The following is a 343,858-nucleotide window of genomic DNA, read 5'->3' on the forward strand; positions in this document are numbered from 1 at the left end:
GGTGTAACCGTTTCTGTATCGGGGTTTTCTGGTTGCTCCAGTTGAGGAGCTGCCACGTCAGTCGGTTCTGAAACTTCATCACCACTTGCTGAAGGTGCACTTCGCTCTACGGATGAAATCAGTTGGTAGCCTCTTTTTGGCACTGTTTTTACAAATTGAGGTGATTTAGTGGAGTCCTTCAGCATCTTTCTTAACGTGGAGATTGCTTGAGTGAGACTCGAGTCATCGACCTGAAATCCTTGGTCTTGCCATACATATTCGTGTAACTGTTGACGGGTAATAACCTCGTTTGGTCTTTCCGATAGCATCAGTAAAATACGGCTTTCATTACTTCCCAGACGAATAACTTCATTGTCGCTATGTTGGTCTACCAGCGAATTGCTGTTTGGATCAAATACAAACCGTTGAGCGAGAATGAATTTAGTACCGATATTAGTCATTATTGAAGCGCTTAATCTTAGTTAAGGTTCTGTGAACCAGAAGGAATGCGAGTGTGATTTTTATCACACTTTATCTTCTTTGAGAATTTTTACGCACCATAGAGTAATCAAAAATGATCAAAAAAACACTGTTTTTATCTGTTTTGACCTTGAATTTACATTTACCAACCACATCTATCTAGCATTCTTGGAATTAGTTTGAAAACCAAGCATAAAGAAAGTTCCTGGTTTTCAATTCTACTTATCTAAATGTCTAGTTTTGGAGTGAAGATGAGCGAGACAACGACACACAATAAAGAAACTCGAGGCTTTCAATCTGAAGTAAAACAATTACTTCATTTGATGATTCATTCTCTATATTCGAATAAAGAAATCTTCTTACGAGAGCTGATTTCTAATGCTTCGGATGCTGCTGATAAACTGCGCTTTCAAGCGCTATCAAACGCTGAACTATACCAGGGTGATACTGAATTAGGTGTTAAGCTGTCTTTCGATGCGGACGCAAATACCTTAACTATCTCTGACAACGGTATCGGTATGACCCGAGATGACGTCATTGAGCACCTAGGTACTATTGCTAAATCAGGTACCGCTGATTTCTTTTCAAAGCTGTCTGATGACCAAAGTAAAGATTCTCAACTGATTGGTCAGTTCGGTGTCGGTTTCTATTCCGCGTTCATTGTTGCTGATGCTGTTACCGTTCGTACTCGTGCAGCGGGTCATTCAAATGATGATGCCGTACAATGGCATTCTGCTGGCGAAGGTGAATACACCATCGAAAGCATTACTAAAGAATCACGTGGTACAGACATCGTGCTTCACATGCGTGACGAAGGTAAAGAATTCCTTTCTGAATACCGTCTCCGCGATGTGATCAGCAAATACTCTGATCACATTGGTATTCCTGTTTCTATTCTAACTCACGTTAAAGACGAAGAAGGAAAAGAAACAGAAGAAACCAAATGGGAACAAATCAACAAAGCACAAGCTTTGTGGACCCGCAGCAAATCTGATATTACAGACGAAGAATACAACGAATTCTATAAGCATGTTGCCAACGACTTTGCTGATCCACTAACGTGGAGCCACAACAAGGTTGAAGGTAAAAACGACTACACAAGCCTGCTGTACATTCCAGCTAAAGCTCCGTGGGATATGATGAATCGCGACCATAAGAGCGGCCTTAAGTTGTACGTTCAACGCGTTTTCATTATGGATGATGCCGAGCAGTTCATGCCAAGTTATCTGCGTTTCGTTCGTGGTTTGATTGATTCCAACGATCTTCCATTGAACGTATCGCGTGAAATCCTGCAAGACAATAAAGTGACTCAATCTTTGCGTAGCGCATGTACTAAACGTGTCTTGGGTCTACTAGAAAAAATGGCGAAGAAAGACGAAGAACAATATTTGTCTTTCTGGAAAGAATTTGGTTTGGTACTGAAAGAAGGTCCTGCTGAAGATTTTTCTAACAAAGAGAAAATCGCTGGCTTGATGCGTTTTGCCTCATCTGAAGTCGATAATTCTGATCAAACAGTATCGCTGTCTTCTTACGTTGAACGCATGAAAGAAGGTCAGGATAAGATTTTCTACCTAACAGCAGACAGCTATGCTGCGGCGAAAAATAGCCCACACCTAGAGCAGTTTAAAGCGAAAGGTATTGAAGTCATCCTGATGTTTGATCGCATCGACGAGTGGCTAATGAACTACCTAACGGAGTTTGACGGTAAGCAATTCCAGTCAATTACTAAAGCAGGCTTAGATCTAAGCAAGTTTGAAGACGAAGAAGAGAAAGAGAAGCAGAAAGAGACGGAAGAAGAGTTTAAGTCTGTTGTAGAGCGTACTCAAACATACCTTGGTGATCGTGTGAAAGAAGTTCGTACTACTTTCAAATTAGCGTCTACGCCAGCGGTTGTGGTAACGGATGATTTCGAGATGGGCACGCAAATGGCGAAGTTGCTAGAAGCGGCGGGTCAGGCTGTCCCTGAAGTGAAGTACATATTTGAACTGAACCCTGAGCACGATATGGTTAAGCGTATGGCGGATGAAGCCGACGAAGAGCTATTTGGACGCTGGGTGGAAGTATTACTAGGGCAGGCTATGCTTGCTGAGCGTGGCGCTTTAGAAGACCCGACGCAATATGTAGGTGCTGTGAACCAGCTTTTGACTAAGGTGTAATAGTCGAAACGCCATCACTGAGTAACACTGTATTTAAGCCCCGCTTCTGAGCGGGGTTTATTACCTAAGTCGAATATGACGCTTTAAATTCAACTTTGGTAATTAGATTTTGGTCACTTTTTGAGTAGCCAGATAGGCAAGGGTCGAAAATATCTGTTTATGTATGGTATATTCACGCCCGATTTCATTGAGGTCTAACGCCTCGTAAAGCAGTTATACCGAAACTTACCGTTCAAGCTGTGAGCTTCGGTATAAATTAAAAATATTAAGAGGATCCAACATGCGCATCATTCTTCTAGGTGCTCCAGGTGCAGGTAAAGGCACGCAAGCTCAATTCATCATGGAAAAATATGGTATTCCACAAATTTCTACTGGTGACATGCTACGTGCGGCTATCAAAGCGGGCACTGAGCTTGGTAAACAAGCGAAAGCAGTGATCGATGCAGGTCAGCTTGTTTCTGACGATATTATTCTTGGTCTAATCAAGGAACGTATTGCAGAAAGTGACTGTGAAAAAGGCTTCCTTCTGGACGGCTTCCCTCGCACAATTCCTCAAGCTGATGGCTTGAAAGAAATGAGCGTGGATGTAGATTATGTTATCGAATTTGATGTCGCAGACAGCGTTATTGTTGAGCGTATGTCTGGTCGTCGTGCTCACCTAGCATCTGGTCGTACTTACCACGTGGTGTACAACCCGCCTAAAGTTGAAGGCAAAGATGACATCACAGGTGAAGACTTGGTTGTTCGTGATGACGACAAAGAAGAAACGGTACGAGCGCGCCTAGGTGTTTACCATGAGCAAACTGCTCCGCTTATTCAATACTATGGAAAAGCCGCTGAAGCGGGTGATACTAAGTACCTGAAATTTGACGGAACTAAACAAGTATCTGAAGTAAGCTCAGACATCGAAAAAGCGCTCTCTTAATCGACGCAATTTTCAGTGTTTTGATAGAGTTAAAGCGGTCATGATGACCGCTTTTTTTTGTTTTGATTTCCAAAAATCAGTGATAAGCCAAGTTTTTAAGTGAAAAGGATTAATCCAACTCGCCTTGAGGTTCGTATATCTCTAAACTTAACATCATGGATTGGCTTAACTATATCCAAGAGACTTGAGTGTCAGGTTTCTCGAATATAATTTTCAACCAGCAATTGGAAAAATATGGAAAACATGCCCAAACAAGGCATTTTGTTGGCAAACTTAGGTACACCTGATGAGCCGACAGCGCCTGCTGTAAAACGATTTCTAGCCCAATTTTTGATGGATAAGCGTGTAGTCGACTTAACTCGTTGGTTATGGTGTCCAATATTACACGGAGTTATCTTACCAATCCGTTCTCCAAAGGTTGCGAAGCTCTATCAGTCGGTGTGGATGGATGTAGGTTCACCATTAATGGTGTACTCAAAGCTCCAGGTTGAGTCGCTAAGATCCTCCATTAATATGCCTGTAGAACTTGGAATGACCTATGGCAACCCAAGTTTGCAAGATGGGGTTGAGCGCTTAATGGCTCAAGGTTGTAGGGAAATTATTGTGTTGCCACTGTTCCCACAGTACTCATCAACGACTACGGCCGCCGTGTCTGATGGTTTGTCGAAAGCCTTTAAGAATTTGCCTGAAATTCCAGGCTATACAATCATTCGTGATTATCATAACCACCCGATGTACATAAAAGCGCTAGCCAATAGTGTACGTGCCCATTGGCAAGAGCACGGGCAGTCTGATTATTTGCTTTGTTCTTACCACGGTATACCGAAACGCTATGCTGATAATGGCGACATATACCCTCAGCACTGTGAAGAAACCACTCGGCTTTTGGCTCAAGAACTAGGGCTTACAGATACGCAGATGGGGATGACTTATCAGTCTCGATTTGGGCGCGAGGAATGGTTGCAACCTTATACTGATGAAACCATGGAGGCACTGCCTTCACGGGGAATTAAAAATCTCCAAATTATTACGCCTGCATTTTCAGTTGATTGCCTTGAAACACTTGAAGAAATTGCTGAGGAAAACAGAGAGATTTTTATGGAAGCAGGAGGGGAGGGCTACCAATATATCCCTTGTCTAAATGCCAGTTCTAGCCATATAGACATGATGAACGCCGTTCTTAAGCCTTATATTCGTTAACTTGTAAAAAATGTACATAAGGCTGTCTTCAAGGCAGCCTTTAAACAATCAACGCTAAGAATTGCGTGTCTACTTGCAGTTCAACTCCTCTCAATCTCTTGTTTACAGATAAAACAAACCTTCAATCATTCTGAATAGAACTACCAAATACTGTAATTTTTGTTTTCAATATTGCATTTAGACTGATAAATGAAAGTGGTATTATTTACCTCTAGCTTCGAAAAACAGAAGCCTTTCAGCTCTAATGGTTTATGGTCTTACAGGCTTTAATTTGTAACACACCTGTAGAAGTTAGTCTGATCATTATGAAAAAGGTTGATCAAAATAAATGGTTAACCTACTGATAATTAATAATCTGTTTCTCTACTTAAGCATGTTTGCTGAGAAATAGTTTAGACAGTTTGGTTATTTTAATGAAACGTTGGTATCTCTTATATTGCAAACGAGGTGAACAAGCGCGAGCTAAGCTTCACCTCGAAAATCAGGGAATCGAGTGTTACTTTCCCGAAATCGAAGTTGAAAAAGTACTTCGAAACAAGAAACAGACAGTAAAAGAGCCTTTGTTTCCTTGTTATGTATTCATTCGGTTTGACTATCAAGCCGGACCGAGTTTTACGACCGTTCGATCAACTCGCGGAGTAGTCGACTTTATACGCCGCGGTGCATTGCCATATGATTTGGAAGGTGACTTGATCTACGAGTTGCGCCTTTTAGAAAAGCATGATGACCATTGCATTAAGTTACCAGAGCGCGAGAAAGGTCAGAAAGTTAAAATTGAAGAAGGACAATTTGCGGGCATTACAGCCATTTATGAAGAACCTGATGGCGACAAGCGCTCGTTTCTATTGGTAGAGATGATCAATAGACCCGTTAAAGTGAGCGTCGAAAATGAATCACTAAATTGGGAAGAAAATAAAGGCGCTGAATAGCGCCTTTATTTCACTCATACAATGAGCTTAGTATGCGTCGTTGTGAACGGCTTGTACCGCACGACCTGAAGGGTCGATACAGTTTTGGAATGATTCATCCCACTCAATGGCTTTGGCTGATGAACACGCTACCGAAGGGCCACCAGGTACACATTGTGCTGCTGATTCTAATGGGAACAGCTCTTCGAAAATTTCTCGGTACACATACCCTTCTTTTGTTGCTGGGGTGTTGTAAGGAAAGCGGTAAGCTGCCGTTTCCATTTGCTGATCAGTGACCTTTGCTTCCGCTACTTCTTTCAATGAATCTATCCAGCCGTAGCCCACACCGTCAGAGAATTGTTCTTTTTGACGCCAAGCGATGGAGTCTGGTAGGTAATGTTCGAAGCACTCACGTAGAATGTGTTTCTCCATTTTTCCGTTGCCACACATTTTGTCTTCTGGGTTTAATCGCATGGCGACATCGATAAATTCTTTGTCTAGGAATGGTACACGACCTTCCACACCCCATGCCGCAAGTGATTTGTTAGCACGAGCACAGTCAAACATGTTAAGTGCCAATAGCTTTCGTACCGTTTCTTCATGGAATTCTTTGGCGTTAGGTGCTTTGTGGAAATACAAGTAACCACCGAAGATTTCATCCGCACCTTCACCAGAAAGTACCATCTTGATGCCCATGGCTTTGATCTTACGACCCATCAGGAACATAGGAGTCGACGCGCGAATGGTTGTGACATCGTAGGTTTCAATGTGATAAATCACATCACGGATAGCGTCCAGACCTTCCTGAACGGTGTAAGTCATTTCGTGGTGAACAGTCCCGATCTTGTCCGCCACCTCACGTGCCGCTTTTAAGTCTGGTGCACCCTCTAGACCCACTGCAAATGAGTGAAGTTGAGGCCACCAAGCTTCAGATTTTTCATCGTCTTCAATTCGCATTGCTGCAAATCGCTTAGCAACCGCAGAAGTAATTGAAGAGTCCAGACCACCAGACAGAAGCACACCATAAGGAACATCGGTCATTAACTGGCGTTTAACCGCATCTTCCAGTGCTTGAGTTAGTTCTTCTTTGCTGGTGGAGTTACCTTGTACTGCCGCGTATTCGTTCCAGTCACGAGTGTAGTAACGCTGAGGTTCAGCATCGCCGCTGCCGTAGTAACAACCCGGAGGGAATTCACTAATGGTCTTACAAACTGGAACCAAAGCCTTCATTTCTGATGCGACGTAGTAGTTTCCATGTTCATCATAGCCCTGATAAAGCGGGATGATACCGATATGATCACGACCAATTAAGTAAGTGTCTTTTTCTTCATCATAAAGAACGAATGCAAAAATACCGTTTAGTTCTTCCAGCAGATCAGCACCTAGTTCTTGGTATAGAGCTAAGATAACTTCACAATCGGAATCTGTTTGAAAATCGAACTTGTCTTCGTATCTCGCTCGAAGCTCTTTGTGATTATAAATTTCGCCGTTGACGGCAAGGATGTGTTTTTTGTCTTGGCTATATAAAGGTTGCGCACCACTATTTAACCCAACAATAGCGAGCCTTTCATGAGCTAAGATTGCACGCTCTGAAGAATATATACCGGACCAATCTGGACCGCGGTGACGAAGCTTTTTAGACATTTCCAAAGCGACAGGTCTTAACGCTGCCGCATCACTTTTTATGTCTAAGATACCAAATACTGAACACATACCATTACCTCAAGTAAATCCGTTTTAATCTTTTCCACTTAATTTGCCACTATCATTACAAATTGCAACTCCTAGGAATAAAATAATTTACTCTTGAGTGGTCTTGTTAAATATTTTCTATTTTAATGCCTATAAAAGTGAATGAAGTTTTATATTCGATGGTTTTTTGGACAGATTTTGAAAAGTAGGGAGATAACTCTTTGTAAGTTTAAGAACCGAGTGGTTGGTATTATTGGATCTTGAAAAAGCGTGATAGGGTAATTTTAAGGAAGTTAGCGCAAACAAGAGAGTTACTGCCGTCAATGAGTAATGTAAACAAACAGGACAAATCTGCTTCCGTTGGCAGCCGTGGTCGGGGAAGACCAAAGAATGACGCTAACAACAGTCAGGCAATTACAGTGTTAAATCAGATTGCTGCGGGATTACTCCCAAACCGCAAATCTTCCGTACCCTTGTGGCTTGCTGTTAAAAATGCTCTTGCAGACAGCATTCACCGTCAGGAACTTCCCGTAAATACCCGTCTTCCATCAGAACAGACAATGTGTGAAATACTTGGAGTATCCCGCTCCGTCATACGCTCTGCTTTGGGCAGCCTGTCTTCAGAAGGGTTATTGAATAAAGTTGCCCGGACGGGGATTTTTGTCGCTCCACCTAAAATGGAAACAGATTTCCTTACTTCCAACATGTCAGTGCATTCCGATTTGGAAGCCAGAGGCTATAAGGTCACGTCACAAACTTTTGAGTTCAGAAAAGTGAATGCTGATGAAGCTGAATTGAAAGTGTTTAATCTTCCCAAAGATGGCAAGGTCGTGAGAATCGAGCGCATATACAGTTTCGAAGATACCCCGATTACCCATACCATCATTTCTCTGCCGTCTCACAAAGTGCCAGGCTTTGAAAGTATCGATATTGAAGACCAGTCCATTTTCCAATTGCTTAAAGAAAGATATGGGTTGGTATCACGTCGGGCAGAGCGCTGGCTTAACGCTGTCATACCAAGCGAAGACATCTGCAAAAAACTAAGGGTTGAGCATGGACAACCTGTAATTGCCATCGAATCGATAGCTTATGATTCCAGTGACATGCCTTTGGAGTTTTACCGTGCCTACTACAATTCTGCTATCGCCAGAATTCACGTTGCGACCAGCAATGTACACCTTTGATCTACCTCTGCTTAGCGATAGGTAGATCTGAGCCAATTCAATAGACCTGCTCTTTCGCTTTCAACACCTTGTATAGCTTTTAAATCCGATTTTTTACCTATCTTATTGATTTTATTTTATAACTTAACCTCTTTCATAAATGGCATGCTCTAACGCAACTCCCTTCATGTGATATCCATTTCACCATTTCTGTATTTATCCAAACGATCAAGATCACAAAAATATCTTATTTCTGATCATACTCAGATTTTTTCTATTTCTGGTACTTACCAGATTGACAAGTTTTAAATTTGTCACTTATAGTGGTTAAAAATTAACCAGAAAAGATCTTTTGGTTAACTCAATATTTACATTTGAGGTCACGGATGGACTACCAAAGAGCGTTTGATTTTTCAGGAAAGGTCGTTGCCATTGTCGGAGCAGGGAGTGGAATTGGTCTTGAAGCCGCAAAAGCTTTTGCTTCATGCGGCGCAGATATAGCACTGCTCGACTTAAATGCCGAGGCTCTGAAACGTGCGCGATCTGCTTTGACCTCAATGGGCTACATCTCATCAGAACGGAGCATTTTTATTCAGGCACTAGATGTTACTGATGAACAAGCGGTGGTTTTTGCTGCTGAGGCAGTGGCAGATGAATTTGGTCAGGTTGACGTTTTGGTGAATTCCGCTGGTATTGCTGAGCTTCATGAAGCTGATGAGATTGCTGAGTGCAATTGGAAGCGGGTAATGGACGTCAACATGAATGGGACATTCTGGGCTTGCCGCGCTTTTGCCACACACATGTTAAAGCGCCAAAGCGGTGCGATTGTCAATATGGGCTCTATGTCCGGCAATATCATCAATACCCCTCAGTTTGCATCCAGCTATATGGCTTCTAAAGGAGGGGTTCACCAGCTAACCAAAGCACTTGCTGTGGAATGGGCTCAGAAGGGGATCCGCGTAAACGCGCTGGCACCCGGATACATCGCAACGGAAATGACGCTTGAGATGCGTTCACGCCCAGAGCTTTTCAATAAATGGATAGAAATGACACCCATGAGGAGGTGCGGGACACCGTCTGAGGTGGCGGCTCTGATTTTGTTTCTCGCGTCCGATGTATCGAGTTATATGACAGGAGCCATCGTTGCTATCGATGGTGGGTACACATGTTTATAAGTAGAAAATGACCAATATGATTGCGAAAAATGAGCAGGCTTTGCGCCAGTCGATTATCGATGCGTGTATTTCCATGAATTCAAATGGGCTGAATCAAGGGACATCAGGCAATATCTCAGTCCGGTTTCAGGATGGGATTCTGATCACTCCATCGTCGTTACCCTACGACGAAATGAGTGCAGAGGACATCGTATGGATGGGGTTTGATGGCGTGATAGAAGGGGACCGTGTCCCTTCCACAGAGTGGCGGTTTCACATCGATATTATGAGACAAAAGAAGGATGTGAACGCGATAGTCCACGCTCATCCGACAGCTTGTACAACACTGTCGATTATGAATCGCGATATTCCACCCATTCATTACATGGTAGCGGTAGCGGGTGGACACGATATTCGCTGCGCAGAATATGCAACGTTCGGAGTAAAAGCGCTTTCAAACAATGCACTTAAAGCTCTGGAAAGGCGTAAAGCCTGCCTGTTGGCTCATCACGGAATGATTGCTACTGCGCAATCTCTGGATAAAGCGATGTGGCTGGCGATTGAAGTGGAAGCACTGGCTAAACAGTACTTAGGTTGCTTACCTATGGGTGAGCCGCCGCTACTTTCAAAGGAAGAAATTCAAAACGTCATCAATCGAATGACCAATTACGGGCATGGCGATTGAGGATGGTTTAACGGGCTGAAACCAAAATGGTTTTCAGCATACATGAGCATTGATTAGGATGATTAAAATGCTAACAGATAAAATCAGCACTATGATAAGCGCCACTATCCTAGTTGCAGCAATGTCTGCCAGTACACTGGGTGTGGCCAAGGAAGCGTTTCCCCTTAAGGGGAAAACGGTAGGTGTCACGGTAATTGGGACTGACCACGATTGGGATCTGAAAGCCTATCAGGGGCAGGTCGATGAATTAGAAGCTCTTGGAGCCGAAGTCATTGCTCTGGATGCCGGTCGAAATGATCAGACTCAGGTCAGTCAGATTCAAACCTTAATTGCACAGCGACCAGACGCGATTATAGAACAGCTAGGGAATATTGATGTTCTTGATCCCTGGATGAAACGAGTACGCAAAGCAGGTATTCCTCTGTTCACGGTGGATACTGTTAGCGCGCATTCAATCAACAACACTTCATCTAACAACTACAATATCGGTGCAAATCTGGCTTTGCAGATGGTTACCGACATGAAAGCCAAAGGCAAAGTGATCATCTTTAACGGGTTTGCCTCGGTTCCGGTTTGTAAAATCCGCATCGATCAGATCAAATATGTTTTCCAATCCTTCCCCGATATCGAGATCATTTCTCCCGAGCTCCGCGATGTTATCCCTAACACGGTTCAGCAAGCCTATTCTGATATGACAGACATGTTGACCAAATATGGTCCTGACTCCGGGCTTAAGTCTGTCGTGGCATGTTGGGATGTGCCAATGATAGGGGCCACTCAGGCGATTGAAGCGGCAAAACGAAAAGGCATTCGCACCTACGGTGTTGATGGCAGCCCTGAGTTTATTGAGATGGTCGCAAACCCTGATTCTGCAGCTGGAGCAGTGGTCGCTCAGCAACCTTATGAAATTGGTCGTCAGGCTGCTCGTACGGTGGCTGCCTATCTGAATGGTAAGGAAGTACCATCCTTCACTATGGTGCCAGCAGTATTAATCAACAAGCTTAATGCTGACGTCACGGCAGAAAAATTCTTGAAGGCGAAAAAGGAACAGGAATCTGCGCAGTAAGCCAGACTGATCAGAAACATACTAGCTGCTCCTAAGGCAGTGGTATGTTTCTGATTGGTGATTCGGGAGAACAATATGAGCTCTATCGCAATAGAAATGAATGGGGTTTCTAAGACATTCGGTCCAGTCAAGGCGCTCAGTGATGTGTCTATGAAAATAGCCAAGGGCACAATTCATGGCTTAGTGGGGCAAAATGGAGCAGGGAAGTCCACCGTAATAAAGATTCTGGCCGGTATGTACAAACGAGATGAAGGAGACATCATCGTTGAAGGTCAAAGGTTAGCAGCCATAAATCCAAAGCTGATTGAAGAAGTGGGTGTTCACTTTATTCATCAGGATCGTTTGCTGGTTAACACCTCGACAGTCGCAGAAGCCATCTTTCTTCGAAACGAGCCCAGGTTTGGTCCTTTTATCAATCATAGAAAGATGAATGCTGATGCTGGCTTGTTGCTGAAACAATATTTCGATCTGAACCTTGAACCATCCACTTTAATTTCAGACCTCTCTACAGCTCAGCAAAAAATTGTTCAAATCACCCGTTCTCTGGCGCAAAGAGCCAAGATTCTGGTATTGGATGAGCCTACTGCTGCTTTGGTCACCAAAGAAGTCGACAGCCTGTTCAAGGTGCTTCGTCGCCTGAAAAATGACGGGATTACCATTATTTTCATTTCTCACTATATGTCTGAAATCATGGAGATTTGCGACTCAGTTACCATATTGCGTAATGGTGAGAATGTTGGGGAAGTAACACCTAAAGAGGTGGGGATTGAAAAAATAGTCGAAATGATGACCAATCGCGATACCTCCGAAATGTATCCTCCCCGTGATGTAACACTGGGGCAGTCAGTATTGGAAGTCGAAAACCTGTCCCTCAAAGATCACTATCATGACATCTCTTTTAACGTACACGCTGGGGAGGTAGTTGCAATTGCTGGTCTTCTTGGTTCTGGTGATAAAGAACTGCTTCAGACACTCTTTGGTTTGCAGTCTCCCGACAATGGGGAAATTCGTTTAGACGGTCAAAAGCAGCATTTTTCCAGCCCGGTTAACGCCGTGGAGAAAGGCATAGCGATGCTTCCAGAAGATCGGCGTGCCCACGGGGTTGCCGTCAGTTTGCCTCTTAGTGAAAACATCTCTCTGGCATCGGTCAGTAATTTCAGTACAAACGGATTGGTCAATCGAGCCGCTGAGCTAAATGCTGTTAACCAGTTGATTTCTGAACTGGATATCAAAACTCCCAGCAGCCAGACCCCGGTGAGGGATTTATCAGGAGGCAACCAACAGAAAGTTGTGGTGGCCAAGTGGCTTTCGAGAGACAGCCGGGTTTATCTGCTCGATGAGCCTACTGTAGCGGTTGATGTTGGCTCAAAAGTCGAAATATACAATTTGATTAACCGATTGGCAGGAGAGGGGAAATCAATTTTGTTTGTTTCCTCTGACTTTGAAGAAGTCACCCAGATGTGCGACCGAATTTTGGTTATCTACAAAGGAGAGATGATCGCTGAATATCGCAAGGGAGAAATCAACGCCGAGGAATTGCTTGCCGCGGCATCAGGGCAGCTAACCAACAGTGAAAGGAGTCATGCATGAGCAGCAGTACCACCGTTTCTCAAATAAAGGCTCAGACCGCACCACAAAAAGTATTCTCAGTTCAAAAGCTCGCGATACGCCTGGGTGCCTTTGTCGCGTTGCTAGGGATTATGATCTACTTCGCTCTTTCAGCTCGGGGGTTCACGTCTGCTTATAACCTTCAAAACATTGTTGAGCAGTCTGCCATTCTCGGCTTTCTTGCGTTTGCCATGACGGTTGTATTTGTCTCGACGGGTACCGATGTACAAAAAGGAGGAATCGATCTTTCTGTTGCTGCTAATGCAGGTCTTTGCTCAGCCGTATACGCCGTTATGCTAAAAAATGGCTATACCGATATTCAGGCGATACCTCTGACAATAGCAATTGGGTTACTTGTCGGGCTGCTTAATGGTTTTGCAGTGGTTACTCTAAAAATTTTGCCTTTGCTCAGTACGTTGGCTGTCATGAATATAGCCGCTGGTCTAGAGCTGGTGGTTACTCAAAACAGCGTCGTCGGTGCAGAGTCGCCACTGCTGGATCTTCTCACCTTTGGCAGCTTTCTCGGTATCAGCAGTTTGTCATGGTGCCTTATTGTCGGGGCTGTGTTGATTTCTGCTGTCATGCACTTTAGTCCTTTAGGGCTTCGAATGTATGCCGTTGGAGGCAACATTGAAGCTGCAAAAGCCGCGGGTATTAACACTGGGCGGTACATCTATGGCAGCTATCTTTTCTCTGGTTTTGCAGCGAGTGTAACTTCTATTTTGATTGTGGCTCGCCTCAGTGCTTCAACGCCGGGCACCAACCTATTACTCCTTCCTGTATTGGCAGCTGCACTGTTAGGCGCGGTATTCTCCAGGCGGTTTGTACCAACAATCGGAGGAACATTAATTGCCGCTCTGTTTATTGGGTCACTTTCAAATGGGTTTCAGTTGTTGGGTATTTCCTCCTACTGGGTAAGCGGTGTTCAGGGCGCACTGATTTTGATTGTGGTTGCCTTTACTTCATTCGCCAAAAAATCTTGAGGAGAAGAAAATGACAGCTCAATCTAACCACGCGGACCGACCATTTACTCTAGAAAGGCTTTCCAATTACTTTGTCATTGTGGCATTTGGTCTGGTAATAATCGGCTTTTCGGTGTTTGCTGAGGGGTTTTTAAATTTCGAAAACTTGACCAATCTGGTGGTCAATAAAGTTGTTCTACTGGCTATCGTTTCCCTTGGCATGACGATAGTGATCGCGTCCGGAGGGATTGATTTATCCGTGGGGGTTTCAATCGACCTTTCTTCCATGGCATTCATTATGATGATTGCCGCGGGTTTTTCTGGAATAAATGGCGTTTTAGTGGCGATTTGCGCGGCGATAGCGGTAGGTCTGTTAAACGCTGTTCTCATTAACAGATTGAAAATTGATCCATTTCTGGCCACCTTGGGCGTGCTTTTTATTGGTAAATCCATTCAACAACTGGCTACACAGGGTGGTGTGCCCATCTATCTGACCAGAGAAGAGTATTCTGCCCCTTTTGAAGCCATCTCCCGTACTTCACTTTTGGGAGTACCAACACCTGTTATCGTTCTGATTGTCTGTGTTGTAGCAGTTTACATCGCCCTTCACCGTTCGAAGTTTGGACGTTATTTAAGTGCACTAGGCGCTCAGCCTGGCGTGGCGAAATATTCTGGGATTCGAGTGCCTTTTCAACTCACCATGGTTTTTGTTTCCAGTGCCGTTCTGTGCGGAATTGCCGGAATCTTACTGTCGTCGACAGTGCGTTCTTACGTTCCGTTAGCCGGTGATGCGTTTCTTCTGGATGCCATAGGCGCCACCTTTATCGGCACGGCTATCAGTACCGAGCGAAAGCCGACTGTTCTCGGCACGATTCTGGGCGTGTTGCTTCTGGCAGTACTTCGCAATGGATTGCTTCTGATGGGATGGAATTTTTTCTGGCAACAGGTCGGAATAGGTGTGCTGGTATTTGTGGTTTTAGGCATGTCGTTTGGGCTTCGAAAGCAAGCTGAATAAGGAAAAAAGCATGACGAAGTTTGATGTAAGTGCGGTAGGGTTTGCGGTCCTCGATATTTTGGGGCGCCCGGTCACCCATATCCCTGAAGGGGGAAGGGCTGTCTTTATTGAGGAGATCCGCATGACGGTTGCAGGCACGGCGGCAGCGACAGCGGTTGATTGCGCCATATTGGGATTAAAAACTCGTATGGTGACCACTGTAGGGAACGACGATCTGGGTGATTTTCTGATAAACAAAATGAAAAGGTTTGGGTTGGATACGGAACTGGTGAGAGTCGATAGCAGTACCCAGACCTCTGCCACTATTCTGCCAGTTCGACCAAATGGAGAACGCCCAGCATTGCATGTGCCCGGCAGCGCAACAAGGTTTGATGTGCATGAGCAAGATCTAGACGCTGCTCTCGACGCGCAGATTATTCATATTGGCGGAACTGGTCTACTAAAAACCTTTGATGGCGAGAAGACTCTGAATTTCATCAAAAAAGCCAAGGCACTTGGGCGAATCACCACTTTTGATTTGATTCAGGCAACTCCCGAAACAACAGTTTTGGTGGAGCCACTTTTGCCCTACATTGATTACTTCGTGCCATCAATAGAAGAAGCGTCAGAAATGGCGAACATGGAGGATCACGTTTTGGTTGCGAAGTGGTTTAAAGAAAAAGGGGTGAAAAACGTCATCTTAACCATGGGGGGCGATGGGGTCTATGTATTACCTGAGCAGGGAGCCCCTTTTTCACTGCCTGCTCACGATATTAAGGTAGTGGATACCACAGGGTGTGGCGACAGTTTTACTGCGGGCATCATAGTTGGTTTGTCCAAGGGGTGGGGCATTAAAGAATGTGCGCGTTTTGCCAATGCTGTGGCTGCCAAAGTGGCAATGGGGTTGGGGTCAGACGGCAAGCTAGTTTCGTTTGACGATACGTTGAATGCCATGAACCAGTGGGCACTGAAAAATCACTAGAGCGTTCAGCTCGACAGGCAAGGATGAACAGAATGTCAGAGTTAACAAACAAGGTCGCATTGATAACAGGTGCCAGCAGAGGGATCGGGCGTGCACTGGCCGTTGGGATGGCAAAGAGCGGAGCGGATATCGTCATTGCAGATCTTCCATCTCAACAGGTTGAGTTAGAGCAGACTCAGAAACAGATTCTAGAAACGGGGTGTAAGTGCGTTGCCTACAGCCTGGATGTGACGAATAAAAAGCAGGTGGAAGAAGTTACCGGTGAGGCTCTACAAGAATTTGGAAAAATCGACATTCTTGTTAACAACGCAGGGATCCTAAAACCTTCAAAGCTAGAAGACCTCGATGAGGCTGATTGGGACGCTCACTTTGATGTGAATGGTAAAGGGGTACTGTTGATGACCAATGCCATTCTTCCTCATATGAAGCAACGTAACTTCGGGCGAATAATCAATATTGCGTCCATTGCGGGTCGTCAGGGGGTAGCGACTCAGGGGCATTACGCCGCCACCAAATCAACGGTCATTACCCTAACCCGGGTCTATGCGCAGGAAGTGGGGGAATATGGCATTACAGTCAATGCAATTTGCCCTGGAATCATCCTGACAGAGATGGGGAAAAACAATCTAGGCTCGGATGAAGCCATAAAACACTGGCAGGAGGTAGCAGCACTTAAACGGCTCGGTGCGCCTGAAGATGTGGTCGGCCCCGCTGTGTTTTTCGCTTCAGAACTCAGCAATTTTGTCACCGGACAAGCGTTAAATGTTTGTGGTGGTATTTACTTCCACTAGGGCAACAGAGCCTGCGTTTTAGGAGATAGACAGATGGAAGCTGTTGCAATCATTGGAGGCGGTCCAAGTGGGATTGTCGCCGCCCGTTACTTACAGTCTCAGGGCTTTAAGCCAGAAATTTATGAAAGTCACAGCTGTATCGGTGGTCAGTGGGCGGCAGATAACCCCAAATCTGGGGTCTGGTCGACAATGCGCACGAATACAGCTCGCATGGTCACCCGCTTTTCCGACTTGGATCATGACGCGGATGTGCCTATTTTCCCCAGAAACGATCAAATCAAACAATACCTGACCCGCTATCTCGAATACTTTGGGCTTTCTCGCTCCATTTCATTGAAAACCAGTTTGCGGTCTGTCGATCGTTTGGATAACAGGTGGAAGCTCACTTTCGAAGGAGAGCAGGGAGTATTTTCCAAACGATATGATAAAGTCGTGATCGCTACCGGAGCGTTTAACCGACCCAATGTTCCAGCCATTAAGGGGCTGGAATCGTTCAATGGAGAGTGTGGTTCAGTTCATGCCTTTCATTATAAAGATCCCGAATTCTATCGGGGGAAGCGTGTGTTAATTGCTGGTGGCAATATCTCCTCTCTTGAGATTGCTTCTGATCTTGCCATGCTGGGTGCCAGAAAAGTCATCACTACGATGAGAAGACAGCGCTACATTATACCAAAGCTTGTTGCAGGTGTTCCTGTGGAAAGTTATGCATTTACGAGAGGTGGTGCACTTTTTCAAGAGCAGGCGAGCTCAGAAGAATGGGCACAGGCAACCAGAGAATTCATCTTAACGTACTCAGGAAACCCTGCATGGTATGGCGCTCCCGAGCCAGACCAAGACGTCAGAATTGCAGGTACAACGGGGAGCCAGAATTACCTGAACTTAGTCGCTGAAGGGAGAATTACCTGTAAGCCCTGGATTGAGAAATTCAGTGGTAACCAAGTGCATTTTCTGGATGGTAGCCACGAAGAAATAGACGGCGTTATTTTTGGTACTGGGTATCGCCTGAATCTGGAATTTTTCTCAGACGAGTTGAAAAGACACCTAGAAGTTGACGGTATGCACATCACTCTGGCTGATCATACCTTCTCACCCAAGCTCCCCGGGATGGCATTTATGGGGCTGTGGGGGCAAATAGGACCTTACTTCCCCGTATTAGAACAGCAAGCCAGATACATAGCCTACTCATGGGGAAAAACGGTTCCAGCACCAGAAGAGCAAGCATTGAGAAAAGCTTGTCAGGCATGCAAAGAAAACCGAGGTGAAACTTTGTATCAGCACCTGATGGCAATTAAATTTGCCCGTCTGAACAAAAGCGATCCCTCCGGGAGCGTAACGCCTTTGGTTGACGAATTGCTTAACAAGCATGCGGTAACTGGACTGGCATTCAGACTTGCTGGTACTGATGCTCTTGATAATGCGTATGAACAATTATTAGAAGAGTCTCGCCTGTATGGTATTAAGCCCACATCTCTAAGAAATGAGTAAACAGAGTGCCCAAGTTCATCTCTTGAGCACTCTGTTTTTTTACAGCTTAAACTCTGGTTTGAGCTGTTCACAAACGTGTCTTGCAAATCCGCTACCTGCCTCGTTGTATATATTGAAAGCGGCATCAACACCTAACTCAGTTAATTCTTCTAGCTGATCGGAATATTCTGCAATGGCAGCAATTTGACCTTTAAACTCTTTCCGTTGCAGCTGATCTAGGGCTAATTGGTTCCCCAAGTGATGAGGCATTGCAAGTAATACGAGTTTCACGTTAGCGGTATCTAAAATGCGTTCCCAAAAATCGGGGTCAGTGGCATCGCCTTCAATAACATTACGCCCATGAGAGCGGTGTGTGGCTGCTGCGTCCGATCTTACTTCTACTCCTAGGCTTATTTTCCCATAGCGAGTTCTTAGCTCGTCATAGGCACCTGTCCCAATCCTACCCATACCTAGAATCAAAACTTGAGCATGACCAGGGTTAATCAACTGATCTTTGGCGTGGAGCTTTTCTGCGGCTGCCTCTTTCAGCCATTTAGCGCTTCGTTGATAAATTTCATGACCAGCACGGGTTAGTGGCGCAGCCAGAACGAATGAAATGGACACGGCGATGGCAATTGAGACAAGAATATCGCCAGGTAACCATCCCATTTTGTATGCAAGACCACCAACAATGAGTCCAAATTCACTGTAATTGAATAGTGTAAGCGAGGCGAGCAAAGATGTACGAACTCTAAACTTGAAGAAATTAATGGTGAAGAAATACAGAATGCCTTTGACTGGTAATAGCAGCATGAACAAGATCGCCAATGAAAGTCCTGTCAATGTTGGTTCTTCTGCCAATCCAATGTTTAAGAAGAAACAGACTAAGAATAGCTCTTTTAGGTTGAGTAGAGATTTGGACAATTCAGAAGCTTTCTTGTGACCAGCTAAGATCATTCCCATAATCAGTGCGCCGAGGTCGGGCTTCATACCGACGATATGAAAGAGCCCCGCACCAACAACCAGCGCAAAGAAAATACCAAACAGAACCAGCATTTCTCCGTGCCCAACCCAATCCAGTACTTTAAAGAACATAGGTCTTAAGAACGGTAGGATAAACAATGCGATTGCATACCATTCTGGAATTTTACCTGTTGATGCTGTCAGGAACACCACGGCGAAGATATCTTGCATAACCAAGATACCGATAGCGAGTGTGCCGTATGTTGCGTTCATTTCACCTTTCTCTTGAAGGCTCTTAACAGCAAATACTGTGCTAGAAAAGGAAAGAGCAAAGCCAAGTAAGATAAGTTGCTCTAGCCCGATTGATGAAAGAGTACTGACCCCGAGAGTTTTAAGTAAAAGGAGCGCAGTGGTAAAAAATGCGGTTGAAACGATGTTGTGTACCGTAGCCCCTAACCAAATCTCTTTCGCTAATAAGGTTTTAACATCCAGCTTTAACCCTATGGTAAACAAAAGAAGAGTGACACCGAGGTCGGCTAGTGTCGTAAGCGTGTCGTTACTCTCGTAACCGAATGCATTGAGAGCAAAACCCGCAAGCAGAAATCCAACCAGAGGGGGAAGGTTGCATTTGAGTGCTGCAAAACCCGCGAGAAAAGCAATCGAAATAAAAATGAGTTCCATAGAAAGCCAGCTTTTAGTTAGTAGTTCTAGATTAACTAGTCATTATTCTTGAGCGCCAGAAAGACAAATGGGTCGCTTAAACGACCCATTTCTTCAGCGGCAGAACGCTATTTTTCCACCAAACTTTTATTCTTCAAGTAATTTTTGTAACAAAACGCCATTTAGCATAGCTCGTTTAATCATAGCAAACGCTCCCATGGCTGGTTGGTGGTCTAGTTCTGAGGCCACAATAGGTAATCCGGCATGGAAAGTTGTTAGTGATTGTGTTTCCACATTTTTTCTTATCGCAGGAAAAACAATGTCCTGCGCTTTTGTAATATCACCAGCAATAATGATTTTTTGTGGATTAAATAAGTTGATGGTAATCGCGATAGCTTTTCCTAGCTGATTACCAACTTTAATTAAGCTTTGACTCGCCAACTCATCGCCTTTTAACGCGTGCTGGCAAACATCTTCCATAGTGGGGTTGGATATGTTGCTAAGGCTAGATTGGTAACCTTTACTCAAGAGTTTACGAATGCGTTCTAAGATAGCAGGGTTTGCTGCTACCGTTTCTAGGCAGCCAAAGTTGCCACATTGGCACTGTTCACCAAGAGGATCAATTTGAATATGACCTATTTCACCAACATTTCGATTAAACCCTAGAAAGACCTGACCATTAACTATAATGCCAGAACCAGTACCACGGTGCACGCTGACTAGAATTGAGTCTTGGCAATCTCGGCTTGCACCAAAGTAATGTTCAGCCAGTGCCATGCCTCTAACGTCGTTACCAACAAAGCATTCTACGTTGAAGGTATCACGCACTACGTCGCCAAGCGCAAGGTTATCGATGTCCGTATTTGGCATGTATTCAACTACGCCAGTTTCAGGGTTCACGAGTCCTGGTAGTGAAATACCAATGGCAATCAGCTGCTCAATACGATCTTTATGTTGTTCAATAAAAGCGCGAATTTGCTCTACTAAACCTTCCATTAGGTCGGTTTGGTTTTGGTAGATAAAAGGGGCGTAGTGATTAACCAGTTCTTTACCACCGAGGTTGTAAAGGCTGAAATGAATATAATCACGACCGATACGAATCGCGATTGAATGAAAGGGTTCGACTTCTGTCGTAAGAGAGATGGCTCTACGTCCACCTGTAGAGGCTTGTTGCGCGACCTCTTTAATTAGGCCGCGCTCCAGAAGCTGGCGGGTAATTTTAGTAACACTTGCCGGAGCAAGCTGACTTACATCGGCAACTTGAATCCTAGAAATAGGACCTTGCTGATCAATCAAGCGGTAAACCGCTGCACTGTTGAGTTGTTTAACTAAGTCTACGTTACCTATTTGTCCGCCATTCATGCTTAATTTTGCTCGTATTGTCCGTTAACTACTGTCGCTTTGACATTGAAGTCACGGTCAAATACAGCAAGGTTAGCAACCATACCTTTTTTAACTCGGCCAAGTTTGTCCTCTGCACCAATTGCGCGCGCAGCATACAAGGTAGCCATTCGTAGAGCTTCATCCAAAGCGATACCAACGTGCTCAACTGTGTTTTGAACTGCTTCGATCATAGTTAGTGCTGAGCCGCCTAGTGTGCCATTTTCATCAACACACTTGCCATCTCGGTAATATACTTTCTTACCTACAAAAATAAAGTGATCCATATCAGCGCCTGCTGGAGCTGTGGCATCGGTCACTAATACGAGCTTTTCACCCTTAATTTTGTGAGCAATTCGGATGTTCGCGTAGTCTACGTGGAAACCATCAGCGATGATGCCAGCGTATACTTCCGGAGTATCATATATTGCACCTACAACTCCAGGTTCACGTCCCGCCATTGGCGTCATTGCATTGAACAAGTGAGTCGCAAATGTAATGCCTGCTTCAAAGCCCTGACGAGCTTCAGCGTATGTACCGTTTGTATGACCAATCGCAACAACAATACCCGCATCTCGAAGTTTTTCGATATGCGCTGGGTCATTTTGCTCAGGTGCAAGTGTCACCTTAGTAACGAGATCTGCGTTTTCACAGATGAAGTCGATCATGTCGTCATCAGAACGACGAATGTAATCGACACTGTGAATGCCTTTCTTCATTACATTAAGGTAAGGTCCTTCGAGGTGCAGACCTAAAGATTGGTTTTCATACTTGGCATGGTAATCACGAGCCGCGGCGATAGCTTGGCGCATATTCTCATCAGAAGAAGTGATAAGAGTTGGCAAAAAGCTAGTACAACCTGATTTTAGGTTCGCTTCGTGCATGATTTGCATGGTTTCCGCTGTGATCTCATCATTTAACATCACACCACCACAGCCATTCAGCTGTAGGTCAATAAAGCCTGGGCTGACATTTGCACCATCTAAATCAACGGTTTTAAGGTCAGTAGGAAGCTCAGCAACAGGACAAACAGAGTGAATGTTTACACCGTCAATAATGACGGCGTGATTGTCCAAGACATCGCTACCTGTATAAATTTTACAGTTAGTTAGCGCATACATAGTGTAATAACCCTTACTTAAGATCTTTAGTGTTTTCTGCTTCTAGCTCTCGGAAGTATTTCACTGTCTTCACTTTTAATTCTTGAGTCGAAGGCTCGTCACAAACGATAACCGACTTAGGGTGAAGTTGTAGTGCAGATACTGTCCATAGGTGGTTCACAGAACCCTCTACTGCCGCTTCCAGGGCAAGTGCTTTGTTGTGACCAGTAATTAAGATCATGATTTCTTCAGCGTCCAACAAAGTACCCACACCAATAGTCAGTGAATATTTTGGTACTTGGCTGATGTCGCCATCAAAGAAACGAGAATTCGCAATACGCGTGTCTTCAGTTAGCGTTTTGATGCGTGTGCGAGAAGAAAGAGACGATGCTGGTTCGTTAAATGCGATGTGACCATCGTTACCAACGCCACCCATAAATAGGTTAATGCGACCATAAGATTTAATCTTGTCTTCGTAGCGTTTGCACTCAGCTTCTTGATCTTCAGCATTACCATTAAGAAGATTGATGTTTTCTTCTTGAATATCAATGTGGTTAAAGAAGTTACTGTACATAAATGAACGGTATGACTCTGGGTGATCTGTAGGAAGACCAACATACTCATCCATATTGAAAGTAACCACGTGTTTGAAGCTTACTTCGCCAGCTTTATGAAGTTCAATAAGGCGCTTGTAAGTGTTTAATGGTGTACCACCAGTCGGTAATCCTAAGACAAATGGTCGATCTGAAGTCGGCTGGAACTTGTTGATTCTGTTGACAATATGACGTGCGGACCATAAGCCAACATCAGTAGCTGTATTAAGTGGAATTAATCTCACGGTGATACCTCAAATTTATACAGGAAATGATTAAATCTTGGCGCCCTAGGGCATTTGTTTTGAATGATAAAATAAGTTTTATGATCTCGCTAGCAAAATCCTTTGCCCTTACCCGAAACGGGTGATTAGGATCACAAATGAAAAGGTTTTAATTTGCGGAGCAAAATTAATGTCATAAACTGACTACGACTAAATTGAGCCACTAAAAAAAGTGTCTCAGATCTAATACAAAAAAAATCCTATAGGGGGAACTTAAGGTGAATATACTTGGATATGCGCAGAGATTAGGTAAAGCATTGATGCTTCCTATTGCAGTGCTTCCAATAGCAGGTTTATTACTGCGTTTGGGACAAGGTGACGTGCTTGATATCGCTTTCATGGCGCAAGCAGGTGGTGCGGTTTTCGGTAACCTACCAGTTATCTTTGCAATTGGTATCGCAATCGGTCTTTCTAAAGACGGTCACGGTGCAGCTGGTCTAGCTGGTGCAGTGGCTTACTTCGTTTCTAACGCAACAGCGACAACAATTAATGCTGACATCAACACTCAGGCATTTGGTGGTATCCTTGCTGGTATCGTAGCGGGTCACGCATACAATGCGTTTAACGCGACTCGTCTTCCTGAATGGCTGGCTTTCTTCTCTGGCAAACGTCTAGTACCAATCATGGCTGGTCTTTTCGCTCTAGTACTGGGTGCAGTACTGGGTGTTGTATGGCCTGCAATCCAATCTGGTCTTGATGCTCTAGCACAAGGCGTATCTTCTTCTGGTGGTTTTGGTCAATTTGCTTACGGTTTCCTTAACCGTCTACTGATTCCAATCGGTCTACACCACATCGTGAACAACATTTTCTGGTTCAACTTAGGTTCATGTCAGGAAATCCTAATCACAGGTGCTCAGGCTGCTGGTCAAGCTCTAGATCTAACTAAGGTTTGTGTTACTCCAGAAATCGCTAAAACTCTAGTAGTTGGTCAAGAGACTACGTTTACTTTTGCGAACTCTGTAACTCCAGAAATCGTAGCAACTGTTAAAGAAGTGACTGAGACAGTCGCGTCTGGTGACTTATTCCGCTTCTTCGCAGGCGATAAAGGCGCTGGCGTATTCATGAACGGCTTCTTCATGGTTATGATGTTTGGTCTGCCAGGTGCTGCTCTTGCAATGTACCTAGCTGCTCCAGCTGAGAAACGTGCTCAAGTTTCTGGTGCTCTGTTCTCTGTAGGTTTCTGTGCATTCCTAACAGGTGTTACTGAGCCAATGGAATTCATGTTCGTATTCCTAGCTCCAGCGCTATACGCAGTTCACGCAGCATTCACAGGTCTGGCTCTTGTAGTGGCGAACATGTTCGGTACGTTACACGGCTTTACGTTCTCTGGTGGTGCAATCGACTTCGTACTTAACTTTGGTATTGCAACTAAGCCTCTAGTTCTACTTGCTCTAGGTCTAGCTTGGTTCGCTCTATACTTCGTAACGTTCTCGTTCGCTATCCGCGCGTTCAACCTGAAGACTCCAGGTCGTGAAGACGAAGAAGAAGCAGTTGCTGCAACTGGCGATGCTCCAAAAGGTGACCTTGCTCGCCAATACCTAAAAGCTCTAGGTGGTCATGAGAACCTAACGACTATCGACGCGTGTATCACTCGTCTACGTCTAACTCTTAAAGATCGCTCTCTAGCTGACGAAGCTGTCCTTAAGAAGCTTGGTGCTAAAGGTGTAGTGAAACTAGGTGAAAACAACCTTCAGGTTATCCTAGGTCCACTGGCTGAAATCGTAGCAGGCGAAATGAAGAGCATTGGTGCAAGTGAAGACTTGTCTGATGTAAAACTTCCTTAGTCTTTGATTAAGAAATCTTGAACACGAATGCCTCCCTTAACGGGAGGCATTTTTTTTAGCCAATCAAAATTAAATTTGGCAATAAAGTGTTTGAGGCAGTTGTGTATCTTGTAAGAATGGTGGATCATTAGCGATTAACTATTCTGACAATACTTTAATACGTAGAGGTGTTTAGATGAGTGAAGCTGAGGCTCGTCCATCGAACTTTATCCGCCAAATCATTGATAACGATTTAGCGGAAAGCAAACATAGCAGCGTGCATACTCGATTCCCGCCAGAGCCTAATGGCTACTTGCACATCGGTCATGCCAAATCTATTTGCCTTAATTTTGGTATTGCTCAGGACTATCAAGGACAGTGTAATCTACGTTTTGATGACACGAACCCTGAAAAAGAAGATATCGAATACGTCGAGTCGATTAAGAATGATGTGAACTGGTTAGGCTTTGAATGGAGTGGGGATATCTGTTATTCCTCAAACTACTTTGACGAGCTATACGGTTATGCAGTTGAATTAATTAACAAAGGCTTAGCGTATGTTGATGAGCTAAGTCCCGAGCAGATCCGTGAATACCGTGGAACACTGAAAGAGCCAGGAAAACCAAGCCCGTATCGTGACCGAAGTGCTGAAGAAAACTTAGCGCTTTTTGAAAAAATGCGTGATGGTGGTTTTGAAGAAGGCAAAGCGTGCTTGCGCGCTAAGATTGATATGTCTTCATCGTTCATTGTTTTGCGCGACCCTGTTATCTACCGTGTGCGTTTTGCAACACACCACCAAACGGGTGATAAATGGTGCGTTTACCCGATGTATGATTTTACGCATTGTATCTCGGATGCGTTAGAAGGTATCACGCACTCGCTTTGCACGCTGGAATTCCAAGATAACCGACGTTTATACGACTGGGTATTAGATAACATTTCTATCGAATGTCAGCCGCGTCAGTACGAGTTCAGCCGCCTGAACCTTGAATATACTGTTATGTCCAAGCGTAAGCTGAGTCAGTTGGTCTCTGAAAACTTAGTGAAAGGCTGGGATGACCCGCGTATGCCGACGGTTTCTGGATTACGTCGCCGAGGTTTTACTCCTGCTTCTATCCGAGAGTTTTGTAAACGCATTGGTGTAACGAAGCAAGAGAACATGATCGAGTTTAGCTCTTTGGAATCTTGTATTCGTGATGATCTAAATGAAAATGCTCCACGTGCTATGGCAGTTTTGGATCCCGTAAAAGTTGTCATTGAGAACTTTGCTGAAGGTGAAGTAGAAAGCCTATCGGTTGCGAATCATCCCAACAAGCCAGAGATGGGTGAGCGTGAAGTACCATTTACTCGTGAACTGTTCATCGAAAAAGATGACTTTCGTGAGGAAGCGAACAAGAAATACAAGCGTTTGGTCTTAGGTAAAGAGGTTCGTTTACGCGGTGCTTACGTAATCAAAGCTGAGCGTATTGAAAAAGACGCTGAAGGTAACATAACCACGATTTTCTGTTCGTATGATGATGAAACTCTTGGTAAAAATCCTTCCGATGGTCGAAAGGTTAAAGGTGTAATACATTGGGTTTCAGCTGATAAAGGTCTCCCAGCAGAAATTCGTCTATATGACCGGTTATTTTCTGTTCCTAACCCTGGCGCTGTTGATGACTTTGCTTCAACAATTAACCCTGAATCACTAACCGTGCTTAATGGAGTTGTTGAACCAAGTATGGCAAAGGCAAATACAGAGCAAGGGTATCAGTTTGAGCGAACTGGTTATTTCTGTTTAGATTCTAAAGATTCATCTAATGATCACTTAGTATTTAACAGAACGGTTGGTCTAAGAGATACTTGGGCAAAAATTGAATCGAATTAGGTACGAACTTAATTTTCGATAATAAAAAAGAGCGCGTAAGCGCTCTTTTTTGTTTACCACTCAGAATAAGCTGTGTTGTTTAGGGGATGAGTACAGCTTGAATACTATATTTAATGATAACAAAAAAGCCGAAGGCTAATACCTTCGGCTTAGTTCGATTAATCAGAACTTATTTCTTTGGCTTATGAGCGTTTGGGTCATCTTTACAAGAGCCGTCGCTGCATTTGCCATATAGGTAAAGACTGTGATTCGTTAATTCGACATTGTATCTTGCCGCAATTTGCTTTTGACGTTCCTCAATCACATCATCAGAAAATTCAATCACTTCACCACAATCTAAACACACTAAATGATCATGATGGTGTTGTGTAGAAAGTTCGAACACAGACTTACCACCTTCGAAATGGTGACGAGTCACAATGCCAGCATCATCAAATTGGTTGAGGACACGGTATACCGTCGCTAGTCCAATTTCTTCACCTAAATCGATCAGTTTCTTATAGAGGTCTTCGGCGCTAATGTGTTGACAATCAGGCTGTTGAAGCACTTCTAAGATCTTTAAACGCGGAAGCGTTACTTTTAGTCCAGCTTCTTTGAGGGCTTGGTTATTGTCTGGCATATTTTTTCCTGTAGAGGTTCTGCAGCAAAACACAGAAGTCGTAGTTAATACTATTATAGGCTAGTAAAACGTAACAATAAACCACGAAGTTCAAAGGGTTAATAATGAAAGCTTGTAAATATGCCTCAAATCACGGATATTAAGGTCAGACCAGTTACAAATTTATAACAATAGCTATGCATAAGAACTTGAGTAAAATTTATAAACCAAATCTCGTCAAATTTGCTCTCAATATTTGGCCACCCTTTTGGGGGGCAGGCATTCGTATTGTGTCTATTAGTGATGACTTTCGTCAGGTAAAAATGCAACTTAAGCTTCGATGGTGGAATAAAAACGCGAATCGCACTCAATATGGCGGCTCTATTTTTTCGCTGACCGATCCTGTTTATTCGCTAATGCTGATGGGAATTTTAGGGGAAAAGTATTTTGTATGGGATAAAGAAGCCAGTATCAATTTCATCGCCCCAGGGAAAAGTCATCTGTTTGCTGATTTTCACGTATCCCAGCCGATGCTAGATAACATTTATCAAGAAACCAGTACAGGGGATAAAAGTTTCCCTGAATTTTTGATTTATGTAAAAGATAAAGATGGGAATGTTGTGTCCGAAGTTCAGAGAACGCTGTACGTGAGGAAAAAACCGCAGTTTCGAGAGAAACAACAGAAAAATGCCTCCATGTAAGGAGGCATTCAAAATAAACGAATTAGTCGGCCAATTCAGCTAGACACATTTCTTCAAAGATTTGTTCAACCCAGTTTTTCACTCTTTCTTCGGTCAATTCTGGTTGGCGGTCTTCATCGATGCACAGACCAACGAATTGAGACTCGTCACCCTCGACAAGTGCTTTAGACGCTTCAAACTCATACCCGTCTGTAGACGTGTAGCCTAAAACAGTTCCGCCTTTTGCTTCTGCGATATCACGAATTGTGCCCATCGCATCACAGAAATACTCTGCGTAGTCTTCCTGATCGCCACAACCAAATATAGCCACTAGCTTAGTAGAGAAATCAACTTGTTCCAGCTCTGGGAAAAAGTCATCCCAATCACATTGGGCTTCGCCGTAATACCAAGTCGGAATACCTAGAAGCAAAAGGTCAAAATTATCAATATCTTCTTTGCTACTTTTAGCGATATCTTGAACATGAACCAGTTTTTTACTTAGTTGTTTTTGAATCATCTTAGCAACGGCTTCAGTATTACCTGTATCGCTACCAAAGAAGAGTCCTACACTTGCCATAGAATCAGTACCCATATAGTGACAGTTTGTTTGGTGAATTCTTTAAGTTGCAGTTGTTGGTTAACCTAACCCTGTCCCTTCCCAGCTTAACTGGATAAGACCTTTTGCGATAAACCCTGCACAACCTAAAAATAGGACAAGCCAAACTATACGACGCCCAAACGGCGGGACATTCCCCTGTTTCAATACGTCCTTTATTGCCATTCCTATAAAAAAGAAAATTGCTGCAAATAAAAGGTCCAACCCAATGGACTCTAGCATATTGATATAGTCGTAGAGCATGACGTTCCTTGTAGTCAATTTTGCTGGGCGCACTATATCACTCTTGCGCCTTAAAGTTAATGAGAAGGATTCTTCAATAGCAGTAAATTATAAGTATTTATCATCGCAACGGGGGCTGAATCAAACATTGAGAGTGAGCAATAGTGATTTCTATGTTGAGATAAAGCGGCGTAATACTCGCAGTACATCATTTGGTTTTTCTGCGTGTAACCAATGACCTGTATTGGCAATAACGTGGGCTTTCGCGAGCGGAAATTGCTGGCGTACTAGCCCTTGATGTTCTTCCGTTAAATAGTCGGAATTTCCTCCTTTAACAAAGAGAGTCGGTATTTCAACTGGAGGTAACTCATGCCACGTGAGTATGTTGTTATAGTTTGAATATAGTGACGTCACATTGAATCGCCAGCTTAAATGCGTGTCATCTTTGTAGAGTGATTTTCCAAGAAACTGCCTAACACCTTCCATTTCAATATGGTGAGAAAGAATCGTCATGGCATCAGAGCGAGAGGTGGGCTTTTGTTGTTCGACAGCGTGTAATCCCGCGAACACATTATCGTGCCTATTTTGCGTATAAGCGACAGGTGCCATGTCCAAAACGACAAGATGATTCACCTGTTTACCAAGAATGGAAGCAAGTTTCATTGCTACTTTTCCGCCCATCGAATGACCGACCAGCGTGACGTTATCTAATCCCAAATGATGGATTAGTATTTCAACATCTCTTGCCATATCTTCGTACGTATGAATATCACTATGAAAGGATAACCCGTGGTTTCGAAGATCGACTGTAAGCACCTGATGATCTTGGATCAAATCACGAGTGAGTAGGCCAAGGTTATCAAGGTTACCGAACAATCCATGAAGAAGAACAATCGTTGAGCCTTCGCCCTGCAACTTATAATTCAAAAGTGATGACATTTTCTCTTTATCTTGTTGGGTTTGCCGTAGAGTATCACGGAAGAACTGGTTATAATCTTCCAGAGTTTAAACATAGAGATTGTGAAAAGCGAATGAAAACAATAGAGGTTGATGAGGATCTATACCGTTACATAGCAAGTCAGACCCAACATATTGGCGAGAGTGCATCTGACATTCTTCGACGTTTGTTGATGGCTGATAAAGCAAAAGCAGTAGAGACTCCGGCTCCGGCAGTGAATGGAATCGTTGTAAGTAAAGATGCAGGTAAGGACTCGGCAGTAGACGGTGTCAAAGTGCTTCGCTCTTTATTAATTTCTGATGAATTTGCAGGTAAAGACAAAGCGATTGATCGGTTTATGCTGGTGTTATCGACCCTTCACGGCATTCACAACCATAATTTTGCGGAAGCGACTCAAGTTAAAGGTCGTACTAGAGTCTATTTCGCAAATAATGAAGACACGTTGCTTGCCAGCGGAAAAACAACAAAACCACGTCAGATTCCTAATACACCTTTCTGGGTAATTACCAATAATAATACAAACCGGAAACGTCAAATGGTAGACCAATTGATGACTCGAATGGGCTTCCAAGGCGACTTAATTGAGAAGGTGTGTAACGCAATTTAAAAGCGCATAGCCAAAACCTCATGATGACTCCACTAATTGTAATTGTGAGGTTTTGCTTATGTGGGTAAGAAAAAATAAGGAAATTAAAAATGGCTATCCATCCTCGAGCAGGGCAAAAAGCACTGCAAGAAGATTTACACAATATCCCTTCGTTAGTTGCTAATTACTTTCTACTTCAACCTGAACCTTCTAATTCTGAACACCGTGTTCAATTCGGCACTTCAGGTCACCGTGGCACCTCCGATAAATCCACTTTTAATGAACACCATATCCTTGCCATCGCGCAGGCAGTGGCGGAAGTTCGTAAAGAGCATGGTACGACAGGTCCGCTATTTTTAGGGAAAGATACGCATGCGTTATCGGAACCAGCGTTTACCAGCGTTATTGAAGTTCTAGTCGCCAATGGTGTCGATGTCGTGGTTCAGGAAAACAACGGTTTTACTCCTACACCAGGTATTTCACACGCAATTTTGACGCATAACCTTAAGCATGCTGCAAAAGCAGATGGTATCGTCATTACGCCTTCGCATAACCCACCTCAAGACGGTGGCATCAAATACAATCCTACTCACGGTGGTCCTGCTGAAGCAGAATTGACACAAGCAATCGAAGACCGAGCAAATGTATTGATTGCGGAAGGTTTACAAGGTGTTAAACGTAATCACTCCGTTCAAGCTAAAGCATCTGAATTGTTTAAAGAAGTCGATTTAGTCAAACCTTACATCGATGACTTAGTAAATGTTATCGATATGAAAGCCATTCAAAGTGCAAACATTAAAATAGGTGTGGATCCACTGGGTGGCTCTGGGATTGATTATTGGCGTCAAATTGCTAAAGAGTACGCATTAGATCTTACCCTAGTTAGTGAATCCATTGATCCATCTTTCCAGTTTATGTCACTTGATAAAGATGGTGTGATTCGCATGGATTGTTCATCACCGTATGCGATGTCTAGCCTGCTAGCTCTAAAGGATGATTATGACCTAGCGTTTGGTAACGACCCCGATTACGACAGGCACGGTATTGTGACGCCCAAAGGGCTTATGAACCCGAACCACTTCCTTGCTGTATGTATTGACTACTTGTACCGTCACCGTGAAGGGTGGGGCAAGGATGTTGCAGTAGGCAAAACATTGGTTTCCAGTGCATTGATTGACCGTGTTGTGGCAGATCTAGGTCGCACATTATGCGAAGTACCTGTTGGGTTCAAATGGTTTGTTGATGGTCTGTATTCCGGTGAGTTCGGATTTGGTGGTGAAGAAAGCGCGGGAGCTTCTTTTCTACGTAAAGATGGTGCGCCTTGGTCGACAGACAAAGATGGCATTATTTTGTGTCTTCTTGCCGCTGAGATTACAGCGGTAACGGGTAAAAACCCACAAGATTATTATGAAGAGCTAGCCGCGAAACATGGTGAGTCTCAATATAATCGGATTCAAGCCGTTGCCAATACTGAGCAAAAGAATATCCTTAAGAAACTGTCACCTGAATTGGTATCTGCAAAAACATTGGCTGGTGATGAAATCACAGCGCGTTTGACTCATGCACCTGGTAATGGGGCGGCAATTGGCGGATTAAAAGTGACCACAGAAAATGGTTGGTTTGCAGCTCGTCCATCTGGCACAGAAGATATTTATAAGATTTACTGCGAAAGCTTTAAAGGTGAAGAACACTTGAAAGCTATTGAAGAAGAAGCTCAAGAAATCGTAAACCAGGTTTTTAAAAACGCTGGCTTATAATTTTAATTGGCACAAAAGAAGGTGGCGAAAGCCACCTTTTTTATATCTAAAGGAGTAAGTATAAATCAATTAGGCCATTGGTTATTAACGATAAACCAGTATTGTCCACTCTCTGCTTGGCAGTGTACAAACTTGTTAACTTCCCCTGCAAATAATACCGATTTTTCGCTCCTGCCTGTCACCCAATCTTTTTTATCCAATACGTAAAGTTTGTCGGTAATGAGGTGCTTTTGGCTGTCGTAGCACCAATAGCCCTTGATTCGAGATTGTTCGATCTGATACTCAAGGCAACTTTTGGGGATCGCTTTATCGTCAAATGGGTTTGTGTAGAGTCTACCTTGCATGAGTAGGTGCTCACTTATACTTTTCCATTCTGGAAACTGGGTCTGAAATGCCCCGGACGACGACATCTTCAGTTGGTGACTCAACATTCTGTCGAGTTTTAGATCCAGCCTATCCTTAGCATTGGGACCATACCAAAGTGTGTTATGAAGTAAGTAAAACTTAATGGCGACTTCCCAATGCTCAATGGTTTGGTTGTCATTGTTTTCTAGAATAAAGTCGATAGCGCCCAGTGTGCGTCCATCTTGTTGCAATTGAATTTCTTCTGCTAGCAATTTGTATTGACTGTTTGCTTGAAACAAACAGCGACAAGCATATTGGTAGACAAAACCTAGGCGTTGATTCCCAGAGTAACCGTTCATGCTAACAGGTATGTTTTGCGAAAATGGAGAATTTCCGCAGACAGGTGCGTTAAGGTTGAACAGAGATGGGGTAGATGCGACCCAATGAAGGAGTTTGTCGATTTCGGGTTTTGATAGCATTGATTTTTCTCCATTTCGTTTCGACATTCTACCCTTAAATTGTTATAAACGCGCTAAAAGCAGATAAATCAATGGATGAATAAGATGAACAATTTTCAGCTCGAATCGATTCTCAACGAGAAGCTGTCTCCTCAATTGATTAAAGACTACAGCCCGAATGGCATGCAGGTAGAAGGCACACCTGAAATCAAACGTATCGTGACAGGTGTAACTGCATCTCAAGCACTGATCGAAAGGGCAATCGAACTAAAGGCTGATGCGTTACTCGTGCACCATGGATACTTTTGGAAAGGCGAGCCAGAGCCGATAAAAGGCATGAAAGGAAAGCGTATTCGAAGCCTGATTAAGTCTGACATTAATTTGTATGGGTATCATTTGCCATTGGATATTCACCCTGAACTGGGTAACAACGCTTGTCTGGCTGAACTTTTGGATATAGAAGTTCAAGGTGGTTTAGAAGGTCACCCTCAGTCCGTTGCTATGTTTGGAAATCTGCGTACTCCCATGTCTGGTAAAGCGTTTTCCAAAAAGATAGAGCAAGTCTTAAATCGTACTCCTCTGCATATCGCACCCGATGATGAAGCTAAAACAATCGAAACGATTGGATGGTGTACCGGGGGAGGGCAAGACTTTATCGAATTAGCTGTGGCACATAATTTAGACGCATTTGTTTCTGGCGAAATATCGGAAAGAACCACCTATACGGCTCGTGAACAAAACATTCATTACTTCGCTGCTGGGCATCATGCAACAGAAAGATATGGTGTCAAAGCATTAGGAGAGTGGTTAGCTTCTGAACACGGATTGGATGTCACCTTTATCGATATCGATAATCCAGTTTAAAGTAAGCGAGCAAAATTAGGTCTATACAATCAAAAAGGTCGAAGCGAGTGCTTCGACCTTTTGTTTTTTACTCAATCATCTATGAGAAATCAAAGAATTGAATATCACTCTCTCTCGTGAAGAGGTTGGAAGTCACGAGATTTCTTACCGGTATACAGCTGACGAGGACGACCAATACGGTTGTTAGGATCGCTGTGCATTTCGTTCCAATGTGCAATCCAGCCAATTGTACGCGACATCGCAAAGATAACCGTGAACATAGAGATTGGAATGCCGATGGCTTTCAGGATGATACCTGAGTAGAAATCAACGTTAGGGTAAAGTTTCTTCTCAACGAAGTACTCGTCAGACAAAGCAATACGCTCTAGCTCCATTGCCACGTCTAGTAGAGGATCTTGAATGTTCAACTCCTCAAGTACTTCGTGACATGCTTCGCGCATTACAGTTGCACGTGGGTCGTAGTTTTTGTAAACGCGGTGACCAAAGCCCATTAGGCGGAATGGGTCATCTTTGTCTTTCGCACGTTCAATGTATTCTGGGATGTTATCGACACTGCCGATTTCTTCCAGCATACGCAAACATGCTTCATTAGCACCACCGTGAGCAGGACCCCAAAGAGAAGCGATACCTGCTGCGATACATGCAAATGGGTTTGCACCTGACGAACCAGATAAACGAACTGTAGAGGTTGATGCGTTTTGCTCGTGATCCGCGTGTAGTGTGAAGATCTTATCCATTGCGCGAGCAACAACAGGGTTAACATTGTACTCTTCACATGGGTTAGCAAACATCATATGCAGGAAGTTTTCTGCATAGCTTAGTTCGTTACGTGGGTAGATAAACGGTTGACCGATTGAGTATTTGTAACACATTGCTGCCAAAGTTGGCATTTTTGAAAGTAATCGGTACGCCGCGATTTCGCGGTGTTTATCATTGTTGATGTCTAGAGAGTCGTGGTAGAAAGCAGCGAGTGCTCCAACTACACCACACATTACAGCCATTGGGTGAGCATCACGGCGGAATCCGTGGAAGAAACTAGCGATTTGCTCATGGACCATTGTGTGACGCGTTACGGTCTCTTTAAATTGTTCATATTGCTTACGATCTGGGGCTTCGCCATACAGAAGGATGTAACACACTTCCAGGTAATCTGCGTTATTGGCAAGTTGGTCGATAGGGAAACCTCTGTGAAGAAGGATACCTTTCGCACCGTCAATATAAGTGATTTGGGATTCACAAGATGCAGTGGCAAGAAAACCGGGGTCAAAAGTAAAGTAACCATTGGCTCCTAGTTTACGAACATCGATTACTTCAGGTCCAACTGTACCTTCCATAATCGGCAGCTCGATTGGCGCTTTACCTTCAATATGAAGGGTCGCTTTCTTATCTGCCATAACATTCTCCTTTGTTTATTATTAATCCATCCAGGATATTTTGTGTGCCGTTTTTTTACTGAGTATCTAAAGTAAAGTCAATTTTTCTCCTCTTTTGTGTGCACTCGTTTTGATTTTTCATATGAAAAAAGTTAAAAATCTGTTCTGTGTAGCATTATTTGTTACGTCAATTGTATTAATATGTTACCGCCCGTATAGTGGCGCAGAAAATTTTTGTGGAATCCTTATAAATTCAAGGCTAGACGGAAAATCTGGCCTATAATAATAGAAGCAAATATAACAATTCATTTACATTTATCTCGCCCAATATGAGCTAAATGAGTTAATTAAATGTTAATTTTTGTCGGTTTCCTACTAAAATTTGGTTTATAACTATAAATGCTCTAAGGAGCTGAGTGAGCAAGCCCGTGAAAGAAAGAAAGTCTAGACCTGTTAATTTAGATTTACAGACAGTCCACTTTCCAATTTCTGCAATCGCATCCATCCTGCATCGAATTTCAGGTGTTATTACGTTTGTAGCAATTGGAATTTTACTCTGGTTACTATCCATTTCCCTCTCTTCTCCCCTAGGATTCGCTAAAGCAGCAGACATTGTTGATGGCTTTTTCGTCTCGTTCATCTTGTGGGGAATTCTTACTGCACTCGCATATCATATAGTAGGCGGTATTCGTCACTTATTCATGGATATGGGATATTTTGAAGAGTTAGATACAGGTGCGTTGAGCGCTAAGGTATCTTTTGCCGTAACAGTAGTATTGTCGCTACTGGCGGGGGTGATGGTATGGTAAAGCATGTTTCAACGCTTGGGCGCAATGGCGTTCATGATTATGTATTGATCCGCGCAAGTGCGATCATTTTAACCCTATACACAATCTATCTTGTTGGCTTTTGTGCCTTCAACGAAATTACTTACATGTCCTGGACCGCGTTTTTTGGCGGTACGTTTACCAAAGTCTTTACTATGCTTGCATTAGTTTGTGTGCTTGTTCATGCATGGATTGGCTTGTGGCAGGTTTTAACTGATTACATCAAGCCCGTCTTTTTGCGTGGTGTAATTCAAGTCGCAATTATTGCCGTTTTAATCGCCTATTTCTTCTCTGGTCTGTTTGTATTGTGGGGTGCGTAAGTGACTATTCCAGTTCGTGAATTTGATGCCGTTGTAATCGGTGCTGGCGGTGCAGGCATGCGTGCCGCTCTGCAAATTTCAGAGCAAGGCCTAACATGTGCTTTGCTTTCCAAAGTATTTCCTACTCGTTCGCATACCGTTTCAGCTCAGGGCGGTATTACAGTAGCTCTTGGTAACTCTCATAAAGATAATTGGCAATGGCACATGTACGATACCGTAAAGGGCTCCGATTATATTGGTGACCAAGATGCTATTGAGTACATGTGTAAAACCGGACCAGAGTCGGTTATTGAGCTAGAGAAAATGGGGCTACCTTTCTCTCGTTTTGAAAACGGCAGTATTTATCAGCGTCCATTCGGCGGTCAATCGAAAGAATTTGGCGGCGAGCAAGCGGCTCGTACCGCAGCGGCGGCTGACCGAACAGGTCACGCACTGCTTCATACGCTGTATCAACAAAACATCAAACACAAAACCACCATCTTCTCTGAATGGTATGCGCTTGATCTGGTGAAAAACCAAGATGGTGCAATCCTTGGCTGTACAGCGATCTGTATGGAAACCGGTGAGATGTGTTACTTCAAGTCGAAAGCCACAATATTGGCGACGGGTGGTGCTGGTCGAATCTATTCATCTACTACAAATGCACACATCAACACAGGTGATGGCGTTGGTATGGCACTTCGTGCTGGTGTACCAATGCAAGACATGGAGATGTGGCAGTTCCACCCAACCGGTATTGCTGGTGCAGGTGTATTGGTTACTGAAGGCTGTCGTGGTGAAGGTGGTTACCTGCTTAACAAAGATGGCGAGCGCTTTATGGAGCGTTACGCACCTAACGCGAAAGACCTTGCTGGTCGTGACGTTGTTGCACGTTCAATGATGATTGAAATCCGTGAAGGCCGTGGTTGTGATGGCCCTTGGGGACCACACATCAAACTTAAAATGGATCACCTTGGTAAGGAAGTACTAGAATCTCGTCTTCCAGGTATCTGTGAGCTTTCTCGTACGTTTGCACACGTTGATCCAGTTCATGAGCCAATCCCGGTTATACCGACTTGTCACTACATGATGGGTGGGGTTCCAACACAGGTATCAGGTCAAGCACTTAAGCAAAACGCTGACGGCAGTGAGCAAGAAATACAAGGTCTGTTTGCTTGTGGTGAAATTGCGTCTGTATCCGTACACGGTGCGAACCGCTTAGGTGGTAATTCACTGCTAGACTTAGTTGTGTTCGGTCGTGCGACTGGGCTACATCTGGGTGAAACGTTAGCGGCACAAGCCGAAGCTCGTCCAGCGACGGAATCCGATATTGAAGAATCTTTGGCTCGTACCATGCGCTGGGAAGGTAGCAAAGGCGGTGAAGATCCAGCTCAAATCCGTAAAGATCTTCAAAGCTGCATGCAGAACAGCTTCTCGGTATTCCGAGAAGGTGATGCGATGGCAACAGGTTTAGAAGAATTAAAAGTTATTCGTGAGCGTTTGAAAGAGGCGCACTTGGCTGATAAATCAACTGAGTTTAATACGGAACGAATCGAGTGTTTGGAACTGGATAACTTAATGGAAACTGCGTTTTCCACGGCTGTAGCAGCGAACTATCGTACTGAAAGCCGTGGTGCACACGCCCGCTTCGATTTCCCTGACCGTGATGATGAAAACTGGCTATGCCACTCCATCTACAACCCAGAAACAGAAGCAATGACTAAGCGCGATGTGAACATGAGTCCAGTTCATCGTGAAGCATTTCCGCCAAAAGCACGTACATACTAAAGGGAGGTACATACAATGAAACTTAATTTCTCTCTTTATCGTTACAATCCGGATGCAGATAAAAAGCCTTACATGAAGGACTATGTCCTTGAAGTGGAAGAAGGTTCAGACATGATGGTGCTTGATGCACTTATCTTACTGAAGGAGCAAGACCCGACTATTTCATTCAGACGATCATGCCGAGAAGGCGTTTGTGGTTCTGATGGTTTAAATATGAACGGAAAAAATGGTCTGGCTTGTATTACGCCTCTATCTGCATTGACCGGCAAAAATACCATCATCATACGTCCGTTACCGGGTCTACCGGTTGTTCGAGACTTGATTGTTGATATGACTCAGTTCTACGACAACTACGCGAAAGTGAAACCGTTCCTGATTTCAGATGGTAACTTGCCACCTTCACGTGAAAACTTACAAGTGCCGGAAGATCGTGCTCATTTAGACGGTCTGTATGAATGTATCATGTGCGCATGTTGTACGACGTCATGTCCATCATTTTGGTGGAACCCAGATAAATTCATCGGTCCAGCAGGTCTACTTGCTGCTTACCGTTGGTTAATTGATAGCCGTGATACGGCTACAGACGAACGTTTATCTAATCTTGACGATGCTTTTAGCGTTTTTCGTTGCCATGGCATTATGAATTGTGTAAGTGTTTGTCCTAAGGGATTAAATCCTACGAAAGCGATTGGTCATATTAAGACCATGTTATTGAATCGTTCGGTTTAATGGATTCAAAATTGCCGACCCTTATGTAAAGCCTTTGGGTCGGCTTTATTAATAGCTCGGCAATAAGACCGATGCAAACGTGAAACCTACTGGTTAAGGGAAAATATGCACAACGGCGTGATGAAGGCATGGCTCGAGTCTTCACACTTGGCTGGCGCCAATGCAACTTATGTAGAAGAACTCTACGAACTGTATCTTAGTGATCCCGATCTGGTGAGTGAGGAATGGAAACGAGTATTTGAAGGGTTGCCTACGCAATCCGACGCGGTCGATCAACCGCATTCTCGCGTCCGTGATTACTTCCGTCGATTAGCGAAAGAAACAAAGCATTACAATGTCCAAGTTAGTGATCCCGATGTCGATGCTAAACAAGTAAAAGTACTACAGCTTATCAATGCCTACCGATTCCGCGGGCATGAAGCTGCCAACCTCGACCCTCTCGGTCTTTGGGAAAGAGATACAGTCGCTGAACTGAACCCTGCTTTCCATACCCTCACTGAAGAAGATTTAGACGAAACTTTTAACGTAGGTTCTTTTGCCAATGGGCAAGAAACTATGGTTTTGAGAGATCTTCAAAAAGCCCTCAAGCAAACTTACTGTGGCTCCGTCGGTGCTGAATATATGCACATGACAAATACAGAGCAAAAACGTTGGATTCAGCAACGTTTGGAATCTGTGTCTGGCCAAGCATCGTTTACTGATGAAGAGAAAAAAACTTTCCTTCATGAGCTGACTGCAGCAGAAGGTTTAGAGCGTTATCTCGGTGCTAAATTCCCAGGTGCGAAACGTTTCTCCTTAGAAGGCGGCGATGCAATGATTCCTATGACTAAGGAAATCATTCGTAGCGCAGGTGCTCAGGGTGTTCGTGAAGTCGTTGTCGGCATGGCCCACCGCGGTCGTTTGAATATGCTGGTAAACGTGCTTGGTAAAAAGCCACAAGATTTGTTCGATGAATTTGCGGGCAAACATGACGACACCTGGGGTACCGGTGACGTTAAATATCACCAAGGCTTCTCTGCTGACTTTGCAACACCAGGTGGCGATGTACACCTAGCGTTAGCATTTAACCCATCTCACCTAGAAATCGTTAACCCTGTAGTTATCGGTTCGGTCCGAGCTCGTCAGGATCGTCTAGGGGATAAAGATGGAAGCAGTGTTCTGCCTATTACCATTCACGGTGACTCTGCGATAGCCGGACAGGGCGTTGTTCAAGAAACGTTCAATATGTCTCAAGCTCGCGGTTTCTGTGTTGGTGGTACTGTCCGAATTGTTGTGAATAACCAAGTTGGTTTCACGACGTCGAACCCTCGTGATACTCGATCAACTATGTACTGTACTGATATTGCCAAGATGGTACAGGCACCGATCTTCCATGTGAACGCTGATGATCCAGAAGCAGTAGCTTTTGTTGCTCGTTTAGCTGTTGATTACCGTAATACGTTCAAATGTGATGTCGTTATTGATTTGGTTTGTTACCGTCGCCACGGTCACAACGAAGCGGATGAGCCGAATGCAACTCAACCGTTGATGTATCAAAAAATTAAAAAGCACCCAACCCCTCGTAAGCTGTACGCAGACGTTCTAATTGAACGTGGCGAGTTTGATATTGAAACAGCTACGCTGCTAGTGAACGAGTATCGAGATGCTCTTGACCACGGTGAAGTCGTGGTGAAGGAATGGCGTCCAATGGCACTGCATTCCGTAGATTGGTCTCCGTATATTGGTCACGATTGGGATACGGATTGGGATTCGAATTTTGATATCAAGCGCCTGAAAGAATTAGGTCAACGCTTGTGTCAGTACCCTGAAAGCCACAAGCTACATAGCCGTGTAAACAAGCTTTACAACGATCGAACGTCGATGATTAATGGCGAGAAACAACTCGATTGGGGTATGGCTGAAACATTGGCGTATGCAACTCTGGTTGACGACGGCAAACGTATCCGTATTTCTGGTCAAGATTCAGGGCGTGGTACTTTTTTCCACCGTCATTCTGTATTGCATAACCAAACGGATGCGAGCACTTATGTTCCTTTAGCTAACATCCATGATAAGCAGGGGCCTTTCCAAGTATTTGACTCCGTTTTATCTGAAGAAGCTGTGCTGGCATTTGAATACGGTTACGCGACGGCAGAACCGGGTGGTCTAACGTTGTGGGAAGCTCAATTTGGTGACTTCGCGAACGGTGCACAGGTTGTAATCGACCAGTTTATCTCTTCCGGAGAGCAAAAGTGGGCTCGTCTGTGTGGTTTGACTATGCTTCTGCCTCACGGTTACGAAGGTCAAGGTCCAGAGCACTCATCTGCACGTCTAGAGCGCTATTTGCAATTGTGTGCTGAACAAAATATGCAAGTCGTCGTGCCTTCTACGCCTGCGCAGGTTTATCACATGATCCGTCGTCAAGTGGTGCGCCCAATGCGTCGTCCACTGATTGTTATGTCGCCTAAGTCTCTACTACGTCATCCGCTTTGTACGTCTTCATTAGAAGATTTATCGGAAGGTACGTTCCAAGCGGCGATTGGTGAGATAGATACGCTGGAAGCATCTAAAGTGAAGCGTGTTGTATTTTGTTCAGGCAAGGTTTACTACGACCTACTAGAGCAACGTCGCAACAACGAACAAGACGATGTCGCGATAGTTCGTATTGAACAGTTGTACCCATTCCCGTTGGAAGAAGTACAAACTGCGATCGCACAATACACAAATGCAGTGGATTATGTTTGGTGTCAGGAAGAACCTCAAAACCAAGGTGCTTGGTACTCTAGCCAACATAACTTCCGTGCCGCGATTCCAGCTGGTGCTGATTTGAAATACGCAGGTCGTCCGGCTTCGGCATCACCTGCAGTTGGATACATGTCAGTACACATGAAACAACAGAAAGCGTTAATTAGTGACGCACTTACCCTAGATTAAGAACTAGAAGAAAAAGGACGAAACAGACATGACAATTGAAATTCTGGTTCCAGACTTACCTGAATCTGTAGCTGATGCGACGGTTGCAACGTGGCACAAGAAACCAGGCGATGCAATCGAGCGTGACGAAGTCATTGTTGATATTGAAACAGATAAAGTTGTACTGGAAGTACCTGCTCCTGAAGCTGGTGTACTTGAAGCTATCCTTGAAGAAGAAGGCGCAACAGTACTGGGTCGCCAAGTTCTTGCTAAGTTGAAACCTGGTGCCGTAGCCGGTGAGCCGACAGCAGACAGCACAGACGACAAAGAAGCATCTCCAGACAAGCGCCACAAGGCTTCTTTGACTGAAGAATCTAACGATGCATTGAGCCCAGCGGTTCGCCGTTTACTTGCAGAGCACAACCTAGATGCAAACCAAGTGAAAGGAACGGGTGTTGGTGGCCGTATTACACGTGAAGACATCGACGCGCATCTCGCTGCCGCGAAATCTGCACCAGCCGCAGCGGCTCAACCAGAAATTGAAGCACCTGCAGCAGCTCGCACTCAGAAGCGCGTACCAATGACGCGTCTTCGTAAGACAGTAGCGAAGCGTCTTCTTGAAGCGAAAAACAGCACAGCAATGCTGACAACCTTTAATGAAGTGAACATGAAGCCAATCATGGATCTTCGCAAGCAGTACAAAGACCAATTTGAAGAGCGCCACGGTACGCGTCTTGGATTTATGTCTTTCTACGTAAAGGCTGTAACTGAAGCGTTGAAGCGTTACCCAGAAGTGAATGCGTCGATTGATGGCGAAGACATTGTTTACCACAACTACTTCGATATCAGCATGGCAGTTTCAACACCTCGCGGTCTTGTTACTCCTGTACTGAAAGATTGTGATACGTTGGGTTTTGCTGAAATCGAAAAAGGCATCAAAGAGCTGGCGATCAAAGGTCGTGACGGCAAACTGACCGTTGATGAGTTGGTTGGCGGTAACTTTACCATCACTAATGGTGGCGTGTTTGGATCTCTAATGTCTACACCAATCATTAACCCACCACAGTCTGCTATTCTTGGTATGCACAAAATCCAAGAGCGTCCTATGGCGGTTGATGGAAAAGTTGAGATTCTTCCAATGATGTACTTGGCTCTATCTTACGATCACCGTTTGATTGATGGTCGTGAGTCGGTTGGCTTCCTAGTAACGATTAAAGAGTTGCTTGAAGATCCAGCTCGTCTATTGTTAGACGTATAGTCCGCTAAGCAAAAGCATAAAAATTGAGCCAGGCTCTCAACGTCTGGCTCTTTATTGCGGGTAAATCTCGCATGCTCAAGACTAAAACCCTACATACGTGCGCCGTTTATCAGAATTGATAACGCGTCTATGGAAATAATAAATCCCCTAAGGGATAAACAAACGGAATAACACAATGAATTTGCATGAATACCAAGCCAAACAGCTGTTTGCAGAATTCGGTTTGCCTGTACCAGAAGGTTTCGCGTGTGATACAGCTCAAGAAGCTTTTGAAGCTGCCGGCCGCATCAGTACAGCGAAGAAAGTCGTTAAGTGCCAGGTACACGCTGGTGGTCGCGGTAAAGCGGGCGGCGTTGAACTGCATGACACAAAAGAAGGCGTAAAAGAGTTTGCACAAAAGTGGCTGGGTAAAAACCTTGTTACTTACCAAACAGACGCTAACGGTCAGCCAGTAACAAAAATCCTAGTTGAAGAAGCATCGAACATTGCTAACGAGCTGTACCTAGGTGCCGTTGTTGACCGTGCTAGTCGTAAAATTGTATTCATGGCGTCTACTGAAGGCGGCGTGGACATCGAGAAAATTGCTGAAGAAACACCAGAGTTGATTCATAAAGCAGCAATCGACCCATTGGTTGGTCCTCAAGCATACCAAGGTCGTGAGCTTGCGTTCAAACTTGGTCTAGCGGGTGATCAAATCAAGCAATTTGTTAAGATCTTCATGGGTCTTGGCACTATGTTCTCTCAGTACGATTTGGCTCTTCTAGAAATTAACCCTCTAGTTGTAACAGGTGAAGGTAACCTTCTATGCCTTGACGGTAAAATCAACATCGATTCAAACGCGATGTACCGTCAGCCTAAGCTTCGCGAAATGCACGATCCATCTCAAGAAGATGAGCGTGAAGCACACGCTGCACAGTGGGAACTGAACTACGTAGCACTAGATGGAAACGTTGGCTGTATGGTTAACGGTGCAGGTCTTGCTATGGGTACGATGGATATCGTAAACCTACACGGCGGTAAGCCAGCTAACTTCCTAGATGTAGGTGGCGGCGCAACAAAAGAGCGCGTAGCAGAAGCATTCAAGATCATCCTTTCTGATGACAATGTTAAAGCAGTACTTGTAAACATCTTCGGTGGTATCGTTCGTTGTGACATGATTGCTGAAGGTATTATCGGTGCGGTTAAAGAAGTTGGCGTAACAGTGCCTGTTGTTGTTCGTTTAGAAGGTACTAACGCAGACTTAGGTCGCGAAGTTCTTGCTAATTCTGATGTTGATATCATTGCTGCTGAGTCGCTAACAGATGCTGCTCAGAAAGTTGTTGCTGCTGCGGAGGCGAAATAATGTCTGTACTAATTAACAAAGACACTAAAGTAATCTGTCAGGGCTTCACTGGTGGTCAAGGTACTTTCCACTCCGAGCAAGCGATCGCTTACGGTACGCAAATGGTTGGTGGTGTTTCTCCTGGTAAAGGTGGTCAAACTCACTTAGGTCAACCAGTATTCAATACTGTTCGTGAAGCAGTAGAAGCGACTGGCGCAACAGCGACAGTAATCTACGTTCCAGCACCATTCTGTAAAGATGCGATTCTGGAAGCGATTGACGCAGGTATTGAGCTTATCGTGACTATCACAGAAGGCATTCCAACTACGGATATGATTGATGTGAAAGTGAAGCTAGAAGAAACTGGCGCTCGCATGATCGGTCCTAACTGCCCAGGCGTTATTACTCCTGACGAGTGTAAGATTGGTATCATGCCTGGTCACATCCACAAGAAAGGTAAAGTGGGTATCGTATCGCGTTCAGGTACATTGACTTACGAAGCCGTTAAGCAAACAACTGACGAAGGCTTTGGTCAATCTACTTGTGTTGGTATTGGTGGTGACCCAATCCCTGGTTCAAACTTCATCGATATTCTGAAGTTGTTCCAAGAAGACCCAGAAACAGAAGCTATCGTTATGATCGGTGAGATCGGCGGAACAGCGGAAGAAGAAGCAGCAGCGTACATCAAAGAGAACGTAACTAAGCCTGTAGTTTCTTACATCGCAGGTGTTACGGCTCCTCCTGGTAAGCGTATGGGTCACGCTGGTGCAATCATCTCTGGCGGTAAAGGTACTGCGGAAGACAAATTTGCAGCACTAGAAGCGGCTGGCGTTAAGACGACTAAGTCTCTGGCTGAAATCGGTAAAGCACTTCGTGAAGTGACTGGCTGGTAAGAAAGTTCAGTGAATACAAAAAACCGGAGCTTAGAAGCTCCGGTTTTTTTATGTCTTTTTAATTGTGATTTCTAAGCACCATCAAAATGGGATTTTAAGCGACTTTAGAATTTGCGCCGCGTCTAGGTTATCTAACCCATCAACATTGACTGTGTTGCTTCCTAGCAACCCGTATCGCTCTATCGACGTATGAGTATAAAGCCCAATACAATTTGCTCCAGCGGCATCCGCCAAATGCAAAGGACCAGTATCGCAACAAATAAACCCATCCATTTGTTTGAGCACGGCAGCAAGAACTCGCATGTCTTTTGATTGATAAGTTTGTGTTTCAGCGTTGAGTGGGGCTGGGATGTCAGGGCTCAATATTTCGATCCAATTGATTTGCTTGCCCGTCACTTCATCAAATTGAGTGAGCACAGTTTGCCAGGTGGCTTCATCAAGTTGCTTTTCTCCTCGTGCTCCACGGAAGTAAGCCAATGTGATGTGTTCTTTTCCCTTTCGCAACTGCTGAGAAATTTGTTGTGCATTCTCTGTTTCTTGTTGAGAAAACGCCATTGTATGGTCGTATTCAGGATCTAGCTTGATTCCCATACTCTTTAAAACATCCAAACTTTCTAAAGCTGCGTGGGGATGTCTGATCGGTAGTGGTGATGAGTGAGGGGCAGCAGGCAGCCTGTCTTTCGCGTACTCAGATACCTTATTACGAGCGTCCAGCATTGATGACATCATGCTATCAGTGACAGAAGAGTAAGGGACAAGAACCAAATCATAGGTATTTTTCCTTAAACGGAAAATACATTGCAGCCAGCTTATTATCTGCTTAAAAGAGAAGCTGGAGTAATCGAATTTCCCTAGCCCCATATTTTGAAAAAACTGCCCTTGCCACGGTTCGCGCAGCAGCAAATCTATTTTGGCATCGGGGTATTGCTTTCTAAGCTCTCTAATGAAAGGCAACATAAAAAACATATTTCCGATACGCTTATTGTTACGAATCAGTAAGATATGCTTCACATATTCGTTATCTAAAAGCTTAGGTTCCAGCGATTTGTTATTACTGAGTAACTTGTACAGTAATATTTCAGAAGATCCCATTTTGTCACGACGGTAGCTGTCAAACCGACGCAGTGCATTTCGTATTGTCATAAATTATTTTTGATTCTCGTTTAGCTACTGTCGCGTACAGAAGTGAGGGACTTTAACAAGCATTTTTCAGCAGATCCAGCAGCAGTTTTGATGACAAAAGTACAATACACTGACTGAATTAATGGTAATCTAGCGCAAAAATTTTCACGAAACTCTTATGACTGTCATTAAAGATAAGAAAAGTATCGAACAATTTAAGCGATTACTTCCCTACATCAGCGTTTATAAGCTGGCGATAGGCGGAGCGATAGTGGCATTGGCGATTAACGCCTTAAGTGACATCTATATGCTCTCTTTGCTTAAGCCTATCTTGGACGAAGGCTTTGGTGACCTAGAATCCAATTATCTACAGATACTCCCGTTTATCATTTTGGGGACTGCACTTTTACGTGGTTGCAGCGGGTTTGTTTATGGTTACTTACTTAGTTGGGTTTCAAGCAACATTGTTATGAAGTTGCGCAGAGAGCTTTTCAATCATCTAATGAAAATGCCTGTTTCGTATTTCAGTAAAGAATCCACTGGTACTCTCCTTTCCAAGATTACTTACGATACAGAGCAAGTTGCAGGGGCGACCAGTAGCACCTTGATTACCCTTGTTCGCGAAATTGTGACCATTTTCGGTCTACTTGCTTTGATGTTCTGGACCAGTTGGCAACTTTCTTCTGTTCTTCTTATTGTTTGCCCGGTTATCGGGGTATTAATCAGCGTTATTTCTAAGCGCCTAAAAAAAGTCAGCCATAACATTCAAAATGAAATGGGAAACTTAGCAACGAGCTCTGAGCAAATGTTGAAAGGGCACAAAGAAGTGTTAAGTTTTGGCGGGCAGAAAAAAGAAGTTAGCCGTTTTGAAGGTGTCACGAACCAAGTTCGCCAACAGAATATGAAATTGATCGTGGCGCAGCAAGTGTCTAGCCCCGTTATTCAAACTATTGCCTCATTCGCTCTGGTAGCCGTGTTGTACATTGCGAGTATGGACAACATTCATGACCAGCTTTCAGCGGGTACATTTACCGTTGTGTTTGCTTCGATGTATAGCCTTCTTCGCCCTTTGCGAGGTTTAACCAATGTGCTTTCAGAATTTCAACGAGGTATGGCAGCGTGCGAATCTCTGTTTGAAATATTGGATAAACCTACAGAAAGCAACACAGGAAAACACACGCAAGACTCTACGGAAGGAAACATCCGTTTTGATGGTGTGAGTTTTGGTTACGAAGGTGCTGCGGGTAAAGCCTTGGATAATATCTCCATTGAGATTCCGACTAACAAAATGACGGCGATAGTCGGCCGATCTGGATCGGGGAAAAGTACTTTGGTTCAGCTTCTTCCAAGGTTGTACTCGGTTGATTCCGGCTCGGTATTGCTTGATGGTGTTAACGTTGAAGATTACGAACTTTCTAACTTACGGACGCACATCAGTTCTGTGTCTCAAGATATTCATTTGTTCAGCGATAGCATAGCCAACAACATAGCGTATCCAGCGCTAGAGAACGCGAAGCGCTCCGAAATAGAGAATGCAGCTAAATTGGCTAACGCCCATGAATTTATTGTTCAGTTGCCTGAGGGCTACGATACTGAAATTGGTCAAAATGGTGTGACCCTTTCTGGGGGGCAGCGCCAGCGCCTTGCCATAGCTAGAGCGTTACTGAAGAAGTCAAAGGTTCTAATACTGGATGAAGCCACCTCCGCTCTGGATACTGAATCCGAAAGAGCAATTCAGGAAGCGCTGGCTAATATTCAAAAAGAAAAGACTTTGGTTGTGATTGCGCATCGCCTATCCACGATTGAGCATGCCGATAACATTATTGTCGTTGAACAAGGGAGAGTTTCTGGTCAAGGCACTCACCAAGAGCTTTTAAACTCCGATCCTGTCTACTCAAAGCTTTATCAAAGCCTCAAATCAAAAGAACAGGAAGCGCAGGCGTAGTCTGCCTTCCTGCTGAATAAGCTAAGCGTATTGTTTAATTGAAAATACTGATTTAACAGTCAGTAGTTCGTAGTATTCCGTCGAACTACTGACTTTTCAGAATTTTAAACATTAGGTTGCTTAGCCATGCTGGAATTCTCTTCGAATACGCCTGAACTCGCCCTTGAAGTATCAAGTGAGCAAACAAAAGAAATCCGTATCGAAGACTTCTTCAACGGCCAAACCGATGTGTCTTGTCTCACCATAATCGAACATGACTTGCAACAAGATTACGAATACTTCCTTCGCAAAACACCTACGGCTGATGTGTCAGAAAAACGGATTTCATTTGAAGTATCTGACTCCCCCCAAACAGCCGAAGATTTTTGTGATTTTATCCAGGGCCTGCTTGCTTGCAGTGCCCCTGTTTTTTCCCCTGATTTTATTGGTCATATGACCTCAGCACTGCCCAAACATATTTTACCCATGGCAAAAATATTAGCGGCTACGAATCAAAATGTCGTTAAGGTTGAAACATCCAATGTGTTCACTCAGCTAGAAAAAGACGTCATTGCGTTTTTTCATTCTCAGTGCTTTTCTCTGACCAAGAATATCAATTCGCTCAGCTCAGATGCTTTGGGTTCCGATGTAAGCCTTGGGCATTTTTGTTCAGGAGGAACGGTCGCTAACCTATCTTCCTTATGGGTCGCCAGAAATCGAGCACTCAACGCTGATGTGGGTGAAATAGGGCTTATGAAAGCGCTTAAACAGAGCCCTTATGATGATTTAGCGATTCTAGTTTCAAGCGCTGGGCATTATTCCTTAAAAAAAACCGCTGACTTACTGGGGTTAGGGAAGCGTAACTTAGTCGTCGTAGATACGGATTCTGCTCAACGAATGTGTATATCGGATCTGCGATCAAAAATTTCAGATCTAAAGCGTAACAACGTAAAAATCATGGCGATTGTTGGGATCGCTGGTACGACTGAAACAGGGGCAATTGATCCGCTTGAAGAGTTGGGTGATATCGCCAATCAGGAAAACTGTCATTTCCACGTTGATGCCGCGTGGGGGGGAGCCAGTTTGTTGTCAAACAAACAAAAGCATTTGTTTGCAGGAATTGAATTGGCTGATTCAGTCACGATTGATGCACATAAGCAGCTCTATGTTCCCATGGGAGCTGGCATGGTCCTATTCAAGAACCCATTAGCCACGCAAGCTATATCTCACCACGCTAACTATATTATTCGAAAAGGCTCTGATGATTTAGGGGCGCATACGGTTGAAGGCTCTCGAGGTGCGGTTGCTGCGTTAGTGGCTTCAAATCTAGCGCTATTGGGCAAGCAGGGCATAGCAAAGCTGGTGGATGGAAGCATCCATATAGCCCATCAGTTTTCACGTAAAGTGAAAAAAAATACCAATTTTGAACTCACGAGCACTCCAACACTTTGCATTTTTACTTACCGATATGCTCCTAAAAGTATCTTAGCCCTTGTTGGTCGCCTTGAAGTGAGTGAAAGGGGCGTGGCGTACCAATTGCTCGATCGTTTGAATCAGCACATTCAAGAAACCCAAAGGGATACGGGTAAAGGCTTCGTCTCTCGTACCAAACTCCTCGTCAATGAAGGAAAGACGTTAGAAGGAACGGTATTTCGGGTGGTGTTGGCCAACCCGCTAACCCGCATTGAACACTTAGACGCTATTTTGTGTGAGCAAGAACGGATTGCGTCAGAAAGTGCAGAACTCGCTGACCTTAATCATTTCGTCCATTCAACCTTTGATGGTCAGAAGCCCCTAAATACTCGGTATAAATAGAAGAATATCATCATGAGAAAGCACATTTTCCAAGCGATGCTAGAGTCGGCCGATGAGCCAGCTCTTTGGGTTGCTAATCAATATTACAGTTACCGAGAGCTGGTAGAAAAAGCACATTTGATAAGTGAAAGCTGCTGCCATTACACCTCTGAAAAAGTGGCGGTTCTTGCGCATCGTAGCTTGTTTGCGTATGCAAGCGTTATAGGTTGCTATTTTTCGGGTCTTACTTGGATTCCGATGAACAATAAAAAATCTCCAGCGCAATTGACTGAGATAATGTTGGACACCGAAACGCAAGTGATAGCGTGTGATGTTGGGCATCAGAAAATACTGAGAGAAATGCTCGATTGCACCTCTACCCGTTGGACGATCATTTTCGAGAAAGATGTTGATGTCGAGAAGTGGCAAAACGACTTCCCCGATCACCAATTTATTTTGGTTGATGATACTAAAGAGAGCGAGACCTCATTAAGTGAGATTAGCGAGAACAAGCTTGCTTATATCATGCATACGTCAGGGTCAACGGGGAAGCCAAAACGCATCCCAATCTCTTATCAAAACCTTTCCAGTTATTTGGAAAACATTCAAAACGCGTTTCCTTTGTCAAAGTCCGACAGAGTAGCTCAGTTTTCGGATCTCAGTTTTGACCTTTCAGTACACGATATGTTTTCTGCCTGGATGCACGGCGCGTGTTTGTATTGTATCCCCGAAATTCTTAAAACCAATCCGATTCAATTTATTCGTCACTACCAACTCACAGCCTGGTTGTCAGTTCCTTCTGTGATTGATTTGTCACTTCAACGTGATGAATTAGCGCCTGATTCTTTGCCTTCTTTGAAACTGAGCATTTTTTGTGGTCAAGCATTAGCGACAGATCTTGCCGATAAATGGCAGAAAGCGACTGGGCAGAAAGTTGTGAATATTTATGGTCCTACAGAGTGCAGTGTGACGGTTACAGCACACACTTACCAACCTGAAGTCGATAGACATAGAACTTCCGTACCCGTAGGGCTCCCTTTTAGAAAGAATACATTAGCTATCATCGATTCAGATAACCAGCCGCAGCTAATAGACCAATTTAGCGGAGAGTTAAAAGGGGAGCTTTATATCAAAGGGGTACAGCTGGCTGGAAAGTATTGGAACGATGAAGAAAATACTCAGCGAGCTTACTTCCACGATAACGAAAGTACGCTTTGGTATAAAACAGGCGATTTAGCGGAATGGCGGGAAGGGGTATTACACCACCTTGGTCGTAACGATCATCAAGTAAAAATTGCTGGGCATCGGGTCGAACTTGGAGAAATTGAAACCGTCGCTCGAAAGATAAGCCGTCTATCAACTGTTGCAGCGGTGCCTTGGCCGTTAAGCCGTGCCGGATACGCCAATGGTGTCGTCGTGTTTTTCCAATCGGATGGTGAATTGGATGAGCCTGAGATCATAAAACAGTTTTCCAACTACCTGCCAAGGGCAATTTCGCCAAAGCAAATCTTTGCGTTAAAAAACATGCCAAGAAACATTAATGGCAAGACTGATATAAACGCACTTTATGAACAACTAGAGGGACTAAGCGCATGCAAATAGAGAACTTTATCAATGCCTATATTTCTAAGTTAGTGGCACCGGGCACTCTTGTTGCTGAACATGATTCATTCTTCGATTACGTTGACTCTTTCTCCTTTATTGATCTGATAACCAACGTTGAAAGTGAGTTTGGGCTGTCGATGGATCTTATGTCTGTGGACTTTGATCTGAGCGCAACGATTCGTCAGGTATTGGATTGGTTTAATCTGCATGACAGTTAAGGCTTTTGATAATACAAAAAAGAATAAGGGAATAAATGCCGCAAGCGACAATGTTGCAAGAGATAAAGCAAAACAAGAGAAAGTTGTTCGCCGAACTCGTGCTTTTATCCGTACCCCTTTCTTTTTCAAAAAGACAATGGCAAGTGTACTCGCTCCGATTTTACATGTAGGTCGATTTAAAACCGCAGATAAAGGGCTGCGTCGAGTGTTTCCGCAAAGTGATGTCAATTGGCGAAAGCAGATATCAAAAGCCTCCGCGAAGCAAACACTGATGAACTTGATGGGCGTTTGTCATCTCAATGCTCACATTTTCGAATCTGATGATGGACTTAAAAGCATTGTCGAGGAAGCTAAGCAAGGTAAGGGCGGTGTCATCCTATGCCCACATACCGGAATTTATGATGCGGTAACTTGGTATCTGAATAAGAAAGGTGTACCAACCGAAACGATTTTTGGTGCCGGTAAAGATGGAAAAAGAGAAACTGAAAATACGATCATCGAGACGGTAGCAGAAGAATTAGACATTCCCTTTGTCGAGCGCGGCAGTAATAGCATCCTAGGGTTAGTCAAAGCCATTTCAGAAGGACGTTGGGTTGTGTTTCACATGGATCTTCGAGCCGATGGTGTCAGCACTCAGTTCTTCGGTTTTGATACACAGGTACCAACCACTCCATTCTTTATTGCGCAAAAGTTGGGTTGTTCGGCGTATCTTCACCACACTTTGTCAGGTAAGCAAAAACAGTCGTTGTATTTTGACAAATTACCTCAAAGAGAGGATTTATTTGGGAAAGCGAGAATGGAGGCGGAAGCCAAAACGACAATGGAATACCTAGAGCAAGTCATTCGAAAGAACCCAACGCAATGGATATGGCATTACAATCGTTGGAAGTAATGGTTTTATAGCTAGATTAGGAAACTAAAACAGGGAAGCGAGGCTTCCCTGTTTTGATCATGAATCGTGATTGCAGTTCCTTCGAGATAATCGCTTAGTGCGTTACTTTTTTGAATTGAGCCAATATAAAAATAATGGCTGCACTAATCACTACGGAAGGTCCGGCAGGCGTATCCAAATTCCATGAAAATGATAGACCAGACAGTACAGCAGTAACACCAAACACCGAAGATAGAATCGCCATTTGCTCTGGTGTACGTGAAAATCTGCGCGCAGCGGCGGCCGGGATAATCATAAGTGAAGTGATCAAAAGTGCTCCAACGAACTTCATTCCTACCGCAATGACAACACCCACCAGCAACATCAAGACAAGGCGCATGAAGTCAGTGTTAATCCCTTCAATGCTTGCGAGTTCTTCATTGACACTGCTTGATAGCAGAGGGTGCCAAAAATACATTAGCGCTGCGACAATGAAAGCCCCACCAGCAAATATGAAGGTTAAATCTTGTGGAGAAACCGCAAGTAGATCACCAAACAAATACCCCATTAGATCGACACGTACATTATCGAAAAAGCTGATTGCCACTAACCCTAGTGATAGTGAGCTATGCGCTAAAATACCAAGTAACGTATCAGTCGCAACAACTTCTTGTTTTTGAAGCGTGACCAAAATGGTTGCCAGTGCAATACAGCAAATAACCAATGCCAGATAAATGTTGATATCCAACAAAAACCCTAAAGACAAACCCAGTAACGAAGCGTGCGCAAGGGTATCGCCAAAGTACGCCATCTTACGCCAGACGACAAAAGACCCTAATGGACCAGCAATAAGCGCGATTGCAATACCAGCGAGAATAGAAGGGAGAAGGAACTCAATCATGTTTGTGACCGTGTTGATTATGTTGACATGCATCTGCGTCTCCAGCGACAGGATCGCCAGATAGATCATGATGGTGGTGATGATCGTGCTGATAAAAAGCTAATGACTCTCGGCTACGATGACCAAACAGCGCAATATAAGATGGGTGTTCGCTAACGGCAGCGGGTGTGCCTGAGCAGCAAACATGGTGATGCAAGCACACCACATGATCTGTTTTGGCCATGACAAGATGCAGATCGTGCGACACCATTAACACGGCACAGTTAAATCGATGTCTCAAATGGTCAATTAAGTTATAAAGGTCTATTTGACCTTGTACATCAACACCTTGTGCAGGCTCATCCAAAACAAGCAGCTCAGGTCTTTGAAGTAATGCTCTTGCTAATAAAACACGTTGATTTTCACCACCAGACAGCCGGTGCATATTGTTATTCAACAAATGGGAAGCACCAACCAGTTTTAAGGCTTCTAGCCGTTCTTGTTTGCTGTATTTCCCAGCAAGCTTTAGAAATCGTTCAACGCTAAGAGGAAGGGTATCATTTAACCTGAGTTTTTGCGGAACGTACCCTATTTTGGGTTTACCTGTAAATGATAATGTGCCATCAAAGCGCTTGTTGAGTCCAAGCAGTACTTTTACTAATGTTGATTTCCCCGCTCCATTAGGACCAATTAATGTCGTAATTTGACCTTTGTGTAGATCTAGATTGATGTTGTCGAGAACGGGTTTATCACCAAATTGTACCCGTATAGATTTGAGTGAAGCGAGGAGAGTCATTATAAACCGCTATTGCAATGCTAATGTGTTATAAAGTAACATTTACCCCCATTTACGCCAAGTACTGAATACTCAGAGGATAAAATGCCACGTTTTGGTCATGTATTTTTGTTGTTAGGGTTGATGCCTTCTATCGCCAGCGCAGCTAACGTTTTAAGCTCTATAAAACCGGTTCAACTAATTACCAATGAAATTACGCAGGGAGTATCCACATCAGACGTTCTGCTGTCTACAAATACTTCTCCTCATGACTATGCTTTGAAGCCATCTGACATAAAAAAGATCAGAAAAGCAGATTTAGTAGTTTGGATCGGTGAAGATATGGAAACTTTCCTGACTGGTGTAATGGAGAGCCATTCTGGTGCTTTTGCACTTCAAGAGCAGCCTGAAGTTAAGTTGCGAAGATATGGTGATTGTGGATGTGATAAAGATGAAGCACATCACAATGACGAAAAACATCATGATCACGACGACCATGAAGGTCACGATCATCATGACGGACATGACGGACATGACGGACATGACGGACATGACGGACATGACGGACATGACGGACATGACGGACATGACGGACATGACGGACATGACGGACATGACGGACATGACGGACATGAAGGGCATAATCATGGCTTATACGATACGCATTTTTGGTTGGGTCCGGATCAAGCTCTTCAAGCAGCTACCGCCATTGCAAACAAGTTATCTGAGATTGATCCAAGCAATGCAAAGCGCTATCAAGATAACTTGGTTGCGTTTGAAGTTAACTTAAATAAAACAAACGCAGAGTTAGAAGCCAAGTTATCCCCTGTACGCCATAACGGCTATTTTGTTTTTCATGATGCGTATGGTTACTTTGAAAATCACTTTAAATTGAACAATTTAGGCTATTTCACTGTTAGCCCTGAGCGAAAGCCAGGAGCAAAAACCTTAAACAAAATACGTAAAAAGCTTGAATCTAAAGATGCATATTGCGTATTCTCTGAGCCTCAATTTACCCCAGCTGTAGTGACCTCCGTGACGCGTGGGACAGGTGTGAATAAAGGCGAACTTGATCCACTAGCGGTGAATATCAAAGTGCAGTCTGGGGCGTATTTCGACTTTTTAAAGTCATTAGGCTCCCAATTCGCTAGCTGTTTATCTGAATGAAAAATATAAATATCGCTGCCAAAAACTGGCAGCGATTACCTAAAAAGCACAAACTTACTATTCTAAGCCTAACGATATTGACCATCGGTGTATCGTTTTGGCGCCCAAGCTCCGTTTCTATTTCATCACAACCTGCCGCTATACCCTCAGAACGAGTTGAAATTGATCTTGAAAGTGAACAAACCATGGCACTTTCAGATCAAAACAGTGAACCCCTAGGTGCTCAAATAGATTCCAATGCTCCTGAGTTTTCCGCCCCTAAAGACGAACTTGAAGAAGAGTTGGCGAATGCAATAGAGCCGAGTCACTCACATGTCGTTGCGAAAGGGGAGCTGCTTAGTACGGTCTTTGAGCAGTACGGTCTGAAACTCAATGATATGTACGCGCTTATTAATACAAATAAGGCTGCTGAACGGCTTCGCCCCGGAATGACGTTAACGTGGACGTTAGATGCTGATGGTCGCTTAGATGAATTGCGCATTGATCGCAATGCTAAAGAGTATGATCTCTATACGCTTGGTGATTCAGGGTACCAATATCAAAGATTGGAAAATTCCGGAGAATTGAAACCTGTTTTGGTTACAGGGCGAATATCTGGAAGCTTTTATCAGTCGGCATTGAATGCTGGGTTATCACCAGGGCAGATCACGACTATTGTTAAATCAATGCAATGGAAGTTTGATTTTGGGCGCTTGGCGCGTAAAGGTGACAAATTCGCTGTTCAGGTCGAGCAAGAATTTATCGATGGTAAGGCCGTAGGCAGAGGTGATGTAAAAGCTTTGCTGTACGTGAATAGTGGAAAAGAATACACCGCTGTTAAATTTGACGACAACCGTTTTTACGACGCATCTGGTCAAAGCTTAGAGCAGGCATTTGATCGCTTGCCAACCAATAAGCGATATCGAGTCAGTTCTCGTTTTAATCCCCATCGAAAGCATCCGGTCACGGGACGTGTGTCTCCCCATAATGGAACCGATTTTGCCACACCAACGGGTACTCCTATTTACTCTACCGGCGATGGCAAAGTGGTAAAAGCTCGCCGTCATCCTTTAGCGGGTAACTATGTGGTCATTAAGCATGGTCGAGAGTACGTCACAAGGTATCTGCATTTACACCGAATTTTGGTAAAGGTGGGGGATACCGTCACTCGTGGTCAAAAAATCGCTTTAAGTGGAAATACAGGGCGCTCTACAGGTCCTCACCTCCACTATGAGTTGATCAAAAATTCACGCCCAGTTGATGCAATGAAGGTACAACTGCCGAAAGCATCGGATGTGCCTAAGTCTAAGTTACCGGAATTTAAAGAAAATGCTGGTAGTGTCATACAAATTTTACGTGATCAGATCTAGATAAATGAAAGGTGCACCTCGCTGCACCTTTTTTATTCATCATAATTCGTATAACTTATCAAGTTACTCAAAATTACCAGTATCTTAAATTGGTGATGGAGTTTTTCCGGTTTAGAAAAAGGGAAGGATTTGATTACGCGATCCGTACTCATATTAATATTGCTTGTCGTCAGTCAAAGCTTGCGAGCTCATGAGAGCAATTCCATTTTCTATCCCTTGCCATTTCAGATGCAAGGGCAGTCTCTTACCGCAAAAAATCTAATATCGGGTCCAGATGGCGGGCTTTGGATTCACGATATTCATGGGCAGCTGAGGTTTTTCGACGGTCAGCATATTCTTCCCCGATCTGGCAGTGTCTTTGAACGTAAACTCTCTCAAGTAGCCTACAGTCGGCAGTATTTCTGGTTCTCAGAAAACAATAAAATATTCCGGTTTAAGCCTAACTTTCCGCAAGAACTCATTACCGCTCTTCCTGCCAATCGCCGAATACTGAAACTGGGTGTTAGCAATAAGTTTGTATGGGCTGCAACCGCTGAAAACTTCTACACACTAGATTTGGATGACAACTCGGTTATTGAGTATCCCCTTTCATTTGTTTACCAAAGCAATAGTCAGAAGCGTGTGATAGTCAATGACGCAAAATATGTTTCTGACCGGTGGATTTTGGGAACGTCCTCTGGCGTTTATTTCAACCAAGGCAAGAAGTTTTACCATATCCGCTCGTCTGGTAAGCACCATATAGAATCTCTCCACTTTTCTCAAAAACGCAGAGAACTCATAGTTGGTTCACTTCAAGGTGCTCGGATCATTACCATTGATAATGAATCGAGAAGTTTTAAAGTGATTGGAAGCTCTCATGTTCTGGCGATTGAAGAAACGGATACGTCCTACTGGTTAGGCACGGAAAATGGGATATACATCTATCATTTCCTAACCGGTGAAACCGACCATATATCATCTAATTATCAAGATGATTACGCCTTACCCGGTGATCACGTATACGACTTATACAATGACGGTCAAGGTGGTGTTTGGGTTGCGACAAACAAGGGGATCAATTATTACTCTCTTTACAGCCGATTGTTTGAACGTGTGCGTTTTGGTACTTCTTCCCAACACTTAGGATTGGGTAACATCAAGCAAGTATTCACCTCTTCAGATGGCGCTCACTGGATTGGAACAGATCAAGGGTTTTATCTTCTAAACCCCAAGAACATGCATTACCCCAAGCGATTGCTTGAAGGGTGTGTAAATGATTTGGTGCAGCAGGGGAAATTTTTGTGGTTGGCAATGTCTGATGGGCTAAGAAAGTTTAACCTAGAGACGTTAGCGCTTGAAAGCGAGATGTTACCTAGCCAATTAAATCAAAGAGTAATCAATCGAGTTACTATTGATAAAAACGGTATGCTTTGGGTGGCGACTGCAGAAGGTCTGATTCGCTATCAACCCGACAGTAAAGTAACGGAGAATTTTGGATTTGATTGGGTGGCGAAACAATACTTCCCAACACAAATCACTCACCTTTATACGTCTTCGACTGGAACCGTTTGGATAGGGACAGATCATGGTCTCTATTATTACGCCAATGGGCGCTTACAGTTTGAACGCAGTGGTGAAACACTGCTGGCGAGAACACTCGATATGTCTGAAACTGTTGGCGGTAAAACATGGCGAATTAGCAGCAGAGGATTAAGCCTTTATAACCCGGAGACTCTTGTTCAGCGAATTGTGCCGCTTTTTGAAGCGGATATTAAACCGCTTTGCAGTGTTTCTACGGCTAATGGTATGTGGTTGTCTACATCCAAAGGGCTCAGTTTTTATTCCAATGAAGGTCAACTGCTTCATCACTATGGTGCCCCTTTTGGACTGATAAATAATGAGTTTTTGCCAGATGTATGCTCGGTTGGTCCAAATGGTGACCATTTAATATTTGGTTCCAAGCTCGGGATTATAATGACATCAGAGAAGGCGTTGAAAGCCACACAGTTACCTCTGAGCCGAGTTAAGTTTGGTCAGGTCCTTTTAGACAGAAAGCCTTTTGAATTTGCTCCCGATAGCAGTAAGCAATATCAAGTACCGCATGGCAAAAACCTTTCATTCGTAGTGGGCGTATTACCTGATTTTGACGTTTGGAGTTTGGAGTATCGACTTTTAGGAAATCGAAACGAAAATTGGATATCCCTTCAAGGTTCACAATTAACCTTTGATTACCTACTGCCAGGCGAATACGAGCTAGAAGTTCGTACATCCTCACAATCCGAGCTTGAAGTAGAGGGGTCCAGTTTTTCTTTTGTTGTTTCAACCCCTTGGTATATGTCCGGTTGGTTTATCGCTTATGTGATTTTATGTTTGATTGTCTTTGCAGGGTTAATTGTATTGTGGCGTTCACGTCAAATACGTCGAATTAACAAAGCATTGAGAGATAAGGTAGAACTGAGAACAAGCCAGCTAAAACACCAGAGTGACATGTTGGTAAATAGTAATAAGTTATTGAAAAGACAAATTAATATTCGCCAAACCTACATTGATAACCTCGCTGTTAAGACGAAAGGTGTTTTTGAAGACATATGCCAATCTGGAGCTGAGTCAGGTCAATTCAAGAAAGCCTTTTATCTATTACAACAAATCGTTGATCTCAGTGCCAAATCTCAAGGTGAGTCTAAAGCAAGCCATGAACTCAATTCTGTGTGTGATGCGGTGGTTGCGCATTGGGAGAAAGAATTGGCTAAGCAAGGTGTTCAGTTAAACGTATATCGCTCTCCAGCTGCAATTTCGGTTTATGTGGAGCAATTTAATTTGGACTATGTACTCCACGGTATGTTGGCGAACGTTTCCAGAAGAAGTAAGCGAGGCGATCAAATTGAATTGGTTGTGGTAAATCAAGATGAGCAATGTGGGTTCAGGATTCAAGATACGGGTAATCCAATTTCTCAACAGGAAGTGCTGGGTTACAACTCCTTTAATCACAAATACAGTGGCGAAGAGTGGAGTGCGTTAACCGATACCAGCTTACAAGGGTTACGACGATATGTTGAATATGGTGGCGGTGAGTGTTTCTTTAGGAAAAAAGACAACAACGCCAACATCATTGATGCCTTGTGGTCGAATGCACCGGTGGAAGATCTCGACATACCCATTGGAAGAACATTTGCTGCATCAACTAAAGAAGAAATAGTAGTTCCGGAAGAACAGGTTCCGCTTACTGAAGAGGAGCAGTGGTTATCAAGAGTTTTTGAGATAGTGGATACTCACTATCACGACCCTGACTTCGGTACAGCGCCGATGTCGAAAATGATTTATACATCGGAGCGAAGCCTACAGCGTAAGTTTAAATCTCAAACAGGGAAGACATTTAAAGAGTATCTAAACGAAATTCGATTAGAGAAAGCCTGTCAGCGGTTAATCAGTGGTGAAAAAGTGTCTGATGTTGCCTACGAAACAGGCTTTAATGATCCTTCCTATTTTAGCCAACGATTTAAACACCACTACGGTATCTCACCCTCCAAATTTATTGAAGCCAATCAAAGTGCTTGATGGGGCGCTTCTTTGTCTCTTGCAATTAGACCTTCTATTCCTTCAACACAAACCACTAAGCCTTTTAGGGCGTTACCTACCTTCAAATAGCATCCATTTCTTTTCTCGCGCTTAGCAACCATTCTCGATGTGAATTTTTTAAAGAATCGTACTAACTCGTGCGAGCGCCGTGGTAGGTGCTCGGAAGTAATGAGTTTACCCAATACGATCGTTGAGTCATGCTATTCGGTGTATCTACGCTCACCTAACGTTACTAAGGGCTTTTTCCGTCAAATGGGGCTTCTGGTGCACTCAATATGCTCTACAAGCCATACATTGGCTTGTTAGCAGGGAAAATTTGATGGCAAGAATAATGATAATTGACTGAAATATAAATGAGATAAACAATCGTTACTATGGATAGAGTAAAGGTAAAGTGGCTAGAATGCAGAAATTTTGTTGCAGAGATTTCTTTAGGGAGATTACAAAGAAAAAAATATCGTGGTATAGCCGGGGGGACTATACCACGGGTGTCAATGACACCTTCGCTTGCTGCCGGAGTGATATAGCTAAGCTATATCACCTCTGGAATTCTTATCTAAGGCAGTGCCTTTCGATGGAGTAACTATAGCCTTGCTCCACTTAATTTCTTTATTGAATTAACGACACGTTTACATAAGAAATCCGACAATCTGTTCTGGTTGATTTTAACTTGTTGTAATTTAAGGTTATTTATTTTTATTCTCAGTAGTGAAATATTCATATTGGTTGGTGGGTTGTTTAACTATTAATCAAAGTCTTGGTTTTTTTAACGATATTAACGGAGTTTAAAGTGACGTTTTTGACGTTGTTTTATGGGTGGGAACAGTAAAAACGGTAACATTGATTGAGCGCAACACTTCGTTACATCGTTCAATTATAGTTACTTATAAAAATAATAATGTTTCTCATTCAGAATGATGTCGAGGTTACACTGATGAAGCTTTCCGATATGCGTATTGGCGGCACTGTTACGATTGCAGGGCTGGGCGATTTGAGCCAAGAACTCAATAAAAAATTGATGGTTATGGGTATGTTGCCTGAAACCCATATAAAACTTGTTAGAAAAGCTCCGATGGGAGACCCACTCCAGATAGAAGTAAGAGGAGTCGTTATTGCTATTAGGGATAATCTCGCTCGTCAAATTGAAGTGGAGTCTATCTAATGCAATATGACATTCTAACGGTTGGCAATCCCAATTGCGGAAAAACCACTCTATTCAATGCTCTTACTGGAGCGAAACAGCAGGTAGGTAACTGGGCGGGCGTCACGGTTGAGAAAAAGACCGGACATTTTGCGCATTCTGGTGACGATTTTTCACTGACCGATCTGCCAGGAATCTATGCACTAGACAGCGCTCATGATGCAAACAGTATTGACGAGTCGATAGCTTCTAGAGCTGCTCTGACTCATTCAACGGATCTCATCATTAATGTTGTCGACGCAACTTGCCTCGAAAGAAGCTTATACATGACATTGCAACTGCGAGAACTGGGCAGACCCATGATCGTGGTGGTTAATAAAATGGATGCTCTTGCTCGCAAGCGACAAATTCTAGATATACAAGGGCTGGAAGAGGAGCTTGGATGCCCTGTTTATGCGCTTTCATCTAACAACTGGCAGCAAGTTCAAAGCTTCAAAGAAGAATTACACAAAACGTTAGTGAAAGGAATTCCTGAAGAAAGCTTTTCTTTAGAATACAGTCAGGATATTGAGCAAGAAATTGCCACTTTACGTCCTTTATGGCAATCGGAGTCTGGAGCACGAGCCAAAGCCATTCGCGCGTTAGGTAATGACCCTCTGATCGTAAATAGCCTCAGTGAAGAGCAACGTAAGAAACTAGCTCAATCAATGGATATCATTAAGTGCGACATCGATTTGCAAGTGGCTAATGTTAAATACTCGTTTTTACATGACATTTGCAAACGTGTAAGAAAGGAGTCTGGAAAGGTAAGTTACAGCACTACCGAAACCATAGACAACCTAGTCCTCAATCGATGGATTGGTATTCCTTTCTTTTTCCTCATTATGTACTTAATGTTTATGTTCTCCATCAATATTGGCAGTGCGTTTATCGATTTCTTTGATATCGGCGTTGGCACTGTTTTGGTAGACGGCGGTCATTATCTATTAGATGAATACCTTCCTGTTTGGTTGGTGACGTTACTAGCGGATGGCGTCGGTGGAGGCATTCAAACGGTCGCGACTTTTATTCCAGTGATCGCTTGCCTTTATCTTTTCCTATCTTTACTTGAAAGCTCTGGTTATATGGCGAGAGCAGCATTTGTTCTTGATAAAGTCATGCAGAAAATTGGCTTACCGGGGAAAGCATTTGTTCCTTTAGTCCTAGGTTTTGGGTGCAATGTCCCCTCTGTTATGGCAACGAGAACACTCGACCAAGAAAGGGAAAGAAAACTTGCTGCAGCCATGGCACCATTTATGTCTTGTGGTGCAAGGTTACCTGTTTACGCCTTATTCGCAGCAGCATTTTTCCCTGAATCTGGTCAGAATATTGTATTTGCGTTGTATTTATTGGGGATTCTTGCCGCTGTAGGAACTGGTCTTATCTTAAAGCGCACACTATATTCCGGCTCAAGTGAGCATTTTGTTATGGAAATGCCGAGTTATGAACTGCCAACCTTGCAGAATGTGGTTTTAAAAACATGGCAAAAGCTGAAACGCTTTGTATTGGGGGCGGGTAAGACGATTGTCATCGTCGTCACCATTTTGAGTTTCTTCAATTCACTAGGAACAGACGGCACATTTGGAAATGAAGACAGTGAACAATCGGTATTGTCGAGCGCTGCACAAATCGTTACACCTATTTTTATGCCTATTGGTGTAAGCGAAGAAAATTGGCCAGCTACTGTAGGAATTATCACAGGAATATTCGCTAAAGAGGCGGTAGTCGGGACATTAAACAACCTGTATTCGTCGCCATCGGAAGAAGAACCAAGCGAGTTTGACCTATGGGGGAGTTTGAACGAGGCGGTAATGACGATCCCAGAAAACTTGTTAGGTCTTAGTTTTAGCGATCCGCTGGGTATTGAGGTCGGTGATCTTACCGATGCACAAGCCGTTGCCGAAGAGCAAGAAGTGGACAGTTCCATATTCGGCAATCTAAAAGAGTACTTCGTTACAGGAAATGCTGCCTTCGCCTATTTGATCTTCATTTTGCTGTATACCCCTTGTGTAGCGGCAATGGGAGCTTATGTTCGAGAGTTTGGTCATAAGTTTGCGCGTTTTATTGCAGCGTGGACCATGCTGCTTGCGTACGGAGGAGCAACGCTCTTTTATCAGATCACGCATTTTTCTCATCACCCGATGATCAGTACGCTTTGGATTGCATTGGTCATTTCAATATTCGTATTCACTTACTTACTTTTAAAGCGCGCAGGAGATGATCAGCACACCAATACAGAGATGGTGAGTGTATGATTTTGACGGAGATAAGTGAATATTTGTCCCAAAACGGCACTGTAAGCCAGTCGAAACTCGCTCGTCATTTTCACATGAGTGAAGACGGTGTCGATGCCATGCTGACGTTTTGGATGAATAAAGGCAAAGTATCGAAGATATCTGCGAAAGGCGAGCACACCGTTAGCTATTGTTGGATTTCTCGACCGGAACAAATTGCCATGAACGTAATTACCGGATAACAGGCATTAACAATAGCAATTAGATGATTGCTAAAAGAAAGGGGCAATACCTTAACCAACGGGTTAAAAGGAATGCTCCTTTTCTTTTACTGTGCGGCTTTTTGTTCAGACACAGCGTTTAATTAGACGCGGATTTTATTTTAAAGTGACAGAGAAAATATCTGACTTTGAAAGATAGTTTTGTATCAGGCTGACCATTTCTAGCTGCGATTTCTCCCCCCTAAATTCACCTGAAGTATTACCCCATACTGGCTTTGGCCAAACGGCATCATTTTTATATCGAGCGATGTGGTGGAGGTGCAACTGTGGCACCATATTTCCAAGTGCCCCGGTATTTAGCTTATCTGGAGTGAACAGCGCTTCTAAAGCCTCGCAAATCAATTGAGATTCAACTAGGTATTGCTGCTGCTTGGGCATAGACAGATGATGCAACTCGGTTAAATCATCGAATCTTGGAACAAGAATGACCCAAGGCACGGTGGCGTCTCTATGTAAAAGAACGCGACATAATGGAAAATCGCCAAGGCAACTGGTGTCTTTGTCTAGTTGAGGGTGCAGTGAAAAAGCCATAGTTATCTGTCGTTTGTTTTGAATTGCCTTTGTTATATCATATCGCGCCTAATCCAAAGATAGATTTAATGGTCGAATGAGCAATAACATCGAAAAACAGTTATACGATCCTAAGTTTCAATGGTCGTTTTTGCATCCGAAATACTGGCCAACGTGGATAGGTATTGGATTTGCCTTATTGCTTGCGTTTGTACCACATCGTCCACGCGACAAATTTGCGGCTTGGTTATCTCGTTTCTTTTCAAAACGCAATTCAGGCGCGCTGCGCCGAGCTAAGAAAAATATAGAGCTCTGCTATCCTGAAAAATCAGCCGATGAAAGACAGCAATTGCTTGAGAAAATGTATAAAGTCGCGGCGCAGTTTTTTCTTGGGTATGCAGAGTTGACGGTGCGAAGCAAAAAATACAATCAGAATCGCGGAGAAGTGTTTGGTGGAGAGCATCTTTTTCCAAGGTTGGAGAATGGCGAGAAGGTCATTGCACTCGTCCCTCATTGCTGGGCAATTGACTACACTGGCATGTACTTTTCTTCTTATGGTCATGATGTGGTCATTATGATTCGACCTCAAAAAAACCCTATTGGCGATTGGCTCATGAACGTACAACGAATGCGTTACGGTGGTCGTATCGTGCCTCGTGATTCAGGCATCAAACCGTATTTACGTTCCATCAAAGAAGGCTATATGGCCTACTACTTACCTGATGAAGATCACGGCGCAGAGAATTCAGTTTTTGTCCCTTTCTTTGGTACAGAAAAGGCAACTCTTAAAGGGTTTGGTAAATTGGCTAAACTGAGCCGAGCTAAGGTAGTGCCGATGATTCCAGCGTACAACGCTGAAAAAGGAAAGTTCGAGCTTTTCATTCTACCCGCGTTGGAAAACTTCCCAACAGGCGACGAAGAGCAAGATGCCAGAATGATGAATCATGCTTTAGAAGAACTTTTACGTGACCGCCCAGAGCAATATATGTGGATTTTAAACTTACTCCGCACCCGTCCTGATGGAACAGAGCTCTATTAGCGCAGCTTAACCCACCACTGAATGTCTCAACGCCCGTCGATTTTAATGAAGTTGACGGGCTTTTTCTTGTGCGTTGATTAAACAAAACTAGCTTGCTGGTATTTTAGTCAATCCTGCTTTAGTTTAATAAGTAACCATTTGCTCAATAGCGTGTCGGGCGGTGACTTAATTTTTGGTTAGAAAGTAGGGAACATGTACGAAAGGAAATCGTTGTTATATAGGCTTAGGGATATAGACTTTCCCATTGTTTTGATAAGTGGCTTTCCTGGAAGCGGAAAAACTCGCACTCTTGAAATGTTCTCTCAGCTTCTGGATGTAGAAATACAAGATCACTTCCAAGGAGCAGACGAGTTAAGAGAAGGAGAGCGAGTCGTTATAGACTCGGGGCACGAAGAAGATACGTTCCAATTGGATCTAATATTGAAGCAACTTCCCAAGATCAAACGCAAAAAAGCAAAAATTTATCTTGGTGTTGGCTTACTGGCACACCCTCCCTCCCTAAGTATTCATTTGCTTTATAAAAATGTCGCGATTCTCAGTAGCCAAGATTTGTTCTTCTCTATCGAAGAAATTCGTAGCCTCGGTATAAAGGATTCTGAAACCCTTTATGAACAGACCGCAGGCTGGCCAATTTTGGTTGACTACGCTGAGCGATTGAACGAACCCTTGTTTCTCTCTCAATGGCAACACTTTGTAGCGGTCAATCTGCTTTCTGTATTTCCGTTTAAAGTGGTTCGCTCGCTGGTTGCGTTAGCGTTTTCTGAAGGTATCCCTCAGGAAAGAAGTGGTTTGTCTGAGTCCGAAATTGAATCACTATCCCCAATCCTACAAGTAGAGTTAGGTGGAAAGTTACGGCTCGGAATTCCTATGCTCAAAGAGCCTTTGCGCAAATTTGCCCGAAAAAATGGTCGTTATCACCAACAAGCGATGCGAATAGTGGCTAAAAGCCATCACGACGCTGGAAGAACAACGCTTGCCATTACGGAAGCTGCACAGTCGAGCAATTACGATCTCGCCATTCGGTGGTTTGAAGAAAGTGGGGATAGTATGTTTGGTTGTTTATACGGATACGCAGCATTGAATACCGTACTGGCGGTGATGCCTGCACCAATCATAGAAGGTAATATCTACCTGTGTTGGGCTGTCATGTTGTCGAAGCTGAAGTCAGGAGATAACGCCGATGCTATTGCAATGTTTGAGGCGATAAAATCAAAACACATCAATCAACAACCCATCCTCGGGTTAATGAAATCCATGCTGGACCCTTTCAGGAGTACAAAGCCCACCGAAATTTCGTGTAAACAGTTGGAAAAACTCCATCCGATATTTCTCAATAACTCAATGTATTTAGGGGTGCTGCATAATGAATTGTGTGCCAATTATATTGATTTGGAACAGTACGAAAAAGCCAGTATCTCAGGAGAAATCGCCTATCGTGCCTATCGCGATGCGAGGGCACCGTATCTACAATTTTTTATCTGTCTGCACATGTCCAATATTTGTATTGAATTAGGAAAGCTGGACGACGCACAACAGCAAGTAAATTTAGGTCGTGACTGCTTGAAAGCCGTGAGTTTTGCCGACGAGCTCTATAACGAAAAGGATATGCTTTATCTTGAAGAAGCGAGAATTGCCTTGCTCAAAGGAAACCTATCTCTGGCTTACGATCTTTGGAAGAGCGCTGGTTTAAACGAAGGTGGTCGTGAAATGTGGACCAGTATGATGAAAGACTATTGCTGGAGTGGTGTTCTAATTGACAGCCTATCTACTGGGAGTGTGCATGCTGGTCAAAAATTAGATGCACTAAAAGCGGATTATTGGCAGGTGATGGGGGATTCATACGCGCGAGAGTTTGAATTAATTCAAGCCTATTTGTTGCAACAGCAAGGGCACTGGCATCAAGCTGAACAATCACTCGATAACTATCAAACACAGCGGCGAGATAACGCCAGCGGCAGGGACAAATTGTTCCAGTTGATCCACTTACGAAATCAGGTCTCCAGTGTTGCAAGGAAAAATAGGCCTTCAGGTAAGGAGCTCCATCAGCTGATTGCTCAGATTGAGCGCGAATCAGATCAACCAAATGATGGTTTGAGTTCAGTGTTTATGCGGCTTCACCTTTGTCGCTTACATATCGCATCTAATCATGAGGGTTTGGCACAAACCGCGTTAAAAGAAGCGGTGACTCTGGCGATTCAAACGGGGATACGACTGCCATTTATAATGGAATCAGAATGGGTATTACCGCCTCTTAAAAACTTGCTGTCGATTCGTTTAGATGGCTCTCAAATTTCTATTGAAGTGCAAAGTATCATCCCACTCATAGTAAAAGCATATGAATCGGAGCATATAGTGCGCCGCTCGGGCCCTTTTAGTACAAAGGAGACATTGATTTTGTCCAGATTGAATGAAGGGATGACCAACAAACAAATTGCCCGCCATCAAGGGATCAGTGAAAACACGGTGAAGTACCATCTAAAGCAAATGTATTTGCGTGCAGGGTGTCATAGCCGGCAGCAATTACTATATATTGCACGTGAGCAACGTTGGGTATGATACTGACTACCCTAAAAATATAGATAACTACCCAGCTTCTAGTATCACTCATATCTGAACGTAAGTTTTAGGGTTGGGTTGCCCATTTATCACACAATATTTCAAGAAATCTCGATGATTATCCTACCCTAATAATATGAAAAACTACCCATTAGTGCGCTTGTGGAAGATTCTTTACGACTGTTAAGTTGTAAGAACTGTACAAAAAACATTCGGCAGGATGTCGAGTGTTGCATGGAGTCCGCACATGGAAGTGTTCAGGATGCTGGCAAAACGGGTCGCAGGCTTTGCACTTGTTTTGTTTGGTCTCTCAGTCATTATTTTTACTGTTGCCCGTCTCATTCCGGGCGATCCCGCTCGGATAGCATTGGGTCCCCTTGCTACAGAAGAGCAGGTGACCTCTTTACGTCAGGAAATGGGGCTGGATCAACCTGCGGCAGTTCAATACTTCAATTATATTTCCGGTGTGTTGCAGGGAGATATGGGGGATTCTTTACTGACGGGACAGCCTGTTGCCCGAGATATTTCCAACGCTTTGCCAGCCACACTTGAACTCGTGATTTGCACCGTTTTCCTGATGACGGTGATTGCCATTCCGCTGGGTGTGCTTGCCGCATACCGGCAGAACTCTTGGATAGATCAATGCTCGCGATTGCTCTCCCTGATGGGGGTGGTTACCCCTGCTTTCCTTTTGGCCATTATCTTCCAGCTTCTTGCCAGTATTGGGGTGATTGACCTGCCTGTATTGGAACGGTTAGGTGCGAACCTTTCTTTTGAAGCGAATACTACAGGGTTCGTTCTGGTGGACAGCCTCTTGGCAGGGAGAAGCGATGTATTTCTCGATGGGCTTTCTCATTTGCTGTTGCCAAGCATTGCCCTCTCAGCGGCTGGTATTGCCCAAGTCATGCGGATCACCCGATCCAGCGTAATCGAATATGCGCATCGTGAACATGTAGATACATTACGAGCCGCTGGTGTTCCAAAGCCCCTAATTACCTTTAAATATCTTTGGCGGCTGAGCGCATCCGCCCCTTTAACGATTTTAGGGTTGGAGTTTGCTTCGTTGATTGGGAACGCATTTGTAGTAGAGATGGTGTTCGCTTGGCCGGGCATTGCGAGTTATGGCGTTAGAACCATATTGCACAACGACTTCAATGCGGTGATGGGTGTTGTCTTAGTTTCGGGCGTGATCTTCATCATCGCGAATTTGACCATCGACATTCTGGTTTCCATCGTGGACCCAAGGTTAAGACTGAAGGGAGCCCGTTAGCATGGAACATAAATCCAACTCGCTCACCACACTGCCAAACGGCTCAGACGAAGTGTCTGTCAACGAGTTCAGCCAAACGACAACCTCATTTCAAAAATACTGGCGTCGATTTGCCGCCAACCCAATGGCCATTATTGGGGCTTTAATGGTACTCAGTGTGGTCTTGTCTGCGTTACTCGCCCCTTGGATATCCCCTTATGCCGAACAGGTTGGAAGTTACGTGAATTTTCGTGCTCGCCACCTCGCACCCTCTTCGGAATATTGGTTTGGTACAGATAATGTAGGCAGAGACATTTTTACCCGCGTCATCTTTGGGTATCAAGTCAGTTTAAAGCTGGTATTTGGCGTACTTGGCATCGCCATTCCCATCGGAGTGACGCTGGGGTTATTGGCAGCGTATGCGGGGGGCTGGGTGGAATTCACCATCATGCGATTGAACGACATGTTATTGGCGGTTCCACCTCTGGCGTTGGCGTTAGCGATTACCGCGGTGTTAGAGCCAAACCTAACGAACGCGATGATTGCGATTTCGTTTCTGTGGTGGAATTGGCATTGCCGGCTGGTTTATCGCCTAGCGAAAAGTTTGATGACCGAGGAGTTTATCGAAGCCGCAAAAATGGCGGGTGCCAGCCCCTATCACATCTTAGTGAAAGAGTTGCTTCCCAACTGCATGGGGGCGATCACGGTTAAAGCGACCCTTGATGCCGGTTTTGTGATTTTGTTTGGCGCAACACTTAGTTTCTTGGGGTTGGGGGTGCAGCCACCCACACCTGATCTCGGCACCATGGTGGCATCCGGTGCAGAATATTTGCCGGAATATTGGTGGGAAGCATTGCTCCCTGGAGCCGCGGTGTTGTATGCCATCTTTGGGTTTAACCTGCTCGGTGATGGGCTTCGTGACATGTTGGATGTGGAGGTGTGATGATGAAAAACAGCGCATTGGTCGATATCCGCAACTTGAATGTTAGTTTTGAAAATTATGGCGTTGCAAAGCAGGTATTGCACAACGTCTCCATCCAAATTCAGCCTGGTCAACGCGTTGCGCTGGTGGGAGAAACTGGATCGGGTAAAAGCGTTACAAGCAAAGCTTTGATAGGAAACTTACCAGAGCAAACGGCCAGAATTACCAGTGGTGACATCGACGTGGAAGGGCGCTCCGTGTTTACGTTAGGTAAAGAAGAAAGGGAAGGGCTGAAAGGGACAGTCATGTCCATGATTCAGCAAGATCCCCTGTCTTCATTTAACCCTGTTTTTCGCATCGGAAGCCATCTCGATGATGTACTCAAATATGTAGATAAACGTGAAGGTGTGTCACGCAGCAAAGCGCAACGTCGGCTTGCCATCTATGAGGCGCTGAAAAAAGTTCAGCTCGATGATGTTAAAAGAGTATATAAGAGTTTCCCCTTCCAACTTTCAGGGGGGATGCGTCAGCGAGTGTTAATTGCGTTGGCCCTACTTCATCCAACTAAACTCCTTATTGCAGACGAACCTGGCACTGCGCTGGATGTGACCACTCAAGCGGAAATTATCCGCTTGATCAACACACTGGTAAAGGAAGAGAACCTAGCCCTTCTCCTAATCAGCCACAACCTAGGTGTGGTTCGTCAGGCCTCGGATTACGTCTACGTTATGCAGCACGGCAGAATTGTTGAACATGGTAAAGTTGCGAACTTATTTGCTTCCCCCTGCCACCCATATACCAAACGATTGTTTGCTGCTGTTCCCCCTCTATATGGTCCGAGTGTGTATTCCACTCTCAGGCCAGATACATCCCCACTTCTAAATATTCATGCCCTGAATAAGGTGTTTGTGACCGAGCGAAACTTGTTATACCGACCAATTCACACCAATCACGCAGTTCAAGATGTCTCTTTAATCGTAAGGGATGGGGATATTTTCGGTTTAGCGGGGGAATCGGGCTCAGGGAAAACCACGGTAGCTAGAATGGTACTCGGATTAGAATATCCAACCTCGGGCACATTGAATTTTGGTGAGCAAACCTTAAGCGATTACCAAGCAGAGCATGGTTCTCATGCTGTACAGATGGTGTACCAAAACCCCGGCGGTTCCCTCAACCCCAAACGCAGTGTGCGACAGATCTTAGAAGTGCCATTGAAGTTTATTGCAGGGTTAAAAGAGGACGCTCTGAACGAGAGAGTCCGAGAGATTTTGAACATGGTTGAGCTTTCAGAGCACCACGCCGATCTCTACCCGGGCAATCTTTCAGGTGGTCAGAAACAAAGGGTAGCCATAGCGAGGGCGTTGGCAGCAAACCCGAGGATATTGGTATTGGATGAACCAACCTCCGCATTGGACGTGTCGGTACAAAAAAGCGTGATTGAGCTACTCAGGCGTCTGCATAAAGAGCTAGGTCTTACCTACATTTTTATCTCACATGACTTAAGCCTAATGCGAAATTTTTGCACCCAGATCGCCGTAATGCTTCGTGGGAAAGTGGTGGAAGAAGGTGCGCCCGCTGAAGTATTTGAAGCACCTAACCATCCTTATACCCGGAAATTGATTCGTGCCATTCCGGTGTTGAGCGAAGAAGAACAGAACAGCAAGCCCTCTTTATTGTGAGGCAAAGGAAGATAAAACGGAGTTTTTCATGTCTTTAAATTTACGAGTCGGTATCGATGTTGGCGGAACCAATACGGACGCCGTCATCATGAAAGGAAGTGAGCTGCTTGCGTCGGTGAAAATGAACACCACCAAGGACGTAACTAGCGGAGTAAAAGAAGCGCTTAATCAAGTACTGAAAATTGGAAAGGTCGACAAGAAAGATCTTAGTGCCGTCATGATTGGGACAACGCATTTCACCAATGCTGTTGTGGAGCAAACTCGGTTGACTCAAACCGCAGTAATCCGATTAGCACTACCGAGCTCTTCCGCCATTCCCCCTATGGCTCAATGGCCAGAAGGGTTAGTGAATGCGATTGGACGGCATCATTATGAGATTGAAGGTGGATACAATTTTGATGGTAGAGCGATTAATCCATTGAATGAGTCCGCATTAACCGATATCGCCAATGAACTTAAAAACAAAGGTATTCGCCAAGTCGTGGTGAACTGCGTATTTGGTCCGGTGAATGACGATATGGAGCGTAAGGCTGCGGCCATTCTTAGTTCCGTCTGGGATGAATTCGATATTGTCTGCTCTGTTGATGTGGGGCGAATAGGTTTCTTAGAAAGGGAGAATGCGGCTCTTTTAAATGCCAGCCTTCGAGAATTAAGTGAAAAAACGATCAAAGCATTCGAGCATGCATTGAATGAATGCGGCGTGTACTGCCCGTTCTATATTACCCAAAACGACGGCACGCTAATGAGTGCTTCTTACGTTAAAAAATTCCCCGTCCTGACCTTTGCGAGTGGTCCCACTAACTCAATGCGAGGTGCGGCATTTCTGTCTGGGTTAAAAGACGCCATTGTTGTCGATGTTGGCGGCACCACCAGTGATGTCGGTTTGCTGCAAAATGGCTTTCCGAGACAAGCAAACTCTCATGTAGGTATCTGTGGCGTTCGAACCAATTTCCGAATGCCAGACATGGTCAGTATTGGTCTCGGTGGCGGGACTCGGATTCATCAAAGTAACGGTGCGATTAATGTCGGTCCGGACAGTGTGGGCTATCAGTTGAGCAAAGAAGCTCTCGTATTTGGAGGGAGCACACTCACGGCATCCGATATTGCGGTCGCGCTGGGGCAGCTTGAACTGGGTGATCATTCTGCTGTTGCAAATTTGCCAGATGAATTGCTTGAAGAATGCAGTAAGCAGATCGATGAACTCATAATTGACGCAGTAGAAAGTAACCGATTATCCAAAACACCCATTCCGGTACTGGCGGTCGGCGGCGGGAGCGTATTGGTGAAAGAGCATATTGGTGACCTTAAAGTCATTCGTCCGCCTCACTTTCATGTCGCGAACGCTGTTGGTGCTGCCATTGCTCAGGTGAGTGGGGAAGTGGATAGAGTCTATAGCCTTGCAGAGATAAGCCGAGAAGAAGCGTTTTCTCAAGCAGAACGAGAGGCGACGGAACGAGCCATCAGTGCGGGTGCAACACCTGAGTCTATCGAAGTTGTAGAAAAAGAAGACGTACCGCTGGCGTATTTGCCCGGAAACGCCACTCGAGTGCGCTTAAAAGTCGTAGGGGATTTAAAGGTGGGATCATGAAAGAACTGACAGTACAAGATATTGAAGCGATAGAAATTGGCGCAGCAATCCTCGGTACCGGAGGCGGCGGAAACCCCTATTACGGCAAGCTCGAAGTACTTGAGCAATTGCGATTAGGGCGGCGGATACGGCTAATGTCGATGGAAGAACTACCCGATGACGCCTTGGTGGTGTCAATTGGTGAGATCGGTGCGCCAGCGGTGTCGGTCGAAAAAATTAACGAAGGTGAGGAGCTGAAACGGGTTGTTGAAATCCTTGAGCGAGAAACGGGCAAAAAAGTGGACGCCATCATATCGGTAGAAATTGGAGGCGCGAACGGTATCAAACCCATGACAGCCGCCGCTCAGTTAGATCTACCAGTCGTAGATGGCGATGGGATGGGGCGCGCGTTTCCTGAAATGCAGATGACCACATTTAGTATGTACGGACATTGCAGTATGCCCGCTGCAATGTCCGATTGCCATGGTAATAATGTGGTATTTCAGCGGCTTAAGGATGAGTATTGGCTAGAAAACCTTGCCCGAACCACCGTCGTCGAAATGGGAGGCAGTGCAGCGATGGCCGAAGCGCCGATGAAAGGATCGTTTGTTAAGAAATACGCGATCCCGGGGACGGTTAGCCAAGCATTGCGGCTTGGTCGTGCGGTGATGGACGCCAACGAGGCAAAACGAAATCCCATCGATGTCATCATGAATTCCGAAAATGGTTTTTTGTTATTCAAAGGAAAGATCGTGGACTTGGAGCGACGTATGCGTTCGGGGTTCACTGTAGGGCAATTGTCGCTACAAGGGCTACATGAATATCAGGGCGAAGAAGCCAGCATTGATATTCAAAATGAAAATTTGGTGTTTCGAATGAACGGTAAAACAATGGTCAGCGTACCGGATTTAATCGTCGTTCTGAACATCGATACGGGTCATGCCATTACCACCGATGTATTGCGGTATGGGCAAAAGGTCGTGGTGGTTGGAATCCCTTGCCACCCTCTGCTCTGCACACCACGTGCATTGGAAGTTGTAGGACCGGCAGCATTTGGCTACCCAGAAATAGAATACCGTCCCCTGATCGATCAGGGGCAATAGGGAAGGATGTAAAATAACATGGAGTAAAGGTTATGAATAAAGCAACACAAATGCTGGCTCTTGCTGGCATCTTGTCTGCGCCTTTTGCCGCCGCAGACAATAAACCGGTTGAAATAACCGTTAGTATGGTGCAAATCATTGGGACAATAGACCCCGCGAAAATTACCGATTACACCGAGTATATGGGGGCAGTCAATTTATATGATGGGCTGACAACCGTGAATACTTCTGGTGATATTGCCCCATTACTTGCAGAAAGCTGGGACGTGTCTGAAGACGGAAAAACGTACTTGTTTCGCCTAAAACAAGGTGCAACATTTCACGACGGCAGCACCATTGAAGCAAAAGATGTGGTGTATTCCATTCAGCGTTTGCTGACCTTAAATGAAGGACCGGCTGGCTTTTTCTCGAAAAGTATCGACTCGTCAAAATTGAAAGCCATCGATGCTCAAACTGTTCAGATTGGACTAACCGAGCCTTCTTCTGCTTTCTTAGCCACGACACCGCTGTTGTTTGTTGTCAACAGTGATAAGGCCATGGAGATGGGCAAAGGCGATAAGTGGGCTGAAGATTATATTGCAGAGAATGTATTAGGCGCGGGACCGTATAAGAAAGTGAGTTGGCAGCGAGGTAGTCGCATGATGCTGGAACGCTACACTGGCTATCATGGGACTTTTGGAGACAAGCCCATCGACAAAGTACGTTTGCTGGTCACTAACGATGAAGCGACGGTAAAAGCATTGGCGAATAAGGGAGAATTACACCTCACCAGCGTCTACCAAGCTGAAGAAACGTATAACGCACTGGCGAAGGTGAAAAACTACGAGATAAGCAAACAGAAAACGGCCACAGGCTTTTACATCAAGCTCAACAATAAGGTTGCCCCGACAGACGATGTGAATATCCGCAAAGCCATCGCTTACGCGGTGGATTACGTCACTATCAACGAAGTGATTTATGAAGGTGAGCCATTAGCTGGACCTTTACCGCCCGCTTTTAAATCCGCACATCTTGATTCCTTGACGTTGCCTGAGTTCAATTTGGACAAAGCCAAGCAATACGTTGATCAGTCGAAATACGCTGGAAAAGGCAAGATTCCACTGGTGCTGGGGTACGTGGCAGGCGCGGCGTTTGAAGAAGAGATCGCGTTGTTATTGCAGTCGACACTTGAAACGATTGGTTTTAAAACCACGCTTCAGAAAGACCCGTGGAATAGGGTGACGGAGATTGCCTCAAAACCGGAAACCACGCCGCACGTAAACCAGATTTTTTACGAGCCAGTCTACCCGTCTCCAGATGCGGTATTCTTCAATCAATATCATTCAGATGCATCAGGCAGTTGGGCTTCGATGTCTTGGCTGCAAGATGAAAAAGTGGATGGGTGGATCGAGCAAGCGAGGCTAGAAAACGATCCGGCGGTCCGCAACGACATTTACAAGCAGGTTCAACAATACTTGGTTGATAATCAAGTGGACATTTTCCTTCAAAACTCAGTCGATAAGCTTGGTGTTCACCAATGCTTGAAAGGCTTGAACTACATACCCATGCAAAGTTTCTATTTCGACTTTTCTCGCATGAATTGGGTATGTGATTAAGCATTAGACATTCAATAAAAAAATCCCTCGAACTTGTCGAGGGATTTTTGTTTTATGATGGCACGTCAACTTTTGGTTTACATGCGCTCTAACGTTTCGATACCCAGCAGTGACAAACCTTGCTTGATGGTTTTTGCGGTCAATGCTGCCAGCTTCAAGCGGCTTTGCTTCACGGCTTCGTCTTCAGCCACAAGGATAGGGCACGCCTCGTAGAAGCTAGAGAACTGACCTGCTAATTCGAACAAGTAGCTACACATGATGTGAGGCTGACCTTCGCGAGCAACAGACTGAACGGCTTCTTCAAACTGAAGTAACTTAGCGATCAATGCTTTCTCTTTTTCTTCAGTCACTTTGATTTCGCCTTGAAGCGAATCCATCGACACACCTGCTTTTGCGAATACAGACGCGACACGAGTGTAGGCGTATTGCATGTAAGGGGCAGTGTTGCCTTCGAATGCCAGCATGTTGTCCCAATCAAACACGTAGTCTGTTGTGCGGTGTTTTGATAAGTCTGCGTACTTAACGGCGGCCATCGCAACTGTATTAGCAATCTTGGCTTTTTCTTCGGAATCTAACCCTGGGTTTTTGGATTCGATGAGTTTTTCAGCGCGTTGTTCTGCTTCGTCCAGTAGGTCGGTGAGTTTCACAGAACCGCCAGCACGTGTTTTGAACGGGCGTCCGTCTTTACCCAACATCATGCCGAACGCATGGTGTTCCAGTGAAACGTTTTCAGGGATATAACCCGCTTTACGAACAATCGTCCAAGCTTGCATAAGGTGCTGATGCTGACGCGAATCAATAAAGTACAGCACGCGGTCTGCGCCAAGTTTTTCGAAACGGTATTTAGCACATGCAATATCGGTTGTTGTGTAAAGGAAGCCGCCATCGCGCTTTTGAACGATAACACCCATAGGCTCGCCATCTTTGTTTTTGTACTCATCAAGGAAAACAACTTGAGCGCCGTCATCCTCTTGCGCCAAACCTTTTTCTTTAAGGTCGGTGACAATTTCTGGCAACATGTTGTTGTACATGCTTTCGCCCATCACATCGTTCAATGTTAGCGATACATTTAAACGGTCGTAGTTGCGTTGGTTTTGAACCATAGTGATGTCGACAAGCTTTTTCCACATTTCTGCGCAGTATTCATCGCCACTTTGCAATTTGACAACGTAGTTACGCGCTTTTTCAGCGAAGGCTTCATCTTCATCGTACAGCTTTTTAGATTCGCGGTAGAAGGCTTCTAGATCGGAAAGTTCCATCGACACTTCGCCCGATTCCTTTTGAACGCGTTCTAGGTTAGCGATAAGCATACCGAACTGAGTGCCCCAGTCACCGATGTGGTTTGCACGAACCACTTTATGACCAAGGAATTCAAGCGTGCGAGTTACTGCGTCGCCAATTACCGTTGAACGAATGTGGTGAACCGCCATTTCTTTTGCAACGTTTGGTGCAGAATAATCGGTAACGATGGTTTTTTGTTCGTCTTTTGCTACACCCAAGCGCTCATCAGCTAACGCTGCATCCGCTTGTTTTGCCAAAAACGTTTCGCTTAGGAAGATGTTGATGAAACCAGGACCTGCAATCTCAGTTTTGCTTGCGATACCGTCTAGGTCTAAAACATCCAACACTTTTTGCGCAAATTCTCTAGGGTTAGTGCCTAGCTTTTTGGCTACACCCATAACACCGTTTGCTTGGTAGTCGCCAAACTGTGCCTTTGCAGATTGACGAACGGCAGCAGGGCTTCCTGCGGGTGCGCCAGCGGCTTCAAGAGCCTGAGATACTTTGTCGTTAATAAGTGCTTGGATATTCACACGAGCTTCCTTCAATTCTAAGAATTGTTTTGATGCATTCCCGCTGTATTTGAAGTTGGGGAATGGATACTTGTTCTAGTTCACAAAATGGCGTTAATCATATCAACTTTCTTCATTCTCTAGTAGTCAGAAAAAAGCGATTTTTACTACTTTTCAGCTCGATCTTGCTAGTATGGCGAGAAAATCAGACTTTTAGTGAGAACACCATGTCGATAGTGACGTCACGCTCCGATCTTCTACCTGAAAATATGTTGCTCCAGCTACCCGAATTTATGGCAAAAATCCAAGCTCTTTCTGAGCTCATAGGAATAGATTTATCGGGTTATCAAGCGGATCATATTGCCTTAAGGGTCAACGATCTAGAGACGGCAACATTTGCGCATAATGAATGGTTGAAATTGGGAAGTGAAATCTCCAGCGCTCAAATTAATGGTCGACCCATCATTGTGTTGGAATTTACTGAACCTGTTATTGCAAGCGGTTGGTCTTTAGAGTGTTTAGAGTTGCCCTATCCAGCTGAAGGTAAGAATTACCCCGTTGAATCGTGGGAGCATGTGGAGTTTGTGATTCCATCTGAGGCAAAAACGGCAAACGATTATTTGGCTTTTTTGAACTCGACTTTTCCGAATTTCCAAGAGAAGTCTGCTAAATTCGACCAACTGGGTATCAAAGTGAAAGTTTCTAGCCCTAAGGGAGAAGGTGAAAGGTTGCCAAACCCAACGGTCGCTTTTAAATACAATGGGGTTTGCATCAAGCTTCATCCTCACTCTCTGAAAGATGTTGTTGCATCTGAGCAAGGTTAGTGCCTGTCGAAAATAAACGTATTCTGTTAGTAATAAAAAACGGTGAGAGAGTGCTCACCGTTTGATGTTGTGCAGAAGTATTCTTGGTCGTTTTACAAGATCACAGTCTTATTTCCATAAACGAAGACGTGGTCATTCACCACTTTGTTGATGGCTTTGCTGAGCACATTTTTTTCAACATCGCGACCTGCCTGTGCCATATCAGCAGCACTGAAGTTATGATCGACAGGTATCACGTCTTGCTTAATGATTGGACCTTCATCCAAATCATTCGTCACGAAGTGAGCTGTAGCACCAATGATCTTAACACCACGATCAAACGCCTGTTGATACGGCTTTGCGCCGATAAATGCGGGTAAAAAACTATGGTGGATATTGATGATTTTATGGTGGTATTTTTCAACAAATTCTGGTGTAAGAACGCGCATATATTTAGCAAGGACAAGATAATCAGCTTCGTAGCTATCAATCACTTCAAGCATCTTTTTCTCATGTTCTTCACGCGTTAAATCTACATGGGAAACATGGTGATAAGGAATGTCGAATTTTTCCGTCAAATTCTGCAGGGTGTCATAGTTACCCACAACCGCAGCAATATCGATATTTAAGCTGCCATCGTAGTTTTTCATCAGAATGTCACCGATACAGTGCGCTTCTTTAGTAACCAGAATCACCACTTTTTTTCGATCCGACCCGATTAGTCTTCTTTTTGCGCCTTCAGGGAGCGCCTGATCCAAATCCAGCAAAAGCGTTTCGTCATTAAAGTAACCTTCAAGCTCAGTTCGCATGAAAAAATGACCGCTAGAGTTATCAACATACTCATTGTTATGAATAATATTGAGCTGATGCTTATAGCAAATATTCGTGATTTTGGAGATCAATCCGGGAGCGTCATTGCAATGCGTAAGTAGTGTTTTTCGTTCCATTTTTTTGATTACTTCCTGTAAGAATTCTTTTGAATTTCGAATATATACCCAAGTGACCTCAAGATGCTTGGTTCAGCGAGAATTAATTGGCTTTCAGGCAAGGCACCGGCTTGAAGATCTAGAAGTCTAAATCAAGAGTCGGTAACGCAGCATGAAAGCCAATTAAACTCGCCCTTGGGAGCACATATTCTGTACCACTTCATCGTCAAAGAACTTGGAAAGGACCAGTCATTACGCTGCGTTCTTTTCCTTGAATTGGACCAGAATATGCTGCTCTGAATCCTGAATCTTGAGGCCACTTGGGTATACCATTTTGAGACGAGAGTGGGCTTTATAAAAAAGAAATCGCGGTGTGAGCCTCAATATGTTGTCTATAATTAATCTATTATGGCGACGGTTTCAACAAAATAAGCACGTTCAGGAGTCTGCTGTGAAACTGGTTGAGTTTTACTCCTGCATATCAGAGAGGTGTTTGCTATGGATAAAGAACTGTTAGCCCGTAGGTTATATGTAGAGCGAGTCACAACCCTTGTTGGAGATCATGATATTGATGAAGATCTTCTAAACCAACTCTGGGAAGAAAAGGCAACACCATCTGAAGCGGCGCACGCTCTGCTTTCTGATGACGCTTTCCAAGGTCCTGCTTGGTTGGAGCGATACTTACATCGAAAGTGATAAGAGCTGACTAACCCAGTAACGGGGGGCTTCTTGAAGGCGCAAATTTCATTTCGAGTTTGCGTCTTTGTTTTTCTAGCTACAAAATTTAACCGCGAAAGATCAACAGCCCCTGCTCCCTCGACGAAAACTTCTCTTTCGGGAGTCGCATCTTGAGGTTGTTTGAGTATAATTCTTTCTTTGTTTTCATTCCTAGGTCAGCAGACCTTAAGAGCTTATGATCGATAAAACCTTTTCCGCTAGTGGTGCGTTAGGCAAAGCCATTAAAGGGTTTCAGCCCCGACAAGCACAGCTGGATATGGCTCGCGCAGTCGAAAAATCGATCAAAGATCAATCTCAGCTGGTGGTAGAAGCGGGAACGGGTACGGGGAAAACCTTTGCCTATTTGGTACCTGCACTTCTGAGTGGAAAAAAAACCATCATCAGCACTGGTTCAAAGAACCTTCAAGAACAGCTTTTTCATCGTGACTTACCATTAATGGTCGATGCCCTTGGTTATTTTGGCAGTGTTGCACTGCTCAAAGGGCGATCCAATTACTTATGTTTGGATAGATTGAGCCGGCAAATGGTTGAAAGCCACAGCGTAGAGGCGGATTCAACGCTTCTGACCCAGCTGGTGAAAGTGCGCAGTTGGTCGTCCGAGACCAAAAGTGGTGATTTGGGTGAATGCGATGATATTGCAGAAGATAGCCCAATTATCCCCGACATTACATCGACTAACGATAATTGCTTAGGCAAAGAGTGCCCAAGTTATCAAGACTGTTTTGTGCTTAAAGCGCGAAAGAAAGCCATGGATTCCGATGTCGTTGTTGTGAACCACCATTTATTTCTCGCCGACCTCGCGATAAAAGAAACAGGCTTCGGTGAGTTAATTCCCGAAGCTGATGTGTTTGTATTTGATGAAGCGCACCAAATCCCAGACATTGCGAGCCAATACTTCGGTTCGTCCATTTCGAGCCGTCAAATTCAGGAATTGTCTAAAGACATTGAAATTGGATATCGAACTGAAGCCAAAGACATGCGTCAGTTGCAGAAAGTTGCTGACCGTCTGGTTCAGTCCGCAATGGAAATGAGGCTTGTTTTAGGGGATCCAGGTTTTCGCGGAAATTGGCGAGAAGCGATGAAATCACCGTCGATAGAGCGTGAAATAACACGTTTACTTGATGTATTAGAACTCGCAATTGAAGTACTAAAAGTCGCGTTAGGTCGCAGTGAACTATTGGATGCGGCTTTTGAGCGAGCTAACGCAATCAAAGCGAGAATCGATCGGGTATGCGAAGTCGATATTACGGGTTACTCGTATTGGTTTGAATGTACTCCTCGTCACTTTTCATTGCATATTACTCCTTTGTCCGTCGCCGAGAAATTCCGTGAACAGGTGGAAATGAAACAGGGGGCGTGGATATTCACTTCAGCGACATTAGCGGTACAAGATGACTTTAGCCACTTTACCCATCGCTTAGGTTTAGAGCCGCCACAGCAGTTTTCTCTCCCCAGCCCATTCGATTATCAACAACAAGCGAGGCTGTGTGTTCCCCGATACCTTCCGGAACCAAACAGCCCCGGAATGTCTGAAAGTTTAGCGAGAATGCTCGGGCCCGTTATAGAGAAGAACGGTGGACGATGCTTTTTTCTTTGCACCTCTCACAGTATGATGCGCGACTTGGCAGAACGATTCCGAGAGCAGCTTTCGATACCAGTGCTTATGCAAGGTGAAACAACCAAGCAAAAATTACTAGCAGAATATTTAGAGCTGGGTAATGCCTTATTGGTGGCAACGGGTGCTTTTTGGGAAGGGATCGACGTTAGAGGTGACGCATTGAGCTGTGTTATTATTGATAAACTTCCTTTTACTGCACCCGATGATCCTTTGCTCAAAGCACGTATTGAAGATTGTCGCTTGAGTGGGGGCGAACCATTCAATCAAGTTCAAATACCCGATGCAGTGATTACCCTTAAACAAGGGGTCGGGCGTTTGATTCGAGATAAAAAAGACCAAGGCGCATTGATCATCTGTGATAACCGACTGGTCACCCGTGATTACGGGGCAGTTTTTATACAAAGTTTGCCGCCAATACCAAGAACACGGGATTTGGATGTCGTTAACCAATTTTTGAGTCAAGAGACACGTTCTGAATGAAAAGGTGTGTTTTGACTGAGGTTGGATAGGTTCCAACTAAAACCCAAAATAGATAAATGAATTACTGAGGCGTAAATGAGCGCGAAAATCCTAGCTTTAGACACCGCGACAGAAAACTGTTCTGTTGCATTGATTGTGGATGGAACATTGTACACGCGAAGTGAAGTCGCCCCGCGAGACCACACTAAGAAAGTGCTACCCATGGTCGATGAAGTACTCAAAGAAGCCAATATTACTCTGCAAGATTTGGATGCGTTGGCATTTGGCCGTGGTCCGGGAAGCTTCACAGGTGTTCGAATTGGCATCGGTATTGCACAAGGTTTAGCATTCGGTGCCGATTTGCCTATGATTGGTATATCCACCATGGAAGCCATGGCGCAAGCATGTTACCGCCTGCATGGTAAAAACCATGTTGCCAGTGCGATTGATGCCCGAATGAGCGAAGTTTATTGGGGGCGTTATGAGCGTCAAGAAAACGGCGAATGGTTGAAACAAGAACCTGAATGTGTTGTACCTCCAGCGGTATTGGCGGAAAATTTACAGCGTGATGAAAACGTTTGGACTCAAGCCGGAACAGGTTGGGATGCGTATTCTGAAGGGCTAGAGTCTTTGCCTTTAACTACGGAAGGCAGCGACGTGTTGTACCCAGACGCACAAGACATGGTGGTATTAGCACAGTTCGAATTTGCAAAAGGCAATACAGTGGCGGTGGAAGAATCCAGCCCAGTATATCTGCGAGACAATGTTACTTGGAAGAAACTTCCAGGTAAGGAATAAATGAGAGCGCCTGATAGCCAAAAGGTTATCGGGCTCTAGGTCAACAGACCCTAAAAAGGACATCTATGGCTTCCATTAATGGATTACCTCCAGTTGTTGTCCCTCATACCAATAAGGCGCAAAAGCAGTCTAAGGTAAAGAAAGAACAGGGAAAACAACCCGTCAGCCAACCGACTAAGGTGGCAAATGCCGTTGCTCAAACCATCAGGCATGTTGATGAGTCGGAGATACACCGTGCCCAGATAGAATATGACTTACCAGAAGGACGTTCTCGCAAGGCGATGGAAGAGTACATGGGTGTCATGAATCAAGCGAAAAAAGAGGAACTTGCACAGCTTCTTGGAGTCGATATTTATATCTAATTTTACCCCAATAATGCACACTTTGGCTTAGTCGTAGGATCTTATCTTCGAATGGTTATATGAGGTTACTTGGGTGTAACAGTTTGATATAGTTGATACCAGTTCTCATTAACGGAGCATGTTATGTTGGTTCGCCGTTGTCTATTTATTCTTTCCGTATTTCTACTTTCTGCCTGCTCAAGCTTGCCCGAGCAACTTACCGCTCAATCTGAAGAAGTTATTACGGATTACCCAATTTTCGCAGCTCATGAAGGCACCACCGATGTTCGTCTAGGTGGTATGATCGCCACAGTCACCAATCTAGCCGATAAATCTCGTATTGAAATAGTCAACCTCCCTATCAGCAAAACAGGAAAACCCGATATAAGCACCGACGCAAATGGTCGCTTTGTTGCTTACATTGATGGCTTTATCGATCCTGTGACTTATGCTGAAGGTCGGCTTGTTACCGTTGTTGGAAAATCTCAGCCTACAGAGCAAGGTAAAGTAGGGGAGTTTGACTATACATTCCCTGTAATGAATGCGTATGGCATGCATTTGTGGCGCGTTGAAGAATCTGTGATTGTCCATGACTTTGATTCTTATCTTTACCCTTGCTATGGCATCAATTGTCGGTCAAGCCGAATGGGTTCTAACCGAGCTAAAGTGATTCAAGAAGTGAAATAATGAAATCTCATCAATATGTGATAGGCAGTCATTCTACGATTGCCTCACTAGAATTAGGTGAAGCAAAAACGGCCGCTAAGACGGTCGTTTTTGTTCATGGCTGGATGGATAACTCGGAAAGCTTTACCGGAGTGATGAAAGCACTACACCGGATTGATCCAACGCTGCATTTAGTGGCGATTGATTTGCCTGGTCATGGATTGTCTACAGATAAAGGGGCGGACAATTTTTATCCGTTTCACGATTATATAGACGATCTTCATGGCATTTTGCAGAAATTCTCAGCAAAAGAAACCATTTTGGTTGGGCATTCTCTTGGTGCATTGATTACAAGTTGCTATAGTGCCGCGTTTCCTGAAAAGGTGACAGCTTTGGTTGAAATCGAAGGATACGGTCCGCTTTCTGAATCTTCTGAAAATTCAACAAAACGGCTGCGTACCGGTGTATTAAGCCGGCATAGATATCGCGAAAAGAAACCGAAAGGCTTATCCGATCCAGAAGACGCTGTTCGCATTCGTTCTATTAATACTCAAGTAGCGCAAGCGCTTATTAGACCGATGACCTACCGTGCTTTAGAGCAAAAAAACGGGCAATGGTATTGGCGACATGATGAAAAGCTTAAGTGCGATTCTTTGTACAGAATGAGCGAGCAGCAACGAAACGACATTATCAATAATATTGAATGCCCGCATTTGATCATTTTAGGTGAAAGTGGTTTTGCGTCTTTGAAAGAACCCTACTCGCTAAAGAAGTCTGAAAAAGACGAAAAAGGGGAAAAAGACGAGAAAAGCTCGCAACCCCATGAAAAATGGGTGTCTATTCCCGGAGGTCATCACTGTCACCTAGAGCATCCAGAAAAGGTCAGCGAGCTGATTATGGATTTGGTTAACAAAATTTAAACAAGTGTTTGATTATTTCGTGTCACAACACGAATGACTGTGCTGTAATGACTCGGCTTCAACCATCAGCCAGTCGAATTTGAGGAGTTTATTTGTGGATAAAGTTTGGCTAACACGTTACCCAAGTGATGTACCTGAAACCATTGACCCAGACAGCTACCCTTCGTTGGTGGAAATGTTTGAGCAATCGGTACATAAGTTTGCCGACCAGCCTGCCTTCATGAACATGGGGTCAGTCATGACGTTCCGAAAGTTAGAAGAACGCAGTCGCGCATTCGCCGCTTATTTACAAAATGAACTGAAATTGAAAAAAGGCGATCGGGTAGCGATCATGATGCCTAACTTGTTGCAATACCCGATAGCCCTATTTGGTATTCTACGAGCGGGCTTAATCGCAGTAAATGTTAACCCGCTATATACCCCACGTGAACTTGAACATCAGCTAAATGATTCTGGCGCGAAAGCCATTGTGATTGTCTCTAACTTTGCGAATACGTTAGAACAAGTCGTTGATAACACGCCAATCAAACACGTTATTTTAACCAGCCTTGGGCAGATGCTTCCGCGTGCGAAAGGGACATTGGTCGACTTCGTGGTGAAATACGTGAAAGGCATGGTACCAAAGTACGATTTACCCAATGCCATTTCATTCCGTAAAGCGATTCGAAAAGGTCGCCGAGAGCAATATGTGAAGCCATTTATGTCTGGTGATGATATTGCCTTTTTGCAATACACGGGTGGCACAACAGGCGTAGCAAAAGGCGCAGTATTGACTCACCGCAATATGCTCGCAAATGTCATGCAAGCGAAAGGGGCTTATGGTCCGGTATTAACTGAAGGTCGTGAGTTAGTTGTGACCGCACTGCCGCTTTACCACATCTTTGCGCTTACCGTGAACTGTCTGCTATTCATTGAGCTGGGTGGAAGAAACCTCATGATCACCAACCCGCGTGATATTCCAGGCTTCGTAAAAGAACTTCAAAAATACCCGTTTACCGCTATTACGGGCGTGAATACGTTATTCAATGCTTTAGTCAACAACGAAGATTTTAAAGAGTTAGATTTCAGCCGGATGAGCATTGCAGTCGGCGGTGGAATGGCTGTTCAACGAGCAGTAGCTGATAAATGGAAAGACATTACTGGCGGATTCCTGCTTGAAGGGTATGGTTTAACAGAATGTGCACCATTGGTAGCCGCTAATCCACATGATTCGACGGAATATAACGGCGCGATCGGTTTGCCTGTCCCTTCCACCGATGTTCGAATTATTGATGATGAAGGTAACGTATTACCAAATGATCAGGTTGGCGAACTTCAAGTTCGAGGTCCGCAAGTTATGCAGGGGTACTGGCAGCGACCTGAAGCCACTAAAGAAGTGATCGATCATGACGGTTGGCTGTCGACAGGCGATATCGTGAAGTTTGATGAGGAAGGTTTCCTTCATATTGTTGACCGCAAGAAAGACATGATTCTGGTTTCTGGCTTCAACGTGTACCCAAATGAAATTGAAGATGTGGTTTCGTTGCACGGAAAAGTGCTTGAAGTCGCCGCCATTGGCGAACCGCATGAAGTCTCTGGGGAAGTGGTCAAGATCTGCGTTGTTAAACGAGATCCGAGCTTAACGAAAAACGAATTGATCAGCCACTGCCGTGAACATCTTACAGGTTATAAAATCCCTAAAATTGTCGAATTCAGAGATGATTTACCCAAAACTAACGTTGGTAAAATTTTAAGACGTGCACTTCGTGAAGAAAACACAAAGGCTGAGACTGCATAAATGCGCGGTTTTATGCTGTAAAACTGGTTGAAAGACCAGCATAACTTATCTCGGAATGTTAAAGTGTCGGCAACTGCTGGCATTTTTTATGCTTATTAATTTTTAAGTTTATTAAGGTCAATAGACCCTAGACTTAAATCATCCTTACTGAAGTTAGCGTACGCAATGATGTTAGGCTTACAAGGTAACTTGGGTGTCATCCTGAATATAAAACGAATAACAATTAAGAGATTTACGTGAACTATCAGATAGTAGATACAAAAGAAGCATTGGAAGCTGTTTGCCTGTCCGCCCGCGAAGTCGATACCGTTATGCTAGATACGGAATTTGTCAGAACTCGCACCTTCTACCCTCAGTTAGGTCTAATTCAACTCTTCGATGGTACGACACTGTCTTTGATTGATCCTACTGTTATTGACGAAATGGATGCATTCGAAGCGTTATTAAAAGACACCTCGGTATTGAAAGTTCTGCATGCGTGTGGAGAAGATTTAGAAGTGTTTGCCCATGTTTTTGGAGCAATACCAGTCCCAATGATGGACACTCAAATCATGGCTGCGTTTCTTGGACATGGCTTATCCACTGGCTTTGCAGCGTTGGTAAACGAATACCTGGGTGTAGAGCTAGACAAAAGCGAAGCACGCACAGACTGGTTAGCGAGGCCGCTGACTAGCAAGCAGTTGGAATACGCAGCAGCAGATGTCCACTACCTTCTTCCTATGTTTGAAAAACTGGAAGCGGCAGTTCGAGACGCTGGCTGGTGGGAAGCTGCGCAACAGGAATCGGACCTCATTGCTTCTAAGCGCGTGGTTACACACGTTCCAGAAAAGGCTTACCAAGACATCAAAGGTGCTTGGCAGCTTCGTCCTAATCAACTCGCTATTCTTAAAATCCTTGCTCAATGGCGTTTAGAGGAAGCACTTAAGCGTGATATCGCATTGAATTTTGTATTCCGCGAGCAAAACTTGTGGGCAGCAGCGCGATTTGGCATCAAAAGCTTGAAACGTATGGAGCAAGAAGGTTTTGATCACCGCGAAATCCGTCGACATGGCAACACGGTTATTGCGATGGTGAAACAAGGCGAGCAGGTGCCTGAAGATGAGTATCCTGATGTTGTTGAAAGGCTGATGGACAAACCAGAATACAAACAATTGTTCAAACAGCTTAAAGATGAAGTAAAGAAAGCGTCTCAGAAGAGTGGATTAGCGACGGAATTCCTCGCTTCCAAAAAACAGCTTAATCAGTTGATCAGTTGGGTATGGAAAAAGGATCGTAATCCTTCCAATATGCCAGATGTTATGACAAGTTGGCGCAAAGAGTTATTTGGTGAACAGCTGAATAAATTGCTCTAAAAGTATTCTATTTTTAATACCTAAGTACCTTAGTACCTTAGTTTATTTGGGTGTAAAAGCACTGAGGCTCAGTATTCACTGAGCCTTTTTTCATTTATCTTCTCTTGCCTAGGGTCTTCCTTTCTATTTTTACGTTTCGTTGTTTTGACTGTTTATCAAGGCTTCAATTTTGGGCAGTAACGCTTTGAGCTGAGCTAGCGTATTGAGTAACGCAGGTTTCGATCCGAGCTTGGAATGATTTTCAATTTCTTGTGTCAATTGGTACAACTCGTCGAGCCCTATTGTGGATGCAGAAGATTTCAGTTTGTGGGCAATGTTCGCCACTACGCTCATTTCAAATTCCTCGCTTTCGACATCTGCTAGAGCCTGATATTGCGGTAAGCTCAATTGCATAAAGTCATTAACGCTCTGTTTGTAGGCATTCATATCACCGCCAAATATGGTATCAACAACTTCTAGGTTCATCGCGACTCCTGAGCTGGCAGTTGTGTATGAACTTGGCATCCAGTCGTGAAGCATCCGCTTGAGTTTTTCCAATTCAATAGGTTTTGGAAGGTAATCATCCATCCCTGCAGTTAAGCATTTCTTAGCCTCACCAATCATTGCGTTTGCAGTAACAGCGATGATGGGAATTCTTCGCCCCTTTTCGATTTGTTTTTGGCGAAGAGCGGAAGTGAGCTCGTACCCGTCACATTCTGGCATATGGCAATCGGTTAACACCAAATCAAAGTCATATTGTTCATAAATGGCTTGCGCCTGTAAGCCTTCGTCTGCAAGTTTGCATTCGTAGCCCAATGCCTTGAGCTGTTTTTTGATGACTTCTTGGTTTACCGGGTTATCTTCTGCTACCAAAATGAGCCCTTTTGATTCTCCAGCACTGAGTTCCTTGATCTCCAATTGTTCTTCGGTATGCGGCGCTATATCGAATGGGCTTTCCATACCTGTCACAACTCGTAACCCGTATCTTAGGTTTGAAAGCTTGAGAGGCTGTGCAGAGATAGAGAAAGTTCGCTCGCTAATTTGTGAAGAAATATTAGCCTGAGGCAATAATTCCAAATACTTAATGGAATCGTGTAATGCTGCTGGCTCCATCGCCACGAGATCTGCAAGGCTGTCCGTGATAATGATGCAATGAGGATCAGTGAGCTTGAGGTTTGGGAACAGGTGACGATCCAGTTTTTTCCAAGGGATACAAAGTGTTTTCAGGTAGCTTGGAAGATGGCTATTTAACCAATCAGTCGATAAGTCGACGTACACCTGAGTTTCAGCGATATGTACTGGATTTACGCGATTACTTGGGTCTTGAGAGAATGGGAAAGTTAGGTGAATACTGAACGTCGTTCCAATACCAACGGTACTGTTTACCGAGATTTCTCCCCCCATGAGCTCTGTTAAATGTTTCGATATCGATAAGCCCAATCCAGTGCCACCAAAGCGACGTGTTGTATCTGATTCAGCTTGTGTAAACGGAGTGAAAAGTGTGCTTATTTGGTCTTGATGGATTCCGATTCCATTATCTTTAATATCGAATTGAATGGTGATTTGGTTTACGTCAATAAAGTAGGCATGAACTTCGAGCGATACCTCTCCACGCCTTGAAAGCTTTGACGAGAACTTAATAGCGTTGCCAATAATGTTAAACAATATCTGGCGCAATCGAACCGGATCACCTTGGACCTCCTCTGGTAGCTCTGGATCAATATAAAGTTGGAAAACAATGCCCGCATTTTCTGCGCTTGGCGATAGAGTTGATACAACATTTTCCAGTGTTTCTCGAAGAGGGAGTGCTGTTTGCTCTACATCGAGCTTACCTGCCTCAATCTTAGAAAAATCGAGAATATCGTTGATGATATTCAGCAGCGAAAACGAAGACTCTCGAACGGTTTTAAGCATTCTTTGCTGTTCGCGATTGACTCTGGTGGTGTTGAGCAAGTCAATCATGCCTATAATCCCATTCATTGGGGTTCGAATCTCGTGGCTCATGGTGGCCAAGAAATTGGCTTTCGCCTTCGTTGCAGACTCGGCATTATCGCGTGCGATGATCACTTCCTGTTGATATTGATTCCTTTCTATCTGATTTTGGCGAAACGCTTCTAGCATTCGCGCCATTTCTCCAACTTCATCACTGCGATACCGATACGGTACTTTGATGCTGGTATCGCCTTTTATAAGGCTTTTCATCTGTTGATTGATGGTGAGAAGGGGAGCACTAATAGAGCGATAAATGTAGATGGTCACCACGGTACAAAACACTAGAACGGCGAAGATAGAGCCAAATAAGAAATAGTTATAATTGTTGGTTAGGTTATCGAGAACGGTGAGCCTTTCCGTCATTTGGCTATCTAGACGAGCACTTAATAGGCCAATGGTGTCGGAAAGTTGCTTATATTCTTGCCCCGTTACTTCTTCTGCAATTTTAAGGACGCCTTGCTTATCGTTATTATTGTAGCGTTCAAATACTTCAAATCCGCCATTGCGCATTACTCGTAGCTCTGCACGCAGTGTTTCAATAAGTTCATGAGATGAAGGTTCGTTAAGGAGATATTTGAGCCAAGTGAGTAAGAACTCAGCCCTTTGAATGGAAGATGAAAATTCCTCCTTTACACCTTGAGCACCTAATACATACACTTTCATTTGCAGATTAAGATCGTTAATCAACTCAAACAGCTCATCGCTTTGAAGAGAAAGCTTGGAAGAATGAGCATTAGATTCCAGTACTTGGACTTTTTCTGAAAGGTTGAGCAGTGATTGCCCTGTAGTATCAACCATGGACGTTACTTGAGCTTTTGCCCAAACTTCATCGCTGGGATTGTAGAAAGAGAAAATATCGAGCTTAACACGATTTTCAAATTGGAAAAATAAGCTACTTAGTTCTTGCACAGTATGTATATCGACCGATTCCGACTTCTCAATCACATCAAGGTAATGAAAGAACTGCTCTCGGTTATTGTCAAACGATTCAGCACGTGCGGCATCACCAAGAATGTAATGCAGCATATCGGCATTCATATCCCCAATCACATCCAGCAAATTAATTGAAGCGAGCTCTCCAGGAATGTTCTGTCTGCTAATCGTTGCATTATTTTCCTGAACTTGAGAATAAAGCTGAAAACTAAGGATCGCTTTAGTGACAACAATCGCCGCAATTGCCACCATAGCGATTGTTATTTTGCCGGAGATCATCTGCCATTTGGTAATGAAATAGCTCATAATCGTTCACCAAAATTATAAAATGTAACTTTTTGTAACATATTTTGTATGTTAAAGTAAGTCAAATATCAATACAAAATCAATGGAATTTGCCGGAGGCCGGAACCCGAAAATGACAGAGCAATCGTTTGAGCAACTGCATGTTCTGGTAATTGATGACGACCCTTTCATATTGAATATGCTCGAAAGAGCACTTAGCTCTATGGGGATTGTTCAAATTACCTTAACCACTAATTCTGTCGAAGGAGCAGAGGCTATTTCCTGCCAGCTCAATCCAGTTAATGTGGTTATTTCTGATTTGAACATGCCGTCTTTAGATGGTGTCGAGTTAATTCGTCATATGGAGGCATTGCACCATAGCGCTTCGCTGATTTTGATCAGTGGTGAAGACGATCGTATTTTGCAAACCGCCGTTAAGATAGCTCAGGAAAGAGGAATCCCTGTACTCGGAGCATTGTCTAAGCCTATCAATACTGAAGAGTTAAAACGCATGTTCAGTTCTTCTGGCTTGATGGGGGGCAACCAAGGATACCGAGTGAATCTCACGGCGATTGGTGCTGAATTAAGGCAAGCCATAGTGAAGGGTGACATTGTTCCTCACTATCAGCCTCAGCTTTGTATTCAAAGCAGACAAGTCGTCGGTGTGGAAGCGCTTGCTCGTTGGAATCACCCCGAAAGAGGCACCATCCCACCAAACGTATTTATCCCAATTGCCGAGAAGCTAGGTTTAATAAATCACTTAACTGAGATGATTTTCAAGCAGGGCATCGCCGATTTAGCCCGTTGGAAAGCGAACGGTTGGGATTTGATGTTGTCTGTGAATTTTTCTCACTACTGTCTATCGAATTTGGAGATTCCTAGGCAAGTGAAAGAGTTGGTAATGGAGCACAACATTCCCGCTCGTCACATTGTGATCGAAATTACGGAATCATTGCTCAGCAAAGATGCGACAACCAGTTTGGATATTCTAACTCGCTTTCGATTGAAGGGCTTTGGCTTATCTATTGATGACTTCGGTACAGGGTTTTCTACTATGGAACAATTACAGCGAGTTCCGTTTACTGAACTTAAATTGGATCGCTCTTTTGTTCATGAAGCCGAAAATAGCAAGGTAAGTAAAGCCATTATTGAAACCAGCTTATCGCTGGCAAAAAAATTAGAAATCTCGACAGTGGCGGAAGGCGTTGAAACGTTCCGAGAACTGGAATTTGTTATGAATAATGGCTGCGATTTGGTGCAAGGGTACTACGTATCCCCACCGATGAAAGTGGAAGATTTTGAGCAATGGTTGAGCGATAACCTAAGCTTTGACCACTTGTTCAAACCACCCGTTTCAAACTAGCTGGTTAAGCTAAGAATTCCACATAAAAACAGCGGCTGAGTTAGCCGCTGTTTTTTATTTATCTTAATTATTTATCTTCGTCGGGCAACTTCACATTGAGTTCTAGCACTGATAAATCATCATCATTTTGTTCAAGTGATACATTGACCATTTCGGGGTCGATGTCGACGTATTTACTGATGACTTTCAGAATATCTTCTTTTAGTTGTGGTAAGTAAGTAGGGGCATCCGACCCTTCCTTACGGCGCTCTGCAACAATTATCTGCAGGCGCTCTTTAGCAACATTGGCGGATGTTTTCTTTTGTGGTCGGAAAAACTCCAATAAAGACATAATTAGCCTCCAAATAGTCGTTTAAAGATGCCTTTTTTTTGCTCCGTTAAGAAGCGGAACGCTCTTTCATTACCCAGCAAGCGCTCAACTGCATCATCGTAGGCGAGACCTGCATCAGACTCGTCATCAAAAATCACTGGTACACCTTTATTCGATGCGTTCAGAACCGCTTGGCTTTCTGGAATCACACCCAATAGAGAAATATGCAGAATTTCTTCCACGTCCTCGACACTCAACATTTCGCCCAGTGTTACGCGTTCCGGATTGTAGCGAGTTAACAACAGGTGCTGTTTTACTGGCTCTAGCCCTTCTTCTGCACGTCGGCTCTTTGAGTCTAGAATTCCTAGAATTCGGTCAGAATCACGTACCGATGAAACTTCTGGGTTAGTCGTAACAATGGCTTCATCTGCAAAGTATAGTGCCATGAGCGCCCCTTGTTCGATGCCAGCGGGTGAATCGCAAATGATAAAATCGAAGCCCATTTCATCTAATTCATTCAAAATTCGCTGTACGCCTTCTTTTGTGAGCGCATCTTTATCACGAGTTTGTGAAGCAGGAAGAATGAATAAATTTTCAGTGCGCTTGTCCTTAATCATGGCTTGATTAAGTGTGGCTTCACCATTGATAACATTAACGAAATCGTAAACCACGCGGCGTTCACAACCCATAATCAGGTCGAGGTTACGTAAACCAATATCGAAATCGATGACGGCCGTTTTTTTACCTTTTAGAGCGAGCCCAGAGGCGATCGCCGCGCTAGAGGTGGTTTTACCAACGCCACCTTTACCTGATGTAACAACAATGATGCGTGCCATCAAATTTTCCTTTTTAAATCGTGAGGGTGTCGATTGTCAGTTGGTCTTCATGCATGCTGAGCATGATTTTTTGCTGCCAATACGTACTGTCAATTTGGTCACTGAGCCAGTAATTCCCTGCAATGGAAATCAGCTCAGCCTGTAAATCGTGGCAAATAATCTTTGCTTCTTTTTGCCCGCTTGCTCCGGCGATGGCTCTGCCTCTAAGAGTGCCATGAATGTGAATACTGCCATCGGCAATCACTTCTGCACCTGCGCTAACATGGTTTAATATGACCAAGTCGCCATCTTTCGCATAGATTTGCTGACCAGAGCGAATAGGAGTACGCACGATTTTAGTCGGCGCCATTTGGGCTGGAGCAGTGGTGGTCTTACTTGAAGACATAACGGCAAAGCCTGCTTCTTTAGCTGAAGATTGTGCTCGTTTGTCTTTGCAGCCAGTCACGCCAACAGGGATCATTCCCGTCGAAAGAACGCCTGTTTTTAACTGCTGAAAATCGACATCACCGGACATTTGTTCGATGTTAAGCACTACTGGCGCATGTTGGAAAAATGCAGGGGCTTGTTCGACTTTGTCGTGCAGAAAACGTACACTCTCGCTCACGTCAGTGCCTGACAGGTGAAGGACAGATAACGTAAAACTGCTGCCTTTTAAATCCGTGGATGTTGTCATGATTAAATTTCAAACAATTTGGCTTGGGCTCAAACCCTAAAATGGTAGCATGTTATATTTCTACACAATCCTCATCAAGCAACTTATTGTCAAATAGACGCTTTACGTTCAAAATCTCTTAAACTTTACGAAAACTTCACTTTTTAGCGAAGAAAAATACGCAAGAATAGGTCTCATATGTTGTGTTCTATCTACAAAAGCCCTAAAAAAGAAGGGGCATACCTGTACATTCCTAAGAAAGATGATTTTTCTGAGGTTCCGCAGCCTTTAAAAGACATGTTTGGTAAACCTGTCTTTGTTATGGTCATCAAAATTGATGGTCGTAAACTGGCTCAAGTAGACGTAGAAAAAGTAAAAGAATCAATGGAAAGTGAAGGTTTCTTCCTTCAGCTTCCACCACCACCAGAAAATTTACTAGAAAAATATAAAGAGCAGAAGGCGAAGCAAAAATAATAACGCTAGCCGCTCAGGGAGAAAGGCTTGAAAAAACTACTCGTTGCTTTGTTAGGTTTGGGCTTGAGCCATGTGGCAATCGCCCAACCTGATTTTGATGAATATGTCACAGGGCTGAAAGCAGAGGCCTTAGAGAAAGGGATTTCTCAGTCGATTATTGATAAGGCATTTGAAAACGTCACCTATAAACCAAGAGCTGTAAAAGCAGACCGAAATCAACCAGAAAAAAAACTGACTTTGGATGAATACATACCCAGAGCAGTACCTAATTGGAAGGTGAAGCAAGCTAAAGCGCTTTACAACAAACATTACACTGAACTGAAGCGAATAGGGGATGAGTATGGTGTACAACCAAGATTCATCGTCGCGCTCTGGGGAGTGGAAAGTAATTTTGGAAAGCTGACAGGCGGTTATAGCGTGATAGATGCGCTCACTACCTTGTCTTTTGATGGTCGCCGCGAAGCCTTTTTCCGCAAAGAGACCATGGCAGCGCTCACTATTCTCGATCAAGGGCACATCCTCCCTCATAAAATGAAAGGCTCTTGGGCTGGGGCAATGGGGCAGTGCCAATTTATGCCTAGCTCCTTCCTAGCGTATGCCGCCGACGGCAACAATGATGGGAAGAAAGATATCTGGAATACTAAATCAGATGTGTTTGCTTCTACCGCCAACTATTTAAGCCAATCTGGGTGGGACGACAAGTACACTTGGGGTCGTCAGGTAACGGTACCCACAGGCTTTGATATGAACCTTGAGGGGCGTCAGAAAGCCAAAGCAAAAACATTGGCAGAGTGGAATAAGTTAGGGGTTACCCGTATCAACGGCAAAGCGCTTCCTCAGCCTAAAGAAGATATCGATGCATGGTTAATTATGCCCGATGACGAAAATGGTCGAGCCTATCTGATTTACAATAACTATCAGGTGTTAATGAAGTGGAATCGCTCATACTACTTTGGCATCGCGGTGAGCCATCTCGCGGATAAAATTGTACAGTAATAGTCTTTGAACCAACAAAAAAGCGAAGCATCAGTGCTTCGCTTTTTAGTAGGAATAAATCATTACTGATTCAATTCAATGACGACAGCTGAACGTTAGCTGTTGTACTGTTCGCACGCCAGCATCGTGTTTTCGATAAGGCTCGCAACGGTCATTGGACCAACACCGCCAGGTACTGGTGTAATAAAGCTCGCGTTTTCCTTAGCCACATCGTATTCAACATCGCCAACCAGTTTACCTGAATCTAAACGGTTGATACCGACATCAACAACAATCGCACCTTTCTTAATCCAAGCACCAGGAACAAAGTTTGGCTTGCCAACCGCAACCACAACCACATCTGCTTGGCGGACGTGGCTTTCTAAATCTTTCGTGAAGCGGTGACACGTCGTCGTTGTACAGCCTGCAAGCAACAACTCGAGCGTCATAGGGCGACCAACAATGTTCGATGCGCCCACAACAACGGCGTGCTTTCCACGCAACTCGATATTGTAGCGGTCTAATAAAGTAATGATGCCTTTCGGCGTACATGAACGAAGTTTAGGGATACGCTGAGACAAGCGACCCACATTGTAAGGGTGGAAGCCATCTACGTCTTTATTCGGTGTAATGCGCTCTAAAACCTTGGTGCTATCGATGCCTGCTGGAAGAGGAAGCTGAACGAGAATACCGTCGATTTCACCGTCTTGGTTTAATTCATCGACCAAAGCCAGTAATTCTTCTTCTGAAGTAGTAGCAGGAAGGTCAAAAGACTTAGAAACAAAGCCGACTTCTTCACACGCTTTACGCTTGCTGCCTACGTAAACTTGAGACGCTGGATCTTCACCAACTAAAACCACGGCAAGGCCTGGTGCGCGGAGCCCTGCATCAGTACGTGCTTTTACACGTGCTGCAACTTCTGAACGAACAGTTTGAGAAATGAGTTTGCCATCAATATTTTGAGCAGACATGTTATTCCTTGAGGTTATGGGGCTTAATTTTGGGCGTATTGTCGCAAAAAAATATGACAATATCTATTGCGCAAACGATTGCTAGTTAGGCTTTCGGTGCGTTTTTCTCCATTCCGGCTTTTTTTTGGTCATTCGAATCAGAATGTTAGATAAATTCGTTGACCTTGTTCAATCATCTCGTATAATCCTTTTCCTGTAGCGCGCCCTTAGCTCAGCTGGATAGAGCACGTCCCTTCTAAGGATGTGGTCGAAGGTTCGAATCCTTCAGGGCGTGCCATTATTCGACAAAAGCCCGCTAACTTTATGAGTTAGCGGGCTTTTAGTTTTTTATAGTGTCGTAGTGGTGCCGAAGAGTCAGTGAAAAACCACACCTCATCTAGCTATTTTTCCTTACATTTTACGAGTAATACCTAATTAAGTTAAGTAGCAGGATATTCACTGAAACGGTAAAGGGTTGAAATGGCATTTTCTTGTTCCTTATCTGGCAATCTACTTAAGAATATATTCTGTTAAAAAGAGCTTGCTTGCATATTTGAGCACAAGCAAATTCCCTTTCTTGCATCATTATTAATATCAATGCATAAGCCGTGCATTTAAAAACAACCGACTAAACACGGAATTAAGGCTATATCCAACTTTAACCCGAGGGTTAGTGAGTATGGTGGAAGGTCATTGTTTACGCGAAAATTGCTGAGGAATTAAAAGTGTCTAAGAGCACTGTCAAAGGCTATTTAAATAACTATAAGTTAAAATGATTTTTCCCCTTACTTGAAATGAAAAAGCCCCAATAATCAAAGTGGTAGTAAGCTGTTCTACTGCTTCGTAACCGTTCAATAATCTCCGTATAAGTTCAGCAAACACAATTATGGAGAAAGCATGGAAATTAATTGCCTCAAACCTCGGTTCGATTGAATCGAAAACGAGCTGCGAGTACCTTGGTCTATTTGAGAACACTCTGCCGTTTGGGCTTCTACTGCTCGTTATCACCTTCCTTTCGTAAAAATTGGACGTAAAGTTTTTACCGACTAATCAGATCTAGATACTTTTATTGAGTCTAACGCAGTTACGTATATGAAGTAGCTATGGCGTATTTAAACAAGAAAGATGGGTTCGAAAAGTAAACTGAGCTCCTTTTAGTTGGCAATCAACTTACCAGGGAGTGAATATTTGAGCTTACGTTTTTAGAAATTAATAGCGCAAGCAAGCACCTCTTTTATTAATGGTAATTAATCTGCTAGAAAGCACGGAGCTTATGTAAGCTTGTTAAATGAAGAAAATGTCGCAGTCGCTGAACGAGTCAAAAGTCATAAAGATGAGTTACTTGGGTATAGAGCAAGATTAGTATCAGTAATGAAGGCGCGTACTGAAATAGAGGTTCAATGGGAGCAATGCACTACAAGTGAAGATAAGACTTAATATGCATATATTCTACATAAGTTGGTGGATGCTGAAGAATCGACGATGGGTCGGGCTGAATCACTGTGTTCAACTTTTCCTAAGTTAAATCGAGATGAAAGCGCAGTAGAGAAAGACAAATTACAACGGCAATTGATCGAACAAACCATCGAGCTAAGACGTAAAAAGAGCGAGGAAGAGGACAAGGCTACGTATAATATTGATTGGTAGACTTTTATCCTAATAAAAAATCTAACCCTGATTTATCTTTCAACATGGTCTCTTTTAAACTTTTTATTTCACTTATGGTATTGCGTTCTATTTATAAAATAAATAGAATGCCCAGCATTGAATCGCATGATGTACTGTAAGGTGAAAATGACAATCGAACAAAGTGTAGAGAAAAACTTTGCAAATAAAAATATTCTAGCTGGAATCGTTGTTATACCTGCATTAGTTGGTTGCTCTGCGATGTCGGGTTTAAGTATCAATAAAGAAGCAAGTCAAGCACAAGCTGCAGAGTTAAAATCAAAGCAGAATTTAGTAGCCCAAACTCCATCTCCTTTGGTTAATCATCAAAGTTTATCTGAACAAGGTAAATCATCCGATAAAAATGCTGCCATACCACCATCTAAGCAAGAAGAAGGCAGAACGAAACAGCCTAAAACTCCTTCAGGAGCCTCTACAGAAAAGCAAAGTTCAGCAGAGAGCAAAACACAGGAAGATTCTTCTGAGCTTTCAGATATTAAAGCCGAGCCGAAAAAGAGCTCTAGTAGTCCGAGTGAAGAAAAAAACACAGGCAATGATCAAGCTACCCCGAAGAGCGATACAGATACTCAGATCAGTGAACCTCAAGGTCTAGCGCCAGAGAATACCAAGAGTTCTGAAAAACAGAAGCAAAACCCTGCACAAGCTATATTGGAAGCCTTAGAGTTCGCTCCAGACCCGTCGTTACCTTTAATACCGCAGGAAGACGTTGAGTTCCGTGCTCCAGAGAAATTCAAACACCCACTTCAGTATTCAAACAAGCTAACATTCATGTTAGGTGAAGATGAAAAAGGTAATTACCTATACGGAGAAGGAGCGATCACAGAGGGGGCATTCTCTAAGTTTCAGGCATATGTGAATCATTATAAAAAGCAGAATATAGAACTAAACAGACTGATGCTGCATAGCCCTGGTGGATTGATAAACGAAGGTATAAAAATTGGCAATTATATCCATGAGAACTCTTGGACGACCGACCTAGATAAATACATGAGGTGCTACTCGTCATGCGGTTTTATTTATGCATCGGGCGTTGAAAAAAGAATTCAGAAAGGCGCAGAGGTCGGTTTCCACCGTCCTTATATTCCTAATAAACCAGATACGATTGAATTTATACAAAGTGTCTATCAAGACTACCAGCCATATTGGAGCAAGGTAAAAGGCAACCCTGACCTTTACGACAAGTTCATGAAGAAATTTGGTAGAAATGATATGTATATCTTGACGGAACAAGATATTGAAAAATATATGAGTGTTGAGAGATATTAAGAATGACCATATCAACTTCTATAAAGCTTGGGATCCCAAGCTTTAACATTAATTGGCGAGATCAGATAGCTCTGCCATTGATCTTACTAGCACTAACGGTTCTGATCATTACGTTTAATGTTAAGGGTTACACAATCCTCTTTGACGACGATCCTCTATTCAATTCAAAAGGGATATCTCCTTTTGGTCTTCTGCTCGGCGTAACTGAACTAGCAGTGTTGCTATGGACATACATAGTGATCAGCAAATGGGATGATTCAGTTTTCTGGTTGAAATGGCTTGTTTTGCCGCTCGTTGTGATTTCTTTTGCCTTTCTTAGCTATACCGGTATCAACAGCTATTTAAGTGCGCTAGCAAACTCGGACTCCAAGAACATAAATAAGGCAGAGCTGTTGTACGCAAACTCTCAGGATCTCGTTCGTTCGAAGGAAAAAAGGTTAGATGCCATAGCTATTGAGTTAACGTCACTTCGAGCTGAGCAGGGGGAGCTAAGAGGAAATATCGAACGGAACAATGTATCGATCTCAGAACTAAGCAAACAAGCAAGTGAAAGAAGACAGACTGCGTTCAATTGTGCGGAAGTCGAAGATTGTGCCAATTCAGTTCAAAATTTCCAGATACAAATCGATATGCTGAAAGTTGAGAATGATGACTTTGTTCAAAAACGTAGGCAGAAAAATGTACGTATATCTGCGCTGGAGTCTCAGCAAGATAAGTTGGCTGAAGATATAGAAGTCGAAAAAGAGAAGCAAATCAATTGGAAGAACTCAACTGTTGACGATGCATCGACGGTAGATCTCAAGCGTAAGAGCTATGAAGCAACAATCTTAACAGTGACTAAGTTTTTTGGCTTTGAACCGTCAGACCCATTTGGATTCTTCGTTGGCTTCTTATCTGCGTTAATTTATCCAGTCTATTTTATGTTGAACCTCTTGTTGTCCCTTAATTCTGACGAAAACAAGGAAGAGAGAGCGAAACGACGAGAAGCTAAAAATACTAAGAAGAAAGTTAAGCAAAAGCGAGCATCTGTGCGTGAAGCGCTACTGAAAGAAATTCTCAAATACTTAAAGCTACGTTTATTAAGAAAGAAAAAATCATCGATAGCTTCTTTAAAGGAAAGGATTAAGCAGCATCATAATCGCAAGTCTGTCCGAGAAGAAACGTATAAGCGAATGATTAAATATATGCGTGTGTGGGCTCGAAGACGTAAGAAAACTAAAGAAATACAGGTTGAAACGATTAAAGAGATTAAAGTCGAGGAGCTCGTTGAAGTCGAAAAAATCGTAGAGGTTGAAGTAGAGAGAGAGGTTGAAGTACCTGTAGAGACAATCGTAGAAATCGAAAAAGAAGTTGAAATCGAAAAGATTGTTGAGGTTGAAAAAATCGTCGAGAAAGAAGTCCCGGTCGAGGTGGAAAAAATTGTTCAAGTTCCAACGGAAGTCGAAATTGAAGTTGAAAAGATAAAGATTAAAGAAGTTAAAGTTCCCTATTTTATAAATGACCCTCAGGTGATTGTTCACGAGCGTTTAGTCCCTGTACCTGAAGACGTTACGGCAGAAGAATTAGAGAGAATACTGAATGCGCAGCCTAGACTTAACACAGATGCACGTGATTCGGAGGAATCAAGTGCTTTCACAAGTGAAGAAGAAGGAAGAGAATAAGAACCTTCAGAAGCAGGAACAAGAACAAGCGTCTAAAAGGGAGCAAGAGCTTGCACAACAGCTGCAAGATAAACAGGCGAAAGAGCTTCAGTTGCAGGAAGAGTACGAACAAAAGTACGAACAGCAGAAAAGGGGTCTGGAAGTTGAGCGCCAGAAAATAGCCAATGAAATTGTTATTCATAAAGAGAAACTAGAGAAACAAACGCTAGAGAAAGAACTCAACAAGAATGAGAGCGATGAGCTTCTCAAAAAAGAGGAAGCTATTAGCCAAGCAAACCTAGTGAAACTTAACGAACAAAAAGCTCATGCAGAAGCAAAAGCAGCTAACTCCAAATTGAAGAGAGAGCGAGTTTGGGGGTGGTTGAAACTGGCTTTAGCGATCATATCGATTCTGTCTCTGATAGTTTCTTTACTTTTTGGCTTATACCGGTTGTACCGTTGGGTAACGGAGGAACCTTTGATTAAAACGGTTGAAAAGCAAGTCGAAGTTGAAAAAGAGGTAATCCCTGACGAATGTACACAGATTAGGCGTAACGGAAAAGTCTATATCAGTTGTGATGGAGTGAAAGTGGAAGGTGCTCCTACGATTGGCGACAGCGGTATCAATCAAGTTCCAGAGCTTATTACAGAATAGTGTGACTTTTACAAAGCGGGTGAGGCATTCCAATGCTGAGCCTGCTTTTTGTTTTTTGAGGTTTCAATTTCTAGTCATACACTTGTTCGCTAAGTATTAGGTTTATGAAACTACATCAGGATAAACCGATAACCCTCTGATATAATGCCGCCAATTCTTATGGGTACTTATCTTAGCAGACATCGACTTTGAGCTAGAGTTACTACAGCGTGATGAAGTTAACGTCAGCTATATTCGTCACTTACTAATGACACTATTCGAAGAGTCTTGTGATGAAGCGAAAGAGAAAAAGCGTCAAGTTATCGCTAACTTGCTGGCGACAGAGCCAACCTTATACAGTAAGCGTTCTTTCATTGAGGGTTTTCATTAACGGCTACCAAGCCGAAAACCCTCAAGCTTGAATGGCAATAAGAGGATTTGAGTTGGTCTCATTACAGCAAGCTTATTGTGATAGAAAATGAACAAGCGCGCCTTTGGTATTTAAAAGAAGCGTCCGAGAAAAGCTGGAGTGTTCGGGCACTAGAAAGGCAAATAGGGGTACTCTATTACGAACGCTTACTGGTCGTTCAAATAAAAAACAATGAAAAAAGATGCCACGAAACCTTAGTAATCTATTAATACCTCCAATGTTACTCTTTGCTCAATTTTGTATTTAGGGAAGAGTCCATGACATTTCAAACAAACGCTCAAATCCACCAGTTTATATCTGGCGCTTATTTCCACGATACGTTTACAACATACATTCAAAACCACAACCAATCCGCAATGGATGTGTACATAGAGTTGATGAGTAAATCCCCTCAATGGGTGAACGCGCTGATGGATCTGCGAAATCGAATTGTGGGGGTTTTTGGGTTAAAAAATTTGGGAAAGATGCGAGATCTCCAAAGTGATAAAAAGGCGGCTGACTATCGTGTGGGTGATCGAGTAGGTATCTTCACATTGCACTCCATTAATCAGCAAGAAGTCATTCTTGAAGACAACGACAAACACCTTAACGTCAAAGTCTCTTTCTATCTGGAAGAGCAGGGGGATAAAATCCAAGTCCACGCGACAACGGTTGTTCACGTTCACAATAATCTTGGCCGTGTATACATGTTGTTTGTTACGCCAGCCCATAAGTTCATTGTGCCGTCATCACTGAAAACGCTTACTTCTTAATTGCTGTTTGAATTTTGCACAAACTCCTGCGATTGAATCGTAGTGAAAGCGAAACCGCCTAGTCACTAACGCTCTCTTTCACGCCTTCAACGTATTTTTCCATCTTAGCGACGAAGACTGCTTTGGTGAATGGCTTGGGTAAGTAATCATCCATGCCAACATCAAAGCACCTTTGAATATCGTCTTCTAACACGCTCGCTGTTAACGCAATGATAGGGATCGGGTTTAAGCTATTTTGACTTTCGTGCATACGAATTTCTTTTGTTGCATCAAAACCGTCTTTCACTGGCATCATGCAATCCATCAAAACCGCTGCAAATTGGGTTGGATCAGCTTGGTAAGCATCGACGGCTTCTTGCCCGTTGTTCGCTATAAAAACTCTCAAACCCATTCTTTCCAAATTGATCTGAGCAACTTTTTGGTTTACTGCATTATCTTCAACCAACAGTATTTGAGGGGATTCGTTGGAATTGGTTTCCATTGAAAAATCATAAGAAGAAGTGGCATCGGGTATATGTTGATTCACGCTTTCTTTCAATACAGTAAGAAGTCGTAGGCCGAACAATGGGGCGGTTAAATAGCCATCGACTAAATGTTCAAAATTATAATGTTTTTGGTGATTATTTCTGATTAAAACAACGGGTAATTCTGGGTGTGTTAAGCGAATTTGCGACAGTAAAGCATGGGTAGGTTCTTCTTCCATCTGACGACAGAGCACAACACTACTTTCGGGCATATCTGGTTCGCCATTTTCCATATCATACGTTGAATATGACACACCAAAATGCTTCAGCTCGTCGCAAATAGCGGTGTCTTCCTCGATATTAATTAGATAGGCAGCAGGTAGGTTACTAATTGGTACTTGATGCCCCGGCTCGATAGGGCAGGTGATCTCAAACTTAAACTCGCAGCCTTTTCCTTTTTCGGATTCGAGCGTCAGTTTGCCTCCCATTAGTTCGACAATCTTGTCACTGATGGCTAACCCAAGACCAGTGCCACCAAACTCTTTCGATGTGTCTGAATTTTCTTGCTCGAAAGCCTGAAAGATCTTTTTCTGTTGGGAAACATCAATCCCAATACCAGTATCGATCACTTGGAACAGTAAAGTGGTGCTTCCAGAATCCATTGAGCGACTAGACAAGATAAGAGAAACAGAACCTTGTTTGGTGAATTTTATCGCGTTTGAAGCGAGATTCATCATGACCTGACGAAGTTTATGTTCGTCTAATTTGACATGCTCAGGAATGGATGTGGAAACATCGACGTTTAATTGAATACCCGACTGATGCGATTTAGGGGCAATGAGCGCTGCCGTATCGTAAATGACTTCTCTTACATTCGAGGTGTGAGGCGAAATCTGAAGTTTTCCAGATTCGATTTTAGACAAGTCCAAAACGTCATTGATGAGCATTAATAAAGTCTGCGATGAAGAGTCGATTGTTTTGAGGTAGTCTTTTTGAATGGCGGAAAGGCTTGTGCCTTTTAGGATTTCAGCCATGCCGATAATACCATTCAATGGTGTGCGAATTTCATGAGACATATTGGCTAGAAAGGAGCTCTTGGCTCGATTAGCTTTTTTTGCCTCTTTCACTGAATATTTTAGCTTCTTCTCTATTTTTGCTGCGTTTAAAACAAGTATAAGCAATGAAACAACCGAGACAGATAGCATTACGATAAATAACATTAAACGGTAGGAAGCAATACTTGCCTCAGACGAGCTGATGACGGTATCTACATGCTTACTCAATTCGAGAAAATTGGCTTCAATGGAGTGCGCGTTCTTACGAAGATCGCCATGTTGACCGAGCGTTTCATCTAGCCCTAAAACACGAAGGCTAAAGAGTAAGTCATGAATTTGCTCAGATACCTGTTCAAGTAAAGTAATGGAATAGACGTTCTGTTCGTTAGGTGACAAGTCATTCTTTAATGCTCTTAAGCTGTCGATTATGGCTTTTTTCTCAGAAACGTCCTTTTTATAAAGGCCTTTCAGGAGTTTGTTTTCGACTTGCAATAGGAAGGTTTGGTTAGCACCCATTTCAAGCACAAGATGTTCCGTTTCGGCAATAAGCTGTTTTACATTTTGAGGTGATTTGCCCAGCTCTAATCTGAGTTGCGCAAGATTGAGCAGTAACCTATCGACCAACCCAGAAGTCGGTTTATAGATATGCATATAAGTAATAGAAAGTGCATTGAACCCGTCTTTATATTGCCCTACGGAAGTGAGCGTTCTTTTTAGATCATCTCGAACATTAATGTCGACTTCGGCGCTTAAGAGATAAATTTCATTGAGCGCTTGAGATAATTCCGCGATCTCGGATTTAAACCGCTCGGTGTATTGTTCAGATTTCCTTGCGAGAAAATCTTTCTCATGTCGGCGCAGTTGAAGTAATGAAGTATGTGCTTTGGTAATGTCGTGGCGGATTGTGCCCAAGATGTCTTGCTGCGTATTGAAGTATCCATTAGCAAATACCCATATAAGAAATAAGGCAAAAATGGTCACAATTGAAAATGCGATCTGACCTTTAATTGAATTCGAGAGCACTTTTATGATCATGAGTATGCATCAGAAGTGAAATTATCTTCTTAACGTAGAAAGAGTTGAGCTTTTTTTAAAGGAAAACAACGAAGTAATTGATTGAAATGTGACCTTTACGTGACAAAAAAAAGATGCCTCTAAAAAAGGCATCTTTCTGATACAAATATTAGAAGTGCTGTGCTTACATATTTGCCAGTTCTTTCGCACGCTGATCGAGGTTAGAAGCGGAATGTTCGACTTGCTCTATGGAATGCGCCACCTTGTTAGTGAGATCGTTAATTTGCGTCAGGCTCTCATTAATCATATTGGACACTTTTGATTGCTCATCTGTCGACTGTGCGATCTCTGAGTTCAAACTAAATATTGTACCCGTAGTGTCTTTAATTTTAACGAAGACTTCACCGATTTTATCAATGCTCTCGTGAGCTGTACCCATTAAGGACGCGGCTTGGTTGATGGTGCCACCCATCGAGTTTGTTTTCTCTTGAAGGCTGGCAATGATTTCTTCGATTTCATTGGTCGAATCTTGAGTTCTTTGGGCCAACGAGCGAACTTCGTCTGCTACCACCGCAAATCCTCGTCCCTGTTCACCTGCACGTGCAGCTTCAATTGCGGCATTGAGTGCCAGTAAGTTGGTTTGTTCCGCGATGGATTTAATCACATCTAGCACGCCAGATACTTGAGCACTTTCTGAAATCAAGCCTTCCATCGCTTGCTGAGTATGACCAAACTCACTTTGAAGTGTCGTCATTGAATCCACAGCAAGTTGCATCGACGATTGACCTTCGCTTACGTTCTTATCGTTTTGAGATGCTTCATTTTCGGCTGTTACTGTTACTTCTGTTACTCGAGTCAAAGCGGTCGCCATTTCTTCTACCGCAACAAGGACTGAGTTCGTTTCTTGAGTTAGGGTATCGGAGTTTGTTCTGCTTTCAGACACCACGCCATGCGTTTCAGCGGCGAGATCTTGCACATGAGAAGAAATACGTGAAGAGGTTTCTTTCGTGTTATGCAAAGATTCCAACATGCTATTAATTTGTTTCGCAATCTCACCGATTTCACCTGTACCTACATTTTTAATTCTATGGTTTAAATTGCCACTAGACTCTATGGCACTGAGTTGTTCACTCAATGCTGTAACCGGTTTAGTCACAACGCGATTGACCAGAATGAAACCAATAATGGATACCACGAGCATCGCAGCCATTAAAGCGAGCGTAATGGTAACGGCACCCTGAAGCGAACCAAAGTCGTTTTGTAGATATCCAAATGTTCGAGCTTCTAATTCAGAGAAGAAACCATCGATTGGCTTCATGATTTTCGCTTTCTCTACATGGTATGTCTTACTATGAAGTAACTCGGCCGCTATCGATTGGTCGGGCTCACCCCTGACGGTGTACTGACCAGAATTAGGATCAAGGAAGATGCCCTTAACCGCATTCATTGCTTTTACTTCCAAGTTAACTAGGGCATCAGAGTTGTTCTGAGCTTCTTTTAACAGCGAAAATTCTTTGTCGGAGAATCCAAGATCTTTCATCCGCTGCTGAATAGAAATAGTTCTGCCGTCTGGTTTGGGTTTTTCACCATAATTAATGACCAAATCCCAGTAGATCTGATGATACTTTTCGGGCAGAGGCTTTTCACCATTACGAATAGCAAGTATGTCCATGTACATGCTTTCATAATCGGCATTGGCCGTTAGTGCATAGGTTCGAGCAAGTCTTGTTAGGTCATCCGAACTTTGTCTGAGCTCGTCAGCAACTTGATAAGAAGCATATCTCGTCTCGGATGTCTGTTTTAGCTTTCCTGCAGAGCTTAAAATATTAAACCCCAACAAAAAAGTGACGACAGATATGACCGATATAGCTCCGAAAACGTAAGCCATGATTGCTCTAGTTCTCATATAACTTCCCTCAACCTAATACAATTCCATTAAGTGTAGTTCAAGAATTTTGATTATTAGAAAAATCTAGAGGAAGTTTGTTTTCTAGCTCGAAACGAGATGTGCTAGGCAAAGGATTAGGTATGAACCAACGACACTTTTGGCATTATTTGGCGATTTCTGATGGTGAAGCGGTGGCGTTTTTATCGTTGTCTATAGGTGCGGTAACCACTTGGTTTCGACCCAGTAGTTTTGCGCGATATAAGGCTTCGTCTGCTCGCTTCAGTGTGTCTGCTACCGAGTCTTCTAACTGGAATTGAGAGACACCAAGGCTGATTGTGATTTCTAAAGACTGGCTGCTGCTGTAAAGAACTGCCATACGGATTTTTTCCGCAATGACTTTGGCATCATCCAATGCCACGGGAAGAACGATCAAAAATTCTTCTCCACCGTAGCGTCCAACACATGACCCTTTTGGTAAAAAGTCGGCTTCAAGCGTCCTCGCTAATTCGGAAAGGACGGCATCTCCCATAAGGTGTCCGTATGAGTCATTCAGCTTTTTGAAATGATCGACATCGCATAAGACTAAGCTAGCGTGCTCTGAGACTTCATTTACTTGTCTGGACTTTTCTAAAATCACTCGGTGGTTAAAGAGGTTTGTTAGGCTGTCACGCTCGGCCAAGTGTCTCAATTTTTCTGCGTAGCTATGGGCACGCATTGCTTCCATACGGTAACGGTATACATGACCCGACATCATTACCATCAGCAAAATCATAACCGCAAAGTAGGAGAATTGCTGGTCAAGAAAACGAGCATGATCAGAGGTATAGTGGATAACCAAATTAGGAAAATACGTTTCGATACTGAACAATATTGAAGGGAGGCACACCGCAAACATAATGAATGGCCACCGCAATAAAGACATCTCACGCAACACACTCTGGGTATATAACGCTGTGACTAAACAATATAACGCGGTAGGACCATATGAACCTGAGTTAGAAAACCAAGTTATTGGTATGATAAAAACCATTAAGCAGGCAGCAAATAAAATTGCTACTACTCGATAATGATTTTTGAATCGAGAGTAATACCACATGATTCCCATTAATCCAGCAGCAAAGTAAAGGATGAATGAAAAATGAATGGGTGTGATGTTGGCAACGGTATTAAATACACCAACAATGACTAAAAATATTGATGTTAGTAAAAGAAATACGTGGTGAACTCGATTGAATACATCTTCACTTTCGCCAGATATCCAACGCGCTACTTGGTTTAATTTTTTCAGCATATTATTCAACAGATTGACTTTCCTGAAATTAACCAATTCGTGTAATACCGACTTAAACCAGTCACCATTGATTGATGATCTTAGCTTGCGGGCTGTGACACGCCGAAACGCGAATACGTTCAGATTCTAACAAATAATTTATAAAGACCTCAATATATTGAGCACTTTATCGCATAATCTATTAAACCTTAGCCATATAAATGAGATCTGTGTCATACAAATATCTTATCGAAATTTTGAATTATAAATTTCTACATTTGCTTGAAATATTTGTAATTTCAACTGCCTGTATAGCATGATTAAAATCTAATCAACAGAGGAATATTATTAAATAAAAGCCATAATTTATTCAATGTGGTTGTATTTTGAGCCCTAGAATAAATGGCTGGTTTGGGTATTTTGAATGAACTAATTGAATGTTTGGTGTGGCTTATAAATAAGAAATCGAAGCTAGATGCTTGAATTCTATTCACTTAGTGTCTTTCTTCTTTTCAATTTTTTTGAGCGTACGAGTTCATATTAAGTTTATATAGGCTGATAACGAGCTCAAACTTTGTTGATAAAAATACCAAAGCCTAATTTATCCAAGCTAAAATCATTTTATCTTTGAAAGTGTTGGATTATATCCAAGGATCTTGAGATCACTTGGGTATCCTCCTTAGTAAGGCACTAACGTGTTAAAGGCAAAAGATATGCAGACAAAAACTCATATTCTGGTTGTGGATGACGACAGTGAAATCCGGGAGTTGCTGGAAGAGTATTTGTCTAAGGCTGGATTTCAGGTATCAAGTGTAGAAGATGGAGTAGCCTTAGCTGAGTTTTTACAGCAGCAAGGGTATCCGGATTTAATCTTGTTGGACGTAATGCTTCCTGGTGACGATGGATTTACTCTGTGTCAGAAAGTTCGAAAGCAATCAAATGTACCTATTATCATGCTGACAGCAGTATCCGATGAAACGGATCAGATCATTGGTTTGGAAATCGGCGCGGATGACTATATTGCGAAGCCGTTTAGCCCTCGTCAGTTAATGGCGCGAATCAAAGCGTTGTTAAGGCGAATGCATGTTCAAGAAGACGAAGCCAGTGCGTTACCGTCATTATCTCGGAGTATCGTATTTGGCGATTGGCGGTTAGATACACTCTCGCATCGTGCTACGCATTCTGAAACGGATGAGGTCATTGAATTTTCGGGCAGTGACTTTGCTTTACTGATGCTGTTTTTGTCTCATCCGAACGAAATTTTGGATCGCGATACTATTTCTATTGCGACACGGGGTAGGGAAGCACTGCCCATGGAACGTGGTATTGATGTGCAGTTAAGTCGATTGCGCCATCGCCTTGGTGATAAAGGAAATAAATACATCAAAACTATGCGTGGAAATGGCTATATGTTTACTGCTCCTGTTATTTACGAGCGATAGCTGTGTTAGATACTAATGCTGTTATAAACAAAAACGCGGTGACCGATAGAAACAGGAATCACGTTTTATGAAGCTGAAATGGCCGAATTCCCTCGTTGCTCGAACTTTGCTGTTAACGTTGTTGGCGGTTGTGGTTGCCCAAGGCATTGCAACGTCTATTTGGTACTCGCAGTCAAAGCAACGTGAATATGAAGGTATACGCTCGGCATCTGAAAGTATGGCGAATATGTTTGCCTCAACGGTCACGTTTTTTCAGTCACTTCCCAGAGAGTACCGCCATATCGTTTTAGATCAGATTCGGAATATGGGGGGGACACGATTTTTCGTTTCATTTAATGAAGAGCAGCTCTCTATTGATCCGGTGGCAGAATCTCGTTTAAAACGAATTTCAGTTGATGCCGTTGAACAAGTGCTTGATAACAAGCTTCGAAAAGTACATCAAATTGATGTGGAGTTTTCACGCCCAGATACGTTGCGAATTTTAAAAAATGATATTCGCCTTAGCGACTTACCTCGCTCTTGGGCACACCACACCTTAACGCTTGAACCACTGAACCCGCCTATTTTGGTGGTGCAAATAGAGCTGGATACCAATCAATGGCTTTATATTGCCGCGTTACTTCCTGCCCCATACATCAGCTTAGATGACACCATTATTGGCAGCGATCAGGTGCTGTTTCTGGTTTTCTCAACCACATTGCTATTACTGCTAACCTATTTATTGGTTCGTCGTCAGGTTCGCCCATTAAAAAGGCTGGCAAAAGCAGCGAACGATATGAGTATCGATGTAGAGCAGTCTCCACTGGTGGAAGAGGGCGCCAGTGAGTTGGTAACAGCAACTCGTGCGTTCAATCGTATGCAGTCTCGGATAAACCGTTATATCACCGATAGAGAGCATTTATTTTCCGCCATTTCACATGATTTAAAAACACCCATCACGCGGCTAAGAATCCGCGCAGAGTTGCTGGAAAATGATCAAAAGCGATTTAAGTTTAACCGTGATCTCGATGAACTGGAGATGATGGTCAAAGGGGCACTTCAGTGTGTAAGAGAGACCGATTTGCATGAGAACAATGCCCAAGTGGATCTTGAAGACATGTTGGCATCGATTGCAGAGAGTCATAATCAGGAAAGCACCAAAGTTTTCTTACCAGACACGCCTATTTTGCCTATTTGGGGTAAACCACTTGCGATGAAACGGGTGCTCACCAATCTCATCGATAACGGGGTTAAATACGGGCATCGCGTACATGTTTATGTTTATGACCACGAGGATCGATTAGAGCTTATTATTCTAGATGAAGGGCAAGGCATTCCTGAAAGCAAGCTGGATATGGTATTTGAGCCATATTATCGCCTAGCCAATGACAAAGATGGACACGGCTTAGGGCTAGGGATTAGCCGAAATATCCTCCATGCACATGGTGGAGATCTCATTATTTACAATTCTCTCAAAGGCGGTCTGGAGGCAAAAGTCCTTATCCCACATGACCCTGAGCTCTAATGTAACATCTTCGTTACATTGGGCTTACCCTTTGTTTCAATCTTCTGTTTTTTCCATGTTTAGACTTAGGGCAAATGAGGAAATGCTCGGTAGTATCCTTTTCCCCGTTTTTGCTTAATCCAAGGCTTCAAGGCCAAAATAACATGGACGATAACAATGAAAATGAATAAAACTCTGATTACCCTATCATTGCTAGCTGCTACACCGTACACACAAGCTGGCGAAGTAGAAGTGCTTCATTGGTGGACCTCTGGTGGTGAAGCAAAATCCGCTGCTGTACTGAAAAGTAAGGTCGAGGAGCAAGGTCACTCTTGGAAAGACTTTGCTGTTGCTGGTGGCGGCGGTGAAAGTGCCATGACAGTCTTAAAGACTCGTGCGGTATCAGGTAATCCTCCTTCAGCCGCTCAAATCAAAGGACACGACATTCAAGAGTGGGGTGACCTTGGGTTTCTAACCAGCTTAGATGACGTGGCAAAAGCGGAAAAATGGGAAAGTAATCTTCCAGAAGTTGTAACAAAAGTCATGAAGCATGAAGGTCGCTTTGTTGCCGTCCCTGTTAACGTTCACCGAGTAAACTGGTTGTGGGCAAACCCAGAAGTATTAAAAGCGGCAGGTGTTTCTGTTCCTAAAACCTTGGATGAGTTTTTTGCTTCCGCAGAAAAAATCAAAGCTGCAGGCTACATTCCACTTGCTCACGGTGGTCAACCTTGGCAAGACGCGACAGTATTTGAAGCCGTAGCCCTTGATGTACTTGGCAGCGCAGACTACAACAAAGCGTTTGTTGATCTAGACATGGATGTGCTTCAAGGCTCAAAAATGGTTGAGGTGTTCGAGAAGTTCCACAAGATTCGCGATTACATCGACAGCAACTCCCCAGGCCGAGATTGGAACGTAGCGACATCAATGGTCATTAATGGTGACGCGGCTATGCAAATCATGGGTGACTGGGCAAAAGGTGAATTTGCTGCGGCAGGTAAAATGCCGGGTAAAGATTACATTTGTGCGCCAGCACCGGGTACAGATGGTCAGTTTACGTTCAATATCGACAGTTTCGCCTTCTTTAAGCTGAAAAATTCAGACAATGAAAAAGCGCAAAAAGCACTGGCGAAAACCATTCTTACTAAAGACTTCCAAGAAGTATTTAACCTCAACAAAGGCTCAATCCCTGTTCGCTTGGATATGGACATGACCAAATTCGACTCTTGTGCTCTGGATTCAATGGCAACATTTAAAACCAGTGCAGACAGCGGCGATTTAGTGCCAAGTATGGCGCATGGCTTGTCTACCACCAGTTACGTTCAAGGTGCCATCTACGACGTCGTCACTAACTTCTTTAACGACCCATCAGCAAAAGCAGATGATGCAGTCAAGAAGTTGGCAAAAGCCGTAAAAGCGGCCATCTAAGATCGACTCAACACCAGTAGCCTTTCGACCCACAACTTCGGATATCTGCTGGTTTTGACATCGGGTTCTCCCCGAAAAGAACACCCCCTGAGAGTCGTGCTCAAGATGAGTTCGCACTTTCCTCATGTACCGCCGCTTGCGGCGGTTCTGAGGGGCCTTCTAACAAGGATAAGTTATGGAGCATGTTTTGACAGTGCCTAAAACTAAATCGGCGCCGAAGCGCAGCTTTGCCGATAAATTACAAAACTGGCTGCCAAAAATTGTTCTGGCTCCGACTATGCTCGTCACCGTGGTGTGCATATACGGCTACATTTTTTGGACTGCAGCCTTATCTCTAACCAATTCCCGCTTTTTGCCTAGCTTCAACTTTGCTGGTTTTGCTCAATATGAAAAATTAATGGAGAACGACCGTTGGGTTACCTCGATAACGAATCTAGGTATCTTTGGTTTGCTTTTTATGTTTATCGCCATTGTCTTGGGTGTAGGGCTCGCTATTTTGCTTGACCAAAACATCCGTCAAGAAGGCGCAATACGTACCATCTACCTTTACCCGATGGCGCTTTCGTTCATCGTTACAGGTACCGCATGGAAATGGATTTTGAACCCAGGATTAGGCATCGAAAAAATGGTGCGAGACTGGGGCTTCACCGACTTCGAGTTCAATTGGTTAGTAAATTCTGAAATGTCGATTTATACCTTGGTGATTGCTGCTGTATGGCAATCGTCTGGATTTGTTATGGCGATGTTTTTAGCCGGTCTTCGTGGTATCGATTCATCGATAATAAAAGCCGCACAAATAGATGGTGCGAGCTTACCAAGCATTTATTTAAAGATCATTTTGCCATGCTTGAGACCAGTGTTTTTCAGTGCCGTTATCATTACATCCCACATTGCGATCAAGAGTTTTGATTTGGTCACTGCATTAACTGCAGGCGGACCGGGTTACTCGTCTGATTTACCAGCACTGTTTATGTATGCGCATTCATTTACCCGTGGCCAAATTGGTTTGGGGGCAGCCAGTGCAATGATGATGCTAGCAGGTATTTTGGCCATTCTAGTGCCTTATCTTTACTCTGAGTTAAGGGAGAAAAAGTCATGAGTAAGCCATTCAACTTAAGCCGAGCATTCTTATACGCTGCTTTGCTGTTTTTCTGCTTGGTGTACCTCATGCCACTGTTTGTCATGGTGATCACCTCGTTTAAAACCCTGCCAGATATCAAAGCAGGTAACCTAATGTCTCTGCCACAAGAGTGGGTGTTTGATGCGTGGGGTAAAGCTTGGTCTTCAGCGTGTACAGGCGTGGCATGTGAAGGGGTAAGAGGTTATTTCTGGAACTCATTCCAAATGGTGATTCCAGCAGTTGCGATTTCTACGTTACTCGGTGCTTTCAATGGGTATGTAGTGAGTAAATGGAAATTCAGAGGCTCTAACCTATTTTTCAGCTTAATGCTATTTGGGTGTTTTATTCCATTTCAGGTCATCTTACTTCCAATGGCCGCTACGTTAGGCAAGCTTGGGCTCGCCAATACAACCACGGGTCTTGTGATCGTTCACGTTATCTACGGATTGGCGTTCACCACTCTATTCTTCCGAAACTTTTATATCGGTGTACCGGATGAGTTGGTGAAAGCGGCGAAACTTGATGGCGCTGGGTTTTTCACCATCTTCTTCAAAATTCTGCTGCCTTTATCACTTCCCATCATCATGGTCACCGTGATTTGGCAGTTCACTGCAATTTGGAATGATTTCTTATTTGGTGTTGTTTACTCCGGTTCGGATACTCAGCCCATAACCGTTGCCCTAAACAACTTGGTTAATACCAGTACAGGGGTGAAAGAATACAACGTAGATATGGCAGCCGCCATTATCGCCGCACTGCCGACACTGATTGTGTATGTATTGGCAGGTAAATACTTCGTACGTGGTCTCACCGCCGGATCAGTAAAAGGATAAACGCATGGCAACATTACAGTTAAACAAGATCCGCAAGACCTATCAAAATGCGGAGCAAGAAACACTAAAAGGCATAAACATCAGCATCGACTCTGGCGAGTTTCTGATTTTAGTCGGACCTTCTGGCTGTGGTAAATCCACCCTAATGAATACCATCGCGGGGCTTGAAGATATTACGTCGGGTGAAATTGTTATCGATGGTACGGATGTCGCGCAAGTAGAGCCGAAAGATCGTGATATCGCGATGGTGTTCCAATCCTATGCGTTATACCCAAACATGACAGTGAGAGGGAATATCGCTTTTGGATTAAAAATCCGCAAAATGCCAACGGACGAAATCGAAGCTGAGGTAAATCGAGTTGCCGAAATGCTGCAAATTGATCACCTGCTTGATCGCAAACCATCGCAGTTGTCTGGTGGCCAGCGCCAGCGTGTAGCCATGGGACGCGCCTTGGCTCGTAAGCCCAAACTGTATTTGTTTGATGAGCCACTATCGAACCTAGATGCTAAGTTACGTGTTGAAATGCGTACTCAGATTAAACGCTTACATCAGCAGCTAAACACCACCATTGTGTATGTGACTCACGATCAGATTGAGGCCATGACATTGGCGGATAGAATCGCCGTGATGAAGGATGGAGAGCTCCAGCAACTAGGCACACCCAAAGAGATCTACAACAAACCCAACAATATGTTTGTGGCAGGTTTCATGGGGTCGCCTTCGATGAACTTTATCCGCGGTAAGGTGGATTTGAATGAAGTTGATCACCCAGTGCTAAAAGTCACCGATGGTGAAGGCAAAATTCATGATATTCGCTTACCGGAATCGCTACGAACTCGTGATGGGCAAGAAGTCGTGATTGGCTTGCGACCAGAAAACATCACTGAACAGGTTGAGCTAGGAAGCGTTGCTAGTGAACTGCCTCTGAAGATAGAAGTACTTGAACCAACAGGTCCAGACACCATAGCTATGGTGAAAGTGAACAATCAAGAAGTGGCTTGCCGATTATCTCCCGAGTTTGATGTGAAGGTGGGGGAAGTAACGAACTTGTACTTTGACCTTTCTAAAGCCGTGTTCTTTGATGCGAAAACAGAGATTCGTATTGAACAATAGGTACAAGTCTTACCTTACAAGGGTTTGAAGCCTTAGCGTTTAGGCTTCATTTTATCTGTGACAACCAAAAGGCCGAGGGACCTTTTGTTGTTTTTGCGCCTTAACTCTGGTTAAGGCGCTTTTTTTTTACTGCCAAGTACCCAATGCCATTTCAGTGGTGAAGCCGGGTCCAAATGCCGCCATCACGCCTTGCTCTCCTGCTTTTCGATGTTCAAAACTTCTTCTGAGAACATCGATAACAGCGGCGCTAGAGGTATTGCCAGTTTCGCGCAAGCATGCTCTAGAATGATCGAGTGCATCGGATGTTAGATCCAACGTACGCTCTACTTCATCTTGAATTCTTCGACCTCCGGTATGGAATAGATAGAAATCCAGATCTTTGGATCGCTTATCCTGTCGAGACTGAACAAACTGATCAATGACCGGAGCGACGCGTTCAATGGAATACATCACTTCTTTATCTAATGAGAATTTGAAACCTCTCGGTGTCATATCGTAGCGAATAAACGCTTCACTTTCCTGGAGAAAATGGCTGGCAGAATGCGTGAGTTTCATTCCGTTGGTTTGATCGTCTCCACGCATAACTACCGCTGCACATGCATCGCCAAACAGTGAATTGGTCACAAAGTCTTGAATACGGTTCGCGTATTTATCAAAACATAGCGATGAAGTTTCCAGTGTCACAATCAGTGCGTTGTTGTTCGGTGACTGTTGGCAGTGGTCAAATGCTCGATTCACGGCCGCTGCACCTGCTACACATCCCATCTGAGCCATTGGCAACTGAATGGTCGAATTGTTGAGATTAAGTGCATTGATCAAATGAGCTGTGAGCGAAGGCATCATAAAACCAGTGCATGAGGTCACAATGACCATGGTGATATCTTTGATTTGAAGATCCGCATTCTTGATCGCTTGAAGCGCAGCTTGTTCAGACATAAACCGAGCCTGTTCATCGTAAATAGCGCTTCGTTCATCAAAGTTTTCTAGCGAGACGACTTTATCGAGTGGGACAATAAGATGACGTTTATCAATACTTGAATTTCTGACCATATCAAACGCTTTTTCTGCGTGAGGTTGGTCGCTGTGCAGCGTGCGAAGGCATTCAATAATTTCGTCTTGAGTCACCACGTACTCGGGGAAATAGACGGAAGGCTTACTTAAAACACTCATGACGTTTCTCCTGTTATTGTTTTCTGAATGATCATTTAGATACCCATGATTTATAAAAACAACAACAGTTGCACCATTATATGAATCTGGTTCCGCATCAAAATGAGAGTTGTGGAACAAAACGTCAAGCAGTGCACCAATGTTTCACTTTCCACCCATCTGCTTATTTTCAATGGGTGGATTTCCGCCTAAACAGATTTCGATTTCTCAGGTGCCTATAGAGGCAGTTCACTCACAACCTTTATGGTTAAAGGGTTGTTAATAAAATGTATCAAGTTGGTCTGGGTTTTGCTCTTTGTCGAGTACATGGTCTTCAGTGATGACGACTAAGTGTTAAACAAGGAGAATAAAAATGTTAAAGCCTCTTACCCTACTTTCTGCCTCTATCTTGGCGCTTACCAGTTTCCAAGCGGCTGCTAACTGTGACCCTGGTGAGATTGTTATTAAATTCAGCCACGTGACTAATACCGATAAGCACCCCAAAGGCATTGCAGCATCTTTGCTTGAGAAGCGTGTGAATGAAGAGATGAACGGAAAAGCCTGTATGCAGGTTTTCCCTAACTCAACGCTTTACGATGACAACAAGGTCCTTGAAGCGTTACTCAACGGAGACGTGCAATTAGCGGCACCATCGCTCTCGAAGTTTGAAAAATTTACCAAGAAGTACCGTATTTTCGATTTGCCATTTCTGTTTGAAGACGTGGATGCCGTCGACCGTTTCCAAAACTCTGAAGCGGGTGACAAGTTAAAAAACGCGATGAAGCGCCGTGGTTTGAAAGGGTTGTCGTTCTGGCACAACGGAATGAAGCAAATGTCTGCGAGCAAGCCGTTGATGTCTCCTAGCGATGCTGAGGGGTTAAAATTCCGCGTTCAAGCGTCGGATGTATTGGTCGCGCAATTTGAACAGTTAAGGGCAAACCCACAGAAAATGTCGTTCAAAGAAGTGTACGGTGGCCTTCAAACGAAAGTTATCGATGGGCAGGAAAACACGTGGTCGAACATTTACGGCAAGAAGTTTTTCGAGGTGCAAGATGGCATCACCGAAACCAATCATGGCATTTTGGACTACCTAGTGGTGACGTCGAATACATGGTGGAAGGAACTGCCTAAGGACGTTCGTGAAGAGTTTAACGCGATTCTTGTTGATGTAACGGCTGCACGTAATTCCGCTTCCAGTGAAGTAAACGAAATCAACAAGCAAAACATCATCGCCGCTGGTGGAGTGGTGAGATCGTTGACACCAGAGCAGCGCCAAGAGTGGGTGACAGCACTTCAACCTGTTTGGAAGAAATTCGAAAAAGACATCGGTGCAGATTTGATCGAAGCCGCTTTAGCTTCAAATAAATAATAAAAATAATGGCGCAGCACACACTGCGCCTTTTCCTCTAAATTATTCCTAATACAGCGGAGTATCTGTATGGAACAGTCCTTATTTACTCGAGTCGGTAAGGTAACGGATCAAATCGAAGAAACACTGATTGCGTTGTTTCTTGGAAGTATGACCCTACTTACCTTTGCTAATGTGGTGTTTCGTTATGTGTTTAACGACAACATCCTTTGGGCACTGGAACTGACCGTTTTTCTCTTTGCCTGGATGGTACTTGTCGGCGCTTCTTATGGCGTGAAAAAACATTTCCACATTGGTGTGGATGTCATTATTAACCTCGCACCGGAGCGGGGAAGAAAGATGTACGCATTAGTCGCCGTCGCGCTGTGCCTTCTCTTTTCCATTTTGTTGTTTATTGGTTCTTGGAATTATTGGTTTCCGTTTGTGACTGAGCGCGCATGGTACGAGACCGACGATATTCCTATGCCGGAAATTCTGCAATTCCTATCCGATTGGATGAATGAAGGCGAGCGCTACGAAAAAATGCCACGCTTTATCCCTTACGCTGCACTTCCAATTGGTATGGCGTTACTAACCTTTCGCTTTGCTCAATGCGCGTGGCAAATCGCGACAGGAAAAATAGACCGTCTGATTTCCAGCCATGAAGCGGAAGAAGATTTAGAAGCATTGAAATCTGAAAGCAAGGAGAGCTAAGCCATGGACATTTTATTGCTGTTTATTATGGTCATAGGCTTCATGTTAATTGGTGTACCCATTGCGGTATCCCTTGGCCTTGCCAGTGTCCTATTTCTGTTGCTGCATTCCGATGCGTCATTGGCGTCTGTTGCCCAAACTTTATTTAATGCGTTTGCTGGGCATTATACTTTACTGGCAATTCCGTTTTTTATACTCGCCTCTAGCTTCATGTCTACGGGTGGGGTTGCCCGCAGAATCATTCGTTTCGCGATTGCGATGGTCGGTTGGTTCCGTGGTGGTTTAGCAATGGCATCGGTCGTGGCGTGTATGATGTTTGCTGCGCTGTCTGGCTCCTCTCCTGCGACGGTGGTGGCTATCGGTAGTATTGTTATTGCGGGCATGGTGAAGAACGGATATTCCAAAGAGTTCGCCGCCGGTGTTATTTGTAATGCGGGGACATTGGGGATTCTTATTCCACCATCCATCGTGATGGTTGTATACGCTGCAGCGACGGATGTTTCTGTTGGGCGTATGTTCTTAGGTGGTGTAATTCCTGGCTTGCTTGCTGGGGTGATGTTGATGATTGCCATCTATATTGCGGCAAGAGTCAAAAACCTGCCAGCACAACCTTTCGTGGGTTGGGGCGAAGCCTTTGCGGCAGCGAAAGATGCAAGCTGGGGCTTATTGCTGATCGTGATCATTCTTGGTGGGATTTATGGTGGAGTATTTACTCCTACAGAAGCAGCAGCGGTAGCGGCTGTGTATTCTTTCCTTATTGCAAACTTCATCTACAAAGACATGGGACCGTTTGCAGATAAAGAAAACACCAAGCCGTTGTTGGTGAAAGTGTTCCAAACCTTTGTTCACAAAGACACAAAGAACACGCTATTTGATGCGGGTAAGCTAACGATTATGTTGCTGTTCATCATCGCTAATGCGTTGATCTTAAAACACGTGCTTACAGAAGAACGCATTCCTCAGATGATTACCGAGTCAATGCTATCGGCGGGCTTAGGACCCATAACCTTCCTTATTGTTGTGAACGTCTTGCTGCTTATTGGTGGGCAATTTATGGAGCCTTCGGGCTTGTTGATCATCGTTGCTCCATTGGTTTTCCCTATTGCTATTGCATTAGGCATCGACCCTATCCATCTTGGCATTATGATGGTTGTGAATATGGAAATAGGAATGATAACCCCACCTGTTGGGCTCAATTTGTTTGTGACGGCGGGGGTAGCGAAAATGTCGATGATGAATGTGGTTAAAGCCGCTCTACCTTGGGTAGCGGTGATGTTCCTCTTCCTCGTGATTGTCACTTATGTTCCATGGGTATCGACGTGGTTACCGACCACACTTATGGGACCCGAAATAATTACTAAATAGAAGCGAAGCGTAGAGACACCCTACACTCAACCGTTATCGCTCAATAAACCGCACTTGCCCTGCTTTCCCCAGCAGGGCTTTTTTTGTTCTCACCTAACACTTGTTTAGTCCATAGTCCCCGGTAACCAAAGTGATATCTGCGGTACAAAAGTGAGTAGCAGTAACACTGCAATCAACATGGCAAGAAACGGCAGGACTTCTTTAACAAATTCTTTTACGGAAACCTTACTGATACTGCAAGCTGTGAACATCAAAGTGCCCAGAGGAGGGGTAACGCCAGCAATGGTGAGGTTCAGTACCATCACAATGCCAAAGTGAACTGGGTCAATGCCGACTTTGGTGATAATGGGGACCAAAATGGGCGTTAGAATAATCAGAGCCGCGCCTCCCTCTATGAACATGCCAACCGCTACCAACAAAAGATTGATGATAAGGAGTAGCAAGTAGGGATTATCGGTTATCGCCAGCATGGCATTGGCAACCTGAACAGGTAACCTTTCCCAAGAAAGATAAAAACTGAACGTCGAAGCCGCGCAGATTATGAACATAACAGTGGACGTTGCGATAACGGTCTCTTTCATAATTTCAGGAAGTGCTTTCACCGAAAACTGTCGGTGAATGTAGCCCACGATTATGGCGTAGATCACCGCAATTGCGCCCGCTTCGGTTGGGGTAAAGAAGCCAAATCTTATCCCCCCAATGATTCCGATAGGAACCATTAACGACCACGAGGCATTTCTCAGGGCGATTAAGCGATCAGTCAGCGATGACTTTTGTGGTTGAGAAGGGGCGTATTGACGAATTCTCGATATACGATGCGCAACGATCATCAAAGCAATGCAAAGCACAATACCGGGAATAACGCCCGCTAAGAATAGCTTGCCAATCGAAACATCGCCCATGTACCCATACAGGATTAGCCCAATCCCCGGGGGAATAATGACACTAATAATGGAGGAGCAAGCTGTGACTGCCGCCGAGAATGCAGTGTGATAGCCCCGCTGATTCATTTGCGGAACCATAATTTTGCTTTGCATGGCGGTATCGGCATTGGCACTACCAGACATGCCACCCATAAGCGTACTGAGTAAAATGTTGACTTGCGCTAACCCGCCAACTCGGTGCCCTGTCAGGCTATCCGCTAACTTCATGAGCCGATCTGTAATGCCAGAATGGTTCATGATGACGCCTGTCATGATGAAAAAAGGGATAGCCAAAAGAGGGAACGAGTGAGTAACGGCGACAAAGCGCTGGATGAAGATTTGGTGCTGAATGCCATTTGTCATCATGAAAAACGATAGCCCAGCAATCGCCAAAGCGAAGGCGACAGGTACATTGGCAGCAAACAGCAGAAACAGAATGAAAACAGGGAGTAGATCCATTACTTCGCCTCCACTTTATTATCAGAATCGGTCACGTCTGATTTGATGAGAATATGACATACAGCGTGGATAAACATGAAAAGAAAAGACAAGCATGTCGCGAGATAAACAAATGAAAACGGGAGTCGTAATACCGGAGACGGGCGATTCCATGACTGGAAAGCCAGTACTGAAGCGAGATAAAAACTGTACGCCAGAAAAACCATGATCAAAGTGGTCGTGACAAAGGCTAATTTCCTACGAACGTTTTGCGGTAATGCATCGACAAAAACAGGGACACCAATGTGCAAACTTTTTCGATAGCAAACGGATGCCCCCATAAAGACCAGCCAGGTAAAGGCGATGCCTGACAATTCGGTCGTCCAGGTAGCGGGTTGCTCTGTAATGTAGCGAGTGACTACACCCCATACGACCGAACCTAACACTAAGCTCATGGCAATCAAAGCGAGTGTGGTTTCAATGTTACCAAGTACCTTTGATACTCTTTTTGCTGCCATGAATCGTCTCCTTACAATCCCAAACCTAGGTCTTCTTATCGTGAAAGCGAACCAATGTCCGCTAAACTTAGCGTCATGGGGTCGCTTTGGGGTATCGCTTTTAGGTAGGCAAGTTAGTTATCTAATATTTCACGGACTTTGGCATGAAGCCCATCCGACCATTTAGGGAACTTACCGTATACTGGTGCTGTCGCTTTTTGGAATGCCTTGGCATCCACATTTTTATGGACGGTAACACCTTCGGCGCGCAGTTTGTCGAGTAAGGTTTCTGTCGTACTGACGGAAAGCTCTGTCATGTATTCACCTGCTGTGATCGCTTCTTCGGCGAGAATGGTTTGAATGTCTTGAGGTAAATTAGCGAAGTAGTCTGCGTTAATTACAAGCCCAATGAATGCTTTAAAGTGACTCGTTAGCGAAACGTGCTTCTTACTTTCATACAGTTTAGCGGCATACAGTGAGCCCAAGGGTGCTTCGGCTGCATCGACTACGCCAGAGGAAAGCCCGGTATACACTTCAGACCAAGCCAATTGTGTCGCACGAGCGCCCATAGCTTTTACGGTTTCTATCCACATTACATTAGGTGGAACTCGCATGGAGACCCCTTTCAAATCGGACGGGGAAAGAATCGCTTTGTTTGAAATGATGTGTCTTTCGCCAAACAACCAATTCATGGCAAGAACTTCAAAATTACCATTCTTCTTAACCGTGCTCTTCATAGATTGGTACAGAGATGAATCTAATAGCTTTTTAAAATCTTTCGGATCTTCCAGTAAATACGGACCATTCAGTACACCAAAATCTGGCGCGTAGTCGGATAGATAACCAGGGTCGGCGGTTTGGATGACAGGAAGACCTAGCTTGACTTGCTCATATACTTCGAGGTTCGTGCCTAGTTCACCATTAGGGTGAATGGTGATTTTGATTTTACCGCCAGAACGTTTTTCGACGTTAGCAGCATAGTATTCCAATGCTTGATGCAGTGGCTCTTGGTTAGAGGTGACGTGAGCGAGCTTAAGTTCATATTCGGCAGAGAATACTGATGTCGAGATCAGTATCATCAAAGCCATTATTGATCTGAGAAAACGTTCCATGTGTTACTCCTGATTTTTTCAAGAAAACTGAAATTGCATAGCGGAAGAATCCGCTTGGTGTCGCGTAGACACTACATAAGGTACAGCTTGAGCAGCTGGCGGCACTGACTTGCTCTGGTACTTCACTGTTTCCGAGTGGACGGCTTCTCTGGTCGCAGAAGGAACAAGATAGAATCTCAGTTACGTGCTTGGAATTAAATCCATATATAAAAGTAAATTTCATATATGGATTTACGTTATCGTTTGTGTGGTCAAAAAACAACCAGTCATGCGGGGGCAATAGTAAAAGTGTGATGATTGGCAGTGAAACTGCGAATTGAATGAGGGCTTTGTTTCATATTTTGAGCCCACCTATAGAGGTCGTGGGCTCAACAGGACTCGAAAGGTCAACACACGTTAACTCTTAAAGCTGTCTTTATTAATGCCAAATTTCTGCATCTTGTCGTACAGGGTTTTTCTCGGGAGGTTTAGGGCAGACATGGTGTCTTTAATACTGCCGTCATGGGAAGACAAGGCTTGTTCAATCAGAGCTTTTTCAAAATCAGCCACTTGCTCTGCCAGCCCTAGCTGCGATTTTGGCCTTGTAGCTTCTCCGAGTTGGTTTAATTTTCCGAGTAAAACGAACCGTTCCGCAGCATTTCTTAGCTCTCGAACATTGCCTGGCCAGTCATGAGCGAGTAATGCTTGCAAATCGGTAGATGGCAGTGAGGTAGCCGCTTTGCCGTAGCGTGCAGCAGCAACGAGCAAAAAATGGTGGAATAGGGCAGGGATGTCCTCTTTTCTCTCCCTCAGAGGCGGCAAATCCAGAGTCACTACGTTTAAACGGTAGTAGAGATCTTGTCGAAACGTACCTTGTGATGCAGCGTCTTTTAAGTCGGTTTTGGTAGCCGCAATAACACGTATGTCTAACCCAATACTCTTATTGGAGCCGATCCTTTCGATCTGTCTCTCTTGCAGTACTCGCAAAAGTCGAATTTGGGCTTGCATTGGCATGGATTCAATTTCATCCAAAAATAGGGTGCCACCTTGGGCGTATTCGAACTTACCGACTCGAAGGCTATCTGCGCCGGTATACGCGCCTTTTTCATGACCATAGAGCTCACTTTCAATCAGGTTTTCTGGTACTGCTCCACAGTTAACCGCAACAAAGTTTTGTTCTCTGCGGCTGCTTTGTTCATGGAGTGAACGTGCAACCAATTCTTTCCCTGTTCCCGTTTCTCCAAACAGTAGAATATCGGCGTTTGTGTCAGCGATATGGGTAATGGTGTCACGAAGATCTTGGATACTGTCAGTATTACCGATAATTCTAGGACCGAGCGCTTGGTTGGCTTTTAAAGCGCGTTTGAGTTTCTGGTTTTCCAGTGTGAGTTTTCTGCGTTCAATGGCGCGTTTTACTGTATCGATGAGCCTGTCGTTCGAAAACGGTTTTTCGATGAAGTCGTAAGCACCATCATGCATTGATTGCACTGCCATTGATATATCACCGTGACCCGTAATTAAAATGACTGGCAGGTCTTCATCTTTCGCCTTGATGGAGTTCAATAACTGTTGTCCATTAATGCCAGGTAATCGAATGTCGGTGACAACGACATAAGGTGGATCATCTTCGTCGAACGCGAGCAAAGCAGACTCCGCATCTGGAAACCCAGTGGCTTGAATATCAGCAAGTTCGAAAGCTTGTTCCATTGCGATTCTGAGATCTTCTTCATCATCGACAAAGTGTATATGAGACATACTCGTTCCTAAATTTTGGGCAGCAGAAGCCGGAACTTGGCACCCGAGTGTTCTGTATTACTCGCTTGCAGTTCGCCATCCATGCTTTGCATGATTTGCTGAGATATGGACAAGCCTAATCCCAAGCCATTTTGCTTCGTGGTATAAAAAGGCTCAAACAGTTGATTGAGCGTATCTTGCGCAATGCCAGGACCGGTATCTTCAATATCAATGATGACGTGGTTTGGCGTTGCATGCAGCGTAAGTTGAATTTGTTTTTGTGGCTGCATGTCCATCGCTTGAATGGCATTGGTGAATAAATTCACGAGTACTTGTTCAAGCTGAATGGGGTTAATTTTCGCATTGAGAGCTTGCTCCAGCCCATGGCACTCCAATTGGGTATGGGTATCTTTTAACTGTGGTTTGAGCAATTCTCGTGTAGCAATGATGACAGGGGATATCTGAGTAATAACTCGGTCACTGGCATCACTTTTTTTAGCAAATGCTTTGAGTTGTTGGCTGATCTTCGCCATGCGTTCGGTTAACACAGAAATTCTATGAAGATTCTGGTCGACCTTATCGTGTCGGGATTTCTCCAAAAATAGCAGGGCGTTATCGGCATAGCTGCGAATCGCTGCTAATGGATTATTGAGTTCATGGCTGATGCTGGTGGACATTTGCCCTAGCACTGCCAATTTCGCCGCTTGAATCAATTCTTCTTGAGTTTGCCTAAGTGCAGATTCGGTTTCCGCTCGGACTTTAATTTCTTCTTGAAGCTCTGCTGTACGCACCATAACTTGAAATTCAAGTTTTTGTTTAGATTCCACCTGAATCCGCTCGATTTGTCGCTGTTTAGATTTTTGTTGGCGAATGATGATACTCGCCAAATACAACAAAACGAAAACCAAGGTATTTAGGGCAATCAACGCTGCAACTTTCCAAACTAGGTTTAGTTTTGGGCTTAATACGCGAACCGTTAATGAGCTTCCTTTAAGTGGACGCACCACACTTAGGTATTGGTTAAAACTGAAGTATTGATTGAAGAGTGCATTGGTTCCCTGTAATTGGAGTTCGGCTTCCGGTGCCTCGAAATCCCCTACAAATGAAAGCGCAAAAATATCTCGTTCTAAATAGCGGCGGCTTTTTCTGATTTCCTCTATTTTGTTTTGTTCCAAAGGATAAAGGCTGTGATACCACCAGTTGACGCGATTGGACATAAAGACAATGTCGTCAGCATCGGTCACAACGAAAAAACTGTTCTGGCTTGTCCAGTCTTCTTCTATTGTCGATAAATCTTTCTTCACCACTAAAACACCCACGTTATTGCCTGCATGTTTGACTGGGTAAGAATAGAAGTAACCGCGTCTACCAGAGGTGCTGCCTAGAGCAAAGTATTCCCCTCTTTCTCCTTTGATGGCTTGCTGGAAATAAGGGCGAAATGCGAAGTTTCTTCCAACAAATGTTTTTTTATTTTGCCAATTGCTCGCAGCAATCGTTGTGCCGATACGATTGATCAAATACGTGTCTGCAGCCCCGACCACACTGTTAACTTCTTCTAAGTAGCGGTTTGTAATGTCGAGTTGCGCACTGTTGGTAGGTGAAAGAAGCGCATCAACTAATTCATTGTCTTTCGACATTAGCTGGGGAATATAGGCGTATTTTTCGAGTTGAGTCGCTAAATGATTGCTAAGTTGATCTGCGTGCAAATTTGCTTGATCAAATTGGTTTTGATAACCCAGCCGCCAGCCCCACAAACCCAAGATTAAGCTAGAGACTGCGTAGGAGAACATCAAAATAATTGGAATACGCCGCAGAATCATAGAGATAAACTTCTTCAACAACTGATAACGTAAAAGTAACAAAAAAGAGAAATCTTTGGTGTGCTAAAACAAGACTCGGATCTCTTTTTTATCTTTTCATGAAAAAAACAGATTATTTCCCTTGAAAAGCCATGTATCGTCCCCATTTCTCAGAAAACTTTTGCCAAATATTCGAGAAATCAGGACTTGGCTCGACAGTCGTCACGCATATCGCTAGAATGTCGCGTCTAAAATTTCTGTCCTGAGGCTAATTGGAGACGTTCTTTCTGCGAAGTCAGTATGGAAGAGGTCACTGAATAGTTCATGAGCTACGAATTGAATGGTTTGTGGGTCTCCGAATTTCATTTTATGCATTCAGACAGAATGCAACTTAAGGATGAAGTCACCGCTAAGGCGCTGGCTCCTAAGCTCAGGTAACACTGAGCCAGTTTTGAGGTTTATTTATAATGCAAGCTACTGTTGAAACTCTAGAAGGCCTAGAGCGCCGTCTTACTATTACCGTTCCTGCTGCAAACATCGAAGACGCAGTAACAGCTGAACTACGCAACATCGCTAAAAACCGTCGCTTCGATGGTTTCCGTAAAGGTAAAGTACCTTTGAAGATGGTTGCGCAAATGTACGGCAAAGCAGTACGTCAAGATGTGATGGGTGAGGTTATGCAACGTCACTTCATCGAAGCGATCGTGAAAGAAAAAATCAACCCAGCAGGCGCGCCGACTTTCGCTCCAGTGGAAACTGAAGAAGGTAAAGACCTAGTATTCAACGCAACTTTTGAAGTTTACCCAGAAGTTGAACTGAAAGGTCTAGACAACATCACTGTTGAAAAGCCAGCAGTTGAAGTGAAAGAAGACGACGTTGCAGAAATGATCGAAACGCTTCGCAAGCAGCAAGCAACTTGGAAAGAAGTTGAAGGCGCAGCGTCAGAAAACTCTCGTGCAACAATCGACTTCGTTGGTTCTATCGACGGTGAAGAGTTTGAAGGCGGTAAAGCTGAGAACTTCCCACTAGAAATGGGCGCTGGTCGCATGATTCCTGGTTTCGAAGACGGCATCGTAGGTAAATCTGCGGGCATGGAATTCGAAATCGACGTAAACTTCCCAGAAGATTACCACGCTGAAAACCTGAAAGGTAAAGAAGCGAAGTTCGCTATCAAAGTGAACAAAGTTGAAGAACGTGAACTTCCTGAGCTAGACGAAGAATTCGTATCTAAGTTTGGTGCTGAAGGCGGTATCGACGGTCTTAAGACTGAAGTTCGCAAGAACATGGAACGCGAGCTTAAGCAAGCGGTTAAGAACCGCATTAAAGAGCAAGCGCTTGACGGTCTTGTTAACGAAAACGACATTGATGTACCTGCTGCACTTATCGATCAAGAAATCGGTACTCTACGTCAGCAAGCTGCACAACGTTTCGGTGGCAACCCTGAAGCGGCTGAGCAACTTCCACGTGAGCTGTTCGAAGAGCAAGCTAAACGTCGCGTAGTTGTTGGTCTTCTACTTGGCGAAGTTATCAAATCTGAAGAATTAAAAGCTGACGACGAGAAAGTTAAGGCTATTATTGAAGAGATGGCTACTGCTTACGAAGATCCAGCGGAAGTTATTGCTTACTACGAGCAAAACGAACAAATGATGAACAACATGCGCAATGTTGCGTTAGAAGAGCAAGCGATCGACGCTATCATCGCTAAAGCAAAAGTTTCTGACAAAGAAGTAAGCTTCAACGAGCTTATGAATGCACAACAACCTGCATAAAATCAGGTTTCAGTGCGTAGAAAGTTGACTTTGTTTTAACTCTTCTGCTAACAATGGTCCGTATGAGTCTATCATCCGGGCCATTTTATTTAGGGATATAAGAATATGAGCTACCAAGAAAAAAATGCAATGTCTCCAATCATTGATGCACTAGTACCCATGGTGGTAGAACAAACTTCCCGTGGTGAACGTTCTTACGATATCTATTCTCGTCTGCTTAAAGAGCGTATCATTTTTCTTACTGGTCAAGTCGAAGACCAAATGGCGAACCTTGTGGTTGCGCAATTGCTGTTTCTTGAATCAGAAAACCCAGATAAAGACATCTTCCTATACATCAACTCTCCAGGCGGCAGTGTTACTGCAGGCATGTCTATCTATGACACGATGCAGTACATCAAACCTAACGTGAGCACAGTATGTATGGGTCAAGCATGTTCAATGGGGGCATTCCTGTTGGCAGGTGGTGCGGAAGGTAAACGCCACGTATTACCAAACTCTCGTGTAATGATTCACCAACCTCTTGGCGGTTTCCAAGGTCAGGCATCTGACATTCAGATTCACGCTCAAGAAATCTTGACGATTAAATCGAAGCTAAACAAGTTGCTTTCAGAGCACACTGGTCAGCCTCTTGAAGTTATTGAAGGTGATACGGATCGCGACAACTTTATGTCGGCAGATCAAGCAGTAGAATACGGTTTGGTTGATTCAGTTTTGACGCACCATAAAGCGTAATTGCGCTTCGCCGAAAGATGCAGGCGAAATTTGGTGAAAATTGATATAAACTCAAAACAAGACAGTTAAGGCTAAGAGGTTAGCGAATGACAGATAAAAGCAAAGAGGGCGGTAGCGGTAAGTTACTTTATTGCTCTTTCTGCGGCAAAAGCCAGCACGAAGTTCGCAAGCTAATCGCAGGCCCATCAGTGTACATTTGTGACGAATGCGTCGACTTATGTAACGATATTATTCGCGAAGAAATTAAGGACGTACTCCCTAAGAAAGAGTCGAGTGCACTTCCTACCCCTCGTGAAATTCGCGAACACCTTGATGATTATGTGATTGGCCAAGATTACGCAAAGAAAGTGCTAGCGGTTGCGGTATACAACCACTACAAACGCTTGCGTAATGGCGATACAACGAGTGAAGGCGTTGAACTGGGCAAGAGTAATATTTTGCTGATCGGTCCAACAGGTAGTGGTAAAACACTGCTGGCTGAAACCTTGGCTCGTTTCCTTGATGTTCCTTTCACCATGGCTGATGCAACCACATTAACGGAAGCAGGCTATGTAGGTGAAGACGTTGAGAACATCATTCAGAAGCTTCTGCAGAAATGCGACTACGATGTAGCAAAAGCAGAGCGCGGTATCGTCTACATCGATGAAATCGACAAGATTTCTCGTAAGGCAGAGAACCCTTCAATCACTCGCGATGTATCGGGTGAAGGGGTTCAGCAAGCGCTGTTGAAACTGGTTGAAGGTACCGTCGCTTCCGTTCCACCTCAAGGTGGAAGAAAGCACCCTCAACAAGAGTTTTTGCAGGTCGACACTTCTAAGATTCTGTTTATCTGTGGTGGTGCGTTTGCCGGTTTAGATAAAGTAATCGAACAACGTACAGCGACAGGTACGGGTATCGGCTTTGGTGCAGAGATTCGTTCTAAAGACGAGACTCGCACAGTGGGCGAACTGTTCATGCAGGTTGAACCAGAAGATCTCGTTAAATACGGTTTGATTCCAGAATTCATTGGTCGTCTACCGGTCACTACGACTCTGACAGAACTCGATGAAGAAGCGCTCATTCAGATTCTTTGTGAACCAAAGAATGCGTTGACCAAGCAGTATGCTGCTCTGTTCGACATAGAAGATGTAGAGCTGGAATTCCGTGAAGATGCACTAAGAGCCATTGCTAAGAAAGCGATGGATCGTAAGACAGGTGCTCGTGGTCTTCGTTCTATTCTTGAAGCTGTTCTTCTCGAAACAATGTACGAATTGCCATCGTCAGAAGATGTAAGCAAAGTCGTTATAGATGAAGCAGTTATCCAAGGTGAATCTGAACCATTGTTGATTTATGAAGGCAATGATAATCAGGCCGCTGGCGCGGAATAAAAAACTTTTAAATACTAAAGGAGGCTTTTGCCTCCTTTTTTTTATTATCTCGTTGAATCTAAGCCATTTGCCCCCATATACTGCAAATAAGCAGAAACGGAAGAGAGAATAGTATGAACTTGGAACGTTCCGAGCGTATCGAGATCCCCGTATTACCCTTGAGAGATGTAGTGGTATATCCACACATGGTTATCCCTTTGTTTGTTGGCCGAGAGAAATCAATCCGTTGCCTGGAATCTGCGATGGACACCAGCAAACAAGTTCTACTTGTCGCACAAAAGCAAGCAGACACAGATGAGCCGTCTATCGATGACCTGTTTTCCATTGGTACCGTAGCCACAATCCTACAGTTGTTGAAATTGCCAGATGGCACTGTGAAGGTGTTGGTAGAAGGTCAACAGCGCGCTCAAATTCATCAGTTTAAAGAAAATGACTTTTTCCTAGCAGACGCCGAATACTTACCAACTCCAGAGTTGGACGAGCGCGAGCAAGAAGTCGTCGTTCGAAGCGCTATCAATCAGTTTGAAGGTTTCATCAAGCTGAACAAAAAAATTCCGCCTGAAGTCTTAACTTCTTTGAACGGAATTGACGAAGCTGCGCGCCTTGCCGATACCATCGCAGCTCACATGCCTCTAAAGCTTAATGACAAGCAGCAAGTTCTTGAAATTATAGATGTCAATGAACGTCTAGAATTTTTGATGGGGCAGATGGAGTCAGAAATCGATTTGCTTCAAGTCGAAAAACGCATTCGTGGTCGCGTTAAGAAGCAAATGGAAAAATCTCAGCGCGAGTACTACCTGAATGAGCAAATGAAAGCCATTCAGAAAGAGCTTGGTGAGATGGATGATGCACCAGACGAATTTGAAACTCTGAAGATTAAGATCGAAGAGTCGAAGATGCCTAAAGAAGCGCGTGAGAAGACGGAACAAGAGCTACAAAAGCTTAAGATGATGTCTCCAATGTCGGCCGAAGCAACGGTTGTACGCAGCTACATCGACTGGATGGTTGGGGTTCCTTGGGCTAAGCGCTCTAAAGTGAAGAAGAACCTTTCTAAAGCCGAAGAAGTGCTAAACGAAGACCACTACGGTCTAGAGCGCGTTAAAGAGCGCATTCTAGAGTACTTGGCGGTACAAAACCGTATCAACAAGCTTAAAGGTCCTATTCTTTGCTTGGTTGGTCCTCCGGGCGTAGGTAAAACCTCTCTTGGTCGCTCTATTGCGGCGGCTACTGGTCGTAAATATGTACGTATGGCTTTGGGTGGCGTGCGTGATGAAGCGGAAATCCGCGGTCACCGACGCACTTACATAGGTTCAATGCCGGGTAAGTTGATTCAAAAAATGTCGAAAGTGGAAGTGAAAAACCCACTGTTCTTGTTGGATGAAATCGACAAGATGTCTTCTGACATGCGCGGCGATCCTGCATCAGCGTTACTTGAAGTACTTGATCCGGAGCAAAACAACTCATTCAATGACCACTACCTTGAAGTGGACTACGATTTGTCTGACGTCATGTTTGTTGCGACGTCTAACTCAATGAACATTCCAGGTCCATTGCTTGACCGAATGGAAGTGATTCGTCTGTCTGGCTACACAGAAGATGAAAAGCTGAACATTGCTAAACGTCACTTGGTGAGTAAGCAAATCAAGCGTAATGGTTTGAAAGAACACGAAATTGAGATCGAAGATTCTGCAATCATCGGTATTATTCGTTACTACACGCGTGAAGCGGGTGTACGTAGCCTAGAACGCGAGATTTCGAAGATCTGTCGTAAAGCAGTCAAGAATATCCTGCTTGATTCTAGCCTTAAGAAAGTAGTCGTAAACATCGAAAATCTTAAAGATTTCCTTGGTGTACAGCGTCATGACTTTGGTAAAGCAGACGACAGTAACCGCATCGGACAAGTTGTTGGATTAGCTTGGACGGAAGTTGGCGGCGATCTGTTGACGATTGAAACCGAATCTATGCCGGGCAAAGGCAAACTATCGCAAACGGGTTCTCTTGGTGATGTGATGCAAGAGTCTATCCAAGCTGCGATGACCGTTGTTCGCTCTCGTGCGGAAAGATTGGGTATCAACTCAGACTTTTACGAAAAGCGTGATATTCACGTGCACGTGCCAGAAGGCGCTACACCAAAAGATGGTCCTAGTGCTGGTATCGCGATGTGCACAGCACTAGTTTCAAGCCTAACAGGAAACCCTGTGAAAGCAGACGTAGCGATGACAGGTGAAATAACTTTGCGTGGTGAAGTACTTCCAATCGGTGGATTGAAAGAAAAACTGCTTGCTGCTCACCGTGGTGGCATTAAAACCGTGGTAATTCCAAAAGACAATGAACGTGATCTGGAAGAGATTCCTGACAATGTTATTGCGGATCTGGTGGTTAAACCGGTTCAGTGGATTGACGACGTGTTAACGATTGCATTAGAAAAAGACCCGTCTGGAGTCACTCTAGAGTCTGTAAAATAGTGACGTGCAGCAAAAATAACTAAACAAAACACGCTGACTTGCTTGAAAAGGCTTGTCAGCGTTTTTTTTGGACGCTAAGTTTATCCACCAAGGACAACGCCTTTATCCATAAGGTGTGGTTTAAAAATAACTAAATTTTTTAACGGAACGAATACTGCCATTTTGGAATCGGTAGTACTAAAGGGGAACATCACGTGAATAAAACACAACTAGTAGAAAAAATCGCAGAGAACGCTGACATTTCAAAAGCATCAGCGGGTCGTGCCCTAGACGCATTCATTGAAGCAGTGAGTGATACTCTACAGTCTGACGATCAAGTTGCATTGGTAGGCTTTGGTACGTTTAGTGTACGTACTCGTGCAGCTCGCACAGGTCGTAACCCTAAGACTGGTGAAGAGATCCAAATCGCGGAAGCAAAAGTACCAGCATTTAAAGCTGGTAAAGCGCTTAAAGACGCGTGTAACTAAATTTGAATTGACCTGCTAAAGGTTAATTACTGGGAATGGCGCTCAAAAACGCCAAAAAGTCCTGAAATATGCGCATCAATGTGGTGCGCATTTCTTTTTCTGATATCATCTTCACCATTCAACGCTATAGAGCGAAATGCCTGCTCCCTTCTGAGTAAGTGCGGTCTAGAAAATTGAAAATGTACTCATTTCTTTAATGAACTTTTTTGTGGACTGCAGATCTAAATCACACATATTTATCAGTGAGCTGGATAATTAGATTCGCTACTGTGTAGATTTAAGTGCTTAGTCAGAGCTCAGGCTCAATTTTGGAGAGTTGTTACATTATGATGGAACGATTGCGCGAAGGCGTAAACAGCATCGCAGTTAAAATTATTCTGGGACTTATTATTCTGTCCTTTGTCTTCACTGGTGTCAGTGGCTATATCGGTAGTGGTAGCAACGTTGCTGCTAAAGTCGATGGTGTTGAGATTAGCCGCGGAGCTTTTGAGCAAGCGTATCAAAATGAACGCAACATGCTTCAAGCGCAATATGGTGAGCAATACGCTAACCTTCTTTCAGACCCCGATTTCGTTCAAAGACTGCGTCAGTCAGTTTTAGATAAAATGGTGAATGAAATCCTGCTTGAGAATCACGCTAAATCACTTGGTCTGCGAATCAGCGATGAACAAGTACTTGATATGATCCTGCAAATGCCAGAATTCCAATTGGAAGGCAAATTCAATCAGGACATCTACGAGACTTCTCTTCGCCGTGCTGGTTACACGCCAGAATCATTTGGTGAAGTAATGCGCCGCAGTGAAGTACGCAATCAGCTTCTTCAAGCGGTAAGCGCAAGTGAGTTTAGTCTTCCAGGTGAAGTTGCTGACCAATCCAAACTGATTACTCAGACTCGTGATATTCGTACGCTTGAATTAAATGTTGAAGAGTTTGCAAAATCTGCAAATCCTTCAGATGAAGAACTTCAAGAGTACTACTCGTCGAATGCCTCTCAGTTCACTCGTCCAGAACAAGTCAAAGTTTCATACCTAGAGCTTTCTGGTGATGCATTGAAAGCGAATGTAGATGTTACTGAAGAAGACATCGAAGCATACTATCAAGAGAGCATTGATCAATACTCTACAGCTGAGCAGCGCAGTGTGAGCCATATTCTGGTTCAAGGCGATGAAGAAGCCAAAGCGCAAGCTATTTTGGATGAATTGAGGGCAGGTGCTGACTTCTCTGAGCTCGCAAAATCTCGCTCTGAAGATATTGGTAGTGCTGAAACTGGCGGTTCTTTAGGTTGGATTGAACGTGACGTTATGGATCCAGCATTTGAAGAAGCGGCGTTTGCTCTGACCGCGGTTGGCGATACAACGGGTTTGGTTAAATCTGACTTTGGTTACCACATCATCAAATTAGATGACTTGAAAGCTTCTGAGACTAAACCGCTAAGTGAAGTTAAAGACGAGATTAAGCAAGACATCGTTAATCAAAAAGCTGCTGACCGTTTCCACGATCTTTACAATGACCTAGAGCAAATTGCTTTTGAAGCCCCTAATTCGCTACAACCATCAGCTGAGCTGATTGAAGGTACTGTGAAAACTACGGACTTTGTCTCTCGCTTTAATGCGCCAGAGATTCTAAGCAGCCCAGAAGTTCAAGAAGCTATCCACAGTGTAGAAGTGAAAGAAAATGGTGAAAACTCAATTCCTGTTGAGATTGCACCTGAGCATGTTGTTGTGGTTCGTGTTGATGAAGTTCGCGAAGAAACAGTACTGCCGTTTGAAGAAGTGAAAGATCAAGTTGTGCAGCAGTTGTCTGTTGTAAAAGGTGAGCAAAAAGCTGTTGAACTTGCAGATCAGCTTATCGAAACGCTATCTAACGGTGACACAAGTGTTCTTGACCAAGAAGGCTTAGCGTTTGGCGAGCAAGAAACCATAAATCGTGGCAATCCGCTTGCAAACACGGTATATGCTCTGACAAAGCCAGAAGAAGGCAAGAAAGTTTACGGGCAGTCTAAAGACTTCTCGGGCAATATCGTTGTCGTTGAGCTCGCTGGCGTTGCTGCTGAAGAGCAACCAGCGTTTGCTGCACAAATCGGTATGCAGTTAGTACGCTCTAACGGTGAACAAGATGTTGTTGCACTGAGCAAAGCACTGCGTGAAAGCGCGGATGTGGAGTTCTATGTAATTGAGAGTACTCAGCCGTAAAAGTATGTAACTAATTTGTTTATCATACAGGCCGCACTATGCGGCCTGTTCTATTTCTAGTATTGACTGTTTTCTAATCATTTTCATCTGTTCAGAATACGTTTTTTTATACAAGGAATGTAAAATGAAGTTCGTCAAACTGGCTCTTATCGCATCTCTTTCTTTCTGCGTGTCGCTTCCTGTTTTCTCAGAGAGCACCTCTTCACCTTCTAAAAGCACTCAAAAAGCAGATAAGTATGATGGCATAGAAATTACCGTAAACATCAATACAGCGACAGCTGAGGAGCTAGAAACGTTATTGATTGGTATAGGTGAGAAAAAAGCCAAGGATATTATTCAATTTCGTCAAGAAAATGGTTTGTTTGAAAAGGCTGAAGACTTGATAAAAATTAAGGGAATAGGTAAATCTACCGTTGAAAAGAATAAAGAACGCATATTGCTTTAGATGATGCATTCCTGCGAGTTGGGTCATTTATATCTCAACTCGCACCTACGAGTGCGCCTTTACCCACCCCTTCGGTTGTAGGCTACCGAGAATTAACCCGATGATAGTTCCAGCGATGTGGGCTTCTGTTGCCACTTTCGCTTCAATGAGTGCTTCCGTGTCTACTGAAGGACCAACCCAGGTTTCCCACCCAATTTTTATTAAAATACCTAAAATCAGCAAACCGCTGTATTTTCTTCCTTGAATGGTTTCCGTAATGGCGTAGAACGCAAAAATGCCATGCAGTACGCCAGAAAAACCCGCATATTGGTACATGTCGCTGGCTAACAGTCCAATTCCAATCAGTGTGGATAAAAGGGGAACAACAATCAGCAGAGAAAGCCATGACGCGGTATATCGAAAAAAAAAGGCTATCACTGCGAAGCTTGCAGCATTAAGCATGAGATGATTAAGATTGGTGTGTGTGAAGTTTCCTGATACGATTCGCCACCACTGACCATCCAGTATTAAGTCAGCATTCCAAGGTAGCCAAGGTTGGAAAGCAGGGTATTCTGCAATAATCATGGCGATTAGGAATACGGTAACAACGGGAACGAGCTCTGCTTTATGTCTGATCATCAATCTGCTTCTACATACCGATATTGCCAAGATTGCGGCAAGGCAAAGAAAATGTGCATTTGCCATACCATACAAGACCTCCATTCTGAGGTAGAACTCATTATTCTTCAACATCCTGATGAAGTGCACCGCGCGATGGGGACAGCAAGGATTTTGAACTTATCTCTAGATTCATGCCGTATTTTTGTGGGGGAAAACTTTTCAGAACACACTGAACTTAACGCTCTGCTTCAAGATGATAGCTATAACCACTCAGTATTGTTCCCAAGTGAAAAGAGTGTCCCAGTGTTTCATTTGGACAATCACAAAATCAGAAAACACCGTGTGCTATTAATAGATGGTACGTGGAAAAAGGCATATAAAATATGGCGACTTAGTGAAAATCTACACCCCTTAACGAGTGTTGCTTTACCAGATGACCTTGAAGGGAACTACAGGATTCGAAAAGCCCCTTCAAGTAATAGTTTGTCTACAGTAGAAGCAGGATTTCATTTACTGAATATCTTAGATGGAACGCGAGATTTTACCCCACTGATAGAGAGCTTTAATCAAATGGTGGATATGCAGTTTAAACACATACCACCGCATATCCGCGCGCAAAACTATTAGGGTCTGTGGACATTTCGAGAGGGTTGAGCTTTTCCGCTCAATTAAGAGCAAAATAGCTGCTGATGCAACCTTTGAGCGGAACCATCGGTTAATGATGAAATATAGTCCGTTATAACGCGCATCCCGCCGTCGTGAGATTCAGTTGCTTTAATCCAGTCTTGGCGAATTATTTCTGGTAAAAGCCTTTTAGGGTCACCACTAAGTGCTTCAAAAATATCAATAATGATTTGTTGCCCTTTGTATTCAACAACCTGTACCTCAGGGATTTGAATAACATATCGACTCACAAATTGTTTAAAGATTTCCAATGCCTTTTCGGCGGGTTCTTCTAATTTAGCGTTCGACCTCAATAGAGGTTCATCGAATCTTGTTTCGGTGAACTCTTTGATACTAATACTAGTCAGTAATGCGTTTACTATCCCACCAATGGCATCTTTTCTCTGATAATGGACACCAGAAAATAGTTTTTCACTGATCAGTTGAATGTTCTCTTCAAACCATTTGTCGCCACATTCAGCTAATTGGCTTGCAGCCACTTCCTGCCATTGTGAGCGATGAATCAAGCCCAGTACAATCGCATCTTCTAGGTCGTGAATCCCATAAGCAATATCGTCTGCAAGTTCCATAATGGAGCAGTCCAAAGACTTGTATTGAGTCTTTTTATGCTCAAATGGCGTGTAATCGCGAGCTCTCAGCGCTGAAAAGAGCTCTTTATCGTTGTTACTCAAAGGCTCCAATACCCAATCAAACAGAGACTTATCATCGTCATATATCCCTTTAGCAGGGTGCCAGTCGTTGGCTTTGAGTTTACGCTGATTAGACACGGATTCTGGAATGGATGATGAACGCAGTTCGCTGATGAGAGCCGGGTATTTGATGAGTCCCAGCAGTGCTCTTCGAGTCAGGTTCATCCCGTGGTTTTCAGTATAGGGTTCAAGTTGGGTGATAATTCTAAAAGTTTGCGCATTACCTTCGAATCCACCGTGTTCACGCATCATATAGTTCAAGGCTATTTCACCGCCATGCCCAAAAGGTGGGTGACCGATATCATGTGCCAAACACAAGGCTTCCATCAGGCTAGAGGTAGGGAGCAGGTCGGCGAGGTCAGGTTGTTTGCGTTTAACCTGAGCACGTATCCCTGAGCCGAGTTGAGCCGCTTCCAGCGAGTGGGTTAGTCGTGTTCGGTGAAAATCATTGACGCCAGTACCGTGGACTTGGGTTTTGGCTTGCAATCGACGGAAGGCAGCAGAATGGAGGATTCGAGCGCGATCTCGTTGAAACGGATCTCTATGATCGTCTCTTCGCATCTTTTGCTCTGCATTCATTCGAGTTTGCCATGCATTATGATCGGTTTCTGTCATTGAGTCCTCGCTGGTTTACTTCTTCTGATTCAATAAGCCTTACTAATTTATTAACTTATTAACCTATAGTACTAAATACTCAGTTAGCTTATTTCATCGAGAGACAATTCAAAGCTCTCTGCAAACGTTTCTAAAAAATAATCCATCTCAGGGGATTTTCTGTCTTTTAGCGTTTTATCGAGTCTTTTTTTCGCTTGCGCGTACTCGTGATTACCCGCGGACAATTCTTCTAGGCACTTTAAGTATGCACACAAGCTGTCGGCTTGCTTTACGATATTTTGATCATCCTTATGCGCATTTTTTGAAATTAGAAAAGGTGCAAAATCCTCTCGAAATTCTTCTGGTAACATAGAGACAAGCTTTTCTTCTGCCGCCGCTTCTATCTTTTTGTATTCCTTGGCGATGTCAGGATTATAGTACTTTACAGGTGTAGGTAAATCGCCAGTTAGGACTTCGCTGGTATCATGGTACATACCCAATAGAGCGATTCGTTCGGGGTTAACATTGCCGCCAAATTTTTTATTTTTGATGATGGCCAGTGCATGCGCAACAAACGCGACTTGTAGGCTGTGTTCAGAAATATTTTCTGAGGAAACAGAACGCATTAAAGGCCAACGCTGGATAAGCTTCATTCGGGCCAAATGAGCAAAAAAATGACTGCGTGCCATGAATGGCTCCTTCTTTTCGGATAGGTGCGATACTCGAATAATTTCAAAGTGCTAACTTGAGTATAGAGAGTAAGAGATTGAGCAGAAAGGTACAACTAGCCAAACAAAAAACGCCCCAATCAATATTGAGGCGTTGTTAAAGCTAAAATTTATTGTTTGTAAGTGGTTAGGAAACGTTCCAGCCGACCTATGGCGGTTTCCAAATCTTCGATGTGTGGTAAGGTAACGATTCTGAAATGATCAGGTTTTGGCCAGTTAAACCCAGAGCCTTGAACAAGAAGAACTTTCTCTTGAATCAGAAAGTCCTGAACAAACTTCTGATCATTGGTAATGTTGAATTTCTTCACATCAATTTTAGGGAATAAATACATGGCCCCTTTGGGCTTGACGCATGTAATACCTGGAATTTGAGTAATCAATTCATAAGCTTTATCACGCTGTTCTAGCAACCGTCCACCAGGCAGAAGTAATTCATTGATACTTTGATAGCCGCCCAATGCGGTTTGTATGGCATGTTGCATAGGGACATTGGCGCACAAACGCATTGATGAAAGCATGTCTAGACCATCAACATAGCCCTTTGCAATGCCTTTTGGACCAGTCAAAAACATCCAACCACCGCGAAATCCACACACGCGATACGCTTTAGATAAACCATTAAACGTGACCATCAAAACATCGTCAGCCAGTGTCGAAATAGAAGTATGCGTAGCACCGTCATACAAGACTTTATCGTAGATTTCGTCGGCAAAAATAATCAATTTGTGCTGTCTGGCAACTTCAATCACTTCCAGAAGAAAGTCACGGCTGTATACCGCACCTGTAGGGTTATTTGGGTTAATCAGCACCAAACCACGTGTTTTTGGTGTGATTTTCGCCTTCATATCTTCGAGATCAGGGTACCAATCGGATTCTTCATCACATAGATAATGAACGGCATTTCCACCTGATAAGGAGACGGCAGCAGTCCACAATGGGTAATCGGGGGCAGGGACCAGCATTTCATCGCCGTTATCGAGCAAAGCTTGCATAGCCATAACGATAAGCTCGGATACGCCGTTGCCGATGTAGACATCTTCTACATCAAGGTTTAAAAGGCCTTTTCGCTGATAATGTTGCACCACCGCTTTTCTCGCGGAGTAAATGCCTTTTGAATCACAATACCCTTGAGAAGTGGGCAGGTTGCGGATTACATCAACAAGAATTTCATCTGGGGCGTCAAAACCGAATGGGGCAGGGTTGCCTATATTCAATTTTAGTATTTTATGCCCTTCTTCTTCCATGCGCTTAGCATGTTTGAGTACAGGACCTCGAATGTCGTAGCAGACATTGTCGAGTTTTGATGACATCCCGATATTTTGCATTGAGTAAATCCCGATTTATTTTATTTTAATTTCTAAAAGTACACTATTTAAATTCTTAATAGAATAAAAATCTGTTTGAAATTTCAGGTTTTTATATTGTTCTGACATACACACTCAAATTGCCTCAATCATGCACCTTAGATAACTTGAATATCGATTTCTGTGTAGCCCGAATTTTTCCCTAAATCCGCTCAGATTTGTCTAACATCAACAAATAGAATAGCCGACCTAAGATAAGATGATCTCAGTTTGAAGAAGAGTGAGATTGCCTTGTTGCCTCTACAAGCAAAAATTAACGAACTAATTGAATATGTTTACCAAGGAAAGGAGAACCAACATCGAGTAAGTTTGCCTATTGAACTTGATTCTAGTTTTTCTTTGCTTGATTGGTTAGAACATCAGCCTCATTTCCCTAAACTGTACTGGAAATCGAGGGACGGAAATGCTGAAGCAGCCACTCTAGGACAGGTTTTCCAATACCGGTCTACTGCTGATGCACAAGTCGGGCTAAAGCCGAAACAAAATATATGGGTTGTATCGAGCTTTGCTGAGCATGATCGGCACAGTTCCAGTACTAAATTCAACAACACAAATACCAACATAAAACCCGAATCCTACTGCTTTCTTCCCCAAATAGAATTGATTCGAAATGACGATGGTTGGACGCTTAGCGTAAACCTCACTAGCGACAAAAGTACTGCTCTCAACGCATTAGCCTCTCTGGAGACCTGTTGCTCACGCTCCTCTCATCATGCTCCTTTACCCAAACTCACCTTTGTTGAGCATCAACCTACAGAAAAGGTATGGGATGGATTGGTCAGTCGCGCATTAACCCAATTCCAAAGCAGTACATTGAAAAAGGTGGTTCTTGCTCGTCAAACAACGTTTGAGCAGCCCCACACAATCTCTCCTTTTGCATTTATTCGAGCGAGTCAGAAAAAGAACGAAGGAAGTTATCATTTTGCATTTGTATTCGATGAAGAGAATGCATTTGTGGGTTCGACACCTGAGCGGTTATACAAACGTGTTGGGTTGGAGTTAGAAACGGAAGCGTTGGCAGGAACGGTAGAAAGAGGGAGCAGTTCTGAACAAGATTTTTTGCTTTCTAATTGGTTGCTTAACGATCCAAAGAATCAGCGAGAGAATCAGCTCGTTGTAGAGGACATTGCTGGACGTCTAGCCCCTTTTTGCAGTCAAATTCAAATTCAGCAATCTCCTAGCATCAAGAAGCTGTCAAAGGTTCAGCATTTACGCAGAGTGATCAAGGCTAAAATATCGAAAACATCAAGCGGTGAACCCATTCTATCCATACTCCAGCCAACTGCTGCTATTGCAGGGCTACCAAGAGAAGAAGCACTAGAATTCATTCAAGAAAACGAGCCCATTAATCGAGAATGGTATAGCGGCAATGTTGGTTTTTTTAATCGAGAAGAAGCAGAGTTTTGTGTGGCTATCAGAAGTGCAAAAATTACCGCTAAACACATACATTTTTATGCCGGAGCGGGGATTGTTCCTGGGTCAGAATCAGACATAGAGTGGCAGGAAATAGACAAGAAAATGTCAACGCTGCTGAGTCTATTTACCACGCTGTCAGAAGTGGAGGTAGCATCATGATTGGACAAGCGAGCTTGAATCGCGTTTGGGCAACGCTGATATTAGAAGAACTAGCCCGATTCGGGGTTGAAGATATTTGCATCGCACCAGGTTCGCGATCAACGCCGTTAACGCTTGAAGCTGATGCCAATTCAGCATTGGACCTTCATTGCCACTATGACGAACGTGGCTTAGCATTTTACGCGCTAGGTTTGGCAAAAGCTTCCCATAAACCTGTCGCTATTGTGGTGACATCTGGTACTGCGGTGGCCAATTTGCTGCCCGCAATATGCGAAGCCAATCTGACAGGCGAGAAACTTGTTGTACTCACCGCTGATCGCCCAGTAGAGCTGATCGATTGTGGTGCGAATCAAGCCATCGAGCAAATGGGTATTTTTTCCTCGCATGTGGGTAAAGCCGTCAATCTTCCAAGTCCAAATACGCGAATCCCTCCCAATTGGCTGCTATCCACTGTTGATGAGGCAATGCATTTTCAATCCGAACATGGTGGTGTCATTCATTTCAATTGCCCATACCCCGAGCCGCTTTATGATGGAAAAGAAGCAAATTTCGATGATCCTTATCTACTTAAAGTAAAGCCTTGGTATGAATCTCGCTCCCCTTTAACTGGTGTGTCTCACTTTCATTCTCAACCCAACCTTTCACCCGATTCTTTCAGTTCAATCAACTCAATAGAAAGCAAAAAAGGTGTTGTGATTCTTGGTTCATTAAATTTATCTGAATCTCAAAAGGCGCTTGAGTTTGCGAAGTGCTTAGGTTGGCCGGTGTTCTGCGATCCTCAAAGTGGGGTGGGCAGTGAGTTTGCACATTATGACCTCTGGTTAAAGAGCCCCGAGGCTAGTAAAGCGTTAGACGACTGCAATTTGATTCTTCAGTTTGGGGCGAGGCTCGTTTCAAAACGCCTATTAAATTGGATAGAAACACGTGGTGACCATTGTGATTATCAAATCGTTCAGCCTTATCAGCAACGACTGAATCCAAGCCATAGGGTACAACATAGAGTTATTGCGGATGTCGGTTATTGGTGTGAAAACGCGTTGAGCCGAATAAGTCCGGCAGACGTTCAATATCATGGCTGGGGAGATACATTAAAAAAAGTATCAGAAAGCACCCAAAAGGTTATTCGTTCTCACGAATTTGTAGCGTGTTCTGAAGCGGATTTAGTTTTGCGCTTATTCGACCACATCTTGGATGAACCTACGATATTCCTTGGTAATAGCTTGCTGGTTCGATTGGTGGATATGTTGGCGAAAACACCTGAACTCGAAATCTATTCGAATCGTGGGGCATCAGGGATCGATGGCTTAGTTGCAACGGCCGCAGGTGTACACTCAGCCAGCAAAAACAAATCCTTAGTTATGATTGGGGACACTTCTTTATTGCATGATCTCAATTCTTTATCTCTTTGGACTCATGCCAATGATCACCCCTCGGTCATTTTGGTTTCCAATAACGATGGTGGCGCTATTTTCGATTTATTGCCCGTTCCTCAAGATAGAAAAAGAGCGCTCTATCAAATGCCGCATGGGTATCAATTCAAGTACGCGGCCATGCAATTCGGTTTGAGCTACGCGGCACCAAGTGATACGTCAAGCTGCATACAAGAAATAGTGAGCCACCTAGCGTCGGGGACTGGCACTTTGTTGGTTGAATTGATTACCCCGCCCGAGCAAACATCCTGTGAGTTAAAACCCATTACGGAAAAGGTTTGCAATGCGCTTAGGTCGTCAATATGAGATTAAGTAGTCAATGGTTGTCTTACCATGAAGATCATGTAAACCAGCCTGTAGTGGTATTTCTTCATGGTTTTTTGGGCAATGCCTTTGATTGGGAAACCACTTCTAAGTATTTGAAGAAATACGACTGCTTAGGCATTGATTTAGCGGGGCATGGTAGAAGTGCCAATATTAAGGCTGCTAACTTTTTCGAGGCGTGCGAACAAGTCAAAGACACTCTGAAGGTGAGGTTGTCGCAAAATACCCCCGTTATTTTGGTTGGGTACTCTCTGGGTGCTCGGATTGCGATGTCTGGATTAGCTAACGGTCATTGGGATCAAGTCAATATTGTAAAAGTCGTATTAGAAGGTGGGCATTTTGGATTACAAAGCGAATTAGAAAAAAATGCCAGATGGAAAAACGACCTTAAATGGGCGAAACGCTTTGCCAAGGAAAATATAGAGCAGGTATTGCAGGACTGGTATCAACAATCAGTATTTAACTCATTAAATCATGAGCAAAGACAAGGTGTTATTAGGCAAAGGCGAAATAATAATACGGTCGGCGTTTCGAGAATGTTACGCGCTACGTCATTGGCGAAACAACCCTATTTACTGAATGAAATTTTGAGACACGATTGCGTTCAATACGTTTGTGGTGACAAAGATGAAAAATTCAAAACGTTAGCGGAATCAAGTGGGTTGACGTTCAGTTTAGTTAAAAATGCTGGGCACAATGTGCATCAGGAGCAACCTGCAGCCTTTGCCCAAATCATTAATCAATGTGTGATTGAGTACAAACTTCAGTCATAACTTTCGGAGAAAACGATGGCAAGAACGGTCGGTATTACAGAAGAGGAGCTTTATGCTCCGGTTGAATGGGTGAGCTCAAGTAATCGTTATGAAGATATTCATTATCATAAATCATCGGATGGCATAGCTAAAATTACCATTGCTCGCCCCCAAGTGCGAAACGCGTTCAGGCCACAAACGGTGAACGAAATGATTCACGCTCTGGCAGATGCACGGTACGACAGTAAGGTCGGGGTGATCATCCTGACAGGACTAGGTGAAGATGCTTTCTGTAGCGGTGGTGATCAGAAAATCCGCGGCGATTACGGTGGATATCAAGATGATGACGGCACACATCATTTGAATGTACTAGACTTCCAGCGTCAGATAAGAACATGCCCCAAACCCGTGATTGCGGCAGTAGCAGGTTACGCGGTAGGGGGTGGTCATGTCCTCCATATGATGTGCGACCTGACCATTGCCGCCGAGAATGCGCAGTTTGGCCAAACTGGGCCGAAAGTGGGATCGTTTGATGGTGGTTGGGGCGCTTCTTATATGGCACGTATTGTGGGGCAGAAAAAGGCTCGTGAGATATGGTTTTTGTGTCGATTCTACGATGCTCAAGAAGCGTTGGATATGGGATTAGTGAATACCGTTGTACCGATTGAAAATCTCGAAAAGGAAACGGTACGCTGGTGTCGAGAGACATTGCAACATAGCCCCATGGCACTACGTTGCTTGAAAGCAGCATTAAATGCGGATTGTGATGGTCAGGCTGGGCTTCAAGAGCTTGCAGGTAATGCGACCATGATGTTCTATATGACGGATGAAGGGCAAGAAGGTAGAAATGCATTCAATGAAAAGCGCCGCCCTGACTTTTATAAATTCCCTCGCAATCCCTAATTGGTTACTTAGGTAGCTTGAGTATATAACATCGTCATTGGCAAATTATGCCTAATAAAATCAAGTTAATTGAAAACAATTTGCCACGCAGTTAGGTAGGAAAAGGATAGCACTATGCGAAATGTAAAGCTCTACAGGTATCAACTGGCTATGGATAGCGGGGTGATATTACGCGACCAAAAACTTCCTCAACGAGAGGGGTGGATTGTCGAGCTTTCCCAAGCTGGGAAAACTGGATATGGTGAAGTTGCGCCTCTACCGGGTTTTAGCCAAGAAAGTTTTGACGAAGCAGGAGAGCAATTACAACAAGCACTCGCATTGTGGGCAAAAGAGGGGGTGTTGGAATTGGACGATTTGTTTCCTTCGGTTGCTTTCGGATTATCTATTGCTCAAATGGAGTTGGCTGGTGGTTTGCCTGAAAACGGCAACTACAATGTTGCTCCACTTTGTACTGGTGATCCAGACGAGCTACTGCCTATCCTTAGCCACATTCAGGGAGAGAAGGTAGCCAAAATCAAAGTCGGTCTCTATGAGCCCATTCGTGATGGAATGTTGGTGAACCTGTTTCTTGAATCTATTCCCGATTTGTCCCTTCGTCTTGATGCCAATCGATCGTGGTCACCAGAAGAAGCGCGCAAGTTCGCGAGTCACGTTAACCCTTCTTATCGACAACGAATCGCCTTTTTAGAAGAACCGTGTAAAAGACCGGGTGAAAGCCTCGCATTTGCTATCGATACTGGCATCGCTATCGCTTGGGATGAAACGCTTCAACATGCGGTTAAAGAAGAGGGCTTCAAGTTATCGGAGCTTACCGGGGTGAAAAGTTTGGTGATTAAGCCGAGCTTGATCGGGTCGATTGAACGTTGTGCTGCGTTGGTCAAGCAAGCGGAAAAATTGGGTATATCCAGTGTGATTAGCTCATCGCTAGAGTCCAGTTTGGGGTTAAATCAACTCGCACGTTTGGCGCACTGGCTAACGCCGAGAAGTGTGCCAGGGTTGGACACCCTGAGCTTATTTGCTTCACAGCTTGAAGTTCCTTGGCCTGGATCGTCCTTACCCATTACATCGCTTGACTCCCAAGAACTCGTGTTTCAGTGCTAAAAGATTCTTTATTGCGTAAATGGGCGAAATCTCGCTCAGATGAAATCGCGCTGGTGAATGAAGACGAAAGTGTAACGTGGGAATCGTTACTCAATAAGGTGATTGTCCGTAGCGAGTTTTTGAATAAAATGGGAGTCGCTGCTGGGGATGTGGTTGCGTGTGTTGGAAAAAACGATGACTTTCTTTTAGAGATAGCGCTGAGTTGCCAAGAAATTGGGGCGATTTTTGCCCCTATTGCACCTTCACCAAAAGACATCATCAAGAAAAAGTTGGAGTCCATCACCCCTGCATTGGTGTTTAAACAACAACCTTCTAGTGAGTGGGAATACCAAAAGCGGGATAAGTTTGTTCCAACACAAATACTGCCAGCCATTTCGAGTTTGATTTTCACATCTGGGACCACGGGTGATCCTAAAGCGGTCGCACACACGGAATCCAATCACATTTTATCCGCAACAGGGTTGTTGAGTGAGTTTGAATTTAAATGGGGTGATAAATGGTTATTAAGCTTGCCTCTTTATCATGTGTCAGGGCTCGCTATATTGTGGCGATGGTTGGTATCAGGTGCGACGATGGCTATTCCTACGACAAAAGGTTGGCTTCATGATTTGAGGTTTGTTACTCACGCGTCACTGGTTTCTACTCAGTTGAAGCGGCTTCTCGATAGTGGCGATTTGGGCTTACTTAAAAGAGTATTGCTCGGTGGTAGTCACATTCCAAGTACTCTTATTGAAGGAGCTCAAAACCGAGGTATCGACACTTGGATGGGGTATGGGCTTACTGAAGCTGCATCGACCGTGACGGCAAAGCGCACCAATCAAAAGCTTTCCTCGGGTAAAGTTCTGCCAAACAGAGACATACAATGTGTTGAGGGAGAAATCAGGCTGAGAGGGGGTACGTTATCCATAGGGTATTACCGTCAAGGACAGGTTGAACGCCTACAAGATGATGATGGTTGGTTTTCAACGGGAGATTTGGGTTACCTAGAAGAAGACGAGTTGATTGTCGTCGGACGTAAAGACAACCGATTTATATCTGGTGGTGAGAACATTCATTGCGAAGAAATTGAAGCGGTTCTCAATACTCTTATAGATATACGGGTCGCCATAGTCATTCCAATTAAAGATGAGGTTTATGGTTACAGACCTGTTGCGGTACTTGATACGGATTTTTTAGAACCTAAAAAAGTGTATGAAAGCACTCTGGTGAACAAGCTGGAAAAGTTCAAGTGGCCGATTGAATATCACTTGATGCCAAGCGTCACCCAAAAACACGGGGGAGTTAAGGTTTCAAGGAAATGGCTGGCCACGTGGCTTGAAAATCGAAGCTAAAAACAATCAAGATTAGGAATAATTAAAACAAAAAGAGCGAGTTAGCCGCTCTTTTGAGTTTTATTACAGAAAACTTGATTGTAAGAGTTTTGATTTCAAGGATTTCGATCGTAAATGTAGTGTTGGTTAGCGCCTGTCACCGCGAAGTTCAGATACTTTTTCAAACATATATTCTGTTGTGGCATCTTTTGGCTGAACAGGCTGCCCTGCTTCAATCTCAACCTTAGACCAAAAACGTCGTGGGAGACCATGGCATGCTTTACCATCCTTTGAACGGCTAAAGTAACTGCCCCATAGCCCTTTGAGTGCCATTGGAATAACGGGTACTGGTGAGCGTCTTAGAATCAAATCCATACCCCGCATGAATGGGTTCATGTTGCCGTCATTGGTCAATCGACCTTCTGGGAAAATGCAAACGACGTCGCCATTATTTAGTGCTTTTTTAACTTCATTGAACGCTTGGCGAACAGAACGACTGTTGGTCCCGTCAATCGCGATCACTCCACCATTCTCCAATAGTGTTTTAATCGGAGGGAAATGAGCGTATTCCTCTTCCATTACAAAACGTATTTGGCGTTTACATGCACCAATCATCAGCAGGGCATCCATATAGCTGACGTGATTGCAGACAATTAATGCGCCCCCTTCTTTTGGTATGTTGGCTAGGTTCTTGTGCTTAACTCGATACATGGTGTGGGTGAACATCCACAAAACTAGGCGAGATAAAAACATAGGCACTTGCCAATACACATAAGTGGCGACAAATATATTCAATATGGCAAGAAGTAAAAAGAGGGTTGGAATGGCAAGCTCGAGCACGCTAAGACACACAATACCCAACACCGCACTACCTACCATGTAAATGGAGTTATAAATGTTGTTTGCAGCAATAATTTGAGCTCGCTCATTTTCACGCGCTTGTGTCTGCATCAATGTATAAAGTGGGACAATGAACAAACCGCCAGACGCCCCCAGCATGAGTAAGCTAAAGAATACAGGCCAAAGCTCTGGGTAGGAAAGGAAGCTCATGAAGTCGCTGAACATCGGTAAAGAGTCAGGGGTGAAGGTAGCCATCATCACACCAAATACGCTAATGCCAAAGCTTCCGACAGGTACGATACCAGGTTCCAATTTATGTTTGGATATCCGATCGCACGCTATAGAGCCAATGGCGATACCCACCGAAAACAGAGCAAGTAGAAACGAGACTGCGCTTTCGTTGCCATTTAAGTGCAGTTTTGTGTAATTAGGGAATTGGGTTAGATAACTGGCCCCAAGGAACCAAAACCAACTGATTGCCATAATGGCTTGAAAAACGACGCGGTCACGCTTTGCTATTGCTAACGTACGTTTGGTTTGTGATATCGGTCGCCACTTAAATTCGACGTCTGGAGCGGTAGGCGCTGCCTCTGGGATAGAGCGACTCGCCACATAGCCGCAAAAAGCAAACCCGACAACACAAAGTGCCGCTACCGTGGTTGCATTATCAACTGATGCAATCACGCCAGCACCTAAGGTGCCCAATAAGATAGCTAGGAAAGTCCCCGTTTCTACTAACGCATTTCCAGGAACGAGTTCATCTCGTTTTAAATGCTGTGGGAGCAATGCGTATTTAACAGGACCGAAAAAAGCAGATTGTGTACCCATCAAGAAGAGCAAAATTAGCAATATCAAATAACTTTCAGTCACAAAGCCAATAGCGCCCAGCGTCATGATGGCTATTTCCGCTAGCTTCACTTTTCGTATGTACGCACTTTTTTCGTATTTGTCTGCTAAGACCCCAGCAGAGGCAGAGAACAAAAAGAAAGGCAGAATAAACAAACCGGCCGCGAGATTAATAAACAGGTTACTTGATACAGGTAGTGCTTCAGCTCCGGCGAAAGCAACAAATAACAACAACACATTTTTAAAGATATTGTCGTTAAATGCGCCAAAAAATTGTGTGATAAAGTACGGGAGAAAGCGCTTTTGTGTCATTAAAGACGGGTGCTGTTTAGGCATTCAAATTCCTTATGCTTGCCAGTTAGCTAAATAGTTGGACAGTAGATTGTCGATCAAAATTTTGCCATCGACTGGAGAGGCAGAAAAGAATTTATCATCCACGCTAAGCAAGGTAATTCCATGTACTCCTGCCCAAAGCACTCGACTGGCTTCAACCACATTCTGATCAGACCCTTCAGGGGTTATCATTTGAATCAAGCTCTCAAGCATGCCCGTCATTTTATCTATTCGTTCGGACTGCCAAGACGGTAGTTCTTCCCCGTTCATTGTGTGTTGAAAAATAAGTTGCCAGCGATGCGGGTGTGCCAAAGCAAAATCGTGGTAACAATACGCCAGCTTATGCAGGGCATCAATTGGATGCTGAGCATCTTCGACTGCTTTTTCTGCTTGCTGCGATAGCTCGTCCAAAGTTTGTGCAACGGCTTGTAATAACAACAAATTGTAATTACCAAATACATTCACAAGAGTACTTGGGACGTAACCAATCATGTTGGCAATCTTTCTGAGGCTGAGCTCGTGATGAGGTTTTTCTTCTAGGAAAGATTTCACGTTATCGAGGGTAAGTGCTATCAATTCTTCACGCGTATGATCGTTACGTCTGGCCATGGTTGAGTGTATTAAAATGAACAATGTTCATTATTTTAAGTGTCGCTTATATAGGGGTCAAGACGAGAAACACCTGTGAGCTCAAATTACTGAAATCCGAGCTGTACGAATTAGTATCCATGTACAGCTATGATGTTTTTTCAATGAGACACTAACCATTAATGATGGTTTTGTTAGCAATATCCTGAAACACACATTTTTGTTGCACGTATTTTATTGTTAACAACTTGAGGCTATGATTCTTAAAGTACTTGTGCCGCCTTGATTTTCGCTTGGGTTGACCATATGTACGTACTGTTAAAATTAGAATTAAGAGAACATAACGATGAAACGATTATTTGCGTTTGTCGCTTTATTAATGATTTCTGTCACCGCTGCACCGATTGCTGAAGCAAAGAAATTCGGTGGTGGTAAATCATTTGGTAAAAGCCACAAAACTGCGCCTGCTCCAAAACAGCAACAACAAAACACAAACACCATCGGCAAAGATCAAGGTAAACAAACCAGCGGCAAGAAAGGCCTAATGGGTGGTTTGCTAGGTGGTTTACTTGCGGGTGGGCTATTAGCGGCATTCTTTGGTGGTGCCTTCGAAGGTATCCAATTTATGGATATCCTAATCATGGGACTGATTGCCTTTGTTATCTTTAAATTGATGAAAGGCATGCTTGCCTCTAAGCAAGGAAGCATGAATCAGCAACAACCTGCCTACTCTGGTGCAAACCGCAATACGTTTGAACCACAACAGCAGCCAAATGTTCATAACTTCGAACAAACTCAGCCGTTATCTGGTGGATTTGGAGCAGCAGGTACAAGCGACGTTCCGCACAATTACCCACCGGGCTTTGATCATGCTGCATTTGTTAATGGTTCTCGTGAGCATTATCGCAAACTGCAAGGTGCGTGGAATCACAACGAATTAGAAACGATTCGTGAGTACGTTTCTCCGGGGTTGTTTGATGACCTATCTGCAGAACGCGCAAAGCTAGAAGGTGAGCAACATACTGACGTTATGTACGTAGACGCTGAAATTGTTCGTGCAGACCACAATGCAACGTCTGCACAGCTTAGCCTTCAATTTAGTGGTCGTTACCGCGACGCAGCTGAAGGTGTAGAAGAAGACATCACTGACGTATGGCACTTAGAGCGTGATTTAACGCAACCTAATGCTCCGTGGTTGATTGTTGGTATTCAAGCGTAACACTAATTTAGTTACCCTATAGACATAAAACCCCTTCCTCATTGAGGAGGGGGTTTTTCTTTAATTAAACTCTCTAAAACTTGGCAAACGTGTCTCAGCTTGAACGATTACTTTCGTTTAATAGGCTAATGTTTAAACTGTTGAATTGACATCCAACCAATAGTTTCAGTATTAGTTAGCGCTCTTACGTAACAATTTCATTTACTCAGGTCAGCAGACCTTAAGATGCGCTGTTTGCTATGAAAAACCATCCATGCCTTTCCGATATCAAAACATTTGTGGTGCTTGTTGAAGAAGGAAGCTTTACAAAGGCGAGTGAGAGACTGATGTGCTCTCGTTCAAATGTATCCAAACAATTAGTGCAGTTGGAAACCGCGCTAGGTGTTACGCTACTTGCAAGAACGACTCGTACCCAACGTCTTACCCAGCAAGGAGAAGCTTTTTTTCATCGTTGTAAGGATTCTCTAGGTGCAATATCCCATGCCATTGAAAGTGTTCTAGAGAGCTCGGACGCCTTAGCAGGGACTATAAAAATCAACTGTGTAGGCGGACATCTCGCTGAAGATGTTGTTGCTCTTTTGATAAATGATTTTATGAATCTATACCCGGATATTCATGTTGATTTAGATTTTTCGAGTGATCGTGTCAATATCATTTCTGGGCAGTATGACTTTATTTTTCGTATGGGAAGCTTAGAAGACTCTTCGTTGATAGCAAGAAAGCTGACCGATATCAAAATTGGCACTTATGCCAGTCCAGATTATTTAACCCAGTATGGTAATCCGGTCTTACCTAGTGATCTTGCAAAGCATCGGTGTGTTTCAGGATCGGTTAATCATTGGGTATTCACGCATAAAGTCACTCAAGAACAAAAAGAGGTTCTGATAAAAGCCAACTTTGCCTGCAAAAATGGCAGGGTGATGGTGAGAGCAGCATGTGCCGGAAACGGTATTATTCGAGTGCCCGAATGTTATTGCAGAAAAGAGTTGCGTGATGATCTGCTTGTTCCTTTATTTGAAGATTGGCATATCGATTCTATTCCATTCTATGTTCTGTATACACAAGACAAACATCAGCCAGTAAGGCTTAGGGCATTCTCCGAATTTGTAGTTTCCAATTTCAAGCATTACATGAAATAGGCACTATCTGTTTTTATTGGTGAATATGAGTAAACAATCATGTGTCTCTGGATGTATATATCATGAAATAACGACTTCGTAAGATATGTGGGCAGTTAACACAGAAGGAGTTCTTTATGAAAAACATCAAGCTGCTTAGTTTATCGCTACTAACTTCTGCAATCCTTGGTTCATCATTAGTTATGGCTAATGATGATTTTTTAGGAGCAGATCTGAAAAGTGGGAAGAACAAAGTGTCATTCCAAAGTGAAAATACTCGCATCGCAGGAAACGTATTCCTGCCACCGAATTACAAACCATCAAAGAGCTATCCGGCAATTGTGGTTATTACACCTGCCAGTGGTGTGAAGGAGCAAACTGCTGGGATATACGCAGAGAAGTTGGCACTTAAAGGATACATCGCTATGGCATTTGATCATCGTACCTATGGTGAGAGTGGTGGGTATCCCCGTGGAATGGAAAATGCACCAATGAAAGTGGAAGATATAAAAAGTGCCATAAGCTTTATTCGCCGTTTCCCCGGGGTTGATAGCAATAGAGTTGGTGAATTGGGTTTATGTTCTGGTGCAGGTTACAGCCTCCAAACAGCGATGCAAGACACACGGATTGATTCTGTTGCGACGGTGAGTGGTTTTGTCGACTTTACCGACTATGCAATGGGAGGTGCGACTCAATATATGGATGTATTAAAAGGAACACCCGTTGAGCAATATCGTCAACAGATAGAGATGGCAAGTGAAGCTCGCCAAAAATATTTCGATACGGGAGAGGTTGTCTTAGTTGATGGTATTCCGACTCAGCAAAGTGCTAAGGACATGAATGCATTTTGGGTGAGAGCAGCAGATTACTACCGTAACCCTGAAAGGGGTGGGGGAGCTGAAAACTACACGCCAATGCGCGCTGCCATGTCGCTTGATACTAGGTATGCTTTTAATCCTTCAGAGCACATGGAACTGTTGTCAAATACGCCTTATATGGCTGTAATTGGAACAGAAGCTTTATCCGCCTACTTTAGTGAGGTTGCTGTAAAAAGGAGTAAAGAAAAAGGAGGGAATGCGGAGTTGGTGAAAATTCAAGGAGCAAAGCATTTTGATCTCTACGACCAAGAGCAATATGTAAATCAAGCTGTTCAAGAGCTTGATAGATTTTATTCCGCAACTTTAAATTAGTATCGATAAAGCTGAGCTTATAGTTTATGGGCAAAGTAAATTGTTTATGGATTAAATTACAAGAATAGTCACTAAGTATTCTTCAAAAAAAACCGCCAACAGGCGGTTTTTTTGATTCTCGCACCGAGAATTAAGCTTCGGCTTCTTCTGCTTGTTTTGCCTGAATGGCTGTCAGTGCGACAGTGTAAACAATGTCGTCAACCAAAGCACCACGAGACAAATCGTTAACTGGTTTACGCATGCCCTGAAGCATTGGACCAATTGAAACAAGATCAGCACTACGCTGTACCGCTTTGTATGTTGTGTTACCTGTGTTTAGGTCAGGGAATACAAATACAGTTGCCTTACCTGCTACTGGAGAGTTAGGCGCTTTAGAAGCAGCCACGTTTTCCATGATTGCAGCATCGTATTGAAGTGGCCCATCAATAACCAAGTCAGGGCGCTTTTCTTGGGCGATTTTGGTTGCTTCACGTACTTTTTCAACGTCTGCACCCTGGCCAGATGTACCGGTCGAGTATGAGATCATTGCGACACGTGGGTCGATACCAAATGCGGCTGCAGAATCAGCCGACTGAATTGCAATTTCCGCCAGTTGCTCTGCGTTTGGATCTGGGTTGATAGCACAGTCACCGTAAACCAATACTTGATCTGGTAAAAGCATAAAGAACACAGACGAAACAAGAGAAGCGCTCGGTGCAGTCTTGATTAGCTGAAGTGGTGGGCGAATGGTGTTAGCCGTTGTGTGAACCGCACCAGAAACCAAGCCATCAACTTCTTCGCGTTCTAGCATCATTGTGCCAAGAACCACTGTGTCTTCTAATTGCTCACGTGCAACGACTTCCGTCATGCCTTTGTTCTTACGCAACTCAACCAAGCGTGCAATGTATTTTTCGCGAACGACTGTTGGGTCGATGATCTCAACACCACTGCCTAAAACAACGCCTTGTTGTTCTGCTACACGCTTAATTTCTTCTGGGTTACCCAAAAGGACACATTCCGCAATACCGCGTTCTGCACAGATAGATGCTGCTTTCACGGTACGTGGTTCATCACCTTCAGGAAGGACAATACGTTTCGCCGCGCGACGAGCAAATTCGGTTAGCTGGTAACGGAATGCCGGTGGGCTTAGGCGACGAACTGCGGCAGAGCCTTCAGTTAGGGTGTCGATCCAAGGACCATCGATATGACTAGCAACATGGTCGTTAACGAATTCAATGCGCTCACGGTCATCCGCTGGCACTTCTAGGCTAAAGCTTTGTAGGTTCAAAGACGTCTGCCAAGTGTTACCTTGTGCTTTGAAGATCGGTAATCCTGTTTCAAAAGCAGGCTTACATAGATCAACGATTTCACTTGGGATATCGTAGCCACCCGTCAGCAAAATTGCACCAATCTCAACGCCATTCATTGAAGCCAAAGCGGCTGCAACGATAACGTCTGGACGATCGGCTGATGTAACAAGCAGAGAGCCAGGTCGGAAGTGCTCGATCATATTTGGAAGCGAACGTGCACAGAATGTGATGCTCTTGATACGACGACTCGCAATATCACCTTCATTGATGATGTCTGCATTCAGGTGCTTTGCCATATCGATAGCACGAGTAGCAATCAGGTCGATGCTCCAAGGCACACAACCTAATACGCGAATTGGACTAGAGTTGAATATTTGCATCACTTCTAGGTTCGCTTGGTGCGCACTATCTGCATCATCAAAGATTTCAGACAGATCGGGACGAGTACGACCAGCATCATCAACAGGCGCGTTCAGCTTGTTAATAATAACGCCAGAAATGCTCTTATTTTTTGTTCCACCAAAGTTAGAACAAGCAACTTCGATTCGCTCTTTTAACTGAGTTGGATTGTCAGTGCCTGGTGTCGCAACAAATACGATTTCAGCACCCAACGTTTTCGCAATCTCAGCATTTACTTGGTTAGCAAATGGGTGCTTACGAGTCGGAACCAAACCTTCGATAAGTGTCACATCGGAATCTTTGTTAATTCGGTTGTAACGCTCAACCACAGTTTCAAGCAGCTCATCCATTTTTTCAGCACCAATAAGTGCTTCAGCTTGGGTCATCGGCGTAGGATCGCCAATTTTCATGTCGCTGTTGAAACTAACAATAGTTGATGTCAGATCAGGTTGGTCACCGCCACTGCGTGGCTGTGCGATTGGCTTGTAGAATGAAACTTTAACACCTTTACGCTCCATAGCGCGTAAAACGCCCATGCTAACACTGGTAAGACCAACACCTGCGCTAGTAGGGATAAGCATAATAGTACGTGACATAGGGGATTCCTATCACTATCAGGTAAATGCTTTGCGAAGCTAGAATGTTCCCAAAGCTGAAAATAAGAACTGGCTAAACGCACCTATTGGCGCGTTAGCCAGTAAAAGTCAGTTTATTATAGACCCGCTAAACGTGCAGTGTCTTCAGCAATAACAAGCTCTTCATTTGTTGAGACAACCATTGCAGGGATGCGGCTTTCTGCTTTAGTAATGGTACCTTCTTTACCAAAACGTGCTTTTAGGTTTGCTGCTTCGTCAACTTCGATACCGAATACGCCAAGACGGTTTAGAACCATTTCACGGATTGGACCTGAGTTTTCACCGATACCGCCAGTAAATACGATTGCATCTAGACGACCTTCAAGAGTTGCTGTGTAACTCGCAACGTATTTCGCTAGACGGTGACAGAATACGTCCATTGCACGTGTAGCTTCTTCTTTTTCACCGTAGTTATCTTCAACAAAACGGCAATCAGAAGTCACTTCTGTAAGACCAGCAAGACCAGATTCTTTCGTTAGCATTGTATTGATTTGCTCAACTGAGTAGCCAAGTGAATCGTGCAGGTGGAAGATGATTGCTGGGTCGATATCACCACAACGAGTACCCATCACCAAACCTTCAAGCGGAGTAAGACCCATTGAGGTATCTACAGATTTACCGTTTTTGATTGCACAAACAGAAGCACCGTTACCTAGGTGACAGTTAATGATGTTCAATTCATCCGCTGGTTTACCTAAACGCTCAGCTGTTTCACGAGCGATAAATAGGTGAGAAGTACCGTGCATGCCGTAACGGCGGATACCGTGCTCTTTGTACAAGTTGTACGGAAGTGCGTATAGGTAAGCTTCTTCTGACATCGTTTGGTGGAATGCGGTATCGAATACAGCCGTCATTGGAAGGCTTGGGAAGGCTTTTTGTGCAGCCTTGATGCCGATGATTGCTGCTGGGTTATGAAGAGGTGCTAATGCTGCACAATCTTCAATACCTTTAAGAACGGCTTCATCAATCAACGCAGATTGAGTAAATTGCTCGCCGCCGTGTACTACACGGTGACCAATTGCTTTCATTTGATCTGCAAGCTCAGGTTTTGAAGCAAGAATAGTTTCAACAATGAAAGACAGCGCTTCATCGTGCGCAGCACCATTACCTAGTTGTGCTTCGTGCTTTCCATCAAGTTTCCACTTGATACGAGCTTCTGGAAGATGAAGACATTCAGCAAGACCTGTAAGGTGCTCGTCGCCGTTTGCTGCATCAACAATTGCAAACTTAAGTGAAGAACTACCGCAGTTTAAAACTAAAACTAGCTTAGACATGAGTGACTACCTGTTATTCGTCTGATAAAAGAATCAGTTAAGGATGAAAATCAATCGCAAGCATAAATGCCTTTTTGAGAAGACAAATTACGCTTGGTCAAAAAATACTTGAAATTCCGTATCGTTGGACGCATTGATACTTTAATCAACGCGAATACGCTTCCTTGCAAATAACACTCACGGTTGCCTAAATTGTAAATAACAGCAACAATGAGATTGAGGGTTTGCTAAGGATAGCGATAATGACCCAAGATAACAAAAAAATTTGAGTGCATTTTAACTAGAATCAATTTTTTTGCAGCTTTTTTTTAAAGGTTGTCAATTTATTTTAGTGAGAGGTTGGTATGAACAATAAAGTCGGGCTCATCCATAGTTTGAAAGATGGTCAAAAATACATGGATACTTGGCCTGTGCGAAAGGAGCTGACCCCTCTCTTTCCAGAACAACGCATCATTAAAGCAACAAAATTTGGTGTTAAAGTGATGCCAGCTGTCGCTGCGATTAGTGTGCTTATGCAAATGGTGTTTGAAAACCAGCAAGCGATGCCTCAAGCCATTGTGATGGCTTTATTTGCGATTAGCCTCCCTCTACAGGGTATGTGGTGGTTGGGTAACCGCTCTAATACACAACTCCCGCCAGCACTTGCAAGCTGGTACCGCGAAATTCATCAGAAAATTATTGAAGCAGGCGGTGCGCTTGAGCCAATAAAAAGTAAACCCCGATACAAAGAACTGGCTGTAACGCTCAATCGTGCGTTTAGGCAGCTTGATAAATCTGCGTTGGAGCGTTGGTTTTAAAGTCAGATAGATTTCTGATTGCTCTGTTTCTTATAAAGTAACTTCTTAAAAAAGGAGGCTAGGATCATTCGATCCTAGCCTCCTTTTTTGTTGTCATATCGTCGATCTACGGCCACGTTCCCAGTACGCTTGTCCCATTTCAGCATGTAAAACAACGCGATTTCTTTCATTTCTATTTATAAAAGTCAAATTCAGTAATGAAGATTTATTTTTCAAAACTGATTAAAAAAACATCATCTGTTTTTTATTCAAATGATAAGAATATTACTTTGCTCACTATTAAATATAGTGGTTTTGTGTGCTGGTTAACGCAAATTTCACGTTTTGTTACTTTGTTGTTAATCCTCTCTTCCCTTTACTGAGCCTTGCTGGTAAAAATGTGTACATATGCGTAAATAAGCGCGTACAAAATATAGAAACTATAATTAGTAGCTGTTTGTTTCAAACTCCCTAGACTTATGACTAGGTCACCAAAGCATAGGTGCGCTATTTAGAGTGTTTAGAATCAAAGAAATAAAACAGGTAAGCCGCCAGGAGATTGGCAGCCACAACATCACAACAACTTTACTGCTGAATCAAGGAGTCAAGATGAAAGCAAGTCAAATCATTGCTACCGCGTGTATTGCCGGTGCAGCGTTACTTTCCTCTACAGGTGTTATTGCTAAAACGGCGAAAGTCGCCGTATCACAAATCGTAGAACATCCCGCTCTGGACGCAACACGCCAGGGTTTGCTCGATGGTCTGAAAGAAAAAGGCTATGTAGAGGGGAAAAATCTAGAATTCGAATATCGTACAGCACAGGGCAATCCAGCGATTGCGGTACAGATAGCGCGTCAGTTTGTTGGTGAAAACCCTGATGTATTGGTTGGTATTGCAACGCCAACTGCTCAAGCCTTGGTTTCTTCAACCCGCTCTATTCCGGTTGTATTCACAGCGGTGACCGATCCTGTTGGCGCTAAGCTGGTTGGCAGCATGAAAAAACCAGGTAAAAACGTAACCGGTCTATCTGATTTGTCGCCTGTTGCTCAACACGTTGACTTAATCAAAGAAATTTTACCTAACGCGAAATCTATCGGTGTGGTGTATAACCCAGGCGAAGCGAATGCCGTTACTCTGGTTGAGCTTTTGAAAGAAGCGGCCGATGCGAAAGGTTTAAAGGTAGTGGAAGCGACTGCGTTAAAGAGCGCGGATGTTCAATCGGCAACTCAAGCTATTTCTGCAAAGTCTGACGTGATTTATGCCCCTACAGATAACACCGTTGCGAGTGCTATTGAAGGTATGATCGTCGCGGCGAATCAAGCGAAAACACCAGTCCTTGGCGGTGCTACCTCTTATGTTGAGAAAGGCGCAGTGGCAAGCTTAGGATTTGATTACTACCAAGTTGGTGTCCAAACGGCTGATTATGTAGCCGCTATTTTAGAAGGTGCGGAACCGGGTAGCCTAGATGTGAATGTGGCAAAGGGTTCTGACCTTGTTGTGAACAAAACTGCTGCTGAAAAGATTGGTGTAACCATTCCTAAATCCGTTCTGGATCGTGCAACTAGCGTAAAATAATAACACTAAGCCCGAATAGCACTCGCTATTCGGGCTTTTTATATCAAGCAGAAAGGGAGTTGTTATGTCTGCTTTTGCATTTTTTGGAGCCCTTGAAATTGGGCTCGTTTATGGATTGGTCGCACTGGGTGTTTATTTAACGTTTAGAGTTCTAGATTTTCCAGATTTGAGTGTAGATGGTAGCTTCCCAATGGGCGCTGCTGTTGCTGCTACCGCCATTGTGGCAGGAATTGACCCGTGGATAGCAACAGGCATGGCAATTATTGCTGGTGCAGCAACGGGGTGGGTTACGGCATTCTTAGCCGTGAAATGCGGAATATTGCATCTTTTAGCCTCAATATTAACCATGATCGCCGCGTTTTCTATCAATATCCGTATTATGGGGCGACCAAACATGGCATTGATAGGCGAAAATACAATCCTTACACCATTTGAAGCTTTAGGCGATTCAATGTATGTACGCCCAATTGTGGTTGGGGTATTGGTATTACTGTCGGCAATTTTCGTTGTACGCCTTCTAAATAGTGATTTCGGTTTAGGTCTTAGAGCGACAGGTGTAAATGCAAGAATGGTGGCATCACAAGGCGCGAGCACTGCGTTTTATACCTATTTTGGCTTAGCGTTATCAAATGGCTTCGTTGGATTTTCAGGGGCATTGTTTGCTCAAACAAACAGCTTTGCAGATGTTACTTCGGGGGTGGGTACCATCGTTGTTGGGTTAGCGGCAGTTATACTTGGGCAGACGTTAATCCCTGGCCGTAAAATATGGGTGGCGGTTTTAGCTGTGATCGTCGGTTCGGTACTCTATAGGCTTGCAGTGGCATTCGCATTGAGTACAGGTATGTTTGGGCTGCAAGCCTCAGACTTGAACCTTGTAACTGCAGTCTTGGTTGCTTTGGCTCTGATTGCGCCAAAACTGAAAGGAAACCTTAACGCAAAAAAGGGCGGTAAGCCTGCAAAGTCTGAATCTAAGGAGGTAGCATGATCCAGCTCGACAATATTCAAGTTACCTTTAACGCAGGTACTATTTTAGAAAACAGAGCCTTAAGAGGTGTCTCTCTTACTGTTCCTGAACATGAATTCCTTACGGTTATTGGATCCAACGGTGCAGGTAAGTCTACTCTGCTTGGTGCCGTTACTGGTGAAACACCGATGGCTGGTGGCAGTGTCATTATTGATAATGCTGACGTGACTCGCCAAACTGTTGACCAGCGCGCGAGCCAATGTGCACGCGTGTTTCAAGACCCGCTGGCAGGGACATGTGGCGATCTCACCATTGAAGAAAACATGGCGCTCGCTTATATGCGTGGTAAGCGTCGCGGTTGGAGTTTTTCTTTATCTTCAAAACGAAGAAAATTGTTTCAAGAGCGCATCAGTATTCTAGGGTTAGGGTTAGAAGACAGGTTAGGGGATAACATTGGATTGTTATCGGGTGGACAACGTCAAGCAGTCAGTCTCGTTATGGCGACTTTATCTGAGAGTAAACTTCTGCTTTTAGATGAGCATACAGCAGCGCTGGATCCTCGTATGGCGGCATTCATTATCGATTTAACGAAGCGGATTGTGAATGAATTCAACTTAACGGTAATGATGGTTACTCACTCTATGAAAGATGCACTAGCGTGTGGTGATAGAACGGTCATGCTCCACCAAGGCGAGGTTGTGTTGGATGTTGCCGGAAATGAACGAGCAAACATGTCTGTCCCTGATCTACTCGAAATGTTCTCTAAAGTACGTGGTGAAGAACTTGCTGATGACAGTTTATTGTTAAATTAATTCTTTTCTTAAGAGATAAATCACCCAACGTAAACGTAAACCCTCTTTAGCACAAAAGAGGGTTTTTTCTTTTATTAAGATGCTGTTAATATTGCGCTTTCGTTCAAAATTGGCGTGTTGTTTCAGTATGTGTTTTAAAACACTTTATTTTTGTCTGGGGTTCATATGATGTCGACCCAGCACATGAGCTTAAGATATGTATTTCTCATCCCAGCAATATTTGCTATCGGCATGTTGTTGATGGTGGCTATAAATTACTTCGAACGAAATGAAAAAAGGGTCGAACGCGAATATAAGCGGGTTGAAAACGCCATTCATCGTTCAGTGAAAATTCTGACTTCTCTTGACTACACCCTTTCTACTCACTATCAGAACGAAAACTTTCCTCATTTTCAGCATAACTCTCAAGTCAATAATGGTGTCTGCCATGTTTGGCCAATTGAAGCACTGGTTCTAGCGCAGGATAAAAACCTAAACATCCCTGCGGTGGATATTAGTTATATGATCTCGGGTGATCAATCGATGTGCCGCCGTGGTTCAGCATTAAATAGACACGCTGTAGAAATGATGGATTTAGCCCCGATGCTGTCATTCCTGCACGATCTTGATGAGCATATCTTGGGTATTTACTACGTTGCTGAAGAGGGGTTAGTTATTTCCTCCCCTGACACTTTGGCGAAAAATATTGATCGATCCTCTATTGAGCACTTTAAATCTCAACCATTCTGGTATTTGACCAGCCGCAATTCAGATTCGATAACTGTTACAGGACCAATTGAAAACGCAAATGAACTCGAAAGAGTGCTCACGTTGTCTTTGCCCGTAAGTCAGGGAGAGGATTTTAAAGGTGTGGTGTCTTTAGAAATTAAAACCGATCTGCTCTTGAGTTCGAGCTCTTCACTGAGTGAAAGACTGCATTTAGTGCACAACGAGCAACTTCATACCGTACGTGACCGTCACTTTGTCTACCCGCTTTCTATTCAAGGCGTGGCGTTTGAGCATACGTTATTTTATGAGTCAGATTTTTTAGATGAGTTATTGTCTTTACTCCATGAAGAACGAAATGCTGTCTTTATCATTGCGATTATCTACATTCTAACTGTGATCAGCCTGTTTTATTTGAATTTGAACTTCGAGCGTCGTTACTTTCAAAATTTAGCTGAAAAAGATTCAATGACAGGGCTGCTCAATCGGAGAGGGCTGGAAATTGAATTTAAAAAGCCGTGCCGCTATCAGTTTGAAGGCATTGCGGTATTCGACATCGACAACTTTAAGAAGATAAACGATACGTATGGTCATGAAAAAGGAGATGAAGTGATCTGCTTTGTTGCCGATCAGATGCGTGCCGTATTAAGGGAAATGGATGCCGTGTCTCGATTTGGTGGTGAAGAGTTTGTCGTATACATACGAGCGAATAGCCCACAGCTTATTGTCGACATTGCTCATCGAATTCAAAAGCAAGTCGCCAGCCAATCCTATGAGCTTCTTGAATGCGGTTTTTCTTTATCTGGCGGCGTGTGTGTCGAAGATCATCGAGAGCAGGCAAGCTTGAAAGATTTGGTTAAGTCTGCGGATAAAAAGCTCTACCACGCAAAGGAGTCTGGAAAAAATCAGGTGATCTTTTGAGGACCTTGTTAGGTCAACAGACCTTAGTGCCTTAAATGAAAATAGCGAGAGTGACTTTCCTTTCGCTATTTTGCATTTTACAGAGTATATGTCGTGTTTAAATCGTACTCACGCTCTGGATTGTATCTCGGTATCGCTGTATGTGATCTACAATCGGTGCCGCTTTATTAAAGGTTCGGATGTCACGGAACAAAGCCGCAGCTTCAGGGTATTCTTGTCTAAGATACGAAAACCACTGCTTTACTCGGTTAGGGTAGTACAACCCTTTGTCACCTTGGATTTCATATTCTGAATACTGAAGCAGCAGGTCAACGACGTCGTGCCAGGGCATAGGTTGGTGATTATGTTTTACTACATTTCCTAGGTTAGGTACGTTGAAGGCACCTCGGCAAACCATAAGAGAGTCTATTCCCGACATTTCAATACAGCGTTGCCCATCTGTGTAATTCCATATCTCACCATTTGCGATCAAAGGGATACGAGCTTTCTGTTTTAGCTTCGCTAAGTATTCCCATTTGATTTCACTGGCTTTGTAACCCCCTGATTTCGTTCTAGCATGTACCGTGATCTCGTTAGCACCGGCTTGTGTAATGGCATCGACGATTTCAAAGCAATCATTCGGGTCTTCCCATCCTAACCGAATTTTTGCTGTGACTGGGACAGTTGGATCTATGGCCTCTCGGCACGCTTTAACGACTTGATAAATCAGTTCAGGGTGTTGCAACAAAGCTGCCCCACCTTTACTTTTATTAACCATTTTAGCCGGGCAGCCAAAGTTAAGATCAATACCATCAGAACCGAGGTTTACGGCTCTCACGGCATTTTCAGCCATCCAATTGGGCTCTTGTCCAAGTAACTGAGTGCGAACAGGCGTACCAGATTTGGTTTTGCTTCCGGTATTGATTTCTGGACAGATACGGGTAAATACGTGGTCTGGTAATAGCTGATCAATCACACGCACGAATTCCGTAACGCACAGGTCGTAATCGTTTATGTTGGTCAGAATTTCACGCATTAGATGATCTAATACGCCTTCCATTGGTCCAAGTATTACACGCATAGTTTTTACCTTGTTTTAGGGCTGCGCGATTGTATGCGAGAAGCTTATTGAATGCAAAACAGGTGGCAAACAGACAAGCCGAGCAGCAGTATCTGGCTTCTTCAAATGACTTGGGTATAATCCGCAACAACATACTGAAACAAGATAAACAAAATGTACCAATTGATTGCTCTGCCGAATGGTTACAATGGTGAAACTGCCTATTTTTACGAGGGCGCAGTGCTGGCTGCTAACTTCGCGACTCGACCGCTGGAGCCCCAAAAATGGCTACCTGAAATACAAGCTGAAGAGATAGAGAAGCAGATAGTTGATCAAATAAACAACCAGTATGCGTCGATAAAGTCGAGTGAATATAGACCGTCTGAGTGGGCAAATGACAAAGAAGCGTTTGCTGATTTTTCAGAAGGCTTTATGTCGGTGTGGTCAATTGTTGAGGAGCAATGGCTTGAATCGCAAGTATCTGACGGTACTGCGCGGATGTTACAAGCCCTGCTTACTGCATTTATGTTGGGTATTGACGAAGAGCAAACCCATGAGCAAATGAAACAGGCAGGAATAGAGAATCCACCGCGATTAGAAGAGCTATTGCCTCAGTTGGATATTATGACTTCAGAAGTGGCCATGGCGGCTGATGAGCTAATGACCGGTGCTAAATCACAAAGCGTGAACCCCTATAAAACCGTTGGAAGAAATGACGTGTGCCCGTGTGAAAGCGGCAAGAAATTTAAGAAATGCTGCGGTCGCTAGTTTAATCGTTATCCCTTAGCTTTCCCCATAAAATAAAGCTCCTATACGGAGCTTTATTTCTTTTATATCAAGGATTTGTGGTATCTAGCATTAAAATAATGTTCTTGGTTTTCTAGCGACCTGAGAAATAACAACGACCGCCAGCGCAACCAACATACCAGCAAAGATAACAACTAACCATTGAGGCATGGAAAGTGTTAGGAATTGCCACACAACTTTGCTGCAATCTCCGTATGCGTTAAATACTGATGGCATCCACTCATGAAGCGGTGCCCATTCAGGGAAGGAGACGAAAATATCGCATGTAGCAAAAGGGGAAGGGTTAAATTGATAGTCGACATGCTGAAGAGAAAGCATTAAGCCTTTATAAGCGCTGGCTCCCCACCCAAAAAATCCAAGCCAACGAACGATGAAGTTTTTAGGATTTAACATGCCCAAAATAGCAGCGAAGCCCACGCCCATCATAGCAACGCGTTCATAAATACACATTACACATGGAGCCAACATCATAACGTGTTGAAAGTACAAAGCTGTAGCTTCCAGTGCCACGATAGAAATCAGCAGAATAAGCCATGACAGGCGACTCTCTGAAAATTGTTTGATTGCATATAAAGCGTTCAAGGTAATGTATCCTTATAAAAAAAGCTCTGATAACTCAGAGCTTTTTATCTTGAATAAGTTCTCTATTCAACAAAAAAATTAATGTCCCTGTGACGAACTTACCGCTTCGCCTACATGATGAGATATCCACCCCATCTCATAGAAGCTTGCCGTAAATGGTTCAAGCAAGAATGCGATACCGAACAAACCTACAATAGCAAGAACAAACGTGTACGGCAGAGCCATTACAACCATACGACCGTATGACAAACGAATAAGCGGCGCTAACGCGGAAGTCAGCAAGAACAAGAAAGCAGCTTGACCGTTTGGTGTCGCGACAGAAGGAAGGTTAGTTCCTGTATTGATGGCAACAGCAAGTAAGTCGAATTGATCACGAGTAATAATGCCTTCAACGAGAGCAGATTTAACTTCATTGATGTAAACCGTGCCGACAAATACGTTATCAGACACCATCGAAAGCAAGCCATTCGCGATATAGAACATAACCATTTGCTGGCCACCTTCCAATGCGAGTACGGCGTCGATTACTGGTTTAAACAGTTCTTGGTCGATGATAACAGCAACAACGGCAAAGAAGACAGCAAGAAGGGCGGTAAATGGCAGTGCCTCTTCAAATGCTTTACCTAATGAATGCTCTTCAATAACACCAGTGAATGCCGTCGCAAGGATGATCACGCTTAAACCGATTAAACCCACTTCCGCTAAATGGAACATCAGACCAACGATAAGCCATAGTGCAATCAAGCCTTGAATAACCAGTTTTGCAATATCTTGTTTATTTCTGCGCTTGCGCTGTTCGTTATCGAAATCAACCAGAATTTTTCTAACGCTTGCTGGTAAATCAGTACCGTAGCCACATACTTTAAATTTCTCAACTAAAGCACAGGTAATAAGTCCACAGAAGAATACGGGCAGCGTAACAGGCAACATACGAATCATGAACTCACCAAACTGCCAACTTGCTTGGTCTGCAATGATTAGGTTTTGAGGTTCACCTACCATCGTCATTACTCCGCCCAGTGCAGTACCGACGCCGGCATGCATAAGTAGAGAGCGTAAGAAAGAACGGTAGTTTTCTAAGTCATCACGAGTGACTTCACATAAGTGGTCATCACTGGTGTGGTCGTGGTTAGCTTGAGAACCCTTACCCGACGCAACTTTGTGATATATCGAATAGAAGCCAACGGCTACGGAAATAACAACTGCGATAACCGTTAGAGCATCAAGAAATGCTGAAAGGAAGGCCGAAACGAAACAGAAAGCTACGGACAGCAGTACCTTAGAACGCACACCAAGCAGTATCTTCGTAAAGATGAAGAGCAAAAGCTCCTTCATGAAGTAGATACCCGCAACCATAAATACTAACAATAGAAGAACCGGAAGGTTGGCTTCTAATTCATGATAAACCTGATTTGGGCTGGTCATCCCAATTGCGACCGCTTGAATAGCTAATAGACCACCGGGCTGAAGTGGGTAGCATTTTAAAGCCATAGCCAATGTAAAGATAAACTCGATGATGAGCATCCAACCAGCAATGAACGGGTCTACAAAGTAAAATACAATTGGGTTAATAATAAGAAAGGCGATAATGGCAAGCTTGTACCAATCTGGTGCTTTGCCTAGAAAGTTCTTAATGAACGCGTTTCCGAGTGACATCGGCATGATAAGACTCTTTTATTGTAAATTCGACACTGAGAGTGTGTCTCGATCCCTGACTATGAAATGCGGAATTTCATAAAAAATCATATCTTAAACAGTGACTTAGGAAAACAACTTCGATGGAAACCTCTGTAGCCTTGCCAAGTCACTCCTTGAGAAAGACAAGCACTCCTATACTTTCGCCCGCAACTCTACTCCTACGTAATATTTAGTCAACCTAAAAATGTTTAAAATAGTTAAATTGACAGGCTTTTTTATCAAGAACTAGCGACATCGATTCATAGAATAGTACGAACTTTAACTTCTGCTTACACTTTTGTCCTTGCCTGACTTAACCATCAAAATAATGCACTTTAGTAGTGAAATGCAGGTGTTTTTGCCGAAATTAGGCTAAATTTCCATGTAAAATTAAGTCAGAATCATGCTTTTAGTAAGTATTTTATTTCGTTGCTTGATTGTTAAAATTGTTGAAAAATGAGATTTGACTCACAATGAGTGCGCTAATCTATCTCAGAATAAAAAAATCTAACGCGTAATCTCACAAACAAAGCAGGAATACACACGCTTATTTTCTGAATTGTGCAAGTAGTGGTATGATGAGTGCAATTTTACGTTATAAATGCACCGGAAACCCGAATTCATGGTTATAAAGGCAAAAAGCCCAGCAGGTTTTGCTGAGAAGTACATTATTGAAAGTATTTGGAAGGGGCGCTTCCCTCCTGGCTCTATCCTGCCGGCGGAGCGCGAGCTTTCTGAATTAATTGGCGTAACAAGAACGACGTTAAGAGAAGTGTTGCAGCGTCTTGCTCGTGATGGGTGGCTAACCATTCAGCATGGTAAACCAACCAAAGTTAACCAATTTATGGAAACCTCGGGTTTGCATATTCTAGATACGCTAATGACCTTGGATGCAGATAACGCAACCAGCATTGTTGAAGATCTTCTTGCTGCACGTACCAATATCAGCCCAATCTTTATGCGTTATGCCTTTAAAGCCAATAAAGAAACGTCGTTAAAGACAATTCAAGGTGTAATTGATTCCTGTGAGCAGCTATTAGAATCGGATAATTGGGATACGTTTGTTGAGGCGTCGCCTTACGCTGATAAAATTCGCGCTAACGTAAAAGATGACAACGAGAAAGATGAAGAAAAGCGTCAAGCCATTTTGATTGCCAAAACGTTCAACTTTTACGACTACATGTTGTTCCAGCGACTTGCCTTCCATTCTGGAAACCAGATCTACGGGCTTATCTTTAATGGTTTGAAGAAATTGTATGATCGCGTTGGGAGTTATTACTTCTCTAACCCTGAAGCACGAGACCTTGCATTGAACTTCTACAAACAATTGCATGAAGTGTGTGAGTCAGGTTCTCGTGAACAACTACCGATTGTCATTCGCCACTACGGGCTTGAAAGTGCGCAAATCTGGAATAAGATGAAAGTGACACTACCGACGAACTTTACCGAAGACGATAGTTAATGCGTAGTCGCTAAGATCAATAGATATTCATAACCCGCTTTTGGCGGGTTTTTACATTCTAAGCCATATGAGCGCCAGTTGACCCTAAAGAGAAGCCTGTGAATTACGCGTATTGAGGTGGTTTAAAGGTAATATTTCGGGTAGCGGTTCATAAAGTTCTTCGCAGATGGAGCTGATAACGTAGTCGTAAGCACTAAATAAGAATGCTGATATCCCATTGGTGAGTTTGTACAAATTATCAGTATCGATAACCTCATTGTTGTTCGAGTCTTCTGCAAAATCGTTTAACACATCGCTTAGCTTTAGTTGAACATCAGATGAAACAGGCACAGCGCAACTCAAACTGATCTGGTTTAGCCGCCTTTGAATCAAATGTCCGTAATGCAGGTAACGCCGTTTTCCTGCTTCCGTTTCAATACCCTGAATACATACTCTCAGTTGCGTTAGACACTCCATCGCTTCGCAGATCAACTGCCAGTCATGGTGGTATTGATCTGTCATGTCGTCGCGATAAGCTTCAATCATCCAAGTGACGATGGACTCATCCATAAGGTAGAGGCACTGGCGGATGACTTTACCGTGAGATACTTGGTTTCGATTGACGCTATGGGTTCTCCACTCTTTACACATCAAGGTTAGGTTGATTATGAGCACGCGATATTTTGCTTTGTTCGAATTCTCGCTGATTTTTTTAGCTTGTACGGCGAGTATTTTGATTTGTTCCTTTAATTTGAAAAGAGACTTTAAGGTTGCGTGCGGTGCTTGATTACCTTCGGTAAGCACTTGATGTGTCAGTGTACGATGTGCTCTACATAACTGAATAATTTGACGCAGAAGATGAAGACTGTCGAGATGGCGTTGGTCATTTTCTGCCTTTACTTGGCTGCGTAGGAACAACGCTACGATACAAACGGATATGACCGTTAAGCTGATTAGTATAAACATACACATCTCCCCAGATTGGTTAGTCTATAGAGTGCATACTCAGTGCCAAAATTATATTTGTTTTAAATCAATAATTTAAAGTTTATCGTTTCCTAGGTTGTGTGTAGGAGTAGTGCAATTGCACCAATTGGGGGAGGGGGGCTTTGCGGAAAATTGGTCTTTGAGAAAATTTCTTTGACTGGATGACTGGGTATAAAAAAACCGCCTGCAAGGTAGGCGGTTTAAGTTTTAGCGTGCAGTTACTTGCAAGATGCAGTTACTTACAAGATGCAGTCATTTACATCACTCGCATTCCAGGCTTAGCACCTTCATGTGGCTCAAGTAACCATAAGTCACTGCCTCCAGGGCCAGCTGCGAGAACCATTCCTTCAGACATGCCAAATTTCATCTTACGAGGTTTAAGATTCGCAACCATGACTGTGTGCTTACCTACAAGGTCTTCCGGCTTGTAGGCTGACTTGATGCCAGAGAATACTTGGCGCGTTTCACCACCAATGTCGAGTGTTAGCTTTAGCAATTTATTTGCTTTTGGCACTTCTTCGCACTCAACGATTTTCGCAATGCGTAGATCCACTTTAGCGAAATCATCAAATTCGATTTCATCTGCAATCGGGTCTTTGCTCAACTCAGTTTCTGTTTGCGCTTCTTGCGATTTTTCAGCAACGGCTTTCTCAGCTGCCGCTACTTCTTTAGACGCTTCAACCATTGCTTCTACTTTTTTAGGATCGATTCGGTTGAAAAGTGCTTTGAACTTCGTGATTTCATGGCCCGTTAATGGGGATGTAACGCCTTCCCAAGTTAGCTCATCATTCAAAAAGCCTTCTGTGCGAGCAGCAAGTGCTGGCATTACTGGTTTTAAGTAAGTCATTAGAACTCGGAACAAGTTAATGCCTACAGAGCAGATATCTTGAAGCTCTTTGTCTTTGCCTTCTTCTTTAGCGACAACCCAAGGTGCCTTTTCATCGACGTACTGGTTTGCTTTGTCGGCAAGTGCTGTCACTTCACGAATTGCGCGGCTAAATTCACGTGATTCATACAGCTCGGCGATGCGATCTGCCGCAGATGCGAACTCACTGTAGAGTTCTGGCTCTGCGAAATCATCTGAAAGTTTGCCTTCAAAACGTTTCGTGATGAAGCCAGCGTTACGAGACGCAAGGTTTACAATCTTGTTCACGACGTCTGCGTTTACACGTTGAGTGAAGTCTTCAAGGTTTAGATCTAAGTCGTCTATGCGGCTGTTTAGCTTCGCTGCGTAGTAGTAGCGCAAGCATTCTGGATCTAGGTGATCTAGGTAAGTACTCGCTTTGACAAACGTACCTTTCGACTTAGACATCTTCGCGCCGTTCACCGTAACGTAACCATGTACGAATACGTTATTTGGTTTGCGGAACCCAGAACCTTCTAGCATTGCTGGCCAGAATAGGCTGTGGAAATAAACAATGTCTTTTCCGATGAAGTGGTAAAGTTCAGCGTCGCTGTCTTTCTTCCAGTATTCTTCAAAATCTAGGTCATCACGTTTGTCACATAGGTTTTTGAACGAACCCATGTAGCCAATTGGAGCATCTAGCCAAACGTAGAAAAATTTGTTCTTCTCACCTGGAATTTCAAAGCCAAAATATGGCGCATCGCGGGAGATATCCCACTGTTGCAAACCGGATTCGAACCATTCCTGCATTTTATTGGCGGTTTCCGACTGCAGCGAACCAGAGCGAGTCCATTCTTTTAACATGCTTTCAAATTGAGGCAGGTCGAAGAAAAAGTGCTCGGAGTCTTTCATTATCGGGGTAGAACCCGATACTGCTGATTTCGGATTGATAAGCTCTGTTGGGCTGTAGGTTTCACCACAGTTGTCGCAGTTATCACCGTATTGGTCATCAGACTTACATTTCGGGCAGGTGCCTTTTACGAAACGGTCTGGTAGGAACATTTCCTTCTCTGGATCAAACAGCTGAGAAATTGTACGGCTGGAAATAAAACCATTTTTCTTGAGCTGTAGGTAAATGTGAGAAGCCAGCTCGCGGTTCTCTTCAGAATGCGTGCTGTGGTAGTTGTCGAAGCTGATATCAAATCCAGCGAAATCTTTTTGGTGCTCTTCACTTACAGCAGCGATCATCTCTTCTGGCGTAATACCCATCTGTTGTGCTTTAAGCATAATTGGCGTGCCGTGAGCATCGTCTGCACAGATGAAATTAACAGTGTTGCCACGAAGGCGCTGATAACGAACCCAGATATCCGCTTGGATATGCTCAAGCATATGACCAAGGTGGATAGAACCGTTTGCATACGGTAGGGCACAAGTTACCAGTATTTTCCTTTTAGTAAGGTTTTTTGGATCGGTTGCCATACTTGTTATTCGCTTTAGATAGGTATTAATGTGATAGCCGCTAATAGTACCTTAAGCAGCAGCTTACTCCAACCCGCAGACTAGGCGTATATCCTAGTTTTTTCAGGGTTCTTTGCGAAAGAATGAAGTGTTAGGATGGACAAAAATAATTGGAGGTAATATGGAACATTTTCAATCAAAAGAAGCCCTGTGCCAGTGGCTAGGACAATACCGACATCCAATGCTGATCGACGGATGGAGCCAGACTCCTGGAATTGTGTCTGTTTTGGCGAGTGGTGTGATTAAGATTGAGATTCCATTTATCAACAAAGCGCTACAGCAAAGCCTGAAAAATTGGATTGAAGATCAAATTAAATCCAGTGCTATTTCTTCTTTTGAATACAACATCGTGGGCAATGTGAAAGCGATGCAAACCACAGTGTTAGCTGAAGTAAAAGGTGTTAAAAATATTATCGCGGTTACGTCTGCAAAAGGAGGCGTAGGTAAGTCAACGACAGCCGTGAACTTGGCGATGGCGCTCAGTGTGTCGGGCGCTAAGGTTGGAATGCTTGATGCTGATATCTATGGTCCTTCCGTTCCTATTATGCTGGGCACTCAAGGAAAAAAACCGGATGTTCGGGATAATAAATGGATGCAGCCCGTAAAAGCGCATGGGGTTTATACCAATTCTATTGGCTATCTTGTCGATGATGCCGACGCTGCCATTTGGCGTGGTCCTATGGCGTCTAAAGCGTTAGCACAATTGCTTAATGAAACTGAATGGCCCGATTTAGATTACCTTGTTATCGATATGCCGCCAGGAACGGGTGACATTCAACTTACGTTGTCTCAACAGATTCCAGTGACAGGTTCTTTGATAGTCACGACTCCTCAAGATCTTGCGCTAGCCGACGCCCGAAAAGGTGCGGCTATGTTTGAAAAGGTCGATGTACCTGTGTTAGGCATGGTTGAAAACATGAGCTACCACATATGCAGCCATTGTGGTGAAAAGGAGCATATATTTGGCGATGGAGGTGCAAGCCAAATGGCTCAAGAGTTTGGTTTGGCGTTATTGGCACAAATTCCACTGCATATCTCCGTTAGAGAAGATCTAGACAATGGTGCTCCAACGGTTGTTTCTCGCCCTGACTCGCCTCATTCCGATATTTATCGAGCGCTAGCTGAAACCGTCGTAAGCCGTTTGTATTGGCAAGGTAAAGCCAAGCCAGATGCAATAAGCTTTGTGGCGGTGTAACTGCAAAGGGTAATGTCGCTTTTTACATCTTCAAACCCCAATTAGCCTAAATTTTGATAGAAATACCCCCAATCAGAAGATGATTAGGGGGCATTATTTAGTCGTTCGAGGTTAGTAGCTTGAGGTGATTAACCTTGGTGGTTCAAAAGCGCTATCTTTACTGTAGAACGTCGCATATTTGTTGCCTCCTTGTTCTAGACTGTACAGCCTCAACGAGATTTGTTCTTTGCCTTGTTCAAGAGCTGCTTTAACTAAATCAGTAATATTGATCGAAACAACTTGATCTTGGGTGGTTAGGTTTGACGCAATCGGATTAGATGTCCCTCTGTTCAAATTGTTATAAGTCACATCACCTTCACTCCAACTTGAGTCGATTTCCGCTACCCTAAGTGTCATGGCTTGACCAATATTTTTCACTTGAAGAGACAATTCTGCCAGATTTAAAGCGGAAGAATTCAAGTGGCTGATAGGAAACTTCAACACACTCTCACGAGTGTAACTCGATGAATTAGGGTCAAGTTTTACTATTAGGCGTGCATCCTGACCAAAATTAGTGTTGGCTGAACTCCCTCCCTGAAGGTAAGCGTCTTCAACAACGTTAACTTGTTCAACGATAGGGTCATAATCAATGTTAATGACAGGTCCTGTTTCTGTGCTTTCCTTGCTGTTAAAAGTAATCCAATTACTTTGACCGTTGTTTGCTACTAGCAATTTAATGCTGATGGTTGCTCGTTCTTGTGATGAAGCATCGCGAAGCACTTGAGAAATGTCCCATCTGAATACTCCGTTATTGTTTGTTTCTGCGGCAATCTGATCACCTGAATTTGGTGCTGAATTAGCCGTAACTGATGACTCTTCCCACGCTTGGTCATCTACTTTGTATGCGACAACAGGTTGCGAGCTTCCAGAATTGAGCACAGAAAGTTCAAGTGTCGCGGTGTTCAAGGCAGAGATATTAACTTGATCTATCGGGAACTTAAGAAGTACATGGCGACGATAAGATGAATTCGAATCCGCTTTAACAGACAGTTTGTTTGAAGAGCCGTAGTTATCATTTGAATAGCCACCGAAACGAACAAAAGTATCATCTGAAGCATCTATAACTAAGTCTGGTTGTACTGTTACATCCCCCATGTTCAAAGTAACCGTTGATACATTGGTTTGTTGGTAGTTTGGTGCCGACACTTGTTCAGATGCACCTCCGTGTGAGTTATAAAAGCCAACAGAAGCGGCTCCATTGGCTTGATCCGGATCAGCAAAGTGCAATGTTGGTTGAGATGAACTTGCGTTTGTCACTATGTACATACCAGGTTGATCAGAGACTAGAGTAAACTCATCATGACTCCACTGCCCAGCCTCCCTCAGCACTAGCTGTAATACGTCATCTTGCCGATCATAAGCAACCAGAGTGTCTCCTTCTTGGAATGTAGCGAACCTATTACGAGGGGCTAATGTGGATACAGATGTGGATGTTTGTCCTGGGTAAATAGCGTAACTGAAAGATTGATTAGTCGGATAAGCGCCATGATCTATCCAACTGGTAAACACAGTTCCAGTAATGTCACGATCACTTTGCGATGCATTCACTCTGGTCCATTGCCCTGTGCGATCTTCCACACTGACATTATACAAGCTGTTATCTAATGGCATATAAGCGATACCATTGTGAAGCACGTATGCCAGTTGGTTACCTGTGTAACTTTGAGTGCCATTAGTTAAAACATCGGAATCACCGTTGGTATAACCAATCTTCACTTCGTCGCGATACCAGCTTTGGTCAAGTGAAGTGGTTACTAAACCATCTTGGGTGGACGTTACGTCAGAGGACATAGCTATAATAGCGTCGTCAAATACGAAGTTTGCCTTCTTAACAGATACTCCAAACTTGTTCTGGCTATGTACCATGATGGCATTATTATCGGCAGACATAACTCCCGAGAAAGCAATACCACGGGTATTCCAACCTTGGTACATAGATTGACCTTGCCTACCAGTGACACCAGGTATTTTTAGCCAATCCCAAAGCGGAAAGATATTGTAATACTCATCGCCAGAAACTCGGATCGAGTGAGATCCCATCGACATCAAAGAGCCTAGCAAGTTTTCGCCATTTCCCTGCTCGATAGCCATTGTTCTGTTAGAGTGTGTTAAAGCAGAATATTGATAAGATTGTGTATTTTTCAGTAAGTAGTCGCCATTCCAATATCCCTTAATATCGCGATAGGGCATTTGGTCTGAAGTAGCCTGCCCACTTGTCACCTGATTGACTAAGTGAAAGTGTGCGGCTCTATCAGGGTTCAACCTTTCTAATGTATCTGTAGAGAACCCTCGGCCAAGATTATTCTCTCGTGAAACACCACCTCGACCTCCTGTTAAGTAATCATGGTACCGTCCTCGGAAAGTAGGGTACATTCCCTGATCCATAAAGCTTTCCAACGCGTTTTGACTATTTGAGTTCATTGAATAATAGCCGCGTGTATACGCTTCAACTTGCAAGGTCCTCATCACCAAAACCCAACCATAAGAATTGGTGTTTAGCATAGGTCCGTGTGCAAAAAAACTCTTATCAGCATTGATACCAATATCTGAGCGGCCAATTTCTTTCAATGCTTCATTGCTGTAGTAAGCCAACCTTTCTTCGTTTTCTCGAACGACTCCGCTGTACATATTGGCTATGGCAATGTCTATCGCATTCGCGCCACGGCCATAACTCCAATGACTTCTGGCATTCAAATATTTTGCGTTTACCAAAGCCTGATAAGCAGAGGGAGCTACGGGTATCTCGTAAGCCTTAACATAAACCAGCAATTCGCCCACTCGATGAGGAATACCAATATAGTTAAACCACCAGCCACTATGGGTATATTCTGCGTCGGCAAATTGCTGCATTCCGGATGAAATTACCGACAGAAGTTCTTGCTCTTCACTTTGACCACATTGGCTACTGGTATAGCATCTTGTTAAATTCAAGAGTCGTTCTAAGTGCGCGACGACAGGAAAAGCCGCAGCAGTAGAAGAAGTATAATCAATGTCTGACCATTGACCTGTAGAAGGATCAAATAACCCTCCTTCAGATATGGGAGTCAACCAAGACCCCACCTCACTGACTTCTTCATTGTTCGCATCAATATAGGTAGCCATTTGTTGCGCTATACCATCAAACGTTTCTGCTTCACTTACGTTAAACGTATTTACTTCAGAATGTGAATTTGTCGTCATGGCTATTGATGTTGGTATGACGGCAACCCCCATAAGGATAGCGAGTGTGCTTTTTTTCAGTACACATTTTGTGTTCATGTTTGTCACCTTAACCCTCTGATACGGGATAAAAATGATAAGAATCTAATTCCCGATTACTAACCCTAAGCGCCCCCTACCTGTCGTTTACGAGAATCCGCTAGATGCTGCCCAACCTTGTAACGGTTATAGGCAGTAACTTTTTTATTATGTACTGATATTACACTAAGTAAATTGTTATTCGTACTTTCATGACATTAATCACAGTTATGTCAATAAAACCCTTAATGTTCTTTCGTTACATTCTGTTTGTGTGTGAATATACTTTCATTACATTTAGGGTTCATTTTTTAAGTAAGGAAAATCTCTATGCGAGATAGCAATATCGACGCGCTAATAGAAAGAGAAATCAATTCACTCACCGTTGATCTTTCTAAAAAAAGCACGATGGAAGTTCTCAAAACTATTAATGCTTACGACAAAACCGTTGCTGAGTCTATTGAGCAACATCTGCCGTTTGTCGAAAAAGCCGTTGACTCAATTTGTATGCAGCTACTCAACGGCGGCCGAATTTTTTATGTCGGCGCCGGTACGAGTGGTCGTCTGGCCGTTCTGGATAGTGCTGAATGTCCCCCTACCTTTGGGACTAATCCAGAACAGGTTCAGTCGATCATTGCTGGAGGGTTAGATGCGATGTTGGCGGCAGTAGAAGACGTTGAAGATGATGAAGCGCTATCGATAAAAAGCCTGAAAGAGCGCAACCTCAGATCGAAAGATGTTGTGATCGGTATTTCGGCAAGTGGTAGGACGCCGTTTACGTTGTCTGCGTTGGAATACGCTAATCAATTAGGTTGCCTAACTGTTGCCATTTGTACGCGAGGTCCTAGCCCTATGGGGACAGAAGCACATATTGCGATAGCGCCCGATGTAGGCGCAGAAGTGTTGAACGGGTCATCGCGCATGAAGAGTGGTACAGCGCAAAAAATGCTTCTGGGAATGATCAGTACTACCGTAATGATTCGCCTTGGCAAAGTGTATAAAAACCAAATGATTGACTTAGTTGCTAACAACGAAAAGTTGATTTATCGGGCAGAAAATATTGTGGCATCTATCTGCCATGTTCCTTTAGACATAGCAAAAGGTTATTTGGAAAAAGCGGAATATCGCCCTCGTGTCGCAGCTTTAATGTGTTTGGCGAATATTTCAAATGAGCAGGCGTTGGGTTGCATTGAAAGTGATTTTCAATCTCTAGAAGAACAATTGCTGACTGCCAAACAAAACCATGACCAATAATTAAAAGACAAAAACAAGGAAGAGAGAATATCTAATGGGTATCAATCTAACACGAGTCGACAATCGTTTACTGCACGGTCAGGTCGCTGTGGCATGGAGTCACCACGCTAAAGCAAACTTGATTGTGATTGCAAATGATGAAGTTTCCGAAGATGCCGTTCAACAAAACCTAATGACGATGTCTGCAGGAAATATGGGTGTGCGTTTTTTTTCAATACAGAAAACAATCGATGTGATTCATAAAGCCTCCCCAGAACAACACATCATTCTTGTCGTGAGAACACCTCAAGATGTTGTTCGTTTGGCAGAAGGGGGGTTACTTCTGAACGATGTCAATATCGGCAACATGCATTATGCAGAAGGTAAAAAGCAAATCCATGTCACCGTTTCAGTGGATGACGATGATATGACAGCCTTCAAACGGCTAAGAGAGCTAGATGTAAGTTTTGCCGTTCAGCGAATGCCTCATGAGGAAAAGTTGGACGTATTTGAACTCTACGAAGCATATAAGGGATAGATATGTTTGAAATTATTTTAATAGGATTATGGGCAGCCTTCGCTGGCGTCGACTTCTACAGTGGACAGTTCTATTTTGGTCGCCCAATTGTAACAGGACCAGTGGTCGGTCTAATTCTAGGAGATTACCAGACTGGGCTTGCTGTTGGTGCCGCCTTAGAGCTCGCATGGCTAGGGCTCGTGCCAATCGCTGGTGCCCAGCCACCTAACGTGACTATTGGCGCGATAGTTGGAACCGCTTTTGCGATAAAAGGAAGCTTTGCACCAGAAGTTGTTGTAGGGATCGCACTGCCTTTCGCCATCTTAATGCAGCAATTGATCGTACTTCAATTTACGGTGTTTTCGGGTTTGATGCACAAAGCGGATGATTTGGCCTCACAAGGTGATGATAAGGGGATAGCCCGTATAAACCATTTGGGAATGCTTTCTTTGGGAACCCTTTATTTCGTAACCGCTGTGCTTCCAGTTTACTTTGGTGAAGAAGTGGCTAACGCCATCATCGCTTATGTTCCAGAAGGGATCATCGCTGGTCTTAAAATTGCCGGTGGTCTGATGCCTGCGCTCGGGTTCGCAATGCTGCTGAAGATCATGTTTAAGAAAGCGTTTATTCCATATTTTGTCGCTGGTTTTGCCGCAATGACCTACCTAAACCTTCCTGTGTTAGCTATTGCTATCTTTGCAACTTGTATTGCCGTTATTGATTACATGACGCGTCAGAGAATAGAAGAGAGTAAACCAGCTGTTGTACACGACCAAAATCAAGGCGGAGGTATTTAAAATGACGGACCAAGTTTCTCAAAACGCGCAAGCACCAGCTGAAGATGTAGCGAATACGGATGTGTTGCCAAAAAAAGTGGTAAGGCAAATATTATGGCGCCAGTTGTTTCTTCAGGCATCATTCAATTATGAACGAATGCAGGCATGTGGGTTTCTTTGGGCTATTTCTCCCGGACTAAAGCATATCCATAAGAAAAAAGAACGCTTGGGCGAATCTATGCGCGCGCATATGGATTTTTTCAATTCCCATACCTATCTCGTTACCTTCATTTTAGGTTTGGTGTTGGCAATGGAGCAAAGCAAGCAAAAAGTAGAAACCATACGCGCATTTAAAGTAGCGGCCATGGGACCGATTGCTGGTGTAGGCGACGCCATGTTCAACCTGACGTTGAAACCCATTAGTGCGGCTATTGCGGCATCACTGGCGTTAGATAATGTGTACTTGGCTCCAATATTTTTCTTATTACTGCTAAATGTGACGCGTCTGAGTATTCAAATTCCGCTGTTTAATTACGGGTACAAATCAGGCCTTAAAGCACTGGATAAGATTAAAGATCATACCGTTGCAATGGCACGCTCCGCAACCATCGTAGGTATCATGGTAATTGGCGCAATGTCTGCGCAATTCGTAAAACTAAAAACCACGGCGTCGATAGGGTATGCAGAGACAACATTCAGTATCCAAACCGATTTATTGGATAAGATCGTTCCAAATATCCTTCCTGTACTGTTTGTACTACTGACGTATCGACTACTCATGAAAGGGCTTTCACCAACGAAGATTATTTTCTTAATGATTTTGTTCGGTATTGGTGGTCACTACATCGGCGTTTTATAACCAATATCAATCAACCAGTGCGGGATACCACCCGCATTTGTTATTCGAATTTTATAAGGGCAACAAATGATAGCGGTAATTCTTGTGGGTCATGGCTGTTTTGGCTCCGGCTTGGGGCAAGCGGTAAATCAAATCATTGGGTTTCAGGAAAACTTCTCTTTCATCGATTTTGTGGAAGGCATTTCAGTGCCAGAGCTTGAGGCATTGATGTTGAGTGACTTAGATCGATTGGATACAAGTAAGGGGGTTGTATTTTTGACGGATTTACTTGGAGGGAGCCCCTTCCGAGTTGCGTCACAGATTGCACTTGAAAGAGATAATGTTGAAGTTATCTCAGGGACTAACCTTCAACTTTGTGTAGAGATGTTGCTTGAACGAGACGAGATGAACCTAACGGAGTTTGCTCAAACCGCATTGGCCTGTGGTCACAATGGTCTGACTCGATTGGCTGATGAGCTAGAGAAACAGACGCATGTGACAGACGTAGATGAAGGCATTTAGCCTACTTTCCTTAAGCCTGTTTATTTAACCAAAAGCCGCAGATGAAGAATCTGTGGCTTGCCTGAAAGCCAGTCGATTCTCATATAAAAAGACGTCGCTGAACTAAGCATCTTTAGGTTACTTGGGTATAAGTTCACCAAAAAACATTAGCATTCAGGGTTTTCATGAATGGAACTTCTTCAATTTTTACTTGAGGACGCCACGTTTTATACGGCTATTCTTAAGCTTATTATCGGTTTGATACTTGGGGTAGCTATGGGGCTAACAGGTGTTGGTGGCGGTATTCTTATCATTCCTCTCCTTCAGTTTGTCTTTGGTATGGAACCAATCTTATCAGTAGGAACGGCTAGCTTGATCGCTTCGCTAGTTAAGGTCAATGCCAGCATCTTTCACATCAAGGCGGATAACGTTGACTGGAGTAGTGTAAGGGGGATTTTGCTTGGTGCGATCCCCGCAGGTGTTGGCAGTGCATATGCTGTAGTACACCTAAATCGTCACGCAGAGTACAACCTGTTGATTTCCAATAGTGTCCAAATTTTGATCGTTGCCGTCATGTTTTTTGCGCTCTATCTGTTGGTGAATAAATATTTATCGATTCAGAAACGGAACACCCCTCAATGTTCGGAGAAACATACATCTCTCCATCGAGCTGTTTTATCTGGGGGGCTTTGTGGTTTAGTGATAGGAACGACAGGTGTTGGAGGAGGTATTTTGTTACTGCCTGTTCTGAACAGCCACCTCGGCATCAGCATTAAAAAGTCGGTTGGGTCTTCAATTGTTATTGCTTTAGTTCTGTCTTCTAGCACTTCGTTTATTTATGCTCAAGGTGGAGAAAGTGATATTCCGACGGCATTAATGCTCGTTCTAGGCTCCTTTGTTGGTGTTCCGATCGCAACGAGTTTACTAAAACAATTCTCGGAAGCTACTGTGTATTTGGTCACACTAAGCGTGATATGTGTGAGCATATTGATTATGATGTTAACCAACATGTTTTAGGCTCAGGTACCATTTCAGGCGTCTTTATGTCAGATCTTATTCCAAGGTTAGAAATGCTTTCCGTACACGGCAGTGATGCAGAAAAGAAAATTTCTGGATTTCTGTTAAACGACAAAAAAAATAACATATCCACTCTAAGTGCTGTAGCGCTGGGGAATCAATGTGATGTGAGTAATGCTTCAGTTATTCGATTTGCTCAGAATTTAGGATACAAGGGATATTCAGAGTTCAAGCTAGAGTACTTAGCCGCACAAAAACACAGTGTCGGTGAGATTTTATACAATGATGTACGTTTAGATGATTCTCCTTCAGACATTATCCAGAAAGCAGGATACCTTTTTAGTAAAAATGTCGAGAATTCAATCAAGGTTGTAGAGCCGGAAACGCTTGAACGCTTAGCGAACGTTATGGTGCAAGCTGAAAGAATAGCATTGTTTGGGGTTGGTTCTTCTGGTGTTGTGGCGTCTGATGCCTACCAAAAGCTTATCCGAATCAACAAAAATGTTCTGTTTAATTCCGATACGCATGTGCAACGCGCCTACGCAAGTATGTTGACGGATAAAGATTTGGCATTGGCTTTTACGACGCGGGGTCAAACGAAAGAAGTGATTCAGTCACTGGAGATCGCCCAAGCGGGAGGATGTCAGATTGCTGCAATAACAAGGTATGGAAAAACACCTACCTCCAAACTGTCAGATCTGGCACTGTCCTTCGCCTATGAGGAGCGTCATCATGAGTTGGGGATGATAACGCCTCAACTTTCTCAAATGATGATATTCGATATATTATATTTCCGTATTACGGCTTTAATGGGCGATACAGCGGCATCTTCACTAAAGCGAATTCGTAACAATTTTCCCAATATTGTCTCAAAATGAAACGTTAGCCGAAGAGTTTAAAATGCTTCGGCCAATGAGTTCTTCTTATGCAATCAATACAATGTTTTTCGCTAAAAAGCCTCACCTTAGAATACTCTGCTTGAAAAGTAACTAACCATGCATATTCATGCTTATTATCAATAGATATTAATGATAAATTCGACACTCTATACTGGTATTAAGTATTTTATCTCCCTATAATCGGGCGGTTTAACCCAACCCCAGCTACCAAATTAGTATCAGGTGCTATACATGTCTAATAACAACCAATGCGTCATCGTGGGAATTGCTGGCGCTTCTGCATCAGGAAAGAGCTTAATCGCAAGTACAATCTATAACGAGCTTCGTGCGAAAGTCGGTGACGACCATATCGGCGTGATTACGGAAGATTGCTACTACAAAGATCAAAGCCATCTGAGTATGGAAGACCGCGAAAAAACCAACTATGACCATCCAAATGCGCTTGATCATGATTTGCTTTGTAAGCACCTAGAGCAATTGGTTCAAGGAAACGCAGTGGAAGTGCCTGAGTACAGTTATTCAGTGCACACGCGTACAGATAACACAGCGACATTAACACCTAAAAAAGTGATTATTCTAGAAGGTATTCTTCTTCTTACTGATCCACGTCTAAGAGATTTAATGCACGCGACAGTTTTCATGGATACGCCGTTAGATATTTGTTTATTACGTCGCGTAAAGCGCGATGTGGAAGAGCGCGGTCGTACGATGGAATCTGTTCTCAAGCAGTATCAAGACACAGTACGCCCTATGTTCATGCAATTTATTGAGCCTTCTAAGCAATATGCCGACATTATTGTTCCTCGTGGCGGCAAGAATCGAATTGCGATTGACGTTTTAAAAGCGCATATCGCTAAACTGCTAAAAAGTTAGCCGGTGTAGCAACTCAGAATTGTCAAAGTTCTGATAAATCGGAAAAAATTCATAACAAAAAGTGGCGCATTATGCGCCACTTTTGTATGTTTGAGGTAATTTGAATATATCTCCGGTCGCAGATTCAAGGAATCCAGGATGAAGAAGCTACTTCTTTTCATTGCAGTACCAATCACATTGATTGTTGTTGCTCTACTTGCCCTAATTATTTTTGTTAACCCAAACCAATTTAAACCCATGATTGTCGAACAGGTTCAGAAGAACACTGGAATGACGCTTGTGATTGAAGGTGATATTGGTTGGCAACTTTTTCCAAGCTTGGGGTTCAGTGTTGGTCAAACAGAATTAAGAAATCCAGAAGGCTTTTCATCACCCAATTTACTAAAAGTCGAGCAAGTGGGTTTGGCTATTGAAGTTACACCGCTACTGAGCAATCAACTTGTCATTGGCAATGTGATTCTTGATGGCGCGGAAGTAGCGCTAGAAACACTAAAAGATGGGCGTTCTAACATTGATGCTCTTACTCAATCTGGCAAAAGTAACGATACTAAAGTTGAAAACCAGCCAGAGACAGAGACAACCCCAACTTCTGAAAGCCCAGAAACGAGCACCGAACCTTCTGCACTAGAGCAGTGGCAAGTATCGGTTGCTGGCATCACAATTTCCAATGCGAAAGTGACGGTATCGGACAAGCAAGCGGGCAGCCTGCTAACGCTTAGTGATGCTAATGCTTCATTATCAGAATTTGAATTTGGTCAATGGAGTAAGCTGACATTTGATGTAACGGGAGCGCAGAATCAACAGAGCTTCTCTGCTGAAGGGCAAGTGGAATTCAAACTCTCTCAAGATCTTAAACAGTATGCATTACGAAATGTCGATCTGGACGCGGGTGTAGAAGACAAATCTTTAGGGCTAAACGCTAAGGCTACGCTTTCATTGCCTGCTTTTGCTCTTGGAGAGTGGAATAGCATTGAATTTGATGTAAGCGGGCAAAACCAACAACAAAATTTTGCGGCTAAAGGTGGAACTGAGTTTTTCCTTTCAGAAGATTTTCAAGACTATCAACTGCGTAAGTTAGGTGTCGATGCTTCTTTTAGTGACCCAACAAACAAGGTAGAACAACTTCGTTTGGACTTGGCAACGTTCGCTTTCGATAAATCTAATGATTTGTCTTATACACTTGCTGGTGATTTGGCGGGAATGAAAGTAGATTCCAAGGGAGCACTAAGCCTTGTAATCGATAAAGCTATTTCTAAGATTAAAGTACAAAAAATTAAGTTATCAAATAACTTAGAAGGAGCTGCACTTCCTCAATCACCGATGAAAGTAGACTTAGATGCAGGTGTGACATTTGACGTTAAGAAAAGCCATCTAGCATTGGTGCTAACCAAGCTGACAGCAAATGATATCAAACTCGATGGAGACGCCAATGTTACCTTGTCTGCGATCCCTCAAGTCAATTTCAACTTACATAGCCCGAATATCGATTTAGATGCATTTCTTGGTTTGAATGCACAATCGAAAGAATCCAGCGCCGGTGGAACCTCCGAAGGTAACGATGTACCTACTGGCAAAGAAGCCCCTAAAGCGCCAGAAGTTGAACCTGATTTGAGTGCCCTGAAATTAGTCAATGCCAAAGGAAAGCTGGTTATTGATAAGTTCAAAGCAAACAATGCGAAATTGCAAAAGGTTACAACTCAGTTTACGTTGAAAAATGGCGTTCTCGATCTCTCACGCTTTAGCGCCAATCTCTATGATGGAAGTATCTCGACTAAAGCAAGGTTGGATGCACGTCAGTCCACGCCGTCTTACAGCATTAACGGTGCGGTGAAAGGAGTGAAAGTGCAGCCCCTAATGATTGATGTTATTGATAACAATTTATTAGAGGGTACGGGCAATATTGATATGGCGTTAACGGGGCAGAGCTTGAAGCCCACAGCGCTCCAAGAAAACCTAAAAGGTACGGTAAAAATCAACTTTGCAGACGGTGCGGTGTACGGTGTTAACTTACCTCACCTTATTCGCACGAACTATGCGAAATTTAAAGGACAGGATGTATCCGCTGTAGAAAATGTAGAGAAAACCGATTTCTCCGCAATGACAGCAACGTTGAAACTGAATAAAGGCGTTGTGTCTACAGATAATCTCAATATGCAATCTCCCCTGCTGCGGATTACGGGTAAAGGAAACGCCAACTATATCAAGCAAAATGTGGACATGCTGATTCGTACTTCGATTGTTGGGTCTCTAAAAGGGCAAGGAGGGGAAACCATCGATGACTTGAAAGATGTTACGATCCCTGTGCAGATCTCAGGAGCGTGGGCTGATCCTAAATTCAAATTGGTTTTCGATGATGTCCTGAAGCAAAAAGCGAAGAAAGAAGCGGAGCGCGGAATTAAAAAATTGTTAGGGGATAAGGTAAAACCCGACCAATCGAAAGACATCGCAGATAAACTTCTCAAAGGTTTATTCAACTAAATAAAAAAATGGTTTTATAAAAAGCGTACTGTCTCGCAAGATAGTGCGCTTTTTTATTGCAACAAGACTCTATCCTTTGGAGCGTGAATTTCATCACAAGCGATATGAAAAATTATGTTTATGATGAATCTAATAATGCGACAAAGGTATGAACTGTATGGTAAAAAAAATCATTCTAGATACTGATCCTGGTATTGATGATTCCATGGCTCTGTTATTTGCAGAGGCACACCCCGACATTAAGTTGATTGGTATTACGACTGTATTTGGCAATGCCACCATAGAAAACAGTACTCTCAATGCCCAATTCTTAAAGGATAAATTTCAATTCACTTGTAACATTGCAAAAGGTGCAGAGGGACCCTTGGAAAGGGAGCCTGTTGGCCCGTCTTCGCATGTACACGGTGAAAGTGGTTTTGGTGATGTCGATGTTTCTGGTGTGGACGTTGGAGGAATCAGTAACAAGCCTGCTTATCGCTACATTATCGATACGCTTAAAGAAAACCCCGGTGAAATAACGCTTGTTGCAGTTGGACCATTAACAAACCTCGCACTTGCTCTGAAAGAAGACGAAAGCATTACGTCCTTAGTCAAAGACGTGGTGATTATGGGAGGGGCATTTGGGTTAAACAACCATCGAGGCAATGTTACTCCTTATGCTGAAGCCAATATTCATGATGACCCTCATGCAGCTCAGATAGTATTTTCTGCCCCATGGCCTATTTCAGTGATTGGGCTAGATGTGACAGAGTCCAGTATATTTGATGACGATTATTTCAGGTCATTAAAAGAAGAAGCAGGGCAAGTTGGTGAGTTTATATGGGATGTAAGCCGATTCTATCTGAAGTTTTATGCGTCGGTTGTCGGTTTCAATGGATGTCATGTTCATGACCCTTCGGCGGTCGCTTGCGTTGTTCAGGCAGATCTATTTGAATTTGAGATGGGATCGATAGAAGTGACAACTGATGGTGAAAAGCAGGGAATGACAACCCTCATAAAAGGGGAATCAAGTGGCGGTCGAGCGGTGCAAAAGATAGCGTCTAAAGTAAATACAAACGCTTTGTTAGCGATGTATAAAGAGAAGGTCGTTAAATTCGGACAGAAATTTTAAGTTTCAAAATGAATAAATGCTACCCATTACGCTGTGGGTAGCACTTGTACACGGTGATTTGCTTTGAATGACTTGTAACTTGCGAAACAGAGATGGATTACCAATCAACACCTTTCAATGCTTTAACGCCGTTTTCAAATGCATGCTTAACGTTGCGAACTTCGGAAACAGTGTCGGCAAGCTCAATGAGCTCTCTGTGAGCACCGCGACCAGTGATGATCACCGATTGCATGAACGGGCGATTTTTCAGTGCTTCCAAGACTTCTTCTAATTCGATATAACCGTACGTAACCATATAAGTAATTTCATCGAATAGCACCACATCGATGGATTCATCTTGAAGCATTCGTTTGCATTCTTGCCATATTTGCTGGGCAGCCTGGCTGTCTTTATCGCGGCTCTGTGTTTCCCATGTAAAACCTGTCCCCATTACTTGAAAGTCTACGCCAAGCTTTTCTAACAAGTTGCGTTCGCCATTATCCCAAGTACCTTTAATAAATTGGGCAACAGAGCAAGTTAGTCCGTGTCCTACTGCGCGACATATGGTGCCAAATCCAGAGGTTGATTTTCCCTTACCATTTCCTGTGATGACTAGCATAATGCCTTTAACATCTTGTGCAGCAGCAATGCGCTCGTCAACTTTTTCCTTAACTCGTTGCTGACGTGCTTTGTGTCTTTCTTCTTTTCTGTCTTCTGCCGACATGGTTTTCCCTTTCTTACTGGATCTGAATGCGAGTATCATAACGTAACAAACGCTAGGTAAAAACCATAAGGAATGCTGATGGCAAACAAGATTTCAAAAGTACTCGTTGTTTGTTTGGGGAACATCTGCCGTTCTCCAACTGGAGAAGCGGTTTTAAAAGCGAAAGCTCGTCAAAAAGGGCTGGATTTGATCGTGGATTCCGCGGGGACGGAGGCATATCACAGTGGTGAGAAGCCAGACCGCCGCTCTATGCAAGCAGGAGAGAAAAGAGGTTATTCCTTTAAAGGGATGACCTCAAGAAAAATTAGGCTAGATGACTTTGAGCACTTTGATTTGATACTGGCTGCGGACCATACAAACCTATACGATCTTCAGCAGCTATGCCCTTTAGAGCATCAGCATAAATTGAAGCTATTTTTAAGTTTTGGAGATAATCAATACGATGAAATACCTGATCCATATTATGGCGGTGAGAATGGCTTTGAAGTGGTTATTGATTTAATCGAAGACGCCAGTGATAAGCTAATACAACGGCTGTTAGAGTAGAATCGTGTAACTGATAAAGGTAATTGTAGGGTTTGACTCTCATTTTGCTTTTCGTTGTCACACCAAGTTGTTGAGCTAGGGTAGTCTTCTAAAAAACAGATAAAATAACGGTTCGACAATGGCAGATAAGCTAAAATTTTGTTCTTTAATTTCTCTTCTGAGCGTTAGCTTCGTAGCCCATTCCGCTTCAACATCCTCTAGTGGATTGGTTGAAGCAGCGATGGAACGCACTGAGCACTTTGTGATATATGATGGGAGTTATGTCAGCATTCCATATCCTAATGGTGACGTGGCAGCAAACAAAGGCGTCTGTACAGATGTGATCATCCGAAGTTATAGAACTTTGGGAGTTGATCTGCAAAAGAAAGTGCATGAAGACATGAAAACCAATTTTGATAACTACCCTTCGAAGCGAATATGGGGGTTATCAAGACCAGACAAAAACATTGATCATCGTCGAGTACCGAATCTTCAAGCATTCTTTAAGCGTAATGGGCAAAGCTTAGCGATATCCACTGAAGGCGGTAACTATCTTCCAGGAGATGTGGTTACTTGGATGCTACCTGGAAATCTACCTCATATAGGCATCGTTGTTGAAGAGAAATCAGATGACGGAAAAAGACCTCTAATTGTTCACAATATTGGTTGGGGACCGAAAATGGATGACATGTTATTTGATTACAAGATAACGGGGCACTACCGCTATTTTCCTTGAAGTAACTTTTCCCTAACGCATTTTCTTAGCCAGTTATAAACGAAAACCGACGCTTAAGCGTCGGTTTAATTATGCCTGTACACATCTAGTGAGAAGTGATTAAGCCAGAATATCGGTTGCAACTTTGTAGCTTGGATCTTCTTTTACGTTAATCTCTACAAGGCTGCCGGCTTTATCTAACAGTGCTCGACAATCTTGGCTTAAATGGCGCAAGTGAAGGGTTTTACCTGCTGCAGAATATCGCTCCGCCAACGTTTCAATAGCTTCGATTGCTGAGTGGTCGGCAACGCGAGAACCTGCGAAATCGACAATAACGTCTGCTGGGTCATTGGGAGCATCAAACAGCTCTAGGAAGTTTGCAGCCGAGCCGAAGAATATTGGTCCATTAATATGGTATTCCTTTGAGCCTTCGTCATTAATTTTGCTAGTGGCATAAATGTGTTTGGCATGTTCCCAAGCAAACATCAATGCAGATGCAATCACACCCACAGCTACAGCAACAGCAAGGTCGGTAAGGACTGTCACAACCGTTACGAGTACGATAACAAAGAAGTCTTGTTTTGGTACACGTCGCGCGAGTTTGAACGTTGCCCATTCAAACGTACCGATAACCACCATGAACATCACGCCAACCAATGCGGCCAATGGAATCATTTCGATAAGGTTGGATGCGAACAAGATGAAGAAGAGTAATGCTAAAGCGGCAACGATACCTGAAAGTCGACCACGACCTCCTGAGTTTACGTTGATCATAGATTGGCCAATCATGGCACAGCCACCCATTGCACCGAACATTGAGCAGGTCACATTCGCCATACCCTGACCAACACATTCACGGTTAGATTGACCACGAGTGTTCGTCATCTCATCAAGCACTGTTAGTGTCAGCAGGGACTCAATCAGACCGATTGCCGCCAAAATGATGGCGTAAGGAAGTATGATTTGAAGCGTTTCAAAAGAAACAGGGACACTTGGGATAGAGAATGTTGGCAGCGAGCCAGCTAATGTTGCGGCTTCGTCACCAGACATTGTTCTCAGGAAGTCAACCACAGTACGTGTTTCTAGATCCAAACCTACCACTAAACCAGTAACAGTCACTATCGCGACAAGAGAGGAAGGGACAGCGGTGGTGAACTTTGGCAAAAAGTGAATGATACCCATTGTTAATGCGACCAGTCCGAGCATTAACAACATTTGATCGCCAGGTAGCCAAGTTAGCGCACCTTCAAGGTCAGGGGCTTTGAACTGCCCAAGCTGTGCCAAGAAGATTACAATGGCCAAACCGTTAACGAAACCGATCATTACTGGATGCGGCACCATACGGATAAATTTACCGAGCTTAAATATACCTGCAGCTATCTGTAAGATACCTGCGAGTAATATGGCGGCAAATAAGTATTGAACACCGTGAGTGATAACCAGACTTGTCATCACAACTGCCATGGCACCAGTAGCACCAGAGATCATACCCGGGCGGCCACCAAATACAGATGTGATTAAACCTACGATAAATGCAGCATACAGACCAACCATTGGGTCTACGCCTGCTACGAAAGCGAATGCGACGGCTTCAGGAACCAATGCGAGAGCAACGGTTAAGCCAGAAAGCACGTCATTTTTTACAGAGTGCTTTGAAAATTGCGGAAATTCGAACATGTTAGCTCAGTCAATTAGCTTGATAATACGTAATTTCGACTATTGGGGCTGAGTAACAGGTTGTTTAAAAGAGCAGCTCAATAATCGACTGTTGAGTCGGCGAATCCTACCGAAAAGCGTGATGAAGTTCAATATTGATACCTAATTAATCAATAGTTACTCATTATGAACGCTTAAATTCTTATTGTTTCAATAGATACTGTTTCAATTGGTATAGCTCTGATTGATACAGTATCTAATGATAGTGACAGGCTGATTAATACCATTCTGTCGTTTTGTTTTTTGGCTAAAACGTTTGTTTTTAAATACAAAAAAGCAGGTCGCATCAGCGACCTGCTTTTAGTGTAGCACTAAGCTAGTAGTTGCCAGTTTTCGCCATACCAGCAGACGCTCGGTTTTTAGCAGCAATACTGCCTGCACCAATCGGCTGGAATCTTTCTGCTCTTAGAGGAGCTGCGACAACTTGGATTTCTTTTAGCTCATCACTGCCCGGGGCTTTCGCTGTTGGCGCAGAAACATGTGACTTCACTTGGTGAGCAATTTTTACCTTAATAGGTTCAGGTGACTCTTTAACTTGAGCTTGATGTTCAGGTTGAACTTCTTCAGCTACATCTTGAGTCGCTGGAGCGCTTTCCTGAGTTTTAGCTACTTGAGCGTCAGCAACTTCAGCTTCTGCCGCTGGAGTAGGAACTGGATCCGCAGAAACTTGTTTTTCAGGTACTTCTGCTTTACGTGTTTCCACTTTAGGCTCTTCAACCTTAAGTGCTTCAACAACTGGAGTGTTGTCTGTAGTAGCTGATACAAGCGGTTTTACTGTTGCATCTACTACTGGTTGAGTTTCTGCAACAATCGAGTCTTGACGACGAATGATCACTTTGCCCATTGCCATTTCTGGGAATGAGTATCCACCATGTACAGGTGCATGAATTTCGACGCGCTTCTCTACGCTTTCTTCTTTACGACGCTTTGGTTTTGCCAAATCGTAGCGAGGCATCACTTTACCCATTGCCATTTCTGGTGATGCAACACCACCTTTACGTAAACGGAAAGGATTTGGTCTGCGATCGCGACCACGGCGACGACGCTGGCCACTCGCACGAAGATGACGAGGTGAACGACGGTTACGACGTTGTTTGGTTTCCTCTTCTTCACCTTTTGCTTCTGGCTTCTTAGCTTCTACAGCAGCAGACTTTTTCAGCTGTTGTTCTGTATTAGCCTCTTCAGCAGCTTCGACCTTTTTGTTTTGGTCTTTCACTCGAACATTTTTCTTTAGCTGTCGACGTTGTCGACGCTCTTTAACTTGTTCGGCTTTTTTCTCTTTCTTCTCTGGTTTTGAAGCCTGAGCTTCCGCCGCCAGTTCTTGACCTTGTTTCGCTAGCTTATCGTTTTTACTTTCGTCTTTAACACGCTTGTCTTGACGAGGTTTACGATTCTGCTTACGTGAGTCAGCGGCTTTCTTAGTATCAGTTTCAGATACTTCAACCTCTTGATCGCGGTCTCTGTCGCGACGGCGATTACGTGACTTATTGTCGCGTGAATTACGGCGACGGTTATCACGTTGGTCTTTACGATCACGACGTTGGCGATTTCCGCTATGACGTTTCTCGTTTTTCTTTTCTTCTTCTTTCTTTTCTTCTTCTTTCTTGGCTTCTTCGCCAGAACCGAATAAGAAACTGCCTAGAGCTTTAAATACTCGACCGAAGAAACTTGGTTGGCTTTCTTCATCTTTCTTCGCTTCAGGCTTGCTCTTAGAAGTCGCTGTTGGCTTTGGAGCTGGCGCTGCAAAACCCTTAAGTGCCGGTTCTTCAAGCTTCTTAGGCTTAAGATCAGGTTCAGCAACCTCTTTGGCTTCCGCTTCTTTCATTGCTTCTAATTTTTTAGGAACAAGGTAAGAGAGAAGGTCTTGCTCTTCGCCATCGCGAATACGGATAACTTCGAAGTGCGGTGTTTCCATATCAGAATTAGGAACAACCGTGATTTTCACTTCTTGGTGTTTTTCAATATGGTTAACAGAACGACGCTTCTCGTTAAGAAGGTAAGATGCAATAGCAACTGGCACTACCGCCAATACTTGCGACGTGTTGTCTTTGAGAGCTTCTTCCTCGATCAAACGAAGAACAGAGAGAGCAAGTGATTCATTATCACGCACAACACCTGTACCCGTACAACGAGGACAAATGTGATGGCTTGCTTCTGCAAGAGAAGGGCTCAAACGTTGGCGAGACATCTCCAACAGACCAAATCGAGATATACGACCAATCTGAACACGAGCACGATCTAAGCGCACAGCTTCACGTAGTCGGTTCTCAACTTCGCGCTGGTGGCGAACAGGCGTCATGTCGATAAAGTCTATAACGACCAAACCACCTAGATCGCGTAGACGCAATTGACGGGCAATTTCATCGGCAGCTTCTAGGTTCGTGTTGAGTGCTGTTTCTTCGATATCGCCGCCTTTAGTTGCTCGGGCAGAGTTGATATCGATGGATGTCAATGCTTCCGTTGGGTCAATGACAATAGAACCACCAGAAGGAAGGCGAACTTCGCGTTGGAAAGCGGATTCTATCTGGCTTTCGATTTGGTAATGACTGAACAGCGGAACTTCACCATCGTACTTCTTCACTCTGCTGATAAAGTCAGGGCGAACTAGTTGAATGTGCTGTTTTGCACGTTCATAAATGGTGTTGCTATCAATAAGAATTTCACCGATATCGCGACGCAAGTAATCTCGGATAGCACGAACAATCACGTTACTTTCTTGGTGAATTAGGAAAGGAGCGGCGTTGGCGTCAGACGCTTCTTTGATGGCGTTCCAGTGGTTAAGTAGGACATTTAAGTCCCATTCAAGCTCTTCTGCACTCTTGCCTACACCCGCGGTGCGGACGATAAGACCCATACCTTGGGGCAATTCTAGAGTGCTCAGTGCTGCTTTTAGTTGAGTGCGTTCATCACCTTCGATACGGCGAGAAATACCGCCAGCTCGAGGGTTATTAGGCATAAGAACAAGGTAACTACCTGCAAGAGAGATAAAAGTAGTAAGAGCAGCGCCTTTGCTGCCTCGCTCTTCCTTCTCTACTTGAACAATAACTTCTTGACCTTCCTGAAGCACCTCTTTGATGCTAGGACGACCTTGGTAAGTATAACCGTCAGGGAAGTAATCTTTGGCAATTTCTTTGAGTGGAAGGAAACCGTGTCTCTCAGCACCATAGTCTACAAATGCAGCTTCTAGGCTTGGTTCAATTCGAGTGATACGTCCTTTGTATATATTCGCTTTTTTTGATTCGTGACCAGGACTTTCGATATCTAAATCAAAAAGTCGCTGTCCATCGACCAAGGCGACACGCAACTCTTCTTTTTGAGTTGCGTTGATTAACATTCTTTTCATTGTTAAAAAATCTCGTTGTCTTTTTCTTTGTTTTGATTATTCAACTTGTCGCTTCGCACTTTTCCTATGGTGTCTGATCCCGTGGTTTATCGTTGCAACCTCACGGCTGGGAGGGATGCTCTAGGACACTTCAGTTGCCACACAATCGTAAAAAAAACGTGTGACCTGCCTGTTTTGGCAGTCATAACTCAACACAAGTAAAGAGAGTAGAACGACAAGTGATACTTCTGTCTCTATGTCTGACGCCCATTGCTGCATAAAGATTGAGAAGCGATCTACTCTTGTTGCTGATTGCTCATGGATTCTGCGACCAAGTGAAATAAGAGACGTTTCATTATTGCGATATGAAAATATCCAACTAAGCAGAAGAAGTTGTTTCCGGATGTGCCGGTAAAGACGTTATTCAAGCTCAAAATGGAAAAGTATCTGCGCAACTGACTTTACATCGTCTTATTTGTTGGTATGAGTACGAAATGTAATCAATTTGACCATTGCAGCACTGAACTATAGCAGTGCAGAGAAAAGTGGGCAATCAGCTTTCTATTAATGTGTTAAAAAAATGAGAGATGAAATACACGTAGACTTTGTAATCTACTGTTATTAATGACTTAATTGGCGGTAAATCCAACCTTGTACAATTATTCACCCACTAGTTATTCACAACTTTTTTCACCGATAGAAATAAAAAGTTTTGATCTTTTCGTGAAACTCTTATTTTCGTTGGGCTGACAGTGCATTTTGACTGGTGAAGTGGAGCGAAAATGTTAGAATGCGCGACATGAACGAAATCAAAACAACCGTACAGTTTGTCGATATCGACGAAGATATGGCTGGGCAAAGAATTGATAACTTTTTGCGCAACCAACTTAAAAATATCCCTAAAAGCATGATTTATCGTATTTTGCGTAAAGGCGAAGTACGTGTAAATAAAAAAAGAATCAAAGCGGAGTATAAGCTTCAGCCTGGGGATACCGTGCGTATACCCCCAGTAAAAATAACGGCTGAGCCTGAAGCTGCCCCGGTAAGTACTAAGCTAAACAAAGTGGCAGAGCTGGAACAACACATCATCTTCGAAGATGATCATATGTTGATTCTTAATAAGCCCTCTGGCATTGCTGTGCATGGCGGAAGCGGTCTTAAGTTTGGTGCGATAGAAGCGTTACGTGCGCTTAGACCTGATGCGCGTTTTTTGGAACTTGTCCATCGCATCGATCGTGACACTTCTGGCATTTTGTTAGTGGCAAAGAAGCGTTCAGCATTGAGGCACCTACAAGCTCAATTTCGTGAAAAAACGGTACAAAAATACTATTTTGCTTTGGTGATGGGGCAGTGGAAAAACAGCTGTAAAGTGGTTAACGCGCCTCTTCTTAAAAATGAAGTAAACAGCATAGTTAGAGTGAACCCGAAAGGTAAGCCCTCTGAAACTCGATTTAAAGTTTTAGAGAAATTTGAGCATGCCACGCTGATACAAGCCAGTCCAATTACCGGAAGAACTCATCAAATTCGGGTTCATGTACAATACACCGGGCACCCTATTGGCTGGGATGATCGTTATGGTGATCCTCGATTTGATGCTTATACGTCCAAGGTGGGTTTAAATAGGTTGTTCTTGCACGCGGCGAACATTAAATTTGAGCACCCCGGTTCGAGCGAAAAGGTCGATATTTCGGCGCCAATGGGCGATAAATTGGAAAAAGTGCTGAAAGGGCTTAGAGAACTAGAAAGATAACTTCGTTTCTCGATAGTTCTTTTGTTCTAACCAATATTACGTTGTCAGTCTCTGATGAACGCACACTGATAGTAAGAAGACCGCACGAAAATGCGGTCTCTGTCGGAAGTTAGCTCATTTTTAAAATGTGTTAGCAAAGTTAATTTGAGGTGTGTTAGCAAAATTAAATAGCACGAATACCTTGCTTTTCTAACATGGCAGTTAACGTTATCAATGGTAACCCAACTAGCGTATTCGGGTCTTTGCCTTCTAGCCTTTCGAACAGTGCGATACCAAGCCCTTCACTCTTAAAACCCCCAGCGCAAAAATAGGGCTCTTCTTTGTTTACATAATTTTCAATCATACTGTCAGTTAACTGACGGAAATGAACAACAAACGTATCCAATTCAACATCACAGTCGTCATTCTCTGTATTATAAAGAGCAACCCCAGTATAGAAGGTGATGCTCTTACCACTCTGAGCCTGAAGCTGTTTAATCGCTTTTTCTCGAGTGTGAGGTTTCCCAACGATTTTTCCGTCGATAACGCATACTTGGTCGGAGCCAATGATCAATGCAGGTGAAAGAGTTGGACAAGAGCGAGCTTTGAGCTCTGCCAACCTCAAAACAAGTGCTTGTGGTGTTTCGTCTTCATGAATGGTTTCTTCACAGTTTGGGGAGGCGACAGAAAAGGGGAGGTTCAACTTTTCTAAGATGGAGCGTCTAAACGGAGAAGTCGATGCTAAAATCAGTTCCGGAGTCGTATTCATTTTGGTCAGGATTATTACGGGTTTGGGGAAGAATAAACTAAGTTTTATTGCTTATCTTCGAAATAAGGAAAAAAACGCATTTTTTTATCCTTTTTCTTTGACTCATGAAGATTTGAACGATAATATTCGCGCCCTATGCAAAAGGTAAAAATACCGCGAACGGTTGACCCAGCAAAAGCTGCTCAAAAAAGATTGGATTACGATGGCATCATCCAAACTAGTCTTTTCAAGCGCTTAGCAGACACAGCCGAAGGCGTAAAACGTGACGCAAAAGTCTCATTGTCCTTTGGGCATGATGAACAGCGATTAGTCGTTATCTCTGGTAAAGCTAACGTCGAAATCGATTTAGAATGTCAACGTTGTAATGAAGTTTTCACACAAGCGTGTGAAGTCCAATTTACTTATACTCCCTTCTATAGTGAGAAAAGTGAAGAGGATGCACCGGAAGAGTACGATTTGGTAGATCTGAACGAGTACGGTGAAGTCGACTTAATACAACTTGTTGAAGATGAGTTCATCTTATCCTTGCCTCAAGTAGCAATGCACGATGATGCGGATTGTAGCGTTAATTCAGACAATTTGGTGTTTGGCGAAATCCCCGAAGAAGTGGTGGATGAAAAACCGAACCCATTTGATGTTTTAAAAGACTTAAAACGTTAATTTTTAAGTATTAACATAGGAGTAGGGTCAATGGCCGTACAAAAGAGTAAGAAATCACGTTCAATGCGTGGCATGCGTCGTTCACACGATGCACTAACTTCTAGTGCACTTTCTGTAGACGCAACTTCAGGTGAAACTCACCTACGTCACAACGTGACTGCTGACGGTTACTACCGTGGCAAAAAGGTTATCAACAAGTAAGGTTAACCTTTGCAAACTATTACCGTTGCACTCGATGCAATGGGCGGGGATTTCGGTCCTCGCGTAACAGTGCCTGCCGCCGTGCAGGCATTGTCGCATTTCCCAGAGCTAAAAGTGATCTTAATTGGTGATCGCGACCTGATCACGTCTCAACTTTCCCGAATTGGGTATATTCCAAATTCTCGCTTAAGCATTAAGCACAGCGATCGAACCATATCTAACACCGTGCGTCCCTCTCAAGCTTTAAGAAACAGCAATGGCAGTTCAATGAAACTGTGTATTGATAGCGTGGAAGAAAACACAGCAGATGCTTGTGTGAGTGGCGGCAATACTGGTGCTTTAATGGCACTATCGCGATTTCGGTTGAAACTGTTACCTGGAATAGAAAGACCTGCTTTGGTCTCAGCACTACCAACAGCCAATGGAAACAAAACGTGGATGTTGGATCTTGGTGCGAACGTATCCTGTGATGCAGATACTTTATTCCAGTTTGCAGTTATGGGCAGTGCCCTTGCTGAACAACACCTCGAACGCACACCTACTGTGGCTATTCTGAACATTGGCGAAGAAGACATAAAGGGCAATGATCTGGTTAAGCGATGCGCTGAGCTGCTATCAGATACCGACGAAGTCAATTACATCGGTTATGTAGAAGGGGATCAGTTATTGCATGATTCAGCTGATGTTGTTGTGTGCGATGGATTCGTCGGCAATGTTTGTCTTAAAACAACAGAAGGGGTTGCGCATTTATTCCTCAACAAACTGAAAAGCCAGCTTGCTGGTTCTGGGGTAAAAGCCTGGATTGCAAGAAAATTGTTTGGTGGTCTTTTAGATGAACTCAAAAACCTGAACCCCGACCAGTATAACGGCGCAAGTTTGTTAGGATTGCGCGGCATTGTCATTAAAAGTCATGGAAGTGCTGATGTATCGGCGGTCGTCAATGCGATTGGCGAAGCGGTACACGAGGTCAAACGACAGGTTCCCAGCCGGATTAGCGATCGTTTGGAAGCGGTTTTACTCGAGAGGCATTATTAGTCTTCATGTATAGCAAAATTTTAGGAACAGGCAGCTACCTGCCGTCTCAAGTGCGTACAAACGCTGACCTAGAGAAAATGGTAGATACAAGTGATGAGTGGATCGTAACTCGTACAGGCATTAAAGAGCGCCGTATCTCTGCGGAGAACGAAACGGTTGCCGACATGGCTTACCACGCTTCTGTTAACGCTATTGAAATGGCGGGTATTGATCGCAGAGATATCGATTTGATTATCGTAGCGACAACCAGTGGAAGCCACGCATTCCCTTCTTCTGCATGCCAGCTTCAGGCTCAGCTCGATATTAGTGGCTGTCCTGCGTTTGATTTAGCGGCAGCGTGTTCTGGGTTTGTCTACGCCTTATCGGTGGCTGATCAACATATTAAAACGGGTATGTGTAAAAACGTACTGGTTGTTGGCTCTGATACGCTCTCTAAAACTTGCGATCCAACTGACCGCTCAACTGTCATCTTATTTGGTGATGGTGCAGGTGCTGTTGTCGTAGGTAGAAGTGAAGAGCCAGGCATTCTTTCTACTCATCTCCACTCAGACGGTCGTTTTGGTGATTTACTAAACTTACCAATGGCTAGTCGAGAAAATGAAGAGTCAGATAAGTGGCTGCATATGGCAGGTAACGAAGTCTTTAAAGTAGCGGTTACTCAGCTTTCCCGATTGGTAAAAGACACACTTGAAGCCAATAAGATGGAAAAAGATGAACTGGATTGGTTGGTGCCCCACCAAGCAAACCTTAGAATTATCACTGCTACCGCTAAGAAATTGTCTATGTCGATGGACCAAGTTGTCGTGACACTAGATCGCCATGGTAATACGTCTGCCGCTACGATTCCGACTGCATTAGATGAAGCGGTACGTGATGGGCGCATCAAGCGCGGTCAGACACTACTACTAGAAGCATTCGGTGGCGGCTTTACTTGGGGCTCGGCTTTAGTCCGATTCTAATGATTTCTGCCAGATCAACACGTTAAATGTTGATCTGGCTTTTTTGTTTTTATTGCATTCTCATATGGGTGCTTAGCTTTGAAGGAAAGTTACGATGAGCAAGTTTGCTGTTGTATTCCCGGGTCAGGGCTCACAAGCTGTTGGCATGTTAGCCGAGCTAGGCGAGCAACACGAAGTAGTAAAAAATACATTTGCTGAGGCTTCTGAAGCGCTTGGTTACGACCTTTGGACTCTGGTTCAAAATGGTCCTGCAGAAGATTTAAATGAGACATTTCGCACTCAGCCTGCTTTGCTAGCCTCTTCTGTTGCTATCTGGCGTGTGTGGCAAGAGCAAGGTCTATCCACTCCGGAAACATTCGCTGGGCATAGCCTTGGTGAGTATTCTGCACTGGTATGTGCTGGTGTTATTGATTTTAAAGAAGCCATCAAGTTAGTTGAGCTTCGCGGTCGTTTAATGCAAGAAGCAGTTCCTGCTGGCACAGGTGCAATGTATGCGATCATTGGATTAGCCGATGATGCTATCGCAAAAGCGTGTGAAGAAGCTGCTCAGGGTGACGTTGTATCCCCTGTGAACTATAACTCTCCTGGTCAAGTAGTTATTGCTGGTAGCAAAGAAGCAGTGGAGCGTGCGGGTGCTTTGTGCAAAGAAGCTGGCGCCAAACGTGCTCTGCCTCTACCTGTATCGGTTCCTTCACACTGTGCATTAATGCAACCTGCTGCAGACAAATTGGCTAAAGCACTTGAGTCTATAGAATTCAATGCACCTAGCATTCCAGTTATCAATAATGTTGATGTGATTGCCGAAACCGACCCTGAAAAAATTAAAGATGCGCTTGTTCGACAACTCCATAGCCCAGTTCGCTGGACTGAAGGTGTTGAAAAGATGAGCGAACAAGGTATCGAAAAACTTTACGAATTGGGACCGGGTAAAGTACTGACAGGTCTAACAAAACGAATTGTGAAGACACTTATCGGTGCAGCTGTTAATGATGCAGCAACGCTAGAAGCAGCTAAATAGCATTTTTAAGTTAGAGAAACTAAGGAATAAACAACATGATGAATCTTGAAGGCAAAATTGCACTGGTTACAGGTGCTAGCCGTGGAATTGGTCGTGCAATTGCTGAACTTTTGGTTGAACGTGGTGCCACAGTAATTGGTACAGCAACAAGTGAAAATGGTGCAGCGGCAATCAGCGAGTACCTAGGTGCGAACGGTAAAGGCCTTGCGTTGAATGTGACGGATGTTGAATCTATCGAGTCTGTTTTAAAGACAATTAACGACGAATTTGGCGCTCTGGACATTCTAGTTAACAACGCGGGCATTACTCGTGATAACCTACTGATGCGTATGAAAGATGATGAGTGGACCGATATCATGGATACCAACTTAACATCGATTTTCCGCTTATCTAAGGCGGTTCTTCGCGGTATGATGAAGAAACGTAACGGTCGTATCATCAATGTTGGTTCTGTTGTTGGTACTATGGGCAACGCTGGTCAAACAAACTACGCGGCTGCTAAAGCGGGTGTAATTGGCTTTACCAAGTCAATGGCACGCGAAGTTGCGTCTCGTGGTGTGACGGTGAACACAGTTGCGCCAGGTTTTATCGAAACTGATATGACAAAAGCGCTGAATGATGACCAACGTGCTGCTACACTAGCGTCTGTACCAGCAGGTCGTCTTGGTGACCCACGTGAAATTGCATCTGCGGTTGTGTTTTTAGCATCACCAGAAGCGGCTTACATTACAGGTGAAACCCTGCATGTAAACGGTGGTATGTACATGGTTTAAGTCTTGCGTAATTGATTTATGCATGATTTAGGTCAAAAATGTACCGAATTTCGGGAAAAATCGCGCAAATTGTGGTTTGACCAGCAAGGTCACCCTTGCAACTTTTAAAAGTTTGAATAAACTACGGAAAACATCGCATAAAGCGAAGTCTGTAAAGGAAAAGAAAAATGAGCAACATCGAAGAACGCGTAAAGAAAATCATTGTTGAACAGCTAGGTGTAGACGAAGCAGAAGTTAAAAACGAAGCTTCATTCGTAGACGATCTAGGTGCTGATTCTCTGGACACTGTAGAGCTAGTTATGGCTCTAGAGGAAGAGTTCGACACTGAGATTCCAGACGAAGAAGCTGAGAAAATCACAACTGTTCAAGCTGCAATTGACTACGTGAACAGCGCTCAGTAATTTGCACTTCCAGGCGGTCATCCTTGACCGCCTGAGTTTTTATCGACTATCTTCTATCCTTTCACTTAATCAATTTCAATTCCGGAGAGTTATATCGTGTCCAAGCGTCGTGTAGTTGTCACTGGCATGGGTATGTTGTCACCGGTAGGCAACACTGTAGAATCAGCATGGAAAGCCCTGTTAGCAGGTCAGAGTGGTATCGTTGATATCGATCACTTTGATACTTCCGAATTCACAACTCGTTTTGCAGGTATAGTCAAAGACTTTAACTGCGAAGAGTACATGTCTAAAAAAGACGCCCGTAAGATGGATCTATTCATCCAGTATGGTATTGCTGCGGGTATTCAAGCGCTTGATGATTCAGGCCTAACGATAACCGAAGAAAACGGCCCTCGAATTGGTGCTGCGATTGGTTCTGGTATCGGCGGTCTTGGCTTGATTGAAGCCGGTCATACAGCGTTGCGCGAAAAAGGTCCACGTAAAATTAGCCCATTTTTCGTGCCATCGACAATCGTTAATATGATTGCTGGTCACCTTTCAATAATGAGAGGTCTACGCGGTCCAAATATCGCTATTTCTACAGCCTGTACAACTGGCTTACACAATATCGGACACGCGGCACGTATGATTGCATACGGTGATGCAGATGCGATGGTAGCAGGTGGTGCAGAAAAAGCTTCAACACAACTTGGCATCGGTGGCTTCGGTGCAGCGAAAGCATTGTCTACCCGTAACGACGAACCTCAACGTGCTTCACGCCCTTGGGATAAAGACCGAGATGGCTTTGTTCTAGGTGATGGCGCTGGAATGATGGTTCTTGAAGAGTACGAGCATGCTAAAGCGCGTGGTGCGAAAATCTATTGTGAGCTTGTTGGCTTTGGTATGAGTGGTGATGCTTACCACATGACTTCTCCAAGCGAAGACGGTTCTGGTGGTGCGCTAGCGATGGAAGCTGCGATGCGTGATGCGGGTGTAACGGGTGAACAAATCGGTTATGTTAACGCTCACGGTACATCTACACCAGCAGGTGATATCGCTGAAATTAAAGGCGTTAAGCGTGCACTAGGTGAAGCGGGTTCAGCACAAGTGTTGGTTTCTTCTACCAAGTCTATGATTGGTCATTTACTTGGGGCAGCAGGTTCTGTTGAAGCGATCATTACTGCAATGGCACTTGTTGACCAAGAAGTGCCACCTACTATCAACCTTGATAACCCAGACGAAGGCACCGAAGGCATTGACCTAGTTCCTCATACGTCTCGTAAAGTCGATATGGAGTACGCATTGTGTAACTCATTTGGCTTTGGTGGAACCAACGGTTCATTGATCTTCAAAAAGATCTGATGCGATTCTAAAAGAATCGATAGAGTAGTATAGTTAAGCTTGTTTTAAAGCGGCTTGATGCTTAGCATTGAGCCGCTTTTGTTTGTATGGAGTAGCTTTTGTATTTATGGAGCAGCTATGATTCTCGTCAATGGACGCCCCCAAGAATTACTTTCAGTTTCTGATCGAAGTTTCCAATATGGAGACGGTTGCTTTTCGACTCTTCTCACCTGCAAAAAACAAATCCAAGCATGGAATTATCATAAAGAGCGTCTTGCATCTTGTTTGAAAACCCTTAGGATTCCAGCGCCGAATTGGGGAGACGTTTATGCATGGTGCAACAAAGTTGCTTTAGATAAAGAAAAAGCAGGTCTGAAAATCCATATAAGCCGAGGTACAGGGGGAAGAGGTTACGGTATTGCGGGCACATCTGCACCAACCGTAACCATTACAGCGTTCGACTACCCAGAGCATTACAACGAATGGGTCAGTAAAGGCGTGTCGTTAGGCATTTGTGAAACTCATTTAGGTCACCAACCTTTGCTTGCTGGTCTTAAGCACAACAACCGATTAGAGCAAGTATTGGTTAAAGCCGAGATAGAACAGAATGGTTGGAATGAAGCGATCGTCTGTGACTTTGAAGGCAACGTTATAGAAACCAGTGTGGCTAATTTATTTTGGGTGGACTCTGAATTTAGACTGTGTACGCCAAAGCTTAATTTGTGTGGTGTGGCGGGCATAATGCGCAAACAAGTCATTGAAGAAGCTATCACCAAGAAAATGACGCTTGTAGAACGCGTATTTTCCATTGAAGAGCTATTGAATGCAAAAGAAGTCTTTATGACCAATGCATTACTTCAAGTTTGCCCAATTACTTCTATTGATAAAACCCACTTCGAAATCGGTTCTCTAACCAAAACTTTCCAGGAGATATTTGTAACGTGATTAAAAAAATTGCGGTTTTTCTGGCTCTCTGCGCTGTGATCTTGGCAGCTGCAGGGTTTTACGTCAGTCAACAGGTTCAACAGTACATTAATCAACCAGTCACTAACTCTCAGCCAGAGCTACTTACCATCAAGTCGGGCACGAGCTTCCAAGGCGTATTAGCACAATTTGAAAATGCGGGCTGGATTAGCACAAGTCCTTTCTCAAAACTTATTCGTCATGTCTATCCCGAACTCGTACAAGTAAAAGCGGGTACCTTTTTGTTGAAGTCAGGAATGACGCTAAGCGAAGCGCTTGTCTTTTTAAGAGAAGGCAAAGAGCATCAATTTGCTATTACTTTTGTTGAGGGAACAACCTTTAAAGAGTGGCGAGCAATATTGGATACTACTGAACATCTTCGTCATCTTACTCGCGGAAAATCTGAGGCGGAAATTGCGGAAGCGCTCAGTATAAACAAGCAAAAATTGGAAGGCTTGTTTCTCGCTGAGACGTATCATTTTACCGCTGGTGCTTCAGATTTAGATATTCTTAAACGAGCGCATCGCGATCTAAATACAACGCTTAATAATGCATGGGAAGGCAAACAAGAAAAGTTGCCACTGAAGTCGACATACGAAGCTTTAATCTTGGCGTCAATTATTGAGAAAGAAACGGCGCTCGATGAAGAAAGGGAGCGAGTATCATCGGTATTCATCAACCGCTTAAACAAAGGTATGCGTCTTCAAACTGACCCGACGGTGATTTATGGTATGGGTGAAAGCTATGATGGTAATATTCGAAAGAAAGATTTGCGTACACCTACACCGTACAACACATATGTGATCAAAGGGTTACCCCCAACACCTATAGCAATGGCGGGTCCAGCCTCTATAGAAGCGGCGTTGAATCCAGAAAGTAGTCATTACTTATATTTTGTAGCCAGTGGTCATGGTGGGCACGTATTCAGCAAGAATTTGGCTGCTCACAACCGAGCAGTAAGACAATATTTGAAAGTATTAAGAAGTAAAAAATGAATTCAGCGAAGTTTATTGTAATCGAAGGTCTTGAAGGCGCAGGAAAAAGCACGGCTATTCAGGCTGTAAAAGAAAAATTGGCACAATATGGTGTGCAGAATATTGTTAACACCAGAGAACCAGGCGGCACGGCGTTGGCTGAGAAAATGCGCTCGTTGGTGAAAGAAGAACACGAAGGCGAAGCCCTTCAAGATATTTCTGAATTGTTGCTCATGTACGCCGCTCGAGTTCAACTCGTTGAAACGGTTATTAAACCAGCCTTAGATTCTGGAGCTTGGGTTGTAGGTGATAGACACGATATGTCATCGCAGGCATATCAAGGTGGTGGGCGTGAAATAGCACGTGACACAATGGAATCACTGAAAAAAGTGTCTTTAGGTGACTTCAAACCAGATCTGACGTTATACCTCGATATCGATCCACGTGTTGGATTAGAGCGCGCACGAGGGCGAGGTGAACTGGACCGTATTGAAAAAATGGATATTAGCTTTTTTGAGCGTACTCGTCAGCGTTATCTTGAAATCGCAGAGTCTGACCCAAGTGTTGTGATCGTGAATGCCGAGCAAGCAATTGACGATGTCGCTCAGAATCTAAACCAAGCCTTGCAAAATTGGCTAGAATTGCTGGAGAAATAATGACCGATCTGCATCCTTGGCTACGCCTTACATGGAACCATTGGCAATCGTTGCTAAACAACGACCGTGTGACGGGCGCTTTATTGTGCCATGCCTCTGAAGGGTTAGGTGCGCAGCAATTAGTCGATAAGTTTGCACAAGCTTTGGTATGCAGTAACGCAACAGACGAGGCATGCGGTTTTTGCCATAGTTGTGATTTGTCTAAGTCTGGTAGTCATCCAGATATACACAGTATTGCACCTGAAAAGGAAGGCAAATCGATTGTTGTTGATCAAATCCGCCAAGCCAATCGGTGGGCTCTCGAATCGTCACAACTTGGTGGAAAGCGCCTCATCATTATTAGCCCTGCTGAGGCAATGAATGAATCGGCATCCAATGCTTTGTTAAAAACATTAGAGTCCCCTGCGGAAAATTGTGTCTTTTTACTGATGTCGGCGGATAAACATAAGCTACTTCCTACTATCGTGAGCCGTTGCCAGCAGTGGGATATCGCAACGCCTGAATTTGCTGATGCGATGTCTTGGCTAAACCAACATGCTGAGATGCCAGTCAGCGAACTGGCACTGAAACTCAGCCATGGCGCTCCATTAGCCGCACTAACGTTCGCGCGTGACGGTCAAGAAAAGCAGTTTGAAACATTACTGAATAGCTTGTCACTTCAACTTTCTTCAGCCATCCCTTCATACCATAGCTTCTGGTCCGCCATTAAGGATCAGCCAGTCGAACGCCTTGGGTGGTTGAGTTTTGCGCTTACTAGCGCTCAGAAAGACTTTTTTATCCAAGAAAAAAGTACCTATCTAGAGCCTATTTTGAAACGGATTGACTATGATCTGGCGTATAAAAAAACTCGACAACTTAACCAATTAATTCATCAATTGAAGATGTTTCCTGGATTAAATGCAGAACTGCTTGTCGCAGACTGGTTTTTAGATTTACACGAGAAGAAAAATGTTTGTTGATTCGCATTGTCACCTAGATAAATTAAATTATGAAGAGCTGCATACTGGTGTGGCTGACGTCGTAGAGAAAGCGGGAAAAGCCAACGTTGAACATTTGCTTTCCGTTGGCGTTACCCTTGATAGCTTTCCTAAAATGATGGAGATGATTGAGCCATTCAGCAACATATCGGCTTCATGTGGAGTACACCCTTTGGATGTGGAAAGTGCATTTTGCTTAGATAAGCTTTACGACTACGCAGGTCATCCACGAGTTGTAGCTATCGGTGAAACGGGGTTGGATTATCATTATAAGCCAGAGACCAAAGCGCTGCAGCTAGAGCGCTTTGAGCAACAAGTCGCTTTAGCGGTTGAAGTTGATAAGCCACTTATTATTCACACTAGGAATGCGCGTGAAGATACTTTGAAAACTCTCAGAGATGGAAACGCGCAAAAGTGCGGTGGTGTGATCCACTGTTTTACAGAAGACTTACCATTTGCAGAAGCGGCGATGGAGTTGGGGTTTTACATTTCGATTTCTGGCATAGTCACATTTCGCGCTGCGACGGAATTAAAGGAAGTTGTACAAGCGCTGCCATTGGATAGGTTGCTAATCGAAACAGACTCTCCATACTTAGCCCCAATTCCTCACCGTGGAAAAGAGAACCAACCCGCTTATGTGGTCGAGGTAGCTCAATACATTGCGCAGTTAAAAAACGTGTCGTTAGGCGAAGTTGCTCAAGTAACAACCAGAAACTTCAGAAATCTTTTTTTGTGATGAAAATACTGAATTGATGAAAAAGGGAGCTTAGGCTCCCTTTTTTTATTCTAATTAGCCCATTTGATGATGTTCACCATATATGTTGATGAATTAAATAACAAAATTGAGCATTTGTAATTTTGTTACATAAAATAACAAGTGTTCAATTTTTGTTTACTTCATGCGTCACGTGTAAATGATGGATATATTCTTATAAAACAAGATCTTATAATTTTGCAAACCTTTGCATTACAAAATTACGATTGTGATCACGGTACTGTTTTGGAACTAAATTTCAGAATGAGATTTAAAGGGTGAGTTAGGTCACGAAATATTTAGAGGCTAAAAATATAATCCATCTCAGGAATTCGTTCCTTTGAAACCTGACATGTTTACTAGAGTGATTGATATCGCGACATCGATATTGATTGTGGATGGTACAAGGCTACGGGGGTGTGCCGTCAGTGTTCAAAATACTAATAATCAATTTGGAGCATAAACATGTTTAAAAATCTTTTCGCTAACCTACAAAAAGTAGGTAAGGCGCTGATGCTTCCCGTCTCTGTGTTGCCGGTCGCGGGTATTCTCTTAGGTGTCGGTGCTGCCGATCTTAGTTTCATTCCAGAAGTTGTCTCTAATCTAATGGAAAAAGCGGGTGGCTCAGTATTTGGTCAGATGCCTTTGCTGTTTGCCGTAGGTGTGGCTCTTGGCTTCACGAATAATGATGGTGTTTCTGGTTTGGCGTCAATCGTTGGTTACGGCATTATGGCTGCGACCATGAGCGTCCTTGCTCAAATGGATGTCGAATCCGCACAAGCGGCAGCTCTAGCTGCTGGACAGGTGTTAGATGACAGAAGCATTGAACTCATTACCAAACAGTATGAGACCGGTGTTCTAGGTGGGATCTTGGTTGGTGGTATTGCTGCTTGGTCATTCAATCGATTCTTCAAAATTCAACTGCCTGAATACTTAGGTTTCTTTGCGGGTAAACGCGCAGTGCCTATCATTACTGGTTTTCTAGCCATTGCGTTGGCGTTAGCGCTTTCCATTGTGTGGCCACCTGTTGCCGTTGTTATGCAAACTTTCTCGGATTGGGCTGCTCATCAAAACCCACAAGTTGCGTTTGGTATTTATGGCGTGATTGAACGCTCATTGATTCCGTTTGGTTTGCACCATGTATGGAATGTTCCTTTCTTTTTTGAAGCGGGCTCATGTGTGAATGCGGCTGGTGAAGCTCAAAACGGCGTTCTTACTTGCTACCTTGTTGCTGATGAAGCATCTCGTGAAGCTGGAAACGGTTTTGGTCAGCTTGCGGGTGGATACATGTTCAAAATGTTTGGCTTGCCAGCTGCGGCAATAGCGATTGCTCAATGTGCAAAACCAGAAAACCGTGCCAAAGTGATGGGTATCATGGCATCTGCTGCTCTGACATCATTCCTTACGGGTATTACTGAACCAATCGAATTCTCATTCCTGTTCGTTGCACCTGTTCTTTATGGTATCCACGCATTGTTAGCCGGTTCTGCATACGTTGTTGCAAATACCTTAGGCTTTGTTCACGGTACGTCGTTCTCACATGGCTTGATCGATTTCATTGTTCTTTCAGGAAATGCGCAGAAGCAACTCCTAATGATCGCAGTGGGCTTAGGCTATGCAGCAATATACTATTTTGTGTTCCGTGCCGTCATTGTAGCGATGGACTTAAAAACGCCTGGTCGTGAAAGCGAATCTGAAGAAGAAGTGGCTGTATCGACTGGAACAGAGTTAGCGGGCGATTTAGTATCAGCATTTGGTGGTAAAGCGAATATTACTGGCTTGGATGCATGTATTACTCGATTGCGCGTATCAGTTGCAGATACGGAGCAAGTTAATCAAGATCAGCTTAAAAAGCTAGGAGCGGCAGGTGTAGTTGTTGTTTCTGGTGGTGTACAAGCTATCTTTGGTACTCGCTCAGACAATCTAAAAACAGACATGGATGAATGGATTCGCAATAACGCTTAATTTGCGTTTGCCTTATCCAACAAAGCCAGCCTTATTACGGGGCTGGCTTTTTGTTTTTTAATGGTGGTATTAAGCAGGGTAGACCACTGGAAAGTCACTTTTTGGGTGTTTGTCTATCAGTGTAGAAAAGCCATAAACCTCTTCAATGAGCTTTGGTTTTAAAGCTGACCACGGTTCGCCATCTTCCACAATTTTGCCTTCGTTTAGGAAGACTAACCTATCTGCATATTGTGCTGCTAAGTTGAGATCATGCAAAACAACAATAACCGCTGCTCCTTCTGCTGCAAGCTTATTGGCAAGATTCAACGTACTGTGTTGATGAGCAAGATCGAGAGCCGAAGTTGGCTCGTCCAGCATAAGAATCTTATTTTCGCTGCTTGAGAGCTGTAGAAGAACTCGTGCGAGGTGGACGCGTTGTTTTTCGCCTCCGGAGAGTGAAGGGTAGAGCCGATCTGCTAAATTTAAAACATCGACTTTTTCCATCATTTCAAAAGCAAGAGTTTGAATATCTGAGTGGGAAATCTTAAGCTGCATAGCGCCAAGCTCTACCACTTCTTTTGCTAGGAAAGGGAAACTCAGTGTGCTGTGTTGAGGCAGCATACCCACGTGTTTCGCGAGTTCACTTTTATTCCAATTCGAGCGTGATTTTCCTAAATATTGGATGTCTGAGTGAGAAGGTATTTCACCATTGAGCAATTTAAGAAGGCTACTTTTTCCAGCACCATTTGAACCTAATAGTGCTGTTACTTGCCCTGAAAAAATTTCGATGGAAAGGTTATCAATGATCTTTCGATTACCAAAACTTAAATTGAGATTCTGTGCAGACAACACTCGAGAATTCTGAGGTATCATATTATTTTCCCTCTTTGCTGAACCAAAATGAACAGGAAAAAAGGTGTACCAATGAGAGCGGTAACAATACCCACAGGCAACTCAGCTGGAGCCACTGCTACGCGAGCTATCATGTCCGACATGGTTAACAGAAGTGCACCAAACAAAGCAGATAACGGGAGTAAGCTTCGATGATCGGGGCCTACCAACATTCTAATTAAGTGCGGAACGACCAAGCCAATGAAGCCTATGATACCTGTTAAGCTTACTGCTACGCCAACGCCCATTGCTGAAAAAATGATGAGCCTTCTTTTAAAGGACTGAACATTTACACCCATGTGTGCAGCTTCAGATTCCCCCAACAACATGGCGTTTAGCGGCATAGCTTCACGCCTGAAGGCAAAGTAAAGTAGCGCCAGAGTTGCAGCACTTAGCGCTATTCCAGACCAAGTTGCACCGGCCAAAGATCCCATTGACCATAGAGAAAGATCTCTTAGAGCTTGATCGTCCGCAGCAAAATTTAGATAACCAATTCCGGCACCACTTAATGCGCTAATGGCAATGCCTGCTAATAGCATTATCGTGACTGATGTACCGAACTTACTCGTGCCCAGTCGGTACACGACCATAGTTGAAATTACGCCACCAATAAAAGCAAAAATTGGAACGGCTAGGAAGTTAATGAAAATTGGCGCATCTTCCAACCAACTGGCAAAAAGTACCATAGCTATCGCGGCACCCAAAAGTGCACCAGCAGAAACGCCTATAATACCGGGCTCGGCAAGCGGATTACGAAATAACCCCTGCATCACCGCTCCACAAAGAGCCAAAATAGCACCAATAATTACACACATAAGGGTACGAGGTAGCCGGATTTCAGTTATGACTACCTGAATATGATTCGGCAATTCAAAAAGTGATGGAAGCAAGCTTTTGAAGCTATCCAATATGGTGATATTCATTGGACCAACCGCAATAGAGCTTGCTGAAATAAACACCAATAACGCAGAAAACAGCAACAACAATGCTGAAATTGGAATTCGTCTGAGCATGGTTAGTTCTTTTCAGGCGCGTATAAAATCTTATTTACGCGCTGAGCTTCTTCAAGTGTCTTAAGCCCCAAACCGCCAACTAAAGCCTGTCCATCAATCGTAACGAAAGCCTTGTTTTTACCTGCTGGTGTTGCGGCTAATAGAGGCATTGATTTTAATATTGCATCAGCACCACCTAACTTTTCCCAACTGCGTCCACTAACAAGAATGACATCTGGCTGCATCTCGACCAAAGACTCCGTTGAAAGTGGTTTATACGATTTTACCGATTGAGCGACTGGGTTGAGCGCACCTGCCAACGTAATTAACGCATCTGGGGTTGTTTCGCTACCTGCAACATTGGCAGGGCGACCTTCATGAATTAGAAGGAAGAGTACACGTTTTTGTTCAGCTTTAGTTGGGTGGTTATTTTGAATGGACTCGATCTTTTCTTGCACGGTTTGTTTTAGTGCACCTGCTTTTTCGTTTGTATGAGTAATGGATGCCACTTCATCAATTCGCTCTAGCAAGCCATCAACAGTAGGGGATGTATTGACAACCTCAACTTTCACACCAGCATTTTTTAACAATGTCAGTGTTGTTTTTGGTCCCATTTCTTCGGAGCCGATAAGCATATTTGGCGACAACGCTAAGAGACCCTCTGCAGACAATTGGCGATGATAACCAATAACAGGCAAGCGCTTTCCTTCTGGTTGTGCGCTGGTGACATCGACGGCAACAAGCTGGGAAGATGCACCAAGCGCGTCAACCAATTCAGTTACTGCAGAGCCCGCACTGATAAGACGCTCTTGGGCGATAAGAGATGTACTTGCTAGCAAAGAAGCCAGTGCAACCGTTAGAGTTTTTAAGAATGAGTGAGTCTTGTCCATAATGTGAAATATTCTTTTTTTGGTTAAAGTTTCAGTTTGTACTGTTGCATATTGTCGCTTTTAGAAATAGATACACTACTGTGACACACTGATACGAATGACACTAATTATCAATTGCATTATCATAATCGGAAACTTACTATATTGCGAGCTTAGTTATCTAAGCCTTTTGAGGCACAATTCGTGTAAGTAAAAATGACTATAAACCTTCAAATGCTAGACGAATCTGTATTGGGTGCATCTACCCCAGATCCGTTGAGATTTGCCTTCGAGAAAAAGCATTCAGCGCACGCTGGCGCTCACGCACAGCCTCCACTTTCTCAAGAGCAATTATCCGAGCAGCTAAAAAAAGTGTTGTCAGATGCACAAGGTGTAGCTGGCAAAAAAAGATGCCTTTATGTTCATGTTCCTTTCTGCCGAGTGCGTTGTACGTTTTGCAATTTCTTTCAGAATGCGGCAAGCCGAAAACTCGTCGATGAATATTTCTCTGCATTGTTAGTAGAACTTGAGCATAAAGCGAAACAGCCTTGGACTCAGTCCAACGCGTTTCATGCTGTGTATATAGGTGGCGGAACACCAACAGATCTGTCACCTGAGCAAATTAGGATTCTCGGAACCAAGATTCGAACCTTGTTCCCACTGACCACGGATTGTGAAATTACACTTGAAGGTCGTATAAATCGTTTCAGTGATGAAATGTTTGATAATGCTTTGGAAGGTGGGTTTAACCGCTTTTCTTTTGGTGTACAGAGTTTTAATACGCTTGTTCGCCGAACAGCGAAACGCTTAGATGACAGAGAAGCGGTGCTTAATCGCCTGTCTGAGCTGAGCCGTCAAGAAGCAGCACCCATTGTTATCGATTTACTCTACGGTTTGCCTCATCAGAATACTGAGGTTTTTGAGCAAGATCTGATGGATTACATAGATACAGGTGCACATGGTATTGATTTGTACCAATTGATGGTTGGAGGCTCTGCTCCGATGATCAATTTAGTTGAAAAAGGAAAAATGCCTCCGCCGGCATCAACTCCTGAAAAGGCAGCATTGTTCGCACAGGGTGTGGATTTTATGTCGAAGCACCACATCAAGCGACTGAGTGTTAACCATTGGGCTCGAGATAACCGCGAACGTAGTCTGTATAACAGTATCGCAAAAACATCTGCTGAGGTTTTACCTGTCGGGTGTGGAGCGGGAGGGCATTTGTCAGGGTATTCATTGATGAATGTACGCACTCTCGAACAATATAATGAACGGGTGAAATCGGGTTTACCGACAGCCGCTATGATGATGCCCCGATCTTTGCACGCCGATTTGCACGATGAAGTAAAAGCAGGCTTTGATTCTGGAGTTCTACGCGCAAGTTGTCTTGAAAATGCTGGATATTCTGGAGTGTTTTCATGGCTAAGACCATTGTTTGAAAACTGGCAGGAAAAAGGCTTGGTCAATGCTGAAGTAGACTACCTTACGCTGACAGTGGCTGGCTCATTTTGGTCAGTTACATTGGCTCAGGGTGTGATTCACGCATTGCAATACTATGAAAGAGAAGCCTGCGTGGCTTAGCTCTATATTGGAAATAATTATGGAAAAAAATGAACTAAAGCAGAAAGTCGTACAGATTTTAGAGCAAGACCCAACATTGTTACCTGTTTCTGTTGCGGAGCAGCTTGGGGTTTCTGAGCATGATGTTGTTCGCTCTCTGCCTGAAGGTATGGCGACAATGATTGATGGTGAATTTGCGCAGGAACTTCTAGAAGGGCTTGTAGGGTGGGGACCTGTAACCACCATTGTTCACTCAATGGGATCCATTTTTGAAGTGAAAGCCCCTTTCCCGAAAGGAAAAGTAGCACGAGGCTACTACAACCTAATGGGAGATAAAGGCGAAATGCATGGTCATTTGAAATTGGACCTTGTGAAAAGCATTGCGCTTGTCAGTAAGCCGTTTAGGGGTAAAGAAAGTCATTACTTTGGATTTTTTACAGAGCAAGGTGACAGCATCTTTAAAATTTACCTAGGGCGCGACGAAAATCGGAAGTTGCTTCCGGATCAGGTAGAGAAATTTAACGGGCTTAAAAAGCAGTACGTCTAAATTACATAGTCACACGCTACGCCACATAAATGGGGTTCCATATATTAATAAACTTAAAGTAGCGTGCTAGATTGAGATTAAGTGGTAGGAGAGAAAATGATGGATCAAGTTGTTAAGCAAGAGCGTCTTCAAACGCGTTTGGGGCCAGAAATTAAAGAATTTCGTGCAGAGCGAAAAACACTTCAACTGGCTACGGTAGATGGCGAAAACCGACCAAATGTTAGTTATGCTCCTTTTGTTCAGAATGAGAACGGATATTTCGTTTTGATTTCTGAGATTGCTCGTCACGCTAGAAACCTAGGTCAAAACCCTCAAGTTTCGATCATGATGATTGAAGATGAAGATTCATCTAAGCAATTGTTCGCACGTAAGCGCTTAACCTTTGACGCTACAGCATCAGTTGTTGATAGAGAAGAAGCACTTTGGGGAGAAGTTGTCGATCAAATGAGAGAGCGATTTGGCGATATCATTGATGGTCTTAGCCAGCTTCAAGATTTTAAACTCTTTAAACTAACGCCAATACAAGGGTTGTTTGTTAAAGGTTTTGGTCAGGCGTTCCAAGTATCTGGTGATGATTTGGTTGATGTGGTACATCTTCAAGAAGGTCACAAAAAAGTCGAACAAGACTAAGTTCTGTTCAACAGACTTAACTCTTCGCTAAGTGAAGAGGCAGAGAAAAAGATCAGCAATGCTGGTCTTTTTTTGTTTTTCACACCTATTGCAAACGGACATCTCCACAACAACAAGGTGTAGTCGCTCGAATATCATCGTGTTTATAAGCTCTAGTTTAATGTTTTGACAGAAACCTTACTTCTTTCCTATTTACCCTTCCAATAGTTTTACGCACAATCCGCGCAATGAAAATATGTGAGGATTGAAAATGAAGCGAATTATGTTATCGCTTAATACTTTGTCGCTAAGACCACAATCTCTAAGCGTATTCGCGCTGACAATGGGAATATCTCTAACTGCAATGGCTGAGTCGTCACCAAGTGGAGATTGGAAGCTTGGTATGGCAATCGATCAAGGGCTAAGTGCGGTTGCTCAATATCAAGACACCTATAATTTTGCTATTGGCAATCATGGTGTGTCTGCCGACTATCTACTGAAGAAAGGGCGCTTTGAATCCTCTGAAGTTCCATTTACTTGGTATTTTGGTGCAGGTGGTTGGATTGGGTGGGAAGAAAGCTTTGGTCCAAGACTGCCTGTGGGGCTAGATTGGGATTTTGCTAATGGCTGGGACGCCTATGCTCAATTAGCACCAGGGTTAAATGTGCATAAAGGATTGAATCTAGGTTTAGATGCTTCGTTAGGCATTCGTTATGCGTTTTGAGCAAATTGCAGAATAAAAAATGCCGGCTACATAAGCCGGCATTTAGCGTAATTTAAGTAGAGATTTTTAGTCTTGCTTATTCATTGCACGTTTGATGCAGATGGCAGCGCCACCCCAAGTAATGCCTAAGCCTAAAACCATCATGATGATTGCACTTGTTGTCATGCTTTGCTCTCCTTACTGCTGGTAACGTTAATAATTAGACCGAATACAAATAATGCAGCAATGAGTGCCCAACCTAGCGTTAGGTCGTAGCCACCATAGCCTTCCGTGAATAGTGCGCTCAGTTTAGTAACCAAAATAATCGCCAAAATCACTGGAGTGATGAAACGTAAGCATATATCGAACCATTGACCGATTGAGAAATCCGATGTGGAATTTACGTACACACGTACATCGCCAACTTTATTCAACAGCCAAGCCATCAATAAGATTTCAATAAAGCCACCCAGCATAATGCCAACGTTGTTCGCGAAATGGTCAACCAAATCAAGTAGCAACAAACCACCATTGGTTGCAAATGCCATCGAAACAACAAGACCGACACCGATTACAATATTGGCTGCCTTCTTACGGCTCCAGTTTAGCTTGTCCATAATGGCAGATGTCACGGCTTCCATAATGGAGATGTGGGAGCTCAAACCAGCTACAACAAGGGCAAAGAAGAACAGAGGACCAAGAATATAAGGTGCTGGAAGTAGGTTAATGGCGGCTGGAAGCGTTACGAAAGCCAAGCCAACACCTGCTGAAACGACTTCAGTAAGCGGCTTACCTTGCTCCTGAGCCATATAGCCCAATACAGAAAATATCATGATACCTGCAAGGATCGAGAACCCGCAGTTAATCAAAACAGTCATGAATGCGTTGTTTGTTATGTCTGACTTTTCAGGAAGGTAGCTTGAATAAGCGAGCATAATGGCAAAACCAATACTCAGGGTGAAAAAGATTTGACCATATGCGGCGGCCCAAACTTTTACGTCCCAAATCTTACTGAAATCAGGTTCAAACATGTAGTTCACACCATCCAGAGCGCCTGGAAGGAACACCATGCGCCCAATCAGTGCGATAACCATGATGAATAAAACAGGCATCATGATCTTAGAAGCACGTTCGATACCGGCTTTTACGCCCCCAACGATTGCGGCATAGGTGATTCCCCAAGCAATAAGCATCGCAATGGCAATTTTCCATTGAATACTGCCTAGATTCGTCGGTGAGTTGTCGCCGAGTTGCAAGTATTCGCTGAAGAAGAATGCATTAGTATCTTCTCCCCACTCCTGAGTGAACGACATTCCAAAATAAGAGATCGCCCAGCCAATAACGGCAACGTAGTACACTGCAATAACAGCGGCCACACCAACTTGGAACCAACCAAGCCATTCAAATTTTGAATGTATTTTTGCGAGTGTTTTCGGTGCGGAACCACGATATTTCTGACCCATACTGAACTCTAGGATCATGAATGGGATACCAGCGGTGATCATGGCAAAAAGGTATGGAATAAAAAATGCGCCGCCACCGTTCTCGTAGGCCATGTAAGGGAAACGCCAAATGTTCCCTAGCCCGATTGCTGACCCTACTGCGGCAAGAATAAAGCCCGCACGGGATCCCCATTGTTCTCGTTTCATTATTTAACTCCTAACGACGTCACTAAGATCAACATTTTCACCACAAAACGGATCCCTTTTATATTTTGTTATTGCTCTTGAGTCATATGAACCATATGAATTGTATGCTAAATGGCAATATCTTAGGGTTTAATTCTATTCTGTGAGTTATAACTTAGTGATTAATTCTGATTGTTACGATGTGTGTGTGCATATTCTGGAATATTCCGCTATGCATAGAGTCGAGACTACCCATTAACCAGTTGTAAGGCAATAGTTTCTATTGTGTAGATAGTTGGTTTCTACTTGTCTTTAATTTGACATAATCCTGATAATTTAGTGAATGATTCTGATTCATTGTTATATTTACTTCTTATAAAACTATTATTTACCAATTAATAAAAATTAATAACTTTGGTTGTGAAAAGTTCATTTGACGGAAAAAACAGCAAGTAATGATGTTTGTGTCCTGAATTCATCTAAATGTGATGAAAGAATTCAAATGTGATACTGGCAGCATACTTAAAACGTGGATAACGAGATGTCTTGAATGGAAGTGTATCTGCTGTTATTAATTTGTTAATAACCGGAGGTGATGTATGGACTTTGATTTTAAATTTGCCCTTGGAGCAACCATCGTTGTTTTTACTGTGCTAGTGGCGTTTGCAGTTATAGCCATTACAACTGCTTAAGATTAGTCATGTATGAGTAATACAGGGGTAGTAACCGACTCTAGCACTAATGTTAATACTCAACGTTTACAAAAATACTTTGGTGGTAATACAGCGCTAGTTGCCCAAGGCGGTGGGCAACGCGGAATTTTTACCGCCGGTGTTTTAGATGCATTCCTCCTCTCTGATTTTGATCCCTTCAATACTTACTACGGCACTTCTGCTGGCGCTTTGAACTTATGTGCTTATATCTGTAGGCAAGCTGGGCTAGGTCGTTCATTTCTGCTCGATCTGACTACTCAGCCAGAATTTTTCAGCCTGTTTGGCTATATCCGAAACAAACAAACACTCGATATTGATTGGGCGTTGGATAAAGTTAGCCATTACCCATACAAGCTCGATGTTGATCTAGGCAGAAACCAATTAGCAGGGAAAAATGCTTTTGCTTCGGTAACGGATGCCGTTCATTTACAGGATCACTATCTTCCTATGCTTGAAGATAACTGGGTTAATGTGCTCAAAGCGACATGCGCCATACCTAGGCTGTATAAAGGGGAGGTGGTGATTGATGGCACAAGATACCTTGATGGTGGAGTCTCTGCTTCTATTCCCGTTCAGGAAGCATGGAGGACCGGAAGCCGGTGTATTGTTGTGATTAGAACGGAACCGTTTGAACAAGAAATGCCGAAGGGTGATGTTCCCGTTGCGGTGAGTGACGGCATGCCTATTTGGTTGCGTCAATCTGTTGATGCTCTGCAAAACCAATGGGATAGTAAAGTTCAAGAATGGAAAAGCGATTGGTCTGATTTCTTCATTGAAAAATTTAATCAATCTGCGCAACAAAACAAATTGCTTTCTCAAGCAAGGCTTTTGAATGGTGGACGATGGCTATTTGGCGCGGGCGATGTTTATCGTTTGAGTCATATGTTGGGGGAAACATTCGATTCTGGCTTAGCTGATATGTTAATGGTGCATTATCAGACTTACTCATTAACACAACAATTTCTGACTTCGCCTCCCGATGATTGTTTCATTCTTCAGATCCACCCAGAATCCCCACTTGAGTCCACGTCTCTACTTAGTGATCGTGAAGCCCTTTTGGCTGACTATGAGCTTGGTTTAAAAGCTGGCAATAATTTCGTAAATACATATTTGCAAGCTGAGTCGAACCTGAAACCACGATCTGCATAGTTTTAAAAGATTATGATGGAAGAAAGAGCAAGTTAGAGGATCTTTTTAACCTGCTCTTTCTATGCCTGTATCAAAGTGCTTGCTGCGATTTAAGTGACGTTCTTTTTAGATCAATTTACCTATCGTACTTCAATGATTCTCATACAGTTGGTTGAGCCAATAAGGTCCATTACGTCACCTTGCGTAATAATGACAGTATCACCAACATCCAATAGGCCTTTTTCTTTTAATGCTTCCAGAGCAGAGTAGGTCGTATCTAAGCCTGATGCACCATCGCTACCAAAGTAAACGGGAGTGACACCACGATATAAAGTGCATCGATTAAGGGTATCTTCATTACGAGACAGAGCGAAGATGGGGAGTCCGGAACTTAAGCGAGACATCATGAGTACAGTTTTACCTGATTCCGTTAGGCTAACCATCGCTTTTACACCGTCAAGGTGGTTTGCGGCATACATGGTTGCCATAGAGATAGTTTCAGATGCCGACTCAAATTTCGTTTCTAAGCGGTGCCCTGATACATTGAGTGAAGGCATTTTTTCTGCACCAATACACACTTCAGCCATAGATTTAACGGTTTCGACCGGATATTTCCCCGCTGCAGTTTCCCCAGAAAGCATTACAGCGTCAGTGCCATCAAGTACCGCATTGGCGACATCCATAACTTCAGCCCGGGTAGGAAGTGGATTCTCAATCATGGATTCCATCATCTGGGTTGCCGTTATAACCGTTCTATTGAGTCTTCGAGCACGCAGTATGAGCTGTTTTTGTACCCCTACGAGTTCTGGATCTCCGATTTCAACACCGAGATCGCCCCTCGCGACCATAACCGCGTCTGACGCGGAAATAATATCATCCATACTTTCTTCGTCTTCAACGGATTCCGCTCGTTCTACTTTGGCAACCAACTTTGCACTCAGCCCAGCGTCGGTGGCGAGCCTGCGAGCATATCTCATATCTTCACCATTACGAGGGAAGGAAACCGCGAGGTAATCGACTTTTATTTTGGCAGCAGTAAGTATGTCCGCTTTGTCTTTATCTGTAAGCGCTTCTGCAGACAGTCCGCCCCCTTTTTTATTTATTCCTTTGTTGTTTGAAAGAGGTCCACCGACAAGAACTGTTGTGTGAACTCTAGTATTTTCTACTGACACGACCTTCAACTGAACGCGACCATCATCTAGAAGAAGGACATCTCCTTTGGATACATCTTTTGGCAACTCTTTATAGTCAACGCCGACTGATACGACCGATCCTTCTCCAGGTGGCAGTTCAGCATCTAAGACAAATTTTGCTCCAACTTCTAAGTTGACCTTATTGTCTTCAAATGTTGATACCCGAATTTTAGGACCTTGTAAGTCACCTAATATGGCGACGTGTGTTCCAAGTTTTGCTGCGATTTGTCGGACTTTTTGCGCGCGTTGTATGTGATCTTCTGAACTTCCGTGAGAAAAGTTCATTCTTACAACATTAGCGCCTGCTTCGATTATCTCTTCTAAATTATTGCCCTTATCTGTGGAAGGACCCAAGGTAGCAACAATTTTGGTTCGTCTGAGTAATTTAGACATATCATTCTCCGTTTGATCGCGATTATTCCGTGCTTTTTGCTTTTGTAAGAACAAGTGTAGCGATTAGGAGATATTTTCGTGCGCAAAAAAACATCGACTTGATCACTATTCTAGGCTTTAAAAAATGTCTAAATTCAAACTTGTATAAAAAGATCTGATAGATACGTGATGGGAGTCACGACGATGGATCAAGCCGCTTCACAATTACTTTTCAAAGTAAAAAAATTAGTGGGTTTACAATCGTCGGAGTTTTCTATGTACATGGCTCAACCAGGCCATATTGATCATATCAAGCAGGTCAATGCTGGCCGTGTATATAAATTGATAGACCTTAAAGGTCCTATTTCTCGTATAGACTTATCCAAAACCAGCGAGCTGGCACCAGCCAGCATTACTAAAATTACCAGAGAGCTCATTGATGCTCACTTAATTCACGAAACGACGGTTCAAGAAGCGACAAGCCGTGGTCGCCCTGCTGTTGGTCTCCAAACCGATAATGAAGGATGGCAGTTTCTGTCTATGCGCTTGGGGCGTGGCTATCTAACGATTGCGCTGCATGAGCATGGCGGTTCTGTGTTGGTGGATACAAAAATCACCATTGAGGAAATAGAGCAAGAAGATGTGTTGGAAAGGCTTCTTCATGAAATTGAAGAATTTTTCCAAGGCTACTCCGACAAACTCGACCGGGTAACGAGCATTGCGCTTACCCTCCCAGGCTTAGTGGATTCCGATAAAGGTGTGGTTTTGCAAATGCCACATTACAATGTGAATAACTTAGCCTTAGGACCTGAAATCTATAAAGCGACAGGGCTACCTGTGTTTATTGCAAATGATACCCGTGCTTGGGCGCTGGCTGAAAAGTTATTTGGCAACTCTCAAAGCGTGGATAACTCGGTTCTGATTTCAATTCATCATGGTTTAGGCGCAGGTATTATACTGGATGGGCGGGTTTTACAAGGGCGTCATGGCAATATCGGAGAACTGGGGCATATCCAAATCGACCCGAAAGGTAAGCAGTGTCATTGTGGCAATACCGGCTGTCTTGAAACACTCGCTAGCTCAAAAGCCCTTAGAGAAGTTGTTTCTGCTCGAATTGAAAAAGGTGATCCAACTTCCATACCTCACGATGATGTCACCGTAGAAAGCATTTGCGAAGCAGCTGAGTCGGGTGATGCATTAGCCATTGAAGAAATACAGCAATTAGGACGTTATCTTGGGGCAGCAGTTGCTATTGTCATCAACTTGTTTAACCCCGAAAAAGTGTTAATTGGTGGTGTGATTAACCAAGCAAGATCAATTTTGTTTCCAGTGATTCAAGAATGTATCGAGACTCAAACCTTGCCAGTTTATCATCAAGATCTACAATTGGAGGAGAGTCGTTTCTATACAGAAGCAACAATGCCGGGTGCAGCCTTGATTAAACAAGCTATGTACGATGGTCAACTACTCATGAAAGTGGTTGAAGGCTAAGCTAATCCTGTATAGGTTGAGCCTGATTTGTTGGTTCACAATATGGCGCAGATGCAATTGATGCTGTACTCTGTAATTATTGATTAATGAGTGAGAAACCTTATGTCTGGAGTATTAAGCAGCGTTGACCAAAGAACACAACTAGTCGGTGAAAACCGATTGGAGTTGTTATTGTTCCAGCTCAATAGCTCACAAATCTTTGCTGTAAACGTTTTTAAGGTCCGTGAAGTCTTAAAACTTCCTCCGCTCACCAAATTGCCAGGCTCACATCATTATATTACCGGTGTTGCTTCATTGCGGGGGGAATCCCTACCTGTTATCGATCTTCGCGCAGCTATTGGTTTTAGACCCATGCAAGATGAAGAAGAGCAAAACTTGATCATCACCGAGTACAATCGAACGATTCAAGGCTTTCTAGTTGGTCAGGTAAGAAACATCATAAACACCGCTTGGACTGAAATTCAGCCGCCGCCAAAAACTGCGGGTCGCGCTAACTACTTAACCGCAATCACCAACATTGTCGAAAACGAACAGAAGCGTATCGTTGAAATTATTGATGTTGAAAAAGTATTGGCTGAAATCGTTGATTATGACGTGTCTATTTCTGATGGCGTCTTAGATGAAGACCTATCACAACAGATGGCGGGTCGGAAAATCCTTATCGTAGATGATTCGTCTACGGCAAGAAACCAAGTGAAAGGTACTCTAAGTCAACTTGGATTAGAGATTTTGGAGTGTAATGATGGCTTAGAAGCGCTAACTCTTCTCAAGTCTTGGTGTGATGAAGGAAAAGATGTTGCTAGAGAGCTGCTTCTTATGATTACCGATGCTGAGATGCCAGAAATGGATGGCTACAAACTGACGCATGAAGTTCGAAGTGACCCGCGTATGAAGGATTTATATATCACTCTGAATACCTCTTTAAGCGGAAGTTTCAATGAAGCGATGGTTGAAAAAGTAGGGTGTAATAAGTTTATATCTAAGTTTCAGCCCGACGTTTTGGTAAAAGTAACCCAAGATAGGTTGAGAGACATTCTTTAGAAAAACCCGGCAATCGCCGGTTTTTTTGTTTTATGAACATCTAGAATCTACAAATTCTGCTTTCAGATATTTATACCAATCGTAGTAAGTAATTACTCATTCTAGCTTGTTAAAACACTCGATAACTGCGTTAAAAAATTTGTTTGTAGAATAACTACTTATCGATTTTTTTTACCTTGTTCTCAAGCGTTTTTCCTTCGCTATTTATGAACTCTTACTTACTGTAATTGGTATTATTGCTATTTTTTAGGCTGTGCGTCGATGCATTGCCCGTTAACCGCTTTACCTTCTGGAGCCATCAAATATAAATACAACGGCATAATGTCTAAAGGTGTTTTTAGCAGCTCGATATCTTCTGCTGGATAGGCTTTTGCTCGCATTCCTGTTCGAGTACCACCTGGGTTTATAGCGTTGACTTGAACGTTTGTTTCTTCTAGCTCATCAGCTAACACTTGCATCATTCCTTCGGTCGCAAATTTGGACATTGCGTATGTCCCCCAGAAAGCGCGACCATCATGTCCAACAGTTGAAGAAGTAAAGACAATTCGAGCATCTGGGGATTTTTTAAGCAGAGGCAATGTCGCTTGCGTCATTAGAAATTGAGCCTTCACGTTGACTTGCATAACATCGTCGTACGTATCTTCCCCAATTTGGTCAAATGGGCTAATAACACCCAATACGCTAGCATTGTGTAGAACACCATCTAAACGTCCGAATTGACCTTCAATGGTTTCGACCATATCAATATAGTTTTGCTTGCTAGCGCCTTTCATATCAAGGGGAATAATGGCAGGTTGAGGAGCACCCAAAGCTTCAATTTCATCATAAGTTTCTTCTAGTTTTGCGACGGTTCGACCAAGTAATATTATGGTTGCACCATGTTGTGCATAACTTAATGCCGCTTGCTTCCCTATACCAGCACCTGCACCGGTCACTAAAATTACTCTTCCTTCTAGGGCTTTCTCTGAGATTGAATAATCCACTTTTCTCACCTTGTATATTGAATCTTTAACCACCTTGCCTACTCATAAGTATTTGATAGGTCATCAAGGTATTTCGGTTTTAACTATTGGTAATCGTGACAAGATCGTTACAATACACCAATTCATTCTTTTGGGGATATCACATTGGAATTTTTGTTAGATTACGGATTATTTTTAGCTAAGATCGTCACAATACTGGCAGCGGTCGTAGTTTTGCTGGTGGTTGTAAAATCAGTAAGCGGAAAACAGGCTGGCGCAAAAGGCGAGCTTGAAGTGACAAACCTGACTGAGCGATACGAGCACAGTGTTGAACAGTTAGAACATCATTTACATGATGACGCTTATCTAAAAGCCAAGCATAAAGCAGATAAGAAAGCGCAAAAAGAAAAGGATAAAGAGCGAGAAAAAGAAGTCAAAAAAGCGGCAAAAGGTGGTGAGCTAGAAGCAAACCGGAAGCCGCATTTGTTTGTACTTGATTTTAACGGTTCGATCGACGCGAAAGAAGTGGCAGCGCTTCGTGAAGAAATCAGTGCCATTATCGCTGTAGCGCAAGACGGCGATGAAGTATTGGTGAAACTTGAATCTGGTGGAGGAATGGTACATGCGTATGGTTTGGCGTCTTCTCAGCTTGACCGACTAAAAGCAGCAAACCTTCCATTAACCATTTCTGTCGATAAAGTTGCGGCAAGCGGCGGGTATATGATGGCGTGTGTAGCCGATAGGATCATTTCCGCACCATTTGCTGTAGTCGGATCAATCGGCGTTATTGCTCAGTTGCCTAACTTCAATAAACTGCTTAAAAAGCATGATATTGACTATGAGCAACTGACTGCAGGTGAGTATAAGCGCACCTTAACCATGTTTGGTGAGAATACTGATAAGGCCCGTGAGAAATTTAAAGAAGAGTTGGAAGAAACCCATGGTTTGTTCAAAAACTTTATTCGTGAGCGCAGACCGTCTCTTGAATTAGATAAAGTAGCAACGGGTGAGCATTGGTTTGGTACGCAGGCAAAAGACCTTGGATTAGTCGATGAGATATCGACGTCCGACGATTTGGTTATGCAGGCTTGCAAAGATAAAACAGTCTTAGCGATCCATTATGTTCAAAAGAAAAAGTTATCTGACAAGCTTACAGGTGCTAGTGCAGACATTGTTGATAACGTGATCATGAAGTGGGTATCGAAAGGTCAAAGACCAATACTTTAAGCTATAATTTAGCAAGGTCTTATATTTAGAAGAAAAGTCCGTTTGGTGTAAGTGATATTACAATTTCTCGAATAAACAGAAAGTTGTAGAACTCACACACCATATTTACGGACTTTTTTGTGTTTTATTCACCATAGCTTTCGGTATAATAGCGCGCCGATAAAAGTGAACACTCATTATAGTGTTTGCTACAAACGAAAACGGAGAAAAACATGTCCCTTCAACCTCCAGTCATTACAGTAGACGGTCCAAGCGGTGCAGGTAAAGGCACGCTTTGTATGTTGTTGGCGGAAAAATTAGGCTTTCATTTGTTGGATTCCGGAGCGATATATCGGGTATTGGCTCTAGCAGCGATCCACCATGGTGTCGATACGAGTTCGGAAGAAGCTCTGGTTCCGATTGCTACCCATTTAGATGTACAATTTATTGCTGAAGGTGATTTGGTTAAAGTCATCCTTGAAGGCGAAGATGTTTCTAAAGAACTTCGCAAAGAAACGACTGGCGATGCAGCATCAAAAATTGCCGCTTTGCCTCGTGTAAGAGAAGCATTGTTGCGTCGTCAACGCTCTTTCGCTACGGAGCCTGGCTTGGTGGGTGATGGTCGAGATTTAGGCACGGTTGTATTTCCGTCTGCTATTGCCAAGATCTTTTTAGATGCAAGTGCAGAAGAAAGAGCGAATCGCCGCTACAAGCAGTTGCAAGAAAAGGGGCATGATGTTAAATTTGATGACCTTTTACGCGAGATCCAAGACAGAGACGACCGTGATCGTAATCGAGCGGTTGCACCGTTGCGTCCTGCGGATGATGCGCTAGTGCTTGATTCTACATTGCTTTCTATTGACGAAGTGGTGGTTCAAGCGCTTGAATTTATTGAATCTAAATTGTCTTGATAACGATATTAAGGCAATAGGACTGTTGGTCGCAAGGATGATGACCGGCATTTTTATCAACCCCATGCGGTAGGATACCCGTGGAAGTTTAATTATTGAAGATCAAATAATGACTGAATCTTTTGCTCAACTCTTTGAAGAGTTTCTAAACGAGACTGAATTCCAACAAGGTACTATTGTTAAAGGTACTGTGGTAGCTATCGAGAACGGTTTCGTTCTTGTTGATGCTGGTCTTAAGTCTGAGTCTGCTATCCCTGCTGAACAATTCAAGAACGCTGCTGGCGAACTTGAAGTTGAAGTTGGTACTGAAGTAGATGTTGCGCTAGACGCTGTTGAAGATGGTTTCGGTGAAACTCAACTTTCTCGTGAGAAAGCGAAGCGTCACGAAGCTTGGATCGTGCTTGAGAAAGCATACGAAGAAGCTGAAACTGTTGTTGGTGTTATCAACGGTAAAGTTAAAGGCGGTTTCACCGTTGAACTAAACGGTATCCGTGCTTTCCTACCTGGTTCACTAGTAGACGTACGTCCTATTCGCGACACTGCTCACCTAGAAAACAAAGAGCTAGAGTTCAAAGTAATCAAGCTAGACCAGAAGCGTAACAACGTTGTTGTTTCTCGTCGTGCGGTTATCGAATCTGAAAACAGCGTTGAGCGTGACGAGCTTCTTGAAACTCTTCAAGAAGGTACTGAAGTTAAAGGTATCGTTAAGAACCTTACTGACTACGGTGCATTCGTTGACCTTGGTGGTGTTGACGGTCTTCTACACATCACAGACATGGCTTGGAAGCGTGTTAAGCACCCATCTGAGATCGTGAACGTTGGTGATGAAATCCTAGTTAAAGTTCTTAAGTTCGACCGTGACCGCACTCGTGTATCACTAGGTCTTAAGCAACTAGGCGAAGATCCATGGGTAGCAATCGCTAAGCGTTACCCAGAAGGTCACAAGCTTTCTGGTCGTGTAACTAACCTAACTGACTACGGTTGCTTCGTTGAAATCGAAGAAGGCGTTGAAGGTCTAGTTCACGTTTCTGAAATGGATTGGACTAACAAGAACATTCACCCATCTAAAGTTGTTAATGTTGGCGACGAAGTTGAGGTTATGGTTCTTGAGATCGACGAAGAACGTCGTCGTATTTCTCTAGGTCTTAAGCAATGTAAAGCTAATCCATGGCAGTCATTCGCTGAAGCTCAAGCTAAAGGCGACAAAGTTACTGGTAAGATCAAGTCTATCACTGACTTTGGTATCTTCATCGGTCTAGAAGGCGGCATCGACGGTCTTGTTCACCTATCTGACATTTCTTGGAATGTTGCTGGTGAAGAAGCAGTACGTGAGTACAAGAAAGGCGATGAAATCTCTGCAGTTGTTCTAGCAGTAGATGCAGAGCGTGAGCGTATTTCTCTTGGCGTTAAGCAAATGGAAAACGACCCGTTCAACGCATACGTTGCTGACAACAAGAAAGGTACTCTAGTAAACGGTACTGTAACTGCAGTTGACGCAAAAGGTGCTACAATTGAACTTGTAGAGGGCGTTGAAGGTTACATCCGTGCTTCTGAAGTATCTCGTGACCGTATCGAAGATGCGTCTCTAATCCTAAGCGTTGGTGACAGCGTTGAAGCGAAGTTCACAGGTGTAGACCGTAAGAACCGCGTAATCAACCTATCTATCAAAGCTAAAGATGAAGCTGAAGAGCAAGAAGCAATGGCTTCACTGAATAAGTCTGAAGACGGCGGATTCGGTAATGCTATGGCTGATGCATTCAAGGCTGCTAAAGGCGAATAAGAAATCGCTTAAGGGGAGCCATTAGGCTCCCTTTTTTTCGATAAGTGCCTTTTTGATACCATTGAAATGAGGGGAACTATGACTAAGTCTGAACTAATTGAAAGACTCTGCGCGCAGCAAACACATCTTTCTGCAAAAGAAGTAGAAGATGCCGTCAAGGATATACTTGAACATATGGCGTCAACCCTAGAGAGCGGAGATCGTATTGAAATCCGTGGTTTCGGTAGTTTCTCACTGCACTATCGAGAGCCAAGAATGGGTCGTAATCCTAAAACTGGTGAAAAAGTTGAGCTGGAAGGTAAGTATGTCCCTCACTTTAAGCCGGGTAAAGAATTGCGTGAACGCGTAAATATCCACGGCTAATCACCTTTTGGTGTTATAGAAAAGCGGCATGCATCTCGTATGCCGCTTTTTTATAACTAAATTGCTCATATTCCATCAATTCCGGATGGTTTGATAATTCAATTTCCTGCATAATCTAACCCTTAAGCTTATTTTGGAGTAGTGATTTATGAAAATTATAAAAATAATCTTGGTGATTGCTCTTGTATTGATTGCCTTAGCATTAGGTGCTCAAAATCAGCAAGTTGTATCATTTAACTACTTACTTGCTAAAGGCGAATTTCATCTCTCATTGCTCTTAGGTTTGGTGTTTGTTGCAGGGTTTGGTCTTTCGGCTCTTATTTTTGGTAGTTTGCAATTTAAATACAAACTCACCATTCGTAAGTTGAAGAAGCAGCTTAACAAACAACCAGCGATAGAGAAGCAACAAAGTAACGCCTAAGGCAACCTTGAATGCTTGAACTTCTCTTCTTGTTGTTACCGATTGCCGCTGCCTATGGTTGGTACATGGGTAATCGCAGTGCGAATTTCGACAAGCAGAAACAATCTAATCAAATTTCCCGACAGTACGTTACGGGATTAAACCTCTTACTTTCTGATCAATCGGATAAAGCGGTCGACCACTTTATTGAGCTCCTTCAGGTCGACGATGAAACGATTGACACGCATTTAGCATTAGGTAACCTTTTCCGATCACGTGGTGAAGTTGATCGAGCTATTCGTATCCACCAAAATCTTATTTCACGTCCTGGTTTGACCATTGATCAAAAAAATATTGCTCTGCAACAGCTTGCGAAAGATTTTATGGTATCTGGTCTCCTTGATCGTGCAGAAAAGATATTTATGCAGCTTTTGGACGAGCCTGATCACCGAGAAGCAGCCCTTAATCAATTGGTCGTCATATTCCAACAAACCAGAGAGTGGAGTAAAGCTATCGAATATGCTTCAGCATTGGTCAAATTAGGCAGGAAGCGAATCAAAAAAGATATTGCCCACTACTATTGTGAATTGGCTATGCAAGAGCAAGGGGAGGGAAATACCAAGAAATCAATTAACCTCCTCAAGAAAGCTCTAACAGAAGACTCTCATTGTGTTCGGGCGAGTATCACTCTAGGTAAAATATACCTTTCTCAGGAAGATTACATAAATACAGTTCGTTATTTAGAGCAGGTTATTGATCAAGATATCGATTTTGTAGGGCAGGTATTACCTACCATTGCTGAATGTTACCAAAAGCTAGATAGAGAAGGCGATTTACTAGCAATTTTACATCGTTGTATTGAGAAAAAAGCAGGAGTATCTGCAGAACTTATGCTTGCTCAGCTTGTGGCAAACCATGATGGTGTTGCCGCGGCACAGACTTTATTGACAAGGCAACTTGTTAAGAACCCAACAATGAAGGGCTTTTATCGATTGATGGATTATCATCTTGAGGAAGCTGAAGATGGAAGAGCAAAAGAGAGTTTAACAACGCTACAAGGAATGGTGGGTGAGCAGCTTAAAGTGAAGCCTCATCATCGATGCAGAAAGTGTGGCTTTTCTACCCGCTCTTTGTATTGGCATTGTCCATCTTGCAAGGGTTGGGGTACCATTAAGCCGATTCGCGGGTTAGATGGTGAATAGCAGGATTTAAAGACCACCGCTTATTGAGCGGTGGTTTAGTGTCTGAATGCAGACTAAATACAATTAGGAGAGAAAAGTGATCGACCAGAAAATCATCGTAGCACTTGATTATGACAAACAAGCGGATGCATTAGCGTTTGTTGATAAGATTGACCCAAGTTCATGCCGTCTGAAAGTTGGCAAAGAGATGTTTACTCTGTTTGGTCCTGAGTTTGTTCGTGAGCTTCATAAAAGAGGCTTCTCAGTATTTCTGGACCTCAAGTTTCACGATATCCCAAACACTTGCTCAAAAGCAGTACGAGCGGCTGCTGAATTAGGCGTATGGATGGTAAATGTCCATGCAAGTGGTGGTGAGCGCATGATGAGTGCTTCTCGTGAAATCCTGGAGCCTTATGGTAAGGATCGTCCACTATTGATTGGCGTAACTGTGCTCACAAGTATGGAACAATCCGACCTAGCAGGAATTGGTTTGGATATCGCGCCTCAGGAACAGGTTGTTCGCTTGGCGAGTCTGACTAAAAACGCTGGTTTAGATGGTGTAGTGTGCTCAGCACAAGAGTCATCGATGTTGAAATCAGAACTAGGGAAAGATTTCAAACTGGTTACTCCAGGTATTCGTCCAACAGGCTCTGCCATTGGTGACCAAAAGAGAATTATGACTCCTGTTGAGGCTATTGAAGCAGGGTCTGATTATTTAGTTATTGGCAGACCGATAACTCAAGCATTTGACCCAGCGAATGTTCTTTCAGATATCAACCAATCTTTAGTTTGAACCTAAAGTGGTTTGATACTAAAGATAGTGTTTAGTCCGATGTTAGGATTTACTAGTCGTTTATACTGATTTTGGGAAGCCCGCCAATTTGGCGGGCTTTTTGTCTATATGCGATTAGGGATACCACTATGAAACTTAAATTCTTTATCTGGGGTTGTGATTAATTCGGCTTCAACTCCGCCAAAAAATATCACTCTCTCTGTAATATCTTTTCCCGCAATTTGCTCTGCTAATGATAAATAGTCTTGATAGTGACGAGCTTCTGAGCGCAGTAGAGAGACATAAAACTTGCTGATATCGTCTTCCATATGTGGAGCCAATTTAGCAAAACGCTCACATGAACGAGCTTCGATATAAGCGCCGATTATCAGCTTATCGATCAATGTTTCCGGTTCATGAGTTTTCATATGCGAAAGCAGTCCTTTAGCATAGCGACTAGCCGATTCATTTCGATAAGTGATCCCACGATTAGCCATAATCTCAAGTACTTGGTAGAAGTGATGCAACTCTTCTTTTATCAACAACACCATTTTATCAATGAGATCTTGGCTGTATGGGGAGTCTCCTTTTGCTTTGATTGCTTTTGAGATACTACTCTTACCTTTGAGTGTTTCAATGGTTCCTATTTTGCGATAGGCAAAGTCCTCATAAGGTTTAAACCAGTCGAGCAGAGTATGAGCGCTGTCTTTGTCTACAGCATATTTTCGAATCAAATACATCGCTGATTGACCAGCTTTCAGTTCGCACATTAAGTGATCAAGTAATACGGTCGGTAGATTCTTCGGCTTTCTAGCTTCGTCTATCCACTCTATAGGTGTCTCGCATTGGAGAAAGGATTGGATAGGAGTAAGGAGCTTTTGGATATTTTCGTCTTCAATCATCATACTGCATCAATATAAAAAAGGTCGCATAATGCGACCTTTGATTTAAATAAGTCTTTGGTTAGTTTACCACTTTTTCTTTTCGCCGAAGAGGGCATCCATATCATCGTTACGTTCTTTCTCGTCTCGATCTTTAGCATGTTCTGCTTCTTTGTCTTGTCTTTTCTGATCCATGTCATCCAGCATGGCTTGCAGTTTTTCTTTAGCCTTATTGGAATATGAATCGTTTTTCGATGCCAGTGCATCTAGGCCTTTTTTCAAAAGCTGCTTTGCGGTACCAGCTTGTCCTCTCAACACCGAATCATTTGCGCGCTTAATAACGTTTTCGATATTGATGCGAACTTGTATTTGTTCCAAGCGAGAATTTTCCGCTACGTAAGCTTGAGTCTCAAAGCGACCTTTATTGTGCTCACTTCGAATAGTCTCACGCAATCGCTTCACAAGCTTAAGCATTATAATGGCTTGCTTATCGCTGCTAGGTACTTTAAACGAAGCCGTTTCACCACCCTGATAATTTTCTTTCAATTGCTGAATTTGAGATTGCATGTTGGCAACACGAGACTTCAACTGCTTATTTTTCGGATCTAGTTCAAACATAGATTCAAGTGCGTCAAGAATTCGCGTGTTCAAGCACACCAAAAGATCCTTACTGTATGGTAGGTGATGTGCATTCCCGATAAGGTCCTCTGTCGCATCAATAACTGCTAGATGCCGCGTGGACTCTTGTTTTTTTGCAGTCTCTACTTTCATGCGGTACTGAAGCATTATGTTGTAACCAATTACGAGAACCAACAAAATAGCAACAAGCGCGATTATTAAACCAATATTCATAAACTTAAGTCTGCGTTCCGTACAAAAAGCTAACCCCCGAGGATACACGATATCGTGTTGTTTCTATACCCGAGATAACAACAAACTTCATTATTATCCTTACTTAGAGGAAAATTAATGAAAAAATCAAATTTGCCCCAATTTATGCGGGGTCTATAGCAAAACCTACTTAATACTATAGTTGATAGTCAAACTCAGCACATAAGTATCTGCGTTTTTGCTGTCTTTTTTTAGCTGAAGGCGTTATAACTAATACTTATATACCTAAGCTACTTAGATGCTCGCTGAATCTAGCATCTTAAGGTGTTTTGGGTATATACCCAAGTGACTTTAACATTAAAATTATGTGAGGTTATTTGTGTATATAAATTTAGAGTAACGGAATACGGGGTAACGATGAAATTACAGCAACTGAAGTACATTGTTGAAGTTGTTAATCACAACTTGAACGTCTCAGCGACGGCAGAAAGCTTGTTCACCTCACAGCCAGGTATTAGTAAGCAAGTTCGTTTGCTAGAAGATGAACTTGGTATACAAATATTTGAGCGCAGCGGTAAGCACCTCACGCAGGTCACTGACGCTGGTGAAGATATAGTACGTATTTCAAGTGAAATATTGGCAAGGGTAGAAAGCATCAAGGCCGTTGCAGGGGAGCATACCCACCCAGAAATGGGAACGTTGAATATTTCTACTACTCATACCCAAGCACGTTACGCTTTACCTGATGTTATTAAAGGCTTTACGGCTCGTTATCCGAAGGTTTCTCTTCATATGCATCAAGGAACGCCTTCTCAAATGTCTGAAGCCGTTGCTAAAGGAACCGCAAATTTTGCTATTGCGACCGAGGCTCTGCATTTGTATCAAGATGCTATTATGCTTCCGTGCTATCACTGGAATCGTTCAATTGTAGTAACGAAAGACCATCCACTGGCTAAAAAAGAACATGTCACTATTGAAGATTTGTCGACATACTCTTTGGTTACCTATGTATTTGGGTTTACAGGGCGATCTGAGCTAGATACAGCATTTAACAATGCGGGTCTTACACCTCGTATTGTGTTTACCGCTACAGATGCTGATGTCATTAAAACTTATGTTCGTATGGGAATTGGTGTCGGGGTTATCGCTTCAATGGCCGTCGACAAAGCATTGGATTCAGATTTGGTCGCTATCGATGCTAGCCATATTTTTGGCGCAAGTACGACCAGTATTGGTTTCCGTCGAGGAACGTTCTTACGCTCATACATGTATGACTTCATGGAGCGATTTGCTCCTCATTTGACTCGTCCTGTTGTCGAACAAGCTATTTCATTAAAAAGTAATGTAGAAATAGAAGAGATGTTTAAAGACATCGATCTACCTGTTAGGTAAACCACTTTAACTCTCTTATGATTCCCCTTACAATCGCCCGATTCTAGGGGGAATCATGAATCAAACTTTCCAAAAGATCAGTTCATTATTGGCTTTGTACGATAGTGAATGGCGGTTTCAGCCATTCCACTTGAGTGATTACGCAGATTTTCCGTGGGATTTAAATTACCCCGGTCTAACCCCTTGGTTAAATGCTCTTTCTGAATCTGAAATCATTAATCTGAAGGCAAATACCTCCCGCTTGGTACAGGAAATCTCAAAATTTATTCCTGATTTAGCCGACTTACATGAGCTTTCTCACTTAAATAGATTACTACCATCCGAGTTAACACAGCTATCCAAGGGCTCTGAAGCTGGTATACCTGGGAGAAAGCTAAATCAGATACGCTTGATGAGCGATGCTTGCCTAAAAGGAAACGTTGGAAGGGAGTGGCTTGAGTGGTGTTCTGGTAAAGGCTTTTTGGGTCAGTTACTTGCATCAAACTCTACAATTCCAGTCACCAGTTTTGAATGGCAGAAAGCTTTATGTGAAAGCGGACAAGCTCTGGCGGACAAAAAAGGGCTAGCTATGCGCTTTGTTCAAGGAGATGCCCTCGAAAAGAGTGCTTCTCGGATTATGAAGCCAATTCAACACGCTGTTGCTCTACATGCCTGTGGAGATTTGCACGTTAACCTTATCAAGCGAGGGTGCGAAGTAGGTTTAAGCGAATTTTCTATCTCTCCCTGTTGCTATCACCTTATTCAGTCAGACTGTTACCTGCCTCTGTCATCAGAAGGTATTAAGTATGATATGAAGTTAACCAAAACCGAATTAAGAATACCTCTTCAAGCTACTGTAACTGGGGGAGCGCGAGTTCATCGTCATAGATTTAAAGAAATGAGTTATAGGCTTGGGTTGGACGCATACCTAAAAGAGCAGAAAGGGCATCATACCTACACAGCTATCCCTAGCATTAAGAAATCGATGTTGTCGGGTGGTTTTGAAGCGTTTTGCTTATGGGCTGAGAAGGAAAAAAATCTTGAATTGGGAACAATAGATTTTGAGTATTGGAATCGACGTGGTGAAGAGCGATTTTGGCAGATGGAGAGGTTAAGTCTAGTTCAACAAGTATTCCAAAGGCCACTAGAGCTTTGGCTCGTTTTAGATCGGGCTTTATATCTAGAAGAGAATGGGTATTCGGTGAGTGTGAATGAGTTTTGCGCCGAAGAAGATACCCCAAGAAACATACTCATACAGGCAAAAAAAAGACCCGCGTAAGCGAGTCCTTTTCGTCATCATTCAGCTAAGAATAACTAATAACATATTGTTCTTAGTTGAACATAGCGATAGCTTGCTTCGCTTCAACGTATTCTAAGTCGAAGCTTTCAGCTACTTCTTTGCAGGTTACTTTTCCGTGAATAACGTTTAGTCCTTCAAGTAGCCCCTCATCTGCAAGTAGCGCTTTCTCATATCCGTTGTTTGCGAGCTTAATAATGTAAGGTAATGTTGCATTATTCAGCGCAAAAGTAGACGTTCGTGCTACAGCTCCTGGCATATTTGCTACACAGTAGTGAACAACTTCGTCGACGATGTAAGTTGGTTCAGCATGTGTTGTAGCTTTTGAAGTTTCAAAACAACCACCTTGATCGATTGCAACATCCACTACCGCTGCACCTGGCTTCATGCGTTTGATGTGTTCTTTCGTGATCAGCTTAGGTGCTGCCGCACCAGGTATGAGTACTGCACCAATCACTAGGTCAGCTTCAAGTACATGTTTTTCAAGCGCATCTTCAGTAGAATAAACCACTTTTGCACGACCTTGGAACTCTTCGTCTAGCGCACGTAGGGTGTCAATGCTGCGGTCTAAGATGGTAACGTCTGCACGTAAACCCACCGCCATACGAGCTGCATTTGAACCTACTACGCCACCGCCAACGACCACAACTTTTGCTGGCTCAACGCCTGGAACACCACCTAAAAGCAGACCGCGACCACCGTGTGATTTCTCAAGAGTTTGAGCGCCAGCTTGAATCGACATACGACCTGCAACTTCAGACATTGGTGCTAAAAGTGGCAGACGACCCATATTATCTGTTACAGTCTCATATGCTATGCAGACAGCTTTGCTCTTGATAAGCTCTTCAGTTTGTGGAAAATCTGGTGCTAGGTGTAAATATGTGAACAATATTTGCCCCTCACGCAGCATAGCGCGCTCGACGGCTTGAGGTTCTTTAACCTTAACAATCATGTCTGCTTTCGTGAAAACGTCAGCAGCAGTAGGAAGAATGGATGCACCTACGGCAATATAGTCTTGATCGGAAAAACCGATACCACTACCGGCATTAGTTTCGACAATGACTTGGTGACCGTGAGAGACAAGTTCTCTCACACTGGATGGAATCATACCCACTCTGTATTCGTGGTTTTTGATTTCCTTCGGTACGCCAATAATCATCCTGACTCCTCAATATTTTTGGTTGTATTATCTATGTGTAGGGTAATTCTGTCGAATTAATATCTAGTATAGAGTTGTATTTGAAAAATTTGATACTGAATATTAAAAAGTTGTAGTATATTTTTTTGCAAGGAAGTAATAAGGTGGGATAAAAAATGGTGGATAACTATAAGAAGCCGTCCAAGGAATTAGATCGTATTGATAGAAACATTCTTAACGAACTTCAGAAAGATGGTCGTATTTCGAATGTAGAGTTATCTAAGAGAGTGGGATTATCTCCAACGCCATGTCTAGAACGTGTGCGTCGATTGGAGAGACAAGGATACATTACCGGATATACAGCTTTGCTGAATCCTCAGTATCTAGATGCATCGCTATTGGTATTTGTTGAGATTACGTTAAATCGAGGCGCACCAGATGTGTTCGAACAATTTAATCATGCAGTACAAAAGCTGGATGACATTCAAGAATGTCATTTAGTGTCAGGCGATTTTGACTATCTTCTAAAAACCCGTGTATCAGATATGAGTGCCTACCGTAAATTGTTGGGTGACACGCTTCTGCGTTTACCTGGCGTTAACGATACCCGCACATATGTGGTTATGGAAGAAGTTAAACAGACCAACCAGTTGGTTATTAAAACTCGATAAGTACAAAACGTAATTTCTGCTGTGTAGTGGCGAATTCGATTGAGATCTGGATTCAACTTCAGGAATTACGTTAATCAATTGTCCTTATTTTGTTCGGTAAACTACCCGTTTCTCGGGTTTGTGAACCGAACAGAGATTGGGTTTTATTGCTTGATGTGGTTAAATCATCTAACAAACCGAGCGGCTATTGCCGCTCGGTGCGTTTTTGAAATCAATAAGCATAAAGTTGGTATATGTTCAGAGAGAACAAAGAAAAGGTTGAAACCATTATAAAGTCCCAAGAAGAGACCTCATCTCCTCGATTAAATGGGCTACAACGACTTCGCGATTGCTGCTTCATATTAGGTTGTCTTACAGCGATTCTAATCTCTATTGCTTTACTTTCCTTTGACCCTGCCGATCCTTCATGGTCGCAAACCGCGTGGGGAGGCGAAGTGAAAAACCTAGGTGGGCAATTTGGAGCTTGGGTAGCAGACAGTCTTTTCTTTGTTTTTGGCTCAATAGCCTATCCTCTACCTATTGCTATCTCAGTGATGACTTGGGTGTTCTTTCGAAAAAGAGCAGAAGATGAACCCATCGACTTTATGTTGTGGGGAACGCGCCTTCTAGGGCTAACAGTCGTCATTATTACGAGTTGTGGTCTTGCCGATATCAATTTTGATGACATTTGGTATTTCTCATCAGGTGGCGTGATTGGTGACGTGATCACTAATCTGGCTTTACCCGCATTTAACTTGCTTGGCACAACACTTGTTCTGCTGTTTTTATGGGGAGCAGGTTTCACCCTCTTAACGGGCATTTCTTGGTTATCTATTGTTGAATGGTTAGGAAATTCGTTTATTTCATTCTGTGCATGGTTAATAAATTTGGTCCGCGGGTCTAAAGAAGAGCACATTAAACCTACATTGAAGGACCCAGAATTTAAAGATTCCGACCAACAAGAATCCATATCGCGTCCGTTGGATATGGAAAGCCCATACCAAGAGCCTGTTGGTGACATTGAACCGAATTTCTCTCAGTTAGATGATGACGATGGGCATGCTGAGTCAAGGTTCAACATTCACCTCCCACAAACGGTACACAGAGATGATTCTGATCATCTTCCTGTCAATGAACAAGTGGCTGAAACAAATGAGCCCGACAGTGGCGTGCTTGAGCAAAATGAAGAACGGGCACTTTCTCCCAATGCAACCATCGAAGAGCTTACTTATCAAGCCGAACAAGCGAACGATTATGCCGAAGGTGCAGATGCTGTCGCAGCAAGTGATATTCAGCTGAGCGAAAACTGGTCGGAAGTTGAAGAGGTGCAGCAAGACATACATGACTCTATTAACTTCGATAATGTTGATATAGAAGAGCGCACGCCAACAATTTCTGAGTTTGATAACGAATCCCACCTTATTGAAAAAGAAAGATCTTCTGAGGTAGAAGTAGAATCTTCATCTGACTCAAATGAGGAAACCATTGTACCTGTCGCAGCTTCTAGAGAAGAGGTTGAAGAAGTAGCGGAAAGCGACGCAGATGTTGCTGCATTCCAGTCATTGGTGGCGGATGCGCAACAAAATGTAGCCGCGAGTCAAAATCCGTTCCTTGTGCAAAAAGACCAAACATTACCCAAGCCCACTTCTCCTATGCCAACTCTTGAGTTGCTGTATCATCCGGAGAAACGTGAGAACCATATAGATAGAGCGGCTCTAGAAGAGATTGCTCGTTTGGTTGAATCAAAGTTAGCCGACTATAAGATTACCGCAAAAGTGGTTGATATTTTCCCAGGTCCGGTCATTACTCGTTTCGAGTTAGATTTGGCTCCAGGGGTAAAAGTAAGCCGCATATCTGGTCTGTCTATGGATTTAGCGCGCTCTTTATCTGCTATGGCAGTACGTGTGGTTGAGGTGATTCCGGGTAAACCTTATGTCGGATTGGAACTGCCCAATATGAGCCGCCAGACGGTATTCTTGTCAGACGTGATTAATAGCCCTCAATTTGAAAATGCTACCTCACCAACAACAGTGGTACTTGGTCAAGATATTGCGGGTGAAGCCGTTGTTGCCGACTTAGCTAAGATGCCACATGTGCTTGTTGCAGGTACGACGGGTTCTGGTAAGTCTGTCGGCGTGAATGTCATGATCTTAAGCATGCTCTATAAATCGAAGCCAGAAGATGTTCGATTTATTATGATCGACCCGAAAATGTTGGAGCTTTCGATTTACGAGGGTATTCCGCACCTGCTTTCGGAAGTGGTAACCGACATGAAAGATGCATCGAATGCTCTGCGTTGGTGTGTAGGTGAAATGGAACGTCGATACAAGCTCATGTCCGCTCTGGGTGTTAGAAACATCAAAGGGTTCAATGAAAAATTAAAAATGGCAGCGGACGCAGGACACCCAATCCATGACCCTCTATGGCAAGCGGGTGACAGCATGGACGAATTACCACCTTTATTAGAGAAGCTTCCCTACATTGTTGTCATTGTGGATGAATTTGCCGACCTCATGATGGTCGTCGGGAAAAAAGTGGAAGAGTTGATAGCCCGACTGGCGCAAAAAGCACGAGCCGCTGGTGTGCATTTGATTTTAGCAACGCAGCGTCCATCGGTTGATGTGATCACCGGCTTAATTAAAGCGAACATACCCACACGTGTTGCCTTTACGGTATCAACGAAAACAGATTCAAGAACCATTCTTGATCAAGGTGGTGCCGAGTCACTGCTTGGAATGGGTGACATGCTTTATCTTCCTCCAGGATCTAGCCACACGATTCGCGTTCACGGAGCATTTGCCTCCGACGATGATGTTCATGCCGTCGTTAATGATTGGAAAGCTCGTGGCAAACCTGAGTACATTGATGAAATCACTAACGGTGAACAGACAGCGGATACGTTGTTGCCCGGTGAGGCTATGGAAGCTGACGAAGATGTCGATCCATTGTTTGACCAAGTGGTAGAACACGTTGTGGAAAGCAGGCGTGGTTCTGTATCGGGTGTACAGCGTCGATTCAAGATTGGGTATAACCGCGCAGCTAGAATTGTGGAACAACTTGAAGCACAAGGTATTGTTAGTGCCCCGGGTCACAATGGTAATCGCGAGGTTCTTGCACCGCCACCAATTAAAGACTAGGTCAACAGGTTCTAATGAAACAGAGACAAAAAAACGTTGTCCAATTCGTTATCGGTATTAGTTTGAAGAGATTTTAAATGAAAAAATGGCTTATTCTGTTCACGTTTAGTGTGTCTGCAACCGCTGTGGCATCACCTAAATCTGAATTAAGTGAACGATTGAGTAAAACAGACGGGTTCAGCGCAGCGTTTTCGCAAACGGTGACAGCGCCTGATGGCGAAGTGATTCAGCAAGCAAATGGCACAGCGGATATTGCACGTCCAAGCATGTTTCGTTGGTCGACAATGGAACCAGATGAGACAGAGCTTGTTTCTGATGGTGATGTGGTTTGGTATTACGAACCTTTTTTGGAGCAGGTGAGTATTTATAACCAAGAGCAAGCAACGGGACAGACACCCTTTGTTCTGCTTACACGAAATAGACAAAGTGACTGGGATAACTACCGAGTTGCTCAAAAAAATAACCGATTCACCCTTGAGCCTGTTTCGGAAAATTCCACACAAGGGCAATTCATCATTGATGTGACCGCCAAAGGTAAAATAGAAGGTTTTTCTGTTGTCGAGCAAGACGGCCAAACAAGCCAATTTACCTTTAATTCGATCAGTATGAAGACACCAGCAAAAGAACGATTTACTTTCACACCACCAAAAGGTGTTGAAGTCTATGATGAGCGTGGCAACTAATGAGTAACTATTCGCTCGACTTCTCTGGTGACGAGGACTTTCGGCCTTTAGCCGCACGTATGCGACCAGAAACCGTCGAGCAATATATTGGTCAGCAACATATTCTGGGCGAGGGTAAGCCTCTCCGTCGTGCCTTAGAAGCCGGGCATTTGCACTCCATGATCCTATGGGGGCCGCCTGGCACTGGAAAAACGACATTGGCTGAAGTCGCGGCCAATTATTCTAATGCGGAAGTTGAGCGCGTTTCTGCGGTGACCTCTGGTGTTAAAGATATCCGTATTGCCATTGAAAAAGCGCGTGACAACAAAGTTGCAGGCAGGAAAACCATCTTGTTTGTGGACGAGGTACACCGCTTTAATAAAAGTCAGCAAGATGCCTTTTTACCCCATATTGAAGATGGCACCGTTACTTTCATTGGTGCTACAACCGAAAATCCTTCCTTTGAACTGAACAATGCACTTCTTTCAAGAGCGCGAGTTTATAAGCTGTCGTCGTTAAAAGAAGAGGACATTCTCGATGTTCTAAACCAAGCGCTGTCTGATAAAGACAGAGGGTTAGGTAAAGAGTCGGCAGAATTCGAAGAGGGTGTGTTAGACCGATTATCGGAATTGGTTAACGGTGATGCTCGAATGTCGCTTAATTATCTCGAATTGTTGTTCGATATGGCGACAGAGACAGATGATAGGAAGCAAATTACATTAGCATTACTTGCCGAGGTGGCAGGGGAAAAGGTCGCCCGTTTCGATAATAAAGGCGATATTTGGTACGATTTAATCTCTGCACTCCACAAATCTATTCGAGGCTCCGACCCTGATGCGGCTTTATATTGGGCAGCAAGGATGATAAGTGCGGGTTGCGATCCATTGTATGTTGCTCGTCGGTTGCTTGCTATTGCATCTGAAGATATTGGTAATGCTGATCCAAGGGCGATGCAAGTTGCGCTATCTGCTTGGGACTGTTTCTCTAGAGTTGGACCCGCAGAGGGTGAGCGAGCCATTGCGCAAGCTGTGGTGTATTTAGCCTGTGCACCCAAAAGTAACGCGGTATATAATGCTTGGAAACAAGCATTGCGAGATGCGCAAAATCACCCAGAATACGAAGTTCCCCCACACCTACGCAATGCGCCGACCAGCCTAATGAAAGATCTCGGTTACGGAGAAGAGTACCGTTATGCTCATAATGAGCCAGGTGCTTATGCGGCAGGTGAGCAATATTTCCCCCCTGAAATGGCAGAGACTCGTTACTATTTTCCGACAAATCGCGGCTTAGAGACCAAAATCGGTGAAAAGTTAGATTATCTCTCCTCTTTGGACGCAAAAAGCCCACAAAAGCGCTATGAAAAGTAGCGCTTTTTGGATATCTTTAGCGAGATAATTTTCTCAGTAGCAGGACAGCCTGCTACGTCTTCAAAACAAACCAAAAGGCATAGGATTAGCAATGCTGGATTCTAAATTACTTCGAACTGAGCTGGATGAAACAGCTGCAAAATTAGCACGTCGTGGCTTTAAGCTGGACGTAGAGACAATCCGTCAACTTGAAGAGCAACGTAAGTCCATTCAAGTAGAAGTTGAAAATTTACAATCCTCACGCAATTCCATCTCCAAGCAAATTGGTCAGAAAATGGCTGCTGGTGATAAAGAAGGTGCCGAAGAGATTAAAAAACAAATCGGTAATCTTGGTAGTGAATTGGATGCTAAGAAAATTGAGCTGGCTGACGTGCAATCTAAACTGGAAGACATTACGCTTTCAGTGCCTAATCTACCAGACGATTCTGTGCCTGATGGGAAAGATGAAAACGACAACGTAGAAATTTCTCGTTGGGGCGAACCAAAAACTTACGATTTTGAAGTGAAAGATCACGTCGACCTTGGTGAGTTAAGTGGTGGTCTTGATTTCGCAAGTGCGACCAAAATCACTGGCGCACGTTTTATAGTGATGAAAGGGCAGTTTGCTCGCCTTCACCGTGCTATTGCGCAATTCATGCTTGATCTTCATACCGACGATCATGGTTACTCTGAAATGTATGTCCCGTACCTTGTGAATGCCGACAGCCTATACGGTACTGGTCAGCTTCCTAAGTTTGGTGAAGATCTTTTTCATACAGAGCCGTTAACTGAAAAAGTAAACGATGAAGAGCCTCGTAAACTGTCTCTTATCCCTACGGCAGAAGTTCCAGTAACAAACATGGTTCGCGACACAATCACAGATGAAGCAGATTTGCCGATTAAAATGACGGCACACACACCGTGTTTCCGTTCAGAGGCTGGTTCTTATGGTAGGGACACTCGTGGTCTCATTCGTATGCACCAGTTTGACAAAGTTGAGTTGGTTCAAATTACTAAGCCAGAAGATTCAATGGCAGCGTTAGAAGAACTGACTGGTCACGCGGAGAAAGTACTTCAGCTACTTGAACTGCCATATCGTAAAGTGATTCTATGTACTGGGGATATGGGCTTTGGTGCTCGTAAAACTTACGATTTAGAAGTGTGGGTTCCTGCTCAAGAAACCTATCGCGAGATTTCGTCTTGTTCGAATACTGCTGATTTCCAAGCGCGACGTATGCAAGCTCGCTTCCGTCGTAAAGGTGAGAAAAAGCCGGAACTTGTTCACACGCTGAATGGTTCAGGTTTAGCTGTTGGTCGTACGATGGTCGCTATCCTAGAAAACAACCAAGAATCAGATGGTCGTATTGCCATCCCTAGTGTGCTTCAGAAGTACATGAACGGCGCGACTCACATCGGATAATTGGGACGCAGATCGGTTGACTAGCCGGTTAACAAAACCTAAATAGGAAATTGAAAAAGCTGACTTTGTGTCAGCTTTTTTGTACTTGTTACTTAGAATCGTGGCTATTTTTCAAATTATTGAAAGCAGCTATCTATATCGAGTGCGCTTGAAATGGCACCTATCAGCTTTTCTATATGCTTTGGTTCACTAATGTACGGAGGCATTAGGTAGATTCGATTCATAAAAGGGCGGATCCAAACACCTTGGTCAACGAAATGCTTCTGAATTGACTCCATGTCTACATTCTTGTGAGTTTCAACGACGCCTATAGCGCCTAACCATCGAACATCTTTGACGCGTGTGTGATGCTTTAGAGTTGGTAGTTTTTCGGTAAACAGAGCTTCAATCGCCGAAACCTGTTGCGACCAGCTTCCGTCTTCTAGCAACCCTAAGCTTGCATTTGCAACCGCACAAGCGAGTGGGTTCGCCATAAAGGTAGGACCATGCATAAAGCAGCCCGCTTCACCACCGCACACTGTATCAGCGACTCGCTTAGAGGTGAGCGTGGCTGATAAAGTCATGTACCCACCCGTTAGGGCTTTACCTACGCATAGAATGTCGGGGAGGACATTAGCGTGCTCACAGGCAAACATCTTCCCAGTCCGGCCAAACCCCGTGGCGATTTCATCTAGAATCAACAGTACATCATATTGGTCGCAAAGATTACGCACCTTCGATAGGAACCGGGGGTGATAAATATTCATTCCCCCTGCGCCTTGTACTATCGGTTCAAGGATAACCGCTGCAATATCTTTGTGATGAATTTTTAATTGCAGTTCAAAGTCACTGACATCTGTGGCGTCCCAAGGTTCGAAAAAGCCTGTCTTTGGGTTGTCGGCGAACAAATGTTCTGGCAAGAACCCTTTATATAAGCTGTGCATGGAGTTATCTGGGTCGGTGACAGACATAGCGGCAAATGTGTCGCCGTGGTAACCATTTCTGAGGGTGAGGAACTTGGGGCGATTTTGACCTTTAGCGTGCCAATATTGCAGTGCCATTTTTAAGCTAACTTCCACCGCAACGGATCCTGAGTCCGCTAAGAACACATGCTCCATGTTGTTAGGCGCTAGATTCAGTAATTTCTTACAAAGGTTAATCGCTGGCTCATGAGTGATGCCACCGAACATCACATGAGACATCTTGTCAATTTGAGCTGTTGCGGCTTCATTCAATACTGGATGGTTGTACCCATGAATAGTCGACCACCAAGACGACATACCATCTATTAGCTTATTCCCACTCTCTAATTCGAGATGAACACCGTATGCACCTACTATGGGATAGCAGGTCAGAGGTGTCAGTGTTGATGTGTAGGGATGCCAGATGTGCTCTTGGTCGAAGGCTAAGTCCATAGCAAATCCTCTCTTTCTGTTGTTTGTTTTTTAACCAAGTGTAAACCCTTGTAGGGTTTGAAATGTTGACAGTCTATCGGTTGTAAGTACACTAGCCAAGTAGCAATTAACAATAATCAAAATTAAGGATACGCACGTGGAAGTTCGTCATAACTGGACTCATGCCGAAGTCAGAGCCTTTATGGATAAGCCTTTTATGGACCTACTGTTTGACGCACAGATTGTTCATAGACATTACCAACAGCACAATCATGTCCAAGTAAGTACATTACTTTCCATAAAAACGGGTGCGTGCCCAGAAGACTGTAAATATTGCCCTCAGAGTGCTCGATACACGACAGATGTTGAAAAAGAGCGTTTGATGGAAGTGGAGCGTGTATTGGATGCGGCTAAAAAAGCAAAAAATGCGGGTTCCACTCGTTTCTGTATGGGAGCTGCATGGAAGAACCCGAAATCACGTGATATGCCGCATTTAACAGAAATGATTAAAGGCGTGAAAGGAATGGGGCTTGAAACCTGCATGACGTTGGGTATGTTAACCCCTGATCAGGCTGACGAATTGGCAACCGCGGGGCTGGATTACTACAATCACAACCTTGATACCTCTCCAGAATTTTACGGCAGTATTATTACCACTCGTACGTACCAAGATCGCTTAGATACACTTTCTCATGTTCGTGATGCCGGCATGAAAATCTGCTCTGGCGGTATCATAGGTATGGGGGAAAGCGTCAACGATCGAGCTGGTCTGCTCGTCGAATTAGCGAACTTACCTGTTCACCCTGAAAGTGTTCCGATTAACATGCTGGTTAAAGTAAAAGGAACACCACTAGAAAGTGTGGATGATGTTGACCCGTTTGACTTCATTCGCCTAATTGCAATTGCACGCATTATGATGCCAATGTCCGCTGTTCGTTTATCTGCTGGTCGCGAGAATATGAATGAGCAAATGCAAACGCTTTGCTTTATGGCTGGTGCGAATTCCGTCTTTTACGGTTGTAAGCTTCTTACTACACCTAACCCTTCTGAAGACAAAGACATGCTTTTGTTCAAAAAGTTGGGTATCAATAGCCAAGCCGTTAGTCAAAAACCGGATGAAATTGAAGAGAATGAATTATTAGACAGGGTTGTTGAGCGTGTTGCTGCTCGACCTGCTAAAGACGATTTATTCTATGATGCAAGCGTTTAGACAAAGAATACAGCACCAGCTAAAACATAGAGAGGAGAACGGCTTAACTCGTCGCCTCTCGACTTTATCTGGTGGTAACAGTGTTCGGTTTAAGCTTGGCGATCAAGCTTACGTTAATTTTTCCAGCAATGATTACCTAGGGCTAGCCACAGACAAATCGCTGATTAAAGCGTGGCAAGAAGGCTTGGGTCAATATGGTGCGGGTAGCGCGGCATCTCCTCTTGTAACGGGATATTCGCATGCACATCGTTGTTTAGAGGAATCATTGTGCCGTTGGTTAAGTTTTGATAGAGCCATCTTGTTTAGCTCTGGGTTCAGTGCTAATCAAGCTGTTTTGTATTCTTTGCTTGAGAAAGGTGATTGGCTGTTTCAAGACAAGCTGAATCATGCGTCATTAATAGAGGCGGGGATGCACAGTCCTGCGATGATGAAGCGCTTCAAACACAATGATGCCGACGATCTCAAACGCTTATTAGCCAACAAAGAGAATGCATTGATAGTGACGGAAGGTGTATTCAGTATGGATGGTGACAAGTCCCCACTTACCCACCTTAGCCAAATTGCCACTGCCTCTAACAATGTATTTATGGTGGATGATGCCCACGGTATCGGAGTACTGGGTGCTGAAGGGCAAGGTAGCTGCTATGCCGCTGGGGTTCATCCCGACATTTTGGTGGTGACTTTTGGAAAAGGAGCGGGGCTATCTGGTGCGGCTGTATTGTGTGATAACGAGATAGGCGACTACTTGACCCAGTTTGCACGACATCATGTTTACTCAACAGCAATGCCGCCTTCTCAAGCGCACGCCCTAACTCATTCTATAGATATGATGCGAGAGCAAGGGTGGCGCAGGGATAAATTAACCGAGTTGTCCGGAATTTATGATGGAATACTTTCCGAAGTCCCTGGATTCGTTCGCACTGAAACACCTATAAAACCTTTTATTTGTGGTGATTCTAATGCGGCTCTTGAGTGTGCAGATTCGCTCAGAGAGCAAGGTTATTGGTTAACTGCAATTCGTCCACCCACTGTACCCAATGGTCAAGCAAGACTTCGTATTACGTTAACGGTGAATCACGGCAAAAAAGATGTGGTAGAAATGGCAAGCAAAGTTAAACAAGTAGTAGTGAGTCGTACATGATAGAGCACGCAATAATCATCTCTCATTCTCAAGCCGACAAAAAGGCGATATCTGAATCGTTTAGTCGTGCTGCCAGTACATACGATCAACATGCTGAGTTTCAGCGTCAGGTTGGTCAACATCTTCTAGAAAGAATGCCTTCTGATCTCACCGGAACTAAGGTTCTCGATTTAGGGTGCGGGACCGGGTATTTTGCCAAACTTCTCGCATTGCGAGGGGCCAAAGTTATTGCTGCAGATCTGTCTGACGCTATGCTACGAGCGACCGCATCACGTTGTGAACAACTGGATGTAAGATGTGAACTTGTGGATGCAGATGCTCTGCCGTTTTCAGATGCCAGCTTTGATTTCGTATTTTCAAGTTTAGCGCTTCAATGGTGTGATGACTTGTCTTTGCCACTTCGAGAAACCCGTCGTGTTTTAAAAAATGGCGGTCGGGCGCATTTTTCTACCTTACTAGATGGCTCTTTGCTTGAGTTGAAAAACGCTTGGTCTAAAGTTGATGCATATCAACATGTCAATGAATTCCTAACGAGTAAACAAGTAAAACTTGCGTTAGCGCAAGCGGGGTGTAGTACTCATCAAATAGACTCATTTCCTATCACTTTGAGGTACCGCTCCGCTCTGGAGCTGATGAAAGACCTAAAGGGGATAGGCGCGAGCCATGTAGACGGTCGTGACGTAGGGTTAGTCACCAAGTCCAAGCTTATTCATGTGGATAAAGCTTACCGACAATTACATGCCCCTCAAGGTTTAATACCTGCAACTTATCAAGTTTGTTTAGGAGAGATTTCAGCATGCTGAATGCATTTTTTATCGCCGGTACGGACACCGAAGTGGGGAAGACTGTTGCTTCTAAAGCAATTCTTCAAGCTTTAAATGAGAAAGGACTATCAACTATTGGGTACAAGCCTATCGCTTCTGGTTGTGAAATAACCGAGCATGGGAAAAGAAACTCAGATGCATTGCACCTACAAGAAGCGTGCAGCGTAAGCGTTGATTATGATGACGTGAACCCTTTCGCAATGTATATACCAGCGTCGCCACATATTGCGGCTAAGCACGATAATATGAAGATTGACTATCGTGTTCTGAGCCAGAAACTGAATCAGCATAAAGAAAATGCAGAGGTTGTTTTGGTAGAAGGTGCGGGCGGATGGCGCGTACCAGTATCGGACTCTGATTGTTTGTCCACTTGGGTACAGCAAGAAAAGTTACCCGTTGTTTTGGTTGTTGGTATTAAGCTCGGTTGTTTGAGCCATGCCATGCTTACTGCTGAAGTAATAAAACATGATGGTTTAGAGTTGGTAGGGTGGGTTGCCAATCGTATTAATCCAGGAACTGAGCATTATGCTGAAATCATCAAGATGCTTGAAGATAAGCTACCAGCACCGAAGCTCGGAGAAATTCCTTATGTTCCCGGACCTAAGCGAAGAAATATAGGCAAATACATTGACGTATCGCCATTAATTGAATGAAAAAACGGCTGCGAATTTCGCAGCCGTTTCTTTAATAATACATTACTACTTTTCAGCAGATAGACCCATCAATGCTTGCTGAGTATCAGTGATCTGCCGTTGAAGCTGAGTATCAGATTTCAAACCTAATTGCTCTCTTGCTTCATCTTCAGTCAAGCCTAAGTGGCAGCAAAGCATATCAATAGCCATCTGAAAATTTCCGTTGTCATTCATGTTTCCATTCTCCGTGGATATTATGTATTTGGGGACCGCTTTTCCGACCCCAACACTTTAGAACTTGTGACACCTGACAGCAATAAGACTATGGTCTAATACTTTTTAAGTGATCTGATCAGTGTGCTTTAACACCTTGATGTTTCAAAAGATGGTCATCTATTCACATATACCCCCTTTTAGACATCAAATGTTGCAATTTTGCTCTTAACCTTGTTTTTAAAATTTAAGACTATATGTATATGTTACATTCTGAGGTGTAATGGTTAGTTGAGTTAGCTCTCAATCATTAACCATAATGTCTTAGAGTATGACTAACCAAAGAGTTAGAAAAATTATGCTTCCTATTGGAGAAAATAAATGAAGCGAGTGATGTTGTTCTTGGCAACCAATTTAGCCGTAATATTGGTGCTAAGTATTGTATTGAACATTGTTTATGCTGTTACTGGAGTCGCACCTGGTAGCCTGTCTGGTCTGCTTGTAATGGCAGCCATATTTGGTTTTGGTGGTTCCTTTATTTCGCTGTTGATGTCTAAAAAAATTGCCCTACGTTCAGTAGGCGGTCAGGTCATTGAGAGCCCACGTAACGAAACTGAGCATTGGTTGTTGGAAACGGTTCAACGTCAATCACAACAAGCGGGTATTGGTATGCCGCAAGTTGCGATTTATGATTCCGCAGATATCAATGCATTTGCGACAGGTGCAAAGCGAAATGATTCGCTCGTCGCTGTTTCAACTGGGCTCCTTCATAGCATGACGCGTGATGAAGCTGAAGCGGTGTTAGCGCACGAAGTAAGCCATATTGCGAATGGTGACATGGTAACCATGACGCTAATGCAAGGTGTAGTAAACACGTTTGTTATCTTCTTATCCCGTTTTATTGCCAATATTGTGGCTTCGAATAATGATGAGGAAGGAGAGGGTGGGTCGAACACCATTACGTATTTTGTCGTGTCTATGGTGTTGGACTTGGTGTTTGGCTTTTTGGCAAGCTTTATCACAATGTGGTATAGCCGCCGTCGAGAGTTTTATGCGGATGCGGGGGCAGCGCAACTTGTCGGCAAACATAAAATGATAGCTGCATTGGAGCGGCTAAAAGTTAGCAATGAATCAAAATTAGAAGGTTCAATGATGGCTTTTGGTATCAACGGCAAGAGCTCCATCTCTCAATTGATGATGAGCCATCCACCGCTAGATAAGCGTATTGATGCATTACGCCAAAGCTAGAGGCTAAAGGTTCTAGAACCTATTGAATATATAACGAAAGGTCCAGTTTCTACTGGGCCTTTTTTGTTTGTGATCCATTTTCATTTTCTCATCGTAAACAAATCTGACTGTAAAAAGTTATACAAAAATATATTTGTACAACTTTTATAGCTATATTAAATATGTACAAAAAATTATTTTGTACAATGCAATGGGTGTCATTAGTGAGGTAGAGATGGATATTGGTCAAGTGGCGGATTTTTACCGTTCATTAAGTAAACATAATTTGGAATCGGTAAGAGACCTCTACCACCCAAATGTCGTGTTCGAAGACCCTGCGCATCGCTTAGAGGGTAATGAGGCTCTTTATGATTATTTCGAAAACCTCTTTGCAAATGTTGATCAATGCGAATTTCAGATCCACAACCATCACCAAGCGGGCAGTACTGGCTTTATCGTTTGGACGATGATGCTGAGACACCCAAAGCTTAATCGTTCAAACCCAGTTGAGGTTGATGGGGTTAGTCAGATTTCTTTTGAAGACAATAAGGTTGTTTATCATCGAGACTATTTCGACCTAGGTTCAATGCTCTATGAACAGATTCCCGTGCTAGGTGCTGTTGTTAGGAAAATAAAAGCGGGGCTGGGGCAATGAGTCAGCAGGTAGTGTTGATCACGGGAGCAACATCTGGAATAGGGCTTCAGCTTGCCAAGGATTATGCATCCAGTGGTTTTAAAGTTTGGGCTTGTGGTCGAAATCATGAAAGCCTTACTAATTTGGAAGCTTTTTCTAACAACATCCAAACGTTGCAATTCGATGTTACTGACCTGGAACAGGCAAAAGCTGCGTTGTCAGGTCTTATTCCCAAACCCTCTATCTGGATAATGAATGCTGGCAGCTGTGAGTACATTGATGATGGCGAAATAGACGCAAAGCTGTTCCAGCGAGTATTAAACGTCAATGTAATGGGTGTTGTGAATTGCATTGAAGCGTCTCAATCTCAAATTATTCAAGACGACCATTTGGTTATCGTGGGCTCCATCGCGAGCGAGGTGGCACTGCCGAGAGCAGAAGCTTATGGGGCATCGAAAGCAGCAATTAATTATTTGGCGAGAAGTCTCGCGTTACCAATGAAACAAAATGGCGTTGACGTTTCGATGGTGTTTCCAGGCTTTGTAGAAACGCCTTTAACGGACAAAAACGATTTTCCAATGCCGATGAAAGTCAGCGTTGAAAATGCGTCAAAGCGTATTCGTGCAGGTATTCACTTGCGTAAAGAAAATATTTATTTTCCACGTCGATTCACGATGTTTTTGAGGTTAATAGGAGCTTTGCCGTATTCATGGCAGCGCTTGTTCATCTCCAAATGGGTTACTACGGCTTAGGGTTGAAGGACAAATCATGAAAATAGCAATAATAGGATCAGGTATTTCGGGATTAACATGCGGTTATTACCTTCACCAAGAGCATGACATTACTGTTTTTGAAGCAAATGATTACATAGGTGGGCACACTGCCACTGTAGACGTAAGTATAGAAAACGAGTCCTACTCAGTTGATACGGGTTTTATCGTTTATAACGACAGGACTTACCCAAACTTCATTGAAATGATGAACGAAATTGGGGTCACTGGCACACCGACTCAAATGAGTTTTAGCGTGAGTAACCTGAGTAATGGTTTAGAGTACAACGGTCATACTTTATCGACGTTGTTTGCCCAAAAACGAAACCTTCTGAACCCGAGGTTTTATTGGTTTATCTATGAAATATTGCGTTTTAATAAACTCGCTAAAGAAGCGGCGATTCAACCTCATCATGGAGAACAAACACTAGGCGACTTCCTTTGTCAGCATCGATTTAGTGATTATTTCTCCGACAATTATATTCTTCCTATGGGTGCTGCAATTTGGTCATCCACTTTGGCGGATATGCGTGGTTTCCCTTTACCATTCTTCCTTAACTTCTTTTTGAATCATGGATTACTCGATATTGTAGATCGCCCTCAGTGGTTTGTGATTGATGGTGGGTCTAGCGCGTATATCGATCCTTTGACTAAAGGATTCAAAGAAAAGATACGTTTGAATTGCGCAGTAAATTCTGTTGAACGAAATCATAACGGTGCTCTTATTCAATCTTCTTTTGGAACTGAGCATTTTGATGCCGTTATTTTTGCTTGTCATAGTGACCAAGCGTTAAGAATGCTTCAAGATCCGAGTAATAAGGAAAATGACCTGCTTTCTAAAATGGAATATCAGGCCAATGAGGTAACGCTGCATACCGATACAAAGCTGCTACCGAAAAGCAAAGCAGCATGGGCTTCATGGAATTATTTGCTTTCAGGCCAAAATGGTGATCAAGAAGCGCTTCCTTCGCTAACCTACAATATGAATATCTTGCAACATATAGAGAGCGAAAAGACATTCTGCGTTTCGTTAAATTCGAACGATAAGATAGACCCAGAAAAAATTCTCAGAACATTTACTTATCATCACCCTGTTTTTACTCAAGATTCCCATATTGCTCAAAAGCAAAAATCCAGTATTGATGGATTCAATTCTACTTGGTACTGCGGAGCGTATTGGTACAACGGGTTCCATGAAGATGGTGTTCGAAGTGCGTTGGATGTCGTTGAAGGTATTCGTTTACTAAGCAGTGCTTCAGAGAAGGAGGTTGCATGATTTTCTCTAGTTGTATGCTAGATGGTGAAGTGACTCATAGGCGATTTTCTCCAATAAAACATAGCCTGCGTTATCCACTCTTTATGCCGTGCCTAGATCTAGATGAGATTGATGTTCTAAAAGAAAAACTTATTGGTTTTGGTGACAAGGCGTGGCATTGGGCTCGATTTCGAAGAGAAGACTACGTAGGCACTGGAGATCTAAAACTGGCAGTTCAGAACAAAGTGTTTGAACTGACTGGTGTGAGGCTGAAAGGTAAGGTGAAAGCGGTTTGTCATTTGCGTTACTTCGGTTTCTACTTTAGCCCGGTCAATTTTTACTACTTGTATGACGAGGCAGGAAACTGGAAATATTTGCTCGCGGAGGTAAGTAATACGCCATGGAATGAATGTCATTACTATGCGATCGACTCCAACGCAGGTACTGAAAGGGAAAACTGGCGTCATGATAAAGAATTCCATGTATCCCCTTTTAATCCCATAGACCAGGAATATGTATGGTCACTCAAACCTCTAGATAAAAAGTTAATGATTCATCTGGAGTGCCATCAGGAAGAAAAGGTATTTGATGCTTCTATGGCAATGAATGCTAAACCTTTGAACAGAATGACTCTGATTAGATATTTGCTGAAAACCCCCATTATGGCATTAAAAATCGTCACTGGTATTTATTGGCATGCCCTTAAATTGTGGGTTAAAGGTGCAAAAGTTTATTCTCATCCAAATAACAAAAAGAAGGAGACACCCTCATGCTAAATAGCCGTTCATATGCCTCTGAAGGTGTACTTAGTGTTCGTCAACAAGCTTATCGTACATTAATTTTTAGAATGCTTTCTCAATTAACGACTGGACACATAACAATCACGGAAAGCTTTGGTGAGCGGGTGGAGTTTGGCGACAGCTTGTCTGACTTACACGCTGTTATAGAAATTCATGAACCTAAGTTTTATGAAAGACTTCTAAAAGGCGGCAGCATCGCTGGAGCCGAAGCGTATATGGATGGTTGGTGGGACAGCCCTAATTTGACAACCGTAACGCGTATTATGGCTGAAAACCTCGACACGTTAGATGCTGTTGATAGCAAAGTGAGTTGGATTCAAAAGCTAACCTTGCAGTTTTCGCATTGGCTGAATCGCAACTCTTTGTCGCAATCAAAAGAGAACATAGAAGCGCACTATGACTTAGGAAACGATCTTTATCAGCTGTTTCTTGATGAAAACATGTTGTACTCCTCTGGTGTATACAAAACGAAAGATGATTCGTTAGCTGCGGCGCAAATCAATAAGATGGACAGGCTTTGCAAGCAGCTCCAGTTAAATGAAAATGATCATGTGCTAGAGATCGGTACTGGTTGGGGCGGAATGGCGATTTATATGGCTTCCCAATACGGTTGCCGTGTTACAACCACGACGATTTCTGAAGAGCAATATCAATATGCTAAAACGTCTATCTCTGAAGCGGGGCTAAACGACAAAATCACGCTACTAAAGAGAGACTATCGTTTACTTGAAGGCGAGTTCGATAAGGTGGTCTCTATAGAGATGATAGAGGCTGTGGGTAAACAGTATCTATCTTCTTATATAGAAAAGTGTTATTCGCTTTTAAAGCCGGACGGGTTACTCGCTATTCAAGCCATCACCATTGCTGACCAAAGATTTGATAAATACAGTAAAGAAGTCGACTTCATTCAAAAATACATCTTCCCTGGCGGATTCTTGCCGTCGGTGACGCACCTTATGGACCAAATGACGAATAACAGTCAATTTGTGATCAGAGACTTATATGACATAGGGCAAGATTATGCCCGTACTCTTTCTGACTGGCATTACGCATTTAATCAATCTTATTCTCAAGTTATTCAGCTTGGCTATGACGAGCGTTTTGTACGTATGTGGCGTTATTACATGAGCTATTGTGAAGGCGGATTTCTTGCCAATACCATCAGTACCGTTCATTTAACTTTTCATAAAGTTCGATAAGTAACCTATAAGTGGATAGATGATGCTTAAGTCTTTGTACGATAAAAGTAATGGGTCTGTACTCCTGAGCAGTTTATGGTTTCAGATACTTTGGTTTTTTGCTGTTATCGGCCGAGAAGATACGCTCTTTTGGCTGATGTCTGGCAGCCTCATTACCTTGATTTACTGTGTCTACGAAGAAGCTCAAAAACTTAAGCTCGTTATTGCAATTAGCTCTGTTGGTATTGTCATTGACTTTCTTAACTGGCAAACGGGCTTATTTACCTTCTCTAGCGATGCATTTCCGGTTTGGTTGCTTTTACTATGGGGTTTATTTGGTTGGTACGCCGTTCAAATGACCGCCATAGTGAACCGTACTCCTCGCTACCTCGTATTAACTCTGGTGTCTGTATCCGGTGGGCTTAGTTATTTTGCTGGGCAACGGCTTGGTGCTGTGGAGTGGACATTTGGCGTTCCCTTGACACTTTCAGTTTTGTTTTTGGAATGGTTTTTGCTCGCTTATTTTGTAACCACATTACTAAGCTCTCGCTGGGGGAAGTTATGAATAAGTACATCGGATTTCTAGTTTTAAGTTTGTTGATGACGGCAAATGCCCAAAGTTCTACTCCAACCTCTCAAGATGATCAGAACTGGGATGGTTGGAAAACAGTTGGGAAATCGAGTTTGAGTTGGCTCTTTTTTGATATTTATAAATCAGAACTTAAAACGCCCAGTGGAGTATACGAAGAAAGTACGGATGTTTCCCCTCACCCGATGGCATTGCTCATTAATTACATGAGAGATATCCCCAAGCAGCAGTTACTCGATGCAACACAAGAGCAATGGGAGCATCTAGGTTACAGCGCAGAGCAGCAACAGAACTGGATTTTAACACTATCGGATATTTTACCGGATGTCAGTAAGGGGGAGCGATTGGTGTACATTTCAGATGGAGAGAAAGGGCAATTTATCTTCTATGATTCCACCAATCAAACGACTCATTTAGGTGATATTACAAACGAACAATTAAATGATGCCTTCTTATCCATTTGGTTTTCACCTAACACTGAATATCCAAAACATCGTAGACAATTACTGGGAAAGATTAGATGAGAACAATCCTGACACTTTGGCTTACCGTTTTACTTAGTGCTTGCACTGCCGATGTTGAAGAATATCGCCAAGTAACGCCAGATTTTGATTTGTTTGGTTACTTTCAAGGCAACACCAAAGCTTGGGGAATGATTCAAGATTACACAAAAAAACAAACCCGACGATTTTCTGTTGACCTTTCAGGGGAGGTCAACGGAAATACGTTGGTGTTAGTAGAAGATTTTATTTTTGATGATGGCGAAAAAGATCAACGTATTTGGACTATCGAACGCCAAGAAGACGGTCGGTTTACAGGCGAAGCAGACGACATTATTGGACAAGCCGTCGGGATTCAGGTTGGCAATGCTTTGCAATGGAAATATGACTTTTTGCTTAAAGTAGATGGATCTGAGTTAGAAGTACATTTCGACGATTGGCTTTATCGACAAGACGAGCGTCATGTCTTCAACCGAACGTCGATACGCAAACTAGGATTAGAAGTCGCTGAAGTCACAATATTCTTCCAGAAGTAACAATTTTATTTCAAACGCACATGTTTTATTTCAAACGCATATGTTTTATATGAACGCTACGACACGATTTTTCTGAAAGAGTCGATTTGATAAACTTGTTATTTACTGTCTTTAGTTAAATGCTTTTTTTGAAGGTCAGACTTAACAATCTCTAGTGCCGCCAGAGCGGTTTCAATATCCACTTCGTTAGACTCCAACAAATAGATGAGATCAACAGCCAGCTTGATTTCGTCTGGTGCGGTGTCTAATGGAGAAGAATTGGAATGATTCATACTTGATTGCGCTCTCTATAGGTAATTTGGTTTTCAATTTTTAGCTTAGATTCTTGGCAGCGTTTAAGGCGTTGCTCTGCCGCTACTAGCGTTTGTTGAGCCTGACTCTGCATATACGCGGGAGCTGACTCAAGCGCATTAGATTTTTCGACTACGAGCTCTTTTAACCGGCGTTCCCATTCTTGATGTTGCGCCATTTCCTGATAGAGCTGATTGATTGGCTTCTGAAAGTGACTTGAATGTTTGATTTCACTCTTTCTAATGGTTTGCGTCGACAGTTCACGCTGTATGGCTTCGAGTTGAGAAATCATTTGAGCGGTTAAATGCTCGGCTCTTAAAGGTGTTAACCTTCCACTTTCTTGTTCTCTGATAATCGATTGAAAAGTTGATTCGAGCTCTTGGACACAAGGAACCAATAAACGCGCCTTACAGTGAAAAAGTCGTTCATCAAAAAGTGCCTGATGGTGTTCGCCTCTTTGGCGGTCAAGTTGTGCCGCTTGAAGGCTTAGCTGAGCAATATTTTCCTTCAGGGAACTGAAATTCTTCATAGGGTTACAAACCAAGCATCAAACGCCAGTTTACCAGCAAGTACAACCACGACAGTGACAAAAACAGGGCGAATGAATTTTGCTCCAAATTTGATAGCTGAATGAGCGCCTACGTAAGCGCCTACCATTAAGCATACACCCATCGTAAGACCTAATACCCAATTAATGTGCCCTAAGAAAGCAAACATAACTAAAGAGGTAAAATTACTGGTGAAGTTCATGGCTTTGGCCAAACCGGAAGCCAACAGAATATTCATCTTGTACAACGCCATACTACTTACTGTCCAAAACGCACCAGTACCTGGTCCTGCTACTCCATCATAGAAACCTAGAGTTAGGCTTTGTAGCCATTGTTTTTTCGTAAGGCTAGGGCACGGCTCTGGGGCAGCATTGTTTGATGCTTTCACTGGTTTGTGAAAGATCGTATACAGAGCGGTGATTAAAATAACAAGGGGTAGAACTTTCTCCAGCCACTCGGTGCTGATGGCGTCGACGGCAAAGGTTCCTATGGTCGCACCTATGAGTGTACCTATGAATGCCTTCTTCCAACATTCTGGTTTAAACAACCGCTTCTTATAGTATGTGATAGCGGCAGTCGAGGAGGCAAAGGTTGCCGCAAGTTTATTCGTTCCTAAGGCGATATGCGGAGGCAGACCTATTGATAGCAAAGCAGGGACGGTTAGCATTCCGCCACCGCCAGCTACCGCATCAATAAATCCTGCAAGAAATGCCACAAGAGCGAGAGCAACCAACATTGTTGGTTCTATAAATTCCATATGATTGCTTATTATTTGTTATTAATAATCGATACGTCTTTTGAATGGAGGCAATGAGTCTATTAAAGACTTGCCATAACGCTTTGTGACGAGTCGCCTGTCTAGGATGACGACTCTACCAGAATCTCGTTCTTTACGCAGCAACCTACCAACAGATTGAATCAGCTTTTTACTGGCTTCTGGTACAGAAATTTGGAGAAAAGGGTTTCCGCCTTTTCGCTCTATATACTCTGCATGAGCCTCTTCTACTGGAGAGGTGGGAACCGCAAAAGGAATTTTAGTAATAATGAGGTTTTCTAATAGCTCACCAGGTAAGTCTAACCCTTCCGAAAAACTCCCTGTTCCAAAGAGAATACTGGTTTTTTTCTTACTACAATAAAATTTATGTTTCTTGAGGATCTCGTTGCGTGAAGTTTCGCCTTGCACTTGTAACATCCATTTATTTTTCTTTGCGAGTTTCTCTATGCCTTGCTCTACTTTATTCATTTGCCAATAAGAAGCAAACAAAACCAAATTGGCTTTTCCCTCCTCTATATAGGAAGGAAGAGTTTCAATTAAACAATCAGTAAACTCGCTAGCTTGTGGCTCGAATTTAAGTTTAGGTATGTAGAGTTCACCTTGATTTTGGTAATCAAAAGGAGAGGCAAGCGCTAAAAATTGTGTGCCGTCTTCTTCTTTTTCACTGATACCCGTCTGACGACAGAAAAACGAAAAGGAGTTGAGCGCCCTTATAGTGGCAGAGACTAAAACAGCACCAGCGCAGCGACTCCATAACAGTTGGTCTAGTTGCCAGCCCACCTCTAACGGGGATACCGATACAATAAAGTCACCCTCTCGCTCTTCCGAGGTCTCGACCCATCGAGCTAATGGTGCGCCTTTCTCTCTTGTAGGCTCCGCCATCAAATGCCATACCTTCGACAAATTTTCGTATCTTTGTAAAAAGAACCCTATCTCAGCCAGTGCGGGTTCAGCTAAACGATTTGATAGTTCCCCTTCTTTTACGCGCTCGGAAATTAAATCGGCAATCTTAGCTAGAGCTTGCGCGCCCTTTTTACTCGCTTTCTTAAGTTCCTGAGATTCATTTTCTAGCCATGTCGGTAGCTCACCGTGCTCAAAGCGGTAACTTTTGTCTATAAATAAAGACGGGTCAAATTGCTTCGCCAGTTGGTTTAGGCTAGGAATGAGGTGTTGTATCGAGTCTTGCAGCTCATTTCTAAATCGACTCACTCGCTTATCATCTGCTAGGGAACACAGCTTTGCAGATTGTGAATTTAACTTCTCTAACCAAGAAGCAACTCCTTTCAAACTTGCCGAAGCAGACGAATGGTCACGTGCCACTTTAGGGAGGTGGTGGGCTTCATCAAAGACAAAGATAGTTTGCTCAGGCTCCGGAAGGATAACTCCGCCTCCTAATTCAGCGTCTGCCATGACTAAGCTGTGGTTCGCGATAATGACGTCGACTTTATCCAACTGAGAGCGTGCTTTTTGAAAAGGGCAGTCGCGATGAGAAGGTAAAGTTGCATTACAGCTGTGTTTATCGCTGACAATACGTGACCACAGAACATCTGATATAGGGGCTGACCATGAGTCTCGCTCACCGTCCCATTTATTTGAACTCAGTTGAGAGTACATTTGTTGCAACGTTTCTATATCGTTGCTTGATGGCTTGCTTTCAAAAATAGCGATTTGTTGATCTGAACTTCCACTTGCTATAGCCAGTTTTTCAGCACAGCAATATCTTTGGCGTCCTTTTGCTAATGCAAATGAGAACGGAACATCACTAATTCTACGAAATAGCGGGAGGTCTTTGTGAACAAGCTGTTCTTGTAGTGCAACTGTGGCGGTAGAAATCACGACCTTCTTCTTACTAAAAGATGCAAAAGGAATGGCACTCATTAAATACGCTAATGACTTACCAATGCCTGTTCCAGCTTCGGCGACAAGCATTCTATTTGACTTGTGATACTGCCCTGCCAATGTTCGAGCAATCTCCGAAACGAGATAGTTTTGTGCGCGTCTTGGTATAAAGTTTTCTAAATGATTTTGCAGATTGCTATAGCTGCTGCGAATGGACTTTTGAATCGTTGTATTAAGCATTTTCTGCCTCTGATTTAATCGCGCGAGATTGTAGCACAATCCCGCAGTTGCATGTGTTTTCGTCAGAATGCCGTGCTTTTTAGGTAAATCTAGATCTCAATCACAAAAAAAAATTGAACGATCATGGGGTTAGGTAAAGTCGATAAAAAGTGTAGATAATAATATCAAGAAACCCCACCAGATGGAATTATTGACTTAATTTGATGTGATTTTATTGAGTTATTAATTTTTTGTGCTGAAAAAATAAAAACAACAGGAAAAGATTTTATATAAAAATATGATGTGATTTCACTCTAAAAGTTCATGCTGTCAATGTAAGTTGTTGATATATAATTATTTACGAATTTTTATTTTTATTTTTTTAGTCATTTGACATGTAGCGGATTCTTCTGCAATCTTAACATCGAAATTTAGAGGAGTTGTGCCTTAAGCAAATTCTTAAGAATCGACTCTAATAAAACTAAATAAGGGAACCGAAAAGGAATTCCCAGCTAAGAAAAGGCAGTGGATTATTATGAAAAAGACTCTAGTAGCTCTAGCAGTTATGGCGGTTGCAGGTTCTGCAAACGCTGGTATCGAACTTTACAACAAAGATGGCGTTACTGTGAACATGCACGGTGACATGGAGGTTCGTTACAAAAAAGCTAAAACTGAAGATGCTGAGCTTCAACAAGAAATTGATGATGCTGATTTCGGTTTTGATACTCGTTACGCAATCAACGATGCAACTCAAGTAGGTTTCTACTGGGAATTTTCTGCTATCGATAGTGATAAAGCAGAAGGTAAAGCTGGATACGGCGACGCATACGTAGGTTTTTACAACGATCAGCTAGGTACTCTAAAAATTGGTAAACTAGCAACTCAACTTGATGACGCGGGCGTTGGTTCTGATTACCTATTCGGTATCACATCTTTTGTAAACGATGCTGATTTCAGTGGCGACGAAGCAATTCGTTATGACCTAGACAAAGGTGCTTTCTACTTCGGTCTTGGTCTTGTTCAAGACAAGCATGACAACAAAAAGCTAGGTAAAGATGGTAGCTACGTTGACGTTAAAGCTGGTTACCGTGTAGCTGACTTTGACTTTACTGGTTTCTTTGCACAAGCTAACTTTAAGAAAGAAACTACAAAAGATGGTGCTGTTGTTATCTCTAGTGGTGACAAAGAATCTCTAATGGCTCTTGAAGCTCGTTATGCTGGTATTGACAGCGTAAACCTTGAAGCAGGTTATTACTCTGTTAAGAACAGTCCTGAAACAGGTGATTCAACAACAGACAACACTATCGCTTTGGCAGCTGATTACACTATGGAAGCTTGGAAATTCGCTGGTGGCTTTAGCACTACGAATTTCGGTGCAGACGGTGTTGATGACAAGAATGCATGGTTTGTAAACGCAGGTTACGGTATTGCTCCTTCAACGACTGTTTATGCAGAAGTTGGTGGTGATAACGGTGACAAGAGCGAGACTGGCTACGGTGTTGGTATCAAAGCTTCTTTCTAAGCTATCTACATAGTTAGACAGATTTTAAAGCCACCTCTATGAGGTGGCTTTTGTTTATCTGTAATTAAATTTATTATTGTAATTCTTAAGGTTATAATCTTTTAGTGAATTTATTTGTGTTGGTTTGGTGGTGTATGAATTTTATTAGAATATCTGTCTTAGCGCTTTCTTCTGTCTTGGCGTTTTCTTCCTTTGCTGCGAACGTTGTCCCATCGAAAGGTCTGTCTATTTTACTTGTCAACGGCAAAGAAACCGAAAGTAAAATGAAACCAACACGTATTCAAGAGGGTTTTAATCAGATTGTTGTTCGTATGGACATGGACGTCGGACGTGGTAGTGGTAATAACCGCTTTACTTCTGCTCCCTATATCATCACTTTTGATGTCAATCAGAATGACGTTCAGGTTTCTCCACCAAAGGTTTACAGTAAAATTCATGCGGAAAACGTTTTTCGCGGAGTACCTGAGTGGAAAGTAGAATCTGATGGTTCAAAAATTGCCTATACAAGTGTAAAGCTTAAAGGTAGGACTGGAACCTTGCCGTATTCAGGTATTGAGGAATTGGTAGAAGAGTATAATATCAGTCAGGGTATTTCATTTTCAGCAGCACCTGTTGCTATAACAGCGACGGCAAAAACAGTACCAACCTCTAAGCCCCAAAAAGCAGCGGCTAAAAACCTGCAATCTAAAACATTAGAACAGCTACAGGCGTGGTATTTGAAAGCGTCTAAAGAAGAGCGTAAGGCTTTTCGTAAATGGATGATCGATCAAGAATAGATCGCATAAAAAAATTGATAGTTGAGGGCGGCGATTGCCGCTTTCTTGCTTTTTAAGTCTTTCTTGTTTCATTGGTACTTATGAAATTCTTACTGGGAAGGACATAAAGTACAGCTTTCAGTTAATTCAATGAATTATGCTATTTCTTATCCAAAGCTGAGGTTAATGAAAGTCTCTAGATTGCGTTTTTAATTTGGATAAGCGGTTGGTCATGTCAGTCAGTTTTCCTGCGATTACATGTATAACTTCCCCTTCTCGTTCTAGAATTCCTTTTACTTTTAGTATCTTTGCCGTCAGGTAAGCTTGTTTTTGAGCTCTTGCTGTTGCACCCCATACAACGACATTCACATTCCCAGTGTCGTCCTCTAGTGTGAAAAATGTGACTCCGGCGGCTGTGCCGGGGGATTGCCTACCTGTCACTAGTCCAATGACAGTGATCAGAGACTTATGTGGCTTATTAGAAAGCTCTTGCATCCGTGTGAATCTCGGCAGCATACCTGCATTGCTTAGCAATGTGACAGGGTGTTTGTTTAAAGAAAGCCCTGTGGCGGCGTAGTCTTCCGTTAAGGTGCTGAAATCGTCTGGCTGATAAAAGTAGCCACTATCTCGCTCTTTCAGTGAATGAAACAAGGGTAGGTCGTCGGCATCATCCATTATCTTCCAGCGTGCGGAGAAACGATTACCAGCAAATGCTTTTAGTGCATCTGCAGAGGCGAGAGTTTCCAAATCTTTACGTTCGACTCCTATATTTTTCAAATCTGAAGTGTGTTGATAACCTGAATGAGGACGGTGGTGGGTGATTAATTCAGCGGTCTCTTTTTTTAATCCTTTGACTAGCCTCATCCCTAGTCGAATATGAAAACTATCGTTACTTCTCACTACTGAGTGATCGTAGTTTGAGTGATTCACACAAATTGGTTTTACATTAATTCCATGCCTTCGAGCATCTTGGACCAGCTGAGATACACTGTAAAACCCCATAGGGTGGCTGTTCATTAATGCCGTATAAAAAGCTTCGGGGTAGTAATATTTTAACCAAGATGAGACGTATGCAAGGACCGCAAAAGAAGCAGAGTGGCTTTCAGGAAAGCCATACTCACCAAATCCACATATCTGATCAAAAAGTCTTTTAGCGAACTCTTCTTGGTAGTCTCTCTCTAGCATGCCATTGATGAGTTTGGAACGGAATTGCATCAGTTGACCACTCTTTTTCCACGATGCCATTGCTCTTCGAAGTTTGTCGGCTTCTCCTCCTGAAAAACCGGCTGCAACCATAGCAAGTTTGATCACTTGCTCCTGAAATATGGGAACACCCATTGTTCTAGATAGCACATCTTTTACGGCTTCCGATGGGTAGGTGACTTCTTCAATGCCATTACGTCGCTTGAGGAATGGATGAACCATGTCGCCTTGTATTGGACCAGGGCGGACAATGGCGATTTGAATGACTAAGTCGTAATAGTTCTTAGGACGTAATCTAGGCAACATGCTCATTTGAGCGCGAGACTCTATTTGAAACACACCGATGGTATCGGCTTTTTGAATCATGCTATAAACGTTAGGATCATCTTGCTTGCGAGTAATATCCGCAATGCTCAGCTCAATGTTATGGAAAGATTGGATTGTTTTAAAGCATTTACGAATTGCCGTTAGCATCCCTAATGCTAAAACATCGACTTTGAGTAACCCCAAACTTTCAAGATCATCCTTGTCCCATTGAATGACGGTACGTTCGTTCATTGCTGCATTTTCAACAGGAACCAACTCATATAAAGGTCCTGATGAGATGACAAAACCGCCGACATGCTGAGAAAGGTGGCGTGGAAACCCAAGTATTTCATTGACCAGTTGAATGAAAAGCTGCCCTTGATAAGCGTCAGGGTCGAGACCGAGCTCGACTATTTGCGCTTGCCAATTCAATTCTTTATCTCGCCTATTCACATTCTTTATAAAGAATTCGAGTTGTTCTTCTGAGATCCCTAAAGCTTTACCCACTTCTCTTACCGCGCTTTTAAATCGGTAGGTGATGACAGTAGCAGAGAGAGCAGCGCGACTGCGACCATATTTCTGATAGATATATTGAATAACTTCTTCACGTCGTTCATGTTCAAAATCGACATCGATATCGGGTGGTTCATTGCGCTCTCTGCTGATGAACCTTTCAAAAAGCACTGATATTTGCCGAGGATCAACCGCTGTGATTTCTAGGCAGTAACAAACAACAGAATTGGCGGCAGATCCTCTACCTTGATAGAGAATTTTCTTTCGTTTGGCAAACATGACAATGTCATAGATGGTTAGAAAGTAAAATGGGTAATTTAACTCCTCAATCAAAGCCAATTCTTTATCGATAAGTTTTTGTATATCGGATGGGACGCCTTGAGGAAAGCGGCGTTTGCTGCCCGCTTTTACTTGCTCATTTAGATAATCTATTGCCGTGTACCCATTTGGAACCAGTTCGCTTGGGTATTCGTATTGAAGAGAACCTAAGTCGAAACGACAACGCGAGAGAATACGCTCGGTTTCAACATACCATTCTTTCTTGAAGATTCTTTGAAGCTTATCTTTCGAGCGAAGTGAATGCTCACAATTACTTTGAAGTAACCGACCAGCTTTACTGACGCTCGTACCATGCTTAATCGCGGTCAAAGTATGCTGCAAAGGAAGCCTAGCTTCATTATGCATGAGGACACCACCACAGGCCGTTATTGGAATATGGTATAAAGCGCTAAGGTGTTCACAGTGCTGTATAAACGCATGGTCATCATGTTGGAGATGGCGTTGTAGACCTATCCATAACTTTTGGGAGTGGTGTTTGGTTAACCATTTTGCCCAATGGTAGTCACAATCTTTGTGGGTTGGTAGCCAGAGAATCAAACAATGCTTTGCTGACATGATATCCCATTCAGACAAACTGTATTCCCCTTTAGGGCTGCGTCTTCGTGCATTTGATATAATTCGGCATAACTCACCATACCCCTGTCTATTTGTAGATAGCAGGATTAATTCAAGCTCTTCCCCCATTCGAAATAATGAACCAACAACGAGTTTCAGTTGTAACTCTTGAACTTGTATCGCCTTATAAGCCCGTACTACACCAGCAACGGAACATTCATCGGTAATGGCAATCCCTGAATATTGTAAAAAATCAGCTTGAACAACTAACTCCTCTGGGTGAGAAGCTCCTTCTAAGAAGGAGAAATTAGTTTGGCAAAACAATTCGGTATAACCCATAAGTACCCTAGCTAAATATTCCGTGTAGAAACCACTGTTTCTTTGGTGTTCTGAATACCCAAAGCCAACGACCATCATGGCTTTGAGCAATGAAATAATCTCTGATTACAGGGGTATTATCCCACCAGCCAGTGGCAACCCTTTCAGGACCATGTGATATGGATATTTCATCTGTAAGCCGCTCAGGATGTGGAAGGAGAATACTTGGTCTAAGTTTGGGTTTGAATAACGGGTCAGTCAGTTGTTCCGTGAGAGGAGAAGAGTATGAATTGGCAATTTCTGGTCGGGGATCTGGAATAACATTAGGTCGGCTCACGGCTTCTTTGCCTAATTTCGCTTCCAATATTGATATTAGCTCTAGAGCCGTTGTCTTACCTTGCTGCCCCGTAAATAGGTCGGTGTTGAAGTTGGCTTGTTGATCAGCTCGTTTAGTGCTCAAGCTTATTGCTATTACGGGAGAACTGATTGAAATAGACTCTAAGGTGAGTTTAGATAAGTTTAACCAATTAACAGCCAAATACTCTCCTTGTGCAGAGCTTATTGTAAAGCTGGCGTTCTGTTTATTTCTGAGAAACAAAGTCACTTCAATCTCATGAGCTATTTGATCACGTAATTTAAGAAAATGTTCCAATTTTTTCAGTAATTTACTTAGTGGTTTTTCGATCCATTGAACATTTTCTATTTCATATAATAGGTCGAGAGAATATTTAAAGGTTTGTTGTGGATGATAGAACTCAACTGGATGCTTAAACCTACCTGTTATTTTTCCTATATAGTTAATTAGATCTATATCAAAACGCTTAGCAATATCAGCCATTGGTATGGCTAATAGATCATCGAAAGTCTCAATGCCTACACGGGAAAGTTTTTCTACTGTTTTATGAGGCAGTCCACTAACCGATAGAGATAATGCATAAAGTTTCTTTTTTAAGACTTCTTTATTATCTGTAATTAAATGTGTTTTCTGTTGAGAAAGTATCTGTGCCGAAAATGGAGAAAAACCAGTTGAATAGTCATAGCGTATATTAAAGGATTGCAAGTGGGATTGAATGATTGACCAATAATGTTCAATATTAGAATACAGCGAAAGCATATCGCTGATTTTCAAAAGAATTCCATTCGGTTCAAACAATGTGATGTCTGACGTGATTAAGTAAAGCCACCGTGCTATTTCTCGCAATTTTGTTTGTTCAATATGGGCATCGTATGAATGAACTTGTAAATCGTGGCAGAGTGATGCAGCCGTTCCAAGCCCCATACCGAGTTTTAGTCCTGAGATATAACCATGAGGTGTAAGCTGTATGATTTGGTGATCGTTATTAACGATAGCAAGGTTACCATCATAGGCTGAGCCACAAAATGAAGTATCAAGCTGTAGATGAGTAAAGTTCAAGTATAGCCACAGCATAGTTTATCCTCGTTTTAGAAGAGGAAAGGCAACAACGGTATTATCTGTTGGAGCCCTAGTTAAACTCAGCCAGTTATGGGACATGTCTAAACACAAGACTGTTCTACCTAAGCCTCCCTTACGCTTATTGACTGTAATGTTCAAGCCTTTTGAGTGAGCTTCAAGACTTAAACTAAGTGATACTGGTAGAGGAAAGGTTTGTTTTTGTTTCTTGAAGATAATAAGCGAACAATTGCCAGTTTCACTCGCCATTTGTAACCGCTTTACTTGATGTATTTCTAACGTGTCTTGCCATAGTAATACATGAGAGCAGGCCCCGCTTTTCAACGATTGTTCGGCTGCCCATAAAGCTTCTTTATAGTTCCTTGGCGAAATGATAACAATTCTGTCAAGTTTATAGCCTTGTGTTACGAAAAACTCGCCACATACTTTTCCTGGAGGGTGAATAAAAACTCTGAGTCTGTTGTCTGCAGTGTTCCTTAAAAAGGCATCTAGCAACCGTAACTCACCGATACCAGTGAAAGTATTTATTTCGATAACCCCTTTACTTGGAAAACCACCCCCCAATTTGTTATCTAGTTCGGTATAGCCTGAAGAGACAACATCTGCATGATGTGATGTATTTGCCCCGTTCCATAGTAAGTTTTTATGCTTTAGTGCTTTTATTATCTCATGCATCCTCATCAACCTGTATATATGTACAGTATTTATAGTATATGCATTCAAAAGGGAGCGGCAAGAACTTTCTGCATTGTTGAGCTGGTAGAAGAAGAAAATACAAATAAATCATAAATGTATGACCCAAGTGTTTTTTCAAAAAGGATTATAGTGAAATGAGCTTAGATGAATATATTTTAAATAAAATAACCTGAATGGTTATCAATAATATAAATATATGTAGTTTGAAAGTAATAGATGTAATGCAAATAGTGGCATTAAAAAAGCCGAAATCTATATAAATTTCGGCTCAATATATGAAACACTGGTGTATAGAATCAAGGGACATGCCCAGTGTTGCAATAATTTTTGTAACAAAGTGAAAGCTAGATTAGGAAATCATCCAAAGCTTTACCTGAGTCCAAGTGAGCTTGAATTGCAGAAGGAGTACGACCTTGACCTGTCCAAGTCTTTTCTACGCCATCAACAGTGTATTTGTATTTAGCAGGGCGAGGATCGCGCTTTTTCTTAGCTTTAGATTTTGTTTCTCCAGATAACGCTGCAATAAGGTCATCTACATCGATACCATCTTTAGCAATCATATTTGCGTATTCAGCTAATTTAGCTTCGCGTTCAGCTTTTTCTGCTAATTCTGCAGCTTCAACTTCACGACGTTCATCAACAACGGTAGTTAATTTATCTAGCGCTTCTTCCAAGTGCTCTAGCGGTAGATCACGAGCAAATGCTCGTAGACTGCGAATATTAAGCAGGGTTTTTGCAATATCTGACATGTTCAGTCCCATTCTTATTTTAGTAAACGTACACAATAATAACAGTGTAAGACGAGAATACAATATAATTTTATTTCAAATATATCGAAATTCAAATACACATTTCTAAAAATATATTTAATTACTTATTTAGCAGAATAGAATACGTCAATATTTAATACGCTAAATGTCAGAAAAGTGTAAGTGTAAAGCATATAGACGCACAATCTAGTCAAAAGTTTCATCAGGTTGGTTGAAACTTGAAATTATATGTTGCAAAAAGCTTTTGCATCCGTAGAATGACTCGCACCTGATTTGAGTGGTGGATTTTTAATCAATCCAGTGCTTAAGGTAGAGGCGCAGTAATGATCAGTATGTTTCAAGAGGGTGATACCTAAGAGGGAAACAGAAAGGCGTTATTGCCGAAGTATTGAAAGTCATCATTCTTCAATGCTGGGGTTATATCCGAATAGGTATAACACTGCCATAGTCTATATTGTTGTTAAACTATGGAGCGCTACTGTGGGGTTGGGTGAAGTGTTCACTTCCCTTTCGCTTGTTCAACTTAAGGTATATATAATACCGACTACAGTAGATCTCTAACCAAATATTGGTTTCTGAAGATCATGAATTTATTAGATTTTGCATCGTCCCCCCTTTCATTGTTGCCGCCGCTTGTCGCTTTAGGGCTAGCTATTATTACTCGTCGAGTTCTTGTCTCATTAGGTATGGGCATTTTTCTTGGTGGTCTACTGATCACTGACTATTCAATTGCTGATTCCATTAAATATATATGGGGTAAAGTATATGGCGTAGTTATTGAAACTAATGAAGTTACTGTTGATGGTGTAAAAGTAGAAGAGAGCAGCCTTAATAGCTGGAATATGAGTATTGTTGCGTTTCTTTTATTATTAGGAATGATGACAGCTTTACTTACATTGTCTGGTGGTACTCGCGCATTTGCCGAATGGGCACAAAGCCGTGTAAAAAGTAAGCGTGGTTCAAAATTACTTGCCGCGTTTTTAGGTGTTTTTATATTTGTTGATGATTACTTTAATAGCCTAGCTGTCGGAGCAATATCTCGCCCAGTCACTGACCGCTTTTATGTATCGCGTTCTAAACTTGCTTATATTCTGGACTCTACTGCAGCCCCGATGTGTGTGTTAATGCCAGCATCTAGCTGGGGCGCTTATATAATGACCATTATCGGTGGGATTTTAGTCACTCACGGATTGACGGATTATTCTTCTGCGCTTAGTGCTTACGTCAATATGGTTCCAATGAATTTTTATGCGGTATTTGCACTGCTGATGGTTTTTGCTGTGGTGTGGTTCCAGCTAGACGTTGGACCGATGCGTAAAAAAGAAATCGAAGCCTCTCAAGGAATGGGATTTGATGATGCAAATAATCAATCTAGCAGTGAATTGAGTGAAGACCTTGATATTAGTGAAAGTGAAAAAGGTAAAGTTGCCGATTTAATTATGCCAATTGTTGCTTTAATTCTAGCGACAATATTTTTTATGCTATATACCGGAGCAGAATCACTCACCGAATCAGGTAAAGAATTTGATCTGTTAGGTGCGTTTGAGAATACCGATGTGGGTGCATCTTTATGCTATGGCGGTCTAATTGGTTTAGTTACAGCACTTATTACCGTCTTCCGCCAGAAAATTGAATTGTCTCAAATTGTTCGAACTTTATGGATCGGTGCTGGTTCAATGTTCGGTGCTATATTAATTTTGTTTTTTGCATGGACAATTGGTTCAGTAATAGGTGACTTAAAAACGGGAACTTACCTGTCTTCCTTAGTACAAGGCAACATCAGTGTTCATTGGTTACCCGTTATTTTATTCTTGCTATCTGGCGTGATGGCATTCTCGACGGGTACTTCTTGGGGAACATTTGGTATCATGTTGCCTATCGCTGGTGATATGGCTGGTGCGACAGACTTAGCGTTGATGCTTCCTATGTTGAGTGCAGTTTTAGCTGGTTCTGTATTCGGAGACCATTGTTCTCCAATTTCCGATACGACGATTCTATCTTCGACGGGGGCTCGTTGTAATCACATTGATCACGTTGCAACGCAATTGCCTTATGCACTATCCGTTGCACTAGTATCTTGTGTTGGATTTGTTGTTCTAGGAATGACGTCATCCATTTTATTCTCATTCGCAGCTGCGAGTGTGACATTTGCTGTGGTATGTGGTGCTTTAAGCGTGATTTCCAAACGCAAACAAAGCCCAGCTAAAGCTTAATGACTAAGCCCAATAGAACCTAATCAAAAGAGCAGGTGAAAACCTGCTCTTTCTCTACCCACTCTTCCTCTATTTACTCTTGTTTAAACATCTTCTGTAAGGTCGTGAGACAGTTTTTCGCTGAATCTCTCGTTGCTTTCTCTACTGCTTGCATTGAAATGTATGCCACATTAGCCAAAGACGTTTCATTTAAACTTTCTGCTGGGATATCTTCACAATTTTCAGGGACAGATTGATAAGTTGCATCAGGGAAGGCATGGGTTACTACATCTGCGTAGTTTTGAAGTTGTTCGGGAGCCATGTTTTTTACTGGCAGAGCTTCCAGTTCCTCGTGGGTATAAGCCAATCCATCACTGTTAAAAGGACGACCTTCGAGGCTACGAGGCGAAATTTCATATGCTGCTTCAGTAACATAAGGGAAATCCCAAGAAGGTGGCTCAGGGTAACCAGCGTTATGAGAAGCAGTAGTATCGGATGTGCAGCCTGCTAATAAGATAGATGTGCTTGCAGCCATTAACACCTTAAATTTGTTCATCACGTTTGTATCCTTAGGTAGAGGTAATAATATTGTTGTGAATATGTTGAATGGTGTTTTATTGTTGGGCAATACAAGAAAATCGCATTTAATTACCAACTTGATGCATTTGTTTAACAGCTTCTAAGGACAAACAGAAAAAGTGTCATTACCGGGAAGGCAATTTTTTTCGAATAGAGTCTTGCAAATCCAATTGAGCTTAGTTAGTGTGGAGTTAACTCAAGGAGAAACTAAATATGCGTAAAAGTGTAATGAACATTCATCACCATCATCATCCTGACTAGTCTTTCGGGAGGTTTACGCATACCCGAGAGGCTAAGAACTCTCGGTGGTTGAATCAGAAAATACAGATTTAAACCCTCGGGAGAGAAAACTCCCGAGGGTTTTTTCATTTTTAACGACTTATAAAATATTAAATATTCACTAAATTTCGTATAGGGACATCGTAATGCAAACACAACGCCTAAGAATTGCTATTCAAAAAAAAGGACGCTTGAGTAAAGAGTGTCTAGACCTACTTAAAAAATGTGGCGCTAAGTTCAACATTATGGGGGAGAGACTTGTCGTTCACTCTGAAAATATGCCTATCGATCTTCTGCTTGTGCGAGACGACGATATTCCAGGGCTTATCATGGACGGAGTTGTCGACTTAGGTTTCATTGGCGAAAATGAATTGGAAGAAGTGCGTTTAGACAGAAAAGCACTAGGGGAGCCTTGCGAATTCGTTCCGCTTCGTCGTTTAGATTTTGGTGGCTGCCGTTTGTCCATCGCTATCGATAAAGATGAAGAATATAAAGGTCCTCAAGATCTTGCAGGTAAACGTATTGCAACGACATATCCTCAACTGCTTAAAAGCTACATGGATGAGCAAGGTGTTGAGTTCAGCGCTTGTGTGTTGACTGGTTCTGTTGAAGTTGCACCGCGAGCAGGGCTTGCTGACGCTATCGCTGATCTCGTTTCGACAGGTGCAACGCTTGAAGCGAATGGTCTTAAAGAAGCAGAAGTTATCTTTAAATCTAAAGCGACTCTGATTCAGCGTAAAGGTGAGTTCGATACAGATAAAAAAGCCTTAATCGAAAAGCTGTTGACTCGCATGCAAGGCGTTTTACAAGCCAAAGAATCTAAGTACATCATGCTACACGCCCCAACGGATAAGCTAGAGCAAGTCAAAGCTTTACTTCCAGGAGCTGAAGATCCAACTGTGCTTCCACTGTCCGCCGAGCAAAATCGTGTTGCTGTACATCTTGTTAGCACTGAAAACCTGTTCTGGGAAACCATGGAGCAACTGAAAGAACTTGGCGCCAGCTCAATCTTGGTACTGCCAATTGAAAAAATGATGGAGTAATGGGATGAGAACCGTAGTTTGGCAATCATTAAGTGAACAACAGCAAGACGCTGTTCTAGAGCGCCCTGCCATAACGGAAGGGGCAAATATTACCGCCGCTGTTTCTGACGTTATCAAGAAAGTACGAACAGGTGGTGATGCAGCACTTATCGAATTGACTGAAAAATTCGATGGCGTTACTCCAGATTCAGTTCGAGTGTCTAAGCAGGACATTCAGGCAGCTTCAGATCGCCTGTCTAGTGAAATGAAACAAGCGCTAGAGCAAGCGTATGCCAATATCTCTATGTTTCACAAAGCACAAAAGTCCCAGCCGATTAAAGTCGAAACTCAACCAGGTGTCGTTTGTGAACAAGTGACTCGCCCAATTAATACCGTTGGGCTATACATTCCAGGTGGTAGTGCTCCTTTGCCCTCAACTGTGCTTATGTTGGGCGTACCAGCTAAAATTGCAGGGTGTCGCAAAGTCGTATTGTGTTCGCCACCTCCGATTGCCGACGAAATACTTTATGTCGCACAGCTGTGTGATATCGATGAAGTATATAATGTGGGAGGCGGTCAAGCGATCGCCGCGATGGCATATGGCACTGATTCTGTAAGTAAAGTGGACAAGATTTTCGGTCCCGGTAATGCGTACGTAACAGAAGCAAAGCGTCAGGTTAGCAACGATTTTCGTGGTGCGGCTATCGACATGCCGGCAGGCCCGTCAGAAGTTCTTGTAATCGCCGATGACACCGCAGAACCAGATTTCATCGCTGCCGATTTACTGAGCCAAGCCGAACACGGACCAGATTCACAAGTGGTTTTGGTTACGCCTTCTCCCGTTATTGCAGACAAAGTTACGGATGCTGTTCAACGTCAGTTAAAAGAGCTTTCTCGTGCTGAAATCGCAGAGCAAGCATTAGGTTCAAGCTTGATTGTTATCGCTGAATCTCTAACGCAATGTGTCTCCATTTCTAACTTTTATGGTCCTGAACACCTGATTGTTCAAACGAAAAACCCACGTGAACTGCTTCCACTTCTAGATAATGCAGGCTCAATTTTCCTTGGGGACTGGTCACCAGAATCTGCCGGGGATTATGCCTCAGGCACCAACCACGTACTTCCGACATACGGATACACTCGCACCTACTCAAGCCTTGGTTTAGCTGATTTTTCAAAGCGTATGACAGTGCAAGAATTAACATCAGATGGTCTGAAAATTTTGGCTCCAACTGTTGTCACGATGGCGGAAGCTGAAGGGTTGGATGCACACAAGCGTGCTGTAACTATTCGTATAGAAAAGCTACAAGAGGGAGAGTCGTGATGGAAAAGTTGGCTCGTAAACAGGTTCAAGCACTGACCCCTTATCTTTCTGCCCGTAAAATTGGGGGTACAGGAGATGTTTGGCTCAATGCAAACGAATCGCCTTTTAATAATGAATACAAAACAGATTTTGCTCGTCTGAATCGCTATAGCGAATGCCAGCCGAGAGATCTCATTGAAGCGTATGCCGCTTATGCTGGGGTTAAGCCAGAGCAAACATTAACATCACGCGGTGCAGATGAAGGCATCGAATTATTGATTCGTGCTTTTTGTGAACCCAATGAAGATGCCATTCTCTACTGTCCACCCACCTATGGCATGTATGCCATTAGTGCAGAAACCATTGGTGTTGAGCGAAAAACAGTGCCGTTGACACAAGATTGGCAGTTGGATCTGAAGGGAATTGAAGAAAACCTAGCGAACGTAAAACTGGTTTTTGTATGCAGCCCTAACAATCCAACCGGAAATTTAGTCAAACGCGAGGACATTGTTTCCTTGTTAGAAATGACAAAAGATCGCGCTATTGTCGTGATGGATGAAGCGTATATCGATTTCTGTCCAGAGGCTTCAACCACTGATCTTTTAGTGCAGTATCCTAACCTGGCTATTTTACGTACGCTTTCTAAAGCTTTTGCACTAGCAGGGCTTCGCTGCGGATTCACATTGGCAAATGAAGAGCTGATCAATGTGCTATTGAAAGTCATTGCACCCTATCCAGTGCCAGTTCCAGTTTCGGAAATTGCCGTTCAAGCGCTTTCTGAAGCAGGGTTAGCCAGAATGAAATTCCAATCGTTAGATCTGAATGCAAACCGTGCCTATCTTCAAGTGGGTCTCAGTATGCTGGAAGGGGTTGAAGTTTTTGAAGGGTGGGGTAACTACCTATTAGTTAAATTTGAAGATGGCGATGCAATATTCCAAGCTGCATGGGACAGCGGAATCATTCTGCGAAACTCTCCCATTGAAAACTGCGTACGCATTAGCGTAGGAAATCGTGATGAATGTGAAAAAGTTGTCGCTTTTATTCGCAATCAGTTAGCTAAAAATGTCGCTTAAGAAAGGAAATCGTAGTGAGCAAGCAACAAAAAATTCTATTTATTGATCGTGATGGCACTTTAATCGTAGAGCCACCAGAAGATTTTCAGGTTGACCGTTTAGACAAGCTTAAACTAGAGCCGTTTGTCATTCCGAGTCTATTAGCACTTCAGGATGCCGGTTACCGATTAGTTATGGTCACCAATCAGGATGGACTGGGGACCGATAGCTTCCCACAGGCTGATTTTGATGCCCCTCATAACATGATGATGGATATTTTTTCATCACAAGGCGTTATTTTCGATGAGGTGCTTATTAGCCCTTACTTCGAAGAAGACAATAGCGATTGCCGTAAACCTAGGTTAGGTCTGGTAAGAGAGTATCTTCAAGGTGGAAAGATTGATTTTCAACACTCAGCCGTGATTGGTGATCGCATTACGGATGTACAAATGGCCCAGAATATGGCGATTCGTGGCATTCAATACCACCCAGAAACCATGGGTTGGAAGCAGATTGTTAAAGATCTAACCGTAAAAGCTCGTGTTTCTGAAGTGGTTCGTACAACCAAAGAAACCGACATCAAGGTAAACGTTAACCTTGATGAGCAAGGTGGGAACGACATCAAAACAGGCTTGGGCTTTTTTGATCACATGCTGGATCAAATCGCGACACACGGTGGATTCCAAATTAAATGCAGTGTGGACGGTGACCTGCACATCGATGACCACCACACCATTGAAGATACTGCGCTGGCGTTAGGGCAAGCATTAAAAGAAGCGTTAGGAGATAAGCGTGGTATTGGTCGTTTCGGCTTCAGTTTGCCAATGGATGAATGCTTGGCGCAATGTGCGCTGGATTTGTCGGGTAGAGCTTACCTCGTCTTCGATGCAAAATTTAGTCGTGAAATGGTTGGCGACTTTTCAACGGAAATGGCGGAACACTTTTTCCGTTCCATTGCGGATTCTATGGCTTGTACCTTGCACCTATCTTCTACCGGTGAAAACGACCACCATATTGTAGAAAGTCTATTCAAATCGTTTGGTCGTACACTTCGCCAAGCCATTAAAGTAGAAGGTAACGAATTACCAAGCAGCAAGGGCATGCTTTAAAGGGGAAGACACGTGACAGAACAAAGAGTCGTCATTATTGATACTGGATGCGCCAATGTGTCCTCTGTGAAGTTTGCTATTGAACGCCTAGGTTATAAAGTCACCATTTCCAAAGATCCTGAGGTGGTACTCGCAGCGGACAAGTTGTTTTTGCCTGGTGTCGGAACCGCAAGTGAAGCCATGAAAAACCTTCGAGAGCGAGATCTGATTGATCTCGTTAAGAAGGTTGAGAAGCCGCTACTTGGTATTTGTTTGGGTATGCAACTGCTAGGAAAAGTCTCACAAGAGAAAGGGCAGAAGGCGAATGAGTTGGTGGAATGCCTTGGGCTGTGTGACGGTGAAGTCAATTTGATGGAAACGGGCGAGTTACCTTTACCGCATATGGGGTGGAATACAGTTTCAGCGAAAGCAGGGCACCCGCTGTTTAAAGGTATTGAGGAAGGTGAGTACTTCTATTTTGTACACAGCTTCGCCATGCCAGTAGGTGATTACACAATTGCCAACTGTGATTATGGAAACCCGTTCACCGCAGCGGTACAAAGTGGTAACTATTATGGTGTGCAATTTCACCCAGAACGTTCTTCTAAAGCCGGCTCTAAGCTCATTGAAAACTTTCTGAATTTATAAAGGGAATTATAAGTGATTATTCCAGCTCTCGATTTAATTGATGGTCAAGTAGTTCGCCTGTATCAAGGGGATTACGGTCAAGTAACCGAATACAAAGTAGACCCAGCTGAGCAATTTAATTTATACCATCAAGCCGGCGCGAATTGGCTGCATTTGGTCGACCTGACTGGCGCAAAAGATACAACGGCACGCCAGCTTGATTTGATCGCCAAGCTGCTGGCAAGTACCCCAGCAAATATTCAAATAGGCGGTGGAGTAAGAAGCGAACAAGATGTGGTCGACTTACTGGAAGCCGGAGCCCAGCGTGTGGTGGTTGGTTCTACTGCCGTAAAACAACCTGAACTGGTAAAAGGTTGGATGGAGAAATATGGTGCAGAGAAAATCGTTCTAGCACTCGATATTAATATTGACGAAAACGGCGTGCGCAAAGTCGCTATTTCCGGTTGGCAAGAAGATTCCGGCGTCACTATTGAAGCGCTTATCGATGATTATTTAACTGTCGGTTTAACGCATGTGCTTTGTACTGATATTTCTCGTGATGGGACATTGGCTGGCTCGAATGTAGAGCTTTATGTGGACCTATGTAAACAATACCCGCAAGTTCAGTTTCAATCGTCCGGTGGTATCGGGTCACTAGCAGATGTTGAAGCCTTAAAAGGCAGTGGAGTCGCTGGTGTGATTGTTGGGCGTGCTTTATTAGACGGTAAATTTACAGCAGAGGAGGCATTTGCATGCTGGCAAAGCGAATAATTCCGTGCCTTGATGTTCGAGATGGTCAGGTGGTAAAAGGGGTTCAGTTCCGCAATCACGAGATCATTGGCGATATCGTTCCTCTGGCTCAGAGATACGCTCAAGAGGGTGCGGACGAGTTGGTGTTTTATGATATTACGGCATCGAGTGATGGTCGCGTGGTCGATAAAAGTTGGGTTGCGCGCGTAGCAGAAGTTATCGATATTCCCTTTTGTGTGGCTGGTGGTATCAAATCAGCAGAAGACGCAGCTCGAATCTTAGAGTTTGGCGCAGATAAAGTGTCCATTAACTCTCCTGCTTTAGCAAACCCTTCCCTCATCACTGAGCTTGCCGATAAGTTTGGTGTTCAGTGTATTGTCGTTGGTATTGATTCCTACTTTGACAAAGAAACAGGTAAATATCAGGTTTATCAATTCACAGGTGATGAAGCACGCACAAAAGCGACGCAGTGGGAAACCCGAGATTGGGTTCAAGAAGTGCAAAAACGCGGTGCTGGTGAAATCGTTTTGAACATGATGAACCAAGATGGCGTGAGAAATGGTTACGACATCGAGCAATTGAATATGGTTCGAGAGGTTTGCAAAGTCCCATTGATTGCATCTGGTGGTGCAGGTGCTATGGAGCATTTTGCTGAAGCATATCAAGCGACAAATGTTGATGGAGCACTTGCAGCATCGGTATTTCACAAACAAGTCATCAATATTGGTGAACTGAAAAAGTATTTGAAGAAAGAAGGCGTAGAGGTGCGATTATGAGTTTTGAATCAGCTGAAGTAAATGCACTGTCTGAGCGCATCAATTGGGACAAAGTGGATGGCTTGGTTCCAGCCATAGTGCAAGACTTTCAGTCTAGCCAAGTCTTAATGATGGGTTACATGAATCAAGATGCGCTAGCGAAAACAGGTGAAACGGGTCAGGTCACCTTTTTCTCAAGAACGAAAGAACGATTGTGGACCAAAGGTGAAACGTCGGGTAACGTCCTAGCATTAAAAAATATCTCATTAGATTGCGATAACGATACGTTACTTGTAAAGGTCGATCCTGTTGGTCCTACCTGCCATAAAGGCACAACGACGTGTTGGGATGGTGATCCTCAAGAAGAGTCACAAATGGTGTGGCTTCATCAGCTTGAGCAGCTATTGGCTGCCCGCAAGAACGCCGATCCAGATTCTTCCTATACTGCCAGCTTATACGCCCGTGGCACCAAGCGTATTTCGCAAAAAGTGGGCGAAGAAGGGGTTGAAGTTGCGCTTGCGGCGACGTCGGGCGACAAGGCGGAGTTAGTCTGTGAGTCTGCGGATCTGATATACCACCTGTTGGTGCTATTGCAAGACCAAGGTCTATCGATGAACGACGTTATCAACAAACTGAAAGAGCGTCATAAATAGCATTCTAATCTGTCGTTTTTAGAAGCCTCTAGGTCAGAGGCTTCTTTCTCTTCTTATTTTCACCTTTTGCGTAGCATCAGTTAGCCACAGCATTTCTTAAATTTCTTGCCACTACCACAAACACATGGGTCGTTTCGTCCAACTTTAAGGTTTTTAATGGGCTGAGTCAGTCTAGGATCTTCAGATTGCTGAGTTTCCTCTTCTGGAAAAGTCCCGTCGACGTAATACCACATGCCATTTTCACGCAGGAATCGAGAGCGTTCACCTAAACAGTATTGTTGGTTATCTTCATTGAAGTAAGCTTTAAATTCGACGTAACCCTCATCAGTATGGCTTCCGCTTTCGGTGTTAATCACTTCCAGCTTGCACCAGTCACTTTCTACTGAATTAGCAATCCCTTCTCTTTGTTCATCGGCATTTTGTGATGGATGATAAGTATCAACAACGAAATCCACTAACCCTTTAACGTGTGCAGTGTAGCGAGCACGCATTAACATTTCGGGCTGAGTTGCAGCGGCATGATTTAAGTGCACGATTTCACAGCAATCTTGATAAGATTGAGGGTTTCCACATGGGCAATTAGACATAGCATTTCTACCAGATAGAGCGTAGTAAGCCAAATCGAAGTGAATCTTCAATTTAGCCTGATATTTATTTTAGCTAGGAGGCTACCACGCTTTAAAAGTGAAAGGTAGAGAGTAATGAGAGGCAAAAAACCTTAATCCACATCCATTAATTCTTGCGACCAACTAATCGCCTCTCGGTAACAATCGGCAACACAGCCTTCACTCAAGTTAAGGGCGGCTCGTTTGTCTATTGCCATTTCCCAATCTGCGTGTTCAAACGCCTTAATTAGTGAGTAAATATCACCCAATACACCACTTTGGTTTAATAGGGCATCTTTAACTTTTTGATCAACTGGTATAGAGCGGAGTATTTCTTCCATAGATTGATCCAATAAAGAATCAAGCAAAGACAGCATACCGGTTAAAAATGCGAGGCTTTTATCCACGTCACCTTGATAGTGGGATGCCACCAATTCGCAGAATCTTGCTCTCGTTATCGATAAGGTATAGAGCGTGTTGGGCTTCCCTTCATTGGTATTTGAAACGGCAACCAAAGAGATGAATTTTCTCAGTTTGTCTTCACCTAAATAAACCAGTGCTTGTTTAAAAGATTTAATCTCATTCGAGACACTAGAAGAGGAGTTTACATACCGTAAAAGCTTGTACGAGAGAGAGACATCCGTTGCGACTAAGCGTTCAATTTCGTCGTAGTTGATTTGGTCGCTAGAGATTTCTTTACACAACTGAACAACAGTTAACAGTGAAGGTTCAATAGCGCGATGTTGTATCATTTCAGGCTTTGCAAAAAAGTAACCTTGGAATAACGTAAACCCTACGTCTTTAGCATGCAGGAATTCGTCATAAGTCTCTACTTTTTCTGCTAAAAATTGAATTTTTGAGTTCTTAAGTTTTGAAATGAAGTAGGCCGCTTTATTGATTGGAACAGTGCGAATATCAAATTTAATAATACAAATTAATGGTAGAAAGCGCTTCCATTCAGGGCTTGGAATAAAATCATCTAAAGCTATCTTATAGCCAAGTAAGTATAAGTCTTTTAGCGCTTTATAAAGCTCGTCCGTCGGTTCACAGTCTTCCAATACTTCAATAATGATAGAGCTACGTGGAAAGAGAGCCGGAATTTGGTTGATCAAGCTTTCATAAGGGAAATTAACAAACCCTTTTTTGGAGCCTAGGTTATTTTGATTTGGGCTCAAGAACTGATCGCTAAATAATCGCTTGGTTGCGAGTTCCGGTTCGATATCTGGAAACGTGTTTTTAGGACCATCACGAAATAATAACTCATAGCCCATAGTTTGGAGATCGAGGTCAAATATGGGTTGTCGTGCAACATAAGAGTACTTCAATGGTATTACTCACGTCTAATTATTGGAATGGCGCTGTATAATAATCAGACGGAAAAAATTATCTATATTTAGCTCAATAGCCTGTTACACAGTGTTACGTTAGACGGCTATTTTATCGGGTTAAGTGGGAAGGTAATTCGTTTCACTCCAGATTCATCGTAGGCTAACGCGTAGCCTTCCTTGTACCAGTCTCCTAATACAACCCTTTTCCCATGGGAACTTGTGAGCTTAACATTGTGCTCATTTGGTCTATGAGTGTGGCCATGAATCATCAACAGAACGTTATGCGAATTCATGACACGTTCTACTTCAGATTTAGTGACATCCATGATATCCAGAGCTTTTTCTTTCTTGTCGGTTCGGGTTTTATTTTGAACATTTTTGACAATTTTTTTTCGCAGAAAAAGGGGAACACACAAAAACAATTTTTGTAGCCATTGTTGGTGTACTTTTTTCCTAAATTCCTGATATTTAATATCATCAAGGCACAATGTATCACCATGAAGAAGGAGGGTGGGAGTGCCGTAAAGGTCTATTTTTGTTTCTTCCGGCAAAAGCTCAACACCGCTCTCTTTACTGAAACGGTCGCTGATCAGAAAGTCGCGATTTCCATGAATGAAATAACAGCGCACGCCAGAATCAGTGAGTGACTTGAAAGCATTTATAATTGAGCGACTAAACGGAGAATTATCATCATCACCTATCCAAAAATCGAACAGGTCACCTAATACATAAAGCTTTTCAGCTTTTGTTGCGTGATGTTCAAGGAAGTGAAAGAAACCTTCTGTGATTTCAGGATGGGCAGGAGATAAATGTAGATCAGAAATAAAAAGAGTGGTCATAAGCCTTAGAAAAGGGAGCGAAAAGCTCCCTTGATTGATTATTCTTCGATAGTTGTGCCAGTGATAAGCACTTCTTCAAGAGGAACATCTTGATGCATTCCCATTGAACCTGTAGCAACATCTTTAATTTTGTTTACTACGTCCATACCTTCGACAACTTCAGCAAATACACAGTAACCCCAACCATCTAGGCTTTCAGATTTAAAATCAAGGAATGTATTGTCGTTCACGTTGATGAAGAACTGAGAGCTTGCCGAATGCGGTTCCATAGTACGAGCCATAGCAAGTGTACCCACTTTGTTGCTCAAACCATTGTTCGCTTCGTTTTTGATTGGAGCACGAGAATCTTTCTCACGCAGACCAGAAGTCATGCCACCGCCTTGGACCATGAATCCATCAATTACACGGTGGAAAAGAGTGTTGTCATAAAAACCATCACGGCAGTACTGTAAAAAGTTAGCACTTGTTTCTGGTGCTTTTTCATCATTTAGTTGGATCTTGATGTCACCAAAGTTTGTGTGAAGGGTGATCATGATTACTTCCTTTAAAAATTAATGGGAATGGATACAGAATTCTAGCGTAACTTCAAATTTACACAAGCGATACCCTCAGGAGTGCACCATGAGTAAAAGTTGTTCGATTGGAACGAAATAACATTTTCAGAGACGATTTCTGAAACTGAGCTATTACTTAACTTCAGCTGTCTTGTTATACTCATGCGTCCTAAAACCCACCAATTGATAAATAGAGATCATGTTAAAGATATTCAACTCACTCACACGACAAAAAGAGGAATTCAAACCCATTCATGCTGGCAAAGTTGGCATGTACGTTTGTGGAGTAACTATCTATGATCTTTGTCATATCGGGCATGGTCGTACGTTCGTTTCTTTTGATGTTGTTTCACGTTACCTTCGCTATCTTGGCTATGATTTGACGTTTGTTCGAAACATCACCGACATTGATGACAAAATCATCAAGCGAGCAGCAGAGAATGGCGAGACATGTGATGCGTTAACTGAGCGCTTAATCGGTGATATGCACGCCGATTTCGATGCATTGAATATGAAACGCCCAGATGTAGAGCCAAGGGCGACACAGTTTATTCAAGAAATCATTGCTTTAGTTGAAACCTTAATTGAACGTGGTTTCGCTTACGTTGCCGACAACGGTGATGTGATGTTTGAAGTGAAGAAATACGATGAATACGGGAAGCTTTCTCGTCAGGATTTGGACCAACTTCAAGCAGGTGCTCGAGTTGACGTTGAGTTAGCAAAACGCAGCCCACTCGATTTCGTACTGTGGAAAATGTCCAAGCCGGGTGAACCAACTTGGGAATCACCTTGGGGGCCGGGTCGTCCGGGCTGGCACATCGAATGTTCTGCGATGAACTCTTCTATTCTAGGCGACCATTTTGATATTCATGGTGGTGGCTCAGATTTGCAATTCCCACACCATGAAAATGAAATTGCGCAGTCATGCTGTGCTCACGATACTCAGTACGTCAATACTTGGATGCACAGTGGTATGGTGATGGTAGACCGCGAGAAAATGTCTAAGTCACTAGGCAACTTCTTCACGATTCGCGATGTTTTGACGCATTACGATGCGGAAACGGTTCGCTACTTCTTGATGTCTGGTCATTATCGCAGCCAACTCAACTACAGCGAAGAAAACCTAAATCAAGCTCGTGCTTCGCTAGAGCGTTTATACACTTCTCTTCGTGGCTTGGATTTAACCGCGTCTCCAGCAGGTGGTGAAGAGTATGTGACTCGCTTTACAGAGTCTATGAACGACGATTTCAATACACCTGAAGCCTATTCAGTGCTGTTTGATATGGCACGTGAAGTCAACCGCCTTAAAGGTGAAGATCTAGAAAAAGCTTCAGCGCTAGGTGCATTGCTGCGCGAATTGGCAGATGTGATTGGTATTCTTCACCAAGAACCTGAAGCGTTCCTACAAGGTGGTGCAGCGGCGGGTAATGATGATGAAGTTGCTGAAATTGAAGCACTGATCAAATTGCGTAACGACTCTCGTGCTGCGAAAGATTGGGCGAACGCGGATATGGCGCGTGACAAGCTGACTGAAATGGGCATCGTACTTGAAGATGGCCCTGAAGGGACAATCTGGCGTCGTAAGTAATAACGATTTTATAAAGGGCTGAGATTTCAGCCCTTTTTCTGATTTAGATTCTTGGAAACATTCTGTGGCTCAAATGTATTTCTATTACTCGGCGATGAACGCGGGTAAATCGACAACTCTTCTTCAATCTTCATTTAACTATCAAGAGCGTGGTATGAATCCTTTGATTTACACTGCGGCACTCGATGATCGTTACGGTATGGGTAAGGTCAGTTCCAGAATTGGTCTGCAGTCGGAAGCTCAGTTGTTTAATGAGAAAACCGATCTCTACGCAGAAATCTCAAAACGCAATACAGAAGAAAAACGCCACTGTATTTTGATTGATGAGTGTCAGTTTCTTTCACGTGATCAGGTGTATCAGCTGACAGAAGTTGTCGATAAGTTAGGTATACCCGTTTTATGTTACGGTTTGCGAACAGACTTTCTTGGTGAGCTTTTCGAAGGAAGCCGCTATTTACTTTCATGGGCAGATAAACTGGTAGAGCTAAAAACTATTTGTCATTGTGGAAGAAAAGCCAACATGGTTATTCGAACGGACGAGCAAGGCAACGCCATCGCCGAAGGCGATCAAGTGGCTATTGGTGGAAACGATCGATATGTCTCGGTTTGCAGAAAGCACTATAAAGAAGCGTTAGGCAAATAAGAGCACAACAAACACAGACAAAAAGAGCACCAGGAAGGTGCTCTTTTACATTATGGGATAGCGCCAGTTAGTTGTTCCAATGCAGGTTAACCATTTACCAGGTTAACTATCTACAATGTTTACTATGTAAAAGGCTAACTTTTAGCTCTGCGAACCAAATGTCTTAGCGGCATAAGCGACCCTTTCAGCTGGCTTAGGGTATTCCGCTGGTTCACCAAGGCTTTCTATATGCCTAAGCCTTGGTAGCAAGCCACAGCCATTGGCAATCTGTATTGCCAAGCCCGGTCTTGCGTTCAGCTCTAAAACCATAGGGCCTTCTTCTCTGTCCAGCACCATATCGGTGCCCATGTAACCCAGCCCTGTCATTTCCCAAGCACTGGATGCCAACACCAGCAAGCGTTCCCAATGAGGGACTTGCAGCGTAGAGAGATCTTTTCCTGTATCTGGGTGAGCTTTAATAGGCTGATCAAACTGCACCGCTCGAATTGCTTTGCCTGTGGCAATATCGATGCCTACACCTACTGCACCTTGGTGCAAGTTGGCTTTTCCGTCTGAATCGGATGTCGATAATCGCATCATTGCCATCACAGGGTAGCCTTTGAACACAATAATACGAACATCGGGCACTCCTTCGTAACTGAAACCTTCAAAGCAATCGTCAAATTTAATTAGGTTTTCCACGACCGCGACATCATTCTTGCCGCCAAGAGAAAACAAACCCGCGAGTGCGTTACTTACGTGGCGTTCTACGTCTTCTTTATTGATGGTTGAACCCGATGGCTTAATGTACTCCCCATCTTTGTGGGAAGTGACAACCAATATGCCTTTGCCACCACTGCCTTGGGCTGGCTTAATCACAAACCCTGGCCAGTCTTTCACCATATTGTGAATCGTCTTTACTTCTGCTTGGTGGCTAATAACACCAATCAACTTGGGTACCGTTGCTCCAGCACGTTCAGCGATGATTTTCGTTTTCAGTTTATCATCAACTAATGGGTACTTTGAGCGATCGTTATATCGCCCAATGTAGCTATGATTTCGTTGATTCATGCCCATAATCCCTTTGCTTTTCAGCTTGAAGGGGGAGGTGAACTTACTCCACATGGCTTTAGTCCTCTGCTAGTGGCTTAAAGCGTCTAAGTTCGGTTAAGCGGTAACCTGTGTAGGTACCGAGTAACAAAATCAGAGCAAGAACAATGAGCTGAAGCCCAATAAAGTTGAACGTCAGGTGCTGAACAAATGGGTTGGTCATCGCTAGGTAAACCAATACTGCAGTGAGGAGAGAACCTCCACCTTGGATAAATACCTCTTTACCACCTTCTTCTTCCCAAAGAATCGACATTCTTTCGATCGTCCAAGAAAGAATAATCATCGGGAAGAAGGTAATGGTCAGCCCTTCATTCAAACCGATATTGAAAGAGACAATGGTAAAGATAGAAATGATTAAAATAACCGTGATAATGACAGCGGAGATTCGTGCGACCAACAGAAGGTTTAGTTTCGATAGATACCCACGTATTACCAAACCTGTACCAACAATCAACAAGAAACCGACGATACCCGTTAGGAGTTGAGTCTGTACAAATGCGACTGCGATGAGTACAGGCATAAATGTTCCAGACGTTTTCAAACCCACAATGACCCGCAGGAACACAACAATCAACGCCCCAATAGGAATGAGCATGATGGTTTTAAACATCGATTGCTCGGCAATAGGTAAACTGTGAATAGAGAAATTCAGCAAGCTGTCAGCTTCTACTTTTTTACTTGTTGCTTGCTGCGGTGTGACCTCTTGAGCAATCATCGAGAACAGTACTTGGCTGTTCTTACCGCCAATCAGGTCAAGGAGCGAGATATTGGAATCGTCCCACACAAGCCAGTGGCTTTGCTTTCCTTGAACACCGGTATTGATATCGAAAAGCTCCCAGCTTTCGCCATCCCAAACCTCAATCATCGGAATGATGTTTTGGCGGCGGCGTCCATCTTCAAGTTGGATGACACCGACAACTTTATTGGGAATATCAGCGTAGCTAAGTAATTTTGAAGTAGTGCTTACTGCGTCTTTTGCATTTAGCAACAAAGCTGCGTTTTGGTTATCACTGTCATTAAGCTGTTTGATCAACTCACGAGTTAATGTTGCGTTATCGGCGCTGCGATTTGTTGCTTGCTGAAGTAGAGACTGGGCGGCTGCATCTTGTGGACCATCAAAAATGGGTTTTTCAATGGCTTTATCTGCTGGAGGAACCACCGCTACTTTTGCTTGTTCATCAACCAGAAATTGCGCTTTGTAGTATATAACTTGCGGTCCTGTTGCGTTTCGAATGCTCCATTCCGCTCTACGACCCGTGTCAGTATTCACATAAGCAACACCATAGCCTGGAGACGACGTGCTTTCGTTGATCAAGGTAAAACCGCTTTGCGTTCCTGGTGCGGCAAGAGATGCTTTTACAGATTCACCGTTTGCAGTGAATTCGACACGGGCTTCTACATCCCATACTTGCCTTGTTTCGCCTGGCGTCCAAGGTACGCCATAATCAGTATGACGAAGAATACTGAGTGCAATCCCTGCAACTATAAGAAAGGCGACCGCAAGGTAAAAGGGCACTTTAGACGTCATGGTACTCGTTCCTTAACGATTATTTGGTTTCAGATTGCAGATAAGATTTGCTGACATCAACCAGCGCGATGTCTTGAATAAATTCACGACCTAACAGTATTGGATGGCTCATTTGAGAACGGTCAGCCAATGTGAATTGTGCTTTTTCATGTATTTTCCCAACTTGCACCCAAAGTTCTACCACGGGTCTACGTTCTGTTTCTTCGCTGGTGGATTGTCGAATTTTGGCATAGCGGATGACAGGGGATTCAATCCAAAGCTGATCTTCTTTTGCCGTTTTATCATCGCTGATATGGAACTTAATCCATGTTTTACCATTACGTTCGAACTCTTGAATGTCGACGGCATTGATGGAAGATGTAGCAGCTCCAGTATCAACACGCGCATCAAACTGCTGTTTAATCGTGTCGACTTTAACTTTCTCAATGCCACCGAGAACAATGGTTTGAGAAGGTTCGATAACAGGTTTCGCCTGCTTTGGCGGTTCGCTAGTCGTTTTTTTAGCTTTGAGCTTTTTGAACTGAGCAGCTTGATCTTGTCTTAGTTTAGCCACTTCGTTGTTTAAATTGGACAGCTCTATACTCAAGTAATTAATTTGATCATTTTGTTTGTCAATTTGAGCAGAATAAGAGTGAAGCTGATTGGTCAGGTTTGTTTCAGATTGTTGGATGGCAGCTTGTGTAGACTGACTGTATTTATCGCCATCGATCAGCGAACATCCGGAAAGCGCTGTAATAACAGCTAAGGCGGCAACCTTCTTAAGCATTATTGACCTATTTTTGCGGGTTAAAAGCGGGAAGTGAGACAAAGTGTATATTATAAAAAAGGATGCGTGAAGCATCCTAATGTTAATCTGTTGTCAGAGCTTACTGAGCTTTTTTGAGATCTTTACCCCAAACCACAAAATTTTGAAAGTTAAGGGTTCTTTGCAACCAGAACGGCGCGCCTTGGTGCAGGGTAGCCTTCTACGGTTTTGCTTGGATCGGCGGGGTCGAGATAATCAGGTAAGGAGTTGTGTGTCATCCAGCCTGTTGTGCGTTGTTCACCCGTTGATGTGACATTTTCATCAACGATATGAACATCTTCAAATCCACATTTTTCCAACCAAACTTTCAGTGCTTTAGCTGATGGGAAAAAGTACACATTACGCATTTGAGCATAGCGATCAACGGGTACCAATACCGCGTTTTCATCACCTTCAATAACCAAGGTTTCCAAAATGAGCTCGCCACCAGAGACCAATTGGTTTTTCAGTTGGATGATGTGATCTAGAGGAGAGCGACGGTGGTACAAAACTCCCATACTGAATACTGTGTCAAATGCTTGCAACTCAGGCAGTTGCTCAATACCAAGCGGTAACAAGTGGGCACGTTGGTCACCACCCATCAGTTTTCTGACGGCTTCAAACTGCACTAAAAATAGATGCGAGGGGTCAATGCCCACACACAGTCTTGCCCCTTCGCCCAACATACGCCACATGTGGTAGCCATTACCACAGCCCACATCTAAAACCGAGCGATCTTTTAAAAGGGAGATATGTGGAAGTACGCGATCCCATTTCCAATCACTTCGCCACTCTGTATCGATGTGAATGTCATGGAGGTTGTAAGGCCCTTTACGCCATGGGTGAAAAGTCTTTAGCAGATTTTCTAGTTTTTTTAACTCTCCGGAAGCTAAGGGAGCATTATTGGATAATGTTACCGAATCTTTTAAGTCGACATTGTCTGGTTTGCCTTCCTGAATCTTATTCAGCGCTTTAAGCCAGCGCTCGAAATCGCCGTGCTCTGCTTTTTGCCAGTCTGTAAGCTGCTGAGGCAGGATGTTCAACCAAGGTTGAAGGCGAGTGTCTTGAGCAATAAGTTGGTAAAAATTAGCAAAATTGAACATGGTATCGTCGTTAAAATTTTCAATATAAAAGGGTAAAGAGCGTTCGCTATTTAACTGCGAACATAGAGCCGAAGTTGAAGCATTGGAACCACACTTCATAACTTGAAAATCCAATTTTTTCGAATCGCTCTTTATGTGCTTGTATGGAATCTGGGCGCATGACATTTTCAATGGCACTGCGTTTTTGGCTTATTTCTAGTTCACTGTAGCCATTAGCGCGCTTAAAGTCGTGGTGCAAATCAATCAAGAGTTCATTCGCTGATTCGCTTTCAAATACATACTTCTCAGACAAAATTAGGATACCGCTAGGTCTTAACCCTGCGTGTATCTTTTCAAGTAAAATTAAGCGATCTTCTGGGGATAAAAACTGAAGTGTAAAATTCAATACGACAACAGAAGCGTTGTTGATTTCAATGTTACGTATGTCTGCTTCAATGACTTCAACCGGCGTTTCAGAGCGGTAGGCGTTAACATGTAATTTGCACCGCTCCACCATGGCTTGCGAGTTATCGACAGCGATAATTTTGCAACCGTCTTGTTTTATGTGGCGTCGCATAGAGAGCGTTGCAGCGCCTAAAGAGCAGCCTAAATCATAAATATTGGAATTAGGTGTGACAAAACGTTCAGCGAGCATGCCAATAGCAGAGATGATGTTGCTGTAACCAGGAACGGATCGTTGGATCATATCAGGGAAAACTTCAGCAACATTCGCATCGAAAGTAAAATCTCCAATCTTTTCAATAGGAGTAGAAAAGATGGTGTCTTTATGGCTCATAGCAAACTCGTAATCGTAGACTAAAACGTGACCTGAACTCAGATCTTAAAAAAGGGGCGTATTCTAAGAAATATTTGCCTTTCTGTCACCAAGGGTTTTCTCGCTTGATGGACGGACGTCAAAACATACTGATTTGTTTGTTATCAGCGAAAGCAGGGGAAGCCGCAAGTTCAGGTAAATCTGTTTGTTTTTGTAATATTCCGTATAGCGCGCGAGCAAATTCTGGTGCGTCAATATTGTCTGGCGTATGGATCATTAAATACGGCTGTTTCCCTTCAGCAATCCAACTTGGAATCTTAGCTAGCCAAGGATGAAAGAAAGGAAGGTTAGCGTCTAACTCTGGATGACCGATAAAGCGAATCATTGGATTTGAGGCAGTAGAGACCGCATGAGCCGGCACCTTGGGTTTCTTTTTGTGGGCGTCAATAACGGCATCAGAGACTGGTGCCGCGGAATGTACAGGTCGGCTATCCATAATGATACGGTCTATTCCTTCCTCATAAAGCCAGCGATTCAACGCCTGTTCTTCTTTCCCTTTATTGAAAAACTCTAAATGCCTGACTTCAACACCAAGAGGGAAGTCCTTAGGGAATAGGCGGCAAAAGGTTTTAAGAGCTGGTAAATCACGAGGGCTGAACTGCGCAGAAAGCTGAATCGTCCACATACCGACTCGGTGATGTATCGGTTCCATCACGCTCATGAATTCTTTTAGCAGCGCTTCACACCCGTGAAGCTTATGTTCATGAGTGATGCTTTTAGGGAGCTTAAAGGTAAATCGAAAGTCATCATGGGTAGCGGCTTTCCAATTTTGAACTGTAGAATCGGAAGGCGTAGCGTAAAAGGTTGTGTTGCCTTCTACTGTATGAAACACCCGAGCGTATTTCTCCAGCCTTTCCGAATTCTGAGTCCCGCTGCCATAAAACCCCGCCTGCCATGCATTGTGAGACCACATGGTCAGACCTAGCCGAAGAGGTAAGATCTGCATATTCCGTTATCTATATATTGGTGATAGCCATTACCTTACGAGATTTTTGAAGCGAAGGGCAAATTCAAGATATAATCCTGCTCCATATTCTTAGTTTTGGTGCTTATTTGGTCAATTGATTGGCAAAATGGCATCAAGACTCGATAAATCGCAACAAATTGTATTCGATGAGGTCGATTTTAGCCGACTTTCAGCGTATAAATGGCACTTTGCACTGTCGATAATATCAAGCATCGGCAGCTTAGAAATTGATAACTAATTAGAGATTGGGAAATTCATTATGCGTACCCATTATTGTGGTCACCTGAACAAGTCCCTTGCAGGACAAACTGTAGAACTGTGCGGCTGGGTAAACCGTCGCCGTGATTTAGGCGGTCTTATCTTCATTGATATGCGAGATCGTGAAGGTGTAGTTCAGGTAGTCGTAGACCCGGATATGGCAGATGCTTACGAAGTAGCTAACCAGTTGCGTAATGAATTTTGCATCAAATTGACGGGTGAAGTTCGCGCTCGTCCAGACAGCCAAATTAACAAAGACATGGCGACAGGCGAAGTTGAGATTCTGGCGAAAGGCCTGGAAATCATCAACCGCAGCGACGTGCTTCCATTGGACTTCAACCAGAATAACTCTGAAGAGCAGCGTTTGAAGTTCCGTTACTTGGATCTACGTCGTCCTGAAATGAGCGATCGCATCAAATTGCGTGCAAAAGCTTCTAGCTTTGTTCGTCGCTTCCTAGATGACAATGGTTTCCTAGACATTGAAACGCCAGTGCTGACAAAAGCAACACCTGAAGGCGCTCGTGACTACCTTGTTCCTAGCCGTGTACACAAAGGCAGCTTCTACGCTTTACCTCAGTCACCTCAGCTGTTTAAGCAGCTTCTGATGATGTCGGGTTTTGATCGCTACTACCAAATCGTTAAGTGCTTCCGTGATGAAGACTTGCGAGCGGATCGTCAGCCTGAATTTACCCAAATAGATATCGAAACATCGTTCATGAGTGCGGATGAAGTTCGTGCAACGACTGAAAAAATGGTTCGCGATATGTGGCAAGAGCTACTGAACGTAGATTTGGGTGAGTTCCCAATTATGCCGTTTAGTGAAGCGATTCGTCGTTTCGGTTCTGATAAGCCTGATTTACGTAACCCACTAGAATTGGTTGACGTGGCGGACTTAGTTAAAGATGTAGAATTCAAAGTATTCTCAGGCCCTGCGAACGATGAAAAAGGTCGTGTTGCCGTAATTCGTGTTCCTGGTGGTGCTAAGCTAACTCGTAAGCAAATCGACGGTTACGGTGAGTTCGTTGGTATCTACGGCGCGAAAGGTTTAGCGTGGATGAAAGTGAACGATCGCGCCGCTGGTATGGAAGGCATTCAGTCCCCAGTGGCTAAGTTCCTAAGTGAAGAAGTCATCAGTGGTATTCTAGAGCGTACTGGCGCAGAAACGGGCGACATCATCCTATTTGGCGCAGACAAAGCGAACACGGTTGCGGAAGCGATGGGCGCACTTCGTTTGAAGTTGGGTAAAGACTTAGAATTAACCAATGAATCTGCTTGGGCACCACTGTGGGTTGTCGACTTCCCAATGTTTGAAGAAGATGACGAAGGTAACCTGCATGCCATGCACCACCCGTTCACTTCTCCACTGGGTGTGACAGCACAAGAATTGAAAGCAAACCCTGCTGCGGCAAACTCAAATGCATACGATATGGTTATTAATGGCTACGAAGTGGGCGGTGGCTCTGTTCGTATTCATAATGCAGAAATGCAATCGACCGTATTTGATATTTTGGGTATCGATGCAGACGAGCAACGCTTGAAGTTTGGTTTCTTGCTGGATGCACTCAAATTCGGTACACCTCCACATGCAGGCTTGGCATTTGGTTTGGACCGCTTGGTTATGTTGTTATGTGGAACGGAAAATATCCGTGACGTGATTGCATTCCCTAAAACGACGGCAGCAGCGTGTCTCCTAACGGATGCACCGAGTTTAGCGAACCCTGCTTCGTTGGATGAGCTGGCGATTGCGGTAACGGTAGCGAAAGAAAAAGACGCCGAGTAAGCGCAAATAAATGAATGAAAACTCCCGCACTTGCGGGAGTTTTTGTTTTAATGAAGATATATCCAGAACACTTAGATGAATCTTATGTGGCACATAAATGCAGCGTCTGAGTATTCCACTAACATAAAAGGTGAATTATGGCTGGTCACAGTAAATGGGCGAACATTCGTCACCGTAAAGCGGCGCAAGATGCCAAACGAGGAAAAATCTTTACTAAGTTGATCCGAGAAATCGTAGTATCAGCAAAAGAAGGCGGTGGTGAGCCTGAAAACAATCCAAGGCTTCGTGCGGCTATTGATAAAGCTCTATCGAACAACATGACGCGAGACACAGTTAACCGTGCTGTTAGCCGAGGTGCTGGTGGTGAAGGTGACGATAATATGGAGACCGTCATCTACGAAGGTTATGGCCCTGGTGGAACGGCCGTTATGGTCGAATGCATGACAGATAACCGAAATCGAACTGTTTCGGGCGTACGACATGCTTTTTCTAAAGCGGGTGGTAACTTAGGCACCGACGGAAGCGTGAACTATCTTTTTGATAAGAAGGGCGTTATCTCGTACGCGCCAGGTCTGGATGAAGACGAAGTGATGGAAGCCGCGTTAGAAGGTGGTGCCGACGACATTGAAACGGGGGCTGATGGCGCAATCGACGTGTATACAGACCCAGCGGATTTTGGTGATGTAAAAGACACCTTGGATGCGGCAGGATTCGAGGCTGCAAACGCCGAAGTGTCGCTAATTCCATCAACCAAAGCTGATCTCGATGCCGATACCGCACCGAAACTTCTACGCTTGATTGATGCGCTTGAAGATTTAGATGATGTCCAAGAGGTCTATCATAACGGTGATATTTCGGATGAGGTTGCAGCCTCGCTCTAATCTTCGCAAAGGCGCGATTTACGTAAAGGAAAGGTATGCAGGCGTTCATAATGCGGATTTAAACGTATTAGCAAAAGAGAAGACGTTTGTATTTGAAAACGTACATCGTGGCAGTCCTTTTTATATGGGAAACTTTTATGTCGATAATTCTTGGTATTGATCCAGGATCTCGCATTACTGGCTACGGAGTGATCCGTCAGCAGGGTAGGCACCTTCACTATTTGGGGAGCGGCTGTATTCGCACCTCGCATGACGATTTGCCGAGTCGATTGAAACAGATCTACGCAGGCGTAACCGAAATTATTACTCAATTTCAACCTGACGTATTTGCTATTGAACAAGTATTTATGGCGAAAAACGCCGATTCAGCGCTGAAGCTTGGGCAAGCACGTGGAAGTGCAATTGTGGCAGCAGTGAATGCCGATTTACCCGTTTATGAATATGCGGCACGTCTTATTAAGCAGGCGGTTGTGGGAACAGGTGGTGCGGACAAATCTCAAGTTCAGCACATGGTCACGAGTATGCTTAAACTACCCGCAAAACCTCAAGCGGACGCTGCTGATGCGTTAGGTGTGGCGATATGCCATGCCAATACGAATAAAACGCTTGTAGCGCTTGCGGGTAAAGCCACAAGTGCCAAAAAAGGGCGATATCGGTAACCCTCCCAAAATTGATTGAACTGGCTATCCATCCAGTAATCCATTATTATCATTTTCACTGAATTTTATTCCATAGGACAAGATTGTGATCGGACGCCTTCGCGGTATTTTGATAGAGAAGCAGCCACCAGAACTATTGATTGAAGTTTCTGGTGTAGGGTATGAAATACAAATGCCAATGAGCTGTTTTTATGAGCTTCCTAATGTGGGTGAAGAAGCCATCATCTACACTCATTTTGTGGTGCGAGAAGACGCTCAACTGCTTTACGGGTTTAATACAGTGAAAGAGCGTGCTTTATTCCGTGAAGTAATCAAAGCCAACGGTGTTGGACCTAAACTTGGTTTAGGGATCTTGTCAGGCATGACAGCAAGCCAATTTGTTTCATGTGTGGAGCGTGAAGATATTTCCACTTTGGTTAAGTTACCAGGAGTCGGTAAAAAAACCGCAGAGCGCCTTGTTGTTGAAATGAAGGATAGGCTCAAAGGGTGGGGAGCCGGTGACCTGTTTACACCTGCTACCGATGCCGCACCTATAGATTCTGCGCCACAAAATAGTGAACAAAATGCAGAAGAAGAAGCGATCAGTGCGTTGCTTGCCTTAGGATATAAACCACAAATGGCTTCTAAAGTCGTTTCGCAGATTGCCAAGTCAGGAATGAGCAGTGAAGAGCTTATCCGTGAAGCTTTAAAATCGATGGTATAACTTTCAAAATAGTAGATATTTATGATCGAAGCAGACCGCCTAATTGCGCCGGAAAACCCTACCTTCAAAGAAGAAGATGTGATTGATAGGGCGATACGCCCTAAAAAACTTGAAGATTACCAAGGTCAGGACCATGTTCGTAACCAAATGGAAATCTTTATTAAAGCTGCGCAACTGAGAAACGAAGCCCTTGATCATCTATTGATATTTGGTCCTCCAGGGTTAGGTAAAACCACACTTGCGAATATTGTCGCCAACGAAATGGAGGTGAATATTCGCACCACATCTGGTCCAGTATTAGAAAAGGCGGGCGATCTCGCTGCACTTCTGACAAATCTCGAAGAAAATGACGTGCTCTTTATCGATGAAATTCATCGGTTGAGCCCAGTCGTTGAAGAGGTACTGTACCCAGCCATGGAAGACTACCAGCTCGATATCATGATTGGAGAGGGACCGGCGGCTCGCTCCATAAAAATTGATTTACCCCCTTTCACCTTGATAGGTGCAACTACGCGAGCGGGCTCACTCACTTCGCCTCTACGTGATCGCTTTGGTATTGTTCAAAGGCTGGAGTACTACAACGTAAAAGATTTGAAAAACATTGTGCAGCGCAGTGCAAATTGCTTAAACCTTTCTATGGAGCCAGAAGGGGCTTTGGAAGTGGCTAGACGCGCTCGTGGTACGCCGCGTATTGCAAACCGCCTACTAAGGCGTGTGCGCGATTATGCTGAAGTAAAAGGCGATGGACACATATGCAGTGACATTGCTGATAAAGCATTGAACATGCTCGATGTGGACAGCCAAGGCTTTGATTACATGGACCGTAAGTTACTGCTTGCTATCATGGAAAAATTCACGGGTGGACCTGTAGGTTTAGATAACTTAGCAGCGGCAATTGGTGAAGAAAAAGACACGATAGAAGACGTAATCGAGCCGTATTTAATACAACAAGGTTATTTGCAAAGAACCCCCAGAGGCAGAATCGCAACAAGTCGAGCATATTTACACTTTGGGCTCGATAATCCAACAAAATGACAACATTAAATTACGCACAGTGCCACTTTTAAAAGTTGGCACTTGCGTCAACTCCTTCCTCTAAAAAACTAACTTTTCCGACGTGCCACAAATTTTTTGCAGTTTCTTTCAGAACATTTTGGAATAAGAATCTAGCACGTAATTTCCCTCCAAATATTGTTAATGTGATCTATATCAACATAACTTACTGAAGAAATCCTACCTTGATTGATATAGATCAATTTGGTTGTTTTTTAATCGCTATTAGCCTTTGATTTTTGACCTAAATCAAAGCAGATCTATGCCATAAATCTTTTGAAATATACTGATTTTATCGTTAATATTAGCCCAAGCTATATTAGCTGATACTTAACATTAAACTAACCATTTGGGTACAGGATTGCAACAATAAGCAGCTATTTCGCAACATTTTACGTTGCTTGTTATTTATTGTTTCAACCGAGTAACCCAATATACGCTGCAATGTGTATCGGTGTCTCCCAGCCGACACGAAAGGAGTTTCCATGATTGACGTAGTTGATCTGTCGCGGTTGCAATTTGCACTCACTGCGATGTATCACTTCCTATTCGTTCCACTGACTTTAGGCATGGCTTTCTTGCTTGCCATTATGGAGTCCCTCTATGTAATGACCGACAAGCAAATCTACAAGGACATGACTAAGTTCTGGGGTAAGCTTTTTGGTATTAACTTTGCTCTCGGTGTCGCAACCGGCCTAACAATGGAATTCCAGTTTGGTACTAACTGGTCCTATTACTCCCACTACGTTGGTGACATATTTGGTGCGCCACTTGCCATTGAAGCTCTCGTCGCTTTCTTTTTAGAGTCCACTTTTGTCGGTCTTTTCTTCTTTGGTTGGGACAGGCTATCTAAGCGACAACACTTGGTGGTGACTTGGCTAGTCGCATTAGGTTCAAATTTCTCCGCTCTTTGGATTCTTGTCGCCAATGGCTGGATGCAAAACCCAGTTGGTGCTGAGTTCAATTTTGAAACCATGCGTATGGAAATGGTGAGCTTTTCTGAGGTTGTTTTAAATCCAGTTGCTCAAGTTAAGTTCGTGCATACAGTGGCTTCAGGCTATACCTGTGGCGCGATGTTTGTACTTGGTATCAGTGCTTACTATCTATTGAAAGGGCGCGATGTCGCCTTTGCTCGCCGCTCGTTTGCCATTTCGGCTTCATTCGGTATGGCTGCAATCTTATCTACGATTGTTCTTGGAGATGAGTCTGGCTACGAGTTGGGCGAAGTTCAGAAAGTAAAGCTGGCTGCCGTTGAAGCCGAGTGGCACACAGAGCCTGCGCCTGCGGCCTTTACTGTGTTTGGTTTGCCAAATCAGGAAACCATGGAAACAGACTATGCCATTAAGATTCCTTACGTAATGGGTATTATCGCCACTCGCTCTTTTGACGAGCAAGTGACAGGTTTACGCGAATTGCGTGATGATCACGTTGATCGTATCCGCAGCGGTATGTATGCGTATGAGCTTCTTGAAAAGCTTCGTGCAGGCGAGCGGTCAGAATCTAATTTGGCGGCGTTCGATGAAGTGAAGGGCGATTTGGGTTATGGCTTACTTCTGAAGCGATACACCGAAAACGTGACTGATGCGACTGAAAGCCAAATTCAAGCAGCAGCCGATGATTCTATTCCTACTGTGTGGCCATTGTTCTGGTCGTTCCGAATCATGGTCGCGTGTGGCTTTATCATGCTATTCGTATTTGGTGCAGCGTTTGTTCAAACTTGTCGCCAAAGAATTGAACAGAAACCTTGGATTCTTAAAGCTGCGTTGTTCAGTATTCCACTCCCGTGGATTGCGATTGAAGCAGGGTGGTTTGTTGCTGAGTATGGTCGTCAGCCATGGGCGGTAGGTGAGATATTACCTGTACATGTCGCTGCATCGGCCCTGACGGCAGCAGAAATCTGGACATCATTGTTTGTGATTCTTGCTCTGTACACGGTTTTCTTGATTGCTGAAGTTTACTTGATGGTGAAGTTTGCTCGTAAAGGCCCTAGTAGCCTGAAGACAGGTCGTTACCACTTTGAACAGAATGCAGACTCGATCGAAGACAAAGTCGGTCGCCAAGTAGAAGCTTAAGCAAGGAGATTAAAGATGTTTGATTACGAAATCTTGCGATTCATTTGGTGGGTGCTGATTGGTGTCCTCTTTATTGGCTTCGCAATTACCGATGGATTCGATATGGGCGTGGGTGCGCTGGTTCCTGTCATCGGCAAAAACGACACAGAACGTCGTGTCATGATTAACTCAATTGCACCACATTGGGATGGCAACCAAGTTTGGTTGATCACCGCTGGCGGTGCCTTGTTTGCCGCTTGGCCCTTGGTATACGCCACCTCATTCTCTGGGTTCTACCTAGCGATGGTTGTGACGTTGGCCGCCCTATGGTTGCGCCCAGTTGGCTTGGATTACCGATCAAAAATTGAAGATCCAAAATGGCGAAAGTCTTGGGATATTGCCATTTCAATCAGTGGCTTCGTGCCTCCTCTAATCTTTGGTGTCGCATTTGGTAACTTGCTTCAGGGCGTACCATTCAAGCTGAGTGAATTCTTGATGCCAACGTATCACGGTTCGTTCTTCGGTCTATTGAACCCATTTGCTTTGCTTTGCGGTGTGGTTAGCTTATCGATGATTGTGATGCAGGGTGCAACATGGCTTCAGATGAAAACCACTGACGCAGTGCATGGCAGAGCTCGCTTTGTTGCTCAAATTTCTGGTGCGTTAGTCATTGTTACATTTGTTGGTGCTGGTTTCTGGGTACAAAACATGGATGGCTACGTTGTTGTTAGTGGGCTGGATATTGCGGCTCAATCTAATCCATTGAACAAAGTGGTGGAAGTTAAAGAAGGGGCATGGATGCTTAACTTTGAGAAGTACCCATTGATGTGGGCAGCACCTGTTATTGGTGTGGTCATGCCATTGCTAGCGATCATTGCATCTCGCTTTGAAAAAGGTGGTCTTGCATTCTTAACATCAAGCCTAACCAATGCGGGCGTCATTCTTACCGCAGGTTTTGCTATGTTCCCATTTGTTATGCCTTCTAATGAAGTACCAAACCACAGTCTGACGATGTGGGATTCCACTTCAAGTGAGCTGACACTGAATCTGATGACTGGCGTCGCTTTTGTTATGGTGCCGATTATTCTGGGCTACACATCATGGACGTACTACAAAATGTTTGGTCGTCTTGATTCGAAGTTCATTGAAGAAAACAAAAACTCACTTTACTAAGGGGCATTACTATGTGGTATTTTGCATGGATCTTGGGTGTATTGCTGGCGTGCGCGTTTGGTATCATCAATGCTCTTTGGCTAGAGCACACAGAAATGATGGATAAGGACAGTGAAGAATAACTTAGCAGGCAAAGTCGCTGAGCTCCACAAACCTATGGACAGAGCCCTTTTACGGGCTCTTTCCTTATTGTTGGCGTTTGGCAATGTGGGGCTCTTTATGTGGGAGCCGAACCAATATGCAGAAGCGATTGGTGGCTTTAGTGCGTTTTTAGGACCACTGTTTATCTACAGTGTATGCTCTAGTATGGTCTACGGAATAGGGTTTAAACCAAGGCATTGGGTTTGGCAGATTTACTTTAGCCCCTATTTATCAATCGCAGCCCTCACTTACTTCACTCTAGTGCGCTTTGTTGTATAGCTCGTGCTTAAACATTCGCCTCTCAGAGCAGTTATCAGACAACTGCTCTCGTTTTTTTGGTGTTAACCACAAAAAATTCCTTTATTTTTCCTGACGAAGTCACAACATGAGGTATAGTTACGTTTTATATATTTTGTGATTGGTGTCTTGGTGAAAGGGGAATTTACGCGCATCTTTGAGTGGTCTATTCGGGTTTACTACGAAGACACTGATGCGGGTGGTTTGGTATATCATTCCAATTATCTTAACTACTTTGAAAGAGCTAGAACGGAACTTCTGAGATCGCTCGGAGTCTGTCAACAAAGACTTCTTACTGAAAACTTCGGCTTTGTTATTCGTCATGTTGAAATGGATTTTCTGCAAGGCGCAAGATTGGACGACCAATTGACAGTAAGAACATCAATTTCTGAATTAAGGCGTGCTTCCTTGGTATTTTGTCAGGAGTTAGTTAATCCTGACGGCAAGACATTGTGTCGAGCAAAAGTTAAGGTAGCATTCGTTAACACAAAAACAATGAAGCCTCAGGCAATCCCAAGCTCAATGACTGCGGAGTTAATAGACAGTGACAGCTGATATTTCAATTTTAGACCTTTTCTTACAAGCAAGTTTACTCGTAAAGCTCGTTATGCTGACTTTACTCGGTATGTCAGTGATTTCTTGGGCGATGATTATTAAGCGCAGCAAGATCCTAAAAGAAGCATTAAAAGAGGCAGATCGCTTTGAAGATAAATTTTGGTCTGGCATCGATCTTTCTCAACTCTACCAAGAAGTGAAAGCGCGAAAAGATAACATTGGTGGAACCCAACAAATTTTCTATTTGGGCTTTACCGAGTTCGCGAAGTTACGCCGCTCCCCAGGCACCTCTCCTGAATTCGTGATGGAAGGAACAGGTAGAACGATGCGAGTTGCTGTTGCTCGTGAAGTGGACGAGCTAGAACACAGCTTGCCATTTTTAGCAACCGTAGGCTCAATTACTCCTTACATTGGGTTATTTGGTACGGTTTGGGGCATCATGCATGCCTTTATAGCGCTTGGCGAAGTCAAACAAGCGACACTTGCTATGGTGGCCCCTGGTATTGCAGAGGCATTGATCGCAACAGCAATGGGTCTATTTGCGGCTATCCCAGCTGTTATGGCGTATAACCGTTTTAGCAATCAGGTGTCTAAACTAGAGCACACCTACGCAACATTCTCGGAAGAATTCCACAGTATTTTGCACCGTCAGGCTATCGCTGGTAAGGAACAGTAATGGCAGGTTACCAGCGTAAGAAAAGAAAGCTGACGGCAGAGATTAACGTCGTACCTTATATCGACGTTATGCTGGTACTTTTAATTATCTTTATGGTGACGTCGCCATTTGTTACGCAAGGCGTAGAGGTGGAGTTGCCAAAAACATCAACAGCACAACCAGCTTCTGACTTAGCAGGCGATAGCGAAGCAAGTTTTATCATCGTAGAAATAGACAAAGATGGGCAATTAGGGCTCAGCGTGAACGATGAAGACGTAATTCGCGGTCTTAGTTTGGAAGACATAATTGTTCGAGTGAAAGCTGAAATATCTCTTGCGCCAGATTCTCCAGTTGCAGTGGGAGGCGACGCCGCCACCCCATATGCTGAAGTCGTATTGGTATTGGACGAGTTAAGCCGGGCAGGCATCCCTAAAGTGGGTTTGCTGACGGATTTAAAATAGGGACGCATCGGTTCATCGATGAAAAATAAGAACAACTATACCTCAGCAATCATTGTATCCGCCGTTTTGCACGTAGTGCTTATTGGGGGACTTCTATGGGGCGCGGGCTTTTCCGAGCCAAAGAAGGACACAACAGGCAATATGGTTCAGGCGGTTGTGATTGATCCAAAAATGGTTCAACAGCAAGCTCGAGAAATTAGACAGCAACGAGAAGCTGCCCAACGCGCTGAAGAAGATCGCTTAGATAAACTAAGAAAGCAAAGCGAGCAGCTAGAGAAAAATCGCAAAGCTGAAGAAGAGCGAATTCGAAAGCTCAAGCAAGAAAAAGCCAAGGCGGAAAAAGCAGCGAGAGAAGCAGAAAAAGCACGTCAGAAGAAAGAACAAGAGCGTAAGGCTGCAGAACAAAGAGCAAACAAAGAACGTGAACGAGTAGCTAAAGCCGAGGCAGAACGTAAAGCCAAAGAAGAAGCCGTGAAAAAAGCTGAAGCGGAGCGAGTTAAAAAAGAAGCCGCGATAGCCAAAGCTGAACAAGAAAGGGTCGCGAGAGAAAAAGCGGCCAAAGAAGCGGAAGAAAAAGCCAAACGAGAGCGTGAAGCAGCTGAGAAGGCAGAGGCAGAACGCATAGCGAAAGAAAAAGCAGCGAAAGAAGCCGCTGAGAAAGCTAAAAAAGAAAAAGAACGTTTAGAGCGCCTTGAAAGGGAACGAAAAGAGCAAGAAGCAGCTCTAAACGACATCTTTGCTGGTCTTGAAAGTGAAGTTTCTCAAAATTCTGCTGCAAAACAGCAGCATGTTGTCAGCGAAGTACAGCGATATGGCGCAATTTATAAGCAACTTATTCAGAGTCGGCTATTAAGGGATGACTCATTTGTGGGAAAGTCGTGTAAAGTCAATATGCGCCTAATACATACTGGTAACAATGCCATTGTGAATGGCGTTAAAGTATTAGGCGGTGACTCTCGCGTGTGTACTGCTACCAAAAGTGCGATTGCGCAAGTTGGCTCTTTCCCTGTCCCAAGTGACAAAGATGTGGCAGAAGAGCTAAAAAATATCAATCTAACTGTTGAATTGGATTAAAAGGACTAAGAAGTGACTAAACGCCTTTTACTAGGACTGCTGGTGCTGTTAACCAGCATGGCGAACGTAGCCAACGCCGCTTTAGAGTTGGTGATCACAGATGGCATTGATTCGGCCCGACCGATTGCCATTATTCCATTCAAATGGGAAGGTGAGGGTAAGTTACCTCACGATATCAGCGCGGTTATATCCTCTGATCTTCAGCGCAGTGGCAAATTTAGCCCAGTTGCTCCTAACAAAATGCCTCAAACGCCTTATTCCGATGTTGATGTCGATTTCTCGTCTTGGACAGCTCTTGGCGTTGATGCCTTGCTGACCGGTTCAGTGACCAAAAAAGCCGACGGTAACTATCTCATTGAATACCAGCTTGTTGATGTTGTACGTGGTCAATTGACTAGCGGGCAAAGCAAAGCCCTAAGCGATACAGGCGAGCTTGTACTTTCAAAGGACCATGTTTTATTTAATAAGCGCGCTACAGTTCCTGGTCCAAGGTTGCGTGAATATGCACATCGGATCTCTGATCTTGTATACGAGCAGCTAACTGGTGAAAAAGGTGCATTCTTAACGCGCATTGCGTATGTTGTTATTAATGATAAAGAGAAATTTCCTTACCAGCTCAGAATCGCAGACTATGATGGTTATAATGAACGCTTGGTGTTGCGATCAAAACAGCCATTGATGTCTCCAGCTTGGTCTCCAGATGCACGTCAGCTTGCGTATGTTAGCTTTCAAAATGGACGTGCTGAAATTTTCTTAATGGATATCTATTCCGGTAAACGTGAGAAGCTCACGTCATTCCCTCGTCATAATGGTGCGCCAAGATTCTCACCAGACGGTAAAAAACTGGCAATCGTATTGTCAAAAACCGGAAGCCTTCAGGTCTACGTTCTCGATTTGCAAACTAGAAAGTTGAAGCAAATAACGAGAGGTAGAGCAAATAATACAGAACCATTTTGGCATCCTGATGGGCAATCACTAATATTTACCTCGGATCGGGGTGGTAAACCTCAGATATATCGAGTAAATTTGTTAGACGGTGCGACCAACCGTCTAACTTGGCAAGGCAGCCAGAACTTGGGTGGGCAAATCACACCTGATGGAAAGTTCATGATTATGGTTAATCGGAACGACTCCGGGTTTAATTTGGCCAAGCAAGATTTGGAAACAGGAGCCGTACAAGTGTTAACAAAAACACAATTGGACGAGTCTCCAAGTATTGCGCCAAACGGTGGTATGGTCATTTACAGCTCCATGTATAGGAAGAAGAATGTACTTTCTATGGTCTCTATAGATGGTCGCTTTAAAGCTAGATTACCGGCAACGAATGGGCGCGTAAGAGCTCCCGCCTGGTCACCATTTTTGTAGAAATACCCATTTGTATGTAGTTCGGCAAATCGGTTAAAACAAAGTTTCGGACAAATAAGGAAGAAAAAGATGCAACTTAATAAAGTTCTTAAAGGGCTTCTGATTGCGCTACCAGTACTAGCTGTTACGGCATGTAGCTCAAGCGACAAAGCGGCAGAGGCTTCTACTACTTCTCAAACAAACAATACTGAGCAAGTGGTAAAAGAAGCAACTACTGAAGTAACGCCACTAGAGACAGGATCTCAGCTAACAGAACAAGAGATCAAAGAAGCGCAACTTCGTGAAACTCAGACTGTTTACTTTGCGTTTGATAACTCAACAATCTCGTCTGATTACGAAGATATGCTAGCGGCACACGCGGCATTCATCAGTAAAGACCCTGCACTTAAAGTACGCATCGAAGGTCACGCCGATGAGCGTGGTACTCCAGAGTACAACATTGCACTAGGTGAGCGTCGTGCTGAAGCTGTCGCTAAATACCTTCAAGCTCTAGGTGTTCAGGCAGACCAAATCGAAGTAATTAGCTTCGGTGAAGAACGCCCTCTACTTCTAGGTCAAAGCGAAGACGTTTACGCTAAAAACCGTCGCGCTGTACTAGTATACTAATAGGAATTTTCCTATGTTCAGTAACTCTAAGCGACTCGTATCGCTTATGTTACTGGCAAGTGCGGCGAATGGAACGTTCGCCGCACCAGCTCCAGTAACTGATCTCAATAGCACCACTACCGCCACTTCCAACCCGTCCTCTACGAGGGTATCGTCTGTTAACGAGACGGATGTGCAGCGTCTTGAGCGCCTATTACAAAATCGCGCTAAAATCCAAATTCAAATGCAGCAGCAAATTGATGACTTAAGCTCAGAAGTAGGCGAGTTGCGTGGAATTGTTGAACGTAATTCTTACGAAATGAAGCAAATGTTAGAAAGGCAGCGAGAGTTATTCGTTGAACTGGACAACATGAGGCAGCAATTACAACAGGCGCCAGTTGTTGCGGCTGAGACTGGCTCTGAAACTTCTGGAACGTTCAGCACAAACAAAGACGAGCAAACCGCCTATCAGGATGCCGTTGATTTGATTTTGAAACAGCGTGATTACGCCGGTGCAATCACCGCTTTTAAACAGTTTCAAAAAGATTTCCCAGATTCTAAATTTGCCTCAAATACTCATTACTGGTTAGGTCAGCTTTACTTTGCGAAAAAGCAAGATGTTGACGCAGCAAAAAGTTTTGCTTCAGTTGTGGCGTATAAAGAGTCGAATAAGCGTGCCGATGCTTTACTCAAACTTGGAGATATTGCCAAGCGAAATAAAAAATCGGATGCCGCAATAAAATACTACCAGCAAGTTATCAGCGAATACCCTCAAAGTGCGTCAGCTGATATGGCAAAAAAACAGATGCAATAAACAGATATCAGGGTCACTTAGTGGCCCTGACTTATTTCCAACCTCTCGATTTTCTTTAGACTCAACACTCTTCTTCCAATCAAAATGAAATAACTAATTCATCACTTGCCTATCTAGGCTCTGGAAGCTTGCAGCCGTTTGGGTATACAATACCCGGATTACTTGGAAGTTGCGTAGAGCAAGAGCAATGAGCCACATTTTAGACACAATTGAGACCGTATACCCTTTTCCTCCAAAGCCCGTTCCTCTAACAGATGATCAAAAGCAGCAACACATAACAAATATCAAAAAGTTGCTGAAGGAAAAAGACGCGGTATTGATTGCACATTACTATACTGACCCAGAAATTCAGGCGTTAGCAGAAGCCACTGGCGGCTTCGTTGGCGATTCTTTGGAAATGGCGAAGTTTGGTAATCGACACCCCGCAAGTACATTGATCATTGGCGGCGTGCGCTTTATGGGGGAGTCAGCAAAAATCCTGACACCAGAAAAACGCATTCTTATGCCAAATCTAGAAGCAGAATGCTCGCTTGATCTTGGTTGTCCTGCCGATAAATTCACAGAATTCTGCGATGCCCACCCTGATCATACCGTTGTGGTTTATGCCAACACCTCTGCTGCCGTAAAAGCACGCGCAGATTGGGTGGTGACCTCAAGCATCGCGTTAGAAATTGTCGAGCACTTAGATGCAGAAGATAAACCCATTATATGGGGGCCCGATCGTCACTTAGGTTCTTATATTTCAAACAAAACAGGTGCAGACATGTTGCTTTGGCAAGGTGAGTGCATCGTACATGATGAATTCTCTGCTGATGCATTGAAAAAGATGAAGAATCTCTACCCAAATGCCGCTATTTTGGTTCACCCAGAATCGCCGGCGAGCGTTGTAGAGTTAGCCGATTCAGTGGGTTCAACTAGCCAATTGATCAAGTCAGCTAAAGAGTTACCGCATCAACAAATGATTGTCGCTACAGACAAAGGTATCTTCTTTAAAATGCAGCAATTGGTGCCTGAAAAAGAACTTATCGAAGCGCCAACTGCCGGTGCTGGTGCGACTTGTCGTAGCTGTGCTCACTGCCCGTGGATGGCAATGAATGGTCTGTCTGCGATTGAGAGTGCGTTAACAGATGGTGGTAAAGAGCACGAAATCTTTGTTGATGAAGACGTTCGAGTTAAGTCTCTTATCCCATTAAACCGTATGTTAGATTTCGCAGAGCAACTCAATATGCAGGTAAAAGGTAATGCTTAAGTCTAAATAGCTTGAGTCTAAATAACTTGAGTCTAAAAGAGCTTAAGGCTATAGAGCCTAGGTCAACAGCTCTTGATAAGCACTGATAAAAACGAAAAATGCCGCGATACACGCGGCATTTTTTTGTTCTAGCAAGGTTTGTTTAAAAGCTATTTGTTTCAGAGCTATTTGCTCAAGATCTGTTTACTCAAAAACTGTGGATTCTAGAACTTGGATTTCAAAGGCAATAGCTAATCCGTTACTGCGCTTCTGCTAGCGCCACGCCACGCTGAGTTAAGCCGCAAAGCATGACGGGAATAGCATTGAAAATCTCTTCAAATTGTTCTAACCCCTCGATCCCTTGCTGAGCGAGCGTCGATACTGCCGTTTCCGGGTCATAAAGCATGCTCATAGATAAAATAACACCACCTAGAAGTGCATTATCTTCACTGTCTTCTGGCATTAGTGTTTCCCAATCATCTCGGGATACTCCCCAGCCTTGAAGCAGCCCTTCAGTGAAGTTTCTTGCTTCTTCATTGACGATTTCTTCGTCATCCAAGGCACAGTTTTCAGGCCATTGCCAAGTCCCTTCAAGCAGTTTTGGTCTTGCATCATTCCAAATTGCAATAACTTGATCTGCAAAGGATTCTAAGTGTTCTGGTGTTGAGAAGGGGGCGACTTCTTCACCGCCCCAAAGAAACGCAAGCCATTCAGCTGGGTCAATAATATTTGGAGCAGCTGCCATGGAGGTAACAAACCCACGGATTTGGTATTCATTTAAAATTTTGCCTTCCATTTCTGGTAAAGCAAGCAATTCTGTTAAAGTCAAAATACGTTCCCTTCTTGAGTGATTGAGGTAGTGTATCAAGCTCACACGACTGGAAAAAGACTTGATGAATACCATACTAAGATATAGGTTTTTTAATATGTGTATTGTTGGCTAATAATATGGCGATCCAATCTTCACTTAAAAAGAAAAGTATCATCGCTTTGGGGTTATACCTTTGTTTCTTTATCGCAACCGTAGGTAGCGTAACCTATTTGGTTGTAGAGTACCCCATCAAAAGTAAACTTCAAAAGAATTTAGATTTAAGAACTGAGCTTCTTGCCACCAGTTTGGATGAATCATTAAACGGCTCCCTTGGCTTGTTGCACAGCATTGCCGCTGTAGGTGAAGCCTCGGAGCAATATGATAGTTTGAAGTCTCTATTGCCTTTCATGATTGCTCAGAGTACCAACATGATTGTGAGTGGCGGTACATGGCCCGAGCCTTATTCTATAGATAAAGACGTCCGCCTAAAGAGCCTTTTCTACAATAAAAATTCAGAGGGCGGAGTTGACCTCATCCATTCATGGAATAATCCAGAATCAGGGGGATACAATATAGAGCCTTGGTACACCTCTGCCATAAATATCAAGGCACAAGAGGTGTCTTGGTCAGATGTTTATATCGATCCCTACACCCATGTTCAAATGATTACTGCTTCAACACCCTACTTTAAAAATGGGGTAGTGAAAGGCGTCGCGACCATCGATATCTCTTTGTCGGAACTGATTAAGTACGTTCAAAACCACGCCAACCAATACGATCTTGGTGTTCTGATTAAAGACAAAACGGGCAATGCCATCACAGAACACAACTTCTCACTCACTAAAGATATTTATATTTCTAGAATGTCGTTTGGTAAATACAACTGGGAAATAGAAGTTGTTAATTCCAAAAGACTAGTAGGAGAAGAAACGTTCGAATTGGTGATGAGTTTAGAATTCGTCATCGCGCCGTTTCTACTGCTTTGCGTCATGATCGGCTACTACTTGATCAATCGTTACTTGATTCGACCGATAGTCGTGATTGCAGACAAGGTGTCGGACAAAAATACTCACGGCATCATTGATATGACTTACAACAGTCATGATGAAATCAAGCACCTCATCGATAGTTTTAATCACAAGACGGTTTTCCTAAGAGAGGAAACCGTGAAAGCAAAAGCATCCACGAAAGCGAAATCTGCCTTCCTTGCAACGCTATCACATGAAATTCGAACACCCATGAATGGTGTGTTAGGCACGGCACAAATATTAGCCAAAACAGACCTAACAGAACACCAAAGTAAACTGCTCCATAGCCTTTATGATTCTGGCGAGCACATGATGACGCTTCTTAACGAAATTTTGGACTTCTCTAAAATAGAGCAAGGGAAGTTAGAGCTCGATCCTTCTCCTTTCCCATTGGCTAGCATTATCGGCAGCATAAATAGCGTGTACTTTACGTTAGCGACCGAGAAAGGGCTTAACTTTAAAGTGTATAGTGAAGTCCCATCAGAACGCTGGTACAACGCCGATAAGGCACGAATTCGGCAAATACTTTTTAACTTGCTGAACAACGCCATTAAGTTCACTTCTCGTGGTTTTATCGAAGTCTACTTAAATGAATACGAGCGAGCAGGAAAAGTCTACTTATCCATACAGGTACGCGATACTGGAATTGGCATCTCCAAATCGGCACAAGAAAAAATATTCAAACCATTTGAGCAAGCGGAGTCTACCACCACACGACGATTCGGAGGGACAGGGTTGGGCTTAGCGATAACTCAAAAAATCGTACAAGGCATGGGAGGAGACATAAACGTAAAAAGCGAAGAAGGTATCGGTTCTAGCTTTTTCCTAACTTTGCAAACAGACGTATGCTTACCTGAAAGCACACAAGACGTCGTTCATCAAAAGTTTGACTGCAATGGTTTATCCGCACTAATAGTGGAAGACAATCGAACGAACACCATGATCATGGATGCGTTCTTGCGCAGTAAGGGGTTTGAAACCACTAGTGTTGTCGACGGTGCGAAAGCGGTTGAAATACTCACACAGAAAACCTTTGATCTTGTCTTAATGGACAACCACATGCCCGTTATGGACGGTATTGAAGCGACAGAACGGATCCGTAATTTAAATCACCAATCATCGAAAGGGCTGATTCTTGGCTGTACCGCAGATGTATTCAAAGAGACGCGAGAAAAAATGCTGAGTGCAGGGGCGGATCACATTCTCGCCAAACCGATTGATGAAAGGGAATTAGACGATGTTTTGATCAAGTTCTCTGAACGTTTAAATCAGCTAAAGAGAGACGCATCAAAATTCAATACTTCCAATCCAACAGAAGTATCGAGCAAAAACAATGAACAGAGATTAATTGATTTGTACGTTTGTTTAGACAATCAAGACTATGAACAAGCAAATCAGATCCTAGAGTGCATCATAAGCCAAGACAGCATTAGGTTTAACCATGATGAACTCAGCGCGATAGACAAAATTGTGACCGCGCTTCGTGAAAACACGACCCCATCAGAAGAAGACATTAACGTACTTACGTTAAGCCTCGCGGACTGATTTCGTAAGTTAATTACATAAAATTCTAGGAAAGCACTGAAAGGTTATCTCTCAGTGCTTTTATGTACTCATATACCACTCGTAAAAAGACCTTTCAGATGAATTAGTCAAACTCACTATTATTTCGAAGAAAACCAGTTGTAAATTTACAACAAAATATAAAATACGGAATATAAATCCATTTAAAAAGTGATTAAATAGCGAATAAATCTAGCATTTAATGTTTTATCTAGATTTACCTGTTGCTTAACAATTCTTTAACTAGTTTTATATTCTTTGTGAGGAAGGAAATGAGTTCTAAAGCCCCTTTTTGTATTCGCCACGCAGCAGCGGATACATTTGCTATGGTGGTATTCAGCTTTGTTGTCGGAATGCTGATAGAGATTTTTGTATCAGGTATGTCCTTTGAGCAGTCATTGCAGTCGAGAACTCTATCTATACCCGTAAACATCGCCATTGCATGGCCTTATGGGGTATTTCGAGATTGGGTTCTTAACCAAGGTGGAAGAATCCATGGTGGCGAACTGACAAAGCGCATTTCCGACGTTATTGCTTATGTATTGTTTCAATCACCTGTTTATGCCGCGATTCTATGGTTTGTAGGCGCGTCTTCTGATCAGATTATGACAGCCGTTGCGAGTAACGCAGTTGTTTCATGTGGTTTAGGTGTACTTTACGGATATTTCCTAGATAACTGCCGAAAATTATTCCGTGTTCCTGCTTATATTCAACAGGTCTAAAGCTAACCAATCTGTTGGTAAAGTGAGTGTTTTAGCTAAAATCTGAGCGAACAGACATGAAATGATGTTTTTTTTCAGATAATCACTTGACCGACAAACACATAAACATTAAATTAGCGCCCCGTTGAGACGCAAAGTTCAACAACAATTCGGTGAGTTGTCCGAGTGGCTGAAGGAGCACGCCTGGAAAGTGTGTATACGGCAACGTATCGAGAGTTCGAATCTCTCACTCACCGCCACATTCGAAGCCCCAGCAGAAATGCTGGGGCTTTTTTGCACAAATTAGACGGAATATCTTCATTGCTAGCCTCTATAGTTCTTTCTCTACGAACGCATATCGATGATTTTTATGTATCATTTAAAGTAATGTGAGCAAAAGAAGAGTATTTGAAATTTGTTCCAGTGGGGAATGTTCTGGTCAACTCCAGCCGAGTACTATTCTCTAAATAGTATTCTCGGTTAATCAATGACATACCATTGTTAGCCGATTATAATCTTTCGAAGTCGCAGTACCGAATGTAGGCTAAGACTTTTTTCGTTTGTTCTCGGGTTGACTGACCAACTTTAAACAACTAATCATGCTTTAAACTTCCGCAGAAGCGTCCAACTACGACATTATTCCAACAAGCTCCAACATTGCCCATGCGAGCGTGCATTCTATACTCCTGTTGCAACTTACTTTATTGTTTGCTCATATATATTAACAGCCCCTGTCACTGTGACCCGCCGCCCTTTACTTGGTTACTTTAAGTTATAATTTTTAATCAAGACTTTACAAATCAAAGTTGTCATCAATATCTTATACATGCCAACCGACTATTCGCTGCGAGCACAAGTCTATGACGATGGCTAGATACATTCATCTTTCACCTGTTTTCAATTATGTTACATCATCAGTTTAAATCTGATTTGGAACAACAGGGTTAAAGTCTAGTTCAGCAAATTATCGATGATTGCATCTCAGTGCTTACTTTTCGTTGTGACTTTAGTTTAAGCTAAATATTTCTTGGGTTAGACGAGTTAACTTTCCACCATTGATGTAAATTTTTAAAAGCTCGATCGGGTCCTGATAATGACAATGAATCGTTGAATATTCCGGTAAGCAGTCAGACTCTTTTGCTACTTTAGCTCCTCGTTTAGCAACATGAGCTGATTGAAGATGATGCACTAAACCCGGAAAAATAAAGTGGTTGGATACAGGCGTGCCTTTCCCTTCTAATTGAGATATAGCTTGGTGATAATAAAACTGCTTAACTAAATCTGACCACCCCGGAGCTGAATTGGCAGAATATGCACTGTAATATTTAGCATCAACGATAGCAAATCGATGCTCATCTGAATGCTTAAGTACAGTATCCGTTCGTTGACCTTTCTTCGGTACAGGTACAAATACACCTGCGCCAGTTTGATATACGGGAACGGGCAATTTGCTATTTACTGCATATTTCCCTATTAAACACTCATCTAGCATTGCTTCCCATAAAGAGTGAAATTTTCGAACACCAATAAGTAATGTATCTTCCTTTTTCCCTTTTTGCTGCTTTAAGCATTGGATCAACCCTTTCAGCAAAAAGATATCTCGGTCGGAATAGACTTGGCGAAGCTCCTTTTCTAGGCATGCGATCTGCACATCGAGACTACTGTTAGGTTGGAGTACATGCGACAACGAAGAGTCAAAATAAGAGTTTTGACCAAACCATAGTAGTCCATAGGTTGATGATAGATTCTTAATTACTTGAGCATGAATTTTTGCTACTTCGCTAGAGGTGTCGTAACGAGAGCGAGAAGTGTCCAGTTCAAGGTAGATAGGGCTATCATTACTTGTTAAAGGCACTCTGCTTGCTATTGTGCGCCTCCAATCAACTTTACCTTTGTTTATCGCCCGCTCTCTGATTCGGCGAACATAAAGGCCATTGGTGGCGTAGTCTTCTAATAGGGAGATAGCCAATGATAGCGACTCCCCACCTATAACCTCAGAGTCACTGTCTTGAGCATGAATACCCGTGTCTTTATCAAGGTAGTATTTTAGTAATGCTTGAATCAACAAGTGCGTTAAAGCTTTGGACCGTTTTTTATCGGCCACACTATTTCTGGGTAAAAAAACTGCCAACTCTTCATCACAAGCTATCACACCACAAAACTCAATTTTTGAACTCCCTTGTGGAATGATGCGCTTCCGTATTAGCGCATCTATTAACGAAGGAGATAATTTTTTCGAGCTTAATGGGGTGCGATCAAGATACAGATTAATCTCACTCAGTGGCATCTATCGCCGGCTCCTCTATACGAGTTCCACTATCTTCGACTCTTTCCTCTACTTTGCTATTGAATATCGCTTTGTCTTTCATAAAGGCAGAAGATAGACGACCATAAGTAAGGTATTTAGGAGCAAAGATTTTCTTGGGACCGATGTGCCTTAAAACATCATCCCAAAGATAAACAAACAACTTGCTGCTAATGGTTTCTTTTGAGGCTTCAACGGTTTCAATCTCATCTTTTTTCACAAAGAAGGGGCCAAGTAAGCGATCTTCTGCAACGTGAGCTTCAATCAATTCCTCATTAATGATCGTCGCAAGTTTTGGCCAAGAAATCTTAAATACGCCACTGCGAGTTGATACATGAAAGTCGTGATTCGGGACATCGGAATGAGAGAAGTCGATATCAATAAACTTGAAGCGCCAACGACGTTTGAATGCGGTATCTAGAGGCATCACCGCTTGGTCACTGCTGTTCATCGTGGCTAATAAGGAGAGGTTTGCCGGTATTTCCAACTGCTCAATGCTTGGTGCTCCGTTTTTTTTAAGCGATTGGTTGATGTACGCCAACATGTCAGGGTCTGATGCATCAATCTTGTAACTGCTTTCGCCATCATCTTCTCGGTCTAATAATTGGAACAGTTCTCCAAAGACTGCGGCTGCCGGTGCACGGTTCAGTTCTTCAATCACTAGGCAAATATGTTTATGCGGATGCAGTTTTGCCTCGATTAATGCTTTAGTAAAAGGACCTGGACGGAATTGGTAAGCAACATAAGGTTTGCCGTTTTCATCTGTTGCCATGTTAGGCTTAAGAGCACCAACAAAGTCACTGTACTGAGTATCAGGGTGAAAGACTGTCACAATTGTATTAGCACCTGCACATTCTACATTATGAATGTGATGGCTCTTACCTGTTCCAGGCGCACCATAAAAGATTTTATTGGTCGCACCTTTAAATGGTGGAGCTTTAGAATCAAAGCGAAGAGAAGATTTAAAGTAAAACGCCTCATCATCTTTCTGAATAGACATGTTATTCCATAGCTGAGAGATGAGATCAGATACACTTATTCTTAGTTCATCAGTATCAAGTAAGCCTTTTTTAACATATACATACTGGTTCGAGGAGGAATGATAGTGAATCGGCTCTTCAACATATCTAGGGTTACCAGGTATAAGTTTAGGTCTAAACAAGAATGCTTTCTCTATTGAGCCCCAGTTGGCAAAATCTGATGACGATGATGGATTTAATTCTGCATCCAATTTACCTTGCCACCCCAGTGTAGATAAAACTTGAACAATTAATTCATCTCCACTTGTAGTCTTAAATAGATATGGGATTGAGGAAGAGTAGTTTTCTGTAAGAACTTGGTATGCAGTTGGATCCTGAGCAAACGCATACAGTAGATGACCAAGCAACTCAGAACTAGCATTTGGAGCGGGGATAGCTTGCAACCATATTGATGACATGAAGTCACTGTCTGGGCGATATATCTTCCTTGTGCCTTTATCATTAATAATCTTTTTGCCGCCCATTCGATTAGAACTGTCTTTAAAAGCGCTAATGAAATTTTCTTTACTATGTGAATCTAAAGCATTTAATACCTGATTTTGTGGTTGCTGGGTGTTGATTAAATTTTCAAATTCAGACGCTCCGGAAACAGAGTTTTTTACTTGTTCAAAAACTTCCATATAGTTGTTTAATAAAACGACTAAAGGTTGAAGCCTTACCGCATATAAAAAATACTGACTGGGGATATAACATTGATTGGTTGTCTTTTTTTGGGTGTTGTTAATCGTAACCAATGCATGTTGATCAAACATTTCAATGTCTATAGGAAGTCGGCTAAAAGCTTCTTTAGCCTCATCGTTAAATATTATGTTGTCAAACGTAAATCCATTTAACCACTTATTATTATACCGGCCATCTTCTAACTCTTTATTGTCAGAGTCACTTTTAAACCAGCTACCGACAGTGTTTATTTTTGAAAGCATTACTTTCTTATCCCTAAATTCAATTGCAGCTACCCGCAGGAAGCTGCGTAGAGGTTAATCGTGCTTAATCCAAAGGCTGCGAGAAACCTCTTGGCGTAGGTTTTCTATCAGCTTTTTGTTGGTATCTGAAAACTGGCCGTTCTCAAACTCACCCATAAAAAACAGACATTCGGCTAACGGCCTTGACTGCTCTTCCGACAGGTTACGCATAAGAGGGTGTTCATTATTTAGCGTAATGTAGTGGTCATCTTCATACCCTGGTTCCCATAGCGAACCATCGCTTGTTTTAGCAAGGCGAATATCAATATGTTCGATCAGAGGAGCGACTATCCTGTAGCTACTCAAATGTTCACCACGGCCAGAGCAAAGGATACGGAATTCCAAGAGTCCATTAAAAATAGCGACTAACGCATCACCAAACCCAGCTCTATAAATACCATAACGGTCCGCAATAATATTGCCGAACATATCCGTGTTAGCTGTGCCAACTCGCTCGCAATCAGGAATCAAATTATATTGTGCTTTTACCGCTTCTGGCATAAAGATACGAGCATATTTTTTACCTTGGTGCTGCAATGCTTCTGCAACCTTTTCAGTAGAGAAGGTGAATGAATCAAGCCCTAACGTATCTGCAACCTCGTAAGCCATACGAGTGATTTCTGAGCGTTCTGGTAATTGCTCATTGAGCCAATCTAGCAAAGCAAAGTGCTTTTTCTTTAAGTCACCTTTGGGAAGGTCGGTTACTGCAACCTCAAAGGTACTTTCAAATAGTTCTCGATGGCTAAATGTCACTGCACTTGCCGCTAGCTGATAAACGTAATCGGTAACGATATGATCTGATTCATTAAAAATCCGGTTGAACAAATCTATGGGGATTGGAATTGTCGTCTTCCAAAAAATCAGACCATCCACCCGATACTTTGGATTTTTATCATTCAAGTAACGTTTAAAGTCAGATAGATCGTATTGGTAACTCATTCATCTTCCTCCACATCTGGAAGCTCGAGACTTAAGTGACGCAGTGTGTTACTTACTTCTTGACGAAATCCATTCAACGTGTGCTGATTAGTATCAGAAAACTCACCGTGCTCAGCATTTGATAAACTCCAAAGCAGCATATCTAGGGCTTTCATGGCCTCGACATTATCCTTGCAGACGTTATACATTTTATGGAAGTAAGGGTGTGACTTGCCAAGGCTGACGCATGTATTACCGTCTCCATCACATGAAGGCTCCCATAAGCAATCACCTAGTAGCGAATCTTCTTCATGTACGCGCACAGTTTTATCGTCATAGACACGAATGCCTTCTATCACAGTCGGCTTCATCTGCTTCCTGTTACGAATTGTTACCGTGTCACCATTAACTTTAATATCAGAGTTTTTAGTATGCTTACTATGTTTACCAATCGCTTTATCTGCTGGGCCATGCGCACGCTTAGTGTTCGCAGAAGTTAAGCGTTCTTGCCGTTTAGTCAACTCTTGACGCCAAGGTGAAATTAGGCTCTTTAACTTATTTCTGATTTCGGCAGGAATAATCACACGACTCTTGCGAAAATCGATACTGAACACATCATCCAACTCGTGGCCAAAATTCAGCTCAACTCGAAGGCGAGTGACCTTACTTTCTTTTTTATACATACGATGTGGCCAGCCATCGTGCCAAATAAGTCGACCTTCTCGATAGATGTAAAGCCCTTGATTATCTAGGTTATAACGAACGTAGTTTTGTTCATCGTTATCAAGTTCGTTTAGAGAAGGGATAACACCGCCTTTAACGGTAAAGTGAAGCTTTGTATTACCAGCATCAATTTCTACGGGTCTTTCTTTCAGTATTCGAGGGCGCGCACCATCCTTAGTTACAAATTTAGAACATAGGGGATCCCAACCTTTTAATTTAACGACAGGGTTGTCTCCAATCTTCATTGAGATTGTGACTTCACCTGATTCTAAGAACTTAAAGAATATAGCGCTTAACTCTAAAGAAAGCTCTTTGCCAAGCGACTGAACTTGCGCCAGTAATTGCTTCTCACTGCCTGCTTTCACTAAACGGTCGATATTTTCCCAAATGATCATGGTTCCGCTATCTTCTGAGAAAGTATTTAGAGCATCAAAATCGTCGTAGTAATCGTCTTCATCAGGGGTTTCTAGTTCCCAACGGTCTGATTTAATGATGTTATCAATATCCCAGGCTCGACCGACATTGCTGCCATTTTGATGAGATAGCACGACAAGACGGCGACAGAACGCGGTAGAGGCGGTTTTAAGCCCCATACCAAACTTACCCAGTGATTTAGGGTTATCACGGCGGGGCGAGCCATAACGCATTGCATTACGAAGCTGCTCTTCTGACATGCCATCACCATTATCCGTAATGATGACTCTAAACTCTCCAAACATATATTGGAGCTCAACCTCTATGTGAGTTGCATTCGCTGCAATAGAGTTATCAATGATGTCGGCAAATGCAGCCTCTTTGCTATAACCGGTATCACGTAAACTCTCAACGAGTCGGGCCGCTGAGGGACGAAAGTCATCTTCTTCTGGTAGTGCTATTGTTTCATTCATGAGTCTAACGTTTCCAAATACTCAAGCATGATCTGCTTGTCTGTTTCTTTATCATCAGTGACCGATACTACACGATCACTTAGCTGCTGCTTCAATCGAATACGTTCATCAATTCTTTCTTCAATCGTATCCGCGTAGTACATGTAGTAGACATTCACTACGGATTTTTGGCCATTACGCCAAGCCCTTGCCGTCGCTTGCTCTTCTAGGGCGGGATTCCATTGGCGGCAATAATGAATCACATTGGTAGCAGCAGTAATATTTAACCCCATCCCTGCCGTTCTAGGGTGAAGCAATAAGACGTTGAAGCCTTCTGATTCGGAGAAAGTATCAATCAAGGCTTGGCGTTCATCGTTAGGTGTTCGCCCATCGATAACCCCAGACAATATGCCATACCTTTCATTTATGGCGCCTTGTATCAAATCAATGGCTTTTTGGAAAGTGGCAAAAATAATCACCTTCTCATCAGCTTGTCTAATTTTATCCAACTGCATCATAAGTAACTCAAATTTGGCGCTACTCTTGATGAGAGAGTGAACATCATGGGGGATGGCCGATTCAACCAGCGCGGGGTGAGCCGTAAACTGTTGAAGCTTATTAATTAATGGGAGGATACCACCGCCACCATTTTGGCGATCATTCTGCATTTCATCGATCAATGCTTCGTATTTGTTTTTTTCACTTTCACCTAAAGAGACCGCTGTGTGTATATCGAGCTTTTCGGGTAATTGCTCCAATACATCTTTTTTCATTCTTCGCAGTGTAATTTGGCGTAAGCTGCTCTCAAGCTCCTCCAAGTTTTTATCCAATGTTTCAGATAGATCAGAATGCACATAACGACTTTTAAAGTTCTCTTGCCCCCCTAAAAAACCTTCAAACACAAGATCCGTTAAGGCCCATGCATCCATCAAACTGTTCTCTACGGGGGTTCCAGACATCGCAACAGTGACACCGACATCCAAACGGCGAGCGGAGAGGGAGCGAGTCGATTTAGGATTTTTTAACATACTCGCCTCATCAAAGAGAGCGAGGTCAAAGTAGACTTCTTCAAACATCGTAATATCTGAAGACACTGTCGTGTAAGGAGTGATCACAACACTGTGATTATCGAAAGCAGAGGCAACCCCACGGCGATTCTTTCCGTAATGCAGATAAGGCGTAATGCTTGGTGCAAAAAAGTTAAATTCCCGTACCCAGTTATCAAGCAAAGGGTTGGGAACGACGATTAATACTTTGCTGTTTGGGTTCTTTTCCAAAACATCACAACATAGTGCGATCACTTGCGCTGTTTTACCCAAGCCCATATCATCAGCAAGTATTGTCCCAACGCCATTTTCTGCACAAAAACTCAACCAGTTAACCCCTTCTTCCTGATAGGGGTACAGTGATTGCACAAAGAGCTTGTCATGATGAGCTCGTTTTTGTTGGTTCCCCCTAAGCACTTCAATTAAGTGAGAAGGAAACGCTTCGATAAACCCTTCTAAATGCAGAGTACGTAGAAGTTTCATTAACTTAGGAAGGGAAAGCTCTCCAAAGGCGCTATCTAAAAGATCCATGAGGTGGGAGCTGACGAAATGTAACCTTCTCCCTTCAGATATAAAGTAACCAATTTTTGTTAAAGAATACGTTTGCTCTGCATCTAATGGTTGTCCTCGAAAGAACAGTAAAAAATGAGGGGTTGGTTCTGCTTCAAATTCAAAATGGATTGAAGCTGGGCGTTTTGAGATAACCAATTCAACCTCATTGCCATCTGAATAAGCTGATATTCTACCGAGCTTAAAAAGGTGTTCGGCTTTCAAAATAACACCATCTTGTTCTACTATCCCATCTATAATCGTGTAAGCCATTCTCACTTCCTATGCACAGGGTTAAAAACCGGATAACCACTTGCATTTATGTCTGTCTAAATATACAGTGCACACTATCACCGGGGCAAAAACCGGATATCAATATAGGAAAATGGTGCACAAATTGAATACCTCCCACTATATCAGAGAGTTAAGAGATAAACTTAGCTTAGGGCAGCGCGAGCTAGCAAATTTGATAGGCTTAGGAAAAGATGGCGAACGAACCATTCGTGGCTGGGAAGCAGGAGAGCATAAACCTTCACCTTTAAAGTGGGCCAAGATTGTCGATTTAGAAAATGAGATGAAAAAGTTTTACGATAATGCTCCACTAAAGCAAGACAGACTAGAAGATGCCAATTTTCGTTTTATTGATCTTTTTGCCGGTATTGGAGGCATTCGCTACCCTTTCCAGCAATTAGGCGGTCACTGTGTTTTTACCTCTGAGTGGGATAAGTTCGCTCAAAAAACGTACTTAGCAAACTATGGCGATATGCCAAGTGGCGACATAACTAAGATCTCAGCTGAAGATATTGACGATCATGAAATTCTATTAGGTGGCTTCCCATGTCAAGCTTTCTCTCAAGCAGGGCTAAAACAAGGTTTTAGTGACACCCGTGGAACGATGTTCTTTGAAGTTCAACGAATTTTAGCAGCTAAAAAGCCAAAAGCCTTTCTTCTTGAAAATGTAAAACAGCTTAAAGGGCATGATAAAGGCCGAACTCTCAAAACGATTATGGATATCTTACAAGGCAAGCATGAGCAGCAGATCCCTGAAGATGTGCCGATGAGCGAAGAGGCGCGCCATGCTTTGCAAGATAAGCTGAATTACTGGGTTGATGTTCGTGTTTTACGAGCGGGGGATTTTGGAGCACCTCAGAATCGAGAACGAGTATTCATTATAGGTTTCGATAAGGACCAGTACCCAAGCGTAAACTTCGACGAAATATTCAATTGGCCTGAGCCACCAAAAACACCGACGCGTGTTGGGGACATCCTACAAACAGAGGAAGAATTAGCTGCTGATTATGCAAAGTATGGTAAAGACCGCTTTACTATCTCAGATAAGCTATGGGAAGGGCATCAAAAGCGCAAGGCTGAGCATAAGACGAAAGGCAATGGATTTGGTTATTCACTTTTCAATGCCGAGAGTGAGTACACGAATACCATCAGTGCTCGATACTATAAAGATGGTTCAGAGATACTCATTGACCAAAGCCACCTCAATAAAAACCCGCGTAAGCTAACTCCACGCGAGTGCGCTAGGTTACAGGGTTTTCCTAAGAGCTTTAAGGTTGATGCTGTTTCACAAAACCAAGTGTACCAGCAGTTTGGCAACTCAGTTTGTATGAATGTAATCCATGCCGTAGCTGAGCAGATGATCAAGACACTAACGACAGCTGATAAGTTGGTGTGTGAGCAACGCCAAGCTAGCTAAGCCCCTTTAGGGGCTTACTGCTTATTAAAAGTTCAAAGTGCTCCTTCTTTGGAGGTCCTGATCTAACAAAGATTTAATATCATCACCTAGCTCTGACAATGGTCTAAAGAATTGCGTTCCATTAATATTCAGAGGTGCAACACGTCCCGCTTGATTGTAGAACTCCTGAACCTCCGCATAAGTGGATGTAGTTCCATCATGTTGTTCTTCTGTCACAGCTACATCTGGCAGATAAATTGCTAGAAAGCCTGCCTTTTTAAAGTTTCTAACCTTGTGGCGAGATGTAAACTCTGTAGGCTCTTCAAAAAAGCCGACACCGACTAAGTCATTCGAGAAACCAGACGCTAGAAGACGCTCTCTAGAAAAGCCTGACTTTACAGAAAACCACAAATTATTAGGCAAAGACATTAATACAAAGTCCCCATAGGACTTAGTATCATCTTGGTTGGTTTGAAAAATATCTTCGCTCGTTGACACTGTTTCTATCGCACGCTTAAGCAGTTCTTCAGATAACGAACCAAGGACAGACACACCTCCTTGCACCTCGTTATTACCTCGTTCCTCTCTCTGCACTCTAGACCAGCGCGCCTCATGCCGTGCCCTAAGATCTCTTTTAAAGTCGGATATATTGGAAAAGTCTACATCCTCTTCACGCAGAACTGAAAGCGCCTCAACTTGATGAGCCGCTCCAGGGTGGATGTTTTTTAAGAAGAGAGCAAGTTGAGGAACCTTGCTCAGTATCTTTTCTTTTATGCGCTTGCGAGAGAGATTCGAGTCAGCATGATTATCGCAATCATCGCAGTTGAAAAAGTAGTCTCGAGCCACTTTGTTAGTGATTTCGGTATACAAAGCCGAAAGCTCTGCATTGTCTCTCATTCGTTCGACTAATTCATCAAATTCAGCTTGGGCAGGAAAAGGCTTTAGCCTAGTTATATCGTTAAACTGCTGTGGGTTCATCTTGTAATTCAGTTTGTTGTAATTAAACATACTGTCTCATAACAGACCAAATGAGGTAAGTATCAGTTGGCGACTATTTTCACATTATTGGCTCCCCAAACCTCCTCACATACCTAGGCAGCATAGTTTCGTTACCTAGCAACCCACCTTGGTGAATGTAGAGTAACGTCCCGTGCTGTTCCTTTTCGTATTCTTGCATTAAACAGCGCCACATTAGTGGGTCGTAGAGCAGGTCGAATTCGATTTCGGTTTGTTCTTTTAGTTTTTTCCACATATCAAAATCAGCTTGGTAGAGTTTGCCAAAGTGGTGCTTTTTTCCTGTATTCAAAATATGTGGAAACTGCTCTTCGTTTAGCGATTGCCATTGTTGCATTAGGTATTCATCGCCACCGACACACGCGCAAGTGACTACTCGAATGTTGTGTTTTTTTAGGTGCTTATTGAGGTAAAGAGAGGTCGTCCCCGTACCGGAAGGGAGGGCTACGGTAAGGGCAGCGATGTTTGCTTCTTTTTTCCAATCCAATATTTCATTTGCCAGCTGTTTTACGCCATATTCTGCCAACTCACATCTGCCGCCTTCTGGAATGAAAAGGCAACGGTTGTCGGGCTTTCTGATCTCTTTTATATAGCGCTCGCTATTTAATGCATTGTCTCCGTCGCGTTCCAATTGGCTAACATCAATAATCTTTGCCCCTAAATCCAGCGCTGCGCGGTAGTTTCCTTTAGGGTTTTCTAAAACATAAGAGGGAATATGATCCACATAAAACTCGAAGCTCCACCCTTTTAAGTGGGCGAGTGCGGCTAATGAATACAAAGAATTAGCTTGAATAGAACCGTGTCCAATAATCGTATTAACTTCTGGGTATTCGGTGTTCAGCAGCTGCATAAATTTTCTGGCTTTGTTGCCGCTGAATTGTGGATGAAGGAGTTCATCTCTCTTTAGGTAAAAAGTAATGTCATCAACGCAGTGTTGAGTAATTGGGCTGGCTTGAAGTTTCATAGCGATATGGGTGTTGCGATAAAGCTGTAGTCTAACAGAATCTTGCTTCTCATTGAGAGTGCCATTGCAAAGTGATCCTCGCAACTTCATACGACTTGGGTATAATGCAGCCTTCGTGCATTTTCTTTTGTGCGACACAGACTTTTACCCAAAGTTAGATGCTTGATTTCATTACCGCCCAAACGCCCAGTCTGCACGTTGACAGGTTTTCATGTCGATAGGTTTGCTTGCTATTCGTTTAGCTTGCAGCCAGCAAGATTAGGTGGGCGCATTTTCATAGAGCATCAGGGGTATTGGAATTGAAATGAATGACATAAAGAATGAACTTACTTGATTTTGATATATCTCACGTAAGGGATTTGAATTGATAGAGGTAGAGAAGTGAAGCTAACTTCGAAACATTTGTGGTTCTTACTAGGTGCAGCCTTGCTAATAAGGCTTGTGTCTTTGGGTATTATGCCGCTGATGGATACAACGGAAGCTCGATACGGTGAGCAGGCTCGAATTATGGTGGAAACCGGTAACTGGTTAACGCCTATGTTTGATTACGATGAGCCATTCTTGGGCAAACCGCCGATGTTTACTTGGCTGAGTGCCGTGGGCATTGAAGTTTTCGGTGTATCAGAATTTGCCGTTCGATTCCCACATTGGGTTGTCGGAGTTCTAACCATCGCTTTGGGATGTTTTTTTGCAAAACGTGTTGGTATTAATCCGCTAAAAACCGCGGTAGTCATGGCAACCATCCCTGTATTCTCTATCTCATCTGGCGCTGTCATGACGGATATGGCGCTAACGTTCTCTCTAACGCTCGCCATGATAGGGTTCTTCTTTTGCTGGCGGGGCGAAAAGATATGGGGCTACATCGGGTTTGCTGGGTTAGGTCTTGCACTACTGGCTAAAGGGCCGATGGCCATCGTATTGATGGGGCTATCCGTTCTTCCATTCCTGATTATTCAACATGGCTTTATCGGTGCGTTTGTGCAGCTTTGGAAGCGTTTTCCAATCGTTGGCGGCTTAATCCTAATGTGTGTCATTGCGCTGCCATGGTACATCTTAGCCGAGCAAGCAAACCCAGGATTCTTAGAATACTTTATTGTAGGCGAACACTTTAACCGATTCCTTGTGAGCGGTTGGGAAGGGGATCGCTACGGTAATGCGCACGACGAACCAAGAGGCATGATATGGCTATTCTTGATGTTGGCGGCTCTGCCTTGGTCTATTGTATTGCCTTTGCTAGCGGTTTTTCGTTTTACGAGATTGAAAGAAAAGTTTGCTGAAATACCTGGGGTGTTTGTATTCCTCTTGTTCTGGGTACTCTCACCACTCATTCTGTTTACGTTCTCGGGCAATATTCTTGCTACTTACGTTCTGCCTGGTATGCCCGCGTTTGCGCTGTTAGTTGCGTACTTAGCAGAAGAAAAAGTGAGTTACAAAGCGACATACTTCAAGTTCATTGCGATTACAGGGCTAATTATTACGTTGGTATCTGTCTATGTGGCAAGCGAACTTAAGAATGATGCGATCATTATGTATGTTGCTGCTGTTGCGCTTGTTGTTTCTGGCATTGCGTTTATGTTCCGAGGGAAACAATTTACGTTCAACTGGTTTACGTTTACTTCGTATATCTCGCCAATCATTCTGATTATTGCTATCTGTGTAGTGATGTTCAAAACAGGTAATGAGCGTAGCGATAAAATGCTGTTCATCGATATCGATCACAGTAAGCCTACGTTTTATGTAGAAGGCGGACGACCGTTCTCTGGTCAGTACTACAGTTTTGGTCAGGCGAAGCGAATGCATACGCTGGATCAACTGGAAGGTCATGAGAATGGGTATTACATCGTTGGGCCTAATGAACGTATCGGAAACTTTGTAGAGAAATACAATTTGTCTTGTACGTTCGAAGTGGCATCACCTAAACGTTCACGTTACCTGTGCCAGTGATTTCTCAGCTTAAGGCTTTGCAGCATAAACTATTTCAGCATCGGCTGTTTAAGTTTGCCTTTGTTGGCGGTATCGGCTTTTTAGTCGATACCGCGGTATTTTCTCTTCTGTATTATGTTGCAGAAATGCCGATATTTTCTTCGCGTGTTATCGCGTTTGTTTTAGCGGCAACCGCAACATGGGTTGGAAACCGAGTACTGACGTTCAGTGACAGAGAAAAGTCTGATAAAGCGAAGCAGTGGCAAAAACACATGGTTGCGGCGGTCTGTTCTGCTATACCCAACCTAGGAGTGTTCAAGTTGGTTATCGCCGTTTTTGGTGACCAAGGAGCCATGCCTTTTGTGGCGCTTGTAGCGGGAATCTTGGTAGGAATGTTCAGTAACTACTTCTTGAGTTCGAAGTGGGTATTTGCCGACAAAGAAACCAATTAATGAAGGTCTAGCTGCAAGCGTTGACTCTGAAAAAACAAATAAAAATGCGACCAATTGGTCGCATTTTTTGTCTCTGGCTCCATCAATAACTTTCTATTGATGTGCTTTAGCGCGATGTTTCTGTTTATTCTTTGGCTTGTTAGAGCCAGCAGATTGATGCGCGGGTTTACCTTGCCTTTTGGATTTCGGCTTGGTGGAAGGCTTACCCTTTCCATTTTCTTTACGGCTATCAGGCTTACGGATATCGGGTTGATTCTTGGTATGCTTGGTCGCAAAGCGGTTTGCACCATGCCTACCTGAACGGCGGCGCTGCGCAGGCGTTTTGGAGTCAAGATCTTCCGCAGGAATTAAGCAGCCAGGTTTATCGCCAATAAGGTGCTTTTTGCCCATGCTGATCAGTGCTTCGCGAATGATTGGCCAGTTAGCTGGGTCATGGTAACGAAGCAGCGCTTTGTGTAAGCGTCGCTGCCTTTCTCCTTTAGCAACGGGGATGTCTTCACGTTGCTTGTATTTCACTCGCTTGAGTGGATTGGTTTCTGAGTAATACATGGAGGTCGCATTACACATCGGAGACGGGTAGAAGTTCTGGACTTGGTCGCACTCAAAATTATTCGATTTTAACCACAGTGCCAAGTTCACCATGTCTTCTTCTTCAGTACCTGGGTGTGCAGCGATGAAGTAAGGGATCAAATACTGTTTTTTCCCGGCTTCTTTGCTGAACTTTTCAAACATTTCTTTGAATCGGTCATAGGTGCCCATGCCCGGCTTCATCATCTTATCTAGCGGGCCTTTCTCTGTGTGCTCGGGCGCTATTTTCAAATAGCCACCTACGTGATGAGTGACGAGCTCTTTCACGTATTCTGGAGATTCAATGGCTAAGTCGTAGCGAACGCCAGACGCGATCATGACTTTCTTGATGCCTTTTACCTTGCGCGCTTCTCGATACAAATCGATGGTGTGCTTGTGGTCGGTGTCTAGCTTATGGCATATCCCCGGGAATACACAGGAAGGTCTTCGACAGTTCTGTTCTGCACGTGGGTCGGAGCAACCTAGGCGATACATGTTGGCCGTTGGTCCGCCTAAATCAGAAATGGTACCGGTAAAGCCTGGGACTTTATCGCGAATTTCTTCCATCTCGTTAAGGATCGACTCTTTCGAACGGTTCTGAATAATACGCCCTTCGTGTTCTGTTATTGAACAGAAAGAACAGCCGCCAAAACAACCCCGCATGATATTGACCGAGGTTTTAATCATGTCATAAGCGGGGATCTTCGCATTACCATACATAGGGTGCGGAACGCGAGCGTAAGGCAGCCCAAACACAAAATCCATTTCTTCTGTTGTCAGCGGAATAGGCGCTTGGTTCACCCAAAGTTCACGATCTCCGTGCTTTTGAATAAGCGCGCGGCCGGAGTATGGGTTAGTTTCTAGGTGCATGATTCGGCTGGCATGCGCGTAGAGAATGCGGTCGTTTTTCAGCTTTTCGAAAGGGGGGATTCTCACTGCGGTGGTTTTCGCATCGTGCCTTGATGGTTGAATAGTGACAGCCTTGGCTACCTTTTCTTCTTCCTTCGGCTTTGTTTCACATTGCGTTTCTACCTGATAAGGGTTCGTTGGAACGAACGCTTTTCCCGGCTTTTCAATACGAGAAGAATCAATAACTTTGAAATGCTCTGGAGCAGCGGCTAGGTTTACTGCTGTGCCACGAATACTAGTGAGAGTGGAAATATCTTCGCCATTTGCCAGCCTATGCGCCACTTCCACTAACGCTCTTTCCGCGTTACCAAACAATAGAATATCGGCTTTAGCATCGAACAAAACAGAACGTCTAACTTTGTCAGACCAATAATCGTAGTGCGCGATACGACGAAGGCTCGCCTCAATGCCACCTAAAACGATGGGGGCGTCTTTGTATGCCTCACGGCAACGCTGAGAGTAAACCAAGGTTGCACGGTCTGGGCGCTTTCCACCCTCGTTATTCGGTGTGTATGCATCGTCGTGACGAAGCTTTTTGTCTGCGGTGTAACGGTTGATCATTGAATCCATGTTGCCCGCGGTAATACCAAAAAAGAGGTTTGGTTTACCGAGCTTCATGAAATCGGATTTATCTTGCCATTCTGGCTGAGCCAAAATACCTACACGAAAACCTTGTGCCTCTAAAAGGCGTCCAATAATAGCCATACCAAAACTTGGGTGGTCGACGTAAGCGTCACCAGTGACGATGATTATATCGCAACTGTCCCAACCAAGTGCATCCATCTCTTTTCTACTGGTGGGCAGAAAAGGGGCGACACCGTAACATTCAGCCCAGTATTTTGGATATTGATCGATTGGAGTGGGTTTGTTGTGCATTTTTTGACCTCAGCGTTAGGAGGCGGGAATTATAGCGGCATAAAACCTTCCTGACTAGGTTATCATTTTACATGAGAATCATTCGTATTTATGACGCTGTAGGGCTTACGCATAAAGGCTCAATCGATATTTCATGCCTACTAAGAAAGGTATTGATTTAGCCTTAAAAACAGTTGTTCTTGGTGCTCAGAAATACGTGCAATTACACTAGGATCCGGAAGCTGATTTTGGGATTTTACCTGTTTTTCAATTTCATCCATCAAAGTGTAAAGGCTGTGCGCACCAATCTGGCTGCTTGTCCCTTTTAGGGTATGAGAGTGGACCTTTATTTCACTGATGTTTCCGTTATCAATGGCAGAGATAAGCTGGTGAATCTGTTCTGGAGTTTCCTCCATAAAAGCACTGAGCACGACGTTTAAAGCGCCTTTATCGTTGAACATCATATCCAGAGCTTCGCGTTCATTCCATACAGGATCATTCTGATCACTTACGGAGCTGAGCTCATTTAGGCGGGTACTGGAAATTGAAGAGTTTGAGGAGTTTGAAGAAAAATTAAGCCATTTTGATAACACCGACTCTAAGTTCTCTGGGTTAACGGGTTTGCTTATGTAATCGTTCATGCCAGCAGCAAGGCATTTCTCCATATCACCCTTCATGGCGTTGGCTGTCATGGCAATAATTGGAATGCTTTTGTAGTTTTGTCCCGCTTCTCCGTCTCTGATCGCCATTGTGGCTTCATATCCATCCATTTCAGGCATTTGGCAATCCATTAATATCAGTTGATAGGGCGTAGAAGATCGCAATGATTGGAGAGCAGCGAGGCCATTTCCTGCAATATCTGATTGGATGCCCAGATTTTCAAGCATTCCTTGCGCGACAAGTTGATTGATATCGTTGTCTTCTACCAGCAGGATTCGGTTTTGTGCTTGTTTCAAATACGGATCTGTGGCTCCGTGTTGCTCATGTTTTGATTTCGACTCGCTTGACGTTAAATATTGAGAATCGAATGCTGTTTCGTGAGGTAAGTTTTCCATTGTAGCGTCACCTTCACGAAGCTGAATAGAGAAAGAGAAGGTAGAACCTTGCCCTAGCTGGCTAGAGACTTCTAACGACCCTCCCATCAGTAAGCACAGTTGTTTCGTGATGGAAAGACCCAAGCCAGTGCCGCCAAATTGGCGTGTGGTTGAGGTGTCGGCCTGTGTAAAGGCGTCAAACAACACACTTAGCTGCTCTTTCTTAATGCCGATTCCTGAATCCGTTACCGAGCACTGAAAGACCAAAAGTTCGCCTTCGGCTTTCGTGATTTGAGCATCAACTTTGATTTCACCTTGGTCGGTGAACTTGAAAGCGTTGCCCACTAGATTATTCAATATTTGTAGAAGCCTCGTTGGGTCGCCTTTTACCAACGGAGTAGAAACATTTTGAGTATCTAGATAGAAACTGATTTGTTTTTCTTGCGCTTTGATAGCATTGATTTCTTTGAATCGATTAAGCAGCTCTAATAGGTCGAAATTTACTTCTTCCAAATCTAACTTTCCTGCATCGATTTTGGAGAAATCTAAAATATCGTCAATGATGGTGAGAAGAGATTTGGCACTGGATTGAGCCAAATTTAGGTAGTGGCCCTGACTATCGGTAAGCTCATTTTTATTGATGAGATCCAACATGCCTAGTACACCATTCATTGGAGTACGTATTTCATGGCTCATATTGGCAAGAAATTCACTTTTGGCTTTTGCCGCTTCCACGGCTTTGTTTTTTGTATCCAATATTGTTTTTTCATACTCAATTTGATCGGTGATATCTCTAAAGCTCCATACTCGCCCTACAAGTGTTCCTTCTTGCAACATTGGGTGAGAAATTCTCTCTATAATCTTCCCATTTCTAAGTTCTAACGTGTCGAACGAGCGATCAAGGCTGCCAGCATTTAACTGATCAGGGGAGAGTGTGAATGAAGATGGGTCAACAAGCTGAGAGCGAATTTGGTGAACGAAACTCAATGAACCTCCTTCTTCAGTGTACAAGCTTGGAAGTTGCCAAATTTGACAGAACTGCTGATTCATTTTTAGGTAGTGACCACGTTTGTCGGTGACAAGTAACCCGTTCTCGGCAGAGTGCAATATGGCTTCCATTAAGGACACGGTTTCTTTCAGTTTTTCCTCCGATTCTTTAATGTTGGTTAAATCCTCAACAGACACAAAAACACCCGAGACTTCTCCATCCACAATGTCTGGCAAATATGTCGCTCTGATATGCTTAAATTGCCCCAATCCAGCATCTATTCGGCTTTCAAATTGAGTTTCTTTACCTGCCAGACCTTGCTCCAGATAAGGAAAAACTTCATTGAATATTTTTTCTCCAAGTATGATCTTTATATGCTGGTTTAAGATTTCATTTTCCGGTAGCCCAAACCAGTCTTGGTAGGCTCGGTTTACAAATCTGTAGTGGAGATCTTTATCGACATAAGAGAACAACTGGGGAGCGTTATCGCTAATGCCTTTGATGTATTTATTTGCTTCAGATAGCTGCAGATCTTTGATTTCTTTCTCTTTGAGTGCTTCTTTACGAGCGAAAATTTCTTCATTGAGGCGCTCAATGGACGTGGTTTTTGATTGTAGCCCATCCACCATCCCGTTGATCGCTTGTCCCAGCTCCGCGAGTTCATCTTTGCCAAGAGAGGGAATGTTAATATCCAGATTTCCTTGCCCAATGTGGTAGGCAGCTCGGTGTAATAAGGCGAGGCGGTGCAAAACCAGCTTTCTTAGCAGTACGACGATAACCGTGGCGATAACGAAACTGCCTGCGATAAATGAAAGCAAAACGAATTGGTTTGAATCGTAAATGGGCTGAAAAGCTTTGTCTTTATCGTAAACAACCACTGCTTTGAGCGCAGCGCCTGCACGATCTAATGTCTTACTTGCTGTCAGCTCGGAGTGGCTTTTGTTGTACGTTTTACCTTGTGAATAGATATTGTTAGAAAGAAGAAGATCGCCTTGTGCATAGGAGGCGTAGATCTTACCTTCCATGTCGGTGAGTAAGACGAGCTTAAGCGGTCGACCAGCGTTAATGATGGACTGATTGACCTCGCCTAGTACGTCGTAGGCAATTTTTGTCCAATTTATCGAAACGATGACTTTACCAAGGCTCCGACCTCGGATCTTAATGTCGGATGTAAACCATTGTGATAAATGTTGATCTAAACCTAATGTAGGAAGGTAAGGGTCATACAGAATGTTGCTAACGACTGTATTACCTCCTTCGGAGGGCTTGTACATAGGGTGCTGAGTGATATTTTCTAATAGCAGCCTTTCCCCGTTAATTTTATTGCCTTCCATATCGACGGTGGATGTGGCAAATACGGTGTTTTCCTCATCGAGTATCAAAATGTAGTTTATTAAGGGGTACACTTCTAACAAACCATTCAGTATCTGATTAATTCCTCTGTTTTCCTGTAAGTCGAGTGCTTTAGCGATGTCTCTATTTTTAGAGATGATGTTAGCCATCGCAATATTACCTTCAATGTTTGTATTTAGGCGCTTCAATGCGTAGCTAGAGTCGAGAGCCATCTCATTGTATAAGCGTTCAGACATTTCGGTTTTGGTGTTGGATACCAGCAAGTAACCCATTACTGCCATGAGAATACTCAGTGTTGTGATGACAGTAAAAACAACCTTAGTTGTGAGTTTCATTTGTCGACCCAAATGAGTTGATCACGAATATCGACAGATACGGATATTCCCATCATGTTTATTGCTTTTGTATTAACCATAAAGAGCGGCGGCTCTTGAAGCTCGGATTGAAGCTGTGTTGGTGGCACATCATTCACTAAGATCTGTCCTGCTTTCTCACCTGCCATTTTGCCTAGCGTATAGAAATCAGCTACGGGCCCAAAGGTTGAGCCTTTCAAAATGCCGGACTTGTTGGAGCTTAAAATCGGAATCTTGTGTTGATGAGATATTGCGATGAGTGCTTCTTCCCCTCCCGATTGCATTAGGGTATCTGTGGTGGTCATAAATACATCGGTTTTACCCACTTGGTCCATGGCCAGTTCAGATAGGTGTTCAATGCTATTGGCCGCCAATATCTCTACCTTTATCCCTTCTTTTTTCATTAGCCGTAAAATATTGGAAGCCTGAATTTTGGAATTAGGTTCTCCCTTACGGTGAAAAATTGATATTTTGCGAGTCTCTGGAAGAACCTTTCTAAGTAGGGCAACATAGTGTTTGTTGGATACGTAGTTACTGGTGCCGACGAGGTTATTGCCTGAATAATCGAACGAATCTATCAACCCTGAATCGGCTGGGTAAGTCACAATCGAAAATACAATCGGTGTGCTTGCCGGCAATACGTTTTTGATGATGGTAGTGCCCGGTGTGGTCAGTGAGTAAACCAAATTTGGACGCGTATCTTTAATTTTGTTTGCGACTTTTGTTTGCAACTCTTTATTAGCCCCCGTTTTTCCCATAATGAACGTGGCGTTTTTTCCTTCCTGTATTCCAAACTCAGCAAGCCCAGCTTTAAAGCCTGCGACGCTATCTGGATACCCGCTCCATGTTGCAAACCCAATCACGTAATTTACGTTTACCGTTGTAGCAAAAGCCATCCTAGGTGTGATTAACGCAAGCGATATCACAATGAATGAAATTAAAACAATTCGTCTATTTGACCACTGGATGGCAAGTGCATAGCGAGAATGAACGTGAGTCTTTAAGTGAGCTGAATTAGAACGTTCCATTGATTATTTCTCTTGTCATTTATTCGATGGAAGCTAACGGCTTGAGATTTAACTGCCTAAAGATAAGGCTAGGAGAGATTGGAGGTGTTTCAAGTATGAGATGAAAAGAAACATCAAGATAATTGCGAGCGGTTTGTGCGCTTTTATGAAAAGAGGGGGATCTCACATAATGACAGTTAATTTGGATAACTTGCTTTTTTTTCAAACAAATGTTGATCCAATCACGCCTGAATAATAAAGAGTTTGCTTGAATGTAATAAGAGTTTTTAGTTGCAATGTAAGGGGTTGCATCGAATATGAATACATCGCTAATTTCAGTGTTGAAAGCTATGAGTATTTCCAGCGGGGACGAAGGGGAGGTGCAGGGCTATAAAGCAGCAAAGTGGCGTTGGAATGCCAGTAGTGACGAGTTTCAGTTTCTAGACCCCTTTTTAGTGGAAAGTATTCATCGTCAGTTTAAAATTCAGACTATTGCGGATCTTTTGAAAATAATGCCTGAAAACGACAAAAAGAAGCTGGTAGGTGCGCTTCAGTCAACGCATGAATGCAATTCGAAACACTCTGTTTTCTGTGTTCTAACCCCTTCGAAAGGGTTGTTTATTTATTGTGAAGTAGAAGTAAGCAGAGCAGAAGGTGATGTACTTCTGGGTTATATCCGACCTCTGTTTTACTTGTCTTCTATGTATGAAATCGGGCAAATTTTTCAAGCAATTTTTGAAAACCGACATCATGGCATTGTTATAACCGACAGTGATACTCGGATTTTAGCTTGCAACCCTTATTTTATCGAACGTTCGGGCTATCAGTTTAATGAGCTGTTAGGGAAAAAAACGAGCCTGTTCAATGCGGGTAAACACAGCGATACATTCTTCGAAGAAATTTGGCGAGTGATTCATAGGGAAGGTCATTGGACTGGCACCATTTTGTCTAAAAGGGCAAATGGTCAAACAGAACCTCAAGATCTCACCATCCAGAAAGTGGAAATGGCGAATGGTAAAACGTATTTCGTTGGTTTTACCGTCGATTTGTCCAATCACTTGTACCGAATTGCCGATACGGAATACGGTGGTATTGAACTGTTGACGCAACTTCCCAATGAAGATGAATTTAAATCAAAACTAGCCAGCATTGTTAAACATTACAGCCATTCTCATACCATTATTGTTTTGGCAATAGCACCGGAATTTGATGAAGACTCAACGTTAGAGCAGAGGGTTGCGTTTTCAAACGCCGTTGCTCAGGTGGATGAGCAATACCTTTGTGGCTACAAAGGCGACAACTTGTTTGTGTGCGCACTAAAATGCGTCAATTCTGCCAATAGGGTTAGGGCTATACATAGCGAGATCAGGCGTTTCATGGCGGCGATTCGTCAGTTTGGTAACGAACATCTTTTCAAGCTCGTTACAAGAGGGAAGATTGGCGTATCCGTACTTGGGTACGATACCAACCAACCTAAAATGTTGGTTACCCATGCGACTCAGGCTATGTTGGAACAACATTCGAGTAAAAAAGGCTACAACATCAGCTTCTTCGACCGTTCGATGCATGAAGAAACGGTTCGAAGGAAGAAGCTCGAAGAGCTTTTGACGGGCTTTATTAAGACAGAAAATATCGACGTGCACTTTCAGCCCATTGTTTCTACTGAAACTTGGCAAGTTATTAAATTTGAAGCTCTATGCCGTTTTCCTTCTGTTGAAGGGCTTCAATATACACCTCAAGAAATGATCAACATTGCTGAAGACCTGAACCTCGTGGCGACCTTGGATAAAATTATCGGTTCCAAGTCTTTGCATTATCTAGAAAGAATTCATCGTCACTTCGGCAAGCAAGTGGGCATTACGATAAACCGATCGCTTAATACCAAAATGAGTGCCCAGCAAGTACTGACAAACACTCTAAATATGGTCGAGGAGTCGGGCGTTGACCCTAAGTTAGTTACTATTGAGTTGACAGAAAGTGCCTATTTTGACAGTGAAGATTGCCACATAGAGGCATTGAAAGCGCTTAGACAAAGAGGCGTTAATGTTGCAATTGATGACTTTGGTACCGGGTATTCTTCTTTTACTTATTTGAGTAATGGTCACTTCGATTACCTTAAAATCGACCGAGAATTTATATTCGATATAGAAATAGGCACACACAAGTACTTCATTGTGAAAATGCTGGTGGATCTTTCTCATACCCTTGGCGTGAAAGTGATTGCTGAAGGAGTTGAAACCATACAAGAAATAGAAGTGCTTACTGGGTTGAATGTGGATTACATACAGGGGTACTACTTCTCTAAACCCGTCTCTATTGATGATATTGAAACAGCGCGTCACTATGTGAAAAAACAGAATGAATTGCGTCGCTTTTCTTTACCCAAGCAAGGTGTAGGGATTTTAAGCTTACATGAGCAAATGTCGCCATTTTTAGAACCCAGTACAGCGCTGAGTGAAGTGCATGAGATTTTCCTGCGAACAGATTTAGAAGCCATGGTGGTGACAGACAGCTTACATTGCGTTGGGGTGATTGATAGGGAAGTGTATAGCCTTCATATGACTTCAACATTTGGCACTAAGTTAGAAACGCAACGAGATACGCAAATTTTAAAACGCAAGCTTAGCCAAGTAATGAAGACCCAGTTTACGGTTCTTAGCCACGCGACGTTACTTAAAGATGTTCCAGCGCTCGTCAAAAAAGGCGTCCCGCTACCTTGGGTGATCGCCGGAGACAAAGGAGAATGTTTAGGCATAGTGACCAAAAACAAGGTGCTCAAGTTTTTAGCCAGTTGAGGTTACTTGGGTTTAAAGGCTAACGAGTTGTTAAAGGTGGTTACTTGGGTAAATAGAGTCTGTTATTATCCGTGCCACAATTTTGAATGACGTAACTCTGCCTAACAATGCTTGATTATTTCCTTGCCCAATTGCTTCCTATGACTTTAGGGGCCCAATTGGTTATCACTTTGGTACTGCAAAAAGGGGACATTTGCCCAGGGCAAAGAGGTCGCTTGCATAAGCTTTTGCCTGCCTTTATCGCGTTATGGATAGCCACTGCAACCATAAGTTTGCTCGGATTAGTTACGGCTGGTGTTTTAGTTGCGTTTTATTCTAAAGTCCAAACAGGAAAAACACGTGAAACGGGTTCTTTCTACATATTGAATTTATCAGCATTAACTGGGTTGGCAGCTCTCACACATGTGATCATGCAAAGCTTCACATTTTGGGGCGGGGTCAGTGTCGCTGTTTCTGGCATATTATTAGGGGCGGCATTTGCGCAGCTTATGTTGGTTGTTTCTCGCTCTCGGTTACAAGCCTTTCATCGTATCTTACCTATTACAGGTATCGTCAGTGGAATGCTTTTTGCCATTGTCTCATTGGTTCAGGCGTATCAACTTCCTCCTGAAGCCATAGAGCATTTTACCACGCAAATTTTAGCGGGCTTTGCGATGTTAATCACTGCTCTCCTAATTTGGTGCTGGCATATGTTGTTCAACCAAACTCCAACTAAAATTCAGTTGAGCGTGGCAGTGTGTTGCCTACTTGCATCACAATTTGGGTTCCAGTCTCTAATATAATACTCGTATCAAATAGCACTTTTCCTAATAGACACTAACCTTTGAGTAGGTAACCTGAAAAGGGGGAAGTGCCATGGATCTGAGCAACATCACCAACCTCGATAGCATCATATTGCTGGGCATAGTGAACGAAAAATTGCGTTTGGAATGCGACAGTTTTGAAGAGTTGGTTACGACCTATGAAATGGATGTTGAAAGCTTGGTGAGCAAGCTAGATGTGGTGGGTTATCAGTACGACCCACTCACGAACCAATTTAAGTCTTACGAACGATAACGCGAAAAATTCGAAACCCAAATGGCTTATCCACTTAAGTTTCGGAGTTTGAGCTTCGGGATTTAGGCTTCGAGATTTGAGTGTCCGATTTTCGCTAGGCTAACTTAATTCCTTCAAGGTGGCTTTTGCATTGTTGTCGAGCAGTGTTGAAGAACGCTTGTAGGTATCTTTTTTTGCTTTCGCTGCTTCGAGTGGCAGCGAAAAGCCTTCTCCAAAGCCCGTCAGAAAGTGGCTTGCTAGTGATCAATCCTTGCCGTGAAAACTCAATAACCGCCCAATTTGGTAAAGCGGCGACACCTAATCCAGCAGAAACCATTTGAACCAGCATTAACGTGTTATCGCATTGCTTCCATTTAGCTGGCTCAACCCCCGCTGGCTGAAGGAAATGTTTAACAATATCCAACCTTTGCTTTTGTACAGGGTAGGTAATGATGGTTTGATCCGCTAAATCTTCAGGTTGGATACTTTCCAACTCCGCAAGTGGGTGGGTGGTTGAAGTCACTAATCTCATTTCAAAATCAAACAAAGGCTCATAGTGCACTTCTGATTTTGGCTGAATATCGGAGGTGATGACCAAATCGAGCTCCCCTCCCATCAATGCCGGTAATGGTTCGAACCCAAAACCGGAAGAAAAATCCAATGTAACGCTGGGCCATGCGAGCTGATATTCCTTTAGAGCGGGCATGAGCCATTGAAAACAGGAATGACACTCAATGGCCATGTGCAACCGACCATTAACATCTTCCTTAAGACTGGCGAGTTCACTTTCTGCCATCGCTAGCCTAGGCAGAACTTCGTCGGCGACTTTGAGCAGTATTTCACCTTCAGAGGTGAATTTTACAGGTCTTGTTTTACGCAAAAAGAGCTGCCCTCCAATTCGCGATTCTAAATCCTTTATCTGATGAGAAAGTGCCGACTGTGTTAAGTGCAGGGCGGTTGCGGTTGCGGTTAATGATCCGGTATCTCTTAATGATGTCAATGTTCTCAGATGCTTCAATTCAATCATGAGCTTCTCTCACTTTTCCATGTTCTCTATGACATATGTTCATAAAATACGAGCTTTTGACCTCTTTGTAAACGTCTAGATGGCTAAATTAAATTTAAAACATGAAAAAAAATAATAAACAAGTTGAATAAATGGAATTTGCTCAACTAGGCGATTCGAGAGATATTTTAGCCATCCAGACTTCTTAAATTTATGTGCAAGGAATAATAACTATGGCAACGACTAAGACTCATATCCTCGGCTATCCACGTGTTGGTGAGAAAAGAGAACTAAAATTTGCGCAGGAAAAATATTGGCGAGGTGAAATTTCACAGCAAGAGCTTAAGGAAGTGGGCAGCGAGTTAAGGCAGCGCCATTGGAAAGATCAAACCGAGAGTGGGCTGAGCTATGTAGCTGCGGGTGATTTTGCATGGTACGACCATGTACTTACTACCAGTTTATTATTGGGGAATGTCCCAACTCGCCATAAAGAAGGCTTCCCAGATCTCGATACGCTGTTCCGCGTTGGTCGCGGTCAGTCGCAGTCTAGTTGTGGTTGTGGATCTGCAGCATCCGACATGACGAAGTGGTTCAACACGAATTACCACTACATTGTTCCTGAATTCAGCAGCGATGCTTCATTTGAAGTTAGCTGGCCACAGCTTTTTGAAGAAGTAAACGAAGCCATTCAAGCTGGGCATGAAGTAAAACCAGTTCTTCTTGGCCCGGTAAGCTACCTGTTCTTGGGTAAAGAAATTGAAGAGGGGTTTGATCGCCTAACGCTTCTTCCACGCCTTCTTACGGCTTATCAAGCGATTTTAGCGAAACTGGCAGAGCTTGGTGTTGAGTGGGTTCAGATTGATGAACCTATTCTAGGTCTAGAACTAGACAAGCCGTGGTTGGATTCATTTAAGCTGGCTTACCAAGTTATTCAGAGTGATGTAAAACTTCTTCTGACTACTTACTTCGACTCGGTAGAAGAACATTTCGATTACATCACCGCACTTCCAATTAACGGTGTGCACGTCGATCTCTCAGCGGCACCTGAGCAACTAGACGCTATAGTTAACAAACTGCCTGAAAACTGGGTGTTATCAGCCGGTGTTGTCAATGGACGTAATGTTTGGCGCGCGGACGTTAATGCTTGGTTGAAAAAGCTGCAACCAGTGAAAGAAAAACTGGGTGAAAACCTTTGGATTGGTAGTTCTTGTTCTTTACTGCATAGCCCTATCGATCTTGAGCTTGAAACTGAGTTAACAGAAGAGGTGAAAAGCTGGTTTGCGTTTGCGAAACAAAAGCTGAGCGAAGTTAGCCTGCTTGGTGCTGCCTTAAATGGTGACCAGAAAGCCATCGCAGAATGTGAAATTTACAGCCAACCGATTGTTGCACGTAAAACTGCGGATCACGTTAACAAACCTCAAGTGAAAGCACGAGTTAACGCTATTACAAGTGAATTAGCTAACCGTAGTGCTCCGTACGAGGAGCGTGCCCATCACCAAGCCGAAGTGCTGGGTCTGCCTCTTCTGCCGACCACGACCATTGGTTCGTTCCCTCAAACCAGCGAAATCCGCACGCAACGCAGTGCATTCCGCACCGGAAAACTGTCTGAAGCCGATTATGAAGCCGCGCTGAAAGGTCACATCAAAGATGCGGTCGAACGTCAAGAAGCATTAGACCTTGATGTTCTGGTTCACGGTGAAGCCGAGCGTAACGACATGGTGGAGTATTTTGCGGAGAATTTGGCTGGTTTCCAAACATCCAAATTTGGTTGGGTTCAAAGTTATGGCTCACGTTGCGTTAAACCCGCGATTGTTGTGGCTGATATCGAGCGTGGAAAGCCGATGACAGTTGAGTGGTCTACTTATGCCCAGTCTCTCACCAGCAAACAAATGAAAGGCATGCTTACAGGGCCGGTTACGATTCTGTGCTGGACGTTCCCGCGTGAAGACGTTACCCGCAAAGAAATTGCGCAACAGCTGGCATTTGCATTACGTGATGAAGTGAGTGATTTACAGGACGCGGGGATCAATATCATTCAGATTGATGAACCTGCGATTCGTGAAGGGTTGCCACTTAAGAAGCGTGACCATGAAGAATACCTAAACTGGGCGGTCGAATCCTTTAAAATCTCTGCGGCAAGTGCAAAGCCTGAAACTCAGATTCATACACACATGTGTTACAGCGAGTTTAACGAAATCATCGAATCTGTTGCCGCGTTAGATGCTGATGTGATTACCATTGAAACTTCTCGGTCAAACATGGAATTGCTGAAAGCATTTGAAGAGTTCAACTATCCAAACGAGATTGGTCCGGGTGTATACGATATCCATTCACCGAATATTCCGACAGAAGAGTGGATGGTTGACTTACTCGAAAAGGCGGCGGCGAAAATTCCAGCAAAACGACTTTGGGTGAACCCAGACTGTGGATTAAAAACACGTAACTGGGAAGAAACCGAAGCATCACTTAAAAACATGGTAAATGCGGCTAAAACATTGCGTACTCAATGGCAATAGCGACCGCTCTCTTCATCTAACCAAAATGTAAAAAGCCCCTGCTCAATGAGCAGGGGCTTTCTGTTAACTTTTGCTGTATCTTTTAGCGCGTTTCATTCCAAAATATGTTGAATAAAACCTCGGCTAATTTACCCAATCTCGTAACTTAAAGGTAACTTGGTGCTTGTCGTTTTTGAGAGTCAATGTGTCTTTCGTTAGAGTGACATCGCTCCACTCTCCTAATGCATCTGACATCACCTGTTCGGTGTTCATCATTTCATCGGAGCACATCATCATGGTCATGCCCATGTTATCAACACGGAACTGCCCATCTTTTAATTCGCCTTGTCCAAAGTAACCATTACAACCGGCGAAACCATTAACAGTCAACTTTTCACCGACTTCAATGCTAGGGTGTTTGCTATGTTCCGGTTTTACGTAGTCTTGTCCATCGATCTGAGCCAAAATCCAGTGGTGATGTTGTAAATCCTCTTTGGTTACCACCGATGCATCTCCGTTGCTGGTACAAGCTGCCAAAATAACTGGTAAAGCGATAAGAGCGAGTTGCTTTTTCATTCGAAGCTCCAAGAAGTGTTTTCAAAATCCCGTGCAGTATAATTAACAAGTTCAGTTTCTTGTCAGTGTAAAGTCATAATAATACTGCCAAGGGTATAAAACCATTACCATTTCTTTATTCCATTCTCGTTTGGAAATTTATATAGATTTTTCCTCTAATGCGGAGGATATGTTGTATCGTGAGTAAAGTGTTATGCTTTAAATAGATATAAAGTCATCGCTAAGCATAGGAGGGGATATGGAACAGTTGGAATTTTTCAATGTGCCGAGTCCATGTGTTCGAGTATGCACGGTTGACGAAAGAGGGTATTGCCAAGGATGCATGCGTAACCGCCAAGAACGTTTTGATTGGCTGAACATGACGCCCACCCAGCAACTGCATGTTATCAAGCTTTGTCGTCAACGCTATCGACGAAAGATGATGAAGCAAAGGAAGGAAGAACAAACTCTATCGCGATTAGATAACCAAGACCCTCAACAAAGTTTGTTCTAGCTTCATTGCTCTAAGGTCACTTAGTCCACAACCCTTACTCGAATTTGTTTTACTCTATTACCGAGCTTTAACGCCCGGTCAATAACGTAAGAGCTACAGTGCATTATGAAAGGGTAAGCAGTCACTCATTTCCGATTTAATCCAGTTGACAAATGGTGTACTCAGTAGCGAATGAGTATCGGTGGCTTGGATAGCAACATAATTGTGCCCTGTCAGAGAAAATCCCATTGGCGCAATTAACCGCCCCTGCAGAATGTCATGGTGTACCAGAGGGTAAGAACCTATAGCAATCCCAAGCCCGTCACTTGCTGCCTGCAAACAAAAATAGAAATGAGCAAAGCTTTGTTGGGATTTTGTTGTTATTCCTGAGAGAGACGAAACGTTTAACCACTCTTGCCACGCTGTTAAACGAGTTTGAGAATGCAATATTTTGGCATTTCGTATGTCACCTTTAATACTATGCCAGTATTCTTTCGTACAAACCGGCCCCGCCCACTCTTCCACCAAAGGGGTTATCTGATAGTGCGACGGGATCGCGAAATCGTCACGACGAATCGCAACATCCAGCCCCGCATTGATGAGATTGATTGGGCCGCCTGCTGTGGATAAGCGAACATCCGTCCCTGTTTGAGAATAGAATTCGTCCAGCTTGGGCATCAGCCAGCGCATGGTGAGAGTGGGCTCGCAAGACACTTCCAAAGAGTGAGTATCGAGGCTGTTAAGTTTGGCAACACCTGCCGATAAAGCGCCAAACGCCTGTTCGGTATAGCTCTTGAGCAATTGCCCTTGTTCCGTTAACACCACATTGCGACCTTGTTTATGAAACAGGCGCTTATCCAAATACTGCTCTAACGTCTTGATTTGCTTACTGACAGCCCCATGAGTCAGATTGAGCTGCTCTGCTGCCTGCGTATAGCTGCTAGAGGATGCTGCGATGTGGAACACGTGAAACGCTTTAAGGTGACGCATGTGTGAAATTATCTCACAAATATCTGGCAATACTTTCGATTATAGAAAGGAGAAAAGCTTCTTACAATAGCTTCATCTTATTAACAAATATACAAAGGTTCACAATGGAATTTCTTAGTTTAGCCGTACTTGGCTTCTTTATTGTTATTACCCCCGGGGCGGACTTTGTCTTAGTGTTGAGGAACAGCATTCAGCAAGGCAGGGCGGCAGGCATTTGGACAGCCGTTGGTATCAGTACTGCGATTACAGTTCACATTGCCTACTCTATTCTGGGTATTGGTTACTTAATTTCACAAAATCTTTTTCTTTTCCAATGCCTGAAATATCTCGGCGCTACCTATCTGATTTATCTAGGTATAAAAGGATTTTTATCCAGTAGCCACGAGTTAGAGCAACAAGCAGGTCTTGAAAGCCATCACGCTCAGTGGCGCTATGCATTGCAAGGCTGGCTATGTAACGCATTGAACCCAAAAACCATGTTGTTCTTTGTCAGTATCTTTAGCCAAGTCATTTCACCCAAAGGCGAAGAAATGACTCTAGCGCTGTTTTATGGTGGGTATATGATTCTACTTCACGGGCTGTGGTTTAGTTTAGTGGCCGTCCTGCTGACTTCGCCAACACTTCAAACGCGCTTGCTGAAAATGAAGAAAAGATTGGAACAAGCGTGCGGTATTGCGCTTGTCTCTTTCGGCGCTTTATTGGCAACTAAAGCGTGATTAGAATCAGTCAAGCAATTGCCTGAGGTAGTCTTCCAACCTTAGCAGTGCTGGAGCTTTACCAGAACTTTTCAAGGTCACAACATCCACCAACTGAGTGGGCTGATAGCACATGCGATACGCCCACTTCATGTCGATGCTGATATTGTGAAAACATCTTGGGCTAACATCAATATCAACGCATTAAATAATCAGGTCGTATCAGTTTAACCACATTCTTTTGAAAGGAGATAATCGCGGCGACAGTTTTAGATTTGTCAGGATTTCTACTGACAGATCCATCTTCTTTTCGTACTGGTTTTAATATTTTATTTGAAGCCATGATAATACTCTTAAATCTTAATAAAATTAGTTTGTTACCAGTAGTAAGTTGACTAAAAACAATATTAATTTATATGTAACTCGCCTAGATAACTGAAAAAATGTAATCGATCGTATTATCAGCTCAAAGATATCGTGAACTTACTCTGATTCAAAAGAATGATGTTTGACCCAAAAAAATAGCAAGCAATTAATCTAGCAATAGACATTCTTAGCTATCACTCGCAAATATTCTATAAATCACATTTACCTGTAGAAAATTGTTCTACTTCGCACAGTAATAC

Annotated in this window: 297 protein-coding genes, 2 tRNA genes, 1 pseudogene, 1 riboswitch and 1 other annotated feature (1 of these 302 cut by a window edge); of the genes and pseudogenes, 205 read left to right on the forward strand and 95 right to left on the reverse strand. The window is 43.4% G+C overall.

Translation table 11 applies throughout. The annotated features are described in order from the left end of the window. On the reverse strand, positions 1–440 hold the 5' portion of the coding sequence (locus VPNCDNU1_RS04065; RefSeq protein WP_104399176.1) for a winged helix-turn-helix domain-containing protein. The gene continues 427 nt to the left of window position 1, outside the view; only the first 440 of its 867 coding nucleotides appear in the window; it begins with the start codon at positions 438–440; its stop codon lies beyond the left edge, outside the window. A 270-nt stretch (positions 441–710) separates the two neighbouring features. Between VPNCDNU1_RS04065 and htpG the strand changes: the two genes are divergently transcribed. The 4 genes from htpG (at position 711) to rfaH (ending at position 5,669) form a co-directional block, all read left to right on the forward strand. Continuing rightward, positions 711–2,615, forward strand: a complete 1,905-nt coding sequence (gene htpG, locus VPNCDNU1_RS04070; RefSeq protein WP_104399177.1) for a molecular chaperone HtpG — start codon at positions 711–713, stop codon at positions 2,613–2,615. Between the two features lie 280 nt (positions 2,616–2,895). Next, positions 2,896–3,540: an adenylate kinase gene (gene adk, locus VPNCDNU1_RS04075; RefSeq protein ID WP_101113498.1), complete on the forward strand. Its 645-nt coding sequence runs from the start codon at positions 2,896–2,898 to the stop codon at positions 3,538–3,540. A 234-nt stretch (positions 3,541–3,774) separates the two neighbouring features. After that, positions 3,775–4,740 carry a ferrochelatase gene (gene hemH / locus VPNCDNU1_RS04080; protein WP_104399178.1) on the forward strand — a complete coding sequence of 322 codons (966 nt, stop codon included), beginning with the start codon at positions 3,775–3,777 and terminating at the stop codon, positions 4,738–4,740. 413 nt (positions 4,741–5,153) lie between these two features. Next, on the forward strand, positions 5,154–5,669 hold the full coding sequence (rfaH, locus tag VPNCDNU1_RS04085; RefSeq protein WP_104399179.1) for a transcription/translation regulatory transformer protein RfaH: 516 nt from the start codon (positions 5,154–5,156) through the stop codon (positions 5,667–5,669). Between the two features lie 27 nt (positions 5,670–5,696). Here the strand turns inward: rfaH and asnB are convergent, their stop codons facing one another. Further along, entirely contained in the window at positions 5,697–7,361 is a 1,665-nt protein-coding gene (gene asnB, locus VPNCDNU1_RS04090) for an asparagine synthase B (RefSeq protein ID WP_104399180.1), read from the reverse strand. A gap of 302 nt (positions 7,362–7,663) precedes the next feature. Between asnB and VPNCDNU1_RS04095 the strand changes: the two genes are divergently transcribed. The 10 genes from VPNCDNU1_RS04095 to VPNCDNU1_RS04140 all read left to right on the forward strand — a co-directional run bounded on the left by VPNCDNU1_RS04095 (position 7,664) and on the right by VPNCDNU1_RS04140 (position 18,230). Beyond that, a complete protein-coding gene (locus VPNCDNU1_RS04095) occupies positions 7,664–8,524 on the forward strand; it encodes a GntR family transcriptional regulator (RefSeq protein ID WP_104399181.1) in 861 nt (286 codons plus the stop codon). A 365-nt stretch (positions 8,525–8,889) separates the two neighbouring features. Continuing rightward, the gene (locus VPNCDNU1_RS04100) at positions 8,890–9,678 is read left to right on the forward strand and encodes an SDR family NAD(P)-dependent oxidoreductase (protein WP_104399182.1); all 789 of its coding nucleotides are present in this window, start codon (positions 8,890–8,892) and stop codon (positions 9,676–9,678) included. A gap of 7 nt (positions 9,679–9,685) precedes the next feature. Continuing rightward, positions 9,686–10,342 carry an L-fuculose-phosphate aldolase gene (locus VPNCDNU1_RS04105; RefSeq protein ID WP_237324082.1) on the forward strand — a complete coding sequence of 219 codons (657 nt, stop codon included), beginning with the start codon at positions 9,686–9,688 and terminating at the stop codon, positions 10,340–10,342. Positions 10,343–10,409: 67 nt separating this feature from the next. Next, complete coding sequence (locus tag VPNCDNU1_RS04110) at positions 10,410–11,408, forward strand: sugar ABC transporter substrate-binding protein (protein ID WP_104399183.1); 999 nt, start codon at positions 10,410–10,412, stop codon at positions 11,406–11,408. A gap of 75 nt (positions 11,409–11,483) precedes the next feature. Further along, positions 11,484–12,998, forward strand: coding sequence for a sugar ABC transporter ATP-binding protein (locus VPNCDNU1_RS04115; RefSeq protein WP_104399184.1), 1,515 nt, complete (start codon positions 11,484–11,486; stop codon positions 12,996–12,998). Then, positions 12,995–13,999, forward strand: coding sequence for an ABC transporter permease (locus VPNCDNU1_RS04120; RefSeq protein ID WP_104399185.1), 1,005 nt, complete (start codon positions 12,995–12,997; stop codon positions 13,997–13,999). Before VPNCDNU1_RS04115 ends, VPNCDNU1_RS04120 begins: the two co-directional genes overlap by 4 nt. A 10-nt stretch (positions 14,000–14,009) precedes the next feature. Next, the gene (locus tag VPNCDNU1_RS04125; RefSeq protein ID WP_104399186.1) at positions 14,010–14,993 is read left to right on the forward strand and encodes an ABC transporter permease; all 984 of its coding nucleotides are present in this window, start codon (positions 14,010–14,012) and stop codon (positions 14,991–14,993) included. A gap of 10 nt (positions 14,994–15,003) precedes the next feature. Then, a complete protein-coding gene (locus VPNCDNU1_RS04130) occupies positions 15,004–15,954 on the forward strand; it encodes a carbohydrate kinase family protein (protein WP_104399187.1) in 951 nt (316 codons plus the stop codon). A gap of 32 nt (positions 15,955–15,986) precedes the next feature. Next, positions 15,987–16,745 carry an SDR family NAD(P)-dependent oxidoreductase gene (locus tag VPNCDNU1_RS04135; protein WP_104399188.1) on the forward strand — a complete coding sequence of 253 codons (759 nt, stop codon included), beginning with the start codon at positions 15,987–15,989 and terminating at the stop codon, positions 16,743–16,745. Positions 16,746–16,778: 33 nt separating this feature from the next. Next, a complete protein-coding gene (locus tag VPNCDNU1_RS04140) occupies positions 16,779–18,230 on the forward strand; it encodes a flavin-containing monooxygenase (RefSeq protein ID WP_104399189.1) in 1,452 nt (483 codons plus the stop codon). Positions 18,231–18,269: 39 nt separating this feature from the next. Here VPNCDNU1_RS04140 and VPNCDNU1_RS04145 read toward each other — a convergent pair whose 3' ends face one another. The 4 genes from VPNCDNU1_RS04145 to nagB all read right to left on the reverse strand — a co-directional run bounded on the left by VPNCDNU1_RS04145 (position 18,270) and on the right by nagB (position 23,150). Beyond that, positions 18,270–19,853: a cation:proton antiporter family protein gene (locus VPNCDNU1_RS04145; protein ID WP_104399190.1), complete on the reverse strand. Its 1,584-nt coding sequence runs from the start codon at positions 19,851–19,853 to the stop codon at positions 18,270–18,272. 126 nt (positions 19,854–19,979) lie between these two features. Beyond that, on the reverse strand, positions 19,980–21,194 hold the full coding sequence (nagC, locus tag VPNCDNU1_RS04150; protein ID WP_104399191.1) for a DNA-binding transcriptional regulator NagC: 1,215 nt from the start codon (positions 21,192–21,194) through the stop codon (positions 19,980–19,982). Positions 21,195–21,196: 2 nt separating this feature from the next. Then, complete coding sequence (gene nagA, locus VPNCDNU1_RS04155; RefSeq protein WP_104399192.1) at positions 21,197–22,333, reverse strand: N-acetylglucosamine-6-phosphate deacetylase; 1,137 nt, start codon at positions 22,331–22,333, stop codon at positions 21,197–21,199. Positions 22,334–22,346: 13 nt separating this feature from the next. Continuing rightward, on the reverse strand, positions 22,347–23,150 hold the full coding sequence (gene nagB, locus VPNCDNU1_RS04160) for a glucosamine-6-phosphate deaminase (RefSeq protein WP_104399193.1): 804 nt from the start codon (positions 23,148–23,150) through the stop codon (positions 22,347–22,349). Between the two features lie 257 nt (positions 23,151–23,407). On the opposite strand from nagB, the gene nagE reads away from it, so the two are divergent. Beyond that, positions 23,408–24,973, forward strand: a complete 1,566-nt coding sequence (nagE, locus tag VPNCDNU1_RS04165; RefSeq protein WP_104399194.1) for an N-acetylglucosamine-specific PTS transporter subunit IIBC — start codon at positions 23,408–23,410, stop codon at positions 24,971–24,973. A gap of 175 nt (positions 24,974–25,148) precedes the next feature. Beyond that, positions 25,149–26,819 carry a glutamine--tRNA ligase gene (gene glnS, locus VPNCDNU1_RS04170; RefSeq protein ID WP_104399195.1) on the forward strand — a complete coding sequence of 557 codons (1,671 nt, stop codon included), beginning with the start codon at positions 25,149–25,151 and terminating at the stop codon, positions 26,817–26,819. 169 nt (positions 26,820–26,988) lie between these two features. Here glnS and fcrX read toward each other — a convergent pair whose 3' ends face one another. Continuing rightward, complete coding sequence (gene fcrX, locus VPNCDNU1_RS04175; protein ID WP_104399196.1) at positions 26,989–27,438, reverse strand: ferric iron uptake transcriptional regulator FcrX; 450 nt, start codon at positions 27,436–27,438, stop codon at positions 26,989–26,991. Between the two features lie 176 nt (positions 27,439–27,614). Here fcrX and VPNCDNU1_RS04180 point away from each other — a divergent pair, with 176 nt between their 5' ends. After that, entirely contained in the window at positions 27,615–28,118 is a 504-nt protein-coding gene (locus VPNCDNU1_RS04180; protein WP_104399197.1) for a DUF4442 domain-containing protein, read from the forward strand. Between the two features lie 22 nt (positions 28,119–28,140). Here VPNCDNU1_RS04180 and fldA read toward each other — a convergent pair whose 3' ends face one another. The 3 genes from fldA to VPNCDNU1_RS04195 form a co-directional block, all read right to left on the reverse strand. Beyond that, the gene (fldA, locus tag VPNCDNU1_RS04185) at positions 28,141–28,674 is read right to left on the reverse strand and encodes a flavodoxin FldA (protein ID WP_104399431.1); all 534 of its coding nucleotides are present in this window, start codon (positions 28,672–28,674) and stop codon (positions 28,141–28,143) included. A 60-nt stretch (positions 28,675–28,734) separates the two neighbouring features. Then, positions 28,735–28,956: a DUF2788 domain-containing protein gene (locus VPNCDNU1_RS04190; protein ID WP_101113511.1), complete on the reverse strand. Its 222-nt coding sequence runs from the start codon at positions 28,954–28,956 to the stop codon at positions 28,735–28,737. A gap of 150 nt (positions 28,957–29,106) precedes the next feature. Further along, positions 29,107–29,874, reverse strand: a complete 768-nt coding sequence (locus tag VPNCDNU1_RS04195) for an alpha/beta fold hydrolase (protein ID WP_104399198.1) — start codon at positions 29,872–29,874, stop codon at positions 29,107–29,109. Positions 29,875–29,966: 92 nt separating this feature from the next. Here VPNCDNU1_RS04195 and seqA point away from each other — a divergent pair, with 92 nt between their 5' ends. Both seqA and pgm read left to right on the forward strand, forming a co-directional pair. Next, a complete protein-coding gene (gene seqA / locus VPNCDNU1_RS04200; protein ID WP_104399432.1) occupies positions 29,967–30,500 on the forward strand; it encodes a replication initiation negative regulator SeqA in 534 nt (177 codons plus the stop codon). A gap of 89 nt (positions 30,501–30,589) precedes the next feature. Beyond that, on the forward strand, positions 30,590–32,236 hold the full coding sequence (gene pgm, locus VPNCDNU1_RS04205) for a phosphoglucomutase (alpha-D-glucose-1,6-bisphosphate-dependent) (protein WP_104399199.1): 1,647 nt from the start codon (positions 30,590–30,592) through the stop codon (positions 32,234–32,236). A 65-nt stretch (positions 32,237–32,301) separates the two neighbouring features. Here pgm and VPNCDNU1_RS04210 read toward each other — a convergent pair whose 3' ends face one another. After that, positions 32,302–33,060: a DUF1853 family protein gene (locus tag VPNCDNU1_RS04210; protein ID WP_104399200.1), complete on the reverse strand. Its 759-nt coding sequence runs from the start codon at positions 33,058–33,060 to the stop codon at positions 32,302–32,304. 84 nt (positions 33,061–33,144) lie between these two features. On the opposite strand from VPNCDNU1_RS04210, the gene VPNCDNU1_RS04215 reads away from it, so the two are divergent. Then, a complete protein-coding gene (locus VPNCDNU1_RS04215; RefSeq protein ID WP_104399201.1) occupies positions 33,145–33,903 on the forward strand; it encodes a Nif3-like dinuclear metal center hexameric protein in 759 nt (252 codons plus the stop codon). 104 nt (positions 33,904–34,007) lie between these two features. Here VPNCDNU1_RS04215 and VPNCDNU1_RS04220 read toward each other — a convergent pair whose 3' ends face one another. Next, entirely contained in the window at positions 34,008–35,297 is a 1,290-nt protein-coding gene (locus tag VPNCDNU1_RS04220) for a citrate synthase (RefSeq protein ID WP_101113516.1), read from the reverse strand. A gap of 395 nt (positions 35,298–35,692) precedes the next feature. Here VPNCDNU1_RS04220 and sdhC point away from each other — a divergent pair, with 395 nt between their 5' ends. From sdhC to sucD, 8 genes are all read left to right on the forward strand, one after another. Further along, the gene (sdhC, locus tag VPNCDNU1_RS04225; protein WP_104399202.1) at positions 35,693–36,085 is read left to right on the forward strand and encodes a succinate dehydrogenase cytochrome b556 subunit; all 393 of its coding nucleotides are present in this window, start codon (positions 35,693–35,695) and stop codon (positions 36,083–36,085) included. Beyond that, a complete protein-coding gene (gene sdhD / locus VPNCDNU1_RS04230; RefSeq protein WP_101113518.1) occupies positions 36,079–36,423 on the forward strand; it encodes a succinate dehydrogenase, hydrophobic membrane anchor protein in 345 nt (114 codons plus the stop codon). The genes sdhC and sdhD overlap by 7 nt, the downstream gene beginning before the upstream one ends. Continuing rightward, positions 36,424–38,190, forward strand: coding sequence for a succinate dehydrogenase flavoprotein subunit (gene sdhA / locus VPNCDNU1_RS04235; RefSeq protein WP_104399203.1), 1,767 nt, complete (start codon positions 36,424–36,426; stop codon positions 38,188–38,190). A gap of 15 nt (positions 38,191–38,205) precedes the next feature. Beyond that, a complete protein-coding gene (locus VPNCDNU1_RS04240; protein ID WP_104399204.1) occupies positions 38,206–38,919 on the forward strand; it encodes a succinate dehydrogenase iron-sulfur subunit in 714 nt (237 codons plus the stop codon). A 105-nt stretch (positions 38,920–39,024) separates the two neighbouring features. Beyond that, positions 39,025–41,832: a 2-oxoglutarate dehydrogenase E1 component gene (gene sucA, locus VPNCDNU1_RS04245; RefSeq protein ID WP_101113521.1), complete on the forward strand. Its 2,808-nt coding sequence runs from the start codon at positions 39,025–39,027 to the stop codon at positions 41,830–41,832. Between the two features lie 28 nt (positions 41,833–41,860). After that, the gene (odhB, locus tag VPNCDNU1_RS04250; protein WP_104399205.1) at positions 41,861–43,069 is read left to right on the forward strand and encodes a 2-oxoglutarate dehydrogenase complex dihydrolipoyllysine-residue succinyltransferase; all 1,209 of its coding nucleotides are present in this window, start codon (positions 41,861–41,863) and stop codon (positions 43,067–43,069) included. Between the two features lie 175 nt (positions 43,070–43,244). Further along, positions 43,245–44,411, forward strand: coding sequence for an ADP-forming succinate--CoA ligase subunit beta (sucC, locus tag VPNCDNU1_RS04255; RefSeq protein ID WP_101113523.1), 1,167 nt, complete (start codon positions 43,245–43,247; stop codon positions 44,409–44,411). Beyond that, the gene (sucD, locus tag VPNCDNU1_RS04260) at positions 44,411–45,283 is read left to right on the forward strand and encodes a succinate--CoA ligase subunit alpha (RefSeq protein WP_104399206.1); all 873 of its coding nucleotides are present in this window, start codon (positions 44,411–44,413) and stop codon (positions 45,281–45,283) included. Before sucC ends, sucD begins: the two co-directional genes overlap by 1 nt. An 81-nt stretch (positions 45,284–45,364) precedes the next feature. Here sucD and VPNCDNU1_RS04265 read toward each other — a convergent pair whose 3' ends face one another. After that, a complete protein-coding gene (locus VPNCDNU1_RS04265) occupies positions 45,365–46,426 on the reverse strand; it encodes a glycosyltransferase family 9 protein (RefSeq protein ID WP_104399207.1) in 1,062 nt (353 codons plus the stop codon). A 157-nt stretch (positions 46,427–46,583) separates the two neighbouring features. Between VPNCDNU1_RS04265 and msbA the strand changes: the two genes are divergently transcribed. The 5 genes from msbA (at position 46,584) to VPNCDNU1_RS04290 (ending at position 52,838) form a co-directional block, all read left to right on the forward strand. Beyond that, complete coding sequence (gene msbA, locus VPNCDNU1_RS04270) at positions 46,584–48,350, forward strand: lipid A export permease/ATP-binding protein MsbA (protein WP_104399208.1); 1,767 nt, start codon at positions 46,584–46,586, stop codon at positions 48,348–48,350. A 126-nt stretch (positions 48,351–48,476) separates the two neighbouring features. After that, positions 48,477–50,144 carry a pyridoxal-dependent aspartate 1-decarboxylase PanP gene (gene panP / locus VPNCDNU1_RS04275; protein WP_104399209.1) on the forward strand — a complete coding sequence of 556 codons (1,668 nt, stop codon included), beginning with the start codon at positions 48,477–48,479 and terminating at the stop codon, positions 50,142–50,144. Positions 50,145–50,156: 12 nt separating this feature from the next. Further along, a complete protein-coding gene (locus tag VPNCDNU1_RS04280; RefSeq protein ID WP_104399210.1) occupies positions 50,157–51,725 on the forward strand; it encodes an AMP-binding protein in 1,569 nt (522 codons plus the stop codon). Beyond that, the gene (locus VPNCDNU1_RS04285) at positions 51,716–51,946 is read left to right on the forward strand and encodes a phosphopantetheine-binding protein (RefSeq protein ID WP_101113529.1); all 231 of its coding nucleotides are present in this window, start codon (positions 51,716–51,718) and stop codon (positions 51,944–51,946) included. Before VPNCDNU1_RS04280 ends, VPNCDNU1_RS04285 begins: the two co-directional genes overlap by 10 nt. Continuing rightward, a complete protein-coding gene (locus tag VPNCDNU1_RS04290; protein WP_104399211.1) occupies positions 51,936–52,838 on the forward strand; it encodes a lysophospholipid acyltransferase family protein in 903 nt (300 codons plus the stop codon). Before VPNCDNU1_RS04285 ends, VPNCDNU1_RS04290 begins: the two co-directional genes overlap by 11 nt. Positions 52,839–52,932: 94 nt before the next feature. Here the strand turns inward: VPNCDNU1_RS04290 and znuB are convergent, their stop codons facing one another. Both znuB and znuC read right to left on the reverse strand, forming a co-directional pair. Beyond that, entirely contained in the window at positions 52,933–53,718 is a 786-nt protein-coding gene (gene znuB / locus VPNCDNU1_RS04295) for a zinc ABC transporter permease subunit ZnuB (protein ID WP_104399433.1), read from the reverse strand. Then, positions 53,711–54,493, reverse strand: coding sequence for a zinc ABC transporter ATP-binding protein ZnuC (znuC, locus tag VPNCDNU1_RS04300; protein WP_104399212.1), 783 nt, complete (start codon positions 54,491–54,493; stop codon positions 53,711–53,713). Before znuC ends, znuB begins: the two co-directional genes overlap by 8 nt. An 84-nt stretch (positions 54,494–54,577) precedes the next feature. Here znuC and VPNCDNU1_RS04305 point away from each other — a divergent pair, with 84 nt between their 5' ends. The 6 genes from VPNCDNU1_RS04305 to VPNCDNU1_RS04330 all read left to right on the forward strand — a co-directional run bounded on the left by VPNCDNU1_RS04305 (position 54,578) and on the right by VPNCDNU1_RS04330 (position 64,199). Further along, a complete protein-coding gene (locus VPNCDNU1_RS04305; RefSeq protein ID WP_104399213.1) occupies positions 54,578–55,639 on the forward strand; it encodes a zinc ABC transporter substrate-binding protein in 1,062 nt (353 codons plus the stop codon). Then, positions 55,636–56,988, forward strand: a complete 1,353-nt coding sequence (gene mepM, locus VPNCDNU1_RS04310; protein ID WP_104399214.1) for a murein DD-endopeptidase MepM — start codon at positions 55,636–55,638, stop codon at positions 56,986–56,988. Before VPNCDNU1_RS04305 ends, mepM begins: the two co-directional genes overlap by 4 nt. 129 nt (positions 56,989–57,117) lie before the next feature. Next, positions 57,118–60,522, forward strand: a complete 3,405-nt coding sequence (locus VPNCDNU1_RS04315) for a helix-turn-helix domain-containing protein (protein WP_145959436.1) — start codon at positions 57,118–57,120, stop codon at positions 60,520–60,522. A 955-nt stretch (positions 60,523–61,477) separates the two neighbouring features. Next, positions 61,478–61,705 (forward strand): FeoA family protein, encoded by a 228-nt coding sequence (locus VPNCDNU1_RS04320; protein WP_104399216.1) that lies wholly within the window; start codon positions 61,478–61,480, stop codon positions 61,703–61,705. After that, entirely contained in the window at positions 61,705–63,978 is a 2,274-nt protein-coding gene (gene feoB / locus VPNCDNU1_RS04325) for a Fe(2+) transporter permease subunit FeoB (protein WP_104399217.1), read from the forward strand. The genes VPNCDNU1_RS04320 and feoB overlap by 1 nt, the downstream gene beginning before the upstream one ends. Beyond that, the gene (locus tag VPNCDNU1_RS04330) at positions 63,975–64,199 is read left to right on the forward strand and encodes a FeoC-like transcriptional regulator (RefSeq protein ID WP_104399218.1); all 225 of its coding nucleotides are present in this window, start codon (positions 63,975–63,977) and stop codon (positions 64,197–64,199) included. The genes feoB and VPNCDNU1_RS04330 overlap by 4 nt, the downstream gene beginning before the upstream one ends. A gap of 135 nt (positions 64,200–64,334) precedes the next feature. On the opposite strand, the gene VPNCDNU1_RS04335 is transcribed toward VPNCDNU1_RS04330, so the two are convergent. Beyond that, on the reverse strand, positions 64,335–64,769 hold the full coding sequence (locus VPNCDNU1_RS04335) for an HIT family protein (RefSeq protein WP_104399219.1): 435 nt from the start codon (positions 64,767–64,769) through the stop codon (positions 64,335–64,337). Between the two features lie 76 nt (positions 64,770–64,845). Here VPNCDNU1_RS04335 and lpxM point away from each other — a divergent pair, with 76 nt between their 5' ends. The 8 genes from lpxM to VPNCDNU1_RS04375 all read left to right on the forward strand — a co-directional run bounded on the left by lpxM (position 64,846) and on the right by VPNCDNU1_RS04375 (position 76,458). Further along, positions 64,846–65,787, forward strand: a complete 942-nt coding sequence (gene lpxM, locus VPNCDNU1_RS04340; protein WP_104399220.1) for a lauroyl-Kdo(2)-lipid IV(A) myristoyltransferase — start codon at positions 64,846–64,848, stop codon at positions 65,785–65,787. Between the two features lie 192 nt (positions 65,788–65,979). Beyond that, entirely contained in the window at positions 65,980–68,343 is a 2,364-nt protein-coding gene (locus tag VPNCDNU1_RS04345; protein WP_104399221.1) for a LuxR C-terminal-related transcriptional regulator, read from the forward strand. Positions 68,344–68,605: 262 nt separating this feature from the next. After that, the gene (locus VPNCDNU1_RS04350) at positions 68,606–69,613 is read left to right on the forward strand and encodes an ABC transporter permease (protein ID WP_104399434.1); all 1,008 of its coding nucleotides are present in this window, start codon (positions 68,606–68,608) and stop codon (positions 69,611–69,613) included. Position 69,614: 1 nt separating this feature from the next. Continuing rightward, positions 69,615–70,535 (forward strand): ABC transporter permease, encoded by a 921-nt coding sequence (locus VPNCDNU1_RS04355; RefSeq protein ID WP_104399222.1) that lies wholly within the window; start codon positions 69,615–69,617, stop codon positions 70,533–70,535. Beyond that, positions 70,535–72,193, forward strand: coding sequence for a dipeptide ABC transporter ATP-binding protein (locus tag VPNCDNU1_RS04360; protein ID WP_237324083.1), 1,659 nt, complete (start codon positions 70,535–70,537; stop codon positions 72,191–72,193). The genes VPNCDNU1_RS04355 and VPNCDNU1_RS04360 overlap by 1 nt, the downstream gene beginning before the upstream one ends. A 28-nt stretch (positions 72,194–72,221) precedes the next feature. Then, entirely contained in the window at positions 72,222–73,781 is a 1,560-nt protein-coding gene (locus tag VPNCDNU1_RS04365; RefSeq protein WP_104399223.1) for a hydantoinase/oxoprolinase N-terminal domain-containing protein, read from the forward strand. Continuing rightward, the gene (locus VPNCDNU1_RS04370) at positions 73,778–74,863 is read left to right on the forward strand and encodes a DUF917 domain-containing protein (RefSeq protein WP_104399224.1); all 1,086 of its coding nucleotides are present in this window, start codon (positions 73,778–73,780) and stop codon (positions 74,861–74,863) included. The genes VPNCDNU1_RS04365 and VPNCDNU1_RS04370 overlap by 4 nt, the downstream gene beginning before the upstream one ends. Before the next feature lie 32 nt (positions 74,864–74,895). After that, positions 74,896–76,458: an ABC transporter substrate-binding protein gene (locus VPNCDNU1_RS04375; protein WP_104399225.1), complete on the forward strand. Its 1,563-nt coding sequence runs from the start codon at positions 74,896–74,898 to the stop codon at positions 76,456–76,458. 77 nt (positions 76,459–76,535) lie between these two features. On the opposite strand, the gene argS is transcribed toward VPNCDNU1_RS04375, so the two are convergent. Further along, positions 76,536–78,269, reverse strand: coding sequence for an arginine--tRNA ligase (gene argS / locus VPNCDNU1_RS04380; RefSeq protein ID WP_104399226.1), 1,734 nt, complete (start codon positions 78,267–78,269; stop codon positions 76,536–76,538). Positions 78,270–78,475: 206 nt separating this feature from the next. On the opposite strand from argS, the gene VPNCDNU1_RS04385 reads away from it, so the two are divergent. Continuing rightward, the gene (locus tag VPNCDNU1_RS04385; protein ID WP_104399227.1) at positions 78,476–79,072 is read left to right on the forward strand and encodes a VOC family protein; all 597 of its coding nucleotides are present in this window, start codon (positions 78,476–78,478) and stop codon (positions 79,070–79,072) included. A gap of 92 nt (positions 79,073–79,164) precedes the next feature. Here the strand turns inward: VPNCDNU1_RS04385 and purU are convergent, their stop codons facing one another. Then, a complete protein-coding gene (purU, locus tag VPNCDNU1_RS04390; protein WP_104399228.1) occupies positions 79,165–79,998 on the reverse strand; it encodes a formyltetrahydrofolate deformylase in 834 nt (277 codons plus the stop codon). A 477-nt stretch (positions 79,999–80,475) separates the two neighbouring features. On the opposite strand from purU, the gene VPNCDNU1_RS04395 reads away from it, so the two are divergent. The 8 genes from VPNCDNU1_RS04395 (at position 80,476) to rnd (ending at position 88,646) form a co-directional block, all read left to right on the forward strand. After that, positions 80,476–80,673, forward strand: a complete 198-nt coding sequence (locus VPNCDNU1_RS04395; protein ID WP_104399229.1) for a hypothetical protein — start codon at positions 80,476–80,478, stop codon at positions 80,671–80,673. 217 nt (positions 80,674–80,890) lie between these two features. Further along, positions 80,891–82,813 (forward strand): ATP-dependent DNA helicase, encoded by a 1,923-nt coding sequence (locus VPNCDNU1_RS04400; protein WP_104399230.1) that lies wholly within the window; start codon positions 80,891–80,893, stop codon positions 82,811–82,813. Between the two features lie 75 nt (positions 82,814–82,888). Next, positions 82,889–83,590: a tRNA (adenosine(37)-N6)-threonylcarbamoyltransferase complex dimerization subunit type 1 TsaB gene (gene tsaB / locus VPNCDNU1_RS04405; protein WP_104399231.1), complete on the forward strand. Its 702-nt coding sequence runs from the start codon at positions 82,889–82,891 to the stop codon at positions 83,588–83,590. A 65-nt stretch (positions 83,591–83,655) separates the two neighbouring features. After that, positions 83,656–83,952, forward strand: a complete 297-nt coding sequence (locus VPNCDNU1_RS04410) for a chromosome partitioning protein ParA (protein WP_104399232.1) — start codon at positions 83,656–83,658, stop codon at positions 83,950–83,952. A 123-nt stretch (positions 83,953–84,075) separates the two neighbouring features. Further along, the gene (locus VPNCDNU1_RS04415) at positions 84,076–84,618 is read left to right on the forward strand and encodes a Slp family lipoprotein (RefSeq protein WP_104399233.1); all 543 of its coding nucleotides are present in this window, start codon (positions 84,076–84,078) and stop codon (positions 84,616–84,618) included. Continuing rightward, positions 84,618–85,517, forward strand: coding sequence for an alpha/beta fold hydrolase (locus VPNCDNU1_RS04420; RefSeq protein ID WP_104399234.1), 900 nt, complete (start codon positions 84,618–84,620; stop codon positions 85,515–85,517). The genes VPNCDNU1_RS04415 and VPNCDNU1_RS04420 overlap by 1 nt, the downstream gene beginning before the upstream one ends. A 94-nt stretch (positions 85,518–85,611) precedes the next feature. After that, the gene (fadD, locus tag VPNCDNU1_RS04425; protein WP_104399235.1) at positions 85,612–87,294 is read left to right on the forward strand and encodes a long-chain-fatty-acid--CoA ligase FadD; all 1,683 of its coding nucleotides are present in this window, start codon (positions 85,612–85,614) and stop codon (positions 87,292–87,294) included. Positions 87,295–87,530: 236 nt separating this feature from the next. Next, on the forward strand, positions 87,531–88,646 hold the full coding sequence (gene rnd / locus VPNCDNU1_RS04430) for a ribonuclease D (RefSeq protein WP_104399236.1): 1,116 nt from the start codon (positions 87,531–87,533) through the stop codon (positions 88,644–88,646). A gap of 129 nt (positions 88,647–88,775) precedes the next feature. Here rnd and VPNCDNU1_RS04435 read toward each other — a convergent pair whose 3' ends face one another. Further along, on the reverse strand, positions 88,776–91,856 hold the full coding sequence (locus tag VPNCDNU1_RS04435) for a hybrid sensor histidine kinase/response regulator (RefSeq protein WP_104399237.1): 3,081 nt from the start codon (positions 91,854–91,856) through the stop codon (positions 88,776–88,778). A gap of 112 nt (positions 91,857–91,968) precedes the next feature. On the opposite strand from VPNCDNU1_RS04435, the gene VPNCDNU1_RS04440 reads away from it, so the two are divergent. Beyond that, on the forward strand, positions 91,969–93,198 hold the full coding sequence (locus VPNCDNU1_RS04440) for an EAL domain-containing response regulator (RefSeq protein ID WP_167404717.1): 1,230 nt from the start codon (positions 91,969–91,971) through the stop codon (positions 93,196–93,198). 67 nt (positions 93,199–93,265) lie between these two features. Here VPNCDNU1_RS04440 and minE read toward each other — a convergent pair whose 3' ends face one another. The 3 genes from minE to minC are packed head-to-tail and all read right to left on the reverse strand — an operon-like array spanning position 93,266 to position 95,017. Then, a complete protein-coding gene (minE, locus tag VPNCDNU1_RS04445; protein ID WP_104399239.1) occupies positions 93,266–93,529 on the reverse strand; it encodes a cell division topological specificity factor MinE in 264 nt (87 codons plus the stop codon). 2 nt (positions 93,530–93,531) lie between these two features. Next, positions 93,532–94,344 (reverse strand): septum site-determining protein MinD, encoded by an 813-nt coding sequence (gene minD, locus VPNCDNU1_RS04450; RefSeq protein WP_104399240.1) that lies wholly within the window; start codon positions 94,342–94,344, stop codon positions 93,532–93,534. A gap of 13 nt (positions 94,345–94,357) precedes the next feature. After that, positions 94,358–95,017 (reverse strand): septum site-determining protein MinC, encoded by a 660-nt coding sequence (minC, locus tag VPNCDNU1_RS04455; RefSeq protein ID WP_104399241.1) that lies wholly within the window; start codon positions 95,015–95,017, stop codon positions 94,358–94,360. Between the two features lie 177 nt (positions 95,018–95,194). Here minC and VPNCDNU1_RS04460 point away from each other — a divergent pair, with 177 nt between their 5' ends. Both VPNCDNU1_RS04460 and VPNCDNU1_RS04465 read left to right on the forward strand, forming a co-directional pair. After that, positions 95,195–95,470, forward strand: coding sequence for a YcgL domain-containing protein (locus VPNCDNU1_RS04460; protein WP_104399242.1), 276 nt, complete (start codon positions 95,195–95,197; stop codon positions 95,468–95,470). 27 nt (positions 95,471–95,497) lie between these two features. Next, positions 95,498–96,466, forward strand: coding sequence for a lytic murein transglycosylase (locus VPNCDNU1_RS04465; protein ID WP_104399243.1), 969 nt, complete (start codon positions 95,498–95,500; stop codon positions 96,464–96,466). Positions 96,467–96,561: 95 nt separating this feature from the next. Here VPNCDNU1_RS04465 and folD read toward each other — a convergent pair whose 3' ends face one another. Next, positions 96,562–97,416: a bifunctional methylenetetrahydrofolate dehydrogenase/methenyltetrahydrofolate cyclohydrolase FolD gene (gene folD / locus VPNCDNU1_RS04470; RefSeq protein WP_104399244.1), complete on the reverse strand. Its 855-nt coding sequence runs from the start codon at positions 97,414–97,416 to the stop codon at positions 96,562–96,564. A gap of 200 nt (positions 97,417–97,616) precedes the next feature. On the opposite strand from folD, the gene VPNCDNU1_RS04475 reads away from it, so the two are divergent. The 7 genes and pseudogenes from VPNCDNU1_RS04475 to VPNCDNU1_RS04505 all read left to right on the forward strand — a co-directional run bounded on the left by VPNCDNU1_RS04475 (position 97,617) and on the right by VPNCDNU1_RS04505 (position 103,803). Further along, a tRNA-Arg gene (locus VPNCDNU1_RS04475) sits at positions 97,617–97,693 on the forward strand. A 1,496-nt stretch (positions 97,694–99,189) separates the two neighbouring features. Next, a complete protein-coding gene (locus VPNCDNU1_RS04480; RefSeq protein ID WP_104399245.1) occupies positions 99,190–100,347 on the forward strand; it encodes a hypothetical protein in 1,158 nt (385 codons plus the stop codon). 2 nt (positions 100,348–100,349) lie between these two features. Next, positions 100,350–102,008 (forward strand): hypothetical protein, encoded by a 1,659-nt coding sequence (locus VPNCDNU1_RS04485; protein ID WP_104399246.1) that lies wholly within the window; start codon positions 100,350–100,352, stop codon positions 102,006–102,008. Continuing rightward, positions 101,974–102,642, forward strand: a complete 669-nt coding sequence (locus VPNCDNU1_RS04490; protein ID WP_104399247.1) for a hypothetical protein — start codon at positions 101,974–101,976, stop codon at positions 102,640–102,642. Before VPNCDNU1_RS04485 ends, VPNCDNU1_RS04490 begins: the two co-directional genes overlap by 35 nt. A 169-nt stretch (positions 102,643–102,811) precedes the next feature. Continuing rightward, positions 102,812–103,006 (forward strand): annotated as a pseudogene (locus VPNCDNU1_RS04495) (type I restriction endonuclease subunit R, EcoR124 family); the annotation flags it as partial. Positions 103,007–103,059: 53 nt separating this feature from the next. Next, a complete protein-coding gene (locus VPNCDNU1_RS04500) occupies positions 103,060–103,260 on the forward strand; it encodes a DUF1016 N-terminal domain-containing protein (protein ID WP_104399248.1) in 201 nt (66 codons plus the stop codon). 48 nt (positions 103,261–103,308) lie between these two features. Next, entirely contained in the window at positions 103,309–103,803 is a 495-nt protein-coding gene (locus tag VPNCDNU1_RS04505) for a DUF2867 domain-containing protein (RefSeq protein ID WP_104399249.1), read from the forward strand. Positions 103,804–103,861: 58 nt separating this feature from the next. On the opposite strand, the gene VPNCDNU1_RS04510 is transcribed toward VPNCDNU1_RS04505, so the two are convergent. The 3 genes from VPNCDNU1_RS04510 to VPNCDNU1_RS04520 all read right to left on the reverse strand — a co-directional run bounded on the left by VPNCDNU1_RS04510 (position 103,862) and on the right by VPNCDNU1_RS04520 (position 109,515). After that, a complete protein-coding gene (locus tag VPNCDNU1_RS04510) occupies positions 103,862–106,357 on the reverse strand; it encodes an ATP-binding protein (RefSeq protein WP_104399250.1) in 2,496 nt (831 codons plus the stop codon). 163 nt (positions 106,358–106,520) lie between these two features. Further along, entirely contained in the window at positions 106,521–108,242 is a 1,722-nt protein-coding gene (locus tag VPNCDNU1_RS04515; RefSeq protein ID WP_104399251.1) for a methyl-accepting chemotaxis protein, read from the reverse strand. A 145-nt stretch (positions 108,243–108,387) separates the two neighbouring features. Beyond that, positions 108,388–109,515, reverse strand: a complete 1,128-nt coding sequence (locus VPNCDNU1_RS04520) for a GGDEF domain-containing protein (protein WP_104399252.1) — start codon at positions 109,513–109,515, stop codon at positions 108,388–108,390. Between the two features lie 692 nt (positions 109,516–110,207). Between VPNCDNU1_RS04520 and VPNCDNU1_RS04525 the strand changes: the two genes are divergently transcribed. The 6 genes from VPNCDNU1_RS04525 to VPNCDNU1_RS04550 all read left to right on the forward strand — a co-directional run bounded on the left by VPNCDNU1_RS04525 (position 110,208) and on the right by VPNCDNU1_RS04550 (position 116,911). Next, positions 110,208–110,936 carry a response regulator gene (locus tag VPNCDNU1_RS04525; RefSeq protein ID WP_104399253.1) on the forward strand — a complete coding sequence of 243 codons (729 nt, stop codon included), beginning with the start codon at positions 110,208–110,210 and terminating at the stop codon, positions 110,934–110,936. 67 nt (positions 110,937–111,003) lie between these two features. Then, on the forward strand, positions 111,004–112,440 hold the full coding sequence (locus VPNCDNU1_RS04530; RefSeq protein WP_104399254.1) for an ATP-binding protein: 1,437 nt from the start codon (positions 111,004–111,006) through the stop codon (positions 112,438–112,440). A 156-nt stretch (positions 112,441–112,596) separates the two neighbouring features. Then, positions 112,597–113,844 carry an ABC transporter substrate-binding protein gene (locus tag VPNCDNU1_RS04535; protein WP_104399255.1) on the forward strand — a complete coding sequence of 416 codons (1,248 nt, stop codon included), beginning with the start codon at positions 112,597–112,599 and terminating at the stop codon, positions 113,842–113,844. Positions 113,845–114,019: 175 nt separating this feature from the next. Beyond that, complete coding sequence (locus VPNCDNU1_RS04540) at positions 114,020–114,943, forward strand: carbohydrate ABC transporter permease (RefSeq protein ID WP_101113567.1); 924 nt, start codon at positions 114,020–114,022, stop codon at positions 114,941–114,943. Next, positions 114,940–115,797: a carbohydrate ABC transporter permease gene (locus tag VPNCDNU1_RS04545; RefSeq protein ID WP_101113568.1), complete on the forward strand. Its 858-nt coding sequence runs from the start codon at positions 114,940–114,942 to the stop codon at positions 115,795–115,797. Before VPNCDNU1_RS04540 ends, VPNCDNU1_RS04545 begins: the two co-directional genes overlap by 4 nt. 4 nt (positions 115,798–115,801) lie before the next feature. Beyond that, positions 115,802–116,911 carry an ABC transporter ATP-binding protein gene (locus tag VPNCDNU1_RS04550; RefSeq protein ID WP_104399256.1) on the forward strand — a complete coding sequence of 370 codons (1,110 nt, stop codon included), beginning with the start codon at positions 115,802–115,804 and terminating at the stop codon, positions 116,909–116,911. A 126-nt stretch (positions 116,912–117,037) separates the two neighbouring features. On the opposite strand, the gene VPNCDNU1_RS04555 is transcribed toward VPNCDNU1_RS04550, so the two are convergent. Then, positions 117,038–118,081, reverse strand: coding sequence for a type III polyketide synthase (locus VPNCDNU1_RS04555; RefSeq protein WP_104399257.1), 1,044 nt, complete (start codon positions 118,079–118,081; stop codon positions 117,038–117,040). A gap of 352 nt (positions 118,082–118,433) precedes the next feature. Between VPNCDNU1_RS04555 and VPNCDNU1_RS04560 the strand changes: the two genes are divergently transcribed. The 3 genes from VPNCDNU1_RS04560 to VPNCDNU1_RS04570 all read left to right on the forward strand — a co-directional run bounded on the left by VPNCDNU1_RS04560 (position 118,434) and on the right by VPNCDNU1_RS04570 (position 121,487). Beyond that, positions 118,434–119,429, forward strand: coding sequence for a DctP family TRAP transporter solute-binding subunit (locus VPNCDNU1_RS04560; protein ID WP_104399258.1), 996 nt, complete (start codon positions 118,434–118,436; stop codon positions 119,427–119,429). 69 nt (positions 119,430–119,498) lie between these two features. Continuing rightward, positions 119,499–120,122, forward strand: coding sequence for a TRAP transporter small permease (locus VPNCDNU1_RS04565; RefSeq protein ID WP_104399259.1), 624 nt, complete (start codon positions 119,499–119,501; stop codon positions 120,120–120,122). A 3-nt stretch (positions 120,123–120,125) separates the two neighbouring features. Next, positions 120,126–121,487: a TRAP transporter large permease gene (locus tag VPNCDNU1_RS04570; protein WP_101113574.1), complete on the forward strand. Its 1,362-nt coding sequence runs from the start codon at positions 120,126–120,128 to the stop codon at positions 121,485–121,487. A 104-nt stretch (positions 121,488–121,591) separates the two neighbouring features. On the opposite strand, the gene VPNCDNU1_RS04575 is transcribed toward VPNCDNU1_RS04570, so the two are convergent. From VPNCDNU1_RS04575 to VPNCDNU1_RS04595, 5 genes are all read right to left on the reverse strand, one after another. Continuing rightward, a complete protein-coding gene (locus tag VPNCDNU1_RS04575) occupies positions 121,592–122,869 on the reverse strand; it encodes a TRAP transporter large permease (RefSeq protein WP_104399260.1) in 1,278 nt (425 codons plus the stop codon). After that, positions 122,869–123,366 (reverse strand): TRAP transporter small permease, encoded by a 498-nt coding sequence (locus tag VPNCDNU1_RS04580; protein WP_104399261.1) that lies wholly within the window; start codon positions 123,364–123,366, stop codon positions 122,869–122,871. Before VPNCDNU1_RS04580 ends, VPNCDNU1_RS04575 begins: the two co-directional genes overlap by 1 nt. 113 nt (positions 123,367–123,479) lie before the next feature. Beyond that, positions 123,480–124,457: a C4-dicarboxylate TRAP transporter substrate-binding protein gene (locus tag VPNCDNU1_RS04585; protein ID WP_104399262.1), complete on the reverse strand. Its 978-nt coding sequence runs from the start codon at positions 124,455–124,457 to the stop codon at positions 123,480–123,482. A gap of 396 nt (positions 124,458–124,853) precedes the next feature. Further along, on the reverse strand, positions 124,854–126,191 hold the full coding sequence (locus VPNCDNU1_RS04590) for a sigma-54-dependent transcriptional regulator (RefSeq protein WP_104399263.1): 1,338 nt from the start codon (positions 126,189–126,191) through the stop codon (positions 124,854–124,856). A gap of 8 nt (positions 126,192–126,199) precedes the next feature. After that, on the reverse strand, positions 126,200–127,990 hold the full coding sequence (locus tag VPNCDNU1_RS04595; RefSeq protein ID WP_104399264.1) for a sensor histidine kinase: 1,791 nt from the start codon (positions 127,988–127,990) through the stop codon (positions 126,200–126,202). A gap of 446 nt (positions 127,991–128,436) precedes the next feature. Between VPNCDNU1_RS04595 and tig the strand changes: the two genes are divergently transcribed. The 7 genes from tig (at position 128,437) to VPNCDNU1_RS04630 (ending at position 137,406) form a co-directional block, all read left to right on the forward strand. Continuing rightward, complete coding sequence (tig, locus tag VPNCDNU1_RS04600; protein WP_101113583.1) at positions 128,437–129,738, forward strand: trigger factor; 1,302 nt, start codon at positions 128,437–128,439, stop codon at positions 129,736–129,738. A 105-nt stretch (positions 129,739–129,843) separates the two neighbouring features. Beyond that, positions 129,844–130,470 (forward strand): ATP-dependent Clp endopeptidase proteolytic subunit ClpP, encoded by a 627-nt coding sequence (clpP, locus tag VPNCDNU1_RS04605; protein WP_101113584.1) that lies wholly within the window; start codon positions 129,844–129,846, stop codon positions 130,468–130,470. 86 nt (positions 130,471–130,556) lie between these two features. Beyond that, complete coding sequence (clpX, locus tag VPNCDNU1_RS04610; protein ID WP_101113585.1) at positions 130,557–131,837, forward strand: ATP-dependent protease ATP-binding subunit ClpX; 1,281 nt, start codon at positions 130,557–130,559, stop codon at positions 131,835–131,837. A 113-nt stretch (positions 131,838–131,950) separates the two neighbouring features. Then, complete coding sequence (gene lon / locus VPNCDNU1_RS04615) at positions 131,951–134,302, forward strand: endopeptidase La (RefSeq protein WP_104399265.1); 2,352 nt, start codon at positions 131,951–131,953, stop codon at positions 134,300–134,302. Between the two features lie 194 nt (positions 134,303–134,496). Then, positions 134,497–134,769: an HU family DNA-binding protein gene (locus tag VPNCDNU1_RS04620; protein ID WP_101113587.1), complete on the forward strand. Its 273-nt coding sequence runs from the start codon at positions 134,497–134,499 to the stop codon at positions 134,767–134,769. Between the two features lie 326 nt (positions 134,770–135,095). Further along, the gene (gene ppiD, locus VPNCDNU1_RS04625; RefSeq protein ID WP_104399266.1) at positions 135,096–136,961 is read left to right on the forward strand and encodes a peptidylprolyl isomerase; all 1,866 of its coding nucleotides are present in this window, start codon (positions 135,096–135,098) and stop codon (positions 136,959–136,961) included. A 124-nt stretch (positions 136,962–137,085) separates the two neighbouring features. After that, positions 137,086–137,406: a ComEA family DNA-binding protein gene (locus VPNCDNU1_RS04630; RefSeq protein ID WP_104399267.1), complete on the forward strand. Its 321-nt coding sequence runs from the start codon at positions 137,086–137,088 to the stop codon at positions 137,404–137,406. Positions 137,407–137,451: 45 nt separating this feature from the next. Here the strand turns inward: VPNCDNU1_RS04630 and rrtA are convergent, their stop codons facing one another. Beyond that, on the reverse strand, positions 137,452–138,024 hold the full coding sequence (gene rrtA, locus VPNCDNU1_RS04635; protein WP_104399268.1) for a rhombosortase: 573 nt from the start codon (positions 138,022–138,024) through the stop codon (positions 137,452–137,454). On the opposite strand from rrtA, the gene VPNCDNU1_RS04640 reads away from it, so the two are divergent. Beyond that, entirely contained in the window at positions 138,013–138,633 is a 621-nt protein-coding gene (locus VPNCDNU1_RS04640) for a tRNA-uridine aminocarboxypropyltransferase (RefSeq protein WP_104399269.1), read from the forward strand. The two genes, rrtA and VPNCDNU1_RS04640, sit on opposite strands and share 12 nt — an antisense overlap. Positions 138,634–138,674: 41 nt before the next feature. Here the strand turns inward: VPNCDNU1_RS04640 and VPNCDNU1_RS04645 are convergent, their stop codons facing one another. From VPNCDNU1_RS04645 to VPNCDNU1_RS04655, 3 genes are all read right to left on the reverse strand, one after another. After that, complete coding sequence (locus VPNCDNU1_RS04645; RefSeq protein ID WP_104399270.1) at positions 138,675–139,994, reverse strand: anti-phage deoxyguanosine triphosphatase; 1,320 nt, start codon at positions 139,992–139,994, stop codon at positions 138,675–138,677. 83 nt (positions 139,995–140,077) lie between these two features. Beyond that, a complete protein-coding gene (gene yfbR / locus VPNCDNU1_RS04650; protein WP_104399271.1) occupies positions 140,078–140,662 on the reverse strand; it encodes a 5'-deoxynucleotidase in 585 nt (194 codons plus the stop codon). Between the two features lie 149 nt (positions 140,663–140,811). Continuing rightward, on the reverse strand, positions 140,812–142,026 hold the full coding sequence (locus VPNCDNU1_RS04655; RefSeq protein ID WP_104399272.1) for a pyridoxal phosphate-dependent aminotransferase: 1,215 nt from the start codon (positions 142,024–142,026) through the stop codon (positions 140,812–140,814). A gap of 249 nt (positions 142,027–142,275) precedes the next feature. Between VPNCDNU1_RS04655 and VPNCDNU1_RS04660 the strand changes: the two genes are divergently transcribed. The 6 genes from VPNCDNU1_RS04660 (at position 142,276) to menE (ending at position 149,481) form a co-directional block, all read left to right on the forward strand. Further along, positions 142,276–143,640, forward strand: coding sequence for an isochorismate synthase (locus tag VPNCDNU1_RS04660; RefSeq protein WP_104399273.1), 1,365 nt, complete (start codon positions 142,276–142,278; stop codon positions 143,638–143,640). Next, the gene (gene menD / locus VPNCDNU1_RS04665; RefSeq protein ID WP_237324084.1) at positions 143,637–145,376 is read left to right on the forward strand and encodes a 2-succinyl-5-enolpyruvyl-6-hydroxy-3-cyclohexene-1-carboxylic-acid synthase; all 1,740 of its coding nucleotides are present in this window, start codon (positions 143,637–143,639) and stop codon (positions 145,374–145,376) included. Before VPNCDNU1_RS04660 ends, menD begins: the two co-directional genes overlap by 4 nt. Beyond that, positions 145,373–146,167 carry a 2-succinyl-6-hydroxy-2,4-cyclohexadiene-1-carboxylate synthase gene (gene menH / locus VPNCDNU1_RS04670; RefSeq protein ID WP_104399274.1) on the forward strand — a complete coding sequence of 265 codons (795 nt, stop codon included), beginning with the start codon at positions 145,373–145,375 and terminating at the stop codon, positions 146,165–146,167. Before menD ends, menH begins: the two co-directional genes overlap by 4 nt. A gap of 15 nt (positions 146,168–146,182) precedes the next feature. Beyond that, positions 146,183–147,049: a 1,4-dihydroxy-2-naphthoyl-CoA synthase gene (gene menB / locus VPNCDNU1_RS04675; RefSeq protein WP_104399275.1), complete on the forward strand. Its 867-nt coding sequence runs from the start codon at positions 146,183–146,185 to the stop codon at positions 147,047–147,049. A gap of 114 nt (positions 147,050–147,163) precedes the next feature. Further along, complete coding sequence (gene menC, locus VPNCDNU1_RS04680) at positions 147,164–148,150, forward strand: o-succinylbenzoate synthase (protein ID WP_104399276.1); 987 nt, start codon at positions 147,164–147,166, stop codon at positions 148,148–148,150. Positions 148,151–148,161: 11 nt separating this feature from the next. Continuing rightward, entirely contained in the window at positions 148,162–149,481 is a 1,320-nt protein-coding gene (menE, locus tag VPNCDNU1_RS04685; protein ID WP_237324085.1) for an o-succinylbenzoate--CoA ligase, read from the forward strand. A gap of 126 nt (positions 149,482–149,607) precedes the next feature. On the opposite strand, the gene VPNCDNU1_RS04690 is transcribed toward menE, so the two are convergent. Then, on the reverse strand, positions 149,608–151,482 hold the full coding sequence (locus VPNCDNU1_RS04690) for an MFS transporter (RefSeq protein ID WP_104399278.1): 1,875 nt from the start codon (positions 151,480–151,482) through the stop codon (positions 149,608–149,610). A 9-nt stretch (positions 151,483–151,491) separates the two neighbouring features. Then, positions 151,492–152,088, reverse strand: coding sequence for a TetR/AcrR family transcriptional regulator (locus VPNCDNU1_RS04695; RefSeq protein ID WP_104399279.1), 597 nt, complete (start codon positions 152,086–152,088; stop codon positions 151,492–151,494). 325 nt (positions 152,089–152,413) lie between these two features. Here VPNCDNU1_RS04695 and VPNCDNU1_RS04700 point away from each other — a divergent pair, with 325 nt between their 5' ends. The 3 genes from VPNCDNU1_RS04700 to VPNCDNU1_RS04710 all read left to right on the forward strand — a co-directional run bounded on the left by VPNCDNU1_RS04700 (position 152,414) and on the right by VPNCDNU1_RS04710 (position 155,594). Continuing rightward, positions 152,414–153,286: a Tim44 domain-containing protein gene (locus tag VPNCDNU1_RS04700; protein ID WP_104399280.1), complete on the forward strand. Its 873-nt coding sequence runs from the start codon at positions 152,414–152,416 to the stop codon at positions 153,284–153,286. A 239-nt stretch (positions 153,287–153,525) separates the two neighbouring features. After that, a complete protein-coding gene (locus VPNCDNU1_RS04705) occupies positions 153,526–154,425 on the forward strand; it encodes a LysR family transcriptional regulator (RefSeq protein WP_104399281.1) in 900 nt (299 codons plus the stop codon). A 116-nt stretch (positions 154,426–154,541) separates the two neighbouring features. Then, positions 154,542–155,594, forward strand: coding sequence for an alpha/beta hydrolase (locus tag VPNCDNU1_RS04710; protein WP_104399282.1), 1,053 nt, complete (start codon positions 154,542–154,544; stop codon positions 155,592–155,594). A gap of 130 nt (positions 155,595–155,724) precedes the next feature. Here the strand turns inward: VPNCDNU1_RS04710 and pta are convergent, their stop codons facing one another. Next, positions 155,725–157,878 (reverse strand): phosphate acetyltransferase, encoded by a 2,154-nt coding sequence (pta, locus tag VPNCDNU1_RS04715; protein WP_104399283.1) that lies wholly within the window; start codon positions 157,876–157,878, stop codon positions 155,725–155,727. 116 nt (positions 157,879–157,994) lie between these two features. After that, a complete protein-coding gene (locus tag VPNCDNU1_RS04720; protein ID WP_104399284.1) occupies positions 157,995–159,191 on the reverse strand; it encodes an acetate kinase in 1,197 nt (398 codons plus the stop codon). Between the two features lie 344 nt (positions 159,192–159,535). Between VPNCDNU1_RS04720 and yfbV the strand changes: the two genes are divergently transcribed. The 5 genes from yfbV to VPNCDNU1_RS04745 all read left to right on the forward strand — a co-directional run bounded on the left by yfbV (position 159,536) and on the right by VPNCDNU1_RS04745 (position 164,944). Further along, positions 159,536–159,988 (forward strand): terminus macrodomain insulation protein YfbV, encoded by a 453-nt coding sequence (gene yfbV / locus VPNCDNU1_RS04725; protein WP_101113605.1) that lies wholly within the window; start codon positions 159,536–159,538, stop codon positions 159,986–159,988. A 588-nt stretch (positions 159,989–160,576) separates the two neighbouring features. Next, entirely contained in the window at positions 160,577–161,542 is a 966-nt protein-coding gene (locus VPNCDNU1_RS04730) for an ABC transporter substrate-binding protein (protein ID WP_104399285.1), read from the forward strand. 64 nt (positions 161,543–161,606) lie between these two features. Beyond that, on the forward strand, positions 161,607–162,527 hold the full coding sequence (locus VPNCDNU1_RS04735) for an ABC transporter permease (protein WP_104399286.1): 921 nt from the start codon (positions 161,607–161,609) through the stop codon (positions 162,525–162,527). Further along, a complete protein-coding gene (locus VPNCDNU1_RS04740; RefSeq protein ID WP_104399287.1) occupies positions 162,524–163,318 on the forward strand; it encodes an ABC transporter ATP-binding protein in 795 nt (264 codons plus the stop codon). Before VPNCDNU1_RS04735 ends, VPNCDNU1_RS04740 begins: the two co-directional genes overlap by 4 nt. Positions 163,319–163,483: 165 nt before the next feature. Continuing rightward, positions 163,484–164,944: a sensor domain-containing diguanylate cyclase gene (locus VPNCDNU1_RS04745; RefSeq protein ID WP_104399288.1), complete on the forward strand. Its 1,461-nt coding sequence runs from the start codon at positions 163,484–163,486 to the stop codon at positions 164,942–164,944. A gap of 97 nt (positions 164,945–165,041) precedes the next feature. Here VPNCDNU1_RS04745 and dusC read toward each other — a convergent pair whose 3' ends face one another. After that, entirely contained in the window at positions 165,042–166,004 is a 963-nt protein-coding gene (gene dusC, locus VPNCDNU1_RS04750) for a tRNA dihydrouridine(16) synthase DusC (RefSeq protein ID WP_104399289.1), read from the reverse strand. 153 nt (positions 166,005–166,157) lie between these two features. Here dusC and VPNCDNU1_RS04755 point away from each other — a divergent pair, with 153 nt between their 5' ends. Beyond that, positions 166,158–166,751, forward strand: coding sequence for a YecA/YgfB family protein (locus VPNCDNU1_RS04755; protein WP_104399290.1), 594 nt, complete (start codon positions 166,158–166,160; stop codon positions 166,749–166,751). A gap of 90 nt (positions 166,752–166,841) precedes the next feature. On the opposite strand, the gene dsbB is transcribed toward VPNCDNU1_RS04755, so the two are convergent. Further along, entirely contained in the window at positions 166,842–167,372 is a 531-nt protein-coding gene (gene dsbB / locus VPNCDNU1_RS04760) for a disulfide bond formation protein DsbB (protein ID WP_104399291.1), read from the reverse strand. A 78-nt stretch (positions 167,373–167,450) separates the two neighbouring features. Next, complete coding sequence (nhaB, locus tag VPNCDNU1_RS04765; RefSeq protein WP_104399292.1) at positions 167,451–169,034, reverse strand: Na(+)/H(+) antiporter NhaB; 1,584 nt, start codon at positions 169,032–169,034, stop codon at positions 167,451–167,453. A 637-nt stretch (positions 169,035–169,671) separates the two neighbouring features. On the opposite strand from nhaB, the gene fadR reads away from it, so the two are divergent. Beyond that, complete coding sequence (gene fadR, locus VPNCDNU1_RS04770; RefSeq protein ID WP_101113614.1) at positions 169,672–170,511, forward strand: fatty acid metabolism transcriptional regulator FadR; 840 nt, start codon at positions 169,672–169,674, stop codon at positions 170,509–170,511. Between the two features lie 84 nt (positions 170,512–170,595). Here fadR and VPNCDNU1_RS04775 read toward each other — a convergent pair whose 3' ends face one another. Both VPNCDNU1_RS04775 and metG read right to left on the reverse strand, forming a co-directional pair. Further along, positions 170,596–171,456 (reverse strand): hypothetical protein, encoded by an 861-nt coding sequence (locus VPNCDNU1_RS04775; RefSeq protein WP_104399293.1) that lies wholly within the window; start codon positions 171,454–171,456, stop codon positions 170,596–170,598. Positions 171,457–171,733: 277 nt separating this feature from the next. Next, positions 171,734–173,800, reverse strand: coding sequence for a methionine--tRNA ligase (metG, locus tag VPNCDNU1_RS04780; RefSeq protein ID WP_104399294.1), 2,067 nt, complete (start codon positions 173,798–173,800; stop codon positions 171,734–171,736). Positions 173,801–173,960: 160 nt separating this feature from the next. On the opposite strand from metG, the gene apbC reads away from it, so the two are divergent. Beyond that, entirely contained in the window at positions 173,961–175,034 is a 1,074-nt protein-coding gene (apbC, locus tag VPNCDNU1_RS04785) for an iron-sulfur cluster carrier protein ApbC (protein ID WP_104399295.1), read from the forward strand. A gap of 111 nt (positions 175,035–175,145) precedes the next feature. Here apbC and VPNCDNU1_RS04790 read toward each other — a convergent pair whose 3' ends face one another. Continuing rightward, positions 175,146–178,331 (reverse strand): CBM96 family carbohydrate-binding protein, encoded by a 3,186-nt coding sequence (locus VPNCDNU1_RS04790; RefSeq protein WP_104399296.1) that lies wholly within the window; start codon positions 178,329–178,331, stop codon positions 175,146–175,148. A gap of 309 nt (positions 178,332–178,640) precedes the next feature. On the opposite strand from VPNCDNU1_RS04790, the gene murQ reads away from it, so the two are divergent. The 10 genes from murQ (at position 178,641) to VPNCDNU1_RS04840 (ending at position 188,553) form a co-directional block, all read left to right on the forward strand. Further along, positions 178,641–179,564 carry an N-acetylmuramic acid 6-phosphate etherase gene (murQ, locus tag VPNCDNU1_RS04795; RefSeq protein WP_104399297.1) on the forward strand — a complete coding sequence of 308 codons (924 nt, stop codon included), beginning with the start codon at positions 178,641–178,643 and terminating at the stop codon, positions 179,562–179,564. 34 nt (positions 179,565–179,598) lie between these two features. Beyond that, entirely contained in the window at positions 179,599–180,081 is a 483-nt protein-coding gene (gene agaV / locus VPNCDNU1_RS04800) for a PTS N-acetylgalactosamine transporter subunit IIB (protein WP_104399298.1), read from the forward strand. A 2-nt stretch (positions 180,082–180,083) separates the two neighbouring features. Next, a complete protein-coding gene (agaW, locus tag VPNCDNU1_RS04805) occupies positions 180,084–180,857 on the forward strand; it encodes a PTS N-acetylgalactosamine transporter subunit IIC (protein WP_104399299.1) in 774 nt (257 codons plus the stop codon). 1 nt (position 180,858) lies between these two features. Further along, the gene (locus tag VPNCDNU1_RS04810) at positions 180,859–181,695 is read left to right on the forward strand and encodes a PTS system mannose/fructose/sorbose family transporter subunit IID (protein ID WP_104399300.1); all 837 of its coding nucleotides are present in this window, start codon (positions 180,859–180,861) and stop codon (positions 181,693–181,695) included. A 66-nt stretch (positions 181,696–181,761) separates the two neighbouring features. Beyond that, positions 181,762–182,196 carry a PTS galactosamine/N-acetylgalactosamine transporter subunit IIA gene (agaF, locus tag VPNCDNU1_RS04815; RefSeq protein WP_104399301.1) on the forward strand — a complete coding sequence of 145 codons (435 nt, stop codon included), beginning with the start codon at positions 181,762–181,764 and terminating at the stop codon, positions 182,194–182,196. Between the two features lie 168 nt (positions 182,197–182,364). After that, the gene (locus tag VPNCDNU1_RS04820) at positions 182,365–183,192 is read left to right on the forward strand and encodes a sulfite exporter TauE/SafE family protein (RefSeq protein ID WP_104399302.1); all 828 of its coding nucleotides are present in this window, start codon (positions 182,365–182,367) and stop codon (positions 183,190–183,192) included. A gap of 26 nt (positions 183,193–183,218) precedes the next feature. Further along, positions 183,219–184,070, forward strand: a complete 852-nt coding sequence (locus VPNCDNU1_RS04825) for a MurR/RpiR family transcriptional regulator (RefSeq protein ID WP_167404718.1) — start codon at positions 183,219–183,221, stop codon at positions 184,068–184,070. A gap of 252 nt (positions 184,071–184,322) precedes the next feature. Then, a complete protein-coding gene (gene udk, locus VPNCDNU1_RS04830) occupies positions 184,323–184,964 on the forward strand; it encodes a uridine kinase (protein WP_104399304.1) in 642 nt (213 codons plus the stop codon). Between the two features lie 138 nt (positions 184,965–185,102). Next, positions 185,103–187,442 (forward strand): AsmA family protein, encoded by a 2,340-nt coding sequence (locus tag VPNCDNU1_RS04835; protein ID WP_104399305.1) that lies wholly within the window; start codon positions 185,103–185,105, stop codon positions 187,440–187,442. Positions 187,443–187,599: 157 nt separating this feature from the next. After that, positions 187,600–188,553: a nucleoside hydrolase gene (locus VPNCDNU1_RS04840; protein WP_104399306.1), complete on the forward strand. Its 954-nt coding sequence runs from the start codon at positions 187,600–187,602 to the stop codon at positions 188,551–188,553. A 97-nt stretch (positions 188,554–188,650) separates the two neighbouring features. Here VPNCDNU1_RS04840 and cobO read toward each other — a convergent pair whose 3' ends face one another. Next, a complete protein-coding gene (gene cobO / locus VPNCDNU1_RS04845; protein WP_104399307.1) occupies positions 188,651–189,256 on the reverse strand; it encodes a cob(I)yrinic acid a,c-diamide adenosyltransferase in 606 nt (201 codons plus the stop codon). Positions 189,257–189,346: 90 nt separating this feature from the next. Here cobO and VPNCDNU1_RS04850 point away from each other — a divergent pair, with 90 nt between their 5' ends. Both VPNCDNU1_RS04850 and VPNCDNU1_RS04855 read left to right on the forward strand, forming a co-directional pair. Continuing rightward, a complete protein-coding gene (locus VPNCDNU1_RS04850; protein ID WP_174715128.1) occupies positions 189,347–189,802 on the forward strand; it encodes a low molecular weight protein-tyrosine-phosphatase in 456 nt (151 codons plus the stop codon). Between the two features lie 118 nt (positions 189,803–189,920). Next, positions 189,921–190,517 carry a DUF1287 domain-containing protein gene (locus VPNCDNU1_RS04855; RefSeq protein ID WP_104399309.1) on the forward strand — a complete coding sequence of 199 codons (597 nt, stop codon included), beginning with the start codon at positions 189,921–189,923 and terminating at the stop codon, positions 190,515–190,517. A 99-nt stretch (positions 190,518–190,616) separates the two neighbouring features. Here VPNCDNU1_RS04855 and VPNCDNU1_RS04860 read toward each other — a convergent pair whose 3' ends face one another. Together VPNCDNU1_RS04860 and rne are read right to left on the reverse strand one after the other, a co-directional pair. Beyond that, entirely contained in the window at positions 190,617–192,173 is a 1,557-nt protein-coding gene (locus VPNCDNU1_RS04860; RefSeq protein WP_104399310.1) for a SulP family inorganic anion transporter, read from the reverse strand. A gap of 355 nt (positions 192,174–192,528) precedes the next feature. Then, positions 192,529–195,555, reverse strand: coding sequence for a ribonuclease E (rne, locus tag VPNCDNU1_RS04865; protein WP_104399311.1), 3,027 nt, complete (start codon positions 195,553–195,555; stop codon positions 192,529–192,531). A 778-nt stretch (positions 195,556–196,333) separates the two neighbouring features. Here rne and rluC point away from each other — a divergent pair. Further along, positions 196,334–197,284, forward strand: a complete 951-nt coding sequence (gene rluC / locus VPNCDNU1_RS04870; RefSeq protein WP_104399437.1) for a 23S rRNA pseudouridine(955/2504/2580) synthase RluC — start codon at positions 196,334–196,336, stop codon at positions 197,282–197,284. 163 nt (positions 197,285–197,447) lie between these two features. Here the strand turns inward: rluC and VPNCDNU1_RS04875 are convergent, their stop codons facing one another. Further along, positions 197,448–198,032 (reverse strand): Maf family protein, encoded by a 585-nt coding sequence (locus tag VPNCDNU1_RS04875; RefSeq protein WP_104399312.1) that lies wholly within the window; start codon positions 198,030–198,032, stop codon positions 197,448–197,450. Positions 198,033–198,167: 135 nt separating this feature from the next. Here VPNCDNU1_RS04875 and yceD point away from each other — a divergent pair, with 135 nt between their 5' ends. The 14 genes from yceD to ptsG all read left to right on the forward strand — a co-directional run bounded on the left by yceD (position 198,168) and on the right by ptsG (position 210,688). Continuing rightward, a complete protein-coding gene (gene yceD / locus VPNCDNU1_RS04880) occupies positions 198,168–198,692 on the forward strand; it encodes a 23S rRNA accumulation protein YceD (protein ID WP_104399313.1) in 525 nt (174 codons plus the stop codon). Positions 198,693–198,722: 30 nt separating this feature from the next. After that, a complete protein-coding gene (gene rpmF, locus VPNCDNU1_RS04885) occupies positions 198,723–198,893 on the forward strand; it encodes a 50S ribosomal protein L32 (RefSeq protein ID WP_004406120.1) in 171 nt (56 codons plus the stop codon). A 9-nt stretch (positions 198,894–198,902) separates the two neighbouring features. Then, positions 198,903–199,928, forward strand: coding sequence for a phosphate acyltransferase PlsX (gene plsX / locus VPNCDNU1_RS04890; RefSeq protein WP_104399314.1), 1,026 nt, complete (start codon positions 198,903–198,905; stop codon positions 199,926–199,928). A 5-nt stretch (positions 199,929–199,933) separates the two neighbouring features. Then, positions 199,934–200,887, forward strand: a complete 954-nt coding sequence (locus tag VPNCDNU1_RS04895; RefSeq protein ID WP_104399315.1) for a beta-ketoacyl-ACP synthase III — start codon at positions 199,934–199,936, stop codon at positions 200,885–200,887. A gap of 94 nt (positions 200,888–200,981) precedes the next feature. Continuing rightward, on the forward strand, positions 200,982–201,905 hold the full coding sequence (fabD, locus tag VPNCDNU1_RS04900) for an ACP S-malonyltransferase (RefSeq protein ID WP_104399316.1): 924 nt from the start codon (positions 200,982–200,984) through the stop codon (positions 201,903–201,905). Positions 201,906–201,943: 38 nt separating this feature from the next. After that, positions 201,944–202,678, forward strand: a complete 735-nt coding sequence (gene fabG / locus VPNCDNU1_RS04905) for a 3-oxoacyl-ACP reductase FabG (protein WP_167404728.1) — start codon at positions 201,944–201,946, stop codon at positions 202,676–202,678. A gap of 167 nt (positions 202,679–202,845) precedes the next feature. Then, positions 202,846–203,079, forward strand: coding sequence for an acyl carrier protein (gene acpP, locus VPNCDNU1_RS04910; RefSeq protein WP_004406112.1), 234 nt, complete (start codon positions 202,846–202,848; stop codon positions 203,077–203,079). Between the two features lie 96 nt (positions 203,080–203,175). Next, positions 203,176–204,420 carry a beta-ketoacyl-ACP synthase II gene (gene fabF, locus VPNCDNU1_RS04915; protein WP_104399318.1) on the forward strand — a complete coding sequence of 415 codons (1,245 nt, stop codon included), beginning with the start codon at positions 203,176–203,178 and terminating at the stop codon, positions 204,418–204,420. Positions 204,421–204,537: 117 nt separating this feature from the next. Then, positions 204,538–205,344 (forward strand): aminodeoxychorismate lyase, encoded by an 807-nt coding sequence (gene pabC / locus VPNCDNU1_RS04920; protein ID WP_104399319.1) that lies wholly within the window; start codon positions 204,538–204,540, stop codon positions 205,342–205,344. After that, positions 205,341–206,357, forward strand: coding sequence for an endolytic transglycosylase MltG (gene mltG, locus VPNCDNU1_RS04925; RefSeq protein WP_104399320.1), 1,017 nt, complete (start codon positions 205,341–205,343; stop codon positions 206,355–206,357). Before pabC ends, mltG begins: the two co-directional genes overlap by 4 nt. Continuing rightward, on the forward strand, positions 206,354–206,992 hold the full coding sequence (tmk, locus tag VPNCDNU1_RS04930; RefSeq protein WP_104399321.1) for a dTMP kinase: 639 nt from the start codon (positions 206,354–206,356) through the stop codon (positions 206,990–206,992). The genes mltG and tmk overlap by 4 nt, the downstream gene beginning before the upstream one ends. Then, positions 206,992–207,951, forward strand: a complete 960-nt coding sequence (gene holB, locus VPNCDNU1_RS04935) for a DNA polymerase III subunit delta' (RefSeq protein WP_104399322.1) — start codon at positions 206,992–206,994, stop codon at positions 207,949–207,951. The genes tmk and holB overlap by 1 nt, the downstream gene beginning before the upstream one ends. Next, on the forward strand, positions 207,941–208,705 hold the full coding sequence (locus tag VPNCDNU1_RS04940; RefSeq protein ID WP_104399323.1) for a TatD family hydrolase: 765 nt from the start codon (positions 207,941–207,943) through the stop codon (positions 208,703–208,705). Before holB ends, VPNCDNU1_RS04940 begins: the two co-directional genes overlap by 11 nt. 483 nt (positions 208,706–209,188) lie before the next feature. Continuing rightward, positions 209,189–210,688 carry a PTS glucose transporter subunit IIBC gene (gene ptsG / locus VPNCDNU1_RS04945; RefSeq protein ID WP_104399324.1) on the forward strand — a complete coding sequence of 500 codons (1,500 nt, stop codon included), beginning with the start codon at positions 209,189–209,191 and terminating at the stop codon, positions 210,686–210,688. 69 nt (positions 210,689–210,757) lie between these two features. On the opposite strand, the gene VPNCDNU1_RS04950 is transcribed toward ptsG, so the two are convergent. From VPNCDNU1_RS04950 to VPNCDNU1_RS04960, 3 genes are read right to left on the reverse strand one after another with little or no spacing between them, the layout of a single operon-like run. Next, positions 210,758–211,540: a heme ABC transporter ATP-binding protein gene (locus tag VPNCDNU1_RS04950; protein WP_104399325.1), complete on the reverse strand. Its 783-nt coding sequence runs from the start codon at positions 211,538–211,540 to the stop codon at positions 210,758–210,760. Beyond that, positions 211,537–212,571, reverse strand: coding sequence for a FecCD family ABC transporter permease (locus VPNCDNU1_RS04955; RefSeq protein ID WP_104399326.1), 1,035 nt, complete (start codon positions 212,569–212,571; stop codon positions 211,537–211,539). The genes VPNCDNU1_RS04950 and VPNCDNU1_RS04955 overlap by 4 nt, the downstream gene beginning before the upstream one ends. 2 nt (positions 212,572–212,573) lie before the next feature. Next, positions 212,574–213,440, reverse strand: a complete 867-nt coding sequence (locus tag VPNCDNU1_RS04960; protein ID WP_104399327.1) for a heme/hemin ABC transporter substrate-binding protein — start codon at positions 213,438–213,440, stop codon at positions 212,574–212,576. A 195-nt stretch (positions 213,441–213,635) separates the two neighbouring features. On the opposite strand from VPNCDNU1_RS04960, the gene hutW reads away from it, so the two are divergent. The 4 genes from hutW to VPNCDNU1_RS04980 all read left to right on the forward strand — a co-directional run bounded on the left by hutW (position 213,636) and on the right by VPNCDNU1_RS04980 (position 216,859). Then, positions 213,636–215,000 (forward strand): heme anaerobic degradation radical SAM methyltransferase ChuW/HutW, encoded by a 1,365-nt coding sequence (gene hutW / locus VPNCDNU1_RS04965; RefSeq protein WP_104399328.1) that lies wholly within the window; start codon positions 213,636–213,638, stop codon positions 214,998–215,000. A 4-nt stretch (positions 215,001–215,004) separates the two neighbouring features. Beyond that, positions 215,005–215,526, forward strand: coding sequence for a heme utilization cystosolic carrier protein HutX (hutX, locus tag VPNCDNU1_RS04970; protein ID WP_167404729.1), 522 nt, complete (start codon positions 215,005–215,007; stop codon positions 215,524–215,526). 99 nt (positions 215,527–215,625) lie between these two features. After that, complete coding sequence (gene hutZ / locus VPNCDNU1_RS04975) at positions 215,626–216,156, forward strand: heme utilization protein HutZ (RefSeq protein ID WP_104399438.1); 531 nt, start codon at positions 215,626–215,628, stop codon at positions 216,154–216,156. 250 nt (positions 216,157–216,406) lie between these two features. Beyond that, positions 216,407–216,859, forward strand: coding sequence for a hypothetical protein (locus tag VPNCDNU1_RS04980; RefSeq protein ID WP_174715127.1), 453 nt, complete (start codon positions 216,407–216,409; stop codon positions 216,857–216,859). Between the two features lie 66 nt (positions 216,860–216,925). Here the strand turns inward: VPNCDNU1_RS04980 and VPNCDNU1_RS04985 are convergent, their stop codons facing one another. Together VPNCDNU1_RS04985 and VPNCDNU1_RS04990 are read right to left on the reverse strand one after the other, a co-directional pair. Beyond that, positions 216,926–217,024: a MetS family NSS transporter small subunit gene (locus VPNCDNU1_RS04985; protein ID WP_104399330.1), complete on the reverse strand. Its 99-nt coding sequence runs from the start codon at positions 217,022–217,024 to the stop codon at positions 216,926–216,928. Then, entirely contained in the window at positions 217,021–218,487 is a 1,467-nt protein-coding gene (locus VPNCDNU1_RS04990; RefSeq protein WP_104399331.1) for a sodium-dependent transporter, read from the reverse strand. The genes VPNCDNU1_RS04985 and VPNCDNU1_RS04990 overlap by 4 nt, the downstream gene beginning before the upstream one ends. A 578-nt stretch (positions 218,488–219,065) precedes the next feature. Between VPNCDNU1_RS04990 and cydH the strand changes: the two genes are divergently transcribed. After that, positions 219,066–219,158 (forward strand): cytochrome bd-I oxidase subunit CydH, encoded by a 93-nt coding sequence (gene cydH / locus VPNCDNU1_RS29300; RefSeq protein ID WP_104399332.1) that lies wholly within the window; start codon positions 219,066–219,068, stop codon positions 219,156–219,158. Positions 219,159–219,170: 12 nt separating this feature from the next. Then, entirely contained in the window at positions 219,171–220,328 is a 1,158-nt protein-coding gene (locus VPNCDNU1_RS05000) for a patatin-like phospholipase family protein (protein WP_104399333.1), read from the forward strand. A gap of 119 nt (positions 220,329–220,447) precedes the next feature. Here the strand turns inward: VPNCDNU1_RS05000 and pyk are convergent, their stop codons facing one another. Then, on the reverse strand, positions 220,448–221,893 hold the full coding sequence (pyk, locus tag VPNCDNU1_RS05005; RefSeq protein ID WP_104399334.1) for a pyruvate kinase: 1,446 nt from the start codon (positions 221,891–221,893) through the stop codon (positions 220,448–220,450). Between the two features lie 255 nt (positions 221,894–222,148). Between pyk and mlc the strand changes: the two genes are divergently transcribed. Together mlc and VPNCDNU1_RS05015 are read left to right on the forward strand one after the other, a co-directional pair. Beyond that, a complete protein-coding gene (mlc, locus tag VPNCDNU1_RS05010; RefSeq protein WP_104399439.1) occupies positions 222,149–223,363 on the forward strand; it encodes a sugar metabolism global transcriptional regulator Mlc in 1,215 nt (404 codons plus the stop codon). A gap of 102 nt (positions 223,364–223,465) precedes the next feature. Further along, positions 223,466–224,404, forward strand: coding sequence for a chemotaxis protein CheV (locus tag VPNCDNU1_RS05015; protein WP_104399335.1), 939 nt, complete (start codon positions 223,466–223,468; stop codon positions 224,402–224,404). A 239-nt stretch (positions 224,405–224,643) separates the two neighbouring features. Here the strand turns inward: VPNCDNU1_RS05015 and VPNCDNU1_RS05020 are convergent, their stop codons facing one another. Next, entirely contained in the window at positions 224,644–225,387 is a 744-nt protein-coding gene (locus VPNCDNU1_RS05020) for a YciK family oxidoreductase (protein ID WP_104399336.1), read from the reverse strand. Positions 225,388–225,531: 144 nt separating this feature from the next. Here VPNCDNU1_RS05020 and sohB point away from each other — a divergent pair, with 144 nt between their 5' ends. From sohB to pyrF, 7 genes are all read left to right on the forward strand, one after another. Next, on the forward strand, positions 225,532–226,593 hold the full coding sequence (gene sohB, locus VPNCDNU1_RS05025; RefSeq protein WP_104399337.1) for a protease SohB: 1,062 nt from the start codon (positions 225,532–225,534) through the stop codon (positions 226,591–226,593). Between the two features lie 212 nt (positions 226,594–226,805). Next, entirely contained in the window at positions 226,806–227,483 is a 678-nt protein-coding gene (cmk, locus tag VPNCDNU1_RS05030; RefSeq protein ID WP_104399338.1) for a (d)CMP kinase, read from the forward strand. 109 nt (positions 227,484–227,592) lie between these two features. Further along, positions 227,593–229,263: a 30S ribosomal protein S1 gene (gene rpsA / locus VPNCDNU1_RS05035; protein WP_101112027.1), complete on the forward strand. Its 1,671-nt coding sequence runs from the start codon at positions 227,593–227,595 to the stop codon at positions 229,261–229,263. Between the two features lie 66 nt (positions 229,264–229,329). Next, positions 229,330–229,626 (forward strand): integration host factor subunit beta, encoded by a 297-nt coding sequence (gene ihfB / locus VPNCDNU1_RS05040; RefSeq protein WP_167404719.1) that lies wholly within the window; start codon positions 229,330–229,332, stop codon positions 229,624–229,626. A 148-nt stretch (positions 229,627–229,774) separates the two neighbouring features. Further along, on the forward strand, positions 229,775–230,047 hold the full coding sequence (locus VPNCDNU1_RS05045) for a LapA family protein (RefSeq protein WP_104399339.1): 273 nt from the start codon (positions 229,775–229,777) through the stop codon (positions 230,045–230,047). An 11-nt stretch (positions 230,048–230,058) separates the two neighbouring features. After that, complete coding sequence (lapB, locus tag VPNCDNU1_RS05050) at positions 230,059–231,228, forward strand: lipopolysaccharide assembly protein LapB (RefSeq protein WP_104399340.1); 1,170 nt, start codon at positions 230,059–230,061, stop codon at positions 231,226–231,228. A gap of 76 nt (positions 231,229–231,304) precedes the next feature. After that, positions 231,305–232,000 carry an orotidine-5'-phosphate decarboxylase gene (gene pyrF / locus VPNCDNU1_RS05055; RefSeq protein WP_104399341.1) on the forward strand — a complete coding sequence of 232 codons (696 nt, stop codon included), beginning with the start codon at positions 231,305–231,307 and terminating at the stop codon, positions 231,998–232,000. Positions 232,001–232,104: 104 nt separating this feature from the next. Here pyrF and miaE read toward each other — a convergent pair whose 3' ends face one another. Together miaE and VPNCDNU1_RS05065 are read right to left on the reverse strand one after the other, a co-directional pair. Further along, positions 232,105–232,881 carry a tRNA isopentenyl-2-thiomethyl-A-37 hydroxylase MiaE gene (miaE, locus tag VPNCDNU1_RS05060; RefSeq protein ID WP_104399440.1) on the reverse strand — a complete coding sequence of 259 codons (777 nt, stop codon included), beginning with the start codon at positions 232,879–232,881 and terminating at the stop codon, positions 232,105–232,107. 66 nt (positions 232,882–232,947) lie between these two features. Continuing rightward, complete coding sequence (locus VPNCDNU1_RS05065) at positions 232,948–233,712, reverse strand: DNA repair protein (protein WP_101112033.1); 765 nt, start codon at positions 233,710–233,712, stop codon at positions 232,948–232,950. Positions 233,713–234,108: 396 nt separating this feature from the next. Between VPNCDNU1_RS05065 and cysB the strand changes: the two genes are divergently transcribed. Together cysB and VPNCDNU1_RS05075 are read left to right on the forward strand one after the other, a co-directional pair. Continuing rightward, the gene (gene cysB / locus VPNCDNU1_RS05070; RefSeq protein WP_104399342.1) at positions 234,109–235,083 is read left to right on the forward strand and encodes an HTH-type transcriptional regulator CysB; all 975 of its coding nucleotides are present in this window, start codon (positions 234,109–234,111) and stop codon (positions 235,081–235,083) included. Positions 235,084–235,138: 55 nt separating this feature from the next. Beyond that, the gene (locus VPNCDNU1_RS05075) at positions 235,139–236,341 is read left to right on the forward strand and encodes a methyltransferase (protein ID WP_104399343.1); all 1,203 of its coding nucleotides are present in this window, start codon (positions 235,139–235,141) and stop codon (positions 236,339–236,341) included. Between the two features lie 52 nt (positions 236,342–236,393). Here the strand turns inward: VPNCDNU1_RS05075 and ald are convergent, their stop codons facing one another. Then, a complete protein-coding gene (gene ald, locus VPNCDNU1_RS05080; protein ID WP_104399344.1) occupies positions 236,394–237,518 on the reverse strand; it encodes an alanine dehydrogenase in 1,125 nt (374 codons plus the stop codon). Between the two features lie 155 nt (positions 237,519–237,673). On the opposite strand from ald, the gene lrp reads away from it, so the two are divergent. The 5 genes from lrp (at position 237,674) to serS (ending at position 244,712) form a co-directional block, all read left to right on the forward strand. Beyond that, the gene (gene lrp / locus VPNCDNU1_RS05085) at positions 237,674–238,168 is read left to right on the forward strand and encodes a leucine-responsive transcriptional regulator Lrp (protein ID WP_004406045.1); all 495 of its coding nucleotides are present in this window, start codon (positions 237,674–237,676) and stop codon (positions 238,166–238,168) included. Positions 238,169–238,401: 233 nt separating this feature from the next. After that, positions 238,402–241,284, forward strand: a complete 2,883-nt coding sequence (locus tag VPNCDNU1_RS05090; RefSeq protein ID WP_104399345.1) for a DNA translocase FtsK — start codon at positions 238,402–238,404, stop codon at positions 241,282–241,284. Positions 241,285–241,361: 77 nt separating this feature from the next. Beyond that, positions 241,362–241,967, forward strand: coding sequence for an outer membrane lipoprotein chaperone LolA (gene lolA, locus VPNCDNU1_RS05095; protein ID WP_104399346.1), 606 nt, complete (start codon positions 241,362–241,364; stop codon positions 241,965–241,967). Then, on the forward strand, positions 241,967–243,313 hold the full coding sequence (locus VPNCDNU1_RS05100) for a replication-associated recombination protein A (RefSeq protein ID WP_104399347.1): 1,347 nt from the start codon (positions 241,967–241,969) through the stop codon (positions 243,311–243,313). Before lolA ends, VPNCDNU1_RS05100 begins: the two co-directional genes overlap by 1 nt. A 91-nt stretch (positions 243,314–243,404) precedes the next feature. Next, positions 243,405–244,712 (forward strand): serine--tRNA ligase, encoded by a 1,308-nt coding sequence (gene serS, locus VPNCDNU1_RS05105; protein ID WP_104399348.1) that lies wholly within the window; start codon positions 243,405–243,407, stop codon positions 244,710–244,712. A 116-nt stretch (positions 244,713–244,828) separates the two neighbouring features. Here the strand turns inward: serS and bioA are convergent, their stop codons facing one another. Further along, entirely contained in the window at positions 244,829–246,106 is a 1,278-nt protein-coding gene (bioA, locus tag VPNCDNU1_RS05110) for an adenosylmethionine--8-amino-7-oxononanoate transaminase (RefSeq protein ID WP_104399349.1), read from the reverse strand. A gap of 136 nt (positions 246,107–246,242) precedes the next feature. Between bioA and bioB the strand changes: the two genes are divergently transcribed. Genes bioB through bioD form a run of 4 tightly spaced genes read left to right on the forward strand, consistent with a single transcriptional unit; the run spans position 246,243 to position 249,913 of the window. Next, complete coding sequence (gene bioB, locus VPNCDNU1_RS05115; protein ID WP_104399350.1) at positions 246,243–247,295, forward strand: biotin synthase BioB; 1,053 nt, start codon at positions 246,243–246,245, stop codon at positions 247,293–247,295. Continuing rightward, a complete protein-coding gene (locus tag VPNCDNU1_RS05120) occupies positions 247,279–248,436 on the forward strand; it encodes an 8-amino-7-oxononanoate synthase (protein ID WP_104399351.1) in 1,158 nt (385 codons plus the stop codon). The genes bioB and VPNCDNU1_RS05120 overlap by 17 nt, the downstream gene beginning before the upstream one ends. Beyond that, positions 248,433–249,239, forward strand: a complete 807-nt coding sequence (bioC, locus tag VPNCDNU1_RS05125) for a malonyl-ACP O-methyltransferase BioC (RefSeq protein ID WP_104399352.1) — start codon at positions 248,433–248,435, stop codon at positions 249,237–249,239. Before VPNCDNU1_RS05120 ends, bioC begins: the two co-directional genes overlap by 4 nt. Next, entirely contained in the window at positions 249,233–249,913 is a 681-nt protein-coding gene (gene bioD, locus VPNCDNU1_RS05130) for a dethiobiotin synthase (protein WP_104399353.1), read from the forward strand. Before bioC ends, bioD begins: the two co-directional genes overlap by 7 nt. Before the next feature lie 45 nt (positions 249,914–249,958). Here bioD and VPNCDNU1_RS28785 read toward each other — a convergent pair whose 3' ends face one another. Then, positions 249,959–250,126 carry a hypothetical protein gene (locus tag VPNCDNU1_RS28785; RefSeq protein ID WP_167404720.1) on the reverse strand — a complete coding sequence of 56 codons (168 nt, stop codon included), beginning with the start codon at positions 250,124–250,126 and terminating at the stop codon, positions 249,959–249,961. A 360-nt stretch (positions 250,127–250,486) separates the two neighbouring features. Between VPNCDNU1_RS28785 and htpX the strand changes: the two genes are divergently transcribed. The 9 genes from htpX (at position 250,487) to VPNCDNU1_RS05175 (ending at position 257,594) form a co-directional block, all read left to right on the forward strand. Further along, positions 250,487–251,353, forward strand: a complete 867-nt coding sequence (gene htpX / locus VPNCDNU1_RS05135; RefSeq protein WP_104399354.1) for a protease HtpX — start codon at positions 250,487–250,489, stop codon at positions 251,351–251,353. A gap of 214 nt (positions 251,354–251,567) precedes the next feature. Next, the gene (locus tag VPNCDNU1_RS05140) at positions 251,568–251,987 is read left to right on the forward strand and encodes a nuclear transport factor 2 family protein (protein ID WP_104399355.1); all 420 of its coding nucleotides are present in this window, start codon (positions 251,568–251,570) and stop codon (positions 251,985–251,987) included. Beyond that, positions 251,984–252,718, forward strand: coding sequence for an SDR family NAD(P)-dependent oxidoreductase (locus VPNCDNU1_RS05145; protein WP_104399356.1), 735 nt, complete (start codon positions 251,984–251,986; stop codon positions 252,716–252,718). Before VPNCDNU1_RS05140 ends, VPNCDNU1_RS05145 begins: the two co-directional genes overlap by 4 nt. A gap of 16 nt (positions 252,719–252,734) precedes the next feature. Beyond that, on the forward strand, positions 252,735–254,012 hold the full coding sequence (locus VPNCDNU1_RS05150) for an NAD(P)/FAD-dependent oxidoreductase (RefSeq protein WP_104399357.1): 1,278 nt from the start codon (positions 252,735–252,737) through the stop codon (positions 254,010–254,012). After that, complete coding sequence (locus tag VPNCDNU1_RS05155; protein WP_104399358.1) at positions 254,009–254,767, forward strand: DUF1365 domain-containing protein; 759 nt, start codon at positions 254,009–254,011, stop codon at positions 254,765–254,767. The genes VPNCDNU1_RS05150 and VPNCDNU1_RS05155 overlap by 4 nt, the downstream gene beginning before the upstream one ends. Further along, a complete protein-coding gene (locus tag VPNCDNU1_RS05160; RefSeq protein WP_104399359.1) occupies positions 254,761–255,990 on the forward strand; it encodes an SAM-dependent methyltransferase in 1,230 nt (409 codons plus the stop codon). The genes VPNCDNU1_RS05155 and VPNCDNU1_RS05160 overlap by 7 nt, the downstream gene beginning before the upstream one ends. A gap of 19 nt (positions 255,991–256,009) precedes the next feature. Continuing rightward, the gene (locus VPNCDNU1_RS05165) at positions 256,010–256,534 is read left to right on the forward strand and encodes a DUF2878 domain-containing protein (RefSeq protein WP_104399360.1); all 525 of its coding nucleotides are present in this window, start codon (positions 256,010–256,012) and stop codon (positions 256,532–256,534) included. Then, the gene (locus VPNCDNU1_RS05170; protein ID WP_104399361.1) at positions 256,531–257,082 is read left to right on the forward strand and encodes a chalcone isomerase family protein; all 552 of its coding nucleotides are present in this window, start codon (positions 256,531–256,533) and stop codon (positions 257,080–257,082) included. The genes VPNCDNU1_RS05165 and VPNCDNU1_RS05170 overlap by 4 nt, the downstream gene beginning before the upstream one ends. After that, a complete protein-coding gene (locus tag VPNCDNU1_RS05175; protein WP_104399362.1) occupies positions 257,079–257,594 on the forward strand; it encodes a DUF3833 domain-containing protein in 516 nt (171 codons plus the stop codon). The genes VPNCDNU1_RS05170 and VPNCDNU1_RS05175 overlap by 4 nt, the downstream gene beginning before the upstream one ends. A gap of 98 nt (positions 257,595–257,692) precedes the next feature. Here VPNCDNU1_RS05175 and rsmS read toward each other — a convergent pair whose 3' ends face one another. From rsmS to dinG, 4 genes are read right to left on the reverse strand one after another with little or no spacing between them, the layout of a single operon-like run. Further along, complete coding sequence (rsmS, locus tag VPNCDNU1_RS05180) at positions 257,693–257,866, reverse strand: pleiotropic regulatory protein RsmS (protein ID WP_104399363.1); 174 nt, start codon at positions 257,864–257,866, stop codon at positions 257,693–257,695. Beyond that, positions 257,863–258,414 carry a primosomal replication protein gene (locus VPNCDNU1_RS05185; protein ID WP_104399364.1) on the reverse strand — a complete coding sequence of 184 codons (552 nt, stop codon included), beginning with the start codon at positions 258,412–258,414 and terminating at the stop codon, positions 257,863–257,865. Before VPNCDNU1_RS05185 ends, rsmS begins: the two co-directional genes overlap by 4 nt. Beyond that, positions 258,411–259,190, reverse strand: coding sequence for a sulfite exporter TauE/SafE family protein (locus VPNCDNU1_RS05190; protein WP_104399365.1), 780 nt, complete (start codon positions 259,188–259,190; stop codon positions 258,411–258,413). The genes VPNCDNU1_RS05185 and VPNCDNU1_RS05190 overlap by 4 nt, the downstream gene beginning before the upstream one ends. 21 nt (positions 259,191–259,211) lie before the next feature. Next, positions 259,212–261,287: an ATP-dependent DNA helicase DinG gene (gene dinG / locus VPNCDNU1_RS05195; RefSeq protein WP_104399366.1), complete on the reverse strand. Its 2,076-nt coding sequence runs from the start codon at positions 261,285–261,287 to the stop codon at positions 259,212–259,214. Positions 261,288–261,801: 514 nt separating this feature from the next. On the opposite strand from dinG, the gene VPNCDNU1_RS05200 reads away from it, so the two are divergent. Further along, positions 261,802–262,788, forward strand: coding sequence for a porin (locus VPNCDNU1_RS05200; protein WP_104399367.1), 987 nt, complete (start codon positions 261,802–261,804; stop codon positions 262,786–262,788). Positions 262,789–262,922: 134 nt separating this feature from the next. Next, entirely contained in the window at positions 262,923–263,564 is a 642-nt protein-coding gene (locus tag VPNCDNU1_RS05205; RefSeq protein WP_104399368.1) for a YccT family protein, read from the forward strand. A gap of 162 nt (positions 263,565–263,726) precedes the next feature. Here VPNCDNU1_RS05205 and VPNCDNU1_RS05210 read toward each other — a convergent pair whose 3' ends face one another. From VPNCDNU1_RS05210 to VPNCDNU1_RS05225, 4 genes are all read right to left on the reverse strand, one after another. Beyond that, positions 263,727–266,798, reverse strand: a complete 3,072-nt coding sequence (locus VPNCDNU1_RS05210; RefSeq protein WP_104399369.1) for an error-prone DNA polymerase — start codon at positions 266,796–266,798, stop codon at positions 263,727–263,729. A 7-nt stretch (positions 266,799–266,805) separates the two neighbouring features. Then, positions 266,806–268,206 carry a Y-family DNA polymerase gene (locus VPNCDNU1_RS05215; RefSeq protein ID WP_104399370.1) on the reverse strand — a complete coding sequence of 467 codons (1,401 nt, stop codon included), beginning with the start codon at positions 268,204–268,206 and terminating at the stop codon, positions 266,806–266,808. Positions 268,207–268,209: 3 nt separating this feature from the next. Further along, positions 268,210–268,884, reverse strand: a complete 675-nt coding sequence (gene imuA, locus VPNCDNU1_RS05220) for a translesion DNA synthesis-associated protein ImuA (protein WP_104399371.1) — start codon at positions 268,882–268,884, stop codon at positions 268,210–268,212. A 365-nt stretch (positions 268,885–269,249) separates the two neighbouring features. After that, a complete protein-coding gene (locus tag VPNCDNU1_RS05225; protein ID WP_101112063.1) occupies positions 269,250–269,654 on the reverse strand; it encodes an H-NS family histone-like protein in 405 nt (134 codons plus the stop codon). 323 nt (positions 269,655–269,977) lie between these two features. Continuing rightward, positions 269,978–270,161: riboswitch (Lysine riboswitch) on the forward strand. A gap of 98 nt (positions 270,162–270,259) precedes the next feature. Between VPNCDNU1_RS05225 and VPNCDNU1_RS05230 the strand changes: the two genes are divergently transcribed. After that, a complete protein-coding gene (locus tag VPNCDNU1_RS05230; protein ID WP_104399372.1) occupies positions 270,260–271,888 on the forward strand; it encodes a Na+/H+ antiporter NhaC family protein in 1,629 nt (542 codons plus the stop codon). A gap of 73 nt (positions 271,889–271,961) precedes the next feature. On the opposite strand, the gene VPNCDNU1_RS05235 is transcribed toward VPNCDNU1_RS05230, so the two are convergent. Then, entirely contained in the window at positions 271,962–272,423 is a 462-nt protein-coding gene (locus VPNCDNU1_RS05235) for a hypothetical protein (RefSeq protein ID WP_104399373.1), read from the reverse strand. Positions 272,424–272,682: 259 nt separating this feature from the next. Continuing rightward, positions 272,683–272,815 (forward strand) — a sequence feature (His leader region). A gap of 56 nt (positions 272,816–272,871) precedes the next feature. On the opposite strand from VPNCDNU1_RS05235, the gene hisG reads away from it, so the two are divergent. From hisG to hisIE, 8 genes are read left to right on the forward strand one after another with little or no spacing between them, the layout of a single operon-like run. Further along, positions 272,872–273,768 (forward strand): ATP phosphoribosyltransferase, encoded by an 897-nt coding sequence (gene hisG, locus VPNCDNU1_RS05240; RefSeq protein ID WP_104399374.1) that lies wholly within the window; start codon positions 272,872–272,874, stop codon positions 273,766–273,768. A gap of 4 nt (positions 273,769–273,772) precedes the next feature. Continuing rightward, a complete protein-coding gene (gene hisD, locus VPNCDNU1_RS05245; protein WP_104399375.1) occupies positions 273,773–275,071 on the forward strand; it encodes a histidinol dehydrogenase in 1,299 nt (432 codons plus the stop codon). Continuing rightward, positions 275,071–276,123, forward strand: coding sequence for a histidinol-phosphate transaminase (gene hisC, locus VPNCDNU1_RS05250; RefSeq protein WP_104399376.1), 1,053 nt, complete (start codon positions 275,071–275,073; stop codon positions 276,121–276,123). Before hisD ends, hisC begins: the two co-directional genes overlap by 1 nt. Before the next feature lie 14 nt (positions 276,124–276,137). Further along, complete coding sequence (gene hisB, locus VPNCDNU1_RS05255; protein ID WP_104399377.1) at positions 276,138–277,211, forward strand: bifunctional histidinol-phosphatase/imidazoleglycerol-phosphate dehydratase HisB; 1,074 nt, start codon at positions 276,138–276,140, stop codon at positions 277,209–277,211. A 12-nt stretch (positions 277,212–277,223) separates the two neighbouring features. Further along, complete coding sequence (hisH, locus tag VPNCDNU1_RS05260; RefSeq protein ID WP_104399378.1) at positions 277,224–277,838, forward strand: imidazole glycerol phosphate synthase subunit HisH; 615 nt, start codon at positions 277,224–277,226, stop codon at positions 277,836–277,838. Between the two features lie 12 nt (positions 277,839–277,850). Beyond that, positions 277,851–278,588, forward strand: a complete 738-nt coding sequence (gene hisA, locus VPNCDNU1_RS05265) for a 1-(5-phosphoribosyl)-5-[(5-phosphoribosylamino)methylideneamino]imidazole-4-carboxamide isomerase (RefSeq protein ID WP_104399379.1) — start codon at positions 277,851–277,853, stop codon at positions 278,586–278,588. Then, on the forward strand, positions 278,570–279,343 hold the full coding sequence (hisF, locus tag VPNCDNU1_RS05270) for an imidazole glycerol phosphate synthase subunit HisF (RefSeq protein ID WP_104399380.1): 774 nt from the start codon (positions 278,570–278,572) through the stop codon (positions 279,341–279,343). The genes hisA and hisF overlap by 19 nt, the downstream gene beginning before the upstream one ends. Continuing rightward, positions 279,340–279,975: a bifunctional phosphoribosyl-AMP cyclohydrolase/phosphoribosyl-ATP diphosphatase HisIE gene (gene hisIE / locus VPNCDNU1_RS05275; protein ID WP_104399381.1), complete on the forward strand. Its 636-nt coding sequence runs from the start codon at positions 279,340–279,342 to the stop codon at positions 279,973–279,975. Before hisF ends, hisIE begins: the two co-directional genes overlap by 4 nt. An 80-nt stretch (positions 279,976–280,055) precedes the next feature. Here the strand turns inward: hisIE and VPNCDNU1_RS05280 are convergent, their stop codons facing one another. From VPNCDNU1_RS05280 to VPNCDNU1_RS05295, 4 genes are all read right to left on the reverse strand, one after another. Then, positions 280,056–280,562 (reverse strand): YchJ family protein, encoded by a 507-nt coding sequence (locus VPNCDNU1_RS05280; RefSeq protein ID WP_104399382.1) that lies wholly within the window; start codon positions 280,560–280,562, stop codon positions 280,056–280,058. 131 nt (positions 280,563–280,693) lie between these two features. After that, positions 280,694–281,905 carry an EAL and HDOD domain-containing protein gene (locus VPNCDNU1_RS05285; RefSeq protein ID WP_104399383.1) on the reverse strand — a complete coding sequence of 404 codons (1,212 nt, stop codon included), beginning with the start codon at positions 281,903–281,905 and terminating at the stop codon, positions 280,694–280,696. A 107-nt stretch (positions 281,906–282,012) separates the two neighbouring features. Further along, entirely contained in the window at positions 282,013–282,747 is a 735-nt protein-coding gene (lpxH, locus tag VPNCDNU1_RS05290) for a UDP-2,3-diacylglucosamine diphosphatase (RefSeq protein ID WP_104399384.1), read from the reverse strand. A gap of 38 nt (positions 282,748–282,785) precedes the next feature. Next, on the reverse strand, positions 282,786–283,280 hold the full coding sequence (locus tag VPNCDNU1_RS05295; RefSeq protein WP_104399385.1) for a peptidylprolyl isomerase: 495 nt from the start codon (positions 283,278–283,280) through the stop codon (positions 282,786–282,788). Between the two features lie 220 nt (positions 283,281–283,500). Here VPNCDNU1_RS05295 and cysS point away from each other — a divergent pair, with 220 nt between their 5' ends. Together cysS and VPNCDNU1_RS05305 are read left to right on the forward strand one after the other, a co-directional pair. Next, positions 283,501–284,889: a cysteine--tRNA ligase gene (gene cysS / locus VPNCDNU1_RS05300; RefSeq protein WP_104399386.1), complete on the forward strand. Its 1,389-nt coding sequence runs from the start codon at positions 283,501–283,503 to the stop codon at positions 284,887–284,889. A gap of 64 nt (positions 284,890–284,953) precedes the next feature. Continuing rightward, the gene (locus VPNCDNU1_RS05305; protein ID WP_104399387.1) at positions 284,954–285,532 is read left to right on the forward strand and encodes a thymidine kinase; all 579 of its coding nucleotides are present in this window, start codon (positions 284,954–284,956) and stop codon (positions 285,530–285,532) included. Positions 285,533–285,673: 141 nt separating this feature from the next. Here VPNCDNU1_RS05305 and VPNCDNU1_RS05310 read toward each other — a convergent pair whose 3' ends face one another. The 6 genes from VPNCDNU1_RS05310 to VPNCDNU1_RS05335 form a co-directional block, all read right to left on the reverse strand. Continuing rightward, the gene (locus VPNCDNU1_RS05310; RefSeq protein ID WP_104399388.1) at positions 285,674–286,636 is read right to left on the reverse strand and encodes an alpha-L-glutamate ligase-like protein; all 963 of its coding nucleotides are present in this window, start codon (positions 286,634–286,636) and stop codon (positions 285,674–285,676) included. 4 nt (positions 286,637–286,640) lie between these two features. Beyond that, positions 286,641–288,149, reverse strand: a complete 1,509-nt coding sequence (locus VPNCDNU1_RS05315; protein ID WP_104399389.1) for an inactive transglutaminase family protein — start codon at positions 288,147–288,149, stop codon at positions 286,641–286,643. Positions 288,150–288,168: 19 nt separating this feature from the next. Further along, positions 288,169–288,915, reverse strand: a complete 747-nt coding sequence (locus tag VPNCDNU1_RS05320) for an ATP-dependent zinc protease family protein (protein ID WP_101112100.1) — start codon at positions 288,913–288,915, stop codon at positions 288,169–288,171. Between the two features lie 149 nt (positions 288,916–289,064). Further along, a complete protein-coding gene (gene cmoB / locus VPNCDNU1_RS05325; RefSeq protein WP_104399390.1) occupies positions 289,065–290,036 on the reverse strand; it encodes a tRNA 5-methoxyuridine(34)/uridine 5-oxyacetic acid(34) synthase CmoB in 972 nt (323 codons plus the stop codon). A gap of 46 nt (positions 290,037–290,082) precedes the next feature. Next, positions 290,083–290,811, reverse strand: coding sequence for a carboxy-S-adenosyl-L-methionine synthase CmoA (gene cmoA / locus VPNCDNU1_RS05330; protein ID WP_104399391.1), 729 nt, complete (start codon positions 290,809–290,811; stop codon positions 290,083–290,085). Positions 290,812–290,929: 118 nt separating this feature from the next. After that, the gene (locus tag VPNCDNU1_RS05335) at positions 290,930–291,796 is read right to left on the reverse strand and encodes a DUF72 domain-containing protein (protein ID WP_104399392.1); all 867 of its coding nucleotides are present in this window, start codon (positions 291,794–291,796) and stop codon (positions 290,930–290,932) included. A 127-nt stretch (positions 291,797–291,923) separates the two neighbouring features. Here VPNCDNU1_RS05335 and VPNCDNU1_RS29250 point away from each other — a divergent pair, with 127 nt between their 5' ends. The 18 genes from VPNCDNU1_RS29250 to nadA all read left to right on the forward strand — a co-directional run bounded on the left by VPNCDNU1_RS29250 (position 291,924) and on the right by nadA (position 307,571). Next, positions 291,924–292,055, forward strand: a complete 132-nt coding sequence (locus VPNCDNU1_RS29250; protein WP_263422447.1) for a hypothetical protein — start codon at positions 291,924–291,926, stop codon at positions 292,053–292,055. A 21-nt stretch (positions 292,056–292,076) separates the two neighbouring features. Beyond that, on the forward strand, positions 292,077–293,855 hold the full coding sequence (aspS, locus tag VPNCDNU1_RS05340) for an aspartate--tRNA ligase (protein WP_104399393.1): 1,779 nt from the start codon (positions 292,077–292,079) through the stop codon (positions 293,853–293,855). A 137-nt stretch (positions 293,856–293,992) separates the two neighbouring features. Beyond that, entirely contained in the window at positions 293,993–294,736 is a 744-nt protein-coding gene (locus VPNCDNU1_RS05345; protein WP_104399394.1) for a YebC/PmpR family DNA-binding transcriptional regulator, read from the forward strand. Positions 294,737–294,873: 137 nt separating this feature from the next. Further along, a complete protein-coding gene (gene ruvC / locus VPNCDNU1_RS05350; RefSeq protein WP_101112112.1) occupies positions 294,874–295,395 on the forward strand; it encodes a crossover junction endodeoxyribonuclease RuvC in 522 nt (173 codons plus the stop codon). A gap of 85 nt (positions 295,396–295,480) precedes the next feature. Beyond that, positions 295,481–296,098: a Holliday junction branch migration protein RuvA gene (gene ruvA, locus VPNCDNU1_RS05355; protein ID WP_104399395.1), complete on the forward strand. Its 618-nt coding sequence runs from the start codon at positions 295,481–295,483 to the stop codon at positions 296,096–296,098. 21 nt (positions 296,099–296,119) lie between these two features. Continuing rightward, the gene (ruvB, locus tag VPNCDNU1_RS05360) at positions 296,120–297,133 is read left to right on the forward strand and encodes a Holliday junction branch migration DNA helicase RuvB (protein ID WP_104399396.1); all 1,014 of its coding nucleotides are present in this window, start codon (positions 296,120–296,122) and stop codon (positions 297,131–297,133) included. Positions 297,134–297,636: 503 nt separating this feature from the next. Further along, a complete protein-coding gene (gene cydA, locus VPNCDNU1_RS05365; protein WP_104399397.1) occupies positions 297,637–299,223 on the forward strand; it encodes a cytochrome ubiquinol oxidase subunit I in 1,587 nt (528 codons plus the stop codon). A 15-nt stretch (positions 299,224–299,238) separates the two neighbouring features. Then, positions 299,239–300,375 carry a cytochrome d ubiquinol oxidase subunit II gene (gene cydB / locus VPNCDNU1_RS05370; RefSeq protein ID WP_104399398.1) on the forward strand — a complete coding sequence of 379 codons (1,137 nt, stop codon included), beginning with the start codon at positions 299,239–299,241 and terminating at the stop codon, positions 300,373–300,375. Between the two features lie 11 nt (positions 300,376–300,386). Then, positions 300,387–300,497: a cytochrome bd-I oxidase subunit CydX gene (gene cydX / locus VPNCDNU1_RS05375; protein WP_004398540.1), complete on the forward strand. Its 111-nt coding sequence runs from the start codon at positions 300,387–300,389 to the stop codon at positions 300,495–300,497. Beyond that, on the forward strand, positions 300,487–300,795 hold the full coding sequence (gene ybgE, locus VPNCDNU1_RS05380; protein WP_104399399.1) for a cyd operon protein YbgE: 309 nt from the start codon (positions 300,487–300,489) through the stop codon (positions 300,793–300,795). Before cydX ends, ybgE begins: the two co-directional genes overlap by 11 nt. A gap of 135 nt (positions 300,796–300,930) precedes the next feature. Then, the gene (gene ybgC / locus VPNCDNU1_RS05385; RefSeq protein ID WP_104399400.1) at positions 300,931–301,368 is read left to right on the forward strand and encodes a tol-pal system-associated acyl-CoA thioesterase; all 438 of its coding nucleotides are present in this window, start codon (positions 300,931–300,933) and stop codon (positions 301,366–301,368) included. Next, positions 301,358–302,044: a protein TolQ gene (gene tolQ / locus VPNCDNU1_RS05390; protein WP_104399401.1), complete on the forward strand. Its 687-nt coding sequence runs from the start codon at positions 301,358–301,360 to the stop codon at positions 302,042–302,044. Before ybgC ends, tolQ begins: the two co-directional genes overlap by 11 nt. Beyond that, a complete protein-coding gene (gene tolR, locus VPNCDNU1_RS05395; RefSeq protein WP_104399402.1) occupies positions 302,044–302,484 on the forward strand; it encodes a protein TolR in 441 nt (146 codons plus the stop codon). The genes tolQ and tolR overlap by 1 nt, the downstream gene beginning before the upstream one ends. 18 nt (positions 302,485–302,502) lie before the next feature. After that, positions 302,503–303,558 carry a cell envelope integrity protein TolA gene (gene tolA / locus VPNCDNU1_RS05400; protein WP_104399403.1) on the forward strand — a complete coding sequence of 352 codons (1,056 nt, stop codon included), beginning with the start codon at positions 302,503–302,505 and terminating at the stop codon, positions 303,556–303,558. Positions 303,559–303,570: 12 nt separating this feature from the next. Then, the gene (gene tolB, locus VPNCDNU1_RS05405; RefSeq protein WP_101112132.1) at positions 303,571–304,923 is read left to right on the forward strand and encodes a Tol-Pal system beta propeller repeat protein TolB; all 1,353 of its coding nucleotides are present in this window, start codon (positions 303,571–303,573) and stop codon (positions 304,921–304,923) included. Between the two features lie 69 nt (positions 304,924–304,992). Next, entirely contained in the window at positions 304,993–305,529 is a 537-nt protein-coding gene (gene pal, locus VPNCDNU1_RS05410) for a peptidoglycan-associated lipoprotein Pal (protein ID WP_101112134.1), read from the forward strand. Positions 305,530–305,542: 13 nt separating this feature from the next. Beyond that, complete coding sequence (gene ybgF / locus VPNCDNU1_RS05415) at positions 305,543–306,322, forward strand: tol-pal system protein YbgF (protein ID WP_104399404.1); 780 nt, start codon at positions 305,543–305,545, stop codon at positions 306,320–306,322. A gap of 187 nt (positions 306,323–306,509) precedes the next feature. After that, positions 306,510–307,571, forward strand: coding sequence for a quinolinate synthase NadA (gene nadA, locus VPNCDNU1_RS05420; protein ID WP_101112138.1), 1,062 nt, complete (start codon positions 306,510–306,512; stop codon positions 307,569–307,571). Positions 307,572–307,809: 238 nt separating this feature from the next. Here the strand turns inward: nadA and VPNCDNU1_RS05425 are convergent, their stop codons facing one another. Further along, positions 307,810–308,379 (reverse strand): UPF0149 family protein, encoded by a 570-nt coding sequence (locus tag VPNCDNU1_RS05425; protein ID WP_104399405.1) that lies wholly within the window; start codon positions 308,377–308,379, stop codon positions 307,810–307,812. 119 nt (positions 308,380–308,498) lie between these two features. On the opposite strand from VPNCDNU1_RS05425, the gene VPNCDNU1_RS05430 reads away from it, so the two are divergent. The 3 genes from VPNCDNU1_RS05430 (at position 308,499) to VPNCDNU1_RS05440 (ending at position 311,913) form a co-directional block, all read left to right on the forward strand. Further along, entirely contained in the window at positions 308,499–310,934 is a 2,436-nt protein-coding gene (locus VPNCDNU1_RS05430) for a hybrid sensor histidine kinase/response regulator (protein ID WP_104399406.1), read from the forward strand. 290 nt (positions 310,935–311,224) lie between these two features. Beyond that, positions 311,225–311,674 carry an L-alanine exporter AlaE gene (locus VPNCDNU1_RS05435; protein WP_104399407.1) on the forward strand — a complete coding sequence of 150 codons (450 nt, stop codon included), beginning with the start codon at positions 311,225–311,227 and terminating at the stop codon, positions 311,672–311,674. A 151-nt stretch (positions 311,675–311,825) separates the two neighbouring features. Beyond that, a tRNA-Ser gene (locus VPNCDNU1_RS05440) sits at positions 311,826–311,913 on the forward strand. Between the two features lie 746 nt (positions 311,914–312,659). Here the strand turns inward: VPNCDNU1_RS05440 and VPNCDNU1_RS05445 are convergent. Genes VPNCDNU1_RS05445 through VPNCDNU1_RS05465 form a run of 5 tightly spaced genes read right to left on the reverse strand, consistent with a single transcriptional unit; the run spans position 312,660 to position 320,335 of the window. Further along, the gene (locus VPNCDNU1_RS05445; RefSeq protein ID WP_104399408.1) at positions 312,660–313,940 is read right to left on the reverse strand and encodes an LlaJI family restriction endonuclease; all 1,281 of its coding nucleotides are present in this window, start codon (positions 313,938–313,940) and stop codon (positions 312,660–312,662) included. Beyond that, positions 313,927–315,921 (reverse strand): AAA family ATPase, encoded by a 1,995-nt coding sequence (locus VPNCDNU1_RS05450; protein ID WP_104399409.1) that lies wholly within the window; start codon positions 315,919–315,921, stop codon positions 313,927–313,929. Before VPNCDNU1_RS05450 ends, VPNCDNU1_RS05445 begins: the two co-directional genes overlap by 14 nt. Positions 315,922–315,975: 54 nt before the next feature. Continuing rightward, positions 315,976–316,899, reverse strand: a complete 924-nt coding sequence (locus VPNCDNU1_RS05455) for a hypothetical protein (RefSeq protein WP_104399410.1) — start codon at positions 316,897–316,899, stop codon at positions 315,976–315,978. Beyond that, on the reverse strand, positions 316,896–318,488 hold the full coding sequence (locus VPNCDNU1_RS05460; protein ID WP_104399411.1) for an ATP-binding protein: 1,593 nt from the start codon (positions 318,486–318,488) through the stop codon (positions 316,896–316,898). The genes VPNCDNU1_RS05455 and VPNCDNU1_RS05460 overlap by 4 nt, the downstream gene beginning before the upstream one ends. Continuing rightward, positions 318,485–320,335: a DEAD/DEAH box helicase gene (locus VPNCDNU1_RS05465; protein ID WP_104399412.1), complete on the reverse strand. Its 1,851-nt coding sequence runs from the start codon at positions 320,333–320,335 to the stop codon at positions 318,485–318,487. The genes VPNCDNU1_RS05460 and VPNCDNU1_RS05465 overlap by 4 nt, the downstream gene beginning before the upstream one ends. A 115-nt stretch (positions 320,336–320,450) precedes the next feature. On the opposite strand from VPNCDNU1_RS05465, the gene dcm reads away from it, so the two are divergent. Further along, entirely contained in the window at positions 320,451–321,770 is a 1,320-nt protein-coding gene (gene dcm / locus VPNCDNU1_RS05470; protein ID WP_237324086.1) for a DNA (cytosine-5-)-methyltransferase, read from the forward strand. Positions 321,771–321,794: 24 nt separating this feature from the next. Here dcm and VPNCDNU1_RS05475 read toward each other — a convergent pair whose 3' ends face one another. Together VPNCDNU1_RS05475 and VPNCDNU1_RS05480 are read right to left on the reverse strand one after the other, a co-directional pair. After that, positions 321,795–322,757, reverse strand: coding sequence for a hypothetical protein (locus VPNCDNU1_RS05475; RefSeq protein ID WP_237324087.1), 963 nt, complete (start codon positions 322,755–322,757; stop codon positions 321,795–321,797). Positions 322,758–322,806: 49 nt separating this feature from the next. Beyond that, positions 322,807–323,727, reverse strand: coding sequence for a 1-aminocyclopropane-1-carboxylate deaminase (locus VPNCDNU1_RS05480; RefSeq protein WP_104399441.1), 921 nt, complete (start codon positions 323,725–323,727; stop codon positions 322,807–322,809). 381 nt (positions 323,728–324,108) lie between these two features. Here VPNCDNU1_RS05480 and VPNCDNU1_RS05485 point away from each other — a divergent pair, with 381 nt between their 5' ends. Together VPNCDNU1_RS05485 and VPNCDNU1_RS05490 are read left to right on the forward strand one after the other, a co-directional pair. Further along, positions 324,109–325,671 (forward strand): ArnT family glycosyltransferase, encoded by a 1,563-nt coding sequence (locus VPNCDNU1_RS05485; RefSeq protein WP_237324088.1) that lies wholly within the window; start codon positions 324,109–324,111, stop codon positions 325,669–325,671. A gap of 17 nt (positions 325,672–325,688) precedes the next feature. Further along, positions 325,689–326,102, forward strand: a complete 414-nt coding sequence (locus VPNCDNU1_RS05490; protein WP_104399443.1) for a GtrA family protein — start codon at positions 325,689–325,691, stop codon at positions 326,100–326,102. Positions 326,103–326,195: 93 nt separating this feature from the next. On the opposite strand, the gene VPNCDNU1_RS05495 is transcribed toward VPNCDNU1_RS05490, so the two are convergent. The 3 genes from VPNCDNU1_RS05495 to VPNCDNU1_RS05505 all read right to left on the reverse strand — a co-directional run bounded on the left by VPNCDNU1_RS05495 (position 326,196) and on the right by VPNCDNU1_RS05505 (position 333,189). Beyond that, entirely contained in the window at positions 326,196–328,454 is a 2,259-nt protein-coding gene (locus tag VPNCDNU1_RS05495) for a YgiQ family radical SAM protein (RefSeq protein ID WP_104399414.1), read from the reverse strand. Between the two features lie 140 nt (positions 328,455–328,594). Next, positions 328,595–332,143, reverse strand: a complete 3,549-nt coding sequence (locus tag VPNCDNU1_RS05500; protein WP_104399415.1) for an ATP-binding protein — start codon at positions 332,141–332,143, stop codon at positions 328,595–328,597. Beyond that, a complete protein-coding gene (locus VPNCDNU1_RS05505; protein WP_104399416.1) occupies positions 332,140–333,189 on the reverse strand; it encodes an ABC transporter substrate-binding protein in 1,050 nt (349 codons plus the stop codon). The genes VPNCDNU1_RS05500 and VPNCDNU1_RS05505 overlap by 4 nt, the downstream gene beginning before the upstream one ends. Positions 333,190–333,485: 296 nt before the next feature. Between VPNCDNU1_RS05505 and VPNCDNU1_RS05510 the strand changes: the two genes are divergently transcribed. The 3 genes from VPNCDNU1_RS05510 (at position 333,486) to VPNCDNU1_RS05520 (ending at position 337,019) form a co-directional block, all read left to right on the forward strand. After that, positions 333,486–335,963, forward strand: a complete 2,478-nt coding sequence (locus VPNCDNU1_RS05510; RefSeq protein ID WP_104399417.1) for a sensor domain-containing phosphodiesterase — start codon at positions 333,486–333,488, stop codon at positions 335,961–335,963. A 158-nt stretch (positions 335,964–336,121) separates the two neighbouring features. Then, positions 336,122–336,745 carry a hypothetical protein gene (locus tag VPNCDNU1_RS05515; RefSeq protein ID WP_237324089.1) on the forward strand — a complete coding sequence of 208 codons (624 nt, stop codon included), beginning with the start codon at positions 336,122–336,124 and terminating at the stop codon, positions 336,743–336,745. Positions 336,746–336,818: 73 nt separating this feature from the next. Beyond that, positions 336,819–337,019 (forward strand): DUF4250 domain-containing protein, encoded by a 201-nt coding sequence (locus tag VPNCDNU1_RS05520; RefSeq protein WP_104399419.1) that lies wholly within the window; start codon positions 336,819–336,821, stop codon positions 337,017–337,019. Positions 337,020–337,113: 94 nt separating this feature from the next. Here the strand turns inward: VPNCDNU1_RS05520 and VPNCDNU1_RS05525 are convergent, their stop codons facing one another. Next, entirely contained in the window at positions 337,114–338,025 is a 912-nt protein-coding gene (locus VPNCDNU1_RS05525; RefSeq protein ID WP_104399420.1) for a LysR substrate-binding domain-containing protein, read from the reverse strand. A gap of 212 nt (positions 338,026–338,237) precedes the next feature. Between VPNCDNU1_RS05525 and metE the strand changes: the two genes are divergently transcribed. Beyond that, complete coding sequence (metE, locus tag VPNCDNU1_RS05530; protein WP_104399421.1) at positions 338,238–340,520, forward strand: 5-methyltetrahydropteroyltriglutamate--homocysteine S-methyltransferase; 2,283 nt, start codon at positions 338,238–338,240, stop codon at positions 340,518–340,520. A 123-nt stretch (positions 340,521–340,643) separates the two neighbouring features. Here metE and VPNCDNU1_RS05535 read toward each other — a convergent pair whose 3' ends face one another. Then, positions 340,644–341,087, reverse strand: coding sequence for an META domain-containing protein (locus VPNCDNU1_RS05535; protein WP_167404722.1), 444 nt, complete (start codon positions 341,085–341,087; stop codon positions 340,644–340,646). Positions 341,088–341,313: 226 nt separating this feature from the next. Here VPNCDNU1_RS05535 and VPNCDNU1_RS05540 point away from each other — a divergent pair, with 226 nt between their 5' ends. Then, entirely contained in the window at positions 341,314–341,568 is a 255-nt protein-coding gene (locus VPNCDNU1_RS05540; RefSeq protein WP_104399423.1) for a DUF1289 domain-containing protein, read from the forward strand. Positions 341,569–341,661: 93 nt separating this feature from the next. Here VPNCDNU1_RS05540 and VPNCDNU1_RS05545 read toward each other — a convergent pair whose 3' ends face one another. Next, a complete protein-coding gene (locus VPNCDNU1_RS05545; protein WP_104399424.1) occupies positions 341,662–342,537 on the reverse strand; it encodes a LysR substrate-binding domain-containing protein in 876 nt (291 codons plus the stop codon). Between the two features lie 104 nt (positions 342,538–342,641). Between VPNCDNU1_RS05545 and VPNCDNU1_RS05550 the strand changes: the two genes are divergently transcribed. Next, complete coding sequence (locus VPNCDNU1_RS05550) at positions 342,642–343,253, forward strand: LysE family translocator (RefSeq protein ID WP_104399425.1); 612 nt, start codon at positions 342,642–342,644, stop codon at positions 343,251–343,253. Positions 343,254–343,858: the final 605 nt, after the last annotated feature.

The sequence above is a fragment of the Vibrio penaeicida genome, assembly GCF_002933855.1.
Classification (GTDB): Bacteria; Pseudomonadota; Gammaproteobacteria; order Enterobacterales; family Vibrionaceae; genus Vibrio; species Vibrio penaeicida_A.

Bases quoted from the DNA above. Each gene is read 5' to 3' on its own strand.
- htpG (WP_104399177.1), top strand. From the start codon at position 711: ATGAGCGAGACAACGACACACAATAAAGAAACTCGAGGCTTTCAATCT.
- adk (WP_101113498.1), top strand. From the start codon at position 2,896: ATGCGCATCATTCTTCTAGGTGCTCCAGGTGCAGGTAAAGGCACGCAA.
- hemH (WP_104399178.1), top strand. From the start codon at position 3,775: ATGGAAAACATGCCCAAACAAGGCATTTTGTTGGCAAACTTAGGTACA.
- rfaH (WP_104399179.1), top strand. From the start codon at position 5,154: ATGAAACGTTGGTATCTCTTATATTGCAAACGAGGTGAACAAGCGCGA.
- asnB (WP_104399180.1), bottom strand. From the start codon at position 7,361: ATGTGTTCAGTATTTGGTATCTTAGACATAAAAAGTGATGCGGCAGCG.
- VPNCDNU1_RS04095 (WP_104399181.1), top strand. From the start codon at position 7,664: ATGAGTAATGTAAACAAACAGGACAAATCTGCTTCCGTTGGCAGCCGT.
- VPNCDNU1_RS04100 (WP_104399182.1), top strand. From the start codon at position 8,890: ATGGACTACCAAAGAGCGTTTGATTTTTCAGGAAAGGTCGTTGCCATT.
- VPNCDNU1_RS04105 (WP_237324082.1), top strand. From the start codon at position 9,686: ATGACCAATATGATTGCGAAAAATGAGCAGGCTTTGCGCCAGTCGATT.
- VPNCDNU1_RS04110 (WP_104399183.1), top strand. From the start codon at position 10,410: ATGCTAACAGATAAAATCAGCACTATGATAAGCGCCACTATCCTAGTT.
- VPNCDNU1_RS04115 (WP_104399184.1), top strand. From the start codon at position 11,484: ATGAGCTCTATCGCAATAGAAATGAATGGGGTTTCTAAGACATTCGGT.
- VPNCDNU1_RS04120 (WP_104399185.1), top strand. From the start codon at position 12,995: ATGAGCAGCAGTACCACCGTTTCTCAAATAAAGGCTCAGACCGCACCA.
- VPNCDNU1_RS04125 (WP_104399186.1), top strand. From the start codon at position 14,010: ATGACAGCTCAATCTAACCACGCGGACCGACCATTTACTCTAGAAAGG.
- VPNCDNU1_RS04130 (WP_104399187.1), top strand. From the start codon at position 15,004: ATGACGAAGTTTGATGTAAGTGCGGTAGGGTTTGCGGTCCTCGATATT.
- VPNCDNU1_RS04135 (WP_104399188.1), top strand. From the start codon at position 15,987: ATGTCAGAGTTAACAAACAAGGTCGCATTGATAACAGGTGCCAGCAGA.
- VPNCDNU1_RS04140 (WP_104399189.1), top strand. From the start codon at position 16,779: ATGGAAGCTGTTGCAATCATTGGAGGCGGTCCAAGTGGGATTGTCGCC.
- VPNCDNU1_RS04145 (WP_104399190.1), bottom strand. From the start codon at position 19,853: ATGGAACTCATTTTTATTTCGATTGCTTTTCTCGCGGGTTTTGCAGCA.
- nagC (WP_104399191.1), bottom strand. From the start codon at position 21,194: ATGAATGGCGGACAAATAGGTAACGTAGACTTAGTTAAACAACTCAAC.
- nagA (WP_104399192.1), bottom strand. From the start codon at position 22,333: ATGTATGCGCTAACTAACTGTAAAATTTATACAGGTAGCGATGTCTTG.
- glnS (WP_104399195.1), top strand. From the start codon at position 25,149: ATGAGTGAAGCTGAGGCTCGTCCATCGAACTTTATCCGCCAAATCATT.
- fcrX (WP_104399196.1), bottom strand. From the start codon at position 27,438: ATGCCAGACAATAACCAAGCCCTCAAAGAAGCTGGACTAAAAGTAACG.
- VPNCDNU1_RS04180 (WP_104399197.1), top strand. From the start codon at position 27,615: ATGCATAAGAACTTGAGTAAAATTTATAAACCAAATCTCGTCAAATTT.
- fldA (WP_104399431.1), bottom strand. From the start codon at position 28,674: ATGGCAAGTGTAGGACTCTTCTTTGGTAGCGATACAGGTAATACTGAA.
- VPNCDNU1_RS04190 (WP_101113511.1), bottom strand. From the start codon at position 28,956: ATGCTCTACGACTATATCAATATGCTAGAGTCCATTGGGTTGGACCTT.
- VPNCDNU1_RS04195 (WP_104399198.1), bottom strand. From the start codon at position 29,874: ATGTCATCACTTTTGAATTATAAGTTGCAGGGCGAAGGCTCAACGATT.
- seqA (WP_104399432.1), top strand. From the start codon at position 29,967: ATGAAAACAATAGAGGTTGATGAGGATCTATACCGTTACATAGCAAGT.
- pgm (WP_104399199.1), top strand. From the start codon at position 30,590: ATGGCTATCCATCCTCGAGCAGGGCAAAAAGCACTGCAAGAAGATTTA.
- VPNCDNU1_RS04210 (WP_104399200.1), bottom strand. From the start codon at position 33,060: ATGCTATCAAAACCCGAAATCGACAAACTCCTTCATTGGGTCGCATCT.
- VPNCDNU1_RS04215 (WP_104399201.1), top strand. From the start codon at position 33,145: ATGAACAATTTTCAGCTCGAATCGATTCTCAACGAGAAGCTGTCTCCT.
- VPNCDNU1_RS04220 (WP_101113516.1), bottom strand. From the start codon at position 35,297: ATGGCAGATAAGAAAGCGACCCTTCATATTGAAGGTAAAGCGCCAATC.
- sdhD (WP_101113518.1), top strand. From the start codon at position 36,079: ATGGTAAAGCATGTTTCAACGCTTGGGCGCAATGGCGTTCATGATTAT.
- VPNCDNU1_RS04240 (WP_104399204.1), top strand. From the start codon at position 38,206: ATGAAACTTAATTTCTCTCTTTATCGTTACAATCCGGATGCAGATAAA.
- sucA (WP_101113521.1), top strand. From the start codon at position 39,025: ATGCACAACGGCGTGATGAAGGCATGGCTCGAGTCTTCACACTTGGCT.
- odhB (WP_104399205.1), top strand. From the start codon at position 41,861: ATGACAATTGAAATTCTGGTTCCAGACTTACCTGAATCTGTAGCTGAT.
- sucC (WP_101113523.1), top strand. From the start codon at position 43,245: ATGAATTTGCATGAATACCAAGCCAAACAGCTGTTTGCAGAATTCGGT.
- sucD (WP_104399206.1), top strand. From the start codon at position 44,411: ATGTCTGTACTAATTAACAAAGACACTAAAGTAATCTGTCAGGGCTTC.
- VPNCDNU1_RS04265 (WP_104399207.1), bottom strand. From the start codon at position 46,426: ATGACAATACGAAATGCACTGCGTCGGTTTGACAGCTACCGTCGTGAC.
- msbA (WP_104399208.1), top strand. From the start codon at position 46,584: ATGACTGTCATTAAAGATAAGAAAAGTATCGAACAATTTAAGCGATTA.
- panP (WP_104399209.1), top strand. From the start codon at position 48,477: ATGCTGGAATTCTCTTCGAATACGCCTGAACTCGCCCTTGAAGTATCA.
- VPNCDNU1_RS04280 (WP_104399210.1), top strand. From the start codon at position 50,157: ATGAGAAAGCACATTTTCCAAGCGATGCTAGAGTCGGCCGATGAGCCA.
- VPNCDNU1_RS04285 (WP_101113529.1), top strand. From the start codon at position 51,716: ATGCAAATAGAGAACTTTATCAATGCCTATATTTCTAAGTTAGTGGCA.
- VPNCDNU1_RS04290 (WP_104399211.1), top strand. From the start codon at position 51,936: ATGACAGTTAAGGCTTTTGATAATACAAAAAAGAATAAGGGAATAAAT.
- znuB (WP_104399433.1), bottom strand. From the start codon at position 53,718: ATGATTGAGTTCCTTCTCCCTTCTATTCTCGCTGGTATTGCAATCGCG.
- znuC (WP_104399212.1), bottom strand. From the start codon at position 54,493: ATGACTCTCCTCGCTTCACTCAAATCTATACGGGTACAATTTGGTGAT.
- VPNCDNU1_RS04305 (WP_104399213.1), top strand. From the start codon at position 54,578: ATGCCACGTTTTGGTCATGTATTTTTGTTGTTAGGGTTGATGCCTTCT.
- mepM (WP_104399214.1), top strand. From the start codon at position 55,636: ATGAAAAATATAAATATCGCTGCCAAAAACTGGCAGCGATTACCTAAA.
- VPNCDNU1_RS04320 (WP_104399216.1), top strand. From the start codon at position 61,478: ATGAAGCTTTCCGATATGCGTATTGGCGGCACTGTTACGATTGCAGGG.
- feoB (WP_104399217.1), top strand. From the start codon at position 61,705: ATGCAATATGACATTCTAACGGTTGGCAATCCCAATTGCGGAAAAACC.
- VPNCDNU1_RS04330 (WP_104399218.1), top strand. From the start codon at position 63,975: ATGATTTTGACGGAGATAAGTGAATATTTGTCCCAAAACGGCACTGTA.
- VPNCDNU1_RS04335 (WP_104399219.1), bottom strand. From the start codon at position 64,769: ATGGCTTTTTCACTGCACCCTCAACTAGACAAAGACACCAGTTGCCTT.
- lpxM (WP_104399220.1), top strand. From the start codon at position 64,846: ATGAGCAATAACATCGAAAAACAGTTATACGATCCTAAGTTTCAATGG.
- VPNCDNU1_RS04345 (WP_104399221.1), top strand. From the start codon at position 65,980: ATGTACGAAAGGAAATCGTTGTTATATAGGCTTAGGGATATAGACTTT.
- VPNCDNU1_RS04350 (WP_104399434.1), top strand. From the start codon at position 68,606: ATGCTGGCAAAACGGGTCGCAGGCTTTGCACTTGTTTTGTTTGGTCTC.
- VPNCDNU1_RS04355 (WP_104399222.1), top strand. From the start codon at position 69,615: ATGGAACATAAATCCAACTCGCTCACCACACTGCCAAACGGCTCAGAC.
- VPNCDNU1_RS04360 (WP_237324083.1), top strand. From the start codon at position 70,535: ATGATGAAAAACAGCGCATTGGTCGATATCCGCAACTTGAATGTTAGT.
- VPNCDNU1_RS04365 (WP_104399223.1), top strand. From the start codon at position 72,222: ATGTCTTTAAATTTACGAGTCGGTATCGATGTTGGCGGAACCAATACG.
- VPNCDNU1_RS04370 (WP_104399224.1), top strand. From the start codon at position 73,778: ATGAAAGAACTGACAGTACAAGATATTGAAGCGATAGAAATTGGCGCA.
- VPNCDNU1_RS04375 (WP_104399225.1), top strand. From the start codon at position 74,896: ATGAATAAAGCAACACAAATGCTGGCTCTTGCTGGCATCTTGTCTGCG.
- VPNCDNU1_RS04385 (WP_104399227.1), top strand. From the start codon at position 78,476: ATGTCGATAGTGACGTCACGCTCCGATCTTCTACCTGAAAATATGTTG.
- purU (WP_104399228.1), bottom strand. From the start codon at position 79,998: ATGGAACGAAAAACACTACTTACGCATTGCAATGACGCTCCCGGATTG.
- VPNCDNU1_RS04395 (WP_104399229.1), top strand. From the start codon at position 80,476: ATGGATAAAGAACTGTTAGCCCGTAGGTTATATGTAGAGCGAGTCACA.
- VPNCDNU1_RS04400 (WP_104399230.1), top strand. From the start codon at position 80,891: ATGATCGATAAAACCTTTTCCGCTAGTGGTGCGTTAGGCAAAGCCATT.
- tsaB (WP_104399231.1), top strand. From the start codon at position 82,889: ATGAGCGCGAAAATCCTAGCTTTAGACACCGCGACAGAAAACTGTTCT.
- VPNCDNU1_RS04410 (WP_104399232.1), top strand. From the start codon at position 83,656: ATGGCTTCCATTAATGGATTACCTCCAGTTGTTGTCCCTCATACCAAT.
- VPNCDNU1_RS04415 (WP_104399233.1), top strand. From the start codon at position 84,076: ATGTTGGTTCGCCGTTGTCTATTTATTCTTTCCGTATTTCTACTTTCT.
- VPNCDNU1_RS04420 (WP_104399234.1), top strand. From the start codon at position 84,618: ATGAAATCTCATCAATATGTGATAGGCAGTCATTCTACGATTGCCTCA.
- VPNCDNU1_RS04435 (WP_104399237.1), bottom strand. From the start codon at position 91,856: ATGAGCTATTTCATTACCAAATGGCAGATGATCTCCGGCAAAATAACA.
- VPNCDNU1_RS04440 (WP_167404717.1), top strand. From the start codon at position 91,969: ATGACAGAGCAATCGTTTGAGCAACTGCATGTTCTGGTAATTGATGAC.
- minE (WP_104399239.1), bottom strand. From the start codon at position 93,529: ATGTCTTTATTGGAGTTTTTCCGACCACAAAAGAAAACATCCGCCAAT.
- minD (WP_104399240.1), bottom strand. From the start codon at position 94,344: ATGGCACGCATCATTGTTGTTACATCAGGTAAAGGTGGCGTTGGTAAA.
- minC (WP_104399241.1), bottom strand. From the start codon at position 95,017: ATGACAACATCCACGGATTTAAAAGGCAGCAGTTTTACGTTATCTGTC.
- VPNCDNU1_RS04460 (WP_104399242.1), top strand. From the start codon at position 95,195: ATGTTGTGTTCTATCTACAAAAGCCCTAAAAAAGAAGGGGCATACCTG.
- folD (WP_104399244.1), bottom strand. From the start codon at position 97,416: ATGTCTGCTCAAAATATTGATGGCAAACTCATTTCTCAAACTGTTCGT.
- VPNCDNU1_RS04480 (WP_104399245.1), top strand. From the start codon at position 99,190: ATGACAATCGAACAAAGTGTAGAGAAAAACTTTGCAAATAAAAATATT.
- VPNCDNU1_RS04485 (WP_104399246.1), top strand. From the start codon at position 100,350: ATGACCATATCAACTTCTATAAAGCTTGGGATCCCAAGCTTTAACATT.
- VPNCDNU1_RS04505 (WP_104399249.1), top strand. From the start codon at position 103,309: ATGACATTTCAAACAAACGCTCAAATCCACCAGTTTATATCTGGCGCT.
- VPNCDNU1_RS04510 (WP_104399250.1), bottom strand. From the start codon at position 106,357: ATGATCATAAAAGTGCTCTCGAATTCAATTAAAGGTCAGATCGCATTT.
- VPNCDNU1_RS04515 (WP_104399251.1), bottom strand. From the start codon at position 108,242: ATGAGAACTAGAGCAATCATGGCTTACGTTTTCGGAGCTATATCGGTC.
- VPNCDNU1_RS04520 (WP_104399252.1), bottom strand. From the start codon at position 109,515: ATGCTGAAAAAATTAAACCAAGTAGCGCGTTGGATATCTGGCGAAAGT.
- VPNCDNU1_RS04525 (WP_104399253.1), top strand. From the start codon at position 110,208: ATGCAGACAAAAACTCATATTCTGGTTGTGGATGACGACAGTGAAATC.
- VPNCDNU1_RS04530 (WP_104399254.1), top strand. From the start codon at position 111,004: ATGAAGCTGAAATGGCCGAATTCCCTCGTTGCTCGAACTTTGCTGTTA.
- VPNCDNU1_RS04535 (WP_104399255.1), top strand. From the start codon at position 112,597: ATGAAAATGAATAAAACTCTGATTACCCTATCATTGCTAGCTGCTACA.
- VPNCDNU1_RS04540 (WP_101113567.1), top strand. From the start codon at position 114,020: ATGGAGCATGTTTTGACAGTGCCTAAAACTAAATCGGCGCCGAAGCGC.
- VPNCDNU1_RS04545 (WP_101113568.1), top strand. From the start codon at position 114,940: ATGAGTAAGCCATTCAACTTAAGCCGAGCATTCTTATACGCTGCTTTG.
- VPNCDNU1_RS04550 (WP_104399256.1), top strand. From the start codon at position 115,802: ATGGCAACATTACAGTTAAACAAGATCCGCAAGACCTATCAAAATGCG.
- VPNCDNU1_RS04555 (WP_104399257.1), bottom strand. From the start codon at position 118,081: ATGAGTGTTTTAAGTAAGCCTTCCGTCTATTTCCCCGAGTACGTGGTG.
- VPNCDNU1_RS04560 (WP_104399258.1), top strand. From the start codon at position 118,434: ATGTTAAAGCCTCTTACCCTACTTTCTGCCTCTATCTTGGCGCTTACC.
- VPNCDNU1_RS04565 (WP_104399259.1), top strand. From the start codon at position 119,499: ATGGAACAGTCCTTATTTACTCGAGTCGGTAAGGTAACGGATCAAATC.
- VPNCDNU1_RS04570 (WP_101113574.1), top strand. From the start codon at position 120,126: ATGGACATTTTATTGCTGTTTATTATGGTCATAGGCTTCATGTTAATT.
- VPNCDNU1_RS04575 (WP_104399260.1), bottom strand. From the start codon at position 122,869: ATGGATCTACTCCCTGTTTTCATTCTGTTTCTGCTGTTTGCTGCCAAT.
- VPNCDNU1_RS04580 (WP_104399261.1), bottom strand. From the start codon at position 123,366: ATGGCAGCAAAAAGAGTATCAAAGGTACTTGGTAACATTGAAACCACA.
- VPNCDNU1_RS04585 (WP_104399262.1), bottom strand. From the start codon at position 124,457: ATGGAACGTTTTCTCAGATCAATAATGGCTTTGATGATACTGATCTCG.
- VPNCDNU1_RS04590 (WP_104399263.1), bottom strand. From the start codon at position 126,191: ATGTCTCATATACACTTTGTCGATGATGAAGAAGATCTCAGAATCGCA.
- VPNCDNU1_RS04595 (WP_104399264.1), bottom strand. From the start codon at position 127,990: ATGATTCTGCGGCGTATTCCAATTATTTTGATGTTCTCCTACGCAGTC.
- tig (WP_101113583.1), top strand. From the start codon at position 128,437: ATGCAAGCTACTGTTGAAACTCTAGAAGGCCTAGAGCGCCGTCTTACT.
- clpP (WP_101113584.1), top strand. From the start codon at position 129,844: ATGAGCTACCAAGAAAAAAATGCAATGTCTCCAATCATTGATGCACTA.
- clpX (WP_101113585.1), top strand. From the start codon at position 130,557: ATGACAGATAAAAGCAAAGAGGGCGGTAGCGGTAAGTTACTTTATTGC.
- lon (WP_104399265.1), top strand. From the start codon at position 131,951: ATGAACTTGGAACGTTCCGAGCGTATCGAGATCCCCGTATTACCCTTG.
- ppiD (WP_104399266.1), top strand. From the start codon at position 135,096: ATGATGGAACGATTGCGCGAAGGCGTAAACAGCATCGCAGTTAAAATT.
- VPNCDNU1_RS04630 (WP_104399267.1), top strand. From the start codon at position 137,086: ATGAAGTTCGTCAAACTGGCTCTTATCGCATCTCTTTCTTTCTGCGTG.
- VPNCDNU1_RS04640 (WP_104399269.1), top strand. From the start codon at position 138,013: ATGTCTGATCATCAATCTGCTTCTACATACCGATATTGCCAAGATTGC.
- rrtA (WP_104399268.1), bottom strand. From the start codon at position 138,024: ATGATCAGACATAAAGCAGAGCTCGTTCCCGTTGTTACCGTATTCCTA.
- VPNCDNU1_RS04645 (WP_104399270.1), bottom strand. From the start codon at position 139,994: ATGACAGAAACCGATCATAATGCATGGCAAACTCGAATGAATGCAGAG.
- yfbR (WP_104399271.1), bottom strand. From the start codon at position 140,662: ATGGCACGCAGTCATTTTTTTGCTCATTTGGCCCGAATGAAGCTTATC.
- VPNCDNU1_RS04655 (WP_104399272.1), bottom strand. From the start codon at position 142,026: ATGCAAAATATCGGGATGTCATCAAAACTCGACAATGTCTGCTACGAC.
- menD (WP_237324084.1), top strand. From the start codon at position 143,637: ATGATTGGACAAGCGAGCTTGAATCGCGTTTGGGCAACGCTGATATTA.
- menH (WP_104399274.1), top strand. From the start codon at position 145,373: ATGAGATTAAGTAGTCAATGGTTGTCTTACCATGAAGATCATGTAAAC.
- menB (WP_104399275.1), top strand. From the start codon at position 146,183: ATGGCAAGAACGGTCGGTATTACAGAAGAGGAGCTTTATGCTCCGGTT.
- menC (WP_104399276.1), top strand. From the start codon at position 147,164: ATGCGAAATGTAAAGCTCTACAGGTATCAACTGGCTATGGATAGCGGG.
- VPNCDNU1_RS04690 (WP_104399278.1), bottom strand. From the start codon at position 151,482: ATGCCTAAACAGCACCCGTCTTTAATGACACAAAAGCGCTTTCTCCCG.
- VPNCDNU1_RS04695 (WP_104399279.1), bottom strand. From the start codon at position 152,088: ATGGCCAGACGTAACGATCATACGCGTGAAGAATTGATAGCACTTACC.
- VPNCDNU1_RS04700 (WP_104399280.1), top strand. From the start codon at position 152,414: ATGAAACGATTATTTGCGTTTGTCGCTTTATTAATGATTTCTGTCACC.
- VPNCDNU1_RS04705 (WP_104399281.1), top strand. From the start codon at position 153,526: ATGAAAAACCATCCATGCCTTTCCGATATCAAAACATTTGTGGTGCTT.
- VPNCDNU1_RS04710 (WP_104399282.1), top strand. From the start codon at position 154,542: ATGAAAAACATCAAGCTGCTTAGTTTATCGCTACTAACTTCTGCAATC.
- pta (WP_104399283.1), bottom strand. From the start codon at position 157,878: ATGTCACGTACTATTATGCTTATCCCTACTAGCGCAGGTGTTGGTCTT.
- VPNCDNU1_RS04720 (WP_104399284.1), bottom strand. From the start codon at position 159,191: ATGTCTAAGCTAGTTTTAGTTTTAAACTGCGGTAGTTCTTCACTTAAG.
- yfbV (WP_101113605.1), top strand. From the start codon at position 159,536: ATGAACAATAAAGTCGGGCTCATCCATAGTTTGAAAGATGGTCAAAAA.
- VPNCDNU1_RS04730 (WP_104399285.1), top strand. From the start codon at position 160,577: ATGAAAGCAAGTCAAATCATTGCTACCGCGTGTATTGCCGGTGCAGCG.
- VPNCDNU1_RS04735 (WP_104399286.1), top strand. From the start codon at position 161,607: ATGTCTGCTTTTGCATTTTTTGGAGCCCTTGAAATTGGGCTCGTTTAT.
- VPNCDNU1_RS04740 (WP_104399287.1), top strand. From the start codon at position 162,524: ATGATCCAGCTCGACAATATTCAAGTTACCTTTAACGCAGGTACTATT.
- VPNCDNU1_RS04745 (WP_104399288.1), top strand. From the start codon at position 163,484: ATGATGTCGACCCAGCACATGAGCTTAAGATATGTATTTCTCATCCCA.
- dusC (WP_104399289.1), bottom strand. From the start codon at position 166,004: ATGCGTGTAATACTTGGACCAATGGAAGGCGTATTAGATCATCTAATG.
- VPNCDNU1_RS04755 (WP_104399290.1), top strand. From the start codon at position 166,158: ATGTACCAATTGATTGCTCTGCCGAATGGTTACAATGGTGAAACTGCC.
- nhaB (WP_104399292.1), bottom strand. From the start codon at position 169,034: ATGCCGATGTCACTCGGAAACGCGTTCATTAAGAACTTTCTAGGCAAA.
- fadR (WP_101113614.1), top strand. From the start codon at position 169,672: ATGGTTATAAAGGCAAAAAGCCCAGCAGGTTTTGCTGAGAAGTACATT.
- VPNCDNU1_RS04775 (WP_104399293.1), bottom strand. From the start codon at position 171,456: ATGTTTATACTAATCAGCTTAACGGTCATATCCGTTTGTATCGTAGCG.
- metG (WP_104399294.1), bottom strand. From the start codon at position 173,800: ATGGCAACCGATCCAAAAAACCTTACTAAAAGGAAAATACTGGTAACT.
- apbC (WP_104399295.1), top strand. From the start codon at position 173,961: ATGGAACATTTTCAATCAAAAGAAGCCCTGTGCCAGTGGCTAGGACAA.
- VPNCDNU1_RS04790 (WP_104399296.1), bottom strand. From the start codon at position 178,331: ATGAACACAAAATGTGTACTGAAAAAAAGCACACTCGCTATCCTTATG.
- murQ (WP_104399297.1), top strand. From the start codon at position 178,641: ATGCGAGATAGCAATATCGACGCGCTAATAGAAAGAGAAATCAATTCA.
- agaV (WP_104399298.1), top strand. From the start codon at position 179,599: ATGGGTATCAATCTAACACGAGTCGACAATCGTTTACTGCACGGTCAG.
- agaW (WP_104399299.1), top strand. From the start codon at position 180,084: ATGTTTGAAATTATTTTAATAGGATTATGGGCAGCCTTCGCTGGCGTC.
- VPNCDNU1_RS04810 (WP_104399300.1), top strand. From the start codon at position 180,859: ATGACGGACCAAGTTTCTCAAAACGCGCAAGCACCAGCTGAAGATGTA.
- agaF (WP_104399301.1), top strand. From the start codon at position 181,762: ATGATAGCGGTAATTCTTGTGGGTCATGGCTGTTTTGGCTCCGGCTTG.
- VPNCDNU1_RS04820 (WP_104399302.1), top strand. From the start codon at position 182,365: ATGGAACTTCTTCAATTTTTACTTGAGGACGCCACGTTTTATACGGCT.
- VPNCDNU1_RS04825 (WP_167404718.1), top strand. From the start codon at position 183,219: ATGTCAGATCTTATTCCAAGGTTAGAAATGCTTTCCGTACACGGCAGT.
- udk (WP_104399304.1), top strand. From the start codon at position 184,323: ATGTCTAATAACAACCAATGCGTCATCGTGGGAATTGCTGGCGCTTCT.
- VPNCDNU1_RS04835 (WP_104399305.1), top strand. From the start codon at position 185,103: ATGAAGAAGCTACTTCTTTTCATTGCAGTACCAATCACATTGATTGTT.
- VPNCDNU1_RS04840 (WP_104399306.1), top strand. From the start codon at position 187,600: ATGGTAAAAAAAATCATTCTAGATACTGATCCTGGTATTGATGATTCC.
- cobO (WP_104399307.1), bottom strand. From the start codon at position 189,256: ATGTCGGCAGAAGACAGAAAAGAAGAAAGACACAAAGCACGTCAGCAA.
- VPNCDNU1_RS04855 (WP_104399309.1), top strand. From the start codon at position 189,921: ATGGCAGATAAGCTAAAATTTTGTTCTTTAATTTCTCTTCTGAGCGTT.
- VPNCDNU1_RS04860 (WP_104399310.1), bottom strand. From the start codon at position 192,173: ATGTTCGAATTTCCGCAATTTTCAAAGCACTCTGTAAAAAATGACGTG.
- rne (WP_104399311.1), bottom strand. From the start codon at position 195,555: ATGAAAAGAATGTTAATCAACGCAACTCAAAAAGAAGAGTTGCGTGTC.
- rluC (WP_104399437.1), top strand. From the start codon at position 196,334: ATGAACGAAATCAAAACAACCGTACAGTTTGTCGATATCGACGAAGAT.
- VPNCDNU1_RS04875 (WP_104399312.1), bottom strand. From the start codon at position 198,032: ATGAATACGACTCCGGAACTGATTTTAGCATCGACTTCTCCGTTTAGA.
- yceD (WP_104399313.1), top strand. From the start codon at position 198,168: ATGCAAAAGGTAAAAATACCGCGAACGGTTGACCCAGCAAAAGCTGCT.
- rpmF (WP_004406120.1), top strand. From the start codon at position 198,723: ATGGCCGTACAAAAGAGTAAGAAATCACGTTCAATGCGTGGCATGCGT.
- VPNCDNU1_RS04895 (WP_104399315.1), top strand. From the start codon at position 199,934: ATGTATAGCAAAATTTTAGGAACAGGCAGCTACCTGCCGTCTCAAGTG.
- fabD (WP_104399316.1), top strand. From the start codon at position 200,982: ATGAGCAAGTTTGCTGTTGTATTCCCGGGTCAGGGCTCACAAGCTGTT.
- fabG (WP_167404728.1), top strand. From the start codon at position 201,944: ATGAATCTTGAAGGCAAAATTGCACTGGTTACAGGTGCTAGCCGTGGA.
- acpP (WP_004406112.1), top strand. From the start codon at position 202,846: ATGAGCAACATCGAAGAACGCGTAAAGAAAATCATTGTTGAACAGCTA.
- pabC (WP_104399319.1), top strand. From the start codon at position 204,538: ATGATTCTCGTCAATGGACGCCCCCAAGAATTACTTTCAGTTTCTGAT.
- tmk (WP_104399321.1), top strand. From the start codon at position 206,354: ATGAATTCAGCGAAGTTTATTGTAATCGAAGGTCTTGAAGGCGCAGGA.
- holB (WP_104399322.1), top strand. From the start codon at position 206,992: ATGACCGATCTGCATCCTTGGCTACGCCTTACATGGAACCATTGGCAA.
- VPNCDNU1_RS04940 (WP_104399323.1), top strand. From the start codon at position 207,941: ATGTTTGTTGATTCGCATTGTCACCTAGATAAATTAAATTATGAAGAG.
- ptsG (WP_104399324.1), top strand. From the start codon at position 209,189: ATGTTTAAAAATCTTTTCGCTAACCTACAAAAAGTAGGTAAGGCGCTG.
- VPNCDNU1_RS04950 (WP_104399325.1), bottom strand. From the start codon at position 211,540: ATGATACCTCAGAATTCTCGAGTGTTGTCTGCACAGAATCTCAATTTA.
- VPNCDNU1_RS04955 (WP_104399326.1), bottom strand. From the start codon at position 212,571: ATGCTCAGACGAATTCCAATTTCAGCATTGTTGTTGCTGTTTTCTGCG.
- VPNCDNU1_RS04960 (WP_104399327.1), bottom strand. From the start codon at position 213,440: ATGGACAAGACTCACTCATTCTTAAAAACTCTAACGGTTGCACTGGCT.
- hutW (WP_104399328.1), top strand. From the start codon at position 213,636: ATGACTATAAACCTTCAAATGCTAGACGAATCTGTATTGGGTGCATCT.
- hutZ (WP_104399438.1), top strand. From the start codon at position 215,626: ATGGATCAAGTTGTTAAGCAAGAGCGTCTTCAAACGCGTTTGGGGCCA.
- VPNCDNU1_RS04980 (WP_174715127.1), top strand. From the start codon at position 216,407: ATGAAGCGAATTATGTTATCGCTTAATACTTTGTCGCTAAGACCACAA.
- VPNCDNU1_RS04985 (WP_104399330.1), bottom strand. From the start codon at position 217,024: ATGACAACAAGTGCAATCATCATGATGGTTTTAGGCTTAGGCATTACT.
- VPNCDNU1_RS04990 (WP_104399331.1), bottom strand. From the start codon at position 218,487: ATGAAACGAGAACAATGGGGATCCCGTGCGGGCTTTATTCTTGCCGCA.
- cydH (WP_104399332.1), top strand. From the start codon at position 219,066: ATGGACTTTGATTTTAAATTTGCCCTTGGAGCAACCATCGTTGTTTTT.
- VPNCDNU1_RS05000 (WP_104399333.1), top strand. From the start codon at position 219,171: ATGAGTAATACAGGGGTAGTAACCGACTCTAGCACTAATGTTAATACT.
- pyk (WP_104399334.1), bottom strand. From the start codon at position 221,893: ATGTCTAAATTACTCAGACGAACCAAAATTGTTGCTACCTTGGGTCCT.
- mlc (WP_104399439.1), top strand. From the start codon at position 222,149: ATGTACATGGCTCAACCAGGCCATATTGATCATATCAAGCAGGTCAAT.
- VPNCDNU1_RS05015 (WP_104399335.1), top strand. From the start codon at position 223,466: ATGTCTGGAGTATTAAGCAGCGTTGACCAAAGAACACAACTAGTCGGT.
- cmk (WP_104399338.1), top strand. From the start codon at position 226,806: ATGTCCCTTCAACCTCCAGTCATTACAGTAGACGGTCCAAGCGGTGCA.
- rpsA (WP_101112027.1), top strand. From the start codon at position 227,593: ATGACTGAATCTTTTGCTCAACTCTTTGAAGAGTTTCTAAACGAGACT.
- ihfB (WP_167404719.1), top strand. From the start codon at position 229,330: ATGAGGGGAACTATGACTAAGTCTGAACTAATTGAAAGACTCTGCGCG.
- VPNCDNU1_RS05045 (WP_104399339.1), top strand. From the start codon at position 229,775: ATGAAAATTATAAAAATAATCTTGGTGATTGCTCTTGTATTGATTGCC.
- lapB (WP_104399340.1), top strand. From the start codon at position 230,059: ATGCTTGAACTTCTCTTCTTGTTGTTACCGATTGCCGCTGCCTATGGT.
- miaE (WP_104399440.1), bottom strand. From the start codon at position 232,881: ATGATTGAAGACGAAAATATCCAAAAGCTCCTTACTCCTATCCAATCC.
- VPNCDNU1_RS05065 (WP_101112033.1), bottom strand. From the start codon at position 233,712: ATGAATATTGGTTTAATAATCGCGCTTGTTGCTATTTTGTTGGTTCTC.
- cysB (WP_104399342.1), top strand. From the start codon at position 234,109: ATGAAATTACAGCAACTGAAGTACATTGTTGAAGTTGTTAATCACAAC.
- VPNCDNU1_RS05075 (WP_104399343.1), top strand. From the start codon at position 235,139: ATGAATCAAACTTTCCAAAAGATCAGTTCATTATTGGCTTTGTACGAT.
- ald (WP_104399344.1), bottom strand. From the start codon at position 237,518: ATGATTATTGGCGTACCGAAGGAAATCAAAAACCACGAATACAGAGTG.
- lrp (WP_004406045.1), top strand. From the start codon at position 237,674: ATGGTGGATAACTATAAGAAGCCGTCCAAGGAATTAGATCGTATTGAT.
- VPNCDNU1_RS05090 (WP_104399345.1), top strand. From the start codon at position 238,402: ATGTTCAGAGAGAACAAAGAAAAGGTTGAAACCATTATAAAGTCCCAA.
- lolA (WP_104399346.1), top strand. From the start codon at position 241,362: ATGAAAAAATGGCTTATTCTGTTCACGTTTAGTGTGTCTGCAACCGCT.
- VPNCDNU1_RS05100 (WP_104399347.1), top strand. From the start codon at position 241,967: ATGAGTAACTATTCGCTCGACTTCTCTGGTGACGAGGACTTTCGGCCT.
- serS (WP_104399348.1), top strand. From the start codon at position 243,405: ATGCTGGATTCTAAATTACTTCGAACTGAGCTGGATGAAACAGCTGCA.
- bioA (WP_104399349.1), bottom strand. From the start codon at position 246,106: ATGGACTTAGCCTTCGACCAAGAGCACATCTGGCATCCCTACACATCA.
- VPNCDNU1_RS05120 (WP_104399351.1), top strand. From the start codon at position 247,279: ATGATGCAAGCGTTTAGACAAAGAATACAGCACCAGCTAAAACATAGA.
- bioC (WP_104399352.1), top strand. From the start codon at position 248,433: ATGATAGAGCACGCAATAATCATCTCTCATTCTCAAGCCGACAAAAAG.
- bioD (WP_104399353.1), top strand. From the start codon at position 249,233: ATGCTGAATGCATTTTTTATCGCCGGTACGGACACCGAAGTGGGGAAG.
- VPNCDNU1_RS28785 (WP_167404720.1), bottom strand. From the start codon at position 250,126: ATGAATGACAACGGAAATTTTCAGATGGCTATTGATATGCTTTGCTGC.
- htpX (WP_104399354.1), top strand. From the start codon at position 250,487: ATGAAGCGAGTGATGTTGTTCTTGGCAACCAATTTAGCCGTAATATTG.
- VPNCDNU1_RS05140 (WP_104399355.1), top strand. From the start codon at position 251,568: ATGGATATTGGTCAAGTGGCGGATTTTTACCGTTCATTAAGTAAACAT.
- VPNCDNU1_RS05145 (WP_104399356.1), top strand. From the start codon at position 251,984: ATGAGTCAGCAGGTAGTGTTGATCACGGGAGCAACATCTGGAATAGGG.
- VPNCDNU1_RS05150 (WP_104399357.1), top strand. From the start codon at position 252,735: ATGAAAATAGCAATAATAGGATCAGGTATTTCGGGATTAACATGCGGT.
- VPNCDNU1_RS05155 (WP_104399358.1), top strand. From the start codon at position 254,009: ATGATTTTCTCTAGTTGTATGCTAGATGGTGAAGTGACTCATAGGCGA.
- VPNCDNU1_RS05160 (WP_104399359.1), top strand. From the start codon at position 254,761: ATGCTAAATAGCCGTTCATATGCCTCTGAAGGTGTACTTAGTGTTCGT.
- VPNCDNU1_RS05165 (WP_104399360.1), top strand. From the start codon at position 256,010: ATGATGCTTAAGTCTTTGTACGATAAAAGTAATGGGTCTGTACTCCTG.
- VPNCDNU1_RS05170 (WP_104399361.1), top strand. From the start codon at position 256,531: ATGAATAAGTACATCGGATTTCTAGTTTTAAGTTTGTTGATGACGGCA.
- VPNCDNU1_RS05175 (WP_104399362.1), top strand. From the start codon at position 257,079: ATGAGAACAATCCTGACACTTTGGCTTACCGTTTTACTTAGTGCTTGC.
- rsmS (WP_104399363.1), bottom strand. From the start codon at position 257,866: ATGAATCATTCCAATTCTTCTCCATTAGACACCGCACCAGACGAAATC.
- VPNCDNU1_RS05185 (WP_104399364.1), bottom strand. From the start codon at position 258,414: ATGAAGAATTTCAGTTCCCTGAAGGAAAATATTGCTCAGCTAAGCCTT.
- VPNCDNU1_RS05190 (WP_104399365.1), bottom strand. From the start codon at position 259,190: ATGGAATTTATAGAACCAACAATGTTGGTTGCTCTCGCTCTTGTGGCA.
- dinG (WP_104399366.1), bottom strand. From the start codon at position 261,287: ATGCTTAATACAACGATTCAAAAGTCCATTCGCAGCAGCTATAGCAAT.
- VPNCDNU1_RS05200 (WP_104399367.1), top strand. From the start codon at position 261,802: ATGAAAAAGACTCTAGTAGCTCTAGCAGTTATGGCGGTTGCAGGTTCT.
- VPNCDNU1_RS05205 (WP_104399368.1), top strand. From the start codon at position 262,923: ATGAATTTTATTAGAATATCTGTCTTAGCGCTTTCTTCTGTCTTGGCG.
- VPNCDNU1_RS05210 (WP_104399369.1), bottom strand. From the start codon at position 266,798: ATGGGTTATACCGAATTGTTTTGCCAAACTAATTTCTCCTTCTTAGAA.
- VPNCDNU1_RS05215 (WP_104399370.1), bottom strand. From the start codon at position 268,206: ATGCTGTGGCTATACTTGAACTTTACTCATCTACAGCTTGATACTTCA.
- imuA (WP_104399371.1), bottom strand. From the start codon at position 268,884: ATGCATGAGATAATAAAAGCACTAAAGCATAAAAACTTACTATGGAAC.
- VPNCDNU1_RS05225 (WP_101112063.1), bottom strand. From the start codon at position 269,654: ATGTCAGATATTGCAAAAACCCTGCTTAATATTCGCAGTCTACGAGCA.
- VPNCDNU1_RS05230 (WP_104399372.1), top strand. From the start codon at position 270,260: ATGAATTTATTAGATTTTGCATCGTCCCCCCTTTCATTGTTGCCGCCG.
- VPNCDNU1_RS05235 (WP_104399373.1), bottom strand. From the start codon at position 272,423: ATGAACAAATTTAAGGTGTTAATGGCTGCAAGCACATCTATCTTATTA.
- hisG (WP_104399374.1), top strand. From the start codon at position 272,872: ATGCAAACACAACGCCTAAGAATTGCTATTCAAAAAAAAGGACGCTTG.
- hisD (WP_104399375.1), top strand. From the start codon at position 273,773: ATGAGAACCGTAGTTTGGCAATCATTAAGTGAACAACAGCAAGACGCT.
- hisC (WP_104399376.1), top strand. From the start codon at position 275,071: ATGGAAAAGTTGGCTCGTAAACAGGTTCAAGCACTGACCCCTTATCTT.
- hisF (WP_104399380.1), top strand. From the start codon at position 278,570: ATGCTGGCAAAGCGAATAATTCCGTGCCTTGATGTTCGAGATGGTCAG.
- hisIE (WP_104399381.1), top strand. From the start codon at position 279,340: ATGAGTTTTGAATCAGCTGAAGTAAATGCACTGTCTGAGCGCATCAAT.
- VPNCDNU1_RS05280 (WP_104399382.1), bottom strand. From the start codon at position 280,562: ATGTCTAATTGCCCATGTGGAAACCCTCAATCTTATCAAGATTGCTGT.
- lpxH (WP_104399384.1), bottom strand. From the start codon at position 282,747: ATGACCACTCTTTTTATTTCTGATCTACATTTATCTCCTGCCCATCCT.
- VPNCDNU1_RS05295 (WP_104399385.1), bottom strand. From the start codon at position 283,280: ATGATCACCCTTCACACAAACTTTGGTGACATCAAGATCCAACTAAAT.
- cysS (WP_104399386.1), top strand. From the start codon at position 283,501: ATGTTAAAGATATTCAACTCACTCACACGACAAAAAGAGGAATTCAAA.
- VPNCDNU1_RS05310 (WP_104399388.1), bottom strand. From the start codon at position 286,636: ATGTGGAGTAAGTTCACCTCCCCCTTCAAGCTGAAAAGCAAAGGGATT.
- VPNCDNU1_RS05315 (WP_104399389.1), bottom strand. From the start codon at position 288,149: ATGACGTCTAAAGTGCCCTTTTACCTTGCGGTCGCCTTTCTTATAGTT.
- VPNCDNU1_RS05320 (WP_101112100.1), bottom strand. From the start codon at position 288,915: ATGCTTAAGAAGGTTGCCGCCTTAGCTGTTATTACAGCGCTTTCCGGA.
- cmoB (WP_104399390.1), bottom strand. From the start codon at position 290,036: ATGTTCAATTTTGCTAATTTTTACCAACTTATTGCTCAAGACACTCGC.
- cmoA (WP_104399391.1), bottom strand. From the start codon at position 290,811: ATGAGCCATAAAGACACCATCTTTTCTACTCCTATTGAAAAGATTGGA.
- VPNCDNU1_RS05335 (WP_104399392.1), bottom strand. From the start codon at position 291,796: ATGCAGATCTTACCTCTTCGGCTAGGTCTGACCATGTGGTCTCACAAT.
- VPNCDNU1_RS29250 (WP_263422447.1), top strand. From the start codon at position 291,924: ATGGCATCAAGACTCGATAAATCGCAACAAATTGTATTCGATGAGGTC.
- aspS (WP_104399393.1), top strand. From the start codon at position 292,077: ATGCGTACCCATTATTGTGGTCACCTGAACAAGTCCCTTGCAGGACAA.
- VPNCDNU1_RS05345 (WP_104399394.1), top strand. From the start codon at position 293,993: ATGGCTGGTCACAGTAAATGGGCGAACATTCGTCACCGTAAAGCGGCG.
- ruvC (WP_101112112.1), top strand. From the start codon at position 294,874: ATGTCGATAATTCTTGGTATTGATCCAGGATCTCGCATTACTGGCTAC.
- ruvB (WP_104399396.1), top strand. From the start codon at position 296,120: ATGATCGAAGCAGACCGCCTAATTGCGCCGGAAAACCCTACCTTCAAA.
- cydA (WP_104399397.1), top strand. From the start codon at position 297,637: ATGATTGACGTAGTTGATCTGTCGCGGTTGCAATTTGCACTCACTGCG.
- cydB (WP_104399398.1), top strand. From the start codon at position 299,239: ATGTTTGATTACGAAATCTTGCGATTCATTTGGTGGGTGCTGATTGGT.
- cydX (WP_004398540.1), top strand. From the start codon at position 300,387: ATGTGGTATTTTGCATGGATCTTGGGTGTATTGCTGGCGTGCGCGTTT.
- tolR (WP_104399402.1), top strand. From the start codon at position 302,044: ATGGCAGGTTACCAGCGTAAGAAAAGAAAGCTGACGGCAGAGATTAAC.
- tolA (WP_104399403.1), top strand. From the start codon at position 302,503: ATGAAAAATAAGAACAACTATACCTCAGCAATCATTGTATCCGCCGTT.
- pal (WP_101112134.1), top strand. From the start codon at position 304,993: ATGCAACTTAATAAAGTTCTTAAAGGGCTTCTGATTGCGCTACCAGTA.
- ybgF (WP_104399404.1), top strand. From the start codon at position 305,543: ATGTTCAGTAACTCTAAGCGACTCGTATCGCTTATGTTACTGGCAAGT.
- nadA (WP_101112138.1), top strand. From the start codon at position 306,510: ATGAGCCACATTTTAGACACAATTGAGACCGTATACCCTTTTCCTCCA.
- VPNCDNU1_RS05430 (WP_104399406.1), top strand. From the start codon at position 308,499: ATGGCGATCCAATCTTCACTTAAAAAGAAAAGTATCATCGCTTTGGGG.
- VPNCDNU1_RS05435 (WP_104399407.1), top strand. From the start codon at position 311,225: ATGAGTTCTAAAGCCCCTTTTTGTATTCGCCACGCAGCAGCGGATACA.
- VPNCDNU1_RS05445 (WP_104399408.1), bottom strand. From the start codon at position 313,940: ATGCCACTGAGTGAGATTAATCTGTATCTTGATCGCACCCCATTAAGC.
- VPNCDNU1_RS05450 (WP_104399409.1), bottom strand. From the start codon at position 315,921: ATGCTTTCAAAAATAAACACTGTCGGTAGCTGGTTTAAAAGTGACTCT.
- VPNCDNU1_RS05455 (WP_104399410.1), bottom strand. From the start codon at position 316,899: ATGAGTTACCAATACGATCTATCTGACTTTAAACGTTACTTGAATGAT.
- VPNCDNU1_RS05460 (WP_104399411.1), bottom strand. From the start codon at position 318,488: ATGAATGAAACAATAGCACTACCAGAAGAAGATGACTTTCGTCCCTCA.
- VPNCDNU1_RS05465 (WP_104399412.1), bottom strand. From the start codon at position 320,335: ATGGCTTACACGATTATAGATGGGATAGTAGAACAAGATGGTGTTATT.
- VPNCDNU1_RS05475 (WP_237324087.1), bottom strand. From the start codon at position 322,757: ATGTTTAATTACAACAAACTGAATTACAAGATGAACCCACAGCAGTTT.
- VPNCDNU1_RS05480 (WP_104399441.1), bottom strand. From the start codon at position 323,727: ATGAAACTTCAAGCCAGCCCAATTACTCAACACTGCGTTGATGACATT.
- VPNCDNU1_RS05495 (WP_104399414.1), bottom strand. From the start codon at position 328,454: ATGCACAACAAACCCACTCCAATCGATCAATATCCAAAATACTGGGCT.
- VPNCDNU1_RS05500 (WP_104399415.1), bottom strand. From the start codon at position 332,143: ATGAAACTCACAACTAAGGTTGTTTTTACTGTCATCACAACACTGAGT.
- VPNCDNU1_RS05505 (WP_104399416.1), bottom strand. From the start codon at position 333,189: ATGGAACGTTCTAATTCAGCTCACTTAAAGACTCACGTTCATTCTCGC.
- VPNCDNU1_RS05510 (WP_104399417.1), top strand. From the start codon at position 333,486: ATGAATACATCGCTAATTTCAGTGTTGAAAGCTATGAGTATTTCCAGC.
- VPNCDNU1_RS05520 (WP_104399419.1), top strand. From the start codon at position 336,819: ATGGATCTGAGCAACATCACCAACCTCGATAGCATCATATTGCTGGGC.
- VPNCDNU1_RS05525 (WP_104399420.1), bottom strand. From the start codon at position 338,025: ATGATTGAATTGAAGCATCTGAGAACATTGACATCATTAAGAGATACC.
- metE (WP_104399421.1), top strand. From the start codon at position 338,238: ATGGCAACGACTAAGACTCATATCCTCGGCTATCCACGTGTTGGTGAG.
- VPNCDNU1_RS05540 (WP_104399423.1), top strand. From the start codon at position 341,314: ATGGAACAGTTGGAATTTTTCAATGTGCCGAGTCCATGTGTTCGAGTA.
- VPNCDNU1_RS05545 (WP_104399424.1), bottom strand. From the start codon at position 342,537: ATGCGTCACCTTAAAGCGTTTCACGTGTTCCACATCGCAGCATCCTCT.
- VPNCDNU1_RS05550 (WP_104399425.1), top strand. From the start codon at position 342,642: ATGGAATTTCTTAGTTTAGCCGTACTTGGCTTCTTTATTGTTATTACC.